This window comes from Formosa sp. L2A11, from assembly GCF_009796865.1.
Taxonomy (GTDB): domain Bacteria; phylum Bacteroidota; class Bacteroidia; order Flavobacteriales; family Flavobacteriaceae; genus Formosa.
Map to the genome: position 1 here is coordinate 3,171,931 of NZ_CP047028.1, position 461,373 is coordinate 3,633,303.

Below are 461,373 nucleotides of genomic sequence, written 5' to 3' on the forward strand. Positions count from 1 at the left end.
CTATAAAAAGCCGTAATATCAAATGGGCAAAAGATCAAGATGCTCGCCCTGGAGCCGGTGCTAAAGGCAGTCGTTATACGAGTAACAAAACACATTATAGTCCCACAGATCCTGACGCACGTATTAGTGTAAAACCCGGTAAAGCAAGAAAACTTAATTACCTTAGTCAGCTTACTGTAGATACTGCAAACCATGTTATAAGCGATATAAAAGCGTATCTACTATTGGTATCAAGCAAGCTAATAAATGTATGCAACTCTCCGCTATTGCTTACAATCTCAAAAAATATATGAAATTTATTGAAAAACGTACTAAAAGCGATGCAAGAGTACTTGCCCTTTATTTTAGCCTCAAAAACACCCTCTATAAAGCTATTAATACGCTTTTAAGACCTTGTAAATCAACTATAATATTAACTGTATAAAAACAGAAACCGTCTCTAAAGACGGTTTTTTATTATAGTTGAACTATGTATTATAGACTTGTGCAACGATTACCATTGTTAGGTGTTGTTGTTATTCAAAGTCTGGCCAATCTTGAGGAATTAATCTTTCTTCTCCATCTCTAGGCCATTTGTATTTAGTTGCTTTTCTATATTTTTCGTTTTTATGTAAATAAGCGTGTTCTAAAACGATAACTTGTAATCCTTTTTGATTTGCAACTTGATTGAATATAAAGTTAAAATGCTTTTCAAGAGCATCTTTATCTTCGTCAACTATATCTTGATCTATTAAATCTTTAGGGTAATAAGGTCTACTAACTTGATCTATAACAATTAGTCCTGGAACAGGGCTTTTCTTTATTTCAAAAAATTTATGTAATGCGAACATAAACGCTAAATGTATACTCAGATAGTTCTCATCTGAACCTATTGAAGAAAACTTTTCAATATCACCTGTTTCGTTATTATAAAGCTCAATTGTTGGTGTTTTGGAAATAAAATTAATACTGTCTTCTTTATATATATCGTCAATTGGTAAAAAAGATAAATTTTTTGTTGCAATGTTTGATATAAGTCTTTCTGCTTCTTCTATTTTTTCTCTTCTTTGAAGTACTCCGTATTTTTTATTAATTTCGTCATATTCATCAGAATATCTCGTTAATTTTTCTTTATCAAATTTTTCAATTTCTTTTTGATTATCAATGTAATATGAAATTCTGCCTAAAGTTCTTAATTTCATATTATTATTGTCTTTCTGTTTACTTGCTACATCTGATTCTTTTATTAAATTTTGTATTTGCGTTTCTATTTTATGTATTTCTGCCTTTTTATCTGTTATTGATGATTCTAGTTCTGAAATATAACCTTCCAATTTTGGTTTATATTCAGCAACAACTTGGTTCTCTTTCTTTAAAGAATCAAAAGACTCTTTTATAAGTTTTGAAACTTCATTGGATTTAGTTAAATGTGTTTCACAAATAGGACAACTACCATTGTCAAAATTAAATATTTCATTTACACTCAATTTTGATGCTTGATTCTTTGTTATTGATGTAAAATCAGAATGTACAGATCTATTTTTATGAGCAGCATTTTTTTTGCGTTTTAATAAATTTAACTCGGATAGATAGCTGGTTTTTAAATTTTGAAACTCATTTAGTTTTTTATCATTCTCAAATACAATTTTATTAGGTTGCCAATCTTGAAGATTCTTAAGTTTATTAACAATGGAAGAGTTTTCTGTTTCATTGTCTTCTTTTTTTAATAAACCTACTTGAACAGCTTCATTATAAAGCATATTTGACTTTGAAATAGATTCTTCTTTATTTTTATGATAAGCAAGTTCTTTTTTTTCTTCGCTTTCGATTCCTTTTTTTAATCCTTTAAGTTTTTTTAAAGCTTGTAATTCGTCAATACTTACAGCATTTAAAAAATAAGGTAGTGAAGGGATTATTTGTTTTGAAGCATGTGCATCATCTAAACCATGTAGAATTATTTTACTACTATCAATTACTCCTTTATCTAAATACAGATATGGTACTAATTGTCTAATTGAAATATTATTTATATTGGCTGTTTCATCTATGTCAAAATCATTAAAATTAATAATACCAAAACGTTCTGCTAATAATTTTCTTGCTTGTGGTTCTTTTATATTACCTTTTAATTCATTTACACTTGTAGGAATCGGAACTTTATTTCCTATTTCTATGTACATATTCCTAGAACTTTGAGACTTTTGACTAATCTCACGAGCAACTAATATTTCTGTATTATCTTTTACAAATTTGATAGCAACACAAGAAACTTTTTTCTTAATTAGATTAGAAAGATTAATACTTGAAGAACAAAGACAATAATCAATTGTTTCTATTATATAAGTTTTACCTGTTCTTGATGCTCCTGTGATTATTGTAACATCATTAGGTGTAATTTCTAAAATTCTATTCTGGTTATGTTGACTATAATATATTATTTGACTTATGTTCCATCTACTCATATCTGTATAGCTAAATGATTATAAATTGTTTTTACTGAGTTAACTTCCCCCATCCAACCCCCTAATCTTTCAGAGCATTTAAATAAATGGTCAAAATTATATTTTTTGTTTTTTATACTTTTCTTTACTGAATTTAAATTCCCTTCTTCATTTATTGCAAATATATTTTTGAATAAACCGTATTCTATAGCTGGTTTAATAAATTCATTGGAATCATTTATTCTGTCAGAAATATTTAAAATTATTGATGGAGTTTTTTCTATCCAACCAAAAAAACCTGTTCTTACACTTGTATTATCAAAGCTAGAGGACAAATCATTAGATAATATTATGGGGAGTACAATAATAATCAAAGGAAAAGGAACACCTGATTTATTTTTTTTTGCATAACCATTACAAAAATGAAATATTATTAGTGAACACAATGCTGGATTTGTTTCTGCAAAAATGTCTATACTTTTGTTATTCATCTTCATTTTTAGAATTTATTAATGTCATATAATCTTGATGCCAACCAACTCTTTTCTCCTTGGATAAAATTTGATAGCTACCTCTAATTAGATTAGGATTATTGTAATTCGGAGATATGTTTTGAAGTTGATTTATAGATTCTGAATGACTCCAATTTAAAAGGTTTCTTCCTTTTTCTTTTTTACCTTCTTCTGTTGACTCAGATATTTCATCAAATTGGTATGACCATTCTTCTATTAGGTTTTTATCATATTTATGAAGTTTAGCTGATGAAGGTAAATTGTTTTTTATCCATATTCCTCTTTGTATTCTTGCTTTTAATTCAGTAGTAAATGAACGCCTTTTTTGTGTTGGAGAAGCATCAATAATGTTTAGTTGTTGAAGATGTATAGGGTGAGTAAAATCTAGTTCAGGTAAAGTTTGTTCATCAATATCATCAGTAAAACCGTCATTATATAGTTCAGCATTTTTTTTAGACACATATTCTAGTAGCTCACTTAAATATATTGATTCAGTTCTTTCTCGGGTTAGTGATTTTACAGATTCTCTATCCCACCAAGCTATTATAAGTTCGGCAAGAGCGATATGGTTTTTAGGTTGTACACTTTTTTTAATTCTATTAATTACTTCTTTTTGGGCGTTTTCAATGGAAAAAACGGAAGTATTAATTATCGTGTTTTTTAATAATTTTGTTCTTTTAGTTCCTAATTTTATAAAAGCTTCACAACCTTTAAATCTACTTTCATATTTTAATTTTTTTTCTTTTTTCCCTGCTTTTAATAAATCAATATTTTCTTTTTCTATCAATTTTCTAGAATCAATAACTCTTTTAGCTTCTTCCAATAAAAGCTTTTCAAGTTCAGTTCTATCACCATTTTTAGATTTTAAAATGTTCAAAGGGTTTTTATCATCGAGTGACGCGACGGTTGAAAGAGTGAAAGTACCATCGGTAGAATCATTATTATTTATAAAGTCACACCAAACTTTAATTGTTTTCCATAAATCATCATTTTTAATTGAAATTTTAGTATTTGTTGTAGTTTTATGTTTTAATTGATGAAGGTTTTTTTTATCTCCATCTTCATGATAAACATCGTCAAGTGTTTCTATACTAACAAATGAATCCTCATTTTCTGATTCAAAAAGACATATCAATGCATAAATAGATTGATAATAGTATCCTAAAGCTGGTCCTACTGCACTGTGATTTGTCATTTCTTTTGTAATTACACCTAACTCCTTTTATCAAAACTAAATAATCGCTTATCAAGACTAAAAAAAGGGATAGTGTTAATTTATATACTAAATATAATTCTTTAATACTAGGGATAAAAACGGGAAACCGTAAAAGACGATGTTTTTAAGACAAATTATTTTGTTTTGTTTAAATTACCGCAACTTGCAATTGAAGACCATATCATAAAAAAAGCTTACAAAATCAAATGATAGATTTTGTAAGCTTTTTTTATTAATGTCTATTAACTTAATATAAAGTATTTTTTCATATCAGTTCTAGGTTAACTTGGCAAAACACCTATTTTTTTCGATACAACCACCAATTCATATCTCGAGTTAACTCGTATCCTAATTTTTTATAAAGAGAAATTGCTACGTTTCCCTTGTTTGTATGTAAAATAGGTGTTTTTTTGTGCTTTTAAAATGGCTTTTGTATTATAAGCTATTAATTGTTTAGCCAGTCCTTTTCTGGTGTAATCTGGATGAGTTACAACAGCACTAACTTCAATAAAAAGATGTGTTTGCATACGTTGTCCGGCTATAGAAACTAATTTACCATGCTTAAATATACCATAGTAATTTCCCATTTCAAAGGTTCTTTTTTTATAATAACCAGGCATAACCAACCAGACTAAATCATAAATCTCATCCATAAAAGTGTCATCTAACAGCACAATTTCTTCTGTGATTTGTACGTCTGTTAACGAGTTTAAAACCATCTGGCAGCCATTTACTTTTCGTTCTAAAAAAACCTTGCTTTCATCTACAATTGGAGTTTGATGCTCTGAAACGTAAAAGAAATCTTCCGACGTTTCTAAATATGTGTTTGAAGCTTTTGCTGTTTTTGTTTCATCGAAAAAAGCCCCAAAAGGACAAATCTCGGGATTATAAAACTGTACACCATCTAGTTCTACAGCATATTTTTTATGTGTTTCATTTAAGGAATACCAAACGGGATTTTTTAATTGATGTTCTAAATCTATCATTAAAATGAATAAAATTAAGTTTAAATTGGAGAAGCCTTGGCGCATTCAAGGTAACTCACAACTTTTTTAAAAGGTTTGTTGCGCATTTTAAATACCAAAGTTAGCAAATACTCTATTCTTATCTTGGTAAAAAAAGGAGAACACTAGTTATAATACTAAACATAAAAGTAAAACAAATTAGCCTGACACCGTGATAGGAAAACCATAATTAGATGTATATTTTTAAGTCAAGTGAAGAGTTAATACGGTTTTAGTTGTGTTTTACTGCAGTAGGGTATTAGACATAGTTTTTACTCAAATTCATTAGGGTTTTTCTTATATTTTTTCTTGTCTCGCTTTGAAAACTCTTGCAATTTGAGTTCCTCATTAAATGATACGTTACAAATTTCTTTGGTCTGAACTTTTCTATTTGAATTATCTATGTAAAACGTTGGATTTATATATTTAATTTTATAATCTCTATTGCTTATTGTACTTTTAGTATTATCTAATAAGTTTTTGAGATAATGAAAAGTATTAAAATCTAATCGATAATTTGTTTTATTAAATTTTTCTAATTTTCCTAGAGTAGTATGCGGGTAAACTTCCTGTCCTAATTTTACAAATATCTCATTTTTATCAAATCCCTTATAAGTAGCATAAGAACCATCTTCATGTTCTATTAATATAAGATTTCTTTTACTGGTATAGGTCTTATTAATTTCATCGTCATTTTTATATGTATCACTTATTTTAACGACTATTCCTTTTCTCATAGAGTAAATAGTGTCTGGTTGATTTGAGTATACAATAAAAGATTTCCAGTCAATAGGTTTTTCACTTCCAAAATATTTTTCTCCAACATTTGACGCTTCAAGTATTTTTATAGATTTTCCTGTCTTAAAAGGAAGAACATACACTATGTTTTCATTTATTTTGGGGTCAGGATTTCCCATTACATATTTTATTTTATAAGAAAAAGAAATTCCTTTTTTAGTGTTAGCAGGATGTAAGGTAAATAAAGATCCTGAAACATATTTTATTACTTTTTCATATGTTTTACTACAATTACAGTTTTCAAGATTATCAAACTCAAGGGTTAAATAATAACTTCCTGGAACATTTTTCTTATAATAGAACTCGATACTTTTATCGCTTTTTCTTTCATAAGTTATTTCAATTTTTTTATTTTGAGCATAAATAGATTGGGATAGTGTAAATAATATGACAAAAAGGGGTATTATTTTCATGGTCTTTAATTTTGCCCAACTCCCATTATACCAAACAAACCAAAGTCTATCTCGTAAAGAGTCTTAATTATATATACTAAACTTAAAAGTAAAACAAATTAGACTAATCGGGTTGCGGGAAAACCGTAATTAGGTGCGTGTTTTTAAAAGACTATATTATTTCCTTTTATGATTTACTCTTAAGCCAAAGAAACCTTCTGAAAAACTTGAAATGTAATCTTTCCGTTTCAAATTAGTCAATAATTCTCTATTATCAGGATTGTCTTGAATTTTCGCTCTTTTATCTCTATTTGTGATTTTTTCATAACTGCTATCTAAGTTGTTTAAGAATTTTTCAATGAAAGTTACATCTGCACTAAAAAGATTCTTATTGAATAATTTTATTCTATTAGCAATCGGTACACATTTGTTTATGATTAAATCTTTGAAAAGCAACTCATTTATTCGAAATGAACTATCATTTAATATAAGTTGACTTATTAATTTTAAATTCTCGGAGTTTGATGCAATAGTGTCATTTGAACAAGTTTCTAAAAACTTAAGTTTTTCTAAGTTGTTTAGTGTTGTCGATTTTAAAATTAATTCTACATCATTTGAATCTAAAACGAGTTCCTCAATTTTTTCAATAAATTTAGATTTATATTTCTCTAACAACTCAATGGCTGACGTCTGATATTTTTCTTTTAAAATATTAAAACTTTCAATTGTTGGACTAATTACTTTATTCTTGATTAATGATTTAACTTTTTCTTTATCAAGATTATCAATATTTAATCCGCTATACCTCCAAGGAACTGAGTTTGTAATTAAATCAAAGGATTTATTTTCGATATCGTTTGATTGGATTAATAGTTCACAGAATACACCAAAAATGTTTTCATCATTAACTTTAGTTGGTATTTTTACTTTTGATAATTTGTTCGCATTTTCAATATTATTAATGAAGTCAATAGTTGAGTCTAATATTTTATCTTCAGACTTTATGAAAAAGGACAATAAGTTTTCCCATTTAGGCTCTATTTTATTATTTTCAATAATATATGACAACAAATTAGCATCTTCAATAAGTGAAATATCAGATATTTTTGTAACTACTTTTTTAATGATTTCTTTTTTAAGTCTTAAATTTAAATCTGAGTGGTTTAATAGTTCTAAATACGATTTTTGTTCCTCATTAATATTCGTATCAAGCTTTAAGTAAATATTCGTTATGTAGTCATTTATGTAAGCTTCTATGTAGTTAATAAGACTATTCGAATTTGAGTTTTTAATTGAAGAATAATTAGAATTATCAAAGCTTACTTGTTCAAATTCACCATATTTTTTAATAATTTCACTAACCATTTTTTCGTTAAACTCATAATGATTATTCTCATAAATAAACTCTAAAATGCTTTCTGGTGAATTCTTAAAGTCTAAGTCAACAAATTTTAATTCTAAATTAGAGATAATATTTATTAGTTTATCAGTGTTAGAAGTAATGTTTAAAATATCAGGGTCTTTTGTTAGATGATTTTTTAGATTAGATTGTTTTTCTATTTTAATAATAGATTCAATTTCTGCATATTCTATGATGTATTTTAATATAGTATTTAAGTGTTCATCAGAAAACGCAACATCATTCACATAATATTCCCAAATACCAATCCAATACTCACATAGCGTTTTAATAAATAGATTTAAATTTTCTGTTATATCAACAAAGCCGTTTATGAATAGAATAGAAGCAGGGGATTCATCTTTTAATTTGGTAAAAATATATTCTAAAGGAATATTATTCGTTTTATGATTTTTAAGTAAACAGTCTAATAAATCATAATTTAAGATATATTCAGAGTTAAAATCAATTGGATTTATTTTTGAAATTACTTTATCAATTTTTGAAAGTTTATAATCAAACTCTAGTTTTTGTCTATTTCTTACATTAATAATAAATTTATGGTCATTTCTTGTTATACTACCTTCGTGAAACAAAGAAATGTAATCTATATAATCTTCTGTTATATATCCACTTCTAATTAAAGTTGTGATGAAATCTTTATCTAAATTTTCATTTATATTTAAATCAATGTCTATGTTTTTTTGTAATAATTCAGAGATTTTTAAATTTCTAGTTGTAATTTTTTGTTTCTCTAGTCCTTGTATTTCTTTTCTCAAAGAGTTTGATTTATTTGATTTAATATCTAGTATTTCCTGTTCCATTGCATTATAGGATTTATCAGGATTAACTAACTTTTCAATTTCAGAAAAAGAGTTTTGTACTTTTTTTTCAGTATAAGCAATTCTATAGTAACAATTGTTGGCATCTGGCGTTTTGAAATAAATTTTATTCTCTTTTAGATATTCAAAGTTTTCATCTTTTAATAAATCATTAATAGTAACAGATTTGTTATTAATAATAAAAGAATTAAAATCACCTAATGTTGCTATTATTTGAAGAATATATAATTGGCGAAGTTCTTTAATGTTTTTGATGTTTACCAATTCGAGATTTTTAATCTCTTCTTTCAAAATTGTTATTTTTTCTTCTATTCGATTGACCTCTTGGTTTACATATTTTGATTTGGAGTTTAAAATATTGTATAAGCTACCTTCATTTTTACTTAAAGAAACAAAATCATTAGGGTATTTATTTTTGTAAGTAATAATTGCAAATAATTTATTTTGATTTAAAGGAGTTTCTCCTTGTTTTACTTTGTATAAATAAAATTCATTAGAGATATTATGAAGTAATCGCATATCATCTATAAAAAAGGAGATGTCTTCAATAAAAGTTTCTGTTAGGTTGTATTTATATTTTTCCTTCTTGCGTAGTAAAATTTCACTTGAATTTGATGAGTTAATTACTGGAATAACAGGAATTATGAAATCAAAAAATTTAATTCTTTCATTGTCTGAAAACATATCATCTCTTACAGCATATATGAATGTGATGTTTTTCTTTTTGGTTTTTTCGGAGTTGTTTAATAGAAGGTTAATTTCTCTAAGTTTTGTGAAAATTTCAGTTTCTTCAAAACGGTCAAGGTCTTCTATAATTACAACATTATAAGGTCTTATTGAAAAGAAATAAAGGATTTCATCTAAATGATGGTTCAATATAGACTTGTTAATACTTTCTCCAATTCCTATTTCAGCATTTTGAAACTTAAGCTTATTAATTGTTATAGAACTAATAATTCTAATGGATTTATAAACTAAAAAGAAAATACCAATTATAATTATTAAAATACTACTGTAGTGTAATGTGTTGCAAATAAAAATACTTAAAGGGTTATCTTTAAAAACACTTTGTATAAGATATGGATTAAAATAATTTAATAAAGCTATTATGAATAGTAAAATACCGACTGTAGTAAATAAAAGTTTTTTCCCGCTATAACTTTTAATTTTTTTGAATCTGGAATCTGGAATATTTTTATCTTCTTCGTGATAAAATATTTGCTGTAAAATACTTGTCTCTATAAGTCTTAATAGGTCTTCTTTATCCTTTTCAATAGGCTTAGGTTTACTATTGTCATCTTTTTTTATTTTTTCTTCTTTAAATGTTGCTAAAGAAATATTTAGAAATTCTAATTCAGATCCTTTGTAGTTTTTTCGGAAAGTTTTCAGAATTGTACTTTTTCCTGAACCATAAGACCCAGTAAGAGCAATATTTTTTATGTCTTCTTCTTCACGATTTTCAAGTGCCCATTGCAAAGCATTTGAATAATGACCTTCTTTATCACCATTAGTGATGGGGGAAAGAGATGAATAATCTACTTCTATTGGATTTTTTTCGGAAAATTTAAAATGTAATTTTTCAAGTTTTTTTGAAGCAATTAATAAGAAATCAAGTAGTTTTTTTTTCATAAATATAGTTTTCTTATAATTGTAGCCAAGTTCTTGAAACCAAAACAAACCTAAGTCCATCAAGCCCAAAAGCCCTATTAAAATTAATGTTCCTAAAAATAAAACATTTCTATGATATCTTTTTACTGAAAACCATAATCATCAAAAGTAATTTAAAACGTCAAAATAAGGTGCATACCAACTGTTAGTCAAACGCCTATAGTCTCTGCCAGTTATGGTATAGAGTTGCTAAAAATGACATACAAGCGCAGTATAGACCTACATTGAGCTTGTATCGTTTAAACCAAATCTAAAATAATTGCCATCACATCTTTAAACGTGGGTTCGCCTGTCACTAAAAAATCGGAAATGCTCCGGATAGACAAAACAATCACGTTGTATTTAAAATTGTAACTAGAAAACATGAAAAACAATTTCAGACTATAATAAAAATCCATCGCTAATAGTATCAATTTAATTTCAGAATAACACCGTTACTAACTGCGACAACAGATATGGCAAAGACGGGGCAACTTAGGGGTTATAGCGTGGTTATACCATGCTTATAGTAATATATATATAAACCCCATGTATAATTATAGCATTACAAATTCTAAGACTACAAATTTTATAATGCAATATTACTTCCCATCCCCAACCTAAAGACGCTCCTATTCTCTATTAGACTTATATTTTTGAATACTTTATTTTTAAAACAGCCCCATATTCTATACTTAAAACGTTAAAAGAATTCTTTAAATCTATAGTATTAAAATAGGCCCATAAACTTCTTATTACACCAGAATGCGTTACAATGGCAATTTTATTATAATGATTAGGAATAGTGTTTATAAACGAGACCGCTCTATTTTGTAACTCTTGATAACTTTCCCCTTTATCTGCTGGTGTATTCACCCAATCATTATACCAAGGCTGAATGTCTGCATTTGGGATATCACTCCATTTTTTAAGTTCCCACGACCCAAAATCAAGTTCCTTTAAACGATTATCTGTAATATAATTTTTATCGATTAATACTGCTAATTGTGTACACCGCTGTAAAGGACTAGAATATACTTTATCAAATTGTTTAGGAATGGATTCTAAAATATGCTTTGCTTCTAACGGAAACGTATCTTTTAAAGGCATATCACTTTGTCCATAACAAATCCCCCTTTCAATATCGGGTGTAGTATGCCTTATTAAATATATTTCCATAATAGAAAAATACTTAAATAAAATATGATTTCACAAATTTGTTGAATCGCACCTAAGCAGTCTCCTGTATAACCACCAATCCACTTATTAAAAAGCCTTATAAGTATCACTTTCGTTATATAGATTGGGATGATCAATAAAAGGACATAAGGTGTTTCAAATAAAAACAAAGGAAATACGGCTAATACAAATGCAAATATAAAATCAGGACTTGTCCATTTTAAACCTTCAGGAGTTATTGATTTTAATTTTGAAGTATCATCATTTAAGCGAGCATATTCATGTGTAATCATTGTACAAATTGGCATTAACCGACTAACACTATGACCCGCAAGTAATACAAATAGAATAAAATAATAAGTAGGAATTCCATTTGCTTCGGGTAATTCTACCAAAGCTACTAATAATTGAAATTTTAAAAATAGTCCCATTATTAAAGCAATCGCACCATAAGTCCCGATTGTACTATCTTTCATTATCAACAGAATCTTTTCTTTATTCCAACCACCTCCAAAGCCATCAGCAGTATCTGCTAAACCATCTTCATGAAACGCACTTGTTATCAATAAACTATAAATCATAGATAAAGTAACTGCTATTGAAACAGGTAAAATAGTAAGCATTAAAGTTAATATAAGAGCAGAAAAGCACCCAACGAATAATCCTATAAGTGGTAAATATTTAATCGATTTTTTAGAATATTCTTTATTAAACTCAACGCCCTTAGGCACTGGCACTCTTGTATAAAACATTAATGCCGTAAAGAATATTTGGATTTCCCTTTTCATGGATTGCGTTTATTTATCAGAGACATTTACATCATCAAAACTTGCCATTTGGTTTATAAAATTAACAGCAGATTGTACTAAGGGAAAAGCAATGGCGGCTCCTGTTCCTTCTCCTAATCTTAAACCTAAATTTAATAAAGGTTTAGCTTCAAAATAATCTAATAATTTTTGATGTCCTGCTTCCCCAGAAGTATGTGCAAAAATACAATAATCTAAAACTTTTGGATTTAATTTTTCAGCAACCAATAAAGCAGATGTTATAATAAATCCATCTATTAATAAAGTCATTTTTAGTTCTGCAGCTTGTAGCATTGCTCCTGCTATCATTACTATTTCAAAACCTCCAAAAGTTTGTAAAACATCTTCTACTGAAGTTACTGAAGCATGTTTTTCTATAACCGATCTAAGCACTTGTTTTTTATTTACAACACCTGCATTATCTAAACCGGCTCCCATACCAACGCAATCTTCAATTGGCATATCTAACAACTTACTCATAAGTAAAGATGCTGAGCTTGTATTACCAATTCCCATTTCTCCAAAACCAATAACATTAGTTCCTTCTGAGTAAATTTTGGTTACTATTTCTGCGCCTTTTTCAATACACTTTTCACTTTGAGCTTTAGTCATTGCGGGTTCATTTAAGTAATTTTTGGTACCTAAATCAATTTTTGCATCAATTAATCCTGGTAAATTTTTAAAATCATATTTAACACCAGAATCAACCACTTTTAAATCAATATTATGTTGTTTAGTAAACACATTAATTCCTGCGCCACCGTTTAAAAAATTATACACCATTTGCCAAGTCACTTCTTGCGGATTAGGGTTTACAACGCCATCTTCGGCAATACCATGATCGGCAGCAAATAAGGCAATGGTTGGTTTGCTTAATTTCGGACTTAATGTTTGCTGAATACTACCTATTTTTATAGCAATCTCTTCCAATATTCCTAAAGATCCTTTGGGTTTTGTTTTATTATCTATTTTATGAACTAATTGCTCTAAAATGTCTTGATTTGGTGATTGAATATTAAATTTTTTCATTTTTTTATTCTGTTATATTATCCGATTTTTTATAAATCTCTTTTAATTCCTCTACCGTTTCTTCAGACGGGTTTTCCCACAAGCCTCTTTGAATCGCTTCTAACATACGTTCAGACATATCTTTTAATGCCCAAGGATTGTGCTCTTCTATAAAGGCTTTATTTTCTTCATCGAATAGGTACGTTTCAGTAATTTGTTCGTACATAAAATCTTCTATCAAATTAGTGGTGGCATCGTAAGCAAACAAATAATCCATAGTTGCAGCCATTTCAAAAGCACCTTTATAACCGTGTTCTTGCATACCTTTCATCCATTTAGGATTTACAACTCTAGATCGGAATACTTTTAATAATTCTTCTTTTAAAGATTTCACCTTCGGATTATCAGGACGCGAATGATCACCAAAATACGTTTCTGGCTGACTTCCTTTTACGGTATTTACAGCCGCAGTCATTCCGCCTTGAAACTGATAATAATCGTCGGAATCTAAAATATCATGTTCTCTATTGTCTTGATTTTGCATGACGACTTCTATATTAGAGAGTCGTTTTTTAAAGGTTTCATGAGCCGATTTTCCGCTGTTGTTTTTTCCGAAATACGCATAACCACTCCAATTGATATACGCTTGTGCTAAATCGTCTGATGTTGTCCAGTTTTTTCCATCAATTAAACCTTGTAAACCTGCGCCGTATGCTCCCGGTTTAGAACCAAATACACGATACAATGCTTTTTCTGTGGCTTGTTTTTCATCTAAACCTTCTTCTTGCCATTGCTGTTTTTCTTCATCAAAACGCTTTTTAATAGGATTCTGTTCATCTGTTTCATCTAAAGACGCTACTTTCTCTACAGCTGCATTAAATAAAGAAATTAAATCAGGAAAAGCATCTCTAAAAAACCCAGAAATACGCAGCATAACATCTACTCGTGGTCGTCTTAATTCTAAGGTAGAAAGTACTTTAAAATCTTTAACGCGTCGGTTACTGCCTTGCCAAACAGGTTTTACACCAATTAAAGCCAAAGCTTGTGCAATATCGTCGCCACTGGTTCGCATGGTAGACGTTCCCCAAACAGATAAACCTATAGATGTAGGATATTCTCCGTTTTCTTGTAAATAGCGATCAATAATATTTTTGGCACTTTTTTCGCCTAATTGATATGCCGTTTCGGAAGGAACAGTACGAACATCTACCGAATAAAAATTCCGTCCCGTTGGCAAAATATCTAATCGTCCTCGTGTTGGAGCACCAGATCCTCCTGCAGGAATAAAATGTCCGTTTAAACCTTTTATTAAATGCGTAATTTCATGACTCGTTTTTTGCAAAACAGGTAACGTATATTGTTGTATATGGTTTAGTATGTGATTGGTATATTGTCCAATATTTTCAATACTATTATTATTGACTAATTGATTTACAAGGTTTTTAGCTTTGTTTTCTAGCAACTCAACCGCTTGTCCGTAAGTTCTGCACGAAATACCAAAAATTTCTTTTTCAAAAGCATCTGAAAACACCACATTTATAGGATCGAAATTAAGCTGTAAATCTTCAGCTAAGCATTGCGTAATGCCTTTTAAATCGCCTTGCGGTAAACGATGCAACGCCACAATTAAATCGACTAATTTTTCTGCTCGTGGTAATTGCCCTAAAATATGTAAACCACCTCTAATTTGAGATTCTTTTAACTCGCATAAATACCCATCAATAACTTCTAATAAAGCATCAATATCTTTACCATCTTCATTTAAATCACTTTTAAGATGCGTTTCATTTACAAGCGTTTCAATCTTCGTTTTAATTAGTGTTGCTCTTTTTTTATCGATTAAAGCAGCTTCATAAAACTCATCTATTAACAATTCTAACTTTAGTAAATCACCATAATTTTCTGCCCGTGTCATTGGCGGAATTAAATGGTCTAAAATAATAGCCTGATTTCGTCTTTTTGCTTGTGTTCCTTCTCCTGGATCATTAATAATAAACGGATAAAAATGAGGAATTGCCCCTAAAATAGCCGCAGGAAAACACGTTTCTTTACTTAAAGCTACACTTTTTCCGGGTAACCATTCTAAATTTCCGTGTTTACCAATATGTACTAAAGCATCGGCTTTAAAACTATGTTGCAACCAAATATAATAAGCTAAATACGCAGGTGGTGGCGGTAAATCTGGTGAGTGATAACTGGCTTGTAAATCTAAATTATAACCTCTGCTTGGCTGAATACTTACCAATACGTTTTCTGAAATAAAACCTGGAATTAAAAAATGTCCTTTTTGATAATTCGGAGATTCTGTTGGGTTTCCCCATTGAGCTTCAATTGTATCTCGAAGTGTTTTCGACAATTGATTGTAATACTGATAAAAAACCGCTTCGTCTAACTTAATAGCGTGGCGTTCATTTAAAGTATTTATCGTTTCTAAACTATTAGTAACCGAATTGGTTAATTTATCTATAAGTTCGTTTGTTGTTTTAGGATAATCACCTGCTAAAGCATAATGTTCTTCAGCTAACTGCGCTAAAATTTGTAATGCACTTTGTGGCGTATCTAACCCAACACCATTCGCTAAACGGCTATTTTTATTCGGATAATTAGGTAGAACCAAAGCGATTTTTTTCTCTGCATTGGTTTTTTCCTGTAGATTAATCCACCCTTTAGACATTTGCGCAACAAACTCGCAACCTTCTAGATTTGCAACATAAGAAACCACTTCAGAATCTGTTAATGTATCTTTTTCTGTCGATTCTTTAAAAGAAATGACTTTCGAAATAATTTTACCATCTACTTCTGGCAAAGCAATATTCATAGCGATATCTGTAGGCGGTAAACCGAAACTTCCCTCCTGCCAACTTTCTCGATTACAACTTCCCATAATCGCTTGAATAACGGGAACATTAAAGACATCGAACAAGCTTTGAGACGTCTCATGAAATCCTTGTACGCTAAAACCTGTGGTATTAATTATAACTTGAGGGTTTTCTATATGAAATGTTTTTAATACATCGAAAATTTGTTGCTGTATATCAGCATCGCGATAACCTGCTGCCATAAGTACAACAACAGATATTCCTTCTGCCTCTAAAGCACTAATAAGCGTATGAATAGGCTCTAAATTATTAGATAAATAATAACTTCTGTAGCCAAAAATAATAGCTTGCTTTTTTTCTTCTTGTTGAATTTTTTCATCCCAAATACCTTGTTTAGGATGATACAAAAATAAATCGGGAATCGTTTTAATAGCATTGGGAGTAATTTGTAATTCTGTAATTCGATTACAAATTAATTGTAAAGAAGCTTGGCAGTTTTCGAGTCCGCCAGCTTGAATGTATTTCCAAATTAAATCAACATCTTTTAACGGAATGTTAGACGATTGCATTAACTCTAAATCAGGTTTATTATCGCCCGGTAAAAAGAGTAATTGAATATCGTTTTCTTCACAGCACTCGGTAATCGCTTCACATAAATAATTGTAATAGGCTTTTCCTCCTAAAAGTTTTAGCACCACAATTTTTGCAGACGTAATTACATCTTCAACATAGGTATCTATAGTGAGTTCTTGTTTAAAATAACTAAGATTAGCAAACCGAAAAGACGGTGCATTTTCTACTGAATTATGAATGAGTTTGTAGGCATTATTCATCATGAATAAATCTGAATCTGCTGAAGACAAAAACACAATATCTCCCGGAGATTGATCGATGTAAAACACTCCTTCATCATTAGGATTCCAACCGCCTGGTATAGTAGAAATTAAATGCACGCTTTTATGGTTTATTAAATTATTTTATAGTTACGTCATTCCGAATTTATTTCGGAATCTCATTCATATTAAATATTGCTAATTAAGATGAGAACCTGAAACAAATTCAGGTTAACGTATCCAGAACAGCAAACTATCGTCTAATTAATGAGAATGTGAATGTCCGTGATCGTGACTATGAGCATGCGTAATCACTTCATTATCTTTAGTCAGTTCTATATTTTTTCCAATAACAACTAAACTTGTTTTACGAGCTTCATTGTCTTTCCATGCTCTTTCAAAATAATATTCAAAACGCGATCCTACACCTTGTAAAACCATACGCATTGGTTTATTAGGGATGTTTACAAAACCTTTAATTCTATAAATTTCGTGTTGCTCTACAAGCGCTTTTAAATCTTTTACTAAAGCTTTAATATCTGTAGTTTCTGGATATTCTAAAAGTAAATTTTTAACATCATCGTTATGGTGATGATGACTTCCAGACTTATGGTGCTCTTCATGAATAGAATGGCGATTATCTACATCATCTTCTGCAGATGCTTCAACACCTAATAAAAGTGCATTATCTAATTCACCATTTACAACAGGAATAATTCTAGTGTTTGGTCTTGCTTTAGCAGTAATAATTTTAGTAATTTCCTCGAAACTTGCATCGTCTACTAAATCTCTTTTACTTACAAGAACCAAATCTGCACACACTAATTGATCTAAAAATAATTCTTCTATCGGAGTTTCATGGTCTAAAGAATCATCTGCCAAACGTTGCGCTTGCACACGTTCTCTATTACAAATTTCTCCAGTTGCTATTCCTACAGCATCTACAACAGTTATTACAGAATCTATAGTAATATGTGGTTTTAAGTCTGGCCAGTTTACCGCTTTTACTAAAGGTTTAGGCATAGATAAACCCGATGTTTCAATAACAATATGGTCTATTTCATCTTTACGCTCTAGTAACGTTATCATAGAAGGTAAAAATTCTTCTTGTACTGTACAGCAAATACAACCGTTTGGTAATTTAATTAAATTACAATCCTCTTCACCACATTCTGATGCTACAATAAGTTGCCCATCTACATCGACTTCTCCAAATTCATTTACCAAAACAGCAATACGCTTTCCTTTGGCATTTTTCAGCATATTATGTACTAAAGTTGTTTTTCCTACACCTAAAAATCCGGTAACTATGGTAATTGGTATTTTTTTCATTTTTATATTTTTTTAATCTGAAAAATTTTAAAATATCATATTATGAGCGCACAGTACTATAAAGTCGTTTTTCAAAAAACTCATTTTTATTAAATTTACTTGTAGCGAATTTTGCCATCGCTAACACACCTAAATCTACCAATGGTTCAATAAGAACAACCAACATATAAGCACCACCAAAACTAAGTATGCTTAAGATATTTTCTACAGCAAACCCTTGACCATAAATTGCCCAAAATGTAACCCAAGACACAATTCCTGCTTGAAATACTAACGACAGTTTTAATACTTGTGCATATTTTAATTTGGTATATGGCGTATCTGTAGGTATAATTTTATTAGCAACATAAGAAAGTGCCATTAATGGAACAAGTAAGGTTGTAATATTCATACCGTATTGAGGTAAATCTATTTGAGAAAAGAAAAGGCCCTGAATAAGTAAACCTAATGCCAGACCAACGCTGGCTGGTGCCAATCCAAAGAGTAAGAATAATGTCGAGCCCATAATAAAGTGAACTTCTGAAACACCTACTGAGTAATGTGGTAAAATTTGAAAAAACGTAAAGACTAACATTGTTGTGATTACCGATTTGACTAAGAAAGTCAACGGACTATTCATTTTAATATTTTTAGCTGAAGCTTTTGCAACTGCTATAATTGCGACTGAGGCTGTAACATAAGACAGACCAATTTTTGCTGAATCTACTATTCCTGGTTCAATGTGCATAATATTTGTTTTTAAAGGTTAAACTTTTATTTATTAAATTGTTTTATTCTGAATTGCTATAATTTATTTTGCTTTCTTCTTTCGTTTATATAAGAATAAATTCCACTTTTCTTCGGCAACACCATATTTATCCATTTCGGCTCTTGCCATTGTGAAAAACAAATCGGATAATCTGTTTACATAACTCATAATGTAATCTTCTACACATTCTGGATCTTCTTGCATTAAAGTAAATAATTGTCTCTCTCCTCGCCTGGTTTGTGTTCTACACACATGGCAAAGTGCAGATATTTCGTTGCCTCCTGGTAATAAAAAATAATCTGAAGGGGCACTTATATTCGCTTCCATTTCATCCATCCAATGTTCACAAAACTCGGGGCCATCTTCTGGTTTCGGATTCGGATTTTCTTTTTTAGAATCTGATGGTCTCGCTAAATGCGACATCATATTCATCATATCTTTTTGAACGCGATGTAAATTTGGTTGCCATTCGTGATCGTTTCCTAGTTTAGCACGCATTAATCCTATAGTAGAATTAACCTCATCTAAGGTTCCTATACATTCAATTCTTGCCGAATTTTTAAATGTTCGTTTTCCTCCAAAAACGCCTGTTGTACCTTTATCTCCTTTTCGTGTGTAAATTTTCATCCGTTGCTCGTTATTTCGTTAATCAATTGTTGTAAAAGTTCTGGTGTGCCAAAATAATGGTGCACATAAGACGCCATGACGTTCTTTTTCTTATATATTTTAGTTGAAGTTTTCACTCCTACAGCATTTGTAATTATTGAATTTAATTCAGTTTCATTATCATGTATTAAGGTTGAATAATGAAACTCGTGTCCTTTAAAAACAGGTTCATTTACTTTAGTTGTTCGGTAACCCAAATGCAGTTTTTTATCGGCTATAGAAGATTCAAAATTGAAATAATTCACCATTCTGAAAGCTTCGCTATTTTCTGATATAATAGCTTTTCCTAAATACATCATTCCGCCACATTCTGCATATATCTGTCCGTTATTCAATCCAAAATCATGAATACTTTGAAGCATAGTTGTATTGGCTGCTAATTCTTTTAAATATAATTCTGGATAACCGCCAGGAAAATAAATAAAATCGCAATCCGGAAGGACAGTATCGTGTAAAGGACTAAAAAATGAGACTACGCCTAAAGCTTCCATTGCTGCTATATTTTGAGGATAGATGAAGTTGAAAGCGTCATCTTTAGCAACTGCAAATTTTATATTCTTGTTTCCTGTTGATTTTTCCTCTGAAATAGGTTTAATTTCTACACTTTTAGAGGCTTCTAAAATAGCTTCATAATCAATGGTTTTATCTAATGCAGTAGCAATATCATCAATTAGCTTATCAAATTTTTCAATCTCTTGTATATTTAAACCTAAGTGTCTTGATGGAATTTCAATATGCTTTAAATTGGCTAAATACCCAAAACATGGCACATTAATATCGTCGCAAGCTTCTTTAAGCATTGTATAATGTCTTTCCGAACCTACGCGATTAAACACAACGCCCATTATTTCAACCTCTTTATCAAAATTCACAAAACCTTGAATAAGCGGCGCAACAGAATAAGCAACTGCTTTAGCATCAATAACCATTAAAACAGGTGTTTTCAATTTTTTAGCCATTTCGGCAGTGCTTCCTTTGTCTTTTTCAGCACCATCAAACAAGCCCATTACACCTTCTATGCAATTTATATCTGCAGGGGTTCCGTAGAAATTTAAAGATGCATTTATATCGTCTTCAGTCATCATAAATAAATCGAGATTCACTCCCACTTTATTACAAGCCAATTGATGAAACTTCGGATCTATATAATCGGGACCTACTTTAAATGGTTGTACAGTAATGTTCTTACGTTTAAATAGGCGCAATAAACCTAAAGTAAGCGTGGTTTTCCCAGCGTTACTACTTGGTGCCGATATGATGAGTTGTTTTATCATCCTTTGGTATGTATTGGAATTCCTGAAACCATAAAGTCTACTTTAGTCGCTTTTTTAGCGATATATTGATTCACTTTTCCTTGTAAATCGATAAATTGTCGTGTTGCTTTTTCCATAGGAATAACACCTAAACCAATTTCATTGGTAATCGCAATTACAATATTATTTTTCTCGCATAATACATTCCACTCTTTTACCACAAAGTCGTAACTTAACTCCGGATCGTATTTAAACTCATCCATAACGTTAGTTAACCAAAGTGTAATACAATCTATAAACAACACCTTATTAACGGTTTTAATTTTACTAAGATGCAAGGTTTCTTCAATCGTTGTCCAATTAGAAGTTCGTCTGATTTTATGAATTTCAACACGTTTACGAAATTCATCGTCCCAACATTTAGAGGTGGCTAAATACGTAGGTTTATCGTCTAAACTTAAAGCGATTTCTTCACCATATTCACTTTTACCAGAACGTTGTCCACCTGTAATAATATGTATTATTTTATCGCTCATTTTTAGTGATTAAAAGTTCGTAATCTGCATGAATACGTTTAGCAAAATCTGAAGCAATTCCGATTTTCACCATGCCTTTTTCTGCATCTATAATCTGCGTGTTTTGTATGCCTTTACAATAGGTTTGAAAAGCCAATACGGTATTTTCTAAATTACTATCTGCATTTAACTTACCATCTGTAATAATATGCAGATTATGACTAAAATCTACATCTGTAGAAAGTGCTTTTATATGTTTAAAACCTGCCGTTAAATTGGTTTTTCCTCCTGTTTTAAGTGTAGATAGCGCGACTTCAATATCATTTAAAATGGCTGTTCTCTGTAAAATATGTTGTGCTTCCCCATCGAATAAAGAGACGATAGAAAACTGTGTATTCTGATTTTTAGATTGTGTGGCTATTTTATCGACAGCACCTTTTGCATAGGCTATAATTTGATCTTTTAACATAGAACCACTAGAATCTATTAAAAAGATATGATGCTGTTTTAAAATCGTTTTTTTGCGTTTGTTTTTTATCTCAAACTTGTCTGTTGCTAAATACTGACTGACCGTTTTCTTTGTATCTGTTGTAGTAATATTTCCTACAGATGAGTTTATAGAATTCGTTCCATTATCAATAGTATTTGTTTCTGTATTTTTTAATTTCTGAAAATCGTTTTCAGGTCTTAGAATATGACTATTTTCTTCTTTGGGAGTCTTTCCGTCTGATGGAGATTCTTTTGGTTTCTCGTTTTCGTTTGGGTTTGGGTTTTGCTGATTCGGACTTTCATTTAATCGTCTGTGGTTTAACACAAAATCGGCAATTTTGTCTACATCTTCTTTTGTAACTTCTGATGCATTCAAATACGAAGCATACGCTCTTGCTGTCTTCAATAATAAAATATCTGCACGTAAACCTTCTACTTGATTTTGAATGGCTAATGTGCTACAATATTCAATAATAGAATCATTTATAAGAACCGACTTTAAATGCTGTTTAGCCGTTTCAATATGATTGGCTATATTTTGATCTTCACTTTTATAATGAGCAACAAACTCACTAGGATTATCATCAAACTGAAAACGTTGTTTTATAATTTGTTGGCGTACTTTAGCATCTGTAGGAGTCGTAATATTTACACTTAAACCAAAACGATCTTTAAGTTGTGGTCTTAAACTTCCTTCTTCAGGATTCATAGAACCTACTAAACAAAACCGACTTTTAAAGTAACGCGATACGCCTTCTCTTTCTAAATAATAGTTTCCAGAAGCAGCTGCATCTAATAAAATATCGGTAAGGTAATCTTGTAATAAATTCACCTCATCTACATACAAAACACCATTATGAGCTTGTGCCATTAACCCAAGATTGATGACTTCCTTTTTCGCATTAATCAGTTCTTCTAAATCTATACTACCAATAAGTCGATCTTCAGACACACCAATAGGCAAATTCACAAAAGGCAAATTTTCTTGATCGCTAATTAAGTTGGTTAACGATCTAATTAAAGTTGTTTTTCCCGTTCCTTTATCTCCAATAGCTAAAACACCACCAATAAGCGGATCGACCAAGTTTAAAATAAGAGCTAACTTAAAATCATCTTGACCAACAATGGCCGAAAACGGAAAATTTATATGTGTTTCACCTTGTCTCATAAAGCATCTATTCCATTATAAATCCAAACTATTCCTATTACTATAGATGCGGCTCCTGCAATAGCATTCATCCACTTAAAAATAGATAAATTACGTTCTAGAAACCGACTCATTACATAAATTAAAACATAACTATACACACCCATGGCTACAATAATACCTAAAGATTCTACTGCCAAAATAATAACTGCATCCTTAATTGTGGGACTACTTAATACCAATGCAGAAGTTAAAGCACCTCCTGTACCTGCCAGACCGTGTAACATACCAACCCAAAAGGATTTATTCATTGGGTTTACGGCAATTTCTTCTCCTTTGGTTCCGTGTAAATGTATCGGGTTTGAAAGTTCATGTTCGTGTTCTTCAATTTTTTTATGCGTTTTAACCATTTCGTTAATAGCATGATTTCTTCTAATAGCGACAATACCTAACCAAATCATAATAGGACCAACAGCTAATTCTGCATAAAAAGAAATATTATGTACCACTAAAGTGGCCATACTTTTAAAAATGAGAGCTGCTCCTCCAAAAATTAATAACGTCACAGAATGCCCCAAAGCCCATTGCGAAGCTTTAAAAATAGATTTAAAACTAATCTTCTTTTTATTTACAGCATTTTCTGTAGCTAAAACAGAAACTGCTGTAACATGGTCTGGCTCAAAAGAGTGTAAAATACCAGCCATTAAAGGTCTAATTAAAGAAGCTATCATTATTTTTTAATAAATTTAATACGTGTTCCGTTTTTATGAATTAAGTAAATCTCTAAGTCTACTTGTTTAATTTTTGTATGCGTGTGTTTATAGCAATGTGCTAATAACAATTGAAAGAAAGCCGAATTTTGTTCAAAGGCGAATAGCTCAATTAACCGTCCTGCCATATTTAGATCTTTAATTTTATCAGCGTCATTATAACCAACTTGTTGGGCTAAATCCACTACAAAATCTTTGTTCCAACTAGATACACAACTATGCGTATCTGTAATTCCGCCAGCTAATTTGACTGCCTTTCCTAGCATAATACCAATACTCATTTTTTTAATAGGCGACGTATTGATTTTATTCAGTGTTTCCCCTATCCAATTTCCATAATGGATAAAAGCATATTCTGGTAGATAATTAAATTTGTCTCCTAAAAACTTTTCGCTTCTGGCTCCAGAATTAATTACCAATTCTGTAATATTATTTGCAACGGCAACATCAACACCTTGCTCTATACTCGCAATGTATGATGACGATGAATACGGCTTTACAATACCTGTAGTTCCTAAAATGGAAATACCATTCATAATCCCAACACGTTCGTTAAGGGTCCGTTTGGCAATTTTTCTTCCATTTGTAACATAAACCGTTACCGAAACACCACATTCTAAATCGTAATCGTGTAATAATTTTTGAATGGCGCTGGTTATCATTTTCCGTGGCACCGGATTAATAGCTGGTTCGCCAATAGCTAATTCTAAGCCTTTAAGTGTAACTGTTCCCACACCTTCGCCAGCAATAAATTTTATATCTTTTTCTTGTGTTAATTCTAAAATACAACCTATTTCTGCACCATTAGTCACATCGGGATCGTCTCCCGCATCTTTAATTACCGAGCAGTTCGCTGTACTTTCTGTAAAACCACATTGATGAATAGGAATCTCTACTATTTTATCTACAGGCAAATGCACGTTAACTACTGTGTTTTTTTGCTGATGAATAATAGCCATTAAACCAGATTTTGCAGCCGCAGTAGCACAAGTACCCGTTGTAAATCCGTCTCTTAATGGTCCTTCAGGAACTTTTCTTAAACCCATAACGATGATGTATTGGTTAAAGAGTTTTGTAATTCCGTTTCACTAAATACCGATGTAAAGTATTCAGGTATTTTAGGTTGCTCGATAATGATAATTTGAGCATTTGTTTTTAAAGCCGCTTCAATTTTTGTGCTTAAGAACCCACTATTTCCTGTTTCTTTTGTTAAAAGAACGTTGATCTTATTGGTTGTAATTATGTCAATTTCTTTATCCAATTCCGCAGAGGGTAATCCTAAAATTAATTGATTTTTAGGGAAGTTACTTTCGTTAGCAATTGCTAAAGATTCTGGTCTGTTTAGTATTCTAAAATATGTTATATTTTTTTGCCACCAAGGTGCTAATCTTTTTATAGATTGTACACCTGTTAAGGCTAATAGTGTTTTGTTTTCTTGTAATAAATCTAAAGCTTCATCGTAAGTATGTACATAAGACACTAACGGATGTTCCTTTTTAGGAAGTAATTGTCTTCCAAAACGAATTACAGGTATTTGTAAACGTTCTGCAACCTCAGCAATTGTATAATGTAATAGTTCTGCAAACGGATGTGATGCATTTACAATGGTTTGTATGTTGCTTTCTATTAAATACCGTTCTAATTGTGTTTCATTTAAAGCACCATAACGATAACTTGCATGCTTAGTTTCATCAAAATTGATATTTGTTTTTGTAGAATACACGAAAGGCAATCCCATACTTTCTAATAAAGCGGCTGTTTTTTTTCCTTCTGTTGTGCCTCCAAAAACTAGTATCATTTTACTTTTATAATGTTTAATTATTACGATTCTCTTATTTATACTTTTTATTCGTTTTTGTTATGCTGATACTGATATCTCATAACGTTTTAAAATCTAGTGTGATTCTGAAACCAGTTCAGAATGACGTTCATTGCCCTATTAATTACTCTGTGACTACAAAGACTAATCATTTGTTTCCGTCACCCTGAATTTATTTCAGGGTCTCACTCAAATCAGTCTCTGTCAATCAAGATGTGATTCTGAAACAAGTTCAGAATGACGTTGATTATCTTATCAATTACTCTGTGACTACAAATTTCTTATTCGTTCTAAAAATGTGTTTCACATCTGGGCTGTATAATTGAGACCTATTTTTACGAGCGCCAATAGCATGACCAACGATAATTAATACCGTTCTTGTTTTTTTACTGTCTTTTACAATTTTTGCTAGATTTTCTAATTTTCCTTGATATATCTCTTCGTCTTTCCAAGAGATTCTGTACATCACTGCCACAGGCGTATCAGCATCAAAATGTTCTAATAATTGTGCTTCTACTTTTTTAGCAATTCCTACACTCAAAAAGATACACATAGTAGCATTTGTAGCGGCAAAAGCAGCAATACTTTCTTTTGGTGGCATTGGTGTTTTTCCTTCACCACGTGTTAAAACGATAGACTGTACTACTTCCGGAATCGTAAATTCTGATCTTAACGATGCAGCTGCTGCACTAAAAGATGAAATTCCTGGAACTATAAAATAATCCATTCCTAACTCATCAAAAATGGTCATTTGCTCTTGAATGGCTCCATATAAAGACGGATCGCCACATTGTAAACGCACAATAGCATTTCCCTTTTTATAGTGCTCTTGCATTAGAGAGACTTGCTCCTCTAACGTCATCATCGCCGAGTTTCTAACAACAGCGCCTGATTTACACCAATTGGTCATTTCTTCAGGAATTAAACTCCCTGCGTATAACACACAATCTGCTGCTTCTAAATAGTGTTTTCCTTTTACCGTGATTAATTCCTCATCACCTGGTCCTGCGCCAATAATTGCAATGGCTGTTTTTCGTTCTACGTTTACATCTACAGCGATAGAAAACGTAAATTTTTCACCGTTAACTAAATGAATCTTTTGTTTTTCAATCAGTACACTTTTGTTTCCTGATAACAACATTGCAGTCGATTCTGAAACACCATCAACTCCAATTTTAGATTGTACCATTTCACTTGGGTTTGGTACTGTAATTGTATCTATTTCTTCTGAAGTAAAAGTGCTAAACGGAATCGCGTTATTTGTACTGAAATCTAAATACGCTTGTTGGTTTCCTTTGATATCTATAGAACCGAAATTCTTAATTGCTGAAAAACGAATGTTTCTACTTTCTAATTCTTCCTTTAAATTGTTTTCAAATAAAGCGGCATCTAATTGTTTAGAACATCCCGATCCAACAGACAATACTTTTGGAATAAAATAAAGACTCGGAATACGTATTTCATACACTTTATAACTTACCACAATGCATAATTCGAATAGAGCGTAATCTATATCTGCTTCGTTATAAAAAACAGTGACAAAATCGGGAATCGTTTTTTCTAAATGTTGTGTGCCTTTATCTTTTATATCTAAAAGTAACGCAGTAGGTTTATTATTTACAAACAACGCCATGGTCTTGTTCATAGATAACGACGTTTCTACTTGCCAACTAAACTGACTTCCTAAAGTATCTAAAGGCCAAATATTTTGAACATCGCTTGAGGTAGAAATAATAGGTTTTGCTCCTAAAACTGTTGCAACTTTTAAAGCAAAATCATTTGCACCACCTTTATGTCCGCTTAATACAGATTGTACATTTACACCTAAATCATCTACAGAAATCACAGCCGGATCTGTATTCTTATCTTCAATATGAGATGCAATTAAACGCACACAAATACCTAAAGCCGTTACAAAACATATACCATCTAACTTCGAGAAATTATCATTTAGATAACTTGAAATTGAAGCAATGGTTGATACATTTTTATTAGAAGAACTTAAGGTGGTTACAACTAACGATTTTGGAAATTCTTGCTGAATAATAAGGGCTTTCTCAAGACCTTTTTCAGTAACTGCGATGATGGCTATTTTTTTCATTTATTACTTTTCTGCGGTGTGAATGCTAATTTTATTGTGATCGTTTAGCTGAATACTATTCGTGCTAATCGTATAATTTAAGTCTGTTAGTGTTTCTATAAATACAGAACTACTGGTTTCTCTTACGGCATTGGTTACAAAACGAACCAACGGATTTAATTGATAAACGGTTTCGATTAATTCTTTTAAGCGTCCGCCGTGTCCGCCAATAAAAACAACATCTGGCTTAGGGAAATCGTTTAAATTCAGATTAAAGAAATCGTCTATAACAATCTCAATACCTGGTGTGTTAAAACGTTCTGCATTTTGTTGAATAATGGTTTTGCATGCTGTACGCTTTTCAAAAGCAACTATTTTTAAATGCGGAAACTGTTGTTTCGCTTCAATAGCTACAGAACCTGTGCAAGCACCAATATCCCAAAACACACGTTTATTTTGCAATGCTAATGCGCTTATGGTACTTAATCGAATAGGCATTTTGGTAATCATATTTGCTCTATGCTCTAACGGAATAAAATCAGCGTCTGGAATACCAAAAGGCTTGTCTTTAGGTGTTATCTGTTTTAATAACACACAATTTAAAGGGTTATGTTTTTTGTTTGTACAAGTTGATAAATCGAGTTGTTCAATATGTTCTGTATCGCCATCTAAGGCTTCACCAATCGTAATTGAATAATTATCGAAACCATATTGCAATAGACGTTTCGCAATTGCAGCTGGTGTTTTTTTAGTATCGGTTAACACACCAATCAATTCATTTCTGTTGATTAATGCTTCATCTAAAGCCGACCAATCTCTACCGTGAACCGATATTGATTTTAAGTTATTATAATTCGTTTGTGTTTTATGACACAATAATTGAATGCTATTAAAATAAGGAAAAGCCTTTAACTGTGCCTTAGGCAATAAACGCTGTAATGTATTTCCGAAACCATAGAAAAAAGGATCTCCAGATGCAAAAACTACAATAGAAACATCGATCGTTTTGTATTGCTGAATTAACACATCCATTTTCCCTGAAATTTCAATCCACTTATGATTTTTAGGCAAGTAAGATTTTACTAATTCATAATGGCGTTTTCCTCCAGAAAAAACAGTTGATTTCTGTATTAATTGTAAGGCATCATCACTCCATTTGGGAGTAGTATGATTACTAATTCCAATTAAATAAAAATCGATATGTGTATGCGTTTCTTTCATTTACTCGATAATCGAGGTTTTAATTTATTATAATTTACACGTCATTCCGAATTTATTTCGGAATCTCATCCAGATAAAGCACCACTTATTAGGATGGGAACCTGAAACAAGTTCAGGTTGACGAAACTTTATGATTAATAACTCTCTTTTATAACCACATCATTTATATTCTTACGTTTTTCCCATTGCAAGCGTTCTAGTTCTGGATTCTCATAAAACTCATCTACGTGTCCTAAACACAAATAACCAATCAATTGTCTATCGTCAGGAGCATTTAAAATCGTTTTAATTTTACTCGGGTCTAAAATACTTACCCAACCTAAACCAACATCTAAAGCACGTGCCATTAACCACATATTCTGAATGGCACAAACCACAGAATACACGCCAGCTTCCTTCATTGTGGTTTGTCCTAAAATAGGATGTTCGCTTGGTTTATAAAAAACCGCAATATTTAAAGCAGATTCTATAATACCTTCCAATTTTAATTGGGTATAAGCATCTGCCCTTTTCTCTTTAAAAAGATGTTTTGCTTTTTCATTCTCTTCAAAAAAACTCTCTTTTATTTTATTTCTGATGTCTAAATCTTTTATCACCACAAATTCCCAAGGTTGAGAAAAACCAACAGAAGGTGCATTTACTCCAGCAAATAGAATTTTATCTATATTTTTTTGAGAAACAGGAGCATTTATAAACCGATTTCCTCTTACATCTCTGCGTGCAAGAATAATCTGTTCTAAAGTTTCTATATGATCTGGAGTGAATTTCATCAATTTAAGATTTAAAATATGTTGAAGCTTCCGGTAAGGTAAAAGCAGCATTTACAATAGCAGCAGCAACATTACTACCACCTCTGTTTCCTTCTATAATTACCCAATCGGTATTTTTAATTTGCGATAATTGTTCTTTAGATTCTAATACATTTACAAAACCAACAGGTACACCAACAATTCCAACAGGTTTAAACGAAGCGTTATCTCTTAATTGCTCTACAATTTCGAATAAAGCAGTAGGCGCATTACCGACGACATATAACGCATTCGGATACTTTTCAATCGCTTTTCTAATACCTGCTTGACTACGTGTTATATTTTCTGATTCCGCTAACTCTTGAGCATCTTCATCATTTAATAAACAATGAATTTGATTTCCGTATTCAGCAGTGAAAGCTTTTGTAATTCCTGCTTTTACCATCGTAACATCGGTAACAATTTCGCCTCCGTTTTTAAGATGATGATGCCAGTTTTCAATCGCTTTTGGTGTTGCCGAATAATGATTAAAATCTTCTAAAATCCCTGTAGTGTGAATCACTCGCGTCATTGCCCATTTATCGGCAATAGAAAACGGTAAATCGGTAATATGTTCGGTAACAATTCTAAAACTTTCTTGCTGAATTTCTTTACCTGTATGTGGTTTTCTGTTAAGGTAACCTCTAGGCGTTATTAAATAGTCTTTAAAACGATAGGTTTGTGAATTACCAATCATCACCAAACAAAACATATCTACATCTTCAGGGTTAAATTCGCCTAAAGTGGTAATTTTAAGTGCTTCTTCTGGGCGTGTTACGTGTCTTATAATCGCAACAGGCGTATCAGGAGAGCGTTCTGATAAGAATATTTTTTGCAATCTCCCCAATTGCCAATGTCTCTTCTGACTTTTCGGATTGTATAAACTCGTTACAAAATCTCCCATTGCAGCCGCTTTAATACGTTGCTCAATTTTTTTCCAAGGTGTCATTAAATCCGATAAGGAAATACAACAAAAATCGTGACCTAAAGGTGCTCCTAATTTACTTCCTGCAGCCAAAAACGCAGAAACTCCTGGTAGTGTTTCTAATTCAATATCAGTATGATTTTCTTTAGAAACCACTTCGTAAACAATAGCTGCCATGGCATAAATACTAGCATCTCCAGAGCCTATAACCACAACATATTTATCTTCTTTAGCCTTTTCAATCGCTTTATGTGCTCTTGCTTCTTCCTTACCTAAAGGCATAGAAATAAGTTCTGCATCTGCTTTAAAAAGAGATGCTCCAAATTGAAAATAATAGTCGTAACCAATAACTACATCTGCTTTTTGTAAAGCATGTTTAACTACGGGTAACATATAATTAATATCTCCAGGACCTAAGCCTGCTACAGTTATTTTCATTGGTTAATTTTTTTAATAATGATCAGAGAAAAATAAGGCGTTTCTCTTTGGTTTGCCGTTGCCCAACTGTTCGTGATAAATTGTTTATCGGTTCCTAAACGTTCGGCGTAGGTTATATTATGTTTTGTATGGTCTATTACTGAAGAAATAAGATCTACAACCGAAATGATTTTCATCAATACAACGGTGTCGAAATTATCGATAGCTTCTTGTAATTCTTCCTTTGTTTGAATACGAGGAATAACAACTACTTTTTCGTTTTGTAAGCATAACGGCATTTTACTTTCTGATGCCAAATGCAAGTATGAGCTAATCCCTGGAATTAAATCTATAGCTAAGTTATGTGCTTGTATTTTTTCTAATAAATACGAAAATGAGCTAAACGTGCTAATATCGCCTTCACTAACAATAGCAATGGATAACCCTTTATTATAGTCGGCTAATATTTGCTGGAATGTGGTTTCGTAAATTAGTTTGGCATCTACGCGTTCTAAATCCATTTTCAAATAAAATCCTTGTAGTTTTTCTGAATCTAAATTGTACTGATTTAAAATAGATAACGAATAACTAGATTTTACGCCATCTTTAAATAATGACCCTGGATAATATATTTTATCGGCGTTTTGTAACGTTTTTAATCCTTTTAATGTAATGAGATCGGCATCTCCAGGACCTAATGAAACACCGTGAATTTTTCCTGTTATCATATTCCTAAACCTTTTTTAATTTTAGTAAACACACTGCTTTTTTGTCCAACTTTTTCATCTTCTTCAAACAAAACACCTTTTACAGATAAATGATGTCCTATTTGTTCTTTTCCGACTTCAGACTCTAATCCAACAATTTGTTTTCTGTATTTACACAATTGGCAATTCATATTTGCCGTACCATTAATAGCTTCTTCCAAACGCTCATCAAAAGCTTTTAAAATCAACTCGTCACTCCCAAAGGCTTTGGTATACATATATTCGTGTGGCGAGGTTTCACTAAACGTCTTAATTTGATTATAAATACGTTCTAAAAGAATTCCTGTAAAAAAGAAAAACGGAATCGCAATGGTGCGTTTAAACTCCATTTTACTTGTTAATTCTAAACTCTTAGAAACATTAGGATAAGCTGTACCACTGTATGAAACGGTTGTAAAACCAAACCCCATACCTTCACCCAACATACATGCTAATTTATGCACATCGGAATTTGCATCTGTATCTGTTGTCCCTCTTCCTACAACCATTAAACACACGTCTTTTCTATCTATTGGTGCATGTTTACTTTCTTCTTCTAAAATTCTTTTCTGTGCTAATTCTAATAAAAAGGAATTTACACCAAGATGTTTTCCCATTTTTATGGTTAGATCTTTATAATAGCCCTGTATGGTATTCATTTCATACGGAATATCATTTTTTGCGTGTGCACCTGCAAAAAGAATAATTGGTAAGGCATAAATTTCACGAATCCCTTTCTGGTACATACGCTCTATAGAAGCCTCATAAACGGGATGGTTAAATTCTAAAAAACCATAATCTACTTCGTATTCTGTGTAGCGTGCTTGTAACTTAGCAACTAATTCTTTAAAAGCATCAGTCCCTGTTTTGGTTCTACTACCATGCCCGCAAAGTAAAATTCCTTTTTTCATTGTATTAATCGATTGGTTTTGCACCTATTAAAAAGACTACAGGCATTTGTAGCTCTTGTTTTTTTATATCGTTTTCTATATGTCCTAATGTTGAAGAAAATAAAACCTCATTCTCTCTAGAAACATTAGAAATAGCATTAATTGGAATATCTGGATTTCCACTAACTTCTATAAGCTTCGGAATAATTTTATCTAAACTTTTTAAGCCCATATAAAGCGCCAATGTATTGCCCGCATTAAGCATTTCGGCAATACCATTAAGTTGCGATGTAGAATAATCTGCGGTGTGTGCTGTACAAATTAAAATAGCATTAGAATGCCCACGTTCTGTAATAGGAATATTTGCTAAACTGGCTGCGGCTAATGCTGCAGAAATTCCTGGAACCACCGTAAAAGGCAATTTGTGTGCTTTTAAAAACCGAACCTCTTCGGCAGCACGACCATAAACATAAGGATCTCCAGATTTTAAACGCACCACATTATCGCCCATTTCACAATGCGATTTTAATAATTCGTTTATTTTATTTTGGCGCGCTTGCGGATTCTCTTTATCTCCAAATTTTCTCCCTACATAAATGTGTTCTGCATTGGTATTAATGGCCATTATTTCATCGGAAATTAAATTATCGTGTAAAATAACGTCCGCATTATTAATTGCATTAAATGCTTTTAAGGTTAGCAGGTTTTTATTACCAGGACCAGCACCTACAATATGTATTTCGGGTAATTTATCTTTTGAAAAAATGGATTCTGGATTTGCAAATTGATATTCAAAATTTAGTAGTTTTTTAGATTTTGAGTTATCTATAATTTTAAAACGCTCTGCTGTTGAAGTTTCAAAAACAGGAACTTCCAAATTTAATTGAATAGCTGCGTTTTTATAAAAGTCTTTACGTTTTGGGTGAATATCTGCACATCCATTTATTGTTTCACCAAAACAATCTTGTTCTAAAATAGCTTCTATTAAACCAATGGCATCTTTTTGATGAATTAGATTTACAGGTACATTCGGATTTTTTAATTGTTTTTTATGAGCAAGGAATCGACCAGGATGCCGTTTCGGACCAATTAAACCCGCTAAACGTAAAATAGCGACATTCTGACTGCCAAAATGATCTTTTAGCAACTGTTCCGCTTCTATTAAGGCCATACCAGATGCTTTTTCTGGCTCACAAGTAACCGTTTCATCTATACTTGCGTTTATGTTTTGATATACAGACGTTGAACTCACAAAAACAACTTTTGTAGTTTTAGGCGTATGCTTTATAATTTGTGCTATTTGAAGCGGATGAATAGTTTCTATATTATCAATACGCTTTGGTGGAAAGTTGATAATAAGTGTTGAGGCTTCATGTATAAAAGCATCCCAATCTCCGATAATATTATCTTGTTCTATTTTTATTCTAGATGTTTGAAATGCATATTGGCTTAACGATTTCAAGTTATCTAAAGCTGAAGTACTGCCACTAATTGAATACCCACTTTTTTGCAGTTGCAATGCTAATGGTAAACCCAACCAACCTAATCCTAAAACAGCTATATGCTTGTTCATAACTGTGCGAGATCTAAAGTTAGATTTTGAAGCTGAATTTTTGTACAATATTTCCAGGCTTCATTATGGATAGAATCAAATTCAATATTCCCTAAAGTTTCCCCGAATTTATTTTTAAAGCGAATACCTACTTGCTCCGTTTCTTTTTGATAAAAATATTCTGTTATAGAAATTTTTGATTGTAATAATTCTTCTTTCTCTTTTGGAACAGCTGCAATAATTAACGCCATACAACCTATTTTGGTTTCCAACTCAAGCGTAAATGCTTTTGTATAGTTTACAGCAGTAACGTCTTTAAACGGAATTGGTTTTTCACTAGTCACAGAAAGCGTCACCCCTTTTGGGTGTTCTAACAGATATAAAAATAATGGGTATAAATATTGATCGGAACTAAAACCACGAGTAATAAGGCAATCTCCTAATTCCTCATCTGTTTTAAACATAAAAGGTTTCGGTTTTATTGGTGCAATTTCCTTACTAGAAACCTGTGCGTCCCAACCTTCTTTAAACAATAATTCCGTTTCTAACGGACAATCATTATTTATGTGTCCTTTAACAATATGAGTAATTTTTTCTGGAGTAAGTTCTTTGTACCAAAACTCTCCAGGATGCACAATACAGGTTGGTGCATCTTCACATCTTCCGTTACACCTGGTTTTAATAGTGTGCGTATTATTCCAATGTTCATTATTACGTAAATAAGCTCGAGCTTCTCTTACAACTTTTTCGCTACCGGCTTTTTGACAAGAACCGCCGTCACAAAAGAAAAAAGTATGCGTAGTATTGGCTATATTTTTCCCCATCTATTATTTATAATTATGGGAAAAGCAGAGAAGAAAGTCTAAAAAGTAAGACCATCAAACACTTCAACTTTTATCCCGAAAGTTTAAATTATGTTTTTTCTTTAGGCAGGTCTTCTGACTCACTCTATTTTTAACCGCCTTCCCGTTCTTTAGAACAGTGGCTTTAGTTGTTAAAAACTTTTTAGAGTTTACAGCTGCGGGAACAGTCTTGGATTCTCACCAAATTCCCTTTTAATTCTATCCTTTTAAATAAAAGGATTTGAAACCAAAAGCATTACAAATATATCGAATTTTTCTGAATTAAAGGATGTATTCCAATATCAGTTTCGTTCTTTTTTCAGCAGAATATTTGGGTAAAATAACAATAGTAAACCCTTTATTTTTGTACTGTTCTAAAAGTACTTTTTCTAACTTTAAACAATAATCAAACTCCTGTAATCTTTGTCCGTCTTGGCAGTAAATATCAAACCAAGTTGGAGCAAAAAAAACAGTTTTATGATACGTGTCTTGATAAGGGAATCGCTGCAGATAATGGGGAATCGTTTTATTTTCTAGAGCTAAGTACGCTTCTAAATCTAATAGCGATCTGTCGCAAACTAAAGCATCGCTAATTAATAATTCTTTACTCGTGACATTGAATACCAAATCGGAGAAACGATTAATATCTTCCCAAGGCACACCATTACTATTGTTTTTTTGTTCATCTAGAATAACCTTTCTAGATACTTCATCCATACAAGAAATAGTGTTTTTTAGAAGATTTATAGTCGTCGTCTTCCCGGTACCAGGCGCTCCTGTAATAATATATTTTTTTTGAAGGCTACGCATATTGAAACAAGAATAACAATCCAATAATTATGACACAAAATAGCGCACTCACTTTATAATTTATACGGCTCACCGTTTTAATTTCTTCATGTTTAATATCGCGGTTATTGCTTCCTATAAAAGGTTTTTCTACCAATTTACCATGATAATAATTAGGACCGCCAAATCTGCAATTTAAAATATAAGCCAAAGCCGATTCTGGATATCCTGCATTAGGACTACTATGCTTACCTCCTTCTTTAAAAACAAAAGAAAGTCCGCTTAATTTAAACTGAACCATTAGCATTAAGAGTGCTGTAATTCTAGCTGGAATATAATTAACAACGTCGTCTAACTTTGCAGCAAATTTCCCAAACCATATATAGCGATCGTTTTTATACCCAATCATGGAATCGAAGGTGTTTATCATTTTATAGGCCATAGCTCCAGGAACTCCTAAAATTAAAAAATAAAAGAGCGGCGCAATAACACCATCGCTTAAATTTTCTGACATGGTTTCAAAAGTAGCAACTCTAATTTGTTGTGCACTTAAATTATTGGTTTCCCGACCTACAATCCAAGATAAACGCTTTCGCCCAACATCTAACCCTTCATTTTTTAAAGTATTAAAAACAGCAAAACCTTCTTTTACTAATGTTTTATTTGCCAGACAGTAAAACAACATCAACGTTGAAAACAGAATAGTCAAAATTTGAAATCCTGATACATTTAAATATCTAATTATTAAATATGGCACAACAAAAGATATACTGACTAATACAATTACTAATAAAGCGCCTTTTACAAACCGATAACGGCCTTTGTTCAACCTTTTTTCTCCAAACGAAATACTGTTGCCATACCAAACAATAAGATGAGGTAGCTTTACAGGATCTCCAAAAATTAAATCGAAAGTAAAAGCCAAAATTAAGATGTAAATAGCGTTTAAATCCATTCTTTTAAAATTTGAATTAATACGTTATTAGCTTCTTTACTTTGTGTAGAAAGTCTTATATATTCTCCTTCTAGCCCATTAAAATTTGTAGCGTCGCGAACAAGAATTTGATGTTCTTCTATTAAATATTGCTTAACCTCTTTTGCCGTTTTATGTAATAATTCAACTAAAAAATAAGACGTATTACTATCACAAACTTTTACTCCTTCTAGCGCTGACAATTGATTTCTAAAAACCGCTGTTTCTTCTAATAATTCTGAAGCATTAAACTGAAATGTATTATAGTTTTTTAAGATAAATTCGCCGCCTTTAATTGCCAATAAATTAACGCTCCAAGGCATTTTAAATTTTAATAATTTTGCAATGTTTGACGCGTGAGAAACTACATAACCTAAACGCAATCCTGGAATGGTAAACGTTTTGGTTAACGAACGCACAACGATTAAATTTTGATATTTACTGGTTAGTGAAACAATAGATTTTATACGTGTTGTAAACTCGATATAAGCTTCGTCTATAATAAATGTAGTATTTGGTTTTTGCTCAAAAAGGGATTCTAATTCCGATTTAGAAAACACGTTCCCATTGGGATTATTAGGATTACAAATAAACACAAGATCTACATCAGTGCTTTGTAATTCTGAAGCATTAATAAGTTTGTATTTTAAATTGAATATTTTGCAAGCATCTTCATATTCTGCAAACGTAGGCGCTACAATGGCCGCCTTTTTATTAGAAAATAATTGAGCAATCAAATAAAAAGCTTCGGTTGCTCCATTAGTAAACAAAAACTGATCACTTTCTAGCTGAAATTTTTTAGCAGCTAATATATTAAGTTCATTTGCTGTGGGTGACGGATAACTTTGAATTTGATTTACGCATCTTGAAACCTCATCGAGCAGTGCTTTAGGACAACCTTTATAATATACATTAGAACTGAAGTTATGTTTAATCTCGCCTTCAATTAAATGAAGATCATCGCCGTGGCCATTTAACATAGTTCTGAGCTGTTTTTTACAATCGTTTCCATGTCTAAATTTTCATCTACCCAATCTGCTAATTTATCAAATTGTTCCGCTTTAAATAATCTATAATTTTTTGCTTTGGCTTCAGGGAATTTTAACTGCAATAATTCTGTAACAACATCCTGATTATCAAAAACACCATGAAGGTAAGTTCCCCAGCTTTTATCGCCATCAAAAAAACCTTCATATTCACCTTCAACAAGGTTTAAATGTTTGTTTTTAGGTACGTTGGTTTCTCCCATATGTATTTCGTAACCAACGCACGTTTCTTCAAAATTTTTATATTGAAAATTGCGCTGTATAGTATATTTTTTCTTAGAAAGTGAGGTTTCAATATCGAACAATCCTAAACCTGCTTCTAACTTCACGTTACTTTCTACCGAAAATGGGTCTTTAATAGCTTTACCTAACATTTGGTAACCCCCACAAATCCCGATAACAGGAATATGAGTATATCTCGCTTTAATAATTGTATCTAAACCATCGGTTTTTAAAGCAATTAAATCTTCAATGGTGTTTTTAGTTCCAGGAATAATGATAACATCGGCTTTATTTAGTTCTTCTTTATCTCTTGTAAAATATAGGTTAATGAGTGATTCCTGCTCTAAGGCCTGAAAATCTGTATAATTAGACATGTAATGAAGTTTCACTACAGCAATATTTAATTTATTGTCGACAGCTGTTCTTGATCTAAGATTCAATGCAACCGAATCTTCTTCTTCTATAATAATATCTTTTGCATACGGTAAAACGCCCAAAACAGGCAAACCTGTAAGTTCTTCCAACTTCGTTCTACCTTCAACAAACAAAGATGCATCTCCTCTAAATTTATTAATAATAATACCTTTTACCAGTTTACGTTCCCAATCTTCTAACAAAGCAATAGTACCGTAAACACTACCAAATATGCCACCTTTGTCAATATCGCCCACCAAATACACGCACGCATTAGCTGCTTTTGCCATACGCATGTTTACAATATCTCGATGTTTTAAATTAAGTTCGCTAATACTACCCGCACCTTCCATAACAACAGGATTGTGTTTTGACGCTAATTGCTTGAACGCTTTTTTAGCTTCTTCAAAAAGATGTATTTTATTATCTCCTAAAAAATATTCTTTGGCTGTTTGATCTCCAACAGGTTTTCCGTGTAATACAATTTGCGATTTATTTACAGATGAAGGTTTTAATAAAATAGGATTCATTTCTACGGTTGGAGGAATACCACAAGCTTCTGCTTGTACCGCTTGCGCTCTACCAATCTCTAAATTATCGGGTGTAGAAAAACTATTTAAAGACATGTTTTGTGCTTTAAACGGCGCTGGATTATACCCTTTTTGCCTAAGCCATCTGCAAATTCCTGTGGTTATCCAGCTTTTACCAACATCGGAACCTGTACCAACTAACATTATAGGTTGTAGGTTTTGCATTTACATTTGTTTCTATTCCAAACAAAAATATCGAATAATTTACACTTTAATATCGGGTTGAAGATAAAGTTTACTGTAAATACGCGTTTACAGTTTTTAATATTTGATTACCGATAAAGATCTTGTAATATTTATTTAGTATTCGCTAATAACCTCAACTAATTTATCTTTATTTTTAGACTAAAACATATTCTAAATTCTCTAGAGAAAGCTGATTTTTAGACATACGTAAATCGACCATAAAAGATCTTAATTTTTTAGAGACTTCTTGTAATTCATCTGTCATAGAAAATATTTTAGGATCACCTACAATTATCAATTTATGTTTTGCTCTAGATAAGCCTACATTAAGCAAGCGTTCTCCTTGAATACCTTTATAAAGTCGTCCTATATTTTTTTCGCTATTATCTACAAGGTCGTAAATAATCATGTCGAAACCAGAACCTTGAAAAGCATGTACTGTACCTACTTTTACACGATCTAGGTTTTCGTTAGATAATTTTTTATTGAATATATAATTCTTAATACACCTAACCTGACCGTTGTAAGGTGTTATTACTCCTATATTTATATTTGCATTATTAATAAGTATATCCTCGACTAAATTGGTAATTATTACAGCTGTTTTAACATTCACTCTCGATTTACCTTCGGTAGATTTAACTCTAGATCCGCTTTTAGAATCTATAGGAATAAAACAATAAGGCGAACTCAATGTATTATTAAAAACATTTATATGTTTATATTCTTGCGTATACTGCGTGGTTAATTTTCCGTTATAAAATCGGTTATTTACAAATTCACAAATTTCTGGATGCATGCGTCTTTGCTCCGTTAACATGACTCTTAAACGATCTTCATAATTGTCTACATCTTTAAAAAAATCAAAAATATCTTTATTAAACCACGTATAAACAGCCTGTGTTCTCCCAGTACTTATAGGACCTAATTGTTTAAAATCGCCTGCTACAACAAATTTATCTTTTGTAAAACTTGCCATGGTTAATGTTTGTACCAAAGGCATCATACCAACTTCATCTACCACAACAAGATCAAATTTTTCATTTTCAAAATTATCACCAATAAAACATTGTGCTGCTGTTGTAAATACTAATTGAGATTCGCTAATTCGTTTTTGATTACTCTGTTTAATTTCGTTTTTTAAAAGTACTTGTCGGTTTCTAAGTAATGCTTTTTCTTCTAAATTTAGATTGTTTTTTCCTCTTAAAAGCTTCAATACATTTCCGTATTCTTTTCTAAGAGCATCTACCAATTCTTTATCTGGATATAATCTATTATCGTTCACAATTTCTGATAAAACAGGATAGCCAAATCTTAATAATTTTCTATCGTTAATTAACGCCTTAGAGGTTTCATTATAGTTCTCAAATTCATTAATAATTTCCCCACCAAGAACATCTATAGACACGTTAGATATGCCCACAGCAAGCACTCTAAATCCTAAGCAACAGGCTTTAGTTATTATTTTTGATAGTGTATAGGTTTTTCCTGTTCCTGGCGGTCCCCAAATAAAAGTAACATTTTGAGAAAACACTTGTGTAAAAGCTTGTTTTTGAGAACTGTTTAAACCCGGATAATCACTATCTGATTTATTAGTACTAAACTTTAAAAAGTCTTTTTTATAAAATAATTGATGCGTTAAACTAGATGTTTTTAAATGAGCTGCATTAAACCTGTTTTTAACATCTTTTAAAAAGTTTAATGGCTTGGGTTTAAATTGAAATTTTGTTTGTAAATGTTCTTCAGACAACTCGTAAGAGACTCTAAAAATTATTGAAGATGTTTTTCTATAATACGCTAAAAAAAGACCTTGAATATTATTAAACTGCGAAACATCTTTCCACCATAAATTTATAGAAACTCCTTCTTGGCTAGGAGAAGACACACCGTCTGGCAACGATATTCTGGCTTCGTAAAGAAAACCGTAATTAGAATTTGAAATGGGTTTGTTAACCTTTGCAATAATCCATAATTTAGCATTATCATCTTCTATAGCATATTCTTCATCTATAAAAGCCTTGGCTATTTCTTGATTTTGAGTTTCTATTACACCAAACCATAACGGAAAATCGCGCATAACTTTGTCCCATTTTGGAAGATAAAGATAGCGTCTTACTCTGTTAAAATACACGTTGTATTCTTCAAGCGCTTGCGTTACAAGTTCGAGATCCAAATGATGTTTATATAATAAATTTGTAAGTTGCTTTTCGTTATAAGCGTTTTTATTATGGTCTACGTCATGCCACTTTTTAATAATTTTCTCAAAAACTGCTTTCATTAATAAGTGCTTTATTTTTAATAAGTTCAAAATATTAATCCAAAAATAAATATTATATGTGTTTTATTTTTTTTGAAAGTAGATTAGCTTCTATTATAAATACAACTTATAAGTAATTAATTCTCTGCAATATTATAAATTATTCATCTACCAAAACTAATTTTAGGCTCACATTATTTACCTCTAAAATTATACAATAATAAAATACAGAAACCCTTTTAATTAAGGGTTAAACATACATTATAAACTATAAATAGATATTCGTTTAAATATCTTTAATAAATGCATAAAATAAACTCAAGAATGATAAATTTGCCTCCAAAAAATATCATTTAAATAAACTTAATAAATATAATGAAAAACCAATCCGCCTTATCGGGCATTATGATAACTGCAGGAACATCTATAGGTGCCGGAATATTTTCTTTACCCGTTGTTTCGTCAGGAATGTGGTTTATTTATAGTTTGGTCTGTTTATTATTTTTATGGTTTTTAAATTATTTATCGGCATTGTATATCCTAGAAGCCAACGTACAATTCTCTCCAGGAGCAAGTTTTGATACCATATCTACCAAAATATTAGGAAAAAAATGGAGTATTGTAATTGGTTTATCCATTGTCTTTCTAATGTATATTTTACTATATGCTTATTTTAGTGCTTTAGGAAACATGGCTACGGAAAGTTTAGGATGGGACATTTTTAAAACAACTCCATGGTTACAAGGCGTAATGAGTCTTGCTCTTGGTGGGGTTTTAGCATTTATTGTTTGGTTAAGTACTGCTGTGGTTGGGCGTATTTCTACAGTTTTAGTTTTTGGGATGATAATTTCTTTTTTTGTTTCAATGGCTGGTTTCGTCTTTCAAATTGAAATAACTAAATTATTTGATATCACAGGAAAAAATGCGACCTACCTTCCCTATTTATGGGCTGCACTTCCTTATTTTTTAACATCGTTTGGCTTAGCAACAGTGGTTCCTAGTCTTTATAAATTCTATGGAAAAAACCCTATACTAATTAAAAAGAGTCTATTTAAAGGCTCTTTAATCACCTTCTTAGTTTACTTGCTATTTATATCTGTTTCTTTTGGAAATATATCTAGATATGAATTTATTGCAATTAACGAGGCAGGAGGAAATATTGGTCATTTAATACATGCTTTCAACAAAGAGGAAACCAGTACAATGATAAATTTTGTACTAAACCTATTCTCAAATTTTGCAATTATAAGCTCATTTCTAGGAATTGGATTAAGCTTATTTGACTATATAACTGATAAATTTTCTTTTAAAGATCATGCAAAAGGACGATTAAAATCTGCTTGCATAACGTTTATCCCTCCAGGAATTGCAAGTTTCTTTTTTCCTAATGGATTTATTGCAGCTATAGGATTTGCTGGATTAGTTGCTGTTTTTGGTTTTTTTATAGCACCTTTTTTTTTAGTCAAAAAATTAAGACATACTCAGACTGAATCTATATATAAAGTTAGCGGTGGAAATGGTCTTTTGTACTTTTTTATAATATCAAGTGTTCTTGTAGGCTTATGTCAAATCTTAGCGATGTTAAATTATTTACCTAAATGGTAAAATACTTATTTTAAATAAAATTATTATTACTCTGCAAACAACTACATTTAAACTCTAGCTGTATTTTACTATAGATAATTTTACTCTAAGTAATATAATACGCTTCTTTTAATCTTATCTTGATAAGGCCGTATATATTTATAATATTATGAAGATATACAGCACACCAGCGACAAAAGCTTTTTTGATTGTTAATTATTACTTACCGATGCAGAAAGTAATGATTACTGATTAACAGTAAGTTAGCGTTTTATTTGTGGTACAAATGCGGTACAAGATGTAATATTTTATTTACAAAAAAGTCAACTAAAGGAAAGTGAAAAAATGATCAATTGTTAAAATGAAGCTTTTTCATTCCCAAAATTATTGGTTTAATTACTTATATCGGCCTATTAAAATAATGCTTCACTTTCACCTATACGCCTAATAAAATGTTCTTCTAAATTTCTCTTAATTATAATAGGATATCGTACCTCTCTAATTACCCGTATTTTTGGGGAATAGAGTTCAAGTATATAAATTTAGTATTCAAGAGAATTATTCAGTAACTATATTTATTCCTATTAATTTGAGCTAAACATTTAATTTTATTATTCATGAAATTTTATTACCTCTTTATAGTCTTTCTTTTAACAGATTGCGTCGTACCTAGTAATTACTCGTCTTTTAACTTTTGTATTTCTGCAAATAACACATTAGCATCACTATCTATATCCAACGGTTCCATCAACTCTCTTATAAATGCTTTGGGTAAGATAGCTTATAGTAAGCTGTCTATTTTTTTTTAGGTTTGGTATCATGCTCCATATTTAGCGCTAGCCTCTACAATCATACCCATATTCTGCTCAACCACACAAAAAGTAACCTACCTATTCATTAAGATAGGCAATAACCAATCTCTAAGTTCTGAGCATTTTTTTGGTTTTGTCTCTTATTGTTTAGAATCGTTTCGAGAATTGAAGTAGTTTTCTTAGAATATAATTTCACATCTTTACTACTTGGCATTACAATTGGTGTAAATTTAAAATCGTTTGTAACAATTGTTTTAAAATAGAACTAGTAATTATAACGGTATCTAAAATGTAGATCTTTAAATAAATTCATGCTACGGCTCAAAGCAGAAGTGTATTCATTACCTAACTTCAAGACCATTTTTTCAAGAATTAATAATTCCCTTTTAATTGCAGCTTCCCTGCTATCTTTTTCTTTTACCATTTTTTTGTAAAAATATTGAGACACAACAAAGGTGAGCACTTTTTATAAAAATTGCATCATTCACTCATTTTATACATAATTAATTGTCAGGGGCTTTATATTTATCGACTCCCAAAATTAAATCCATTATCATTGCCAATGATTACAAAGTTATTTTGTAGCTGACAACCTTATTTGAATTGTTCATGTTGTGTACATTTAACTGTAATAATAAAATCTAAAAAGCCTATAAATGAATTCCTCATCCATGGAAAGAGATTTTAGAATATCCTTATGGTTTCATAGAGATATTGATTTACCCTAAAGCTACCGCTCTGAAACCTCCTCATCATTTCTATGGCCCACCATCCGAATTCTATTTGACAAGTGGGGCATCCGGTTTCTCAGGCTCTAATTGGAACACCCGAGTAGTGCCACTGATGAATTTGAAGGCCTTCCCATGGATGCCCAAGGAAATCGGCTTTGCCCCATCATCATGTCCATGGAGGGTTAAAGAGTCTTGTGTAAGCAGTAAATCAAGGGAGTGACCGCGATAACGTATTTTCATATCAAGGCGCTCCATTTCCATTGGTAATTGTGGATTAAATAGCAGAACATCGCCTCGCACTTCGATACCTGTAGATACGCGCTGTATTTGATCAACCGAACCTGCCATGGCGCCGAGGTGAATGCCTTCTTTCGTGGTACCTTGCTGGATATCGTTTGCATCACTTTGTAGCCCCTCTTCGAAGAAATCCATAGCTTGTTTCCGGTCGGAACGTGCCAGAACCCAAGCATACACTACCCGACTGAGTGTCGATCCGCGAGATGATCGCCTAACGTAATACGTAATATTTTTGGGAATAGTCTCATACTCAAAAGGATAGTCCAAACGTTGAAATAATGCTTCGATTTCCTCTGCGGAAAACAGATAGAACAACATTAACACATCAGGTTGCTTAGAAAGCTTGTAACGATTAGCACTGTCGTTCTCCGCCTCCAAAATGAGATCAAGACGTTGAATATTACCATATCTGGTTTTGTAATCCTCCCAATCAAGTTCCTGCAATTTTTCATAACCCTCGAACTGACTGATAATTCCGTGATCATGGAATGGGACATACATCCTGCAACTTATAGCACCCCATCTCGCGATTTCGTCTGTAGACAAGCCAAGCCGTGTAGTGAGTTCCATGCGACGTGTGTCCGAAAGCAGATCGAGCATTTCAAGCGCTCTACACATGACCCATACAGCCATAATATTTGTATATGCATTGTTGTTGATACCTGGTTTTTCGGCATCAGGATACCCGACATGAAACTCATCAGGACCTACCACACCGAGGATTTCAAAACGCTCGCGCTCGCTGTTGAAGCGCGTTATGCTCGACCAAAAGCGAGCGATATCGAGTATAAGTTCAGCGCCATAAGAATGCATAAATTCAACATCCTGGGTAACCTGAAAGTACTGCCAGACATTATGGACGATTGCACTTCCTACATGGCGTTGTAAGAATGTATTATCAGGCATCCAGCGTTGTGAGCGCTGGTTAAAGTTAAGTTCTTGGGTTTCCTCCTGACCATTGCTACCGCTTTGCCAAGGAAACATCGCCCCCTTGTACCCAGCAGTGGTAGCGGCTGCGCGTGCTTCACCAAGACGCCGGTAGCGATACATAAGTAGTGAGCGGGTGATTTCGGGCATTCGATAATTAAAAAACGGGAAGATGAATAATTCATCCCAAAAAATATGTCCTTGATAGGCTTCACCTGTCCAGCCCCGTGCAGGCACTCCGATATCGAGGCCTATGGAGTTGGGTGATACAGCCTGTAGCAAGTGAAACATGTTCAAACGAAGAAGCATTGGCACATTTGACGTATACCCGGGATTGGCCGGTTGAACATCCACGTCAAAGTGGCTCCACAGGTTCTTCCAGGCAAGAACATGGTCTGCCAAAACACCTTCGAAGCGCTCCGCCCTTACGATTGCTTTGCGTGCCTCCAGTCCACACTCTGAAATAGCATGGTCGCGAGAGGTATACAAAGAGACCTGTTTTTCAAGAATCAGTGTCTGGCCTTGTTTGATATCGATGATCAGTTCTTGTCCGATGATTCCCGGTTCTTTGAAGACCTGCCGTTTAACATCAAGTCGATGTCCTTCAAGGAACGCTTGAGTTCTGGTCGCTTGCGCGACATGAATATTAGATTGATTAGTGCGAACAGTCATACACACAACATCATCGTCAAAGGCCTCGCTTACCACGGGTTCCAAATGCTTGTTGTTAAACTTACGGTACAGCTTGGCGCCAGAATTAACGATACGCCCGTCAATCCCAGAATGAACTGTAACCTCCTCAGACCAGTTTTCTGCTGTCAGCGTCAGCTCTAATGCCCCTAGATGCATGTTACTCATAGAAATCAGACGTCGTTCCTTAAGCATACTGCGCCGCCCCTCACCATCCTCAAATCTGATGCTCCGCAATAGTACACCTTGTCGCAAATTGAGTTCCTGACGATACGACAAGAGCTTGACTTTACGAACATCGAACCAATCCTGACTACCGATACAAAACTTGAGCATGAGCCAGTTGGGGAAATTCACCAAATCCTCATTCTCAACCACCCGACCGGCAATATCGGTGTGTAACCTATTGTAGCCACCGGCAAGGTAGGTTCCCGGATAGTGAATATCGTCTGCATCTCCCCAGGCTGCGCTGCCGCGAGTAGCAAAATAACCATTTCCCAAAGCACATAAAGCCTCTCGCTTACCCTCCTGTACGGGATCGAAGTCTTCAAATACGAGCGACCACGCCGATGGCGGTTCCACAGACACTTTAACTTGCGACAAATCAGTCACCACAACATCTGCACCGGCTTTGCGCATCGCTTGAGCATGTCCTGTGCGATCTACGCCGATGACGCAGCCGAATTGGCCGGCGTGCCCAGCCTCGACTCCAGCGATCGCGTCCTCCACAACAATGGAGCGCGCAGGTACTGCACCAACTTGCCTAGCTGCTTCAAAAAAAGGATCCGGCGCCGGTTTACCCTTAATTTTGAGACGCTTAATATCCTTCCCATCCACTCGCGCGTCAAAGAGCTGCGCGATGCCTGCCGCCTCGAGCACCTCGGCGCAGTTAGTGCTTGATGACACCACCGCCGTCTTAATTCCTTCTGCCCGGAGTGTGCGCGCCAGCGTGATTGCCGGTTTATAAAGCGCAACGCCACGCTGCTCCACATACTTCAGGTAATATTGGTTCTTGAGATTTCCCAAAGCGCATATGCTTTGTATCTCCCGGCCGTCTTCAGGTGTACCCCACGGTAATTTAATTGCTCGAGACTCGAGAAAGGCGGCCACGCCTTCGTAGCGAGGCTTACCGTCAACGTACTGGGCATAGTCAGAATTGATATCAAAAGGGATGAATGGTTTGTCTGCCTTGGTAGCGTGCTGTTCAAGAAAACCGTCGAACAGTTTTTTCCAGGCATCTTTATGAATGCGCGCTGTTTTAGTCAGCACCCCGTCAAGATCGAACAAAATCGCGTCAAAGTCCTGAGGTGCGAGTGTTATTATGGTTTTCATCTTAGTTATATCCATTAGGTTATTTTATCCGCCGTGTCGCTCGGTCTTGTTAATTCCGCTTCGGATACTATATTATTTTTAATTTTTTTAACTAAAACCCGAACACTATTTGATCGTTTTTTTATCCGGATCAAATAGCTTATAGGCCAAAAGTTTAATCCTGTCATTGATAAGAAACCATGCCAATGCATACCCCCAAACGAAACCAGCCCAACCCCAACCTAGGGGCGTCATAAATAAACCATAAACTGCTATGAGTGTCGCTATAATTTGCGTACCCAGTACGGCTATCCATAAGATCTTAGCTGGACGAATAGACCAAAACGGTCCCCGTGTTCTTGTAAGGAAGATTGTAAGGTGACCTGCAACAGATAATTTTAAATACATTAAGGTTTGTATATGCTCACGGTCAAGGTGAAAGACCCGCTCAGCTAAATAAAATAAGCCAAAAGCAGAGACAACACCTATAACACCCAGTACTGTAGAAATCCCCAGTACCATACGCATATTCCAAGCCTCTGGTTCATTCTTATAGTTAACATTATCATACGCTATAGATAAAATAGCCCCATCATTAAGTAAGGCCAACATCACAATCATAACTGCCGTTACTGGGTAAAAATTAAATACCAATATAGAAACCGTCATAAACAATAACACACGTAATGTTTCCGCGATGCGATAAATGGCATAGCTATTCATCCGTTGAAAAATTTTCCGACTCTCCTTAATGGCGTCAATAATCACTGACAACCCAGGAGTCATAAGGACGATGTCTGCTGCGGCACGAGCAGCATCCGTTGCTTCAGATACGGCAATCCCGCAATTGGCTTTCTTAAGTGCTGGGGCATCATTAACGCCGTCACCTGTCATCCCTACTATGTGTCCACGTTTTTGTAACACATCCACAATGTGATATTTATGTTCAGGAAACACTTGTGCAAAACCTTCGGCATTCTCGATGGATTCTGAAATGTCCTTCGTTTCTTCCTTATTTGAATCGCCCAAACTACTAGCATCGAGAATAGTTGTGCCCATATCTAACTTCTGTGCCGTTTCCTTGGCGATTGCCAAGGCATCTCCCGTAACCATTTTAATTTTCACCCCCATAGCTAGTGCTGTCGCAATGGTTGACTTAGCATCTTCACGAGGCGGATCAAACAAAGGTAATACACCTATAAACTGCCATTCGCCTTCGCCATCAGTACGGGCTACCCCTAAGGAACGAAAGCCTCGAGCTGCAAAATTATTGACAGCCTTATCAACGGCAACCTTCAACTTCTCAGAATTGGTCGCCAATTCCAAAATCACCTGTGGTGCACCTTTCGTTACTTTAAAGTCTTTACCATCCTTCCCTTTAACCGTTGCCTCTGTGCGTTTATGTACAGGATCAAACGGTTGGAAATGAATCACGTCATAATCATTTAATATTTTTTTGTCTTTCAAACCTCCCAAAACCGCTAGGTCTATTGTGTCGTTATTTTCAGCACGCGATGCCAATGCGCCACTGAGTATAACCTCATCGGCAAGGATAGCGTTAACACTAAAAGGATCTCCTAATGTTAACTTGTTCTGGGTTAATGTACCGGTTTTGTCGGCGCAAAGTATATCCACTCCTGCCAATTCTTCTATAGCAACCAACTTGCTCACAATCGCCTTTTTTTTGGCTAGTAATCGTGCGCCAACAGCCATTGTTACCGATAACACTGTTGGCATAGCAACCGGAATCGCTGCCACAGTCAACACCAAAGCAAACTGCAAGGTAATGAGGACTTTGTCTCCACGGAAGATAGCCACAGAAATAATTATGGCTACTAAAACCACAGCCAACACAATCAGGTAATTACCAATTTTCAAAACGGCCTTTTGAAAATGACTAACGGTATGTGCTTCTTGCACCAGTTGTGCTGTTTTTCCAAAATAGGTATTAGTACCTGTAGCATAGATTATGGCACCTATTTCACCGCGACGAATGATTGAACCAGAAAAGACTGCCTCACCAGATTTGCGCGTGACCGGTAATGATTCACCCGTCAATGCAGACTGATCAACTTCTACCGAATCACCATCCAATAAGCGTGCATCGGCAGGAACAATATCACCCAAGCGTAAGCGAATAACATCGCCGGGAACTAATTCGCGTGAGGCCGGAGTAATCCACTTTCCATCACGCTTAACACGCGCTTTAACGGCCAGTTGGGCCTGAAGGGCCGCTATGGCGTTACCCGCCTCACGTTCTTCCCAAAACCCCACGACAGCATTGGCCAAGAGTAAAAGAAGAATGATGAAAAAATCGGGCCAATGTCGCGCCACTGCCGAAAGGATTACGGCCGCTTCAATCATCCATGGAATGGGGCCCCAAAAATAAGAAAGGAATTTCAGGAACATATTGGTTTTCTTTTCCTCAATTTCGTTGGTTCCGTATTGAATTAGACGTTTCTTCGCTTCTGTTTGAGTGAGCCCGTCTAGTGATGAATCCAGTTTTTTCATCAGTTCCTGCATAGGCAGGGATTTTAGTTCGTCTTTTGCATTGGGTTTTGATGCTTCTGCTTTAGACTGATCTCTATTTGATGTCATATCTTAAAATTTTATTTTATTGATTTACGTCTAATGCCATCCTGCTGTAATGCATGCTATAACTAGTCTATCGAATATTTTGTCTCCAAAACACCTTCTGTTAAGTTTTTATAAACGAATTCATTTAGATCTAATTGAAGGTATTTAGCCTTGATTTTAGGGTAGGTTTCTACAAAGTTTTGTTGGGCATTACGTATGGCGATATAAACCCATTTCAATGTTTCTTTTGTAATGTGTTCTGTTGATTTTTCACTTATGTGAATATCTATATTTCCAACAATATCCGCAGACAACGTACTTTTGTCTGTAAAGTCTTCATTTTTAAAAACACGTAGCGCCTTTAAGCCCGCTTACGCCCTAATAAGTGTGATCAGCCCCCCTCTTAATGTAGTTTCTTTGTTGTGCTTCAAAAGGTTTTAACTCATCTTTCTAGAAATCGAGTTCTCCCTTCCTTAGTTGGTGTTCAAAAGGAATATTTACGTTGTATAAAACTTCTTTTTCCATAATCATGAGTGATGATTTTATATTTTTCAAAGATTCAATTTTATATAGCGGTATGAAATGATGTAGGTCATTCTGTAAAAAAAATTAAATTGAGTTTTTTAAATTTTAATAATATCTGTAGGCGTCTCAACCAAAATAGTCTTGTTGCCTCATAGTGCGGTAGGTTGATTCATAATCTCTGGATTATGTTGTATTAATTTAATCCAGTCATTGTATAGAAAAATTGTGATGTTCAAAATGGGATGTATAGACGGGATGTTCCTGATTTACTAAATCTGCCACCACCATATTCAGTCTGCTTGCAAGTTCCACGAGTTGCGTTCCTATTAGATTTGTTTTTAGAATATCAATTTCTTCTATTTTTAGTCCCTATGCTTTGGCGAATGACAAGATCTGTTTTGCTCTTACAGACTTAGAACTGTAGAACAACGTTATTTGTCTATTTGATGTAGCGATTTCTCCCATAGCATTATATGAATATACTTTATCTTCTGTGTATTCAAAGCTGCTGCAATAGTTTCTGAAAGTATGTTCATGTAATTTTTTATTTAATGAGTTAATCTAAAATTCTTCTTTAACAATTGATTTTTTATCTACATGTAAATCGGCTAATTGTTTTTCGATTGCTTCCATCATTGGTGGAGGTCCGCAGAGATAAAAAAGTTTATGTGTACCGCCATTATTTGCTTGAATGAAATCTTTAGTAATTTGTCCATTCGCATAACCATCCACTTTTTCATCCGATAAAATGTTGATAAAATTAGTGCCTAATAATCTTTTAAATTCTTTTTCTAGGATAATGTCATTCTTTGTTTTGTTGGCGAAAATGAGGGTATTATTTCCTAATTCATTTTTTGACTCAAGATCTCTAAAAATGGAAACAAACGGAGTAACACCAACTCCTCCAGCCATAAATACACCTTCTCCTTTATAGTTAATCGCTCCAAAAACCTCATGTAAAATTAACTCATCGTTTATTTTAAGGTGGATTAATTCGCCTGTCACTCCTTTGTGCGATGGGTATGTTTTTATAATAAATTCAAGATGATTTTCCTCAGGAAGACTTGTAAAAGTGAACGGGCTCTTCTTATCCTTCCAACCCTTTTTGTTTATGGAAACTTCTGTGGCCTGACCAGGGATGAAGACGTAATTTTGAGGTTTTACTGTCACAATCTTAAATACATCATGAGTGACCTTATCTATTGATTCTATTTTTACAATATGTTGTTTCATCTTATTTTTATTTTGACTACTATTTTGCTAAATAATTGAGTTTTGTTCTTCTCAGTAAGTATTTGTTCAAAATGGATTAGCTTATTCATAATTCTTCGAGGCATTTAAGGTTTATAACTCAAATTTCAGGGTATGCATGAGTTGTTTTATTGATTTTACAATTAAAACGAATCATGTAGCTCACATACCCAAATCAATCTTTTTTTCACAAACCCATGAATTCCTAAATTCTAAGAGTTCACGACCAAAGTCTGAACGCTTTGTTCTTCCACAAAAAAAAAGATAGACTTACGGTTGTTTTGTAAGTATGATGAACATCTTATTTATATCTGCGCGTTGGTTAGGGCATAATAAATCACCTCCACAATACCTTCTGGTTCTACACTACCATAGTCATTTTCTGCAAGCCGCAATATCTTATCTAAAACATCTTTGTCTGTTATAGTATCTATTAAATATGTTGCTACAGCTCCGGGCTCAATGAAACTAACGCGTATACCATAGGTTGAAGCTAACTCCTGTGGTAGGCAGGCCGTCGGAAAACATTTTTACCGCTACCTTCGCTGTCCTCTTTGGGCTTTTTAAGAAAGTGAATTATATTTTCAATGCTACCCGTTTATTTGAATTTAAGTTTTCTTTTACATTTCTTCCCCACCTTTAAAAGCAACAGGCTGGTACTACTCCTCCAAAACCTTTTGCAGTACAACGGCCTGATTATGTTCGGTGTCCTTCGCCCCGTACAGAAGCGTAACCGAGTTTTGCTTTGCTTGTTTACGGATTTCATCAAGATCTTCCGTTTTATACTCAAGTTCTTTACGATACTTTTTGGCAAAATCGACAAACTTAGAAGGATCGTGATCGAACCATTTTCTTAGCTTTTTCGAAGGCGTAACCTCCTTTTTCCAATCGTCGAGATTTGCATCTTCCTTGCTCATGCCCCGAGGCCATAGGCGATCAATCAAAACACGGTAGCCGTCATCGTCAGACGGGTCTTCGTAAATCCGTTTTATCTTTATTGTTTTCATTTTTATAACTTTATTATTGTGGCGGTTATGTATTCAAAAGCGACATTGTAATTTCATTGATTAGCAAACTTATAGGCGTTTCCAGAATATGGCCGATCACATCTTCCAAAGATTTGGGTTGGTGTCTATTTCTCCATAAGCCAAGCTTTATGTCATCTTTTATTACTTTTAACTGTTTTTCCATCTCTTCCATCGTAAGGGTCGCAAGCGAAAATAGAGCACTATAATCTCCTCCTTCCTTGCGCCCTTGCACATAGTCAACGCCACGACGATCAGTTGTTTTGTCTTTTCGTCCAAAGCACATTCCTTGAAAACAGTTCTGCTTAAATTTCGCCAAGCTTCTACCTGCTTAAGGACTAAGTCCACTTTTTTCTTTGCTATTTTTTATTTTCAATGAATTTGATTTTATTTGTTTTATGATTCTCATCAAGTTCCGCGTTCAAAGTAATCTCTAGGCCCAGCACCTTGCCCTGTGTTATTATCTTTCCTTCTCCTTCTTTTAGAGAGTCGTTCCAGACGGCATTTGCTGTACCTTTTATGTCTTTTGTTCTTGTGGAGTTATAAAATATTCCTAATTGACTCCCTGGTTTTCCTTTTCTAAAAACTGACGGAGTACATATTGCAAAATCCCCCCGTTTCTGTAATATTCGATTTCAATCAGGGAATCGAGGCGTGCAATAGCGCCAAATTTAATTTCTTTGCCAGATACGGTCTTGGCCATGACCTGTACTTCCTTTAAAGGCGTAATAGCTTCGGAAATGCCAGTAATCGTAAATATTTCTGCTCCGTCGATTCCCAATTTTTCGGCACTGTCTCCATCCTTGTATTGGAGTGGAAGTACCCCAAGCCCTACTAGGTTGCTACGGTGAATACGCTCATAGCTTTCTGCAAGCACACATTTAATTCCTAGGAGAAATGTACCCTTTGCGGCCCAATCCCGGGACGATCCACTTCCGTATTCTTTTCCGGCAAGCACGACCAATGGGGTTTCGTCACTACGGTATTTTACGGATGCATCAAAGACAGACATCTCCTCTCCCGTAGGCAAATATCGAGTATTGCCTCCCTCTTTATCCGCGAGTTTGTTCTTGATCCGTACATTAGCAAAAGTACCGCGGACCATAACTTCATCATTGCCTCGACGGCTACCGTAGGAATTGAAATTTTCCTTTTTCACACCTTGTTCAATCAAATATTTTCCAGCCGAAGAATGTTCATTAAAAGATCCTGCCGGCGAAATGTGATCGGTAGTTATGCTATCGCCCAGAACCAATAAGGCGCGGGCATTTTTTATATTTTCCAAATCGGGTGCCGTGGCAGAAATATCCCGAAAAAATGGAATTTCCTTGATATATGTGGAATTTTTGTCCCAATGGTATAAATCCCCCTTCGGAACCTCTAGGTTCCGCCAGATCTCATTACCATCAAATATCTCGTCGTAATTCTTTTGAAAATCTTTGGGAGAAAGTACTCGGCCCAAAATTTCATTAATTTCATCGTCGGTCGGCCAGATATCCTTAAGGTAAACGGGCAGGAGGTTTTTGTCGTAGCTAATAGGATCATTGATCAGGTCGATATCCACCCTTCCTGCAATCGCGTAGGCTACAACTAACATTGGCGACATTAAGAAATTCATCTTTACCTGTGGATGCACGCGAGCCTCAAAATTCCGGTTTCCCGAGAGCACCGAGGCAACCACAAGTTCATACTCGTCCACCGCCTTGGCAATAGCACGGGGCAGTGGACCCGAATTCCCTATACATGAAGTACAACCATAACCTACTAAATGGAACTGTAGGGCTTCAAGGTCTTTCATCAAATCAGCCTTTTCCAGATAATCCGTTACGACTTTGGAGCCCGGGGCAAGAGAGGTCTTTACCCAAGGTTTCACATCGATACCGTGTTCACGCGCTTTTCTTGCTACCAGTCCAGCCCCTATCATCACAAACGGATTGGATGTATTGGTACAAGAGGTAATTGCGGCTATGGCTACCGCCCCATCACAGAGCATAAACTTATCATCCCCACGATCTATCCAAACGGTTTTAAGGCCATCTTTTTCCTTTATTTCTATATTTCTTCCCTTATTGACCGGTTTTGGTAACTCATGTGCCGGTTGATTTCCGCCCTCATCCTTAAAGCGAGCTAACGATTGCAATGTTTCGCGGTTCTTGGGTTCGATATAGTCTCGTCCGAAAGAGTCTCGCAACAATTCGATAAACTTTGGTTTGAACTCCCTTAAAAGTATTTTGTCCTGCGGCCGTTTAGGACCAGCCACGGTAGGTTCAATAGTCGAAAGGTCCAGTTCCACGATCGTGGTGTATTGGATTTTTTCCTCGTTTTCCCGCCATAACATATTGGTCTTGCAATACGACTCCACCAAAGCGACTTGCTCCTCGGAACGATTGCTTTGATGCATATATTCCAGCGTCTTGTCATCAATTGGGAAATAGGTAATCGTACACCCAAATTCAGGAGACATATTTCCGATGGTCGCCCTGTCCGGCACCGAAAGATGGTTGCAGCCCGGGCCAAATACCTCTACGAATTTCCCCACCACTCCTTGTTTCCGTAACAGATTGGCAATCGTTAGCACTAGGTCAGTGGCCGTGGAGCCCACGGGAAGTTTCCCTGTAAGTTTAAGTCCTATTACCTCGGGCATTATGAAATAGAGCGGTTGCCCCAAAATGGCCGCTTCGGCCTCGATACCCCCAACTCCCCAAGCCACTACGCCAATACCGTTTACCATAGGTGTATGGCTATCCGTGCCTACCAAGGTATCTGGAAAGAGCTCTCCATTTCTTTCTATGACCCCTTTTGAAAAATATTCCAGATTTATTTGGTGACAAATACCCATCCCCGGAGGGACTACTCTAAAATTATCAAAGGATTTCTGCGCCCATTTCAAAAATTGGTACCGTTCTTTGTTGCGTTTGTATTCCTCGTCCATATTGCGGCCATAGGAATAGGCCGTTCCAAAATAATCGACCTGTACGGAATGATCGATGACCAGATCGACCGGAACCAGCGGATTTATAGTATTGGGATCTTTTCCTTTTCGGGCTACTTCTGCGCGAAGCGCAGCAATGTCCACTACGGCAGGTACTCCTGTAAAATCCTGCATCAACACCCGAGCAGGTTTAAAGGGAATATCCTTGTCCGATGCCTCAGGTTCCCAATGAAGCAAGGTCTCTATGTTTTCCTTGGTAACGGCAAAACCGTCATAGTTGCGCAGCGCATTTTCCAATAGGATACGAATTGAAAATGGAAGTTTACTTATTTCATATCCTTGTTCTTCAAGCTCTGAAAGACTGTAATAATCAAAACTCTTTCCTGACAGCGATAATTTTTTCTTGATATTAAAGGGATCCTTGTCCATAGTATTTATTTTTATTTTTTTTAATTCACAAGACTTGTCGCTCTTTGGTCATTGACCAAGTGTTTGTCTTGTTTTATTAATTTCTTATTCAATTCAACTAGATTATAATCTCGAATAATTGTTTACAACATTCACAAAATGAACACGTAAAACCCATTCGTAGTACCACTATTCTTCCCGTTTAGGGCAAGCACTTTTAATGGCTTCTTTTAAATATGGAGTTGTTTTATAATTTATGGCGTGATTAAAATTGATCTTTGATGTAAGGTCTAATTTTTACCTGAACCATTAGCCTCCAGAACTTTACAAACTATAGGTTTACAAATCTGACGCACAACTACTCCAATTACTCCGCCCACCCCAGACATAACAATTGTTTCACTTTTTTTTGGCAAAGTGCCGTTTTTACGCTTGGACGTTTGTTCAGAATAATTACTTTATTCATGCTTTAAAATTTTTATAGATTATTTCATCCCATATAAAAAGTTAATTGTTGCTTTTGTGTTTTCCTGCACTTAAGTTTAATGATTCTTTAAGCGCCCTTCTATGGTTTCTAATGAAGCTTTTAATTTTTCAAGCGCATTATTCACCGCTGCTTCTATGGTATTTGCATTACTGGTAACAGCAATAGGTTTCCTGTTTTCAAGCCTTGCTTCAATCATACAACGTTTGTCGTTCTCTCCATTTTTTAGACTATTTTCATCTGATAGATGAACTTCAATTCTTGTTATATTATCGCTAAAATTTGATAGTTCCTCCTTTATTATTGTATTCAAATAACTTTCAAGTCTTTCGTCTCCAGCTATATTTTTATCGGTATTTAATTGAATTATCAAGATTTTTTGTTTTAAAGATTATTTTTAAAATATGTGTTTCATATTTTTTTAATTAATTCGTAAATATCACTTTCAGGGCTTTTTATTTGGCTATATCGGTATGAAAGCTGTTGAATAATCCGAATAAGCTATCCTCTTTTTTTAAATAAATTCCCATACCGTTGACTTAAAATGTAAGGGTGATTTTTTTAACTATGTAGCTTTCAATTGCAATCTCTTAGTGCTATATACTAAGAAACGCCTAACTGAACTGAAACAAATCATCTGTCTTGCTCTGCTCTTTTTTATTTCTTTTCCTCCACAACTAATTAATAAGACTAAGAGAAATATAAATTTCATTATTCTTGTCTTGTCATTGTCTGAAAGTGTTATTCGCTTTAATACTACAAAAGTAAGTGAGCAATAAGAAAGGTAAAATGACCTGGATCATCCATATAGAAAAATGAACTACGCCGTTGCATCCCAGACGGGGTATTAAAATAATTTAGGTTGTCCACAATGGATCTTCTTGTACTCTACTTCCTTTCCCTGATTCTGAACATATTTTTGAATGACTTCTTTTCCAACATACAAGCCAATAGTATTTACATACTATACACTTGTCCAAAAATCACCACTCTATATTCATATTTTTATTTCAGGTTGTAGGCGAAACATCTCCCTTACAGTTGAGCTTTTTATTGACCAATTAAATTATTGATAATTTAGGTACACTTTGAATTAGAAAACTAACAATATTTGACTCGTATACTATTTATATAAATTCAATTTTATAAATCTCAGAAATCGCTCTACATATATTTATTAAGGTATTTCCTGAATCATCAGTGATAATTCTTTTTCTATACTTCAATGGAAAAAAAAGTAATACATTAATAAAGCTAAGGATGTTTTAATATCCCAAAATAATAGAACAATACTTACTGCGCTCGTGTTTTGGAGCATTAATACAACAATAAATATAAGTGGACAATTGTTAATATAGTATAAGTTGTTTGTTTCTTTTTAAGTAAATTATAGCTTTAGACTTGGTCTTTCTATAATTTTTTAGTGCAGAAAAAACAGTCTTCAGAGTCTAATTCATCAGTAAATCATTCTTTCTTCTGAGACACCATAAGATTCACATTGACAAACAATTACATCATCACTAGGATTTCAATCTGCTGGTGTAGCTATGTTATATACATCGGCAGTTTGTATGGCAATAAGTGCGCAATAAATCTCATCAAATTAAGGGAATAAATTAGGCCTTAAAACGACTTAGATTATGCTTTTTAAATAATTAAAAATCTAATAAAAATAGGACTTATACCATTTGAAATAGTTTACCTTATAAGACACATAAGTTTATATAATAATGGATAAAGGATTACAAGGTCTAGCATTTTTTCAAGGCATTTTTCAATCATCTGTAGAAGGAATTTTAGTTGTTGATGCAGATGGCATCATCATTAAAGCCAACCCAGCCAGTGAAGAACTCTTTGGTTATATTGAAGGTGGACTCTTAGCCCATAATATAGAAAGTCTTATCCCAAATAAATTCAAAATAAATCATAAAAGCCATAGAGAAGGATACATCGTAAAACCAAAAGCACAACGAATGGGTCAGAATCTAGAGTTATGGGGACTAAAAAAAGATGGCTCTCAATTCCCTTTAGAAATAAGTTTAACTCCTACAATAGTAAAGCAGAAACACGTTGTAATAGCTTTCATAATTGATATTTCGAAGCGGGAAGAAACAGAAAAAAAACTAAACATTAGTCAAACTAAATTAAAAAGCTATGCTGAAGAATTAGAGAAAGAAGTAGCTAGTAGAACTAGAGAACTAACCACTACTGTTCAAAAATTAGTAGCCTCAAATTTAAGTCTTGAGGATCAAATACAAGAAACACTAAAGGCTGAAAAAAGAGCCCTTGTTAATAAATCCTTATCCGCAGCAATTGCTAAGAATTTCCCTAATGGATTCATCATTGTTTTTAACCCAAATTTTGAAATACTACTTTTAGAAGGTGAAGCTATTATAGAATTAGGATTAGATAAAATGATTGTTGAAGATACAACCGCTGATGACATCCCCATCTTTTCCGAAAAACAAAAAACAAAGCTAAAAAAAGATATTTTAAAAACGATTGTTGGTGAGCACCTTAGTTTCGAAATAACATACAAAAACAAATGCTTTTCTGTAAATACCATACCTTTATTTGATGAGCATACCATTATTTCAAGTGCCTTATTTGTATATAACGATATTACAACACATAAGAAAATTGAACGAGATGCTAAAATTGCTTTAAAAAAAGAACAGGAACTCAACGAATTAAAATCACGATTTGTATCTATGGCATCACACGAATTTAGAACGCCTTTAAGTGCCATACAGACTTCAGCTATACTTATTGGAAGACAAAATGAAGCCGGTAAAGAAACAAAGCGTGAGAAATATGTGGCTCAAATCAAGAAAAATGTAAAAATTATGATTGTTATTTTGAATGATTTCTTGTCCTTGAGTAAGTTGGAAGAAGGAAAGGTTCAAGCCAACAAGGAGCTTTTTGATTTTATTGACTTTTCTAAAACGCTTATTGCAGACGTATCGACAACTAAAAAAACAGGAAAAAATATTATTTTAGTAGCACCAGATTATCCGCTTTTACTAAATCTTGATCCAAAACTAATGCGTACTATCTTGATGAATTTAATATCTAATGCCCTTAAATACTCTCCTAGAAATACAGATGTTCGTATTACAATAGAAGAAAGTGACGTGTTTGTCACGCTTCAAGTTCAAGACCAAGGTATTGGCATTCCAGAGGACGAACAAAAGAAACTATTCGAACGTTTCTTTAGAGCAGAAAACGCACAGAATATTGAAGGCACAGGTCTTGGTCTTAACATCGTAAAACAATACGTAGACCTTATGGATGGTACTATTGATTTTAAGAGTGAAATCAATACAGGCACTACTTTTTTAATCACGTGGCCAAAACCTACTAAATAAAAAATAATGACAAAAATACTTTTAATAGAAGACAATCAAGATGTAAGAGAAAATACAGCAGAAATCTTGGAATTAGCAAACTACGAGGTTAATACTGCAGAAGATGGTAAGAAAGGTCTTGAAGTTGCAATGCGCATTCAACCAGACATTATTATCTGTGACATTATGATGCCAGAAATGAATGGATACGATGTATTACTACATTTAAGTAAAGATAAAACAATGGCCAGTACACCTTTTATTTTCCTAACCGCTAAAACAGAAAGAATAGATGTAAGAAAAGGAATGAACTTAGGCGCCGATGATTATCTCACAAAACCTTTTGAAGAAAGTGAATTATTAGATGCCGTTGCCTCAAGGCTTAACAAACATAGCTTCCTTAAAAAAGAATTCTCTAAGGATATTGAAGGTGTTAATCAATTTTTTAATGATGTCTCGGTACACGAAGGTATGGAAAGCCTTTCTGAAGGTCGTGAGCTCGAAACATTAAATAAAAAAGACTTTATTTTTATGGAGGGTGATGTAGCAAATACACTATATTTTATCCAGAAAGGCACTATAAAAACATATAAAACTACAGAATCTGGTAAATGTTTAGTAACAGGTATATTTGGACCCGGACAATTTATTGGGCAATTATCTCTACTAACAAATAAAGGTACTTATAGAGATACTGCAACAGTTCTGGAACAAGCAGAAGTTTTTAAGATTCCTAAAGCTGATTTTACAACTTTACTATTTGGTGATAAGTTGATTTCAAATAAATTTATAACCATGATTTCTAACGATTTAATTGATCTTCAAGAACAACTAATAAGTATGGCCTTTGCCACAGTGAGACAACGTTTAGCAAAAGCACTAATGGATTTATCTAAGATTGAAACACTTAATAACACTAAAAATAAAGGCATCAATATATCAAGAGAAGATTTAGCAAGTCTAATGGGGACAGCTACTGAGACTGCTATTAGAATGTTAACTGATTTTAAAGATGAAGCATTAATAAGTTTTGGTTCTCATAGAGAAATCATTATTGAAGACAAAAAAACCTTAAAAGATATTGTCCTTTTTGGATAAAATATAGACAGGCTGACCCTCGTCATTGAAGAAAAGAATTGTTACGGTTAATTTAGCGAAACGTTGAAACTAAATTAATATTTGTACAATGTCTGCTAAAAAACATAACACACCACAAAAATTATTTGTTATAAGAACATATAAAAGCTTATCCCAAATAGAGACGGTATTGCGCCATATTGCACAGAAAAGTAATATGCCACTTCAGTTATCTATCCTAGGTCAGCTTACTACCAATAAAGCAATTACTAAAAAAGAACTTAAAAAAATAATAGACGATAAAAAACAGCAATTAAGCGCTTTATTAGGCAAGCAATTTCAATTTGGTTATTTCTATAACCCTGAAATTGGCACCTTATTTATTGCTGGTCATTTAACCCCAACATTCATTAATAAGATTGATGAAAGAGAGCTCGCGTCTTTACCCACAGGTCTTATAGGAATATTTAGGGGGATGGGTATTAATACCGAAGAGATTAACACCTATTTAACGGAGTTGAAAAATGAAAATTATTGCTTAATAATTCGAGGGGAAAGTAGTGTTTTAGACACTCTAGAACCTATGTTAAATGTATACTAGTTAAAGTAAGGAAGCCTTTAATTATTTTAAATTCTTCTAGTATCTCTATAAATATCTATTAACATTCATTTTTCATAGAAGCATAGTATTTAAAATATATAACCCGTTGTGCATTTAAGCAATATTTACTTTTAAGTTATTTATATTTCTATTGAATTCCAATTTATTTAAATACTGTATTATGGTCTTCGCAGTTATTTTGGTTAAGATTCTTGTTTTAAAAACTTGAAGAGATTTGGCATAATTTGTACAAATCATAAATTGGCCACAACGTTATGAGTATAGAGTTTCAATACGTTTTCTTGATTTTCTGAAGATGTAAGATTGCCTCTTGTAATTATGCTGATTTTCACGCACAGGAACTTTTATTTTTATGTTGCTATATGCGAATAAATCAAGTTTATATATGGTAGACAAATACCCTTTATCGGCAAGTAAAACACTGCCTATCATTTGATTTTGTATGTCATTAAAATAATGATAAAGCTTGTGTCAAATCAAAGGGTAAATCTCTAAACGATTGACATTGCTATCAATACTCATATATTTAGAAGTTAACCCATACAAAACAGAACTTTCCCCAACAGTCTTGGTTTACGAATTTGATGTCTAAATGAATTTTTAGTACCTAGAATACTTAAATACATAACTTTTATTAAGTGATGGAGTAATCACTTTTATGCATTGAAAATATAGAATGATTAAATAACATTATCCATTTCAGAAAACGAAAGACATTTAAAATAATTTTGATACCGTTCATATTATTTGCATTAGCACAAAAAAAGACCCTAAGAGTTCAGTACTATTGGAGCCTAACTAAATACAGTTAGCTTAACAATGTTTTAACTCATGCATGTGTTCGTTAGTTGTGGTAATTGCGACTAAACAAGAGTACAGAGTAAAAACATCATTTAAAGCAAAGTGCTTTCTAAAACTTAAAACAATTTATACTTAATATTATGAAGAAAATAGCAATAAACGGAATGGGCCGAATTGGTCGTACCGCATTAAAAGTAATACTAGATACACCGGATTTAGAAGTAGTAGCTGTGAACGATATTGCAAGTATCGAAAACATTGCCTATTTATTAGAGTTTGACAGTGTGCACGGAAAATTTGAAAAGTCAGTTGAATTTAAAGTTGGTAAACTGATTGTAGATGGTAAAACCATCAAATTTTTTAACGAAAGAAACCCAGAAGACCTTCCTTGGAAAGCGTTGGATATAGACGTTGTCATTGAAAGTACTGGAATTTTTACCAAATATGATGATGCGGACAGACATATAAAAGCGGGAGCTAAAACCGTAGTTCTTTCGGGACCAGCCAAGAGTCCAGAAATCCCTACCGTTGTACACGGGGTAAATACCGAAGACGGTAAAACAAGTATTTTTTCTTGTGCAAGTTGTACCACGAACAACATCAGCCCGATTATAGAAATTATCGGCCGTCGTGTTGGAATCAAAAAGGCTATTATGACCACCATACATGCAGACACAAGTTCTAATGCCATGGTAGATTCGCCCAACAAAGGAAACTTTAGAATGGGACGTTCAGGTATAAACAACCTTATCCCTACTACAACTGGAGCTGCAGTAGCTACAACTAAGGCGTTACCTCAATATGCAGGCAAATTTGATGGTATGGCAATACGTGTTCCTGTTGCGGTTGGATCCATTTCGGACATCACTATTGTTACTGAAAAAACGGTAACCTCAGAAGAAATAAATAAAATATTAGAGGAAGAAGCACAAACGGATCGTTATAAAAAGGTACTGCAAACCACTTATAAACCATTAGTTTCTAGTGACATTATAAAAAGCCCTTATGGCTCTATTGCTGATCTTTCATTAACCAAAGTTGTTGACGGAGATCTTTTAAAAGTATTGGCGTGGTATGATAACGAATGGGGATTCACGAACCAAATGATCCGTCAGATTCAAAGTTTATAACACATTTAAAACGGATGGATTACTCATAATTCATAAAAAAAAAACAGGTCAAGCTTTTATAGTTTGACCTGTTTTTTACTTTATTCTCCTTTTTTCTTATTGGTATACATTTTTAAGTGCGCACGTGCTATTATTTAGTCTTCTATTTCTTTCCCCATTGCAAACGGCTGCATATCTTCAGAAATAATATTTTCTGTAACGTGATTGATGTAATTGCTCATTACTTTAAGAGAAACACCAACAATAACATCCATTACCTGCTCAGGTGAAAAACCAGCATTGTAAAAAGATTCTAAATCTGATGCTTCAAGATGACCTCTATTTACAGTGATTTTTTCAGTAAGTGTTACCAGTGCATTCAATTTTTTATCTGTAACAGGCAATTGTTTACGAATCTCATTGATGGTTTTAGACGGTATTCCATTTTGCTTTGCTCCTCTTGTATGCGCTGCTATGCAGTACTGACATTGGTTGACCACACTTGAAGACAACAAAATTAAATTTTGCTCGCCCGTAGTGAATGCTGTTTTGGTGAAAAAGGTTTTGCTTAGATTACTATACCCTTCCAACGCAGCAGAAGAACCCGCCATGTATTTAAATAAATTGGAAATAACTCCATTTTGTTCCTTCACCTTGGTGAGTATTTCTTTAGAAGCCTCAGGTGCCGTTTCAATAGTATGTTTTGTGAATTGTTTCATGTTTTATTTTTTATTATGATTATTTATGAAAAATCAAATCTTACAAGACCTCTTTCATGTGTTTATAATTGGTTTTTATCATCGTGTGCAAAAGATTCTTCCATGGATTGTTTTACATCAGTAAGTTATCTAGCCGGAACTCCTCTGAATCCAATGGCTTCTGCTATCATTGCAAAATTGGGGTTCACCATATGTATTACCTCGAAATACGCTTTTTTAAGAAGGAACTGAATTTTGTCCCAAACATAAATTTAGTAATGACTTGGGAGGACTGAGAAGCGGTATATTCATTGCCTTGGCCTTGGGCTTAACAGAATCCATGGATAAGTATCTATTTCTATTTATTACTTATGTTGTAGTGGTGTTTTCAATCTTAGTGCAAGGACTTATTGTAGATAATTTAGTTAAAAAACTATTCAAAACCAAAACTAATTATTGAATTGGACCTTTTCAAGTTCTTGTACGACTTATCATAAATTATATAAACTCTAGTAAATGACCTAGGTCATTTCATTTAGCCTCATCTATACCCACCTTTATAAAAAATTATAAAAAATGAAAAACATAATTATACTAGTAGATTTTTCAAAACATTCTGAGTTTGCCTTAAAGGCTGGTGCCATTTTAGCAAAGAAACATCATGCCGTACTTCATGTGCTGCATATGTTAGAATTATCTGATAGTATTTTTACACATTCAGTATCGGATAATAAAAAGGAAATGCAGTTTACGCTCGCTTTAGTCAAGAAAAAATTTGAATCTTTTTTAGAAAAAAATTATCTAAAAGAGGTTAAAGTTGTTCCTATAATAAAACACCAGTATTAATTATAAAGTCTGAACCTAAGAATTTTGACTTAAAAAATGTGGTAATGGCTACAGATTTGAACCCAGAAAATAATTCGGTATTTTCTCAGAAATCAGCACTATTTTCTACTTTAGGAAGTACTGTCCATCTGGTTTATGTCAATCTACCTTATAAACATTTTATTAGCTCCAGAGAATTTAATGAAAAGGTAAAAGTATTTGCAAAATCAGGCGGATCGGATAACATAGAATTCATCGCTGGATATACGGTAGAAGATGGATTAACTCAATATGCAGAAAAAATAAATGCAGATCTCATTGTTGTAAATACGAATGCTAGAAAAGGCTTGAGTCATTTTCTAGGAGAAAGTATTTCTGAAGATCTTGCCAACCACGCAAAACTACCGGTGATGACCTTTAAGTTATAGATCGTTCAATATATAATCAAGTAAAAAAACTAAAGCCATGAAAAATCAGACTACGTATTATAAGATTCGGAAAGAACTTCTCATCTCCATAAAACAAACAATTCCCGAATTAATTAAATTTAAGAAGGACGAAAACAAAATTGCATTCAATAAACTACTCCAAGATGTGGTACCCGACATACGGAGCTACATCATCAAAAGAGTTAAAACTGCCATACAGAAAAATCATTTTCCGAAGAACAAATATGTTCCTAATGATTTTATTGATCAGTTATATATTGAAACCTACGACAATATCGAGAATTTATCTAATGAAGATGAGTTCTATGTCTGGCTCTATAAAAAGACCAACGAACTACTAGATGATGCCATCACTGAAGAAGAATTTGACGATTTATTCTTTACGAATATAGATAACTATTCTAAACAAGAATGGGATCAGATGGAAGAAAATTTTACAGTTGAAAGTGATGGAGATCTCATTATGAACGAAGAACTAACCGATATTTCATACCACCAAAATCCCTACACAATAAAAGATGTATTTTTAGAAAATACAGAAAGTGACCTTATAAAAAAAATAGATAAGGCCTTAAATCAAGAACAAGTAAATAAACACGTACAATTTATTTTGCACAATTTACCATTGCAAACTCAAAATGTATTTGAGCTTTTAACAAAACATCATCTTACTCTAGAAGAAATTGCCGAAGTAAGTAACATAAGCATTACTGAGACAAAAAAATATTTAGATGATGGTAGAAAATTATTAAAAACTAGTTTATTAAATAGATATAATATCTACTAAAAGATGTTTTATGAATGGACTATTAGTATTATAAAAATAATAAGAGAAAGCAAAAATGCAGCAGGAATAACACTTAGGCTTGTCAATATGTAGCAAGCCTTCACAATAAAGAGATTTATTGGTAAAACTAAACGTGAATTCACCAAAAGACATCACAAAAGGACATGAAGAATTATTTAAAAAAATATAAAATTTACGAAAAATAAACACTGTAGCCACAAACTAAAACAAACTATTTATAAACCTATTGAGCGAGACTATTACACCAGGAAACCATGGAAAAGTATTTGTCATCAATAAAGAATTAAGAATATATCTTGGTTGCTCCTTAAATAAGTGTAAAGTCAACATCCCTATAGCTTTTGGGTCAGTTTTGGGATGCCTCATAATTTCAGCGGTGTTATGAATCCAAATTGTATTATCAAAATGTAATGCTAAAAATTTATCAGACCTACCAGCTGCTTTAGCAAACAGACTAAGTAAAAACATTGAAGAATTGGTAGCAAAAACAGTCTTTTCAGAGGCAAATTTCGCCAACTGCTTGTGAAATTTAGTCTTTATTCTTAGATTTTTAGGTATGGCCTCAATCAATAAACCCACATTTTTGACAAATTCAGGCGAATCTGAAGTATAGCTGGTATTTTGCCTTGTTTTGTCCGGTTGTTGCTGTGTTTTTAAATGTGTTTTAAACACTTCACTTAAACACTTAACTTTAATTTACCTTTATCTAAAACGTCCTCATTGATATCATAAACAATTACATTAAACCTTAAAATATCATTAGATACTGTTTTTTTTAGACACAGCAGATGAGTTAGGTCATTGCAAAAAAATACCCTAAACCATTTTGTAGGTTTAGAGCAATTTTCTAAAAGAAGCATATTTATTATTTAATTTAAATGTGAGCGCAACATCCAAGCGGTTTTCTCGTGCTGTTCCATCAACCCTGTAATATAATCACTAATACCATCAGCCTTCCATTTGTTTGCTATAGGCTGTATTTCTTCCCGAATAAAAACAATAATACTTTCGTGATCTTCTAATAATTCGGCAAATATACCTTGGCTATCATTTTTACCTTTTGTTTTTTCAGTAAGATGAGTCAATTGGGAATAGTCTTGTAAAGTTGCGGGTACATAATGCCCTATTGCGCGTATTTTTTCTGCCACAGTATCAACAACTTTTTGTTGCTCTTCATATAAGGTTTCAAGATAAAGATGTACCGCATGAAAATCGGGACCTTCAATGTTCCAATGAAAATTCAAGGTTTTTGAATAAAGTACAAACTCATCCGCTAATATTTTTGATAATTGATCTGCGATTTCCCTTCTGTTTTCTGCAGAAATTCCTATGTTCGGTGTTCTCATTTTTTGAGGTGTTATAATTAATAATATATCAAAGATAGATTGCATTTAATGTGCTCACACTGATCTATATCATAATATCTATTTTTTATAAACTTTAACAGGGGAATAATATTTTCTGTAACGTGCTTAATGTAATTACTCATTACTTTAAGAGAAACAATAACATCCATTACCTGCTCAGGTGAAAAATAAGCATTGAGAGTTTTAGACGGTATTCCATTTTGTTTTGCTCCTCTCGTATGTGCTACTATGCAGTACAGACATTGATTGACCACACTTGAAGACAATAAAATTAAATTTTGCTCGCCGCAGTGAATGCTGTTTTGGCGAAAAGGTTTAGCTTAGATTACTATAGCCTTCCAACGAAGCAGGAGAACCACCATGTATTTAAATAAATTGGAAATTACCCCATTTTGTTCCTTTAATTTGGTGGGTATTTCCTTAGAAGCCTTAGAAACCGTTTCTATAGTTAGTTTTCTGAATTTTTTATTTTTTATAAAAATCAAATCTTACAAGATCTCTCATGTGTTTATAATTGGATTTTATCATCGTGAGCAAAAGCGTCTTCCATAGATCTCTGATAACCATAAGTCGTTACGTCCTAGATTTAAACATACTATTGAAGAACATCTACGGAAAAGCAGATTGAAAGCTACCGTTTTACATCTTACTACTTTTATGGAGATTTTTTTGATGCTAAGTTCGGGAATCAAAGTAGAAAAATCTTATAACTTTATGCCACAAGGAAAAAAGTTCTCTATATCACTACAGAAGATATTGGAATATTTGCTAAAGTTATTTTTCAAAATTCAGAAGATTATGTTGGTAAAACAATAGAATTGGCAGGTGATAAAATTGATGAAATCTAAATTTTAAATGCATTAAAATCAAGTTTAGGAATAAATTTAGAATTACCCCAACTCTCTTTATAAGATTTAACCGCACAAAATCCTTTATTTTGTAAATTAATTGAAATGTTTACATATAAACCATTTCCAACTATAGATATGGATCCCTTAATGGTATTCGTAGAAATACAACGCTCCAAATGAATGAATGCAGCAGTCCAATTACCATAATTTTTAGGACTTTCAAACCGCTCTTCTGCCTTCTCTTTAAAGAAGTCCAAAAATCGTCTTTTACCCTTTGTTGTATTTTTTAAATCAAACTTACCTTGGTAGTATTCTGCCTGCCTAATAGTAAGATTTTTTTTTGCCAACAACTTGGCTTCTTTATTCTACTTTCTTTCGGTAGCATAATTAGGTGAATTATGTAAATACAATTTTAAATTTTCGCGATCTCTTAAGTGTTTCCTTTTTCCTTCTGGAGATATTTCCGAACCTTTATAGTATTCTATAATTAAGCTAATTTTGCCACTTGGCAGTTTTCGTTCTATAAGTGATATTTTCATAATGTGGTACAGAATGTAGTACCAAATATAAAAATAAAGGAAATATTAAGAAATAAATTTAACACCTAATCCATTGACTATCAAAAAAAAAAAAAAAAAAAAACTATAAGAAAAGTAATTTACTTCCCAATACAAAAGTTAGCAAATATATTACCAAGTAATTCATCGTTAGTTACTTGACCTGTAATTACTCCAAAATGATATAAAGCTTCACGAATATCTATTGCCATTAAATCGCTAGATAAATCGGTATCTAAACCATATTGTACTTTTTTAATTTCCTCTAAGGCTTTTAATAACGCATCGTAATGTCTAGTATTTGTAATAATTGTTTCGTTATTTCTTAACGCTCCTGTGTTTACAAAATGTAATAGCTTTGTTTTTAATTCCTCTACGCCTGTCCCTGTTTTTGCAGATAATAAATGAAGATCTGGAAGTACTGCTTTTAAATGTGATATAGATGCGTCAGATAATTGATCGACTTTATTCACGATAATTACCATTGGCTTTAATGGATATTTATTTTTTACTTTTTCAATTTCAATTTTAAATGCATTTATAGCCAATTCAGAATCTAGCTTAATACCATCTGCTAAAAAGACAACCACCTGAGATTGTTCTATTTTCTCGAAAGTTTTCTTAATTCCTAAACCTTCAACGTGATCTGTAGTTTCACGAATTCCTGCCGTATCTATAAAACGAAAACCAATACCACCAATACTTAATTCGTCTTCAATAGTATCTCTAGTTGTTCCTGCAACATCACTTACAATGGCACGTTCTTCGTTTAACAAAGCATTTAATAATGTAGATTTTCCAACATTTGGCTCTCCTACTATGGCTACTGGAATTCCGTTTTTAATTACGTTTCCTACAGCAAAAGAATCTATTAAACGTTTTAATACAAACGTAATTCGCGTAATTAATTCTCGAAATTGTGTGCGATCTGCAAAAGCCACATCTTCTTCAGCAAAATCTAATTCTAATTCTATTAACGATGCAAAATTTAAAAGTTCTTCACGAAGTTCAGCAATTTCAGAAGAAAATCCGCCACGCATTTGTTGCATCGCTATTTGGTGAGAGGCTTCATTATCACTAGAAATTAAATCGGCTACAGCTTCTGCCTGGCTTAAATCTAATTTTCCGTTTAAAAAAGCACGTAATGTAAATTCTCCTGGATCTGCCATACGACAACCTTTTCTAAGAAATAATTGTATAATTTCTTGTTGAATATATTGCGAACCATGACATGAAATTTCGATAACATTTTCACCTGTATACGATTTAGGATTCTTAAAAACAGATACTAAAACCTCGTCTATAACACGTTTGTCGTCTAAAATATGACCTAAATGAATCGTGTGAGTCAACTGGTTTTCTAATTTTTTTCCGCTAACAGATTTAAAGGCTTTACTCGCTAAACTGATGGCATCTGTACCAGATAAGCGAATAACCGCTATAGCTCCTGCTCCAGAAGCTGTTGCTAAAGCAATAATTGTATCGTTATAATTCATGATGCAAAAGTAAACATAATCCTTAAAAAAATATCGTTATAGTCTTATCTAAATCTTAACAGAAATTCAACATTTATTCTATTATATTTGTGCAAATTATAAAAACAACTTTAACATGTTTAAAAAGATTGCACTACTAAGTTTAGTAGCTTTAGCATTTTCTTGTGCTAAGGAAAAAGATGGTTTTTCACTTGATGCATCACTTAACGATGCCGTTAACGGTAAATCCATAAAGTTAATTAAAGCTGAAGGGCAAAAACAAGTCGTTATCGACTCTACAGTTATTGCAGATGGCAAAGCACATTTTGAAGGTGCGGTTACTGCTCCAGATTTATATTTTATTGAAATTGAATCTGTTCGTGGAAATATTCCTGTAATACTTGAAAACGAAGACATGACGGTTGCAATTAATACAGATAGTATTTTTAACACACGTGTTCAAGGTAGTAAAGAAAACGATGCCTTTAACACATACCAGTCTTACATGCTTGATTTACAGAAAAAAAATCAAACATTAAGTAAAGAGTTTAGAACAGCACAACAAACTAAAGATTCTTTACTTGCTTTAGATGTTCAGAATCGTTACAAAGCTATGGTTGATGAAAATTTAGCTCACGATCTTGATTTTATGAAATCTAATAACGATGCTTTTGTATCTGCTTTAGTTTTACAACGTCATTTAGGAAATCAGAAAGTAACTTTCGATCAAAAAAAATCTATCTACGATAATTTTACTCCAAGTTTAAAAGAAACTACTTTAGGAAAAACTATAGGTGAAGCTATTGAGGCTGAAGCTGCAACAACTACAGGAAGTGTTGTAAAAGATTTTTCTGCTCCTAATCCAGAAGGAAAAACAATTTCTTTAAACGAGATTAAAGGAAAAGTAACTATTATCGATTTTTGGGCTGCTTGGTGTGGACCATGTAGAAAAGAAAACCCAAATTTAGTTAAGGTTTACAATACATATCACGAAAAAGGTTTAGAAATTTTAGGTGTGTCTTTAGACGGAACACCAAGACAAAAAGATGCTAAAGCTGAATGGATTGCTGCAATTAAAAAAGATGGTTTAGCATGGCACCAAATGTCTAACCTAGATTATTTTAACGATCCAATCGCAAAACAATTTAATATTCAAGCTATTCCTGCAACATATATTTTAGATGCTGAAGGTAAAATTGTTGCTTCAGGTTTAAGAGGACAAGCTTTAGAAGATAAAATTGCTGAATTATTGAACTAAGTTTATAATTCAATTTAAATACACAAAAAGCCTTCATACTATATAATATGAAGGCTTTTTTATGTTTTAATATCTTTCAGAATGTAAAAAACCTATTAACGACTTACCGTATTTAGATTCTTCCTTTTCTCTATATGACAGTATATTTTACTTATAAAATCATAAAAACAACTAAACTAATTAAGCTTACCCATTTTATGCATTACAAACAAGATTATAATAGGAATTGCTAATAAGCCAATCATTAATAAATCAGTTTTAAACAAAGCTGGTAGCAATATTAAGGTTGTAACATAACCGCCTATTGCACCTCCAAAATGTGCATCGTGACCAATATTTCCAACTCTATTCTTCATACCATAAATAGAATATAACAAATACCCAATACCAAACACATAAGCAGGAATTGGAATAGGAATAAAGTACATATATAAACTCATATTAGGCTCTAATAATATTGCAGAATATAAGATTCCGGTTACGGCTCCACTCGCTCCTACTGCACTGTATTCATATTCATTTTTATGAAAGTATAACGATAATAAACTTCCTAAAACTAAACTTACAAGATACACCACTATAAAATTAAAATTTCCTAAATACGACACCACAACATCAGAAAAGAAATAAAGTGTAAACATATTAAAAAACAAGTGAGACATATCTACATGTAAAAAACCAGAACTAAACATTCTAATTTTTTCACCGCTATTAATAGCGCCAACTTGGAATTTATATTTCTCAAAAAAACCAAAATCATTAAACCCTTTTAAGGAGATAATCACATTGGCCGCAATAATTACAATAGTTACTAAACTCAAATTACCCATAAACTATAATCTTATCATTCAAATATACTATATATTTGTTTCCGCAAAACTAAAACTAAATAATGCAATTCCTCGCTTATATTCTTATTTATCCTATAATTTGGCTAATTTCTATACTTCCTTTTAGATTGCTATACGCCTTCTCAGACTGCTTATATGTTTTACTTTACCATATTATTGGATACAGAAAAAGTACAGTTAAGGAAAATTTAGATTTAGTATTCCCCAATAAATCTGAAATTGAAAAAAAACGCATCACTAAAGCTTTTTATCATCACTTATGCGATATGACTGTCGAGGCCATGAAATCGTTAACCATTTCTGAAGCAGAAATGAAAAAGCGTTTCCAATTTAAAGACTTAGATATTATTCATGATTTGGTTGCTAAAAATAAAAGTATCGCATTAATGTGCGCGCATTACGGAAGTTGGGAATGGATTTTTGTGCTACAATCTTACGTAGATGTTAAAGCTTACGCTGTATATAAAAAATTAAAGAATCCGTACTTCGATAAATTGGTTAAAAGAATACGTGCACGATACAATAGTTATTTAATTACCACTAAAGAAACGGTACCAACACTAATGCATGCAAAGGTTAACAATAATCTAATGATATGTGGTTTTGTCTCTGATCAATCTCCTAAAATAAACAGCGCCCATTATTGGACCAATTTTATGGGAATAAAAGTACCGGTATACACTGGAGCAGAAATGCTCTCTAAACGTATAGATATGTCTGTGGTATTCTTTAGAGTGAAACGTTTAAAACGTGGACATTACGAAACTACATTCGAGTTATTAGCAGATCAGGCCAAAGACTATGAAAACTACGAGATTACCGATGCCTTTTTAAGAAAGGTTGAAAAACAAATAGAAGAAGCACCTCAGTATTATTTATGGACACATAAACGCTGGAAACATATGGACAAAGTACCTACTGAATTTCAGTAAACTCTAATTACGTAAACAAAAAAGACACCTCATTTGGGTGTCTTTTTTGTTTTTAGTCTTTGACTGAATTACTCTATGAATTGGCTAATTATAAGTTACTGAAACGAATTCAGTATGACGAAAGACTAATATACAACCGTTACCCTGAATTCAGTTCAGGGTCTCACCTAAATTAGTTACCAAATCCTTCATATAAACTTAGGACTATCTGCTTCACTAAAACCTGAACTTGATTCAGGTTCTCATGTTTATTAGCTATCAATGTAATGAGATTGGGAAATAAATTCAGAATGACTCCCATGTGAAATAAAAAAGACCTTACAAGTTTCAAAAACTTATAAGGTCAATATTATCTACTATTCAAAAAAATTACAATCCTGCAACCTCAGAAATTTCAGCAATAAAACGATCTGCTAACTCATCGGCTTCTGTTTGCGATCCAGCTTCTGTATACACACGAATAATTGGTTCTGTATTACTTTTACGTAAATGCACCCAGTTGGTAGGAAAATCTATTTTCACACCATCTATAGTTGTAATGTTTTCCGATGCATATTTAGCTTCCATCGCTTTTAAAATACTATCTACATCTAATTGAGGTGTTAATGCTATTTTCTTTTTACTCATATAATATTGAGGATACGAAGCTTTTAAAGCACTAACTGCCATTTTTTTCTCAGCTAATAAACTCAAAAACAAAGCTACACCAACAAAAGCATCTCGTCCGTAATGTAATTCTGGATATATAATTCCGCCGTTACCTTCACCACCAATAACCACATTATTCTTTTTCATTAAGGTTACCACATTTACTTCACCTACAGCACTTGCTTCGTAAGTTCCGCCATGTTTTTCGGTAACATCTCGCAATGCACGAGTAGAACTCATGTTACTTACAGTATTTCCTGGTTTTTTACTTAACACATAATCTGCACAAGCAACAAGGGTGTATTCTTCTCCAAACATTTCACCCGTTTCATCCATAAAGGCTAAACGGTCTACATCAGGATCTACAACAATTCCAAAATCTGCATGTTCTTTAACAACAGCCTTAGACAAATCTGTTAAGTGTTCTTTTAAAGGTTCTGGATTATGAGGAAATTGTCCGTTTGGCTCACAGAATAATTTTACAGCTTCAACACCTAAACGTTCTAAAAGTAACGGAATAGCTAATCCTCCTGTAGAGTTTACGCCATCTACCACAACTTTAAAGTTTGCCTCTTTTATAGCGTCTAAATTCACTAATGGTAAATCTAAAACTTCATCTATATGTATATCAATATATGCATCGTTTATAGAGATTTCTCCCAAACTATCTACATCAGAAAATTGAACCGTATCTGCTTCAGCAAATTCTAAAATTTTAGCACCTTCTTCAGCTTTTAAAAACTCGCCTTTAGCATCTAACAACTTTAAAGCATTCCACTGTTTTGGGTTATGGCTAGCTGTTAAAATAATTCCTCCATCTGCATGTTCTAAAGGCACAGCAATCTCTACCGTTGGTGTTGTAGATAATCCAAGATCTATAACATGAATTCCCATACCAACAAGCGTATTCATTACTAAACTCTGTATCATTTCTCCCGAAATTCTTGCATCACGACCAACAACTACACGGTAGTCTTCTTTATTACGTTGTTTCTTTATCCAAGTTCCATAAGCTGCAGCAAATTTAACAGCATCTATTGGAGTTAAATTATCTCCTACAGCACCACCAATGGTACCTCGTATTCCTGAAATTGATTTAATTAATGTCATAAAATAATTTAAGTTTCGACAAATATAATATTTCATTATGGTAATCTTATATTTTGAATTTGTAAATTCCCCAAATGAATTATTTAGCGCACATCTATCTTTCGGAAAACCTACCAAAAGTAACTATCGGAAATTTTATTGCAGATGGTAATGGGATTAGAGGAAAATCGTATCAAAAATTCCCTAAAGACATTCAAGTTGGTATTTTATTACATCGCCAGATTGATACGTTTACAGATGCACACCCTACAGTAAGACTAAGCACTAAGCGATTACACGAAAATTATGGTCATTATTCAGGAATTATAATCGATATTTTTTACGATCATTTTTTAGCTAAAAATTGGAAAACGTATTCTAACGTCCCTTTACATGAATATGCACACTCGTTTTACAAATTATTAGACGATAATTTTGATGATTTGCCAGCATACACCCAACACATTTTACCCTACATGAAAAAAGGCGATTGGTTAACAAGTTATGCCTCCATAAAAGGTATTGAAAGTGTTCTTAGAGGTATGGATAAGCGTACCAAAAATAAATCGGAAATGCATTTATCTATAACAGAATTAGAAGCCCATTACACTGAATTCGAATCTGAATTCACTACTTTTTTTGAAGAATTACGCCAATTTTCTCACACAAAGTTAAACTCCATTCTAGACACAATATGAAGACTATTTACTACACATTACTCTTATTCTTAATCTTATCATCTTGTAAAGATGCGCCAACTAAAATTGTCCCTGAAAAAACAACGGGAGTCATCGCAGAAAAAGCGATGGTTGTTTCTGCTAGAGAAGAAGCCTCTAAAATAGGAACCTCTATTTTAAAAAAAGGTGGTAATGCTTTTGATGCTATGATGGCAACAGAATTATCGCTTGCCGTAGCTTACCCATATGCCGGAAATTTAGGAGGTGGCGGTTTTATGGTTTACCGTTTAAATAATGGAGATATTGGAGCCTTAGACTATCGTGAAAAAGCACCAATGGCTGCGACAAAAAACATGTATTTGGATCAAGACGGAAATGTAATTCCAGACAAAAGTACACTTGGCGGTATGGCTATTGGTGTTCCCGGAACAGTTGCTGGTGTATTTGCAGCACACAAAAAATTTGGATCTTTACCAATCGCTACTATTTTAGAACCCGTTATTGCATTAGCCAAACGCGGTGTTATTGTGACAGAAAAACAAGCTAAACGTATTCAGGCCAAACGCAAGTTATTTCAAGAAGTAAATAAAGACACCATTATTTTTGATGCCGATTGGAAAACTAACGACACCATTAAATATCCTGTTTTAGCAAACACTTTAGAACGGATTTTAAAAACAGGTAAAGACGGATTTTATAAAGGTGAAGTCGCAAAAACGTTAGCCACATTTATTCAAGATAACGGTGGAATTGTTACCGAAGAAGATTTAGCAAATTACGAGGCGAAATGGAGAACGCCTGTGGTTTTTAATTACCACGATTTAAAAGTTATTTCTATGTCACCGCCTTCTAGTGGAGGAATTTGTTTAGGACAAATTATGAATATGATAGAGCCATACAATCTTACAAGTTATGGACATAACAGCACCAAAGCTATTCAGATTATTACCGAAGCAGAACGTCGTGCCTACGCAGATAGAAGTTACTATTTAGGCGATCCTGATTTTGTTGAAATACCAAGTAAAAAATTATTAAGCGATGCTTATCTAAAAGACAGAATAGCAAATGTATCTTTCGATAAAGCCACCTTATCATCGTCTTTAAAACATGGTAATGTAGAACTTGTAGAAAGCGACGAAACCACACACTACTCTATTGTAGATCAATTTGGAAATGCTATTGCTGTAACCACTACTTTAAATGGCGCTTACGGATCTAAATTATATTGTTCTGAATTAGGTTTCTTTTTAAATAACGAAATGGACGATTTTAGTAGTAAACCAGGAGAACCTAATATGTTTGGCTTAATTGGCGCAGAAGCCAATAGTATTGCACCACAAAAACGTATGCTAAGTTCTATGACTCCAACTATTGTTGAAAAAAATGGCGAGTTATACATGACGGTTGGTACACCTGGAGGCTCTACAATAATTACTTGTGTATTACAAACCATATTAAATGTACACGATTATAATATGGGGATGCAAGAAGCTGTAAATGCGCCGCGTTTTCACCATCAATGGTTACCAGACGAAATACTTATGGAACCTTCAAAATTTAGTACTGAAACCATATCAGAATTAGAACAAAAAGGCTATCATATTAATGAAAAAGATGCTCCTGTTATTGGTCGTGTAGATGGTATTTTAAAGTTACCTAACGGAACTTTAGAGGCTGGTGCAGATTATCGTGGAGATGATACTGCAATTGGATTTTAAATCCATAATTTTGTAACACTAAATCATAACTATGTCTACAAAGAAGATTCTTAAAATCTGTGGTGGAATTATTGTATTCCTAACACTACCTACATTATTATTTTTCGGGTATTTATATGTTAGATATGATGAAGATTTACCTCAAGGCACTCCTACCAAAGAAGCCGATATTGTAGCGAAAAAGATGCTTGATGCATTAGATTATAAGGCCTACCAAAAGACAAGTTATATAGAATGGACCTTTAATAAACGTCATCATTTTAAATGGACCAAGAATGCCGATTTTTGTGAAGTGTATTGGAAAAACGTGAGAGTAGATCTACAATTAAATGCACCAAACACAAGTAAAGTACTTGTTAATGACGCTCACATAACTGGTGAAGAAGCTCAGGAATATATAGACAAAGCGGTAGAATATTTTAATAACGATTCGTTTTGGATTGTTGCTCCTTATAAAGTATTTGACGCTGGTACGACACGTAGTTTAATTCCTTTAGAAGATAATAAAGAAGGTCTTTTAATTACGTATGCTTCAGGCGGAAGCACGCCAGGCGACTCTTACATGTGGCTACTAGATAAAGATTATAAACCAACAGCTTTTAAAATGTGGGTCTCTATTTTACCATTAGACGGACTAGAAGCCTCTTGGAGCAACTGGACCACAACCGAAACGGGATTACAACTTCCTCAATCCCATCAATTAATCTTTATGGGCTTAGAGATTACAGATATAAAAACGGGATTCTAGTTACTTATCTTATTTGCTTTTATTCTATAACTTATTCAATTTAAATATTGAATAGCCATTATAGTAATCAAGGTAAAGTTCGCATCGGTTTTTAAATCAAGTTGATAATAATTAAATTTAACGATACAAAAAACTATTTTAAATAATAAATTCACAAAATATTGATGTGTTTTTTATTCTTTTAAGAATCAATATAAAATATCAATCCTTTTTATTTTTTCAAAAACACTATTGAAATTAAAATTTTGAAGATATAATTTATTAATTTTGATAACAACTATTTAAAAAGGCATGGATAACCATTTATTAAAACCTTTAAGTAATTATATCACTCCAGACTTAATTACTGAAGCTGCTGACATTTTAGATGAATCGGAAACGAGTATCTACAAAGCAATGTCTGCAGCTATTCCTACACTTTTAACCGGCTTATTACACCATGTAAACGACACAGCTTTAATCGATAAGATTATGGCACTTGTTAACCATAAAGAATTAAATGCTTCTAATACCCTTTCAGACTTACCTTCTTTACTAACAGACCAAGGACATAAATTCACTTTAGATGCTGGGACAAACACCCTAAATATGCTATTTGATGCTAAACAGTCTAGTTTGTTCGATATTTTAGGAAATTCGTCTGGCTTAAAAAAACCATCTGTTTTTAGATTGTTACACATGGCTGCACCAATGATATTGGCATTTATAAAGCAATCTGGTTATAACACAGATCTTTTAATTAAAACATTATTATCTGAAAAAGATGATATTTTAATGGCTGCTCCCGTAGGTTTACAAGCCTTACTAAGTACCGATTCGTCTGTAAGACCAGAGGCAGAAACAAAAATTAAAAAACAAATAACTAAAGAATCTGAAGCTATAAAACACAGATGGATTATACCATTCTTAATTTTAGTAGCCTCAATACTAAGCTTTGTTATATTAAGAAAAAACGAAGAAGTAACTAATGTACCAATTACAGTCCCAGAAACATTAAATAAACCCATAACTCCGTTAAAAAAGGATATAAAAATAGATATTACGTTACCAAACGGACATACTTTAAAAGCTTACAAATTAGGATTAGAAAGTGAATTATCTACTTGGTTAGCAAAAAACGATACAATTACAGATAATGAGATTTGGTTCGATTTCGATAAATTATTATTCCCTACAGCAAAAGCGAATCTATTACCAGAATCTAATCTTCAGCTTAAAAATTTAGTTGAAATTTTAAATGCCTATCCAAATATTTCTATTAAAATTGGAGGTTACACAGACAATACTGGAGATGCTAATGCTAATTTAAAATTATCTGGAGCCCGAGCTCAAAATGTAGTTAACAAACTAATTTCTATGGGAATTGATTCAAAACGACTAACATCAGAAGGTTATGGAAATCAGCATCCTATAGCTTCAAACGAGACAGAAATTGGACGTGCTAAAAACAGAAGAATTGCACTACGTATTACAAGTAAATAATTCTTTATTTATAAAAATATTTTAAAGTTGATGCGTAATACATCAGCTTTTTTTTGCTGTTAATTCAGACAAATAAACGGACTGTTTTTCAGAATAAAATCCTAGAATACAACTTCATTTTTAATAATTTACTAAGACTGCAGGCGTTTCCTTTTTTATCATAAAATCTGTATCTTTGAGACTTTGCATTTCTATGAGCAAGTTCGAAGAATATATTGAAGTTAAAGGTGCACGAGTGCACAACTTAAAAAACATTGACGTTTCTATACCTAGAGACAAACTCGTTGTAATTACGGGTTTATCGGGAAGTGGAAAATCGTCTTTAGCTTTCGACACCATTTATGCCGAAGGCCAACGCCGTTATATTGAAACGTTTTCTGCTTATGCGCGTCAGTTTTTAGGCGGATTAGAGCGTCCAGATGTCGATAAAATTGATGGTTTATCTCCTGTTATAGCTATAGAACAAAAAACGACAAGTAAATCGCCACGTTCTACAGTAGGAACAATTACAGAAATTTACGATTTTTTACGTCTGTTATACGCTAGAGCTAGTGATGCTTATAGTTATAACACTGGCGAGCAAATGGTAAGTTATAGCGACGAGCAAATTAAAAATTTAATTATTGAAGACTATAAAGGGAAACGTATAAATATTCTCGCTCCCGTTATACGATCTAGAAAAGGACATTACCGCGAATTATTCGAACAAATTGCAAAACAAGGTTTTGTAAAAGTAAGAACAGACGGTGAAATTCGAGACCTTGTTAAAGGCATGAAATTAGATCGTTATAAAATGCATGATATAGAAATTGTTATCGATCGTTTAAAAATTGATAGCAATGCAGATAACGATAAACGCCTTTCCGAAACCATAAATACAGCAATGTATCATGGAGACGATGTTTTAATGGTTATAGATCAAGACACTAACGAAGCACGCTACTTTAGCCGTTTATTAATGTGTCCGTCTACAGGTATATCATATCCAAACCCAGAACCTAATAATTTTTCTTTCAATTCTCCAAAAGGAGCGTGTCCGAAATGTAATGGGATTGGCGAATTGTATCGCGTTAATGAATCTAAAATAATTCCGGATCCTAGCTTGTCTATAAAAGCAGGAGCATTAGCACCACACGGTCCAGAAAAAAATAGTTGGATTTTTAAACAACTAGAGCTTATCGCTCAGCATTACAATTTTAAATTAACAGATCCGTACAAGGATATTCCAGAAGCTGCCAAACAAATGATTTTATACGGCGGAAAAGAAAAGTTTTCTGTTGAAAGTAAAACATTAGGCATCACTAGAGATTATAAAATAGATTTTGAAGGTGTTGCTAATTTTATTGAAAACCAATACGAGAATGCACAAACTACAACTTTAAAACGTTGGGCCAAGGAATACATGGACAAGGTAGATTGTGAAGTTTGTCATGGTACTCGTCTTAGAAAAGAATCGCTATATTTTAAAGTTAATGGATTAAATATAGCCGAATTAGCAAATAAAGATATTAGTGATTTATCGGTTTGGTTTAAAGAGATAAACAGTCATTTATCGTCTAAACAACTTAAAATTGGTGAAGAAATTATAAAAGAAATCAGTACGCGTCTTCAGTTTTTATTAGATGTTGGTTTAGACTATTTATCGTTAAACAGAAGCTCTAAATCACTTTCTGGAGGAGAAGCTCAACGTATAAGACTAGCAACTCAAATTGGATCGCAACTGGTTGGAGTACTTTATATTCTGGACGAACCAAGTATTGGATTACACCAACGTGATAACGAAAAATTAATTAATTCGTTAATTTCACTTCGCGATGTAGGAAACTCTGTTATTGTGGTAGAACACGATAAAGATATGATAGAACGTGCAGACTATGTTATAGATATCGGACCAAAAGCAGGACGTTACGGTGGTGAAATAATTAGTGAAGGCACACCAAAAGAATTACTAACACAACACACTTTAACTGCCGAATATATAAACGGTACTAAAAGCATAGAAATTCCTAAAAAACGTCGTGAAGGAAATGGCCATGTATTAACCTTAAAAGGGTGTACTGGAAATAACCTAAAGAATGTAAGTGTATCTTTTCCTTTAGGAAAAATGATTGGAGTTACAGGTGTTTCAGGAAGTGGAAAATCGACTTTAATTAACGAAACCCTCTACCCTATTTTAAATGCTTATTATTTTAATGGCATTAAAAAACCAATGCCATATAAAAGCATTAAAGGTTTAGAACATTTAGACAAGGTTATCGATATTAATCAGTCGCCTATTGGTCGTACTCCAAGAAGTAATCCTGCAACTTACACAGGTGTTTTTAGCGAAATTAGAAGTTTGTTTGCTAAAATCCCAGAAGCTATGATTCGTGGTTACAAACCTGGACGTTTTAGTTTTAATGTAAAGGGCGGACGTTGCGAAACTTGCCAAGGTGGAGGTTTACGTGTTATTGAAATGAATTTTCTGCCGGATGTTTATGTAGAATGTGAAACCTGCCACGGAAAACGTTTTAACAGAGAAACACTAGAGATTAGGTATAAAGGGAAATCTATTAGCGATGTATTAAACATGACTATAGATGAAGCCGTTCCGTTTTTCGAGAATATTCCTAAAATTCATAAAAAAGTAAAAACAATTCAAGATGTTGGATTGGGATATATTACACTCGGACAGCAAAGTACAACACTTTCTGGAGGAGAAGCACAACGTATAAAATTAGCGACAGAATTAAGTAAACGCGATACAGGAAACACATTCTATATTTTAGATGAACCCACAACGGGACTTCATTTTGAAGATATTCGTGTACTTATGATTGTCCTTAACAAATTAGCAGACAAAGGGAACACTGTACTTATAATTGAACACAATTTAGACGTTATAAAAACCGTAGATCATATTATAGATATTGGTTACGAAGGTGGTAAAGGCGGTGGTAAAGTTATCGTAGAAGGGACACCCGAAGACGTCGCAAAACACAAAAAAAGTTACACCGCTAAATTTCTTAGAAAAGAATTAAATTAGCAATAGAAGAGAAAAATGATTATGACAAAAGAACAACATCCAAAAGGTTGGAATGAAATAAAAACAAACGATTCATGGGCTATTTTTAAAATCATGGGCGAGTTTGTTAATGGTTTTGAAAAAATGAGTACCGTAGGTCCTTGTATCTCTATTTTTGGATCTGCAAGAACTAAACCAGAAGATCCTTATTATAAATTAGCAGAACGCGTTGCACATAAAATTGTAGATGAAGGTTATGGCGTTATTACCGGCGGCGGACCCGGAATTATGGAAGCAGGAAATAAAGGCGCACATTTAGGAGGCGGAACATCTGTAGGTTTAAACATAAAATTACCTTTCGAACAACACGACAATCCTTATATTAATCCTGATAAAAGCTTAGATTTCGATTACTTTTTTGTTAGAAAATTAATGTTTGTAAAGTACTCTCAAGGATTTGTAGTACTTCCAGGAGGTTTTGGAACTTTAGATGAATTATTTGAATCTATTACCTTAATACAGACCGGAAAAATAGAACAATTCCCGATAATATTAGTTGGTAAAGATTACTGGTCAGGCTTATTCGAATGGATAAAATCTACTATGTTAGCTAAACATAACACAATTAGCCCAAAAGACCTAGATCTAATACATATTGTAGATTCTGAGGATGAGGTAATTAAAATTCTTAATGAGTTTTATAATGAATCTAATTTTAGTCTAAACTTTTAACATTAATTAAAAGTTTAAATTCCTTTAAAAATATACCTTTCCAATTATATATTTATGGTAATGCTTTAGTTAACTAAGACCAACTAAAGCATTACCGTAAACATTTAAGACAATTGTAAAATTAAAATTTTAAAAAAGTAACTTGAGATTACGAAGTATTTGCGTTACCCTATTTATTTTTATAAACACGGTTGCTTTCTGTCAAAATAAAATTGACGTAAAAGCTACATTCGACGTGTCTACAAAACAGATTCGTATTTCTCAAACTATTCAATACAAAAACACCACACAAGATACACTGCATGCCATATATTTAAACGATTGGGCGAACAGTTATTCTACTAAAAGCACACCTTTAGCAAAGCGTTTTGCTGAGGAATACAAAACCAATTTTCACTTTGCAAAAAGTAAAGATCGTGGGTTTACTGCCATAACTAGTATTACAGAAAATAATCAGGCTCTTATTTTTTATCGGCTTAAAAATCATCCAGATATTTTAAAAGTTAAACTCCCCGAACCTTTACAAGGCGGAGAAACTTATAGCTTAAAACTAGAATATGTTGTTCAAGTACCTAACGATAATTTTACAAGGTATGGTTGGACAAATACTAACGATTTTAACTTACGTTATTGGTATATAACACCTGCCGTTTATAATGGAACTTGGAATTATTACAGCAATAAAGATTTAGATGATTTATTTATTCCCTCGGCAGATTTAAATATAGAAGTCGGGTTTCCAAGCTATTACACTTTAACTTCTGAATTAAAAAAAGTAAACACACAAGTCTCACAAGGTAATACAGTAGTTACTTTAACAGGAAAAAACAGTGTAGATTCTAAATTATTTTTAAAAAAGATTTCAGATTTCAATACTACCGGAAACGATGCCTTTTCTATTGTTACCAATATTAACGACGAGAATTTAAATGATATTGACCGCATTGTAATTACAGATAAAATTATCACGTTTATTACAAAAAATTTTGGTGCTTATCCAAATGATAAATTATTACTTTCTGAAATAGACTACAAAAAGAATCCTATTTATGGGCTTAATCAGTTACCCAATTTTATAAGACCATTTCCTAATCATTTTCAATATGAACTTAAACTGATAAAAACAGCTTTAAATAATTATTTTGAAAATATGTTATTTGTTAATCCTAGAAAAGATTATTGGTTAAACGACGGATTACAAGTCTATTATTTAATGAAATATGTAGATGAATATTATCCGAATATGAAACTTTTTGGGACACTTTCTAAAGTTTGGGGTATTCGTTCTTTTCATGCTACACAGCTTCAGTTTAATAATCAGTACAATTTTCTATACATGCACATGGCGCGTTCTAACTTAGACCAGCCACTAACAATGCCAAAAGATTCTTTATTAAAATTCAATTCTAATATTGCAAATAAGTACAAGGCTGGAGTTGGTTTAAAATACCTAGAAGACTATCTAAATCACGATATTATTCAGAACACGATAGATAGTTACATGTCCTTATACAAGCAAAAACAAACGTCTTCTAAAGACTTTGAAACACTTTTACGCTGTAATACAGATAAGGATGTAGATTGGTTTTTTAACAACTACATTGCTACAAGACAAAAAATAGATTATAAAATTAAAGGCTACAATATTGTTGGAGATTCTTTAGAAGTTACCATAAAGAATAAGCGTAAAAACAATATGCCAATTTCGTTATTCGGACTTAAAAACGATAGTATTGTTTACAAAACTTGGATTAACAATATTTCTGAAACAGAAAAAGTAACCATACCAAAAGACAGCATAGATAAATTAGTTTTAAACTACGATATGGTTGTGCCTGAATTTAATTTAAGAGACGATTGGAAATCTTTAAAAGGCATCTTATTCAACAATAAACCGCTACAGTTTAGGCTATTTAAAGATATTGAAGACCCTTATTATAATCAGGTCTTTTTTATGCCCGATTTCACTTATAATTATTACGATGGTTTGGCGCCAGGGTTACGTTTATACAACAAAACAGTACTATCTAAACCGTTTGCTTATAGTTTGAGTCCGCGTTATGCATTAAAAAGCAAACAACTTGTAGGAAATGTAAGCTTGAGTTACACGCACAGATTAGAAGACAGAAGCCTCTACTATATTAGATACGGTTTTTCTGGAGAGTACTCTAATTACGCCCCTAATTTATCTTACACATCTTACACGCCTTATGTACAGTTTAGTTTTAGAAATAAGAATAATCTTAGAGACAATAAGAAGCAAAGCTTAACGCTTAGGTACATAAGTATTTCTAGAGAAGACGATCCTACACTTCAGTTTACAAATGAAGATCAGCCAGATTACGATGTGTTTAATATGCGTTACGGAAATACAAATCCTAATCTTAAAAACCACGTTAGCGGATTTACAGATTTACAATTAGCTAAAAATTTCGGAAAAATTGCTATGAATTTTGAATATAGAAAGCTCACAGAAAGCAATAGAAATTTTAATTTACGCTTTTTTGCAGGAACCTTCTTGTACAATAACACATACAAAACATCAGATTATTTTAGCTTTGCCCTAGATCGCCCAACCGATTATTTATTCGATTATAATTACTTGGGAAGATCTGAAGAGACCGGAATATTAAGTCAGGAATTAGTTATTGCAGAAGGAGGCTTTAAATCTAAATTAGAGACATCATATGCAAACCAATGGATTACAACCTTAAACGGAGGAACCACAATTTGGAAATATTTAGAGCTTTATGGAGATGTTGGTCTAGTAAAAAATCACAATCAATCTGCTAAATTTGTCTACGACACAGGGTTTCGTTTAAATTTAATTACAGATTATTTTGAGTTATATTTCCCTGTTTACTCCAATCTAGGATGGGAAGTTTCTCAACCACATTACAAAGATAAAATTAGATTTATTGTAACCTTATCTCCTAAAACTTTACTAGGATTATTCACAAGACGTTGGTATTAAATTTCATAATTTAATTAACAATTTATCACTAAAAACACAATACATTAATAATTCTTCATAATAACATAGACAAATCAGATATTTACTACAAAATTCACATCATACTTATGTCTCTTTTGAATTGTTAAACCCATTTAATTTACATAAATTTGTATTCATTCCAATCCAAATTAAAACATGCAAACAGAACCCAAAACAATGACAGATCTTTCTTTTGAAGATTTTAAAGCCGAAGTTTTAAATGATTATAAAATTGCAGTTACCTCTCGAGAGTGTAGTTTACTTGGTAGACGAGAAGTACTTACAGGTAAAGCTAAATTCGGAATATTTGGGGATGGTAAAGAAGTGGCGCAGTTAGCCATGGCCAAAGCGTTTAAAAATGGAGATTTCCGTTCTGGTTATTACCGTGACCAAACCTTTATGATGGCTATAGGCCAACTTACTATCGAGCAATTTTTCTCGGGGTTATATGCCAATACCGATTTAGAAATAGAACCTATGTCTGCAGGAAGACAAATGGGAGGACATTTTGCAACACATAGTTTAGACGAAAACGGGAATTGGAAAAACTTAACTAAACAAAAAAATTCAAGTGCAGACATCTCTCCTACTGCAGGGCAAATGCCTCGTCTTTTAGGACTAGCACAAGCCTCTAAAATTTACAGAAATGTAAAGGGAATATACACTAAAAACTTTTCAGAAAACGGGAACGAAGTCGCTTGGGGAACCATCGGGAATGCAAGTACTAGTGAAGGTGTGTTTTTTGAAACCATAAATGCTGCTGGAGTACTTCAAGTACCTATGGTAATTAGTGTTTGGGATGATGAATATGGTATTTCTGTACATGCAAAATACCAAACAACAAAAGAAAATATTTCAGAAATCTTAAAAGGATTTCAACGTGAAGAAGGAACTAATGGATATGAAATTATACGTGTAAAAGGTTGGGACTACCCTGCTCTTGTATCTGCTTATCAAAAAGCAAGTAAAATTTCAAGAACCGAGCATGTTCCCGTTTTAATTCACGTAAACGAATTAACACAGCCACAAGGACACTCTACATCTGGATCTCACGAACGTTATAAAAGTTCGGAGCGTTTAGCTTGGGAAGCAGCCAACGATTGTAATTTAAAAATGCGAGAATGGTTAATTGCTAACGGATTTACTACAGACGAAGAAATAACAGAATTAGAGAAAGGTGTTAAAAGAGAAGTTCGTAAAGGAAAAAAAACATCATGGAATCAATTTGTTGAGCCAATAAATAAAGACAAAATTGAAATTATAAACTTATTAAAGCTAGTTGCTAATATTAGTGCTAATAAAGTTTTTATACATAAGATTGTTAAAGATCTAGAAAATACAGAAGAGCCAATTAAACGCGATATTATTGTTGCTGCGCGTAAAACATTACGCTATATAATTGACGATGTTGCTCCAGAAAAAGATAGACTCTTACTTTGGATTGATAAATATTTTGAAAAAGTACAACCTCAATACAGTTCTCATTTATACAGTGAAGGAAACAAATCTGTAAAATACATTACAGAAGTTAAACCTATATATGCACCAGACGCAGAAAACGTTGATGGGCGTTTAATTATTAGAGATAACTTTGATGCTATTTTTAGTAAATATCCTGAAGCTTTAATTTTTGGTGAAGATTCTGGAAATATCGGAGACGTAAACCAAGGTCTTGAAGGTATGCAAGAAAAGTATGGTGAATTACGTGTTGCAGATGTTGGTATTCGTGAAACTACAATACTTGGTCAAGGTATTGGTATGGCTATGCGTGGACTTCGTCCTATTGCAGAGATTCAGTATTTAGATTATTTATTATATTGTATTCAGATTATTAGTGACGACTTAGCAACCTTACAATACAGAACAAAAGGACGACAAAAAGCGCCATTAATTATACGTACACGTGGCCATAGATTGGAAGGAATCTGGCATTCAGGATCTCCAATGGGAGGTATTATTAATTTAGTACGTGGTATACATGTTTTAGTACCAAGAAACATGACTAAAGCTGCTGGATTTTACAACACCTTATTAGAGTCTGACGAGCCTGCTCTAGTTATAGAATGTTTAAACGGATATCGTTTAAAAGAGAAAAAACCATCTAACTTTGGACTGTTTAAAACACCAATTGGTGTTACAGAAACCATTAGAGAAGGAAACCACATTACTTTAGTTTCTTACGGTTCTACACTACGAATTGTAGAACAAGCTGCAAAAGAATTAAATGTAGTTGGTATTCAGGCAGAAGTAATTGATGTGCAATCACTATTGCCTTTCGATTTAAATCATGACATTGTAAAAAGTATTAAGAAAACCAATCGTTTATTAATTATAGATGAAGATGTTCCAGGAGGTGCTTCTGCATATATTTTAAATGAAGTTTTAAATACTCAGAACGCGTATGAATATTTAGATAGTAAGCCAAAAACATTAACAGCTAAACCACACCGTCCTGCTTATGGAACAGATGGGGATTATTTCTCTAAACCATCTTTAGAAGATATATTCGAAACAATTTACCAAATAATGCACGAAGCAAACCCAAGTAAATATCACAAATTAAGATAGGTTTTTAGCCTTTTAGCAACTATTAATTAAACTCACTTTTTTTTAAATTATGACCATAAAATTATTGGCCATTGGTAAAACAGACAACAAACTTTTACAAGGCTTAATAGACGATTACCAAAAACGTCTTGGATTCTACATCAAATTTGAATTTGAAATTATTCCTGATCTAAAAAAAGTTAAAAACTTAAGCGAAGAACAGCAAAAGCAAAAAGAAGGTGAGCTTATTTTAGGAAAATTAAATCCTACAGATGCACTTATTCTCTTAGATGAAAATGGAAAGCAAATGGATTCTGTTGGTTTATCTAACTACCTTCAAAAACACATGAATTCAGGTATAAAGCAATTGGTATTTGTTATTGGAGGACCTTATGGGTTCTCTCAAGACGTATATTCGAAAGCTTTAGGAAAAATATCACTCTCTAAAATGACATTCTCACATCAAATGATTCGTTTATTTATTATTGAGCAGTTATATCGCGGCTTTACCATTCTTAAAAATGAGCCTTATCACCATCGTTAATTAATATACAAGATTAAACGATTACAGATTAACGATAGTGATACGTTTTCTTACCAGAACCTAATTTATAACCTATTGCTAACTTGGCCTTAGTTAAATTAAAACGATAATCATTATCGAAGTTTAAATCTGTAGAATACACACCTCCGCCGTAAATTAAACTAACATAATAACGCTCTACATTATATCCTACAGCAAAAGTATAATCTAATTTTAGTAATATAGGTTTGGAAGGTCTATAAGTACCATCATCAGACAATACATGTTTATACATTATACCAACTCCAGGCATAATATTACAAGAAGCTGTAAAATCCCCTGGTAATCTAAACACAGACATTAAACCTCCTAACACACCTAAAGACATACTATTATAACGTTTAATATGTGCTTCTTCGTTAAAATAATCTTCAGAATTAGTTGTTAATATATTACCACTTGCACTAAAATAATCGTAAAAACCAAAAACACCAAAACCTCCAGTAATATATACTTTCCGGTCTAATTTATCTATTCCAGCTTTTAACATAGAATAAGAAAATTCTATATCTGGAATGGTACGTAAATAGTTAAATCCTATGGTTACAGATCTTATATCGTCTCTAAAAACAGAAGGTTCGTTATAATTATTTTTCACATTAAACCCTCTATAAGTCTGAGCATAAAAATTGACATAATTTTTCTTTCCAATAATAGTTGTGCCTTGCATATCAAATCTATGTGTAATATCGTCTGTATTAGACTTCACATTAAAAGCAATATCTATTAATAGCTTACTACTAGCCACACCAAAACCAATTCCGAATTTATTATTAGGCACATAACGAACCTTAAAATCATCTTCATTATGTATTCTAAATTGCTTGAATTTATAATTTGTAAAGAGGCGTAGCGAGTAATTATTTATATCATGATCTATAAGAAGTTTATCTAAAATCTTAACAAGTTTCGAAGCATCTAAATCTTTAAAAACCTGAGCTTGTATCGAAAAAGAACTCGATAATAATAGTAATAAAATGGTGATTTTTTTAATCATGTAGATCTTTAACTAAACTAATATCGTTTTTATTAAACGGTTTTGGTCAAGCGTTAAAAATACATTATTTCTGTATAATGACAATTACTGAATGGATTAATCTATTTAATTAAAAAGAAATTTAAATACACACAAAAACAAAGGTGACTTTTAAAATCTTTGAGTAGTAACACTTGTAAAGTAATTAATTCTCAATTCTTTTTAAAAGTCACCTCTTAAATTATATTTCTAATTAGTTATGAATTCACGTACGAATGTTTTCGTTTTTTAAGCTGAACGTCTAAATCATTTATCGTGTTTTTAACCGCCAATTCATAAGTACGCTCTTGCGATGACGCAAAAATTCGTGGTCCAGGTGCACTTAATTCAATTTTACAAATTTTACCATCTTCTTTTTCCTTCTGAATAGTATCGAAGATTACTTCTGCAGAAATAACCCAGTCATATTTTAAAGCTAATTTATTCAGTTTCGCAGTTACATGTTCATTCATTGCCTCGCTAGTAGACATATGGATGTATTGAATGTTAATTGTCATAGATTAGTATTTTAATCTTCTACATAAATTTAAAGAAAAACAGCATCATTTCATACGTTTTTATCATAAAAAATTATGAAATAATCAAAATATATTACATATAAAAAGAATTCATCAATGTATTGTGCTATAAATCAATTTACTAATTACATTTTATTTCAAAAAAAATAGATCATTAAATTGTACTTCAAATTAAAAATCGATTCAAACTCATAATAAAAAAGTATTTTAGCATTTATAACGTTATAACTAGAAGAATGAAACTTGTATTTGCCACCAATAACAACAATAAAATAAAAGAAGTTCAGTCTTTAATTCCAGACCATATTACTCTTTTAAGTTTAGCAGATATTAAGTGTTTTGAAGATATTCCTGAAACACAGCCAACCATAGAAGGCAATGCCATACAAAAAGCAAATTACGTAAAAGACAACTATGGTTTTGACTGTTTTGCAGACGACACAGGCTTAGAAGTAGATGCTTTAAATGGCGCTCCAGGCGTATACTCTGCACGTTTTGCAGGACCACAGCGCGACGACAAAGACAATATGGATAAACTTCTAGACAACCTAAAAACAGCTTCTAATAGAAATGCTAATTTTAAAACCGTAATAGCATTATCTCTTCAAAATAAAATAGAAACGTTTACAGGAATTTGTAAAGGCGAAATTACCAAAACTAAACATGGTGATTCCGGTTTTGGATACGACCCAATATTTAGACCTCAAGACCAGAATGAAACCTTTGCAGAGATGCCGCTTAGTGAAAAAAATAAGATTAGTCATCGCGGAAAAGCGGTTTCATTATTAATCGATTATTTAAACACCTTAGACTCTGAAAATTAATTAACTGATTTGCAATAAATTAATCAAAATTAGTTTATATTAAATAAATCACTACCTTTGCAGCTTGAAATTCCTCAGAGAGAGGATGTGTTACTTGGAAGTTTTAGGTTAAGTATGTCGATTCCCTTCTTGTGTAACACTTACATACTTTAATCGAATACTTATTACAAGAATGAATACATTCCAAGATTTAGGTCTTAATGACGACCTATTGCGTGCTATTACAGATATGGGCTTTGAAACCCCAAGTGAAGTACAAGACAAAGCCATTCCCCTATTATTAGAAAGTGAAACAGATTTAGTTGCATTAGCACAAACAGGAACAGGTAAAACTGCTGCGTTTGGTTTCCCAATGCTTCAAAAAATTGATATAAGCAGTAGAACAACTCAAGGATTAATCTTATCTCCTACTCGTGAACTTTGTTTACAAATTACTAACGAAATTAAAGCTTACGGTAAATACTGTAAAGGTTTAAATGTTGTTGCAATTTACGGAGGATCTAGCATCCAAGACCAAGCAAGAGACGTAAAACGTGGCGCTCAAATTATTGTTGCGACTCCAGGTAGAATGAAAGATATGATTAGCCGTAGAATGGTTGATATTTCTAAAATTACTTACAGTGTACTTGATGAAGCAGATGAAATGCTTAACATGGGTTTCAAAGAAGATATTACTGAAATCTTATCTCATACACCTTCAGACAAAAATACATGGTTATTTTCTGCAACAATGCCAAAAGAAGTTGCAACTATAGCTAAAAAATTCATGGATAATCCTAAAGAAATTACTGTAGGAAATAAAAATGAAGGAAGTACTCAAGTATCTCACGAATATTATTTAGTAAACTCTAGAGACCGTTACCAAGCATTAAAACGTTTAGCAGATGCTAATCCAGATATTTTCTCTGTGATTTTCTGTAGAACAAAACGTGACACTCAAAAAGTTGCAGAACAACTTATAGAAGATGGTTATAACGCAGGAGCACTTCACGGTGATTTAAGCCAAAACCAACGTGATTTAGTAATGAAATCGTTTAGAAATAAACAAATCCAAATGTTAGTTGCTACAGATGTTGCAGCTCGTGGAATTGATGTAGACGATATTACTCACGTAATTAACTACCAATTACCTGACGAAATTGAAACGTATAACCACCGTAGTGGTCGTACAGGACGTGCTGGTAAAACAGGTATTTCTATGGTAATTGTTTCTAAAAGTGAAGTTAGAAAAATTAAAAGCATAGAGCGTATCATTAAAAAAGATTTCATTAAAAAGGAAATTCCTGACGGAATGGAAATTTGTGAAGTACAATTAATGTCTCTAGCAAACAAAATACATAGCACAGAAATAAATCCTGAAATTGATAAGCATTTAGATAGCATCAATACGTTATTTGAAAACACGTCTAAAGACGAATTAATTCAGAAATTTTTCTCTGTAGAATTCTCACGCTTCTTTAACTACTACCAAAAATCTAAAGATTTAAACGTAGCTGAAAACTCTAGAGATAGAGAAAGCAGAGAACATGTAAGCAATGATAATGCTGCGCGTTTCTTTATTAATGTTGGTACTCGTGATGGTTTTGACTGGATGAAATTAAAAGATTTCTTAAAAGAAGTTTTAGAATTAGGTCGTGACGATGTATTTAAAGTAGATGTTAAAGAAAGTTTTTCTTTCTTTAATACAGAAAAAGAAATTAAAGATAAAGTCTTAGCTTTCTTTACAGATTACAAACACGATGGGCGTTTTGTTAATGTTGAAGAAACAGAAAACAAAGGTGGCGGAAGTCGCGGAGGTAATAGAAGTCGCGGAGGCGGTGGAGGTCGTAGAGACAGAAAAGATAACGGATTTAGAGGCGATAAACGTTCAAAATCTGGAGGAGAAGGAAGAAGAAGAAGTTCTGATTCAGATTCTAAACCAAGACGTTCAAGTTCATCTAGTTATAGTTCTGATAGAAAAAGTGATTCTTCATCTTCATCAAGACCAAGACGTTCAAGACGCTAAACTATCTGTTAATATTTAGACAAAATAACATTACTTTTTCCTAAATATTATTTAGTTTGCTACTTTTATGCCTAACAAGATTATAATGAAATATATATTTATACTATTCATACTATTAATATCCTCGACAAAGGTCTTTTCACAAGACAGTAATGTTGTCTTAGGAGTGATTATTAATGGTTCTAATGATGAACCTCTAGAAGGTGTAAATATTGTAAATATTAATCAAGTAAAAGGTAGTACCACCAATAGTAAAGGTGAATTTAAGATCTCTGCGAAAGCTAATGATACACTTCACCTCTCCTATTTAGGTTTTAAATCTATTAAGGTTAAAGTTACTAACGACTGGATAAAATTTGGTAGCTCTACAATTGAGTTAACAGAACTAGCTTTAGCTTTAGAAGAAGTTGTTGTTAATCAATTTAGACTAACAGGTTACCTAGAACTAGATATAAAACAAGTACCTATTAACAATAATTACCAATACAGCATATCTGGCTTACAAAATGGGTATGAAGCAGGTAATGGTACTTATAGTGTAAATAAAATTTTAAGCGCCATTTTTAATCCAGCAGATTTCTTATATAATATCTTTGGGAACAAGCCTAAAGAAATGAAAAAGCTGAAACAAATGAAACAAGATGATGAAATAAGAAATTTATTATCATCGCGTTTTGATCGGGAAATGTTAACAGTCTTATTACAAGTAGATCGTTTAGATTTAGATGAAATAGTAAGACAATGCGACTATTCTAAAGATTTTATAAACTCTGCTAACGATCTTCAAATACTTGATGCCATTAGTGGCTGTTATGAAGAATACAAGGTGTTAAGCCGAGGCAGAAAAAAAATATAATACATCACATCACTTAAAACTGCCTCTAAAAAGGCAGTTTTTTTTTGTTTTCTTTTAAAAGATATATAAATTTACACTCTCATCCAAAATATAAAATTCTTAATATTTTATATATTAAAAAATATATTCGATAATTTGCAGCCACAATAATTAAAGAAAATATATTATTTGCAATATCTTTATTATTTTTATACTTTGCATGACCGACTCATATAACGATTCATGATAAACATAACACGAATATTTGACTTTCCGTATTATCAATTAGAAAAGTATAATTTAAGTAAATCTTTAACAACTAAATACGAAGGTGTTTGGGTGTCTACATCTACTCAAGATTATATAGACAAAGCAAATGCAATAAGTCGTGGGTTACTACGCTTAGGAGTAAAACCGAACGATAAAATTGCAATAATTTCTTCTACTAACAGAACAGAATGGAACATTATGGATATAGGTGTACTTCAAATTGGAGCACAAAACATTCCTATATATCCAACTATTTCTGAAACTGACTACGAATATATCTTAAATCATTCTGAAGCTACATATTGTATTGTTTCTGATAAAGTAGTTTTAGACAAATTAAATGCAATTAAAGGAAACACCTTATTAAAACAGGTTTATACTTTTGATGACATTGAAAATGAAAGCAACTGGAAAGAGATATTGGCTTTAGGTGAAGATACCTCTAATCAAGATCAAGTTGAAACATGTAAAGCTAATGTTGGCACAGATGATTTAGCTACTATTATATATACTTCAGGAACAACAGGTACACCAAAGGGTGTTATGTTGTCTCACAAAAACATAGTTTCAGATGTATTAGGTAGTGAAAAACGTGTACCATTTAATCATGGATCATCAAGAGCTTTAAGTTTCTTACCCGTTTGCCATGTTTTCGAACGTATGCTTTTATATCTATATCAATATTGTGGTGTAGAAATTTATTTTGCAGAGTCTATAGATAAGATGAGCGACAATTTAAAAGAAGTACATCCGCATGTTATGGCCGCTGTTCCTAGATTATACGAAAAAGTATATGATAAGATTGTTGCTAAAGGAGGAGAATTAACAGGAATTAAGAAAGCCTTATTCTTCTGGGCTATAGACCTAGGACTTAAATACGAACCTTATGGCAAAAATGGCTGGTGGTACGAAAAACAACTTAGCATAGCTAGAAAATTAATTTTCAGCAAATGGAAAGAAGCATTAGGAGGACATATAGAAATTATGGTTTCTGGAAGCGCGCCTTTACAAAATCGTTTAACTAGAACATTTGCAGCTGCAGGTATACCAATAATGGAAGGTTATGGATTAACAGAAACCTCTCCTGTAATATCGGTAAACGATCAAAGAGATTTCGGATTTAGAATAGGCACAATAGGAAAGCTTATAGATAAGGTTGAAGTAAAAATTGCCAAAGACGGAGAAATTCTTGTTAAAGGCCCGAATGTAATGCTAGGTTATTATAAAGATCCTGAAAAAACAGCCTCTGTTATGACCGGAGATTATTTTCATACAGGAGATATTGGAGAAATTTCTGAAGATGGATTTTTAAAAATTACAGATCGTAAAAAAGAAATTTTTAAAACCAGTGGTGGTAAATATGTCGCACCAGCTATAATAGAAAACAAACTGAAACAATCTCGTTTTATAGAACAAGTAATGGTGATTGGAGAAGGCGAAAAAATGCCAGCAGCTTTAATTCAACCAAATTTCGATTTTATTGAAGAGTGGGCAAAGCGTCATAATATAGATTTTAAGGATGTCACTGCACTTTGTAAAGACCAACGTTTATTAGATCGTATTCAAAAAGAAATCGATTTTTCTAACAAAGATTTCGGTAAATGGGAACAAATTAAAGTGTTTAAAATCACCCCAGAAGTCTGGTCTATCGAAAAAGGACACCTCACTCCGACTTTGAAGTTAAAGCGAAAAATCATCAAGAAAATCTACAAATCCTCAATAGAATCTATATATAGATCTTAAATTATCAAACTCCTTAGCTTTTAAGGAGTTTTTTTTTATTCTTATTTTTAGTTAAATTTTTACTATTTATTATGCATGCATAATATTTTTTATTATATTTGGTTGAGACAAAAAATAAAGATGAAAGACAAAACAATCGACTATGTTTTGCGAACCACTTGGTTAGCTGTTACAAAAATGTACAACGAACAAGGCCATAAATTCGAAAGTACTATGGCTACAGGTTTTGCTTTACTTAGTATCGATCCTGAAAAGGGAACACCTTCAACTTCATTAGGCCCAAAAATGGGTATGGAAGCAACTAGTTTATCTAGAATTATAAAAAACATAGAAAACCAAGGTTTAATAGAACGCAAACCAAACCCAAATGATGGTCGTGGTGTTTTAATTTACTTGACCGAATTAGGTAAAGAAAAACGAAATTTTTCTAAAGATCGCGTTTTAATATTTAACGAAGCTATTAGAAAAAATATTTCTGCCGAAAAAATTGAACATTTTTACGAAGTGGCAGAAGTCATCAATGATTTAATTTCAAACAAAAAGATATATAATAACGAAAGCCTTTTAAAATAAATGAGTACACGTAGAATAAAAAAAGTAGCTGTTATAGGTTCTGGTATTATGGGAAGTGGTATTGCATGTCATTTCGCCAATATTGGTGTAGACGTACTATTACTAGATATTGTACCACGCGAACTTAATCCCGCAGAACAAGCAAAGGGACTAACTTTACAAGATAAAGTAGTTAGAAACCGAATGGTAAACGATTCGCTTAAAGCAGCTTTAAAATCAAAGCCCTCTCCTATTTATCATCAAAAATTTGCCAGTCGTATTCAGACAGGTAATCTAGACGATGATATTGCAAAGGTAAAAGATGTAGATTGGATTATTGAAGTGGTTGTAGAACGTTTAGATATTAAGAAACTTGTTTTCGAAAATCTAGAAAAACACAGAACTCCAGGAACTTTAATTACATCAAATACTTCTGGTATTCCTATTCATTTTATGAGTGAAGGGCGTTCAGAAGATTTTCAAAAACACTTTTGCGGTACCCACTTTTTTAACCCAGCTCGTTACTTAAAATTATTCGAAATTATTCCTGGACCTCAAACGTCTCCAGAAGTTTTAGAGTTTTTAAATGGATATGGTGAACAGTTTTTAGGCAAAACATCTGTGATGGCTAAAGATACACCTGCTTTTATAGGAAACCGTGTTGGAATTTTTAGTATTATGAGTTTATTCCACGCTGTAAAAGACATGGATTTAACCATAGAAGAAGTCGATAAATTAACAGGTCCTGTTATTGGTCGTCCAAAATCGGCAACCTTCCGTACCGTAGATGTTGTAGGTTTAGATACTTTGGTACATGTTGCCAACGGAATTTATGATAATGTTCCTACAGACGAACGTCACGATTTATTTAAGCTACCTGATTTCATTACTACCATGATGGAAAATAAATGGTTAGGAAGCAAAACAAAACAAGGATTCTATAAATTAGAACGCCATAAAGACGGTACTAAAGATATTTTATCATTAGATCTAGATACTTTAGAATATCGTGCAAACAAAAAAGCAAAATTTGCAACTTTAGAATTAACGAAATCGATTGATAAAGTCGTAGACCGTTTTAAAGTCTTAGTTGCAGGAAAAGATAAAGCGGGAGAATTTTACCGTAAAAACTTTGCCGCACTATTTGCTTATGTAGCAAATAGAATTCCAGAAATATCAAACGAATTATATAAAATTGACGATGCCATGAAAGCGGGTTTTGGATGGGAACACGGCCCTTTTCAAATTTGGGATGCTATTGGTGTTGAAAAAGGAATAAAAATCATGGAAGCCGAAGGTTTAAAACCTGCTGCTTGGGTTAGCGACATGTTAGCTTCTGGAGTAACGTCTTTCTATGCAATAAAAGAAGGAGCTTCTTACTTTTACGATATTCCGTCTAAAAAACAAGAAAAAATACCTGGACAAGATGCCTTCATTATTCTAAATAATATTAGAAAATCTAAAGAAGTATTTAAAAATTCTGGTGTTGTTATTGAAGATTTAGGAGATGGAATCCTGAATTGCGAATTCCAATCTAAAATGAATACTATTGGTGGCGATGTTTTAGCTGGACTTAATAAAGCGATAGATTTAGCCGAAAAAGATTTCCAAGGTTTAGTTGTAGGAAATCAAGGTGCAAACTTCTCTGTTGGAGCAAACATTGGAATGATTTTTATGATGGCTGCCGAACAGGAATACGACGAATTAAACATGGCCATTAAGTATTTTCAAGACACTGTAATGCGTATGCGTTATTCATCTATCCCTACAGTTTCTGCTCCTCATGGGATGACCTTTGGTGGAGGTTGCGAATTATCACTTCACGCAGATAAAGTAGTTGCTGCCGCAGAAACCTATATGGGACTTGTAGAATTTGGAGTTGGCGTAATCCCTGGTGGTGGTGGTTCTAAAGAACTTACATTAAGAGCACAAGACACCTTTAAAAAAGGCGATGTAGAACTTAATACACTTCAAGAGTACTTCTTAACTATTGGAATGGCAAAAGTATCAACCTCAGCGTACGAAGGTTTTGATTTAGGGTTACTTCAAGAAGGTAAAGATATTGTCGTAGTCAATAAAGACAGACAAATCGCTACAGCAAAAGCACATGCGAAACTAATGGCTGAAGCAGGTTATACACAACCTATAAAACGTACAGATATTAAAGTGCTAGGAAAACAAGCTTTAGGGATGTTCTTAGTAGGAACAGATGCTATGGAAGCTAGCCGATATATTAGTGCACACGATCAGAAAATTGCAAACAAATTGGCTTACGTTATGGCTGGAGGTGATTTATCTGAACCCACTTTAGTTAACGAACAATACTTATTAGATTTAGAACGCGAAGCCTTTTTAAGTCTATGTACAGAACGTAAAACATTAGAGCGTATTCAGCATATGTTGAAAACAGGAAAACCGTTAAGAAACTAGAAAAAAGAGAAAAGAGAAAAGAAACTAAGAGGTCATTTTAAATAAGGTAGATTTTAAAATCTTTATTCTCTGCTCTATATTCTCTTATCTCATTTTCAAAACACACATTAAACTATGAAAACCGCATATATAGTAAAAGCATACAGAACCGCTGTTGGTAAAGCACCTAAAGGCGTGTTCAGATTTAAAAGATCGGATGAGTTGGCTGCAGAAACCATCAAGTATATGATGAAGGAACTACCAAGTTTAGATCCAAAACGTATAGACGATGTTATTGTTGGTAACGCCATGCCAGAAGGCTCACAAGGTCTTAATATGGCACGTTTAATCTCGTTAATGGGATTAGATATAGTAGATGTTCCAGGTGTAACCGTAAATCGTTTTTGTTCTTCAGGAATAGAAACTATTGGTATGGCAACAGCTAAAATACAATCTGGAATGGCCGATTGTATTATCGCTGGTGGAGCAGAAAGCATGAGTGCTGTACCCATGACAGGATATAAACCTGAATTGAACTACGATGTTGTAAAAGCAGGTCATGAAGATTACTATTGGGGTATGGGAAATACCGCTGAAGCTGTAGCAAATCAGTTTAAAGTCTCCCGCGAAGACCAAGATGAATTTGCTTACAATTCACATGTAAAAGCCTTAAAAGCACAGGCAGAAAACCGTTTTCAAGATCAGATTGTGCCTATAGATATTAATGAAACGTATATAGATGCTAATGGAAAAAAAGCAACAAAAACATATACGATTACAAAAGATGAAGGTCCGCGTGCAGGTACAAGCATTGAAGCTTTATCGAAACTAAGAGCTGTATTTGCTGCAGGAGGAAGTGTAACAGCAGGAAATTCGTCTCAGACTAGTGATGGTGCAGCTTTTGTAATGGTTATGAGTGAAGACATGGTAAAAGAATTAGGACTTGAACCAATTGCACGATTAGTTAACTACGCTGCTGCAGGTGTTGAGCCTCGTATTATGGGAATTGGCCCTGTAAAAGCCATTCCAAAAGCATTAAAACAAGCCGGTTTAAAACAAAGTGATTTAGAACTTATAGAATTGAATGAAGCATTCGCATCTCAATCTATAGCTGTAATTCGAGAATTGGGATTAAACTCAGATATCGTAAACGTAAACGGAGGAGCGATAGCTTTAGGTCACCCACTAGGATGTACAGGAGCAAAACTATCCGTGCAACTCTTTGACGAAATGCGTAAGCGTGATATGAAAGGTAAATACGGAGCTGTAACCATGTGCGTAGGTACTGGACAAGGTGCTTGTGGAGTATTTGAGTTTCTGAATTAGAGATTAGGAAAATAGAGCAAAGAACAGAGAAAATAGACCCGATAGATGAGTACACGTCATAATTATAAGAATTTAAAAATCTGGAAACTAGGATTGGAAATTGCTAATAATATTTCTGACGTATTGTTAAGTTTTCCAAAGCATGAAAGATATGATTTAAGCTCTCAACTAAGCAGATGTTCAATTTCATTGCCTAGTAATATAGCTGAAGGCTCATCTAGAACAAATAAATCTTTCAGTCATTTTTTAAACATTTCTTTAGGCTCATCATTTGAATTGGGAACTCAACTTTTAATAGCACATCACAGACAATATATAAACCAAGAGACATTAACACAATTAGAAAATAAATTAGAAGAATTTCAGAGAATGACTATGAGTTTTCAAAACAACTTAAATCAATAAGTCTATATTCTTTATTCTATTATCTATTTTCTCTAAAACAAACTACTAAAACATGGAAACTACACAAAAAGATATCATTAGAGGCGGGCAATTTCTTATTAAAAAAACCCCGTGTGAAGACATATTTACTCCAGAAGATTTTTCTGAAGAGCAAATCATGATGAAAGAAGCCGTTATGGAATTTAACGAGCGTGAAATCATTCCTCATAAAGCAAAATTCGAAGCTAAAGACTATGCACTTACTGAAGAGGTCATGCGTAAAGCAGCTGAACTTGGATTCCTTGGTGTTTCGGTTCCTGAAGCTTATGGCGGACTCGGAATGGGATTCGTTTCGACTATGTTAACGTGTGATTATATTTCTAGCGGAACAGGATCTTTTAGTACCGCCTTTGGTGCGCATACTGGAATTGGAACTATGCCAATTACTCTTTATGGTACTGAAGAACAGAAACAAAAATATGTTTCTAAACTAGCTACAGGAGAATGGTTCGGAGCTTATGCTTTAACAGAACCTGGAGCTGGTAGTGATGCTAATTCAGGTAAAACAACTGCTAAAGTTTCTGAAGACGGAAAATCATATGTCATTAACGGACAAAAAATGTGGATTTCAAATGCAGGTTTTTGTAGTTTAATGATTGTGTTTGCACGTATTGAAGATGATAAAAATATTACAGGTTTCATTGTAGAATATGATAAAGACAATGCAAATGGTATTACTTTAGGTGAAGAAGAACACAAATTAGGAATTCGTGCATCGTCTACTCGACAAGTCTTTTTTAACGATACTGTTGTCCCTACAGAAAACATGTTAGCTGGTCGTGGTGAAGGTTTTAAAATTGCGATGAATGCCTTAAATATTGGTCGTATTAAGCTTGCTGCTGCCTGTTTAGATTCGCAACGACGTATTACAACAACTGCGGTTCAGTATGCAAACGAACGTAAACAATTTAAAACACCAATTGCAGATTTTGGTGCTATAAAAGTTAAACTAGCAGAAATGGCTACAAACGCATATGTTGGAGAATCTGCTTCATATAGAGCTGCAAAAAATATTGAAGATCGCATTGCTATGCGACAAGCTGCAGGAAACACACATCAAGAAGCTGAATTAAAAGGTGTTGAAGAATATGCTATTGAATGTTCTATCTTGAAAGTAGCTGTATCTGAAGATGTACAACATTGTGCAGATGAAGGAATTCAAATTTTTGGTGGTATGGGATTCTCTGAAGACACGCCTATGGAAGCTGCTTGGAGAGATGCTCGTATTGCTAGAATTTACGAAGGTACAAACGAAATTAACCGTATGCTTTGCGTAGGGATGTTAGTGAAGAAAGCCATGAAAGGCCATGTAGACTTATTAGGTCCTGCAATGAAAGTTCAAGAAGATTTAATGGGCATTCCTTCTTTCGAAACTCCAGATTTCTCTGAATTATTTTCAGAAGAAAAATCAATGATTGCTAAACTTAAAAAAGTATTTTTAATGGTTGCTGGTGCTGCTGTTCAGAAATTTGGACCTGCTTTAGAAGAGCATCAACAATTATTAATGGCGGCTTCAGATATATTAATTGAAATTTATATGGCAGAATCTGCTATATTAAGAACAGAAAAGAATGCCAAACGTTTTGGTGAAGAATCGCAGAAAGTACAAATCGCCATGTCTAAATTATATTTATATCAGGCTGTAGATATTGTTGAGAAAAATGGAAAAGAAAGTATTATTTCTTTTGCTGAAGGAGACGAACAACGTATGATGCTAATGGGACTTAAACGTTTTACAAAATATGTAAACTATCCAGATATTGTAGACTTAAGAAATGAAATCGCAGAAAAAGTAAAATCTGAAAACAAGTATTGTTTCTAAAAATAATGTGTGACTAATTCTATTTTTATTATAAAAAAGGCCAATTCTAAGTTTAGAATTGGCCTTTTAAATTTTAACTTATTTTATACTATTGATTTTGTTTTTCACGCATACATTCAATAACTTTTTCTTCTTCAGTAACATTAGATAAATTAATTGCGGTTTCAATTAAAGCCAAATGTGAATATGCTTGTGGGAAATTCCCTAACAAACGTTTTGTTTCAAAATCTACATCTTCACTAAACAACCCTAAGTGATTGCTGTAAGTTAATAATTGATCGAACAATGCTTTTGCTTTTTGCTCCTCTCCTATCTTATACAAACTATTTATAAACCAGAATGTACAAATGGTAAATGATGATGAAGGCAATCCAAAATCATCTTTATTTTTATAACGGTATAATAAACCATCATTACTTAAATCACGCTCAATCCCTTTTACAGTATTTACGTATTTAGGATTCTTAGCATCAATAAAACCGTAAGGTTCCATTAATAAAACCGAAGCATCTAAATCGTCTGAACCATAAGATTGTGTAAAGGCTTGTACTTTTTCATTCCAAGCATTCGTCATGATATCTGCTTTAATCTCTTGCTCAAGCGGTCTCCATTTCTCTGCCTTAGCTGTTTTTCCTAAAATTTCTGCAACCTTAATTGCTTTATCAATAGCAACCCAACATAACACTTTTGAAAAAGTAAAATGACGTTCTTCTGTTCTAAACTCCCAAATTCCTTTATCTGCTTCTTTCCAGTGTTTGTTAACCACCCAAACAATACCTTTAGTTATTGTCCAAATTTCTTCACCGTTTTCTATGTCTGTACTAAAATTAACTAATTGTTGGTGGATAACATCCATCAAAATACCATAGATATCATTTTGTCGTTGCTCGTAAGCAGCATTCCCAACACGAACTGGTTTAGAGCCTTTATAACCACTTAAATGATCTAAAGTTTCCTCTGTTAATTTTTTCTCTTTATTAATTCCGTACATGATTTGGAGCTTCTCATCTTTATCAGGAATTAAATCAATAATAAATTTTAAATAACGCTTGGCAATATTTTTATGTCCTAAATGCGATACCACTTTCACAACCATTGATGCATCTCTAATCCAACAAAAACGATAATCCCAGTTACGCACTTCTCCAATTGTTTCTGGTAAAGATGTTGTTGCTGCAGCTAAAACCGCTCCTGTTTTATCGTAAGTTAAAAGTTTTAATGTAATGGCACTTCTAGCAATTTCCGCATTATAACGCTCATAAGAAGGCGTACTATCCATCCAATTTAACCAGTATACTTTGGTACGTTCATACTCTATATATGCTTTGTGAACGTCTGGTTTAAAGATCTTTTCATTGTACCCGATTAAGAAATAAGCATCTTTAGTAAGTTCTATTTCTGTTCCATTTACAACAGCATCTTTATCTAAATCTGTGTACATAAATAGTGTATCAAACTTTTCTTTATTAGTTAAACTAACAATAAAATCTGATTTCACATAGGTATTCGTTTCTCCTAAAGCATATTCTAATTTTGGATTATAATCTGCTATAAATTTTGGAGTCCCTGTTTTATATTTTATAAATCGAATAATTTCTGGAGGCGACTGATAACCTCCTGACGTCTTGTGATATCTAGGCATAAAATCCATAATATCGAAGGCATCTGTTCCATTACTAAATGAAGTTACTAAAATCGCTGTTTTATTCAAATAACTTTGTGTAACAGTATAACTTTCGTCTACTTTAATACCAAAATGACCTCCAATATTTTCATCTAATATTTTTGCAAAAACCGAACTAGAATCGAATTCTGGTAAACAGCACCATTCTATAGTTCCTATTTTTGAGATAAGTGCAGCGCTTCGGCAATTCCCTATAATTCCATAATCTAAATTATTCATTAAATCTTCATTTTATATGGTTAACAACCAATTTTTCTTTAAATTAACGAAAAACTTATTGCTAATCAAAATTGAACTCCATGAATAAGACTATTATAGTCTCAAATAGACTCCCTTTACAAGTAAAATTAGAAAATTCTAAACTAGAAATTAAACCAAGTATTGGAGGTTTAGCCACAGGAATGAAATCTGTACACGCCGAAGGTAATGGTATCTGGGTGGGTTGGTCTGGATTAACAGAAGATGAACTAACTCCAGAATTAGAAAAAGAAGTAAAAGAAGCTGTAACTAAAGAAAAATGTGTCACAGTACCTTTAACGACCGAAGATGTAGATAATTTCTATCTTGGTTTTAGTAACAAAACACTCTGGCCTTTGTTCCATTATTTTATGGAATACACCTCATTTGAACGCTCTGAATGGGAATCATACAAAGAGGTTAATCAGAAATTTGCCGATGTTATTCTAGAAAATGTTAATGATGGAGACACAGTTTGGGTACACGATTATCAGTTACTATTATTACCAAAATTAATTCGCGATAAAAAACCAAATATTTCTATAGGATTCTTTCTACATATTCCTTTTCCTTCGTTCGAAATTTTTAGAACATTCCCTTGGCGTGAAGAATTATTAGAAGGAATGCTTGGAGCCGATTTAATTGGATTCCATACTTACGATTATGAGCGTCATTTCTTAAGCTCAATAAAACGAATTTTAAGACTTGAAGTGAGTTTTAATAATATAGATTATTTAGACCGTACGGTTACTGTAGATTCTTTTCCTATGGGAATTGATTATAATAAATTCTATAATGCAGCCCTAGTTAACGATACACAACAAAAAAAAGAACGTTCAGAATTACAACGCCGTTTAGACGAACATATAAAATCGGATTCCGATGCTAAAATTATACTTTCAATAGATCGCTTAGATTATACAAAAGGAATTCCTAATCGCTTAAAAGCTTTCGAATATTTCTTAAACAAGTACCCAGAATTTAAGGAAAAAGTAAGATTAATTTTATTAGCTGTGCCTTCACGTTCTAACGTACCTCAATACCAGAAATTAAAACGCGACACAGATGAATTGGTCGGACGAATAAACGGAGAGTTTTCAACCGTAAGTTGGACACCAATTTGGTATTTTTATCGTTCTATGCCGTTCGAAAATCTAATCGATTTATACACCACTTCAGACATCGCATTAATTACTCCAATACGCGATGGGATGAATTTAGTAGCGAAAGAATATGTTGCAACACGTACCAATCAAGACGGTGTACTTATTTTAAGTGAAATGACTGGTGCTTCTAAAGAAATGAATGAAGCACTATTAATAAACCCTAATAATTTTGACCAAATAGCAGACACCATTAAGCAAGCTATTGAAATGCCAATTGAAGAACAACAAACACGAATTAAAATTCTTCAAGAACGCTTAGAACGCTATAGTGTTGAAAAATGGGCCAAAGAATTTTTAAAAGCATTAGAATCTACTAAAGAGAAGGAAGATGTATTTATCTCTAAACGCTTAAATAAAACATTAAAAAATAATATTTCTGAAGCTTTTAGCAGTGCGAAAAAGAAACTTGTTTTATTAGATTTTGATGGGACACTTGTTGGTTTTAAAGATAACCCGAAAGATTGTAGACCAGATGCAGAGTTATTTGAGTTATTAGATAAAATAAACGCTGTAGAAGGTGTAAAACTTGTTATTATTAGCGGAAGAGATCGCGAAACATTCGAAGATTGGTTTGCCGGAAAAGACTATACTTTAGTTACAGACCACGGTGTTTGGCTAAAAGAACAAGGCAAAGATTGGATGATGCTAGAACACCTTAAAAACGACTGGATGGAAAATATACTTCCTGTTCTAGAAACATTTGTAGACAGAACGCCTGGTACTTTTATTGAAAAGAAAAAATATTCTCTTGCTTGGCATTATAGAAAAACCGATCCCGAATTAGCGCAAACCAGAACAATAGAACTCAATACCGTTTTAAATAGTTTAATAGAAAACCATGGTCTTACTGTTTTAAAAGGAAACAAAGTCACCGAAATAAAAAGTAGTAATGTAAATAAAGGTCGTGCAGCGTCTCGTCTATTAACACAAGATAATTACGATTTTATGTTTGCTATTGGAGACGATTGGACAGACGAATATATGTTTGAAGAATTACCAGATTCTGCATATACTGTAAAAGTTGGATTTAAGAAAACAAGTGCAAAATATCATGTTAAAAACACTGCAGAAGTCCGCGAATTATTAAATACTTTTACTAAATCTTAAATTCAATTTCAAATTAATCTATGAAGTATCGTTTATACTTATGTGTCTTTTTAGGCCTAAGCAGTTTTATGTTGTCTGCTCAAAATCATCAGCAAATTTATAATATTATAGATGCTGTATCTGCAAAACGCATCAAACAAGATGTAAAAACACTTACCGAGTTTGGCACACGTAACACGTTTAGTGATACGGTTTCTAACACACGAGGTATTGGTGCTGCGAGACGTTGGATTAAAAATGAATTCAATGCTATTTCTAGCACGTGTAATTCTTGCCTTAACGTTTTTTATCAGAAAGATTTTGTAAAAAAAGAAGGAAATTCTAGAGTACCACACGATGCTTGGGTTGTAAATGTAGTTGCGGTGCAAAAAGGGACAAAATATCCTAATCGTTATATTATTATGACTGGAGATATAGATTCTCGTGCTAGCGATACTATGGATTTTACAACAGATGCTCCAGGAGCAAACGACAATGCTTCTGGTATGGCTGGAACTATTGAAGCTGCTCGTGTATTATCTCAATATCAATTTGAAAGTAGCATTGTCTATTTAGGACTTTCCGGAGAAGAACAAGGTTTATTTGGTGGTGCAGGCTTTGCGGCTTATGCCAAAGCCAATAATTGGGATATTGTAGGTGTGTTTAATAACGACATGATTGGTAATATTGAAGGTGTAGATGGTGTGATTGATAACAGATCATTTCGCATTTTTTCAGAACCTGTTCCGCCTACAGAAACAGAAAAACAACGTAAAATGCGTCGTTTTTATGGTGGTGAAGTCGATGGTGTATCTCGCCAGTTAGCCAGATACATTTACAAAACCACAAAAACATATATGCCAGAAATGAATCCTATGATGATTTACAGACTAGATCGTTTTGGAAGAGGCGGCCATCATCGTCCGTTTAACGATTTAGGTTTTGCAGGAATCCGTATCATGGAAGCTCATGAAAACTACACACAACAACATCAAGATGTACGTATAGAAAATGGCATTACTTATGGAGACACTTTTGAACATGTAAATTTTGATTACACAAAAAAGTTAACCTCTGTAAATGCTATTAACCTTGCATCTTTAGCAAATTCGGCCCCTGCTCCAACTACCGTTGCCATTGGAGGAATTGTTGAAGCCGCAGCAAAACTAAAATGGAATCCTGTTGATGGTGCCGTTGGTTACAAGATATATTGGAGAGATACAACTTCGCCTACTTGGGATTATAGCAGACCTGTAGGAAATGTTACAGAGTTCACATTAGATGGTATTGTAATTGACAATTTCTATTTTGGAGTCGCTTCAATAAATGAGAATGGTTTTGAAAGCCCTGTTGTTTTCCCAAATGCAATCATAAAAAAATAAATTAATAAAATTTCAATTTTGAAAAAAAATAACATCCTAATTCTTATCCTTTTATGTTTGTCTACTTCTGCATTTAGTCAAATGTTATCAGACAAAAAGATTTTTACACATCAAGATACACTTCGTGGTAGCATTACTCCAGAACGTGCTTGGTGGGATTTAACCTATTATCATTTAAATATTGAGGTAAAACCCGAAAACAAATATATTTCAGGAAAAAACACCATTCAATATACCGTTTTAGAACCTAAAAATGTCTTACAAATAGATTTACAAGATTCTTTAAAAATCACTAAAGTAACCCAAGACGGTAAAATATTACAAGTAATTGATGACGGAAATGCACATTTTATAACACTTACTAAAACACAACGCAAAGGCGCTGTAAATGCAATAGACGTTTATTATGAAGGTAACCCCAAAGTTGCTATTAAAGCACCTTGGGACGGTGGTTTTTCTTGGAAAAAAGATGATAAAGGAAATGATTTTATAGCCACATCTTGTCAAGGTTTGGGTGCAAGCGTTTGGTGGCCTTGTAAAGACCACATGTACGACGAAGTAGACAGTATGGATATTAGTGTAACGACTCCAAAAAATTTAATGGATGTTTCTAACGGAAGACTTACAGATACAAAAACGTTAAGTGATGGAAGAAAAACATATACTTGGTCGGTTAAAAACCCAATTAACAATTATGGTGTAAACGTAAATATTGGAGATTATGTTCATTTTTCTGAAGTTTATCCTGGAGAAAAAGGGCCTTTAGACATGAATTACTATGTATTACGCGATAATCTTAAAAAAGCAAAAAAACAGTTTAAAGACGCTCCTAAAATGATGAAAGCTTTCGAACATTGGTTTGGGCCTTATCCCTTTTACGAAGATGGTTATAAACTGGTTGAAGTGCCTTATTTAGGTATGGAACACCAAAGTTCTGTAACGTATGGTAATAAATTTGAAAACGGATATTTAGGACGTGATTTGTCTGGAACAGGTTGGGGATTAAAATTTGACTTTATTATTGTTCATGAATCTGGTCACGAATGGTTTGCCAATAATATTACAGATATTGACATTGCAGATATGTGGATTCACGAAAGTTTTACAGCCTATTCTGAAAACTTATTTTTAGATTATTATTACGGTAAAGAAGCTGCCGCAGAGTACGTAATAGGAACACGTAAATCTATACTAAACAACAAACCAATTATTGGCGTTTATGGCGTAAATAGTGAAGGTTCTGGCGATATGTACTACAAGGGAGCAAACATGCTACATACCCTACGCCAGTTAATACAAGATGATGAAAAATGGAGACAAATTTTACGTGGCATGAATAAAACATTCTATCATCAAACCGTAAACACAAAACAGATTGAAGACTATTTAAGTGAATCAACTGGCATAGATTTAACTGCATTTTTTAATCAGTATTTAAGAGATATTCGAGTACCTACTTTAGAATATAAATTTGAAAAGGACAAGTTTAAATACCATTGGACAAATATTGTTTCGGGGTTTGAGATGCCAATTCAAATTACTTTAGATGGAAAAGAACAATGGATACATCCTACTACAGCATGGAAAACACAAACTGTAGCCTCTAAAGCATTAGAGATAGATCCTGATTTTTATGTTGAATATAAAAAGTTGTAGTAATTAAAAAATGAAACTAAAAATCCGAGAAGCAGAAGAAAAAGACGTAAATGATATTTTAGATATTCTGAATTACGAAATCTTAAATTCAACAGTGCTTTATGATTACAAAGAAAGAACTTTTGAGCAACAACTTAAATGGTTTAAACAAAAAGAGGCTGATAAAATGCCCGTTTTAATTGCTGAAAATGAAAATGGAGTAATCGGTTTCGGAACTTATGGCATTTTTAGACCTTGGGATGCTTATCTATTTAGTATTGAACACTCTATTTATGTTAATAACAATTCAAGAGGAATTGGAATAGGAAAACAACTATTATCTAAATTAATTGAATTAGCAAAAGAGCAGAAATATCACACCATGATAGCTGGAGTTGACAGTTCTAATGAGGGAAGTGTTGAGTTTCATAAAAAATTCGGATTTAAAGAAATTGGAACATTTAAAGAAGTTGGATTTAAATTTGACAAATGGTTAGATTTAAAGTTTCTTCAATTACTTCTGAAATAAAAAAACAGATTCAATAACGGCTATAATTAATATAGGTTTATATATTTAATTGAAAGTTTAGTCTATTTATAGCTAAAAACGCAATGTTGCGTTTATGTGTTGAATCCTTCAAACAAAAAACGCCACCTTAAAAAAGGTGGCATTTTTTTATGTTTATACATCTGATTATTTTATTTATAGCCCACTAATATAACTACCATAAGGATCTTTAAACTGAATACCTTCCGTAAAACGATATTTACTTAATTTATTAAATTGAACTAATCCCCAAAGCACAAACTCTTTTACTATATAGTGTTCATTCTCGTTTAAACCTGACTGATATGTATTGATTAAATCTTCTAATGGTGTAATAGCATCTAAGGTTGCTTTATATGTTTCTTCATCTAAATCGTCTAACAATTCAAAACCATCAGAGTTATTAAAGAACCAAGACACAATATCATCATAAGGAGATTCTTCATCTTGTTTTACTAATTTTTCAATCTTCGGAAAAAACTTAGGGAATAATGTTTGTATGGCATCACCAATTAAATTAAAAGCAACTACAGAAGCACCTTCTTGTTCACCTTCGTAAACCAATTCTACTTTTCCTGTAATTGCAGGAATAATACCTACAAAATCACTTAATCTTATTGTCGTTTTATCATCACCAGAAATTAATGCTCTACGTTCTGCTGTACTTACTAAGTTCTCTAAAGCCGAAATTCCTAAACGTGCACTTACACCACTTTTCGCATCGATATATTCACTGTCTCTAGCTTCAAAAACAATTTGTTCTAAAATATCTTTTACTAATTCAGGAATGGCAACACTTTCTGTTTGATGTGCATTTAACTTCGCTTCTTGGGCTGTTATTTTTTTAGCCGTTTCAATATCCATTGGATAATGCGTAATAATTTGCGATCCAATTCTATCTTTTAACGGCGTTACAATACTACCACGGTTTGTGTAATCTTCTGGGTTTGCAGTAAACACAAACTGAATATCTAAAGGCAGTCTCAACTTAAAACCACGAATTTGAATATCACCTTCTTGAAGAATATTAAAAAGTGCCACTTGAATTCTGGCTTGTAAATCTGGTAATTCGTTAATTACAAAAATACATCGGTTTGCCCTAGGAATCATCCCATAATGTATTACACGATCGTCTGCATAACTCAGTTTTAAATGCGCAGCTTTAATGGGGTCTACATCTCCTATAAGATCGGCTACTGTTACATCTGGAGTCGCTAATTTTTCTGCAAAACGTTCTTTTTTTGGCAACCAAGTAATTGGCGTATCATCTCCTTTTTCTGCAATTAATTCTGTTGCAAATCTAGAAATAGGTTGTAACGGATCATCATTAATTTCAGAACCTTCTACAACGGGAATATAATCGTCTAACAAATTTACCATTAAACGTGCTAAACGTGTTTTTGCTTGTCCGCGTAATCCAAGTAAATTAATATTATGTCTAGATAAAATGGCGCGTTCTAACTCTGGAATTACAGTGTTTTCGTAACCATAAACGCCTTCAAATGTAACTTCGCTATGCTTTAATCTTTTAATTAAATTATCTCGTAATTCATCTTTTATAGACTTACTCTTATATCCTGAAGCTTTTAAAGCGCCTAATGTTTTTATATTTTCAATTTTCATATCTGCTTGTTTTTTAAAAAGTAATTAGAGATTCAAAAAATAATTTATTACTTTATCTTGTTTCTCTTTATTTTAATGGTTTACCCTTTAATTCGTTTTTTTCTATTGGTTTCATAATCTTCAAAAATCATTTCTCCCAGACCTTTTAATCCTGTGTAAAATGCTTTCCCTTGATTTGCTTTTGTAAATTCGCGTACAAACTGAGTTAGATAGGGATCTTTTGCAATCATAAATGTGGTAATTGGAATGTGTAATCGCCTTGCCTGTTGTGCAGAATCGTAGCATTTATTTACAATAAATTCGTCTAAGCCCATACTATTTTTATAATACTGTCCGTCTGGCATACGCAAGCAACTTGGTTTACCGTCTGTAATCATGAAAATTTGTTTATTGGTATGTCGTTTTCTTCGTAACACATCCATAGCCAACTGCAATCCAGCTACTGTATTTGTATGATAGGGCCCTACTTTTAAATATGGTAAATCTTTAATCTCGATAAGCCAAGCATCGTTTCCGAAAACTAGAATATCTAACGTGTCTTTTGGATAGCGCGTCGTAATTAATTCGGCTAAAGCCATGGCTACTTTTTTAGCGGGTGTAATACGGTCTTCGCCATAGAGAATCATACTATGACTAATATCTATCATGAGTACTGTACTCATTTGTGATTTATGAAGTGTTTCTTCGACCACCAAATCATCTTCGGTAAGATTAAAATTTCCTATACCATGATTAATTTGTGCGTTTTTTAAGCTTTCTGTAATCGATACTTTATCTAAAGCATCTCCAAATTGATAGCTTCTAAATTCTCCAGTATGCTCATCTCCTGTTCCCAGAGATTTACTTTTATGGCCTCCAGAACCGTTTCGTTTTAGTTTACCAAAAATATTGTTTAAAGCTTGTTGCCTGATAGCACGCTCTGTTTTTGCAGTAATTTTTGTTCCGCCGCTACCATCTTCATCAATTTCGTCTTTTATATACCCTTTCTTTTTAAGATCTTCAATAAAATCGTCTATAGTATATTCTGCGGTTGTTAACTTATATTCTTTATCTAGGTCACGCAGCCAACTTATGGCTTCGTCAAAATCTCCAGAAGTATGTGTAATTAGTTCTTTAAATATTTCAAAAAGGGTATCGAATGGCGATTTATTTTCCGCCTCAAAAACCTGAAATACAAAGCCTTTTTTGTGAATGTTCTTTTTCATAGCGTTATAAAAATAGTAATTAAAGAGATAAATCTTTGCGCTTTCACATAACTTTATAACTAAAAAAAAGTTGAATAGCATTTTACAACCATTCAACTTTATCTTTTTAAAAAATTAGGACAAATTATAATTACTCCATCAATTCCAATTCTTCGTATTTCATTATTTCAATTTTCTTTCCTGAAGTTTTAATTAAACCTTCTTTTTTAAACTGAGATAGCGTTCTAATTACAGATTCTGTTGCTGTACCTACAATACTTGCAAAATCGTCTCGAGATAAAGTTACCTTTAAATGTTTACTTTCATCTACACCAAAATTATCATATAAATACAAAATAATTTCTGCTAAACGTTTTCTAACAGATTTCTGAGCCATATTTACAATAGTAATCTCTGCTTCTTTTAAATCTGTAGCCATACGCTTTAAGACGCTAAAAGAGAATTCGCTATTTTTTAATAAATCTTGTAAAATCTCCTGTTTCGGAATAAAACAAACGTCCATATCATTTAACGCTGTTGCTGTTAAATTAGCTGTTTGGTTAATAATTACGGAACGCTGCCCAAGAAGTTCTCCTTTTATAACGAGTTTAACAACTTGATCTTTACCTTTCTCTGTTAATTTAGTTAATTTACAAACCCCCGAACCTATACAATACACACCATTAAGCATATCTCCTTCTTTAAAAATAACTTCGCCTTTTTTAATTTGCTTAGTTACCTTACAACTAGAAATATTTTTAATCTCTTCTCCCTTCAACATTTTTAAAGCACTAAGCTTCCTCACCATGCATTGTTCGCAATCACTCATCCTTAAAAAATTTAATTAGTAACAAAAGTAGTGAAACCATGACAAATATCATATTTTTGTAAGCCCCTATTTTAAACCTTTGGACAATAAAAAAGATGAGTGAAATTTCGGAAAACAAGATATGCTACCATTGCGGTAATAGCTGTGACGATACTGAGATTATCTTCGACGAAAAGTCTTTTTGCTGTAATGGTTGTAAAACGGTTTATGAAATTTTTTCTGAAAGCAATCTTACTGCATACTACGATCTTCAAAAATCCCCTGGAGCCATCCCTAAAATTAATGAAGGGAAGTTCGATTTTTTAAAAGATGCTCAGATTCTAGAAAAACTTTTAGAGTTTAATGATGAATCTATACAGATTGCTACGTTGTATATTCCGCATATTCACTGTAGTTCTTGTATTTGGATTTTAGAAAATTTACATAAATTAAATCCAGAAATTACAAGCTCTCAAGTTAATTTTAATAAAAAAACAGTTCGTATAACGTACCAATCTGAAACGACTTCTTTAAAAGATGTCGTACTGCTTTTAAGCACCATTGGTTATGAACCTTATATTAGTTTAGATGATTATAGTGACGGTAAAAAGCATATAAACCGTTCTATGATTTACAAATTAGGAATTGCCGGATTTGCTTTTGGAAATGTTATGTTTCTATCGTTCCCGGAATATTTTGAAGTTAATGAGTTTTGGCTAAACCAATATAAGCCCGTTTTTAGGTGGCTTATGTTTGCCTTTTCGCTTCCTGTAGTATTTTATGCCGCCCAAGATTATTTTATTTCGGCTTTTAAAGGCCTACGTGCAAAAATATTGAATATAGATGTTCCCATAACCATAGGTATTCTTGTGCTATTTATTAGAAGCACCATAGAAATTACATTAGATATGGGACAAGGATTCTTTGATAGTTTAACAGGACTTGTTTTCTTTTTATTGTTAGGAAAATTTTTTCAGCAAAAAACATATTCTTTTTTATCCTTCGAGCGCGATTACAAATCGTACTTTCCTATTGCTGTAACTAAAATTGTATCTGAAACCGAAGAAATTCCAATACAAATTTACGATATTAAAAAAGGAGACCGTTTACTTATTCGTAATGAAGAATTAATTCCTGTAGATGGTATTTTAATTAACGGACATGCCTCTATTGATTATAGTTTTGTAACAGGAGAATCTGAAGCCATCGAAAAAAATTCTGGAGACAAATTATTTGCTGGAGGAAAACAAACGTCCGGAAGCATAGAAATGGAAGCTTTAAAAGAAGTAAAACAAAGCTACCTCACACAACTTTGGAGTCACGATATCTTCAACAAAAACAAAGAGGAAGCTTTTGTAAATTTAACAAATACCATAAGTAAACGATTTACAGTTTCTATTTTAAGCATTGCAGTACTTTCTACCATATTTTGGTTGTTTTACGATTCTAGTAAAGCTATGAATGTGTTTACTGCCGTTCTTATTATTGCTTGTCCTTGTGCCTTAGCTTTAGCTGCTCCTTTTACCTTTGGAAATATGCTACGTATTTTTGGAAAGCATAAATTCTATTTAAAAAACGCAAGTGTTATTGAACAATTAGCGACTATAAACACTATTATTTTTGATAAAACAGGAACAATTACATCTAATAAAAAAAGTACCGCAACTTATGATGGTGTTCCGTTAACAACAGCTGAAGAACGTTTGCTAAAAAACACACTTCGAGGGTCTAACCACCCGTTAAGCAGAACACTTTACGATATTTTAAAAGCAAATGATATTGTGACATTAGATTCTTTTGAAGAACATATCGGGCAAGGTGTACAAGCATCATTACGAGAAAATAATATAAAAGTAGGATCTGCTAATTTTGTTGGTAAAACAGAATTAATAAAATCGTTACAAACTAGCGTACACATAAGTAGTAATAATGATTACAAGGGAAAATTTACATTTTACAATAGCTACAGAACCGGACTTTCTAAACTTTTTAATGAATTAAAAAAACATTACGATTTAGCTATTCTTTCAGGAGATAACGAAGGCGAACTTAATAACTTAAAAAAGATACTTCCTACAAAAACAAAATTGCTATTTAATCAAAAACCTCAGGACAAATTAGAGTACATAAAATACCATCAAACAGAAGGCGCTAAAGTATTAATGCTTGGAGATGGATTAAACGATTCTGGAGCTTTAGCACAAAGCGAAGTAGGAATTGCCTTGTCTGAAAACATAAATATATTCTCTCCTGCTTGTGACGGTATAATGGATGCCTCTGTTTTCCGTAAATTAGAACAATTCTTAATAGCATCAAAAACAGCAATAAGGATAATAAAATGGAGTTTTATACTATCTTTATTATACAACATAATAGGGCTCTACTTTGCTATAACAGGGCAACTTGCGCCGGTTATCGCTGCCATATTAATGCCTTTAAGTTCTATTAGTATTGTGGTATTTACAACCATTGCTTCTAACTGGGCTGGGAGAAAATTAGTTTAGATAATTAAAACATGATAAAAGTCATATTTTGAATACAAGAACCCATTTACATTTACCAATTAATTAAACAGCAATGAGTGTTATTTATATATTACTAGGAGTTAGTGTAATTGTAGCGTTAGTGTTTTTTATTGCATTTATTTTTGCTGTAAAAAGCGGACAATACGACGATAGCTACACGCCCTCTGTACGCATGCTGTTTGAAGATGAATTAATTAAAGAAGAAACAACCAAAAAGAAAACCATACTAACAAAAAAGAATAATTAACTCTCACTATGGAAATACAACAATTCTACTACGATAATAAAATCGTTAAAAAATTCATTTATGCAACCATTTTTTGGGGTGTAATTGGAATGGCTGTAGGTCTGCTATTAGCCTACTTCTTCCTATTCCCTAACCTAACCGAAGGTATCTCTTGGTTAAGTTTTGGTCGATTAAGACCTTTACATACCAATGCTGTTATTTTTGCTTTTGTTGGTAATGCCATATTTGCAGGTGTTTATTATTCCTCGCAGCGTCTTCTTAAAGCCAGAATGGCAAGTGATGTATTAAGTAATATTAACTTTTGGGGTTGGCAACTTATTATTGTGTCTGCCGCAATTACACTTCCTTTAGGATATACATCTACTAAAGAATATGCAGAATTAGAATGGCCTATAGATATTGCTATTGCAGTAGTTTGGGTTATTTTTGGATGGAATTTAATTGCAACACTTTTAAAACGTAGACAACGTCACTTATATGTAGCTATTTGGTTTTACTTAGCAACCTTTGTTACCGTAGCTGTACTACATATTTTTAATAGTTTAGCTTTACCAGTAAGTTTCTTAAAAAGTTACTCTGTTTACGCAGGTGTGCAAGATGCCTTAGTACAATGGTGGTACGGACACAATGCCGTAGCATTCTTTTTAACAACACCTTTCTTAGGATTAATGTACTACTTTGTTCCTAAAGCAGCGAACAGACCAGTATATTCTTATAAATTATCTATTGTTCACTTTTGGTCTTTAATCTTTATTTATATCTGGGCTGGACCTCACCATTTATTATACTCTGCATTACCAGAATGGGCACAAAACTTAGGTGTTGCCTTTTCAATCATGTTATTAATGCCGTCTTGGGGTGGTATGATAAACGGATTATTAACTTTAAGAGGTGCATGGGACAAAGTAAGAACAGACCCTGTTTTAAAATTCATGGTTGTAGCGATTACCGGATATGGTATGGCTACTTTTGAAGGACCACTTTTATCTCTTAAAAGTGTAAATGCTGTTGGTCACTTTACCGATTGGATTATTGCTCACGTTCACGTTGGTGCATTAGCATGGAACGGATTCTTAACCTTTGGTATGATTTATTGGTTAGTTCCAAGATTATTTAAAACAAAATTATACTCTATAAAACTAGCAAACATACACTTCTGGATAGGTACTTTAGGTATTGTAATGTATGCGCTTCCTTTATATGTTGCTGGATTTTTACAAGCAAGTATGTGGAAACAATTTAATCCAGATGGTACACTTGTTTACGGTAACTTCCTAGAAACAGTAACAGAAATTATCCCTATGTATGCCATGCGTGCTGTAGGTGGTACTTTATACTTAACAGGTTTACTTGTATTGGTATATAACATAATTGTAACGATAAAACATGGATCTGCTGTAACAGACGAATTAGCAGAAGCACCTGCATTAGAGCGTGTTTCTAAAAGACGTGTAGCAGGAGAAGGTTTCCATACTTGGTTAGAACGTAAACCAATTCAATTAACAATTTTAGCAACTATCGCAATTTTAATTGGAGGTATAATTCAAATTGTACCTACTATAATGATTAAATCTAACATCCCAACAATAAGTAGTGTAAAACCTTATTCACCATTAGAGCTTGAAGGTCGTGATATTTACATAAGAGAAGGTTGTGTGAGTTGTCACTCGCAAATGATTAGACCTTTTAGAAGTGAGGTAGAACGTTACGGAGAATACTCTAAAGCAGGAGAATATGTATACGATCACCCATTCCTTTGGGGAAGTAAACGTACTGGTCCAGATTTACACCGTATTGGAGGTAAATATTCAGATAACTGGCACTTAAACCATATGTACGATCCACAAAGTACATCAAGTGGTTCTATCATGCCTTCTTATAAATGGATTGTTAGAGATAAATTAGATAAATCTGAAACAGAGAAAAAAATGAAAGTTATGGTCGCTTTAGGCGTACCTTATTCTGAAGAAGAAATAGCTAATGCACAACAAAGTATGCTAGAACAAGGAACTACTATTGAGAAAAACTTATATAGTGATCCTGATTTTGCTGAAACGTACGAAAACGACAAAAAATCGGCTGCAGAAAGTGGTAGTGATTTTGTTGAAATGAAAAATCGTGAAATAGTAGCTCTTATTGCTTACTTACAACGATTAGGAACAGACATTAAAGTAAAAGAAGTAGAATAAATAAATTATTTAATCATGTTAAGCTTCGTAAAAAATTATATGGATAGTATTGCGGGTATAGAAATATACCCAATACTGTCATTACTAATATTCTTCGGATTTTTTGTTGTCCTATTTTGGTGGGTTCTTACCGCTAAAAAAGAATACATAGACTCTGTAAGCGATCTTCCTTTAGACAAAGATAACCACCACCAAAACGAAACCACATTATGAGAAAACACATTCCATCATACATTAGAGTACCCGTCCTATTCTTTTTAATAGCGGGATTAGTTGAATACTTTGTAGATTCAGGAAACGAGCCTGCTTTTATAAAATACCCAATAGTATTGGTGTTTTTAATTTTGGTTTTAGTTGTAATTATGTCTATTGAAGGTATTGTAAGTGCCTTAGACAATATATTATTCCAAAGTTTAGATGAAGAAGGAAAAGCAAGATACATTGCAAATAGAGACAAGACGCCTAAATTTATTCAATGGCTAAAAGACACTTATATTAAGTCGTTAGGACAAAAACCGCTGACTCAGGAAAGTGAAATTATTTTAGACCATGATTACGATGGTATTCACGAATTAGACAATTCACTTCCGCCATGGTGGAAATATGCATTTATTATGTCTATTATATTTGCTATAGGTTACCTTTTTAAATATGAAGTTTTTAATGGTGATAACCAAATAGATGAATATAACACAGAACTTGCAGATGCAAAAATTGCAATTGAAGAATACAAAAGAACAGCTAAAGATTTAGTTGATGTAAATACCGTAACCTTATTAACCGATGCTTCAGACATTAATGCTGGTAAAGCAACGTTTCAAGCAAACTGTGTTGCCTGTCACATGGCAGATGGTGGAGGTGGTATTGGACCAAACCTTACCGATGATCACTGGATTTTAGGAGGAGGTATTAAAAATGTATTCCATACTGTTAGCGAAGGAGGACGAGACGGAAAAGGAATGATTGCTTGGAAACAAAGTTTAAAACCAGCACAAATAGCACAAGTTGCTAGTTATGTTTTAAGCTTACAAGGCACAACTCCTGCAAAACCAAAAGATCCACAAGGTGACATTATTTGGGTAGCAGAAGAAATTGCTGAATAAATAACAAATAAAATTTTACATAACCACATAAAATAATGGAAACGCCAAAGCAAGAAGTATTTCGAGATACTATTGGTACAATAACTGAAGACGGAAAACGTGCATGGGTACATCCTAAAAAACCTAGTGGTAAGTATTACGATAAGCGTAAATTAGTTAGTTATTTTTTATTAATCATTTTAATTGCATCTCCGTTTATAAAAATTAACGGTAATCAATTTTTAATGTTTAATGTATTAGAACGTCGTTTTAATATTTTTGGATTTCCATTCTGGCCACAAGATTTTAAACTCTTTGTAGTGTCGCTTTTAATTGGTGTGGTATTTATAACACTATTTACGGTCGCTTTTGGTCGTATCTTTTGTGGTTGGATTTGTCCGCAAACTATTTTTATGGAAATGGTTTTCAGACGTATAGAATACTGGATAGACGGAGACCGTGGTAAACAATTACGTTTAGAACGTCAATCTTGGGATGCAGAAAAAATAAGAAAACGCCTTTTAAAATGGTTTTTATTTATTTTAATTTCATTCTTTATCGCCAATGTATTTCTAGCCTATTTAATTGGAGGAGACGAGGTTTTATCTTACATAAAAGAAGGCCCAGCAAATCATATTGGAACATTAATACCACTAGCCATTTTTACCGCTGTTTTCTACTTTATTTTTACTTGGTTTAGAGAACAAGTATGTATTATAGCTTGTCCTTACGGAAGACTTCAAGGTGTTTTATTAGACGATAAATCTATTATTGTTGCCTACGACCACAAACGTGGTGAAGGTGAAAATGGAAGAAAAAAATTCCGTAAAAACGAAGACCGTGAAGCACTTGGTAACGGAGACTGTATAGACTGTAAACAATGTGTTAACGTCTGCCCTACCGGAATAGATATTAGAAACGGTACACAATTAGAATGTATTAACTGTACAGCTTGTATAGACGAATGCGATACTATTATGGATAGTGTTGGATTACCTAAAGGCTTAATTAGATATGCTAGTGAAGACGAAATTGAAAAGAAAGAAAAATTTAAATTCAATACGCGTTTAAAAGCTTATACTGCAGTTTTAGTTGTTTTGTTACTTGTTTGGGGCGCAATGCTATTTACAAGAAACGATTTAGAAGCTACAGTTTTAAGACTTCCTGGACAACTATACGAACACAAAGAAAATAACGTTATTAGTAATGTGTTTACCTATAAATTGATAAACAAGACTAATGATGATATTGAAGATGTTACTTTTAAATTAGTTGGTTATCCTGGAGAATTAAAACTAGTCTCTGCAACAGATAATTTTGTTGTACCTGGACAAGGTTTAGCAGAAGGTACATTGTTTATCGAGATTAAACAATCCGACTTAAAAGGAGATAAAAATAAATTAAAATTAGAGGTTTATAGTCACGATAAATTAATCGAAACGACAACCGTTAGCTTTTTAGGACCTAGAAGCTATAAATAATACTTAAAGCATATAATGTTATGAGAATAAATTGGGGAACAGGAATTGTTATTGCTTTTGGTTGTTTTATTACATTCATCTTATATTTAGTAATAAATATGATGACCGATAAAGAATACCACCACGATATGGTAGTAGACGATTATTATAAGAAGGAGCTCACACTTCAAAGTGATATTAATAAAGAAGAAAATGCTTTAAAATTAGATAAGAATGTAACTTGGTCGCATACAGATAATGGTATTCTTATACAGTTTCCAAACGCTATGAATGTATCTGAAATTAGCGGAACAGTATCTTTATACAGACCTTCTAATAAAACTCTAGATTTTGATTTACCAATAACCCTAAGCAATCACACCTTATTAATTCCAAAAGATAAATTGGTTAATGGGCGCTGGGATTTAACTATAGATTGGAAAAATAACGATACCAGTTATCTTTATAAGAAATCTCTAGTATACTAAAATGCTTATTTCAGCCTTTATATTTGGCCTATTAGGAAGTTTTCATTGCGTAGGTATGTGCGGTCCTATTGCATTTATGCTTCCTGTAGACAGAACTAATTCACTTAAAAAATTTAGTCAGATATTTACGTATCACTTTGGACGACTTCTAGCCTATAGTATTATTGGGCTTGTTTTTGGTTTTCTAGGTAAAGGTTTATATGTATTTGGACTTCAGCAAAAACTTTCAATAATTATAGGTGTTTTACTAATTGTTATTGTACTTCTCCCCTATAAAACGTTCAGTAAATACAATTTTTCTAAACCTATATTCAAAATTATTTCAAAAGTAAAAAAAGGAATGGGTGTTGCACTTCAAAAAAAAACAGCAGACACCTTTCTTACTATTGGCTTTTTAAATGGATTTTTACCTTGCGGATTGGTCTATATGGCCGTATTATCTTCTATTGCAACTGCACACCCGTTACAAGGTAGTTTGTATATGTTTTTGTTTGGGTTAGGAACTATTCCGCTCATGACAACAGCTATATATTTTGGAAACATGCTAAGCAGTTTAGCAAAAAAACGTGTACAGAAATTAATTCCCGTTTTTGTTATTATAATAGGTATTCTATTTATTATTAGAGGACTTGGTTTAGGTATTCCTTATATGTCTCCTAAAATGAATACAGACAAAGTAGAAAGCACCATGGAATGTGCAGAATAAAAAAAGGGACCTATTTTAACATGTAAAATAACTCCCTTCTTAAACTAAAAATTAACTAACAAACTTTTTAATTCTATTTTATAACCAACCAAAATTATAATAGAATTGTTTTGAAAAAAAACTAACTAACTATTTATTACTGTAAATGTAAGCGCTTACTAAGTGCTACACAAACTTGTGTTTCAACTTTACACTTTATTTAACATCAACTGTTAAAGCTTTCTAAACTAAAAAACAAAACACTACTGTTTAACTAAATTTTTTAACATTTCTATAAGGTAAAACATGGTTTCATTCTAACCCTAAAGTCTAATTTTGCATTACCTTTGACTAGGATTTGAATTTTATTAAATATTCTGTAATTTAGAAATTCGAAATAATAACAAAAAATATCTATCATGAAAAGAGTAACAATTCTTATGGCTGTATTTGCATTAGCTTTAACTACAAGCTGTAAATCAGACAAAAAAGAAACACCTACAACAGAAACAGTAGCTCCGGTTGAAAAAACAGAACAATTTGTAATTAAACCAGAAGGTACAACTGTAAACTGGACAGCTTATAAAACAACTGCTAAAACGCCCGTATCTGGTGTTTTTACAACTTTAAATTTCGATGCGCATTCTGGTGCCTCTGTACAAGAAGCATTAAACGGAGTATCATTTTCTATTCCTGTAAGCAGTATTTTCTCTAAAGACTCTTTAAGAGATACTAAATTGCAAAAATTCTTTTTTAATGTTATGGCAGACACAGAGTTCTTAAAAGGAACTTTAAAAACGACATCTCCAACAGAAGCTATTGCTACAATAACTATGAATGGAGAAACTCACGACTTACCTCTAGCATACACAGTTACAGAAGACAGACGTGTTTCTCTTACCGGTGTTATGCAATTAAAAGAATGGAATGCTCTAGATGCTTTAGGTACATTACACGAAGCTTGTAAAGTTTTACATACTGGTGCAGATGGCGTAAGTAAAACATGGGATGAAGTAGGAATTAAAATGGACACGTATTTAAGAGAACAATAAAATCTATTTTATCTTTATAAATATAAAAAGCTGCACTATGCAGCTTTTTTTTTGTCGAAAAATTTAACTACTTTCAGCCATTACAAACAACTATATGCAGTTAGACACCCTTATTGAACAATTTAAGAAAAAAGACGAGAAAGCTTTTGAAACATTATACAATATGTACTCCAAAAACATTCATGGCGTTATTTTTAATATTGTTAGAGATCAAGATATTGCTGAAGAAATTATGCAAGACGTTTTTATTAAAGCGTGGCATAAAGCAGACACCTATTCTACAGATAAAGGACGTTTTTTTACTTGGATTTTAAATATTGCACGCAACGCTGCTATAGACAAAACCAGGTCTAAATCTTTTAAGAATAAAAAGCAAAACCTTGATGCTCAATTTTTCGTAGATATATTAGAGCATGGAGATAGCTTAAACGATAAAACCGATGCCATTGGTATTGGAAAGTTTGTAAGTAAACTGGCAAAGAAATGTATTGATGTTATAGAATTACTATACTTTAAAGGATATACACAAAAAGAAGCCTCAGAAACTCTAGACATGCCTATAGGGACAATTAAAACTAGAAATAGAAATTGTATTAACGAATTACGCAATATAGTACTTAACTAATATGGATATAAATAACTACATAAATTCTGGTGTTTTAGAATTGTACGTTGCAGGTGCGCTTTCTGATGAAGAAAACAAAGAAGTGTACGACGTTATGCAAAAACATCCTGAAGTTTTAAATGAAGTCTTACAAATTGAAGCTGCAATATTAAAACTTACAGAAGCCACAGCACCAAAAAATACGGTTTTAGACTTTAATAAGATTACAGAAAAAATTAGTACTAAAACAGAAAAAGAAACCAAGGTTGTAAAACTGAAAGCCGAAAAACTTAGAAGCAGTTGGTTATCTTTTACAGGTTGGGCTGCCGCCGTTATATTGGGAGCTGGACTACTATGGTCTATACAAGAAAACTCAGAATTACAATCTAAAATTAGTGTTTCACAAATAGATAACGAATTTCTAGAACAACAAATAGAAATCGCCGACTCTGATTTAAAACAAGCAAAAAGTTTAATCACTATTTTAAGAGATAAAGACCTATTAGCCATTCCGCTTGGCGGACAAACAGTTGCCCCAGAAGCTTATGCAAAAGTATATTGGGACAAGTCTGAAAACAGTATTTACCTAGATGTACAAGGCTTACCGGAACCTCCAGAAGGCAAAGTATACCAAGTATGGTCTTTAACTTTAAACCCTTTAACACCTACAAGTTTAGGAACTTTAGATGATTTCACATCAGACGATAGTAAGATTTTTGCTATGAAAAATGCAAATGCATCTGAAGCCTTTGGAATTACATTAGAGCCTGCTGGCGGAAGCACCTCTCCTACTCTAGAACAACTTTACACCTTAGGTACCGTAGCATCTGTGTCTTAAAAAAAACAGAGCTTCCAATATATATAATAACAGCCCAGAACAAGATTAAAACGCTTTATTCTGGGCTGTTTTTTTGTTGTATTACATTATTCCCTTCAAATTAATTAAAACCAGAACAACTAATTAATTCGTTTTTACAACTACATATTAGTTATTTTTTTTAAGTTAACACCCTTAAATTTCAGTATAATATGTAAATTGTATATACACTACAAACTTTAGTTTATCCGGATGTTGGCAACAAGCTGAAGAAACATTCGAATGAAAAACAAAATACTGATTTTACTATTAACTTTATCGTCAATAATTGGCTTTGGACAAAATGAAAATGTTCTTTACGTAGTTGATTCAATCCCAATTATCGAAGAACCAAAAGAAGGTTTTGGAACTTTAACAGAAAACCAAATTGATAATGTTGTTGTCGTAAAAGACAAAAAAGTAATGGAATCGTCTGGTTACAAAGATTTGGACGGAATTATTTATGTTTTCACAAAGGAATATGTAAAAAGGCCTGATAGTATTAAAGCAATTCCGACAACCAAATTAATGACCAAAAAAAATGGTGCTTGGTATCTAAGAAATAGTTCATCAGCATATTCAGGAAAATTTATGGACTATTACCTAATTGGTAAAAAACAAGGAGAAGGAATTCTATTTAACGGAAAATTAAAAGGCAAACGTATTCTCTACCACACAAACGGAAATATATCGGACGAAATTGAATACGAGAATGGAATTTCAAACGGACTTGAAAAAAGATTTTACGAAGATGGAACCTTAATGCAAAAAGGGAGTTTTAAGAACGGAAAAGAAATTGGAGTTTGGGAAATGTATCATCCAAATGGACAATTAAAACAGAGAACTACATTTAACGAAAATGGAAAAATGGATGGAGAATCTGTTTCTTATTATTCAACAGGAAATAAAAAAGGAAAAAACATATATAAAAATGGAGTTTATCAAAAAGACAAAATAAACAATAAGCTTTTCAAACTTTACAACGAATCACAAGAATTGTACAAACAAGTAAACCATAAAGGAGCAATAAAAAAACTAGATAAAGCTTTAGAATTAGACTCAAATTGGGCAGAAGGATATTTTGCAAGAGGAACTATGAAATTAAATAATTTTCAATTTGACGAGGCTATTATTGACTTTAACAAAACCCTCGAAATTGAGCCTTATTTTACCAATGCATATTCCAATCGAGCTTTTGCAATTTTAAGAAAATACGAGCTGGGAAATAGTCGAACTTTATCAAAATCAAAAGACATCGAAATAATCGCTTCAAAAGAAATTGACATTCCAGAATCGGAATTGACTAAAATTTGTGCAGATTTTAAAAAAGCTGTCTCGCTTGGAGATGATAATTGGATGGTTTTAGAAGCATTATAAAAACATTGTAAAGAATAAAGCCAGTTGCCAACAAAGTACTGTGGTAAAAAACAAGTAAAAACTCATTAATTTTCTACTAAAACACTTCTATAATTATTATCATAGGTTAATCCTGATTTCGCTATGGCAAAAGCCTGTTTTAGAAGCTTATTACACACGGCTATTAATGCTAATTTTTTACTCTTTCCTTTTGCAACTAATCGGTCGTATATTGCTTTGCAAGCATAGTTATACTTACAGGCATTAAAACTGCACATAAATAATAAATTCCGAAGCTTTTGATTACCTATTTTACTGATTCGAGGGAGTCCTTTTACACTACTTCCACTTTGTCGTATTACAGGGGTTAATCCGGCATAACTGCATAATTCACTACCACTTGTAAAACGATCAAATCCATCCGTTAAAACCACCAACATTAGAGATGTTTTTGGACCAATTCCTGGAATAGTTTTTAAGCGTGTTAAAACACCTTGATGTACTTCTTTTACTAAAACTAACAATTTATCTTCTATCATTTTCATCTCTTTCTGAACCTGTTTCATGTTACGTTTTAAAGAACTTACAACAACTTTACTTGGATGCCCTAAAACAGCTTCTCCATGTAATTTATTTTTCAACATAGTGCTCTGCTTTGTATACACAGAAAGGAGTCTGGTCATCTGAAGGCATTCTAATTGATGCTTTGAATTTCCTTTCCAAAGCTTTAATTCTACATGTTTGGCATACTCACAAATCAACTTAGAGTCACTTTTATCTGTCTTGATTTTTGACAACTTCATTTGTATAAAACGTTTTACTGCTAATGGGTTCTCTACGGAAACCTTAACGCCTTCTTCTTGTAAATAATAGGCTAATTGGTAATGATAATAACCTGTGGCTTCCATGACACAATGACTATTAGCATCTAACAGTTTTAAGAACTTTTTAAAGCCCATAGGGTTGTTTTTAAACTGGTAATATTTCCCTTCAGAATCCGTAACATCAAAAACTAAATGACTGATGTCAATTCCAAAATATTTAATATCTTTATTCATAACAATATAGTATTTGAAAGTACTAGCTACGCGAGTTTCAACGACTTAAAATCGAGGTCTTAAAGCCTCATAGAACTGTACGAAATCTGTGTAGAAAAAGAGAGGGGATTTTCAATGTTGACGAGATCTATAGTCTCTGCGTATATAATAACCTTATTCCTCTCTTTTGTGCTTTCTCTTTTATAGGTTTAAATTAGTCTTTTTTATTATAATGCTAACTTAAGAAGTACTGTGGTAAAAACAAGTAAAAAGGCATTAATTTTCCACTAAAACACTTCTATAATTATTATCATAGGTTAATCCTGATTTAGCTATGGCAAAAGCCTGTTTTAGTAAGGGTATTACACACGGCTATTAATGCTAATTTTTTACGCTTTCCTTTGGCAACTAATCGGTCGTATATTGCTTTGCAAGCATAGTTATACTTACAAGCATTAAAACTGCACATAAATAATAAATTCCGAAGCTTTTGATTACCTATTTTACTAATAAAACACTAAAAACTAAATTATTAGAAAATGAAATAATAACAGTAGTTTAGAAAAATAACATTCTTAAAATTACTTTTTATTAGCATGATAGGTATCTTAAATTTACAATTAAGTCTATTATAATTATCTTTACAAAAAAAACAGTAAACCATGAGCATGCTCCACCTAAAACTAGAAACAGATCCTCGCTGGGTTACTATCGTAGAAAGTAATATTGAAGAAATACTTACCGATCACGCTTGGTGTGAGCAAAAAGCAGCTACAAATGCCATTACAATTATTACAAATAATAGTGAACACCAAGAGCTTGTTACTGCATTATTAGAGCTCGCTAAGGAAGAGTTAGAACACTTTCAAATGGTACACAATATCATTAAAAAACGAGGTTACACTTTAGGTCGAGAGCGTAAAGACCACTATGTTAACCAACTTTATAAATTCATGAATAAAGGAGGTAATAGGCAGCAAATTTTTGTAGATCGTTTATTGTTTTCGGCAATGATAGAAGCACGAAGTTGTGAACGCTTCAAATTATTATCTGAACGCATTAAAGACGAAGAATTATCTAAATTTTATCACGATTTAATGATTAGTGAAGCAGGACATTACACCACATTTATCACATTTGCAAGACAATATGGAAAAGGAATTGATGTTGATAAACGCTGGCAAGAACTCGTTTCTTTTGAAGGTGAATTAATAAAAAGTTACGGTAAAAATGAAACCATACACGGCTAAACTCATTCATATTAAAATAAATAACACACAAAAAGAGCTGTAAAAAACACAATTAGTCTATACAGAGAAATCAGATTACAGTTATCTTTAGATTATAAAACACCAAATATGGTTTATCAATTATCAGCCTAAATTCAATTTTAACCTGTAGCCATATTTCAGGACTAGACATTGAAAATGAAAAAAATACTTATTATATTATTTCTTACTTATAATTTAAGTTCTTTTTCGCAAACGCAAGCAGAAATGAATAAAGATTCATATTTAGAATATAATGCATCTGACAAACAATTAAATGAAGTCTATAAAACCATATTGTCAGAGTATAAAACGGACACGCTTTTTATAGAGAATTTAAAAAAATCTCAACGATTATGGATCCAATTCCGAGATGCCGAAATGGAAATGAAATATCCTAATTACCCAGAAAAAATGTACGGTTCTATTCAACCAACTTGTAGAGCACTTTATTTAAAAGCGCTAACAGACAAACGAATTGAAACGCTGAATGTTTGGGTTACAGGAATTGAAGAAGGTGATACTTGTAATGGTTCTGTTAAAATTATTTAAGAAATAAATTAATAGATAAAATAAGATTAAGTCTCAATTTTGAGAATAATTCTAAATAAAAATTATTGTCGTAAAACAAATAAAACACATTACTATAAACAAAAAGCGCTTGTTATTTTCATAACAAACGCTTTCACTCAATAAAAAAACCACCAACAAAACTTTCTTTATATCTTAAATATTTTTAATACGTTGTGTCGTTACAGGTCCTAATTCGTAAGACGCTGCTAACAATTCTTTTTTCAGGATTTTGGCTTCCTGTATTTTACCATTGTCTTTGTAAATCTGAGCAACATGTAATAAAATTGAAGGTTCAGAACTTTTTCCTTTTACATGTGTTTCTATAATATCTAAAGCTTTTTTAGACTCCCCTTTTTTATAATAACTCCAAGCAAGCAAATCGTAAGAGTGTGCTGTTGGTCTGTTTTGTACTTCTTTCTGTGCTAATTTTAAAGCCGAATCAAAACTTTCTAAATCGTCTGTGTATACTATTGTATTGTAGGCATTATACATATCGCCATATTTTTTATTTTTCACAGCTTTTAAATACGCATTTAAATGATTAGACTTAGAGGCATCATCTTGCATATATTCAGCAATTTCTGCTTTTAAAAGTTCGTAATCTGGGGTTTTATGATATGCTGTAACCCCATTTAAAATACGCATAGCTTCTTCTGGATTTTTATCGTTAGAATACACAATCCATGCAATTCCTTTTTTCGCATAAGCATCTGAAGGATCTAATTCTAAAGTCTTTAAATAATATTGGTAAGACTTTTCTATTTGTCCATCGTGCCCGTAAAAATCTGCGATGTTTGTATAAATCCATTGTCTTGATCCTGGATTTTTAGAAGACTCTGCCATAGCTAGGGCTTTTTCCATATATTTAATAGCTGCTTCTAAATTTCCTTCATGATCTTGCCATTTTGCTAAACGAATGACATAATCGAAATCATTAAAATCCTGAATTTTATTTAAATACACTTTAGCTTTTTCAGTATTTCCTAATTCTAAATACACATCGAAAAGCATATTTTGTGTGCCTTTTAAATGTTCGCCAATGGTTTCAGATTTTTCAAGTAATCCCAAAGCTTCTTTAAAACGGTGTTGCGAAATATAATTTCTTGCCAAGGCTCTTAAATAACCAGATTTAGCATAATGTGTACGCGTATTGGCTAGTATTAAATCTTTTTCTGCTTCAATTAAATAATCAATATCTCCTGTAATTTTAAACATAGAAGACAAAGACGCTGCTTTCTTTAGTAGGTATGGAAACTGATTGGGGTTTTCGCTTAACTTACCGTTCCAAAACGCATAATCAGCTTCTAAAGTTAGCAACGCTTTTTTGTCTACTGTTTCTACATAGGTGTTATAGTCGCTCGTTTGAGCTATTTTTTTTGTTGTTTTGGTATTACAACTAAAACAAAGTAATGCAAATACCAAAAGTGTAAGATGTTGTGTAGTTTTCATGATATTGAGTGTTTTTAATATTATAAAACACTAGGATAAATAGCATGTTACCCTAGTGCTTAATTTAAATTACCAAGCAGAAGCTAGGTAAGGAAAAGAGGTTAAAAATGCTTTATCGTTAGCATCTACATTATCGTTAGATAATCCTGGATTTTCGGTAAAATCTTCACCTCCAAAAATCAATAACAATTCAACAGTAATTACATCGTCTGCCAATGCTCTTCCTGTTAATACATTTGTACCATCGTAAAATGTAGTTGTTCCGTCTAAAGACACTGTTAAAACGTCTGTAGCCAATACATTTGTAAATGTTTCGGCATCTAATCCTAATGCATTTGTGTCACCTTCCATAGCGTAAGCTGGACTTAAACCTTCTAAATTAGTTTGAAACATAGTTTGAAATGCCGCACCTTGTTCTGAAGGAATAGCTACGTTAAAGTCATCTTTCGATACCGATGACACAAACACAGTATTAATGGCTGGTCTCCCCATTTGATCCGCTTGCATGTAGGTTCCTGAAAAATCAGTTTCTACCGGATCTATTGTCATATTATTATCGTCGTCGCTTGAACAGTTAAAGGCTAATAATGAAACGCCCACTGCTAATAGTGTATATTTTAAAGTTTTCATATCTGTATGTTTTTCAATTAGTTAATTATTGTTTTGTTTTAGATTCTACCCAAGTATTTATTGTACCTGAACCACCAATCATGCTTTTTGGTACTTCTACCACTACAGACATTACGTTAGTTCCTGCAAATGTGTCGCTTCCAACTTCGTTAAAACTTGTAGCGTTTCCTGCAATAATTTCAGTGAATTGTGCGAAATCCATAAAAAACGGATCGTCTCTTGGTCCTGCAAAGAATTTCATGTCGTTACTGTTTTCAATAATTGCTGTACCACCGTAAGCAGAAATATCTACCATAGAAGTTGTTCCTGTAGTTTCAATAGCACTACTTAATCCTGTTGTGGTTGGTTTTACTGGTCCGAAGAAATACATAACGCCATCGCGAGGAATGGCCTGAATAACGTAGTCTTCAATTTTATCATCGTTTGTATCGATGTTAATTTCAATTAAAGTACTCTCGTCAAACATTGCATCTGCAGAAACTGCTGGACTTAATAACCCTTGTACATTAGCTACAAAAACGATATTGTCTGTATCTTCACCTTGAAAGGCATAGAAATCTGTAATATCGCTTGTACCACCTTTTACTGCTGGAGCATCAATATGATCGGCTGCTACCATAAAGAAACCTGCTACTGATAAAGCTCCGATTCCTAAAATAATTTTCATTTTTTTCATAATAGTTGAGATTTTTAGTTAATGATTTATTAGACTCTCACACATACCTACGAAAAAAAGAAAAGTGTGGTTTTGTTAAAATTATGTTAACGTTAAAAAAATTGAGATTTTGAGCTTTAAAAACTACATTTGTAAGACTAAGACTAAACCCTATGAACCCATCGGCTAACGGTTGGATAAAAAAACTAATTAAAGAGTTATCCAATAAAACCTTATTTGACAATCCGTCTGATTACGACTTCTACAAGTCTTTTAGATACTCTGGGTTTATATATGGATATAATGTTAAGGTGGTAAACGACTATATTGTTAATCCAGATTTTACAGAAGAAGAACTCTGTAAAGTGAATTTATGTTTAGCTTTTATTAATACGCACAAAACTAGCGGTACCAAAACAGATCTTTTTGAAAGTATTATTGATTTTTACACCGCTATAAACGAAAATAAAACCTCGTTCTTAGGCGATCTTTTAGGACGAGATTCTGCAGAAGCTTTAGTTGAAAAAATAATGCATAAACGTATTCAGATACACGAAAACGTAATCTCTAAAAACTTTAACCATTATATTACTAATGTTTTATTGTACATAGACATTATTGCTTACGATCATTTCTTAGAACATAAATCGATAACTAAAGCCTACTTAGAGACTTTAGAGTCTACTATAATTACCATAGTTCTTGAAGCTTTAAACTTAAAGTCTGAAAAAAGTGATTACGATAAAAGTTTAATAGAATTATTCCAGTCGTCTTTACGTTACGAGCAAGTTGGACAATTAACGTACAAAGAAGCTATAGACAATGCAAAAACACTAAACCATAACTTATACTATTTAGATATTGCCTGTATGGCAGCATGGAGTGATGCTTGGATAGAACCTACTGAAGCTGAATTTCTAGAAAACCTAAGTAAAACTCTACAAATAAATGATAAAGAACGAAATGAATCTTTAAACTCCATTAACCTATTTTTTAACACCAATCGTGATAAAATACCATTATTAAGTGCTAAGAATGTTGTAAAGAGTTTTTACAACAGGTCTTCGCAAATGGTAAGTAAACTAATTATGAGAAATAGTAATAGGTTATTACAAGAATTACGAGATAGTAAAGAGTTAATGATTTTACTCTCTAAATCTACCGTTCGGGATTTAACTGCTGAAGAACAAAAAAAGGTTAACGAACAACTTTTAGATATTTTTAAAAGCATTCCGAGTTTAGCAATATTCCTACTTCCTGGTGGTGCAATTTTATTACCTATAGTTATTAAGTTTATCCCTAAACTATTGCCATCTGCTTTTGATGATAACCGTATTGTGGAAGACGACAACGTTTAAAAGGTATTTCAAGCAAACACTATTCTAACCAATCCTTAAACGTTTTTACACGTTCTCTGGCTACAATAACCTGATCGTCTTTATAGGAATTTAGTTTTATTTCTAATCGCGAATTGGTGTAATTCACCATATCGTGAATGGCATTTATATTGACTATAAATTTTCTATTTATTCTAAAGAATGCATTAGGCTCTAATTCTTGTTCTAACTGATCTAATGTTGAATTTAAAAGATAGTTTCGCCCTGAATTGGTATGCAAATACGTCCCTTTGTTTTCGCTGTAAAAGCACTCGACATCGTCACTATTAATAAGTTTTAAATGCTGACCAACTTGTACAGAGAATCGTTTTTTGTATTGACGATCTAAAGGATTAACCAGTAAATTCTTGATTTCGTTAAAATCGAGAACCACTTGTTCTTGTTTTGGGATTCTAGATTTGTACTTCGCTACCGCTTGCTCTAAATCGTCTTCGTCTATAGGTTTTAGTAAATAATCTATACTGTTTAGTTTGAATGCTTTTAGCGCATATTCATCGTAAGCCGTAGTAAAGATTATAGCCGACTTAATAGCTACACTTTCAAAAATCTCGAAAGACAAACCATCACTTAACTGAATATCTAAAAAGATAAGTTCCGGATGTTCATTATTTTGAAACCATGTTATCGATTCTTCAACAGAATGTAACATCACATCGGCTTCCAGGTTTAACTGCGCTAACATACGCTGTAAACGCCTTGCAGATGGTTTTTCGTCTTCTATAATAATGACTTTCATAAGTGGTAAAATTTCTAATATTAAACTGAATGTGGGTTAGTACTGCGTGAGCGATTGCAGCAAGCTACCGTGTAGCGCGGAAAGCGCGGTTTTGGAGCCTTAGCGGAAAAACACGCCCAAATTATTCCCATTTATGGTTTTTCTCCTTATTCATAAGTTCCTTAATTTTCTCGTCTTCCCAATTTTTTCCAATAACTAGAGTTGGTAAAAATACAGACACACCATGAGCAAACAAACCAATACCCCAAGATCCTAAGGTTATAAAATTTTGCCATTGAAAGTAAGTTTCTCCTGGATCCAAATTTTTAATATTTATAAATACGAGTAGTAAATTAACAACTACATATACTAAAGCATGTCTGTAAAAACCACTAATGCGTTTAACTCGTTTTTTAGCGCGTTCGTAGCGTTCTTGTTCGAAGTATGAATTTTCCATTAGTTCCATTTTTTTTGTTGTTTTTCTTCCTTTAAAATAGCTTCTATTTTACGCTCTTCCCAAGATTTTCCATAGCCGAATACAGAAAACCCGTGAATGATAAGCCCCATTCCCCAACCTAACATCGGGTACCAAAACCATTGGTGTCCCCAGAAGGTCTGGTAATTAATAAATATTAAAAATGGAATGACAACACAGTAGGATACTAAATTTCCGTAAAATCCTTTAATCTCTTCTACGCGTTTCTTTGCACGATAATACGCATCTTGTTCGTTATAATTATGTTTTGGTGTTTCCATTATGGCTATACGTTTTGTAAGTATTGGTAATTTTACCGCGAAATATGTTTGGGTTTCGTCTACCAATACGTTTCTGTTAGTTAATATGGAGTAGCGATTTACAATATTTTGTAACCCTACTCCTTTTCTGGTTTGTAAAACCTCTTTCTTTTGTAAATTATTCTTAACAACTAAGACATTGTCTTCTATTGTTATGGTAATTTCTAATGGTTTTTGCTCGCTTACCGTGTTGTGCTTTATAGTATTTTCCAACAACAACTGTAAGGATAAAGGCACCACTTTAGCCTCTGGATTATCGTAGTTTTCTGGTAAATGAAAAACGATACTGTTTTCGAATCGCATTTTAAGCAAATTCATATATGTTTTTGCAAACTTTAATTCTTCCTCTACCGTAACTAATTCTTTATCTTTTTGTTCCAACACATAACGGTAAATTTTAGATAAAGACACTGTAAACCGTTGTGCGCTATGTGGATTTTCTTCAATTAAAGAGGTTAATACATTTAAACTGTTGAATAAAAAATGTGGATCGATCTGATTTTTTAAACTCTCGAATTGTGCACTTGCCGTGCCCGCAATAACCTTTTGCTCTTTAAGTTTATTCTGCTGATAGGCATTGTAATAATATACAATATGAAAAACGGTTACGATACTAATCGTTATCAAGAAGCCAAAAACATAATCTGAAACCCTTTCGGTTGCAACAAACTCATTAAACGAGCGTCCTTGATACACCATTTTGGTAAACCCATGAATAATAAACAATCCAATAATTGTTATTACTGATGCACCTAGAAAACCTACGCCCAGTCTTAAAAGGTGTTGACTATTTTTCCATGGGCGCTTCGATAAAAAATCGAAAAAAGCCATATTAGAATATCCCAATACAAAAGCATACAGTTGGTGAAAGGTAAAATCTATAAAGAAATCATTAATCGAATTATAATTAAATCCGTTAAACCACAAGTTTACAATCAGGTAAACCACACACCCTAATCCAAATGTAATTGCTAAACTTTTTACTGATTTAATCATATTTTTATTCTTATTTTTCACATGAAGCTAAAACCTGCTTAGCGCGATCTTCTCCCCAAAGCGGATGAAATGGTGTTTCTGGTTTAAAGTTAACAAAAAGTTCCAATGCATGTGCGATATCTTTACAGAACGGCGCTGTATCCTGCCCAAAGTACTTGGCACTTCCCATGCCCCATTCTGCTTTACTTAAAACAACCATTGGGTTTTCTGGAGCAATCGCATTGGCTTTAGCATATAACTCTGTGATTTTTGCCGAATACTTCATACCGTAAGTCATCCCGTCGAACGCCACCCAATTGGTGTAAATCTGAGCCTGTAGCACCATCATATCTGCATTATTAGCACTAATACCTTCCGCAGTGTTTAAATACGCTTGTGCCTTATCTAAATTGGCTTTAAGCACTGTGGCGTCTTTCTCTCCCCAACTCTTTAAACTGTTTAATTGTGCCACATAGTAGTTTGGTAACCATTGGTCGGGTTCTGCTGTTGCAATACGCTCGAAAAGTTGTTCTGCTTCTGTAGTATTGTTTTCTTGCCATAAAGCAAAAGCCTTTTGCATGCCTGTTTCAAAATCGGATTGTGCGTTAGCTACTACATTCACGAAAAGCACGACTAAAAGAATTAAATGTTTCATATTGTTTTGGTTTATTAATTGTTATAGAACAAATATCTATGTAAACGCTTGGTTTTTAAAAAGCGAAATACTGAACTGTTGTTTTAGTATGATGAACTGTAAAGGATTATATTTTAAGATCTTTTTACCCTAAACACGCTATACGTTCATTTTTTTCATCGATAAAAAAACCCTTCGTCTACGCTCTGGACGGGCCAAGCAAAAAAATCTAGGCTTACAAATCTTTATCTAAATTTCAAGAACTCGCTACAAAATCCAGTAATTTGAAACGATTGAATCAGCTCAAACAGCTTGAAATTTTGCGATGCTTTGACGTCAAATTTTTCGATAAATTTTCGATAGGACGAACACCTCAAAAACATAAGCGTTAAAGACATGAGAACAGAACACTTTATATTCGATTCTTTTAAACTAAAACTCTTACAATCTAGCTTATAAATTATCTAATTGATTATCGGTACCATTATCACTAATTGTCCAGAAGAAACCAATAAAGAAGAACTGATCTGCAGCTGGTTTTAAAGCACGCCTGTTATACACGCCATTACTATTTGGTGTGCTTGCATATTGGTAGCCATTCACGTTTTTAAAATCGAGTGCATTGCTTACAGCTGCATATAAGATTTTTTGAGGACTTATTAAATATGCCCAATTCAGACTTAAGTTATTATAGGTTTTAGTTTTCTGATTTAGAAACCCTGTTTCGTTTGGATTGGTGTAGGTACGTCCAGAAGCTAAACTGTAACTTAAACCAATCTGACTTTTCCAATCGTCTACCCAATATTTTCCGACTACGGATAAGTTGTGTGTATTAGCAAAATTTGGCTGTGCAGCGGTTGGATAATTCTTATAATCGCGTTCGGTATCTAAGTAAGAATAGCTTACCCAATAATCGAAATACTTAAGCGTTTTAGAGTCTCTAAAAAACAAGTCAACACCTTTCGCATAACCGTACCCGTTATTATTAAACTCACTAGTAAAATCAGAATATTCCGTATCGTATTTCACTAAATTTGTATAGTCTTTATAATAAGCTTCAGCTCTAAACAAGCGTCCATTTACATTAAACTGATAATTTAATATATAATGACTAGTTTCTTCTGAATCAATATTTTGATTAAATTTTAAAATGTCATTATTCGGATTTTGGTAAAACGAACCATACGCTAAAGACACTTGACTTTTAGCTGAAGTTTTATAAGCCAACGACACACGAGGTGCCACTTCAAAAGCTTTAAAAAGCGCACTGTATTCTGCTCTAATTCCTGCTTTTAAAGCGAGCTTTCTAGTGAAGACCATATCTGCTTCTATGAATGCTGCTGCGATGTTATTATCGAATCCGTAAGACTCAGAATCGACAACATCAGACGCGTAAGTTTCACTGAAATTAGTCCCAAAATACTCTGTCCCAAAGTTCAGTTTAAATCGATTATTGAACTTGTATTTCAATCTAAATTTCGCATGAATAGAATGCTCAGTATTATCTATCGTTTCATCTATAACATCTACATCAGAATTGTTATTAGTGTAACTCGCGCCAGCAAACACAGACCAATTTGAATTTAGCTTCCCTTGATACGAAGAGTTCACATACAAGTTTTTGTTTTTTAATTGATAATGCACACCATCTGTATAATCGATATCTTCCTGAGTCAATTCAAACTGGCTATATTCAAATGCAGAATACAGTTTAAACAACCCTTTATTTAGTTTTTTACGATAAACAGCTTCACCAGAAAAACTTTCATAAGGCTTATCCCAATCGTTTCTATCCGGAAACAGCTTCATATAAGGCGCCAAATTTATATATGATGCATTTACACTCAACGCACTTTTTCCCCATTTCTTGGTATGTCCTAGCGCTCCACCAACCGTCATGAGACTCATATCTGTTTTGTTTTGTTCTGGCTCATCAATAGTATTTAATAACAACACACTGGATAGCGCCTGACCATATTCTGCTGAGTACCCTCCAGTTGAAAACGTAATCCCATCAAACAAAAATGGCGAATACCGCCCTCTAGACGGCACATTATTAGCACTTGGGGCATATGGTGTAAATACACGAATACCATCAATAAAAATCTGAGTTTCATCTGCTTCACCTCCTCTAACAAACAATCGTCCATCTTCGGCAACCGTTGTCGTTCCTGGCAACGTTTGAAAAGCGCCAACAAAATCGCCCATCGCACTTGCTGTAGTGACCACATCTAAAGACGACAATGCATTTACCTTGCTATTATCTCCTGCTGAAAAGGTTCCTGCCGAAAGCACCACTGCATCTAACGCATTCACATCTTCACGAAGCTTAACAACTATATCCTGAAAACCCGATACATTCATAGTTTTACGATACGTTTCATAACTTAAAAAAGATACGATTAAGGTCTGATCATCGACTTCCGATGTTTTAAAACTAAATGCACCTGAATCATCACTAGTTCCGCCATCGTAAGAGCCTTCAATATACACATTCGCACCAGCAATAGGATTTTGTTTCGCATCTGTAACACGACCTGAAATTAAGGTTTGAGAAAACCCTATATTTATTGTAAGCAAGCAAGCTAAAATTAGAAGATGTTGTAATTGTTTCATGTTTGATTGTTTTAATTAGCAGTACAAAAATGAAACAGAATACAGGGTTTGAAAACTAAAGAAAACTGAACTGTTATATTTTAAGGATGAATTGAAATAATTGCTTCTTTTTAGTAAAATTGAATCTTAAAAATTCAAACTATTTCACCAATCAATAACACAAAAGGTCTAAATTAAACTCAAAATAACACACTAACAGCAACTAAAAACAAACAACTTTTTAATCCCCAAAACACTTACAATTCGTTTATTTTTTGCATCTTTAAAAACCAGACTTCACAAATATAAAAATGCATTTAAAAAACACTATAAGTATTATCTATGATTGCATGTTAAAAATCTAAAAATCAAATCAATAAAACACACAATACAAATAATAAGTTTAATACAAAAACAATATACAACTAAGCTTTAACATATTTAAAAACAGAGTGATTTCACTTCAAAAACTGATAAAAAGCAGACGATAAAAGACTTTTTTAAACACCATTTTAAATCAAAAAAATAAAATCTATTGTAACAATTTCGATATAAAAGACACTAATATCTTAACTAACCTCTCGACTTGAACAAAGACCAAGAACATAACTTTTTAGAATTGCTTGAGGAGCACCAAAACATCGTACATAAAGTGTGCCGTTTGTACACGAATGACTATGATGCTCACAACGATTTATTTCAAGAAATTACCATTCAACTTTGGAAAGCATACCCTAAGTTTCGTGGCGATGCAAAGTTTAGTACCTGGATGTATCGTATTGGATTAAACACCGCTATTACGTTATACAGAAAGTCGAAACGAAGAGTTACCACACAAGATTTTGATGCGGTACAATTTAAAATAAAAGCAGAAGATTATGACGATACCGAGGAAGAGCAATTAAAACTGCTTTACAGTGCCGTAAAACAATTAAACGACATTGAAAAAGCCCTTGTATTATTGTATTTAGAAGATAAGAATTATAGAGAAATTAGTGAAACTATGGGAATTAGCGAAGTAAATGCTAGAGTGAAGATGAATCGTGTGAAAACAAAACTTAGAACCATTTTAAATCCGTAAAGCTATGGATGAATTAGATCTTTTAAAGAAAGACTGGAATAAGCCGGAAAATCAGAATTTTCCGAAGCTGTCTTATAATGACCTATATACTATGCATTTAAAGAAATCCTCTTCTACCGTGAAATGGATTTTTATAATTAGCTTATTAGAGTTTATATTTTGGACTATTATATCCTTTGGAATTAAGGATAATAAAAGCATGAAAGCGCTTAAAGGAACCGATGCCGAAACCGTTTTAAATGTATTAACTGTTCTTGGTTACATTATACTCTTTTATTTCTTTTATTTGTTTTACAAAAACTACAAGAAAATATCGACTACAGACAGCACTAAAAAACTGATGGAAAGCATTTTAAAAACCAGACAGACCGTAAAGCAATATGTCGTTTTTAATTTAGCATTTATAGTTATATCTACCGTAGCAGTTTTAGCAATAGAATTTAATCAAGATCCTAACTTCGGGGAGCGCGCACACGAAGCAGCTGCAAGTGGACACATCTTTATGTTTTATTCTAAAATTATATTAATTACTGCAGGTATTTTAACCATTACAATAACTATTCTTTTAGGGTTTTATGCCCTGATTTACGGAATCTTACTAAAACGATTAGATCGTAATTACAAGGAACTTAAAAAAATGGATCTATAGTTTTAGTTAACACTAATTAATAAGAGATACAAGCTTACCTAACACCAATATCCTACAAAATAAACCTCAAAGAAAAAGGCTGTATAACTAAGTAAAACTAGTTATACAGCCTTTTCTGTATTATTACGTTTAAGTACAAAACTTATTTACGATTGATATCTTCTTTTCTTATTTAGCTCTTCTATATCCTGAATTTGCTGTTTAGTAAGTACCTTTAAAAATGAAGGATGCTGTTCTATAGAATATTCAATTTTTTCAACAATATCATCAATGGTATCATTCTTATAATCGATGTCTAAAGGCGCTTTAATCTCCATAGATTGAAGAATATTCTTTTTCTTAACACGTAAGCCCTTTTTATCAAAAGAACGTCTAAAACCGTCTATAACGACAGGAATTACAATAGGCTCGTAACGTTTTATAATGTGAGCAGTTCCTTTTCTAATAGGTTTAAATGGTGTTGTTGTTCCTTGCGGAAATGTAATAACCCAACCATCTTTTAAAGCTTTAGCAATACTAGAAATATCACTCATTTTAACTTGTCTATTCACATCTTTACCTTCAGATCTCCAAGTACGTTCTATACTTATAGACCCTGCATAAGCAAAAATTTTAGGTAACAAACCCGCTTTCATAGTCTCTTTAGCAGCGACATAATACAAGTTTAATTTTGGGTGCCAGATGTAACCAATATTTTTTATTGAATCTTCTCGCCCACTTAAACTCGCATTAAATACGTGAAACATCGCAACAACGTCTGCAAAGTAGGTTTGGTGATTAGAAATGAAAAGCACATTTTTATTAGGCAAATCTTTAAGAATTTCTGATCCTTCAATTTGAAGTTCATTAAACCCTCTAAAGCGCCTATGCGTTAGAATTCCTAGAAATCTAATAATCCATTTTTTGAATAAAAGTATATGTCCGAAAGGATTTCGCTTCAATAATCCCATGTTTTTTTACGTTTTTTAGAATTAACAAATGTAGGGAAAACTCAAAGATATCGCACTTCTTTTAAAATGTCTTTTACTTCGCTTAGCATCATAGCCGTTGCTCCCCAAACAATATAGCCTTGCAAAACAAAGGCAGGAACAGCTACATTTGTAGCGTAAGATGTTGTTACTCTTTTAGTCACCACATTTTTTTCATTTAAAAAATCTGTCAACGAAACTTCTATTACAGCATCGACTTCACTGTCTTGTTTTAAGAAATTTGGTGTTTTTTCAACTATTCCTATAAAGGGTTGCACGATAAAATGACTTGGTGGAATGTAAATATTTGTAATTTTACGCCAAACTTCGATATCGTTTTCAGGCACGCCAACCTCCTCAAATGTTTCTCGAATGGCTGCCGTTTTAAGGGAATAATCTTCAGGCTCGACCTTTCCTCCCGGAAAACCAATCTGAGCAGAATGCACGCCTTTATAAGTGTTTCTTAAAATTAAAACCAACATGGTTTCGTGAGCTTTATTAGGATAAAACAGAGCCATAACCGCTGCTTTTCTAGCTGTTTTCATCTTAATAATATTGTCTTCTACTAATCCTTCTCTAAAAGGCGGAGACATTTTAAACTGAGATGCTTCGGCTGGAAGCGGTATATTTTCTATTTTTGATCTCAACTTTATAAAATCATCAAAATTCATTTATGAAATTCTTAGTCTACTGTTGTATATTCTTTTTACTATTTAATTGTGAAGATACGAAATCTAAAAAAAATAATACTGTAAAACCTACAATAGAAACACCTATAAAACAGACTTTAGAAACAGACACAATAAAAGAACCTGTTAAAGATAAACGTGAATTTCCTGTATTAACAGACGATAATGCTATGGAGTTTTTCCTTGAGTATGAAAAGAAAAACAAAGAGAATAAAGTAAGAATTACTACAGAATATGGCACAATAGATATTTTACTTTTTAATGAAACTAAATTCCATCGCGCTAATTTCATCTATTTAACTAAACAAGGTTATTTTACTAATACACAGTTCTATAGAGTGGTAAAAAACTTTATTATTCAAGGCGGAAGTAGCGATGATCCTGAAATAGGAAAACGTCGTGTTAACATTGGAAAATATCTTTTACCAACAGATGCCAAACGTGGCTTTAAACACGATAGAGGTGTTATTTCTATGCCAAGTAGCGATATTGAAAACCCATATAAACTAGCCTCTCCTTATGAGTTCTTTATAGTACAAGCTGCTGGAGGCGCACACCATTTAGATGGAAATTACACCATTTTTGGAAAAGTAATTAAAGGCATGGATGTGGTTGATAAAATATCTAATGTAGAAACCGACAATGCAGAATGGCCTTTACATAATGTTTATATCGAGAAGGTAGAAATTATTAATTAACCTCTTCAACTTCATCTTTATAAACATTTGGCAAGCTAATTTTAAAACGCACAGCCAATAACCTGATTATAATAATAATCATCCCAGAAATTAAATAAATAAGATTACTTTCTAACTGTAATTTACGCAATAAGAAAAAGGAAAAACCTCCTATAATACAAGCCGTAGCATAAATCTCTTTTCTAAATATTACAGGAATCTGATTACACAAAATATCACGCAAAACACCACCAAAACAAGCTGTCATGGTACCTAAAGAGATGCAAATAATTGGGTGTAACCCTAAATTAATTCCCTTTTGTATTCCAACAAGCGTATATAAACCAATCCCAATAGTATCAAACAAAAACATAGGCGTTTTTAAATAATCTATCTTTCGTTTTATAAAAACAGCTATAATTGTTGTTGCCACGATAACATACACGTAAGTCATATTCTTCATCCAAGAAACAGGCGTGTTTCCTATAAGAATATCTCTAAGCATTCCTCCTCCTGTTGCCGTTACAAAGGCTATAATTATAATTCCGAACGCATCCATTCGTTTATTTAAGGCTATTAAAACACCAGAAATAGCAAAAGAAATGGTTCCTAAAATATCTATAATATAAAACATACGCTATGGTTTAATTTATGACCTTCATAATTAAAGAATTGGCAAATGTATACTTTAATAACTGTTTACAAAATCTAATGCATAAAAAAACCCTTTAAACAACTGCTTAAAGGGTTATAAAAATATTGTAATGAATGTATTAAACGGTAGTTTGTCCTAACCACGCTTTCATCATCCAGATTGTTTTTTCTTGTTCTGTAATAAAGTCACTCATCATTGAGTTTGTACCTTCATCTCCAGCATCGTCTGATTTATCTAAGATTGCTCTTTCTAGTTTTAATAAAACAGATAAAGAATCTACAATAAGTTGAACTGCTTTAACATCGTCTGATATATTTTTACCAACAGGCACTTCTGCATGGTGTGTGTAATCTTGGAATGTATGTAAAGGTGTTTCTCCTAGTGTTAAAACACGTTCTGCAATTTCATCAACTTTAAGGTTTGCATCTGTATACAACTCTTCAAACTTAACATGTAATTCGAAAAACTGCTTTCCTTTTATATTCCAGTGAATTCCTCGTAAATTTTGATAATACGTTTGAAAGTTTGCTAATAAACTATTTAAATCTACTGCTAAATCTTTAGTTTTCTTAGAGTCTAATCCTAATATATTAAGTTCCATAATCTATTTTTTTTATATTGATACAAATTTAGTCTATAATTAACAGATGTAATAATCAGTTTTATTGATTGATTTTATAGTTTTATAGTCTAAATTTATACCATGACAATAACACAACTATATTACGTTTTGGCTGTTGCCGAAAACCAGAACTTCACTAAAGCTGCAGAGAAGTGTTTTGTAACACAACCTACATTAAGCATGCAAATACAAAAGCTTGAAGATGAACTAGATGTACTTATTTTTGATCGTGGTAAAAAACCTATCGAATTAACAGAGATTGGTAAAAAAATTGTAAATCAGGCTAAAAATATTGTAAACGAATCTTACAGAATTCAAGATATTGTAGACCAACAAAAGGGCTTTATTGGTGGCGAATTTAGATTAGGTATTATACCAACCGTTATGCCTACGCTTTTGCCAATGTTTCTAAATACATTTATAAAAAAACACCCCAAGGTTAAGCTTATTATTGAAGAGATAACTACCGAAGAGATTATAGCACGATTAAACGAAGGCCACTTAGATGCTGCAATAGCAGTAACGCCTTTACAGTCTGAACTTATAAAAGAACGTGTTTTATATTACGAACCTTTTATTGGTTACATTCCAGAAAACCACAGATTATATAAGTCTGAAGCTATTACTCCAGACGATTTAGATGTAGATGACATGCTTTTATTAGAAGACGGACATTGTTTTAGAGAAGGTGTTTTAAATATCTGTAAATCGTTAAAGAATAATAAGGAAAGTAATTTTCAGTTAGAAAGTGGTAGTATAGAAACATTAATAAAACTCTCTAACGAGGGCTTAGGAATGACGTTACTGCCCTATTTGCATACTTTAGACCTAAACCCAAATGCGCAACACCACTTAAGACAATTTCAAGACCCATCTCCGGCGAGAGAAGTGAGTTTAATATACCATAAAAGTGAATTAAAAATGCAGATTATAGAAGCCCTGCAATCTGTAATTTCGGGAATTGTTAGAGGTGCAATTACTTTTCAGAATGTAAAAATTATTAGTCCGCTACCTAAAAAGAAAGCTTTAGCTTCTTAACAAAGAAACCCCATTAAAAATTGAACATAAAAAAAAGCAACTAGTACTAGTTGCTTTTTTTTTATGCTTTTAAATATATTAAGCATGTATCTAAATCAGGGTTTTGTTGTACCATAGATTCTATAAAAATCTTGAGCTCTTCAATCTCATAAGGTAATAACCTCTGAAGGGCTTTTTGTACTTCTTTACAAAACAACGTAGCATCAAAACTAACTTTATTAAGTATAGTTTTGGTATACTCAAACATTGCTCTTGCCATAATTATTTAATTTAAGTTAAGTAATTTTTTTTAAAAAGTAATGTGTTCTATACAGAACTATAACGTTTTAATTTTTAATAAAAATAGAGTTTTATATCTTAATAAAAACCCAAAATGCAAATAACTTTGTTAAAATCTATTATCTCCGCTTAACAAATCTCCTAATCCACCAAGTACACTTCCTTCTCCTTTTTTGTTGTTACCACTAGGTAAAGCAGAAAGAATACGACCTGCTAAACGGCTAAATGGTAGAGATTGTACATAAACAGTTCCTGGGCCAGTAAGTGTTGCGAAAAACAATCCTTCTCCTCCAAAAACAGTATTTTTAATTCCACCAATAAATTCTATATCGTAATCTACATCTTTTGTAAAACCAACAATACATCCTGTATCTACACGTAATTTTTCTCCAGCTTGTAAAACCTTTGTTGCCAATGTTCCTCCTGCATGAACAAAAGCCATACCGTCTCCTTCTAACTTTTGCATAATAAAGCCTTCGCCTCCAAACAATCCTCGTCCTAAACGCTTAGAAAACTCGATACCTACGCTTACGCCTTTTGCTGCACATAAAAAAGCATCTTTCTGGCAAATTATTTTACCGCCAAATTGTGTTAAATCTATAGCTAGTATTTTACCTGGGTAAGGCGATGCAAAAGACACCGAACGTTTTTCATTAAGGGTATTATAAAAAGCAGTCATAAATAAACTCTCTCCTGTTAACAAACGTTTTCCTGCTCCAAAAATGGAATCCATAAAACCTTCATTTTGTTTAGAGCCATCACCAAATATGGTTTCCATTTTAATGCCCTCATGCATCATCATAAAACTACCCGCTTCAGCAATTACGCCTTCATTTTGGTCTAGTTCTATTTCTACATATTGCATTTCTTCACCATAAATATGATAATCTATTTCGTGTGCTTTCATAATATCTCTGTTTTAAGGTTACTTATATATATTGATGAATAAAACATTTTGTTACAAAATATTCCATTCGTTTTACAATATATAAACACATAAGCTTCATTAAATATAGATAAAATTACTAAGACTACATCGCTTAATACACGCTCTTAACCTTAGTTTTATTTTTAAACTCATATTTTAATCCTACATTAAAATAAAAGCTGTTTGGCATATCAAAATCATACACCTCTTCATTATCATAGTCTTTAATTTGCAAACTATTATACACAGAATATCCTCCGTTTACAGTTGCTTTAAAGTGTTTCAAGAATGTGTAATTATAACCTAAACCAAGTAAAACACTAGTTTGTCTTAAGGTTCCTGAGTATTCAATTTTATAAACATCAATACCATCATTAATGTTACCAGTAAATCCAGTTAATGTTGCAAATCCTTCAAATTCATGATTTTCTGCCATTGTCCATTTAACACGCATATCTGGGACACCTATTTTATAGGCCCAAGCTTCATCTAACCTTTTTGTATAAGACAACACGGGTATTGGGTAATTTAGACCATATTTTATGTCGTAAGCCGCACCAAAAGTCCATATTGTGTTATTTTCTTCATTATACTTCTCTAAAGTAACCAAGGCATTAAAGAATAAATCATCTCCTTTTATTTCGTTCTCACCAAAATTTGAAGAGACCTGAGTTTCTCCCATCAAATTTAAGGCCCAACTATCGCTTAAACTTCTTTGGTATTTTAATTTAATACTAAAAGATTTAAAATCTTCAATTTCTTCCGTGTCAAAAGGAACATCATCATCTACATAGTTATAACTTGCACTTTGGACCTTTCCTCCAACTGTAAATTTTTCTGTACTCGTATTTATTACAGGATAATTTAAACCTGCTTCTAATTTAATTACACTACCTACATCATAACTTGGAAAAAAATCTGAGTTTACATAGATACCATCTGTGTCTTGGGCATAAGACATTTTAGCCCCTAACAATAACAAAAGAATCAATACTTTCTTCATATAACAATCTTACTTTTAATAATAATTTTAGAATGGTTCTAGTTCCATTCCACATATCAAAAGTGTTTAAAATATGAGGTATAATCAATTGAAATAGATACGTGGGATTAGTATATAGAGTAAGTAGTCTATTTTATCGACGAAACTATTTGCGATAAAACAGACTGTATCCCTTTTAAACACTATAACATTTAAGAGTAATATATTCTAAAGTTAAGACTGAAATATTAAACATTAATTTTTAACTCTAACCGTCCATTCGAAATTAAAAGTAGAGACTTCTATACCGTCTTCATTAGTTCCTATAGATTTCATCCAAACGGTTTGTCCTTCACCTGTAGCTATAGTTTTTTCAATGGCACCTTTAACTTTATGGCCTTCATTACATACAAAAGAGATTCTCCCGGTTGCTTTTTTTGTAAAACTAGCAGTGTTACTTAGTACCAACATCGATATTTTCTTACCACTTTTACCTATTTCAGATATCATTAAAGCACCAGTTGTTAATTCGGCAGCCATGCCTTGCACTGCCCAAAACATAGATTTAAATGGATTTTGATTAATCCATCTATACTTTACAGTGACTATACATTTGTCTTTATCTATGTGTTTAGAACGTACGCCACATATGTAAGCTGCTGGTAATTTAAACATTAGAAAGCTATTTAGTTTTGAAGATGTTAGTGTCATGGGTTTGTTTGTTTTAGTAAAAATATTGAAAATAATCCATATTCCAATTTGTTAATATTATGTTAATTTACACTACTATGTTTTGCATAATACCTTTTTTAAAACATATATTTGCATAAACAACTATTATATACTTTTTATAATTAAATTAGTATTACTAGTTAGCCGTTGTTTAAAAGACGCCTACAAGAGCAATCTCTAAACAAACATTTCATCAAATAAATCAATCATCATCAATCCAATCAAAAAATGAACAGTTTACATTTAAAACACATTAAAACATGACTCAAACTTTTTTAAAGTCAATTAGTCAAACTAAGCGTCTTAGAAACAATACAAAACACAAAAACAGATGAAAATAGAAAACACAAAAGCACAAATGCGAAAAGGTGTTTTAGAATACTGCATCTTATCTGTTTTAAAAGACAATGACGCTTACGTTGCAGAAATTTTAAAGACCCTAAAAGACGCCAAAATGCTAGTTGTAGAAGGTACCATTTACCCTTTACTTACACGTCTTAAAAACGCAGGACTTCTTAATTACCGTTGGGAAGAATCTACCTCAGGACCACCTCGTAAATATTATGGATTAACCGAAACTGGAAAGTTATTTCTTGAGGAACTAAACACAACCTGGAGTGAACTACAAAATGCAGTAAACATAGTAACAAGTCAAAAAACCAACAGCAATGAATAAAACAGTTAATATAAATTTAGCAGGTATATTTTTTCATATCGATGAAGATGCTTACCAAAAATTACAACGCTATCTTGACGCTATTAAACGTTCGTTTACAGACTCTCAAGGCCGTTCTGAAATTCTTGCTGATATTGAAGCGCGTATTGCCGAATTGTTTAATGAACGTGTTACACACGACAAACAAGTAATTAGCATTAAAGAGGTAGAAGATGTAATCTCTATTATGGGGCAACCTGAAGATTATTTGGTAGACGACGAGATTTTTGAGGACGAACCTATTGCACAACCACGAACTAAATCGGTTAAAAAATTATATCGAGACACAAGCAACTCCTACATTGCTGGTGTTGCTTCTGGAATGGGCCATTACTTAGGTTTAGATGCTATTTGGATTCGTTTAATTTGGGTGTTATTCGCTCTGGGATCTATAGGAACTTTTATTTTAATATATATTCTATTCTGGATTTTGGTTCCTGAAGCTGTAACCACTGCCGAAAAACTAACCATGACAGGAGAACCTGTGAATATTAGTAATATTGAAAAAAACATAAAAAAAGGGTTTGAAGATATTTCTGACACTGTTAAAAACGTAGACTACGAAAAATACGGGAGTAAAGTAAAATCTTCTTCTAAATCTTTTTTTGATACTATTGGAGAGATCCTTATGTTTTTCTTAAAATTATTTGCAAAATTTATAGGTTTTATTTTAGTTGTTATAGGCGCTGTAACCATTTTTGGTTTACTAATTAGCTTATTATCTTTAGGTAGCTCCTCTTTCTTTAATCCCTGGTGGATGGATTATGCAGATGCTGTAAACACAACAGGATTACCTATTTGGCTTGGCTCTTTACTTATATTTTTCTCTGTAGGTATTCCGTTCTTTTTTGTACTTTATTTAGGCTTAAAAATTCTAATAAACAACTTAAAATCTATTGGAAAGATCGCGAAATTTACACTATTAGGCGTTTGGTTAATTTCAATAATTGCAGCCTTTACCTTTGGAGCCAAACTAACATCAGATCATGCTTTAGAATCTATAATTACTAAGAAAGCAACTTTAACGTACAATACCACCGATACGTTACGTATTAAAATGGTTATGAATTCTAAATTCGACCGTATTAATCATAGAAGTAATGATTTTAAAATTGCTTATAATGAAAACGACCAAAAAGTAATTGTTTCTAGAGATATTAAATTAGTTATTCGATCTACAAAAGACAGTATTGCTTCTATTCACATAGAAAAAGAATCTAAAGGCCCTAATTACTTAGAAGCTAAAAATTACGCTGAAAAAATTAGTTATAGCTACACTATTAATAATAACGACTTATTATTAGACAGCTATTTACTTACAGATTATAATAATAAATATAGAGAGCAAAACATTCAGATTATAGTATACATTCCAGAAGGAACATATGTGAATTTAAATAGAAATACACGCTCATTTTTACATTATGAACGCTCTCCAGATAATATAGTGAGTTATGATAATGCCAATCACACGCTTAAAATATTAAAAGATGCTATTGATTGTTTAAATTGTAAAGACTTAGAAGTGGTTGAAAAAGACGACAATGATAATATCGATTTAAATATTAACGACGAAAATGGTTCCTTAAAAATAAACAATGAGGGCGTTAGCATTAAAAACGACAATGTTGATATACAAATTGGAAATAATGGTGTAAAAGCCAAAAGCAGCGAAGTAAATGTAGACATTAATGAAAATGGTATTAACATTACTACAGACACCGATAATTAAAGTAAAAACTCATCAATCAAAAAAACAACAGTATGAAAACTTTAATCATATTTATTACCGCTCTAATACTGGATATATTGTGTTAGAATAACCACAAAAAAGAAAACCCAAACATAATATATGTTTGGGTTTTTTATTATAAATAGAATTTTAAATATACATTAAGATTCTTTAGCAGCTAAGTAACGTTCTGCATCTAAAGCAGCCATACATCCTGTTCCAGCAGCAGTAATTGCTTGTCTATAAACATGGTCGGCAGCATCTCCAGAAACAAATACACCATCTACATTTGTTTTAGAACTTCCTGGTGTGTTAAGAATATATCCTGTTTCATCTAAATCTAAAAAGTCTTTAAAAATATCTGTATTAGGTTTATGTCCTATAGCTACAAAAAATCCAGTTGCAGGCACTTCTGTAAGTGCGTTAGTTTTGTTGTTTTTAACCACAACTCCTGTAACCACTTGTCCGTCTCCTAAAACTTCTTCAGTTTCAGAATTGAAAAGGATTTCTATATTTTCAGTGTTTTTAACACGGTTAGCCATAATTTTAGACGCTCTAAACTCATCACGTCTTACTAACATGGTTACTTTTTTACATAATTTAGATAAATAGTGAGCTTCTTCACAAGCAGAATCTCCTGCTCCTACAAGCACAACTTCTTGATTTCTGTAAAAGAATCCGTCACAAACAGCACAAGCAGATACACCACCTCCTAATTGAAGATATTTTTGTTCTGAAGGTAAACCTAAATATTTAGCAGAAGCTCCTGTAGAAATAATTACCGTTTCGGCATGTATTTCTTGAGTTTCGTTTACCCAAATTTCATGTACATCTCCAGAAAAATCTACTTTAGTTACCCAACCATCACGAATATCTGTACCAAAACGTTTTGCTTGATCCTGTAATTGAATCATCATATCTGGACCAGTAATTCCTTCTGGATATCCAGGAAAGTTTTCTACTTCGTTGGTTGTTGTTAATTGACCACCTGGTTGCATTCCTTGATATAACACTGGCGACATATTAGCTCTGGCAGCATAAATTGCGGCAGTATATCCTGCAGGACCAGACCCTACAATAAGGCACTTTACTTTTTCTATAGTATCAGACATATCTTCTTATCATTTTTTATTACAACAAAAGTAGAATTTTTGAGACAATCCTTACAGTTTAAGTTATTAAAAGTTATTATAAAATGATAGAAACTATTGATAGGTGCTGTTTTATTAAAAACAAAAAACCTAATAGTAAAGACAAATGCGCTATCTATTAGGTTTTAAATTATATATTGAATAGTATTTTTTATACCATATTACTGATTCTATTTTATTTAAATATTTTTTTAAGAAACATTAAAGATCCAATTTTCCCCGTATAATTAAGCGCTGTATGCAACCAATTTAGAGGCTTTAAATCTTCCTGAACATCTCCTTTTAACCCTTTCATTTCTTCCCAAGCAATTTGGCGCTCTAAGTCCAAACGTTTCAGTTCCTGTCTAATCTCGTCGAAATTTGTAAATTCTTTTTTCATAAGTTAATCAAAAAAGTTTTCAGACATTACTTTTATAAATTTCTGATCTATACGATGTCTTAATAGATAAATAAGAAGCCCTATTAATAGAAAAACACCACCAACAACTAGAGTTCCTAAAGCAAAGTTACCCAACCAATACCCGATAGCTAACGCTGCCGAAATTGCTAAAAATAAAAAGGCTATAAATAAAGCAGAACCAATCAATAGCATTTTACCAAAAAGGCTCATTGCTCCTGTTAGCTGTTGAAATATTTTTAACTTTAAATATTGGTGAGAAGTTTCTATATACTTCTCACCAATATCTACAGCTTTATTTGAAGTCTCATTTAAAGATTCAAAAACATTCATATATTATGATTTTTGAAATTTCTTATTTTGTTCTTTAAGGTGAGCTAATTTTTTTTCAAGAGTAGAAATTACATCATCAGCTTTATGGCTAGCATCTGTAACGATAGACTCTAATTGCTCGTCTAAAGTTCCTTTTTGTGTTGCCATTTTACTATTAACTTTTTCTTTAAGATCATGCGCACTCGCACTTACTTTCTCTTTTAAATCGTGAGCACTACTATTCATTTTATCTGCTGCAGTAGATGCTTCTTCTGCTAAACGTTTTCTAGTTTTACTTCCTTCGTCTGGAGCATAAAGAATTCCAAATAATGCGCCTATTGCTGTTCCAGCTAAAAGACCTAAAACAGTGTTTCCATTTTTACTCATAACTTTATGTTTTTAAATAATTAAATATAATTTCTGATTCCTTTGAAATCATTATCAAATTTACATAATATTAAGAGATTAACCGTATTATAAAACACAATTTTAAGTTAAACAATTCAATTTACATACAGAAACGAACAAACACCAAAACAATTAAAAACCAACACCTTACACAACAACTTAAGTTATTCTATGTAACTCTAATTTATCATTTTTATTAATTGAATCCGTTTTGCTTTTAACACAAAAAGAACCTATTCTAAATTTTAAAAGCCAGGGTAACACCTCTAAATAATCTAATCTAAAAATAGAATTCTGTTAACGTATTTTAAATCAATTAAATCTTAAAAAAAACAGACCTTAGTTATTGTTTATAATTGTCTTTAAATGCTTCAAAATTACAATACAAAAAAAGCCCTGCTATGAGCAAGGCTTTTTAATTTTAAGATATTTTTATAGATTAAGCTACAACTTGTATTGCTTCTTCTACTTTTAAACTTAATGCTTTTAAACGATTTAATTCCTGCTCTAATCCTTCTAAAATGGTGCTTTTAGACGCTTCAAAATAATCTTTTGTTTCTTCTAATAAACCTTCATAATAGTTTACTCCTTCTTTTAAATTATTAATAAAAGTTACAAAATACTTTTCTTCTCTTTTATTAGATATCACTGGAGATTCGTTAAATTTTTTGGTAATATAATCGACATAAATAGTCAATTCTTTCACAAAAATATTTGGACGATTTGGAGAGACTAGGTTTTTAATTTCTCCATAAATATGAGATGTTATTTCTTTTAAACTCATTATTTTAGAAAAATACGCCATATTAGGACCAGGACAAATAGAAACTCCTGCGCCTTCAGTCTTGGTGTCTAAATTATATTTTAATAAAGTAGACGTGCTTAAACCAACACAAGTACAAGACTTAACGGTTATTTTATCGAATGCTTTTTTGTAAGCTACAGAATCTAAACCTAACGCATCTAATTGTTTAATTTTTAAATGCTGATATTGTCTAGAAGCTGTACATAAACCTTCTTTAGAAAACTCTGTGTCTAGAGCTACGAACTTTTTAGGACACGCACTTCCTGGTCTGTTTTTTTTAATATTTACAAGTTTCTCTTCATCTTTTGTATTCCCTTTCATACTATTAAAAGGTACACCTAATGGCGAAATATCGCTTAAATACAAGTCTTCTTCCTTAGAGGCTACCAATTGTTGTAAGGTCGCATTGTCTACAGCAGTGGCTTCTGGAACCAATAAAAAAGGGGTTCCCCAACCAATAGAGTCTAAATTATATTTACTTAATAAAAAGTCGTGTTCTTCTGAAGTTCCTACACCACCTTGAGCAGTGATTTTTACTGGTAAAACAGATTCTGGAACATGATATGCTTTTGCTTCTAATGCCTTTGTAAACAAATCGTGAAGTTCGTTTGTTAAGGCTTCTTTATTTACAGTAAACTCGTTTAAAATTGGCCCTAATAATAATCCGTTTGTTGCAAATGCATGTCCGCCACAGTTTAGTCCAGATTCAATTCTAAATTCTGAAACCCAGATTCCTTTTTTAGCTAATATTTTACCTTGAATTAATGCCGATCTGTAATCGCTTACTTTAAGAATGACTTTCTTTTTAATGTAATCTTTAGCATCTGGATAGAAATCTTTAAAACTTTCTAAATAGCTAAATAAATGCGGATTCATACCCGCAGATAAAATTAAAGACGAACTTAAACTAGAATTTGCATACCCTCTTAATGCTGCATGTGCATCGTTATATTCTGCAGGTAATTTTTCATCGTTTTCAAAATGACCTTTATCAACCTTAGTCATAATATTTACGTCTATACTTCCTTTTACCAAGTTGTCTGAGACAAATTTCTTCGCTTTATTTAAATTAAACGTTCCTGAAATTGCATTTACAAACTGAGACTTAAGCTCTGATGTGCTTGGCAATAAATTAAAGTAATTCTTTAATTCTTCTGTACAGGATTTATTAACTTCTTTAAGCTTATTAAATTTTTCTTCAGTAACATCGTGTATCATATCTAAATATGAAGTAATACGTTTTGCTCTAAAATCAGGCTCTAAATCACCTATTTCGTTATAAGGTAATTCAAGCATATTACAATACATTTTCCGAAGCTTTTCGAGTAAAATATCATCAACTAAAGATATAGCAGAATCAATCCCTAGATGAGACACTTTCAATGGTGTATCAACCGTAAACCCTATTCCCATTACTGGTATATGGAAGGAATGTAATTTTTTCATTGTTATTGTTTTTAGTTATTCTTTTTTTACAAAAAGATTTACAAAAGTGATATTATTTTTATCAAAAACACATGACATTTATCATGTTATAAGTCACTTCACTAAAACACAACTATCTAAATAACAATAAAATGAATTTATTTTTATAAAAAAAAAGACCAACATAACAAATGGTGTTTTATTGTATCTAACATTTTAAAACATATCTTTTACTGTTAAATTTACTTCAATTTTCACTCCTCATTTTGAAGTTTAAAAACTGGAGAAACATCCATGATTTAGATTATACTAAACCCTTATTTTTCATAATGCAGACTATATAGTTAACAAAAAATAATTTATAACAAATTCAATCACGGGCTGTTGCATACCTTTTAAATTCGAAAAATTAAATATGTGTGCCATCCCTTTTTTTTAAACATTATACTATTTCTCCTAAATACGAGAACGCAATTTAATACGAGTTAAAAATGACGCTTACTTTATTAATAACAATATTTAGAACTTGTATTGAAACTATATATGCATCTGTTTTTAATTTTAATTTTAGCAACTTCAAACTCAAACTTTATTCCTTATAAAATAACATTTTATTAAACACAAAAAGCTTGAGGCGAACCTCAAGCTTTTATTTTATAACACAGTAAAACTGTATACTATTTATTCTAAAAATTATTTACGATACAATGGGTCTACACCTATTGTTCCTACTAATCCATCTAAATATTCAGTTGTGTTAGCATCATTATATAAGTCTTTTACAGTTTGTAAACGACTAGATAAATCCATCTCTTCAACTAATTGTTTATTACTTGGATTAGACATAAAAGTTTCTAAATAATTAATTTGTTTAATATAGAAAGCGATGTCTTTTTGTTGTTTTAACTTCAATCTTTCTTTATACCACTCGCTATTAATTACGTAATCTCTTTCAAAATAACCTCTTAATTCAGGATCGCTCATTTCTTTACCTTCGTAATTTCCGTAAGCCATCATGTGTAAAAGAATTTTTAATGGTGGTACAGCAGCTTCTATACTTCCATCTTCAAAATATCTTAAAGCTACTTTTTGTTGTGCTTCAACAATATTATTAATTCCATCTACATAATCTTCCATCCCTTGTAATTCTGGTTTAAGCATTTTTTCGTTAAACACAGCATTAGGTTCATCGAAAAGACGGTTTAAACATCTTAAAGAGAATTGTTTAGTAATACGGTAACCAAGTCTACTTGCTAAAATTTTCTTACCATTATATTCAAAATCTTCAAGTTTTTCTAGCGATCCATCTTTTATTAAGAAGTTAGGATCTCTATCTTGTGTTTCTAAACGTGCCCAGATTTCAGGAATTAAAATACTAATATCATGGTCTACTTTATTTTCTCCTCCAACATAACCTGCAGCTGTACTAAACGCATTAGATTCTGTTAAAATATGAGATAATAATGCATTATTTAAATCTGTTGTAGGTGTTAACATATTAAAAGGTCCTTTTGTTAAAGCACCTTCAGACCCTGCTCCTGTTGTAGATGGCGATTTACCTGTAAGACTACAAATAAAGTCCATAAACAATTCTGGAGTTTCCTGATAATGAATTGGGTTATATACGGCTAACGGACGAATTCCTGCTTTTGTATCGGCTGGATTATTACGTCTTCCTGGTAATACTGCATTTACAACATCTATAATTGGATCTTCAGATTCTACTTTTCTAAATAAACGCATACCAACATCTGCTAAATAACTTGCTTCGGTTTCGTTTATAAAGATGTTTTTCTCTAAATAACGCGGGTTTTTAGTAGGCTCTCCATTTACAATTCTTGTATGAGATGGTAACACAAAGTATTCTTCTTCTTTAGGGCTATGTACAACACTTTCGATTAAATCTTTAACCGGTTGAGTGTATTTATCGAAATTAATGGTGTCTTCATGAATTTCAATAGCATCCTTCTTAGTTAACAATTCGTAATTTGTTAAGAATACATTTTTTCCAACAATATCACGTTCTGCATTTTTATCATACCCACGAATAATGGCTTCGTCTGGTCTTTGGAATAAATGAGATTCACAATTTGCAGACACTTTTAAACTCTTATTAGTGTATTGCGGATTTAAGTGTTTAAAATTACTTCTTGGTAATGTAATAGACGCTGTAATATCGTCTTCCATTTGAATTTTTAAACTTGCAGAGAAATCTGATCTTAATTTATTTAACAACCAGTTTCCTTCTTGATTAAACCCAATACGCACATAACTACCTACTACAGGGTTATTTACATATTTTAAACCTGTTCCTTTTTGACCGTTTACAATATCTACAGAAACACAATCTTTCCAATTTAAAGCACCATGATCTTGACGATATAAACGTTTAACAAACAACACTAAAGATCTAATATGCACTGGAATACTAGATACAAACGCGTTATATTCGTCTGTAAAAACATCTAAAGGTTGAAGTAATCTTACTGCAGATCCTAATGTTCTATTAGAACTTAAAAAAGAGTGAGAAGGTGGTAATGTTGGATCGTAATTTTTCCATCTTTTAGAGTAATCGTACTCAATAATTTCATCTGCTCTTTTAAAATCTTCATCGATATCAATAAGGTTGAAATTACTATAAGTAATCGCATTTTTCATTGATTTAGAAATCTCTGATTTTCCACCTCCTGAAACCGTACAAGGTTTATGGCAAAATACACCTTCTGGAGATGTGTTTACAATTCTCCAAAGTGCAACAGCATCGTGTTTTTCTAATTTGAATTTATTACCAGATGGGTGAACATATGTTTTATTTGGATTTAATAAAATACGTTGATTAACGTCTTTATACGTCCAAGTAATATCGTTTGTATTTGTATTGATGTATGCGTTTTCTGGAACATAAACAATGTTCGGATATTTTTTATCTACAGCATAATATTCTTCTTTAACGTCTATTCTATCTCCTAGATATTTTTTAACGTCTTCAAAACTGTAAATATTTCCGTATTTATTAGAGAAACCTGTTCCATTAACAATATCTCCCATTACACCTCTTGGATAAGCCACTGCTCCTCCTGAATGTTCTTCTTCGACTAAACCAAATAAGTTTGCTGAATAACTAATTTGAGTTTTAATTTCTTTTTTAGAATACCCAAAGTAATTGTCTGCAATTAACGTAACCACGACACCTCTATCATCTCTACATGTTAATTTAAAAGCACCACCATCGTTATATAATTCGCTTGGTTCTTTCCAACACATTCCGTCTTTTTTCTGACGCTCTGTTGCATCATCAAAATAAGGTAAACCAACATCTTTTTTCTTCAGTGTTTTTAATTGAGGCGCAAGAATAACACAACCTGTATGTCCAGTCCAATGTTCGGTATCTAAAGCGGCATCATTTTGTACAAGAGAAGGATCTCCTGCATTTCCAAAAATAGCCTCTACAAAGTCTAAATTACTAACTAAGCTACCTGGCGCAAAAAAACGAACTTCTAAACTTTTTTTAGAAATAACACCTTTTACTTCTGGACAAACCATTGGTCTCATTAACATAGACACCATAACTTTAGCTTGTTCCTCTTGTTTAGAAGTAAATGGTAATGTTTTTAATTCTTCAGAAGGCTTAAGTGCAGCTTCTAATAAATGTGCAAATGTAATTTTTGGAACTTCAAACTTATCTAAAGGCACAGGTAAACTACCTTCTACAATATGAAATGTTCCTTTTGTTGTTCTTTTATCATGAATTGGGTTATTTAAAACCCCTTGTCTTACTCTGTAAGATGTAACGTCTTCACTAACAAAACTGTCACCATTTGGAGGTAAACTTACCTCGCGCGCATGTCCGTTTTGGTTTAATACTAAAGTATCGTTAGGTATTTTTATTGCTTTATCAAAAGCAACGTCTTTTAAATAATCTTCAATAAAAGATTGAATTCGGCTATCTACAGGACACAAATGATCTGATAAAATTCGAGATTTTTCACGAAAACTTTTAATTAGTCCATTGGTTAATTTTTGAAAATTTGGATTACTAAATGTAATTTCCGCATTCTTATCGTCGTGATAAATGGGTTGTCCTAAAGAAGCTAATTGCAGGTTTATGTACCTAATAGTATCTTTTCTGCTTCTAATTACAGCCTCATTATTCGCATTCTTTTTTCTACTCATAGTTAATTGTAAATTTAAAATCGATAATACTCTGTTTACGCATATTTTGTATCGTCATAATCCAATTAGCCGAGTATTTTTAGTCGCTAAAAAAGGTAATGAAGACCTGTTGTTTTATAATTTTAAAAACTGATTTCTGATTTGGTTTTCTTCAAACAAATAATCTAAAATCTTAATTGGTGTTTTTAACAAAAATGCAATCCGTTATTCCTTGTAAATTTACTTAATTACAAAACAAAAAACTAATAACTATCAGTAATAAACACACTCAAACCCTCTAAAAACAAAGTGATTATACAAAATAGAATCATTCTAAATAAAGATAAATAATCTTGTTTTTTTTCAAACGTTTTCGGCTTTTAAATTATAAAACAACAATGTAAAAGCAATGCCGTTTTAATGAATAAATAACATATTTATCCCTTAAAAAAAGCATAAAATTTACTTACTAGATTATATTAAAAATTATGGAATTAAAGTTGTGCTTAAAAAAACGCAAAACAAGACTGATTTTAAACCTAAAAAAAGGAACATATTTAAAATATGAAGCATATTATTCGCAATAGTTGAATACAAAGCAACCGATAATATATTGATTTTATTTACAAATTAGATGATAAACAAGATGATTTAAAAAACCTCATCCCTACACAGACTAATTTAAGTTTTATTATTTTGAAGCAAATTGAGAAGGCTTCTCTTTTTTCTGAAAGAATTAAAATAACTAAACCATGTTTTAAGATGATTTATACTCTGGGTTAGAGTAACTATTAAGAGAAATAAAAAGGAAAGGCTATAAAACAAAAAAAGCTTCCGATTTCTCGAAAGCTTTTTTGTGATGGCAGAAGGATTCGAACCTTCGACCGCCTGCTTAGAAGGCAGGTGCTCTATCCAACTGAGCTATGCCACCATTCACGAACAACTAGTGTTCTGAGGGCGCTTTTAGAAAAACATAATTCCTGAAAAGCTGTGCAAATATATGTCTCTTTATAAGACTACACAACATTATTTTAGATAAATTTTAAAAAAAATTAACATCTTTTTATAACTCTATTGTAAATCAATTATTTGCTAGAAATAGATTTTAATTCTGGATTATTTAATTGTCAGAAAAGTATGTAAAAAAAAAGAACTGCCCATACAGACAGTTCTTAAAATACATATATTTTTAAAACCGATTATTTTCTAACCGCTTTTACAATAGCTAAAGCAGCTTTAACATCTTTTTCTAATTTTACATAATCTTGATTAGCAATAATGTCTTTAGAAATTAATTTAGATCCCATTCCAACACAAGTTACACCTGCATCAAACCATCCTTTTAAATTTTCTTCTGTTGGAGAAACACCACCAGTTGGCATAACACTTGTCCAAGGTTGTGGGCCTTTAATTCCTTTTACAAATTGAGGTCCATAAATATCACCAGGGAATAATTTTACGATTTCACATCCTAATTCTTCTGCTCTAGCAATTTCTGTTAATGTACCACATCCAGGAGACCATAATACTTTTTTACGGTTACAAGCAATAGCGATATCTTCTCTTAATACTGGAGTTACAATAAAGTTTGCTCCTAATGCCATATATAAAGAAGCTGCAGCTCCGTCTGTAACAGAACCAACACCCATAATCATTCCAGGTAATTCTGCAATTGCATATTTTGTTAATTCACCAAAAACTTCGTGAGCGAAATCTCCACGAGCAGTGAATTCCATTAATCTTGCTCCACCGTCGTAACAAGCTTTTAATACTTTTTTACTTAACTCAATATCATTATGGAAAAATAAAGGAATCATTCCAGTTTCTTTCATTGCTTGAGCTACTTCTAATCTTGAAAATTGTGCCATTTTATTATTTTTAAATTTTTTAATTCCAGTTTAAGATTTTCTTGAAATCGTATGCCTCTGGATTAGGTAAATATTTTTTAGCTTGTTCGTAATCTTTCTCTTTAATATAGAATAGATTATTTATAAAAAGCTGTGCCATATCTGAATTGATATCGACTAATCTTGGTGGAATTTTACCGCTTTCATCTTCAAAATCCTTTAAAAATAAAGGCGTAATATCACCTTTTGAGTTTGCACTTACAATACAACCAGAGATACCTTGATCGAATAATTTCTTTACACCAATACCCAATAAAGAGCATAATGTTAAATCGAATGCTATAGGATTACAACATCTTAATTCGTATCCAAGTTCTACCGGTCTTGTTTTTACTTTTAAGCCTATCTCTTTAAGTTTAACCTGAAGTAGATAGTTAAAAATATGAGATTTACTTACGTTTCCTAATTCTGGATGACCATGTTCGTCGTAAGTAAAGTTAATATCAGAATTTATAATTTCTTCTTCATCCATAAAATGAAAAACACCTTCGCTTATTAAAGCGACACCATATTCTACACCTTCAAGTTTACATTTCACAATAGAGGACACTATTATATTAATTAGTTTCTCGAAAGTAATTTTGGTTTTGTTAAACATTTCTGGAATAATCATCATTTGATAATGACAAGCCGAAGCTATTCCGAAAGCTAAATGTCCTGCCGAACGTCCCATTGCCGACATAACAAACCAGTTTTCGCTGGTTCTAGCATCTTCATACACCGTATTTCCTATTCTAACGCCTTCGTCTTTTGCGGTATGAAAACCAAACGTTGGATTTCTATCCGGCAAAGGCAAATCGTTATCTATAGTTTTAGGAACGTGCACATGAGCTACATCTAACTCTTGTGATTGAAGATATTTAGTTAATCTATTGGCGGTAGATGCTGTATCGTCTCCGCCAATAGTAACTAATAATTTTACATTATTTTTCTTAAAGAAATCTGATTTAAAATCACTGTCTTTGGGTTTAAACCTACTCATAATTAAAGTAGAACCTCCTCGACTAAAAATACGATCTGCATGATGAAAATCGAACACCTTCACTTCTGGATTTTCGGATAATAATCCTTGATACCCGTGATGCACACCTATTACTTTGTAGCCATCTTTCATAAACGTTTTGGCTACAGTACTAATTACGGTATTAATTCCGGGTGCGGGTCCTCCTCCACAAATAATGGCTATTGATTTTTCCATGTAATAATCGTGTTTGTTTGTAATGATTTTAAGTTTCAGTTATTATCTAGCAACACGACCTGAAGCGTCTCCACCCATAAGTTTGTTAACTTCTGCAACAGTAGCTAAGTTAGCATCACCTTTAATTGTGTGTTTTAAACAAGATGCAGCAACTGCGAAGTCTAATGCATTTTGATCGTTATCTGGGTATGTTAATAATCCGTAGATTAAACCTCCCATGAAAGAATCTCCACCACCTACTCTATCTACGATATCTGTAATTTGATATTGACGTGTTTCTAACATTTTAGTTCCATCGTATAATACTCCAGCCCAAGTGTTGTGAGATGCAGAGATAGATCCTCTTAATGTAGTAATTACTTTTTTCGCTTTAGGGAATTTAGCCATCATTTGCGTACAAACAGATAAGAAAGCTTCAGCTTTAACATCGTGTCCAGCAGTTTGAACAGCAGCACCATCAGGCTTAATTCCGAAGTGCATTTCTGCATCTTCTTCATTTCCTAATATAATATCACAGTAAGATGTTAATTCTGTCATTACAGCTTCTCTGTGCTCATCGTCACAGTAGTTCCATAATTTAGCACGGTAATTTAAATCTGTAGAAATTGTAATGCCTTTAGCACTTGCAGCTTTTACAGCTTCTAAACATACATCTGCAGAACTTTGAGAAATAGCTGGAGTAATACCAGTCCAGTGAAACCACTCTACTCCATCAAAAACTGAATCCCAGTCAATCATTCCTGATTCAATAGTAGACATAGATGAATGTGCTCTATCGTAAACCACTTTACTTCCTCTAGATACAGCACCAGTTTCTAAGAAATAAATTCCTAAACGTTCTCCACCCCATACAATCTTGTCAACACCAACGCCTCTTTTACGCATTTCCATCATTGCACACTCTCCAATATCATTCTTTGGTAAACGTGTTACGAAATCGCAAGACACACCATAGTTTGCTAATGATACTGCTACGTTAGATTCTCCTCCTCCATAAACAACATCAAAATTGTTAGCTTGAGAAAATCTTAAAAATCCTTGAGGAGCTAATCTTAACATGATTTCTCCAAACGTTACTACTTTACTCATTTATTTAAATTTATATTAATTAATCTTTTTTCTAAGTGAAATTCACTTCCTCTTTGTACTTTTATAATGATAAAATTATTAAACAATTACCATTAAGACAAACGTTTGTGCAAAACTTTTATATGACCCCATTCATAAAAAAAAAAAACAATTGATTTCTTTTTTATATCGAATTAAAGTACAAAAACAATATATTTGTTCAAACGATTGACCAAATTTACATAAAATTTTGAAAAACAAAAGAAAAACGACCATAAAAGATATAGCAAATGTGTTAAATATTACTCCATCTGCTGTTTCAAGGGCGTTACATAACCATCCCAGAATCAGTGACAAAACAAAATCAGCTGTAAAAAAGGTCGCTAAAGATCTAGATTATCAGCCCAATCATTTGGCGTCTGCATTAAGAAGTGGAAAAAGTAAATTAGTGGGTATAATCGTAGCAAAAACTAACAGTTATTTCTTTTCTTCTGTTGTTGAAAATATTGAAAATGAATTAAACAAAAACGGTTACAATCTTATCATTACACAGTCTAACGAATCTTTCGATAAAGAGTGCCGAAATATTGATACTCTTTTACAAACTCAAGTAGACGGGATTATTGCCTCACTAGCAAATGAAACTATAACTTTCGAGCATTATAATAAAATTAAAGAAAAAGGGATTCCTTTAATATTATTTGATCGTGGAGAAAATGATATTGGCGTAGATTATATTGGTATTGATGATTATGCGAGTAGTAATATTGTTGTTAACCACTTAGTAGAGCAAGGTTGTAAGCGTATTGCACACATTGCAGGTTACAGTCATACCAGAATATATAAAAACAGGATTAGAGGGTATAAAGATGCCTTAAAAAAGCATGAATTGCCTGAAGACGAAGATCTTTTATTAGAAGGAAGTTTAACCATTGAAGATGGAAGAGCAAAAATGACAGAACTTTTAAAACTTCCTGAACTACCAGATGCTGTTTATGCTGCCGGAGATTATGCTGCCTTAGGAGCTTTACAAGTCTTAAAAGAACACAACATAAAAGTCCCCGAACAAATTGCTTTAGTTGGTTTTAGTAACGAACCTTTTACATCGTTAGTATCGCCTTCTATTTCCAGCATTTATCAGCACAACAAAGAAATTGGTAAATTGGTTGCTAAACAATTCCTGCTTCGTGTAAAAGACAAAAACTATAAGCCGGTTTTACATAAAACCATTTTAGAACCCGAATTAATTATTAGAGATTCTTCTAGAAAACATGATTAAAAACTTTTAACCTAACCTCTATACGCTATTCAATAATTCATTTTGTCTTTTTATAATTCAGCTTTAAAAAATTACATTTCAGAAACTTCTAAATGGCAATTAGAGCTGTAAAATATATAAAAACAACCTCATCTTATAAAAAAAGCCCAAAAACAAACCTAAAGATCTACATCTTCCTATTTGCTCTCAGGCTTTTATAATTAATTACATAACGTTTAACTTACTCTAAAAAGTAAGACTATACATTATTTTCTATTCGGTGGTCTTTGTCCGCCTTCGCCTTCTGGTTTTGGAGCATTTTCTAATTCAGATTTAGAAATAAAACCATCTCCATCTGTATCTATTTTAGAAAACACATTTACCAAAGGTCCTTTAACTTCACTTTGTTCAAGTTTCCCATCTTTGTTTGCGTCCATTTCAGATATTAATTTATCGAAAGTTGGAGGTCCATCCGGACGACGATCTTTATGCCCCTCGGAATGCCCTTTATCAGGCATACTATGCTCTGTTTTATTTGCCTCTTGACTTTCAGATTTTTTATTTTTCTTAGACTGGCAAGCCATCATTAAACAAACAAAAGTTCCTAATAAAATTATTTTTTTCATATTTTAAATATAATATTGATAATGCTTTTTTTAACTAAAGCAATAGCGTTTTAATAATTACTCACAATCATAATCTGAACCACTTTCTATAGTTCCTTCAGGTGTTAAATCGTAATCTGATAAACCTTCAAAATCGGTATCATAACGTTCTGCTCTAAATACAAAATTTAAGTTTGTACTTTCATACTGATCTGCAATACCTGTTAAACCTACTGGGTTTACATATTGCCAAACCGTATCTCCGTTATAATCTACTTCTATAAATGTTCCTGTACTTCCTACACAAATTAATGTATTTCCGTTAGGTAATCTTGTAGCTCCAGAAATAAATGAAGAATACATATCTGTTGGCGTGTCTGCTTTATAAGTCCATTGAAAATCTGTTGGTCCATATAAACCATCAACTAACGAGTACGATCCATCTCCGCTAACTTCTGTATCTATAACATTTACTGTTGAATAATCTGACCCATAATAACTTCCTGCTAAATTATTAAAAACCACAACCATACCTCCGTCTACATATTCGCTTTCAATCCAGTGTGCATTGTGCTGACTAAACAACTTTTGGTCACTGCTATCTCCCATATCATAAGCTTCTGGGTTTCCCCAACGGTATATGATATCACCGCCTTTTCCTGACGTTCCGCCTTCATGAGATGCTGCTTCTGCAGTAGTTGTAGAATGATCTATAATATAGAATTCGCTATAACTTCTGCTGCTTACTAAAATCTGATCTAACGCTTCATTATAATCTATTCCATTAAAATGAAACCAATCTTGCTCGTCTTGAGTATTATAATCATAATTAATATCTATTAATCCTGGACTATTTGCCACATCTCCATAATTTGATGCATCTTCATTTTCATCCTGAACAACATGATCCCAAGCATCCCACTCCCAAACAACTTCTGTGGTTCCGCTAACAAGATCGGGTTTTATTTCTATAATTTTTTCTGACCATAATTGTGAAATATAATCTGTTCTACCTGCTGCTGCAGCTTCTGCTGATGTTTTCTTATCCCAAACAATAAGTAAAATATTTCCATTATCCATATATTCAAGATCATGGTGTTGGCATTCTGTAGACGATGAAATGGTGTAATCCCAAACGACTTCCCCGTCAGAATTAATCATTTCTATTATCCCACCTTGTCCTCCGGTATTAAAAATAGTATTTCCTGCATCTCCTGGTCTTAATATATAACCATTATCTAAAAGATATACAGAGTGTCCTGGCGTATAGTCTGAGGGCCATTCGTAAACTTCTTCTCCACAATTATTAATTAAATACGTAGTTGTACTTTGTATGGGAGCAAAGAGCGTGTAACCGTCTGATGCTTCATCTGTCTTTTTTAATAATCCTACAGTGTAATCTGAATTTACAGTCCCTTCTGAAGTATCATCTGTACTATCATCGGTACTCGTATCATCACTACTACAACTTGTTAATAATACAGCAAATAACATTGCTACATACGGTAATTTTGAAAATGGTGTTCTCATGGTTTTTATTTAAATTATTTATGATTTTATAAACATGTTCTGGCAAATCTTTGTTTTTAAAGCATAAATTTATAAGTCAAAAAAAAGCATAGTATTGCTTATTAGTCTTCAATATTTAACTGAAGCTAACACTAAATTTATAGACTAATTTTCTTGTATTTTAGACCGTAAACTGTAATTTTAATTGGTCGCGTTTCAATAAAAATTTGTACCCGATAATTCCTCGTACATTTCATAATTTCCTCCCCAATATGGTGTTTTATGATCTGGCAAACCTGTACTGCTAATAGAAATATAATCGCCGTTAACCTCAACACTAACAGCTTCTGTATATGTATTTATAAAATTAGCTTGTACTACAGCGGTAACATCTACAGTTCCCTCTGAACTATCTGTGGTTACTTCTAGGTCGTCTTCTACAGTAGATTCCGAACCTGCATCATCACTACTACCACAAGACATTATTACAGCCAAAGTCATGCTCATTAAAACTATTAAATTATAATGCGTATGTTTCATATTGTATATTTTGATTAAGTTTTTTTACTTGATCCTCCTTGAAAACATTAGCTTTTTACCTACTAATACTACAGGAATTACAATTGCTAGAATCCATAAATATCTTGTAATAGTTCTCTTGCCTTTAGCAATCATTTTACTATTTTGAAAAGACATAGAAGCACTATAATTATTCTTTTCAGACAAAATAACCTTACTCGTATTTTCATTTAATAACAATGAAAAAATAGTTTGATGATGCTCATTCTCTGTAAAAGCATTTATATTAAGATCTAAGGTTTTAAAAACCTCAGGTAATTTTGAAGTTATAAACTTTAAATCTGTTTGATGATTTCCTAATTTTAAACCACCATTTAAAAGCACTACATCTTCTCCGTTAATTTCTAGCTTAAAATGCTCTTTTATGTATTTAACGGCTAACATTTTATATTCGTCATTAGACAATGCATCGAGATCCAGGTCTGAATAATGTTTTACTAAAGCTTCCTGAAAACCAACCTGACTTAAACTCACATTTAAAATCCCTAAGTTTTCTTTTACTTCTAGGTAATACGCTGCAGATAATGGATTATGTGCCTGAATTGTGTTTATAGACAATGCTATAAATAAACATAAAAAAAGTATTTTCTTCATAGACCTATTATTGATAAGTGAAACTGCTATTTGCTGCGACTCCTTTTAAACATTTAGGGACATTAGGCGCATCTGTATTACTTGCGACATAGTGATATGTACCGTCGGGAAACTCTGTTGTTACAGCTGTTCTTCCGCCACAATCGTCTAAATCGTCTGGTTCTACAGCATAAGCATAAATAGGAAAACCATCTTTAGCAAATCCAACTAATTTGGTGTCTGAAACCTGATCTATTAAAGTACACGTTACCTCTGTAATGCCATTAGCATCTAAAACCTGATTCATTGATTCTGGGATAAAATGCCAATGATAATATCCTGAAGGATCATGATGTCCGCCACAAGGGTCTAGAGAAGGAATATTACCCGCTACTTCTCTACCTGGATTAGTAACAGAAGGCGGAGCACCATTAATAGGTACACCATCTAAAGACAAACCAACCAACTCGATAGTATCTATATCATTATTTGAAGACGCTAACTTAGGTGTTGCAGGAATTAAGAATGTTAGCTCTATATCGTTATCTGGCGCAGCATCTAAACAATAGGACAAATCTGAATCTGTTGGTCCAGAATTAAAATCGTCTATATTAATATTACCTTCATCGTCTACAATATCGTAACCATCTGCTTCCATTGCATTAAACAGTTCTGCTTTTAAAACCTGAAAGCCCGGATTTGTATCGCCATCGTAAATTCCTAAACCTCCAATATCTTGGATAGTTTCAGGACAATAAGGACCATTTTCTACTGGATTACTAGAAAATGTTAATTGAAAACAAGTTGAGCTTGTTCCATCTTCTAAAGTAGCCCTAACAATATCAAACGACAGTAAAGAATTACTATTAAATAAAGATTCGGTAATTAAATAATCTCCATCTTCTGACGTTTCTGTATCACTACTTCCATCAGAACTGCATGACCCTAAAGAAAGGAATGTAATTATAACGCATCCAAAAATATATGTGAATTTTTCCATTTCTATTTCTTTTAAATTATTAATTAGCTGGAGCACACATTCATCTAAATTTTATCAGATTTAAACCAATGTAATCTCTTTATTTAAGCTACAGTATTACCATTTAGAGCAGGTGAAATATCCTTTTTATTCATTCTTATTTTCACACCAAGCCCTACAACACCAAGTACAAATAGAACAGTAAACGCGTACCAATTTACAGATGTATCTGCAAGACTTTTAGTTTCTTTTAGCAACACAAACCCATCGTTCTTTAATTTTACTTTTGCGGCGAAGTTTGTGGTCTTATCTAAAGCAAACAAATTCCTTTTTACTCCGTTTTTTAAGATCATGAATGTGTTTTTACTTTTAAAAATGTCTTCAAACATGGTATTATTTAATGTTACAGTATCAAAATGTTCTGGTACATCTATTAAATAAACCACAAGAGTTTCATGACCTAATTTAATTTTAGGTTCACTAAGCTTAATTTCTTGCCCATTAATTTTAAGTGATACGTTTTTAGACATCAACGTAAAAACCAATTCTTCAAACTCTTTTGGCGTATTGTATCCTTTAACCGTATACTCATTATTAACTACACTTTCAAAAGCCGATAATGCAGACCGAACTTGAAGTGTCCACTGTCCGTTTTTACTTTCTACCAACACTGTACTAGACTGAGATGTAGAATGCGCCAAAACAACCATAGGTATTAAAAACCACAAAAAAGAAAACGCAACTCTTATTTTTTTTCCTGTTTTATAATACATAAGCACCTCTTAAACCATTAATAAAGTTATTATTACCAGCTTCGTCTACGTGATAATGATAACCACGAGTATCGTCTGTATGTCCACGTAAATCATCTAAATCTGTTGGCTCATTGCCATCTTCATCTAATAACTCATAAATTCCATAACCATCTAAAGCATAACCTATTAAATCAGCATGTCCATCTTCCTGATCTACAGTAGTACTGTATCCGGTTGCAGCATGATAGTGATAACCTTGGTGCACATTTATATGTCCTCCAGCATCGTCAAAAGGAGCTAAAGTATAAGCACTTAAAATATTACTTGTTGGTGCTGGTGCAGAAAATTCAATTCCGTTTAAAGCAATTCCACGAGTTGTAGGCACATTACTTTGAGCTCCTCCTCCTGTAGAATTAAAATATGTTGCAGTACTTTGATAAACAGGAGTTACAGGAATTAACCAAGTTTGAGACACATTTGTTATATAATCTGGAATACATTCTACACAAAAATTCTCATATTCTGTACCAACATCTGGATTGGCAGCGTTAATACAATCTTCTTCAGATTCTGTGATATATACATCCCCATTTTCATCGTACATTAACCATTTCTCATCATCATAAAAAGTTGCCATATTTTTAATAAAAGCACCATCTACATCGTACACTTCTCCGTCTTCTAACCAAATTCCTCCTGCTTCTGCATCGTCTTCAATATTATCCGGACACCAAGGTCCCATGGTATGATCTGCAGGCACGCTAGTTGTTACAATTTGATAACACTCTGTACTAGAACCGTCAGACAGCGAACAAGGCACTGTAGTAATGGTAAGCGTTTCTCCTTCTGTGTAAAAATATGTAGGATCTACATCTATTGAAACACTATCGTCTGTATCGTCCGTATCTGTATCTGTCGTAGTATCACTGTCGCTACTAGAACAAGAATTAAAAGTGAATAATCCTATTGAAATAAAAGTTAGTCCCAACATGGGTAATTTCATACTGCTTAATTTCATAATTTTCTGAGTATTATTAATTATTATTTGGTTGTTAGAATTGAAATGATACTGCTATTTATGCCTTATTAAGAATAGGTTACTCTAATTCTTGCTTTAGTTTAATGGCTAGAATTTGAGTTTTCTTTCGAAGATTCATAGCAATATTTAATTGCATTTTGGTTTGTAATAGTTGATCTATGATACTATTTTGATATTCTTTATTATTCAATAAACCGGTGTAATTAGATTTCTGTCCGTAAGTTCTAATCTGATTAAAATTGTGATTTTCTTCTGGAAGGATATCAATCAATGAAATGTATTCTTCCAGAACAGGTTTTAACCTATTGTCTACAATATTTCTAATCTTAAGCTCTTGTTCTTCAAATAATTTTAAATCGGACGGATATTGAGTTATTAAATCGGCTAAAGTATCATTCTCTAAAAACTGAAACTTATCTGTAACATTTACAGAGCCTAGAGCTTCTTTTCTTAAATTAGTATTCTTAAACTTTACCTTGATAATTAAATCTTTTGCTTCTTTATTTAAGTTTTGTATCCCCACATAGTTAAGCGTCTTTTGCAGTAATATTCTATTGTTATTATATTGCTTTATAGAAGTATCTAGAACACTAAGATTTGTATGCAACTCCTCGTATAACCCTACATAAATTTTCTCTTGGACTATTTTGTTTTTTCTAATTTCATTTAAAGTATTAATCTTCCATGCAATTAAAATCCCCAATACAATCAATAAAATTTCTCCGAGTGCATAAACCAGATAATTTTTCACTTTCCCAGAAAGCAACTGTTTTTTTCTTAAATTTCTAAACATCTTCATCGCTAACCAATCCTAACTATAAAACTTATACGTTATTTGAAAAAAAAGCTTCATAATTTCTTATAAAGCTTTTAAAAAAAACAACAACAATTTTTTTATTTTCTCTTACCGCTTGGTTTTGGAGCATCTTCAAACTCTTTTTCTGAAATGTAACCATCCTCATCTGTATCTATCTTTGAGAAATCGTCTTTTAACGGCCCCTTAACTTCAGATTCTTCAAGTTTACCATCATCATTTACATCCATTTCTTTAATTAATTTAGCATAAGTTGGCGGCTCTTTTTGTCCTCCACCTTGTTGAGCATGTGATACACCTACAAATGCTAAACAAAAAAATACCATCATTAAACCGATTTTAGAATTCATTGTTTTCATAATTATTATATTTTAGTTCTTATATATGTACAAATTTGTGAATTAATTAAATACCAAATTTATGTTTTCAGTGGATGAGTAGAATCTTTAAGTAAAAGCATATAATTAAATGTTAAAGCAAATACAGAAGGCATACAACCCCCTTATTTACAACGTAAAATTTATATTTATATGTTCTTTTTATAATATTGAAACACTTTACAGAAGGTATTTCTTTATATTATGAAAGTCCCTTTTCTTTAAAATCAGGCATAAAAAAACCGTCTAAAATAAATTAGACGGTTTTAAAAAATAGACTTATTGGATTAGTTTACCACTACTTTCCTAGTGATTGGTTTTCCATATTTATATATGGACAACATGTAAAACCCTTTTGGATATGAAGATAAGTCTATAGTTTCATACTTTAAGCTTCCGTCTGACTGGATCATTTCATTATACAATACCTTTCCTGACATATCGGAAAGTCGTATAGGCGATGAAACCATTAGACCTGATATTTTTATATTTAAGATATCTGATGTTGGATTTGGAAAAATACCAAATTCAAAAACAGGTATTGCCTCTTCAAATGCTTCTACTTTAAAAGCCTCTACAGTAACAGTAACACTGTCTTCTGTGTAACAACCTGAATCATTATAAACTTCTACAGTATAAACTTCTGTTTGGTTTGGACTAACCGTAATGCTTGATGTTATCGCTCCAGTACTCCAGATATAATCTGAACCGCCACTCGCTGTTAATGTTACAGATTCGCCTGCTGCTATTGTTTTATCCTTACCTGCATTTGCTGTTGGCAAATCATCTACAAGTATAGTTACCTCTACTGTGTCGGATACATTTCCTTCTGAAACTTGAACACTATATATTTTAGTTTTATTTGGACTTACCGTAATACTTTGTGTTGTTTCTCCTGTACTCCATTTATAAGTCGATCCGCCTGATGCTGTTAACGTAACACTTTCGCCTTCGCAAATAATTTGATCTTCTCCTGCATAAGCAACAACTACTATTTCGGTATTACTCACCGTAACCTTAACATTGTCTATGTCTGAACATCCGCTAGCATTAAAGACCTCGACTGTGTAGTTTGTAGTTTGGCTTGGACTCACCGTAATGCTTGACGTTGTTGCACCGGTGTTCCATTTATAACTTACACCACCTGTTGCTGTTAACGTCACACTTTCACCTTCTTCTATTGTTTTATCTGTTCCTGTATTTGCTACTGGTAATGCATTTACATTTACGGTAACTTCTGCTATGTCTGATACATGTCCTTCTGAAACTTGAACACTATACGTTTTAGTCTCGTTTGGACTTACCGTAATACTTTGACTCGTTGCTCCTGTACTCCATTTATAACTCGATCCACCTGTTGCAGTTAACGTAACACTCTCGCCTTCGCAAATAGTTCGATCTGCACTTACTCCTGCCGTAACCACTATTTCTGTAGCACTTACTGTAACCTTAACATCGTCTATGTCTGAACAATCGCCAGCATTAAAGACCTCGACTGTGTAGTTTGTAGTTTGGCTCGGACTCACCGTAATACTTGATGTTGTTGCCCCGGTGTTCCATTTATAACTTGCACCGCCTGTTGCAGCTGTTAACGTAACACTTTCGCCTTCTTCTATTGTTTTATCTGTTCCAGCATTTGCTACTGGTAATGCATTTACATTTACGGCAACTGCTGCGGTATTGGAAACATTTCCTTCAGTAACTACAACACTATACGTTTTAGTCTCGTTTGGACTTACCGTAATACTTTGTGTTGTTTCTCCTGTACTCCATTTATAACTCGATCCACCTGTTGCTGTTAACGTAACACTTTCGCCTTCGCAAATAGTTTGATCTTCTCCTGCGCCGGCTATAACCTCTGTTTTTGCTGCATTAACAGTAACTGTAACTTCATCCTGAGATTCACATCCGTTTTCTGAAACAACAACCGTATACGTAGTTGTTTGGGTTGGTGACACTGTAATTTCACGCGTTGTTTCTCCTGTACTCCATACTATAGCTCCAGAACCAGATACCGATAATTCTGTGCTATCTCCTAAATCTATATAAACGTCATTACTAGCGCTTACCGTTTGCCGGGGTAACACGCTTACTGTAACCTCATCGGAATCTGAACATATTCCGTTTGAAGCAGTAACCGTGTACGTGGTTGTTTTATCGGGTGAAACTGTAATTGTTCTTGTTTTTTCGCCTGTATTCCATTCAAAATCTCCAGAACCTGTTGCGGTTAATTCTATTGATGCATCTTCACACATGTCTACATCTTCTCCAGCATCTACCGTAGGTAAATCTTCAACTGTAATTACAACCTCGTCTGTATCTGTATTTCCTGAACTATCTTTTCCTGTAACACTATATGTGGTCGTTTCGGTAGGAGTAATTGTAATACTTTCTGTTTCTTCCCCTGTGCTCCACAAGTAAGTGACAGCTCCAGTTGCAGTTAATGTAACTTCAGTACCGTTACAAATTGTTTTATCTTCTCCTGCATCTACAGTAACAGTTGGTGTGATAACTTGCAAATTCTCATCGTCTACACCGTTTAAAAATTCTTCTAAATCTGTATAACCATCTCCATCTGCATCTCCAGAACCGTCTTTATTTAAATCTCCAAAAGTATTTCGTTCCCAATCATCAGACATACCATCTTTATCGGTATCATAATCATCTGGTCTTGATTTAGATGTTATTACTGGAACTGTATAATTAGAAGTCGATAATCTTGATGTGTACACTCCTTTTTGAACATTAGTTAACCATTCTGTATCTAGCTCGTCTAAGTTAGAAGATTTAGATCCATCTGCATTTAAACGCGCATTACAACCTACATCAGACTTTACATCGTTAAATGCTGCATCTGCAGTTTGTACTTTTAAAGGAGCTCCAAATAAATCGAACTGACTATTAGAAAAATAACTAGAAGGCACTTGGTCTCCTCTAGAATAATCATCTGCATCTAAAAAGAATTTCCAAGCATATCTATTATCCGAATTTATCTCTGCAACTGTATTGGTTAATGGTGACTGACTATTTACAGCCACATATTTATTTCCGTTAGTATAAATTTCTGGAACAATACCATCTTCATAAGTATAACACTGTAAACGTGTATCCTGAATGGGTCTAGTACCATAATCGTAATAATTATTTAAATGATTCAGTCTAAAACTCCCATCTCCTCTAGTTAATCTATTTGTAACCGTCCAAATAACATTATTAATAATTTCAAAATCCCCATCGTCTCCAGCTATATTTGGAAATCTATGAGATGCATTATAATACATATTATTTATTATAGAAATTTCTCCAACAGTCATTACTCTATCTGCGAAGCCTCCAAAAATAGATCCATTTTTACTTTCTGAAAACAGAGATCTTTGTACTGTTATATTATTAATTGTACTTCCCGTTTCTGTAGAATAAAAACTAGCACTTTCGTCTGCCCCAAATGCAAACGTACAATGATCGAAAATTATATTAGTCATGGATGAAGTCGCAGTAAAACTATCGTCTCCAGCATCTACCCCACCTTTAAATCTAATATGTCTAACAATAACATTATCTATACGACTAAAATAAATTCTATTTCCATCTATTGTAATTCCTCCTTCTGGTGCAGTCTGACCTGCAATTGTGACATTACTTATAGATGTTGCTAGTATAGATTTTAATTGAATAATTCCACTTACATCAAATACAATAATTCTATTAGATTCTTGAAGCGCATCTCTTAAACTCCCCGCACCGCTATCGTTAAGAGTAGTTACATGATAAACATCATGACCACGCCCACCAGAAGAATAAGCTCCAGCACCATAAGCAGAAGGAAAAGCTTTTGTTTGTGAAAATGCTAATATTGAAAAGAATAAAGTGAAAACAAGAAGCAAGACGTTTTTATTACAAAAACTCTTGAGGAGGGAATTATCCGCTTTATCACAGATATAAAATAAGTAGGTCATTTATAACAGATTTGGGATTTGTTATTTATAATTTCAATAAAAATAGATAAATAATGTATTTGGTCGTGTAAAAATTTACTTTAATCGATAAAATAACATTTATTATAAGAAAAAACTTACAATTAAACACATGTTACAACCTTTTCCTACACTTTTAATCGATAAAACAATGAATTATAACGATGTTTTTAAACATATACGCACTGAATTTTGATTTAGATCTTTATAAAATAAATAAAAGTGGTTTTAATACAATCCCTTCTAAATTGATGAGATTTTAACAGAAACAAACAGTTATTCTTATCAAAAAAAAAAACAATAGACATGTGTAAATAAACTCCTATTTATAATTGTATAACTTTCACTAAAATGAACATATTGAATTATAATATTGAAAAGAGAAAGAAACGTAATCGTGTAAGAAAAATTATTCAAGAATAGTCACCTAAAAACCTCTTTAAACCCTTTTATTTTGATTAAAATAGTACTTCAACAACTAATTTTGTCAATCAAAGAATAAATACATTTCAATTTTTATATTTTTATATATTTACCCTCACAACCTTTTGTTATTTAAGGCGTAAGCTTTAGTCAAAAAAAAATCTAATACAGCTTGAATTACTTGTTAAGCATTATCATCCCTGTTTATAATGTTGAGGCTTATATTGAAAAATGCCTGAACGCAATAATTAATCAAACCTACAAGCATTTAGAAATAATATTAATAAATGATGGATCTACGGATTCGAGCGGAACAATATGCGATACATATAAACAAATTGACGATAGAATAAAAGTCTATCATATTAAAAACGGAGGTTCGAGTATTGCTAGAAATTTTGGGTTAACAAAATGTAAAGGCGATTATATTGGTTTTGTTGACAGCGACGATTGGATTTTACCCAATATGTACGATGTATTATTAGATTTTGCTATAGAGAAAAATTTGAAAGTAGTAGAATGTAGCTCTATTGATTCTGTTTTTGAAAGCACCATTTCTAAAAACATAAAACCATCTGATCTTGGTGTTATAGAAAATCAAAATACAGCAATAAAACGAATTATTAAACATAAAAGATTTGCTGTTTGGAGAAGAATTTATCATAAATCAGTTATAAAAAACAGATTTTTCATAGAACATCTTTTGCATCAAGATGTCTATTTTACTTTAGACATAATAAATGAAACTGACAAAATCGGGTTTATAGATTACCCTTTCTATATTTATAATAGGGAAAATATGGACAGCGTAATTAGAAGTAAATATTCGATAAAGAAACTAAACTCTATTAATGCTGGCGCATACGTTTTTAAAAACACAAAGCAATATGATAGAGAAACACAAACATTAGCAAAAGAGTATCTATTTAAATTTTTAACGCCCCACTACAACGCACTGTATGAATACAATGCGTTAGACCCTGATTTTGCACATCGCTCTAAAATTAGAAAAACCATACAAGATAACTATAGCCTTAAAGATTTACAGTTTTATAGTTTTATGGTTGTACTATTGCCCCCTGCTTTTTATAAAATATTTTTATCAATTAATCAAAAGAGAATTAAATCTCAAGTCAAAATTATCGAAAAGTTAAAAAATGTCTAGAGTTCACAATGCCATAAAAAACATAAAATTTAGTATCTTTTTTTATGTACTCTTTTTATTAGCCCAATTTTTCTCCAGAAAAATATTTCTAGAAAATTTAGGAGATGAATTTATGGGGTTAACTGGTACCCTACAAAGTTTTTTAAAATTTTTAAACTTGGCTGAGTTAGGAATCGGAACCGCTATTGGTTTTAGTTTATATAAACCACTTTTAGAAAAAAACACGGTTAAAATAAATGAGCTTATTAGCTTATTTGGTTTTCTATATAAAAGAATAGGTTACTTTATAGTAGGTGCTGGAGTTTTACTGTCGTTATTTTTTCCATATATCTTTGGGACTATTACGTTCTCGTTAATTATAGTCTATTTTGCTTTTTATACTTTTTTAATAGGCTTATGTTTAAACTTCTTCTTTAATTACCATCTGTTTTTATTGGAAGCAGACCAGAAGAATTACATCATTACAAGCTACTCACAGACCTTAACACTTATTAAAATTATAATTCAGTGTATTGTAGTTCTATATTACAAAAATTTTTACTTGTGGATTGCTCTAGAACTGGGATATTCTATTCTTTTTAGTATTCTGTTACGCAAAAAAGTATCTAAAGAATATACTTGGTTAGAAACGAATAAAAAAGTGACGAGTTCTATAATTAAAGAGAACCCCGATTTAATAAAAAAAATAAAGCAAATATCTGTGCATAAGTTTGGCTCTTTTGTAACTAACGGAACAGATCAAATTTTAATTTTCGCTTTTATAAGTGTAGAAAGTGTTGCTTTTTTCGGTAACTATCAGCTTATTTTTAGTCGATTAATTCAATTAATAAACACCTCTTTTGCTGGTACTGGTGCTGGTATTGGTAATCTAGTGGCAGAAAATAATAGTGTTCAAATTAAAAAAGTATTTTGGGAAATGATGACCTTGCGCTTTTACATAGCAGGTATTCTTTTAATTATTTTACAGTTTGTAGTAGAACCTTTTATTACTTTATGGCTTGGAGATAAATATATCTTAGAACAAAGTGTCTTATTCCTTTTTTTACTAAACATGTTTATCATGCAAATTCGTGTTCCTGTAGATCATTTTAAAGATGCTTATGGTTTATTTCAAGATACTTGGGCACCAATAGTACAAAGTATTTTAAATTTAGGAGCTTCTATAATCCTGCTTCTATACTTTGGTATTACAGGTATTTTATTGGGTACACTAATCGCTTTCACATTAATTATATTAATCTGGCGACCTTATTTTTTATATAAAATGGGCTTCAAGGAAAACGTTTGGATGTATTGGAAAGGGTTCTTAAAACTTACAGTCTCATTAATTTTAGCTTTTTATATCTGCCAATATATCTTTAGTTTCATTTTAACATCGGAATGCAACAATTTTTATGATCTTATTTTACTTGGAATTAAAATTACATGCGTATCTGTATTTGTATACACACCTATAATTTTTATGCTAAATGAAGGATTTAGAGATGTATCGAAACGAATCATTAATCTTATAAGAAAAAAATAATGAGAATTCACTTTATAATATCAAGGTTAAAGGGTGGTGGCGCAGAACGTGTTCTTACGTTATTGGCAACTGCTTTTTCCGAAAAAGAGAATTACGATATATCTATTATAACGCTTAACAGTTCTGAAGACTTCTACCCTGTTCCGTCTTCTATAGAAAGAATTTCTATGGATTATGGTAAGATTCCTAACCATACAGTAAAAGGCATTGTAAACTTATCTAAATTCTATTCGAAAAAAGAAAACAGACCCGATCTTATTATATCGTTTATAACGTTAACTAATTTTATTACCATAATTGTTGCAAAGCTATTTGGAATTAAAATAATTATTGAAGAACATAATAGTTATTTAAGAGCAATGCAAAGTCGTAAGCAGTTAACAGATTTTACAAGAAAACACTTATATAAACGTGCAGATTTGCTAACCGTGCTTACTTCTTTTGATGTGGCTTATTACGAGACTTATAACGTAAATGTTAGAGTAATGCCTAATCCGTGTAGTTTTCTTCCTCTAACAGAAGAAGTAAAGGAACGCGAAAAAACAGTTCTAGCAATAGGAAACCTGGACAGATATAACCATAAAGGATTTGATAATTTAATAGATTTTATTGCCCCTATTTTAAAATCTAACCCAGAATGGACCTTAAAAATTGCAGGAACAGGAGATAAAGGATTCGATTTACTAACGGCTTTAGTAAAAGAGCATAATATTGTAGATCAGGTGATTTTTACAGGATTTGTTTCAAACATTTCAGAACTCATGCAAGTATCTTCAATATTTATTTTATCATCCCGGTTTGAAGGATTACCAATGGTTTTACTAGAAGCAATGTCTCAAGGTATGGCTGCTATTGCTTACAATTGTAAAACAGGCCCTTCAGATATAATAACACATAATGTAAATGGGCTTTTAATAGAAGATCAGAATTCTAAAGCAATGCAAACAAATTTGCAACTTTTAATGACCAATTCCGATTTAAGAGCTACTCTTGCAACCAATGCAATTAAATCTTTAGAGAAATACCATATCGATACAATTATAGAACAATATGAAAATGAGTTTAAAAAAATATTAATAAAAGGATGAAAGGAAAAGCAGTAATAATTTGTTTTATTTGGCCATTAATATGTGCTTGTTTAAATATTCAGCTATTAACCGGTGTTTTTATTTCTTTAGGAGTATCTCAACTAATAGCCTACTCTAACGTACTCTTAATTATGTTAGGTGTTTTAGTTATCATGAAAGACCCTGGCGAATTATCTAAAACGGCTAAGTTATGGTTTGTTTTTTATATTCTATACTACAGTTTTAGTTTACTTGCTTCGGGAATAAATGGTTTTGAAAACCCAGATTACTCCATGATTGCAACCATTGTACCTGTAATTTATTTTGTTGGTTTCTATTACTTTTTAAGGAACGAAACTTATACCAAAATGTTTTTCAAGGTAATTACAATATGCTATGTAATATCTGCATTGTTAACAATATTCTTCTTCAAGATAAATTATGATTTTGATGATTTAGGAATTCGTCCATACGCATTAGATCGTGCTGGTGGAGTCTACGCCGATGCAAACAATGCCGCTATGGTTAGTATTTTAGCCTTTGTTTTATTTCAACATTTTTATATTGCAAAGAATAAAATTCAGAAAGTATTTAAGATATTCTTATTATTAGTTATTGTGTATAGTATATTAATAACACTATCTACAACCGGACTTTTTATATTTGTTTTAGTCTTTATTATTACAAATTACAAATCGTTTAAAGGCTTAAGATTATTATTACTAGGTGTACTCTTAATGTTATTTTATGCCGCTTTATTTGCTAGAAAACAGTTTTATGGTCATTTTAATTTATCTGTAAGACAAATTGGTAAAATAGATAATATTTATAACGTATTAACCTTTAATACGGCAAAAATAGATAGTTCTGGCCGCTCGGAATTACTGCAACACCTACTCCATTATGTTTATCAAAATCCAATATTTGGAAATGGAATAGGATTCTCAACTTATATACGTGGACACAACACTTTCATTGGTGTGTGGGCAGATGCTGGTATTATTACCTTCCTATTTTTCTTAGCGTTATTAATACTATATATTGTTAAATCGCTAAAATTAAATATAACATTAGCTATCTTTTGTTTATCTATGTTAGTTACTATGTATATTTTTATGCTAACACTACAAACTGTTATAAACCAAACATATATAATCGTTTTATTTGTATTTATAGCCTATATTATAGATCGGAAAAAATTAATATAAAGATTAAGCGCTCACCTCCCTCTAATTAAAAAAATAAGTAAAATAAATTTCAAAAAAAGCAACCTGAGTTGACATAAATTGGGACATGAAAATTAAATTATCTACATTATCGAACAAGAATAAAAAGGTTATTCTTCTCTTTATTATATGTATTTCTATAGCTGTATTTGTACTTATTAATATTAGCACAAAACTAAAACAAATTAGAACAGAAGGTTGGTCTGAACACCCCCAACCTTACAATAATTACGCATATTTTGATAAAAAAATTAAAACAGATTTTTTAACACCTAAAGACAGTTCTCAACTTGAGAAATATCAATATTTATTTAGATATTTTGCTCAAGGTGCGTATAATTATAAATCTAATAAAAATGCACTTATTAGTTATCCTGGAGCAATTAGTACTCGAGGCAGAAAAATTAATGCCCTAGAAGGCTTTGCTCGATTCTTTGCTTTAGCTGCTTCTTGGTTAAACTCTGGACACGATAATTCCATTACATTTAATAACGAAACGTATAATCTAAAAGAGACTTTAAAAGAAGGGATATTAGCAGGAACAGATAAAAATAGTTTAGAATATTGGGGAGATATTAAAGACTACGATCAGCGTATTGTTGAAGCTGTAGATATTGCTTTAGGCTTGTGGTTAAGTCAGGATTATATCTGGAATGATTTAACTGTAAAACAAAAAAACCAGATTAATTCGTGGTTAGAACAAGCTGTCCAGAAACAAACAGTAGATAATAACTGGAATCTATTCCCTGTATTTATTGCTAAATCTTTGGAAGCATTAGGTTATAAAAACAAACACAATCTAGAACATGTAAATAGCATTTATACAACCTATAAAAAGAAACATTATTTAGGAAGCGGTTGGTTTGAGGATCCGCCAAAAGGAATTGATTATTACAACGCTTGGTCTATACATTACACCTTGTTTTGGTTAGACCAAATAGATCCAAATTTTGATCATGAATTTATAAAAACCAGTCATTCTCAATTTTTAAGTTTTTACAAGTACTTTTTTAGTGAAAATGGATTCCCAATTATGGGTAGAAGTATATGCTATCGCATGGCAGCTCCGGCTCCTATTATTTCTGGAGCAATATTACTTCCTGATGAAATTTCTCCTGGATTTGCAATGAATGCTTTAGATGCAACCTGGAATTATTTTATAGAAAACAATGCGTTAGAATACGGAACTGTAACACAAGGATTCTTTAAAAATAACTTAAGCGTATTAGATCCTTATACAGGAACTGGGAGTTGTTTATGGTCGTTAAGATCTTTAATTGTTGCTTTCTATGCAGATAAGTATATCCCGTTATGGAACTCTAAAAAAGAAAATCTTCCAATACAAGAATCGGATTTTAATGTAAAAAACGATGTTATTGGATGGAATATTATTGGAAATAAAAAAAACCAAACAATATCTTTAAAAATCAATAAAAACGCTAATAACAAAATGTATGAGCTTAATAAGTACAATTTTGTAAATCAATTAAAAGAGTTTATTCTAGAAAAACCATCTAGACCAGACAACACTAAAGCATTATATTACAGGTCTGAATACTCGACAGACAATAACCTTTTTCTAAATAGCAGAAATAAAAAGAACTATTAAAAATGATAAAAAACAAACAAACATACATTGCCTTTTTAAAGGCTGATAGGATGGCATTAGGCATACCTAACCTTAACTTAATTTCATGTTTAATTGAATTTATTTCTCCTAACCAAATCTGGAAATTTCAAAAAACATTACGAAAACTAGAATATTATAATAATTGTAAAAATAAAGGATTAAACAAAATTGTTTACACATACTTAAGATTCAAATTTAAAAGAATCTCTTTAAAGCTTGGTTTTTCTATTCCTATAAATGTCTTTGGCCCAGGGCTAGCAATTGTGCATTATGGTACTATTGTAATAAACAGTAATACTAAAGTTGGAAAAAATTGTAGAATTCATGCTTGTACTAATATTGGTGCGTCAGGAGGTTCTAAAAAAGCCCCTGTACTAGGAGACAATGTTTATATTGCTCCAGGAGCCAAAATATATGGAGACATACAAATAGCCGATAATATTGCTATTGGAGCAAATGCTGTAGTTAATAAATCTTTTATACAAGAAGGCATGATGATTGCTGGTAATCCTGCAACAGCCATTAAAAAAATAGATATTTCTAAAATTATTAGACACATCTAAAATCTTATTTTTTTCTAAATTACTTTTTATTAGAACGTTTGAATAAAGTGAAATACGCTATAAAAAACGCAAGAATAATTTCACTTAAACTGTAATAATAAACCCCCTCCTCTTTTCTGTTTTTTTTTCACAAAAAACAACTATTAAACTGATTATAGGCTTAATCTAACCTTTTAAAGAGTTTTTTTGATTTTTTAAATATTATCAAACATCTTTAAATATTTATTATTTTAAGGTGATTTAATTTGATATTTTGTAGTCCTTTTCGTCAATAAAAAACTGACATTTAAACGACACATTTCTAAATTTTAGAACGTATTTTTAAACCCTCCTTATAAATGGTATTTCATTAATTTACAACACATAAACGCTATTAATAAATTTTACAACCAAAAATATACATCCTTGAGAACAGTCGTAAAATCAAGCCTGAACAATTAAAACTATTCCCTAAGAAAATTGTCTATAAATTAAACCTAAGCCATTAATCTCATTACTTTATTAATGACGTTAAAAAGCAAAAAGTTAATAGTATTGAGTACGTTTTAATTAACACCTTTCAATATTAAAAAAGACAAAGTCTATAAATTATGAAAACTAAAGTAAAATTAATATTTATACTTCCTGATCTTACCTCTGGTGGAGCAGAAAGAGTCGTTTCTTTTATAGCCAATAATATTTCTAAAGAAAAATTTGAAACTACACTTTGGCTTGCTGGCCCTCAAAGAAAAACACCTTACAATACAGATTCTATACAAGTAAAATACTTTAATAAATCTCGTGTTTTATTTGCTATACCCCATTTTATAAAAGGTTTTATACAATCTAAACCAGATATTGTTATAAGCTCTATTGCTCATGTAAATACTGCTGTTGCAATGATTTCTTTTCTTTTTCCTAAAATAAAATTTATAGGAAGAGAAGCTAATGTTATGAGTGTGGTTAAAGACTTTAGTCATAGTAAAAATAGATTTGGGAACCTTATTCCTATAGATTTTAGTTACAAAATGTTAGATATTATTCTATGCCAATCTATAGACATGTGTGAGGATATGAATAAAACATTTAAAATTCCTTCAGAAAAACTAAGAATTATAAACAACCCAATAACAGATAGTTTTAATTTAAAACCAGAAAAGAATATACCAAATTCTTGTGTTCAATTTATTACGGTTGCACAATTCAAAAAACAGAAAGGACATGAAAGACTTATTAAAGCGCTATCTAAATTAGATTATAATTTTCATTACACACTTATTGGTCGTGGTCCAGAAGAAGAAAACATTTTAAAGTTAATTGACGCCTGTAATCTTAAAGATAAAGTTACGCATATTTCATTCTCTAAAGATGTTGATAAACACCTTGCAGAAAGCGATTTTTTCTTACAAGGCTCTTATGTAGAAGGTTTTCCTAATTGTTTAATAGAAAGTTGTGCTGTAGGGACACCTGTTTTAGCTTATAAAGCTCCAGGCGGATTAAATGAAATTATTGACGAAGGTATAAACGGTCTTGTAGCAAATACTGATGAAGACTACGTTAAGAACATTGAAAAAGCAATTAATATAATAAACTGGGACCCCAAAAAAGTAAGAGAATCTGTTTATAAAAAGTTCAATAAAGAACATATTTTAAAACAATACGAAGATCTATTTATCGAAATTTCTAACATGTAATACCTATTTTGAAAAACAGTAAACCAAATATCAGTATTTTAAGTATCACACTAGGAAGTGGTGGTGCAGAGAAAGTGATTAGTCTTTTCTTAAAAAAATTAAAAGCAGATTACAATGTTACGCTTGTCTTGTTTTATAACCATATTCATTTTACTATTCCAGAAGGTATTAATGTGGTTAGTTTATCTAGCGCATCTCCTAACAGACCTTTGTATTCAAAATTCACTGATTTAATCAGTTTCAAAAAAAAATATAGTGCTTTTATTAAAAAGGAAAACATCTCGATATCTATATCGTTCTTAGCATTCCCAAATCTTTTAAACGGAATGATTGCATCTTCTAATAAAAATGTAAAAACTATAATTAGCGAGCGTGGATTTCCTTCAGACAATACATCGAGTAAATTATCTTTATACATTTCTAAAATATTCTATCCGGTTTTTTATAATAAATGCACTAAATTATTCTCTAACTCTGTGTATATAAACAAAGACTTAAAAGATAATTTTGGAGTTAAAATTCCGATGGATGTTATTTACAACCCAATAGAATTACCTCAAGAAACAATTAATCCAGAAACCTTAAACCAGGATATTACCAGTTTAAAAATCATAACGGCAGGTACTTTAAACAAGCGAAAAAACCATATCATGATTATTCGTGCGTTACAAAACACTGAAAATCAATACAACCTTACCATTTTAGGAGGCGGAGAGTTACAAGGTTACCTAACCGAAGAGATTACTAATTTAAAATTAGAGAACCAGGTTACACTTGGCGGAAAAGTAAAAAATGTAAACGATTATTTATTAAGCAACCAGTGTTTTGTATTGTCTTCTTTTACAGAAGGTTTTCCTAATGCACTTATAGAAGCTATGGCTATTGGCTTACCATGTATTTCTACAAACTGTTTATCTGGTCCTTTAGAATTGTTAAACGAAAATGAAGCTATCCAAATTAAAACGGGTGCATTTTATAAAGGGAAATACGGACTTCTTATTAATAACGACGATCATGAAGGCCTAAAAGAGGCTTTAGCTTATTTTTATAATAATCCTCAGGAACGAGAAAACTATAGTCAATTAAGCCTGCAACGGGCTAAAGAATATAAATTAGAGAGTATATACTCAACATTCAATAAATTTTTAAAAAATTAAACGTGTATGTGCGGAATTAACGGAATTATAGCAAGAAATAGTCTTAAAGACAATGAACTAAACACCATACTTACCAAAATGAATAATCTTATTATTCATAGAGGGCCAGATCAAGATGGTGTGTTTTGCGAAGAACATAATGATGTCTCTATTGGCATGGCCATGAGAAGATTATCTATTATAGATTTAAAATCAGGAAAGCAACCTATTTTTACAGACGATAAAAAAATTGTTATTGTTTTTAATGGTGAAATTTATAACTACAAAGTTTTAAAAGCAAAATTAGAAGCAGAAGGTGTTACGTTTAATACCACAAGTGATACTGAAGTTATTATTAAATTATACGAAAAATATGGTGTAGAATCCTTTAAGTGGTTAGACGGTATGTTTGCCTTTAGTATTTACGATAAAAAGTTAAATAAACTATTTATAACACGTGACTTTTTTGGAGAAAAGCCTTTATATTACACCCAATCTGATTCTCAATTTTTATGGGCTTCAGAATTAAAATCAATTATAAATACACTTAATTATACTCCAGATATATCTAAAAAAGGATTAAACCTGTATTTTAGATTAACGTATATTCCTGCGCCACATACCATATACGATAACATTTTTAAGTTAGAAGCAAATCATTATATCACATACGATTTAACATCGCATACAACCACTATAACTAAGATTAACGCAGAGCCTGTTCCAACTAAACAAAACATCACTTTTGACGATGCTAAGGCAAAAACAAAAGAATTGGTTTACAATAGTGTAAATAGTAGGTCTATTTCTGATGTGGCTTTAGGTACATTTTTATCTGGAGGTGTAGATTCTTCTATTATTTCACTGTGTTTATCTCAAGCTTCAGACAAAAAAATAGAAACCTTTTCTATAGGATTTAAAAAAGCTGCTTTCGATGAATCTGATAAATCTAGAGTTGTTGCGAAAATGCTAAATAGTAATCATCATGAATTTATAATAGATGAAGACGATTTAAAACACAACATTCATGATATTTTAGTAAATTTTGACGAACCTTTTTCTGACACCGCTTCATTACCCACACACCTACTTTCTCAGAAAACACGAGAACATGTTACTGTAGCTTTAACTGGAGATGGTGGAGACGAGGTTTTTGGAGGATACAACAAGTATTATATAGGAAAAATGAATAAGCGATATACAGGTATCGTTCCAGAATTTTTACATAAATCTATTCTAAAATATAGTAAGAATTTCTTAATTGAAAAAGACGATGCTAGAGGACGCAAATTTAGAATTAAGAAACTGTTACATGCTATAAACTATAATGGCGATTTTTATTGGGACATTATTTCTTTAGCGAATACAAATAACGAGCTTTCAGAAATTTTAAACTCAGATTACCTAGAACATAATCTATTTCAAGAATATAAGAATGTCTTAAACATGGATAAAGCAGAAACTTTAACCGATTTTAGACAAGTAGATAAAGTATTGAGCTTAGAAGGTGGTATGCTTGCAAAAGTAGATAGAACCAGCATGATGAACTCTCTAGAATGTAGAGCACCATTTTTAAATAAAGATCTTTGGGAATTTACAAATACACTTCCTGAAGAATATTTAATGAAAGGATGGAATAAAAAATACATTTTAAAAGAAGCCTTTAGAGATCAGTTTCCAGAAGAATTTCTTGAAAAAAGTAAAAGCGGATTTGGCTCTCCAACAGGAGATTGGTTAAGACAAAGCTTAAGAAAAGAATTAGAAGGTTACATAGATCCTAAATTACTTGAAACACAAGGTATATTTAATAAAGATGTAATTATAAAACTAGTAAAAGATCATTTAGAAAGTAAAAAAGATAGCACGTTTAGAGTTTGGTCTTTTTACTGTTTTCAAAAATGGTATACATTTAATTACTTAAAACAATCTATGATATAGATGTCAAAAAAAAGATTCTTAATAGTATCGTCATTCTCTCCCTCTCTAATTCATTTTAGAGGAGATTTTATTGAAAGTTTAATCCATAATAATTTTGAAGTATTTACTGCTGCTCCAGATTACCCGGAAAAAATTAAGCAACAACTTACTGATTTAGGTGCAATCCCTAAAACTTTTAAATTACAACGAACAGGTTTAAACCCGTTAAACGATATAAAATCTATATCAGAACTAAAATCTATAATAAAAGAAAATAATATAGATTTAGTTTTCCCTTACACAGTAAAACCGGTTATTTACAGCTCTATTGCTGCAAATGCTTGTAAAGTACCAGTAATATCGCTAATTACAGGATTGGGATTTGCTTTTACAGGTTTAACCTTTAAGGCAAGAACATTACAAAGACTAAACGAATTTTTGTATAAAATTTCGATACGCAAAAACAAAGTAATCATCTTTCAGAACAGAGATGATTATGCTTTATTTTTAGATAGAAAAATAATTCCAAAAACCAACAAAGTAGAATTTGTAGGTGGTTCTGGTGTTAATCTTAATAAGTATGAAACTAGAGTTAACAGCAATACCTCTAAAGTTATAAAGTTTCTATTAGTAGCAAGATTAATTAAAGAAAAAGGAATAGACTTATATATAGAAGCAGCTAAAATACTAAAAGAAAAGTATCCTGAAGCCGAGTTTCAAATTATTGGAGAACCCGATAACTCGCCATCTTCTATAAAATTAGAGAAATTAAATATCCTGAATACAAAAGGGATAATTATATACCACGGTAAACAAAGTAATGTGCCAGAACATCTTTATAAAACAGATGTATTCGTTTTACCAACGTATTACAGAGAAGGTGTTCCTAGATCTATTTTAGAGGCTTTATCTGTAGGTTTACCTATAATCACAACAGACACACCTGGATGTAAAGAAACGGTAATTAAAGATAATAATGGTATTTTAATTAAGCCTAATAACCTAAATGAGTTAGTTAATGCTATGGAATTTTTTCTTGTAAATCCTGAGAAAATAAAAGAAATGGGAGTTAATAGTAGAACTTATGCAGAAAATAGATTCGATGTAAAAATTATTAATAAAGAACTAATTACAATTATTCAAGAAGAATTTAATAACTAGAATATACATGCTTTAATTTGAAGAAACCTTTTACTACAATCGATATTCTGGGGCTTATAGTTATTCTTACCTTATTATTAGGCATACTAAGCACGTATCTAAATTGGGGATGGATCTCGGTTGTATTTAGCATGTTTTTACCATTATTTTTTATACTTAATCTTCTATTAAGTATTTACGGCCTTTTAAAAAAGAAATATTTTTATTCTATAGGTGTTGTTTGTTTTTTATTATGTTTTAGCTTTTTTTATAGAATCTCTACCCCTACAAAACTAAAATCTACAGAGAAAACAATACAAATTGTCTCTTATAATACTCGAGGGTTTAGTTATAATTATAACGGAAAAAAAACACAAATTAACTTAATACATTTTTTAGATTCTATACAACCGGATATTCTTGTTTTACAGGAATCTAATTATCCTATTACTAGAAAATTTAAAGCATACAAATATAACTTTAACGATTTAAGATTGAAAAAAGGAAAATCGTTACTCTCCATCTATTCTAAATTTCCGATACTAAATACTGGTTATATAGATTTCCCTAACACTAAAAATAATGCCATTTATGCAGACATATTAGTGCAAAAAGATACAATTAGACTCTATAACTTACATTTACAATCGCATCGTCTAACAAGTGAATCGCTAAAAGTTAATACACATGTGTATAATAATTTATTCGAGAAAGTTAGTCATACATTACAGCAACAAATTAACCAATCTAAAATGGTTAGAAGTCATATAGATGCTTCTTCTAAAAAAGTAATTGTTTGCGGCGATTTTAATTCACCACAATATGCACTACCTTATAAAATTATAAAGCAAGATTTGCACGATTCTTTTATTGAAAAAGGAAATGGACTAGGAACAACATACAGTTTAAAAGGATTTTCTTTACGTTTAGACTACATCCTTACAGATGATGCTATTGAAGTTTTAAATCACACCAATTTTAATGTAAACCTATCTGATCACGAACCTGTATTAGTAGATTTTAGAATACGTTCTTAATAAAGAGCAGCTATATTATATGTGATTAAATTTAACTGAACAAAATCCTTGAATACGTTTAAAGTACAGAAATTACAACTAAAATTAACGCCCCCTTTATAAATGAAAAAACTCACTGATTAATTAAAATCAGTGAGTTTTTTATTTAAGTAATCGTATTAATATCTAATTAATTAAGCATCTTTATTAATTATCTTTTGCCACCATTTTTTAGTGGTATTTGGATTTTTTCCATATCCATAACCGTAACCGTAACCATTATTCTTTTTCTGGTCTGAGTTATTAAGTAACACAGTCATGTTTGGTAAACGTTTATCGTCATACATAGTCTGAGCGATATTAAGATTTCGTTTATCTAAGTAATTTGCTTTCACGACATAAATAAAGATATCTGCATATTTACTAAAAAGTAATGTATCTGTAACTAATCCTACTGCGGCAGTATCTACAACTATGTAATCATATTTATCTGTTACAGTATCAAAAAGTTCTTTTACTCTATCGCTTAACAATAATTCTGCAGGATTAGGAGGTATCGTTCCTGATGGAATAATATCTAAATAAGGATTGTCCTTAGTTTTTACAATAATGTCCTCAACCTTAATAGAATCATTACTAATATAATCTGTAAGTCCATTTGCATTGTCTATTTCTAAATATCTAGATCCTTTAGGAACTCTAATATCTGTTTCTATAAATAAGACTTTCTTTTCAGAATAAGATATAGATAATGATAAGTTTACAGATGTATGCGACTTACCTTCTTTACTTGTTGTAGAGGTTACAAATATAATTTTAGACTTACGCTTTAGATTTTGAAGCATAAAGTCAATATTAGTACGTAAAATTCTGAAAGCTTCTGCTTTTGGAGAATAATCTACTTTTTTAACAGTAACATGTTTTGTGTACGATTTTGGAATTTCTCCAATAAAAGGAACATTTAAAAAGTTTGCTAAATCCTTTTTAGTATGTACTGTATTGTCTAATATATCTCCAGTATAAATAATTGAAGTTGGTATTGCTAAAGCAAAAATTAATGCAGCCAAATATACTAATGGTATTCTTGGACTAATTGGTAAACTTGAACTACTTGCACGATCTATAATTTTTGCATTTGGAGAAGACATACCTAATGTAATTGCTGTTTCTTCTCTTTTTTCAAGTAAATATAAATACAAAGATTCTTTAATATTCTGTTGTCTAGTGATATCTCTAAACTTACGTTCCTTCCCTGGAGTAGAATAAATTTGAGCATTAATTCTAGAATCGGTACGTTTTAAAGAGTTTAAAGTAATCTCACTAGAAGATTTAAAATTCGTTAAACTTTGTTCTAAATTCTGCTTTAATTCCTTAATCTGGTTGTTAAGGTTAATAACTGTAGGGTTCTTTTCACTCGAGTTTTTTAATAAACGATTACGTTGCATCACTAAATCATTATGACTTTTAGTAACCTGAGCAATCCCATTATCTGCTATTCCTACATTTGCAGGTAATAAATCTCCATTTCCATTATTTGCATTTAAATGATCTTCCATATAGTCGATCAATTGGATTTGGTTAGTTGTAGAAATTAATTGATTTTCATTATCGCGTTCAGATTGTAAAAATATATTCGATTGCGAGCTTAAATCTGTTAATCTATTATCTTTTTTTAATGTTTCTGCGGTTAAATCTACTTTTTCTAACTCCTGAGAAACAACATCTAATCTATTTGTAATAAAATCTGAGGTCACTTGAATAACCTCTTCTTTATCATTTACAACATCTTCGTTATATTTGTCTATTAATTTATTTAAAAAATTCTCAGATTTTTCTCTAATAGTACCACTTAAAGACAGTTTAATAATATTAGAACCTTTTTCGTTTTCTAAAAGTACAGCTGTTTGGTAATATTCTACCAACTTAGATGTTGGCGTAAAAGTAATTTTAATTACAGATCCTTCTTGAGACCCGTAAGCTCCCATGTTAGGAGTAATTATCATTCCTCCAAACGATGTATTTATTTTATCGCCAAAATTAAAACTTTCACTAGGCACACTACTCTCTCCTATAGAAGTTAATGTTTTAGGATCTTCGTGTGAAATATTAAATTTCTCTTCAGATATTATTTTAACATAGAAAGTGGTATCTACATTATTTATTATAGAATCGTTTTTAAAGAATGTTAAACTAACTGGAGGATCTAAATAATTCTCCTTTTCTTTTATACGTCCTTGAACATAAAATCTAATATTTAATTTTAGTTCTTTTATAACTTGATCTATAAGTGTTTTCGATTTTAAGATTTCAATCTCATCAGATATCACATCAGAATCACTAGATAAAAGACCTGAAGTTTGTAAACCAGAAATTTCCGGAAACTTATTCATTTGTTTTTCATCTGTAATTTTAATAATTGCAGTACTCTGATATTGATTTGTAGAATATCTTAAAAAGATAAAAGCAATAACTAAACATACAAAAAGAGACAAAAGGAAATACTTCCATTTCGAGAGATATAAGTGTAGAACATCACTTATATGCGTGTAATTATCTTGAATTTCGTTTTTCATTTTAGTTAAGAATTATAGCGGTAATGGTAGCTAAAGTAGCTATCGCAGAAATTAATACAACATTATTTTGATTGTAATTAGATGATCTAACTTTTGCTTTATTAGGTTCAATATAAATTACATCATTCTGAGTAAGATAAAAACTAGGAGAATTCATCACATTTATAGATGTTAAATCGAATTTAAAATATTTATTCTCTCCATCAATTTCTCTTATTAAAAATATGTTATCTCGTCTTCCATAAATAGTTAAATCACCAGCTAATCCTAGAGCTTCTGTAAGAGATACTTTTTCGTCTTGTAAACCATAAGTACCTGGTTTATTAACTTCTCCCAAAATTGTAATAGTGAAATTAGCGAGTCTAATATTAACTATAGGATCTTTTATATATTCCTTAAGTGTATTCTTTAAAAACAAATTAGCTTCACTTCTAGATAAGCCTCCTAGTTTTACAGAGCCAAGTACTGGAAATTCTATATAACCTTGTTTATCTACTAAATAAGTCTGCATTTTTAATGTTCCTTGAGCAAAATCTACTGCATTTGTATTATAAGATACAGCAGGTAAATTAAAAGGTCTCGCAGCATCTGGATCTATAGCAGAAACATCTATGGTTAATAAATCGTCTGGTTTAAATTTAATTTCAAAATCAGGCAATTTATTAATGGGAGTTGCGTTTTCATCTTGAAAATATACTATACTCTCTCTTTTAGCTCCACAAGAAGATAAAATTAAACAAATGAATGCTAATAAGAATATTGGTTTAAGTTGTAATTGATTAAAAATTCGTGTCATAAGTAATATTAGTTTTTACTATCTAAAGCTTCAAATTGGGAATTATTAGAGATGTATTCAGGAACAATCTCTTTAATTTTAGTAACTGTTTCTAAGGTTAAACATTTAGGATTAGTGGTATGTAAATCTATAATCTGATTTAATATTTTTGTTGTATCGATGTCTTTTGATTTAGCAATCATGATTTTCTCATGATATGTCGGACGTGTATTCTCTCCGTTTGCTAATAATTCTTCGTAAATTTTTTCTCCAGGTCTTAAACCTGTAATTTTTATATCTATATCTGTAGGATAATTTAAACCAGATAGTGTAATCATGTTAATTGCTAAATCGAAAATCTTAACAGATTTCCCCATATCAAACACAAAAATTTCTCCTCCATCTCCCATTGCTGCTGCTTCTAATACTAAAGAACAGGCTTCTGGTATAGTCATAAAAAAACGTGTAATATCTTTATGAGTAACAGTTAAAGGCCCTCCGTTTTCTATTTGTTTTTTAAACAATGGAATTACAGACCCGTTAGATCCTAACACATTTCCAAAACGTGTAATAATAAATTTTGTAGCGCCTTCTTTATTTAAACAACTAATATACAATTCGGCAATACGCTTAGTTGCCCCCATAACATTTGTAGGGTTTACAGCCTTATCTGTAGAAATCATAACAAATTTATTTACCCCATATTTAATAGATAAATTTGCCATGTTTATAGTACCACTAATATTTACACTAACGGCTTCGTACGGATTGTTTTCCATTAAAGGCACATGTTTGTAGGCTGCTGCATGGAAAATAACTTGAGGATTAAGGCTTTTAAAAAGCTGATCCATTCTTACTGTATTTCTAACATCTACAATAATAACTTCAAATCTTTTAACCTCGCTTTGAATAAATTCTTGTTGAAGCTCGTATAAAGGCGATTCTGCAACATCAATAAGAATTAATTTTTTATAATCAAACTTAGTCAGTTTTCTAGCAATCTCACTTCCTATAGAACCAGCTGCACCAGTAACAATAATAACTTTGTCTGCATATTCGTCTATTAACACAGGATTGTCTATGCTAATTGGTTCACGTCCAAGTAAATCTTCAATTCTTACATCCTTAATCTGACTTATTTGTAACTCACCATCAATCCATTGCTGAACAGGTGGTGTAATTTTTACTTTTATAGATTTAGCAAGAAAATCTTTAGTGATATCTAGTAGCCTTTCAGAACTTATATTCTGAATAGAAATAATGATTTCATCAATTTTATATTTTTCAATAAAATCAATAGTTATTGCATTAGAATCATAAACCTCTAACAGATTTATTTTTTTACCAATTTTCTTATTATTATCATCTATAAAACCAAAAATATCTATAGTGCTTTTGGCATCATTTGTTATCGCATCATAAGTAACCATACCGGCATTTCCAGCACCATAAATTAAAACACGATGATTTTTATTATTGAAAATACTCTTATCAGATATAATACTGTGGTAAATAGATCTAATAAAAAATTTGGCACCTATTAAGAAAAATATATTTAATAATAGATGTATATATATTACAGAACCTGCAATATCGAAGACACTATCGTATTCAAATTTTCGACTTAAATACGTTGTAATAATTAAGATTGTAGCTAATAAATTAATTCCTACTATAATATTTACTACATCCTTTACTCCTGTAAAACCGAACAACACCTTTATGTGTACTAACTACTATAAAACTTATTGTTGCAGCGACTAAAACAAACGGAATTTGCTTTATAAATTTTCCGAAATCAAAAGCAATCTCAAAATTATATCTAATTAAATAGGCTAAAAAGAATGTAAATGCAACCAAACATAAATCTACCAACAAGACAAGCCATTTAGAGGCATATCTTTTAGATAAATTAAGAAGTAAGACGTTTAATCTATTCAAAATATTGTATGATTAATGAAACTATTCGTTCTAAATCTTCTGCAGATAAATTCGATCCGCTTGGTAAGCATAAACCACGTTCAAATAAATCGTCTGAAACACCATTTAAATAACTAGGAGCATCTTTAAAAACCGGTTGCTGGTGCATTGGTTTCCATAATGGACGTGTTTCTATATTTATCTTTTTCTAAGAATAGTCTTACCCCTTCTTGATCTTTTTTATTATCTAATAAAATACAAGTCAGCCACCTGTTAGAATAAAAGCCTTCAGGTTCTTGTAAGAATTCAATTTCTTTAATCTGATTTAACTTAGATACATAAAAATTAAAATTCGCTCGGCGCTTATTAACGTGATCTTGTAAAATCATCATTTGTCCACGACCAATACCTGCTAATACATTAGACATTCTATAATTATAACCAATATGAGAATGCACATAAGCAACAGCTTTATCTTTAGCCTGAGTAGCTAGAAATACAGCTTTCTCTTTTTCTTCTTTTGTAGAACATACTAAAGCGCCTCCTCCAGATGTGGTTATAATTTTATTTCCGTTAAAAGATAATATTGAAAACTCACCAAATGTTCCACATTTTTGGCCTTTATAACTACTTCCAAGAGCTTCTGCACTATCTTCTACAACAGGTATATTATAGGTTTTAGCAATGGCGTGTATCTCTTCTTTTTTATATGGCATACCATATAAATGAACTGCTATAATTGCCTTTGGTGTTTTTCCTTTAGAAATTCTATCTTTAATTGCGCGTTCTAACTGTATAGGACACATGTTCCAAGTATCGCGCTCGCTATCTACAAAAACAGGAGTTGCTCCTTGGTAAACTATAGGATTTGCTGAAGCTGAAAATGTTTTAGATTGACAGATTACTTCATCTCCCGGACCTACATCAGATAAAATTAAAGCTAAATGTAATGCTGCTGTTCCAGCGCTTACTGCAGCAACGTAGCTATCTTCGTTTAAAAAAGTTTTTAAATCATCTTCAAAACCTGTGACGTTAGGACCTAATGGAGCAATCCAGTTAGTTGAAAAGGCTTCATTAACAAAGTCTAATTCATGTCCTCCCATGTGTGGTGATGATAACCATATTTTTGAATTCATAAGTGAAATTGTTATATCAAAATATTAAAACAATTTTTATGTTTATTTAGGGACTTATAACATAAAAAAAATAGAATAAACCACATTTTGGTCTACTTCCATTTACTGTAAAATGAGTATAAATATCCGTAATTATATGAGTGCAATTCAAATAAAAACGATGAATAGCAGATATTTACGTTAATTCATATTTAATAGATAATTGAATAAATATATTACTCTAATAGATGAAGTTACGATAAAAAAAAGAAGTAAAATACTTACAAAATAGAAACTTAAATCAGCACATATATAAGGTTGTTTTTCTTTATAAAACAGCAAGTGAAAATTGAAATTAGAACGCTATTTAAAGTTAAATTTTGCTATAAACGCTGAAATTATTATGAAAAAACAAGATAAACTACCTCCTTATTTATAACTAATTTCATCATGTCTAGCTAATTTGCTTTAAAACATCGAGAACCTCTTTTAATGCATGGATTTTAAAATCAGGAGCTTGTTCTTTTTTTATATCCATGTTTTGTGTATGGATATTTAAACCATTATCTATAAGACAAATAGAATACCAATCTAAAGCATTTGGGGCAACAAAATCTTTCTTAACATTGTCTCCAACATATAAATATGTTGCTTGGCCATACTTCTCTGTAAAGTATTTAAAATTATTTAGATTAGGTTTTTCAGATCCAAATTCTTCCGAAATAATAATATCATCAAAAAAACACTCTAAACCAAGAGCTTTTATTTTACTACGTTGTTGCACACTCCTACCATCTGTAACTAAACCTATTTTAAACATATTCTTTTTTAAATAGGTTAAAGTATCTTTGTTATCTTTAGTTAAAACAATTTTAGGAGAATGGTTTCGGTAAATAGTTAATAAATCACTTACAGCTATATTTTTAACTTGAGTAGATGTAATAATTTCTTCAAAAGCATTTTTATTTGCATTATAAAAGGCCATCATTTTATCAAAAATACTTTGCGATGCTAATTCAGATTTCTCAGCTATAAAAATCTGATATTTCTTTATACGCAGATTTTAAAAAATCTATTTCATTATATAAAGTGTCGTCTAAATCTAATACAATAATAATCTTACGCTTTAAAGTCATGCACTAATATTTCGCTATCATATCTTAGCATTAATAAATGATCTTCCCAAGCGGTAAACGATTCTACAGTTTCGTTAAGTAAATATTCTTGAATAATATATTTAGGATAATTTGCACCAGCTAAATAAGATAATGGATAACCACCACCAAACCTTGCGTTAATTTCAATACCGTAAATGGTATCGTTTTCTTTATGTTTAAAAAAACTGAGCCGTAAGACAACCAAAAGCTCCTTCTATAACACCTAAATTTGTGTTTATATAATCTAAAAGAGCATTCTTTTGGGTTATTCCTTTGTTTACTTCTCCATCTCTAACGGCAATACGTTTTCTTGGTACAATACATTTTAAGGAACTATGTTTATCGTAATATAAATCGCAAGTAAACTCATCGTATTTATCGTGATCTATGTATTCAAAAAAGATTAAATCATCATTTTTAAAATGATATTCTGTTAAGTCTTCTTTAGCTAAAATTTTAAAATTATCTACACTTCTACTTCCATTTAAAGGTTTAATATAAAGTGGTAATTTATAATCTGTTTTAGAATATTCTTTGGCAACATTAATATTCATTTTAGAAAAGAAATCTTGAGTCTTTCTTTTATCTCTACAAATATTAATAAACGCTGCCGAAGAAACTATTGGAGTAATCCCGTTATCTATAAGGGTTTGTTTATTTTGAGATAATAAAGCCAATTCTGTATCTATGGTTGGAATAATTAACTTCACGTTATTAGCAACACATAAATCTATAAGGGCAGTTAAGTAATTATCGTCATTAAGTAATGGTAAATGAAATGATTTGTCTGAAACTTGACATGCAGAAGATAAACTTGGCTCAAAATCAGAGGTTAAAACCTGACTTTTAGGAAACACTTTTTTTAACTCTTTTTGAAATGCTCTAACCAAAGATACTCGTCTTCCTGCGCATGTAATTAATATATTCATTGTGTACTCTTAATTGATTAAAGTGAAATTTAAAATTAATTGGTTTATCTATAATTAAATACTTAGATATAAATTACGTTTCTAATCTATAATTAGCTTGGTAAATAATTAATATACTAAGTTTTACTTTAAATTAAAGTCTATAAAATAGACATGTAAACTTCTTAAATTCTAAGTATTTAATCAAAAATAATCTTTGAATTGTATTATAATTACTTTTATCAGTCAATTATAATCCTTTATAAAAATAAAGGCAATTTTATATTTTAAATTACCCGCATATCTCTAATAATAATGCTGTAAATTTTATTGTTTTCGCACTTCTAAACATTTATTTATATTCTAATAATTAAACTATATGATGAATCATTAACACCTGTATAATTTAAAATTTTGTTAGAGTATATAATGCCTGTGAAATAGAAAATATTAAATTTGACTATTACTGTGTTAATCATTAAATTTAAATCTTATTAAATTCGGTTATTAATTCAAGTTAAGAGCTAATAATTAGTTAAAAAGAAGCGAAGTAAAATGTATAAAACTGTATTTAAAAGAATAATTGATTTTTCAGCATCACTAATAGGTTTTATCATTTTGTTCCCTATCTTTTTAATAGTTACATTAATATTATTAGCCACTAATGGTCAGCCATTTTTCTTTCAAAGTAGACCTGGAAAAAATGAAAAGGTTTTTAAAATCATTAAATTTAAATCCATGTCTGATAAAAAAGACAAAAACGGAAATCTTTTACCAGATGCAGATCGTGTTACTACTCTAGGAACATTTATTAGAAAATTTTCTTTAGATGAAATTCCTCAACTTTTAAATGTTATTAAGGGAGATATGAGCTTAATAGGCCCAAGACCATTACTAGTAAGGTATTTACCATATTACACAAAAGAAGAACAATTAAGACATACAGTTAGACCTGGTATTACGGGTTTAGCACAAGTATCTGGTAGAAATTCTATTGGTTGGGACGATAAATTAGCAAAGGATATAGAATACGTAGAAAATTTGAGTTTTAAATCAGACGTAAAAATCTTACTAAAAACAGTTCAAAAAGTTGTCAAAGGTTCAGATATTGTCTTAAGTCCAGATGTTTTAGATTTTAATGTTTACAGAGCATCAAAAAAACAGAGAGACCTATAGTTAATTAGTCTACAACCCTATTCATAAACGGGTTTAATTCTTAGTCTTTTTTTTAAAAATACACATATCAATTTCTGAAATTAAAGTACGTATATTTTAAATAAAACCGTTTTAATAAAACAGATCTCCGTACCCAAATATTAAATTTAATATACCAATAAATTAAGTGTGAAGGAAAAAGTGCAAGTAATAAAAATTTATGGTTAATAAAAAGATACGGTTTTAGCCTAAGTAAGTATCTAAACAATTTCTCTGGAGTTAAAATAAAGGCCTTAACGCTAAGTAAAATATCTTTTTTACTTCGGTCTGTGTCTATTGTTAATCCTTTAGAAAAATCTCCAACATTAGAATAGAAACCTTCCGAGATTTTCATCATTTCTGAAATCTTATGTTTTGAGGCAAAAATTCCAATACGCAATGCATAATCTGTCATGTGTTCTTGTTCAATTGCTGTTGAATAACAAATTTTATCAAATGCTTCAATTAGAACTTGAAACTGTTCGAACATATAATCTTGAATTTTAGAAATATAATCATCATAAATTCGTTTTTCATCTGCTTGATGAAATTCATTAGAAAAAGTAGCGGAATTAATATCATAAGAAACCGTACTTCCATGTGGGGCAGAAAGCAATTGTTCATTTAATTCAATATTCCCTCTAAGGATATGATCTGAATAACTAGCATAAGGATACACCGAAAAATTTAAGCCGAATCGTTTCGTTTGTTCTGTGATATTATAGACTTCTCTTATACCAAGATAATATGCATAAACCTTAACTTCTCCTTTAAAATAATCAAAAAGTCTTTCTTGCATCGTTCCTCCCCAGCCAATGTCTGCTAAATGCAAACCATCAGAAACAAAATCTACATTAAAAGATTTAAGATAAGTATCAAAATAAATCTTTTGCTCTAAACGTTTCTTTTCATAATGACTAATAAATAATTTATTTTGTTTTAATAGTTGAAAAAGCTCTGAGTCAAAAAAGTTTGAAATACTAACAGATTGAATAGATTCTAATTTTAAACTAGAAATGATATTATTTACAACATCTGCTTTAAAATCAAAATTATTTAAAAACCCTTTAGGTGATAATTTTGGATATTTAAGACGTAAAAAAGAAAAGGTTTCTATATCTAAACTTTCTAAAGAAACCAACATACTTGCTTGTCTAGAGGTTTTTAAATAATGGGTATTAATAACATCTTCTTCACTTAAGGCATAATAATTCTGATAAAAATCGAACAATTTTTTAAAATACAATCCTTCTCTAGACAAGAAGAATATATCTTTAATACCTTTATTCTTTAATTTGAAATATAAACGTTCTGTATAAGTAAAATAGAATAATATATAATCACTATTTACTGGTACATTTTTAGAATTACAGCGTTTGTATAATGCATTTATAATATGTTTATAATCTTTAGTATCTGAACCATAAGAAAACTTTATTTTAGTTTTAGAGAACTCTTTATTAGGAATATATAAAGTATTTAATTTATTTTTTTCAGCATTAACAATATCATGCTTAAGATTGTCCCCAATCATAATTACATTAGTTGGATCAAGATCCAATATGTCAATTAAATAAGAATAGAAAGTACCATTATGCTTGCTTTTTTTACATTCTGAGGACACAAATACGTCATTAAAAAGACAATCTATTTTATGTGACTCTAATATCTTTAAAAGTACTTTTTTAGAAGTATAAAAATCTGTAACACAGTAAATTTCAAAACCTTTATCTTTTAGTTTCTTTAATTCTCGTACCGTATTCTCGTTTAAAAACTGAACATTAAGTTCTACAGCAATCTCTGCTTTTTCAAAATACTTCTGAAACTTTAAATAAGATATATCAGTAATCACGTTACTACATAGGAGTCTATTATACAACTCTTTAATTAAAATATCATAAGGAATTTCAATATGTATAGTCTTATATTTATTACTTAAATAGATCTCAACCTCTTTCCTAATAAAGTATAAAGTGTCAATATCTAATGTTAAACCTAATTCCCTAATCATAGTCTTACACCATAACCTCATTACATAATTAGGGTGTACAGTCCTATGTACAATAGTATCAAACATATCACAAAAAATCACAGACCCCGAACTTACAGTATCCGCAAAAGAACCACTTGTTATCTTCATATAAAATGTATGTTAGTGCTGGGGAGGACCAATATGTAAAATATAATCACGAATAGATATTAAGTGTACCTATAAAGCAATCATAATTAACTAATTGAATATGAAAGTAATTTTTTTTTGAATTTTAATAATTCTTTTTCGATAAAAATCAGATAAAAACTACAAGAAGTAAGAATGAAAGAAATTATTAATACAATTCTGAAGTAAAAGAAGCTGTAATAAAGAAATTAATATGACAAATAAACCAGAAATAAGATGTCATTGTAAAAATAAATAAAATAGAGTAATTGATCTTTAGATAATAAAGGAAGAATAAAAGCGGTTCTAGAGGGAGTGCTATAAAAAAGATAATAAGGAGTAATCAGAAGTATTAAAGGTAATAATCCAGGAGTTAAATTATTTGGGGTATAAACAAAAAAATCCTGAACAAATTCATGTTCAGGATTTAATTAAAAAAGGCAACGTCCTACTCTCCCACAATGCAGTACCATCGGCGCTAATGGGCTTAACTTCTCTGTTCGGAATGGTAAGAGGTGAGCCCCATCGCAATAATCACCTTAAATTGTTGATCGTTAGTTGTATCATATACAATCTAATCAACCGCGCTCTTGCGCAAATATCTTAACATATTGAAAAAGGACGATAATCGTCTTTATTTTAAAAATACTACTTATAATAATTCTGTTATACTCTGTAAAAAAACAATGCGCCCCTCAGTATCTTTTCAAATACTTGTCCTCTATATTACTATAAAGTCAGAGGGGGCTTTTATACAATAAGCCTATGGGTTATTAGTACTACTCGGCTATGACATTACTGTCTTTACACCTATAGCCTATCAACGTGGTCATCTCCCACGACCCTTTAAAGAAATCTCATCTTGTGGTGGGTTTCGCGCTTATATGCTTTCAGCGCTTATCCCTTCCAAACGTAGCTACTCTGCAATGCTCCTGGCGGAACAACAGATACACCAGAGGTTTGTCCATTCCGGTCCTCTCGTACTAGGAACAGATCCACTCAAATTTCTAACGCCCACAGTAGATAGAGACCGAACTGTCTCACGACGTTCTGAACCCAGCTCGCGTGCCACTTTAATGGGCGAACAGCCCAACCCTTGGGACCTTCTCCAGCCCCAGGATGTGACGAGCCGACATCGAGGTGCCAAACCCCCCCGTCGATATGAGCTCTTGGGGGAGATCAGCCTGTTATCCCCGGCGTACCTTTTATCCTTTGAGCGATGGCCCTTCCATACGGAACCACCGGATCACTATGCTCTACTTTCGTACCTGATCGACTTGTAGGTCTCTCAGTCAAGCTCCCTTATGCCATTGCACTCTACGCACGATTACCAACCGTGCTGAGGGAACCTTTAGAAGCCTCCGTTACTCTTTTGGAGGCGACCACCCCAGTCAAACTACCCACCAAGCACTGTCCCTTCGTTGAAGGTTAGGCTCTAGATAAGCAAAGGGTGGTATTTCAACAATGACTCCACAACACCTAGCGATGCCGCTTCAAAGTCTCCCACCTATCCTACACATTACTTATCCAAAACCAATACTAAGCTATAGTAAAGGTGCACGGGGTCTTTTCGTCCCACTGCGGGTAATCGGCATCTTCACCGATACTACAATTTCACCGAGCTCATGGTTGAGACAGTGTCCAGATCGTTGCACCATTCGTGCAGGTCGGAACTTACCCGACAAGGAATTTCGCTACCTTAGGACCGTTATAGTTACGGCCGCCGTTTACTGGGGCTTCATTTTAGACCGTCGAGGTAAACCTCTAAGCCCACCATTTAACCTTCCAGCACCGGGCAGGTGTCAGGCCATATACGTCATCTTTCAATTTAGCATAGCCCTGTGTTTTTGATAAACAGTCGCCTGGACCTTTTCACTGCGGCCCCACCGAAGTGGGGCGACCCTTCTCCCGAAGTTACGGGTCTATTTTGCCTAGTTCCTTAACCATGAATCTCTCGAGCTCCTTAGAATTCTCATCCCAACTACCTGTGTCGGTTTAGGGTACGGGCTGCTTCTCGCTTTTCTTGGAAGTCGATTTCTGGATTATCACCTTGACCGTAGTCTCAGTGTACTATCGGAGTGTTACCACATCCTTCAACGAACTATTCCGTCAGTCGCACAAATTTACGCCTCCGTCACTTTTAGTGAGCAGGTACAGGAATATTAACCTGTTGTCCATCCACTACCCCTTTCGGGTTCGCGTTAGGTCCCGACTAACCCTCAGCTGATTAGCATAGCTGAGGAAACCTTAGTCTTTCGGAGTGCGGGTTTCTCGCCCGCATTATCGTTACTTATGCCTACATTTTCTTTTCTATCCGTTCCAGCATACCTCACAGTACACCTTCTACACAAATAGAATGCTCCCCTACCAGTTATAATAAATTATAAATCCATAGCTTCGGTAATATGTTTATGCCCGATTATTATCCATGCCGAATCGCTCGACTAGTGAGCTGTTACGCACTCTTTAAATGAATGGCTGCTTCCAAGCCAACATCCTAGCTGTCAAAGCAATTCAACCGCGTTTTTTCAACTTAACATATATTTGGGGACCTTAGCTGATGGTCTGGGTTCTTTCCCTCTCGGACATGGACCTTAGCACCCATGCCCTCACTGCTGATCAACATTTTATAGCATTCGGAGTTTGTCAGGAATTGGTAGGCGGTGAAGCCCCCGCATCCAATCAGTAGCTCTACCTCTATAAAACTATAAATCAACGCTGCACCTAAATGCATTTCGGGGAGTACGAGCTATTTCCGAGTTTGATTGGCCTTTCACCCCTACCCACAGGTCATCCGAAGACTTTTCAACGTCAACCGGTTCGGTCCTCCACTGTATGTTACTACAGCTTCAACCTGCCCATGGGTAGATCACACGGTTTCGCGTCTACCACTACTAACTAAAGCGCCCTATTCAGACTCGCTTTCGCTACGGATCCGTGACTTAATCACTTAACCTTGCTAGCAACGGTAACTCGTAGGCTCATTATGCAAAAGGCACGCCGTCACAACACGAAGTTGCTCCGACCGCTTGTAAGCGTATGGTTTCAGGATCTATTTCACTCCCTTATTCAGGGTTCTTTTCACCTTTCCCTCACGGTACTAGTTCACTATCGGTCTCTCAGGAGTATTTAGTCTTAACGGATGGTCCCGCCAAATTCACACAGGGTTTCACGTGCCCCGCACTACTCAGGATACCACTATCTTGCCAATCTTTACCTATACGGGACTATCACCCTCTTTGGTCTGTCTTTCCAAACAGTTCTAATTCATCATGGTTCAAATGTCGTGGTCCTACAACCCCAATAATGCCGTAACATCATTGGTTTGGACTAATCCGCGTTCGCTCGCCGCTACTTACGGAATCACTTTTGTTTTCTTCTCCTCCGGGTACTTAGATGTTTCAGTTCTCCGGGTTTGCTTCCCTAAGGATACTATATCTTCAATATAGTGGGTTGCCCATTCGGATATCTGCGGATCAAATTGTATGTGCCAATCCCCGCAGCTTTTCGCAGCTTATCACGTCCTTCATCGCCTCTGAGAGCCTAGGCATTCCCCATACGCCCTTATTTAGCTTATTGTACTTTTTGCTTTTTTAATGAGTTTGTTATTAGTTAAAAGCTCGTAAACTTTAACTAACAACGAATTATTATTATTTTAAATAATTCCTGTTTAATACGTGCATACTAAACATTCGTTATTTAAATGTATTTTTATGTATCTTTTTCAATATGTCAATGAACTTTTTTCTATATTTAGATATAGAATCGTGGAGAATATCGGAGTCGAACCGATGACCTCCTGCGTGCAAGGCAGGCGCTCTAGCCAGCTGAGCTAATCCCCCATGTAAAATCCTATCAATTAGTATTCTTCATGTGAATTTAGAATTCTCAGTTCTAGAATTTCCTCTTTATTATTTAGTAGTCTCAGGCAGACTCGAACTGCCGACCTCTACATTATCAGTGTAGCGCTCTAACCAGCTGAGCTATGAGACTCTAACTATAATAAATTATATTTTAAATTAACAGCTAAGAATAAACAATCTCTTTTCCTTTTTTTTCAAATCCAATAGTCGTCTTTCTCTAGAAAGGAGGTGTTCCAGCCGCACTTCCGGTACGGCTACCTTGTTACGACTTAGCCCTAGTTACCGACTTTACCCTAGGCCGCTCCTTGCGGTGACGGACTTCAGGCACTTCCAGCTTCCATGGCTTGACGGGCGGTGTGTACAAGGCCCGGGAACGTATTCACACCGCATCATGGCTGATATGCGATTACTAGCGATTCCAGCTTCACGGAGTCGAGTTGCAGACTCCGATCCGAACTGTGATAGGGTTTATAGATTCGCTCCTGGTCGCCCAGTGGCTGCTCTCTGTCCCTACCATTGTAGCACGTGTGTAGCCCAGGACGTAAGGGCCGTGATGATTTGACGTCATCCCCACCTTCCTCACAGTTTGCACTGGCAGTCTTGTTAGAGTTCCCGACATGACTCGCTGGCAACTAACAACAGGGGTTGCGCTCGTTATAGGACTTAACCTGACACCTCACGGCACGAGCTGACGACAACCATGCAGCACCTTGTAAATTGTCCAAAAAACTATCTCTAGTCCTGTCAATCTACATTTAAGCCCTGGTAAGGTTCCTCGCGTATCATCGAATTAAACCACATGCTCCACCGCTTGTGCGGGCCCCCGTCAATTCCTTTGAGTTTCATTCTTGCGAACGTACTCCCCAGGTGGGTTACTTATCACTTTCGCTTAGCCACTCAGACCGAAGTCCGAACAGCTAGTAACCATCGTTTACGGCGTGGACTACCAGGGTATCTAATCCTGTTCGCTACCCACGCTTTCGTCCATCAGTGTCAGTTGATTATTAGTAATCTGCCTTCGCAATTGGTATTCTATGTAATATCTATGCATTTCACCGCTACACTACATATTCTAACTACTTCATAATAACTCAAGATAACCAGTATCAAAGGCAATTTTACAGTTGAGCTGCAAGATTTCACCCCTGACTTAATTATCCACCTACGGACCCTTTAAACCCAATGATTCCGGATAACGCTTGGATCCTCCGTATTACCGCGGCTGCTGGCACGGAGTTAGCCGATCCTTATTCTTACAGTACCGTCAAGCTGCTACACGTAGCAGTGTTTCTTCCTGTATAAAAGCAGTTTACAACCCATAGGGCAGTCTTCCTGCACGCGGCATGGCTGGATCAGGCTCTCGCCCATTGTCCAATATTCCTCACTGCTGCCTCCCGTAGGAGTCTGGTCCGTGTCTCAGTACCAGTGTGGGGGATCCCCCTCTCAGGGCCCCTATCTATCGCTGTCTTGGTAAGCCGTTACCTCACCAACTAACTAATAGAACGCATGCTCATCTTTTACCGATAAATCTTTAATATTTAAATGATGCCATTCAAATATACTATAATTAATCCAAATTTCTCTGGGCTATTCCTCTGTAAAAGGTAGATTGCATACGCGTTACGCACCCGTGCGCCGGTCGTCATCTGTGCAAGCACAATGTTACCCCTCGACTTGCATGTGTTAGGCCTGCCGCTAGCGTTCATCCTGAGCCAGGATCAAACTCTTCATCGTTAAATTTTTAAGTGTTTCCACTATTACTTTTAACAACTAATGGAATTAATTTGGTACTCAAAATGGTCTATTCTTTTTTTGTGATATTAACCGCTTCCAGTTAATATCTACGCTGTCAATTCAATATGTTAATGAACTTATTTCTCTGTGTGTCTTAACTCGTTGCCTCGTTAAGCGGGTGCAAATATAAAACCCTTTTTTATTCCTCACAATGTTTTTTTGAAGTTTTTTTTTAGTCCAGTTTTACAACCTTTCCAACTCCAACAAACACTAATTAAAGAACTTTTTTCTAAAAACGTTGCCGTTTTTAGCGGCTGCAAACATACAACCTTTTAGTTTAATAACAAGCTTTTATTTTTCTTTTTTAAAATTAATTAAATTCGATAAAGTATTGCTTTGTTAATGAACGTTTTGCTTCACTAAACAACCATAGTTGCCTCGCTAAGCGGGTGCAAATATACACTCTTTTATTCTAACCAAACTAATTAATTTATAGCTTTTTTTGATTTATTTTGTAAACCATACGTTAAGAGTTTGTTACGCCTGCTTTTTATTTTAAGGAAACTTCGTTTGTAGTGTTATATAGTATACAAATAAATATAACCAGATCTATAATATAATCTAACAGTACTCTTTTATAATTATTCCTGGTATGCGTTTTAAATAAAACATGTTATTTTATCTAAAAAAAACTACGTCTAATTAAAATTAAAAACAATTGAATAAAGAAAACGGCCATCGTTCATCCATAACTCTTTTATATTAATTTAGAAAATAAAAAAAAGAGTTGCTTTTTAATTTACATCGTAATGCAAGAAATAATATAAATAACATTAGTGAATACGTCTTATAAAAAGACAAAAGACTTATGAAACTAAAAACGTTTAACAGATTATCATATTTAATACGTTTAAAGGTAAGTTGAAGATAATTTAAGGATTATATACTAATAATCATATTGAATTAAACCAGAAGTACATGCGAGCACTAAAAAATGATGTCATTTGAAGTATTAGTAATTAATTCTAATAAGATAGAGTAATTACTCTATGTATGACCTTCATGTTTGAGTAAGCATAAAGACCTTTCAGAAAGAGTAATTGATCTTTAGGTAATAAGGAGTAATCAGGAGTATTAAAGGTAATAATCCAGGAGTTAAATTATTTGGGGTATAAACAAAAAAAATCCTGAACAAATTCATGTTCAGGATTTAATTAAAAAAGGCAACGTCCTACTCTCCCACAATGCAGTACCATCGGCGCTAATGGGCTTAACTTCTCTGTTCGGAATGGTAAGAGGTGAGCCCCATCGCAATAATCACCTTAAATTGTTGATCGTTAGTTGTATCATATACAATCTAATCAACCGCGCTCTTGCGCAAATATCTTAACATATTGAAAAAGGACGATAATCGTCTTTATTTTAAAAATACTACTTATAATAATTCTGTTATACTCTGTAAAAAAACAATGCGCCCCTCAGTATCTTTTCAAATACCTGTCCTCTATATTACTATAAAGTCAGAGGGGGCTTTTATACAATAAGCCTATGGGTTATTAGTACTACTCGGCTATGACATTACTGTCTTTACACCTATAGCCTATCAACGTGGTCATCTCCCACGACCCTTTAAAGAAATCTCATCTTGTGGTGGGTTTCGCGCTTATATGCTTTCAGCGCTTATCCCTTCCAAACGTAGCTACTCTGCAATGCTCCTGGCGGAACAACAGATACACCAGAGGTTTGTCCATTCCGGTCCTCTCGTACTAGGAACAGATCCACTCAAATTTCTAACGCCCACAGTAGATAGAGACCGAACTGTCTCACGACGTTCTGAACCCAGCTCGCGTGCCACTTTAATGGGCGAACAGCCCAACCCTTGGGACCTTCTCCAGCCCCAGGATGTGACGAGCCGACATCGAGGTGCCAAACCCCCCCGTCGATATGAGCTCTTGGGGGAGATCAGCCTGTTATCCCCGGCGTACCTTTTATCCTTTGAGCGATGGCCCTTCCATACGGAACCACCGGATCACTATGCTCTACTTTCGTACCTGATCGACTTGTAGGTCTCTCAGTCAAGCTCCCTTATGCCATTGCACTCTACGCACGATTACCAACCGTGCTGAGGGAACCTTTAGAAGCCTCCGTTACTCTTTTGGAGGCGACCACCCCAGTCAAACTACCCACCAAGCACTGTCCCTTCGTTGAAGGTTAGGCTCTAGATAAGCAAAGGGTGGTATTTCAACAATGACTCCACAACACCTAGCGATGCCGCTTCAAAGTCTCCCACCTATCCTACACATTACTTATCCAAAACCAATACTAAGCTATAGTAAAGGTGCACGGGGTCTTTTCGTCCCACTGCGGGTAATCGGCATCTTCACCGATACTACAATTTCACCGAGCTCATGGTTGAGACAGTGTCCAGATCGTTGCACCATTCGTGCAGGTCGGAACTTACCCGACAAGGAATTTCGCTACCTTAGGACCGTTATAGTTACGGCCGCCGTTTACTGGGGCTTCATTTTAGACCGTCGAGGTAAACCTCTAAGCCCACCATTTAACCTTCCAGCACCGGGCAGGTGTCAGGCCATATACGTCATCTTTCAATTTAGCATAGCCCTGTGTTTTTGATAAACAGTCGCCTGGACCTTTTCACTGCGGCCCCACCGAAGTGGGGCGACCCTTCTCCCGAAGTTACGGGTCTATTTTGCCTAGTTCCTTAACCATGAATCTCTCGAGCTCCTTAGAATTCTCATCCCAACTACCTGTGTCGGTTTAGGGTACGGGCTGCTTCTTTCGCTTTTCTTGGAAGTCGCTTTTCTGGATTATCACCTTGACCGTAGTCTCAGTGTACTATCGGAGTGTTACCACATCCTTCAACGAACTATTCCGTCAGTTCGCACCAAATTTACGCCTCCGTCACTTTTAGTAAGAGCAGGTACAGGAATATTAACCTGTTGTCCATCCACTACCCCTTTCGGGTTCGCGTTAGGTCCCGACTAACCCTCAGCTGATTAGCATAGCTGAGGAAACCTTAGTCTTTCGGAGTGCGGGTTTCTCGCCCGCATTATCGTTACTTATGCCTACATTTTCTTTTCTATCCGTTCCAGCATACCTCACAGTACACCTTCTACACAAATAGAATGCTCCCCTACCAGTTATAATAAATTATAAATCCATAGCTTCGGTAATATGTTTATGCCCGATTATTATCCATGCCGAATCGCTCGACTAGTGAGCTGTTACGCACTCTTTAAATGAATGGCTGCTTCCAAGCCAACATCCTAGCTGTCAAAGCAATTCAACCGCGTTTTTTCAACTTAACATATATTTGGGGACCTTAGCTGATGGTCTGGGTTCTTTCCCTCTCGGACATGGACCTTAGCACCCATGCCCTCACTGCTGATCAACATTTTATAGCATTCGGAGTTTGTCAGGAATTGGTAGGCGGTGAAGCCCCCGCATCCAATCAGTAGCTCTACCTCTATAAAACTATAAATCAACGCTGCACCTAAATGCATTTCGGGGAGTACGAGCTATTTCCGAGTTTGATTGGCCTTTCACCCCTACCCACAGGTCATCCGAAGACTTTTCAACGTCAACCGGTTCGGTCCTCCACTGTATGTTACTACAGCTTCAACCTGCCCATGGGTAGATCACACGGTTTCGCGTCTACCACTACTAACTAAAGCGCCCTATTCAGACTCGCTTTCGCTACGGATCCGTGACTTAATCACTTAACCTTGCTAGCAACGGTAACTCGTAGGCTCATTATGCAAAAGGCACGCCGTCACAACACGAAGTTGCTCCGACCGCTTGTAAGCGTATGGTTTCAGGATCTATTTCACTCCCTTATTCAGGGTTCTTTTCACCTTTCCCTCACGGTACTAGTTCACTATCGGTCTCTCAGGAGTATTTAGTCTTAACGGATGGTCCCGCCAAATTCACACAGGGTTTCACGTGCCCCGCACTACTCAGGATACCACTATCTTGCCAATCTTTACCTATACGGGACTATCACCCTCTTTGGTCTGTCTTTCCAAACAGTTCTAATTCATCATGGTTCAAATGTCGTGGTCCTACAACCCCAATAATGCCGTAACATCATTGGTTTGGACTAATCCGCGTTCGCTCGCCGCTACTTACGGAATCACTTTTGTTTTCTTCTCCTCCGGGTACTTAGATGTTTCAGTTCTCCGGGTTTGCTTCCCTAAGGATACTATATCTTCAATATAGTGGGTTGCCCCATTCGGATATCTGCGGATCAAATTGTATGTGCCAATCCCCGCAGCTTTTCGCAGCTTATCACGTCCTTCATCGCCTCTGAGAGCCTAGGCATTCCCCATACGCCCTTATTTAGCTTATTGTACTTTTTGCTTTTTTAATGAGTTTGTTATTAGTTAAAAGCTCGTAAACTTTAACTAACAACGAATTATTATTATTTTAAATAATTCCTGTTTAATACGTGCATACTAAACATTCGTTATTTAAATGTATTTTTATGTATCTTTTTCAATATGTCAATGAACTTTTTTCTATATTTAGAATATAGAATCGTGGAGAATATCGGAGTCGAACCGATGACCTCCTGCGTGCAAGGCAGGCGCTCTAGCCAGCTGAGCTAATCCCCCATTACTAGTGTCTAGTAATTAGTTTTTAGTTATTAGCAATTACTAACTCCTAATCTGTAATTATCTAGCTTCTAGAATTTCCTTTTTTTTACTATATTTAGTAGTCTCAGGCAGACTCGAACTGCCGACCTCTACATTATCAGTGTAGCGCTCTAACCAGCTGAGCTATGAGACTCTAACTATAATAAATTATATTTTAAATTAACAGCTAAGAATAAACAATCTCTTTTCCTTTTTTTTTAAATCCAATAGTCGTCTTTCTCTAGAAAGGAGGTGTTCCAGCCGCACCTTCCGGTACGGCTACCTTGTTACGACTTAGCCCTAGTTACCGACTTTACCCTAGGCCGCTCCTTGCGGTGACGGACTTCAGGCACTTCCAGCTTCCATGGCTTGACGGGCGGTGTGTACAAGGCCCGGGAACGTATTCACCGCATCATGGCTGATATGCGATTACTAGCGATTCCAGCTTCACGGAGTCGAGTTGCAGACTCCGATCCGAACTGTGATAGGGTTTATAGATTCGCTCCTGGTCGCCCAGTGGCTGCTCTCTGTCCCTACCATTGTAGCACGTGTGTAGCCCAGGACGTAAGGGCCGTGATGATTTGACGTCATCCCCACCTTCCTCACAGTTTGCACTGGCAGTCTTGTTAGAGTTCCCGACATGACTCGCTGGCAACTAACAACAGGGGTTGCGCTCGTTATAGGACTTAACCTGACACCTCACGGCACGAGCTGACGACAACCATGCAGCACCTTGTAAATTGTCCGAAGAAAAAACTATCTCTAGTCCTGTCAATCTACATTTAAGCCCTGGTAAGGTTCCTCGCGTATCATCGAATTAAACCACATGCTCCACCGCTTGTGCGGGCCCCCGTCAATTCCTTTGAGTTTCATTCTTGCGAACGTACTCCCCAGGTGGGTTACTTATCACTTTCGCTTAGCCACTCAGACCGAAGTCCGAACAGCTAGTAACCATCGTTTACGGCGTGGACTACCAGGGTATCTAATCCTGTTCGCTACCCACGCTTTCGTCCATCAGTGTCAGTTGATTATTAGTAATCTGCCTTCGCAATTGGTATTCTATGTAATATCTATGCATTTCACCGCTACACTACATATTCTAACTACTTCATAATAACTCAAGATAACCAGTATCAAAGGCAATTTTACAGTTGAGCTGCAAGATTTCACCCCTGACTTAATTATCCACCTACGGACCCTTTAAACCCAATGATTCCGGATAACGCTTGGATCCTCCGTATTACCGCGGCTGCTGGCACGGAGTTAGCCGATCCTTATTCTTACAGTACCGTCAAGCTGCTACACGTAGCAGTGTTTCTTCCTGTATAAAAGCAGTTTACAACCCATAGGGCAGTCTTCCTGCACGCGGCATGGCTGGATCAGGCTCTCGCCCATTGTCCAATATTCCTCACTGCTGCCTCCCGTAGGAGTCTGGTCCGTGTCTCAGTACCAGTGTGGGGGATCCCCCTCTCAGGGCCCCTATCTATCGCTGTCTTGGTAAGCCGTTACCTCACCAACTAACTAATAGAACGCATGCTCATCTTTTACCGATAAATCTTTAATATTTAAATGATGCCATTCAAATATACTATAAGGCATTAATCCAAATTTCTCTGGGCTATTCCTCTGTAAAAGGTAGATTGCATACGCGTTACGCACCCGTGCGCCGGTCGTCATCTGTGCAAGCACAATGTTACCCCTCGACTTGCATGTGTTAGGCCTGCCGCTAGCGTTCATCCTGAGCCAGGATCAAACTCTTCATCGTTAAATTTTTAAGTGTTTCCACTATTACTTTTAACAACTAATGGAATTAATTTGGTACTCAAAATGGTCTATTTTTTTGTTGACATTAACCGTTTCCAGTTAATATCTACGCTGTCAATTCAATATGTTAATGAACTTATTTCTCTGTGTTTCTTAACTCGTTGCCTCGTTAAGCGGGTGCAAATATAAAACCCTTTTTTATTCCTCACAATGTTTTTTTGAAGTTTTTTTAGTCCAGTTTTACAACCTTTCCAACTCCAACACAAACACGAATTAAAGAACTTTTTGCTTAACTTACTACCGTAGTTGCGTCGCTAAGCGGGTGCAAATATACCACCTTTTTTCTTTACCAAACTAATTAATTTATAGCTTTTTTTGATTTATTTTGTAAACCATACGTTAAGAGCTTGTTACGCCTGCATTTTATTTTAAGGAAACTTCGTTTCTTCATTTTAAAACTCTTTATCCAATTACATAAGCCAAAATAGCATCAACTGTACTCCTACTCTTTTATATATAATCCTACCATATATAACAAAATGTTTCTATTAATAACTATAGGTAAGCATCAACACATACTACTATAATAAGAAAGACTCATATCATTATTGTATATAATCATCAATTAGACATAATCCTTTAATAGTACACTTCTAAAACATCGGCATTATTAGCTTTTAATGTGACGGCGCCTATTGATGCAGGAAGAAAAACAGTTTCTCCTTTAGACATCTTATAAGTAACATCATTCCAAAGTAAATCTAATTCACCTTCAACACATATATATATAACAAAAGAATCTAAAGCAGAATAGTCTTTATTCATTTCTCCCTTCACATTTATAATATTCGTTTTAAAATATGGAGAATGGACTAAAGTACTGGTACCGTTTTCTGTTTTAGAATACGGTGTCTTATATGTATCACTCACACTATAATCTATAACATCTACAGCCAACTCTGTGTGCAGCTCTCTAGTTTTACCTGTTGTTGCATCTACGCGGTCGTAATCGTATATACGATAAGTAATATCTGATGTTTGTTGAATCTCTGCTAACATTACACCAGATCCTATAGCATGAATACGCCCCGTTGGTATATAATAGGTATCTCCCTTAGAAACGACATCGTTATTAAGTACTTCTAAGATACGTCCAGACTCAAGCGCTTTTACATAAGATGCTTTATCTACTTTTTGATTAAAGCCAACAATAAGCTCGGCATCTTTTTCTGCCTCCATAACATACCACATTTCATTTTTACCAAATGAGTTATGACGTTTTTTTGCTATTTCATTATTGGGATGTACTTGTATTGATAAAGGTGTTTTAGCATCTATAAATTTTATTAGCAACGGAAATTCTGTTCCGAATGTATTATAGACTGTTTTACCAACAACATTTTCTTTATACTCTTCTGTTAATGCTCTTAATGTTTTTCCTTCTAAAAACCCTTCACTAACTACGGTTTCATCTCCTTTTACATCTGAAATTTCCCAAGACTCACCTATATTCTTCTCTTGATAATCTTTATGTAGTACTGTTTTTAATTTTTCCCCTCCCCAAATTCTATATTTATAAAGAGGCGTAAATTTTAATGGATATAATGACATGTTTTTAGTTATTAAAGAAAAAGAGGTTCCAAAACCTAAATTTTGAAACCTCTTTTCAATTAGATTTATTTCTAGTTATTAATAGTAACTTGTAATGGGGCATTTATTTTTTGTGAAAATTCACTTAAATAATTTTCCCATAATGCTTTTGTTGGATATTGCTTAGACTCTTTCCATGCAAAACCAGCGTAATATATAACTTTGTTTTCATTCACTTTAAGTTGTGAGTACAAATTACTACGATCTTTCATATTAGTTACATAATGATCTGATGCAGTCATGACTCCTTTTGGAGCAACCACAGCTGTTCCTATCTCTGAATCGAAATAATGAGGTTCCCAATATGCAATCCACCCGTCTTTTACATTTTCTGTAATCTCACCATCTTTATTATGCAATGTTAACCCTATAGATAGCTCGTTTGTTCCGGTTACATGAATTTCAAATCTAGATAGATTATTTCCATAGTCTAAAGAAATATGTTTCTCTTCTGTAATTGTTTTACCATTAGCATCCCAATCTGCATAGTTTAAAACAAAACTAGTTCTTATTGGCCCTGTAGTTATGGTTTTCCATGCTGTGAAATTCTTAGAGATATAGTAAGATGTATCTACTTTTACTGCAGATCCTCCTACTCCACGGCTAGATCCTACATGAAAATTATCTAAACCTTCTCCATGATCTATATGATAATACCCAATACTTTTGACGTTTTCAGCATACCATTTATTAATAATTGGGTAGTCTACTTTTTTTAACCATGCATCAATTCCGCTAGATAATGTTCCTCCAGGAATTGAATCTTCAATCATTTTCTGAGCTACTGGTCCGTAGGTTCTAAATCCTACCTTATTATTTTCCCAAGTATAATCGTCTGTACGTTCAGGCACAAATCTTGAATAACAATATGCAATAGTATCTACCTTTACATCTGATTTAACCAATTTAAATTGTTTTTCTGATTTTGGATCTAAATTAGGTTGAAACAATAAAACATCTGCTGAACCATCTTGATCTTCGTCTACAAATTGTGAGACTAAAATTGTTTTAGTCGCAACATCCTGAACACTTAAATCTTCAAAACGCTCTCCTTCTTTTAAGACCACATCTGTTTTCGAAATTTCTACAGTTTCAAAATTCCTAGGTAACTCTAGTGTGTTTTTTACTGTAATTATTCTCGTGTCTTTATCTTGTTTATCGCAACTTACAAAAAAGGCTGAAGCAGCGATACACGTATAAATGAATACTTTTTTCATATTAATCTTCGTTAGAAGCTTTACCTAAAGTTGCTAAAATTCCGCCATCTACATACACAACATGACCGTTTACAAAATCACTTGCTTTTGATGCTAAAAATACCGCTGTACCTTGTAAATCTTCTGGATCTCCCCAACGTGCTGCTGGTGTTCTGCTAATAATAAAGTCGTTAAAAGGATGTCCTTCTACACGTAAAGGAGCTGTTTGAGATGTTGCAAAATATCCAGGTCCTATTCCGTTGGTTTGAATATTATATCTAGCCCATTCGGTAGCCATGTTTTTTGTCAACATTTTTAGTCCGCCTTTTGCAGCTGCATACGCACTTACAGAATCGCGTCCTAATTCACTCATCATGGAGCATATATTTATAATTTTTCCGCCTCCACGTGCAATCATACCCTTTACTACTGCTTTAGACACAATAAATGGTGCAACTAAATCTACATTAATCACAGCTGCAAAATCTGCAACCTCCATTTCAAGCATTGGTGTTCTTTTTATAATCCCGGCATTATTAATTAAAATATCTATAGGACCAACTTCTGCTTCAATTTTTGCAATCCCAGCAATAACCTGGGCTTCGTCTGTTACATTAAAAATATAACCATGAGCATCTATACCATCTGCTTTATATTCTTTAAGAGCGTTATCGATTGCATTATTAGATATATCGTTTACAACAATCTTTGCTCCTGCATGTGCTAATCCTTTTGCCATAGCCATTCCTAATCCATGAACTCCGCCTGTGATTAATGCTACTTTTCCTTTTAAATCAAATAAATTACTTGACATGTTTTTATGTTTTAAAATTTTATCTTAATTCAGTTATTTTTGCAACGTCCATATCGTTGTAGTCTAAATTCTCTCCGGCCATTCCCCAAATAAATGTGTAATTTGATGTTCCTGAACCTGAGTGAATAGACCATGGTGGTGAAATTATGGCTTGATCGTTTTGCATCCAGACGTGGCGTGTTTCTTGGGGTTGTCCCATAAAATGACACACAGCTTGGTCTTCTGGAATATCTAAATAAAAATACACTTCCATTCTACGATCGTGTACGTGAGCTGGCATCGTGTTCCAAACACTTCCGGTTTTTAACTCTGTCATTCCCATTTGTAATTGGCAAGTCGTTACAATACCTCCAATAATCATTTGGTTTACTGTACGATGATTTGCAGTTTCTAGAGACCCTAATTCAATCTTATTTGCTTCTGCTTTACTTACTTTTTTTGTTGGAAAGTTTACATGTGCTGGTGCCGAGTTTAAATAGAATTTTGCGGGATTACTTGCGTCTTCACTTGAAAACACAACATCTTTAATTCCCATACCAACATATAAAGCATCTTTTAATCCCATTGGGTATTTTGTACCATCTACAGTTACAGAACCATTTCCGCCTACATTTATAATTCCTAATTCTCTACGTGCTAAGAAAAATTCTGCTTTTAAGGGATCTATAGTTTCTAATGTTAAATCGCTTGTTGTTGGCACTGCAGATCCGGCAATGTAACGGTCGTAATGAGAATAGGTTAAATTTATTTTCCCTTCTTCCATTAAATTATCTATCAAGAATTCGTCTCTTAATTCTTGTGTATCATATGTTTTTACCGTTTGTGGACTCGAGGCGTAACGCGTTTCATAATTCGTGTTCATAGTTATTTGTTTTAAATGATTTTTTATTAATTATTCTATTTATAGGAAACCTAATTGTATTCTCTCAACAAAGTTGTCTCATAAATTAATTGGTTATTTTTTATAATTTAAAGATGCAATCCATAAGCATCCATTTTTCTCCTTCTTTAGCTTCCGGAAGTGCTTGTTGATAATCCCACATTAAGGTTTCCCATTTCTGAACCACTTCATTATTTGCATCCATTTCTGCTTTCATTTCTAATGTAAAACTCTCATTAGTATCTAAAATCATGAATAATCTATTCTGAACGAGATAAATTTCAGCAGACTCGATTCCTGAAGCTTTAATACTTTCTAAAATTTCTGGCCACACCTTTTTATGATATGTTTTATAAGCTTCAATTAAATGTGCTTCATTTTTTAGATCTAATGCGAAACAAAATCTCTTCATCTTATTCTAAGTTTAAAATTAAAGTTTCCGAACGCTTAAGCTCTCTTCCAGTATTCGCAAATCCCCACAACTCAAATTGTATGTTTACCTTAATAAAAGGAAGCAACACGCTTCGTGATTTAATAGGGGATTTAAGAATACTTTTCATTAGTTAGTCTTGTTTGTAAGACACTTGGTTGGTTAACTATTGTTTGTTTGATACTCTTATTTAATTCTATTTTTTATTATTAACCAAGATTTTTTTCTCTAGTTTCTTATTCACTTAATTGATATACTTTAAAATTATCTACAGTCATATGATTTTTAACCGTTCTAAATCCGAAATATCCTGAAGTATATGGATTAGCATCTTTAAAATCTACTAACAGCACATCGTTTCTATAGTACTGAATTGTACCACCGTGTGCTATTATTTTAATATGATAAGGTGTATTAGGCTCCAACATGAATTTTTTATCACTTAAGTCGTTTTCTGGTAATAAAGGACGTTCACCATTACCTACATAACGTCTAAAACGAGTTGTTTTATTATCGTTTCCACCAACACCCATATAATATAATTTTAAACTATCGTAATTCGAAAACTTTCCGCCACGTGATTCTGAATTTGCAAATAAGTTTGAAGGATTTTTAGGATCTGTAGCCATCCAGAAACAATTTAAATCGGATACACGATCGTTTGGACCGTTCTCTTGAATTAAAAACACATCGTATTCTATTTGTATAGCCCCTTCAAAAGCGGTTGTTAACCAAACGGTACAACCAGAAACATCGTCTATTACTAACTTACTATCTTTAACTTCTACAGTTCCTCCTGTAACCTGTTCTACTTTCCAATGTGATAAATCCGAATCAAAATTGTCTTCAAAAATCAACTCTGCTTTCACTTCTTTATCTTTTATATTAACCGATTTTGTTTTACTTACGCAAGATGTAAATAGTAATGCTACAGTTAATACCATAACACCAGTTACTAATCTTCTATAATTTTGAAACATTCTCATAATATGTCTTTTTAATTAACTTGTTTTATCAAAACCAAACTCCAAGGTGTGATCTCTTGATTAATTTTTAATACTCCATTTTTATCGGCTTTTACATAATCCGTTTTCATGGTATTTGCATAAGCTTTCATGATTTTAATTTGCTCACGTGTTGGTGGTTCTGGTTTTCCCATCGCTTCCCAAAAATTGTGAATATTACCATGATCTTTATCTAAAATCTCAATTTCGAAAACGGTTCCTGCGTCTAAACCTTTCAATGAAAAATCTAATTTTTTATTCGTCCCTTCTTCTCTTTTATTACTACCAGAAGGCACTGCATTTTCATATTCTTTAGGGTAATTGTATGCCAAAGCAACAATCTTATCATCTTTAGATTTTTTACTTACAAACAGATAATCATCTTTATATAATTGTTCGTCTCCTAATTCGTGAAGCATGCGATATGCATGATACGATGGTTTCTCTAAACCTTGATAATTAATCATACCAAAACCACCATGAAAGATACTTGAAGCTCCTCCTTTTTCTTCAAAAACATCTGTAAAGGTCCAAAATGCTAAAGAATTTGCTAACCCAATACAATCTAAATTAGATTTTACAATATAAGCTGCAGCTGGTAATCTGTCGTGCATAGCATCTCTACTACTCGGACTTGTATTCCATTCTGTTAAGTGTATTTCTGCATCAGGATACGCACTATTTTTTACAACTTTATTTAACCATTCTAAGTCTATTTTTAAAGATTTTGCAAAACGTGTTAAACCTCTACCTTTTCCTGTTTCTGGATTAAAAGCATAATCTGTTGGATATGGATGACAACTAATAAAATCTACCGGTAAGTTTTCTTTTTTACAATATTTCAAGAAATCTTCTATCCAAACACCTTTCCACTCTAAAGTATTAATATCGTCTACGTTAAATACAGCTTCAGATACCTTATCGTTTATCACTTCTCCTTCAAAACGTGCATCTGGCACATAATTACTTGTAGAAGGTCCTCCTATTTTAAGACGTTTATCTACAGATTTTACTGCAATTGCAGATTGCTTATACATTTCAAAATACTGAGACTTTGTTCCGTCCCAAAATAATTGATATAAATTAGGTTCATTCCAAACCTCGAAATACCAAGTTAACACTTCTTCAATCCCATAACGATCTACACAATGTTGCGTAAACGCTTTTACTAAATTATGCCATTCAGTAAAATCATTTCCTTTTGGTGTAATATTCGCTTTCCACCAAAATACTGTTTTAGAATTTTCTGCAGCCATTGGTGATGGCAAAAAGGCTAACTCTACAAACGGCTTTACGTTCATGTCTAGTAATCTATCAAAAACATCGTCTATATATTGCCAATTGTAAACGGTTTTTCCTTTTTCTATAAATACAGGAAACATATCGTCGTGAAAAATCCCATGAAAACGCACATACTCAAATCCGCATTCTTCCTGAACTTGTTGCATTTGTTCTAACCAACCTGCTCTTAAAGCTTCATTTGCACGACCAGCACCTACCATTTTACTCCAATAATGATCGAATTTTTCACCATCATTATTTACGTTAACCTCTATGTTTTTTTGAGCATTTAAATTCCATCCAAAACACATGGAAAACATTATAATTACAAAAAGGTAATATGTTGTTGTTTTTTTCATTTCACTAGAATTTATTTATTTAAGACAATTGTGTTTATAGATGTAGCAGCAACCGTTACTCCAAAAGATTCTGTACCTATTTTAAAGTTTAAAGTTTGTGTTGTTGGTTCAGGATTATTAACCAATACCATAACACGACCATCTTTTAACAGAAAAGCTAAATGATGATTTCCTGAAGATGATTTTAAATAATGATCTCCTGGTTGTACAAAATGCGACACGTGTTTAAACAAATAAAACTCGTCTGTATAAGTTACTTTCTTGGTGTTTTTATCTATAACCACCATAGAATTTTGTGGCCATCCCCAAGCACTACTTCCGGTTTCATCTAAAACCATATTCCAATACATATAAGAACCTGCTCCATTATTAAAGTAATGCACAAGATCTTTCCAAGAACGCTGTACTGAAGTCCAATCGTTTTCATGCTCTCCACACTTATTCTCTGTTTGCATTAACTTCATGTCTGGAAATGTTTCGTGTACTGTTGGAATGGCTTTAGCACCTCCCCATTGAAACCCTACTCCTTTAATGTAATTTGCTTCTTTTTTATCTTCTAAAATAGTTTTCACATAATCGGGATCTCCAGAATTTACTGTACCTAACCATATTTCGGTATCTAGATTATCGCTCTCGAATTGTGGCCCAAGAAAGCCATTAATAAAGTAAGCCATATCTTCTGGTCTCCATGTACAACTTGGCCAATTTGGTTGAAAAGCAATCTCGTTTTGAGGCATAATTGCAAACAAAGGCACACCTGCTTTTTTATACGCTTGAACAAATTTTGAGAAGTATAAAGCATATGCTTTTAAATACCCTTCTTGCATTTTAAATGCTGTTGCGTTATTTTTAATTTCAGCACCCGGATTCATTTTATTACCAGCTTTGGCATTTTCAAAATCTCCACTTCTCATAGCGTAATGCTCATTAACTTTCATCCATGCCGGAGGAGACCAAGGTGATGCCCAAATTTGTAAATCTGGATTTACTTTTAATGCTTCTTTTATATATGGTATTAAAATATAGCGATCTCGATCTATATTAAAGTCTCGCATTTCGAAATCTTCTGCAACATCGTTACTTGAATAGTAGCTTAATGCATAATCTGAAGCGCCTAGAGGAATTCTACACATAGAGAAATTCAGACCTTCTTCAGAAAATAAATCGTTAAACACTTGTTGAGAAGCTGCTTTAGGTAAAGCATTCAATGCGTCCCATCCTAATTCGTTGAATGCACCTCCAATACCATCAATTTCTTGTAGCACACTGTCTGTGTACACCACAATATCTGCAGTTACGTTGTCCTTGTTCTTTTTCAGAAAACGTTTAGGAGTTTCCCATCTGCTTGATGCTGTGGTTGAAATTAAATCTACATCTTGAGCATAAAGTCCTCCAAATACAAAAAGTGTAGCTGCACAGACAACTGGTTTAAGAGTAAATTTGAAAGTTCTTTTAGAGTATATCATTTTAATAAGTAATTAATTTATTATTTTTCTGTTGAAAACACTGCTGCAGGCAATCCTTCCTTGTTATATAAGTTTGCGCCTTCAGGATATCCCGACCATGCATAACGCACAGCTGTAGGATGTTTAACGCCTTTACCCCAAACTTCGATAGTGTTATTCGACTTAATTTTAGCTTTAGCTGATTTCCATCTACCATCTGCCCCCTTTATTTCGAACCATTTTAAAGGCTCTTTTACTTCAACAGTAGCATCTAATAGGTTTTTATGACCTACCATTAAACCAGAACCGACTTCATTAAATGCAACCTCAACTTTTTTGCCTTTTACAGTCATCGATTCATATAATGGTCCGCTTACTGCATCTACTTTAATATTATAATCGTTTTGTAATGCCCAAAGTGCCAATCGTTTTCCTGCATCCATTTTGTTATGCGGATGAATGTCTTTGGCTTCACCTATATCGTACAACACCGCCATACCTGTATTAGGCACTTTTAAAGTGCGTCTTAACTGATTGTTTACTGAAGCCCAACCTTTATCTGCTTCATCATTTGCACGTTCGCATCCTGCTAATTGTGCATAATAAAACGGAAAATCACCCTGATTCCATTCTGTTCTCCAACTGTTAATCATCGCGGTTAAATAGTATTCGTAGTCGTCCGTCATAAACAGCGCATTACTCTCACCTTGATACCAGATCGCACCTTTAATTTTATAAGGCACTATACTTGAAATCATACTATTATGAAGTGTTGCAGGTAACTGCATATCGTTTTTAGGATTGATTGTTGGTCTAGGTGCTCTTCCTTTTTTTCCATTAGCTTCCCAAACCTTCATTTTATTCTGATAGGCCGTATCGACATAATCTTCAGCTTCCATTTTTTCAATGTTTACTTTCGATTTTTGTCTGCTGGCTTCAAAATAATCAACCATATTTTCATCTTCTAAATAGGTCGCTTCCGAAATCCATGGTTGCACACGCGTACCACCCCAAGAACACTCTAATAAGCCTATTGGAATATTAACATGTTTACGTAATTCTTTAGCGAAGAAATAACCTGTAGCCGTAATCTTACCAATCTGATCTGGGTTTACAGCTCTCCAAGAATCTTCAAAGTCCGTTTTCTTATCATATAAGGAAGTTGATTGAGGGACTTCGATATGACGAATCCAATCGTCGTTTGCAGTAGCAACTTCATTTCTGATATATTCAACAAGCGGTTGATATTGTGGTTCTCTTGAATCTCCTATGAATTTAGACATATCGAAATCCATATTAGACTGTCCAGTACATAACCAAACATCGCCAGAAAGCACATCGTTTATCTCTATTCTATTTTTTGAAAATACCGTAATTTTATAAGGCCCTCCTGCTTCTGGAGTTTCAAGATCTGCACGCCAAGTACCATCTGTATCTGTGATGACTTGAGCCGATGCTCCCCAACTTGTTTCTATGGTAATTATTTCGTTGGCATCTGCCCAACCCCAAATAGGAATTACAGTTTCGCGTTGTATAACCATATGGTCAGAAAAAATAGTATGTAGTTTTACATCGGCTAAAACAGTCTGCGGAAAACTCAAAAAGAGTACCACCAATAGTAACCAACATGTTTTTAAATTATATGTTCTATACTGTATTTTCATCGTATCGAAAAGTGCTTCGTTTTTTTGTTTGAAATTGATATTAGATCATAACCGTTTTTGTTAAAAAACAGTGGTCTAGTTTCCTATTGTAATATTATGACTTCATTCTTAAAAACGATATAAATTATAATTCTTTGACTATAACTTATAACTCATTTTAGTTATACTAGAGAGTTAAGCCCTTTATTTACGGATGATTTTTATTAATAGTCTTTGAAAATTGATTTTTAGTAGTTCTATTTTTTTTTAGAAACCCCATTATTAATAATCCTTAATAGGAAGATGAAATTTATCTTTAAACTATATAACAACACGTCTTAAATTAATTAACAGAAGTACTTTTATACAGAATTAAAGTCATTATATCGCTAAAGGATGATGTAATAACGTTTGACTATTTAATCGACTAATAAGTTTCCACTTTTTAATAAAAAAACAGTCTTAAAAAGCAGTCTTTTTTTTAAGCTAATTTTTAATTTGATTGCAACAATTACAACTCTAAACATCTTGTAATTTTGATACCAGATGAACATTATTAACCAAGTTCATCAGGACATTATTAATCAAAAACATTAAAATTATGAATACGTACACAGATAAAATTGGAAACAAATTAAATGATTTATTAGAGAAAACGTATGATGCCGAAAAAGGCTTTTCTAAAGCTGCAGAAAACGTCAAAGAAACACCTCTTAAAAATTACTTGAAAGGAAATCTCAAGAACGTTTAACATTTGGACATGAGTTAAAACAAGAACTAACAGCCTACGGTCAAAACATTGATAAAGGCGGAAGTATAACTGGTCAAGCACACAGAACATGGATGGATATTAAATCGGCTTTCGCTACAAATAACGAAGATGCCATGCTGGAAGAAGCCATTCGTGGAGAAAAAGCTTCTGTAGAAGAATATCAGGATATTATTAATGAAACGGAACTACCGTTAAGTACAAAAACCATTTTAGAATCTCAGAAACACACCATAGAAAGTGGCTTAGATAAAATTAAAACAGTGTCTGATATTAGATCATAAACGCGTTAAAAACAAGATTAAAGCAATCAGAAAAAACGTTTATAAATATTAATCGACCTTAGCTCTTATAAAAACTAAGGTCGATTTTTTTCATTCTAATAATACTTCATTTTTAAGTTACAGAATTCAAAACTAAATATATCCTGTTCTTAGTAAGAGTAATAACATTAGTTCTTAATTAACTTTTTAGTCGATAAAACACCATTGTTATTTAAACGTACAAAATAAACCCCACTATTAAACTGACTTACGTCTATGGTTTGCTCGTTATTTTCTATTTGCTTTTGAAGCACTAACTTTCCCATAACATTATAAATAGTCATACTTGCTCCTGCAGCTCTAGAAATAATAAACTCATGCGTTGCTGGATTCGGGTATAATGCTACTGTAATATTATTAGTTTGAACACCTAAAGACTCATTATAATATTCTATTACTAATTGAGGTGGTAAATTATCTTCAAATTCTTTACTATACCAATCTATCCCAATACCACTATTAGCGGGATCTTTTATAGCCATTGAAATTATTTTATCGGTATTATATTCTTGAGCCACATAAGAAGATGCATCCCACTCACTCCAAGTAGATGGAATGGTAGTTACTCTAGAGCGTTCATTTTCGTAATTTGGTTTATTATTCCATGTAATTTCAGATTCTACCCAACTATCATCTGCAACATCATAAACTACACGGATATCTTCGTATTTTGTGCGTTGATACATTCTTAATTTTGCAGAAACAATTGGTCCTGGCACTGTACTTAAATCAAATTTTAAATACACATAACGTGCATCTACTTTAGTTACCATACTTGTAACATCTCCAAAGTTATCATTTGCTTTACTTTCATGTACGTAAGCATCTGCATCAACAATTAAATCAAGAGTACCTCCTATTTGGTTTACAACATTTAATTCTTGTGTTACTTCTGGAGCAGGATTAAATGCATCATCGCCTTCTTGAATTGCTGAAATTGTAGTAACTCCAACACCTACAAGATGAACTTTACCATCTACAATTGTAGCTACAGACTCATTAGAACTTGTATAACTTACAGCCAAATCTGAACTTGAAGTTGCCATAGGATCGAAATCTTCACTTCCTAAAACCTTATAAGGCAAAGTAAAAAATTGAATCTCTTGATCTTCTTTAACAATACCTGTTTGGGCGATTGTAAAGTTATCTAATTTAAAAGCCTCTGATGTACCACCAAATGTAATTTTTAAACTTTGAACGCCTTTATTTAACAAGATATCATCTGCTATTTTAAAGGATACCCAATCTGAATCTTCTGTAGCATATGGTACTACAATGTCTTCTGTTTTATCTTGACCAGCAAAAGTTAATTTTATTGTACCATCAGCCTGACTTGCTACATAATTTATAGAAAAACTATACAGACCTGTTTCTGGAACCGTAATAGTATAAGTTAACCATTCTCCAGACTCAATGCCTGTAATATTATAGTTATCGTCACCCAATTCTTCTATATCAACACCATCAAAGGTTCTATAGGCTCCTCCAGTATTTGTCGCACTTAAATCATGATACACTCTACCTTCTCCGTTTTTAATAGGATCGTAATCAAAATTTTCGGCTTCAATAAGGTTTGAAATATCATGTATCGCATACATAGGTAAACCTAAACCATCAAAACCAGTTATAGGATCTCCATAACATAACACTGGTCTTCGTGCCGTTAAAGCCCCCCAACCTAAAGCATCGTTAGTCCATCCAGCAGCTTCATAACTAGATAATTCAATGGCTTTATCTCTAGCTCGAGTAATCCATTTTACGTCATCTTCTGTTTTAAAACCACGCCCATAATAATGTGCTACCGGCATTTCAAAAACAGGACGAATACCTGGAAAATCACCTATTCCAACAGGACTAATAGCTTTAGAATACCAGCGACCTGTTCTATCAAATCCTTCTTTAAATTCTCCAGAACTTACAGATGGTTCCCATGGTGTTGACTGATCGTCGTAGGTCTGTATAGCAGACACATTATACTTCATGTTATATTCTAGCCCTAGTAATAATCTATCGTTTGTAAAACCATAAAGATCATCACCTTGATTCCATGCCATTTCTGCCATAGACGTTAATAGACCTATACCAAACATGGTATGTTGTTGATCGCGTGAACTTTCTTGACATTGACCGTTATCTGATATATAGTTAGTCATGACTTCATTATAACCATAATCTTCGACATCGTAACCTCTAGTTATACTATAAGTATCTGCATAATCTCCTGTCGCTGTAATAGCATCACTTGTATTTGGACCTGCAGGGTATGCTAAATCATCTGACCGATGTGGTAATCCTTTAACATATCTAAGAGCACGGTCGTACATGATTTCATTATCTAAAAATATACCCATTGCCATTACCGTTCTCCATCCTGATAGGCCTTGATTTCCATGACGAACTGGATCTCCGATATACGATTTCCAATAAAATGTAGCATTATTTCTAATATCATCAGGTACCGTTGTATTAGAATATCCTGGATATACCAACATATCTTTAAACGCTTGAATATCGCTTTCTGACCAACCAGAATACGTACTTTTAATAATTTCAGCAGCTTCAACCATAATGTGGGCTATACCTCCACTTAAAGATTCGGTTCCACCACTGGTTACTGAAGTTAAATTAGACCATGCTTTAAAAATTTCGATAGCTTTATCTGCATGTCTGCTATCTCCTTCTATATACCATCTAAGGGCATTATAATAAGCTGCACGAATATCGCTATTCCATGCTCCATAATTCACCCCTGAATCTCTTCCTAATTCAGTAAAACTTTCATCTCCTTGTACAACATAATCGTAACTAGATTTTGTATCGGAAATCATTTCTTGGTAAGATGTATACCAAGGATCTACCTGAGTTTCAACCATATATTTCATACGGTCTAAATCTGATTGTTTGTGAGTTATTCCTGGGTGCACAAATTGGGCTTGAACAGTATATATCCCTAAAAACAAAAGGAGTATACAACTGATTTTTTTCTTAAATAAAGATGGATTGGTAATGTCCATTCTAGTAAAGTTTTTTCTCATAAAATTAAAAGTTAGATTGTTTGATAAATAAATGACCTACATGTATTGCAAGACATTATGTTTTTAATAAAAGGCATCATATGTATTACAAAACACGATGCCTTTTATTCTTATATTCATGCTAATACAGGCATGTTTTAATTCTTAATAAATTTAAATGTATTATTCTGAGTTCCTTGTAGACTAATAAGGTACATGCCTTTAGACAAATCACTTACATTAAGTTCTACTTTTCTTAAACCAGATTGGAGAACTTCTTCTTTAATTACTTTGCCCGTAATATCTATAATTGTGTATTGGTAGTAATCTGCAGTAGGCATTTCAATTGTAAGTACATCATTAACTGGGTTTGGATAAAAACGGATAGTATTACCTATAATATCAAACTCTTCATTCGATAAAGAATCTGCCTCATCTAATACAAATTCTATCCAGTTAATATTCCACCCTCCAGAAGTGGCATATAACCGAATTACATGACTACCAGATGATAATTTTACCATAGTACTTAATGTTGTATATTGTTGCCAGTCTCCTGTTGCATCAATACTTGTATTACCTTGAGATACACCATCGACTAGAACCTGTACGTAACCTCCTCCACTTCTACTGGCAACACGGTAATTCAAAATATAAGTACCAGAGTTAATAATATCAATATTATATTCCATCCAATCGTCATCATTTATAAAACCAACATTTTCTCCGCCACCTACATCTTCTGTTGTTTCTACTTCTATACCACTCATTGCACTATAATCTTCCGCCTGAATAAAAACAGTCTCTTCAGGATCTGCTTCCACTAGTGATACCGTAAAATTATTTAATTTGAAAGCATCGTCTGAGCCACCGAATAAAACTTTTAGAACCTTTACCCCTTTAGATAATCTAACATTACTTGCAACATTAAAGTTTTTCCAATCTGTTAATCCTGTTGAATTTGGCAAACCAAAAGGTACCGATACATTTGATGTGATATCTGTTCCATCTAAATTAAATTTTACGGTTCCATTACCATTAGCGGCAGCATAATTTATATCTATATCATAAGTACCATTTAATGACACATCAACGGTAAATAAAATCCATTCTTCATTTTTAATACTTGTAATATTATATCCACCACCTGATAGCAATTCGATATCTACATTTTCATCAGTACGATATTGACCACCTTCATTAGTATTAGTAAGATCATTGTATGTTTTATCTTGACCATTAGAATCCAAAAAATCAAAATTCTCTGCTTCTATAGTCATAGGTAATACATTCATATTATATTCTGGCAAACCATTTAAATCAAGTCCACTTATGGGTTCTCCAGGATTTTCATCTACAGTAAGACACAGTGTTCCTGCTCCTGGATGATCGTCATTGTATGTTTCTGGTTGACCGTAATCTTCATGTGTTATAACTTCTTTGGTGTAAGGGTGCAACTTACCTGCACGTGTGAACAGTGTTGATGCCATGACATATATAGGTGAAAAATCGCCACGACCATCGGCACTAATAAAACCATTATTCATCCAGCTATGTGTTTGATTACATGGATTAGGTACATTATCTGTCCAAGACACATCATTGAAAAGATTGTATTTAGCCGTGTACTCCATTCCAGCAACAAGTCTATCATTTTCATAGCTTACCAAATCTACGCCCTGATTCCATGCAATAAGAGCTGGTTCTACCAAATGGGCTATACCTCCTTGGGTATGCCCCTGATCTCTCTCACTTTCAAAACATTGTCCCTCATCATTTATAATATATTGCGTAACGCCAGCACATCCATCAGTAGTATTAGTAAAACCAAATTTATAGGCATCAACAGCATCATTAAACATGGTCATGTTATCACAAAAAATTGCCATAGACATATTACCGGCTAAACACGAGGTTCCCCAGTTCATTGACCGGCTTGGACCGGTACTGGTAATAGGGTAAATTACGTTTTGAAACCAATTTTGTGCTTCAATAATTTTGGATGAAGACCAACCTGCTTCACCATTAAACCCCCAAGCAAGAATTTCGGCAGCATTGGCCATTTTGTTTGAGCCAATACCTTCTCTAAGTGGAGAATTAGTAGTATTAAATTCTGTAACGGTACTTGCCCAAGCATCAATAATATTAATTCCGGCAGTTGCATAAGCTTTATTACCTGATGCAACCCATTTTATAGCCAAAATATAGGCTGCATGCCCTTGTCTTTGAATAGCATTACTATCTGTAATATTAGACGATACAGTTGCTGTATAAGTCTCATCTATATTATCATTTTCCAATTCAAGCCAAGCACTATACCATGGTTCTTCTTGTGCTGCGACCTTGTTTCTAATAAGTGTTAAATCGTCTTCCACTAACCAACCTCCTGGATGCGTTAACTGCGCATAAGAACTTGTTAGGTTTAAAAGTAAGACAAGTATAAAAACAAGACTAATCTTAATATTTTTTACCATCTTTTTTGTTTTTTTATTGATTATTATTCGTTTAATTAATACTTGTAGATAATTCAAAATTTAATCTTCTTAAAAAATTAAATCAACCTTTCTTCTTAATAAGGAATAAACGCCACTCATGAAAAGTTTATTAAATCAAGCTAAAATCTTAAAATTTCTTGCAGACGTATACCTTTAAAATTTTAGATAATGTTTACCGCGACTGCTATTGAATCAATAGTCAATAGTTTTGTCTGAGCTTAAAAGTTAGATTATTTGACAAATAAATGACCTACATGTATTTCAAGACATTATGTTTTTAATAAAAGGCATCATACTTATTACAAAACAAGATGCCTTTTATTCTTATATTCATACGAATGCAAGCATGTTTTAATTCTTAATAAATTTGAATGTTTTATTCTGAGCCCCTTGTAGATTAATAAGGTACATACCTTTGGCTAGTTTTTTTACATTAAGATCTAATTGCTGAACACCGTTTGCGATAGTTCCCATTCTTGTTACGCGTCCACTAATATCTAAAATGGTATATGTTTCAAATTGAGAAGCCGGTATTTTAATGGTTAATTTATCTGATGTTGGATTCGGGTAAAACTTAAAACCATCTTTAATATTATCGTTTATTGATAGTGTTGTACTTGGTAAGGCATAGATAGCCTCTGTATTTAAATTTGTTCCAGTAACATCTGTTACTTTTAACCAGTACCAATATTCTGTATCATTTTCTACGCTATTATCTGTGAATGTTGTTCCTGTTAAACCATTAGAAATTAATTTACGCCCACTAGCATTATCGTCTGTATCTCTAAAAAGCCCTACGTTCTGAACATTTATATCTTGAATATCCCAATTTAATGTTACATATCCATCACCAGGTTGTGTAGATAAAACAATTAGCGGATTCAATGCTTTTGCTATAGCACTTACTGGTTCAGAATTGGTACTTACTCCAGAAACATCTGTAGCTTTTACCCAATACCAATATTCTACACCTGTTTCAGCGGTTGTATCTGTATACGAATCGCCTTCAACATTATTCGCAATTGAAACACGTCCGCTTGGATCTGAATCCGTATCTCTAAATATATCTTGATCGCCTAATGTAATATCTTTTAATTCCCATTGTAGTAAGACTGAATTATCTCCTGAATATGCCTGTAAAGTCACACTTGGGTCTGGCACTGCTGGTGTCGCATTAGCAACATTAGAATCTGTACTTTCTCCAGAAACATCGGTTGCTTTTATCCAATAAAAATACTCAGTCCCATTTTCGGCTGTATCATCTGTATACGTATTTCCTTCAACGTTATTTGCAATTGAAACACGTCCGTCTGGATCTGAATCAGTATCTCTAAACACATCCTGATCGCCTAAAGTAATCCCGTTCATTTCCCAATTTAAAACTACTTCACTATTTCCTTTTGTTGCAGAAAGCGTTATTACCGGATCTACATTTACAGCCGTTGTAGTTGCTGCATTAGAATTATAGGTGTTTGAAACATCATCGGTTACTTTTATCCAATACCAGTAAGTTACTCCGTTTTCGGCTGTAGTATCTGTAAAATCTAATCCAGTAACTTTACTTTGTATTAAAGTACGCCCACTAGGATCTGAGTCTGTATCTCTAAATACATCTTGTCTTGTTGGGGTAATGTTTTTTAATCCCCAATTTAAATAAATCATATCGTCTCCAGGTACAGCAGACAAGCCTACACTTGGTGCATCATCGTAAACACAATTGATAGTATCATCTGAAATATTACCAGACTGGGTTACAGAACTTGGTAAACTATAATCGGTTTCATTACCATGAGAATTATTATCATATACAATTCCTGTAACACCATTTACTCCAGAAATTCCAGCTTTAACATTATTAGAAACACAATTTCTTTTAATATCGATGTTAGTTGTTGGCACACCTTCTGAATTTGCTAAAATTCCAACATCTCCATTATCTTTAACAATACAATCGTACACTAAATACCCATCTGTATTTGCTGCACGAATTCCTCTGAAGTAATTTCCAGACATTTCACAATTGTAAACTTTAATATCTTCACTATATGAAATATTAATTCCGTTTGCCGAGGTTGAATTTAAAAACTGACTATCTCTAACCTCTGCACCATACACACGACGTAAGTACATATTATGTGCATAGCCCTCTTTACCTGCTGTTCCATTTCTTTCGAACAGACAATCTTGAACCAATAAATTTTTAGCTCCTTTTATATGTACACCCCAACCGGTTTCGAAACAATGCACGTTAATAATTGTAATATTTTCATGATCTACACCTTGCGATGTAATTTGAATACCACCTCCATTAATTGCGTTTGTTCCTTGAATGGCTAAATTTTGTATGGTTAAATTCACTAAGCCCTCATCATCTGCAATAATCATGTTCATGTTTACTGTGGTTTGTAGTAAACTTTCCCAATTTCCTTCACCTTGAAGCGTTATGTTACTTTTCATACGAACAGGTGTCGTAATAACATGTGTCCCTTTGGCCAACGTAACAATACCACCACCACTAGCAGCGACATTGTCTATAGCTGTTTGTATACTTTCTCCAGGTGCAACTGTCTGGTCTGTTGCCCATAATGTTGTTGATAAAAAAGTTAAGCAAACTAAAAACAGTAGCTGCTTAAAGGCGTAATAGTTCTTCATAATAGTAGTTTAATAGTGGTTTAATAGTGGTTTAAATTAGTCTTAAAACATTTTGTAAGTTCAAGACTACAATGTCAATTAAAACAAGTAACCTTCTGAAATAGAAGACTTATCCTATTGTAATATTATTATAATATGAGAAGAATGTATATGAATTATAGTTCTTTGAATATCACATATAAGTCATTTTAAAAAATTAAGCCTTTTTATTTCTGTATTACCCTTTACATTTCTTTATTTACTATTTAAATTAAAAATTAATCATATAAAAAAAGCAGTAAATCGTATAGACAAAAGATAAACTGCTTTTTTTTAAATAATATATTATAAACTTAATCTCTACCCTAGTACTTATCTAATTTTAGGAGTTTCATTTCTTTTTTCAACACCAACATTTGGGCCTCCAAATTTTTATCGAGCTTAACTTTTATTACTTTAAGACTCATCTATTAATATTAAATTATAGAAAAATGGGATTCTAAAACACGTTCAGAATCCCATAAATTTTAATTTTAAAATAATTCTTATTTAATCAATTTGTGGTTGATTCCACAATCTATACGGATCGTCATGAGCGATCATTTGTTCTAATAATAAAGCTTCCATTTCTGCTAATTTATCAGCATATTTGGGATTGTTTGCTAAATTAGTTTCCATTTCGCCAGATTTATGATGTTCTGGAAGGTATTCGTTTGGATTTTCTGCCAAGTTAAAAAGTTGAGTTTCTCTAACAGCACCATCCATAACATCGTACTTAATTAATTTCCAATCGCCTTTTTTAACCGCACGCATGCCTGGCTTAGTACCTCCGGCATATACGCCATACATAACGTCTCTAACTACTTCTGTTTCTCCTTTTAATACAGGAACGACACTTTTGCCTTCAACAGTTTCAGGAATATCTATTCCTGCTAAATCGCATAATGTTGGTAATACATCTAATAAATACATATTTCCTTGTACGCGTTTTCCTGTATCTAATCCAGGGCCCTTAACTATAAAAGGGACACGCCATGTGTGCTCATATAAATTTTGTTTGCCTTGAAAACCATGTCTACCAATTGCAATACCATGATCGGATGTATAGATAATATAAGTATTGTCTATTTCTCCAGTCTCTTCTAATTTCTTCAATACTTTACCTAATTGAATATCTATATTTTCTGAACATGCAAACTCACGCCCCATTTCATTTCTAATGGTATTCTCATCTCTATTTTTCCACACGCCACTTACACGTTCTTCATCTCTTAAATCTGGATGCCCATGAAAAAATGGATGCTTCTCTAGGTAATTTTCTGGAAGTGCTGGCTGTTTATCATTTAACGGTGGCAGACTGTTTTTATCCTTATGATTAATTGCTCCATATTTTTCTAACAATTCTGGTGTTCCATTACGGGTATCATGCGGATGAGAAAATCCGAAATAGATAAAAAATGGATCTTCTTCTTTAGCTTGTTCTCTATTATTTAAATAAGTTAATACTTGTTTGGCATGCCATGCACTTCCGCTTTCTTCTGTACCACCACGTTTGGTAGCATCATGAACTTCGGTAAATTGTCTGTTGGCACCTGGATAAGAATTTCCTTTTTTACAAGTACGCATAGTTTTATAACCTGCTCTGTTAAAAATGGCACCAATTGTTTGATCGTCTATAGGATTTGGAAGCGTATCTAACTGAAATTCTGCACTTGGAGGTAAATGCCATAACGTTCTCCCGCTCATAATCATATGTCTAGAAGGTGTACATACAGCTCCATTCATAGACCCCATATGTCTGGCTTGTTCAAATACAATACCGTCATCTGCCAATTTACTAATGTTTGGTGTTTCTAAGATTGATTTTGCATTATAAACTTGCAAATCTAGAGGTGACTGATCGTCTACTAATACAAATAGAAAATTTGGTCGTTTTTGTACTGTTTCTTTCTCTGTCTGTTGCTTATTTTCTGTTTTACAACTGGACAACGTTGTTATTAAAACAAGCCCTAAAATTTTAAATAATTTCATTTGATTCATTTTATTTATTTTATTTCTAATTTTTTGTCTTATATATTAAGTTGCACTATTTATGTATAAAATAAATTTTATTTACCTTTAAATAATTCAACGGTACGTTTAAGCAATATACATCCAGTGCTAAAAGGTTAAAGCGTGATACATTTTTTAACTATTAAAACAAATACATTAATGCCAAGTAATTTTAGATTTTTTTGTATCTGTATTTACCCAAACACTCGCGTGTTCAAATTCACGAGTAAAAATCCATCCATCAGGAGTTTCTCTTTTAAATTCTCCTTTAGGACTTCCTAATGGTTTTTGTAAAGCAGGGTAATCTACTAGATTTCCATCGTCTAAATTCCATCCCCAATTCCATTGAAAATACGAATATGGCTGAGCTCCGATAAGGAAACAGGCTTGAAAATATTCTAACTGATCTTTAGACCGTTGTTCCATCCCTTCTGTGTCGGTAGCTCCAATAGTAATATCCGTTTTCTTTTTCCCTTTTGCTCCGAAACGGTAAATTGATATTTTGCCATCTTTCGCAATTCTAGCCATATCCTTCCATTCTTCCAGTAGATTTTCTTTATTGGTAACACTACTATTGTAGTGTTCAAAGAAAAAGGCATCACAATGCGGATAGACCTCCTCGGTTTTAGCCGCATTATTACCTACTAATATTTTATCTGGTCCCATTTGTTTTTTAAGCTCAGCCATCATTTCACCTTTAGCTTTTGCTATTTCGGCAATCTGATTGTTAGGATAATCTGAATTTAATCCTACATTCATTCGATCGATAAAAATACCATCGGCTCCCGAAATCTCGATACCTTTTACAGCCGACTCGACCCACCATTTTCTAAAATCAGGATTTAAAGCATCAAAATAGTACGAAAAACTAGGTTTAGTTTTTACTCTTAATTTTTCAGTTTTCGGATCAACAAATAAAAATTTTTCTAATTCTGGATTTTTGGCAATACCTTCTGGCGTAAATTCTTGATTAAATCGCGGGTAAGGCCATGCCAAATATGAATTATAATAAAACAATACTTTGGTCTCTGGTTTTATCTTATGAAACGCTTCCACTTCATGCTTTGTCCCTAAAACCTGATCACCAAGTTCATTATAAGCATGCGATTTTTCAATACAGATGAAATCGGTACGATCGGATATAAATTTAACCTCATCCGGTTTTAATACACGGTCTATATCTCCAAAATGGTAGTACATGGGCGTCGCGTCCCAGCTAAATTCTGGATAAAATAATTTTGCATTAGATGCCGTGTCTTCACTCACTTTTTTATTGGTTGATTTCTTTTGCTTACACGAATATAATCCTATGATTAGCAAGCAAATGACACCGAAAGCACTTCTTCTAGATATGTTCATTTTTTTTGGTTTTAAATTTTATTCTATCGATTTAACTACTCCTAATTTATTACAATCGTGATTTTAATTCCCTCCTAACTTCCTCGGCAGTTGGGTCCTTTGCTAGTATTACCCCATTTTCATCAATAAGAAACATGCCGCCACCGCTGCCATCGACATTATATTTTTGCCAAATCTTATTTTGTCTATCGAGTTCCACTAAATTTAACCATTCCCATTGTTCTTTTTCTAAAAATTCAACTAGTCTGTCGGTATTTTTAAATTCTCCAGCAACGCCTATTATGGTAAATCCTTTGTCTTTAAACTCTTCATATAGAGGAACCATCGTTCTGCTTTTCGCTATACAAGGCCCACACCAAGTAGCCCATAAATCTAATAATGCCATTTTTCCATCAATTTTATCAGAAAGTTTAATTTCATTTCCATTTAAGTCAGGTGCAGAAAAATCCGTATATTTTTTTCCGACTTTAATGTTCTCTATTGCATTTGTTAAGTTTGAGGCCAATTTGTTGTATGGATGATTAGGGTTTGCTTTTGAAAGTATTTGAAGATTTTTTTTAGCCATATTAATATCCATATTCTCTTTATTGTACATAAGATCTTTTATAAAAAATGAATAGGATACAATAGAAGGATTATGTTCTATGTAGTCTTGCTGAAATATTTTTTGCTCTTCGTAAATTGGTTTTAATTTACTTTCTATTATTTCTGCTTTTGGACTTAAATGTTGATTGGCTTCTTTTAAATCTCCAAGTTTTTCATAAATAATAATTTTTTCATCGTGGCTTTTAGTTTTTCTTAATTCTGCATATAGTAATTTTGCTTTATCACTATGATATTGGTCATTTTCATATAGTAAACGTTTACTATCTTGTAATGGTTTTAGTCTTGAGTTGAATCTATTGTCGTAATTTTCTTTGTATTCTTTATATTCAGAATTTAGCTTGCCACCTATAACTTGGTTTTTGTCAAACTCCTCTTCAGAGTATATAGTTAGATCAATTTTTTCATTGTTCAAAAATAAAGGCATATATCTACCTCCTTCATTTTTTGCTTTTCCCAAGAACAATTCAACAGATTCTGGAAAATCTAACTTTGTTTTATAATAGAATTTTCCATCTGTAACGGGTATTTCAATTATTGAATCAGAATCAAAATACTGACCAGCTTTAACTAATAGAATGGATTTAGCATCTCCCCCTATTACTGTTCCGTTAATTCCAAGGCTTTGATCGGTTTTAGACGTACAGTTCCATAAGACTATGATACTTAGAAACAAGATTAAATTTTTGGTGATTTTCATTTTTGTTATGGGTTTGGTCTTGGATTTTGGAATTTATATTTTGGGATTTCACGTTCTAATCCAACTCCACCTCACGGAAATCACCAACACCAAATGCCTTCTCCGAGCTGCCCTTAGTTATACTTACAGCCACGTCATTATCCAACCACAGTTGGCCCTTTTTAAATTCTAAAACTACATTTCCTATCGCATTAGCTGAGATAGTATAATCTTTAGCTTTAATCGTTTTACCCTTACCAACAAAAACAATCCAGTCTCCATTTTTTTCGGTTCCTATTAGTGTATATGTCGCATCGGTTTGCATGTCTTTATAGCTTACCAAATTATGATTAGCAGATGAAAACACCACATCTTTACGTCCTGATTTATGAGATACATGTAATCCAACAAATTCAGTATTGCCATTCGCATCTTCAAAACTTGAAATATTGGCAATGCTCTTCCCTTTAGCTGACGTAAACGGTTCGAAAACCGATACAAATGGGTGTTCCCAAGCGGCACCATGTTGTCTCGCAGTAAGCGTTAAATATGGCGATTTATCTGCTTCATATGGTAAGCCTTTATTACCTTTAAATGCTTTTACCGGAGGTGCTTTTATAGAGAACACTTCGCGTCCTTCAGCACCTTTCATCCAAACATTCATAAATACGTCTGACTTACCTTCTTCCATATCAATTTTCCATTCGGCTTGATAGTCGTCATCCAATGTTATCGATTTTTTATCCCACATATAATCTAAGGCATACAAATGTCCGCCAGCAAATCCCATTTCATCACTAGAAGTTAAGGCTAAAGGTTTTCCGTTGGCATCCATAATCGACATAGTTTGACCTAAATTATGATAAAAATAATCGTGGAATTTATCGCCTCCTTTTTGTTTTTTAGAACGGAATACATCTATATAATATCCTGTTTCTGCTCCCGTTTTTACAATACTCACCAAACGCGTTTGATCACTCTGAGTTTCTGGCTCTAGGAAATACACATCGGAATACGTGATATCTTTATAATAGCCTGTTTTTTGTTCTGCTTTTGGATACTCTCCATTTAAGTCGAATGCATGATAACTCATCATCTCTGTATAAGATGATACGCCATCTACCATTACGGTATTGTGCGCCGGAAATTGCGAATAATATTCTAAATAAATCGGTTGTAAATAGCCGGCACCTTTTCCTGGATCTGCACCTTGTACAAGCCCTTTTCCATACAACTCCATGTTAATTCCATTGGCATGCATATGGTTTCCTAAAGAACCGTTTAATGAAACCATCATCCCATCGGTTCCGGTTCCCATACGCTGTACATGCCAGCTGACGTTAGGCGCATAAAACGTTTGTGTTATATAATCTGCTGCATCTGCTGTCTCGTATTTCGGATTCAGTTCTAAAGGTTTATTAGCAAAGAATGAACTCATTTCTGCTCTTGGTTTTCTCGCCTTACCGCTCTTTGTTTCTGGCGTAAACAATTTATAAAGCCCTGTAAATTCTTCTTCTAAAGGTTTATCATTTGTTTTCTGAGCGATACGAATCATATCTTCAAAAGCGTCTGTACTTAATTGCCCGTAATAACTATCTCCAAAGGCTACTGTTTGTCCGTTAGGAAATAAATATTGTGGTAACATTTTAACCGCTTTGCCCATCACTGGTGTATATGGTAAAATATTATGGTCGAACGTATGATTAAAATCTTCTATAAAATGTGTTAAATCTTTAGTCACACCTATAGAATAGCCCGGACATTCTGCCCAAACTCCGGTTTCCATATCATACCCAAAATCCATAAATTTATGAAGAGACCATTGGCGTGCAGAAGTTTGATTTAAAATATAATCGATATAATACTCACGCCCTTTACTATCTCTATAGTTTTTATTATCCTGTAACACCATAGCTGCCTTTAAAATGGTTTTAGCTTGATGTAAATTCCAGTTGTTTTGAGGCACTCCATTTTTAATGATTAAGTCCGTCCATTTCTTTATCGTTGCATCGTAAACTTCAATTTTATCAGGATGATTGTTTTCTATATAGGTATGAAGAAAATCGTATAGCTCTGATACCGTAATTAACGTGTTTTCGTGAATCACTTGGAAGCACGTTAAACCTACCAAAGTCTGAATATGACCGTTTAATAAATCTATAGGCTCATTTCTATAGTACATCCCAGTCATATAGGTATCGAAGATATCAAATGCAAATTTTGCATATGCCTCCTCTTCTTCCAACCAATATACAAAAGCTGCATCGCGTGCATAACTCACTAATTTCTCATTGTGTTTGTGAATAATCCCTCCAGTTGCAGATTGCTCTACCCATTCTAAAGGTTTGCCTTCTTTTGTTTTATTTCTAAGATACAGTCCGCGTTCGTCATCCATATACGGCAATATGTCTTCCAAGTCTGGCATTACATAATTGGTCGTGTAATCTCGAGCTCCTGTATAACGCACGGTTGGAACAGGCGCTTCACCATCGGCATGCGAATAATACACACCATCAATATATACATTAGTCGATTTTGTTTTCCAATACATCATTAAACGCGATACCATCCATTCCGGATCTGTTTCGTGACGTGTTACATGGGTATCAATACGTTCGTGAATACCAGCAAGTACATCTTGTGCCCAATCTTCTTTTTTAATGGTCTTTTCTAAACCTTTTTTCTCGGATTGGGTAATGTATAATCTTGGATAGCCTTGCTCGAATTCGTTTGGCAAAGGAATCGTGTTGTCGTTCTGAGCATGTAATCCTGCCGAAAGCATGCAAAGCCCCAAAGCTAATAGCCCACTTTTAATATCTTTTAAATTGATGTATTTATAGGTTGTAAACATGGTAATTGTTTAATTAGTTTGTTTAGTTATAATTTGTTTGTTGCTGTTTTATAGCGGCGTATAAATCACGCGTATTTTACCCGTTTTAGCTTTTGAATTTGCTTGAATACCGATACGATACGCTGGAGCTCCTTCGCGTAAATGCTCTACTGGTACTAATACATCTTTTATAGACACCTTAAACCCTTCACTTTCAATTTCTGCTTTTACTTTCTGATGGTCTGATGTTAAAATAACGGTATGATCATCTACGACTTCGTAATCGTTTAACGTCATAATAGCGATTCCGAATTCAACGGATTCAGAGGCTACAAAATAATCTTCAATAGTAATGGTTCCGTTCCCTGATTTATCATTAACCATGGTACGTTCTAAAGTTTGTAGCATCGGTAATTCGTAAGCTGGTTTAATATCTACCACGACGCGATCTTTAGTATCACTAAATTCTGTCTCCTTAAAAACACCTTTAAACTCCTTACCGTTAGATTGTAATGTATTATTTATTAAAGGCACCGGATGTCCCCAAGAACTACGTGCTTTATTATTAGGCGAAAAAGAACCGGCACGGTACGATGGCGCACCAATATCTCCAGACATAATATCTGAACCTAAAACCAAGGTATATGTTCCGACATCACTATGATTATGATTTTCGGCATTGTGTCCCGCTTTTAAAGCTATTGAAAATGGATTATCTTGTTTTCCTCTGGAAATAATCATTCCAAAATCATTATAAAATGTATGATTTGGTAATTCTGTAACTACAGGGTTTTCTTGAACTTTAAAAAGATCTGGATCGTTCCAAGCGACTAACTGTTCTGCAGCCTCTTCCATTCTAATTTCGTTAGGCACAACGGCACCATAATGTTTCGCTGATAATACATTTGCAAAATTACTTCCTGAACTTGAAATAGACGATACACCATCTGCAAATGGAGCACATCTGCCTTCTTGAATTTCGAAATTCTCAGGAAAGTTTCCTACATTTCTCAATTTTTCTGGATTATTGAATTTAAACAAATCGATATGTCCGTCTGAATAATCGTAAATAATTTGAGCTAAATATAAATAGTGACCAAAACCATATCCCCAATAGCCTAAACCTTCGGAACAATAACCATCGTCCCCAAAACCACTTAAATAATATGCCATACTATTTATGGCAGCTCCAACTGCAGCTATACGTTTTTCATAATTATCTGAATTTGTAATGATGGCTAAAATCGCACCACTTGTACACACAGAATTCCAATTACTGGTACTTTTAATCCATGTGTTATTTTCGTCTAAAAATGCTGTGCTTTTTAAATATGTATCCGTAATACGTCTTTGTATATTAGTATTGATTTGATTGCGTAGATCTTGAGGTAATTTATCTTCTAAAAGTGATTCTGTTAACGCTAATACCGATCCGAATTTACGAGCTCCTAAATCTATAGAGACACGTCTCCCTTCTAAAATGCCATTATTTTTATCGTCGTGATTAGGATGTACCCAAGATTTCATGGCTATAATAGAATCTGAAAACGTTTCTATTTGAGGTAAAAAACGGCCTTTGTTCTCGATACATTCTGCTAGCACAAAATGTTCCAATTTATCCATTGTACGATAATATCTTGGCTTATAAATACCTCTATTTCCGTCTTTATTGGCCAAACGATAAATACTATCTGTAATTGGCACTTCTGGTTTACTATCTAACAAACCGTTTGCCTTTTCTAAATATGTCTTTCCAGATGTAGATGCTGCAACCTTGTTCCAATATTCACGATCTGTTATTTTTGGAGCGGGCTGAAAATGATCTTCAGGCATTGCTTTTTTAAGCAACTCCATTTGCTTTGGTGTCGGATATAAAGTATCTGAATTACCTAAATCTAGATAATCTTGAATATTTAAAGTTTCAAGTTTTTTCTCAGAAGGTGTTTCACATGAAGTCGCAAAAACCAACATTGATACCAAGAATAGTAAAATAGATTGGAATGATATTTTTTTTAAGGTCATAATATAGAAGTTAAGTCATCTGCCGTTAAAAAAATAAACAGCATGAATACCATATATTTTAATACTATAACAATACTATTTTTTTTAAATCACATTCGCTGTAAATCATAGTTCATTCTTTATAAACTATGTTCCTTTATCACTATTTCTACTAATATATCCGGGATTGAAAGCATAAATAAGAATATGTACTAATATATATATTAAGTTTAGAAGCATTGGGTTCTTATTAAAAAGAGTCTCTCTAAATGTTATAAAAACAAACTATTTATTTCCAAGTTATTTTAGCTTTTCTATTTTCGGTATCTAACCATACACTCGCATGTTCAAATTCGCGAGTAAACTCCCACCCTACTGGAGTTACACGTTTGTAAGCGCCTTTTGGAGCACCTAAAGGTTTAGAAAGTTCTGGATAGTTTACTAAATTTCCATCGGCTAAATTCCAAGACCAATTATATTGAAAATAAGCATACGGTTGTGCTCCAATAAGGTAACACGCTTGATAAAATGTAACTTGATCTTGAGACAGTTTTGGCATTGCTGCCTGTTTTGTTTTTTTATCAGCTTTAGCTAATGCCGTTCCTGTTGTTTTTGCTCCAAAACGGTAAATAGATATTTTTCCTGCTTTGGCAATCTTAAGCATCTGATCCCATTCTTTTAACAATACTTCTTTAGTTGTAAATTCTTGTCCTGCATGTTCAAACATAAAAGCATCTGCAGACGGAAATACAGCCTCGACTTCTGCCGCATTATTTCCTAAAACTATTTTATCTGGTCCTAATTTATTTTTCAAAGCTGCCATTAACTCGCCTTGTGCTTTTGCAACCTCAGCACTTTTATCTTCACGTAAATAATCAAAACCATGCATTTGATCTATAAATGCTCCATCTGCTCCAGATTCTTCTACGCCTTTGGCAACTGTATCTACCCACCATTTGCGAAAATCAGGATTTAAAACATCGAAAAAATACACCAATTGAATGTAATGATCTCTGTAAGCTAGTGCTCCTGTTTCTGGATCTTTAAGTAAAAACGCTTTAAGATCTGGATGATTATTGATCTGTTCTGGTGTAAAATTCTTGCTATATGAACTAAATGGCCAGGCATACGCTGAGTTAAAATAAAACAACGCTTTTATTTCTGGTTTTTCCTTTTTAAAAGCAGCTATTTCATGTTTCGCACCAAGTTCTGAAGCGCCATAAACTTTAAGCCCGTGTGATTTTTCTATGCATATAAAGTCTGTTCGTGCTGCTATATATGAAACCTCTTCTGGTGTTAATACGCGTTCTATATCTCCGAACATATAATACATGGGAGTGCTATTCCAATTGAATTTAGGATACCCTGGATTTGAAACATACACGCTACCATCGCTATTAAAATAAGATGTTTTGGCATCTGTTTGTGCGTTTAAATGTACCGATGTAAATAAGAGCAACATAATGGCACAAGTATATGTTAGATCTTGAAATTTATTTTTCATTGTAATTTATTTCAACTGTTATAACTTCTCGATATACACATAATAGGCAGGATGAACATGTCCATCTTTATCTATTAACTGTGCTTCCATATCGTATTTTCCTGCTGGGATTTTTCCTTTAAAAATAACCTCTTGCTGATCTTTATCTATTTTTAAGGTTTTATCTAAATCTGCAACAAACAGATAAGCTTCTGTAAAATCTGATTTTACACTTGCAGGCATAGTTTTATCAAACACTATCGCTTCCTTTTGAGCAGGGAATTTTGAATTAATACCGAGTCCGCTTTCTCTAGGAAACCGACGCAGTGTAATGGTATATTCTCCATCTTCTACAAACTCTATTTTCCAAGCTCCTGATCCCGTTACACCCTCTACAGCTCCGTTTTGGTGCCATGCTGGTGTATATTTTCCTGAAATTAGATCGTGAGCAGAGATTCTACTCGGGTTTTCGTAAGGAGAACCTACTTTTATATATGCATATCTTTCATCTACGCCATCATCCATAAAAGATTGCCACCAACGTTCGTAACCTTCAGCTAAACGGGCTGCAACTTCTGGATGTGCTGCAATTACATTTTGTTCTTGTGCTAAATCCTTATCTATATTATACAATTCGTCACCATCTACTAAACGCCAATTATTATCCATTACTGTATATTTCTTATATTTTATTAGATTTTGTTTTCTTTGGGTATCCATATATAAAATTCGGTTTTCCCAATCGGCATTTTTATCATCTAATAAGGGCTTTAAACTTTTACCGTCAAGTGGTTTTATCGGATTAAAATCTAATCCAAGTAAGTCTACAAACGTTGGTAACAAATCGTAATGCGCCACTAGATTATCAATATCTTTTCCTCCAGTAAGTTGCCCATCAGGCCAACGGATAAAAAATGGCACCCGATGTCCGCCGTCATACTGACTCCCTTTTCCTCCTCTTAAACCAGCATTGTATGTACCACGTCCTGCCGACGTTCCGTTATCTGTAGTAAAAATTAAAATGGTATTATCTGCAATTTTAAGAGCATCTAACTTATCTACTAATGTCTTAAAATTATCATCCATATTAGTGATCATACCATAAAATCTGCGGAGTCTAGGATCTAAATCTTTATATTTTTCTCCTTGATATTGATCGTAATATGCTTTTGGTAAATTATAAGGAGAATGCGGTGCATTGGTAGAAATATAACAGAAAAATGGTTCGTCTTTATGATCTTCAATAAAAGTTATCGCTTCAGAAAAGAAAACATCTGTACAGTAACCTTCATATTTTTGAAGCTGTCCATTATGCCAATAAGTATCGTCGAAATAATCGTTTCTCCAATAATCTGGTCCTTGTCCAATTCCGCCACCACCATGTCTAACAACTTCATGAAACCCACGATCTATAGGTCTAAACGGATAATTATCGCCTAAATGCCATTTACCAAACAAACCATTTGTATACCCATTTTGAGCCAATATTTGAGGTAAAATAACCTCATCTTCAAACAGTAAAGACCGTCCGCTAATCGTATGATAAACATTTACTCGATTACTGTGGCGGCCAGACATGATTGCACTTCGAGAAGGTGCACAAGTAGTACTTACATGATAATTAGTAAACCGAATGGCTTGATTATAAAGTTTATCGATATTAGGCGTTTTTACATACGGATTTCCTGTTGCTCCCAAATCTCCCATTCCCTGATCGTCTGTAATGACGAAAACAATATTAGGTTTTTGCTTGATCTGTTTTTTATTTTGACTATAAATTGAATTAACAGTACTACATAAAACTAATACTAGAAGAGATAAATGATGTGTTGCTTTTTTCATTTTTAAAGTGATTATTTTTTTAAATTTACTGAGATTACACGAGCCACTTCCTTTCCTTGTTGTTCACTTCCCAAGGCATTGTAATGTACATTCCCTGGTTCTTGTGCCCATGCTTCTAAATGTGGTTTTGTATATGTATATAAATCGTTTACACTTATGTTTGGATACTCAGAGAGAACCTCTAAAGCCGCTTTATTATATACAATACTATCTCCTTTTTTTCTTCCTTTAGCCTCTTCTGGAACTGGTGTTGTTGTTGCAAAAATTAATTTAGCTTCAGGGTAATTTGCTTTCAAATAGTTGCATATCGCTCTTAATTGCGCTTTGTATTCGCTTATACTCGACACTTGTTCTCCACTTATATTTAAATGTTTTCCTTTTAGATATTTTAAATCGTGTAGACCTACATTAAAATGAATCACGTCCCATTTAAAATTCCAACCTTGTTCTAAATTAGGCTGAAACATAGTGTTATGCATTTTTTCCATATTTGGAATAAAATCTTTACTAGCCCCACCATTTTTAAATAACCGAATAACATTAGCCTTTCCTGCTAATTTTTTTATAACCGTAGACGAATACATAATTGACACAGAATCGCCATAAATAAGTACATTAGGCAGATCTGCTTTGGGGTCGATATAATTAAAAGCATCGGTTTTATACACAGATCCTACATTTCCGCATAATGTCTCCCACGCTTTTTTACAGACAATAGGATTCGTATCGTTAGTCTGCTGAAAACCAAAAGATAACGGTCTCACTCCTAATCCCAACACAGCTGTACCTAAAAGGTTTACAAAGGTTTTACGTTTCATTTTTATTATAAATTTTTAATCCAAAAAAGTCTCAATGGGAATACTTTTATCGCATTCCTTTATTTATCTCCTGCTTATTCACCCTTACATTCACTTCAGACAGATATTATTTATTTTCAGCTTGATATTTAGCGACTATAGCTGCGGCTAATTTTTTAGCGCCTTGTTTATTTAAATGCACACTATCTTTTAAATCGGCTTCTGAGGTTACAACATCTAAACCACGAACAAGATGTAAATTATCATATTGTTTCTGAAGCTTTTCAATAACCGCTGTGCTGCCATTACGCCAGACGTCCATCCGATTTTCTGGATTTACTTTACCCACAACGGTAGTGGTAAATGTTTGTGATACACAAATGATATCGGCTTGCGGAAACCTACTACATAAACTACTAATAAGAGTTTCATAAACCGGTAGCACCCCACTAATGGGATCTGCTTCATAGGTCACATCGTTATACCCCCATAATACGGTAATTAAACGTGGAGATAATCCATCAAAATTTCGTAAAGTTTCAATCGAAATTTCAGATCCGCCAGTAGCTAAGTTTACGTAATCAAATCCTAAAGCATCGGCCACACCGTAAGGATATGTATCTACAGTTCCAGATTGTCCTACACCATGAGTTATAGAGTTTCCAATAGCCACGTATAGTGGCTTTTTAACTTCAGGTAAATCAGATAATGTGTAACCTGCGGACAGCTCTAAACCTAAGAACTTCACTCCTGAAAAATGAGGTAGGTACACCTCCCATTTGTTGGTCTCTTTCGATGGATTAGCAATGGTAAACTCTAAATCTGAAATAAAATCATAAACCTTGACATCGTCCTTAAAAACCGTAAACCGTCGCTTTCTCCCTTGACTATTTTCTAATTTGTCAAATTTTAATGTTATAAGCGGACTATTTGTTTTAAAACTAATACTAATTCCCGGTTGTGTTCTTGCTCTAGTTATTTCCAGCGTCCCATCGAAACCAGCGTTAAAAAAATCTTCGGTATATCGATATAACTCAGCTTCGGATTCTGTGACCTTCGAAAACAGTACACCATTATACCGCAAAGCACTATCGTTTGGTTTTATAAAGTTACTTTCCACAAAACTAGATTTCTCTTGTGCCGTTACCATAAATATAGTACTACAAAACACTAAAAGCAGGCTGATTTTAATTCTATCCATAAGGCTTAATTTATTACATATTTTAGTCTAACCGATTCTTGGTTGTTTATATTAATCCAAAAACAGTTCTATTGGTACGGCGGTTTCAAACTCTTTAATCCGAATATTTCGATAATAAATCTCTGCCGTTTCCGATTGAAATCCGATAATTCCTGATTCTGGTGTTAAATTGAATGCCATATTTACAATCTCTCCATTCAGTTTATGAATGGTATATTCTCCACCCATAACAATAATTTCACAAGTATTCCATTTATTGTTTAATGCATTATAATTTGTAGTAGGCTTTGCTAAATGCATCCAATCACTTTTATCTTCTGGAATTCCTCCATCTTTTGGAGCTAAAAACGTTTTCCCATCTTTAGACGAAAACCCAATCATAACCTGCACCGCTAGGTCTTATTAAATCTCCAGTATGATTGTTATTGGTTATTTGATTATAACGAATTTGATATTCAATACCTATGGGCCAAACTTTATCGTCTGTAACATGATAATACACACCAGCATCGTACTGCCATCTATCAAAATTATTTGTGATTTTTTCTCCCCATTTATATTGAAATCTCAAAATGTAATTACTGTATTCTTTATTGGTATAAAATAAGCCATGTGTTGCATTCTCGCCTGTATTTAAATTTAAACTATCGGGCATATTCTTAAAGACGTGCACCTCTTCATTTTCTATAGCAAAGGCTTTTTTAGCTTGTTGGGCATCTCCGTTTCTTAACTTTAAATGCCAACCGTCCCAATTTTCACCATTGAATATTTCAACAAACCCATTATCTGATAATGGATCCGATTGCCCATTCATGACCATGACGTTTAGTGCTAGAAACCCGACTAAAAGAATAAAAGGCCTTAATTGTTTCGCTTTCATTTTAATTGAATTTAATGAATTTGGTTATTTAACAGTTATAATCTGTTTCTCTACAATTTCTGCTGAAGACTTCCCAATCTGGATTTCATATCGTCCAGGATTTACCACATATTTTTGTTTAGCGACATCCCACCATTCCATATCATCAATAGAAAAACTCAATGTCACTTGCTCTGTTTCTCCTTTAGAAACAGACACGCGTTTGAAGGCTTTTAACTGACGAATAGGCTGATAAACTTCAGAATCTAAATTAGTAACATATAATTGAACAACATCATCTCCATCCATGACTCCTGTATTTTTCACATCCAAAACAGCCGTGACTTCTTTTTTCTTCTGAGTTACTTTTAATCCTGTATAATCGAATGACGTATAACTTAATCCATATCCAAACGGATAGGTTACATTATCTTTCATATACATGTACGTCCGTCCTTTACTGATTTCGTAATCTTCAAAATCTGGTAATTTATCAGGATCTGTATAGAAAGTAAGCGGAAGATGTCCTGAAGGATTCTCTTTACCTGTAATTAATTCTGCTAAAGCGTAACCACCTTCTTGTCCAGGGAACCATTGTAATAGTATTGAAGGCACAAGCTCATTTAATTCAGCCAATTGCATGACTGTTCCGCCATTAAGAACCACCAACATATTAGGATAAATAGCCGCCAATGCTTTAATTTCCTCCATTTGGTCTTCTGGAACAATAGAATTCATGCGGTCATGAGACTCTTTAGACATTCTCCATGTTAAACCTCCCACATAAATTAATAATTTATCCTCAGGATTTTCAACAACCACATCGTCTTGTGGTTCTACCCATTTTAACAAGGCCCGAGCAGGTTCTGCTTCGCCATTATAATACTCTACTTTTAAGTTTACAGCTTGCCCTGCTTCAAGAAAAACCCCTTGGGATTCATCTGAATCCTGTGCTTTGCTATGCCAATTATCTATAACTTTTTCATCATTTATCCAAACGCGTGCTCCGCTTAATGCCGTAATTGAAAAATAATGTACTCCAGTACGATTAGGCGTTAATTCTGCTGTCCAACGTGCAGAAAACGTAGGTTGTGGAATCTCAGGATCTATATGCGCTAGAGGCTTTGGTAAATCTAAATCAAAACCGCGATCTGTTCTTACCGAAACCGGCTCACCTTCAAGTTTAGTTCCTGCAAAATATTCTCCGGTTACACCTTTAGTATTTGGTTTTCCAGGTATATTTAAATTGCCTTCAGGAATAAATAACCACTTGCCTCCTAACTGACTTTTAATTTCAAAACGATCTCCAGCAATTTTTTTCATTCCCAACATAGGTGTTGCAGCAATACCAGCTGCATTTCCGCTATAAGCTCCAAAAGGTGCATCGTTTACATAAGGTCCTGCAAAAAGAATAGATTTATATTTCTCAGGTGTTGCGGGCAGTACATTGTTCTTATTTTGTAATAAAACAGCACCTTCACGAGCAATTTGTCTGGCGATTTTTAAATGATTTTCTGAACCTACAACAGCTGTTGATATTTTAGTATACGGATTATCTTCATCTGAACGCAAAAGTCCTAACTTAATACGTGTTGCCAGATTACGGATAATCGCTTGATCTAAATCTGATTCTTTCATTAAGCCTTGTTCCACTGCTTGCTTAGACCATTCTCTTTCGTTTACTTCTGCAGCACGATCTGAACCTGAATACATATCTACTCCAGCTGTAATCATCATTGTAGCAGCTTCTGGTCCGTTTTTAGCATATTTATGTTTTTCAACCATATGTCCTGGCACGCCAACATCGGTAACAACTGTACCATTAAATCCCCATTCGTTACGTAAAACATCGGTTAACAACCATTTATTTGCCGCACATGGAATTCCATTTAAACCATTATAGGCCACCATTATAGATTCTACATCTTCTCGAGCAATAACATCGCGATACGCTGGGAAATAATATTCACGTAATGCACGTTCTGAAACATCGGGACGGACATACAACCGGTTATGTTCTGTATTATTGACCACAAAATGCTTTATAGTTGCTACCGTTTTCAAGTAATCTGGATTGTCTCCTTGCAATCCACCTACAAAAGAACTCGCTAATTCTGTTGTTAAAAATGGATCTTCTCCATAGGTTTCTTCGGTACGTCCCCAGCGTGAATCACGAGCCATATTAATTACAGGACTCCATAAGGTTAAGCCGTGATATCGTTTTGCTTTATCTTGGGCAGAGTCTGCATTATTAAGTGCACGCGCTTCATCACTAATAGCTGTTGCCATATCTTTTATTAAAGGCGGATTCCAACCAGAAGCCATAGACAATGGCACAGGAAACTGAGTTGCCTCACCTCGACGTGCTACACCATGCAAGGCTTCATTCCACCAATGGTGACCCGGAATATCTAAACGTTCTATAGGCAAACTGGTCATTTCTATGAGCCCAACTTTTTCATCTAAAGTCATTTGTTTTACCAATTCCGTTGCTTGCTTTGTTGCTCGCTTATGAAGTGCTGTTCGGTCTTGAGCAACAGTTGTTCCTGCAAAGAGCATAGCAATACAATAGGTCGCTATTAAAATGTATTTTTTCATATTATTAAATTTCTATAAATGAGTCTTTCAAATGCTTTAATCTTCCGTTTTACAACTGCATCTTTTCTATATACAATACTATTAATTTTCTATAATAAAAGATATAACTCATCATTCAAGTACTATAAACTATGATTCATTTTGAGGTTGACAATATTATATCATGGATTAAAAGTTATTAGGTAAAAAATGCCTCATAATTACTTTTTAGAAGTAACTATGAGGCATTATACTATTTTGATTTTAATAAACTACTTCATTGCTTTTGCAATAGCTAATTTTATCATTGGTGTTTAATAATCTAAACACATAATATTATGTGCAATACGCACAATTCTAATATATCCTCTATTTTCTGCAATACTGTTAATCAATTAAAGCATTCCAATTACCTCCAAAATAAGCCTTATCAATGTCTTTAATTTGTATTTCGTTCTTTACGCGTTTTGCCTGATCAAGTAAATCCATATAAATATAAAATTGCAACCAATACCCATAATTATACTTCTGATTTTCTGATTTTGGATCTTTCATAAATGCATACCACGAAGTATTTAATCCCTTTTTTGAAGCAATTTCCAACGCGATTTCTGCTTGCTCCCAAATAGCATCAGACATAGACTTATGCAGTGTTCTATAATCTTTATATTCCATTTCAGATATATTGATAATCTCACAGCGATCATCAATACCTAATTCTTTTAAAGACACCGTTTTTTCAAAATGGGTATCTCCATCGATGTCCATTTCAATTTTATCGATAAAGCCATTATTATCAGTATCCTCATATTTAAAGGTACTAAAAGGGCTAAATTCATTTTGTTTTCGGCTATGTCTAGGCTCATAGAAGTCTTCTACTCCACCCCATGCCTGATAAGAAAAAGCCAATTGATCTATTCTCCATGCGCCCCATTCTGCTCCATAAAGATGTATTTTTCCATCAAATTTAGAGATATACAAATTCCCGTGTCCACTGTTATCCAAATCCCACTCTCCACGGTCTCCAACCGCATCAGATTGAATATGATTATCTAATCCACCATTCCTTGCACTCGTTTTAAACAAATCCATAGGATCGTAAAACTCTACGCGTTCCCAACGTTCACAATCATCATCTTCATCATACACAAAAACAACCTTATCCCATTTACCTCTATTGTAAGTTAAATCCAGAGCGGTCTCAAAACCAGGATAAATTAACTCAGAAACAGCTCTCCATCGGGGATCTTTAATAAATGTATCCGCTTCTTTTACTCTTTTATTCTCAAACTTGTGAACCTGATCCATATAGTCAAATCCTTCACCTTCAAATTTAATCGACATATCAAAATCATATTCATTGCTTGGTGCATTGTCATTATCTAAATCTAAAGATATTGCGACATAGCTAATCTTGCCTTCTGTATATTGGTTCGGAAAATTAGTAGGTCTATCGGTTCCCCTAAACGTCATCTCTGTTAATCCATCTTCATCGTAATCGAAAAACAAAAATGGGTTCTCCCAATTTAATCTCAAATCGTGCAAGCGATCTGTTGTAGCATGTGCCTTCAAGAACGTACTCTGTCCAGAGTAATCTTCTATAAAATTTGATTGTCCCTCATGTAACCAAGCACGAAGACGAAACGTATTCCAGTCAAAATAGTTAAATACATTATCTTTATCGGCATCTATCATCCACATATAATGTGGTCCTCGCCTTGTTCCCTTCGGTGCATTATCTATATAAACTTGCATATCTGCAACGCCATCTCCATCTGTATCGACCCAATCGAATGCTGCATCATTGATATCACAATAATTTCCATCTTTGTTAATATCAATCAGTAAACAATCGCTATCTGTGTCGCCTTCAAAATCGCCTTCTTTCATATCGTCGTCATCGTCAATCCACATGATAGGTGTATTATGAATTGTAATGGATTTTATAATATCCGGATCTCCATCATTATCCAAATCGATACTAGTGGGCTCATATCCTATCGGAGGCAGAGGTAAACGATAAGATACCAACGGGGTATTGTTGTTCCAATAATCGGATTTTGAAGAATATTTTCCCTCCTGTTGAGCCAATCCGATAAATGGAATGGCTAGACTAAAATATAGCGTTAAAATAAATCTATTCATAGATTTTAAATGTTCTTAAAGTTTACATGAAGAATAAAAAGAGAGTCTTCGTTTGGGACGCTATGGTTTCATAACGCTTATTATATCTCGTTGATCTACAACTATTTTACAAGCCTCTAAACCATATCTATGTTTGAAGCCCCCTATTACATTCTATATCTCTATTTTTTTAAAACCGTATTAATAGCATCATTCACCATAGGCTCCATAAGTAGGTAACCATCTGTATTTGGATGCACAGTATCTCTACCTAATTCTTTTTTCAATCCTTTTTCTGCATTTACCATTGGCGTATAATAATCTAAAAACACAATATTATTTGCTTTGGCATATGCTTTAATAAGGGTATTTAATTCTATAATTTTATCTGCAGGCTCTATAGATGGGCTCCATGAATAACTAGACGCAGGTAATACTGCAGCTAGAACAACTTCTATATTATTAGCTTTAGCCAACTCTGCCATTGAAAAAATATTTGCAGCAACACGTTTTACACTTATCTCTCCTCTATTACCAGCAATATCGTTTGTTCCAGCAGAAATTACAACTACTTTGGGTTGCAACTCAATGACGTCTGGTTTAAATCGTAATAACATTTGTGCACTTGTTTGTCCGCTTATTCCTCTATTCACGTAATTTGGATTGTCTTCAAAAAACACAACATGATCTCTATCCCAATTATCTGTAATAGAATTCCCTATAAACACCACTCGATTTTCATTTTTAGTTGGTGCTTTTAACTTTTCATTTGCTTTTTTATAACGGTTTAAATTTGCCCAATCTTCAGTAGGCGTTAATACTATTTTTAGAACTGTCGCGTTATTATTTGGTGCAACTTCAGGTACAAAAACAGTTAAATTACCATCAATTAACTTTGTTTTTAATTTTTTAGCTCCATAATCAAAAAAAGCTGTTCTTACTTTTATATGTCTATCAATAACCAACTTCCCGTCTTTTGGCCAATCGGAAACAATCGCATAAATAACATCATCTTTTTTAGTGTAATATCCCCAACTTGGTTTCTCTAACGAGGTTTCTGAAACATTAGATATAGCCTCTTTATTTTCGTTTTTCCAAGTTTCACCAAACTGGTCGTATTCAGAATTTGATTTCTGATTAGATTTTTCTTGTGCAAATCCTGTACTTAGGCACATTATTCCTGCAACAAAAAGGATTATAGTTTTTTTAAAAAATTTCATTTTATATGATTTTAGTAGATTTTTATCTATTCAACTTTTTTTTGTTCTTTTTCTAATTGACTGAGATTATATAGGTTTACTAATCCCATAGATATTCCAAAGAATAAAAAACGAAATATTGACTTCCATATTATAATTTCTTTTGTTCCCCAATATTCATCAATTCCCATCAGAATAGTATATAAAATCCCACTATACAAACCTGTTTTTATTGATTTTTTTTGAATTGCATTCATAATTGTACTTTTTAAATTTTTCATTTCCATTTAAAGTAGAGTCTGAAATAAACACCAATTCCAACGTAAACAAAAAAATAACATTGCGGCATGCGAATAGCACTACTACAATGTTATTATTTTTAATTGAAATTTGTTCTAAATTATGGTTCAACGTCTATAAACTATAACTTATTTAATCTATTTTAGTTCTATTTTAATAACCGTTACCGTAGTATCTGGTGCCAGCATAGGCACATCTATAAGTAATTCCCGAGATGTTCCAAGAGTTTTTAATTCTGTTTTTGGATCTGTTAACACTGTAGCTCTTTTTACTTTGATTTCTTTGTTTAATTTTAAAGTACCATCTGTTGGCCAATCGAAAACATGAGCATAAAGCACACCATCTTTTTGAGTATAACGTCCCCATTTTGGTTTTTCATATGGACTTGCAGAAGCTCCATAAATAGCTTCACCGTTTTTCTTAGTCCACTGCCCCATTGCTTCTAAACGTCTAATACTTTCTGCAGGGAATCTACCGTAACCATCTGGTCCAACATTCAATAAAAAGTTTCCTCCTTTAGAAACAATATCTACTAATTTATGAATTAAATCTTCACTACTTTTCCAGTTGTTATCAGAAGGTTTATATCCCCAAGTTCCATTCATAGTCATACAAGCTTCCCAGTCTGAATCTATTCCTGTATCAGGAATTTCTTGTTCTGGTGTACCAAAATCTCCAGCAAATTCTCCCGGATGATTATTCATACCGTCCATTCCTGTACGTCCTTTATCCACTCTATTATTTACAATTGTATTTGGTTGAATATCGCGAATGTATTTGTACAAATCTTTACCCATTTCTGTAGTATAATCTGAAATCCAATCGCCATCAAACCAAACGACTCCAATATCTCCGTAGTTTTTTAATAATTCACCTACTTGAGGTTTCATATAATTCTCATAGTATTTTGGAAATTCTGGATTTACCACAGACGGATCGTCATGTTGAGAGATGTTATAATTTGGATATAAATTACCTTGTGCTTGTGGGTGATGCCAATCTACAATAGAGTAATACAGACAAAATTTGATATCTTGTTTTTTACACGCTTCAGCTAATTCTTTAACAATATCACGTTTAAATGGTGCTGTGTCCATAACATCGTAATCCGATACTTTAGAATCCCATAACGCAAATCCTTCGTGATGTTTAGATGTTAATACAATATATTTCATCCCTGCATTTTTTGCCATCGTTACCCAGGCATCTGCATCGAACAATTGCGGATTAAACATTTCGGGATATTTCTCATAATCTTCAATGGTATAATCTAACTTATCCATAGCCCATTCTGCACCTCCACCAGCAATTTTAGTACCACGTTCTCCTCCAATAATAGAGTATGCTCCCCAGTGAATAAACATTCCAAATTTAGAATCTCTCCACCACTCCATACGAACGTCATCAGACAATTTCTTCTTTGAACTTGCTTGAGCCATTGCTGGCCCTACATTTAACATGACGATTACCACCAGTAAACACATGTTTCTTAACGTATTCATTTTCATAGTTTGTTGTTTTATTTTTAATTAATTTGTTTGTATTTTAATAATCTTCTCAGACTGGTTTCTTATAATTACAAGTTCCATTTCATTTGTAGTGTTTTCTACATTTATTTTGAAAAAATCTTGAACATTATTCACAAGTTTTCCATTTGCTTTTAGAATAACATCTCCTTTTTTAATTCCATTGTTTTTAACGGCAGGACTTGGTTTCCATATTTTTAAAACAATAACGCCTTCTGCGGAATTTAATCCGTAAGCAGATTGTTCTTCTGGAGAATCTACAGATTTTAACTGATTACGTAACCAAGCGACAACGGGACTACTTGTGTTTTCTGAAGCATCTTTAATTACAGGAACTTTTGGTGTTTTAGCGATTGCTTTAAACGCTTCTTTTTGCACACCAAATTGATTCATCGGAAAATTTTTAAAGCCAATTTTTAATGCTGGAGAATTCTGTGCAACACTAAAATCTAAATGTTTTGGGGCTTTAAACATCGGATTGCCATAAGCGCTATGTAAATCTCTATCGTAAATTTGAGATTTCATCATAGCGACTTCATTCGGGAAGAAATTATAATCTAACTCTTTTCCCCAACCTAACAAACCAACATCCTGATAGGCATCACTAACTATATTGTGTTTAAAAACATCTTCACTATTTGCGAACCACACATGCGGATGCAAAGAATTATTTACCATTATATTATTTTCGACCACACGATTAAAACCTTCACGCAGCTTTAGCCCATTATTAAGCATTACATTATTATAAATATGATAGTTTGAAGACCCATCGTCTAAATCGACATCCCAACCATGATCGCAACGGAATCTATTATGTCTAATAATGGTGGTTTTAATAGCATCCCAAGTATACATATCTGGAATTTTTGTAGTAATACTGTCCATAACATGACGTTTTGGAAGCCAAAAACGATCGCGTCCCCAAGAATTAAACGAACCATGGTCGCTGGTTTCTAAAACCGTATTAAACACATCGTTAAATTCTATAATATGTCCGCCCCAAGTACCATCTCCAATATTTATTCCGGCTCTTGGCACATCGTAAATACTATTATGTCTTATCGTAATATCCATTGCCATAGCAATTTCTACACCTGCAGTTTGTTTTTCTATGCGTCCAATTCTGTGAATTAAATTATCTTCTACAAGACAGTTTCTAGGATATAAATTATTTTTTGGACCTGCAATTGTATCCATATCCTTTAAATCTACATATTCTGCATAATTAAATGAAGGAGAACGCACTGCAGAAGGATCTCCTACAAAAGATATTGCACTTGCTCCATTCTCGTAAATATGATTTCCTTTTACTTCTAAACCAGAATTATACTTACTTGCCATAATCACGTTTCCGCCTAAATTGGTAAACTCATTATTAGTTATTATACAATTTTCTGTGCCTTCAAAAAACAAAACGGCACCTCTATAAATAGACCAGTCGCTTCGCAATAATGGCTCGTAATTTTCCATGAACGTACGTTTGGTATATTTAAAAGTAATACCACTTATAGTAACATCTTTTACTGGATCTTGTAAAGTACCAACAACCTGAATTAAATTTTTAAGCACAGCAACTTCAACTATAGCCGTTTCTATATTTACATCTTGTGTTGGCCAATAGTATAATTTATGCGTGTCTGAATTTAAAAACCATTCTCCAGGACTATCTAATTCTTCGAACACATTTTCTACCATTCGAAACTCTTCGTGTGGTTTAGATCCGCGATTATTTTGTTGTCCGCCTTTTAAAATTGCAGTTCCGTCTTTATTAACTCCTGTAATTACAAAATGAAAACCGCCCCATTTTCCACGATGCAAAGCATTAAAGAAAGCCCCTTTTGGATGTTTCCATGTTGCAATTCGTTCCTTAGAAATAGCATCTACTGCATAACCATTCCAATACTGAGCCGTTTCATCGTAATTGGGATAACGTGCTAAAATTTGTGGTGTTTCGTTTATAATTAACTGATCGAAATCTAAATCAGGATCAACATCTGCTACAAAAATAGTTTCATTATAAGGTTTCCAATCAGGAGACAATGTCTTAGCCCCTTTAATAGTCACTTTAGAAGCGTCTGCACCAGATATTGAAATACCATTTAGCTCAGGTGTAATTAATATAGGATTCTCTATATTATAATCTCCAGAATCCATTTTTATTTCAATGTTTAAATCTACTTGTTTTTGTTTTAACTCTGAAGCTTTTTTAATCGCATCTTCTAAATTAGAAAACGGTTGGTTTTTACTACCATTAGGCTGCTCTACTATTTGGGTAGACACATACAATATTGTAGTTTCGTTTTGCTGAATATTACAAGAAAGCTGAGTAAAAACAAGGATTAAGATCAATAAAAAATGCTTCATAAAGAATACGTTTTAAGTTGGTTTAAATAGTTGGTTTACCTTTTAAATAGCCTATAGATTTTAAAAATAAATCTGATTGATGAACGGTCTCTATATAATATTTATCGTCTTTTTGTCTTCCTTTATTTAAAAAACCATGAGTTTGCCCATTATATAAATGTAAATCGCAACGATTACCTACAGCCTCCATTTTTGCTTTAAATTTATTAATAGTACTCACAGGAACATGTTGATCTTTTGTACCAAAAAACAGTACGGTTGGAGGCGCTCCTTTTTCAATATTATGTAATGGTGATATTTCCATATAACGATCTCCTATTCTTTCGTAACCATAACCTCCAGGACCATTATCTATTACAGGATTAAGAAGCACTAAAGCATTTGCTTTAGAACTTATAGAAACATCTTCATTAGGTTCGTCTAATCCAATAATCATAGCTGTTGCGGCACCAATATGTCCTCCTGCAGAAGCGCCCATAACTGCTATTTTTTTTGTATTAACATGATATTTTTTTGCATGTTGTCTTAAAAAACGAATAGAAGATTTAGCATCGCTAACGGCTTCAAAAGGCGTTGTGTTTTGGCGAGACTTTACTCTATAATCTACGAGTACCGTAACCATGCCACGAGACGCAAAATACTTTGCTTGTGGTTCTAGTTGCGCTATACTACCTCCCTTCCAACCGCCCCCAAAAAAGAGTACAAGCGTTGGGTATTTTTTTCGTTTCTTAAATTTAGATGGTTTATAAATATCCATTTTTAACGTATCGCCATTTATAATTTTATACACGACGCGCTCCGGAACAGTATCGAAAACATACGTTTTGGCATTAGTATTCTGGCTCTTTACGTTTGTAATTGTAAACAGGAACAGACATGTTATAGCTAAATATATTTTCATTTAATTTTTTGTTTTAAAATACAATTTGCACCTTACTGTACGCTTTTTCTAATCTAAACTCTAATTTATTTTGAGATAATCTTCCTATTTGGCCATTCCGTTTAGTTACTAATTCGTCATTCTCAAAAAGCCTTAATTCAGCAGCTTTCTTACCATTTACAAAAGGCGCACGAATAAGTATTGGACCATCACTTTCTATAGTAAAAGTATCTCCAAAACGTTCTACAGAAACCGTTACAGCTTCACCCGAGGCAATTATTTCCCAACCAAATTGTTTGTATTGATACATTCCTGAAATAAAGAAATATTTTACATCCTTAGCATTATTTTCTAATCGGGTAACAGATAATAATCCTTGCTGATACAAACTGTCTTGTGAAACAATAGCTTTTTCTGAAGTATTCAATACAATTTTATCTGTAGTTTTCTTATCTTTTAAAAGCACATTTATAACCTGCGTACTTGGATTGTCTTTTAATGTTGAATATGTTACATTTTCAATCGGGTTTTCTTCTCCTTTTATATACGGATTAAAAACAACAGCAAACGGATTATCCCAAGCTTCAGCTTCACGTTTCACAATTAATGTTTGTATAGAATCGTTTAAAACATTTTCTGGAGCTGTACCTTTACTAATTACATTAGATTTTGGAGCCTTTGCAGTATAAATTGTTTGATTTTCACTTCCTTTTATCCAAAGCTTCATCAGGTGATCTGGCTGATTTTCAGGTGTAAGTTTATAAAGCGCTTTTACATCTTTAGCAGTTAATATTTTCTTTTTACTAGTTAAATAATCATACCCTTTTATATCACCATATTTACTTCCAAAATCATCAGTGCTTTTTAAAGCCAACACCTTAGAATTTTTATCTAGAACTTGAAGCGATTGTCCTAAATTATGATAAAAATAATCGTGTCGTTGTTTTCCTAATTTCTGTGTTTTAGATCTAAATACATCTACAATATAACCTGTCGCAGAATTTGATTTTATAAGCGCTGTAAATCGTTGTTGATCTGCTTTTGCTTTAGGTTCAAAAAAAGATACTTTAGAAAACGTTAATCCTTTAAATCTTGGCGTAGTTCCTGATTTAGGAAACGATTGATCTAAAACAAACGGATGATAGCTACGCATAGCCTTATAATCTGAAATACCATTTACAATCACTGTATTATGTGCAGGAAATTTAGAGTAATATTCATTATGATTTTCGTGCCAATAACTAGATCCTTTTCCCATATCTGGGCCTAAAGCATATGTGTTTGCATACAATTCTATAGCCACACCATTAGCATGAGCGTGATTTCCGTAAGATCCAAATGTAGACGCCATCATGGCATTATCTCCTGTGCCTAAACGCTGATTAAACAAACTTACATTAGGCGCATAAAATGTTGGCGATGTTAATTTTTCTAGTCCGTTTTCTTTTGTTTTAACAGGCTTTAATTCATCTACATAAAAGAACAACTCGAATAAATCGTCTGCTTTTCTTGTGTATTCTCCTTTTGCAATCATTTGGTCTAACAAACCAGAAATTGTAGCTTCTTTTTCTGTTTCGTTATATTTTCTATAAGTTGAAATTAATAATTCGAAATTTTCTGGAGGTAATGGATTGTGATTTGAGTCTCCAAAACCAATAGAATATCCATTAGGAAATAAATATTGAAACGATGACAATGCTGCTTTTTCTATAATAGGAAAATGAGAGAGTTCATTAGCATTTGTAGCATGATCTAACAACGTTACAATATTTAATAAGGTTGAAATAACATGAATAGAATACGAGGCACTTTCTGGCCAAATACCTGTTTTTTGATCGTAAACTAATAACGATTCGTTAATTGATAATTGACGTTCTGTAGAGGTTTTGAAAATTAAATTCAAATAATATTCACGTCCTTTTCCATTTTTATAAGCCGAATTAGAATCTAACGCCATAGCGACATACGTTAAAAAACGGGCTTGAAATAAATTCCAATTATTATCGGGTACACCATTATTTACAATTTGATCTCCCCATTTTTGAAACACCGCTACATTATGATCTAAATTCACTTTATGATCTTTTAAGTAATCGTATAAAAAATCGTAAGTGGTTAATAAATGAATTAATATTTGTTCGTGTATCACTTCAAATGTTGCCAATCCAGAAAGTCGTTGTTGGTCAGAATTTGTTAAATCTATTGGCGCATCACGATAATACATACCTTCCATGTAGGTTTGATATACAGGCAAAGCAAAAGCAGCATATTTCTCATCGCCAGTAACCCAATATAAAAAGGCAGCATCTTTAACCAATTCCATAATACTTCGGTTCATCTCTTCAATGGCATGTCCCATTTTAGAAGGGTGCACCCATTCTTTTTTACCTGTATTTTTAGCCTCTAAATAATAACCACGAGGATCATCAAAATAAGGCTCCATATCTTCAAATCTTGGTTTTACATATTCGGTTGCCCAATCTCTAGTTCCAGAAAAACGAACTGTTGGTACAGGCGCAGAACCTTCAGAATAATCAAAATCACCTCCTTTTAAATATACTTTGTTATGCTTTGTTTTCCAGTTCATTTGCAATCTAGACACCAACCATGTTGGATCATCTTTACAATACGCTAAGTATTTTTCTAGATTTTTTATCTTTTTATCGACTAAACTTTGCTTCCAATCTTGGTTCTTAATATGCTCTAAAAACTCAGATTTTGAAGCATTAGATGTATAAATTCTAGGATGAGAATTTTCTTGAGCTTTAACATTTTCTACACAAAAAAGCATAGTTAAAAACACTAATAAGACGAACTGTTTTAATATGGTATTTGTATTTTTCATTTACTTAATTTCAATGTGAGAGCCCGCAGGATAGGTTTTCGATTTACCTTTTTTAAGTTGAATTATTACAGGTTGATCTGCCGAGTAATAATATGTTCCATTTTCAAATATTAGTTCTGCAGAAACGGTATCTCCAACTGCTTCAATACTATATTTATTATGCTGTAATAACTTTCCTTGTCCTAAATACAAATATTCAAACATCTCGTTTTTTTCTGAAGCAACTCCAAATACTCCTTTAAATTTCATCTTCTTTTTAGGGCTGTAAAGCAGATTATCTGTAGCGTTATATACAAATTGAGTACTATTTTTTGAATCTATTTTTAGACCTACAAAATGTGCTGAAGTTTCTATTTTTTCAATATTTTGAATCGATTTTTGTCCAGCATTATACGTTTCAAAAACAGAAACAAACGGATGAGTTTCTCCATTAATTCCATTCTGGCGCACAATTAAAGTTGGTGTTATTTCTGGACTTTTATTTACTGCTCCAGGTGTAATATCTTCTCTAAGTGTTGTTGGTGGTGCATCGACCACGTATAATTCACGATTATCTTGTCCCATCATCCACATATTTACTTGCAGGTTTGGAGACACTGCAGTCGTTGTCCAAGTGGCATTAAAATTATCTGTATAGTTTACTTTTCTTTGATTTTTGAAGAAGGCATAATTTTTATTGTATTTCACGCCTAAATCGTTTACCGCTTTTAAATCCAAAATTGTATTTTTAGTTGTTTTTACCTCTACTGAATTTCCAAGATTATGATGTATATAATCGTTATCTAATTGATTCGATCTAAATATATCTACATAATAACCCGTTGTTTTAGACGTACGTATCATAGCAACCACACGTCGTTTTTCTGCTGCAGAAACATCTGCAAAAGATACATGGTTTGAAGTTTCTGTTTTATTATAAAAACTTGCAGTAGTATCTACCGTTGGATTCATGGCATTTATAACAATATCTCCGCTACTATATCCTGGAACAATTGTATTAGATGCTGTAATACCTCTATGATAACCAGCATCTTTAGACCAGTACGATTCGTATGCAGAAGCATCTGGTGCCATAGCCCAACCTTTACCGTAAAACTGCATCGCTAAACCATTTGCTGTTAAATGCGATTTATGTTTTCCTCCATATAAAGTGAACATCATTCCGTTATTTTCGTCGTTTCCATTTCTCATAATCATGTGTTTATGAAATGGAGAATACGCCGCTTTATGAAAAGGTAATTCACTTCCTGAATTTGGTAAAGGCTGATTAAAAACAATGCCTTGCCAATCTGAAGTATTTCTATTGTACTGTCCGGAAGCTATATTTTTACGGATAACAGTAGCCATTTTTTTAGCTGTTTCTGTATCTCCTTCCCAAGTTGCATACGTTAAAAGCGATTCGAATGCCGAAATATTTGCTGGACCTCCACGCATATCACCAAAAACAACTAAGTTTCCTCGAGCATCTAACCATCCTAAATTTGCTAATGCCGCTTTACTAATTATTGGATTTCCTGCCAAAGTATTTACTCCAGATTTGTATAATTTTACGCCCATTTCTAACACTGTAGGAATCATTCCTGAGGCATAACCTGGAGATTCTGGCCATAAACCTGTTGTTTTATTATAAAACGCCAATATTTCTGGCAAACCGGCAAAATTCTCTCCCGATTTTTCGGTGTAAAATGGAATATAATACTCGCGTCCTTTTCCGTCTTTATAGAAACTGTTTGGCTCTAAAACAAGCATGCTATTCAAGATGTTTTTATAGCGATTTACATTCCAATTTCCTTTTTTTCCTCCACGAATCAAACCAATTTCTATAAAACGTTTAAAGACCACTCCAGCAACTTCTGATGTTGTTTTATTCATGGTTTTTAAATGTTCATGCGGATGTGCATTCAAATAATCATACAAAAAATCGTAAGCTATAGCTGTAGGAATTTGTCTATCGTCGTGAATTACTTCATAATCATAATAGCCCATAATTCCGCCTGGCTCATAACCTCCTGGTCCGCCTGTAGATTCTTCTGGATCTAAAGGTGGTTGCATATAATACGTTCCTAATAACCATGGCCATAAGATATCTGATGAAAATTTTGCATATTTTTCATCTTGAGTAACGTAATACACAAAAGCGGCTTGTTCAGCTAATTTTAAAATTTCAGCATTGTTAGCACGAATCATATGTCCGGTTTCTTTATACGGAACTAAAACAGGTGTTTTATCGGCATTAGAGCGACTAATTCCTAATAAATCTCCCGTAGCATTATACGGAATACGATCTTCTAAAGGTACATTTACATAATCATTCCAAGTACGCATACCTGGTAACCGTACGGTTGGCACAGGTGCATTGCCTTCGCCATAATCCCAATTTTGTTTCTTAATATAACATTGTGTATAATGTTCGCCATCTTTCCAATACATGGCTAATCGTGATACAATCCATTCTGGATCTGTAACATGACGATCTACATAAGGATCTATTTCTGATAATAATTGCGTCCACGATGCTTTGGCCCAATCTTCAGTATCAATCTTCTTTAATAATCCATCTCTATCTTGATTTTCTGCAAATAATCGCGGATGACTTGTTATATTTTGAGCGTGACTATGCATGCTTACTAAAAGGAAACTGATGACTAAAATAAATGTGTATTTAAATCGCATAACTTTATACTATAATTTATGTTCTAATGAAGCGGAACCGTTTCTATATCCGGATTGTTTTTTGCTTCTAAATATTTTTGTAAAATCTCTTGATCTAATTCTGAACTATCTCCATAATACGTCCTTAAATCTGCCAATTGTTTTTTAAGTTTCACAACGATATCTGCATACGCAGGATCGTTAATCACATTATGCATTTCATTCACATCTTTTTTACGATCGTAAAGTTCCCATTCATCTACATCATAATAAAAATGAATTAACTTATACTCTTGCGTAATCATAGCATAATGTCTTTTTACCATATGTATTCCAGGATATTCGTAGTAGTGATAATACACAGCATCTCTAGTCCACTCTTCATCATTACCAAGTAACAACGGAATTAAGCTTTCCCCCTGCATATCTGACGGTGGCACCACATGAGCCGCTTCTAAAATGGTTTGTGCAAAATCTAAATTCTGAACCATTTCTGTATTTGTAGTTCCAGGCTTAATTACATTTGGCCATTTAATTAACAGCGGAGTTTTAAACGATTCGTCGTAAACAAAACGCTTATCGAACCAACCGTGTTCTCCTAAATAAAATCCTTGATCTGATGTGTACACAATAATCGTGTTTTCATCTAATCCGGTGTCTTCTAAATAATCTAATAAACGTCCTACATTTTCATCAACTGAAGCAATACATCCTAAATAATCTTGCATATAACGTTGGTAACGCCATTTCATTAATTCGGTTTCATTCATAGATGGATATTTCTCTTTAAAGTCCTCCATCATTGGTCTATATACAGAATCCCAAACGGCACGTTGCTCAGTATTCATCCGTCCGACTTCTCGTTCAAACGCTTCTAAATCCCAACCCGACATGTCTTTTATGCCCAATTCTTTCATAATTTCTGGGTAGACTTTAGAATCTCCTGCCCAATTCATATGTTTTAACAAATTCATTTCGGCAGTTTTCGCAGCTGTTCCGCGTCCTTCGTAATCGTCGAATAACGTTTCTGGTTCTTTAAATGTTTTCTTAGTATATTCTTTAAAATGTCTTGGTGCAGGCAACCATTCTCTGTGTGGTGCTTTTTGCATGGAGAATAACATGAATGGCTTATCTGCTTGTCTGCGGTTTTCTAACCAATCTAACGTCATGTCCATGATAATATCGGTTACATAACCTTCAACTGTAATTAAACCTTCATTGGTGTTAAAATCAGGATTGTAATATTGACCCTGACCTGGAAGAATTTTAAATTCGTCTATCCCTTTCGGATTATTTCCAAAGTGTAATTTTCCAAACATGGCGGTTTGATAACCGGCTTCTTGTAGTAATTGAGGAAACGTCATTTGAGACTCATCAAACGGAAATACATTATCCACTTTTCCATGAATATGTGTATGTTTTCCTGTTAAAATGGTCGCTCTAGACGGCGCACAAATAGAATTAGAGACGCAAGCATTAGTGAATAAAATCCCTTCGTCTGCAATACGATCTATATTTGGAGTTTGTATTAATTTATCACTATACGCACTAATAGCTTGATACGCATGATCATCAGACATCATAAAAATAATATTAGGGCGCGCTGCTGGAAGTTCTTTTTTAACAACCTTTATATTCTCTTTTTTCTCTTCAGTTTTACAAGCTGTTACGCCAATAAACATGAATACAATAAGTAAATTTAAGATGAGTTTATTTTTCATGATGAATTTATTTTTATAAATTAAATCGTCTTAGTCATTTAAAATGATGACTGCTAACGACTGATTAGGAACCTCTACTTTTTTAGATTCAGATTCTCCTATTTGACATTCGTAAACCTGAGATTTCTCGTTTTTATTTTGAACTAACACATATAATTTCCCGTTGTATTTAACAGAAATCACATCTTCTTTCGCATAGTTTGCAATACGTTTTGCTCCGGGCACTAAATATTTACTCATAAAAGCAATAACCGCATAATCTGGATTATAAGTCACTTTTTTAGTCTGACGATCGATATTGATTAATGAGTTTTGTTTCCAGTCCCAACCGCTTTCGGTCGTTTCATTTAAAATCATGTTCCAATAGCAATAATTAGGAATTCCGTTATTGATGTAACTTGAAATTTCACCTAAACGTTTAGACGCCTGACCCCATGTATTTTTACCATTCTCACAACGTCCCTCAGTATGCATATAATGTACATTAGGAGCTAAATCTTTCATTTGATTGATGTACACCGCACCAGTATATTGAATTCCGATACCATCAAACAATGCACTATTTTCTTTGCTTCCTGCTAATTCTATAGCATCTAAACGGCCATGTGTTCTAAATGTTCCTGCCCAAATCTCTGTATCGATATTATCTTTTTCAAATTGTGGACGTAAGTAGTTTTTTGTGAATTTACTCATTTGTGCAACCGACATATCATTTGAAGGATATTTGGTATTTGCATCATTTTCATTCTGAATAATTAAACGATCTACCGTAATTCCTTTATCGGCATACGCTTGTATATATTTTGAAAAATACAACGCATAGGCTTCGTAAATTTTAGATTCATCTTTTAATTTATTCTTTTCAGGAAAATCTTCTCCTTGATCCATTAATCCTGAATATTTCATCCACGCTGGAGGACTCCATGGTGATGCAAATAATTTCATGTCTGGATTTTTCTGAAAAGCTTGTTGTAAGTATGGAATTACTGTAGATTCTTCTCGAGCTATAGAAAAATGTTCCATATTATAATCGTCTGCTTTTTCAGCATAACTATACGCATCAATTCCAAAATCACTCGCTCCAACTGCTGTTCTTGAGAAAGAGAAACCAGCACCATTTTTTACACTGAATAAATTCGTCATCACTTCATCCTGAAGTCCTTTTGGTAAAACCATTAACGCTTCTCCTCCTATTTCGTTAAATGCACCTCCAAAACCTTCTAAGGTTTGAAATTCTACATTTGGATACAATTTAATTTTATGTGTACCGTCTTTAGTAATTGCATTGCCTTTAGACAATTGTTTATTTACAGATAGTTTCCCGTTAGGCATCTCCCCTGATAATTTTAAGGCATGCACTTCTATTTGATTCTGAGCAAGCATAATCATGTTGCTTAACACTAGAACAATTAGTAAACTGAAACTCCTTTTCATAAAACTTAGTCTTAATTCAATGTTTATAATTTGTTTTCAATTAAACATTAGTTGATATTTATACTGCTTCAAAAATTAATCTCGGATGCTCACGTTCGATTGTATTAGGGAATACAAACTATGCATGAGCCACCTCGATTAAAAAAAAAAACAAATACAAATGAATATTTTTATCATAACATTACTGTTACTCTTGGTTATCACGTATCCAAACATGACTCCCATCTAATAATTTTTTATACTCTATTTCAAATTCTGTTTTCATAGATTCAAAAACTTCCGGGTATTTTGATGCTACATTTTTAGATTCTGCGATATCGTTTTTAAGGTTAAACAATACAAAATCTGTAAGTTCTGCACGTTTTACATCGGCTATATTTCCATCGTATAAATTATGAATGTGTGGTAATTCTTTATCATCTAATTCTAAACGTCCCATAATTTTCCAATCGCCTTTTCTCATGGCTACACGACGTGCGTTAATGGCATCGTAAAAAGCCCAAATTAAAGGTTTGGTACGTTTAAATTTACCTGTTTCTAAAAGTGATGTAAACGATTCGCCATCTAAAGTTCTATCTGGCAATTCCGCTCCAGCTAATTCTGCAAATGTTGGTAGAAAATCTAAAGCAGAAACCACACTATGTGTTGTCCCTTTAAAGGTTTCTTTTCCTATCCAATTTATAATACTTGGCACTCTAAATCCGGCTTCGTTAGTCCATAATTTCATTCCTTTTAAAGGTCCTGGTCTACCGTAAGAATGTTTAGCACGCTCGTATCTCATAAATGTTTCTGGTCCGTTATCTGAACTAAATACAATAAGTGTATTATCTATATTATTTGCTTTAAAATAGGCTAGTAATCGTCCAACAGCAAGATCTACATTTTCTACATTAGCAAAGAATTCTGCTTCTTCTCTATTTTTTGCTTTAGGTAAATATTTCTGAACCAAATCTTCTGGAGAAGCAATAGGTTCGTGTGGTTCGTGAAAGGCTACTTCTAAGAAAAAAGGATGTGTACTCCCTTTTTTAGTATCTAACCAATTTATGGCTTCATCGACAATAATCTGGCTACTAAACCCTTTAATTTCACCCACTTTTTCTCCGTTTCTAACAAAATTATTTGGGTTTTTATGACTTGGAGATGCATTATTATGTGTTGCAAACCAATAGTCGAAACCAAAATCGTTTGGCTGTGGTTGTGCTTCTGAATTGAATTGAGACGAACAGTGCCATTTCCCTACCAAACAGGTTTCATAACCTACCGTTTTTAACACCGCTGGAATAGTAATCTCATCAGCTTGAAGGTGTACTAAATCTCTATTATCTTCACTCTTTTTATAGCCTGGAATAAAATCGTAAACACCTGCACGATTAGGGCTTCTTCCTGTTAACAAGCCTGCTCTAGACGATGAGCATACTGGAGCTGTAGCATAAAAATCGGTTAATTTAATTCCTGTTTCGGCTAACTTATCTAAATTATTAGTTTCAATAATTGGATGTCCAAATGCAGCCAGATCTCCGTAACCTAAATCGTCACATAATAATACTACAATATTAGGTTGCTCTGCTTTTTCTTCAACAACAGTAATGTCTTTTTGTTTCTCTTCATCTTTACAAGACATGAAAGCCAAAACAAGTATTATAGATGTTAATACTCTAAATTTCATAATATTTATTTTTTTGCTTTATTAAAAAAATCGTTAAAAAATAGTAATTGATATTTTATAGAATTACTCCAATATTTATTCGTGTGTCCTCCTGGACGAGAAATAAAATCGTGTGGAATATTACGTTCTAATAATTTTTCGTGTAATCTGGTATTCGAATCATAAAAGAAATCATCTACACCACAATCAAAAAGAATTTCTAAGTGTTTTCCATCTAATAAATACACCAAGTTAATTACAGAATTCTGTTCCCAATTTCCTGCATATTCAGCATATTCCCCTAAACGTTTAGAGATTTCCCATCGTAATGGAAACGGACGAAGATCTACACCTCCACTCATACTTGCAACGGCTCCCCAAATATCTTGATGTTTAAATGCTAAATACAAAGCACCATGCCCACCCATACTATAACCTGAAATTGCTCTTCCTTCTTTGGTTGCAGAAGTATTATACGTTTTATCTATTTTGGCAACCAATTCTTTTGAAATATAGGTTTCGTATTTCATTGTAGAATCTACTGGACTATCAAAATACCAACTGGTTTTATAACCATCTGGACACACTATAATAACATTATAATCATCAGCATATTTCTTAATAGCTGGCGCTTTTCCTAACCATGCTTTATAATCTCCTCCTGCACCATGTAATAAATAAACTACATTATACGCCGTGTTACGCTTAGAGTAATTATCTGGTGTAATCACAACATTCTTAACATCTTTATTCATGGCATTACTATGCACCAAGAGCGTATCTACTCGAGATGCAAAGACATTACACGATACAAATAATATTACGATATAGACTAGACTTCTAATCATTTTGAATTATTTTTTTATAAATTATTTTTTAATCATTACATCTTCTAGCTCTTCTAATGTTTTTCCTTTTGTTTCAGGCATTAAAAAGATTACAAATAATAATTGGAATACCATCATTACTGTAAAAAACAAGAACACAACTCCTGGTCCAATCATTTCATGACTGAATAAAAACGGAATTAAAGACGGGATTAATGCGGCTAAAATCCAGTGAACAGAACTTCCAAAAGATTGACCTGACGCTCTTAAATGATTTGGGAATATTTCAGAAATAAATACCCAAATCACAGAACCTTGACCAACAGCATGAGCAGCAATAAATAAGAATAAGAAGATAGGCACAGCCATTCCTGACCAACCAAAAAAGAAGGCTGCAGAGACTAAACTTAAGGAAATTATATATCCAAAAGATCCAATATACATTAATGTTTTTCTTCCTAATCTATCTATTAAAAACACACCTAATAATGTGAATATAATATTGGTAACTCCAATACCAACACTACTTAATAAAGCAGTGCTTTCTCCTAAACCCGCTTCTTCAAAAATTCGAGGAGCATAATATAAGAAAGCATTAATCCCTGATAATTGATTAAAAAAGGCAATTAAAAATGCTAATAATAATGGAAATCTATATTTTTTCATGAAAATATTTTCCGACTTATCAGACTCATGAGAATGAGATTGAAACTCTTTTATTTGTGCATCAACATCTGCTTTAGGATCTATAATTTTTAAAACAGTTCTAGCTTCTTCTATTCTTGATTGAGAGATTAACCATCTTGGACTTTTAGGTAACTTCAATGCAAATAAAATATACAATACGGCTGGTATAGCCTCTACCCCTAGCATCCATCTCCATGCATTTTCACCTATACCACTTAACATGTAGTTCGATAAAAAGGCAACCATTATACCAAACACAATATTAAATTGATACATGGCTACCAAACGCCCTCTATCTTTAGCTGGAGCTATTTCTGAAATGTATGCTGGTGCTGCAATAGTAGATGCACCAACACCTATACCTCCTATAAAGCGAGCAAATGCAAACATGTAAGGATCGTTAGACAGTCCTGAACCAATAGCAGATAACGCAAATAAAACTCCAATTACAATTAAAGTGTTTTTACGCCCATATTTATTTGTAGGATATCCTCCAAATATAGCACCAATTACAGTTCCCCAAAGCGCCATTCCCATTACAACCCAACCATGAAAAGAATCTGAGGATTCCCATAACATTTGAAGTTTTTTATCGGCTCCTGAAATAACAACCACATCAAATCCAAATAAAAATCCGGCAAGTGCTGCGGTTATAGACCATAATATTATTTTTTTGTTCATTGTATCTTAATATTAATTGTAATTAAATTAGTTTTTAAAAGGAATAACCATATTCCAAGTTTTTGTTCCATTTCCAAATCCACCAGGACCGTCCATAGTTGCAAAAAATATATGTGTAGGCTTACCATCTTCTACTAACACAAACGGACGTTCTAATTGTCCTTGTGTTATAGTTTTGCCATTATCCCAATGTACAGTTTTGGTATAGGCTTTTGGATTTTTATCTACTTCCCACTGCAATCCATCTTTAGAATGTGCTAAAAGTCCATCGCCAGCAGTTCCTGTTATAGTACCTCGTTGGTCTTTTGCTACCATATAAAAGCCCGTAGCATCACCCCAAATATGAGGATCTTCAATTTCGCCAAAATGATCTACAGAAAATAACGGTTTATCTCCCATAACGGTATATTTACCATCATAAGACGGTGCCGTTGCTACACCAATATTCATGTCTCCATTTGTAATACCATCTGCCTTATAATCACGCCCTTTAAAAAGTAAGACTACAGATCCGTCGTCTTTAATTAAAGGTGATGGATTAGAGGTTAAATAGCTATAAAATGAATTTGGTTTTACATCTAAGATAGGTGTATCTAAACGTACCCATGGTCCGTTTGGACTTTTAGATGTTGCCATACCAATACGTTTTCCCCAACGCCCAGCAATACACCATTTACTTTTTAAATCGAATTGATTTACATTTTCTAAAGTAACATCTTCAAAAGGATGCGTAGATCCCATATAATACAAAATGTAAGTATCTTTATACTTTACAATTTTAGGATTATGGCAAGAACGTCCGTCCCAAAACTGAGCGCCTCGTGCTCCAAGAGCAACCTCTTGAAATGTATAAGGTCCTTCAGGTGTTTTTGAAGTAGCATGTACTATTTCTGAGGCAATCATCCAACCTGGGTGGAATGGCAAATATTTTGGCCAGCGCGAGGCATACATATTATAAATACCATCATTGCCTTTTATTACAGAACTCCCCCAAACCCAATAACCATCCATTTCAAGACCGCCATGTACTGGTGCCTCTGCTAGATTTTCGCTCATATTATTTTGTGCATGTAAAATACATGTACACATACATAGCAGCATGAATAAGATGTAAGTTCTAACTATTTTCATTTTTAAATTGATTTGTTATCTGTTTAAAATGACTTTGATTTGCTTTTAAAAAATTCACCCAATTTGAATTTTTATCGCCTTGGATGAATTTTAAACCAATTCTAACACGCCTTAAAAAATTAACTACTTTCTTTAAGACTTAATAAACAATAACTACTGCAATCTAATTTTTGTTTACCAAAAATTGAATAAATTATCGTTCAAAGACTATAACACATTAACCATTTTTACTGTTTTATATAGTATTAATAGGCTTTCTGAGGATTTACATGATTTAAAAATTAATTTAGTATACCATTTAAAACAGTATTCATTTTTCACTCTATTCAGACTATTAAAGTTGTCTTATTTTATAATTATTTTTCTTGGAAACTGCTTTTTTGGCATCCTTTATTTTATAATATTTTTAAGAATTTATTAATTAATTTAAATCCTTTTAGAAGAGAAAAAAGAACTAAAGAGGCCAATTTAAAAGCTGTATTAAAACTACAGTTTACACTTTAGAACTTAATACCATATTACTGTACAAAATAAAATTTAACCTTAAATAACGTTCTATTTTAAATAAAACAACTACATCTTTCATTAAAACTAAGACATAAAAAAAGCAGTTACGATAGAACCGCAACTGCTTTTAAAGTTAACTATAAATAGATACCAGAATTATAAGAATACGCTTACCATCCAGGATTTTGTAATAACTCAGGGTTTAATCTGATTTGATCTGATCCAATAGGATCCAGATAATTATCTATAGAAAAGTTTCTATTTCCTGCAATATCTAAAATTAAGGCACCTGGTTTAGTTGTTGCTATACCTGCATAACTAGACACTGATTGTTCTGTACTAGTTGTACCATACGAAAATGCCGTTGGAATATAAATTGTAGAAGTTGGATTCTTAGGATCGATCGCTGTTTCAAACTCTGTACCATCTACATATGTTGTTGTAACAGCATGGCTAAGTTCTTCTTCGGCAATACCCCAACGTTTTAAATCGTTGAAACGTTGATTTTCGCCAAATAACTCGATAGCACGCTCTCTACGTATTTCTCCTAACATAGTTAAGTCTGAAAATGGTGCAATTAATGCATTTGTTAAAGGCGCAACATTAGAACGTTCTCTAATTTTATTGATAGAGATATCTAAATCACCATCAGAAATAGCACCTCCACCTAATTCTACTGTAGCTTCTGCATACGTTAAAAGAACCTCTGCATAACGTAAATAAGGATAATTAAAAGATTCATCTTTAGTCTCTCTTAATTTATATTCGGTAGTAAACTTAACTCCACGATAACCGATATTACGTCCTGCTCCTGGGTTTGTTAATTGTGGTACATATCTATAATCATAATTAGTACCTGCATCTGCGAAGTCTACACCATATTGTGCTCCACCTCCTTCTACACTATTTCCCCAGCCCCAGTATTCTACTAAAGGTTCGCTAACTAAACTAGTTAAACGATAATCACGATTTTGAAATTCTGAATTCATTAAATCGTAACCTTCAAAGACAGAAGAGTGTTGTACTGGTAAACCATCTGTACATAAGTACATATCCATTAATTTACGAGATGGTGTATGTGCTTTAGAGTGTGTTAAGTTTTTATTTATTCTTCTTAATGTATAATCGTAAACTGTTTGAATGATGTACTCTTTATTATTTGCTTTAGATAAGCCTGCAGGGTTAGAACCTCCATCTTCTAAATTAAATAGATAATATAAATTTCTATCTCCGAATTGTTCGCGATAATCCCACAATTGATAAGCACCACTATTCATAACCGCTAGAGATTGCTCTTTAGCTTCAGAAAACAACTCGTCTACACTTGGGTATTCTGCAGGTTTATTAGATCCTGCTCCTGTGCTAACACCGTCTCCATCTGTAGTAGTACCTACATATTTTTCCCAAGTTGCTTCATATAACGCCACACGTGCTTTAAATGCTCTAGCCGCTTCTGTTGAAAGTTTCCCTTTTTCTGAATCTGGAATGCTATTTTCTGTAGGCAAATCTGCTATAGCAACATCTAAATCACTAAGAATTTGATATACCACTTCGTAACGACTGTTTCTTGGCCCGTATAATTCTTCAGAATCTACATCTAGAGAACGTGTAACTATTGGTACACCTCCAAATCGTTGTAACAAATTAAAGTGACACCAAGCTCTAAAGAAATAAGCTATTGCAACAGATCCTGCAATTTCTGACTGATCTCCATCGTATTCTGCTGCTTTTTCGATGAGTTGATTTGGTTCTCTTAATTGGCCATAATTACCTGACCAAACAGCATCTGATGTAGGTATAATGGATTGACCTTGTCCGTAAGACGGAGAAATATCAAGATTTCCTGATAAATCTGAAGATTCATCTCCTGCATCATATCCTAAAGATGCACGGTAAAAATAATTTGCAGCTGTTTCAAACTGTTCTGCAGTTTTAAAATACACTGCTTCTGTAACAGAATCTAGTGGTTCTTGGTCTAAATAATCTGAGCATCCAGTAAACATGAATACTGAGACTACGGTTGCTAACCCTATTCTTTTTATATTATAATGTGTGTTTTTCATATTCTTTAAATTAAAAGTTTTAATTAAAATGCCAGTTCAAGTCCAAAGATCAATGCAGATGTAAAAGGAATCATATCACCTTGTCTTGTCGAATCACCAAACTCTGGGTCTAATCCATCTTTTATATTTGAAATTGTAAACAAATCGTTTCCTGTTATAGATAATCTTACTTTATCCATTCCCATTTTATCTAAAACATCTTGTGGTAATGCATACCCTACAGATATTGCTTTAGCTCTTAAATAAGCTGCTTTAATAACACCTATATCATTTAAATCTCCATAATTCCATGTTTTTCTAGCAGTGGTTCTAAATGCTGCTGGTGTTTTTGAATTTGAATTTTCTGCTGTCCAAGTCTTATTTGTAAAAGTAGGATTTTGGTTTGTCCACCATTGCATAAAAGGATAAGATAAAGAACCTGTTCTAACAATATTTACTTCTGCCACCCCTTGAAAGAATGCACTAAAATCGAAGCTTTTATAAGTAAACCCTAAGTTAATACCAAAACTTTTATGAGGATTAGCATCACCTATGTACACTAAATCATCTTCATTAATAAGACCATCTCCACTCACATCTACTCGATTAACTGTTCCAGGTACTAAACGATCTGCACTTCTATAATTTGGTAACTTCGTACCATCCTTCATTTCTTGAGTTGAAGGGTCTTCAAATCCAACTTGATTATAATAATTTAATACTTGGTCTTCTGTTTTTAATAAACCATCTGTTTTATAAGCATAAATAGCATTTAAAGGTTTTCCTTCAATAATACTATTTGAGCCTATACTAATAGAATTTTTACCTTCCATACGTTTAACTTCACTTTCGTTATCCCAGAATGCAAGACCTACGCGATAAGTAAAATCGTCTCCAATGCGATCTCTCCAGTTTAATGACAATTCGTAACCTTTAGTTTCGAAATCACCACTATTTGTTTTTGGAGCCGTAACACCTAATATATTTGGATATGTAACGTTAATTAACATACCGTCATTTTTACGAATAAAATATTCTGCAGTACCGGTTAATCTATTATTTAATAATCCAAAATCCACTGCAATGTTACTTGTAGACACACGCTCCCAAGTACGATCTAAAGAAGATAATCCATTAATATAAGATGTTGCTGCCAATTGCGGCGTACTACCAAATAATACGGTACCATTACCAATATTAGAGTAATAATCGTATGCGGTTATACTTGTTACAGAACCTGTTTCTCCATAAGAAGCACGTAATTTTAACAGATTAATAACGCTATCATCCATAAAAGACATCTCAGAAAGCACTATACCTGTAGATGCGCCAAAGAAATTTTTCCATCTATAATCTGGGTGTAAACGAGAAGACCCATCACGACGCCCTAAGACTTCTAATAAATAAATACCATTGTAATCGTAATTAATTTTTCCTAAATAAGATACTAAAGCAACATTATTACTTCCTCCACTATTTGTTTGTGTAGTTACATCAAAAGCATTTAAATCGTTTAAAGATGCATCTACTAAATTAGAACGAGACATAAAGTATTTCTCTGTTTCGGTTAATTCTGCAGTATACCCAGCCATAACTCCTAGATTATGGTTTCCGAATGAACGGTTGTAATTTAATTGAAAAATATGATTTTGGAATACATAATCTGCTTCTGTTACTTCTAATTTAGAGTTAACTAAAGTTGTTGGTGTACCTGTTACATTACCTTCCCAATCATACATTGTTACTGGTTTCCATGTTTTATTTTTTCTATTTTCTGTTATTGATATGTTTCCAAAGTAAGAGAAGTTTAATCCTTCAATATACTTGTCTAAGTCTAATGTAATTTTACCACCTAAACGAAATATATTAGTACGATCTTTAACACGACCACCTTCTTTTAAAAATGCAAGAGGGTTGTTTGACCCAAAATTATCGTAAAACTGTCCAGCTGGATTATACAATGGAAAAATATTCATGTCTTGAATACCATACCCTACACCTTGAGTTGGAGTATCAATAATATCACTATTGTATGAAATATTAAAATCTGTTTTTACTAAATCATTAACCTTGTACGACACATTTGTACGGAAGTTGTAACGTTTTTGTCCGTCGTAAACAAAAGATATTGGAGAGCGCTCGTTTGCATACCCAAAAGATGATCTATACGTTGCATTCTCATTACCTCCAGACAAAGAAAAATCATGACGTTCTGTGATGGTTGTACCATATACGGCATCAAACTGGCTCGTATCAGAAAGATACATATCCTTACCTAACCAGTAATAAGAATCTGGTGCCATAGGCATAGTTCCATTTGATATCATCATAAACTCATCTTCTGTAAATAATTTAAAACTTGTTGCTGCTGTTTGAGCATTTCCATCTCCATCTACAAAGTTTACAGCATCATTTCTACCTGCTACTAACCAAGCATCTGCCCACTCTTTCATATTAGCAACAGGGAAGTCTTTTGCAAAGTTTAATTGCGTTTCTCCTTTATAGCTAATTTGCATTTTCCCTTCTTTACCTTTTTTAGTAGTTACCAAAATAACACCTCCAGCAGCTTTAGTACCAAAAATTGCAGCAGAAGCATCTTTTAATACAGAATAGGTTTCAATATCGTTAGCGTTAATTGCTGATAAATCACTTTGAGAAATTTCAACACCATCTAATAAGATAAGCGGACTCATACTATTTACAGAAATATCTCCACGAATTTTAATATCCGTTCCTTCTACACCAGGGCGCGAAGATGTACGTGTTACAACTAAACCAGGAACCTCTCCTTGTAAAGCTAATACCGCACTAGAAGTACCTTTACCTTTTACAACATCGTCTCCTTTTACTTGCGCTACAGATCCTGTAAGTGTTGCTTTTTTCTGAGTACCAAAACCAACTACAATAACTTCATCTAGTTCACTAATATTAGTTTCTAATTGAATGTTTAATTTTGTATTACCCGCTACAGAAACTTCTTGAGTTATAAAACCAATAGAACTAAATATAAGAACAGAAGTTGTAGATGGAACCTCTAAAGAATAATTACCATCAAAATCTGTTACAGTTCCTACACCTTGCACACCCTTTAAAATAACATTTACTCCAGCTAATGGCATACCATCATCTACAGCGGTTACATTTCCAGTAATGGTTAGGTTTTGTTCCCTTACACTTGCTTCATTAACTAATTTATACGTATCGTTTACAGCGAATAAGCTGCTATAAGATAAGCTTAGCAATAAGGCCATAAACAAGGCTGGCTTTATCGAAGACTTTTTAAAATTATAATTCTTATACATAAATTACTTTTTAGTTATACTTTTAGTTGTTTGTTAAAGTTTGAGTTAAATTTTAAGACATTATAAATGAATTAAAATTTGAGCTTTTCAGATAAACACCATTTGGTTTAGGATGATGTTTAAGTAATTTTTTTTTGGTCATAATAGATTGTTTTATGTTAATAATGTTTGCTGAATACCAGATTTAAAACGTTAACATTTTATTTGGTGTTTCTGTTAACAATTTTATAAATAATGTCTTATTTATTGTCTAAATCATGATGCTATCTATATAACTTATTACCCATTTTATGCAAACTTCTTTTATAAACAGTGGTTTGGGCATTAATTACTATATATGACCTGTTTTTATGTGATATAATTTTATCTGATTCTTAAATTTAACATAGAATTAATATTTTTATCATTTTTAAGAATAGTATAATTTGATAAATAAGTAATCTAAATTTCACCTTTATTTTTATCTCTATTATTATTTTTTCACGTCCTGTTAATTGTGTGACTCAATAAAAAAATTGGTTTTTAGTGTCTCTAATTTGCTATTAAAAAACACCTAATTATTTGATTATCAATAAAATTAAAAATCCCACTTCATCAGACTAAAAGTAGGAAAAACAAGACAAAAACAAACCTTATTTTAATCTATTCTCATAAATAAATACACATAATTTATTTATAGTAAAAAAATATGCCTTAAACTGATAATTTTACACAAAAAAAGAACATCCGAAGTATTAATATGACCTCGCAGGATTAATTAGAGATTCATTTTAAATAAATTTCTAATTTTAGCACTCTGTACTTTTTCTGTTTTATAGTCTGTTATCCTTCTAAACTCAGACAATCTGAGCATCGCTACATTTCTTAATGTTTTGTTAACACAACAACTACTTTTATGCTGTATTACATTTTAATTTTCAAAAGATATAATATTGAGACATACCTATTTTAATTTTGAATTACAGTCCATTTAAAACTAATAAAACCCAAACAGTAGATCATAAAAAAACCCTTTTAGAAGAATTTCTAAAAGGGTTAAAACCAAATGAGATATGTGATCTCAAAAAAAAAAAAAAAACTAAATTAGTGTTGTGCCATTTTATGTTCTACTTTTTCTAGTCTTAATAAAGCTTCCATAAAATAGTAATCTGCATATATTATAGGAACATCTATCTCTGAATTATTAGGCAAATGCCCTGTAGAATGCAGCAATAATGCTTGATTAGTATCTCCGCTTAAATATGTTTTTGTTTCTAACTTATCCATTAATGCTTTTGCTGCATTTGTGTATTTCACCTTAAGCGTATCGTCTTTTACTTGGTCTGCAAGTTCTAACATGCCACAAGCTATTAATGCTGCAGCAGAAGCATCTTTAGGAGCATTTGGTATTTTTGGATCGTCGAAATCCCAATAAGGAATACCATCTTCTGGTAAACGCTCTAAAAAGTGATCTGCTAATTTAATAGACGTTTCTAAGTATTTAGTGTTTCCTGTTTCTCTATAAGACATTGCAAAACCATAAATTCCCCAACCTTGGCCTCTAGCCCACATAGACTCGTCTGCATAGCCTTGGTGTGTAATCCCTTTTCTAAATTTTCCAGTAGCAGCATCGAAAAGTGCCACATGATAAATAGAATAATCTGGTCGTACTAAATACTGCATAGATTTATCTGCATGACTTACAGCAATATTATATAAATTTTTATCACCACCATTTTTAGCTGCCCAAAATAGCAGTTCTAAATTCATCATATTATCTATAATGGTGTTGTATCCTAATTTAGGTACTTGTTCTGGCCAAGATAAAATGGTTCCAACTTTAGGATTATATAACGTTGCTAATGTATCTGCAGCAGCAAGCATTACTGTTTTATATTCCTCATTACCTGTTAATCTATAACCGTTTCCATAGCTACAATATACCATAAAACCAATATCATGATTATCTGCAGATGTATATGCAATTTCTTTTAAAGGTGCTGTAAATTTTTCTGCACCAGATTTTATTTCTGGATCTTTAGAATATTCATAAGCATACCAAAGTACACCTGGCCAAAAGCCAGAACACCAATCTCTAACGCCTACAAAATTCCAATCTTTTTGGCCTTTGGTTATATTTCTTGGAAAACTATCGGCAACTGTTAAAGAAGCCAAAGTTGTTTTTACTTTACTTACACTTAAATCAAGTACATGCTCTGTCTTTACAATTTCTTCGGCAGGAGCAGAAGAAACGGGTACGTCTTTCTTTTTTGAATCGCATCCAATTAACGTGGCAGCACAAAGACAAGCTACGAATGTTCCTTTTAGTAAATTCATATATTTAAATCTTTTTAATTTTATAATTAAACCTATACTCTATTTAAACACTGTTGTTTAAATCTTTTTACAATAATAAAACGCTCTGCCTTCTTTTGGTATAAAATATGAGTCAATATTGATAAATTAAAACCCATTTACGTTATAAAATCGCCTATTTATGCGGGTTTACAGATTTACTTATTAAAAACACGAAATAGATGTTTTAAATTTGAAACTTTAAATCTTTTCTTTTAAAAAGCTTAATTTCCTTAGCTTATATATTTTTAAACACAAAATCATACTAATAAAAAAAAAGACCTTAATTCTGTTATATAGAGAGAGATTAGAACTGTATGTCTTGCTTACAATTTTACTTTTTAGATATTTTTAATATCCTTATCATCGTCTTCTAACTCTAAAATGTCTGTTGAATTTTAAATGTTGCGACATTGTTTTTTTTTATTGATATTCCTATTTCTACAAGAAGAAAATCAGATTATCCTATGGAGAGTTTTAAGTATACGTGAGTAAAACTGAAAAACAGCACTGTTATGATTCAATTTAAAAAAAAAGCATTATTATAATATAATAATTACCACAAAATACGAACATCTTTTGGCCACTGCTTCACATCTGTATAAATTTCATTACCTATTGTAAAAGTGCTATTTTCCATTTTAACATCGCATTTTAATAATCCCATATCAATGTTTTTATTTGCAAACGTACTATTAATGATATAGGAATTGTTCACTACACGCCACATAGCTCCCCAAGTATTGTTTACAACCTTACAACGATTTAGAATCACGTGTTGAGGTGCATATTTTGGATCTTCGGTATAATTAAACTTGTTATAATAATCTTCGCAAGGGAACCACATGGCTACACGCTTAAACTTGGATAGATTGTATTTATGAAAAAAATGATAAGCACTCATTACAGCGTCTACTTGTATGCCGTTTGTATTTCCAACTTTTAAAGTACAACGTTGCGCTAACACATGAGATGTTGATGTGTATTTATTTGATTTTCCCATTGTAGGGTAAGACATATCACAATCGGATTGTAAGATGCTTTGAATTCTCATGAGATACACATTATGATGCAACCCGCCTGCCCAGCCATTGTGCTGAAACTCGCAATTGTCCATAATTAAATTATTTACCCGGCTAACACCCAAACCATGCGAACCAAACCCTGTAATACTTATATTTTGTAGCATCCAACGTTCGTGTCTATCATCATCATTTCCTCCAAAACTCACACCACTTGCCGATACTGTATCATGCCCTTGAAGTGAAAAATCTTTAAGTACAATATCCGTTACTTTTAGACTTCCCTTAGTCATTGCAATTTTCTTAAGATCTGCGCCTTGTTTAATAATGGTTTTAGTTCGCCCCGCACCAACTAAAGACACTTTACTCATTAAATTTAAAGTACGATGTAGTACATAAGTTCCTGCTTCAAGATAGACCACGCCACCTCCTTTATTATACATTTTATGTATAGCCTGCTGAATAGAATCTCCAGTTTTTAAAACAATTATATTTTTTAAATTCTGTTTTGGATAGGTTACATGTTTAAAATTAGTTCCCCATTTGTCCTTCATTATTTCAAGAACTTCTGGCTCCACATTCACTTTAGAAATTCGGTATCTATCTAAAGTACTTCCTGTAAATCGTAAACTGATAGTAATTGGATTGCTTTTAGAATTTTTAGTAGGAATATCAACTGATGTTGTTTGATAACCTAACTTCGAAATTTTCAGTTTTGATGATTGAGGAGTCTGGAATACATTTAATTTAAAAGTTCCATCAGCTTTTGTTTTAACACCTTCTCTACCCCAAATAATTTCGACACCATCTAGTGGTTGTTGCCTAACGTCTGTAATGATTCCGTATATAGAATCAAGAGCTTGAGCACAAATAATATTTACATTACATAATAGAATGGTAACAAACAAAATGCTTACTCTAAATACCTTCATAACTTAACTTTAATGATTTCACTTAAAGACAACTCATTATTAAATATTCGAGCTGTTCTTTTTTATTGAAAAAGAATATTTAGCATTAGACTGTTAATTCATATAAGATTAACTCTTAGTAACAACCATTTACTACCATAAAATCCGAACATCTTTTGGCCATTCCTTCACATCTGTATAAATTTCATTTCCTTTTTTAAAGGTGCTATTTTCCATTTTTACATCACATTTTAATAATCCCATATCAATGTTTTTATTATTAAAGGTACTATTAATGACATATGAATCTTTAACAGATCTCCACATTGCTCCCCAGGTATTGTTTACAACCTCGCAACGGTTTAGAATAACTTTTTGAGGTGCATATTTCGAGTTTTCGGTGTAATGAAACTTATCGTAATAATTTTCGCAAGGGAACCACATGGCCACCCGACCACACCCGGAAATATTATATTTATGAAGAAAAATATAACCCGCTTCTTCATGGTCTGCTTGAATACCATTTCCTAAACAATCTTTAATTGTACAACGTTGCGCTAAGACAAATTCGCAAGAGGTATATTTATTTCCTTTTCCTAGTACAGGATAAGACATATCGCAATCGGATTGTAAAATGTATTTGTTATATAAGAAATACACATTATGATATAAACCTCCAGCAGAACCATTGTATTGAAAATTACAATTGTCCATAATAATATTATTGGTACGTTTCATATGTACACCTTGTGCCGACCAATCTGTAACATTTATATTTTGAAGCATCACACGTGTATGTCTACTTTCGTTTCTACCTCTAATTAATATACCATTCGCTTTTCCTTGACGGTTTCCTTTTAAAGTTAAGTCCTTAATCACTAAATCTGTGACTTGTGGTTGGGCTTCAATATTAAATCCAGTTTCCTTTAAATCCGGGGCTTGCTGAATTATTGTTACATCTCGACCTTCACCAACAAGAGTTACCAATCCTTTTAACGTAATGGTTTTATGTAAAAGATGAATTCCTTTTTTTAAGAACACCACACCTCCTCCTTCAGCATTCGCCTGATCTATTGCAGCTTGTAATGATTCTCCTGGGTTAACTGTAATCACATTATTAAGCCATTGTTTTGGATACTCGACATGCTTAAAATTATCTTGCCATTTTTCAGACATTATGGTTTTTACTTCAGTTTCTACAGTTACTTTTTTTAACTTAAATGCACTCTGCGCATGACTTAATGATGTTACAATAATTGTAACGAGTATTACACATAACCTCACTAATGAATTCATTTACACTAATTTTATAATTTTTCTACAGAAACATAATACGCACCTAATTCCTCTTTATTATCTAAAGTAAACCATGTTTGAAGATTGGTTTTCCCTGGCTCTAAATCTATTGTAAACTCTACATATTCTTGACTCGCATCTACGTCTTTAACTTCTTCTTTATCTTGAATTTTAATTCTCGCTTTTTCAATATTTAATGCTTTTCCTTTTTTACTAGCGCGTACACTAGTTCCTTCAAGAGCAGGACGAATAGGTGCTTCAGCATTTAACGCTAAATGTGTTTCTTCTGGATAACGACGTAATTTTAAAGTGTAGGCTCCTGATTCTGATACTTTTAGTAACCAATACCCATTATCGATAAAGCCTTCTCTAATATGTCTTTGATGCCAAGGACTTGCTGCTTTTTCTGTATGCCAATCATGACAATATAATGTTGTAGGATTCTCTGCTTTGTCCCCTACATAAATACGTGGCAAAACGCTATATCCTGGTAATAAATCTGCCCACCATGTATCATAAGCAGCTCTAAACTCAGCCATTTTTTCTGGATACTGATCTGCAATATTAGTACGTTGTTCAGGATCGGTTTTTAAATCGTATAATTCTGTACCATCTACAACACGCCATTTGCCTTGCATAAGCGACGTTCTTCTCCAAAATTCTGGTACATCAATACGTTGTGAATTTGTAATTACAATACGATCTTTAAAGTTAGAATCGTCTCCGTTTAATAAAGGTTTTAAACTTTGTCCATCAAATTTAATATCTTGTTTCACTTCTAAATCACATAGATCTATTAAGGTAGGTAACACATCGTAATGAGCCGTTAACGCATCTATATCTTTACCTACTGTTATGCCTCCATCTTTCCAATGGATAAATAACGGAACACGATGACCACCTTCATATTTACTGGCTTTAATACCTCGCATACCAGCATTAAATCCTTTAGTAACGAAACCATCTAAAAGATTGTCTGTTTTAGGAATTTGAGCTCCTGCAGATGTTCCGTTATCGGTCATAAAAATTAAAATAGTATTATCCATTAATCCGCTTGTATTTAAATACTCAGTAAGCTTCCCTATATTTTCATCTACATTAGCAATCAATCCATAAAAGGCTGCATTTGGAATGTTCTCGTTGTCTTTATATGGATCTGAATATTTATCATCTACAAAATACGGTGAATGTGCAGCATTAGTTGGCAAATAACAAAAGAAAGGTTTGTTTTTAGCTTTATTATCAGCCATAAATTTCATAGCTTCATCAAACCAAATATCTGTGCAAAACCCTTCAAATTTTTCTAATTTTCCGTTATGGTGATATGTATCATTAAAATAATCGTTATCCCAATAATCCATGGTTTGCTCTATACCGCCACCTCCAAGAACTAGTACTTCTTCAAAACCTTTATCTTGAGGTCTAGATGGATAATTATCTCCTAAGTGCCATTTTCCAAAAATTCCGGTAGCATAACCATTGTCTTTCATGATTTCTGCCGCCGTAGTTTCATGCTCTAAAAGTATAGAACGGCCATTTACCGTATGCCAAACTCCTGCTCTGTTAGCATTGTGTCCTGTTAATAAGGCTGCACGTGTTGGGGCACAAGTTGGATTTACATGATAATCTGTAAATCGTGCACTCGTATCGTGCAACGCATCGATATGTGGTGTTTTTATATATGGATTACCTAAGGCAGCTATATCTCCGTACCCTTGATCGTCTACCAAAATTAATATGACGTTTGGTTTTTCTTCTTTAATAACTTCAACTTTTTTCTCTTTTGAAGAACAAGAAGACAGTGCTATTAAGCAACATAAAATTAGAAAAGAATAAGTGGTTGGTTTGAAATTATTTTTCATTAGAATATTATTATTTTAATATCAAAAAGTTAAAATCTCTTATTTCTACTAAAGTATTATTTAATTTAAACCATACATATAACTTATGATTCATTCTATATAAGTTATGCTTCATTTACAACAATTGTTAGCATTCTAATTATATTTAATAGTTATATTGAATTAATTGTTTTGTACTAACAGCTCATTTAAATACGTTGGATAATTTGTACCACCTCCATCACTTCTCGTGATAGAATCTCCAAAACACATAATGTTTTGATCTGGCCTTGAAATTAAGTAATCTGTTACAAAAAAAAACGGATGTGGTCTATAATGTACTGTAATAAATTCTAAGTATTCGGTTTGATTATTACTCATATTCTCTACAATTAGAACACTAGTCTACTGACCACCAATTGGAATAAGATCGCCGATTATTATTAAAAATCTGAGCATCTGAAGTATTATTTTGTATCGTAAAATTATAAGTAATGCTATCGTTTGCTTTTGCAGCTTTAGACTGCTGAACACTACATAAAATAAGGTTTTGATGTTATCCTAAGCATAGGTCCTCATGCTAAATAAACAGATAATAAACACTAACGTAATACGTTTCATAATTTGGATTTTTAAACTTTTACTGTCTGATTATAATTTATTATTACTTAGAATAATCACACATTATTTAACACCTCCTTCAATAATAATTTTAGCATCATTTGGATCTGTTTTTTGTTTTCCCGTTAGTAAATAGATTATCATACCTGCATCTGAAGGATCAAAATCTCCTTTTTTAACACAGATTAGTTGTCTAGAATACAACCAATCTAATTGTTTTTGAATTTCTTCTGAATGATTACGGATTGGAGATGTTTTAATCCAATCGAATAAGGCTTTGGGGGCTTTCATACCATTATAATCATCTCCTCCATTTTGATTAGCAATTCTATCTACAATCAGCCCTTTAGATTCAAATTTATCTTGTATTTCTTTCCATGTCCATCCCGAATGATGTTCCCAATCATATGGTTTATCAGCATGATTATCATTCCAATTTGAATGTGAAATAATACGAACAAATTTTAATTTAGAACCATTTGCTTTTTCAATTGCACTCCCAACCACATGCATAGGTCCTGCAGCAATAATAGTTAGCGGATTTTTTTTTGTAGATTTATTAATTTCCTTAATAATTGCTTTTATCGCTTTTGTAGAATCTTCTACAGCTTCAATAAAATTAGAATTCTTAAAATTATAAATTTCTTTACCCTCTAAAGCACTTATACGCATTTGTTCTTTTCCATCACTTTTATTATGATTACTGCCCCAAATGTGGTCGCTAAACGTATATACGGTTAATTTATCTTGCAAATTATGAGCGGCTAATAAAGCGAGTGTAAATGGTGTTGCAGCCCAATCATCGTGATCATGTTCATTTCCATCTGAACTCACTACAATTCTACCAATAGTATAAGGTATAGTTTGTCCGTAAAAAAAATGTGGTATGCTTAATAACATGCATACAAAAAAAATGGTTTTAAAATATCTCATACATTTAATTTTGAAGATTTAAACTTTCAGTATTTCTAGTAGCATTCAATTTTTTTAATCGTAACAAAGCTTCCATATAATAATAATCTGCATAGATGATAGAAGCATCAACTTCTGAGTTACGTGGATGATTTCCTGTAGAATACAGTAACAAGGCTTCATTTGTCTCTTTACTTAAATAAGCCTCTGAAGATAAAGTTGTAATAAAGTGTTTCGCTTGATTAAAATATTTTTCTTGTAGTTTTTTATCTTTTACTAAGGTCGATAATTCTAACATCCCGCAAGCTGCTACTGCTGCCGCTGATGCATCTTTAGGTGCATTCGGTATTTTCGGATCATCGAAATCCCAAAACGGCACACCATCTTCTGGTAAATTTTCCAAATATTTATCTGCTAATTTTATAGACGTTTCTAAAAACTCTTGACGTCCCGTTTCTCTATACGAAAAAGCAAAACCATAAATTCCCCAAGTTTGACCGCGTGCCCACATCGAATCGTCGGCATAGCCTTGATGGGCAACATCTCTTAGAAATTCTCCTGTTTCATCATCAAAAGATCCTAAGTGATATGTTGAATAATCAGGTCTAACTAAATATTTCATTGTAACTTCTGCATGCCTTTCAGCAATATCATAAAGTCTCTTATCTCCTCCATTTTTAGCAGCCCAGAACAACAACTCTAAATTCATCATATTATCTATAATCGTATTGTGAGGATATTCTGGTTTCATTGGACATGAATGTATAGTTCCTACTTTAGGATTGTATAAAGTTGCTAAAGTATCGGCCGCGGCAAGCATGACTTTTTTATAAGCTTCGTTTCCGGTTAAGCGATAGCCATTTCCAAAACTACAATATACTTGAAATCCGATATCATGATCTGATGCCTTTGAATAGGCTATAGTTTTTAATGGCTCTGTAAATTCTACTGCCGCTTGTTTAAGACTTTCGTCTCCAGAAAATTCGTAAACATACCACAATACACCTGGCCAAAACCCACTGCACCAATCACGCACACCAACTAATTCCCATGCTGATTCTCCTTTAAGAATTGTTCTAGGAAAACTGTCTCTTACTTTTATAGTATTAATAGTTTGACTAATCTTTTCGGTGTTTGCTTGTAAAACCAGATCGACATCCGAGGTTGTCGATTCTTTTTTTGAATTACCAAAACTGGTTAACATGAGAGCAACACATGATACAGTAATAATTTTCTTAAAATATTCATGTTTTATATTTTGAGTTTGAGTTTATTTTGAATCGTATTTTCACACCTTTAAAAATAACTTTTCAAATAAAGAATACCTCAAAACTATTACTCAATATCTAAAAATTATAGTCCATTTTTTATAAAATCACCACTAAAACACACTAAAAAACAATAGTTTTAAAAATATCGCATTATAATTTGTCTAAAAATTGCCACTTAATCATTTTTCATATAATACACCGTTAAATAGGGCCTTAAAAACAGCTTTAAAAAGTGAGAAAATTTGATAAAAAAAAGAGATCATCATATATTTATACGACGATCTCAGTTTAAAAAGTATTGAAAATTTTTATATTATAAGATAAAAAAATGTGTGAGAATTTTATGCATTTCTATTTTAATTAATGTATTCTATAGTGGTATATTCTACTAAATATTTGATAAAATGAAATGAAGCCTGACACTTAACACGTTCTCTAACAGATATTATCAATATTTAATTATGTTTTCTTAAATACTAATCATTTGAACACATAAACAACATTTATATTAATACGTTAAGTATAAATTATTAATCTTTATTAAAAACTTAAAACTCATTTAAAAGGTTGTAACTATATAATTATAGAAAAACAGATTATTTTTTAAAGTAGCCTGTTTTGCTTTATAATTTAAAAAAACTAAATATAAAATTAATTCTAAAGTATAGATTAATTTATCTGCTCAATCAAGACCAAACTCCAAGGACTCATCTCTCTATCAATATTTAATTTACCATTTTCACCTACAGTTATAATTTCAGTCTTTAGGCCTTCAGCAGCTTTTTTCATGACTTTAATTTGCTCGCGCGTTGGTGGTTCTGGTTTACCCATGTTTTCCCAATAATTATAAATATTACCATGATCTTTATCTAAAGTTTCCAACTTAAATTGAGTTCCTGGTTTTAAATCTGAAATACTAAAATCTAATTGGCGTGGGTTTCCATTTTCATATTTCTCGATTTTTTTAATACTTGACGGCACCGCTTTGTAGTGATCTTCTGGATAATTATAAGCCAACGCCACAACTTTACCATCAGTAGATTTTTTACTGACAAACAAATACTCATTTTTATACAATTCTTCGTCTCCTAAATGATGTAACATTCTATATGCATGATATGATGGCTTTACTAAACCTTGATAATTTATCATTCCAAAACCACCATGAAAGATGCTTTCTGCTCCTCCTTTTTCTTCAAAAATATCGGTAAAAGTCCAAAATGCTAATGAATTGGTTAATCCAATACAATCTAAATTTACTTTAGCAATGTACGCTGCAGGTGGTAAAAAGTCGTGCATCGCATCTCTACTATTCGGACTTGTATTCCATTCTGTTAAATGAATTTCAGCATTTGGATATGCACTTTTCTTAACCACTTTATTTAACCATTCGATATCTGTTTTCGTAGAATTTACAAAACGAGAAAAATCTTTTCCTGCTCCCGTAGTTGGGTTAAACGGATAATCTGTTGGATAAGGGTGTGTAGACACAAAATCTACTGGAAGTTTTTCCTTTTCACAATACGCCAAGAAATCTTCAATCCAAGCGCCTTTCCATTCTAAATCGTTAATATTATCTGCTGTAAACGTAATCAGATCTCCATCTCTACTTTCTACTTCGCCATCATAACGCCCATCGGCTACAAAATTACTACTTGAAGGTCCGCCAACTTTAAAACGATTATCTACAGCTCGTACAGCTGTTACAGATTGCTTATACAACTCAAAATATTGAGATTTTGTACCATCAAAAAAGCCATAATGTAAATTTGGTTCATTCCAAACTTCAAAATACCATGTTAATACTTCATCAATTCCGTAACGATCTACACAGTGTTGTGTAAATGCTTTCACCAAATTATGCCACTCACCAAATTTAGATTCGTCTGGCGTAATATTGGCTTTCCACCAAAACTGTGTTTTACTATTTTCTGCAGCTAAAGCTGAAGGAAAGAAAGCTAACTCTACAAAAGGTTTCACATTTAAATCTAACATTCTGTCGAATAAATCGTCGATATATTGCCAGTTATATGTGTACACTCCATCTTTTTCAAACACGGGAAACATATCGTCATGAAATATCCCGTGGAATCTTACAAATTCAAATCCGCAATTGTCTTGCACCATTTCTAATTGTTCCAACCATCCGGCACGTAAACCTTCATTTGCACGACCAGCACCTACGCTTTTACTCCAAAAATGTTCAAACTTCTCACCTTGAGCTGTTGCTTTTACGTTGATTTTCTCCTGAGAGAAACCAAATTGAACAATTAAAGCCAAAAGCCCTGTAATTAGTATCTTCTTCATATCCTCTTAAATTTTTAATTTTTTAGTTTGTAATTTGTTTTAAACCTAGTTATCTTAAAGTGAGCTCATGAAACAAGTTCTGTGTGAGGCACTGTTTTAATTCTTATTCTTCGTCTTCAAAAACTTGTTCTAACTTTATGTAATCAATAGCTAAATTACCTTCAGAAGGATTCCAATCTTTCTTGAAAATACGCACCAAATTATCTCCTTCTTTTAAATTGACTATACCGAAATCAATTTCTGTAAAGTCTTTAGACTGAGAAAAAACAAATTCGCTGTATTCATGACTATTTATTAATACATCATGATTAGAGTCTCCTTCCGGCGAAGCATATCGTACTTTAAAACGATACTTTCCAGGTTTAGCCACTTGAGCTAAAATAGAAACGTGATCGTATGGATTATCAAAATTTGTTACATACCCTTTTCCGCTGTAACCTTTAATGTATGTATCTACGAAAACATTATACAATTCTCCTCCTGCAGCAAAACCATTTTCTGCTTCTAACTTAAGTGTTGTTTTTGTACGTTTTGCATTTCCTAAACCCTTTTTAGAAGGGACAATTGGAATGATATTTCCTTTCTTATCATACTTCAGGTAATCGGCCATTACGGAACGTGTTTCACTTAAACCACCAGACAACCATGCACTATGGTAAAACATCATATCTTTTCCTTTATACGTCACCGTTCCGCCGTGGTTGGTTCCACTCTGACCTTCAAAATCATCTATAAAAAGACCTTTAAACTCATACGGTCCTAAAGGTTTATCTGCAACTGCATAAAACATTTTTTCTGGCCAACGTCTAGGTGTTAATCCTGGATACGTTAAGTAGTATTTATTATCTTTTTTATGTACCCAAGGACCTTCAAAAACATAAGTTAATTGCGATGTCAACTCTATATATGTTTCTGGTTTTATAGACATTAAATCGTCATTTAATTCTGCTGCAAAACATTTTTTATCATGTCCCCAATATAAATATGGTGTACCGTCATCGTCTATAAACAGCGCAGGATCCTGACCAAATTCTACACCTTTAACATATCCTAAATCTGTGAATGGCCCTTGCGGAACATCACTGCGTGCAATACCTGTTCTAAACAGTCCGATTCCGGCTTCCTTCATACAATATATGATGTAGTAATTACCACGATAATAGGCCGCATCCATTGCCCAAGCATGACTTTCTGCCCATTTTACATTTTCTAAGTGTAAAATGCGCCCATGATCGGTCCAATTCACTAAATCGGTAGTAGAAAAGGCATGATAACCTGTCATTCCATAATGGTTGTTAGACCCCGGTTCATCATGACTAGTGTACACCCAAAGTGTATTCGGATCGTCTGGCCAAACATGCGGTGACGGATCTGCTGTAAAAACGCTAGTAAAGATTGGATTTTGTGCAAACCCAAATACGATATTAATTAGAATGCTTACTAAAGCTAATTTATGTCTCATTTTTATTTTATACTTAAAAACCAACTTCTATATGGTTACCATTAAACAGTAATAACTTAAAAAAACCATAAACTAATAATAAACAGTGTTTTAAAGAATGTTAATTACTAAATATTGTTTTGTTTATAGCTCATTCTCCAATAACCTCAACATTATTATTTGTTCCTAAATTAGAGATTAAACCCATTGTTTTTCCAGTGATTTCTATACTTTTATCTGATAATTCTATAGGAAACATCGTCAGATTAATAAGCTCAAAATCTGAACCTTTAAAATTGTTTTGCTTCGGAAAATTTCCGTGTTGTAAGCGAATATTATTTTTATCGCCACCTACTTTAATTTTCAGTCCATGTTCTACTCCTTGATTAGATCCTCGTAAAACAATTTTATGTTTACTTCCTCCTATATAGGCTACATTTCCCGATCCGTTATAATATGGTTCTGTAGAAGATAAAATGGTAATATCTGCATTATAAGCTTTGTCACTTTCGTAAGTTGAAGCATAAGCAGGACCATAAACCACATCTGCACGACAATTAACAACGTCTCCAGATCCTAAAGAGAATCCGTTTTCATTTCCTATAGATGTACAATTTTCTACATATTTTTTTCCGGTAGCATGAGCAAGCGTAACTGCTGTTCTCATGTGTTTTACCACACAATTTATAACTGTAGGATTAGAGGTTCCTCGTGTTATTATTTCACCATCAATGTGGGTTGTTCCGCCATCGTAAGCCCGAATTCCGGCTTCACCAGTACTCATCATATATCCAGCAGGAAGTTTATACCCCCAAACAGTCATGAAATTAACTTTATCTGCAGGACTTCCTGTTCCCAACTCGGCTAACATAGCATCTGTTTTTCGTACTTCTCCCTCAACATAGCATCCTTCAATTACAGGATTACTTGCCGCTTGCATAAAAATACAATGGCCATAACTTCTGTGCACAAATGTTGAATTTTTAAGATGATTAGATTCACCTCGCACCAAACACGCACTATGTTTTTGATGCTTAATTACAGAACGTCCACCTTTTCCAAAAGCATCTCCGTAACCGTAAGGAAAAGAACCTTTAGTTGTTACGTAAAACCCTTCAACTCTATTATGCGATCCATCCATAACAATATTTGTAGCTCTTCGGGTTGGTGCATCGTAAACAGAACCATCGTCTATAAGTGTTAAATTTTTAAGTACATTATTATTTCCTAAAATTTGAAGTTCATGAATTTGATAGTTACCATAAGCTTGTAATACTTTGGTTTCAATTTTAATAGTTACACCTGTAAAATCGTAGATACTATTATCGCCTTCAAAAAGCAATAACACTTTTGTTATATTTTTAATTTTAAGTTCTTTTTCATACAATCCGTTCTTAACATCTTCTACAGTAATCGTATAAACTCCAGGAGTCATTTTAACATGAACATTATCGTTGTCTAAATACGGTATTAATTCACTTAAAGAATGCACTATAGTTTGTGCATACAGTGCAGGGTTTATCACTAAAAATAGGCCACATAACAGCAATCTGAAAGCGTCGTTTAAGTTACTTTTTTTATTCATTTTCATAATCTTTAAAGCTTTAAGTTATTGTGCTAGTAAAACAATTACTTCTCCTACTTTTGTTTCAATATCATATTCGAAAACAGGTTTTAAAACCAATGCTTCTACTTTTGCTAAATTTGAAATTATAGGAGTTTTTATTTCTACTGATTGATAAAAGGGATTTATGTTTTTTCCTGAAGCTTTTGTTATTACTGTCTCTCCTTCTAATTTCAACTCATTATAAGAACGAATACGACATATACCTCCTAATTTAGATGTAATAACCGCTTTCACTACAGCTCCATCTTTCCATTGTAAATCTGTAATTTCAAATCCACCTCTTGCTCTAAGACCGCTTACAGCTCCGGATTTCCAAACGTCTGGAAGTGCAGGAATTAAATGAATAGCTTCATCGTGACTTTGCATTAACATTTCGGTTAAACCAGATGTAAATCCAAAATTACCATCTATTTGAAATGGAGGGTGTGCATCTAACATATTGGCATACGTTCCGCCTCCTTTTGGTGAATCTGGACGTCCAACTAATTTAATTTGATCTCCCATTAATACATACGCATGGTTTCCATCAAGTAAACGTGCCCATAAATTAATTTTCCAGTTCATAGACCATCCTGTAGAAGGATCTCCGCGTTGAATTAAAGTTGTTTTTGCGGCTTCAAATAATTCTGGATTATGGTAAGGTGAAATTAAATTAGAAGGATATAATCCATATAAATGAGAAACATGACGGTGTTTATCTTCAGGATGGTCTAAGTCTTCAAACCATTCTTGTAATTGATTATATTGCCCAATTTTCATTGGAGGTAATTGAGTTAAAGTTGTCTCCATTTTTTTAACTAACTTCTCATCTACACGCAACACTTTAGCTGCTGCAATTGTTTTTGTTAAAATATCGAACACCAATTGATTATCCATGGTTGTGCCTGATTCAATATTTACACTTTTAGGGCGTCCTTTAGGGGCATGTTCTGGAGAAATTGTTGGAGACATTACTAACCAACCACTTTTAGGATCTTTAGTTAAAAAACTTAAACAAAACTCTGAAGCACCTTTCATAGCAGGATAAACAGATTTTAAATAGTCTAGATCTCCGCTAAACATATATTTTTCCCATAAATGTTGCGCTAACCATGTACCTCCTGTTGGCCACATTCCCCATGTTGCACCATCTACAGGGCCGGTTATTCTCCAAATATCTGTATTATGGTGTGTTACCCAACCATCTGCGCCATACATGACTTTTGCTGTTTCTTGCCCGGTAACCGAAAGATCTTTAACTAACTGAATTAAAGGATCGTGCATTTTGGATAAATTAGTTACTTCTGCAGGCCAATAATTCATTTCGGTATTAATATTAACCGTATAAGCACTTTTCCATGGTGGTGTTAAATCCTTATTCCAAATACCTTGTAAATTAGCTGCTTGTCCGCCGGGTTGTGAAGATGAAATTAAAAGGTAACGTCCGAATTGAAAATATAATGCCGCTAAGCTAGGATCGTTAACTGTACTAAATGCTTTAATTCTAACATCTGTTGGTTTGTCTTCGAACTCAGAATTACCCAAATTTAATGACACTCTATTAAAGTAATTTTTATAATACGTTGAGTGCCTTTTTAATAACTGATTATAAGGTTTCTTTTCTGCTAGAGCAATATAGTTCGCTGCTTTTTTATGAGGATCTGCACTAACATCGTGATAATTCACAAAATTAGTTGCTATAGAAATATATAGTGTTACACTATTTGCTTTAGAAACCTTTAACGTATTGTTAGTTGCTTTTACACTTCCTCCTTCATTCACAATTTTAACACGAGACTCAAACTCGACTTTTCCTTTAATAGGCGCCGCATTTTTTAATCTTTTATTTAAGTTATCGCTTCCAAAACCAATCATTTTTAATACATCGTTATCTTCTGTAGTTACAGTAACTTTAGCTGGTTCTGGACGATCCATATCTGCTATAAAACTTAATTTTCCATCCTTATTTGCTGTTAATCGCATTACAATAACTTGGTCTGTAAACGATGTAAATAGTTCTCGTTTATATTCTACACCATTAGACGTATAGGTTGTTGTATTTACAGCATTCTCAATATCTAATGCTCTATGATAATTAGAATATGCGCCTTGATTTAAAAAATCTAGTCTTAAATTTCCGACCGTCTCGTATGGCATTCCATGAGACGTTTTAGAAATAATTTTAGCATTTGCTAGATTATGAGCTTCTTTATATTTACCATTAAATAAGAGTTCTCTAATTTTTGGAAGCGCTGCTTTAGCATCTGGATTATCGTTTCTGTGCGGTCCGCCTGCCCAAAGTGTACTTTCGTTTAACTGAATATTTTCATGCTCTGGAAGGCCATAAACCATAGCGCCTAAACGTCCATTTCCTAAAGGTAAAGCTTCATTCCAATCTGCTGCGGGAGCATCGTACCACAACTCTAATTTATGTTGCTCTTTTTCTGTTACTAGATTATCTTGTTTCTTCTCAGTATTTGTTACACAGCTACATAAGCTAAAAAACAACATTATAACCAGAACTCCTGAAACATGAATCTGATTTACATATTCTGCGATATGGCTCCTCTGTATTCGAAATAAAATAGGTTTTACTAAAATCATTAGTCTATTTTTATTTAGTTTGTTTGTCTGTCTTAATCCTAAGCAATATCGTTTATATATTAATTTTTCAATATAAATTAGAGGTCTTTGAATATAAATTATGATGTACTTAAGCCTATAATTGTAAACAAGACAAATTTTTCTAAATACAAACAAAAAAACCTTGAAGTTTTTACACCTCAAGGTTTCCCTACTATAATCTCAATCTTAAATAAATAAACTGAGTCTTTTTCTATATTTTAATTTGCTACTGTAGGAACCCCTTCTCTAACTTCTTTTTCCCAAAGTTCTAACTTTTTAATCATAATCTTTACACGATCTTGATTTGCATCTGCAACATTATGTGTTTCGGAAATATCTTCCCTTAAATTGAATAATTCTACTTTTGTTTGGTTATCTGCTCTTGTTTTAACCAATTTCCAATCGCCACTTCTTATGGCTTTGTTCTCTCTAAATATCCAAAATAAATCCCGTTCAGGAAATGCTTTTCCTTCTATTAAATGATCTTTAAAACTCACGCCATCTATATTAATTCCTGATGGTTTTCCTTTAGCAAAATCTAAAAATGTTGGTAAAAAATCCATGGTTAAAATTGGAGTGTTATTTACTGTACCAGCTTTAAAATACTTTGGAAATCTCATAATAGCAGGAACACGATGTCCTCCTTCATAAACACTAGCTTTAGCACCTCTTAGCACACCATTATCTCCACGTTTTCCTGCGGCTCCATTATCTGAACAAAAAATAACAATTGTATTTTCTTCTAAATCTTCATTTTTAACAACTTGCATTAAATCTCCTATAGTTTCGTCCATGGTTTCAATCATGCCTTCATAAATAGATTGAATACTGTCTTTAGGTACTTTTCTTATATATTTTTTATTTCCTACTTCTCTAACAGGCTTATCATATCTACCTTGAATAGGATAATGAGGAGATTCTTGAGCGAGATATAAAAAGAAGGGTTGCCCTGTTTTGTTGGAGTTATGTGTCTTGATAAAATCAATTCCATAAGTATTTATTAAATCTGTGGAATAGCCATGATCGTTTTTAACTGTATTATTTTTCCACCAATCTAAATACCCTTCTTGATCTACGTGTGCATGATAATCTATATTTCCACTTACAAATCCTGAAAACTCATCAAAACCTTGATGTGTAGGATTAAAAGTCTCTGCATAACCTAAATGCCACTTTCCATACATGGCCGTTGTATATCCTAAACGTTGTAATTCTTCTGCAAGCGTAATTTCATCTAAACTCAATCCAACTTCACGATGATCTGCTGCAGTAATAACTCCTTCAATTCCTGTTCGTTGTTGATATTTACCAGTCATTAATGCTGCTCGAGTCGGACTGCATAATGGCCCATTAGAATGAAAGTCTAAAAACGTTACGCCTTGCGAAGCCAATTTATCTAAGTTTGGTGTTTTAATCTTAATACTACCATAACTGGATAATTCTCCATAACCCAAATCGTCTGCCATTATTAAAATAATATTAGGTGGCATGTCTTGTTTTTGTTGAGCAAAACCAACCGTATAACAGATTACTAAAACGCCTAAGCATAGCCATTGGAAAAAAGGATTCTTTACTTTATTAATTTTCATTTTAATATATTTTAAATTACGACATCAAGTTTTAGAACCTCTAAAAACATAATAATCCCAAACATCTTTTTTCCCCCAACGTTCAGGATTATTACTAATTCAACACAACGACAATATCGTTTTTATATTCGTTTTCTGATATAAATTATAGTCCAATTACTATAAATTATGATTGTTAAACATAGAAATAATCATATTTAAAGATTCTCTGTTTCATTTGTTACAATACAGACAAAAAAAATCAATATTTAAACAGCTACTGTTTTGTATTTTCTACTTGTAAATGAGATAATATAAAATGAGTAGCATAATCGTTTAACTCTCTTATAGACGGAGAAATGTTTAATCCATTAAAACTATGTCCTGCATTTTTAATAGTCAATAATTCAACATCAGCGTTTTTTTGCTTGGCAACTTCCATCATATATGTTGAATTAATAATTGGCAATACAGAATCTTTATCACCATGTAATAACAAAATTGGAGGGCTATCTGCTTCTAAAAGTTCTGTCGGACTAAGTAAGCGAGCCAACTCTGGTTTCTCTTCTAAGGTTGCTCCTAAAAGTCTAACAAAAAGTGTTTCGTCCTCAAAAATAGAACCAGGACGTAATTTTGGATTTAAGCATGACGTGAATGGAAAATATGATGCCACACATTTAAATTCCGGATAAAAACCGGATAGTTCTGGATCTCCTAAAAAATCAGAATTCTTACCCAATGCTGTAACCAAACTAAGATGTCCGCCTGCCGAACCACCCCAGATACCATAATATTCTGTATCTAATTTATATTGCTCGGCATGCTTTAAAAGAAATTTCGCAGCATCCTTTGCGTCTATAACAGATTCGTAGGCTGTAGATGTGCCTTTAGCTTTTCTATATTCAATAGTTGCACAAATTACACCCTGATCTAAAAGCGATCGTAATGTTTCTAGATATGCTTTTTTTAAAATATTATATTTATGTCCGCCGGCCCAACCACCACCATGTACATGAAGCATCCATGGATTTTCTGCTTTTAATTTAGTAGCATCTGGATAAAAAATAGTCATGTTTAGTTCTAGACTATCAACCGTTTTATAAACTACAATTTCTTTATTAGGAAATGTGTTTAAAATCTCATCCTGAGTTTGTGCAAAAAGGAAGGATGGCGTAGCATAGAGACATAATATTACCACAATTAACTTCATGATTTTTTGATTAAAACAGCTTACTTTCATAAATTTTATATTTAAAATATTTGTTTGAACAGATACAATATTGAATGATATTAAAACACTTCAATTTTTTCTTTTAGATGAATATCTTCTGAAGAACTACCAATTAAAATTTCAAAAGTTCCTGGCTCTACAGTCCAATTCATATACTGATCTAAAAGCTCTAAATCTTCTGGTTTCAAGGTAAAATGAATGGTTTTAGTTTCCCCAGGCAATAGATGAACACGTTCAAATCTGCGTAGTTGCGATTCGTAAGTTGTTACGCTACTCACTTCATCTTTTAGATATAATTGCACTACCTCATCTCCTGCTCTTTTACCTGTATTTTTTACATCGAAAGATACCTCTATATCACTTTGAGTATGTGTTGTTTTTTGATTCACTACCAAATTATTATACGCAAATGAAGTATAACTTAATCCATATCCAAACGGATATAACGGACCTAAAACACGTGTATTTCCGTAACCATTTGGTCCTGCTCCTAGTTGTCCTGCTTGCGATCCTGGTTTATAAGGAAAGTTTAAGGGAATTTGACCAACCGATTTAGGAAATGTAACCGATAATTTTCCGCCGGGATTATAATCTCCAAATAAGGTTTCAGCTATAACTTCGCCTGCTGCCGTACTTGGAAACCAAGCTTCTAAAATGGCAGGTAAGAATTTATTTTCCCAATTAATGGTAAGCGGCTGACCGTTGATTAATACTAAAACCACAGGCTTTCCTGTCTCATATAACGCCTGAACCAATTGAAATTGACGTCCCGGAAGTCCTAAACTCGTTCTAGATTTGGTTTCTCCTACACGCTTTTCATCTTCGCCAACAACAGCAATGATTATATCAGATTTTTCGGCTTGTGACACAGCTGCAGCAATACTTGCTTCTTCTGATCTAGATAAAGGCGTAGGAATAATTTCACTTCCTGGCCAATCTGGATCTACAATATCACAGCCTTTTACAAAGGTGACTTCAGCTTTATTTTTTGTGTAACTCTTAATCCCTTGATATACGGATGTAGATGGGTTATGAGCTGGCCCATAACGACTATATGTAAAACTTACCTCGTCTGCTAAAGGTCCGGTGACTAAAATATTTTTTAATTTTTTGACATCTAATGGCAGTAAATTATTATCATTCTTTAATAGCACTAAAGACTCTCTATTGATTTGTTTAGATAAGGCTTCATCTTTTTCTGTATGCACTAAATCGTCTGAAGCTTTTGGGTTTTCAACATACGGCTTATCGAATAATCCTAATCTAAATTTCACCTTTAAAACCTCAGCAACTCTTAAATCTATTGTGTTTTCAGAAATTTTTCCTTCATGAATCAATTCTCGCAATGGCTCTATGTAAGATTCAGGTGTTCTAAATGTTGTACGGACATTTAAGCCAGCTTCTACAACTTGCCTTACGGCTTCTTTATAATCTTCAGCCACATGATGTTTTTCAGAAACATACTCAACAGCCTCACTATCTGAAACTACGTAACCATTAAATCCATACTGCTGTCTTAATAAATCTGTTAAAAAATAAGAACTTGCGGTTACCGGAACACCATCATAATCGTTATAACTACTCATTACTCCCATTGGTTTTGCTTCATTTATAACTCGTTTAAACGGATATAAATGTAACTGATGCATTTCTCTAGGAGCAACATGCGGATCTGTACGAGCGTCTCCATCTCTAGCTCCTTTTGGCACACTATAAACCGCGAAATGTTTTAAAGTTGCTGCTACATTCTGAGATTGAATTCCCAAAGTCATTTGCGAACCCATTTCTGCAATATGAAACGGTTCTTCTCCATAACATTCTAACACACGTCCCCAACGCGGATCTCTGGCAACATCTAAAATAGGTGCATATACATTAGTATATCCCAACGCTCGTGCCTCTCTACCTACCATCATACCTGCCTGAAGTACCAAATCTTTATTCCACGTACTTCCAATCCCAATGGGTGCTGGTAAAGGCGTTGCTTTTTCATGACATAAACCATGTATACCTTCGTTAGTAAAATCTACAGGAATACCTAATCGTGTTTCCTCTACAAACCATTTCTGAACGGTATTTATTGCCTCGGCATGTGTGCTATACGGATAAGAATATTTTGTGTGTGTTTTTTCTTGATTCCATATAGTGTTTAAATGTTCATCTATGTTAGCTATACCATCTTTCCAAACACGATTTTTCCATGCTTCTGTTGGTAATTCATCTTCTAATACACGAGCAAAACCATATAAAGTAGCCATTTGGCATGTTTTCTCATCGATAGTCATTAATGAAATCAGATTAGACACTCTATCGTCTATATCTGCTTTAGGATCTTCATACACATCTTTTTTTCCATTTTTATTAAAATCGACCCAATCGTTATGATATATGTTAGCATCATTGCTTATAAAAGTATCCTGTTTTTGAGCAAATACAGTAAATTGTATGGTAAGTATACAACACACTAAAACTAAGTTTTGCTTTATATTATTAATGCTATTAATTCGTTTCATATCTATACTCATTTTACTATACTTTCTTTTTAACTCAATATCAAACGTCTATACATTATCGATTTTAAATGAAAAAAAGTTCAGAATAACTTCTGAACTTTTAATCTAAAAGCAACAACAAATACCAAACTTATTCACTTTTATAATTTTATAATCCGCTTAGAAATACTTCTACTATTATCTTTAATATTTAAAATATAAAAGACTACTAGATAAATCTGAAACATTAAATAAAGTTAAGTGTTACTCATTTTTTAAATTGTTTCTATCTAAATTAATGTCTATTTAAAGGTAAAAAACATAGAAGCGTAAGTCTATAAATTATAGATCAATAACTATTAATCATGACCTATTTAACAATGATTCTCCTGGTTAAACAAGAAAAAAGTAAGTAAATTCTAAATATGTAAATTTTGGCTAAACAAAAGGAAACCATAACAAAACGATTATTGTATAATTAAAGAATTGCAAGACACATTAATTTATAATGTTTTAAAACACAAAACATATATAATAACTATTAAGCATACTACACTTGTTTATTTATACCCTCTTTTAATATTATGTAGAAGTAATACTGATTGAAGATAGCATCAAACTCATAACATAAAAAAAAGCATGTCTCTTTTTTTAATATAAGAGTGACATGCTTTTAAGATTACAAAAATGCGATGTTATAAACTTAGAATTTGAGACAAATTAACTTTCATTTTCTGAAACCTCTTTCCTGTGTTTTTCTACATATTCACTTGGCGTCATATTATATAATTCTTTAAATGTTTTCCCAAAATAAGCGGCAGAATTAAACCCAGACATATGTGTTACTTCTTTTATGGTATTGGCATCATTAAGCAACAATTCTGAAGCATATTTTAAGCGTATTGTTCTAATAAAATTACTAGGATTATGTCCTGTAATAGTCTGTATTTTTCTATAAAACTGAGAACGCCCTATACCAACTTCTTTTAATAAATGTTCTAATTTAAAATCGGGATCACTAATATTATCTAAAATAATTTTTGTGGTTTTTTCTAAGAAAGCTTCATCTATAGAGTTATTTGTCATTTCCTTAGACGGAATTACGGCTCCTAGTTTTGAAAACTTCTCTCTTAAAATACGTTTTGTTTCTAATAAATTAGAGATTCTAGCTTTTAAAACGCGCATATTAAACGGTTTACCTAAATACCCATCTGCACCTGTTTTATAACCTTCTATTCTATCTTCTTCTAAAGCACGAGCTGTTAATAATATAACCGGAATGTGGCATGTTTCGAACTCTGATTTAATTTGTTTACAAAATTCAAATCCGTCCATTTTAGGCATCATAACGTCACTAACAATAAGGTCTGGATAATATTTATTTACCATTTTTAAACCTTCTTCCCCATTAATGGCTTCAATAATATCATAACGCGCACGTAATTCATTTTTTAAATGTTCTCGTAATTCCTTATTATCTTCTACAACTAAAATTTTGCATTTATCTTTTACTTGAGACACTTCACTTTCGTCTACGTGATCCTGATCTTCAGAGATAAGCATATCGTACTCTACAGACTTCATAGAATTAATTAAGAATTCATCTTTTACATCCTTAACTACACTAGTTTCTGCTTTTTTGTTATAAGGAATTCTAACTACAAACTTACTTCCTACACCATATTCGCTTTCTACAAAAATTTCACCACCGTGTAATTCTACTAATCCTTTACAGAAATTAAGTCCGATTCCTGTTCCTGTTTTATTTACATCGACATTATAAAATCTAGAAAACACTTGTTTAAGCTGATCTTTGTCTAAACCAATCCCTGTATCTTCTACAATAATCTCTATATAATTTGTTAAGCGTTTAGAATGTCTAAAAAAACTAGAACTCTTTTTCTTCTCTAAAACTTTATTTATGGATACGCTTATTTTGCCACCATTATTTGTGAATTTTATAGCGTTAGAAATTAAATTGGTTAGTATTTTTTCAACTTTATCAAAATCGTAAAATGAATATAATCGATCTGTTGTAGAAGTAAATGTGTACCCTATATTTTTCTTAAGTGCTAGCCCTTTAAACAACGCAAAAATGTCGTTACTAAACTTAACAATATCTCCTTTTTGTAATTGCAACGGAGCCATTCCTACTTCCATTTTTCTATAATCGAGCAATTGATTTACTAAATACAGTAAACGTCGGGCACTACGCTGAATAGATTTTGCAGAAGATTTTACAACACTTTGATCATTATATCCGGCCATTAATTTATCTAACGGATTTAAAATTAAAGTTAACGGTGTTCTAAACTCGTGAGATACATTAATGAAAAATTCTAATTTCATCTGATCGAATTCATGCTCTTTTTCTTCTTTAATTCTATTTGTAAAATACTTATTTAAATACCATAAAGACACAAGGAAAACGATTGCGTAAATGGTATAAGCTGTCCAGGTTTTCCATGGAGGAGAATTAAGACGAATGCTCATAGATGTTATTGGAGCACTATCCCAATCGCCATCTACCGTTGCTTTAACCTTAAAAGTATATAGTCCTGGCTGAAGATTAGAATAGTTTACAAGCCGGTTAGTTCCTGCATATATAAAATCGTCGTCTAAACCTTCCATTTTATAAGCATATTTTACTTGCTCTTGGTTTTTAAAATGAAGAGCTAAATAATTGAATGACAAATTGGTTTGCTTATAATCTAAGACTAAATTTTTAATATCTGAAATGGTCTCAGTCAACACAAATTTTTTATTAATGCGCTCTCCCGTTTTAACATACTCGTTGTTAATTTTTAAACCCGATATTCTTGGATATAATTTTTCTGACGAAGTCATGATAATATCAGACGGTTTAAAAATATTAAATCCGTTTATTCCTCCAGCTAGAATACGACCATCTTTTGTACGATCTATAGATTTACTTTGAAACTCCATACCCTGAATTCCATCGTGTGTATTAAAATTCTTAATACTATTGGTTACTGGATTTATAAAGGACAGTCCGCTTCTGGTTGTAACCCAAAAATTATTATTAAAATCTTCTCGTATTCCTGTTATTAAATTATTTGGTAATCCATCTGTAGTAAAATAAGTTTTTACTAAGTTAAGATTAGAGTCTAGTTTATAAATACCTATATCTGTTCCTAGCCAAATATTATGCATTTCGTCTTCGGTAATATCATTAATACGGTTTCCTGAAATTCCATCTATATTAACTTCACCAAATTTAATAGTTTCAGGAATGCTTTTGCCAAGACTACCTAAATTCACATAATTTAAACCTAAAGATGTTCCTACCAACAAACGGTTTTTTGAATCTATAAATAAAGAGAACACAAAATTACTTAACAGTCCTTCTTGCTTGTTTTTACCAATTTTAAAATGATGAAACGTTTCGTTTTTTTTATTAAAAACATCTAAACCTTCGTCCCTCAAACCTAACCAAACTCTATCTTCTTTATCTTCTATACCTGTCCAAACTGAATTTTGACCAATTGTAGAACTAAAATTTTCAAGATGATAATAGCTTTTAAAAGTTTTGGTTTCGGGATTAAATTTACTCACACCGCGATCTAAAGTACACACCCAAATATCTCCATCGTTCCCTTCAAAGGTGTACATAATCTTATTAGAACTTAACGAACTACTATTATCCGGATCGTGACTATAAGCAGTAAAGGTCGCCGTCTCTTCATCAAAATAATTTAATCCGCCATTGTAAGCTCCTAACCAAATACGTCCTTTAGAATCCTGAAGTACAGATTGTACAATTTTTTGATTTAATCCGTTTGGTCTTCCTTTCTGATAATAATAATGACCGAAACTAGATTTTTTTACATCTAACTTACTAATTCCTTCATTGTATGTCGCAATCCAGAAAATACCTTTTTCATCTTCTATAACATCAGAGACTTGATTTCCTGGTAATGAAAATGGATCTGAAGGATTATTGACAATGTTTGTTAATTTCTCTTTCTTTTTGTCGTATAAAAAAATTCCAGAGCCATCGGTAACAATCCAAATTACGCCTAAAGAATCTTCATATAAAGAATAAAATGGAATACTTTCTTCTGTTAAAGCAAGTTGCTTAAACGTCTTGGTTGCTTTATCCCAAATAATAATATTTGATAAATCGTTACCTATCCAGAAATCGTTATCCGAATCTATAAATAAACGTTTCGGAATATGATTTAGTTCGTAAGGCTTTTTATGTTCTATAAAAATACGTTCAAATAAACCGGTTATTGGATTATATTTATTTAAATGCTCTCCATTAGTTTCTACCCAAATAAATCCATCTTTGTCTTTATCTATAGAATTAATGTTGTTGTTATCTAGTGTGTTTTCGTTATCTGCATCGAAAGCATAATGTACAAGTTCTAATCTATCTACCTGACTAGAATCGTCACTTAAAATTAACTTTACTAAACCATCGCTAGTACCTACCCAAACAATATTTTCTACATCATCGTATAAAAGCGTGTTTATTATTTTTTTGGGATTATTAAGTTTTAAAGGTTGATTGAATAACGGAATATGTGTAAACAATTTGGTATCGCGATGGTAGAAATTTAGTCCGTTATTTGTACCAATCCATAGATTTTCTTGTTTATCCTCCTGAATGGCATTTATTCGGTTATTACTTATAGATGTAGAATCGTTTAATAGCGGTCTAAATATCTCGAATTCATAACCATTATATTTATTTAAACCATCTATGGTACCAAACCACAAAAAACCTTGACTATCCTGAAACACCTCTAAACACGTACTACTAGAGAGGCCTTCTTCCGTATTTAGGTTCTCAAATTTAAGGTTAGAATACTGTCCAAAAATAAGATTACAACAAAAAGATAATACAATTAAACATAAATTCTTATTCATCCTACAGCTATTTTGTCAATCACGTAAATTTAATAAAATTTAATAAAAAATTAACTTTAGCCATCGTCAAAAAACAACCAAAAAGCGCTAAAAACGAATAAAAATTCAACAAAAACACACTTATAAACCTACAGGTTAATCGATTACATTATTAATTATTTTTTAATAAATTTTCAAAAAAAATTACATTACTATAAAATTGGCAATTTTTATAAGACTTTCTATAGAATAACTCCATTATTTATCTCATATATTGGACTTTAACCATATAATATTGATATTATACATGGTAAGAATTACAATGAGATGAATTATGCAACTCCAAAATCGGTAATTACAGAAACTATGAATGACATGAAAAATAAATAAGAATTAATCACACCTAATGAATAACTACTGGATTTACTCATTTTGATACCGGAGTATTACACCATTTCAACACGTCCGAAACATAGATTCTGTCTGTTCTCTTATTCCAACACATCTGTAATATGTATTAATAATACGCTCTAAACAATAGTATAAATTATGATCTTCTTTAAATGCATTACCCCAATGTGACACTAAACTAATTTAAGAATGATAAGAAATAAAAATAGAACACTTTAGAAGACGCTCTAAAACAAAAAAGGTTGAATTTCCTAAGAAACACAACCTTATAATACATGTATTAAACCTTAGTATTAACTTCTAATAATATTATAGCTAATTCCAATTCCTACAGAAGACGGAGAGAATGATCCTGAAGATATCCCTTGGTAAAACCCATAAATATTCCATTTGTCATTGTGATATCCCATTTCTGGTCTGTAATAAAACCCATTATCACCATAATCTCCATTTGTAACAAATCCATAACCTAAATCTCCACCTAAGAAGAAGTGTTTTGTTGGGTAAAATCTAAACAAACCTGCTAAAGGAATAATACCAAAATCTTCATATTCAACTTTACCAAAATAATTTGAATATCCTGTTGAAATACCTATAGCGTAACTCTTTGTATTTAAAAATTGATATTTTAAATCAACTCCCAATACAAGAGACGATGTGTCTGAAGCATCTCCTAAAGGCGAACCAGCATGAACTCCTAATTTAATCCAATCTGACTGAGCATTTGCTACAGTAAAACTAGCAAAAGCTAGTACTAATAAAATTAATTTTTTCATTTATTTGTTATTTTCATACAAAGTTAAGACATCATATTGATCATTATTCGCTATTTCTAATAATTTAATAATCGTTAGAATAAACTTTTTTAAATTTCAAATACAACCAACTATTTATCAGCTAAATGTAATCGTAAAATATTTTATAAAAATGATTAAATATTGTGTTATTCCAAAAAATCGAGACACAAATTATATTCCTAATTTTAATTTTTTCTTACTCTTACATTATAATCATATACATCACACTATTTTTTTATGTTAAGCACTAAACCTTAAGAGAAAAACAAAGTCCTAATACAAAAACAAATACATGACACGTTATCTAATTTTGATTTTAATTTGTTTAAGTACTCCAATATTTGCACAACAAGATTCGGCACACTTAACTGCAACAATTATTGGCTCGGGCTCTCCTAAATTTAATACCGAACGTTCTGGACCTTCTGTACTCATTTCTTATCAAGACACTCGTATTTTGGTAGACATGGGAAATGGAACACAAGCCAATTTAAACGCTAACAACACAAAAATTAAAGACCTAGATGCTTTACTCTTTACACACCATCACTTAGACCATAACGAAGAGTTTACGCCTATTTTTATTCAAGCCTTACTTGGCGGATCTGACGTTTCTATTTCGGGACCTGCACCCACAACAACCATGGTACATAATATTTTAACAACTTATAAAGACGATATAAATTACCGCCTCTCTAAATCTGGACGCAATTTAAAAACGGCAATTAAACATGTTACAACCACTAATTTAAAAGGAGGCGAATCTTTTTACGTCGGAGATGTAAAAATAACTTGTACACCCGTACATCACACCATTACAACACTTGCTTACCGTTTTGACGTAAATAACGAGTCTATTGTTATTTCTGGAGATTTAACCTATTCTGAAACCTTACCTATTTTGGCTAAAAATGCCGATTATTTAATTATGGATTCTGGAGGAACTATTAAAATGGGTGCTAAGGCACGTCCAAACAAAAAACCGAATAACAACACAGCTACAGAACGTGCTCATGTTAATTTATCTGAAAGTTCGCAAATGGCTGCAGAAGCTCAGGTTAAAAATTTAATATTAACACACTTCAACTTTACAGATATTGATGAAGAAGCCACTGAAACTGAAATTCGTAAAAACTACAGCGGCACTATTCTTTTTGCTTCCGATTTAATGAAGATTCCTCTAACAGAAAACACATCAACTACTAATGCGAAAACACCACAAAAGGTAAACTCTAATACACCGCCTTCTTTTTCTCAACTTCTAGAAAATATGGATACAAACAACGACCAAAAAATTAGCAAAACAGAAGCTAAAGGTCGTTTAAAAAGTAATTTTGAAACCAGAGATAAAAATAACGACGGATTTCTTACTGAAGACGAAATAAAAATAAAGCATTAATAAAACGATTAGAATATTTATATTTCAATATTAGAAAGGCGCATTTAAGTCTTATAAAAATAATGAAAAACTAGAAAGAACAAACCAAAATGTTAAATAGATCTATCTTAAAGTAGTTTATAGAACACGTTCTTGACTGAAAGATAGTATTCAAGCTTAAAAAATTATATTAGTACTTACTCTTTCTAAACAAAATAATTTTTATACTTAAATAAAAAATGCAACCCTATTATAATTATTTTTTACATAAAACATAAGTTATAACATCGCAACACTAATAAATAATAATAATAAGCTTTTATACGAAACTAAAGCAGCCTTATTGAAGATTGAATATAAATTCTAAAAAAATGAACGTGATTAATCCTGAAATACTAAATTTAAGAAAAGAGCTTCATGAAAATCCTGAATTATCTTCTTTTGAATATGAAACAGCTATAAGAATCCGACAATTTGTAGAAAAAAATAGTACCGCAACCATAATAGAAAACATTGGCGGATCGGGCTTAGCAGTTGTTTACGAATATCCTAATCCAGGAAAATCCATTACAATTCGTTGCGAACTTGACGCCTTACCTATTCAGGAAGTAAATACATTTAAACATCAATCTAAAAAAAAGGGAATTTCCCATAAATGTGGACATGATGGACACATGGCAATTGTTTCTGGTTTAGTTTTTTGGTTACAAAATCAGATATTTAATTCAGGTAAAATCATTTTATTATTTCAACCTGCCGAAGAAACTGGAGAAGGAGCTTACCACGTATTAAACGACACTAAATTTAAAGCGCTTAAAACAGATTATATATTTGCACTTCACAACATACCAAAGGAACCTCTTAATAGTATTATTATAACCGAAAAAGGGTTCTCTGCAGAAGTACAGAGTTTTATAGTTCGTGTAAAAGGCAAAGAATCTCATGCTGCAGAACCAGAAAATGGTATAAATCCAGCGTTGGGGCTTTCAGAGATAATTACATCAATTTCTAGGTTAAATGTAACAAATCCTATAGCTGAAAATTTCACAATTATAACCCCTGTTCATATTACTATGGGACAGAAATCTTATGGCATTTCCCCTGCAAAAGGCGAATTACATTACACCTTAAGAACGTGGAATAGTGAAGAGATGTTACATTCTAAAACAAAAATAGAAAATTTAATTAAAGAAACCTGCCATAGTAATACACTGAAATACGAAATAGAATGGCTTGAATATTTTCCTGCCAGTATTAATAATAAGGAAAGTAATAATTATATTTCTAAAGCAGCCCTAGATAATAATTACAAAACACTAAAAAGACCATATCCTTTTAAGTTTGGAGAAGATTTTGGCTGGTTTTCTAAAACATATAAAACAGCAATGTTTGGACTTGGAGCAGGTTTAGATTCTCCTGCATTACACAATACTGATTATGATTTTCCTGATGAAATAATAGAAACAGGACTAACTATGTTTCAATCCATTATTTCGAATATCATGACAGACAAAAATTAATCTACTATAATTAACTCATTTACTATGTATTTAAAACAAATACCTTACTTATTATAATAATATTTATTAGTTGGAACCTCATAAACGCAGTATCTTTTAAATATTACCACACTAACCTGATATAAATCAAGGTTAATAATTACATTTATTGTTTTACCTCCTTAATTTTTCCAAAAATATAAGTGTGATTTTTGTCCTTGTACTCAAAATTATCTGTTGTTACAGGTCCAAAAGTTTCTAGGTCTACCCCTTCCATTTTAATACCATAGCAATACAACCCGTTTTTGTCTTTAGCATACACCTCAGATTCATATAATTCAAAAGTATTTACATCTGCACCAACAATTATATTGCTTAAATAAAACACATGTTCTTTGTCTTTCGAGTACTCCTTTTTATCACTATCTAAGACTTTAAAAGATTTACGGTCGGCTTCTTTTATCAATACACCATCATAAATCACACTATTATCAAACAATAAATACTCTTTATATAGGTATTCTATATTTTCCAAAGACTTATAAGCAAACATGTTTAGTGTATTTGTTTCTTTTCCATCTGTCCAAGGAATAAAATCGTAAATATATTTGGCATCAGCAACATACCTATCATTAAGAGCTACAAAGGTTTTTGCATCTATATGACTTGATAATAAATTAGACCGTTTTCGCAAATAAACGTTATTATTATCTTTACAAAAAAACCTATTAATAGGTGTAAAACTATTATAGTCTACATCTATTAATCTATATTCATAAAACCAGTTTTTACTATCTTTTCCAAATCCCCAATCTTTTAATTCGGTATACGTTTTAGGGTCTGCTCCCTCTAAAATAACTAATTTTTTATCTGTAGTTATCGCATCATTAGTAATATAAGACATTTGTATAATAGGAATATAAACATGGTTCTTATCAAATCCCAATGTGTTAATTACTCTAAACGAACTAACATCTACTTCTGTATCAATAATAGTGCTTTTATAAAAAATATGATCCTTATCCTTTCCAAATTCTCTTGCTAAAGGCGTAAATGTTTGCACATCTGCGGCTAGTTTACTGTTTCCTAATTCAAGCCAATTTCCGTTTGGGCTATATCGTATTTCTTTACCTGATTTAGTATAGTAATAATTATTAGAAATCTGTTTATTAACCGCACCGGAAAACGGATTACAAGCTTGTGCAATTACATATACAAGACTCATTAAAAGAATTTTAATAGGAGACTGTTTTGATTTGGTTATTTTTTTTACCAAAAAATTGAATAATATAACAATAAGAAACCCTGAAATAAATGGATGATTATTAATGAACTGCATATCGTAATTATAGGTTTTATAGAATCTTACAAGCATTAAATATGTGTTATATTCTAGTCACTAAAAAGTGTAAAGTAACACATTTAGAATACTAAAAAACACCTCCTTATTTACATAAAGAGGTGTTCTATTAAAATACAAATGTCTGTTTTTATTTTTATAGTCCTTTTTTAAGCTCTTCAATAGTTTTAGCCATTACAACACCAGGTAATTTTACTGGGGCAGCAACTTCTGCTAAGAATGTTCCTTTAACTTCTCCTGTTTTGTAAGTTGTAAAACCAATACGGTATAAACCAGCAGTTAAAGCTTTTGTAGGGCTTCCTACTTCACTTTCGTATCTTAATAAAGAATTGTAGCTACTTCCGCTTGGTTGCTTAGGCATTTCACTACTATCGTCATTACTTGCAAGTTTTGTCCACGTTGCATTTTTAGCAGCATCTTCAGAAATATCTTCTTTTTTGAAAATAGTAGAACGTTCTAAAGTAATGTATGTATCGAAATAATCGCTAGAAGAAGCATTTTCTGTATAAGCAGCAGATTCTATTGCGTCTTTAACTTTTGTTTTAGCTACAGGAGAAAGCATTCTTACACCAAGTTCTGGAGCAACAGCAGGAACCCATAAGTAAATGTAATAGAATTTTTTACCATCTACCACTTCGTCTTCATTTCCTGCAGAAGCATATCCTAAATAAGATATTACGTCTGTGTAAGGTACTTTTATTGTTTTTGGTCCTACTTTTTTCTCAATAGAACTTCCAAACTTTTTTAATTTTTGAGCTTCTGCATTAAAGATACAACAGAAAGCGAACGCCGATAATACTAGTAATTTTATTTTCATATTTGTTAATGTAATTTATTAATTTATAGACACTTGTTTTTTTATTTTAACTCAAAAGATACAGTTACACCATGGGTTTGCTTAGTAGAAGTCCCATAACTTTGTATATATTGAAAACTTGAATTTTGATCTGAAATTTTAACAATTTCTCCAATTGTTTTATTCATTTTTTTTGCAATAGCTTCTGCTTTTTCTTTTGCATTAGCAATCGCTTTTATAGAAAGATCTACTAATTCTTGATCTGTTAATTTTGTAGTTTCTATATCTATATTAGCAATAGACATTCCAGAAGATTTTAATTGCATTATCTTTCTAACTTCATCCTTATCAGATGTTTTTAAATAATAATACGCAGATTCTCTGCTCTGAGAATAAGACATTGCGAACTCGTAATAGGTATTTCTTTTAAATCTGTTAAAATCTACTCCAGCCTCTTCTAATTTTTTAATGTAATTTTTCTCAACCACTGCTAAAGACGTTGCTTCCGTTTCTACTTGCCCTTCGTAAACCATTACTTGCTGTAAAGCAATTAAAATGGTGTAACTATCGTCTGAGATTACTTTTTCTGCCTCACCAATAACTTCGATAGTGTTTTTACTTTCTTGTGCTATAGATGGCAACGCAAATAATAACACTAATAAATAGATAATCTTTTTCATAATAACTTGAATTTAATTGTGTGTGTTTTTAAAAGAAAAGAATGTTTGCAATAATCATCCAGATACCTACAAATAAACCTATAAGACCTAATTTACCTTGTTTTGGTGCTAACTTTTCTCTAAGGATTACCGCTTTTTCTTTAGCTGAATCGCTTTTAGATAAAACATATTTATTAAGTAAACTAAAACCTAACATAAACCCTAAGATAGCTTGGATAACGTTTCCTGCTAATAATGTTCCCCACCAGATAGGAAATGTAGAAATCCAACCTAAATTTAAAATTGAGAAGACAATTCCCCAAACACCATAAAAACAACACACTAACCCGATCCAACCTTGGTAAGGTTCTATTTTTTCTAAAAGCTCATGAGCGTTTGGTTTTTTTGATAATAATAAAGATGGTACTGCAATGAAACTTAATAAGATTAGTGTAATTCCGAAAATCATAATGTTTTTTTTTAAGAGTTAAAAATTGTTATTTTTTATAATTGAAACATCATTTTTTCTTTTTGTGATGCTTCTCATATTCTTAAGCAAATTTAGAGGAATAGCACCTACTACATAACCCCCTATTAAGTGAAAACATACTCCCTGAAAACAGTGACAAAGCACTCAATAACCTTATTTACAGTGTATTAAAAAAATATTATACCTTTTTTATTTTATTAAAACCCCTCTTTTTTACATAAAAACAAACAGCAGAACACCTTTATATGTTACAAGAATAGATTAGCATTAATATTTAGAAGAAAATAGACATAAAAAAGGTGCTATTATAAAATAGCACCTTTACGTATAAATAATAAAATGTATGTTTTAGTTATTAAGAAACATATCCTTTTTTAATGGCATATTTAGTTAGTCCAGCTAAGTTTCTAACATTAAGTTTAGTAATTAAATTTTTTCTATAACTTTCAATAGTATGTTTACTTAGAAAAAGCTTGTCTGCAATTTCTTGTGTGGTAAATTCTTCGGCAATAAGAGAAATTACTTCTACTTCTCGTTTAGTAAGCTTGATTTCTTTTTCCTTATTTTTTTCAAATTTATTTTGAAGATAGATATCTTTAATTTCTTTTGAAAAATATTTTTCACCACCTAAAATTGTTTCTATAGCTTTTAAGAACTCTTCTTTTTGTGCATTTTTCTGAAGATATCCATCTACATTATTTTCAATAAGATCGTCTATAATTTCTGGTGTATTGTGCATGCTAACCACCAAAGTTTTTATATTCCTAGATGTTTTCTTTATCCATTTATTAAGTTCAATACCATCTACCTCTGGCATGGTTACATCTGTAATTACAAGGTCTATTTTTTCTTCAGTATTTATAGAAATATATTTTTGAACATGCCCGCCATGTTTTGCCGTATATAAAATATTATAATTACTTTCTGTGTTTAGAATACTTAATAAGCCATCTAAAAACATTTTATGATCGTCGGCTATAATGAGGTTATAATTCATTTGTTTGTACGTTTAACGGAATTTCTATATTGATGCTTGTTCCTCTTTCGAGTTTAGAATCTATATGCAATATACCACTATAATTTTCTACTCTATTCTTTATATTGGTTAAACCTATTCCTAATGTTGTTTTAGAAACATCAAACCCAATACCATCGTCTTCATACACAAAAAAGATACATTCGTTTAATAAATCTAACTGTATATCTATGGTTTTAGCTTTAGCGTATTTAAGGGTGTTGGTTGTAAGTTCTTTAAAAATTGAAAACAATTCGTTTTGTAATATTTTGTCTAATGCGTTTATTTTTTCTTCATCGAAAAAGGAAATATTTACACTTAACTCACTTGCGCCTTCAACCGTATAAATGTATTCTTTAATGATAAATACAAAGTCGTTTTCTATAATTTTTTTAGGCAATAAATTATGCGATAAGTTTCTTACCTGCTCATAAGTATCGTCTAACTGGCTGTAAATTAAATCCATTTTTTCCGGATGATTTATAAGCTGACTGAATTGCAATTTTATAGCTGCCAAATTACCACCAACGCTATCGTGCATTTCTTGAGCAATCCGTTTTCGCTCGTGATTCTGACCTTCTGCAGAGGCTTTCATCAGTTTTAATTCTTGATCTTTTTTTAATGAATTAACACGCTGTATATTAATTTCTTTCTCTTTTAAATTAAGTAACCCTTGCGCCTGTAGTTTTTGATAGTAAATAATTAAAAGTGCTACAATAGGAACTAATAGTATAAAAAAAGCAACAAGAACAATGTATTTAATGGTCTTTTCTCGATCTAACTCTAAGGCCTTTAACGCTTCTTTTTCTTTAAGTAATGCAATTTCATTATTACGTTTTTCAGCACTATTTTGTAATTGTAAAACTTGATTTTCGTTTTGCTTAGCAATTATAGCTTTCTGAAGTTTATACTTCTCTATATCTGCATCTTTAGTTTTAATATTTAAGCTTTTATTTAAGTTCTCTATCTCTAGAAGTTTTATCTTTTTTTCTTTTTCAAACGTTTCAAACTTAACTTCAAGCCTATTAATCTCTTTTTCTTTTTGAGAGTTCTCTATAGAATCTTTTATTATATAATATCTTTTTCCATAGGTATAAGCGCTACTATAATCTTTTTTTCTAACAGCAATTTTTTCTAGCATCAAATAACTATGCATCAATACATTTAAAGATCCCAATCCCATAGCTTTTGGTACCGCACTTGTAAATATTAGAAGTGCATCTGTATCTCTTTTTTCATTGTATAGCAGCGTTCCTATTTTATCTGTAATTATAAGATCTAAATCGTAAAACCTATTATTAAAACTTAACCGCTTTGCTTCGTAAAATTGTAAGAGTGCTTTATTTGCCTCGCCATTACTTAAAAAATTATCTCCAATATTAAGAATAACGTTTACTAAGGCTTGTTTTTGATTGGGATCTTTCAGACAAATCTCTTTCGCTTTCTGTAAGTAATTGTTTGAAATATTGTATTTATTTAGCGACGAATAAATAGCACCTAAATTAATGTAGCTTCCTAAAATAATTTCATCGTCGTTAGAGAACTTAATACATTTTTCTAAAAGTTCTAAAGCTTCCTTATTCTTTCCTAGTGAAATATATGTACTTGCTAAACCATGTAAATTAGAATAATACAAGTTTGTCTCGTTATACTCTTCACTTAGTTCTGCTCCTTTTATATTCCATTTTTTACTTTCGTGATACAAGCCTTTCTTTTTATTATTTAAGGCAAGAAGTTGGTAAGCTAATATGGTTAACCGTATTCCTAGAGAATCGTTAACAACGCTTTTACTTTTAAGAGCTTGCTGGGTATAATAAATAGAAGAATCTATCGCGGCATATTTATTATGGTAATAGGCAAGTAATAAATTGGTATTTGCTACAGCCCTGGTTGTTTTAAATTTAGGCAATTCATCTAGCGCTTCTTTATATGCTTTCTTGTCTGATCCGTTATTATAATAATAGAAAAGAGAATCTATTTTTTTATTTTCAGAATCTATAGTATTCGCCGTTTGTGCTATACAAATAGAAGTATAACACACACCTAAAAAAACAAGTATATTTTGGAGCTTAAAAAGCATGCACAAATGTAGGAATTGCCGAACGTATAATCATCCCCAAAAACAGGGAATTATAAGTTTTTTAAAAAAAACGTAAGATATAGTCAGTTATACGATTAGAAATTAATTACTCCTAACCTACTCATAAAAAATCTTTACCAACACGCTATCTAATTACTATTTGGTAAATTTGGTATACAAAAACAGTATTCAATCATAAATAATTACACGCACTGTTTTTACAAAAAAAAGTATTCAATAATTTAAATACAAGAAAGCTATTTTTATTCGTTTTACAACTTCTACGTTCCGCATTACAGAAATTAAAACACGTATAACAGCATAATTACATTAAACAAATGATAAAAAGAGTTAGTTTATTAATCTTAACCTCAATATTTCTATTAAGTATGACACCTAAAAATTTAGACCCCGTAAAACTATTAGTTTATGGAAATAATAACAATTACAATGTACAACTTATAATTAATGGCGTCTCTATTGGAAATGGATCTGTATCTGGACTTAAAATTCTAAACAAAAACCATCCTCTAAAAAGTCAATTTGAAGATTTTCCGCCTATAGTTAAAGATCAGATCGCTTTTGTTTTAAAAGAAGGTGAAAACACTATTAAATTGAAGTTTAAACATAAATCGAATAACTCTCGCAAGTTTAGTTTTGCTTTAACCGCTGTTGACGAACTTGTTCCGCTTTTCTATTTTTCAAGTGAAGAAGAGTCTGGAAGTGTAACGTCTAAATTTTATGTTTGGAATACAGATGAAACTTCTGAACTTAACACACCTAGTTTAGGAAATGCAGATGCTTCTTTTATTTTTTCTGAAAGCACTGCCTTATTTCAAGCAACTCTAAACGATAATAAATTAATGGTCTTTGGAGGTACTGGAGGTCTTACCGACTTAAATTTAATTGAAGGACAAAACACTTTAAAAGTAAATTATATATGTTCTAACGAAGGTGAGTTTACCTATTATATTCACACTCCAAATTTTACTAAAAAAGTAATTAAAAACATAACTAAAGATCAGGTAGACAGTTTTTTAATTGACACCTATACTTTTGAAAAATAAGATTACAAAAAAACAACGTCTTATACTTTAAACAACAAAACATCATGAATGTAAATCCTTTTCATATTGCTATACCAGTTAAAGACTTAGCGCTTTGCAGATCTTTTTACAACGAAATTTTAGAATGTACTGAAGGTAGAAGTTCTGAACAATGGGTAGATTTTAATTTTTTTGGACATCAATTGGTGATTCATCAGAAATCGAGTTACGAGATTCCGAATAATCATATTTCAAACCCTGTAGATGGTCACGATGTGCCTGTTCCCCATTTTGGAGTTGTTTTAGATTGGGATAAATGGATTGAATTATCAGAAAAATTACAGAAGAAAAACATAACCTTTGTTATAGAACCTTATATTCGTTTTAAAGGACTAGTTGGAGAACAAGCAACACTGTTTTTTTTAGATCCAGAGAATAATGCACTGGAGTTTAAAGCCTTTAAAAACATCAATCAGCTTTTCGAAAAATAAGACCTTAAAACACCGTTTATAAGCATGAAGATTTGCATTGCACAAACACATCCCATTAAAGGAGATATTTTAAATAATATAGAAATTCATAAAAAACTGATTTCCCTTTCTCTTCAAAATCATGCAGATTTAATTGTGTTCCCTGAACTTTCTTTAACCGGTTACGAACCCGAATTAGCAAAAGCCCTAGCAATGACAAAAGACGATTCTAGGCTTGATGATTTTCAGAAAATAAGTAACGAAAATACTATTATAATTGCAGTTGGATTACCTATAAAACATGATGCCGGAATTTGTATTAGTATGATTATTTTTCAGCCGCAATTACCTAGAAAAATATATTCTAAAAACCACTTACACCCCGGAGAAGAGCATTATTTTGTTCCAGGAAAAAACTTAGCCCCAATTACATTTAAAAACAACAAAATTGCATTTGCAATCTGTTATGAAGTTTCTATACCAGAACATGCTAAAGACGTATATCATGCAGATGCTACAGTTTATATTGCCAGTGTATTAAACTCTGTAAATGGCGTAGATAAAGATATAAATCTAATTTCTAATACCTCTAAAACATACGGGTTAATTGCTGTTATGGCAAATTACGTAGGCCATTCAGGCGGTTACAATTGTGCCGGAAAAAGTTCTATTTGGAATACTAAAGGACAATTAATAGAACAACTAGACCAAACACATCAAGGTATAGCAATTGTAGATACAGACACTTTTAAAACCATTAAAACACAGTTAAACAACACAACAACTAACGCTTAATTTATAAATTAAAAACACATTTATTAAGCCTGAATATTTAGCCGTATTTAATTATTAAAAACACCAACCAAATCGCATGAAGGCACCTAAAAAAAAGATTATTTTAATACTTGTCCTTCTTGTTTTTGTTCAGCAATGTTCTACTATTAATTTAATTCCTGATTTTGTTTTAAAAAAAAGTGACTACAAATATTTAAGCGCAGGTGTAAGCTCTAAAAACTTTGTGTTAGACAAAATTTCAGATAAGACGTATATGTACATTACTTACGATTCTGTCCGTAATTACTTTATAGTAGACGATTCTTATAATAAGATAAAAATAAGTGCAGAAGGAGATGTATTAATCAATATACAACATCCATCGGGCGATTTACCTTATAAATCACATTACGTATTTACAGATAGTACCGTATGTGATCTTTCAAAAAACAGTTTAGAATTTGAACCTTTTTATAAAAAAATAAACTCAGAAACAGACACCTTAGACACAAAATGGATCACGTTATTCGAAGATTATTACAACAAAGCAACTACCGTAATTTATAGTAATAACGATTACATTTATCTTAAAATAAAAGCAGGTTGGGTCGCTTTACAGCTCGCTAATGATTATTATTTTGAAGGCGATAATATAAGTGAAATAACCTTTAAGAATTATCCCGCTAAATTCGAGAAGTTAATCTTTTTAAAAGATAATGCGTCTAATACCTACTCCGATTGGATGTCTCATTCAGGCTCTAGTGCAGATAAAATGTATCCGGACGAAGATTTAAAATATTTTAATTATCCCGAAAAAGGATTAAAATATGTGAGTAATAAAATTAAAACTATTGATTTTAAGAAAACAAAATCTGCAGAAAATTATACTTACACGCCCATTATTGCGCAATTTCAAGGCGTTGGTTACTATAAATTAAAAATAGGAGAAGAATATATACGATTTAAAGAAAATGCCTTTAAATACCCTTTTATGTTTTTCCATTCAGACGCCTACCTAAACCTTTATACAATTCCTAAAAAATTCGAATCTAAAACAAAACTTTCATTTATTAAGTATTCATTTCCAACAAATCAAAACGAAAGTAAAAGTCAGGGACTCTATCTTCTTAAGAAAAAAGAATAAATTAGAGTATTATTAAATATTGCTGTTTTTGCTGATAAAAAAAACAGTAAAAACACATCCTTTTAACTCTTTTAGAATATGAAACACATTCTATTTACACTCCTTTTTTTAGGTTTAAACTTAGCCTTACACGCTCAATTTAATATTAAAGGTAACGTAACATCAGATCATGTTAAATTAGATGGCGTAAACATTTCTATTGTAAATTCTAATAAAGGAACAATAACAAATAGTCGTGGCCAATTCCAAATTCAAAATATAACCCCTACAGATACAGTTCGTTTTTCAATGCTAGGTTATAAAAGTAAAGACACTCTTTTTTCTAGCGCATTAGAAGCAGTTAATATTAACATGAATCCATCTAATATTGCGCTTTCAGAAATAGAAATAATGCCACCAAACTACGCACTAAACACCATACAAAAAGTTAGTGATAATCTAGCAAATAACTATCCATCAAGCAATACTGCTTTTAATGCCTTATTTAGGAAACAAATTGTAGAAGATGGCAATTACTTATTTTTAGGGAATGCTGAAATTTCAATTCTCTGTCCTGCTTACCTTTCTAATGAAAACAAAAGAGTTTTTTTAAACAGTATCAAGCTCACAAAAAACGATTTAGAACATTTTAACATAGACATACCTCCAGTATCGCTTCTAGATTTTTCTCCAAAATTTGGATTTATTACATCTTCTGAGTACTTTGATTTTACGTATTTAAAATCTGTAAAATGGAATGATGCCTTGTATATAAAAATTGCTTTTAAGACGAAGGAAAAGTATTGGGAAGACTCTCCTTTTGAAGGTGTACTTACTATAGAAAAAGCGTCTTACGCAATCGCTGAAATTGAATGGAAAACTCTCCGAAAAGAAGACACTAACAAAGGGTATAATAAAAAAATGGGAATCTATAAAGGCACCATCATTACCAATACATTTACAAACCATATTAGCTATCAGAAAAAAGACGATAACAAATGGTATTTTAACTACAATCGTATTATTTGGGACGTGACGCTTAAGTATAAAAAATACCCAGATGAAAATAAAAACATTATATTAAAATCTGATGTATACTCACAAAAAACAATCCCCATTTCTGGTTTAGAAGACTTAAAAACTATCAATATAAACAAAGATCTTTTTAATAAAGAGAAGTCTTTACATCATGCTAATTGGAAAGATCTAAACCCTATTCTACCCGATTTTGAATAATATTCACAACCTAATTTACTCTAAATCACTTTTAGGCGGTATCACGTTTTTAAATGTTGGTGCATGCTCTGTCATAGAACCTGCTCCTTTTTTATTTATTTTAAAAAGTACATCTTTAGTTGTTGTAAACAAAAGCACAGAAAAAAAAGAAGTTTTAAGGTATGGTTTTAAAAATAAAAAAGCTTCATCTAATGTTTGTTCACTTTCTTCGTCTTCGGTTTCTCTAGATTGGTAGCGTAATTTTACTAAAACCTTAAAATCTCCATCAGCATAAACAGGTCTAACAAATATATTTTTTAGGTCTGGCTTTCCAATGGTCTTTGCCATAGTTAATTTGGCAAAAGTTCCAGCTTTGCAACTTGCGACTACTTCTTCCCAAAAAAGGACAAACATTTCTTGATATGGCATAAACTAAAGATTAATTATAAATTAATTTGGTGCCGCAAATTTACCATTAATAATTCAATTAATAAATCCGTTTTTATCTTAATAATAATTCCTTCTAATACACAAAAACACGCAACGATTAACTTCACTTAAAATTACAAAACCATAAATCGGATGTTTTTATCTTATTTAATTCAACATAAAAAACATACAACTTATCGATATTATTACGAAAAAAAGCAACACATAAGTAAGCTTTAGACTACAAAAGAAAAAAAACATTAAAAATATATTAAATATTATTTAATACCCTTTTTGTTGGTTATTAAGACCTGTTTTAATATTTCTAGAAAACAAGAAACACTTCATAATTAAAACGTAAAGTTTTTATAATCAAGTACATAAACCTATTTAATTTTATAAAAAAAATAGTTCTTTTGATTAAAAGATATCACTTAAATCTTTAAAAAATTAAGGCTAGAGAAACAGATATTCACAAATATATAGTTTGTATACAAATTCGAGTTTACCTACCGAGAACTAATTTTATTATATTCATGAAAAATAAAATCTACAATTATGACAAAAAACTACCTATTATTTTATTCTTTATTAACATGTTTCTTAGCAAATGCGCAAACACCAAGCCTTGTTAGCGACATTAATTTAACAGGAGATTCTGATGTATCTTTAGCTTCAGAAAAATCCATGATCACGTTTAAAGGCAATCTTTATTTTACCGCAAATGATGGTGTTAATGGAAGTGAACTTTGGAAATACGATGGAAGTAATACCGAATTATTTTACGATATAAACGCAGGTGCTTCTGGGTCTAATTGTGATAATTTTTATATAATAAACGATAAATTAGTTTTCACTGCAGACGATGGTGTAAACGGTACAGAATGGTGGGTTACAGACGGTGTAGCAGCTAACACACAATTAGTAAAGGATATTTCTGCGGGTGATAACGATGGCGTATTTTTCTCTTCTTTTGGAAGTTCTCCAAGCTTTATGGTTTTTAATGACAAAGTATTTTTTACAGGAATAACAGATGATGAGGGTTACGAGTTATGGTCTACAGACGGAACAGAAGAAGGTACTGCACTTGTAAAAAACATAAGCACATCTTTTGTTAGTAGTTTCCCTGAAGACTACGCCATTCTTAACGATGAACTTTTATTTACGTGTAGAGAAGGATTATGGAAAACAGATGGTACAGAATCAGGTACTGTAGAAATAAGTGACGATGTAGATCCTGGTGATTTGGCAACATTAAATGATAAGGTTCTTTTTTGGGACAATAGTAATTCTATCTGGACAACAGATGGTACAGCAGCAGGTACTGTAGAAATAAAAACATTAAACAGGCCAACAACCAACAACTCTAACGAACTTGCTTTTACGGTTATAGGAGATAAAGCATTTTTTGCTGGTAGCGACGACACTAATGGCCCAGAATTATGGATTACAGACGGGACAGAATCTGGAACACAATTAGTTTTAGATGCAGAACCAGGAAGTGAAGGTTACACACCACAAAACAAAGTTGTTTTTAACAATAAGTTATACTACAAGGGCGACAACGGTGAAAACGGAATTGAATTATGGACTAGTGACGGAACAAGTTCAGGAACATATATGGTAAAAGATATTGCTTCAGGAAGTTCTAGTGGTTTTGTTTTACCTTCAGAAATTTATGCTACAGACACATACATATACATGTCTGCAGGTGGAGGTTTTAATACTAATTTATGGATTTCTGATGGTACTGAAGCAGGTACAGAAGAGATTGTAATTACAGAAGATGACGAAACTAAACCTAAACGTTTTTACGCTTATAATAACGGCGTTTTCTTTTTTGCTTTAAACAGTAATAATATAGGAAGAGAACCTCATTTTATATCTGAAGATGCGTCTTTAAGTGTTACAGATTCTGATGTTGCTTATATTCATTTATATCCTAACCCAACAACTGACTTTGCTATTATAGACAATTCAACTCAATCTATAGAAAGTGTTTTAGTTACAGATATTACAGGGAAAATTATAGATAATATTACCAATGTAGAAAGTGCGACAATAAAAGTATCTTTATTAAATAAAGACAGTGGTATCTATTTTGTAAAAATAAACACACCTTATACGTCTGTTACAAAAAAGGTTATTAAAAAATAATACTTTTTAACCCCTTATTTTAAATGTTTACAGAAGCAGTATTTAACAAAAGTTAAGTACTGCTTTTTTCATTATATTATTTTAAATATTAAGCTGAATAATGTATTGTTTTTATCTCCGATAACGCTTATTTATAAAGCATCATAAACTGTAAAAACCTATCACAATTGCATTAATATATTCATATTATACTTTTACTTCTTATAAAAAATAAAAACATCATTAAAAATTTCTTCTGAAGATTTTAAATAAAAACAGTGAATTCCAAAACACATCTTCTCCTACTCTAAATGCATTTTATAAAAATATGAATAGAGTATACTTTAAAAGTATACGTATTGATAGAATACAGTAGACATTATACTTTCAAATAAAAAAAAACTATTAGCATGTTAGCTATTTTCAGTTTTCTTTCTGTAGCAGATAAAACAAATTACAGGACTAACTAACCTATTTTTCATTTAAATACGAGTTTAAAATCAGAATAACTTCAGTGATAATCTATAAAAATCACAACTATAAACTACTAAGTTTCTTTATTAGATTTCAGAAACAAGCTCATCATTTATTTTATAATTTAAACTCAACTTTATTCCGTTTAAAAAAATAAAACACTAATTTACAATGTTTTACTAATTATTAAACTGAATTAGAATGGCGTTACCTGAAGTTATAATTTCGACTAAATATTATAAAAAAGCACATCGATTACTTATTGAATTCAAGTACAATGACGTGCTTAAAAAACGTGTAAAATCATTACCTAATGCAACGTGGAGTTTTTCTCTTAGGCGTTGGCATATTCTTTATACTATAGATGCGTTACAATTAATACATGACACTTTAAAAGGCCATGCAGATATTAATGATAGTACAGTAGATTTTAGTTTAGTAAATAGAACAAAACATATAAAACGAGTACGAAACATCTGTGAAACGCATCGCACCATTTTAAAAGCCTATAGAAATTACTTAAGAGGAAAACGGTACAGTGAAAGTACGGTAATGAGCTATCTAACATTAATTGCAGATGTAATTGAATTTTATGATGGCAAACCTTTAGACCAATTAAATAATCGTGTAATAGAAGCATTTGTAGAACAAGTTATGGTTCCTAAAAAATATGCCATAAGTACACACCGCCAATTAATTAGCACCGTTAAACATTTTAAAGCTTTTTACCCCGCATGCCAGATTAGTGAACCTGAATTATTAAGACCTAAAAAAGACAGGTTATTGCCTACTGTATTATCTCAGCCTCAAATATTAGATTTAATTAGATGTACCGAGAATTTAAAACACAGAACCATAATAGCACTTATATATTCTTGTGGTTTACGTATAGGAGAAGTTATAAATTTAAAGCTAAACGCCCTAGACTTAGATCGCCGGCAGTTAGTTGTAAAACAAGGAAAAGGACGAAAGGATAGATATATAATTTTAGCAGAATCATGTTTACCTTTATTAAACAACTATGTGTTTACTTACCAACCAAAGTTATATGTGTTTGAGGGGCAAAATCAGCCACAATATAGCACCGAAAGCATTAGAGCCTTTTTAAAACGCAGTTGCAAGAAAGCAAAAATTACTAAACGCGTAACACCACATACTTTAAGACATAGTTATGCGACACATTTATTAGAACAAGGTATAGATATTAGATATATACAAGAATTATTAGGGCACAGTAAACCGGAAACAACCATGATTTACACCCATGTAAGCAAAAAGGATTTACTACATATAAAAAGCCCATTAGACGTTGCTTTAAAGAATATTTCTGCGACAACACCATCTCCTACAGGTTTATTAAGTCAGAATTTTTAAAATTAAATCTGTTACATTAATTAATAATCTGTAAATTTATAAAAACAATGCAAACATTGGTTTATCCCGTCTATTTTTGAGATAAAAGCAAACAATTATTTGTATATAACCAGTTGTAAGTTATTTAACCAAAACCTATGAACATCAAGATTGAAAGAAAAATAGAACTACTAAATAAATTGATTGAAAAATCAAAAGAAATTCAATCTGAATCAGATAGTAATCCGAAATTTAAAAGTTGGAAAAATTTAGTCGAGAGAACATTCGTAAAACTATTTGGAGAAAAATCTGTGGAAGTTAAACAACTTAATACCCTAGAATTTCATTATAGAGGTATGAAAATTGGAGGTCAAGATTATAGTCAAACTCATAGAAATTATTACAAAAGGAGCTTTGATACATTGATACAATCAATAGAAAATTATCTAGAAGAATTTAAAGAAGAGTTAGGAACTATTCCAGAAATCGAAGAAAGTAATGAATTAGAAGATAATAATTTAATAACAAAGATTTTTATCAGTCACTCTTCAAAAGATTCTGCAATTGTGGAGGAAGTTATAGAAATTTTGGAATCTATAGGTTTAAATAGTACTCAAATATTTTGCACTTCTTTTAATGGTTATGGAATTGACTATGGAGATAACTTTTTAGAGAGAATAAAAAACGAATTAGATAATAATGCACTTGTCCTATTCATTTTATCAGAAAACTTTTATCAAAGTCCTGTTTGTTTGTGCGAAATGGGAGCAACTTGGATGAAAACTAACACTCATATTCCGATATTAATTCCACCTTTGTCTTTTAAAGATATTAAAGGAGTAATTCCGTTAACTCAAGGATTTGAAATAAATGATACATCAGCATTAACTCAATTTAAAGGACAAATCGAAAGTTTATTTAGTATAAAAAATATTCTAAACAACTCAACTTGGGAAAGAAAAAGAGACAGAATAGTTAATCGAATAAACAAGGAAATAAAATAAAAAACAACTTACAATAACTAAGTATTCGGCTCGCCGATAGGCCAGAGCTGAATATTGTGTTGACGAAGTCGGCAGAAGATGTCTCTTATGGGGAAAACGATGTGTTTAGGGAAGGATGCTTTGGTAATCGATTGTAGTTTACATGTTTAAACTACGCTGATCAGTCTTTATTTGGAAGAGATTGTTTCTTTTTTCGGTAACACTTAATATAATTTCACTTTATAATGGCTTAAATTTTAAGTTTAGCCATTGAGAGGTCTGTCCGCGCTTGCAGATTGTTTTTTTTAATTGACCTTATTTAATTTTTTATCTCTTAATAATACCCTCCAATTTTCGGGAGGACCACGATCGTTAAATAGTAGTATGGTATGTAGTTTTCCTTTTTTACAAACGGGACAACGACGGTGTAAAACAGGTTCGACTGTTTTAATACTCACTATCTTTTTACAAGCCAGTTCGGCTTGTAGTCTCGGTAATTTCTCTTTTTTCCAGCTGCTGCTTAAAATACCGTAATGCCGTATGCGTGTAAAGCCTTGGGTAAAATATGCAAAGCAAAGCGTCTAACAAATTCTTCACTGGACAAAGTCAACTTTATCTTTTTAGCTTGGTGCCGGTAATCTTTCGCGGTAAAAGTCACCGTTTTATTTTCACGATCTACAGCAATAATACGATGGTTACTTATTGCAATTTTATGCGTGTATCTGCCTAGATATTCAATAACATATTTTGGACTTCTAAAAGATTGTTTCGCATAGATCACCCATTTTTTACTGTACACTGTATTATAAACTTTCTTTGGGATTTTTACTTCACTTTTCCTAAGTTCAGAGATAAATTTAGCCTTAAACACCTTGCTCATAGATTTTACATTGAATAGATATTTACCTTTATTTTTTGCACTTTTCCATGTCCCTGATTTACGCCATCCACCGCCAGGAACAATACAATGCAAGTGCGGATGTAGGCTCATGTTTTGTCCCCAGGTATGAAGTATAGCAATCATACCCAGTTTAGCGCCCAAGTGTTTGGGGTTGTCTCCAAACTGTTGCAGGGTTTGCCATGCGGTTCTAAATAAACTGCTATAAATTACTTTACCATGACTCAGGCGTAGGTATTAAACTCACTTGGAAGCGTAAAAACGATATGAAAATAAGGCACATTTAATAGTTCGCCTTCTCTGGCTTTTATCCACTGTTCACGTTTGTGTCCCTGGCATGTTGGGCAATGTCTATTTCTGCAACTGTTATAACTAATGTGTAAGGCTTGGCAACAATCGCATTTATCAATATGGCCACCCATAGCTTTGGTGCGACACCTTCTTATGGCTTGTAACCCACGGTAATGCCAAGAGGTCAGACTCAATGTTTTGAGCTGTAGCTGTTCCATTTCTAAAATGTCAGCTACTTTATGTTTACAAAACATTAATCGTAAAGTTTATCCAAGGGAGAAAATTTGGAACCACTAGGCAAATTGGCAACATGAAGATACGTGAGTGTCATCTCGATATGTGCATGTCCAAGAAGTTCCTTTAAACTGACGATATCAACACCATACTCTAATAAATGTGTAGCAAACGTGTGCCGTAAAGTATGGGCAGTTATCTGTTTAGAACTCCCTATTTTACTTCTGTTTCTTTAATAATCCAGCGTATACCGTTGGTGGTTAATCCGCGTGATTCTCCAGCTTTAGAAACTTGGCTATTAAAAAGATGTCCCTGAGGGTTTTCTGTTGTGATGTATTTTTTTAATCCCCTAATCAGAAGCGGACTCAAAGGCACATAGCGATCTATTTTTCCTTTTTTCTTAGGAATAAACACGGTTTTACGCTCAAAATCGAGATCAGATAATTTAACAGCGCAGAGTTCGTAGCTACGCAGTCCACACCGTAAAGCATACCTATTATCAAACGATGCTTAAGATATTTAGGCGCTTTTAAAAGGCGCTTAACTTCCTCTTTATTTAGAACACATGGTAGTTTAATATCTCTTTTAATTTGAGGAAGCGCTACACGTTTGGCTTCCATGCCCATCACTTTGTAGGCTGCTCTGAGTCCGAAAATGGTGTGTTTAAAAGAAAACTCTCGGAAGGTGTTTTGTGAAGTTTCTGGCAATGGTAAAGATAGTTCTGAACGTGTTCTACCGATAGTTTTTCAGGACTTCGGTTGTAATGCAAAGCTAAGTGTGCCAAGCACCGGAGATAGTTGTTTAAAGTGCTTTTGGCTTTGCCATTAATAGAGAAACTCTGTTCGAGTTTGGTTTGAAGATGACTGAAATCCTTTACATCTGAAAAGGCGCGTTCAGCAATGGTTTTACTTTTTTTTAAACATAATAATAGATTTAAAATTTACCCATAAGTTAATAAATCTATTACTTTTACAAAAGAATAACTTATTCTGAATCAGTCAGGAGGGCTTCCGACCGATAGGGAGGATTCGTTCAACAACGTGTAAAAAACATTGCTTATTTTAGACCAAACCAATGGGTGCTGCTATTTTGTTAGCTGCTGATTTTCCTACGGAAAATCCTCGCTATACAAAACCGCAACGTTCCTTACACAAAACCGTTGTAGCACATTATGACAAACTACGCAGAAAAATATTTTGGAAAGGATTTAGAAGAACTAGAATACGCAGATATTTCTAATTTCTTCATAGAATCTAAAGAAGAATCTGATAAGATTGAATACAAAGCTTTCCATCCTGATTATGGGAATTTCAATCAAAATCTAGATGGAGTAATACGAGGAATTTGTGGATTTTCACCACAGGTAATATTGAACAGTTAACAGAAAAATATAAAAAAGAAATCGAAAGATATATTTATCCAAATGGGAGAAATATGGATTTACGTGAGACTGAGGCTCGAAAAATAATTCTCACAGTTCGCAAAATGAATATCACAGAACTCAATATTGAATTGGAATTACATTATGTAAGCTGTTGCCTAGAAATTATTGAAGATTTTGGATATTGGCATGAGAATTATTATATAGCATTGGGAAAAATGTTTAACAACGCAATAAATGGAATTTCAGAACTTGGAATTGAAGATAATATAACGAGAAAGTAATATCGTTATATTCAAAAGCCAGTGAATATGGAATTGAATTAGAGTATTAACGAAAAAAAGCAAGTGGTTAACACTGTATAAAAACAATGCTTAGTTTATTGCTTAATCAAGGGTCCGTGTACTTTTGTTACGTCTTGTAGGCTCACCTTTTTTAGGTTTATGCTATCTAATCTAATGGTTTTTAAAGTAGCATACCTACTAAATTAAAAAATAAGATCTTGAAAACAGCTAATTCAAAAAACTGTATTTTAGTAGAAATATATAAAACAGCAGTTGGTTATTAGACAAACTGACGTTGTGCAACATACTCCGAAAACATTGCAACTATGGAGACAAATGGGAAATTAAGAGATCAGATTTTTGAGATAATTAATAATCAACTCAGGGATAACGACCCTCCTGAGACTAAAACAACATTGGATAGATTACTAGAACAAGGATATGATGATTTTCTAATCAAACAGATGATTGGACAGTGTATCGTAGTTGAGTTGTTTGATGTTATAAAACATGGAAAGTCTTATAACAATGAACGATATATTAAGAATTTAATAGCTTTGCCTAAGGAACCATTTGATTAGATTAAATGAAAAAACCTCTTAAAAGAGAATACAGGCTTCGTACAGCAAAGGATTGGATAAAAACTTATTCAGGAAACAATGTTGTTAAAGGGTATTCAAAAAAGTATTCCGTTGACAAATTTTGTGCTATTAAGGAATTAAGAATGATTGGAATTGAAATTACAGAAGAGTACGAAAATCAGTTGCGAAAATCTTTGGAATCACATAAACAGCTAAGACTTACATTAAAGAAAAAGCAAGAGGATCAATTAAATGCCTCATGCACTTATGAAAGTGATGAATATTTCGCAATGATTCTTGGATATACAAGCGGAGGATTTCCATACGGAGTGACACATGAAGAAATGGAAGAAATAAAAAAGTGAAACCAAAATTGAATAACTATGGCAGTAGTAAAACAAGCACTTAAAACTTTAGTTTCTTGAACCAAAGAAAACTCTTAAAGTTAGTTGGAATTCAAAACTGTCAATAGAACAGCATTTTCTCCGCTGAAATTTTTACCAAAACCCTGTAAACATTAAGTTAACGGAGTTTTTCATTTTTTATACTTTTCATAAAATACCAAATAAGACATATATCACGGGACTCATTCGGTTTCATTTACTTGATTATTCCAAGCGACACCGAATAGCACTCAATCAACCACAAAACAAACTATACTATTAAAATAAAACTTAAAATATGGAGAGTAATTCAATACTTATGTAGATAAGCTCTTTTTCCAAAATGTAACTTTTTCATGGAATGAAGTGGATATGTGCTAACCGAATTCTGAAAATGAATCTTCTTCCAGTAGTAGGATGCTAAGCGAACGTAATGTTAAGGCTGTAGGCTGTAATGGAGTTTGATTGCTTCCCGTTTTTCTCGGGAATTAGGAAGCAAGTGAAATAGAAGACGGAAGCCTTAACGTTGTGTTCAAGACTTTTTAAGGAAGCGATTTTCCCGAAATGAAGCTTTTCGCAGAATGTAGTGGAATGGGCTGAAAGATAGGACCAGCCACTAACCTTAAGGAAATCTCCTACTTCTTGATAAGTTTTAACTAAAAATAATGTTAAATAATATCAAAAAATATAAACATCCACAAAACGCACTAACTAAAGCTTATTCTGTACTTATTCTGTACTAGTTAAAAACAAGAAAGGCTTCACATTGCTGTGAAGCCTTATAAACACTTGTAGCGAGAACGAGATTTGAACTCGTGACCTCTGGGTTATGAATCCAACGCTCTAACCAACTGAGCTACCTCGCCTTATTTTGAGGGTGCAAATATAACAACTTTTTTAGTATCTCCAAACTTTTTTTAATAAAAGTTAATTTTTATTTAAATTATCAAGAAAGTCTCTAATTAATGTATATATTGAGCCCAATAATTTTTGATTTAACACATGGAAGATAAAATAAAATTTGAACTTGAATTCCCAATAAAAGCCTCCCCAACACTATTATATAATTATATTTCTACACCATCTGGATTATCTGAATGGTTTGCAGACAATGTAAATTCTAGAGGAGAACTTTATGAATTTATTTGGGATGGCGCTGGAGAACAAGCTAAAATGCTAAGTAAAAAAAGCGGAGAGCGAATTAAGTTTAGATGGTTACATGATGAAGATGATCCATATTTCTTTGAATTACGTATTCAAGTAGATGAAATTACTAAAGATGTGTCTTTAATTATTGTGGACTTTTCTGAAGAAGATGAAGTTAACGAAACTAAAATGCTTTGGGAAAATCAAATTTCAGATTTAAAGCATGTCTTAGGTTCTGCATAAACGTTTTTTATATATTTTAAAGTATATTTGCCCGAAACTATTCGGGCTTTTTTTATGATTAATTTTAACGGTACTATTCAGGATACAAAAACAGTTTTAAACTCAAACAATAGAGGTTTTGCCTACGGCGATGCTTTGTTTGAAACTATAAAAACATCTTATGGAAAACTTCTTTTTTGGGAAGATCATTATTTTCGTCTAATGTCGTCAATGCGTATCCTACGTATGGAAATTCCTATGAATTTTAATATGGAATTTCTTGAAGCTGAAATTAAAAACACTTTAGAAGCAAACCAACTAACAGATGCTTCTGCCCGTATTAAACTTACCGTTTTTAGAAATGAAGGCGGCTTATATTTACCCGAAACTAATGATGTCTCTTTTATAATTGACGCAAAACCATTAGAAGACGATTTCTATATCATTTCAGACAAAAACTATGAAATCGATTTATTTAAAGACTTCTACATCTCTCCTAGTTTACTTTCTACATTAAAGACCAATAACAAAGCTTTAAATGTAATTGGGAGCATCTATGCTAAAGAAAATAACCTACAGAATTGTTTGACACTTAACACAAATAAAAACGTAGTAGAAGCCTTAAATGGAAATGTATTTGTGGTAAAAGGAAATACTATAAAAACAGCGCCTTTAACAGATGGTTGCTTAAAAGGAGTTATGCGCAAGCAACTTATTGAAGTTATTAAAGCAATACCAGAATACGAGTTGGTAGAAGCTTCTATATCTGCATTCGAACTTCAAAAAGCAGACGAAATTTTTATTAGCAATACCATTACAGGAATACAGCCCGTGAGTAAATACCGTAAAAAGATTTTTACAAATACGGTTTCTAAATCACTAATTCAAAAATTAAATGTAAAAATGAGATTAAACTAGTTGTAACTAGGGTTTTCTGGTGCATTAGACCAAATACTATATTCGCCACCAAATTCTACCATTTTCTCTTTCCAAAACGATTCGTAGTCTTTTTCTATGATATTATTTTGGTATACATTTTCTGTAACAACCCAAGAATTAACACGTAATTCTTCATCTAGCTGGTTGCTATCCCATCCCGAATACCCTAAAAAGAATCTAATATCTTTTTCTTCTATTTGGTTATTGGCTATAAGATCTGCAACAACATTAAAATCTCCACCCCAAAAAATGCCTAAAGAAATCTCAATACTATCTGGTATTAAATCTGGCACTTTATGTATAAAGTATAAATTATCTTGCTCTACAGGCCCTCCGTTATACACTTTAAAATTCGCGTTAATTTCAGGGATTAGGTCGTTAATTGTATAATCTAAAGGCTTATTTAAAATAAAACCTATAGAACCTTCATTGGTGTAATCTGCTAGTAGAACTATTGATCGATTAAAAGATACATCTCCTATAATTGATGGCTCTGCGATTAACAAACTACCTTTTTTTGGTTTAATTGTAATCATATTTCATAGGAATTTATAACTAAAACTAATATTATTTTTGTTAAAATCCAATGTTTGATGAAAATATAATAAAAAAGCCTTCTAAAAATAGAAGGCTTTTAAAAATATGTTAGGAGTAAATGATTAGTTTACAGCACCTGATAATTCAGATCCAGCTTTAAACTTTACAACTTTTTTAGCTGCAATTTGAATCGTTTTACCTGTTTGTGGGTTTCTTCCTTCTCTTGCTGCTCTTTCAGAAACTGAAAAAGAACCAAATCCTACTAAAGAAACTCTTTTTCCTTCTTTTAAAGCTCCTCCTATTTCAGAAAGTGCACTTTCTAATGCTTTTTTAGCTGCAGCTTTTGAAATACCTGCTTGTTCTGCCATTGCATCGATTAAATCTGTTTTGTTCATAATTTTAAATTTAATAATTAATAAATCGTTGGTTATTCTTCTAAATCCAATACAAAATTATACGGATTAGTCTAGCACGCAAGTAATAGCAAAGGAAAAGCACCTATTTGTTAATAACTTCAGAAATTTGTTGATAACGATTGCGCATTTCTTCAGATTAACTCTAAAATGAGCTATAATAAGGGGTTACAGTAACTTTGCTCCCGTTTTAAATTCATAACCATTTAATAAATCTTTTGCTTGCATATTTCGTTTTCCAGGGAGTTTCATATAATTAATATGTATAAAACCACCAGCAACCGCAACTTTAATTTCTTTCTTTGTATTCTGGATAGATCCAATTTCAAAATCATGAGGTTCTAATTCCATACTTGCCTCGTAAATTTTAACATCTAACGCATCGTCTCCGTTTTCTAAAATACACCATGCTGCTGGATATGGACTTAAACCACGTATTTTATTATGAATATCTGTTATAGATGCATTCCAATCTATTTTACAATTATCTCTATTTAATTTATAAGCTGTTTTTAAGTCGGAATTCTCTATTTGTGGTGTTGTTATTACCTCTTCTGCTTCAATTTGCTTTACGGTCTTTAAAACAAGTTTACTTCCCAAATGCATTAGCTTATCATGTAACTCTCCAGCATTTTCATTGGGAGCAATAATTACGGATTCTTGCTGAATCATTTCACCAGTATCAATCTCTTCATCTATAAAGAAAGTAGAAACTCCCGTTTTTGTATCTCCATTAATAATAGCCCAGTTAATTGGTGCTGCACCACGGTAATTTGGCAATAAAGAAGCGTGTAAATTAAAAGTTCCCAATTCTGGCATATCCCAGACTACTTTGGGCAACATTCTAAACGCAACAACAATATTTAAATTCGCATTTAATCCTTTTAATTCGGCTAAAAAGTCTTCATTTTTTAAATTTGTAGGCTGTAATACCGTTAAATTTTGAGAAACGGCATATTGTTTTACAGCACTTTCGTTTAACTTTCGTCCGCGACCTGCTGGCTTATCTGGAGCCGTAATTACACCAACAATATTATATTTATTTTCGACTAATGTTTTTAACGTGGAAACTGCAAAATCTGGCGTTCCCATGAATACAATATTTAATTTTTTCATTTTTTATATCTTTTGAAATAATATCGGCTTAAATCTAAATTTTAAGTGTGATATAATTTATAAGTATTCGTTTTTGTAACGGCTACAATATGATGTTCTAATAATAATTTTAAAACCGCTAATACATCTGCTTCTGTACAATTTATAGCTAAAGCCAATGCTCTAGAAGATAAATGGCCATGTTCTAAGTGAGTAATAATTTGTTTTCTAATAGTAGTAAAATCTATTGGTTTAGCTTTTTTTAAAGGCTTAACTGCACCAATACATACCGAACAAATACCACAAGGTTTTGCCTCTTTTTCTCCAAAATATTTTAACAACTGCACGGTTTTACAAACACTATCGTTATTTACATAATCTAATACGCTTTGTACTTGCTTCTGCTTTAAATCGTTTTGTTGTTCAATAATATTTGCAATCCTATTTATTGTTTTATCGTCTTCACGTGGCTCTATAAAAGTAACCTGAGCATCTGTTTTTGTTTGTTGTAAAGTTACAATTTCATCTTTTGCTAAAGCATCTAAAGCACGTAAAAGCACATGTTCCTGAACAGATGCTTTTTCAGACACTAAAATTGTATTTATTTTGGTAGCATGTTCAAAAATACCTCCGTAAGTTCTTAATAACGTTTTTACTATAAGTTGTAATTCTGTGTGTGTGTCTAAATAATGAAATAGAGATGCATTAGTAATTACAAACTGTACCAAAGTTTTATTTTGAAACTGTTTAGTTAACGTAATAATACTTGTTCTGTCTAAAATTTGAAGGGCATTAAATGCCAATACACCATTAAATTTATATGCTTTACAGAATTCGTTAAAATTAAAATCGTGCGTTGTTAATGCGCCTTCTCCGTAAGAAATCTGACAAAAATTAGAGAGTTTTCTATACACTTGCTTAATAAAACTTATACTTGGCAAGACATCTAAAAACTGATTTTTAACCAATAATTCATCACTTTTATTTTTCAGAATAACAGCAAATGCTTTTTGGCCATTTCGGCCTGCACGACCAGCTTCCTGAAAATAACTTTCTAAACTATCTGGTAAATTAAGATGGATTACCGTTTTAACATCGGGTTTATCTATTCCCATACCAAAGGCATTGGTAGCGACCATAACTTGTATTTTATTAGCCAACCAATCGTTTAAACGTTCGTCTTTTTCATGATTACTCAATCCGCCATGAAACGATGATGCTTTTATACCTTTAGACCCTAAAAAATTAGCGATTTCCGAAGTCAGCTTACGGCTACGTACATATATAATAGAAGAAGCCGAATATTTTTTTAAAATGGTTTCTATACGGTAATATTTATCATCTTCATGAAAAACCATATAGGCCAAATTTGGTCTAAAAAAAGATTGTTTAAAAATTTTAGGTTTAATAAAATCGAGTTCGGTAATAATATCTTCTACAACCAAAGGTGTTGCAGACGCTGTTAACGCCATACAATTTACCGTAGGGTGTAATTCGCGAAGTGTAGTAATACTTTTGTAAGCAGGCCTAAAATCGTTTCCCCATTGCGAAATACAATGCGCCTCGTCTATGGCAATAAGATTTACATGCATTAGCCTAATGCGCTCTTGTACCAATTCTTGCTGAAGGCGTTCTGGAGAAATATATAAAAACTTATACTTCCCATAAATGCAATTATCCAACATGGCATCTAACTCGCTATATTTAAGCCCGCTAGTTAATGCCATAGCTTTTATTCCCTTATCCTGAAGTACCTGCACCTGATTTTTCATAAGTGCAACAAGCGGAGAAATAACAATGCAAATACCGTCTTGAGCTAAAGCTGGAATTTGAAAACACATAGATTTTCCGCCACCAGTAGGCATTAATACAAAAACATCTTCCCCATCAATAGCCGCTTGAATCGCTTCTTCTTGAAAGGGCCGAAATTCTGTAAAATTCCAATACCGCTCTAATATTTTTAAAGGATGCTGCATTACAGCGCTTTTATTTCATTTAAAATATAATCGGCTCTATTTTCAACCGTATCAAAAGGGACATTTATTAAGGTGTAATTAAAACCTTCGTAGGTTTTTACTAAACACTTATGAATTTCTAAAGCTTGTTCAAAATTTTCGTAACGCACCGCATCACTCTTATAAATTTCTTTCCATGGTTTTAATATAAAAATATGATCGTAAGTTAAAGAATCGCATACCTTTTTAAAGGTATCTGGGTAAACATCTCCAATAAAATCCATGTATGCCAAAACGTCGTGCACACCACGATCTATAAAAACATACGGTTTTAATATTGTATTTGCTTCGTGAAACTGAGATTCTCTTCCCTTTAAAAGGCGTTCGCTAAATAGTACAGGTTGTGTTAAGAACATCTGTTCTACCCCGTCTTCTCTAGCTTGCAAGGTTACTTGCCTAGATATTTCTTCTAAACACGAGTACCCTTTTTTTTGTAATTCATGTATTATTGATGATTTTCCTGTTCCGGGTCCTCCTGTTATAACAATTTTCTTCGTATTCAATTTGGCAAGGTTTTGGCTGTAAAATTCGTGATTTTAATCAGAAATAAAAAATGCTAACGAAATACTATCTTAGCAACTTAAAAAATAATCATGAGCGAGAAACAAAATCCAGACGAATTCTATAGTAAATTAAAAACACAATTATACGACACAGCCTCTTGGCCAGCTGTATATTTATATAAATTTATAGTACTATCGGATCCTAAAAAAATAGGAGAAATTGAAGGGATTTTTAACGACCTAGGAGCTGTTATAAAAACACAACCTTCTAAAAACGGAAAATATACCAGTATCTCCATAAATGCTAAAATGAAAGACCCAGAGTCTATTATTGAAAAATATAAAGAAGTTTCAGAAAATGTTGAAGGCGTTATAAGTCTTTAATAATTTTTTGTATTTTGCGAGGGCATAATTACTTCGTGCACATTTAATACTACACTTATATTTTGATAGATAACATAGAATACAACACAGAGCGTGAACCTTTGATTATTCCTGAGTATGGAAGACATCTCCAAAAAATGGTTAATCATGCCAAAACCATTGAAAACAGAGACGACAGGAATAAAGAAGCACATGCTATTATTGCGGTAATGGGGAATTTACAACCTCATTTAAGAGACGTTCCTGATTTTCAACATAAACTTTGGGATCAACTCTTTATAATTGCAAATTTTGAATTAGATGTAGACTCACCTTATGGTATTCCTGATAAGGAATTATTAGAAAAAAGACCAGAATCTTTACCTTATCCTCAAAATTTTCCTAAATATCGTTTTTATGGAAATAACATAAAAACCATGATTGATGTTGCAAACACCTGGGAAGACGGCGAACTTAAAGAGGCGCTTATTTTTAGTATTGCAAACCACATGAAAAAGTGTTTTCTAAATTGGAATAAAGATACTGTAGACGATAATGTGATTTTTAATCATTTATATGAATTGTCTGATGGTAAAATAAATTTAAAGAATACAGACGAAGATCTTTCGGATTCTACAAGTTTATTACGTACTAAAAAGAAATATAGTTCGTCTACAAACACTAAGAAGACTTACAAGAAAAATACAAATACGAATACAAACCGTAATAGAAAACGCTACTAATAGCTATGGCTACATTTATTATAGAAGGACAACACCAATTAAAAGGTAGCATCCAACCTCAAGGCGCGAAAAACGAAGCCTTACAAATTTTATGTGCAGTACTTTTAACTGCAGAAAAAGTTACAATTAACAACATTCCAGATATTGTTGATGTAAATAAACTAATAGATCTTTTACGCAAATTAGGTGTAAAAGTGAACAAAATAGACAAAGGATCTTACACATTTAAAGCAGATGAAGTAAATTTAAAATATTTAGAATCTGAAGCTTTTAAAGAAGACGGAAAAGGACTTCGTGGTTCTATCATGATTGTTGGTCCGCTACTAGCCCGTTTTGGAAAAGGATATATACCAAAACCTGGAGGAGATAAAATTGGTCGTCGTAGACTAGATACCCATTTTGAAGGTTTTATAAATCTTGGAGCCGATTTTAGATATAATAAAGAAGATCACTTTTACGGCGTTGAGGCTAAAAAATTAAAAGGTGCTTACATGCTTCTAGATGAAGCTTCTGTAACCGGAACAGCAAATATTGTAATGGCAGCCGTTTTAGCAGAAGGTAGAACAACAATATATAATGCAGCTTGCGAACCCTACTTACAACAACTTTGCAAAATGTTAAACCGTATGGGGGCTAAAATTAGCGGTGTAGGGTCTAACATGTTAATTATAGATGGTGTAGATAGTTTAAGTGGTACAGAACACCGTATGCTTCCAGATATGATTGAAATTGGAAGTTGGATTGGTTTAGCTGCAATGACAAAAAGTGAACTTACTATTAAAAATGTAAGTTGGAACGATTTGGGATTAATTCCAAATGTATTTAGAAAATTAGGAATTACAGTAGAACAACAAGGCGACGATATTCATATTCCAGCACATACAGATGGTTATGAAATTCAGAGTTATATAGATGGTTCTATTCTTACAATTTCAGATGCACCTTGGCCAGGATTTACTCCAGACCTATTAAGTATTATTTTAGTTGTAGCAACACAAGCTAGAGGAAGCGTACTTATACATCAGAAAATGTTTGAAAGCCGTTTATTCTTTGTAGATAAGTTAATAGATATGGGAGCAAAAATTATTCTTTGCGATCCGCATCGTGCTACCGTTATTGGTCACGATTTTAAATCGAGCTTAAAAGCAACCACTATGACGTCTCCAGATATTCGTGCTGGTGTTTCTTTATTAATAGCAGCTCTATCTGCAAAAGGAACGTCTACCATTCATAACATTGAACAAATAGATCGTGGTTACGAAAACATAGACGAACGTTTACGTGCCATTGGAGCAAAGATTACAAGATTAGATAGTAATTAGAATTACATATAATTTAAAGTAAAAAGAGGTTTATAATTTATAATATTATAAACCTCTTTCTTTTTTTTACTGTTAGCATTATAATTATTGTAAAGCGTCTTTTAACGCATTATAAACTGCTTTTTCTTTATCACTAAATTTCACACCTCCAAAACCTAAAATATCACCTTCTGTTCCAGCATTTGCAACATGTTCTGCTATTTCTAATAACCAGCTTTTAAATTCGGTTACTGTATTTTCAGATTCTTTTTCTTTTAAAACGGCCATAGTAGCCACACAGTCTTCTAAAACTTTTGCAGCTAAGTCTTCTTTCGTTTTAACACCATATGCCTTTATTTTCTCTGTAAGGTAACTTTTCTCTGCTTTTACCTCTCCCATTGCAACTTCTGGATCTTTTGTATTTGGAACAATGACTTGTATTAACAGGTTATTAGGGTATGCTTCTAAGCCGCCTAGAAAACTTTTAGCAGTAGCAAACATTTCTTTTGTAGATCCTACAAAACCACTACTATCTGCTCCTGCAATTATTCCTGCAACTAATTGTGGCAATGTTGCAATTGTACTCCATTCCGTATCAGAATACTGTTCTAATTTACTCATTGATTTTTTGTTTTTTAATTATAGTGTTGAAGATACACATTAAAAAAAAGAACATTATTAAAATTGCATAATATTAAGACAAACTTCTTCTATAAACTTTTTATAAATGATTTCGTTTTATTTATAATAAGACACAAAATACACCACCAATAAACACAAAAAACAAATCACTTTATTAAGTTAAAATCCGAAGTAAAACAACTCTAAAAAAAGAGTTAAATTTTAACATATAAATCCATCTATTTTTCACTTTTCAATTCAAAAAAAGCATTTAAAACAACCTATAATAAAGAGTAAAATTACATCAATTTTAATCTTTATTTTAACATAAAAAAGAATAAAACACGTGTTATAACGCACATGAACAATAAATCGTTTTTTTTTGTAAAAATTGACATATCTATAAAAAAATATGACATATATCATATTTTTTTAAATATTAACCAAAATAATTGCCATACAAATAAACATATCGTAATACTGTAAATGTTAAATAAATGTTAATTTTATCTTAAAACCAATAAGATAAAAAAGTCTTTAACCTCGTCATCTTTACGGAATTAGACTACATAATAAAAATATAAGTAATTACTCACAAAAAACAGCCCTTGTTTTCTACTCAAATTCGATAGTATATTTGCATTTTAAAATCAAATAAGCGTCAAAACAACGGTACATTTTTGTACCTATTTAATCAAATTAATAATTCTAATTTTTAACTTATGAAAACTAAAAATCATCCTTTAAAAATTTCCAAAACATTCATTTATTTATTCACATTTATGTGTTCATTAACTATGTTTTCGCAGACATATACTTTGAATAATGAGTCTTCAGAATTAAGTGTATTTGGAACATCAAGTTTGCACGACTGGGAAGTTGTTGCAAAGAAACAAAGTGGTTCTATTACTGTAGATAAATCTGGAGAAATTCCTGCTATTACATCTTTAGATTTTAAAGTTGTTGCAGAAAGCCTAGATAGCGGAAAGTCTGCAATGGACAAAAATACTTACAAAGCTTTAAAAACCGATAAATACAAATCTATAGATTTTAAATTAACTAAAGTTAATGCTATAACAGCTAAAGAAAATGGTGTTTATAGTGTAAAAACAACTGGAAACTTAACGATTGCAGGAGTAACTAATTCTATAGCATTAAATTTTACATTAACTCTTACAGACAACAAAACTAAACTAACGGGATCTTATAGTTTTAAAATGACACAATTTAAAATAGATCCCCCAACAGCTATGTTTGGAGCCATTACAACTGGCGATGAACTAAAAATAGAATTCAAAACTATATTACAATAACAACTTAATTACTAAAAATAAGTAACTATGAAAAAGTACGTACACACTTTAATCATTGCTATCATTTTAATAGCAACAACAGCAAACACTTACGCACAAGATAATAGAGATATCGATAATTACAGAAAACCGGACAAACGCGGAGTTAACGTATTTGAAGATCAAAAAGATACCATTTCTACTTTTGAAAAACTTCATGTAAGAATGGGAGGATCTTTTGCTTTACAATTTCAAGGATTAGATCATGAAAATTCAGGAGCTGTAGAATTAGCAGGATTATCTTCTAATTTTAACTTAGCAACTGCAAACTTAGATTTAGATGTGGCTTTAGCTGCAGGTGTAAGAATGCATTTAAGAACGTATTTATCTTCTAGACACCACAATGCACCTTATGTAAAAGGAGGATATTTTCAAGTAGATAAATTAGATTTTATTAAAGAAGGTTTCTTAGATGATATCATGAAATATACAACCATTAGAATTGGGCACATGGAAAACAACTATGGTGATGCGCACTTTAGAAGAACAGATAATGCTCAAGCTATTTTTAACCCATTTGTTGGAAACCTAATTATGGATTCTTTCACAACAGAAGTTGGAGCAGAATTATACTACCAAAGAGATGGTTTTATAGGTATGGTAGGATTTACAAATGGTAAATTAAACCAATCTGTAGAAGAAAATGCAAATGGTAAATCTGGTGGTGCTTCTTTCTTAGCTAAAGTAGGTTACGATGCACAAGTAAATAGCGATTTAAGAATAAGATTAACAGGATCTTTATATAATACTGGTTTTATTCCTAGTTTATACCTGTACAATGCAGATAGAGCTGGTTCTAGATACTACCACGTATTACAAGCTGCAACTGCAGAAGATGATAACTTTAGATCAGGTCGTTTTGCTCCAAGTTTTAAAAATAGTGTAACAGCTGTTATGATTAACCCTTTTGTAAAATATAAAGGATTAGAGTTCTTTGGAACTATTGAAATGAACCAAGGTACTACAAATGCAACAGCTACTAGTGAAGCTTTAGATGGTGAAACACAACAATATGTTGGAGAATTAATTTACCGTTTCGGACAAAATGAAAACTTCTACGTAGGTGGACGTTATAACCTTGTTAATTCTCAATACGACGGAACTGAAGATGTTACTATTGATAGATTTCAAGCAAGTGCAGGTTGGTTTATGACTAACAACATATTAGCTAAAGTAGAGTACGTAAAACAAACTTACGACGGATATACTGGTCTTTACGAAGATGCTAAATTTGACGGTATAATGGTTGAAGCTGTAATTAGTTTCTAATCTAAAATAAGAGTTACAATATAAGGTCTAAAAGCCCTTTTAGAGTGTGTCATTTATAATTCTTTAAAAGAACGAACTAGAACCTAAATATTAGATTGTATTTTTCCTTAAAAAATCCTTACCGTAACTCGTAAGGATTTTTTTATTATATAATGACTTCTAAAAAATTAATTATGATATTAAAAAAATTGGCCCTCTTTTTAATTGTGATTATAAATGTATCTTTTATATCTACCTCTTATAGAAATACTACAGAAATTAGGATTAAACCAAGTAGTACACTCACTATAAATGGTATTACAAACATCACAGATTTTTCATGTGCCTTTAACTCGGTTATTTTAAAAGAAAAAACACCTATTACATATATAGAGAAAGAAAATCATACCGTTTTCGAGAATGCAAAGTTAATTTTAGAAAATAAGGCATTCGATTGCGGAAAACGAATGATTAATAACGATTTTAGAGACCTTTTAAAAACTGAAACATATCCAAAAATCACAATCCTTTTAAAAGAAGTTAAACATCCCAACATTAAAGAAAATAACACGATTGCTTTAGTAGATTTTGTAATCGCAGGTATAACAAAATCTTATAAAATACCTATTGAAATAACCCATAATGAATCTATTACAGTACAAGGACATATTAAATTAAACATTAGAGATTTTGATTTACAAAATCCAAAAAAAATACTTGGCTTAATAAAAATTGAAGATGAAGTTTACGTACACTTTAAATTAGACTTAGAATCTTCATAACATAAACATTACAACTTTTATTAAAGTAAAAATCAGCTTAAAATAGTGTTATTTATATTGTTTTATATCCCCTGCTATCACACATTCACAATTAAAATAAGTCAGACCTTAATTGTTATGTATTATTAAGTATTGCGACATATATAGAACATATAATTAAGTATAAAAACACGTCTATAACTTGCTTTAATTACAAGTAAAATCAATACTAAAATAGAAGTAAAAAAATACTAAAATTAAAACAGATAAAATTATGACTAAAGAAACAAATACAACATTACAAAGTATATTAGATGCTAAAAAAGACGATTTCAACTCCAAAGCACCTGAAGACATAAAAACAATTTATAATGCAGGTTTAAAAGCTGTTGAAGAAAGTGGCGTTGTAAAAAAAGCAAAACATGTTGGAGAACAAGCTCCTGATTTTAAATTAAAAAATGCGCTTAATAAAGACGTTAGTTTAAGCGAATATCTAAAAAAAGGACCTGTTGTATTAACTTGGTATCGTGGTGGTTGGTGTCCGTATTGTAATTTAACATTACAAAGACTACAACAAGAATTAACTCACTTTAAAGCAGAAGGCGCAAACTTATTAGCACTAACTCCAGAACTGCCTGATAACTCTATAAATACGACTGAAAAAAATGAACTTAAATTTGAAGTATTAAGTGATATAGGAAATGAAGTTGGTAAAACTTATGGTATTATTTATAAGCTTACAGACGATGTTGCTAAACATTACCAAAAAAGTTTTGACCTACATGGATTTAATGGAAATAAAAGTGACGAATTACCTTTAGCAGCAACTTACGTTATTAACCAAAACGGAAAAATTACTTACGAATTTTTAGAAGTTGACTACCGAAAAAGAGCAGAACCAGCAGATATTATTACAGCTTTAAAAGCATTAAAATAATAAAAAAAAGAAAAGAGGCTGCCCTCCCAAACAGCCTCTTTAAAAATAAGTAGTAAATACTACTTCAACTAATAGCTGCTCAAATATAAGAAACATTAGCAACTTTATTTTACTGAAAACCGTAAAACCTTGTAAAACACTCCTCCTTTAACTAAAAAAATATTTTTTATACGCTCCAAAAACAAACCATATTATCGCTATTATTTAATTAAAATTTAAGCGTTATTTTTTAGAATTTTAGCATTTTTTTATTGACAAAAACATCCAGTTAAAGACAAAGGCTTTATCTTAAAAAAAGCTCTAAAAGATCCCTTTTTATTACTTCAACTCATTTTTCATATTTTACCACTAATTCGGGGTTATTTTTCTTCTAAAAACAGTAACCTACAACTTATATATTACACCTCAACACAAGATTCTATCCAAACAACAAACACACGTAACACACTTAAAATCAAATAACAAAATCAATTTCAAATATTAAATTAATCCAAATATTAAATTAATCCAAATATTTTTTTCATAAAGGATTAAGAACTCGATCCTTTTTTAATCAATAACTCATAAAATCTATTACTTTATGAGACACTTTGTGTTTTTCATAAAATCCTGACTATAAACACTATTAATATGAAAGAAATATACTACTTTTACTTAAACTAAATTAAAAAAATAATCGACTAAAAACATATAAGCACGGATTATCATCAATAAAAAGTAATATTTAAGCTACAGTCTTTACGTAAAATTTATCTTCTATTTAATATAATCAAAAAACTATTTTAAATTTATAATCCTTTTAGGAAAAGCACTAAAATGGATTATAAATTTTATAAAATTTCAACCTAATATAGCGACTAACCGACTACTATAATTAGCAAAAAAAATGTGTGATTTCACTTCTTTTTTTCCTTTATAAAAGCACTTAATTTTACCCGATTTAGACAGCTATTTTTACTAAAAAAAGCGATAATTTTATTTTTATTTTTTTTTACTTTTTTATTATTTTCTCGAAAAAACATCAAATTCAGCCCCAAAAAGTGTTGAATGCACGTTTAATAATTCTCTAAAATTTATTAAAAAGTTTTAAAAACACACATTTATGCCATTAAATCAAACTAGACAAATAACAAAAAATCAATACGCATGACCAGAAAATACTATGGTAGAATACAGAATTCCAAGTTTACCAAATGCAATATCCAAGAACTGGACTTTGTCTAATCTGCTTCTTTTAACGGAATATCTAACACCAATATTGCTTTATATTTTTAATACACTATTAATTCATTTTAAAATTTATACAGTTGGTGTAAATAGGTTGGGATAAAGTGCCACTGCTTAAGAATTAACTATAAATTTAAATGAAGAATCTGTAGTCCCTTCAACAATTACCTCATCAATCACGATAATAATTTCTAAGACACTTCTACTTCTCTTAATATATCTGGTAGATATTTAGAACAGTACAAATAAAGAATGACTTATAGATAACCGTAAAAAAAATACTGCAGGAAGATGTAACACAACAATTTGTACTTCTATAACCATTAATATAGGTCCTTTACCTCTAGCTGCAGGTAATATAATAAGTACTAATGTTATATATCAGGACTAAACAAACGTACAATACACGGTACCAAACAATACGACTAATTACATTTAGACATTACCTACAGGAGCTGGAGATACTGTAAGTTATATTCCTAAATGTAACATTCCTGTCTCACAATAATTTTTTATCACTGCAGAACGAATAGAAAATATAATATTTAATAATAGTCTGCTTAACTTTAAAAACAAAAAAAGTCCCGATGTAGCATCGGGACTTTTTTATTATTTAAAACTGATTACTTAAGATTTTACAAGCTCTAAAAGCGTATTAAAATCTATTTTATCTTGTTCTCCGTTAATCATGTTTTTTAAAGTGTAAATCTCAGACTTCACTTCTTCTTCTCCTACTAATACTACAAATGGAATGGCACGCTTATTAGCATGATTCATTTGCTTTTTCATTTTAGTAGCATCAGGATATAATTCAGCATTAACACCAGCAGCTCTTAATTTTTGTATTGTTTTTAAACTATACAAAGCTTCACTATCTCCAAAATTGATAAAAATTACTTTTACGTTTTTATTTACAGCTTCAGGAAATAATTGTAGTTCTTCTAACACCAAATAAATACGGTCTAATCCAAAACTAATTCCTACACCACTCACATCGTTAAGACCAAATATTCCAGTTAAATCGTCGTAACGACCACCACCACCAATAGATCCCATTGCAACACCTTTAGGTGCAGCAACTTCAAAAATAGCTCCTGTATAATAGTTCAATCCACGAGCTAAAGTTACATCCAATTGCAAAGTAGCTGTTTTTAAACCTAAAGTTTCAATTCCTGTATTTATAAATTCTAATTCTTCTACACCTTTTAATCCTTCTTCAGACGTACTTAAAATGTCTTTTAAACTGTGTATTTGAGCTTCAAAAGTTCCAGATAAAGTGAAAAGTGGTTGTAATTTATCAATTCCACTTTGCGGAATACCTTTCCCTAACATTTCTTCTTTTACTTTCTCCTCACCTATTTTATCTAACTTATCTAAAGCTACTGTAAAATCTATAAGTTTATCTTTTGCTCCAATAACTTCAGCAATACCAGATAAAATTTTACGGTTGTTAATTTTAATTGTAACACCATCTAGATTTAAAGCAGTAAACACAGCATCGTATAATTGTACAAATTCTACTTCTTGCCAAAGCGATTTAGAACCTACAACATCTGCATCGCATTGGTTAAACTCTCTAAAACGGCCTTTCTGTGGGCGGTCTGCTCTCCAAACAGGTTGCATTTGGTAACGTTTAAAAGGGAATTCTATCTCGTTTTGGTGTTGTACTACATATCTAGCAAAAGGCACTGTTAAATCGTATCTTAAAGCTTTTTCAGAAATCTTAGATGTAATTTTAGTTGAATTTTTTTCAGCATATAATTCATCATTTACCTTATTAAGATAATCTCCTGAATTCAAAATTTTAAAAATCAATCTATCCCCTTCATCTCCATATTTCCCCATTAAAGTATCCGAATTCTCGAAACTTGGTGTTTCTATAGGTTGAAAACCGTAAGTTTCAAAAACATTCTGAATGGTTTTAAATATATATTGTCGTTTTGCAACTTGTTCCGGATTAAAATCGCGTGTTCCTTTTGGGATGCTTGGTTTTTGTGCCATTGGTATTTTAAATTTGAGCACAAATATCTAAATTTTTGATGTGACTTAATAAGATAATTCAATTTTATAGTAACTTTATTCCGTTTTAATAGTCTTATATTAAAACATCCAACCAATAACTTTAAATTCATGTTTTCACTTGTTCGAGAAAATATTAGAATTGCTTTCGATTCTATAAGAGGTCAGCTACTGCGAACCATATTAACAGTGCTCATTATTGCTATAGGAATAACAGCGTTAGTTGGTATTTTAAGTGCGGTATCTGCACTAGAAACAACCATTTCTAGCGACTTCTCTTCTATGGGAGCGAATACATTTAACATTCAACGCTACGAATTTACAGCTAGACGACAAGCTGGAGAACGCCAAAAAATCAATCCAATTATTAGTTATCAGAACATTCGTGATTTTGAAAACCAATACGACTATCCGTTTACAAAAACATCTGTTTCTTTTACGGGAACATCTATTGCCGAAGTTAAATTTGAAAATGAAAAAACAGATCCTGAAGTTACCGTTATTGGAGCAAACGAAAATTTTATTCAGAATTCAGGATTAAAAGTCGATAATGGACGTGAATTTAATGCCTTAGAAGTAGATAATAATTCTAATGTATGCATAATAGGAAGCGATTTAGTAAAAGCACTTTTTAAAGAAGAAAATCCTGTAGACAAGACCATTTCTATTAGAGGTTTTAAATTTAAAGTTATTGGTGCCTTAGAATCTAAAGGTTCTACATTTGGAAATAATCAAGATTTAAGAGTAATTATGCCATTGCAAAAAGCGCGTTCAATTTTTACCAATGCAAATATTAACTACGCATTAAGTGTAATGGTTGAAAAGAAAGAATTATTAGCACAAGCACAAGATGATGCAATTGTAACTTTTAGAAATATTAGAGGTTTAAATCCTATCGAAGAAAACAACTTTGGTATGGAACGCAGTGACGATTTAATTAACCGTATTGGTGCAATTACAGGTGTTTTATCTACAGCGGCATGGATTATTAGCATTATAACCATTTTAGGCTCGTCTATCGCTTTAATGAATATTATGCTGGTTTCTGTAAGCGAACGTACACGAGAAATTGGAGTTAGAAAAGCATTAGGTGCAAAACAAGGCACCATAGCTTTTCAATTTTTTATAGAAACCATTATTATTGGTCAGTTAGGCGGTATTCTAGGAATGATACTTGGCGTTTTAATTGGTGTCGTATTTGCATCTGCGGTAGACTTTCAATTTAGTATGCCATGGTCGGCCATGATTTGGGCCAGCGTTATCACCTTTATTGTTGCTATTATTTCAGGATCTTATCCTGCTTCTAAAGCATCAAAATTAGACCCGATAGAATCGTTACGCTACGAATAATAACGTATTAATTAGCGTTTACTAAATCGTTAAAATACGTATACAATTCACCTTTTGTAATATTAGCGCCTTGTTGTATTAACTTAAAGATATCTAGATTTTTATCTTCAGAATATGTTTTATTTGCTTGAAGAAATTCAACATTATCATCTAATAAATTATTACGCAACCAAGTAAACCCTTCTTGAGTTGCTAAATCTTTATCGTTTTTAAGCTTAATAGCAACCAAATGCATGTTTGTATCGTTTAAAGCAAACAAGTGCATGTGTTGCCCATTAATATGTTCTAGATATTTTACTTTACTTAAAACACCTTCCCAAACCAAATCGCTAAACACATCTAATTCTTGTTCTGCAACTTCTGGTTTTGTTTCTTTAATGGTTTTCCACTCACTTGCATCTATAGATTGCGTAGCTAAAAAATTAATAAATTCTTGGTGTAATTCTTCAAACTGTTCTTTTGTAAGTCTAGCGTATTTCATTATTTTTTATTTTATGGTATTATAAACTGCGAAAGGTCTGTCTGTAGCAAAGATATCTACACCCAATGCTTTCCAGCGAACATAACGTTCTTCTCCTTTTACTTTTGCTTGTTTATCTAAGTTTCCTAATGTACCTAACATACAAATAATATTTTCTGCATGTAACTTCTCGAAAAGTGAAGCATTAGATAATCGAGTACCTGTGAAAGCAAGCATATTTTTAGTTGGAATTTTAGCTTCTAATAAGCGATTCAATTCGTCTTCATTTCTAGCAGATACTGATAATAATAACTCTGGATCCAAAGCGTAAGCTGTAGTTGCCTGATCAACATCGTAAGTAATAATTACACTTACATCTTCTGCCTTCACTTCTCTTATAGCATCAATTACTACTTTTTGGCTAACACTACGTTTTATATCTACAGTAAGAATTACATTATTTGCTTTAGCCCATTTTAAAACATCCTTAAACAAAGGTATTTTAAAATCGGTTTCATTACCATAATCGTCTACCAAATTAAATGCAGTTAACTCGTTATAAGTTAAATTTTTAATTAATCCAGTCCCTGTAGAGGTTCTGTCTATTGCATTGTCATGCATTAAAACAAGTTTACCATCTTTTGTTTGGGCCACATCAATCTCGTAAATCGCAAAAATACTATCGCTAACATATTGTAATGTTTCTAAACAGTTTTCTGGATAATGAAGTAAATCTTTTCCTCCGCGATGCACACTAATTTGTGGTAATTCTTTATTTGAAGTTTTAAAAAACTCAATTAACTTAGAATCTTTAGTAGAGGTCTGATTACAACTTATAAAACAAAATAAGAAAACAGCAAAAATAAAATTTTTTATATTTTTTTTAAATTAAAAAAACCGTTCAGAACAAGTCTAAACGGTTTTAATATTATATAATCTCTTTTAAATTAGTTAGCTTGTGCAACTACTTCAAAAGGGAAATCTACTGTTACTTCACGGTGTAAACGTATTACGGCTTCGTATTTACCTAAACGTTTAACACTACCACCAACTACAGTGATGAATTTTTTGTCGATAGCTTGACCTTCTTTAGCGATAGCTTCTGCAAGATCAATGTTATTTACAGATCCGAATAATTTATCTCCAGATCCAACTTTAGATGAAATTTTAATTTCTAAAGCTTTTAAAGCTTCAGCAATTACAGTTGCATCATCAACAATTTTCTTTTCTTTGAAAGCTCTTTGCTTTAAGTTCTCAGCTAATACTTTCCTAGAAGAAGGTGTTGCTAAAATAGCGCTCCCTTGAGGAATTAAAAAGTTTCTACCATAACCGTTCTTAACTGTTACAACATCGTCTTTAAATCCTAAATTTTCAACGTCTTGTTTTAATATAAGTTCCATTGTTATCGGTATTTTATTTTAATAAATCAGCTACATAAGGCATTAAAGCTAAGTGACGAGCTCTTTTTACAGCTACAGACACTTTTCTTTGATACTTTAAAGAAGTTCCTGTTAAACGACGAGGTAAAATTTTACCTTGTTCGTTTACAAATCTTAATAACCAATCTGCGTCTTTATAATCCACATATTTGATTCCTGATTTTTTGAAACGACAATATTTTTTTTGCTTATTAGTTTCAATGTTTAAAGGCGTTAAGTATCTAATCTCACCGTCTTTTTTTCCTTTTGCTTGTTGTTCTATAGATGACATAATTACGCTTTTTGTTTTAATTTAGCTCTTCTTCTTTCTGCCCAAGCAACAGCGTGCTTGTCTAATTTTACAGTTAAGTAACGCATAAAACGTTCGTCACGTCTAAATTCCAACTCTAATGGAGTAATTACTTCTCCAGGTACAGTGAATTCAAATAAATGGTAAAAACCACTTTTTTTGTTTTGTATTGGGTAAGCTAATTTTTTTAGTCCCCAATCTTCTTTTGATATCATCTTAGCACCGTTAGAAACAAGAAAGTCTTCGTATTTCTGTACTGTCTCCTTTATCTGTGTTTCAGATAAAACGGGATTTAAGATGAAAACAGCTTCATAATGATTCATATTCAAATCTATTTTATTGTTAAAAATGGCTGCAAAAGTACTGATTATTATTAGATATAACAAACATGTTTTCAATTAATTTAAATACTCTTTATATATAGACCACTCGACGAACGACACAAATATTCACTTTATCGATATTTCTTTGTTTTTTATCCGATTTATTTGTACTATTGTCGATAACTTAACCTAAAATAATTAATGTTTATGACTTTAAACTGTGTAGTAGTAGATGACTCGGCAATTCAGCGGTTGTCCATAGTGAAGTTGATAGAAAATCACCCTGCTCTTAACCTAATTGCAGAATATAGTAGTGCACTTGAAACCAAAAACGGTTTAAACACACATAAAGTAGACCTTATCTTTTTAGATATTGAGATGCCAGTACTTAATGGTTTCGAACTTCTTGATGTTTTAAATAATAAACCCCAAATTATTTTTGTTACAGGTAAAACAGAATATGCTTTTAAGGCCTTTAATTATGATGCTACAGATTACCTTAAAAAGCCTATTACGCGAGAACGTTTTATGATTGCTGTAGATAAAGCTATAGAACAACACAAGTTAAAATTAGACTTTAGCGAAGCTGAAGGTGAACATATTTTCGTAAAAAGTAATCTTAAAAAACGTAAAGTATATATTAACGACATTAAATGGATTGAAGCTCTTGGTGATTACGTTAAGCTAGTTACCGAAGAAAACAGCTTAGTTGTACTCTCTACAATGAAAGCTTTTGAACAAGAACTTCCAGAAGGCAAGTTTTTAAGAATTCATAAATCTTATATCGTTAATCTAGATAAAATTGACAGATTTAATAGTAAAAATGTTGAAGTTGGCTCTTTCGAAATCCCTCTAAGTCGAAACAAAAAAACACAACTTATAGATGCTTTAAATAGTATTTAATACGCATCTACATTTATTATTAGTCTTACAGACCTAAAATCTTTTACACTATTAAAGCTATTGTTTATTCTAACAATGGCTTTTTTTGTACCTCCTAACGACTGTTTTTGAGGTATTTTTAAAAGAATATTTTTATGAAACTGATTTCTAATTCTAGCTACTGGCGGATCTACAGGTCCTAAAACATAATCTCCAAATACTTGTCTTAAAGCCTTACCTAACCAAACAGAAGCAACATTTACACGGTTAAAATCTTTATGCTTTAACGTTACACGAATTAATCGATAAACTGGCGGATATTTAAAGTTATAGCGCTCATCCATTTGCTCCTTATACATCGCTGCATAATTATTTGTAGAGACTTGCTGTAATATATTATGAAACGGATTATACGTTTGTATAAGTACTTTACCTTGTTTTTTTGTTCGTCCGGCACGACCAGACACTTGCGACAATAATTGATAACTACGTTCGTGTGCTCTAAAATCGGGGAAGTTTAACAAATTATCTGCATTCATAATCCCAACCAAAGCAACATTTCTAAAATCTAATCCTTTAGTTAGCATTTGTGTCCCCACAAGAATATCCATTTCTTGTTGCTCGAAGGCTGTAATTATTTTTTCGTAACCGTATTTACCACGCGTGGTATCTAAATCCATACGTCCTACTTTATGATTTGGAAACAGTGCTTTAACCTCCTCCTCTATTTGCTCGGTTCCAAAACCTTTACTATCTATAGTTGTATCTCCACAAGCCTGACATTTTTGTTGCATTGCCATGTGGTATCCGCAATAATGACAACGTAATTGATTCCGGTAACTGTGATACGTTAAACTAACATCGCAATTGGGACATTGTGGCGAGTGACCGCATGTTTTACACTCTACAATTGGCGAAAACCCACGTCGGTTCTGAAATAAGATAATCTGATGTCCTTCTTCTAAGGTTTCAGCCATAACTTCAATCATTCTATCGCTAAAATGACCTTTCATGCGTTTCCGTTTTTGCTTATCCTTAATATCTACCAATTCAATATCAGGCATTAATACATTATTGTAACGCTTTGTAATTTCTACTAAACCATACTTACCTTGCTGTACATTAAAATAGCTTTCTAAACTTGGCGTAGCCGATCCTAATAATGTTTTTGTTTGGTGCAAATGTGCTAAAACAACAGCTGTATCTCTGGCATGATAACGTGGTGCCGGATCGAATTGCTTAAAAGATTGCTCGTGTTCTTCATCTATAATAATTAATCCGAGCGATTTAAACGGTAAAAATATAGAAGAACGCGCTCCTAAAATAATTTGAGCTTTTGAAGAATTAGACAAGACATTATTCCACACCTCAACACGTTCGTGAGCAGAGTATTTAGAATGAAAAACCGCAACTTGATCTCCAAAATAATTCTGAAGTCTATTTACAAGCTGTGTTGTTAATGCAATTTCTGGTAACAAATACAAAACTTGTTTTCCCGTTTTTATAACATCTTCAATAAGTTTTACATACACTTCTGTTTTTCCAGATGAAGTAACTCCATGAAGTAAAGTAACTTGATGTGTTTCAAAAGTTGCTTTTATTTGACGTAAAGCTTCTGTTTGTTCTTCATTTAATACTTTTGAAGCTTCAACAACATCTCCGTTATATTCTACACGATCTGTTTGAATAAAATATTCGTCTAAAACAGATTTATCTATTAACGACTTTATAATACTGTTAGAAGCGCAACTAGCTTCTGCTAATTCTGAAACCTTTATCGGCTTTTTGGTTTTTGCAGATAATTGAAACAAATTCATAACCACATCGCGTTGCTTTGGCGCACGACTTAGGTCTTCCATTAACGTTTTTAAACCGTCTTGTGTGGTGTGTTCGTTTTTAAGTTTTACGTATTTAACCAATTTAGGTTTATACTTTTCAAACACTTCTTCTTCTACAACAATAGCTTCTTTTTCTAACAGACGCTTAATAACAGGAAATACCTGTTTTTTATCAACTATATCTACAATATCTTGAATTCTCAAAGACGATTGATGCTGTAATGCTTCATAAATTAAAAACTCATCATCTTTTAAATCAGTATCCTTTATAACAACTTTAGTATTCTTACTTATTAAGGTTTCACTTTCTAGAATAAATGCATTTGGCAAGGCTGCACGCATAACATCTCCTACAGCGCATAAATAATAGTTTGCCATCCAATCCCAAAGTTTTAATTGGATTTCTGTAACAACTGGATATTCATCTAAAATTTGTTGAATCTGTTTTGCCTCATAAGCAACTGGCGGATTATTATGTATACTTTTTACAATTGCTGTATACACTTTAGTTTTTCCAAAAGGCACAGCCACGCGCATTCCGGGTTTAATAAAACCAGACTCTGCCTCTGTAATTACATACGTAAACAGATTCTCTACAGGTATAGGAAGTATAACATCTATAAAATGAAGCATAAATTAGCAGCTTTTGTGTAATTGGCGCAAGGACACATTTAATTCATAACCCAACAAAATAATATTTGCATTTAACCACAAATAAAACATTAAAATAAGTAATGCTCCAATAGAACCGTAAAGTTCGTTATATTTTGAAAACTGCTCTATATATATCCCAAAGAAATAAGATACACATGCAATTAATAAAGTAGTTAATAATGCGCCTACAGAGAAAAAACGACTATCTCTACCTTGTCGTGTACCAAAATAATACAATGTCGCTGTAGACAGATAAATCATGATTATTCCGAAAATATATTTTGAAATATTCACTAAAACAATACTACTATCGCCAACCTCTACACCTCTGTGCGATAAAGTATCAAACAATCTTCCAAGAATATATATTTCTACAAAACCAAAAACGGCAACAGTAACAACAACCAAAAAACTTAGAATTAAAGAGACGCCTAAAGCATATAAATATTGTCTAAACACATTTCTTGAAAGTTCTGAATGGTATGAGTTTTCGAATGCAGAAAACACAGCATTAACACCATTAGCCATTAAAAATATAGATAATAAAAATACAGTAGATAATAATCCACCACGCTCTGAACGGTCTATATTTTCGAAAATATTTTTAAAGAAAAAATCTGATGTTGTTGGCGGTAAAAATGATTCTAGAAAGTCTAAAAATTCTAATTTAAATCCAGCTATTGGAATATGCGGAATTAAGATTAAAATAAATAACAAGAACGGAAAAATAGCCATAAAGAAGTTAAACGCAATCGCACTCGCTCTAGACGTTAATGCGCCTTTTAAAAGACCTATAGTATACAACTCTAATAAATCGTAAATAGATAAACCTTCTAAACCTGGTAATCTTATGGTTTTAAAAAACTTAACGACTAAGTTTACTACCGGAATTTTAGCTAGTTTATCCTCTATAGGTTTCGTCATATTAGACCGCTTTCAGACTTAAATCCATGTTATAAACAGAATGTGTTAAGGCTCCAGAAGAAATGCAATTTACACCGCATTCTGCATACTTACGAAGTGTGTCTTCGTTAATTCCTCCAGAAGATTCTGTGTAACAACTGTCTCCAATCATCTTAACAGCAGTCTTTGTATCCTCGTAATTAAAATTATCTATTAAAATACGATACACACCACCGTTTTGAAGGATTTCTTCTATTTCTTTAAGGTCTCTAGCTTCAACAATAATTTTTAAATCTTTGTTGTTTTCTTTTAAATAGGCTTTTGTTTTAGTAATCGCCGCAGTAATACCTCCAGCAAAATCAATGTGATTATCTTTAAGCATAATCATGTCGTACAAAGCGAATCTATGATTTTCTCCACCTCCTATTTTAACCGCCCATTTTTCTAATGCACGAATTCCAGGTGTTGTTTTTCTAGTATCTAAAATTTTAGTTCCAGTACCTTCTAATAAATCTACATACGATTTTGTTTTTGTAGCAATTGCACTCATACGTTGCATTGCATTTAAAACTAAACGTTCTGCTTTTAATATAGATTGAGAAGCACCTGCTACATAAAATACAATATCTCCATATTTTACTTCTGCACCATCTTCTATTAACCTTTCAATTTTTAAATCACTATCAATATAGTTAAAGACTTGTTTAGCAAATTCTACACCAGCGATAATACCCTCTTCTTTAACTAGCAATTTAGCTTTTCCTTGGGCTGATTTAGGGATACATGCTAAAGAACTGTGATCTCCATCTCCAACATCTTCTCGCACCGCATTACTTATAATGCCTTCTATTTCTTTATCAAATTGAATCTTACTAATCATAAAAATTGTTTGTTGCTAAATTACTAATTGCGGATTAAAACCGATAAAAAAAATCAATTAAAAAATCTCTATACTTCCTTTTCCTTCTCTAATAATTTCTGGTTCGTCTTGAGAAAAATCGATTACCGTAGACGCCTGATTATCTCCATAACCTCCATCTACAACCAAATCGACTAAATTATCCCATTTTTCATGTATTAACTCAGGGTCTGTTGTATATTCTAAAACCTCATCTTCATCTCTAATAGATGTCGATACAATTGGATTTCCTAATGCTTTTACTATTTCTAAGGCAATTTTATTATTAGGCACACGAATACCAACCGTTTTCTTTTTCTTAAATGCAGAAGGCAATGTTTTCGCTCCAGGCAAAATAAAAGTATATGGTCCAGGCAAAGCACGCTTCAAAATTTTAAACGTAGAAGTGTCTATTTGCTTCACATAATCACTTAAATTACTTAAATCATAGCAAATAAAGGAAAAGTTAGCTTTTTCCAACTTCACACCTTTTATTCTTGCTATACGTTCTAAAGCTTTATTATTTGTAATATCACACCCCAAACCATAAACCGTATCGGTTGGATAAATAATTAGTCCACCACGTTTTAAAACCTCAACAACCTTCTTAATCTCCTTAGGGTTTGGATTTTCTTCGTAAATTTTTATAAACTCAGCCATAATAACTATATTGTAGAATCGTTTTACAAAGTAATTAATATTTTATAATGAAACCTATTAAATCCTTAATCATCCTACTATTAATTGTAGTTTCGAATTACTCATGTACTTCGGACTCCAATTCTGATAGCACCGATTTTGTAGATTTAGAGGCTAAAGTTGAAACAAATGTTTCTTATGGCGATCATGAATCCCAGACTTACGACATTTATTTACCTGCACATCGCGACATTGATACTAAAACTTTAATTCTAGTTCATGGCGGCGGTTGGACTTCTGGCGATAAAGCGGATATGAATGATTTTGTTGAATTAATTCAAAAAGATTTACCAAATCTTGCCATTCTAAACATGAATTATCGCTTGGCAGACGATACTAGTGAAGCTTATCCCATGCAAATAAACGATATTACTGCAGTGGTAAATCAATTTAATGCCAACATAAATGATTATCAAATTTCTAGCGATTTCGGATTTATTGGCACAAGCGCTGGTGCACATTTAGCCATGTTATGGAGTTACGCCTTTAACGAGAACCAACAAGCAAAAATGGTATGTAGTATTGTAGGGCCTACAAATTTTACAGACCCTGAATATTTAGAAAACGTAGATTCGGAAATTTCACTATTATTAACTCACGTATACGGTTTAGAATTATCTACAGCGTTTTTAGAAAAAGTAAGCCCATACCATCAAGTTACGGAAGACGCACCTCCTACTATTTTATTTTACGGCGGAAAAGACGATTTAGTTCCTACATCTCAAGGCGCTATGCTACAAAGTAAATTACAAGACTTAGGCGTTATGCACGAATACACATTATATCCCGAAGAAGGCCACGGCTGGACCGGAATAGAATTGCTAGACACTTGGTCTAAACTAAAAACGTTTATTGGAGCGCATTTAGAGTAATTTACATCTGTTTTATTACAATTGCCTTATTGAATTTATATTGGTATCCCGCAAACAAAGCACAAAATAACATTACGTCATCCTGAACTTATTTCTGTATTCCACAAACATTTAAACATAAAAAATGTGACCATAAACAGTGCTCATGATCACATTATATATTTTGTTTAAACATTGAAACTTACAACATTTAAAAAGTATAATTACAGGACTTATCCTATAACCTCTAATTTAGCAAAACGAAGTAATAGTTTTTTATTACCACCGTTTTCAAATTTTATTTCGGCTTTTGTATCTGCGCCTACACCTTCAATTTTTAAAACTTCTCCTTTACCAAAACGTAAATGCTTAACAATGTTTCCGGCTGCTAATTTATTATCGAATAAATTACCTCCTTCTACTGCTGCACTTGTTTGAGTAACAGGTTTTAAATTTTTAGCAATTTTAGTCGGAGCTTTTTCTGGGCCTTTTAATTTTGTAACTCCTTTTTTCTGAATAGGTAATTGTTTAGCTGGTTTAAAACGAATGTTTCTATTAGGCACATCGTCTCCAAAAATATTAGCATCTAACATCGGGTTCATTCTACGCTCTTCAATAGGCGTTAAAATATCCAGATATTGTTCGTCGATTTCCTGAATAAAACGACTAGGATCTGAATCTACTAATTTTCCCCAACGGTATCTAGATATAGCATACGTTAAATATGCTTGCTTTTCTGCGCGTGTTAAAGCCACATAAAATAAACGTCGTTCTTCCTCTAGTTCACTTCGAGTATTCATACTCATAGCACTTGGGAATAAATCTTCCTCTAGCCCTACAATAAATACATATGGGAATTCTAATCCTTTTGCTAAGTGAATTGTCATTAACGCTACACGATCGTCTTCTCCAGTATCATTATCTAAATCGGTTGCTAATGCAACGTCTTCTAAAAATTCGGTTAAAGATCCTGTAGTATCTGCAATTTCTCGTTGTTCTTCAACAAAATCTTTTATACCATTTAAAAGTTCTTCAATATTTTCAACTTTAGCAACACCTTCAGGCGTAGTATCTTTATTAAATTCTTTTATTAATCCAGTGGTTTTTGCAACGTGATCTGCAAGTTCGAAAGCATTCACATTTTGGTTCATGACTTGAAAACTTTCAACCATGGTTACAAAATCCATTAATTTATTCTTTGTTCCTGAATTGATTTTCACTTCGGTTTTATCGATGTGTTTCATCACTTCAAAGATAGATCGCTTATAACCGTTAGCGGCAATAAGTAATTTATCAATAGTGGTTTGACCAATGCCTCGTGGCGGAAAATTGATTACACGTTTTAAGGCTTCTTCGTCTGAAGGATTTATTATAATTCGTAAATACGATAGTATATCTTTAATCTCTTTACGTTGGTAAAAAGACAATCCTCCATAAATTCTATACGGAATATCTCGTTTACGTAACGCGTCTTCCATAGATCTGGATTGCGCATTGGTACGATATAAAATAGCAAAATCACTGTGCTTAAGTTGCTCGTTCATTTTTGTTTCAAAAATGGTACTCGCCACATATCGTCCTTCTTCCCCATCTGTCATGGAACGATTTACTTTAATCTTATTTCCTTCGACATTAGCGGTCCAAACAACCTTATCTAATTTCGTTTCGTTTTTATCGATTATAGAATTCGCTGCATTAACAATAACCTTTGTAGATCTGTAATTTTGTTCTAATCGGAACATCTTCACATCGTCATAATCTTTCTGAAAATTCAGAATATTATTAATATTTGCTCCACGGAAGGCATAGATACTTTGCGCATCATCTCCTACTACACAAATGTTTTGGAAACGATCCGACAATGCTCTTACTATTAAATATTGCGAATGGTTTGTATCTTGATACTCATCTACCAATATATATCTAAATCTATCCTGATATTTTGCTAATACTTCTGGAAAACGTGTTAGAAGCTCGTTAGTTTTCAATAATAAATCATCGAAATCCATAGCTCCAGATTTAAAACAACGCTCTACATATTCTTTATAAATATCTCCTAAACGCGGACGTCTAGCCATGGCATCTGCCTCGATTAATTCAGGATTCTGAAAATAAGCACGAACGGTAATTAAATTGTTTTTGTATGAAGAAATTCTAGAAAAGACCGATTTGTACTTATACAATTCTTTATCTAATTTCATCTCTTTAATAATAGAAGAAATTAAACGCTGAGAATCTTGTGCATCGTAAATAGTGAAATTTGCAGGATACCCTAATCGATCGGATTCAATTCTAAGAATCTTTGCAAACACAGAGTGAAAGGTTCCCATCCACAAATTTTTAGCCTCACTTTGTCCAACAATAGTTGCAATACGCTCTTTCATTTCCCGAGCTGCTTTGTTGGTAAACGTTAACGATAAAATATTAAAAGGATCTATGCCTTTATGCATTAAATAGGCAATTCTATAGGTAAGCACACGTGTTTTTCCCGAGCCGGCACCCGCAATAACTATCATAGGGCCGTTCATTTGAATGGTTGGTGCTAACTGTGCTTCATTTAACTGACTTAAATACTTCTCCAATGTTCATACAATTTAGGTTGTAAAATTAACCTTTGTTACCCGTTAAAGTAAATAGATTTATAAAAAATTATAAACATTGGGTGTATTTACAAATTGAAATCGCACAAAACCCCTTTAAATAATGCCATCTCCAAGAAACACAAGCTTTAAGCCTTCTTGCATATTTAACCAAAAAAAGTTGAAAACAGATTTTGTTTTATCGCGAGTAACACGACCTTTTTTCTCTATAAATCCATCTGTGTTTTTATTAGAATCGCTTCTTATAAAAATATTTGCGATTGAAGATAAAAACCGATTTCGCTTTTTCTTTTTATTTAAAACATGAACCTTAACATCTTCGTACTTCACATTAAAATCGAAAAACGAACGCGATACATTTCCATCAATTCTAGTATAAATTTTATCAAACTGTCCTTCTAACTTTATATTTAAATTATGTTCCGTAAATCTATTTAATCGTGAAACTGGTAATGTTCCAATTTGGGTTTTAAAAGTAAAATCGTCATTCTTATTATTAACATCAAACGTCCAATTGGCATGTAAAGGTGCGGTTCCAAAAAAATTGGTCTGTATATCTAATTCCGTTTTAGTGGGAGATTTATACGTATTACTAATGTTTTTTATAGTTGCATTAAAATCCTTAAACACTATACTTCCAGCACGTACTCCTGTTTTCACCTTCTCTTCGTACACAATATTACCATCGCTTAAAATAAGAATAGGTAAAGTTAAATCGATCTTTAAGTCGCGTAACATTTTACTATATAATGGTTTTACAGTATAATCGTCTGCCACCAATTTATTCCTATATATTTTAATATCCGGTTGTTTCACTAGTATAGTATCCGACTTGAAATAAAAACGATTATTTACAGATCCAAATTCGGGTTGTTTGATATAAAAGGAATCTATTTGTACATTAAAATGATCGCGTTCCTTTTTCAACATCTTAGAAAACTTAGCCTTAGAATACTTTGTTTGGAATTTAAAACCACTAACCTGCCATTCTTCTTTTGTTAACTTAAGTTCTTGTAAACTTACAGTCTCATAAACGCCAACATTAAATTTTAAAGAATCTGTTAATACGCGATAATTAGAATATGTAAAAGGAATATTTTTTTTAGCTGAAATAGAATCGAAAGAAATACCGTTTAATGTAATGTTTACGCTTTCAGATTTTAAAAATATAGAATCTGAAACACCTTCATACACCGTTAATAATGCATGACTCAAATTAAACGTATCAATTTTAATGCTTTTATTGAATGATTTTAACGATTTAGACTGTTGATCTGATTTTGAAGCCGACGTTCTTTCCGTTTGCATTGCATTGCTATTTGATTTCTTACGTCCTTTTATATACGAAACCTGAGCATCTTGAAGTAAAACCTGATCTAAATGAATAGTGCCGTTAACTACATATTGCCAATAACTAACGTTTTTCAATTTAAAATCTTCAAGTTTAACTTTTAAATTCACCTCATTAGTAACATCGCTTAATACTTCTAATTCTGGATTTTCTACAAAAAGTACACCCTGAAACACATTTACATGCAAACCGGAGTAACTAAAATGTACAGATTCTGGTAAATCCTTTAATGTTTCTTTTAACTTACGTTCTACAATACTATTGACAAAAAACAAAACAACAAAACAGCATACGCAAACAACTGATAATAAGATAATTACTATTTTTTTAAATTTCTGAAACATTAGATGTTATATATTAAGATTCTTAAAATAATTAAGACAACATAATGTTAACGAAATCTTCTTTAATGTTTTTGCTTTATTTATAATATATTTAACCCAATAACATAAAATATACATAATATGGCTATAAGCGATATCAGTTGGTTGATGTGGATTATCCTAATCCTAATTATAGTAACAATTCGAGATGTTTTTTTCAATAAAAAACATACAATTAGTCATAACTTTCCTATTGTTGGCCATATTCGATATCTTTTAGAAAGTATTGGTCCAGAAATGCGCCAGTATTTTGTAGCTAATAACCGAGAAGAACTTCCCTTTAATCGTATAGAACGTGGTTGGATTTACGCTTCGGCTAAAAACGAAAACAATTACGAAGGTTTTGGTACAGATCGCGATATTTATGCCAATCAGCATATGTTTGTAAACAACGCCATGTTACCTTATAAACCTGAAGGAAATCATCCAAATATTGAAGATAAAACCTTTGTGCCTTGCGCTAAAGTAATGGGTGCATATCACAATAGAAAACGTCCGTTTAGGCCAGCATCTATAATAAATGTTTCTGCAATGAGTTTTGGTTCATTATCTGCAAAAGCAATGGACTCCTTAAATAAAGGTGTAAAAATTTCAGGTGCTTACCATAATACTGGTGAAGGCGGTTTATCTCCCTACCACAGTAACGGAGGAGATATTATATTCCAAATCGGAACAGGGTATTTTGGAATTCGTGATGATGACGGAAATTTTTCAATGGACAAACTTGTTGCTCTTGTTGAAGCCAATCCTTTTATTAAAGCTATAGAAATTAAATTGTCTCAAGGTGCTAAACCAGGAAAAGGTGGTGTTTTACCAGCTGCTAAAATTACTGAAGAAATTTCTAAAATCAGACACGTCCCTATTGGTAGAGATGTTATATCTCCACCAAGTCATTCTGCTTTTAAAGATATTCCTGGACTTATAGAATTCATTGAAAATATCGCTGATCTTACAGGTTTACCTGTAGGTGTAAAAGCTGCTATTGGAAAAATAGAACAATGGGAAGAACTTGCAGATCTTATGGTTAAAACAGGAAAAGGACCTGATTTTATCACCGTAGATGGTGGTGAAGGAGGAACAGGAGCAGCACCTCCTAGTTTTGCAGATCACGTCTCTTTACCATGGTCTTATGGCTTTAATTACCTATACAAAGTGTTTTTAGAGCGTGAATTAACAGAACGTATTGTTTTTATTGGAAGTGGCCGATTAGGATTTCCTGCTAAAGCTGCTATGGCTTTTGCTATGGGTGCAGATTGTATAAACGTTGCAAGAGAAGCTATGCTAAGTATTGGATGTATACAAGCACAAGTTTGCCATACAAACCGCTGCCCAAGTGGTGTTGCTACACAAAGTAAATGGTTGCAAAATGGTATAGATCCAACTTTAAAATCTGAACGTTTAGCACAATACTTTAAAACCTTTAGTAAAGAATTTATAGAAATTACTCATGCCTCTGGATACGAACATCCTTGTCAGTATACAATGCACGACATAAACATTAATGTAGACGATGAAAATTTAACGTCTAAATTAGATGAAATTTACAGATACGAAAAAACACCTGTTCCTTTTAAAGGCATGCAAGATTTAAAAGATTGTCAGTATTTAGGCGGAAAAACAGTCTAACAATAACATTAAAAAATCACTAAGCTTATTGTTTTGCTAAAACAGAAAAACATTTTAATTTTGCTCTAAATATCATACACATGAATCTTGATTCTATAATTAATTTATTTTTATACACTATACCTGCACTAGTAACAGGTATGATTGCTTTTTATTTCTTTAAAGAACACACTAAAAACGAAGATGGTCGCAGACGCTTTTTATTAAAAAAGGAAATGCAAGTCAACTCCTTACCTTTACGTTTACAAGCTTACGAACGTATGACTTTGTTTTTAGAACGTATAACACCTTCTAAATTATTAATTCGTGTACAACCAATGTCTGATAATAAAGGAGATTACGAAATGTTATTAATTAATAATATTGAACAAGAATTCGAGCATAATTTATCGCAACAAATCTATATTAGCGATGAATGTTGGAGCATAATTACAGCTGCAAAAAATGCAACCATACAAATGGTAAGAAAAGCTTCTATGTTAGAAAAAACAGATACTGCCGACAAATTACGTGAAGTTGTCTTATCTGAAATGATGGAAAAACGCGCACCAAGCGATGCTGCTTTATCTTTTATAAAAGAAGAAGTTAGCGATATGTGGTAGTCTTTTTCAGATTGAATATTTTGATACAAAACAAGATACTCAATCTGTATTCTTATTAATTTTCCTTGTTATAAATGAATTACAATTCTAAAAAATTCAGTCCTGTAGAAAACTCTAAAAACGGAGAAACTACGGCTGAAACTATTTTTGAATACAAACAAACAGGAAATATACTAACTTCTAACTATAGAAGCGGACACATTGTTAGCGGGCATTTAATTGGATTGGTAGACGATCTTGGGAAGGTAAACATGCGTTACCATCAAGTTAATACAAAAGGTGAATTAATGACAGGTATTTGTACGTCTACTCCTGAAATACTTCCTAACGGAAAAATTAGACTCCACGAATCATGGCAATGGACTTCTGGAGACAAATCTAAAGGCACATCTATTCTAGAAGAACTTTAAAATAAAAAAACCTTACTTTTCTTTATTAGAAATAGAAGACGATCCATTAAACTGTTTCTTTTCTGCATAATCAAATCCTTGTTTCCACCATTTTTCCATTAAAGGCTTACTAAAAATTAAAGAATTTTCTGTTAACTGTGTTGGTGTGTAGTATAAATTAAGCTTTACTTTTTTCTGAATTGCAGCCAGTTTTCCAATCATGATATCATGATATTCTAATTGATCTACAACATGCCCAAACAAATTCATCATTAACGAAAACGGATTTTGTCCCAAAACCTTATTCTCCTTCATTTGTTCAGATTCTAAAATAACAGCATCTATTTCTGTTGCTCCTCGTTTTATAGCTTCCTGAATAGGTACAACGCAAGAAAATCCGCCATCGGCGTATTCATACCCATTTACTGTTGCAATAGACATAAACGGAATGTAATTACAAGAAATCCAGATCCATTCACAAAATTCCTCATACGAAAACTCGTGTATAGACTTATATTCAACCTTACCTTTAGAAAGATTTGTAACCGTTACAACAACATCCGATTTTGTTTTTTTAATCTGATTAAATTCCTGTAAAGTCAAGTTTTTTCTAATATTCCGCTTAAGAGATTTACTTTCTCCAAACGTACGTTTACGTTTTATAAACTGAAGCAAGGAATTCACATAATTAATAGAAACATATTCCCGATCTCCTTTTTTATGTTGTACAAATGGACTCACACTAAAAATATCTCTCTGAGACACATTTGTATAAATGTCATACAATTTATCTAAATCTCCCGTTGCTAAATGCGGAATAAGTAAACTTCCTGTAGAAGTCCCTAAATAAATATCGTATTCTCTTTTTTTTTGTTCAATTAAATACTGCGCTACACCGCCTGCAAAAGCGCCTTTGCTTCCTCCTCCAGAAATTACTAATGCTCTCATAATTTTGTCTCTACGTTCTCAAGTGTATTTATAATTGAAGTGTACTCTGGGTTTTGCTTTAAAGCAGATAACATGTGCTTCGCTGTTTTACTTAATCGCCAATTATGATGATGTGTGGCTTGTATAATATTTGAAATAGAAGTTTCTGTGTATAACTGAAGAGCATCTATATAACTAAACGCTAATTCTCTGACTTCAAAATCATATTCTGGTCCCGAATAACTAACTATTTCATTTAAATACTGCTGATTGTTCTCTGGTTTAAATTCAGGTGTAGAAAGCGCTAAGACCAACCATAATTGTCTAATATTTTTAGATTTAAAACCTATATAATCTTTAGTATACTCTAAATAGTCTGAACGCCGATCTGGAAAATTTACCCATAAATTATACAACGCCATTTCTTGTGTTTGATACGATTTATCGTCTAAAAAGGTCTCGTAAGTTGCTTGCAGTTCTAAAGGGATTTTAGATAACATTTGCGCTACAGTTTGTCTTACCTCTACTCCATTCTTAAGTATTAAATCTTCTGTTATTAATTCCGGATGCGTTTTTAAGAGTTCTTGCTTTTTAAAATAGAACTTAGCAGGATCTACCAAAAAATTAGCATCATGTTCTGCCATACAATCTAAATGTTCCAATTGTTTGATATAAAAACTCATCTCGTCTTTAGGATTATTCAAAATAGATTCCATAGGAAACTCTACAGTGTTTAACCATAAATTAAAAAAAGCATCTAAATTTTGCCCGCTAACCGCTTCTGCTTCCTTTATAAAATCTTTACTTTCTGCATTCTTAAAGGCATGAGCTTGTACATAGCGTTTTACTGCTAATCGAAACGCATTGTCTCCTATTTTAACACGTAAAGCATGTAATAACCAAGCTCCTTTTTTATAAAAGGTTGTACTACTCGATTTCGGATTTAATAACGCTGTACTTTGTCCGCTTTTATCTTGCGCTTCAAGTTCTTTTGCATATTCATACATCCGCATTTTATAATAATCGTCTCCAAAAACATCGCGTTCTGCCAACAATGCATAATAAGTAGCAAATCCTTCTTGTAACCAGTGATGCGTTCCAGACGTTTCTGTTACCAAATCGCCAAACCATTGATGTGCTAATTCATGCGCATTAACATTTACATAATTACGGTCTACAAAACCAATATTATCTACCAGATAAGCATCAGAAAAAATAGTTGCACTGGTGTTCTCCATTCCTGCATATAAAAAATCTGCTACGGGAATTTGTTTGTAGTTCTCCCACGGATATGCCACACCTATTTCAGACTCTAAGAAATTAAAAATCTGTTCGCTATACCTGTACGTTGGTTCTACTTTTAGCGAATCTTCAGGATAATAATACAATTCTTGAGTTATTCCTTTTTTAGAACACAGTAGTTTCTTATTGTATTTACCAGCAGCAATTGCAAACAAATAATTACTCATAGGTTTACTAGAAACATAATGCCATGCTGTTAACACATCTGTTTCTGTTTTACTCACTAACTCACCGTTTGCAATAACACTATACTTTTTAAGAAAATTTACAGTAAGATCTAGCGTTGTTTTTTCATTCATATCATCAAAACTCGGCAACCAATTACTAGTATATTTCCCTTGTCCTTGTGTCCAAACTTGAGCGCTTCCATTGTATTCCCAACCTACAAAATACATGGCTTTTTTAGGGTGCGCAATATACTTTATACTAAGCTTATTATTGTCACTTCTTTCAAACGGAACCAGCAACCAAAGCTTTTTTCCGTCATTTTTAAATAAAATTTCACGTTTATTAAGCATCACTTTAGAGATTTCCATCTGCTTAGCATCAATAAAAACGGAATCGGTTGGGTTTAAAACATCAAAAATGTATGTTACATCTCCTGAAATTTCTTTCTGAATGGGATTAATTATTACATTCGCAGTAATCGACTTAAAATCAACATCATCAATTTGTTGTCCCCATAACAGACTACTAAATGTGCTTAAAAAAAGGTATAAAAAATACTTCATATATTAAATATAGCAAAGGTTTTAGTAAAATTGATAAAATTTAAGGTTTTATGTTTCAAGTATAAGAATTATCTTCGTTTTTATGAATTCCAAGCTTCAGACCCCCATAGACTACTTAAAAGGTGTTGGCCCAAATCGTGCCGATTTACTGAGAAAAGAACTTGGTATACACACCTATCAAGATTTAATTAATTTATTTCCAAATCGGTATTTAGACCGAACGCAGTACTACAAAATAGCCCAATTACAGCGCAATAATGCCGATGTACAAATTACAGGACGAGTTGCAGGACTAAAAGAAGTAACACAAGGAAAAAAGAAACGCTTAGTAGCCACATTTAAAGACGATAGTGGCGCCATGGAATTGGTTTGGTTTCGTGGATTTAAATGGTTAAAAGAAAGCATAAAACTAAATACAGATTATGTAATATTCGGAAAAACGAATGCTTACGGAAACACATTTAGCATGCCACATCCAGAAATGGAACTGCTAGAAGAACATGAAAAAAATCTGCGTTCTGCGATGCAACCGGTTTATCCTTCTACTGAAAAACTATCGAATAAAGGAATTACAAATCGTGTGCTTAGTAAAATAATGCAACAATTATTTCTTGAAACTCATGGTAAATTTGAAGAGACTTTATCTCAAGATCTATTAACGGAATTAAAATTAGTTTCTAAATCTGAAGCGCTATTTAATGTCCATTTTCCAAAAAACCAAGAGCTGTTAGCACGGTCACAATTCCGATTAAAATTCGAAGAATTATTCTACATTCAGTTGCAATTAATTCTGAAAAATTTAATACATAAATCAAAAATAAAAGGGTTTCCTTTTGATCAAGTTGGCGAACATTTTAATACCTTTTTTAAACACCATTTACCTTTCAATTTAACTAATGCACAAAAGCGTGTAATTAAAGAAATTCGAGCAGATTTAGGGAGTAATGCACAAATGAATAGGCTTTTGCAAGGCGATGTAGGATCTGGAAAGACTATAGTGGCACTCATGTCAATGTTAATCGCACTTGACAACGGATTTCAAGCATGCTTAATGGCGCCTACTGAAATTTTGTCAGTCCAGCACTTTAACGGATTAAACGACTTATGTAAAGAACTAAACATCAGCATAAAACTACTAACTGGATCAACCAAAACTTCAGATAGAAAAATAATTCATGAAGCTTTAGAAAATGGAGAATTAGACATCTTAATTGGCACACATGCATTGCTTGAAGACAAGGTTAAATTTAAAAATTTAGGCCTCGCAATTATAGATGAACAACACCGTTTTGGAGTCGCACAAAGAAGTAAATTGTGGCAAAAAAACACAATTCCTCCTCACATTTTAGTGATGACGGCAACACCTATTCCTAGAACATTAGCCATGTCTGTTTATGGCGATTTAGACATCTCTGTAATTGATGAATTACCACCAGGAAGACGCCCCATAAAAACGGTTCACAGGTTTGATTCTAATCGCTTAAAAGTATTACGTTTTATTAGAGATGAAATAGATAAAGGCCGTCAGGTTTATATTGTTTATCCGTTAATTCAGGAAAGCGAGAATATGGATTATAAAGATTTAATGGATGGCTACGAAAGTATCTCTCGAGATTTTCCTTCTCCAAAATATCAGATTTCTATTGTGCATGGAAAAATGAAACCTGCCGATAAAGAATTTGAAATGCAACGTTTCATTAAAGGAGAAACACAAATAATGGTAGCCACTACCGTTATTGAAGTTGGAGTAAACGTACCCAATGCTTCTGTAATGATTATTGAAAGTGCAGAACGTTTTGGATTATCGCAACTCCACCAATTACGTGGTCGTGTTGGACGTGGTGCAGAACAGAGTTTTTGTATTTTAATGACTAGCCACAAACTGAGTAGCGATAGTAAAACACGTTTAGAAACTATGGTAAGAACTAGCGATGGTTTTGAAATAGCCGAAGTAGACTTACGTTTACGTGGCCCAGGAGATATTATGGGAACACAACAGAGTGGTGTTTTAAATTTAAAAATTGCCGATATTATAAAAGATAACGACATTTTAAAACTAGCACGCTTTCATGCTATAAAAATACTAAAAGACGACCCAAGACTTATTAAAGACCTGCATCGTCCTATTTTATTTACCTACCAACAATTAGCCAAATACAAGAATATCTGGAATTATATTAGTTAAACTATTCGTTTTGTAATTCTGAAATAAACGATTCAAATTCAGACTTATATTCATCGTAAGAAGCTCCTGTTGCTGGCCCATTAAACCCAGTATGAATTCTTCTTACCACACCTTTCTTGTCTACATAAATAGCCGTTGGGTAAGACAAAATATGGTTTAACATTGGTAATTTTTCCTGAGCTGCTTCCTTATCTGTAGATCCGTATTGAGCTAATAAAATAGGATAAGGAATGCCTAATCTTGATTTTAAACGTTCTATGTTTTTAAATGCTTTGTCTTTAGTTTTAGAATATTCGAAAGCCAACCCGATAAAGGCAATATCTTCCGTTTTATGAGATTTTAGGTATTCTACAAAATATTTACTTTCATCTAAACAGTTCGGGCACCAAGTTCCCATAAGCTGCACAACCACAACTTTATCTTTAAATTGCTCATCAGACAAAGACACCATCTTTCCTGTATGGTCTGGAAAAGTAAACGCTAAAGCATCAAATCCTGGTTTTAAAAAGGTTAAAGAATCTGCATCTGCCAATTCAAATTCAGCATTACGTTTTGCTACAAAAGGCTCTTTATAATGATTTCCAGAATAAAACGTTCCAGACATTGTACTATCGGTTACTTGGGCTGTAAAAAGAAAAGCATGAGCCCCATCAAAAGCAGACAATTTCATGGTATTCCCTTCCATAGTTCCTTCTAAAAAGCGATAATCTCCAGTTGTCGTTCTAAAAGTTCCTGTAACAGTATTTCCATCCTGCTTAAATATACCTTTAGATTTATATAAAACCTCTAAACTATCTGGACTAAATGTTGTTTCCCAATTGCCTTGTACATTAACAGTGGCATCTTTAGTGCTTTCAAAACGATTGGAATTACCAAATACAGCCTTAAATGGTACAGAACGGTCTAAGACATCTATAATAAAAAGACCTTCAATGGTATTTTCATCAACAAATTTTGCTTTTATATAACCTTCAAAAACAGGTGGTTTAATTGTTATGCTATCATTAGAATAAGTAATCTCATCAACCTTAATCTGTTCTTCAGCATTAAAAATAGTTAATAGTGTATCATTTATCACTTCAAAATTAAATGGTAACACTTCATTATCTTGAGTTTCTAACGTGGCTCTCCACGTTCCTGTCTTTAATTTTTCTGAATGAGATTGTTCACAATTAAATAGACATAAGGAAAAACATAGCAATAAGAAATAGCGCATAAAATATTTTTTTTAATAGTAATCGAAGAAACACAAAATTCCTTACAATAAAAAACATTTTACAATTTTATAGACGTTGAAGTATTACTATCTTTGCCCTTTTAAGAAAACACGCTTTACATGAAGATTTCATATAATTGGTTAAAACAATTTATTAAAACCGACTGGTCTGCAGAGCAAACCGGAGAACTTTTAACAGACCTTGGTTTAGAGGTTGAAGGTATAGACGCTTTTCAATCTGTAAAAGGCGGTTTAGAAGGTATTGTTGTAGGAGAAGTATTAACTTGCATACAGCATCCTAACGCAGACAGATTAAAAATTACCACTGTAAATATTGGCGAAGAGCAACCTGTACAAATTGTTTGTGGAGCTCCAAATGTAGATGCTGGGCAAAAAGTACCTGTAGCAACTATTGGAACAACATTACACACCGAAACTGGTGAAGCTTGGACAATTAAAAAAGGTAAGATTAGAGGTGAAGAAAGTTTTGGGATGATTTGTGCGGAAGACGAACTTGGCTTAGGACAATCTCACGAAGGTATTATGGTTTTAAATGCTGATTTAAAACCCGGAACACCTGCTGCCGATCTTTTTGATGTAGAAAACGATTTGGTTTTCGAAATTGGTTTAACTCCAAACAGAGCAGATGCCATGAGCCATTATGGAACCGCTCGCGATTTAAGAGCTGGTTTACTTCAAAAAGATATTCATGCCGAATTAATTACACCTTCTGTAAGTGCTTTTCATGTAAACAACAGATCGTTTCGTGTAGATGTCGATGTGCAAAATAAAGAATTAGCGCCTCGTTATTGTGGTGTTAGCATCTCGGGAGTTAAAGTAGAAGAATCTCCAAAATGGTTACAAAACCGTCTTAAAGCTATAGGTTTAACACCTAAAAATAATATTGTAGATGCAACAAACTATGTGCTTCACGATTTAGGGCAACCACTTCATGCATTCGATTTTAATAAAATTTCTGGTCAGAAAGTAATTGTTAAAACTGCAGAAGCCGGAACTAAGTTTACAACTTTAGATGGTATTGAGCGTACATTACATGAAGATGATTTAATGATTTGCGATGCAGAAAAACCAATGTGTATTGCTGGTGTTTTTGGAGGCGAAAAATCTGGTGTTACAGAAAACACATCTAATGTATTCTTAGAAAGTGCTTATTTTAATCCTGTAAGCGTAAGAAAAACAGCAAAACGTTACGGACTTAATACAGATGCATCTTTTAGATTTGAAAGAGGTATAGACCCTAACTTATGCGAATATGCATTAAAGCGTGCTGCATTACTTATTATAGAACTTGCTGGCGGAGAAATTTCTAGTGACATTATAGATTCTTACAGTAATAAAATAGAAGATTTTCAAGTGCGTTTAAGTTTTGATAATGCAAAACGTCTTATTGGTGAAGAAATTCCAAAAGACATTATTAAACGTATTTTAATGTCTTTAGATATAAAAATAAACAACGTTACAGAAACAGGATTAGGATTAACCATTCCTGCTTACAGAAACGATGTACAACGTGAAGCAGATGTTATTGAAGAAATTCTAAGAGTTTACGGTTATAACAATGTAAAAACATCTGAAAAATTAGAAGCTTCTATTTCTAATTCATCTCGTTTTGAAGATCACAAGCTTCAAAACATTATTGGAAACCAACTAGCTGCTCAAGGCTTTTTCGAAATCATGGCCAACTCATTAACATCGCCAGATTACGTTGCTTTAAGTGAACAATTACAAGCCGAACATAACATTAGCATGCTAAACCCATTAAGTAACGATCTATCTGCCTTAAGACAATCGTTATTATTTTCTGGTTTAGAAGCTGTGTCGCACAACATAAACAGAAGACGTCCGCATTTAAAGTTTTTTGAATTCGGAAAAACATACCACCAGTTTAACGAAAACAGAGAAGAGTTTAAACATTTATCGCTTTTTGTTACCGGAAACAAAGCTTCTGAAACTTGGAACGCTGCAGCTCAAAAAAGTGATTTCTTTTATATGAAAGGAATTATTAATACCGTTTTAGAACGTTTAGGTTTATCTAAATACAGAACCTCTCCTATTTCTAACGATATTTTTAGCGAAGGTTTACAATTTGGATTAGGAAAAACAAAGCTTGTTGAATTTGGAATAGTAAAATCTAGCATTCTAAAACATTTTGATATTTCTCAAGAAGTTTTATTTGCCGATTTTAATTGGGATGCCATTATAGATTTTGCGAAGCACAATAAAACTAAATATTCTGAAATAGCTAAACACCCAGCAGTGCGTCGTGATTTTGCTTTACTTTTAGACAACCAAGTTACTTTTGAAGAAATATTTACTATTGCAAAACAAACAGAGAAGCAACTTTTAAAAGATGTAAACCTATTTGATGTGTATCAAGGTAAAAACTTACCTGAAGGTAAAAAAAGTTACGCTGTGAGCTTTATTTTACAAGACGAAAACAAGACACTTAACGATAAACAAATTGATAAGATTATGTCTAAACTACAATCTAATTTTGAAAACAAATTAGGTGCAGAGTTAAGATAAGTACGCTCTAAATATATAACATGAAAAAAGCCTGCAAATGCAGGCTTTTTTTGTGTCAAAAATTAAAGAATAAATTTAAATTACTTTTACGTTTATTGCGTTTAATCCTTTTTTTCCTTCTTTTAATTCAAATTCAACTGTATCTCCTTCTTCGATTCTGTCAATTAAGCCAGAAACATGAACGAAATATTCGTTGCTTGAACCCTCTTCTGTTACAAATCCAAATCCTTTAGATTCGTTGAAGAATTTTACTGTTCCGTTTTTCACTGTATATAAGATAATGTTAATAGATATAACAAATTTAAGATTATCTACAGCTTGACAAAACAAATCGCCAAGTTTATTTTGCACTAAAAACGAATATGTTATCCTTGAATTATTTCAGTATAAAGCATAAAAAAACCCATCAATAAATTGATAGGTTTAAGATCATAAAAAGTATATATACTTAAGAAAGTATTAGATTACTTTTACATTTACTGCGTTTAATCCTTTTTTACCTTCTTGTAAATCGAATTCTACTGCATCACCTTCGCGGATTTCATCAATTAATCCAGAGATGTGTACGAAATGTTCTTTGTTTGTGTCGTCTTCAATAATGAATCCAAATCCTTTAGAGTCGTTAAAGAATTTTACTGTTCCTTTGTTCATTGTAAAATATTAAATAATTATATTGATACAAATGTAAGGTTATTAATGAGATAACCCACACCTTTTTGCTTTTATTTTTAAATAAAAAAAAAAGCGTCTATTTACGGGCTTTTTTGGATGTGTTTTAAAAAGTTGTATCTTTAATTGTAACTAAATTTAAAATTATGGATGGCTCAAATTATATAAAGGTATTTACAGGGAGTTTTATTATTACTCAGTTTATTGTAGATAAGCTTGAAGCTGTTGGTATTAACGCCATTGTAAAAGATGAGAGCGAGTCTGGAAGACTAGCTGGCTTTGGTGCTTCTATACAAGGCCAACAGGATTTATATGTAAATAAAGAAGAAGAAAAAGCGTCTTTAGCTATTATTGAAGCTGTTTCGTCTGATTTAGAAGCATAAAAAAACCCTGAAAGCTCAGGGTTTTTAATACTTATTATTTTAAAAAATATATTTTAAACAGCGTACATTTTGTTACGCTGTTCTTTTGTTTTAGAATCTTGCATGTATTCATCAAACGTTGTGTAACGATCTATAATACCACTTGGTGTTAATTCTATTACACGATTTGCTACAGTCTGCGCAAATTCATGATCATGTGTAGAAAATAACACGGTTCCTTTAAAATTAGTTAACGAGTTATTAAAAGCTGTAATACTTTCTAAGTCTAAATGGTTTGTTGGTTCGTCTAACATTAATACATTAGCTCTAACCATCATCATTCGGCTTAACATACAACGTACTTTTTCTCCTCCAGATAATACATTAGATGTTTTTAAGGCTTCTTCTCCACTAAAAATCATCTTACCTAAGAAACCACGAACATATACTTCTTCACGTTCTTCTTCTGTAGTTGCCCATTGGCGTAACCAATCTACCAAACTTAAATTATTATTAAAGAATGCACTATTGTCTAACGGCAAATAAGATTGAGATGTTGTAACTCCCCAAGAAAACGAACCTGAATCTGCTTGTTCTTTATTATTTAATATCTGATAAAAAGCTGTAGTTGCTCTAGAATCTTTAGAGTACACAACAACTTTATCTCCTTTATTTAAGTTTAAATTGATATTTTTAAACAACACGTCTCCATCTATTGAAGCTGATAAATTTTCGATATTTAAAATCTGATCTCCAGCTTCTCTATCGCGATCAAAAATAATCGCAGGATAACGTCTACTAGTACGTCTAATATCTTCAATATTTAATTTATCAATCATTTTCTTTCTACTTGTTGCTTGTTTACTTTTTGCAACGTTAGCAGAGAAACGACGAATAAACTCTTCTAATTCTTTCTTCTTTTCTTCAGCCTTTTTATTTTGCTGTGCATGTTGTCTTGCTGCTAATTGAGAAGACTCGTACCAGAATGTATAATTTCCTGAGTAATGATTAATTTTAGCAAAATCGATATCAGAAATATGAGTACAAACAGCATCTAAAAAGTGTCTATCGTGAGAGACTACAATTACACAGTTGTCGAAATTAGCAATAAAATGCTCTAACCACGTAATGGTTTCGTAATCCAAGTCGTTGGTAGGTTCATCCATGATTAAAACATCAGGATTTCCAAAAAGTGCTTGTGCTAATAATACACGTACTTTTTGTTTACCATCTAAATCTTTCATTAAGGTATAATGAAATTCTTCACTTATCCCTAAGTTAGATAATAAAGCAGCAGCGTCGCTATCTGCATTCCAACCATTCATTTCTTCAAACTTAACCTGAAGCTCACCAATTTTTTCAGCATTTTCGTCTGTATAATCAGCATAAAGAGCGTCAATCTCTGTTTTAATTTTAAAGAGTGGTTTGTTCCCTATTATTACGGTTTCTAAAACAGTATGCTCGTCGTATAAGTTGTGGTTTTGTTCTAAAACCGACATACGCTTACCTGCCTCTAAGTGAACACGTCCTGAGGTTGGATCTTGCTTGCCTGCAATAATATTAAGAAAAGTAGATTTTCCAGCGCCATTAGCACCAATAATTCCGTAGCAATTCCCTTGATTAAAAACCGTGCTTACTTCATCAAAAAGGACACGCTTTCCAAATTGTACGGAAAGATTTGAAACTGATAACATATATTAAATTTTAATTTGCTGCAAAAGTAGAAAAATAACATTCATTACACGAAAGAAATAACATCTTAATAAGATTTAACAGCCTATTAACAGCCCAAGTAGACCGCTTCGCATATTTTTGTTACTAACGATCTTATCTTAAAATTAAGAGCGCACCTATTTATGAAGCATCTTTATATTATTATTTTACTTTCAATTTGTTTTACAGCTTGTAAAAAAGAACAAAAACAAGACCTAAATTCTTGTGCGTTTTTAGGAGGAGAAATTATAAATCCTAGCGATAGATATGTTATAATTTCTAAAGAAAATAATGTTTTAGACACTGTTACTTTAGACAAAAAAAATCGCTTTTTATTTAAAATTAATCCTGTAGATCCAGGTTTATATACCTTTTCTCATGGTGGAGAAATTCAGATGATTTTTCTTGAACCAAACGATAGTATTATTTTTAGACTTAATAACTTAGATTTCGACGAATCTCTAGTCTTTACAGGTCGCGGTGCTAAAGAAAACAATTATTTAATTAATTTATTTTTAAAGAATGAAGAGGTAAATCATAAAATTTTAAAAATGAGCCAAATGGCTCCTAAGAAATTTGAACATGAACTAGACTCTATTAAACATGCTTTTCAAAAACACTTAAATAAATTTGAATCTAAATACAACACCTCACCTTTATTTAATGAAATAGCACAAGCCAATATAGATTATAATTTTTATGCACAGAAAGAGCTTTACCCTTTTACATGTTACAGAAATACAGAATTAAAAAACTTTGAAGCTTTACCAGAAGATTTTTATGATTACAGATCTAAAATAGATTACAATAATGAAAAATTAAAAAATTACTTTCCTTATTATAATTTTTTAAAATATCACTTCAACAATATTGCCCTTCAAAAACATTTTTGTCATTCTAGCGATAGTATTTTTAATAACAAATCTTTAGATTATAACTTAGATAAAATTCAGCTTATAGATAGTTTAGTGACTAGTGACTCTATTAAAAATCCGCTTTTAAAATTTGCAGCTTTTAGATATATTAACTCTTCTAACAATGTAGACGACTATACGCCTTTTCTAAACTCTTTCCTTAAGAAAAGCACTTCTAAAAAGAATAACAAACAAATAAAAACACTTATAGAGTCTTTAATAGAACTTAAACCTGGAAACACATTACCTAATACTTTAGTGACCAATAACCAGGGAAAAGAAATTCATACAACCGATTTTATAAAAGGACCTACTGCAATTTATTTTTGGTCTTTTAATATGGAAAATCATTTTATAGAAAGTCATAAAAAGATTGAAGAATTAAGAAAAAAATACCCTGAGATAGATTTTGTCGCAATAAATATTGATAAGAATGAAGCGAATTGGATTAACTATTTAAAATCTCACCATTATCCTACTAAAAATGAATATCACTTTATACATCCTGATATCTCTAAGCAAATTTTAGCCTTAAACTCTATTAACAGAGTAATGCTAATTAACAAAAACAGCACAATTGTAAATAGTAATGCAAATATGTTTTCTAAGCATTTTGAAGTCGAATTATTGGGACTGATTAATCAATAATTTAAAACAGAAAAATCTCAAATTTTACATTGAGATTTTTCCTTAATTAACAATAAAAAAAATAACTATATTTTTATTTTGTACCGTTTAAAAACTTAGGTTTTAAAACTAACATCGCCCAAGCCCAGTTTTGCAAACTAGCAGCATCATCTTTTGCAACACCTTTTAACTCATACATGCCATCTGCGGCAAACATTTGAGAGTAACCTAATTTTAAAGCATAACCTTTAAACTTTTTAGCATAAACTAAATCTAGTTCTGTACCTAAAGACTTCTCCCCGCTTGCTAATTCCTGTTCTCCACTAAAATTTAAAACTTTAACTAATAAACTAGAAGTCTCATTAAGTTTAAAGTTGGCACTCACATGCACGTCTACTAAACCAACAGAATTTGCATGATTTCCCACATAAAAATAATCCATAAATCCGTTAAATTTATGATTGGTTCCATATAAAGGAAAGAATGCTCCAGTTTCACCTGCATCTGCATCGTTACCGCTTATAACCTCTACTCCCGCACCTAAACCAATCTTTTCAGATAATTTATAAGTAGCCTCTAACCCTAATAAAAATGCACCTTTTACACTTAAATCGTTAACACGCTCTCCTGCTTGCAAATAAGCATTACCTGACAGTCCAAATGCACCTGATTTATAGTTTAAATGTGTTCCTACTGTTTCTAAACTACTCACTCCAAAACCACCATAAGTTCTCGCTCCATCTACCATTTCGAAATTTTGAAACGTATTATTCATAACTAATAAACTTGCAGAAAATGTACTCCATTCCTTTTTTAAATATCCATATTGCATGGCTTTATATGTGAAGAAATTTGGATCTTCGGTATATTCATTTCCAGTGCTAACATATCCACTTATATTACTTGTATAGCTATCAAAATCTTGATTAAAAGCTAAACCAACATCAAACATTAAACCATTTTTTTTATAACGTAGTAAAGCTGCATCGTGATTACGTCCCATTTGTGCCCAATCTAAACCTCCCATAATACGCTGATCGTCGTAAGACAAAACTTGACGCCCAATCTTTGTTGAAAAACCTGAGCCTAAATTAATATCTGCCCAAGCTTGAAAAATAGCAAACGAATTATTTGTATCTACAGTATTAATTTGTCTATTTTCTCCCCATACCAACACATCTTGCATGCTTAAATAAAAGGTATAAGCTTCTGTTTTAAAACCTGCATTTAAACGTGCTCTTGTACTAATTGAAAACGCTGGTTCTGCACCATCGGCCATAACACTTCCAAATCCGTGTCTATATTCAGCTCTTGGCCTAAACTCTCCATCTAATGTAAATTGTGCTTGAGCGACTTGTAAACTTCCTAAAAAAAGTGCTAAAATTATTAATTGCTTTTTCATTTTCTATTTATTTTTTTGGTTGATTGTTTTTATTTTATTTAATGCTCTAAAAAATCTATTAAGTGTTTTCTGTACGTGTAATAATCTTTGTGCTCTAGCACAGATTTTCTTGTTCTAGGACGTTCAAACTCTATATCTAAAACATCTCCTATTTTTGCTTTTGGTCCGCTAGTCATCATTACCACACGATCTGCTAAAAAGATAGCTTCATCAACATCATGCGTAATCATAACTGCAGTAATTTTTTCTTTATTCCAGATTTCTATAAGTATGTCTTGAAGTTCTCCTCGTGTTAAAGAATCTAACATTCCAAAAGGCTCGTCTAATAATAACACCTTTGGCTTAATAGCAAATGCTCTTGCAATTCCCACACGCTGCTGCATACCTTGAGATAAATCTGCTGCTTTTTTATGAAAAGCATCTTCTAAACCTACCTTTTGTAAATAGTATTTAGCAATATCATTTCGTTGTGCTTTTGTCGCATCTGGAAACACCTGATTAACACCTAACAATACATTTTGAAGCGCCGTCATCCAAGGCATTAAACTTGGAGATTGAAAAATAACACCACGATCTGGACCTGGACCTTTTATTCTATTTCCTAAAACAGAAATGCTACCTCCTGTAATTTCATTAAGGCCAGCAATCATAGATAACATTGTTGTTTTTCCACATCCAGAATGCCCAATAATGGTTACAAATTCTTCCTTCATAATTTTAAGATTTAAATCTTCAAGCACCACATAATCACCTTTAGGTGTTGGGTAAACTTTTTTAAGCTGATTTAAATCTAACATCACATTTGCTGAAGGATAAATAATACCATTTTCACCTTCTAAAACTGGACTTTTTATAGTTGTTAATTTTGTATTCATGTGTATATTTTTAGAAATGTCCGACAAAGCTTTTTGGTTGTAAATCTGGTAATATGTATTCCTTCTGTGTTTTAGATTTTCTCTGATTTCCTATATCCATTAAATACTCAATAATAGCATTTCGTGTAGATTTAAAATTAGGATTATCGTTTAATGCTGTTTTATCACGCGGACGTTCAATATCTATTTTAAACTCTGGACCTAAAGTTGCATTTGGGCCCGGGCGTAACGGAATAATTCTATCCGCCATATAAATCCCTTCATCAACATCATTAGTTATTAATAACGCTGTGCGCTTTTCTTTTCCCCAGATATTTAATATTTCATCTTGAAGATTTCCGCGTGTTAATGCATCTAGAGCACCTAAAGGCTCATCCATAATAATCATTTCTGGTTTCATTGCTAAAGCTCTCGCTACAGCAACGCGCTGTCGCATTCCTCCAGACAATTCTTTTGGACGTTTATTTATTGCAGGCGTTAAGTTTACCATCTCTACATAATCTGCAACAAGTGCATGTAATTCTGATTTACTTTTCTTAGGAAACACTTCCCGAACCGCCATGTAAATATTTTGAGCGACAGTTAACCATGGTAATAAAGAGTAATTCTGAAAAATAACACCACGCTCATGACTTGTTCCAGAAACAGGAACTCCTTTAAATAAAACTTCACCTTTTGTAGGTTGAATTAATCCGTTTATTAAATTAACTAAGGTTGTTTTTCCGCTTCCTGTAAACCCTACAATGGCAACAAACTCTCCTTCTTCAATAGATAGATTTATATTTGAAAGCACCTCAACCTCATCATCTGCATGACCGTATGTTTTACATATATTATTTAATTCTAAATACGCCATATCTTAAATTTATCAGATTAAATTCCTTCGTTTTTATTAAATGAAACTGCATTTTGAATGGTTAACATGATTCTATCTAATAAGAACCCGATAATACCAATAACAAACATGGCTACGATAATTTTAGAATTTGAATCGTTAGCTCCGTTTTGAAATTCTTCCCATACAAACGATCCTAAACCTGGACTTTGTGCTAATAACTCAATAGCAATTAACACCATCCAAGCGACAGATAATGTAATTTTTAATCCGGTAAATATTAAAGGCAAAGACGATGGCAAGATTACTTTAAACACTTTTTGAATAGGACCTAATTTTAAAACCTTAGCAACATTTATATAATCTTTATCTACAGAAGACACCCCCATTGCTGTATTTACTAAAGTTGCCCACATAGAACATAAGCCTACACTTATAAATGAGATAATAAAAGAACTATCGTCGTTAGAATATATTAAAAGCGTTTTTACAATCATGAAAACCAACAAGTACCAAACTACAGGAGATACAGGTTTAAAAATTTGAATAAACCAATTAAAAGCACTTCGTAACGTAGGACTTAACCCTATTAAAACACCTAATGGTACAGCGATAATTAATGCAAGTAAAAACCCTGCAAACACCGTTTTTAAACTCATAATAATTTGATCGATAAACGATGGTCGTCCTGTATATGTTATATGCTCTTGGCCGTTAGCCTCGCGCTTAGCATTTATAGTCGCTGTTTTTTGTATAAATGCTTCTTTATCGTCGCTTATAGCTCTGTGGTCTTTTAATAATGATTTATAAGAATCCCAAACCTGACTTGGAGCAGGTAATGTATTAGGCTGACAACTCACATCTCCCGAGGCAATACATGCTTTCATGTCATCGGCAGCAGCTTGACCTTGATCTGTTAGTGCTTTTTCTATTTTAAAATTAGCTTCTCTTTGAAATAAAGCTTTTGCTCCTAAATGCCACAATCCTATAAATAATAAAATAGACGCTAGAGGAACAATAACTTTTCTTAAAAAGCTTATAAAATCTTCTCTCTCTAAATTTCCAGTGAATAAGTCTTTTAAAGTCGTTAAAAAACCTAATCCCATAAATTTACCAACACGCTCTAAGGTTATGCTCTGCTTCATGATTATATACTTTTATGAATATTAATTTTTAACGCTTTATTTTAATTGATCCTTATTTCCTATAGAAAAACTATTAATGTATTCTATTGGTTTTTTAGCATCGTAAACTGTACCATCTATAAAATCTGTAGTTGCTGGTTTATACCCATCTGTGGTTGGAATATCTTTTGCTGGAATCTGTCCTTCTTCTACTAAAAGCGCTGCTGCTTTTTCCCAAATATCTGGTCTGTAAATGTCCTTAATTGTTTCTCCATACCAACTTGCTGCTTTTGCTTCTGGAATTTGTCCCCATCTACGCATTTGCGTTAAGAACCAAACACCATCTGAGTAAAACGGATATGTTGCATTATACTTATAGAATACATTAAAGTCTGGCATATCGCGCTTGTCTCCTTTTTCAAACTCGAATGTTCCCGTCATAGAATTTGCAATAACAGCTTCATCTGCACCAACATATTGAGACATCGATAATATTTTTACTGCTTCTGCTCTATTTGAAGGTTCATCTAACCATTTCCCAGCTCTAATTAAGGCTTTAGTTACTGCAATAGCCGTGTTAGGATTATCCTCGACAAACTTTTTAGTCATTACAAATACTTTTTCAGGATTATTTTTCCAAATATCATAATTGGTTACAACTGGAACACCAATACCTTTAAATACAGCTTGCTGATTCCATGGCTCTCCAACACAGTATCCATAAATTGTTCCTGCTTCTAAAGTTGCAGGCATTTGTGGCGGAGGCGTTACAGATAATAAAACCTCTGCATCTATTTGTCCTTGTACGTTTTCTTTGGTATACATTCCGGGATTAATTCCTGCTGCTGCTAACCAATATCTAATCTCGTAATTATGAGTAGATACAGGAAAGACCATTCCCATTTTAAAAGGTTTACCAGAATTTCTATATTCCTCGATAACCGGTTTTAAAGCATCTGCTTTTATTGGATGAACAGGTTTACCATCTGAATCTGTAGGAACATTTGGTTTCATTTTAGACCACACATCATTAGATACCGTAATAGCATTTCCATTTAAATCCATAGAAAAAGTAGTCACTAACTCTGCTTGTCTTCCAAATCCTGCTCCAGCAGCAATTGGTTGCCCTGCTAACATATGAGAACCATCTAATTGCCCATCTATAACACGGTCTAAAACATTTTTCCAATTAGATTGAGCTTCTACAGAAACAAATAATCCTTCATCTTCAAAGAATCCTTTTTCTTTCGCAATAGCTAAAGGCGCCATATCTGTTAATTTTATAAAACCGAATGTTAATTGAGGCTTCTCTATATCTAAAGTTTTTGTTTTAGATATTTCTTCTACAACTTCTTCTGTTACTGGTTTTTGTTTTTCTTTTCCTCCACAAGATCCAAGCATAATTGCTAATGGAACAATGAATATTGATTTTCTAATTAGTGCTTTCATAGTATAGCGATTTTAAATATTAAGTATTAATACTTAGTTTTAAACAAATATATAAGTAGTTATAAATATAACACATGATATACTCCATAAACAAAACACTTTTTACAACACATTAAAACATGACAAAAAACATATTTTACATATAACTAACTAAAATAAAGGTAGTTGACTAAAAACAGCAATTAACTAGAAACTAAAAAAAATAGATATAACTACGTAAATATTAAGATACTCACAATACATATCTTATAAGTATTTAAACTTTTAATAAAGGGAAACACATCTTATTGCTTGTAAATAAAAAATAAAGGGAGAACTATGAATAATTAACTATCTAGAAAAAAATTATGAGCACTAATCTCTTTTTTAAGAGCATCTATATTAAGAATACCTATTTTCTTACCTCTAGCTATAATTAATTTTTCTTTCTTTAAAGCTGAAAATATTCTAATAATTTGCTCGTCTGAAGTCCCGGTATAATCAGCGTATTCTTTACGACTAAGCGGAAGATTTATAAATCCGTTTGTAGATCCGAATTTTCTATTAATATAAAGTAACATATCGGCGACACGTTCTCTAACCATCATTTGAGATAATGATTTTACCTTAGCCTCACTTTTATTAAGCTCGTTAGCATAGAACAACATCATATCGTAAGAAAAGCGCGGGTTTTCTAACAAAACATCTTGTAACATTTGTTTAGAAAAGCAACATAAAACCGAATGTTCTAAAGCAATTGCTCCTATAGAATAACTGTCTCCTGTACCAAAACCACGGTGTCCAATAATTTCGCCTTCATTAGCAAAACGCACAATATGTTCTTTACCATTAATACCAGTTCTAAAGACTTTTACTTTTCCTTGTTTTACAAAATACAAACCATTAACAGGAGCACCTTCAATAATAAATTGTTGCCCTTTTTTAATTTGTAACGTCCGTTTCTGATTTACAAACTTAGAATTAGAAAGCGTTTGAAGATTTCGTTTAATTAAACATGTTTTATTCATGCATACCTCGCAAGACACACTAGATGGAGTCTTATTTTGAAAAGTTGAACGCGAAGTATTTAAAGTCATTAAATTAAGTATCTATTACAATAATAAGTAATAATACTTAGTTTTTAAATTCTGAAGATCATTTTTATGATTATCGTATAAATCTAAAAGTTAAACACATAATTCTTTATCGTTAAAAAGAAATTTTATCAATTTGCTAATACAGAAGATTCATTTTACATAAAATGCAAACTACATTTACAGTATAAAACGAACAAAATCAGCCTACTAAATATATATTCATTTCAAAAAAGCAAAAAAAAATCCTCAACACGTATGTTAAGGATTTTTATATTATAAAAAACTAAGTGCTTAGTTTCCTTTTTTGTAATCTTCTAAAAATTTAGCTAAACCACTATCTGTAAGAGGGTGTCTTAATAAGCCTTCAATAGAACTTAAAGGTCCTGTCATAACATCTGCTCCTAATTTAGCACAATCAATAACGTGCATAGTGTGACGTACAGATGCTGCTAAAATTTGAGTATCGAAACCGTAATTATCATAAATAAGACGAATTTCCGCAATAAGATTTAAACCATCTGTAGAAATATCATCTAAACGACCAATAAAAGGAGATACATAAGTTGCTCCTGCTTTAGCAGCTAATAATGCTTGTCCTGCAGAAAATACTAAAGTTACATTTGTTCTAATTCCTTTTTCAGAAAAATATTTACATGCTTTAACACCATCTTTAATCATTGGTAATTTTACAACTATTTGCTCGTGTAGTTCAGCTAAGGCTTCACCTTCTCTAATCATACCTTCTAAATCTGTAGAAATAACCTCGGCACTTACATCACCTTCAACAATATTACAAATATCTACGTAATGTTTTAAAATATTATCGTGACCTGTAATACCTTCTTTCGCCATTAAAGACGGGTTTGTTGTAACACCATCAAGAACACCTAATTCTTGTGCTTCTTTAATTTGAGCTAAATTTGCAGTATCAATAAAAAATTTCATTATTCTGTGTTTAATTATAATTGTACATTCTTGTTTGCTAATCTACAATAATACGGGTGTTTATTCTGTGATTTTAGACAAAAAAACATCTATTATTTACGTAAACGTTTACTAACTAGAGTTTATAATGATTTAGTAACATTTTTTCGTACATCTTGTCTGGCAAAATACGTTTTAATACAATAGATACTTTTTGTATAAACTCCCCTACTTTATAATGTATTTTAGGGTCTGGCGTATTAATAACTTTAAAAATAGCTTCAGCCATAATTTTAGGATCTTTACCAGAATCTACATGAGAGTTCATAAGTTCTAAGGTATTTCCGTATGGTATTTTATAAGGGGAATTTTCGTTTACCGGAGCATGAAAACGACCTGCAGCAATATTGGTTGCAAAATCGCCAGGAGCAACATTTGTCATTTTTATATTGAAACTTTTAAGTTCCATTCTATATGCTTCTGTAGCCAATTCTAACGCACCTTTACTTGCACTATAAATTCCGCGATAAGGCAATCCCATATACCCGGCAATAGATGTTACATTTATAATTAATCCGTTTTGTTGCTTACGCATTTGTGGCAAAACAGACTTAATAACTTGTAATGGGCCAAAAAAATTGGTATCGAAATGGTTTTTCATTTCTTCTATCGGAATTTCTTCTATTGGTCCCGTAATTCCAACACCTGCATTATTAATTAATACATCTATACGGTCTTCTTTTTCTAAAAGCGATTGTACACAATTAGAAATTGTAGACGCATCTTTTACATCTAATTTTAAAATGGGAAATTTACTTGAAGTGTAACGTTCTGGAGATCTGCTTGTACCATAAACTTTAAACCCTTTTTCTGACAAAAACTCTCCAACAGATTTTCCTATTCCTGAAGAACCACCTGTAATTAATACAACTTTAGACATAAAACTATTACTCTATTTATGCTGACAAAAATACGATTTAAATAAAGGAAAAATGAAGAGAAATTTAGGAAACTATAAGGCATAAAAAAAGGCAAGCTACCTACATCACACTGCTACAACCATTTACCTTTGCTGCGTTCCCGCCCTGGAGGATTCAACAGGAGCTAGTTGTGTAGGACTTGCCGGTGCAAATATACATTCTTTTTATTTTTACGCAATGATTTTTTTAACTGATTTTAAATAAATAAATTGCTTAAAAATATATTTCAACGATGAAACTTAGCAATATACTCACTATCATATTTTTAAGCGCTGCATTTTTTTCTTGCGGAAGCAGTTCTAATGATAAAAAAAGTGATTTTTCACTACAAACTAATGCTCCTGGTAACGGAATTTCACTTCATAAAGACTTAAACCTCTCTATAAAAAATCCGAAAAACCTCCAAATCGATTCGGTAGCATACTTTATTAATAATCATAAAATTTCTGCAAGCACCAATTTAAGCGAGCAAAAATTAGGGAAACAAAACATAAAAGCAATTATTTACACAAATGGAGATTTACAAACAATTACCTCTCCTCTACTTATTTTAAACGATAAACATCCTACCGTTTATACTTTTGAACTTTTAAACACCTACCCACACGATATTACATCGTACACACAAGGTTTAGAGTTTTATAAAGACACCATGTACGAAAGCACAGGGCAATACAAAGAGTCTAAACTTAGAAGAGTAGATTACAAAACGGGAGCTGTTTTAAAAAATGTAAAATTAGCCGACGAATATTTTGGTGAAGGCTTAACCGTTTTAAACACCAAGTTATACCAATTAACTTGGCAAAAAGGAACTGGATTTGTTTACGATGTAAATACTTTAGAAAAAAAATCTAGCTTTAAATACAATAATAGTAAAGAAGGTTGGGGACTTTGTAACGATGGTAAAGTATTGTATAAAAGCGATGGAACAGAAAAAATATGGATTCTAGATCCTGAAACTTTAGAAGAAAAAAGTTTTATACAAGTATACACAAACAAAGGAAAAATTGGACGTGTAAACGAATTAGAATGGATAGACGGAAAAATATATGCTAACATTTACCAAAAAGATGGTGTTGCTATTATTAATCCTAAAAACGGAGCTGTAGAAGGCGTAATAGACTTTACACCTTTAAAAAAGAAAGTCACACAACACCCAGGATTAGATGTATTAAATGGTATGGCTTTTAACCCGACCACCAAAACATTATTTGTAACGGGAAAACGTTGGGATAAATTATTTGAAGTTACTGTAAAACCAAAAGCATAATTCATGAAAGAATTTGAGCTTAAGGTTACGGTTAAAGAAGATGATTTAGACGATTTAAACCATGTAAATAATGTGCGTTACGTACAATGGATTCAGGATGTTGCTAAAGGACATTGGCAACAAACGGCAACTCCAGAAATGCAAGACTTATACATTTGGGTTGTTATAGAACATCATATTTATTATAAAGGAGAAGCTTTATTAGGTGATAAATTACGTCTAAAAACATACATAAAAAAAGCCGAAGGCGTAAAATCTATTCGTATGGTAGAATTATACCACCAAGATACAGATAAGCTTCTATTAACAGCAGAAACACACTGGTGCTTAATACACACTAAAAACAAACGTCCTACCAGAATACCTCAAGATGTTAAGGATATATTTCAATAATAAAATTTAAAATAGAAGTCTAATCTTTATAAAAAATATCGATTATAATTGCTTAGTGAGTATCTTAAATACATTTTACACTCAAAAGCAAACCCTATCTATTAACCATTAATAATTGAGTAAAAGTTATATTTTTACATAAAATCTCGAAACAGAGATCTAGTTTACTATTATGAAACGTATTATCTATTTTATTTCGTGTTTTCTTTTTTTAATGCTTTGGAGTTCTTGCAGAAAAGATTTTAATTTTTCTCCAAGCACGGGTTCTCTTACCTTCTCTAAAGACACGGTATATTTAGATACCGTTTTCTCTAATATAGGGTCTAGTACTTACAACCTGAAAGTATATAACAATAGTGATAACGACATTGTAATTCCGTCGCTAAAACTTGCTCTTGGCGAAGATTCTGATTACCGTTTAAATGTAGACGGTATGTCTGGAAAAGTTTTTGAAGATGTAGAAATATTAGCGAAAGACAGCATGTATATTTTTATTGAAACTACTATAGATTATAATAATTTCTCTAATGCTGAAAACACCTATTTATATACAGATAAAATAGAGTTTGATTCTGGTACAAATGCCCAAGATATAGATTTAGTTACTTTAGTTAAAGATGCTGTTTTTATTTACCCAAGTAAAAATACCGAAGGCATTGTAGAAACACTAACCTTAGATATTAACGGCGAACAAGTTGAAACCACAATTCAAGGTCGGTTTTTAACAGAAGACGAATTACACTTTACCAACACAAAACCTTACGTTATTTATGGATATGCTGCGGTACCCAATAACAAAGTTATGACTGTAGATGCTGGAGCGCGACTTCATTTTCATTCAGATTCTGGTTTATTTGTTAGCCAAGGAGCCTCTTTACAAGTTAATGGAACTTACAGTAATGATAGGGAAAATTTAGAAAACGAAGTTATTTTTGAAGGTAACCGTTTAGAAACTAGTTTCTCAGACACTCCTGGACAATGGGGAACCATTTGGCTATACGATGGTAGTATAAATAACAGTATAAATTATGCAACTATAAAAAATGCAACCGTTGCTATTTTAAGCGAAGGTAATCCGGACGAAAGCAAACTTACACTTAAAAATACTCAAATTTATAATAGTAGTAATTATGGTGTTTTAGGAAGAAATACATCTATAACTGCAGAAAATTTAGTAATTAATAACAGCGGACAATCTTCTTTTGCAGCAACTTTAGGCGGAAGATACAATGTAACACATGCTACAATCGCTAATTATTGGAGTAGCAGTTTTAGACAATATCCTGCTTTATTAATTAATAATTATTTAGTAGATGATGACGGTACAACTTATATCGCCAATTTATCTGAAGCTAATTTTAATAACTGTATTATTTACGGAAATGATAATCCTGAATTTGTATTAGACCAAGTAGAAGACGATGCTTTAGTGTACAATTTTAAATTCACAAATTGTTTAGCACGTTTTCAAAATTTATCTAGTAACACTTATACAGGTGTAAATTATGATTTTAATGATGCAACACATTATGAGAACATGATTTTTAACGAAGATCCTTCTTTTAAAAACAGCTCTAATAACGAATTAGGTATAGATGAAAATTCTAAAGCCATAAACCAAGGAAACGCTACTTATGCAAACCAAGTTCCTCTAGATATTTTAAATACAAGTAGAACAGCTGCTCCCGATTTAGGAGCTTACCAACATAGTGTTTCAGAAGAAGAATAAAAATTAATCTACATACATACTCTCTGAAAATGGATGAATTGATTTGCTATCTGCCAACGGTTTTAAACTAGAAGTTCCTGAAGTACTTATTTGTCTGCTTGTTCCTGTAATATCACTAATAGCTGCAGCCAACAAAGGCTCACTAACAGTTCCTAACACACCTAAGTTTCCATAATCTTCTTTTAAATAAATATCAGGATTTAAACCATCAAAATAATCTGTTTTACCATTAGCATTTAACGATTTAAAAATTAAAGGTTGCATGGCATAAGTATGTGTCGCATTTACTTCAGATTTGCCAAATGTAGGAGAATCATATACCGTTCTAGATGCTTGATATTTTCCAACAGTAACATCTCCAACCTGAACCACATCTATATAAGGTGTTAATCCATTTATAATAAGTTCGCTGGCAGACGCCGTACTTTGCGAAGTAAGCACATAAACTTTACTAAAATTTAAATGATTTATAGTTTCACTAAACGTAACAGTATTTGATGTGGTTTGTTTCTCCATAACATCTACAAACGGATTTAATAAATCGTCTGGACTGTAATCTTCAAAATACGCTTGCCAATCGCTATTCCATTCTTCCCTTACAAATACATCGCCTGTAAATTGCCCAGTAATCATAGATGCTAACCAAGTTGCTGTACTTACAGAACCACCTGGATTGTAACGTAAATCCAGAACCAAATCGGTTATCCCTTCACTTTTAAATGTTCCAAAAGCGGAGTTTAATTGCGAATCGAAAGCATCTGTTCCAGTAAAGCCGCTATACATTAAATAGCCTATTTTTTTTCCGTTAATATCTAAAACCTCCTGATCGAAAATAGGATTTTCTGTATAAGTAGATTTTACTAATGAAATCTCTTCAGAAGTACTTGTTACAACATCATCTGTAGTGGTTACTGTTCCTTGATTATTATACGTTGCCATTCCAATATCATAAGAATCGGCTTCCAAAAGATCTATATTAGTGTCTGAAGCCGAATTATAATACAACGTAACACCATCTACACGGTTAAAAATATCTCCGCGTTTTACTCCTTTAGATTCCGCATCTGTTCCAGGAAGCACATAACGCACATAACCAAATACAACATCTGCAGTTTCTAATTTAACGAGACCATATTCCATACCATGAGATAAGGTTTCGCCATCAAAAAATTGTTCTAAAGCAATATAATCGTCGGTAATCCAACTAAAACGATCTTCTGTATCTGTATTATAAAGTAGACTATAAAATAAATCTTCTGGCGAAGCATAATTATTTAAATAACTTTGGTACGCTGTAGTGGTCTCGAATCTGGTATCAGATAAATTAGGAACATCATCCTTATATAAATAATACGTATTCATACCTCTCCAAACAAAATCACTTATATCTGAGACTGTTACAGGAGAATCGTCTTCGTCTTTAGCACAATTTGTGAAGCATAATAACAGCACACATAAATAAAAATAAGGTTTTAAATCTGGCATATTTAGTCTAAGTATAATGGTTAAATTTACTTGAATTAAGATTAGCTTAAAAATTTTATGTAACAAATTATCAAATGATTCGTCGTAATAGTAAATAACCACAAATAGATTTAGAACCGACCAATATAAAATGACCCAGTCAGAATTTTTAAATATAGTAACGCCTTTTAAAGACAAAGTATATCGTTTAGCAAAACGTTTACTAGTCTCTAATGAAGAAGCTGAAGATGCTACGCAAGAAGTGTTACTAAAATTATGGGCAAATAAAAAGAAAATAGAAGCTTACAAAAACGTGGAAGCATTTTCTATGACGATGACAAAAAATTTATGTTTTGATAAATTAAAATCTAAACAAGCACAGAATATAAAAATTGTACATAGTAATTATGAAGATAAAAAAACAAGTCTTCAGAAACAAGTTGAAACCACAGATAGTTTAGATTGGGTTAACAAAATAATTGAAACCTTGCCAGAACAACAACGTTTGGTTATTCAATTAAGAGATATAGAGCAATACGATTTAGATGAAATTTGCAAAATGCTAGACATGAAAAACACAACAGTTAGAGTCGCTTTATCTAGAGCAAGAAAAACAATACGAGAACAATTAACTAATACACATAATTATGGTATTAAATAATATAGAACAATTAATAGAAAAATACGAAAACGGCGAAACTACTTTACAAGAAGAGCAACGCTTAAAAGACTATTTTTTACAAGATAATATAGCTCCGCATTTAGAAGTTTATAAACCTTTATTTGCCTATTATAAAGCGAATAAGCAAGAAACGTACACTAAAGCCATTACACTAAAAACTAAACACACAAACGTGTACAAGTGGTTAACTGTCGCAGCTGTAGCCATATTAATGTTAGGGTTTTATTTTAAATCTACTCAAAATATAATGTCTGCAGACAACGATTTGGGCACTATACAAGATCCGCAATTAGCGTATAAAGAAGTTGTAAAATCTTTAGAACTTATTTCTAAATCTATGAATAAAGGTAAAGCAACTATGGGATATTTAGAAACTTACAACAAAGGCCTTTCTACAGTAGGCTATATTAGTGAATTAGAACACTCCTCAAACATTATTTTTAAATAACGATAAACAGAAAATTATGAAAACTAGAATTAATAATAAATCGAAGACAATGACTAAAAAAATAATATTATTTGCACTTGTAATGGTGTTATTACCGGCAAGCATGATGGCACAAAGTATTTTTGAAAAATACAGCGAAAATGCAGATGTAACTTACGTAAACATTAAACCTAAAATGTTTCAGATGTTAGCAAAATTAGACATTAGTACAGACGATGCAGAGTCTCAAGCCTATTTAAATATGGTAAATAGTATTACTAGTTTTAAAACTATTATTACAGATAATAAAGCAATTGCTACCGATATTTCAAAATGGATGAACTCTAATAAAGGCGGTTTAGAAGAACTTATGGAAGTGAAAGACGAAGGTAGAGAAGTAAAATTTTATGTAAAAGAAGGACGCGATGCAGACCACGTAAAAGAACTTTTAATTTTTGTAAACGGTATAGGCGATTTAACAAAAGATGCAAACATTGAAATTAATGGTAAAAATCGTGAAATAGAAACTGTAGTAGCCCTTTTAACTGGTGATATTGATTTAAATGAAATCTCTAAACTAACTAGTAAAATGAATATTCCAGGCGGAGAGCACTTGAAAAATAAATAATACATTCAATTATACCGAGTTCTTTATTCTGAATATTAGAACTCGGTTTACAATCTTATACACCATGAAACCACATAACTATTTAATTACGATTACGTTTTGTTTTGGATTATTACTTAGCAGTTGTAAATCTGAACCTACATTACAAACCTATATTGTAGACCACCAAGAAGCTCCTAATTTCACCACTGTAGATATACCTTTATCTGTTTTAAACTTAGATGAATCTAAGCTAAACGAAGCGCAAAAAACGGCTTACAACTCTATAAAACGATTAAATTTTTTAGGGTATAAAAAAGGAACTACAGATGCAGATGTATATCAAACTGAAAAAACTAAAGTAGAAGCTATTTTAAATAATGATGTTTACAACGAACTTATGGTTATAAATAATCATGGTGGTAATTTTACTTTAAAATATCTAGGAGAAAACGATGAAGATATAGACGAATTAATTGTATTTGGAAATACTAAAGCATCTGGTTTTGGTATTTTAAGAGTACTTGGAAAAAACATGAAACCTTCACAAATTATGTCGCTAGCTAAAGTATTAGAAAAAGGAGATGTAGATATATCTAAACTAAATGATGTAATTGGCTTCTTTAAATAATTGCTATAATTACACCCTCAAAAAAGGTCTAAATGAGTCATTTCATTTAGATTTTTTTTTAACAGAACACCTGTTTAAATCACTATAAACATTGCACATATAACCGTGTAAGAAACAAAAAAGGCTACCCTGTATAGGATAGCCTTTTTTATATTATAAACTAAATATTATTTAGTCACTTCGGTTTTATTTAAAGCTGAACTCATTTCCATAGAAATAGAAGAACGTTCAAATTTAATTTTTCCTGCAAGTGTTTCAATAACACAAGTATTATCTTTATCGTTTAAATCTACTACTTTTCCGTGCATACCACTTTTAGTAATTACACGATCACCGCGTTTTAACTCGCTAGCGAATTTCTTTTCTTTTTTCTGACGTTTCATTTGTGGTGCAATCATAAAGAAATACACAACCACAAACATTAAAATAAACGGTAAAAATGAACTTATACCTTCTCCCATTATATTAAGATTGAATTTGAGGTGTTGCTAATTTTGGTTTTACAGCTGAATTAGGATCTGGCTTAACAAAAGCTTTAATCTTAACCATATCTCTTCCTTTTTCTGTATTAGAAGTTACTGTAATTGTTTTTGTTACATTATTTGCTCCAGAACCGTTAAATTTAACAGTAAATTTTCCAACTTCTCCTGGTGCTAAAGGAGCTTTACTCCAATCCTGAGGTACAGTACAACCACAAGAACTAGCTATATTTGTAATTACTAAAGGAGCTTCTCCAGTATTTTTATATTCGAAAACAGTTTCTACAGGAGTTTTAGATTCTATAGTTCCAAAATCATGTTCTGATTCTGTAAAAGACATTTCTGGAAATTTTGAAGAATTTGCATCACGCTCTGCAGCGACTGTTACATTTTCTTCATTCACTTTTTTAGAAGCATCCTCTTTACATGCAGTAAAAGCAATTAGACATAAAGCGCCTAATCCTAATATTATTTTTTTCATAATAAATATATTTTTTAAAGTTATAAAAGTACTAATAATTTCGAATTACATCAACCCGCGTCCTATTTTATTTAAGGTTCCTTTTTCTTGATATTCCTTAACAAGCTTGTCTAAAATACCATTTATAAAGATGCTACTTTTTGGTGTAGAATATTCTTTTGCTATTTCTAAATATTCGTTAATAGTTACTTTAACAGGAATAGACGGAAAGTTTTGAAGCTCGCAGACAGCCATTTGCATTAAAATATAATCGATTTGAGCAATACGATCGGCTTCCCAATTTTTCGCTTTTTTATCGATATCTGCATTTAATTTAGTCTGGTTTAGGATGGTTTTTTTGAATAAACTTACAGCAAATGCTTTATCGTCTAAATCTTTATATAATTTAGGAACAAAATAAGAATCTTCTATTTCTGGTTTAGCTTTACGTAATAACTTTAAAATGGTTGTATTTACGGTAGGTAAATCGTCTAACCAAGTTAAGTTTTTATCTTCTAAATAATCGTAAAGTTTTTCGTTTGGTGCAATAATTTCTTTAAACACATCGACAATAAAGTTCTTGTCTGTTTTAAAATCAGAAGTACGTGTTTGCATATATTCTGCATAGATATCGCTTGCAAGAATGGCTTTATAAATAACCTCTACATATTCGTTATCTAATTCCCAGTTATCTACACCGTAAGTATTTATACTATCTTTTAAAAGTCGGTTTTCTTTTAATAATTGAAGGACTTCATTATTAACCAATTTTTTATTAGGATCTTTATCTTCTGAAGTTGCAAGATGTTTTAATTGAGATTTATCAATAAAATTTTCAACTCGTTTTTGAACTTCAATCAATAATGATAATTGTAACAAATACAAATTATACATATCGTCTAAACTGTTAAGTAAAAACTTTTGATCGTTTTTAAAATCATCACTCTCACCACCTTTAAAAGCATAGATGGTTTGCATTACTTTTACGCGAATATGTCTTCTATTAAGCATAGTTACAAAGAACTTTTAACCTCCTTTTCTGGAGCCTGAATTATAGCCTTAACGGCCTTAAAATTAAAAAAAAGCCGAAAGTTAAATTAACTTTCGGCTGCAAAAATAAGCTTTTTAAACAAATAACTTTATTTATTATTCGCTTTTTTTCGTGCTTCAATTCTAGCTGTAGCAATGTTTAAAGCAGCTTGATTTGTAGTCATTTTATAAACATCGGCGTTATTAAGAATCTCTAAAGTCGTGTTGTAAATGTTCTCTGTTCTAGTCATAATCTCGTCTTTACCGTAATGTGCAATTTCTGCATACACATTAATAATACCACCTGCATTAATTAAAAAGTCTGGGGCATATACGATTCCACGATTTTGTAAAATAGCACCATGTACTTGCTCGTTAGCTAACTGGTTGTTTGCTGCACCGGCAATAACTTGTGCTTGAATTTTATTTACAGTCTCGTCGTTTATTGTTGCTCCTAAAGCACAAGGTGCATAAATATCTACAGCTTCGCTATATATATCTGTCCCTTTATAAATTTTTGCTCCGTAAGTTTTACCAACAATTTCTAAACGCTCTTTACTAATGTCACTAATAATAACATTTGCGCCTTCTTTTGTTAAATAGTCTACAAGTGTTTCTCCAACGTGACCAATACCTTGAACTAAAATAGATTTCCCTTCAAGTTTATCTGTTCCAAATTTAAATTTTGCAGCAGCCTTCATTCCCATATACACACCATAAGCGGTAACTGGAGATGGATTTCCTGCTCCACCAATAGATTCAGAAATACCAGTAACGTAAGGTGTTACTTCTCTAATTAAATCCATATCAGGTGTATCTGTCCCAACATCTTCAGCAGTAATATATTTTCCGCTTAAAGAGTTTACATACTCACCAAATTTCTTAACTAATTCTGGCGATTTTTGTGTTTTAGCATCTCCAATAATAACGGCTTTACCTCCACCTAAATCTAAACCAGTAACGGCAGCTTTATAAGTCATTCCACGAGATAAACGCAACACATCGTTTAACGCTTCCCATTCGTTACTATAATTCCACATTCTAGTTCCTCCCAAAGCAGGTCCTAATACCGTGTTATGAATACCAATAATTGCTTTTAAACCTGTATCTTTGTCATTGCAAAAAACTATTTGCTCATGATTATTAAAAGAATGTTGACCAAAAACAGGGTCAATTTTATACAGTTCATTTGCATTTAAAACCTCTGAAACCATTTTAATTATGTATTAATTATTTTTTGATTAATTTGCTATTTTAATAAAAACACGGTGCAAACTTATATTATTATTATCTTATTATCAAACAAACAGTTGTTAAATTAAGAATAATTTAAATTAAAAAACACTAAAAGGTTAATGAAATCTCTTAAACACCTCAATAAATACTTTCTTAAATACAAATATCAGTTACTTTTCGGAATTGTAATTACCATTATTGCCCGCATATTTATACTCTTTACTCCTCGCTTTGTAAGAGAAATTTTTAAAGTAGTAGAGCATTATAATAATGGTATAATAACAGAAGTCGCCGTAGTAAAATCCGAACTATTAGAAGATATTGCTTACATAATAGGTGCAGCAATAATTGCCGGACTTTTCACTTTTTTAATGCGACAGACTATTATAAATATGTCTAGACATATTGAATTTGACTTAAAAAATGAAATCTACCAACAATACCAAAGGCTGTCTTTAAATTTCTATAAGAAAAATAGAACTGGAGATTTAATGAACCGTATTAGTGAAGACGTAAGTCGTGTACGTATGTATGCTGGCCCAGCAATTATGTATACTATAAATACCATTACACTTTTTGTAATTGCACTTATATATATGTATAGCGAAGCGCCATCGCTTACCTTATACACCGTCTTACCACTCCCCTTTCTTTCGCTTGCGATATACCGTTTAAGTAAAGAAATACACAAACGTAGCACTATTGTACAAGTGTATTTATCTAAATTATCTACGTTTACACAAGAAAGTTTTAGCGGAATTTCGGTAATAAAAGCAAATGGGATTGAGCCACAAACCTCAGCAAATTTCGAAACCTTATCTCAAGGAAGTAAAAACAAACAATTAGCTTTAGTTCGTGTTCAAGCATTCTTTTTTCCAATGATGGTTTTATTAATTGGAGTTAGTAACTTAATTGTAATTTATATTGGAGGAAAACAATATATAGATGGTGAAATAGAAAGTTTAGGAACCATTGCAGAGTTTATTATTTATGTAAACATGCTTACTTGGCCAGTTGCAACTGTAGGTTGGGTAACGTCTATTATTCAGCAAGCTGAAGCGTCTCAAAAACGTATTAATGAGTTTTTAGAAATTGAACCTGAAATAAAAAACAACACAGAAGCGCCTTCTAAAATTAATGGAAATATAGAATTTAAAAATGTCTCTTTTACTTACGACGACACTAACATACAAGCTTTAAACAATGTTAGTTTTTCTATTAATCACGGAGAAACTTTAGCTATAATTGGAAAAACAGGATCTGGAAAATCTACTATTTTAGATCTTATTGGTCGTTTATACGATTGTAATACGGGCGAATTATGTATTGATAACACCAAAATTAGCAAGCTTAATTTATACAGTTTAAGAGATAGTATTGGGTATGTGCCACAAGAAGCTTTTTTGTTTTCAGACACAATTAAAAACAATATTAAATTTGGAAAAGAAGATGCTACCGACCAAGATGTAATTCAAGCCGCAAAACTAGCTCAGGTACATGGTAATATTTCTAAATTTGTAAAAGGTTACGACACCATTTTAGGAGAACGCGGAATTACATTATCTGGCGGACAAAAACAGCGTGTATCTATTGCCAGAGCGATAATTAAAGATCCTAAAATATTATTATTCGACGACTGTTTATCTGCTGTAGATACAGAAACAGAAGAAAAAATTCTTAAAAACCTATACAAAGTTGCTTCTGGGAAAACAACCATTATTGTAAGTCACAGAGTATCTTCAGCAAAAAATGCAGATAAAATTATTGTTTTAGACGGTGGTAAAATCATACAACAAGGCTCTCACGACTCCTTAATTAATATTGAAGGCTACTACAAAACCTTATATGTAAAGCAACTTAGTGAAAAAGAAATCTCATAATTTGTTGGTTAGTATTTCTTTTTTTTAGATTTTTGAAAGGAAATTGATTTACATTTATAAATAAATTGAATTTCTGTTTTTAGTATCTAACGTAGTTTTAAGTCGTACAAAGGTCAATTTAACCTTCTTAAATTTAGATAAGCAAATAACTCATCTTGTAAAAAACTCAAGATTAACAACTTTGCAAATCACTACAGATTAACATGAAAAATTATTAGCAACTTAAATAAAACATTTTAAACCTTATTAATAGCAAAATATGAGTATGGACACTAATGGCATGATGGAGAAAGAGGAAATTTTTTCTAAAGTATTAAGAGCAGGGAGACGAACATATTTTTTTGATGTTAGAGCGACTAAAGCAGGTGATTACTATTTAACAATTACTGAAAGTAAAAAATTTACAAATGATGATGGATCTTACCATTACAAGAAACATAAAATATACTTATACAAAGAAGACTTTTCTGAGTTTAGAGATATTTTAAATGAAATGACAGATTATATTATTGATGAAAAAGGAGATGAAGTAATTAGTGAACGTCACCAAAAAGATTTCAAGAAAGAATACGAAGAAAACCAAGAAGAAGTGATTGAAACAGCTCACGATTCTGCTGAAAAATTTACAGATATTAGTTTTGAAGATATTTAATTAGAACTAACATATATAATATTAAACCGTTGCTTTTGTAACGGTTTTTTTATGCCCTAATATTACAATTACAACTTTACTGCCAAAAGAGCTAATGCGAGCAGTCCTAAAACACTACCCAAAGCCATTAGCCATCCTAAATTAAACCCAATTATTAAAAACAATATAAGTATCCAAAGTGGAGCAACGGTTAAACCTACGGCAAATTTAAATGTTCCTGTAAACTCTGCTTCTTTAATTTTAGGTTGTAATATAAATCGCCATAATGCGTAAACGGGTAACAAAACAATTTTTAAAAGGCCATTAAAAATTATCTTTAAAGGTTTTAAAATAGATCCTCGCTTTTTAAAACCATAGCGTTTCTCTCCCCTTTTTAAATAATGATTAATCACTTCAGGATTCAAGAAATCTGCTTCTTCTTGTTCTAAACCAGAAATAACGTGGTCGTAATCGTCTTGAATATGTGTGGTAAGCATTTGGATTTGTTCTTGAACATCTTCTTTTAATGCTTTTACTGCTTCTGCTTTATTTAAAGATTTATAATGTTTTGCAGCTATAGGCTTCCCGATGTTTAAAGACATGCTATCTCCAAAAGCTTTAGGATCTCTGTAATTTACACCCACAGGCAGTAACTGAAAATCTAAATCTGGATAAGTCTCCAGAGTATCTAAAATAATACGCGTAAACCCTTTACTTAACGGACGTACTTTTCTATTTAAATTATGACTCCCTTCCGGAAAAATAACTAAGGCTTCTTTATTATTTAATAATTCTCTGCAAATTTCGAAAACGGCATTATTATTAGAAAGATTTTGCCAACCATCTCGAACACGATATACAGGAAGCATATTCAATCCTTTTAATAATTTTGAAACTAACGGTTTCTGAAATACAGCCGCACGTGTTAAATAATAACAAAAACGTTTAGATTGTGTTGCTATTAATAATGGGTCTAACAATCCGTTTTGATGGTTAGATAAAATTAAAATGGGACTCGTTTCAGGTACAAACTCTTGTCCTTTTACATGAATTTTTTTATAATAAAAAAATAATCCTAACGAAATATAGGCCTTAACGGCATGTAACTTAAATTGTTTTAACGTCATCTAAATAATGATTGGGAATAGCTATATAAATCTAAAAATAATCCTGAAACAATCTATCAAATACTACAAAAAGTAAGTAAATTATTTCAAAAAAACTAAAGTACTGACGTACCGTTTTTAACGCGTTGCTCTGGATGCAACAACATAACATCTTTAGCTTTAACAGCACCTACAACTAAACATTCGCTCATAAATTTAGCTATTTGCTTTTTAGGAAAATTAACAACAGCCACAATTTGTTTCTGTAACAAATCTTCTTTACTGTATAATGTAGTAATTTGAGCAGATGTTTTTTTTATTCCTAAATCTCCAAAATCAATAACTAATTGATAGGCAGGATTCCTAGCTTCAGGAAAATCATTTACTTCTAGAATAGTACCTACGCGCAAATCTACTGCGCTAAAATCTTCAAAATTTATGGTTGGTTTCATTTTCTAAAAATACGAATTATTACGAACTTTGATAAAAATAGAATTATGGCTAATACACCTTCAAACATGATGCCTTTAGGGACTAAAGCACCTAACTTTACTTTAAGAGACACAGTGACTAATAACATGTTGTCTTTAGAGCAGTTAAAAGGCGAAAAAGCAACCGTTATATTCTTTATATGTAATCACTGTCCGTTTGTTATACATGTAAATCCTCAACTCGTTAAATTGGCTGAAGATTACAAATCAAAAGGAATTAATTGTATTGCAATTTCTAGTAACGATATAGAAAACTATCCGCAAGATGCTCCAGATAAAATGAAACATGTTGCAAAAAAAGAAGGATATACGTTTCCGTATTTATTTGATGACTCTCAAAATGTAGCCCAAGCCTACGATGCTGCCTGTACTCCTGACTTTTATGTATTCGATGGAGATTTGAAATTAAAATATCGCGGACAACTAGACAATTCTAGACCTGGAAATAACATTCCTGTAACAGGAGAAGACATTCGAGAAGCTTTACATTGTATTTTAGACAATACGACCAATTCTAAGCCGCAAAAACCAAGTATTGGGTGTAATATAAAATGGTTTAAAACGTAATCCAGCCTTTACGCTCTAAAGCTTTAACAATATGCGTGTAATGGTGGCTACTATGCCAAGCATAAGCACCAATATTTTCTTTTACATATACTTTTTCATTGGTTTCTGGATGAATAAAACTTTTATTTAAATCGTCTTCATTTAAAGATTTTAAAAGATATACTAAACGTTTATGTACAGCCTCTATATGCATTAAAGACATACTTACAGGTGCTTTTATTGCATCTTCCAGATTAGACCAATCGTCTTGATTATAAGCCTTAATTACAGGATTATCTTCAGTTAAACTCCATTTAAAACGGGTATAACTATGGTGATGACTGTCTGCTATATGATGCACCAATTGTCTAATTGTCCAACCTCCAGGACGGTATTCTGTATCTAACTGAAAATCTGTTAATGGTTGTACAGTGCCATTTAATTGTTTAGGAAATCTATCTAAAACATCAATCCAATGTTCAATATGTTTGGGAGTAATCGGATTAGGACATTCAAAATGTCCGATAGGATATTTCTGAGATTCTAAAGATTCCATAATTGCTATTTATTAATTCTTTTCTAAAATAACATATATATTCGAAATAAACAGCTCTTATTTATCAACTTTTAATAAAATATACTTCAATGTTATAAACAATACCTGTAATTTTTAAATCTCTCACATTTCAATCTAACTTTAAACCTAAGTTATGCATTTATAAACACCATATAAAAACAGATTATCATACGACTTGCTATGCAAAATAAACTTGAAAAACATAAGGCATTAAAAAAGCTACCTAATTAGGTAGCTTTTTTAAATATATCTTTAAGGATCTGTTATTTAACATCCATTAATTCTACATCGAAAATTAAAGTAGCATCTGGAGGAATAACTCCACCTGCACCACGAGAACCATATCCTAAATCGCTAGGTATAACTAAACGTGCTTTATCTCCTACTTCTAATAATTGAATACCTTCATCCCATCCTGCAATAACTTGACCTACTCCAATTGGAAATTCGATTGGTTCTTTACGTTTGTATGAAGAATCGAAAACAGTACCATCTTGTAACTGTCCTTTATAGTGTACAGAAACCGTTTGGCCTTTAGTTGCTTTCTTACCGCTTTTAGATGCTTGTAAAACTTGGTAACGTAAACCGCTATCTGTTTTACTAAATCCAGCAGCAATTTTATCTAGTGCAGCATCTTGTTCTGCTCTAGCTTCTGCTAAACGTTTTTCACGAGAACCTTCAAAAGTTCTAAAAGATTCAACTGCATTAAATGCTTCAGCAGCAGCACCTACTCTAATAATTTCTAAAGTTTCAATACTATCACCTTGAGCAATAGCATCTACAACATCCTGACCTTCTACAACATGTCCAAAAACAGTATGCGCATTGTCTAACCATGGTGTTGCCACGTGAGTAATAAAAAACTGACTCCCGTTAGTTCCAGGACCTGCATTAGCCATAGAAAGAATCCCTGGACGGTCGTGTTTTAAATCTGGGTGAAATTCGTCATCAAATTTATATCCTGCATCACCAGTTCCTGTTCCAAGCGGACAACCACCTTGAACCATGAAATCTGGAATAACACGGTGAAATTTTAATCCGTCATAATATGGATTTCCTTGTGATTTAACTGAATTTTCTAAATTCCCTTCAGCTAAAGCAACAAAATTACCTACCGTCCCCGGCGTCTTTTCAAATTCTAGAGCTACTAAAACAGCCCCTTTTGTAGTATTAAATTTTGCGTATAATCCGTCTTGCATCTGTTTGTATTTTAATGAAGCGCAAATATAGAAAAATGATTCGCTAATAAAAAGCACATATATATTATCGTCTTGTTAAAACCTAGCAAATTTATTTTTTTAAACATGATAATAATCAGTTCATAACTCCTTAAAAAACGTGTTCTTTGCACAGATTTTTAAAACTTATTCAAAAACATTAACTTTAAATCTTAGTTTTTGTTAAAAAAAAGAGTAAAATCATTAAATTCGTAAAAAACAAAACAACAATAGTGATGAGCAAAGGACTATACATCGCCACCTTAGAACCTAACAGTGGAAAATCAATTATTTCACTTGGATTAATGCAAAATCTTTTAGGTCAAACAGCAAAAGTAGCATACTTTAGACCAATAATAGATAAACGAGAAACAGATAAACGCGATAACCATATCGATACTTTATTGTCTCATTTTAATTTAGATATTCCTTACACAGAAACATTTGCATTAACTAGAAATGAAATTGTTCAAAATAGAAATGCAGGTAAAATTGGAGATTCCTTAGATCTAATTATTAAAAAATATAAAGCTTTAGAAGAAAAATATGATTTTATTTTAGTTGAAGGTACAGACTTTCTTGGAGAAGGAACTGTTTTTGAATTTGACTGGAATGTAAACATTGCTAAAAACTTAGGCTTACCTGCAATTATAGTTAGTACTTGCGAAGACAAATCTTTAGAAGACTTTACTAATAATGCAGAAATGGCTTACAAAACATTTAAAAGCCACGATGTTGAAGTTATTGCCTTAGTTGCCAATAAAATTCAACCAGAAAATATTGACCTTTTACAAAATGCGGTTAATGCATTTTTACCTCAAGAAGTTCAGTTTACAACTATACCAATGGTAAAATCTTTAGCGTCTCCTACAATGAAAGAGATTAAAGAGAGCTTAAACGGTAAAGTACTTTTTGGAGAAGAACATTTAGGAAATCTATCTGGAAAATTTGCTGTAGGTGCTATGCAATTACGTAACTTCTTAACCCATTTACGTGAAGGCTCTGTAGTGATTACCCCTGGAGACCGTGCAGACTTAATTTTAGGATCTTTACAAGCGCATTCTTCTAGTAACTACCCTAATATTTCTGGTATTGTATTAACTGGAGGTATACTTCCAGAACCTTCTATATTACAATTAATAGATGGTCTCACAACAGTTGTTCCTATTCTTTCTGTAGATGAAGGTACATTTAAAACAACCTATAATATTGGAAATATTAAATCTAATATTTACGCAGATAGTAAAACTAAAATTTTAACATCTTTAGAGATGTTTCAAAAACATGTACGTGTAGAAAACCTATTAGAAAAGCTTACAACTTTTGAAAATAAGGTAACTACACCACGTATGTTCCAATACAACTTAATACAAAAAGCACGTAAATCTAAAAAACGTATTGTATTACCAGAAGCTTTAGATCCTAGAATCTTAACTGCAGCTGCTCGTTTGGAAGTTTTAGATTTGGTAGATATTATTCTTTTAGGAAATCCTAAAGAAATAAAAGAAAAAGCAATAGAACTTGGCTTATCTTTAGACTACAATAAAACAAAAATTATTTTCCCTTCAGATTACGAAAATTTTGAAGATTATGTTGAAACGTTCTACGAACTACGTAAACATAAAAATATAAACATGGATATGGCAAGAGACATGATGAACGATGTGTCTTACTTTGGTACCATGATGATTTATAAAAATGATGCAGACGGAATGGTTTCTGGTGCTGTACACACTACAGGTCATACCATTTTACCTGCTTTACAATTTATTAAAACCAAACCAGAATGCTCTATCGTATCGTCTGTATTCTTTATGTGCTTAGACGATCGCGTATCTGTATTTGGGGATTGTGCAATTAACCCTAATCCTAATGCGGCTCAGCTTGCAGAAATAGCAATTTCTTCAGCAAAAAGTTCTGCTGCCTTTGGTATTGAACCACGTGTAGCAATGTTATCTTATTCTTCTGGAACTTCAGGAAAAGGTGAGGATGTAGATAAAGTAAGAGAAGCAACAGAAATTGTAAGAGCACAATGTCCAGATTTAAAAATTGAAGGACCAATTCAATACGATGCTGCTGTAGATTTAAAAGTTGGACAAAGTAAAATGCCAGGCTCTGAAGTTGCAGGACAAGCTACAGTGCTTATTTTCCCTGACTTAAACACAGGAAACAACACGTATAAAGCAGTACAAAGAGAAACAGGAGCTTTAGCTATCGGACCAATGTTACAAGGTTTAAACAAACCTGTTAACGATTTAAGTCGTGGTTGTACCATAGACGATATATTAAATACAGTGATACTAACCGCCATTCAAGCTCAAGGTATTTAATATTTAATCCCAAAAAATAAACTAAATTTAAAAACAAAAAGAAACAAACATGAAAATTCTTGTTATTAATTCTGGTAGTTCTTCTATCAAGTTTCAACTTATCGAGATGCCTTCAGAAACTGTTGTCGCTTCTGGATTGGTAGAACGTATAGGGTTAGATGAAGGAACTATTCATTATAAACATCTATCTGACAAAATAACGTTAACGCTACCTGTACCAAATCACTCTGTTGGTTTAGCACAAGTTGCAAAAATGTTAATGGATGAAAATACTGGAGTGATTAAGGATGTAGCCGAAATAGATCTTGTAGGACACCGGGTAGTTCATGGTGGAAAAAAATTCTCTGATCCTGTAGAAGTTACTGAAGAGATTAAAGAAAAAATACATGATTTAATTTTATTGGCTCCGCTGCATAACCCACCAAATTTAGATGGTATTGAAGTTGCTGAAAAAATATTTAAAAATTCTAAACAAATTGCGCTTTTCGATACAGCATTCCATCAAACATTACCTGAGGTTGCTTATAGATACGCCATTCCTAATAAATTTTTTAAAGACGATAATATTCGTGTTTATGGTTTCCATGGATTATCTCATAAATATGTAACTAATCGTGCTGTTGAATTTTTAGATAAACCTGATGCTAAATTAATTTCTATTCACTTAGGAAATGGATGTAGTATGACTGCCGTACAAAACGGACAAAGTTTAGACCACACTCTAGGTTTCGGACCTAACGATGGTTTAATAATGGGTACACGAAGTGGTGCTATAGACCAGTCTGTAATCTTCTTCTTAATGAATAAATACAATTATACTAAAGAAGAAATTGTTACCGTGCTATCTAAAGAAAGTGGTATGTTTGGTTTAACCGGATATAGTGATTTACGTGATATTGAAGCTGAAGCTGAAAAAGGAAACAAGGAATGTATTCTTGCTTTAGAAATGAATGTATACCGCATTAAGAAGTTTATAGGTGCATATACTGCAACCTTAAAAGGACTTGATGCCATTGTATTTACTGCTGGTATTGGAGAAAACAGTGCGACAATGAGAAAAATGATTTGTGACCAAATGGATTACTTTGGAATTCACTTAGACCAAGCATTAAATGCAGAACGTTTACCAAATATTAGAAGCATTAATACGCCTGACTCTAAAACTAAAATTTTGATTGTTCCTACTAATGAAGAATTAGAAATAGCAACAGAATGTTATGAGAATTTTAAAGAATAATTAAAATATTTATTGAATAAAAAAAGGCCTCGTTTAATTGTAAACGAGGCCTTTTTATTATAATAATTTAACGAGTAACTTATAAGTTAATTTGCTACTTCACTTATAAATTTTATACGGTATAAGCGCAACTCTTCATCATCGTAATCGCCATCAAACTCTTCAATTGCTTTATCAATTTTATCTGTTTCAGACTCCATAAAATAATCATGAATTTCTTCCTGTTGGTCTTCATCTAGAATATCATCAATCCAATAATTAATATTCAGTTTGGTACCTGAAAACACAATCGCTTCCATTTCCTTCATAAAATCTTTCATCTCCATCCCTTTAGCTTTAGCAATATCATCTAAAGGTAATTTTCTATCGACATTCTGGATAATATAAAGTTTTAAAGCTGAATTTGTTCCTGTAGACTTAACAACCAAATCGTCGGGACGAACAATATCATTCTCGTCGACATATTTAGAAATTAAATTCACAAAATCTTTACCATATTTTTTTGCTTTCCCTTCTCCTACTCCATGAACATTAGATAGTTCTGCAACCGTCATAGGATATTTTAAGGCCATATCTTCTAAAGATGGATCTTGGAAGATTACAAAAGGTGGTACGCCTAATTTTTTAGCATTTACTTTACGTAAATCTTTTAGCATACGTATTAACGTAGCATCTGTAGTAGCGCCTCCACTTTTTACAGCAGTAATTGCACCATCTGCTATTTCGTTAGCAAATACATGATCTTCAGTCATCATAAAAGATGTTGGCGATTTTATAAATGCTTTACCAGATTCGTTTATTTTTAAAACGCCATACGTTTCAATATCCTTTTTTAAATATCCGGCCACTAAAACCTGACGTAATAAGGCCATCCAGTATTTACCTTCTTTATAATTTCCAGCTCCAAAAAAGGGTTGCTCGTCTGTTTTGTGCGATTTAATTAATGCATTTGTTTTACCTACAATTACACTTACTAGATCTTTAGACTTATATTTTTCTTTTGTTTTGCTAACAGTATCTAAAAGCAAAGCGGCATCTTCTTTAGCCTCTTTTTGCTTTTTAGGGTGACGTACATTATCATCCATTTCTCCACCTTCGCCAGTTTCATTATCAAATTCTTCGCCAAAATAATGTAAAATAAATTTACGCCTAGACATAGATGTTTCTGCAAATGCAACAACCTCTTGTAGTAAAGCATGACCAATTTCTTGTTCGGCCACAGGTTTACCAGACATAAATTTTTCTAATTTTTCAATGTCTTTATAAGCGTAATATGCTAAACAATGTCCTTCTCCTCCATCTCGACCAGCACGACCTGTTTCTTGATAATAACTTTCTATACTTTTAGGAATATCGTGATGTATTACAAAACGCACATCCGGTTTATCTATCCCCATTCCAAACGCAATAGTTGCCACAATAACGTCTACATCTTCCATTAAAAACATGTCTTGATGTTTTACACGGGTTTTGGCATCTAATCCAGCGTGATAAGGCAAAGCTTTTACTCCATTAACCTGAAGTACTTGTGCTAATTCTTCTACGCGTTTTCTGCTTAAACAATAAATAATACCCGACTTACCATCGTTTTGTTTTACAAAACGGATAATATCGCTATCTACTTGTTTAGTTTTTGGGCGTACTTCATAATACAAATTAGGTCTGTTAAAAGATGCTTTAAAAGTTTTGGCATCATTTATACCTAAATTCTTTAAAATATCTTCCTGAACCTTAGGAGTAGCCGTGGCGGTTAATCCAATTATAGGAATATTATCACCAATACGCTGTATAATATGTCTTAAGTTTCGATATTCTGGCCTAAAATCATGTCCCCATTCACTAATACAGTGGGCTTCATCTATGGCCATAAAAGAGATTTTTACAGTACGTAAAAACTCTACATTTTCTTCTTTCGTTAAAGACTCAGGTGCCACGTATAATAATTTTGTAACACCATCTGTAATATCTTGTTTTACACGTTTAATTTCGGTTTTGTTAAGCGAAGAGTTTAAAACGTGAGCAACACCTTCTTCATTAGAGATCCCACGAATGGCATCTACTTGATTTTTCATTAGTGCGATTAAAGGAGAAACAATAATCGCTGTACCTTCTTGCATTAGAGCGGGAAGCTGGTAACAAAGAGATTTACCTCCACCAGTGGGCATAATAACAAATGTATTTTTACCGCTTAGAATACTTTCTATAACCGGTTCCTGTAACCCCTTAAAGACGTTAAACCCAAAATGCTTTTTTAGTGCAGAATGCAAGTCAATTTCAACTTTAGACATGTACTGTTTTTATATTAGTTTACACTTTTAATACAGCGAAAAAAACTTATGCTATTATTTAATTCGTTGTATTTAGAGAACCTTCATTGTTTTTTTTCGTTAGTTTTGCAAACATAACTAAACGATTTTATTTTTAGTGAAGGTCGTTTATTTTTAAAGGTAATAAAATCTTTAAAAGAATCAACTTAAAAAAATATTAAATTTTGAGTAAAAATCAAACCATCATAAACTCTGCAAATCAAGTATTTGAGTTAGAGGGTCAAGCTATATTGAATTTAAAGTCTTATATAAATGACGATTTCGTTAATGTTGTAGACCTTATTTACAAATCTAAAGGGCGCGTTATTATTACAGGTATAGGAAAAAGTGCAATCATTGGTAATAAGATAGTTGCAACGCTAAACTCTACCGGAACGCCTGCTCTTTTTATGCACGCTGCCGAGGCTATACACGGAGATTTAGGCCTTATTTTAAAAGACGATATTGTAATTTGTATTTCTAAAAGCGGGAACACACCTGAAATAAAAGTGCTTATTCCTTTAATTAAGAGTACAAATAATACATTAATTGCCATTACAGGAAACGAAGATTCTTTTCTAGGGCAATATTGCGATTATTTTTTAAACACGTTTGTTGAAAAAGAAGCTTGCCCACTAAATCTAGCTCCAACAACAAGTACCACTGCCCAATTAGCAATGGGAGATGCTTTAGCAGTATGTCTTTTAGAAATACGCGGATTTTCTAGTCGTGATTTTGCAAAATACCATCCGGGTGGCGCTTTAGGTAAAAAATTATATTTACGTGTGGTAGATATTTCTAGTCAAAACAATAAACCACAAGTACATCCAGACACTAATATTAAAGAGGTGATTTTAAATATCTCTAAAAATATGCTTGGTGTAACTGCCGTTATTGAAGACAACAAAATTGTTGGAATTATTACCGATGGAGATTTAAGACGTATGCTTACCAAAACGGATAATTTCATAAATTTAACGGCTAAAGATATTATGGGAGTTTCTCCTAAAATTATCAATGAAAATGCAATGGCTATAAAAGCATTAGAGCTTATGGAAGGTAATGATATCTCTCAGCTTATTGTATGTAAAGACGATGAGTCTTATGCAGGAGTAGTTCATATTCACGATTTAATAAAAGAAGGTATTATATAATGGCAGAAAAAAAGAATGTTAACGAGATGTCTTTTTTAGACCATCTTGAAGAATTAAGATGGCATTTAATTAGAGCAACTTTAGCAGTTATGATTGCTGCTGTTGCAGCTTTTTTGGCAAAAGGATTTATTTTTGACACCCTTATTTTTGGCCCAACAAAACCAAGCTTTTTTACTTACGATATTTTATGTCGAGTTTCTAATTATTTAGGATTAGACGATAGTTTCTGCTTTAATGAAGCGGCTTTTGAAATACAAAGTAGAACTATGGCAGGACAGTTTTCTGCTCATATTTGGACAGCAATTACAGCTGGTTTCATTATTTCATTTCCTTATATTCTTTACGAATTATGGAAATTTATTAGCCCTGGAATGCACCCTAGCGAACGTAAAAACTCTAGAGGTTTTATCATAATTTCTTCAATACTTTTCTTTTTAGGAGTATTGTTTGGCTATTATGTAATTTGTCCGTTATCTATTAACTTTTTAGGAACCTACCAAGTAAGTAGCAAAGTACATAACGATTTCGATTTAAGTAGTTACATTAGTTTAATTCGTTCGTCTGTTATTGCCTGTGGTATTATTTTCGAGCTTCCTATAATTATATATTTCCTTGCTAAAGTGGGACTTATAACTCCTGAATTCTTAAAGAAATACAGAAAATTTGCACTTATTATTGTACTTGTCGTATCGGCAGTAATTACACCACCGGATATTGCAAGTCAAGTTATTGTAGCCATTCCTGTGTTAATTCTATACGAAGTGAGTATTGTTATTGCTAAATTTGTGACCAGAAGAGAAAGATCTAAATCTAAAGCAATAAAAAATGTCAAATAATATAACAGAATTTAACGAGTACAGAGCCAAAATGAATGACCGCATTTTGAGCGATGATAATAAAATTATAAAACGCATCTTTAATTTAGATACGAATGCTTTTCAAGCAGGCGCTCTAGATGTAAAAACTAAAGAACTTTTAGGACTTGTAGCCTCTGCGGTATTACGTTGCGACGATTGTGTAAAGTATCATTTAGAAACAGCACACAAATCTGGATTAACACGAGCAGAAGTTGTAGAAGCCTTAAGTATTGCGACACTTGTTGGTGGTACAATTGTAATTCCTCATTTACGTCGTGCATACGAGTTTTGGGACGAATTAGAAGCTTCAGAAGTATAATTTAAAGTAAAATAATAAGAAACAGAATGTGCTAATTTTAGTATTTTAGCACTTCTGTATTTCTAAATTAGATAAAAAACACCATAACGTGAAATTAAAAGCTGAACATTTAATGAAGTCCTATAACGGACGAAAAGTTGTGAAAGATGTCTCTTTAGAGGTTAATCAGGGGGAAATTGTGGGTTTACTTGGTCCTAATGGAGCCGGAAAAACGACATCTTTTTACATGATTGTTGGCTTAATAAAACCTAACGGCGGAACTATTTTTTTAGACAATCAAGAAATTACAAAATACCCAATGTATAAACGAGCACAAAACGGTATTGGGTATTTAGCACAAGAAGCTTCTGTATTTAGAAAACTAAGTATTGAAGACAATATTTTAAGCGTATTACAACTGACTAAGCTGAGCAAAAAAGAGCAGCTCATGAAAATGGAATCGCTCATTGAAGAATTTAGTTTAGGGCACATTCGTAAAAGTCGTGGCGACTTATTATCTGGAGGAGAACGTAGACGTACAGAAATTGCACGAGCACTTGCTACAGACCCTAATTTTATTTTATTAGATGAACCTTTTGCAGGAGTAGATCCTGTTGCTGTAGAAGATATTCAGCGTATTGTAGCGCAACTTACCAAAAAGAATATTGGTATATTAATTACAGACCACAACGTTCAAGAAACCTTAGCCATTACAGATAGAACTTACTTAATGTTTGAAGGTGGTATTTTAAAGGCAGGAAAACCTGAAGAACTTGCCGAAGACGAAATGGTACGTAAAGTATATTTAGGACAGAACTTCGAACTGCGTAAAAAGAAATTAGATTTTTAAATCAGATTCTTTTTTAGTTTTTATTTCAGTATTATTAGTCATTGGAAAATCTTTAATTTGACCATCGATATACATACGTAATTCATGGTCTGAATGAACTAAATTAATACTAATACCTTTTTCTTTCAAAAATCTTAATACAAAACCAAACTCGAATGATGTGTCTGGAATTAAAACTTTAATATTAGATTTTAAATCTGTTTTTAAATAAATAGCACTTTCTTGCTTATAACCACCACAGTTATATTTTAAACTCAGTATTTCAGAAAAATTAAAATGTTTTGGTTTTATATCCTTAAAAGTATAAGGTTTAATTAATTCAATACCATCAGCTTTTATTTCAATTGTATTTTCATTAAAAGCTTTAAGAAAACCAACTATTGAAATTATCAAAATTATAGCACCTGTAATCACTTTACCACTAATTGTGTTTGCTAAATAAATTGTAAACAAACTAATAAGGATTAAAATCAAGAAAGAAAAAGAATTGATTTTTTTTTGTTCCGTTTTATAGATTATATGTTCATTTTTACTGCTATCAGATTTCATAAATCGTTAATAAATAAAATCTAATACTCTCCTTTAATAACAACATCTAACATAGACATTGCCACGTAAACAAGAATAATTAATGGTATTGCTGCAAACTGTAAAAACACAAGTAAAAGCACACATATTATTAAGAACACATAACGTATTGTATTAGGTTTAAAATCCCATGTTTTAAACTTAAGAGCAAATAATACAATAGGAGCGTTTAATAAAAAAGTACTCGCTATGGTTAAAGCAATTAAAAAGCCTTGATTCATAATTATAGCATTCATCATGTCGTTATGTTGTAACTCCATAATTAATGGTAAAGAAATAATTAATAACGTATTTGCTGGTGTTGGTAATCCTTTAAAATAATCTTGTTGTTCTTCATCTAAATTAAATTTTGCAAGACGATATGCAGAAGATAATGTAATAAAAAAACCAATAAGAGGTAAAAACGAAGGCATTACAGCTTCTCCGCTAAAAAAAGCATTCCACGAACCTCCATCTGTGACTAATTCAGGTCTTTCTATACTTAGACTAAGTAATTTATACATTACTATTCCTGGCACAACACCACTAGTAACCATATCTGCGAGAGAATCTAATTGTAAGCCGAGTTCTGAAGATACTTTAAGTTTTCGTGCAGCAAAGCCATCGAAGAAATCAAAAAAAACACCTCCAAAAACAAAGGCTGCGGCTGCTATAAAATGATTATGTACTGCAAAAACTACGGCGATACATCCACAAAATAAGTTTAATAAAGTTAGCGCATTGGGTATGTAATTTTTAATCGACATGTTGTATTTAGTTTGTGTAAAAATACTAAAGAAATACGGTCTTAAACAAGACCATTTGTATAAATAACACAATAAGCTTACCTTTTTTAAGTTAAGTACTCAGTTACCGAATAGGCAAAACAATTTTTAAATAGAATTTAACGCCACATAATGCGATAAATAAAGTTTTAACCCAATTAAATTATCTGCATATTTGTAAAAAAATTAACATTGAGGATATTATTCACCACTTTTTTCGTTTTACTAACAGCTACTGTTTCTAGTCAGACTGTAAGAAAATACTCTAACGAATTCATGAATATTGGTGTAGATGCTGCGGCATTGGGAATGAGTAATTCTGTGACATCACAAACTGCCGATGTAAATTCTGGCTATTGGAATCCTGCAGGTTTGGTTAATTTAGAAGACAATCAGCTTGCTTTAATGCATTCCAGTTACTTTGCCAACATTGCCAATTATGACTATGCGGCTTATGCCATGCCAATAGATAACCAAAGTGCCATGGCAATATCGTTAATTCGTTTTGGAGTTGATGACATTTTAGATACCACCCAATTAATAGACGACGATGGAAACATTAACTACGATAGAATTCAGTTATTTTCTACTGCAGATTATGGCGTAACCTTTTCTTACTCTAGAAGACCAACTTTTGTAGAAGGTCTTACTTATGGTGTAAATGCGAAAGTAATAAGACGAATTATAGGTGAATTTGCTAATTCTTGGGGATTTGGTTTAGATGTAGGAATTCAATATCACACAGACTCTTGGAAATTCGGATTAATGGCTAGAGATATTACAACTACTTTTAATGCCTGGCAAATTGATGAGGATAAATTCCAGACCATACAAAATGCCATTGGCGACCAAAATCAAGAATTACCAGAAACAACCGAAATTACAATTCCTAAATTACAATTAGGAATTTCGAAACAATTCAACTTTAATTACGATTATTCTTTAGAAACAGCAATAGATTTACAAATGCGTTTCGAAGAAAATAACGATATTATTTCAACAAGTTCTTTAAGTATAAATCCTTCTTTTGGTTTTGAATTTGGCTATTTAAGCATGGTATATTTACGTGGCGGAATAGGTAATTTTCAGAACGAATTACAACTTGATAATACTACACAAGTTAGCTTCCAGCCTAGTTTTGGTGTTGGTTTTAAATACAACGGTATTCAGGTAGATTACGCATTTACAGACATTGGCGATCAAAGTGTCGCATTATATTCGAATGTGTTTTCTTTAAAATTGGATTTTAGTATCTTTAGACAATAATCTATAGGATAAATATATCCTTTTAAATTTAGTTTTTACGCTGTGAAACACTTCCTATTAGCCCTTGCAACAGGATTATTATTAGGCCTTGGCTGGCCAACTTACGGTTTTCCTGTCTTATTATTTGTTGCTTTTATTCCTTTACTTTACGTTGCAAATGATATTAAAGAAGATAAAACATTAAAGTATAAAGGCTGGCGTTTGTTTGGTTTATCTTATTTATCCTTCTTTATCTGGAATTACATCACCACAAATTGGTTACAATATGCCGACATTTTTGGGGCTTGCTTTGCTATACTTGTAAACAGTTTATTAATGGCTTTTCTTATTTTAATTTATCAAGCTGTTTCCAAACGCACTACAATTAACAAATCGCTTTGCTTTTTAATTACTCTATGGATTTGTTTTGAGAAACTACATTTAGGTTGGGAATTTTCTTGGCCTTGGTTAAATTTAGGAAATGCATTTTCCGAACATCCTAAATGGATTCAATGGTACGAATACACAGGAACTTTTGGAGGTACACTCTGGATTTGGTTAGTAAATGTTATTCTTTTTAAAGCACTTTTAACATTCTTTACATTTTCGGATAAAAGCATTTTAAAACGCGCTGCAATTCAAACTACCGCTTTAATTTGTATTCCTATTGCAATATCTATTGTACGATATTACACATACACTCCAGAAACCAATACTATTGAAGCTGTTGTACTTCAACCTAACATCGATCCTTACAGTCAAAAATATAATGCTACCAATAAACAAGTTGGAAATTTATTACAAAAACTAGCCGAAAAAAGTATTACAGCTAAAACCAATTTATTGGTAACACCAGAAACTGTTTTAGCCGAAAACTATGGTGTAGATTTACCTAGTTTTAATACTAGTCCGGAATTCTTTCAAGCGAAAGCATTTGTGTACAACTATCCGAATTTAAATTATTTATTGGGCTTACAATTCTATGATAAGCATACCAATAAAGCAGATATTCTTCCAACATCTAATAAATATAACGATCATTTATGGGTCGATTATTTTAACTCTGCAGCCTTAATTAATTCGGATAAAGAACCTTTAATTTATCATAAATCAAAACTTGTTGTTGGCGTAGAAAACTTTCCTTACCAAAGTGTTTTAAAACCTTTAATTGGAGATGCTATGTTAGATCTTGGTGGTACTGTTGCCATGAAAACAACACAAAAAGAACGTTCTGCTTTTAAAATAAAAAATACAGATTACAAGGTCGCTCCTGTAATTTGTTACGAGTCTGTTTACGGTGAATTTGTAACGGGTTATGTAAGAAATGGTGCTAACGTGTTAGCTATTATGACAAATGATGCATGGTGGGGAAATACACAAGGACACAAACAACATTTAAGTTACGCAAGATTACGAGCTATAGAAACACGGCGTGCTATTACAAGAAGTGCCAATACTGGTATTTCTGCTTTTATTAGCCCTAAAGGAGACCTTATAAAAACGTTAGAATATAATAAACAAGGTGCTTTAAAAGCCAATATTCCTGTAAATACAAACAAGACGTTTTATGTAACGGCTGGCGATTATATTGCTAGAATAAGTATGTTTATAGCGCTTGGATTATTTTTAATTACATTTTTTAGAAAGAAAAGAGTATAATAAAATTGATTTTAATAATGTAAAACTATTAGCAATAGGATACTATTTTACAATTCTACATCTCTTTTTAAGCTCTATTTAAGAGTCTAAAAAAGTCACTTTTATTCTTATATGAGGCTGAAACAAATTCAGCTTAACTACATAATATGTAAAAGTAACATTTAATAAAATCAACTACTTTTTAAAATATTAGGACATAAGTAGTACCAAAAGTTCTTTTAGTAAATCCCCTTGCGGTACAGCGTTAGAGCCCACACCTTTGCTTTTTACATCAAACTCACGAAGTATTGAAATATTAGCACTTACTTTTCTCATAGGATAATTTGCGACTGCCGTTAAATACTCGTTTACAAAATAAGGATTAATACCAACTGCTTTAGCAATATTTCTAGGGTTTCTGTCTGGCAAACCATGTATATTTAATAACTGAGAAAAGAAACTAAAAACTAAAGACACCGTTACTACCATTGGATTATCTTTAGGGTTTTCGGCAAAATATTTTACAATACGTTGTGCCTTTAAAACATCTTTCGCGCCTATAGCTTTACGTAATTCAAAATTATTGTAGTCTTTACTAATACCAATATTTTCTTCAATATGTTCGGGAGTAATCTGGCTATCTTTTGGTAAAATTATCTGAAGTTTCTCTAACTCATTATTAATTTTACTTAAGTTGTCACCTAAAAATTCCACTAACATTTGTGAAGCTTTAGGTGTAATAGTATACGATTTAGAAGCTAAAGTACGACGAATCCAATCGGCTACTTGGTTTTCATAAAGCTTCTTACTTTCAAAAACAACTCCTGCTTTTTTAATGGCTTTATAAACAACCTTACGTTTATCTACCGTTTTATATTTATAATTTAAAACTAATATGGTAGACGGTTGCGGGTTTTTAGCATAATCTGCCAACTTATCTATAGTACGCGATAAATCTTGAGCTTCTTTAACAATAATAACTTGGTATTCTGCCATCATAGGATACCGTTTTGCGTGACCAGCAATATCTTCTATAGTGACATCGCGACCATACAACACCATTTGGTTAAACCCTTTTTCTTCTTCACTTAAAACATGTGTCTCAATATAATCTGAAAGTTTATCTATATAATAGGTCTCCTCTCCCATTAAAAGATAAATAGGTTTTAATTTCTTTTGATTAATATCTGCAACTAATTGTTTTATCTCGTCCAAACTGTAAACTATCTAGGATTATTCCAAAAATACACTCTCGGAATTTGGTTTTTAAATTTTGAAATCTACCTTTGAATAATTCAAGACTTAACAATGCAAGAACTAAACTTTCCGAAGTTTTCATTTCGATTCAAAAATAGCGAAAATAAAATTTCTATTTTTGATGATATTCGTAAAAAATTTGTAATTCTTCAACCCGAAGAATGGGTACGCCAACATTGCGTACATTATTTAATACAAGTTAAAGGCTATCCAAAATCTTTAATAAATGTCGAGAAAGAATTAATTGTAAACAAATTACGCAAGCGCTACGATATTGTTATTTTTAATCCAGATGGTAGTATTCATGTTATTGTAGAATGTAAAGCACCAAAAATAAAAATTACACAAACCACATTCGACCAAATTGCACGTTACAACTTAACGCTTAACGCTAGTTATTTAATGGTAACAAACGGATTAAATCATTATTATTGTCAGATGGATTTTGATGCAGAACAATATAATTTCTTACAAGACATCCCTAATTACAACGCATAATTGTATATGAAAATTGCTATTGCTATATTAAATTGGAATGGAGCTAAATTGCTAGAACAGTTTTTGCCATCGGTTATTTTACACTCTAAAGATGCCGATATTTATGTTATTGATAATGCATCGACGGATAATTCTGTAAACATTCTTAAAAAACAATTTCCTTCTGTACATATTATTCTTAATACTGAAAACGGAGGTTATGCTAAAGGTTATAACGACGGGTTAAAACATATAATAGCAGATATTGTTTGTTTACTAAATAGCGACATCGAAGTTACAGCCAATTGGCTTACGCCTATTAAATCGGCTTTTAATCAAAATCCCAAAACGGCTATTGTTCAACCTAAAATCTTAGACTATAAAAACAAAGATTATTTTGAATATGCAGGAGCTGCAGGTGGATTTATAGATAAATATGGTTATCCGTTTTGTCGCGGACGTATTTTTAGTACTTTAGAAAAAGACAACGGTCAATACAATACCAACTTAGATATTTTTTGGGCAACAGGAGCTTGTTTATTTATAAGATTAGATGTTTTTAAAACATTAAACGGGTTTGATGAAGCTTTTTTTGCACACATGGAAGAGATTGATTTGTGTTGGCGTACAAAAAATTTAGATTTTAATATAAAATGCATCCCAGATTCCGTAGTATATCATGTTGGAGGTGCAACCTTAAATGCATCAAATCCACAAAAAACGTATTTAAATTTCAGGAACAATTTATTCACTTTAGTAAAAAATGCAGGAGGCAATATATTGGTTATCATCTTCAGTAGAATGGTTTTAGATGGCTTAGCCGGAATACAGTTTTTATTTCAATTAAAATTTAAGCATTTCTTTGCAATAATCCGAGCACATTTTAGTTTCTATAGTCAACTATCAAGATTAATTAAACAAAGAAAGAAGCTAGTAAAGACGGCTAATTATTACAAAACAAGATCTATTGTGTGGGATTATTTCCTAAAAAAGAAACAAAAGTTCAACGATTTATAAAATAGTTAGCAAAAGTTTTGTTAAACCCTATTTTAACATCTTTTTTTTCATATTTTTGATATGTTTAAATGTAATTTAAAAATTATTATGAAGAAACTAATTTTAAGCAGTGCTGCTGCTTTACTCCTTTTATCGTCATGTGTATCTAAAAAAGATTATACAGCTTTAGAAGCAAAACAACAAGAAACTGAAGATTTATTAAATACCGCAACGGTTAAACTAAATAGTTGTTTAACTGAAAAAGCTGCTGCAACCGCAAGAGCTGAAGCTTTAAAAGATCAAATCACAGATTTAATTGATACTAAAGGTAACTTAACAACACTAACTCAAAAAGGTGCTGAAAACTTAGAAAAATCTTTAGAAAGTTTAAAAGAAAAAGATCTTAAGATTACAAGATTACAAGATGCATTAACTAGAAAAGACAGTGTTACTTTAGCTGTAGTTACTAGTTTAAAGAAAGAAGTAGGTATAAACGATCCTGACATTGAAATTAATGTTGAAAAAGGTGTTGTATTTATTTCTATCGCAGATAAATTATTATTTAAAAGTGGAAGTTATATTGTAACAGATAAAGCTAAAAGCGTATTAGGAAAGGTTGCTAAAGTTATTAATAGCAAACCAGACTTTGAAGCTATGGTTGAAGGACATACAGATAACGTACCTTACAAAAAAGGTGGTATTATTCAAGACAACTGGGATTTAAGTGTAAAACGTGCAACTTCTGTTGTAAGAGTATTACAAGACTTAGATGTTAATCCTGCACAATTAATTGCAGCTGGTAGAAGTCACTATGTACCATTAGTAGATAATGATACTGCTGAAAACAGAGCAACAAACAGACGTACTCGTATTGTTGTACTTCCTAAAATTGACCAATTCTACGAAATGGTTGAAAAGGAAATGAAAAATATGGTAGAAGCAGATCAAAAATAATTGATTCTCACATAATATATTTAAAAGCTCAATCTAACGATTGGGCTTTTTTTTATCTTCTTTTTTTAAATTAAATTAGAAGTATCCCTTATATTATCTTTATTTTCGAAACCGAAAAATAAGCACCAATAACATGGACAAAAACACCAAGAAAACACCTCCTGCTTTAATTACTAGAGATTGGTTAGCGATAGAACGCACTAAATTGGCAAACGAACGTACCTTTTTAGCTTATTTTAGAACCTTTATGGTGTTTCTAGGAACAGGATTAACCATTATAAAAATGCATATGTTTGTACGTATGGAATGGTTTGGGGTTTTATTATTAATTATAGCTCCAATTGTATTAGCCATAGGAGTTTATAGATTAATAAAAGTTCGTAACATAATACGAGATCATTATAACGTTTAAATGAAAGCAGCTACAGTAAGAGCCATAAAAGTAGAATTACAAGATCAGACGCATGCAGAACTTATGGAGTTATGCTTACGTTTATCTAAATTTAAAAAAGAAAACAAAGAGCTCCTCACCTATTTATTGTTCGAATCTTATAACGAAGCAGATTACATAAATCAGATTAAACTAGAAGCTTCAGAACAATTTAAAACCATTAATACAAATAGTTTTTTTTACATTAAAAAGAGTGTGCGTAAAATTTTAAGACAACTTAAAACTTATGCTAGATATTCCGGTAAGAAAGAAACAGAAGTAGAATTGTTATTGTTTTTTTGTGCGGAATTAAAAGCGTTTAAACCGTCTATAAAAAATAACGTTACGCTAATGGGTTTATACAACAGAACAATAGAAAGTATAAAGAAAAGTATTTCTACTTTACACGAAGATTTACAATACGATTATCAATTAGAACTCGATAAATTATAAAAAAAAGCCTGTAAATACATTTACAGGCTTTTTATATATTTTAAGAAAAAAAGATCTAAAACATTTCTCTTCCTGAGAAATGAAAAGCACCTTCAATTGCAGCATTTTCATCACTATCACTCCCGTGAACAGCATTTTCTCCTATTGAAGCAGCAAACAATTTACGTATTGTTCCTTCTGCAGCTTCTGCTGGATTAGTTGCACCAATAAGTGTTCTAAAGTCTTCAACTGCATTTTCTTTTTCAAGAATAGCAGCAACGATAGGTCCACGTGTCATAAAGTCTACTAATTCATTAAAAAAAGGTCTCTCGTTATGTATTGCATAAAATGCTTGAGCGTCTGCAATGGTCATTTGCGTTAATTTCAATGCAACGATTCTAAATCCTGAAGCGTTGATTTTTTCTAAAATTGCGCCAATGTGTCCGTTTTCAACCGCATCTGGCTTAAGCATTGTAAATGTTCTATTTGTTGCCATTTGTTTTTTTAAATTTGGCTCAAAAGTAATGCATTTCTTAGTAAATACAATATAAACACACATTAAAAAATTGTATCTTCGCCTCTTATGACAACAGCAGAAATCACCCAAATACAAGCACTTTTAAGCTCACCAAAACAGATTATTATTGTACCTCATAAAAATCCTGATGGCGATGCTATGGGCTCTACCCTAGCACTGTATCATTATTTAAAAATGTACAATCATGAGGTTTTAGTAATCTCTCCTAACGACTATCCTGACTTTTTAAAATGGTTACCAGGAGATGATACAGTCTTAAAACACGATTCTCATACAAAACAATGCAATGCATTATTGCTTAAAGCAGATCTTATTTTTACCCTAGATTTTAATGCTCTACATCGTGTTGGAGCCATGGGAGATGTAATTAAAGAAAGTGAAGCAACTAAGTTAATGATAGACCACCACCAACAACCAGACGATTATGCTAAATATATGTTTTCGGATGTAAGCATGAGTTCGACTTGCGAAATGGTTTACAGGTTTATAGAAATGTTAGGAGATGAAAACAAAATAACTTCAGACATTGCAACCTGTTTATATACAGGAATTATGACAGACACAGGGTCTTTCAGGTTTCCTTCTACAACAAGTAAAACACACTTTATTATAGGTAAACTTATTGAAGCTGGTGCAAATAATGCCCAAATTCATAATAATATTTACGATACTAATAGTTACGAAAAACTTCAGCTTTTAGGTTGTGCTCTAAGTAATTTAAAAGTCATTCCAGAGTTACGCACTGCTTTTATTACACTGTCGCAAGACGAGTTAAATAGTTTCGACTTTAAAAAAGGAGATACAGAAGGTTTTGTAAATTATGGTTTATCGCTAAACAATATTATTTTTGCGGCAATTTTTATTGAACACAAAAAGGAAAATATTATTAAAATATCTTTACGCTCTAAAGGCGATTTCTCTGTGAACGAATTTTCTAGACAATATTTTGAAGGTGGCGGACATACCAATGCTGCTGGAGGAAAAAGCGATTTAAGTTTAAGTGAAACTGTTGAAAAATTTATTAGTATCTTACCAAGCCATAAAAAGGAATTAACTGCATGAAAAAATTAGGTTTATGTTGTTTGGTTATTTTCAGTATTATAAGCTGTAAATCTCCAGAAGCCAGACGACCAATATCTGTAAAAGGTGGTTCGTATATAGAGGAATCTGTAGCACGTAACATTAAATTATACGAAAACGAAAAGGCACACTTTCAAGACATTATGGATGCAAATCCAGATCAGAAATACGAAGTCTCTCAAAATGGTTTTTGGTATACTTACAACACAAAAATAGAATCGGACTCGTTACCTAAACCAGTTTTTGGAGACATTGTACATTTCGATTATGATGTTAAAAATATAAACGGAGATGTACTTTACACCTACGCAGAAACCAAACCAGACACATATATTATGGATAAACAGGATTTGTTTACTGGTTTACGCGAAGGTCTTAAGTTAATGAAAGCAGGAGAAACTGCTACATTCTTATTCCCTTCTACAAAAGCTTATGGCTATTATGGCGATCAAAATAAAATTAGTACCAATACACCTTTAATATGTAAGGTAACAATTCATTCAATAATCGAAAATTAATTTCACAAATGACATTATTAAAACAATCTTTTAAGTTTTTACTACTTGCTCTAATGGTAAGTTTTACAGCCTGCAACGACAAATATCCTGATTTAGGAGATGGTATGTATGCTGAAATTATTACAAATAAAGGAACTATGGTTGCAAACCTTGAGTTCGAAAAAGTACCTGTAACAGTAGCTAACTTTGTATCGCTTGCTGAAGGAACAAATACTATGGTAGATAGTATTTACAAAGGAAAAAAATTCTACGATGGTATTCTTTTTCACCGTGTTATTGATGGATTTATGATCCAAGCAGGAGATCCTACAGGAACAGGATCTGGCGGACCAGGATATAAATTCCCAGACGAATTTAACGATTCTCTAAGACACAATAAACCAGGTATTTTATCTATGGCTAATGCTGGACCTGGATCTAACGGAAGTCAGTTTTTTATTACAGAAATACCAACTCCTAATTTAGATGACAGACATAGTGTTTTTGGTGAATTAGTTTTAGGTCTTGATGTTCAAGATTCTATTTCTAATGTAAAAAAAGATGCTAGAGATAAGCCTTTAGAAGATGTTGTTATTAAAACGATAAACATTATTAGAAAAGGTGCTGCTGCTAAAAAGTTTGATGCTAATGCTGTTTTCTTGAATAGTTTTGCTGAAATTGAACGTAAAAAAGAAGAAGCAGACAAAAAAATAAACGATGCTAAAGCGGCTTTCTTAGAAAAAGATAAAGCTTTAAGAGCTGCTGTAAAAACATCGCCTACAGGTTTAGGAATGTCTACAATTAGTGAAGGGACAGGTGTTAAACCAGAATCTACAGACAATGTACTTATTAATTATGCAGGTTATTTAGAAGACGGTTCTTTATTCGATTCTAATTATGTAGAAGTTGCTAAAGAATACGGAGTATATAATCCACAAAGAGATCAACAAGGTGGTTACAAACCATTCCCAATGATTTATAATGAAACTGCTGGTCTAATCCCAGGATTTAGAGAAGCCATGTTAAACATGAATATTGGAGATAAAGTTAGAGTTTATATTCCTTCTGCTTTAGCTTATGGAGAACGAGGTGCCGGTAATGTAATTAAGCCAAACTCAAATCTAATTTTCGATTTAGAAATCGTTGGTATTGCAGAAAAACAATAAAAACATTTCACATTTACACATAAAAAAAGCCGCTAATTATAGCGGCTTTTTTATTTATATACATGTCCCGTCCTGAAATAGCGATACACTAAAATTTAGTGTAATGAAAACATCAGACCATTTAGGGCATACCAAGCGTACCCAAAAAGACTACTCTCTTTCTTTTAAACTTAAATTAGTTGAAGAATTAGAGCTTGGACTTCTTACAAAATCACAAGCTAAGCTTAAATATGGCATCCAAGGAGATTCTACAGTAACCAAATGGTTGCAAAAATATGGTAACTTTGATTGGGAACACCAATCTCCAAAAACGATGTCAAAAACTCCAGAACAAAAAATACTCGAATTAGAAGCTAAGGTTAAACTTCTAGAAAAGCAAAAGGCAAGAGCAGAACACCTTGCTGAACGTGCAGATAAGAAGGTTATAATTTTTGATATGCTCGTAGATATGGCTGAAAAGGAATATGATATCGAAATCAGAAAAAATTACAAACCCGAGTTATCAAAAACTTCAAAGAAGACCAAAAAGAGACCATAATCTCTTCCTGTGAATTACTCGGGGTAAATAGACAGGTTTATTACAGAGCTATAAAATCCAAAAAGCATAAGCAAAGCTTAGCAAAACAAGTTATAGCTATGGTACGTTCTGTTAGGAATTTAATGCCAAGGCTAGGCACAAGAAAATTATATTATATACTTAAAAATGAATTAAGCAAAGTACATGTAGGTAGAGATAAGTTGTTTAGAATACTCAAAGCAAACCACATGGTTATAAAACCTAAAAAGAGTTATCATATAACAACTGACTCTCATCATAGATTTAGAAAGCATAAGAATAAAATTAATGAGATAGAATTTAATCGTCCAGAACAGGTTTGGGTAAGCGATATCACCTACACTGGGAATAGAAAAAATCCGTCTTACCTTGCTTTAGTTACAGATGCATATTCAAAAAAAATAATGGGCTATGACATATCAAATAGTCTTGAAGTTGGAGGTTCTCTTAGAGCTCTTGAAATGGCTCTAAGAAAAAGAAGTTATAAAGACCAATCTTTAATACATCACTCAGACAGAGGTTTGCAGTATTGTTCTAATGATTATCAGAACTTGCTAAAAGACAAAAATATTATTACAAGTATGACAGAGAAATATGATCCTTATGAAAATGCTATCGCAGAGCGTGTAAATGGTATTTTGAAACAAGAATTTGCAATAGCAACTTACGATACCGATATAGAAACAAAGAAATTAATAATCAAAGATGCAGTCAATATTTACAATAGTTTAAGACCACATTTTTCTAATCATATGCGAACACCTGATATGATGCATAAACAACAAAAATTAAAAAGAAAACAGTATAAATCAAAAAAGCTGAACAATCTTAAGATTGTTCAGCTTTAATTAATATTTTTAATCCTTTAATAATCTGTATCGTTTATTCAGGACTAGACAACATTCCTATTTATTAGGAATCTCTTTTAAAATTTCAAGAACAAACTCCCAATATTTCTGTACTGAAGAAATACAAGCACGTTCGTCTGGAGAATGCGCTCCTTTAATGGTCGGGCCAAAACTAATCATTTCCATATCTGGATAATTAGAACCAATAATACCACATTCTAATCCTGCGTGACAAGCAGCTACATGTGCTTTTTCGCCATGCATTCTTTCGTAAGTAGCATCTAACACTTTTAATATAGAAGAGTCCATATTTGGAGCCCAACCAGGATAATCGCCTGTACAAGCAACTTCACATCCTGTTAATTCAAATGTAGATCTTAATGCATTTGCTAAATCCCATTTAGAACTTTCTACAGAAGAACGCGTTAAACACCCTACTTTTATATGTCCGTCTTTCACTAAAACACGAGCAACATTATTAGACGTTTCTACCAATTCTGGAATATCTGCACTCATACGGAATACACCATTAAAAGCAGCATATAAAGCACGTGTAAATCCTTCTTGAACACCTAAATCCATAATTTTTTCAGGTAATTCTACAGTTTCTACAGTTACATTTAAATCTGGTTCCATTGTTTTTAATTCTTCCTGAATTGTAGATGTTTGTAGTTTCATCTCTAATTCAAAAGCGGCTTGATGTACAGCATCTATAGCTACAATGGCATGACTTTCTCTAGGGATAGCATTACGTAAACTACCACCATCAATTTCAGAAATACGTAACCCGAAGTTTTCAAAACCATCAAATAATAAACGATTTAAAATCTTATTAGAATTTCCAAAACCACAGTGAATTTCCATTCCAGAATGTCCTCCTTGAAGGCCATTAACCGTAATTTTATATCCTAATTTAAATTCAGGAGTTTCTTCTTCTTCGTATGTTCTTGTTGCAGTAACATCAATTCCACCAGCACAACCAACGCCAATTTCATCATCTTCTTCTGTATCTAAATTTAAAAGAATGTTTCCTTCTAAAACACCTCCTTTTAAACCTTGAGCACCTGTCATCCCAGTTTCTTCATCAATAGTAAACAAAGCTTCTAAAGGCGGATGAGCAATGTCTGTACTTTCTAGAATAGCCATAATTGTAGCCACTCCTAAACCATTATCTGCACCAAGTGTTGTTCCTTTTGCACGTACCCAATCACCATCTACGTACATCTCGATACCTTGCGTTGCAAAATCGAAAACAGTACTGCTATTTTTCTGGTGTACCATATCTAAATGCGATTGCATTACAATAGGTGCTTTTCCTTCCATTCCAGCACTAGCAGGTTTTTTAATAATTACATTTCCTACTTCATCTTCAATAGTTTCCAATCCTAAAGACGTTCCAAAATCTTTCATAAAGGCAATAACTTGCTCTTCTTTTTTCGAGGCCCTCGGGACAGCGTTTAAGTCTGCAAACTTGTTCCAAAGTACCTTCGGTTCTAGCGCTCTTATTTCTGAATTCATAATTTCGTTTTAAATGTTACACAAAGGTACATATTAGCAACCACCTATTACAAACATTTACTTATTTTTGAAGCATGCATAAAAACCCAAAATCATATCTAGCGTTTTCGCTAATTCCTGTATATTTCTTAGTGAAATTCTTATCTCATTATCCTGAATTTATAGAACAGTATTACAGTAATGGTATTTATCCTATTATTTCTAAAAGTTTACGTTACGGTTTGGGATGGATTCCCTTTTCGTTTGGAGACTTTGTCTATGCTTTTGCTGTGATTTACATGATAAGATGGTTAATTGTAAATAGAAAACGGTTTTTAACAGATACTCAGTTTTGGCTTATTGATATTTTATCTACAGTAACTTTAATCTATTTTGCCTTTCATTTGTTTTGGGGCATGAATTACTACAGATTACCGCTTCATAAAAATTTAAATTTAGAAGCAGATTATACTACAGAACAACTTTTTAAAATAACAGATTTACTAATTGATAAAACGAATACACTTCAGTCTGAAATTACAAAAAATGATACTATAAAAGTAGAAATGCCATATAGTAAATCGGAAATTATGAAACGTTCTGAGGCTGGTTATAAAAACCTAGAAGCTCAATATCCGCATTTAAAATATCATCCGCGAAGTATTAAAAAATCATTATTTAGCGTTCCGCTTACATACATGGGATTTAGCGGATATTTAAATCCGTTAACAAATGAAGCTCAGGTAGATTATTTAATTCCTACCTATAAATTCCCAACAACAGCTGCACACGAAATGGCACATCAATTAGGTTATGCTGCAGAAAACGAGGCTAATTTTATTGGCTGTTTAGCCACTATAAATAACGACGATATTTACATGAAATATTCTGGTTACGCCTTTGGATTACGCCATTGTCTAAATGAAATTTACAGAAGAGATCCAAAGCAATACGAAATCTATATTAAAAAAGTAAATGTAGGTGTGTTGAAGAATTATGAAGAAACACGTGTGTTTTGGGAAAGCTATCAAAACCCTTTAGAACCTCTTTTTAAGGTTACATACAACTCGTATTTAAAGGCTAACAATCAGCAAGGTGGGATGGAAAGTTACAGTTATGTTGTAGCGCTTTTAGTAAATTATTTTCATAAAAATCTACTTTAAAATAAAAATGTTAACAAAGCGAAATTACACGCTTTGTTAACATTTTAAATATATTGGTATTCTTTATAACAAGATTACTCTATCGTTTCTGCTCCTTCAGGAACATTATAAAACGAAGCATCTTTCTTCTGTTTAGATAATTGCACATTAGAAAACTCAACTTCGTTTCTCACCGCTACAGGTTTACCATCTACAACTTTATACCATTGTATAGATTTTGGTAATTTTACACCATTTACATCTTGCCAATTCCCGTATTTTATATAGTTGAACTTTTTACTTTTTTCTTTAGCAAAAAACGTCATAGTATAAGCTAACCAAGTCATTTCATTTGTTTTAGCATCATAATATATAATGTATTCATCATCTGGAGACGAACCAACTTCTGCACCATAAGAAATTTGAATTCCAGGATATTCTACACCTTCAAAACGTAAAGGTTCTGCTTCACTATATGTAATACCATCATCCGATAACACAAAAGGCATGGCATAGAAATAGAACATTAAATTATAATAAAACTTAGGTTTTCCTTTGTAAGCTACAGTATCCTTAGATTGCAACCACACATCTTTCCCATTAAAACCTAAAATGTGATTTGGCATTTCAATATGTGCTTTTCTACTTTTTAAATCGGTAGTTGTTATTTCTGCACCGTCTGGTTTTTGCATTGTAAACTCTAAGGTTTCCATAGCATTCCAAGTAGCCAAACCTCCATGAGCTTCAAATACTTTTGTAATATTTTCTGGATAGCTTTTAGATACTTTTTTTGGAGTTGCAACGTCCTCTGTAGATTGCTGCTCTGTCGTTTTCTTTTCGGCAGATTGCTTACAAGAAGCAAAAGCTAAGATTATTAAAAGTAGTAACGTATTTTTCATAGTGTTTTATAATGATTTATGTCCTTTGACGAATTGAAATGGCATTAATTACATCTAAAACATTTACTTTTGTTTTTTTTAGGTTATGAAAGAGATCACAAGCATTCAAAATAGTTACATCAAACAATTAGTTCAATTAAAAGAAAAGTCTCGAGACCGCAAGAAATCTGGACTATTTATAATTGAAGGGCAACGTGAATTGTCTCTAGCTCTAAAAGGACATTACGAGATTGAAACCCTTTTATATTGTAAGGATTTGGCTGAAAACATACACCTTGAAACGTTAACGTCTTCTAACACAGAGATTATTCAAGTTTCTAAAGATGTATATCAAAAATTAGCCTATCGTGATACAACTGAAGGCGTGCTTGCAGTAGCAAAAACAAAAACTTTAGAATTATCAGACTTGGTATTCGACAAACCCAATCCGTTAATTTTAATTGCAGAAGCTCCTGAAAAACCTGGAAATATTGGTGCTTTATTAAGAACTGCAGATGCTGCAAACGCAGATGCATTTATTATCGCCAATCCGAAAACAGATTTATATAATCCTAATATTATTCGTTCTAGTGTAGGTTGCGTCTTTACAAATCAAGTCGCTTCTGGAACTACAGAAGATATTATTTCATTCTTAAAATCTAAAGACATTAATATTTTTTGTGCAGCCTTACAAGCTTCTAAACCCTACCACACTCAAGATTTTACAACAGCGACTGCTTTAGTTGTTGGTACAGAAGCAACGGGATTAAGTCAGGAATGGCGAGATCATGCTACACAAAATATTATTATACCAATGCAAGGCGAAATAGATTCTATGAATGTATCTGTAGCTGCAGGAATTTTAGTTTTCGAAGCAAAACGCCAGCGCCAATTCGCTTAATTTTAAGATTTATTACGCCTTTATATTATGACAGCAACAACGCTTTTCTATATTATTATAGTCTTAATTCTTATCGATTTTATAATCGATAAAGTTCTTGACACCCTAAATGCAAAACATTTTAATGATGCTTTACCTTCAGATTTAGAAGATGTTTACGATGAAGAAGAGTATAAAAAATCGCAACGCTATAAAGCTACAAATTACAAGTTCGGAGTTTTAACGTCTACTTTTTCAATTGTCTTGACATTGGCTTTTTTAGGATTAGATGGTTTTGAATATGTAGATAATTTTGCAAGAAGCTTTAGTGAAAATCCTATACTAATTGCCATAATTTTCTTTGGAATAATTATGATGGGAAGCGATATATTAACAACACCTTTTGCTTACTACCAGACATTTGTAATTGAAGAAAAATTTGGGTTTAACAAAACAACTAAAACTACGTTTTTAATAGATAAAATTAAGGGATGGCTTATGTTAGCTATTATTGGTGGTGGTCTTTTAGCACTTATTATTTGGTTTTACGATATTTCTGGCAAACATTTCTGGCTATATGCTTGGGCTTTAATTGCTGTATTTAGTTTGTTTTTAAATATGTTTTATGCCAAACTAATTGTTCCTTTATTTAATAAACAAACACCGCTTGGAGAAGGTAGTTTACGCGATAAAATTTCTGAATACGCAAAAACTGTTGGTTTTAAATTAGATAACATTTTTGTAATTGATGGTTCTAAACGTAGTACTAAAGCAAACGCATATTTCTCTGGATTTGGAAGCGAAAAACGAGTAACACTTTACGACACACTTATTAACGATTTAAGCGAAGATGAAATTGTTGCTGTACTAGCACATGAAGTTGGACACTATAAAAAGAAACACATTATTTTTAATTTAGTTGCTTCTATATTATTAACAGGATTAACTCTTTTTGTGTTATCCTTATTTATTTCTAATCCGTTATTATCTCAAGCTATTGGAGTAGAAATTCCAAGTTTTCATGTGGGTTTAATTGCTTTCGGATTATTATACAGTCCAATTAGTGAGCTTACAAGTTTAATTATGAATATATTCTCCCGTAAGTTTGAATATCAGGCCGACAATTATGCGAAAGATACACACAATGCAAAAGACTTAATTAGCGGACTTAAAAAATTATCTAAAACCAGTTTAAGCAATTTAACGCCGCACCCAGCATACGTATTTATGCACTACTCTCACCCTACTTTGTTTAGTAGAATTAAGAATTTAAAACGCAAATAAGTCTTTAAGAATTAAAGCAAAGGTGATAATAATCGAGCTAATTTTTCGAGCAGTTCGTGGTACCAAGAACGCGCTAACCAACGTTCTAAGTTAATTTCACTGGCATCGTTTAAATCGGTATTAAAGGCATCTTTAAGTTTCTTATTTACATCCTTATCATAAATAATTGCGTTGACTTCAAAATTTAAATCAAAACTACGCATATCCATATTCGCAGAACCTACAATAGCAATCTCATCATCTACAGCCATGGTTTTTGCATGAATAAACCCTTTTGTATAACGGTATATTTGTACACCAGATTTCATTAACTCTTCGTAATATGAACTTGCTGCAGCATTAACCACTTTAGAATCTGAAGTTCTCGGTACTAATAATTTAACCTTAACACCACTCATAGCCGCAATACAAAGTGCATCCATAATACTTTCGTTTGGCACAAAATAAGGTGTTGTAATTAAAATTTCTTCTTCTGCTAAACTAATGGCTTGTAACAAAGAATATAATATGGTTGGTGTTTTAGAATCTGGCCCACTAGCAGCAATTTGTACAGCAACATTACTTGTGGTTTCAAAAGAATCTAAATTAGGAAAAAACTCGTCTTTAGGTTCAATATCGCATTTGGCACAAAAATTCCAATCACATAAAAACAAATACTGAAGATACCATACAGCAGGACCATGAATTTTTAAATGGGTATCTCTCCAAAAAGGAAATGGTTTTGTTTTAATATCATTTGTATACGTATCACTCACATTAATTCCGCCAACAAATCCTACACGACCATCAATGACAATAATTTTTCTGTGGTTTCGGTAATTCATCCGATTCGCCAAATAAATCAGTTTAATTTTATAAAACGGATACGCTTCAATTCCAGCAGCTCTTAAACGATAAACCATGCTTTTACGAATAGAGCTACTGCCATAATCGTCGTACATGAATTTAACCTGCACACCTTCTTTTGCTTTCTGTATTAAAAGTGTTTCAATTTTTTTACCAACAATATCTTCTGTAAACACATAATATTCTAGGTGTATATGATGTTTTGCCGCTTCAATGGCCTTATAAACTTCTGGGAATTTTGTTTCACCATTAATCAATAAATCAACTTCATTTTTATTGGTTAACGGACTAGAAATATCGTTAAATAATAAACGGATTAGCTTTTTATTAGACTCTAAAAGTGATCCTCTGTTTTTTATAATTTGTTTAGCATAATGCTGAAGTTGAAGCTCTAACTTACGTTCGAATTGAATATTACTAAACAGTTTTTTACTATAAATCTTACTGTTTCTATAATTTACTCCAAATGAAAAATAGAATATAATTCCAAAAACTGGAATAAAAATGACCACTAATAAATACGACAATGTCTTGGTAATATGATTTGTATCATAAATAACACGTAAACATACAATGGCTACAATTATGACATAAATAACCTGAAAAGCTGATAGAAACTCCATACTTAAGTACTGCTAATGTGCTTATTTTTTTCTTCAATCCAACGCGACATAAACTTAGTACTTTGCATGCTATGATGCTGCAACATACGTCCTGTAAAATTATGTAACCGATGAGATTTTAAATCTTTTTGAAGTTCTTGAACACGATTTATAAACTGCTCCCGAAAGTACAACTTATTAAAACGCGAATTCAAACTTTTAAACCCCAAGTGTTGTTTTTTTTCCCAAAGAGATTCATTCGTATATAATTCTAAAATTTGTGATGTAAATACCTCAGCATCATCTGCAATAAAACCATTAGGTTCTAAACTTCCAAACATGCCTTCTGCAGCGATTAAAGACATGGCACAAGGAGTACCATTTGTCATGGCGTCTACCAATTTTCCTTTTAAACCTGCACCAAAAACCAAAGGTGCAATACAAATTTTAGCGTGTTTCATTACAGCGTTTACATCTTCTGCAAAACCTTTTATAAAAAAACGATCTTTTGGTTGATGTAACTGATTTACTTTTTGGGTTGCATAAGAACCATAAATATGTAGTTCTGCTTTTGGTAATTTTGATTTAATTAATGGCCAAAGGGTGTGCTTTAAATATAACACCGATTGATAATTGGGTTCGTGCAAAAAGTTACCAATGGTTACAAAATGCTCACGTTCACTAAAATGTGGTAATTTATGTTGTTCTACTTCAGAAATACCGTCTAACATAAACGGGATATAGAGTAAAAGATTAGAAGGTACGTTGAATTTCTGAGTAAGAATATCAATCTCAATTTCAGAAATCATTACAGTAACATCGCATCTATAAATACTTGCTATTTCTCGTTCTGCAAAATCGTTAAACAAATAATTATCATTAAAACAAACCTGATCTTTATATGCTTGTTGTCGCCCTTTTCTTAAACAATGTAAATCTTCGGTATCTAAAATCTTAAGTGCATCTGGACACTGTTCTGTAACGCGCCAACCAAATTGTTCTTCCATTAAAAACCTATCGAACAACACAATATCAGGTTGCAACGCAGCTATAAACGTATCGAAACTAGAATTGTTTAATTCTATATTTTTTTCGTCTATTCCTAAAGATTCTAAATCTGCTCCTTGTTCGCTTTTACTACTCGGACTTGTAAATGTAATGTGATAATTTTGTAATTGAAACGCCTCAATAAGCTGTAACATTCTGCTTCCGGCTGCAGACGATTTTGGCTCTGGCCAAACAAAACCAATAATTAATACGTTTCTCATAAACTATTCTGGCTGTGGTAATAATGTAAATTTAATACGCACATGTTCTGCCCATTCTTTTACAGAATCTATATCTGCATCAGATAATCTAGCAGCTTTATGTGTTATGGTATAAGATTCTAAAGGCATGTCTTTAGCTTCAACCATTTCTATTAATTCTTCAAATTTATGATCTTTTTTCTTATTAGAATAGCTATCCCAAGCACTAAAATCTAAATGTTTTTTTCCATCATTTACATGACCTGCCATCCAATAATTAACAGGTGTAAAATCGCTATACCAAGGATATCGTGTGTGGCTACTGTGGCAATCGTAACAGGTTTCTTCTAAAATAGCTTTAACATGTTCAGGCGGGTTAGTCTCTGTTAAAAAAGGCTCTACAGATGTTAAATCTCCCATGTTTTTTTCTGGCCCAAAAAATTGTGCAATTATAAATGCGACCAAAAGAAGTAAGAATATTTTCTTAATACTTTTCATTTTTTTAATTTTATATAATAAATGTATAAAAATTAAGTGACTACAGCACAACTTTACGAACAATTTACAAATGTAAATCACGCGCAAGAAAAACGATTGTATTTTGCAAATTAGCTATTAAATAAGCCTGAATTAATTTCTAGTGCATTATACCTGCTTTTTAAAACAGACCATAAATTATCTTGTAAAGCGGCTTGGGTTTTAGAGTTTATGTGTGTCGAAAATTTAAACGCATTACTACCACATTTAGACACTTTTATAGCGCACATACATACTGTGCATTTAGACTCTGCTGTACGGCCTGTTGCCAAAATTTGTCAATATTTAGCTCTGGACAACAGTAAAAAAGAAAATACAATTATAAAACACGCACTCTTACCAATATATAAAGAACGTATTATTGCGGTGTGTTTAGATTATATGATTAGCGACCAAAAAGTAGCAGCTAAAGCCTACAGCATGACTACTTTGTATCTCTTGGGTAAGGAATTTGAATGGATTCATCCGGAATTAACTATTATTTTAGAGCGTGATTTCCAAATACAAAGTGTTGCTTTTAGAGGCCGAGCAAGACAGATTTTAAAGCGTATTTATTCTAAAAAACAGAAGACCATAAAGGATACATTTATGTTAAAGATTTAATAAAAGGATTTTATAATATCTTCATAAATAGGGAACAAAATGCGTATATTAGCGCCTTTAAAAAAAACACACAACACATGTCAATATCAACACTTAATGCTATCTCGCCAATTGATGGTCGCTATAGAAGTAAAACAAGTTCTTTAGCACCTTACTTTTCTGAAGAAGCTTTAATTAAATATAGAGTTCAAGTAGAAATTGAATATTTTATTGCGCTTTGCGAAATTCCATTACCTCAACTTAAAGAATTTAACAGTAATCTTTTTGGAGATTTACGTGAGATTTACAAATCGTTTTCTACAGAAGATGCGTTAGCAATTAAGAAAATTGAAAGTGTTACAAATCACGATGTTAAAGCCGTAGAATATTTCATTAAAGAAAAATTTGATGCTTTAAATATTTCTGAATTTAAAGAGTTTATCCATTTCGGATTAACCTCTCAGGATATTAACAACACAGCAATTCCTTTAAGTATAAAAGAAGCTTTAAACGAAGTGTATATTCCTAAGTTTTTAGCTTTAAAAGAAAAATTAGAAAGTTTAGTTGAAGCATGGAGCGATGTCCCTATGTTAGCAAGAACTCACGGCCAGCCAGCCTCTCCGACACGTTTAGGAAAAGAAATTGAGGTATTTGTTGTGAGATTAAATGAGCAATTTAAATCTTTACAAACAGTACCACATGCTGCTAAATTTGGTGGTGCAACAGGAAATTACAATGCACATCATGTTGCTTATAAACATATTGATTGGAAAGAATTTGGAAATAGTTTTGTACAAGATGTTTTAGGTTTACACCACTCGTTCCCGACAACACAAATTGAACATTACGACCATATGGCTGCTTTGTTTGATAACATAAAACGTATAAACAACATTATAATCGATTTAGATCGCGATGTGTGGACTTACGTTTCTATGGAATATTTTAAACAACGTATAAAAGCTGGTGAAGTAGGAAGTTCTGCAATGCCACATAAAGTAAACCCTATAGATTTTGAAAATAGTGAAGGAAATTTAGGAATGGCTAATGCCGTATTTGAATACCTTTCTGGGAAATTACCAATATCTAGACTACAACGTGATTTAACAGATAGTACTGTATTAAGAAATGTTGGTGTGCCTTTTGGACATACATTAATTGGATTTGAATCGACTTTAAAAGGATTAAATAAATTGCTTTTAAACAAAGACAAATTTGCTTTAGATTTAGAAAACAATTGGGCTGTAGTTGCCGAAGCCATTCAAACTATTTTACGTCGCGAAGGTTACCCTAACCCTTATGAAGCTTTAAAAGGTTTAACACGTACAAATGAAAAAATAAATCAACTATCTATTTCTAATTTTATTGATACCTTAGAAGTTTCAGACACTATTAAATCTGAATTAAAAGACATCACTCCTAGTAATTATACTGGAATCTAAATTTTAAATTGATATGCTTTCTGATAAAACGTCATTTATATTAACTGTTGCTGTCGCTTTCGGGTTTTCAATTTCTGGTATTTTAGATATTTTAGACAACTTTGTAGTCGTAACACTTTTACTGTTAGGCTTTGTTTTAGTTGTTGTTAATCTATTTACCTACGAGAATATTCAGATTGAAGAATACGATAAACCGACTAATAACGAAGAAGACTTTGACGTCGATATAGAAGATTATTAAAATTATCAATATAATTCATAAAAAAAGCAGCTTATAACTAAGCTGCTTTTTTTATTCCTCTTCTTCAAGTGCGCGTTTAACTATTGGCTCTGGAAGTGATTTCTTTGCCTTAGCTCCCATTTTTTTAAGTTTTACTACAGTTGTAACCAAATTACCACGGCCATCTACTAATTTATTCATCGCTGCAGAATAATCTTTTTTAGCATCGTCTATTTTCTTTCCAACACTCGTTAAGTCTTTTATAAGACCTTCAAATTTATCGTAAAGCGAACCCGCAAGTTTAGCAATTTCTAAAGCATTACGCTGTTGTTTTTCATTATTCCACATACTATCTATAGTACGTAAAGTAGCCAATAAAGTTGTTGGTGTTACAATTACAATATTCTTTTCGAATGCTTTATTATACAACGCATTATCTTCATTTAAAGCAATGGCGAATGCAGGTTCTATAGGAATAAACATTAATACAAAATCTGGTGATTCAATATCGTACAGGTCTTGATAGTTTTTTGCCGAGAGCTGTTCTACATGCCTGCGAATAGAATTTACATGTGCTTTTAAAAATGTAGCTTTATCAACATCTTCATTCGCATTTACATAGCGTTCATAATCTGTTAAAGACACTTTAGAATCTATAATCATTTTCTTATCATCTGGAAGATGTAACACCACATCTGGCAAGACACGAGAACCATCTACGCGTGTAAAATTTTGTTGTACAAAATATTCTCTATCTTTCTCTAAACCAGATTTTTCTAACACACGCTCTAAAACCAATTCGCCCCAATTTCCTTGCATTTTACTGTCTCCTTTTAAGGCACGCGTTAAATTGGTGGTTTCTTTAGTCATTTGCAGATTAAGATCTTTAAGTCCTAATAATTGTTCTTTTAAAGCCGAATGCATACTGATGCTTTCCTTCTGAGAATCGTCTACTTTTTTCTCAAAACCTTGAATTTTTTCTTGAAGCGGATGTAAAATATTTTTAATATTCTCTTTATTCTGAAGTGTAAATTTTTCAGATTTTTCTTCTAGAATCTTACTTGCCAACAACTCAAAATCTTTACGCATTTGTTCCTGTTGCTTAATTGCATCTTTATCGCGTTGCTGGTTTTGTTGTTTTAGGTTTTCAAATTCCGAATTTCTACGTGTTAATTCAGTATTTAAAAAATCTTTTTCGCGTCTAATTTCTTCACGTTCCACTTCTGTTTTTGAAACTAAGGCCTTTAACTCCGTTAATTTATTTTCAAAATTTTGTTGTTGCTTTTCTCGATCTATTTCCGAAGATTGCTTGACTTCCAAAAGTTGTTGTTGTAAGTTATGGTTTCGCTCTTCTAAAGTACTTTTTTCGCCTTTACTTTTAAGTTTAGCTATAGTAAGTCCAACAAAGGCTCCCACAGCAGCAGAAACAATTATGGCTACTAATAATATAATGGTATCGTTCATAAAATAATATTGAGATGTAATATTGTAAAAGTAATAAATTATAAAAGTTCTATTTTTCTGAATCAAGAATCTTTCTTAACATTGGAAAAATCATATTTTTTTAATGTTTCCTGAAGAATTCTCCAATGGTTACGTAATTGCCTTTTTATTTCTGGAGCTTCTAAATCATCTGAGGCTCGATATGCATATCTTAAATAATTACCTCTAAATTTTCTGTCAAAATAATCAGTTTTTGCTTTGCCTTCTATATAATTTGTACGTTTAGCGGGAAGCATTCTAGATTTCTCACCTTTATAGCTAAAAAGTCGATATAGTTTTCTTTTAAAAATTGGAGTTTCATCTAATAAATGCTTTTCTTTTATAGTTTCCACCCGTTTATGCTTTCGTTTTACGGTTTCCTTCATTTCTCTATAAAACTTAGCCAAGTTTTTAGATTTAATTAATGTTTGATAACCATAAAATTCAAACCCTAAATAGTTTAGAGGTAGATTTTCTTTTAAACGATTATCCTTTTCAATTTTGTAGGATTGCAGTCGTCCATTATTTATTTTAAAAAGTGTTTTCTCAGTTTTTTCTAAGGAGACCGTTAATTTGTTTTTTAGTATTTCACTTTCAACAAACTCCTCAATTAATGCGATTTGATTTTCTTTACATAGCATAACAATATCATCTGAATATCTCCTATAAAATACATTATGCTTTAAAGTCAATTCTTTTATAACAGCTTCATCAAAAGCAAGCATATAAATATTCGCTAATAATGCACTAATGGGTAAACCTTGAGGTATTCCCATTAGATTTTTATCACCATCTTTTTTTTGATTTTTATGAATTATGACATCAGAGTCAATGAGATCTTTTATACTTTCAAAAAAAGTATGTTTGCCATTTTTTCTAAATTTCGACAATTCTTTTTCATCGAAATGACCATTTTTAGTTTTAAGATCTTCTAGCTTCACATAAGAAAATCTGGTTGTTGCTTTAAAAATATTAAAGTGATCTTTAGGTAACGTTTTGTTGCCTAAAATTTTGGCCCAAGCAAGCTTTAATTTTTTGTGATTTAAACTTGGGAAGAAATTTTCTATATCTAATACAAGTGCAACACAATTTTCTCTACTTTTTATCTCATCGAATACATCCTTTGCAAAATGAACATTATTTTTAAACTTTAGTTTGTCTTCTGTTTCTATTTGTCTGTATGCAGTTATAGAATTAGATAGTAAAGGTTTTTGCTTTAGGTAGGCCTCATATTTTGGGGTAATAATTTGTTGAGCATAATATGAATAAATATGCGCATCTAAATGTGTAGCATACCGTATTTCTCTAATTTTTGTATTAGTTACAACGTTTCCGCCTTTACTCTTTTTGTGTGAACGTCTCTCTACCCCATTAAAATCAGATAATTTATAACGTCTCTGTTTAATTTCTTTTGAGATGAGTGGAGAAAAAGAATGTCGAGATACTTGCTGTGGGTTCTTTACATAACGCTCGACGTTCTTCCTAACAGACATTGGTGTCTTATTAGTAAAATGCGGGTAACCTCTATCTTTAAACCAATCTTTATTCTCTCTCATAATAAAAAAAGTAAAGGAAGCTCTCGCACGTATTTATAACAAAATAAAACCTACATCTTAAAAAGATTGAACCATTAGCCGAGTTCTCGACTCACGTTGCAATTGTACGTCTAATAGATAAACACCTAAATATGATAGAATTTACCTTAACAATAATTAACTTAGTTAAAGAAACCTTTGAAACACACCAAACCATTGGGTATATCACTGTTCTAATAAGAATTATTGAGGTAGTGACGTCACTTCCGAAGATAATTTCTTATCTGGATGTAACGAAACCTAAAATAATACGTCTTTCTTAATCTCCATATTTATTATCCCTCATCTTAAGAAAAGGTAGGATTAAGTGATTGATTAAAAACCAATACAGCAGTTCAACAAATGTCTTATTTTTTAACTAAAGAACTCCCTTACTTTAACAGTAAATATACTATTATTCTTATCTTTAAGAAAATAAAACAACTATTATGAATGCATTTGGAATAGGAGATATTGTAACATTAAGGTCACATCCATTATTTAATGGAACCCCACAAAAAATTAAAGAATTCCCCGCACAAGTGCCCCCATTAATGTTAATCAAGGAAGTGATATTTGAAAGAGAAGATAAAAAGAAAATTTATAGTGACGTCATTGAAAAAGCACAAATAGCGGATTTAGTGAAATATGTATGCGTTTTCTTTAATGCGAATAAAAGTGAATTTGTTGAAAAGGAGATTTACCATTCTTTCTTAGATTCTTATTTAAAATTAAAATATTATAGAAAAGAGGAAACGGAAAATGGAAAAAAAATAATCCAAATTAAAAAACTAATTGAAGAAGTTGCAGATTACAAGAAAGCTGAAGATTATGATTTTGGAAAAAGAATTCAATTTAAAACTAAAAAATTAGAACATAGAAAATCTTATAGTAATTCATTTGAAAGAGTACCTGGTACATCATTCCAAACCCCTGATTTTATATTATCTGGAATAAAGAATGAGGAACAAAAGGATTTGTTTTTTCAGGATAGCAAACCTAAAAGACTAATGACTAAGCAATCCTATAAAGTTATGTGGTTTAATCACGCTCAGCAAAAATTTAGTGAGCACTATTTACCTAAAGAGTTTTTTGTAGAAAATTTAGAAATTTAAACTTTATTTATTAACTCGAAAACTCCCTGTAACCTCATCAAACTTAATTAAATCGTCAGGAAACAACGTAGAAAACACTCCTTTTTCAATTAAATTACAAGGCGAATCTGAAACGACTTTTTCGGGTGTCATGACAATCATTTTATCGCAAAGCTGAATAGCTAAATCTATTTCGTGAGACGAAAATAAAATGGTTTTCCCTGTTTCTTTTGCTAATTGTTTAAGCAGTTTCAATGTGTATGCTTTATGATACATGTCTAGATGTGTTGTTGGTTCATCCAGAATAATTAAATCGGTATCTTGAGCCAAGGCACGAGAAATCATAACTTTTTGAAGTTGACCATCGCTTAACTCAAAACACTTTTTATGTTTTAAAGATTCTATATTGGTAAGTTGTAATGCATGATTCACTTTCTCTAAATCTAAACCCGATAATGTTCCAATCCAATTGGTATAAGGCTGTCTACCTAAAGCGACCAACTCGAACACCGATAAATTTTTAGACGTTAGTTTTTCGGTAAACACAATACTTAATACTTGTGCCAGCTCTAAATTATCATAAGTTGTAACGTCTTTATTATTTATGAAAACCTGACCCTTTAAGGCTTCTTGTGTGTTTGTTAAGGTGCGTAACATGGTAGATTTTCCAATACCATTTCCGCCCACTAAACCAATCAGTTCTCCTTTTCCTAAAGCAATATTAATTTCAGAAGAAATTACATGATCCTTTTTTTTAGAACGATAACCTATAGTTAAATCTTTTGTTTTTAAAATGATATGTTGTTTGTCTTCCTTCATTTTAAAACATTAAATTTCGTTTTCTAACTAATAACCAAATCACAATTGGTGCTCCCACTAAAGACGTAATGGCATTAATAGGCAATGTATAATCACTATTAGGAATTTGTGCAATGGTGTCGCACACTAACATAATAACACCACCTAATAATATTACGGCTGGTAATAATATTTTATGATTGGATGTATTAAAAACCAAACGTGTTAAATGCGGAATTGCTAAACCTATAAAGGCTATCGGACCAGAAAAAGCAGTAATAGTTCCTGCCAATAAACTTGTTGCTAAGATGATGAATAGTCGGCTTTGTTTTAAATTCAATCCTAAACTTTTTGCATAATTATCGCCTAATAACAATGTATTTAATGCTTTTATAGACGCTAAACTTAGCACTAAACCAATAGTATAAATTATAGCAAACACACCTACTTCCTGCCAAGATAAATTTCCTAAACTTCCAAAGCCCCAGAATACATAACGTTGTAATTGTTCGGCAGAACTAAAATAAGACAACACACCTACAATGGCACCTGTAATACTTGCAAACATAAGTCCGATAATTAAAATGGCCATAGTGTCTCGAACTCTAGACGATACGATTAAAACAGATAATAACACAAGAAAACTCCCTAAACTGGCAGCGATAACTACACTCCATTTAGAGGTTAATAATATTGCAAATGTGCCACCAAAAAGTCCTGATCCTAAAATAACAATGGCAACACCTAAACTCGCTCCGGAACTAATTCCTAGAACAAATGGTCCCGCTAAAGGGTTCCGAAATAAAGTTTGCATTAACAAACCAGAAACTCCTAATCCAGAACCTACTAATAATGCTGTAATGGCTTTTGGCAACCTATAATTCTGAATAATATAACTCCAAGATTCGTTTGAAGGTGTACCAAACACACTTTCAAGTACACCATGTAAAGGTATAGACACAGAGCCTAAACTAATATTAATAAAAAAACAACATAGCAGCACTACAGAAAGTGCTATAAATGTTTTATTGTATGAGTGTTGATTTGGCAATTAATTTAATGTTTTAAAAAAGAATAATTCGTAATCTTTAAGCAGTTCTGGGTGACAAATTTTAATAAGATCTTTAAGCACTAAATCGGGTCTGGATTGTCCCAATTCATAATACAAAACGCCACCTGTTTCGCCTTTAGTATTAGACATGGTATAGATTTGTTTGTCCTTAAAAGCATTAAACTTGGTATAATGTGTGTTCGATTTTTCTAAATCTTTATAACTAGAATATATAGAAGGATTAATCCAAATATTCGCTGCTTTAGCTTTATTAAAAACAGTCTCGAAATTTAGAGCTAAACTACCTACTCCTTTTGTGTTTTTCCAAAGATAATTTGCATTTGCATCTACTAAAAGTTGTGCTTCAGGGCTTGTACCATTTGGCATGTACCAAATATCTTTATACATGGCACCACTAAATACACTCGGTTTTTTAGCGACATGTTCGGCTAACTTTTTAGCTTTTAAATATTCTGTTTCAATAGTATTATATACAGAATCTGCCTTTACTTCTTTATTAAAAAGCACACCAAATAATTTTATCCATTCAGCTTTTGCTAAAGGAGAACCCTCAACCCAATCGCCATTATAAATTACAGGAATATTTGCTTTTTTTATAGTCTCAAGAGCACTGTTATTACCATCTATACCAAAAGCAATAACAACTTCGGGATGCAATTCTAGTAAAACTTCTGTGTTTATACTCTCGTTTTTTCCAAGCTCACGAACCTTACCGGCATCTATTTGAGCTCTTATTTTTTCTGAAGACACATATTTATTTCCAGGAAAACCAACTAATTTTTGTTCCTCATCTAATAATTCTAAACTTGGCAAATGCGTGGTAGATGTAACCACGATACGTTCTATTGGAATTGGAATTACAGCTTCAAAATCATCTGAATTTAAAACAACTTTATCTTTATTTTCTTTATCGACTAAAGCAAATTTAAAGGTCTTATCGGCTTTTGGCCACGGACTATAAATCTCTAATACTTTATAATTCTTATACGATGTAACCGAAAATCCTTTCGCATGTTTTAGAGGTAACTTAACACCTTGTTCTTGTACAACTTTAATTTTTTTTACCTCGTTGTCTTTACAACTAAAAATCAAGACAAAAAAGACTAGGAATAAAGACCTTAATTGAAAAAATTTCATTCTCTATGGGTTTAAAATGAATATATAATAGTGTTAAAACAAAGCATTAACTGAACCTTTTTAACACTAAAAACACTTCAAATGTAAGCATATAAAATTCAGTCAAAATAAAATAGTTGTTTTTTTAATTTATAACATTATCAAAAAAGGCTATCCTAATTACAAAAAAGAAGGTTTTACATTACAATTATAATAAAAGCCTTATTTTTGCAGCGAATTTTGGTTCATATCATATAAAGTGATGGATTAAATGGGAATTGAGTGAAATCCTCAAACTGTTCCCGCAACTGTAATCTTAGTTTTGCTTAGCAAAATGCTTGTTATTAAACTTCAATATACCACTGATTTTAATTTAAGATTGGGAAGGTAAATAACAAGACGAGAGTCAGGAGACCTGCCAAATTCTGCTTAATTAACCGACTTTCGGGCAAAGAGTCTTAAGATCTATGAAAAAAAAATTAACCATCCTCTTTTTATGTATTGCATGTTTCCCTGTTATTCTAGGTGCACAAACAGATACTATTCAAAAATTAGATGAAGTTCTAATTACTGCAGATGCCCAATTAAAAAACTTTAGTAATACGCAATCTGTTTTAGTTTTAACAGATAGTGTTATCTCTATAAACCAGCCTTCATTAACAGCGTTACTAAATTATAATACTCCTATTTTTTTTAAAGAAAATGGATTAGGCATGGTGTCTTCGCCTGCTTTTAGAGGAACTACAGCACAGCAAACAGCTGTAATTTGGAATGGAATAAACATTAACTCTCAACTTAACGGGCAGACCGATTTTAATACGTTAAACACCTCAGACTTCAATTCCATAAGTGTGCGTAGCGGTGGTGGAAGTGTAATTTATGGTAGCAGTGCGATTGGAGGAAGTATTCACTTAAACAACACTTTTGATTATACTGAAGGTTTTAAAAACACAATAAAAAGTAGTTACGGTAGCTTTAACACCTTGCAACTTCATTACAACGGAAATATTGTTACTAAAAATTTAAGTGCCAATGTTGGCATAAGCAGAAATAGTTCTGATAATGATTACGATTATGTAGATTCTGATGAGTACAATGAAAATGGTGAATTTTACAATACCAGTTTAAATGCTAATATTAGTTACCGATTAAATAACAACAACGTATTAAAATTATATAGTTATGCCTTTGATGGTGAACGTCATTTTTCGTTAACTAATTCTAACGAAACTCCTACAAAATATAGAGATTTTAATACACGAAATTTAATTGAATGGGATGGTTTTTATAACAAAATGACTTCAAAATTAAAACTAGCTTACTTAACAGAAGAATATAAATATTTTGCTAATATAAATTCCGACTCTCATACTTTTGGAAAGGTAAATTCTATTATTGCAAAATATGATTTCACTTATAATCCTTCAGAAAACATTACAATTAATGCTATTGCAGATGCCACACAAAATAAAGGTAAAGGTTCTAGCATAGAAAAGGAAACTAGAAATATTGGAAGTTTAAACCTATTATTTAAACACCAATATAATACGTGGTTTTTATACGAATTAGGATTAAGACAAGAAGCCACAAATACTTATAACAGTCCGTTTTTATATAGTTTAGGACTTCAATTTAAAGTGAACAATCCCTACTCTATTACTATTAATGGTTCTAAAAACTTTAGAATACCAACGTTTAACGACTTGTATTGGGAAGACAGCGGAAACCCAGATTTAAAACCAGAAACATCGTATCAGGCAGAAATAGGAAATCATCTTAAATTAAAGCATACCACCTTATCTGTAACAGCATATTATAATGATATTACAGATATGATTCGTTGGATATACAACGGCTCGCTTTGGCAACCTACAAATACAGATCATGTTATTACTTATGGTTTAGAAGGTGTTTTTCAATATTCTAGAACAGTAAAAGACCACACCTTTACACTAAACAGTACGTATGCGTATACGATTTCAGAAAATCAGGAAACAAAAAAACAACTTACTTATGTACCTTATAATAAGGTAACGGCTAGTTTAGGTTACAATTTTAAAAACGTATCTGCATTTTACCAATGGTTATATATTGGTAGCCTTTTTACGACAACAGATAATATTTCTAAATATAAAATAGACGATTATAATCTCTTTAATATAGGAGTAGATTATACGTTTTCTAACACTTTTACATTAGGAGGAAAACTTAATAATATTTGGAATACGAATTACCAAGGTGGCTCTAACAGATATATGCCAGGAAGAAATTATTCAATTTACTTAAACATTAATATTTAACTATTACACTATGAAACAAATAAACAAATTTTTTACCATTGCTTTTGCAAGTGCTGCATTATTTAGTTCTTGTAGCTCCGACAGCGACGATGATATTACAACTTTACCAAAAGGAGATTACGATAACGGATACATAGTATTAAACGAAGGACAATTTGGAACTGCAGGAACAGCAGGAATTAGTTTTGTTGGAGACGATAAAATTATTGAAAATGATGTTTACACAACCGTAAATCCAGATGCTACAGATATTGGAAATGCATTACAAAACATATTCTTTGACGACGATAATGCTTATATTATTTCTGGTTCTGCGAATCAAGTCACAGTTGTAGACCGTTATACTTTTGAATATAAAGCGACTATAGATACAGATTTAGTTTCACCAAGATATGGTGCGATTGCTAATGGAAAAGCATATGTAACAAACTCTAATGGCTGGGACGATGGTTCTGACGATTTTGTAACTGTTATTGATTTATCAGACTATTCTACAACAACTTTTGATATGAAAGTTGCTGAAAAAGTAATTGAAGAAGATGGTATCCTTTATTTCGCTAACGGCTATTATGGAAGCGGACAACAAGTAACTGTTTATAACCCAAGCACAGAAGAATCTGTAGAAATTGATTTAGGCGATGGAAATACTCCTAACTCTATTGTTGAAGAAGATGATGCACTTTACGTATTAACAACTAATTATAATGGTACTGCCAATATTTTTGAAATTAGTATGTCTTCAAATACCATTACAGATACTATTGATTTAACTGAGACTGCACCTAATGCAAAACAATTAACTATTGAAGATGATACCTTATATTTTACAAATGCAACTACGGTATTTGCACTTGATATTAATGGAACAACTCCAACTGAAATATTATCTTACACCTCTACATCTGCTTTTGGTGCTATGTACGGTTTTGCAGTAGAAGACGACACAATTTATATTGCTGATGCTGGTGATTTTGCTTCTGCAGGAACAACTTACGAATACTCTTTAACAGGTACATTATTAAATACATTTACTGCAGGAATCGCTCCTAATGGATTTTATTTTAATGACTAATTTATAATACCATAAATGTATTATTAATCGATATAAATCGTCTGAAAAATTCTTTTCAGTCGATTTTTTATTTTCTATTTTATTGAATTTTTAGGGTTTATCACCACTTACTTGTCCTTTATAAAGCATTGTTATACTTTTAAGATTCATTAAAACCAAATATTATGATATCAAGCAACACCTATTTTGAAGGTAATGTAAAATCTTTAGGCTACCAATCGGCAACTGGAACATCGACTTTAGGCGTTATGGAAGCAGGAACCTACGAATTTGCAACCAACAAACACGAAACTATGAATGTTATAGAAGGTACAATGACAGTATTATTACCAGAGTCTAACAGTTGGGAAACCTATAAAGCTGGAGAATCTTACCAGATAGAAGCAAATAAAACGTTTCAAGTTAAGGTGTCTGAGCAAACATCTTATTTATGTCAGTATAAATAAAAGAAGATTACTTTATTAAATACGATTACGATTCTCTTTTATAATCATGAAAATATATAATAAAAAAGGCTACCAATTGGCAGCCTTTTTTATTATATATGGATTACTAAATTAAGATACAAATAATGGTCTATCTGCCATAAGTGCATTTACTTTAGTTGCAACTGCAGCTAAAACAGATTCGTCTTCTAGGTTTAAGATAACCTCATCTACTAAATCTACAATAGTTTGCATATCGTCTTCTTTTAAACCTCTAGTTGTAACTGCAGCAGCACCAATACGGATACCAGAAGTTACAAATGGTGATTTATCATCGAAAGGTACCATGTTTTTGTTTACTGTAATTTCTGCTAAAACTAAAGCTTCTTCAGCTTGTTTTCCAGATACATTTTTATTTCTAAGATCAATAAGCATCATGTGGTTATCTGTACCTCCAGAAATAATATTATAATCTTTTGCTACAAACGCTTCAGCTAAAGCTGCTGCATTTTTCTTTACTTGTAACATATAAGTAAGGTAATCGTCTGTAAGTGCTTCACCAAAAGCAATTGCTTTAGCTGCAATAATATGCTCTAAAGGACCTCCTTGATTTCCAGGGAATACAGCAGAATCGAATAAAGAAGACATTTTTCTTTTACTTCCATTTTTAAGTGTAATTCCAAATGGGTTATCAAAATCTTCACCCATCATAATCATTCCACCTCTTGGTCCTCTTAATGTTTTGTGTGTTGTAGTTGTTACAACGTGACAGTGAGGAATCGGGTCGTTTAAAATTCCTTTAGCAATTAAACCTGCAGGATGAGAAATATCGGCCATTAAAATTGCACCAACGCTATCTGCTATAACACGGAAACGTTTAAAATCTATATCTCGAGAATAAGCAGAAGCTCCAGCAATAATTAATTTTGGTTGCTCTTTTGTAGCGACCTCTTGAATTTTATCGTAGTTTAAAACTCCTGTTTCTTTTTCAACTCCATAAAATGAAGGATTGTATAATTTACCAGAAAAGTTTACTGGAGAACCATGTGTTAAGTGTCCACCATGAGATAAATCGAAACCTAAAATTTTATCTCCAGGTTTTAAACACGCTGCAAAAACAGCAGTATTTGCCTGACTTCCAGAGTGTGGTTGTACATTTACATAAACTGCTCCAAAAAGTGCTTTTGCGCGATCAATCGCGATTTGCTCTACTTCATCAACAACCTCACAACCACCGTAGTAGCGCTTTCCAGGATAGCCTTCAGCATATTTATTAGTTAAAACAGAACCTGCAGCTTCCATTACTTGGTCACTGACAAAGTTTTCAGAAGCAATTAACTCTAAACCATGTAACTGGCGTTGTTTCTCGGCTTCTATTAATTCAAAAATTTGTTCGTCGCGTTGCATCATTGTAATTATCGTTAAAAATTCCTCAAAAATAACAAATAGATTAGTTAAATACACCAAAAAACATATATTTGAATAGAATTTATTAAACAAACAATTAACAATTAAACTATGCAAATATCAGCTAACAATCCAGATCGTAAGACATGGCTGCATGTCGATAAAAATTCGGATTTTCCTATTCAGAATATTCCTTTTGGCGTATTTCTTACCAGAGATGACATTATTACTATAGGAACTCGAATTGGAGATACGGCGATCGACCTTGGTGCTTTGCATCAATTAGGTTATTTCAGCGATATTCCATTAACAGATGATATATTTCTTCAAGATACTTTAAATGATTTTATTGCAGACGGAAGAAAAACCTGGCGTGCTGTTCGTAATAGAATTGCTGATATTTTTGATGCTGATAATGATACTTTAAAAAACAATAAACAACATAAGGAAGTTGTATTGTTTCGTTTAGATGAAATTGAAATGCAATTACCTGTACAAATTGGAGATTATACCGATTTTTACTCTAGTATAGAACACGCTTCTAATGTAGGAAAACTTTTTAGAGACGAAGAACATGCCTTATTACCAAACTGGTTACACATTCCTATTGGTTACCACGGAAGAAGTTCGTCTATAATTCCTTCAGGAATACCTATACATAGACCACAAGGGCAAACTTTACCTCCAGATGCAGAAACCCCTCTCTTTGGACCTTCTAAATTTGTAGATTTTGAATTAGAAATGGCTTTTATTACTACAGATGCTAACGATTTTGGGGAACCTATTCCTGTAAATGAAGCTGAAGAGTATATTTTTGGATTGGTTCTTTTTAACGATTGGAGCGCTAGAGACATACAAAGTTGGGAATTTGTGCCTTTTGGCCCGTTTTTATCTAAAAACTTTGCATCGTCTATGTCGCCTTGGATTGTGACTTTAGATGCTTTAGAGCCATTTAGAGTTCAAGGACCAAAGCCTATTAAAGAGCAAATGCCTTACTTAAAAACTAAAGGGAATAAAAATTTCGATATTAATTTAGAAGTCGCAATCCAACCAAAAACAGCTAAAGAAACCATTGTATCTCGATCTAATTTCAAACATATGTATTGGAATATGTCTCAACAATTAGCTCACCATACCATTAACGGATGTCCAGTAAATTCTGGAGATTTAATGGGAAGTGGTACGCTTTCTGGCCCAACACCAGAATCTTTAGGATCGATGTTAGAATTAACATGGAGAGGCTCTAATCCCATTACATTAAAAGATGGTACAGAACGCACTTATATTAATGACAACGATACTGTTATTATGCGTGGTTATTGTGAAAATGATGGAACTAGAATTGGTTTTGGAGAAGTAAAAAATGAATTACTTCCTGTATTTAATCCTGGTAAAAAGTAATATTTTATTCGTAATTAGTTTTTGAACGTTCGTCACTCTGAACTTGTTTCAGAGTCACACAACTATCAAAAATAATGAGATACTGAAACGAGTTCAGTATGACTATAAAAGTTACAATTAGATATAAAACTTAATATTCAAAATACATAATCAAAAAAAAATCCCGATATAACATCGGGATTTTTTATACGCTATAGTTTCAAAATCTATAAACTTTCATCTATAATAATTTGTACACATTCTGGATTTAACAACGTACTTGTATCTCCTAAATTGCTAATATCTTTACTCGCAATTTTTCTTAAAATACGACGCATAATTTTACCTGATCGTGTTTTAGGTAAACCATCTGTAAATTGAATTTTATCTAATTTAGCAATAGCTCCTACTCGATCTTTTATTAATTGATTAATCTCGTTTCTTAAATTATTCTGATCTCTAGATTCTCCAGTCTCTTTTAACATGACATAACCATAAAGGGCATTTCCTTTTACATCGTGAGGGAATCCAACTATAGCAGATTCTGCAATTGCTGGATGTTCGTTTATAGCATCTTCTATTGGAGCTGTTCCTAAATTATGACCAGATACAATAATAACATCGTCTACACGACCAGTTATTCTATAATAACCAACCTCATCTCTTAAAGCACCATCTCCTGTAAAATACATATTCTCGTAAGCAGAGAAATACGTCTCTTTATAACGTTCGTGATTTCCCCAAATGGTTCGTGCTATAGACGGCCACGGGAATTTAATACATAAACGCCCATCGACCTGATTACCTTTAATTACATTTCCGCTTTCATCCATTAATGCGGGCTGAATTCCTGGAAAAGGTAATGTTGCATACGTTGGTTTTGTAGGTGTTACATACGGAATTGGAGTAATCATAATTCCGCCGGTTTCTGTTTGCCACCACGTATCTACAATCGGACTTTTGTGTTTTCCAATATTATCGTTATACCAGTGCCAAGCTTCTTCGTTTATAGGCTCTCCTACAGAACCCAAAACTTTCAATGATGATAAATCGTAACTTTCTACGAACGAAATATTTTGTTTAGCCAACGCACGAATTGCTGTTGGCGCAGTATAAAACTGATTCACTTTATGCTTTTCTACAATTTGCCAAAAACGTCCGAAATCTGGATATTGTGGTACACCTTCAAACATTACTGTTGTGGCTCCGTTTGCTAACGGTCCATACACAATATAACTATGTCCTGTAATCCAACCTATATCTGCAGTACACCAATACACATCTCCATCTTTATACTGAAATACATTTTTAAATGAATATGCTGTATAAACCATATAACCACCGGTAGTATGTACCATACCTTTAGGTTTCCCTGTAGATCCGGATGTATATAAAATAAATAAGGGATCTTCTGCATTCATAATCTCTGGTTCACAGACAGGAGAAGCTTCGTCTAATAAGGGTTGTAACCATACATCCCGTCCTTCTTTCATAGTAATATCAGAATCTATTCTGTTTACCACTAATACATTTTCTACACTAGGACACGTTTCTAATCCTTCATCTACAATACCTTTTAAATCTATAGTTTTAGAACCACGATAAGATCCGTCTGAAGTAATTACCATTTTACACTCACTATCGTTAACACGAGAAGCTAAGGCTTTAGAGGAAAATCCTGCAAAAACCACAGAGTGAATTGCTCCAATTCTTGCACAAGCTAATAATGAAATAGCCAATTCCGGAATCATAGGTAAATAAATACACACACGATCTCCTTTTGTAATGCCTTTACTTTTCATAACATTTGCCATCTGGCATACGCGATCGTGTAATTGCTGGTAGGTAATATGTTCTGCAGTTTCGTCTGGGCTATTAGGCTCGAAAATAATAGCTGTTTGATCGCCTTTAGTTCTTAAATGTCTATCGATACAATTTTCAGTAATATTTAATTGAGCGCCTTCAAACCATTTAATTTCAGGCTTTTTAAAATCCCAACTTAAAACAGTATCCCAACGTTTTCTCCACATAAAATGTTCTTCGGCAACCTCTGCCCAAAAATTTTCTGGTTCTCTTACAGACTTCCGATACACTTGATAATATTCCTCTAAATGTTTTATGTGATAATTACTCATTATTCGATATGGTTTTAAAAGTTAATTTGATGTTGATATAACACTCTTCTAAAATATAAAAATTTAACTCAATATTTAAGTTTTTTATACTGATAACACAAATTTAACTACAAATTATTACAATATCCATACAAACACTATAGACTAAGCTTTAAAAAACTGTTTTCTAAGCCATGTATTCAACATAAAACCAGAAACACTTTTCTTTGAAATAGAAATGTAATTATGTCATTTTTTCAATGTTATAAAACGCCATTTTTTCATAATTATGTCAAAATTTCACAACAAACAGCTTATAAAGGCACTTTATTCATTTTGGTATCTAATTTGCTATTATAGTATCAGAAGTCTTAATAGATTTCTAATTTGAAATAATGTTTAATTTAAAATTTTGTATTATGAGCAATTTAGTTAGTGTTCCTAAAAACGGAAGCTTAGCAAACACCAATTCAAATGAAAACTTCCCTACTCTGTCTAATTTGTTAGACGACATTTTTAACAGAGAACTTCCTTCAGTATTTACTTCTAACTTTAACACAGGGATAACGTTACCAAAAGTAAATATTAAAGAAAATGCAGATGCTTTTATTGTAGAAATGGCTGTACCTGGTCTTAAAAAATCTGATTTTCAAATAGACCTTGACAATCAAATGTTATCTATTTCAACAAAAACTGAAGAAGAGAAAGAACAAAAAGAAGAAAATTACACACGTAGAGAATTTGGATATTCTTCTTTTAAAAGATCTTTTACGTTACCGGAAGGTGTAGACGTAGAAAAAATTAATGCTAAATATAATGATGGTATTTTAGATGTTTTCTTACCTAAAAAAGAGGAAGCGAAACAAAAACCACCAAAAACCATTAAAATCTCTTAATCGTACACTTGATTTTTTTAATTAATTTTTAATAATGAGGCTGATTTATTCAGTCTCATTTAATTCTAAATATAAAATCATGAAAAAAATTTTGCTAATAACACTAGTCGCTTTATTAGGTATAGGCTGTAAAGGCCAAGAAAGTAAAGCCGATGAAAGCAATATTGTAACACCAAAAGGAACTTGGAAAGTTGATAAGAAATTTGATGATCAAGGAAATTTAGTTCAATACGATAGTATTTACTCGTGGTCTTCTAATAAACTTGATAAGTTATCTGTAAAAGATAAAGACAGCTTAATGCAATCTTTTAGATCTAAATTTTTTAATGATCTTTCCGGATTAGACTCTCAGGATTTTGAAGATTCATTTTCTCAAGACTCTTTATTTAGTAAACAATTCTTTAACCATGATTTTTTTGAAAGTCATTTTCAGAAAGACTTTGTAAATATGGATGATTTGAGAAAAGAAATGATTGCAGAACAAAAAAAACTTATTAAAGAATACCAATCTGATATTGTAAAACCTGAATCTATTGAATAAATAAGGGTTATAATATTTTAAAAAATTAATTAGGAGTACCTTAAAATAAGGTTACTCCTTTTTTATTTTAGCAACATATACTTTAACACGAGCCAAAACACGAGGTGCCATTATTAGTGTAGCCAACATTGTCGGGATTGCCATTAAGGCAAAGAAACCATCTATTAAATTAATCATCATATTTAAAGATGTTGTTGCACCTAAAATAATACTGGCTATATATATATAATTATAGTAATGCTTTTTATCTGCTCCGAAAAGGAAAGACATACATTTAGTACCATAATAAGAATATGAAAATAGAGACGATATACTAAACACAAAAATACAAAGCAGTAACAAATACTTACCAACACCAGGAATAGAATGTCCAAAAGCAGATGCTGTTAAACTTACTCCGTTAGCATCAGACGTTTCCCAAACACCAGTAACTAAAATGGCTAGTGCTGTTAGTGTACATACTAATAAAGTATCTATAGCTGGGCCTAACATGGCAACTAAACCTTCACGAATAGGTTCTGCTGTTTTAGCTGCTCCATGAGCCATGGGTGCCGTTCCTATTCCGGCTTCGTTAGAAAATGCTGCTCTACGAATTCCTAAAAGTATTAATCCGCCTAAAGCGCCTCCTAAAAAGTTATCCCCTTTAAAATTTTGAGCGGTAAAGGCATTAGAGAAAATCATTCCTATATATTTAGGTACTTCGTGAATATTAACCGCTAGAATAATTAAAACCAATACAAAATATAAAGCAACCATGCTAGGCACTAGTCTTGAAGCTGTTTTACTTATACGATCAATACCGCCTAAAACAACAACACTTGTAATACCTACTAAAATTAATCCGATAATTAAACTGGATGAAAACCCAACTTCAATATTATTTGGAGCTAATAAAATATCGTTAATTGCTTGAGTTAATTGATTAACATTAAAAATAGGCAACGCACCAACCAAACCAAACACACTAAACATCGCTGCAAGTGGTTTCCATTTCTTACCTAAACCTTCTACTATAAAATACATTGGACCACCTTGTAATTGTCCTTCACTATCTTTTCCGCGATACATCACAGCTAAAGACGATGTAAAAAATTTAGTAGCCATACCAATTATAGCACTTACCCACATCCAAAACACAGCACCAGGGCCACCAATAGCAATCGCTACCGCAACACCTGCAATATTACCCATACCTACCGTAGCAGATAATGCCGTTGTTAAAGCTTGAAAATGTGTGATTTCTCCAGGATCGTTTGGATTATCGTACTTCCCTCTTAAAACTTGAATAGCATGACCAATAAAACGAAATGGTAAAAACTGTGAGTACATTAATAGGTATAATCCTCCACCTGTTAGAAGGATTAATAAAGGTAATCCCCATACTAAAGAAGCGAATTCTGAAAATAGATTATCTAAAAATTCCATGAAATAGAAACAATGTTTTGTTAAATATAATCTTTTTTATAGCTCAAACTTCATCCTACTTTTTAAAAAAAACGGGGTTTTTATGTCAAAATCTAATATTTTAACAAATATTTTTGAATTTTAATCAATACAAAATTTTGATTATACTAAAGAATTAAAATTATTGTATTTTTGCACCGTTTTTATTTTACAACAATTGAAAGAGAACCGATTATACTTTTTAGATGCCGTTAGGGCTTTTGCTATTTTAATGATGCTTCAA

At 32.4% G+C, this 461,373-nt stretch carries 365 protein-coding genes, 6 tRNA genes, 6 rRNA genes, 1 other RNA gene, 5 pseudogenes and 2 riboswitches (2 of these 385 cut by a window edge); of the genes and pseudogenes, 143 read left to right on the plus strand and 240 right to left on the minus strand.

The genetic code is table 11. The features are described 5' to 3' along the window. Positions 1–293 carry the final stretch of a hypothetical protein gene (locus GQR95_RS14015; protein WP_159023748.1) on the plus strand. 310 nt of this gene lie to the left of the window's left edge, so only the last 293 of its 603 coding nucleotides appear in the window; the start codon falls outside the window, past its left edge; it ends in the stop codon at positions 291–293. Positions 294–515: 222 nt separating this feature from the next. On the opposite strand, the gene GQR95_RS14020 is transcribed toward GQR95_RS14015, so the two are convergent. The 32 genes from GQR95_RS14020 to GQR95_RS14175 all read right to left on the minus strand — a co-directional run bounded on the left by GQR95_RS14020 (position 516) and on the right by GQR95_RS14175 (position 41,573). Next, positions 516–2,441, minus strand: a complete 1,926-nt coding sequence (locus GQR95_RS14020; RefSeq protein ID WP_159023749.1) for a DUF3732 domain-containing protein — start codon at positions 2,439–2,441, stop codon at positions 516–518. Further along, entirely contained in the window at positions 2,438–2,917 is a 480-nt protein-coding gene (locus GQR95_RS14025; protein WP_159023750.1) for a three component ABC system middle component, read from the minus strand. The genes GQR95_RS14020 and GQR95_RS14025 overlap by 4 nt, the downstream gene beginning before the upstream one ends. Further along, complete coding sequence (locus GQR95_RS14030; RefSeq protein ID WP_159023751.1) at positions 2,904–4,127, minus strand: ABC-three component system protein; 1,224 nt, start codon at positions 4,125–4,127, stop codon at positions 2,904–2,906. The genes GQR95_RS14025 and GQR95_RS14030 overlap by 14 nt, the downstream gene beginning before the upstream one ends. Positions 4,128–4,504: 377 nt before the next feature. Then, positions 4,505–5,134 (minus strand): GNAT family N-acetyltransferase, encoded by a 630-nt coding sequence (locus GQR95_RS14035; RefSeq protein ID WP_233265938.1) that lies wholly within the window; start codon positions 5,132–5,134, stop codon positions 4,505–4,507. Between the two features lie 290 nt (positions 5,135–5,424). After that, positions 5,425–6,363, minus strand: a complete 939-nt coding sequence (locus tag GQR95_RS14040; protein WP_159023752.1) for a hypothetical protein — start codon at positions 6,361–6,363, stop codon at positions 5,425–5,427. Between the two features lie 156 nt (positions 6,364–6,519). After that, positions 6,520–10,212 carry a hypothetical protein gene (locus GQR95_RS14045; protein WP_159023753.1) on the minus strand — a complete coding sequence of 1,231 codons (3,693 nt, stop codon included), beginning with the start codon at positions 10,210–10,212 and terminating at the stop codon, positions 6,520–6,522. 666 nt (positions 10,213–10,878) lie between these two features. After that, a complete protein-coding gene (cobC, locus tag GQR95_RS14050) occupies positions 10,879–11,409 on the minus strand; it encodes an alpha-ribazole phosphatase (protein WP_159023754.1) in 531 nt (176 codons plus the stop codon). Continuing rightward, positions 11,394–12,197, minus strand: coding sequence for an adenosylcobinamide-GDP ribazoletransferase (locus tag GQR95_RS14055; RefSeq protein WP_159023755.1), 804 nt, complete (start codon positions 12,195–12,197; stop codon positions 11,394–11,396). Before GQR95_RS14055 ends, cobC begins: the two co-directional genes overlap by 16 nt. Positions 12,198–12,206: 9 nt before the next feature. Next, a complete protein-coding gene (gene cobT / locus GQR95_RS14060; protein WP_159023756.1) occupies positions 12,207–13,244 on the minus strand; it encodes a nicotinate-nucleotide--dimethylbenzimidazole phosphoribosyltransferase in 1,038 nt (345 codons plus the stop codon). 4 nt (positions 13,245–13,248) lie between these two features. Further along, a complete protein-coding gene (gene cobN, locus GQR95_RS14065) occupies positions 13,249–16,995 on the minus strand; it encodes a cobaltochelatase subunit CobN (RefSeq protein ID WP_159023757.1) in 3,747 nt (1,248 codons plus the stop codon). Positions 16,996–17,139: 144 nt separating this feature from the next. Beyond that, positions 17,140–18,207 (minus strand): cobalamin biosynthesis protein CobW, encoded by a 1,068-nt coding sequence (gene cobW, locus GQR95_RS14070; RefSeq protein ID WP_159023758.1) that lies wholly within the window; start codon positions 18,205–18,207, stop codon positions 17,140–17,142. Positions 18,208–18,247: 40 nt separating this feature from the next. Next, the gene (locus GQR95_RS14075; protein ID WP_159023759.1) at positions 18,248–18,934 is read right to left on the minus strand and encodes an energy-coupling factor ABC transporter permease; all 687 of its coding nucleotides are present in this window, start codon (positions 18,932–18,934) and stop codon (positions 18,248–18,250) included. A gap of 63 nt (positions 18,935–18,997) precedes the next feature. After that, positions 18,998–19,582 (minus strand): cob(I)yrinic acid a,c-diamide adenosyltransferase, encoded by a 585-nt coding sequence (locus GQR95_RS14080; protein WP_159023760.1) that lies wholly within the window; start codon positions 19,580–19,582, stop codon positions 18,998–19,000. Continuing rightward, positions 19,579–20,895, minus strand: a complete 1,317-nt coding sequence (locus GQR95_RS14085; RefSeq protein WP_159023761.1) for a cobyrinate a,c-diamide synthase — start codon at positions 20,893–20,895, stop codon at positions 19,579–19,581. Before GQR95_RS14085 ends, GQR95_RS14080 begins: the two co-directional genes overlap by 4 nt. After that, entirely contained in the window at positions 20,892–21,410 is a 519-nt protein-coding gene (locus GQR95_RS14090) for a bifunctional adenosylcobinamide kinase/adenosylcobinamide-phosphate guanylyltransferase (RefSeq protein WP_159023762.1), read from the minus strand. Before GQR95_RS14090 ends, GQR95_RS14085 begins: the two co-directional genes overlap by 4 nt. Continuing rightward, a complete protein-coding gene (locus GQR95_RS14095) occupies positions 21,400–23,046 on the minus strand; it encodes an AAA family ATPase (RefSeq protein ID WP_159023763.1) in 1,647 nt (548 codons plus the stop codon). The genes GQR95_RS14090 and GQR95_RS14095 overlap by 11 nt, the downstream gene beginning before the upstream one ends. After that, positions 23,043–23,756 carry a hypothetical protein gene (locus GQR95_RS14100; RefSeq protein ID WP_159023764.1) on the minus strand — a complete coding sequence of 238 codons (714 nt, stop codon included), beginning with the start codon at positions 23,754–23,756 and terminating at the stop codon, positions 23,043–23,045. The genes GQR95_RS14095 and GQR95_RS14100 overlap by 4 nt, the downstream gene beginning before the upstream one ends. After that, complete coding sequence (cbiD, locus tag GQR95_RS14105) at positions 23,756–24,841, minus strand: cobalt-precorrin-5B (C(1))-methyltransferase CbiD (protein ID WP_159023765.1); 1,086 nt, start codon at positions 24,839–24,841, stop codon at positions 23,756–23,758. The genes GQR95_RS14100 and cbiD overlap by 1 nt, the downstream gene beginning before the upstream one ends. Continuing rightward, a complete protein-coding gene (locus GQR95_RS14110; protein WP_159023766.1) occupies positions 24,832–25,593 on the minus strand; it encodes a precorrin-6A/cobalt-precorrin-6A reductase in 762 nt (253 codons plus the stop codon). The genes cbiD and GQR95_RS14110 overlap by 10 nt, the downstream gene beginning before the upstream one ends. Before the next feature lie 280 nt (positions 25,594–25,873). Further along, on the minus strand, positions 25,874–27,715 hold the full coding sequence (gene cobM, locus GQR95_RS14115) for a precorrin-4 C(11)-methyltransferase (RefSeq protein ID WP_159023767.1): 1,842 nt from the start codon (positions 27,713–27,715) through the stop codon (positions 25,874–25,876). A 3-nt stretch (positions 27,716–27,718) separates the two neighbouring features. Continuing rightward, positions 27,719–28,915, minus strand: a complete 1,197-nt coding sequence (gene cbiE, locus GQR95_RS14120; protein ID WP_159023768.1) for a precorrin-6y C5,15-methyltransferase (decarboxylating) subunit CbiE — start codon at positions 28,913–28,915, stop codon at positions 27,719–27,721. Between the two features lie 134 nt (positions 28,916–29,049). Beyond that, entirely contained in the window at positions 29,050–29,685 is a 636-nt protein-coding gene (gene bluB / locus GQR95_RS14125; RefSeq protein WP_159023769.1) for a 5,6-dimethylbenzimidazole synthase, read from the minus strand. Positions 29,686–29,689: 4 nt separating this feature from the next. Beyond that, a complete protein-coding gene (gene cobJ, locus GQR95_RS14130; protein WP_159023770.1) occupies positions 29,690–31,066 on the minus strand; it encodes a precorrin-3B C(17)-methyltransferase in 1,377 nt (458 codons plus the stop codon). After that, positions 31,063–31,773: a precorrin-2 C(20)-methyltransferase gene (gene cobI / locus GQR95_RS14135; protein WP_159023771.1), complete on the minus strand. Its 711-nt coding sequence runs from the start codon at positions 31,771–31,773 to the stop codon at positions 31,063–31,065. Before cobI ends, cobJ begins: the two co-directional genes overlap by 4 nt. Beyond that, a complete protein-coding gene (locus GQR95_RS14140) occupies positions 31,770–32,702 on the minus strand; it encodes a sirohydrochlorin chelatase (protein WP_159023772.1) in 933 nt (310 codons plus the stop codon). The genes cobI and GQR95_RS14140 overlap by 4 nt, the downstream gene beginning before the upstream one ends. A 4-nt stretch (positions 32,703–32,706) precedes the next feature. After that, positions 32,707–34,254 carry a uroporphyrinogen-III C-methyltransferase gene (cobA, locus tag GQR95_RS14145; protein ID WP_159023773.1) on the minus strand — a complete coding sequence of 516 codons (1,548 nt, stop codon included), beginning with the start codon at positions 34,252–34,254 and terminating at the stop codon, positions 32,707–32,709. Continuing rightward, positions 34,251–35,057, minus strand: a complete 807-nt coding sequence (locus GQR95_RS14150) for a ferredoxin (RefSeq protein ID WP_159023774.1) — start codon at positions 35,055–35,057, stop codon at positions 34,251–34,253. Before GQR95_RS14150 ends, cobA begins: the two co-directional genes overlap by 4 nt. Positions 35,058–35,143: 86 nt before the next feature. Next, positions 35,144–35,342: riboswitch (cobalamin riboswitch) on the minus strand. A 15-nt stretch (positions 35,343–35,357) separates the two neighbouring features. After that, on the minus strand, positions 35,358–35,885 hold the full coding sequence (locus GQR95_RS14155; protein ID WP_159023775.1) for an AAA family ATPase: 528 nt from the start codon (positions 35,883–35,885) through the stop codon (positions 35,358–35,360). Next, positions 35,878–36,819: an adenosylcobinamide-phosphate synthase CbiB gene (gene cbiB, locus GQR95_RS14160; RefSeq protein ID WP_159023776.1), complete on the minus strand. Its 942-nt coding sequence runs from the start codon at positions 36,817–36,819 to the stop codon at positions 35,878–35,880. The genes GQR95_RS14155 and cbiB overlap by 8 nt, the downstream gene beginning before the upstream one ends. Further along, positions 36,810–37,817, minus strand: coding sequence for a histidinol-phosphate transaminase (locus GQR95_RS14165; protein ID WP_159023777.1), 1,008 nt, complete (start codon positions 37,815–37,817; stop codon positions 36,810–36,812). The genes cbiB and GQR95_RS14165 overlap by 10 nt, the downstream gene beginning before the upstream one ends. Continuing rightward, the gene (locus GQR95_RS14170) at positions 37,811–39,274 is read right to left on the minus strand and encodes a cobyric acid synthase (protein WP_199269600.1); all 1,464 of its coding nucleotides are present in this window, start codon (positions 39,272–39,274) and stop codon (positions 37,811–37,813) included. The genes GQR95_RS14165 and GQR95_RS14170 overlap by 7 nt, the downstream gene beginning before the upstream one ends. Before the next feature lie 175 nt (positions 39,275–39,449). Further along, positions 39,450–41,573, minus strand: coding sequence for an ATP-binding protein (locus GQR95_RS14175; RefSeq protein ID WP_159023778.1), 2,124 nt, complete (start codon positions 41,571–41,573; stop codon positions 39,450–39,452). 354 nt (positions 41,574–41,927) lie between these two features. Here GQR95_RS14175 and GQR95_RS14180 point away from each other — a divergent pair, with 354 nt between their 5' ends. Further along, entirely contained in the window at positions 41,928–43,157 is a 1,230-nt protein-coding gene (locus GQR95_RS14180; protein ID WP_159023779.1) for an aromatic amino acid transporter, read from the plus strand. Positions 43,158–44,727: 1,570 nt separating this feature from the next. Here the strand turns inward: GQR95_RS14180 and GQR95_RS14185 are convergent. The 8 genes and pseudogenes from GQR95_RS14185 to GQR95_RS14220 form a co-directional block, all read right to left on the minus strand. Next, positions 44,728–47,940: a beta-phosphoglucomutase family hydrolase gene (locus tag GQR95_RS14185; RefSeq protein WP_199269601.1), complete on the minus strand. Its 3,213-nt coding sequence runs from the start codon at positions 47,938–47,940 to the stop codon at positions 44,728–44,730. 90 nt (positions 47,941–48,030) lie between these two features. Next, positions 48,031–50,502 (minus strand): plasma-membrane proton-efflux P-type ATPase, encoded by a 2,472-nt coding sequence (locus GQR95_RS14190; protein WP_159023780.1) that lies wholly within the window; start codon positions 50,500–50,502, stop codon positions 48,031–48,033. A 30-nt stretch (positions 50,503–50,532) separates the two neighbouring features. Next, positions 50,533–50,813, minus strand: a pseudogene (locus GQR95_RS14195) (IS1595 family transposase); the annotation flags it as partial. 754 nt (positions 50,814–51,567) lie between these two features. Next, positions 51,568–52,239 (minus strand): flavodoxin reductase, encoded by a 672-nt coding sequence (locus tag GQR95_RS14200; protein ID WP_159023781.1) that lies wholly within the window; start codon positions 52,237–52,239, stop codon positions 51,568–51,570. Between the two features lie 677 nt (positions 52,240–52,916). After that, a complete protein-coding gene (locus tag GQR95_RS14205; protein WP_159023782.1) occupies positions 52,917–53,264 on the minus strand; it encodes a DUF488 domain-containing protein in 348 nt (115 codons plus the stop codon). A 25-nt stretch (positions 53,265–53,289) separates the two neighbouring features. Further along, positions 53,290–53,601, minus strand: coding sequence for a hypothetical protein (locus tag GQR95_RS16625; RefSeq protein ID WP_199269603.1), 312 nt, complete (start codon positions 53,599–53,601; stop codon positions 53,290–53,292). 234 nt (positions 53,602–53,835) lie between these two features. After that, a complete protein-coding gene (acnA, locus tag GQR95_RS14215) occupies positions 53,836–56,643 on the minus strand; it encodes an aconitate hydratase AcnA (RefSeq protein WP_159023783.1) in 2,808 nt (935 codons plus the stop codon). Between the two features lie 521 nt (positions 56,644–57,164). Continuing rightward, positions 57,165–57,479 (minus strand): HPF/RaiA family ribosome-associated protein, encoded by a 315-nt coding sequence (locus GQR95_RS14220; protein WP_159023784.1) that lies wholly within the window; start codon positions 57,477–57,479, stop codon positions 57,165–57,167. A gap of 1,357 nt (positions 57,480–58,836) precedes the next feature. On the opposite strand from GQR95_RS14220, the gene GQR95_RS14225 reads away from it, so the two are divergent. The 4 genes from GQR95_RS14225 to gap all read left to right on the plus strand — a co-directional run bounded on the left by GQR95_RS14225 (position 58,837) and on the right by gap (position 64,083). Next, positions 58,837–60,474 carry a PAS domain-containing sensor histidine kinase gene (locus tag GQR95_RS14225; RefSeq protein ID WP_159023785.1) on the plus strand — a complete coding sequence of 546 codons (1,638 nt, stop codon included), beginning with the start codon at positions 58,837–58,839 and terminating at the stop codon, positions 60,472–60,474. Positions 60,475–60,480: 6 nt separating this feature from the next. Beyond that, positions 60,481–61,551 carry a response regulator gene (locus GQR95_RS14230; RefSeq protein WP_159023786.1) on the plus strand — a complete coding sequence of 357 codons (1,071 nt, stop codon included), beginning with the start codon at positions 60,481–60,483 and terminating at the stop codon, positions 61,549–61,551. 88 nt (positions 61,552–61,639) lie between these two features. Next, positions 61,640–62,131: a hypothetical protein gene (locus GQR95_RS14235; protein ID WP_159023787.1), complete on the plus strand. Its 492-nt coding sequence runs from the start codon at positions 61,640–61,642 to the stop codon at positions 62,129–62,131. A gap of 962 nt (positions 62,132–63,093) precedes the next feature. After that, complete coding sequence (gene gap, locus GQR95_RS14240; RefSeq protein ID WP_159023788.1) at positions 63,094–64,083, plus strand: type I glyceraldehyde-3-phosphate dehydrogenase; 990 nt, start codon at positions 63,094–63,096, stop codon at positions 64,081–64,083. A gap of 134 nt (positions 64,084–64,217) precedes the next feature. Here the strand turns inward: gap and GQR95_RS14245 are convergent, their stop codons facing one another. Next, the gene (locus GQR95_RS14245; protein WP_159023789.1) at positions 64,218–64,781 is read right to left on the minus strand and encodes a carboxymuconolactone decarboxylase family protein; all 564 of its coding nucleotides are present in this window, start codon (positions 64,779–64,781) and stop codon (positions 64,218–64,220) included. A gap of 555 nt (positions 64,782–65,336) precedes the next feature. On the opposite strand from GQR95_RS14245, the gene GQR95_RS16870 reads away from it, so the two are divergent. The 3 genes from GQR95_RS16870 to GQR95_RS14255 are packed head-to-tail and all read left to right on the plus strand — an operon-like array spanning position 65,337 to position 66,821. Continuing rightward, positions 65,337–65,606: a universal stress protein gene (locus GQR95_RS16870; RefSeq protein ID WP_233265939.1), complete on the plus strand. Its 270-nt coding sequence runs from the start codon at positions 65,337–65,339 to the stop codon at positions 65,604–65,606. A 44-nt stretch (positions 65,607–65,650) separates the two neighbouring features. Then, positions 65,651–66,013, plus strand: a complete 363-nt coding sequence (locus GQR95_RS16875) for a universal stress protein (protein WP_233265940.1) — start codon at positions 65,651–65,653, stop codon at positions 66,011–66,013. A 37-nt stretch (positions 66,014–66,050) separates the two neighbouring features. Continuing rightward, positions 66,051–66,821, plus strand: coding sequence for an RNA polymerase sigma factor (locus GQR95_RS14255; protein ID WP_159023790.1), 771 nt, complete (start codon positions 66,051–66,053; stop codon positions 66,819–66,821). Positions 66,822–67,043: 222 nt separating this feature from the next. Here the strand turns inward: GQR95_RS14255 and GQR95_RS14260 are convergent, their stop codons facing one another. From GQR95_RS14260 to mnmE, 6 genes are all read right to left on the minus strand, one after another. Continuing rightward, positions 67,044–67,514 carry a 3-hydroxyacyl-CoA dehydrogenase NAD-binding domain-containing protein gene (locus GQR95_RS14260; protein WP_199269604.1) on the minus strand — a complete coding sequence of 157 codons (471 nt, stop codon included), beginning with the start codon at positions 67,512–67,514 and terminating at the stop codon, positions 67,044–67,046. A gap of 197 nt (positions 67,515–67,711) precedes the next feature. Beyond that, positions 67,712–68,188 carry a Dps family protein gene (locus GQR95_RS14265; protein WP_159023791.1) on the minus strand — a complete coding sequence of 159 codons (477 nt, stop codon included), beginning with the start codon at positions 68,186–68,188 and terminating at the stop codon, positions 67,712–67,714. Between the two features lie 17 nt (positions 68,189–68,205). Then, the gene (locus GQR95_RS17145) at positions 68,206–68,505 is read right to left on the minus strand and encodes a carboxymuconolactone decarboxylase family protein (protein WP_370514555.1); all 300 of its coding nucleotides are present in this window, start codon (positions 68,503–68,505) and stop codon (positions 68,206–68,208) included. Positions 68,506–69,053: 548 nt separating this feature from the next. Beyond that, a complete protein-coding gene (locus GQR95_RS16630) occupies positions 69,054–69,407 on the minus strand; it encodes a hypothetical protein (RefSeq protein WP_199269605.1) in 354 nt (117 codons plus the stop codon). 18 nt (positions 69,408–69,425) lie between these two features. Next, entirely contained in the window at positions 69,426–69,599 is a 174-nt protein-coding gene (locus GQR95_RS16635) for a hypothetical protein (RefSeq protein WP_199269606.1), read from the minus strand. Positions 69,600–69,718: 119 nt separating this feature from the next. Continuing rightward, positions 69,719–71,113 (minus strand): tRNA uridine-5-carboxymethylaminomethyl(34) synthesis GTPase MnmE, encoded by a 1,395-nt coding sequence (gene mnmE, locus GQR95_RS14280; protein ID WP_159023793.1) that lies wholly within the window; start codon positions 71,111–71,113, stop codon positions 69,719–69,721. A gap of 115 nt (positions 71,114–71,228) precedes the next feature. On the opposite strand from mnmE, the gene GQR95_RS14285 reads away from it, so the two are divergent. Next, a complete protein-coding gene (locus tag GQR95_RS14285; RefSeq protein ID WP_159023794.1) occupies positions 71,229–72,350 on the plus strand; it encodes a TlpA disulfide reductase family protein in 1,122 nt (373 codons plus the stop codon). A 176-nt stretch (positions 72,351–72,526) separates the two neighbouring features. Here GQR95_RS14285 and GQR95_RS14290 read toward each other — a convergent pair whose 3' ends face one another. Beyond that, positions 72,527–73,180: a rhomboid family intramembrane serine protease gene (locus GQR95_RS14290; protein ID WP_159023795.1), complete on the minus strand. Its 654-nt coding sequence runs from the start codon at positions 73,178–73,180 to the stop codon at positions 72,527–72,529. A 62-nt stretch (positions 73,181–73,242) separates the two neighbouring features. On the opposite strand from GQR95_RS14290, the gene GQR95_RS14295 reads away from it, so the two are divergent. After that, positions 73,243–74,133 (plus strand): lysophospholipid acyltransferase family protein, encoded by an 891-nt coding sequence (locus tag GQR95_RS14295; protein WP_159023796.1) that lies wholly within the window; start codon positions 73,243–73,245, stop codon positions 74,131–74,133. A gap of 369 nt (positions 74,134–74,502) precedes the next feature. On the opposite strand, the gene glmM is transcribed toward GQR95_RS14295, so the two are convergent. Beyond that, the gene (glmM, locus tag GQR95_RS14300) at positions 74,503–75,891 is read right to left on the minus strand and encodes a phosphoglucosamine mutase (protein WP_159023797.1); all 1,389 of its coding nucleotides are present in this window, start codon (positions 75,889–75,891) and stop codon (positions 74,503–74,505) included. Between the two features lie 74 nt (positions 75,892–75,965). Between glmM and GQR95_RS14305 the strand changes: the two genes are divergently transcribed. The 9 genes from GQR95_RS14305 (at position 75,966) to rlmH (ending at position 90,317) form a co-directional block, all read left to right on the plus strand. Further along, positions 75,966–76,568, plus strand: a complete 603-nt coding sequence (locus GQR95_RS14305; protein ID WP_159023798.1) for an ACP phosphodiesterase — start codon at positions 75,966–75,968, stop codon at positions 76,566–76,568. Beyond that, positions 76,565–78,265, plus strand: a complete 1,701-nt coding sequence (gene ggt, locus GQR95_RS14310) for a gamma-glutamyltransferase (protein WP_159023799.1) — start codon at positions 76,565–76,567, stop codon at positions 78,263–78,265. Before GQR95_RS14305 ends, ggt begins: the two co-directional genes overlap by 4 nt. Positions 78,266–78,296: 31 nt before the next feature. Further along, the gene (locus GQR95_RS14315) at positions 78,297–79,013 is read left to right on the plus strand and encodes a hypothetical protein (RefSeq protein ID WP_159023800.1); all 717 of its coding nucleotides are present in this window, start codon (positions 78,297–78,299) and stop codon (positions 79,011–79,013) included. 291 nt (positions 79,014–79,304) lie between these two features. After that, positions 79,305–80,495: an OmpA family protein gene (locus GQR95_RS14320; RefSeq protein ID WP_199269607.1), complete on the plus strand. Its 1,191-nt coding sequence runs from the start codon at positions 79,305–79,307 to the stop codon at positions 80,493–80,495. Positions 80,496–80,688: 193 nt separating this feature from the next. Further along, positions 80,689–83,520 carry an excinuclease ABC subunit UvrA gene (gene uvrA, locus GQR95_RS14325; protein ID WP_159023801.1) on the plus strand — a complete coding sequence of 944 codons (2,832 nt, stop codon included), beginning with the start codon at positions 80,689–80,691 and terminating at the stop codon, positions 83,518–83,520. Positions 83,521–83,541: 21 nt separating this feature from the next. Beyond that, the gene (locus tag GQR95_RS14330) at positions 83,542–84,231 is read left to right on the plus strand and encodes a TIGR00730 family Rossman fold protein (protein ID WP_159023802.1); all 690 of its coding nucleotides are present in this window, start codon (positions 83,542–83,544) and stop codon (positions 84,229–84,231) included. Between the two features lie 235 nt (positions 84,232–84,466). Then, a complete protein-coding gene (locus GQR95_RS14335; protein WP_233265941.1) occupies positions 84,467–87,205 on the plus strand; it encodes a metalloprotease in 2,739 nt (912 codons plus the stop codon). 177 nt (positions 87,206–87,382) lie between these two features. Further along, positions 87,383–89,794 carry a thiamine pyrophosphate-dependent enzyme gene (locus GQR95_RS14340; RefSeq protein WP_159023803.1) on the plus strand — a complete coding sequence of 804 codons (2,412 nt, stop codon included), beginning with the start codon at positions 87,383–87,385 and terminating at the stop codon, positions 89,792–89,794. Positions 89,795–89,843: 49 nt separating this feature from the next. Then, on the plus strand, positions 89,844–90,317 hold the full coding sequence (gene rlmH / locus GQR95_RS14345) for a 23S rRNA (pseudouridine(1915)-N(3))-methyltransferase RlmH (RefSeq protein WP_159023804.1): 474 nt from the start codon (positions 89,844–89,846) through the stop codon (positions 90,315–90,317). A gap of 28 nt (positions 90,318–90,345) precedes the next feature. On the opposite strand, the gene GQR95_RS14350 is transcribed toward rlmH, so the two are convergent. Next, positions 90,346–91,353: a DUF4421 family protein gene (locus GQR95_RS14350; RefSeq protein WP_233265942.1), complete on the minus strand. Its 1,008-nt coding sequence runs from the start codon at positions 91,351–91,353 to the stop codon at positions 90,346–90,348. Positions 91,354–91,589: 236 nt separating this feature from the next. Next, the gene (locus GQR95_RS14355) at positions 91,590–91,889 is read right to left on the minus strand and encodes an HPF/RaiA family ribosome-associated protein (protein WP_159023805.1); all 300 of its coding nucleotides are present in this window, start codon (positions 91,887–91,889) and stop codon (positions 91,590–91,592) included. Positions 91,890–92,146: 257 nt separating this feature from the next. On the opposite strand from GQR95_RS14355, the gene GQR95_RS14360 reads away from it, so the two are divergent. From GQR95_RS14360 to GQR95_RS14400, 9 genes are all read left to right on the plus strand, one after another. Beyond that, complete coding sequence (locus GQR95_RS14360) at positions 92,147–92,734, plus strand: non-canonical purine NTP diphosphatase (protein ID WP_159023806.1); 588 nt, start codon at positions 92,147–92,149, stop codon at positions 92,732–92,734. Positions 92,735–92,906: 172 nt separating this feature from the next. Further along, a complete protein-coding gene (locus GQR95_RS14365) occupies positions 92,907–94,739 on the plus strand; it encodes a DEAD/DEAH box helicase (protein ID WP_159023807.1) in 1,833 nt (610 codons plus the stop codon). 85 nt (positions 94,740–94,824) lie between these two features. Next, complete coding sequence (locus tag GQR95_RS14370; protein ID WP_159023808.1) at positions 94,825–95,595, plus strand: carboxypeptidase-like regulatory domain-containing protein; 771 nt, start codon at positions 94,825–94,827, stop codon at positions 95,593–95,595. 222 nt (positions 95,596–95,817) lie between these two features. Then, a complete protein-coding gene (locus GQR95_RS14375) occupies positions 95,818–97,587 on the plus strand; it encodes a long-chain fatty acid--CoA ligase (protein ID WP_159023809.1) in 1,770 nt (589 codons plus the stop codon). 120 nt (positions 97,588–97,707) lie between these two features. Then, complete coding sequence (locus GQR95_RS14380; RefSeq protein WP_159023810.1) at positions 97,708–98,160, plus strand: MarR family winged helix-turn-helix transcriptional regulator; 453 nt, start codon at positions 97,708–97,710, stop codon at positions 98,158–98,160. Further along, positions 98,161–100,569 (plus strand): 3-hydroxyacyl-CoA dehydrogenase/enoyl-CoA hydratase family protein, encoded by a 2,409-nt coding sequence (locus GQR95_RS14385; RefSeq protein ID WP_159023811.1) that lies wholly within the window; start codon positions 98,161–98,163, stop codon positions 100,567–100,569. Between the two features lie 114 nt (positions 100,570–100,683). Continuing rightward, entirely contained in the window at positions 100,684–101,874 is a 1,191-nt protein-coding gene (locus tag GQR95_RS14390; protein WP_159023812.1) for an acetyl-CoA C-acyltransferase, read from the plus strand. Between the two features lie 45 nt (positions 101,875–101,919). Further along, positions 101,920–102,279, plus strand: coding sequence for a four helix bundle protein (locus tag GQR95_RS14395; protein ID WP_159023813.1), 360 nt, complete (start codon positions 101,920–101,922; stop codon positions 102,277–102,279). Positions 102,280–102,331: 52 nt separating this feature from the next. Next, positions 102,332–104,140 carry an acyl-CoA dehydrogenase family protein gene (locus tag GQR95_RS14400; protein ID WP_159023814.1) on the plus strand — a complete coding sequence of 603 codons (1,809 nt, stop codon included), beginning with the start codon at positions 102,332–102,334 and terminating at the stop codon, positions 104,138–104,140. 88 nt (positions 104,141–104,228) lie between these two features. Here the strand turns inward: GQR95_RS14400 and GQR95_RS14405 are convergent, their stop codons facing one another. Beyond that, positions 104,229–106,043: a glycoside hydrolase family 15 protein gene (locus GQR95_RS14405; protein WP_159023815.1), complete on the minus strand. Its 1,815-nt coding sequence runs from the start codon at positions 106,041–106,043 to the stop codon at positions 104,229–104,231. A gap of 80 nt (positions 106,044–106,123) precedes the next feature. Here GQR95_RS14405 and GQR95_RS14410 point away from each other — a divergent pair, with 80 nt between their 5' ends. The 4 genes from GQR95_RS14410 (at position 106,124) to GQR95_RS14425 (ending at position 111,859) form a co-directional block, all read left to right on the plus strand. Next, positions 106,124–108,334, plus strand: coding sequence for a bifunctional alpha,alpha-trehalose-phosphate synthase (UDP-forming)/trehalose-phosphatase (locus GQR95_RS14410; protein WP_159023816.1), 2,211 nt, complete (start codon positions 106,124–106,126; stop codon positions 108,332–108,334). A gap of 68 nt (positions 108,335–108,402) precedes the next feature. Beyond that, positions 108,403–109,695 (plus strand): M28 family metallopeptidase, encoded by a 1,293-nt coding sequence (locus GQR95_RS14415; protein ID WP_159024334.1) that lies wholly within the window; start codon positions 108,403–108,405, stop codon positions 109,693–109,695. An 81-nt stretch (positions 109,696–109,776) separates the two neighbouring features. Continuing rightward, positions 109,777–111,351 (plus strand): M1 family metallopeptidase, encoded by a 1,575-nt coding sequence (locus GQR95_RS14420; protein ID WP_159024335.1) that lies wholly within the window; start codon positions 109,777–109,779, stop codon positions 111,349–111,351. A gap of 10 nt (positions 111,352–111,361) precedes the next feature. Next, positions 111,362–111,859 carry a GNAT family N-acetyltransferase gene (locus GQR95_RS14425; protein WP_159023817.1) on the plus strand — a complete coding sequence of 166 codons (498 nt, stop codon included), beginning with the start codon at positions 111,362–111,364 and terminating at the stop codon, positions 111,857–111,859. A 174-nt stretch (positions 111,860–112,033) separates the two neighbouring features. On the opposite strand, the gene GQR95_RS14430 is transcribed toward GQR95_RS14425, so the two are convergent. From GQR95_RS14430 to GQR95_RS14440, 3 genes are all read right to left on the minus strand, one after another. Next, on the minus strand, positions 112,034–113,500 hold the full coding sequence (locus GQR95_RS14430; RefSeq protein WP_159023818.1) for a sigma 54-interacting transcriptional regulator: 1,467 nt from the start codon (positions 113,498–113,500) through the stop codon (positions 112,034–112,036). An 80-nt stretch (positions 113,501–113,580) separates the two neighbouring features. Beyond that, on the minus strand, positions 113,581–114,705 hold the full coding sequence (locus tag GQR95_RS14435; protein WP_159023819.1) for a VWA domain-containing protein: 1,125 nt from the start codon (positions 114,703–114,705) through the stop codon (positions 113,581–113,583). 130 nt (positions 114,706–114,835) lie between these two features. Beyond that, a complete protein-coding gene (locus GQR95_RS14440) occupies positions 114,836–115,513 on the minus strand; it encodes a Crp/Fnr family transcriptional regulator (RefSeq protein WP_159023820.1) in 678 nt (225 codons plus the stop codon). 95 nt (positions 115,514–115,608) lie between these two features. Here GQR95_RS14440 and GQR95_RS14445 point away from each other — a divergent pair, with 95 nt between their 5' ends. The 12 genes from GQR95_RS14445 (at position 115,609) to GQR95_RS14500 (ending at position 128,057) form a co-directional block, all read left to right on the plus strand. Continuing rightward, positions 115,609–117,996: a heavy metal translocating P-type ATPase metal-binding domain-containing protein gene (locus GQR95_RS14445; protein ID WP_159023821.1), complete on the plus strand. Its 2,388-nt coding sequence runs from the start codon at positions 115,609–115,611 to the stop codon at positions 117,994–117,996. Between the two features lie 73 nt (positions 117,997–118,069). After that, positions 118,070–118,264, plus strand: a complete 195-nt coding sequence (gene ccoS, locus GQR95_RS14450) for a cbb3-type cytochrome oxidase assembly protein CcoS (RefSeq protein WP_159023822.1) — start codon at positions 118,070–118,072, stop codon at positions 118,262–118,264. 8 nt (positions 118,265–118,272) lie between these two features. Continuing rightward, complete coding sequence (gene ccoN, locus GQR95_RS14455) at positions 118,273–120,453, plus strand: cytochrome-c oxidase, cbb3-type subunit I (protein ID WP_159023823.1); 2,181 nt, start codon at positions 118,273–118,275, stop codon at positions 120,451–120,453. A gap of 15 nt (positions 120,454–120,468) precedes the next feature. Beyond that, positions 120,469–120,666, plus strand: a complete 198-nt coding sequence (locus GQR95_RS14460) for a CcoQ/FixQ family Cbb3-type cytochrome c oxidase assembly chaperone (RefSeq protein WP_159023824.1) — start codon at positions 120,469–120,471, stop codon at positions 120,664–120,666. Then, positions 120,663–121,556: a cbb3-type cytochrome c oxidase N-terminal domain-containing protein gene (locus tag GQR95_RS14465; protein ID WP_159023825.1), complete on the plus strand. Its 894-nt coding sequence runs from the start codon at positions 120,663–120,665 to the stop codon at positions 121,554–121,556. The genes GQR95_RS14460 and GQR95_RS14465 overlap by 4 nt, the downstream gene beginning before the upstream one ends. A 35-nt stretch (positions 121,557–121,591) precedes the next feature. Continuing rightward, positions 121,592–123,016: a cytochrome c oxidase accessory protein CcoG gene (gene ccoG / locus GQR95_RS14470; protein ID WP_159023826.1), complete on the plus strand. Its 1,425-nt coding sequence runs from the start codon at positions 121,592–121,594 to the stop codon at positions 123,014–123,016. 20 nt (positions 123,017–123,036) lie between these two features. Then, the gene (locus GQR95_RS14475; protein WP_159023827.1) at positions 123,037–123,483 is read left to right on the plus strand and encodes a FixH family protein; all 447 of its coding nucleotides are present in this window, start codon (positions 123,037–123,039) and stop codon (positions 123,481–123,483) included. Position 123,484: 1 nt separating this feature from the next. Further along, positions 123,485–124,189, plus strand: a complete 705-nt coding sequence (locus GQR95_RS14480; protein ID WP_159023828.1) for a sulfite exporter TauE/SafE family protein — start codon at positions 123,485–123,487, stop codon at positions 124,187–124,189. A 398-nt stretch (positions 124,190–124,587) separates the two neighbouring features. Continuing rightward, positions 124,588–125,220, plus strand: a complete 633-nt coding sequence (locus GQR95_RS14485) for a YceI family protein (protein ID WP_159023829.1) — start codon at positions 124,588–124,590, stop codon at positions 125,218–125,220. Between the two features lie 94 nt (positions 125,221–125,314). Further along, entirely contained in the window at positions 125,315–125,845 is a 531-nt protein-coding gene (locus GQR95_RS14490) for an RNA polymerase sigma factor (protein WP_159023830.1), read from the plus strand. 1 nt (position 125,846) lies between these two features. Further along, on the plus strand, positions 125,847–126,662 hold the full coding sequence (locus GQR95_RS14495; RefSeq protein WP_159023831.1) for an anti-sigma factor domain-containing protein: 816 nt from the start codon (positions 125,847–125,849) through the stop codon (positions 126,660–126,662). A gap of 261 nt (positions 126,663–126,923) precedes the next feature. After that, positions 126,924–128,057 carry a hypothetical protein gene (locus GQR95_RS14500; RefSeq protein WP_159023832.1) on the plus strand — a complete coding sequence of 378 codons (1,134 nt, stop codon included), beginning with the start codon at positions 126,924–126,926 and terminating at the stop codon, positions 128,055–128,057. Positions 128,058–128,122: 65 nt separating this feature from the next. On the opposite strand, the gene GQR95_RS14505 is transcribed toward GQR95_RS14500, so the two are convergent. Together GQR95_RS14505 and GQR95_RS16880 are read right to left on the minus strand one after the other, a co-directional pair. After that, positions 128,123–129,094 (minus strand): IS110 family transposase, encoded by a 972-nt coding sequence (locus tag GQR95_RS14505; protein WP_159023833.1) that lies wholly within the window; start codon positions 129,092–129,094, stop codon positions 128,123–128,125. Positions 129,095–129,349: 255 nt separating this feature from the next. Then, positions 129,350–129,584: pseudogene (locus GQR95_RS16880) on the minus strand (IS110 family transposase); the annotation flags it as partial. 157 nt (positions 129,585–129,741) lie between these two features. On the opposite strand from GQR95_RS16880, the gene GQR95_RS14510 reads away from it, so the two are divergent. Together GQR95_RS14510 and GQR95_RS14515 are read left to right on the plus strand one after the other, a co-directional pair. After that, on the plus strand, positions 129,742–130,323 hold the full coding sequence (locus tag GQR95_RS14510; RefSeq protein ID WP_159024336.1) for a tRNA-(ms[2]io[6]A)-hydroxylase: 582 nt from the start codon (positions 129,742–129,744) through the stop codon (positions 130,321–130,323). A gap of 177 nt (positions 130,324–130,500) precedes the next feature. Next, a complete protein-coding gene (locus tag GQR95_RS14515; RefSeq protein ID WP_159023834.1) occupies positions 130,501–130,893 on the plus strand; it encodes a lysozyme inhibitor LprI family protein in 393 nt (130 codons plus the stop codon). Between the two features lie 174 nt (positions 130,894–131,067). Here the strand turns inward: GQR95_RS14515 and GQR95_RS14520 are convergent, their stop codons facing one another. From GQR95_RS14520 to GQR95_RS16970, 3 genes are all read right to left on the minus strand, one after another. After that, the gene (locus GQR95_RS14520; protein ID WP_159023835.1) at positions 131,068–132,363 is read right to left on the minus strand and encodes a lipopolysaccharide assembly protein LapB; all 1,296 of its coding nucleotides are present in this window, start codon (positions 132,361–132,363) and stop codon (positions 131,068–131,070) included. 69 nt (positions 132,364–132,432) lie between these two features. Further along, positions 132,433–132,993 carry a DUF4331 family protein gene (locus GQR95_RS16965; protein ID WP_159023836.1) on the minus strand — a complete coding sequence of 187 codons (561 nt, stop codon included), beginning with the start codon at positions 132,991–132,993 and terminating at the stop codon, positions 132,433–132,435. 25 nt (positions 132,994–133,018) lie between these two features. Next, a complete protein-coding gene (locus GQR95_RS16970) occupies positions 133,019–133,669 on the minus strand; it encodes a DUF4331 family protein (protein ID WP_159023837.1) in 651 nt (216 codons plus the stop codon). 152 nt (positions 133,670–133,821) lie between these two features. Between GQR95_RS16970 and GQR95_RS14535 the strand changes: the two genes are divergently transcribed. Further along, a complete protein-coding gene (locus GQR95_RS14535) occupies positions 133,822–135,006 on the plus strand; it encodes an LETM1-related biofilm-associated protein (protein ID WP_159023838.1) in 1,185 nt (394 codons plus the stop codon). Positions 135,007–135,025: 19 nt separating this feature from the next. On the opposite strand, the gene GQR95_RS14540 is transcribed toward GQR95_RS14535, so the two are convergent. From GQR95_RS14540 to GQR95_RS14560, 5 genes are all read right to left on the minus strand, one after another. Further along, positions 135,026–135,781: a LytTR family DNA-binding domain-containing protein gene (locus GQR95_RS14540; protein ID WP_159023839.1), complete on the minus strand. Its 756-nt coding sequence runs from the start codon at positions 135,779–135,781 to the stop codon at positions 135,026–135,028. A gap of 121 nt (positions 135,782–135,902) precedes the next feature. Next, a complete protein-coding gene (locus GQR95_RS14545) occupies positions 135,903–136,217 on the minus strand; it encodes a 2TM domain-containing protein (protein WP_159023840.1) in 315 nt (104 codons plus the stop codon). After that, positions 136,217–137,551, minus strand: coding sequence for a 2TM domain-containing protein (locus tag GQR95_RS14550; RefSeq protein ID WP_159023841.1), 1,335 nt, complete (start codon positions 137,549–137,551; stop codon positions 136,217–136,219). Before GQR95_RS14550 ends, GQR95_RS14545 begins: the two co-directional genes overlap by 1 nt. A 10-nt stretch (positions 137,552–137,561) precedes the next feature. Next, on the minus strand, positions 137,562–138,185 hold the full coding sequence (locus GQR95_RS14555; RefSeq protein ID WP_159023842.1) for a hypothetical protein: 624 nt from the start codon (positions 138,183–138,185) through the stop codon (positions 137,562–137,564). A gap of 432 nt (positions 138,186–138,617) precedes the next feature. Then, entirely contained in the window at positions 138,618–140,780 is a 2,163-nt protein-coding gene (locus GQR95_RS14560; RefSeq protein WP_159023843.1) for a TonB-dependent receptor, read from the minus strand. Positions 140,781–141,345: 565 nt separating this feature from the next. Between GQR95_RS14560 and GQR95_RS14565 the strand changes: the two genes are divergently transcribed. Then, positions 141,346–141,840, plus strand: a complete 495-nt coding sequence (locus GQR95_RS14565) for an RNA polymerase sigma factor (RefSeq protein ID WP_159023844.1) — start codon at positions 141,346–141,348, stop codon at positions 141,838–141,840. Between the two features lie 4 nt (positions 141,841–141,844). Beyond that, positions 141,845–142,489 (plus strand): hypothetical protein, encoded by a 645-nt coding sequence (locus GQR95_RS14570; protein ID WP_159023845.1) that lies wholly within the window; start codon positions 141,845–141,847, stop codon positions 142,487–142,489. 146 nt (positions 142,490–142,635) lie between these two features. On the opposite strand, the gene GQR95_RS14575 is transcribed toward GQR95_RS14570, so the two are convergent. Beyond that, positions 142,636–143,439, minus strand: coding sequence for a 1-acyl-sn-glycerol-3-phosphate acyltransferase (locus tag GQR95_RS14575; protein WP_159023846.1), 804 nt, complete (start codon positions 143,437–143,439; stop codon positions 142,636–142,638). Positions 143,440–143,480: 41 nt separating this feature from the next. Beyond that, on the minus strand, positions 143,481–144,104 hold the full coding sequence (locus GQR95_RS14580; protein ID WP_370514504.1) for a CoA pyrophosphatase: 624 nt from the start codon (positions 144,102–144,104) through the stop codon (positions 143,481–143,483). Positions 144,105–144,130: 26 nt separating this feature from the next. On the opposite strand from GQR95_RS14580, the gene GQR95_RS14585 reads away from it, so the two are divergent. Continuing rightward, positions 144,131–144,844: a peptidylprolyl isomerase gene (locus GQR95_RS14585; RefSeq protein WP_159023848.1), complete on the plus strand. Its 714-nt coding sequence runs from the start codon at positions 144,131–144,133 to the stop codon at positions 144,842–144,844. Here the strand turns inward: GQR95_RS14585 and GQR95_RS14590 are convergent. Both GQR95_RS14590 and GQR95_RS14595 read right to left on the minus strand, forming a co-directional pair. Then, complete coding sequence (locus tag GQR95_RS14590) at positions 144,837–145,457, minus strand: trimeric intracellular cation channel family protein (protein ID WP_159023849.1); 621 nt, start codon at positions 145,455–145,457, stop codon at positions 144,837–144,839. The two genes, GQR95_RS14585 and GQR95_RS14590, sit on opposite strands and share 8 nt — an antisense overlap. Positions 145,458–145,596: 139 nt before the next feature. After that, positions 145,597–146,079 (minus strand): Dps family protein, encoded by a 483-nt coding sequence (locus GQR95_RS14595; RefSeq protein WP_159023850.1) that lies wholly within the window; start codon positions 146,077–146,079, stop codon positions 145,597–145,599. A gap of 102 nt (positions 146,080–146,181) precedes the next feature. Between GQR95_RS14595 and GQR95_RS14600 the strand changes: the two genes are divergently transcribed. Continuing rightward, complete coding sequence (locus GQR95_RS14600) at positions 146,182–147,138, plus strand: LysR family transcriptional regulator (RefSeq protein ID WP_159023851.1); 957 nt, start codon at positions 146,182–146,184, stop codon at positions 147,136–147,138. Between the two features lie 61 nt (positions 147,139–147,199). Here the strand turns inward: GQR95_RS14600 and GQR95_RS14605 are convergent, their stop codons facing one another. The 4 genes from GQR95_RS14605 to GQR95_RS14620 all read right to left on the minus strand — a co-directional run bounded on the left by GQR95_RS14605 (position 147,200) and on the right by GQR95_RS14620 (position 150,038). Next, on the minus strand, positions 147,200–147,397 hold the full coding sequence (locus GQR95_RS14605) for a hypothetical protein (RefSeq protein WP_159023852.1): 198 nt from the start codon (positions 147,395–147,397) through the stop codon (positions 147,200–147,202). Between the two features lie 129 nt (positions 147,398–147,526). Further along, positions 147,527–148,324 carry a TIGR00266 family protein gene (locus GQR95_RS14610; RefSeq protein WP_159023853.1) on the minus strand — a complete coding sequence of 266 codons (798 nt, stop codon included), beginning with the start codon at positions 148,322–148,324 and terminating at the stop codon, positions 147,527–147,529. A gap of 133 nt (positions 148,325–148,457) precedes the next feature. Further along, positions 148,458–149,348 (minus strand): DUF6268 family outer membrane beta-barrel protein, encoded by an 891-nt coding sequence (locus GQR95_RS14615; RefSeq protein ID WP_159023854.1) that lies wholly within the window; start codon positions 149,346–149,348, stop codon positions 148,458–148,460. A 234-nt stretch (positions 149,349–149,582) separates the two neighbouring features. Continuing rightward, positions 149,583–150,038, minus strand: coding sequence for a DUF4442 domain-containing protein (locus GQR95_RS14620; RefSeq protein ID WP_159023855.1), 456 nt, complete (start codon positions 150,036–150,038; stop codon positions 149,583–149,585). Positions 150,039–150,390: 352 nt separating this feature from the next. Between GQR95_RS14620 and GQR95_RS14625 the strand changes: the two genes are divergently transcribed. Then, entirely contained in the window at positions 150,391–150,735 is a 345-nt protein-coding gene (locus tag GQR95_RS14625) for a PadR family transcriptional regulator (RefSeq protein WP_159023856.1), read from the plus strand. After that, on the plus strand, positions 150,728–152,506 hold the full coding sequence (locus tag GQR95_RS14630; protein WP_159023857.1) for a PspC domain-containing protein: 1,779 nt from the start codon (positions 150,728–150,730) through the stop codon (positions 152,504–152,506). The genes GQR95_RS14625 and GQR95_RS14630 overlap by 8 nt, the downstream gene beginning before the upstream one ends. A gap of 161 nt (positions 152,507–152,667) precedes the next feature. Here the strand turns inward: GQR95_RS14630 and trxB are convergent, their stop codons facing one another. From trxB to GQR95_RS14680, 10 genes are all read right to left on the minus strand, one after another. After that, complete coding sequence (trxB, locus tag GQR95_RS14635) at positions 152,668–153,618, minus strand: thioredoxin-disulfide reductase (RefSeq protein WP_159023858.1); 951 nt, start codon at positions 153,616–153,618, stop codon at positions 152,668–152,670. A 214-nt stretch (positions 153,619–153,832) separates the two neighbouring features. Then, positions 153,833–154,036, minus strand: a complete 204-nt coding sequence (locus tag GQR95_RS14640; RefSeq protein WP_159023859.1) for a hypothetical protein — start codon at positions 154,034–154,036, stop codon at positions 153,833–153,835. A gap of 3 nt (positions 154,037–154,039) precedes the next feature. Beyond that, a complete protein-coding gene (locus GQR95_RS14645) occupies positions 154,040–154,387 on the minus strand; it encodes a hypothetical protein (protein WP_159023860.1) in 348 nt (115 codons plus the stop codon). 3 nt (positions 154,388–154,390) lie between these two features. Further along, complete coding sequence (locus GQR95_RS14650) at positions 154,391–154,753, minus strand: YtxH domain-containing protein (RefSeq protein ID WP_159023861.1); 363 nt, start codon at positions 154,751–154,753, stop codon at positions 154,391–154,393. Between the two features lie 460 nt (positions 154,754–155,213). Continuing rightward, positions 155,214–157,025 (minus strand): hypothetical protein, encoded by a 1,812-nt coding sequence (locus tag GQR95_RS14655; protein ID WP_159023862.1) that lies wholly within the window; start codon positions 157,023–157,025, stop codon positions 155,214–155,216. Between the two features lie 672 nt (positions 157,026–157,697). After that, positions 157,698–161,177, minus strand: a complete 3,480-nt coding sequence (locus tag GQR95_RS14660; protein ID WP_159023863.1) for a hypothetical protein — start codon at positions 161,175–161,177, stop codon at positions 157,698–157,700. An 836-nt stretch (positions 161,178–162,013) separates the two neighbouring features. Then, positions 162,014–162,087 (minus strand) — tRNA-Arg (locus tag GQR95_RS14665). A gap of 268 nt (positions 162,088–162,355) precedes the next feature. Next, on the minus strand, positions 162,356–163,024 hold the full coding sequence (locus GQR95_RS14670) for a bifunctional 4-hydroxy-2-oxoglutarate aldolase/2-dehydro-3-deoxy-phosphogluconate aldolase (RefSeq protein ID WP_159023864.1): 669 nt from the start codon (positions 163,022–163,024) through the stop codon (positions 162,356–162,358). A 19-nt stretch (positions 163,025–163,043) separates the two neighbouring features. Next, on the minus strand, positions 163,044–164,261 hold the full coding sequence (locus tag GQR95_RS14675; protein WP_159023865.1) for a 6-phosphofructokinase: 1,218 nt from the start codon (positions 164,259–164,261) through the stop codon (positions 163,044–163,046). Between the two features lie 42 nt (positions 164,262–164,303). Beyond that, entirely contained in the window at positions 164,304–165,350 is a 1,047-nt protein-coding gene (locus tag GQR95_RS14680) for a sugar kinase (protein ID WP_159023866.1), read from the minus strand. A gap of 229 nt (positions 165,351–165,579) precedes the next feature. Between GQR95_RS14680 and GQR95_RS14685 the strand changes: the two genes are divergently transcribed. Further along, on the plus strand, positions 165,580–166,608 hold the full coding sequence (locus GQR95_RS14685) for a LacI family DNA-binding transcriptional regulator (RefSeq protein ID WP_159023867.1): 1,029 nt from the start codon (positions 165,580–165,582) through the stop codon (positions 166,606–166,608). 245 nt (positions 166,609–166,853) lie between these two features. Here the strand turns inward: GQR95_RS14685 and GQR95_RS14690 are convergent, their stop codons facing one another. The 10 genes from GQR95_RS14690 to GQR95_RS14735 form a co-directional block, all read right to left on the minus strand. Then, complete coding sequence (locus GQR95_RS14690) at positions 166,854–167,213, minus strand: hypothetical protein (RefSeq protein WP_199269609.1); 360 nt, start codon at positions 167,211–167,213, stop codon at positions 166,854–166,856. A gap of 57 nt (positions 167,214–167,270) precedes the next feature. Beyond that, positions 167,271–168,722 carry an aryl-sulfate sulfotransferase gene (locus tag GQR95_RS14695; protein ID WP_159023868.1) on the minus strand — a complete coding sequence of 484 codons (1,452 nt, stop codon included), beginning with the start codon at positions 168,720–168,722 and terminating at the stop codon, positions 167,271–167,273. A gap of 195 nt (positions 168,723–168,917) precedes the next feature. Further along, positions 168,918–169,241: a hypothetical protein gene (locus tag GQR95_RS14700; protein ID WP_159023869.1), complete on the minus strand. Its 324-nt coding sequence runs from the start codon at positions 169,239–169,241 to the stop codon at positions 168,918–168,920. A 24-nt stretch (positions 169,242–169,265) separates the two neighbouring features. Then, positions 169,266–169,874 (minus strand): hypothetical protein, encoded by a 609-nt coding sequence (locus GQR95_RS14705; protein WP_159023870.1) that lies wholly within the window; start codon positions 169,872–169,874, stop codon positions 169,266–169,268. Positions 169,875–169,881: 7 nt separating this feature from the next. Beyond that, on the minus strand, positions 169,882–170,853 hold the full coding sequence (locus tag GQR95_RS14710) for a YHYH protein (RefSeq protein ID WP_159023871.1): 972 nt from the start codon (positions 170,851–170,853) through the stop codon (positions 169,882–169,884). 83 nt (positions 170,854–170,936) lie between these two features. After that, positions 170,937–171,605 (minus strand): DUF6702 family protein, encoded by a 669-nt coding sequence (locus GQR95_RS14715; RefSeq protein WP_159023872.1) that lies wholly within the window; start codon positions 171,603–171,605, stop codon positions 170,937–170,939. Next, positions 171,595–172,605 carry a YHYH protein gene (locus tag GQR95_RS14720; protein ID WP_159023873.1) on the minus strand — a complete coding sequence of 337 codons (1,011 nt, stop codon included), beginning with the start codon at positions 172,603–172,605 and terminating at the stop codon, positions 171,595–171,597. The genes GQR95_RS14715 and GQR95_RS14720 overlap by 11 nt, the downstream gene beginning before the upstream one ends. Before the next feature lie 79 nt (positions 172,606–172,684). Beyond that, positions 172,685–173,425: a hypothetical protein gene (locus tag GQR95_RS14725; RefSeq protein ID WP_159023874.1), complete on the minus strand. Its 741-nt coding sequence runs from the start codon at positions 173,423–173,425 to the stop codon at positions 172,685–172,687. Between the two features lie 95 nt (positions 173,426–173,520). Then, a complete protein-coding gene (locus tag GQR95_RS14730; RefSeq protein ID WP_159023875.1) occupies positions 173,521–173,799 on the minus strand; it encodes an EF-hand domain-containing protein in 279 nt (92 codons plus the stop codon). 305 nt (positions 173,800–174,104) lie between these two features. Further along, positions 174,105–177,701, minus strand: coding sequence for a T9SS type A sorting domain-containing protein (locus tag GQR95_RS14735; RefSeq protein WP_159023876.1), 3,597 nt, complete (start codon positions 177,699–177,701; stop codon positions 174,105–174,107). Positions 177,702–178,386: 685 nt separating this feature from the next. Here GQR95_RS14735 and GQR95_RS14740 point away from each other — a divergent pair. The 11 genes from GQR95_RS14740 (at position 178,387) to GQR95_RS14790 (ending at position 192,293) form a co-directional block, all read left to right on the plus strand. After that, a complete protein-coding gene (locus GQR95_RS14740) occupies positions 178,387–179,379 on the plus strand; it encodes a glycosyltransferase (RefSeq protein ID WP_159023877.1) in 993 nt (330 codons plus the stop codon). Beyond that, positions 179,372–180,904: a sugar transporter gene (locus tag GQR95_RS14745; protein ID WP_159023878.1), complete on the plus strand. Its 1,533-nt coding sequence runs from the start codon at positions 179,372–179,374 to the stop codon at positions 180,902–180,904. The genes GQR95_RS14740 and GQR95_RS14745 overlap by 8 nt, the downstream gene beginning before the upstream one ends. Continuing rightward, positions 180,904–181,992: a glycosyltransferase family 4 protein gene (locus GQR95_RS14750; RefSeq protein ID WP_159023879.1), complete on the plus strand. Its 1,089-nt coding sequence runs from the start codon at positions 180,904–180,906 to the stop codon at positions 181,990–181,992. The genes GQR95_RS14745 and GQR95_RS14750 overlap by 1 nt, the downstream gene beginning before the upstream one ends. After that, positions 181,989–183,179: an O-antigen ligase family protein gene (locus tag GQR95_RS14755; protein ID WP_159023880.1), complete on the plus strand. Its 1,191-nt coding sequence runs from the start codon at positions 181,989–181,991 to the stop codon at positions 183,177–183,179. The genes GQR95_RS14750 and GQR95_RS14755 overlap by 4 nt, the downstream gene beginning before the upstream one ends. A gap of 85 nt (positions 183,180–183,264) precedes the next feature. Then, positions 183,265–184,806: a DUF2264 domain-containing protein gene (locus GQR95_RS14760; RefSeq protein WP_159023881.1), complete on the plus strand. Its 1,542-nt coding sequence runs from the start codon at positions 183,265–183,267 to the stop codon at positions 184,804–184,806. Between the two features lie 2 nt (positions 184,807–184,808). Beyond that, positions 184,809–185,390, plus strand: a complete 582-nt coding sequence (locus GQR95_RS17005) for a serine O-acetyltransferase (RefSeq protein WP_159023882.1) — start codon at positions 184,809–184,811, stop codon at positions 185,388–185,390. Between the two features lie 590 nt (positions 185,391–185,980). Beyond that, positions 185,981–187,063, plus strand: coding sequence for a glycosyltransferase (locus tag GQR95_RS14770; RefSeq protein WP_159023883.1), 1,083 nt, complete (start codon positions 185,981–185,983; stop codon positions 187,061–187,063). 8 nt (positions 187,064–187,071) lie between these two features. Continuing rightward, positions 187,072–188,220, plus strand: a complete 1,149-nt coding sequence (locus tag GQR95_RS14775) for a glycosyltransferase (protein WP_159023884.1) — start codon at positions 187,072–187,074, stop codon at positions 188,218–188,220. 6 nt (positions 188,221–188,226) lie between these two features. Next, on the plus strand, positions 188,227–190,137 hold the full coding sequence (gene asnB, locus GQR95_RS14780; RefSeq protein ID WP_159023885.1) for an asparagine synthase (glutamine-hydrolyzing): 1,911 nt from the start codon (positions 188,227–188,229) through the stop codon (positions 190,135–190,137). After that, positions 190,138–191,277: a glycosyltransferase family 4 protein gene (locus GQR95_RS14785; RefSeq protein ID WP_159023886.1), complete on the plus strand. Its 1,140-nt coding sequence runs from the start codon at positions 190,138–190,140 to the stop codon at positions 191,275–191,277. It begins immediately after the preceding gene. Positions 191,278–191,294: 17 nt separating this feature from the next. Next, the gene (locus tag GQR95_RS14790) at positions 191,295–192,293 is read left to right on the plus strand and encodes an endonuclease/exonuclease/phosphatase family protein (protein ID WP_159023887.1); all 999 of its coding nucleotides are present in this window, start codon (positions 191,295–191,297) and stop codon (positions 192,291–192,293) included. 173 nt (positions 192,294–192,466) lie between these two features. On the opposite strand, the gene GQR95_RS14795 is transcribed toward GQR95_RS14790, so the two are convergent. The 8 genes and pseudogenes from GQR95_RS14795 to GQR95_RS14820 all read right to left on the minus strand — a co-directional run bounded on the left by GQR95_RS14795 (position 192,467) and on the right by GQR95_RS14820 (position 200,741). Beyond that, complete coding sequence (locus GQR95_RS14795) at positions 192,467–194,845, minus strand: polysaccharide biosynthesis tyrosine autokinase (protein WP_159023888.1); 2,379 nt, start codon at positions 194,843–194,845, stop codon at positions 192,467–192,469. 1 nt (position 194,846) lies between these two features. Then, the gene (locus GQR95_RS14800; RefSeq protein WP_159023889.1) at positions 194,847–195,641 is read right to left on the minus strand and encodes a polysaccharide biosynthesis/export family protein; all 795 of its coding nucleotides are present in this window, start codon (positions 195,639–195,641) and stop codon (positions 194,847–194,849) included. 8 nt (positions 195,642–195,649) lie between these two features. After that, complete coding sequence (locus GQR95_RS14805; RefSeq protein ID WP_370514505.1) at positions 195,650–197,338, minus strand: polysaccharide biosynthesis protein; 1,689 nt, start codon at positions 197,336–197,338, stop codon at positions 195,650–195,652. Next, positions 197,283–197,561, minus strand: coding sequence for a hypothetical protein (locus tag GQR95_RS17150; protein WP_370514506.1), 279 nt, complete (start codon positions 197,559–197,561; stop codon positions 197,283–197,285). Before GQR95_RS17150 ends, GQR95_RS14805 begins: the two co-directional genes overlap by 56 nt. After that, positions 197,554–198,676, minus strand: a pseudogene (locus GQR95_RS14810) (DegT/DnrJ/EryC1/StrS family aminotransferase). The gene GQR95_RS17150 and the pseudogene GQR95_RS14810 overlap by 8 nt, the downstream one beginning before the upstream one ends. 433 nt (positions 198,677–199,109) lie before the next feature. After that, entirely contained in the window at positions 199,110–199,643 is a 534-nt protein-coding gene (locus GQR95_RS14815; RefSeq protein ID WP_159023890.1) for an HAD family hydrolase, read from the minus strand. Positions 199,644–199,774: 131 nt separating this feature from the next. After that, the gene (locus GQR95_RS16895; RefSeq protein WP_233265943.1) at positions 199,775–200,017 is read right to left on the minus strand and encodes a hypothetical protein; all 243 of its coding nucleotides are present in this window, start codon (positions 200,015–200,017) and stop codon (positions 199,775–199,777) included. After that, positions 199,989–200,741 (minus strand): carbamoyl phosphate synthase large subunit, encoded by a 753-nt coding sequence (locus tag GQR95_RS14820; protein ID WP_233265944.1) that lies wholly within the window; start codon positions 200,739–200,741, stop codon positions 199,989–199,991. The genes GQR95_RS16895 and GQR95_RS14820 overlap by 29 nt, the downstream gene beginning before the upstream one ends. A 534-nt stretch (positions 200,742–201,275) precedes the next feature. Between GQR95_RS14820 and GQR95_RS14825 the strand changes: the two genes are divergently transcribed. Then, positions 201,276–201,896, plus strand: a complete 621-nt coding sequence (locus GQR95_RS14825) for a sugar transferase (protein WP_159023891.1) — start codon at positions 201,276–201,278, stop codon at positions 201,894–201,896. Between the two features lie 67 nt (positions 201,897–201,963). On the opposite strand, the gene GQR95_RS14830 is transcribed toward GQR95_RS14825, so the two are convergent. The 20 genes from GQR95_RS14830 to GQR95_RS14925 form a co-directional block, all read right to left on the minus strand. Next, entirely contained in the window at positions 201,964–204,054 is a 2,091-nt protein-coding gene (locus GQR95_RS14830; protein ID WP_370514507.1) for an HAD family hydrolase, read from the minus strand. A 453-nt stretch (positions 204,055–204,507) separates the two neighbouring features. Then, positions 204,508–204,614, minus strand: a 5S ribosomal RNA gene (gene rrf / locus GQR95_RS14835). A gap of 211 nt (positions 204,615–204,825) precedes the next feature. Then, positions 204,826–207,651, minus strand: a 23S ribosomal RNA gene (locus GQR95_RS14840). Between the two features lie 189 nt (positions 207,652–207,840). Next, positions 207,841–207,914 (minus strand) — tRNA-Ala (locus GQR95_RS14845). A 77-nt stretch (positions 207,915–207,991) separates the two neighbouring features. After that, positions 207,992–208,065 (minus strand) — tRNA-Ile (locus tag GQR95_RS14850). A 91-nt stretch (positions 208,066–208,156) separates the two neighbouring features. After that, positions 208,157–209,669: ribosomal RNA gene (locus GQR95_RS14855) — 16S ribosomal RNA — on the minus strand. 1,218 nt (positions 209,670–210,887) lie between these two features. Further along, positions 210,888–210,994: ribosomal RNA gene (gene rrf, locus GQR95_RS14860) — 5S ribosomal RNA — on the minus strand. Between the two features lie 211 nt (positions 210,995–211,205). Beyond that, positions 211,206–214,039 (minus strand): 23S ribosomal RNA (locus tag GQR95_RS14865). Positions 214,040–214,229: 190 nt separating this feature from the next. After that, positions 214,230–214,303, minus strand: a tRNA-Ala gene (locus tag GQR95_RS14870). Positions 214,304–214,404: 101 nt separating this feature from the next. Then, positions 214,405–214,478, minus strand: a tRNA-Ile gene (locus tag GQR95_RS14875). A gap of 91 nt (positions 214,479–214,569) precedes the next feature. After that, positions 214,570–216,089 (minus strand): 16S ribosomal RNA (locus tag GQR95_RS14880). Together the 16S, 23S and 5S rRNA genes with 4 tRNA genes alongside form the textbook arrangement of a ribosomal RNA operon. Before the next feature lie 638 nt (positions 216,090–216,727). After that, the gene (locus tag GQR95_RS14885; protein ID WP_159023893.1) at positions 216,728–217,699 is read right to left on the minus strand and encodes a type I phosphomannose isomerase catalytic subunit; all 972 of its coding nucleotides are present in this window, start codon (positions 217,697–217,699) and stop codon (positions 216,728–216,730) included. A gap of 71 nt (positions 217,700–217,770) precedes the next feature. Then, the gene (locus GQR95_RS14890; RefSeq protein ID WP_159023894.1) at positions 217,771–218,955 is read right to left on the minus strand and encodes a DUF4861 family protein; all 1,185 of its coding nucleotides are present in this window, start codon (positions 218,953–218,955) and stop codon (positions 217,771–217,773) included. Between the two features lies 1 nt (position 218,956). Next, positions 218,957–219,748, minus strand: coding sequence for a gluconate 5-dehydrogenase (locus GQR95_RS14895; protein ID WP_159023895.1), 792 nt, complete (start codon positions 219,746–219,748; stop codon positions 218,957–218,959). A 19-nt stretch (positions 219,749–219,767) separates the two neighbouring features. Then, positions 219,768–220,610: a 5-dehydro-4-deoxy-D-glucuronate isomerase gene (gene kduI, locus GQR95_RS14900; protein WP_159023896.1), complete on the minus strand. Its 843-nt coding sequence runs from the start codon at positions 220,608–220,610 to the stop codon at positions 219,768–219,770. A gap of 100 nt (positions 220,611–220,710) precedes the next feature. Beyond that, positions 220,711–221,040 carry an L-rhamnose mutarotase gene (locus GQR95_RS14905; RefSeq protein WP_159023897.1) on the minus strand — a complete coding sequence of 110 codons (330 nt, stop codon included), beginning with the start codon at positions 221,038–221,040 and terminating at the stop codon, positions 220,711–220,713. A gap of 254 nt (positions 221,041–221,294) precedes the next feature. Then, positions 221,295–222,044: a DUF6250 domain-containing protein gene (locus tag GQR95_RS14910; RefSeq protein ID WP_159023898.1), complete on the minus strand. Its 750-nt coding sequence runs from the start codon at positions 222,042–222,044 to the stop codon at positions 221,295–221,297. Positions 222,045–222,055: 11 nt separating this feature from the next. Beyond that, positions 222,056–223,702, minus strand: a complete 1,647-nt coding sequence (locus GQR95_RS14915; protein ID WP_159023899.1) for a glycoside hydrolase — start codon at positions 223,700–223,702, stop codon at positions 222,056–222,058. An 11-nt stretch (positions 223,703–223,713) separates the two neighbouring features. Further along, a complete protein-coding gene (locus tag GQR95_RS14920; RefSeq protein ID WP_159023900.1) occupies positions 223,714–225,168 on the minus strand; it encodes a glycosyl hydrolase family 30 in 1,455 nt (484 codons plus the stop codon). A gap of 20 nt (positions 225,169–225,188) precedes the next feature. Then, the gene (locus GQR95_RS14925) at positions 225,189–226,811 is read right to left on the minus strand and encodes a sialate O-acetylesterase (protein ID WP_159023901.1); all 1,623 of its coding nucleotides are present in this window, start codon (positions 226,809–226,811) and stop codon (positions 225,189–225,191) included. Between the two features lie 580 nt (positions 226,812–227,391). Between GQR95_RS14925 and GQR95_RS14930 the strand changes: the two are divergent. Further along, a pseudogene (locus GQR95_RS14930) lies at positions 227,392–227,843 on the plus strand (PA2169 family four-helix-bundle protein). Between the two features lie 167 nt (positions 227,844–228,010). Here the strand turns inward: GQR95_RS14930 and GQR95_RS14935 are convergent. The 47 genes from GQR95_RS14935 to GQR95_RS15165 all read right to left on the minus strand — a co-directional run bounded on the left by GQR95_RS14935 (position 228,011) and on the right by GQR95_RS15165 (position 311,715). Next, complete coding sequence (locus GQR95_RS14935) at positions 228,011–230,917, minus strand: DNRLRE domain-containing protein (protein ID WP_159023902.1); 2,907 nt, start codon at positions 230,915–230,917, stop codon at positions 228,011–228,013. A gap of 137 nt (positions 230,918–231,054) precedes the next feature. Then, positions 231,055–233,370 (minus strand): carbohydrate-binding protein, encoded by a 2,316-nt coding sequence (locus tag GQR95_RS14940; protein ID WP_159023903.1) that lies wholly within the window; start codon positions 233,368–233,370, stop codon positions 231,055–231,057. Positions 233,371–233,742: 372 nt separating this feature from the next. Beyond that, positions 233,743–236,043 carry a right-handed parallel beta-helix repeat-containing protein gene (locus GQR95_RS14945; protein WP_159023904.1) on the minus strand — a complete coding sequence of 767 codons (2,301 nt, stop codon included), beginning with the start codon at positions 236,041–236,043 and terminating at the stop codon, positions 233,743–233,745. 528 nt (positions 236,044–236,571) lie between these two features. Beyond that, on the minus strand, positions 236,572–238,053 hold the full coding sequence (locus GQR95_RS14950) for a sulfatase-like hydrolase/transferase (protein ID WP_159023905.1): 1,482 nt from the start codon (positions 238,051–238,053) through the stop codon (positions 236,572–236,574). 177 nt (positions 238,054–238,230) lie between these two features. Next, positions 238,231–239,433: a putative glycoside hydrolase family 15 protein gene (locus tag GQR95_RS14955; RefSeq protein WP_159023906.1), complete on the minus strand. Its 1,203-nt coding sequence runs from the start codon at positions 239,431–239,433 to the stop codon at positions 238,231–238,233. Positions 239,434–239,482: 49 nt separating this feature from the next. Then, positions 239,483–240,736, minus strand: coding sequence for a TlpA family protein disulfide reductase (locus GQR95_RS14960; protein ID WP_159023907.1), 1,254 nt, complete (start codon positions 240,734–240,736; stop codon positions 239,483–239,485). 55 nt (positions 240,737–240,791) lie between these two features. Further along, positions 240,792–243,566 carry a heparinase II/III family protein gene (locus GQR95_RS14965; RefSeq protein ID WP_159023908.1) on the minus strand — a complete coding sequence of 925 codons (2,775 nt, stop codon included), beginning with the start codon at positions 243,564–243,566 and terminating at the stop codon, positions 240,792–240,794. Between the two features lie 48 nt (positions 243,567–243,614). Next, a complete protein-coding gene (locus GQR95_RS14970) occupies positions 243,615–245,567 on the minus strand; it encodes a heparinase II/III family protein (protein WP_159023909.1) in 1,953 nt (650 codons plus the stop codon). A 268-nt stretch (positions 245,568–245,835) separates the two neighbouring features. Then, positions 245,836–247,050: a putative glycoside hydrolase gene (locus tag GQR95_RS14975; protein ID WP_199269610.1), complete on the minus strand. Its 1,215-nt coding sequence runs from the start codon at positions 247,048–247,050 to the stop codon at positions 245,836–245,838. An 18-nt stretch (positions 247,051–247,068) separates the two neighbouring features. Further along, positions 247,069–248,871 carry an arylsulfatase gene (locus tag GQR95_RS14980; RefSeq protein WP_159023910.1) on the minus strand — a complete coding sequence of 601 codons (1,803 nt, stop codon included), beginning with the start codon at positions 248,869–248,871 and terminating at the stop codon, positions 247,069–247,071. A gap of 11 nt (positions 248,872–248,882) precedes the next feature. Next, complete coding sequence (locus GQR95_RS14985) at positions 248,883–249,689, minus strand: SGNH/GDSL hydrolase family protein (protein ID WP_159023911.1); 807 nt, start codon at positions 249,687–249,689, stop codon at positions 248,883–248,885. A gap of 106 nt (positions 249,690–249,795) precedes the next feature. Beyond that, complete coding sequence (locus GQR95_RS14990) at positions 249,796–250,869, minus strand: SGNH/GDSL hydrolase family protein (RefSeq protein ID WP_159023912.1); 1,074 nt, start codon at positions 250,867–250,869, stop codon at positions 249,796–249,798. A 51-nt stretch (positions 250,870–250,920) separates the two neighbouring features. Continuing rightward, positions 250,921–251,250 carry a family 16 glycoside hydrolase gene (locus tag GQR95_RS16975; protein ID WP_159023913.1) on the minus strand — a complete coding sequence of 110 codons (330 nt, stop codon included), beginning with the start codon at positions 251,248–251,250 and terminating at the stop codon, positions 250,921–250,923. Next, positions 251,231–251,749 (minus strand): family 16 glycoside hydrolase, encoded by a 519-nt coding sequence (locus GQR95_RS16980; protein WP_159023914.1) that lies wholly within the window; start codon positions 251,747–251,749, stop codon positions 251,231–251,233. Before GQR95_RS16980 ends, GQR95_RS16975 begins: the two co-directional genes overlap by 20 nt. Before the next feature lie 24 nt (positions 251,750–251,773). Further along, entirely contained in the window at positions 251,774–254,326 is a 2,553-nt protein-coding gene (locus GQR95_RS15005) for a glycoside hydrolase family 3 protein (protein WP_159023915.1), read from the minus strand. A gap of 366 nt (positions 254,327–254,692) precedes the next feature. After that, positions 254,693–256,450 (minus strand): hypothetical protein, encoded by a 1,758-nt coding sequence (locus tag GQR95_RS15010; protein WP_159023916.1) that lies wholly within the window; start codon positions 256,448–256,450, stop codon positions 254,693–254,695. A 161-nt stretch (positions 256,451–256,611) separates the two neighbouring features. Continuing rightward, entirely contained in the window at positions 256,612–257,649 is a 1,038-nt protein-coding gene (locus tag GQR95_RS15015) for an SGNH/GDSL hydrolase family protein (protein WP_233265945.1), read from the minus strand. A gap of 26 nt (positions 257,650–257,675) precedes the next feature. Further along, positions 257,676–257,885, minus strand: a complete 210-nt coding sequence (locus GQR95_RS15020) for a hypothetical protein (RefSeq protein ID WP_159023917.1) — start codon at positions 257,883–257,885, stop codon at positions 257,676–257,678. 180 nt (positions 257,886–258,065) lie between these two features. Continuing rightward, entirely contained in the window at positions 258,066–259,436 is a 1,371-nt protein-coding gene (locus GQR95_RS15025; RefSeq protein WP_159023918.1) for an alpha-L-fucosidase, read from the minus strand. A 21-nt stretch (positions 259,437–259,457) separates the two neighbouring features. After that, positions 259,458–261,821: a PDZ domain-containing protein gene (locus GQR95_RS15030; protein WP_159023919.1), complete on the minus strand. Its 2,364-nt coding sequence runs from the start codon at positions 261,819–261,821 to the stop codon at positions 259,458–259,460. A 22-nt stretch (positions 261,822–261,843) separates the two neighbouring features. Continuing rightward, complete coding sequence (locus tag GQR95_RS15035; protein WP_159023920.1) at positions 261,844–262,722, minus strand: alpha/beta hydrolase; 879 nt, start codon at positions 262,720–262,722, stop codon at positions 261,844–261,846. Positions 262,723–262,735: 13 nt separating this feature from the next. After that, on the minus strand, positions 262,736–265,546 hold the full coding sequence (locus GQR95_RS15040; RefSeq protein ID WP_199269611.1) for a heparinase II/III family protein: 2,811 nt from the start codon (positions 265,544–265,546) through the stop codon (positions 262,736–262,738). Further along, complete coding sequence (locus GQR95_RS15045; RefSeq protein WP_159023921.1) at positions 265,547–268,219, minus strand: hypothetical protein; 2,673 nt, start codon at positions 268,217–268,219, stop codon at positions 265,547–265,549. It lies immediately after the preceding gene. Between the two features lie 23 nt (positions 268,220–268,242). Further along, positions 268,243–269,919 (minus strand): sulfatase, encoded by a 1,677-nt coding sequence (locus GQR95_RS15050; RefSeq protein ID WP_159023922.1) that lies wholly within the window; start codon positions 269,917–269,919, stop codon positions 268,243–268,245. Positions 269,920–269,949: 30 nt separating this feature from the next. Then, positions 269,950–271,353 carry a hypothetical protein gene (locus GQR95_RS15055; protein WP_159023923.1) on the minus strand — a complete coding sequence of 468 codons (1,404 nt, stop codon included), beginning with the start codon at positions 271,351–271,353 and terminating at the stop codon, positions 269,950–269,952. Between the two features lie 187 nt (positions 271,354–271,540). Further along, positions 271,541–273,019, minus strand: coding sequence for a sulfatase-like hydrolase/transferase (locus GQR95_RS15060; RefSeq protein WP_159023924.1), 1,479 nt, complete (start codon positions 273,017–273,019; stop codon positions 271,541–271,543). Positions 273,020–273,024: 5 nt separating this feature from the next. Next, positions 273,025–273,846 carry an alpha/beta hydrolase family protein gene (locus tag GQR95_RS15065; protein WP_159023925.1) on the minus strand — a complete coding sequence of 274 codons (822 nt, stop codon included), beginning with the start codon at positions 273,844–273,846 and terminating at the stop codon, positions 273,025–273,027. A 21-nt stretch (positions 273,847–273,867) separates the two neighbouring features. Next, positions 273,868–275,193, minus strand: a complete 1,326-nt coding sequence (locus tag GQR95_RS15070) for a sugar porter family MFS transporter (protein WP_159023926.1) — start codon at positions 275,191–275,193, stop codon at positions 273,868–273,870. A 27-nt stretch (positions 275,194–275,220) separates the two neighbouring features. Continuing rightward, positions 275,221–276,249 carry a glycoside hydrolase family protein gene (locus GQR95_RS15075; protein ID WP_199269612.1) on the minus strand — a complete coding sequence of 343 codons (1,029 nt, stop codon included), beginning with the start codon at positions 276,247–276,249 and terminating at the stop codon, positions 275,221–275,223. A 752-nt stretch (positions 276,250–277,001) separates the two neighbouring features. Then, positions 277,002–278,894 carry a RagB/SusD family nutrient uptake outer membrane protein gene (locus tag GQR95_RS15080; RefSeq protein WP_199269613.1) on the minus strand — a complete coding sequence of 631 codons (1,893 nt, stop codon included), beginning with the start codon at positions 278,892–278,894 and terminating at the stop codon, positions 277,002–277,004. 23 nt (positions 278,895–278,917) lie between these two features. Continuing rightward, a complete protein-coding gene (locus GQR95_RS15085; RefSeq protein ID WP_159023927.1) occupies positions 278,918–282,175 on the minus strand; it encodes a SusC/RagA family TonB-linked outer membrane protein in 3,258 nt (1,085 codons plus the stop codon). 1,083 nt (positions 282,176–283,258) lie between these two features. Next, the gene (locus GQR95_RS15090; RefSeq protein ID WP_159023928.1) at positions 283,259–284,491 is read right to left on the minus strand and encodes a glycoside hydrolase family 88 protein; all 1,233 of its coding nucleotides are present in this window, start codon (positions 284,489–284,491) and stop codon (positions 283,259–283,261) included. Positions 284,492–285,065: 574 nt separating this feature from the next. Beyond that, the gene (locus tag GQR95_RS15095; RefSeq protein WP_159023929.1) at positions 285,066–286,463 is read right to left on the minus strand and encodes a glycosyl hydrolase family 28-related protein; all 1,398 of its coding nucleotides are present in this window, start codon (positions 286,461–286,463) and stop codon (positions 285,066–285,068) included. A 132-nt stretch (positions 286,464–286,595) separates the two neighbouring features. Beyond that, the gene (locus tag GQR95_RS15100) at positions 286,596–287,738 is read right to left on the minus strand and encodes a right-handed parallel beta-helix repeat-containing protein (protein ID WP_159023930.1); all 1,143 of its coding nucleotides are present in this window, start codon (positions 287,736–287,738) and stop codon (positions 286,596–286,598) included. 11 nt (positions 287,739–287,749) lie between these two features. Further along, positions 287,750–289,600 (minus strand): arylsulfatase, encoded by a 1,851-nt coding sequence (locus GQR95_RS15105; RefSeq protein ID WP_159023931.1) that lies wholly within the window; start codon positions 289,598–289,600, stop codon positions 287,750–287,752. 162 nt (positions 289,601–289,762) lie between these two features. Continuing rightward, positions 289,763–289,960 carry a hypothetical protein gene (locus tag GQR95_RS15110; protein ID WP_159023932.1) on the minus strand — a complete coding sequence of 66 codons (198 nt, stop codon included), beginning with the start codon at positions 289,958–289,960 and terminating at the stop codon, positions 289,763–289,765. Positions 289,961–290,263: 303 nt separating this feature from the next. After that, positions 290,264–291,133, minus strand: coding sequence for a hypothetical protein (locus GQR95_RS15115; RefSeq protein ID WP_159023933.1), 870 nt, complete (start codon positions 291,131–291,133; stop codon positions 290,264–290,266). A gap of 4 nt (positions 291,134–291,137) precedes the next feature. Next, positions 291,138–292,316 carry a glycoside hydrolase family 88 protein gene (locus GQR95_RS15120; protein ID WP_159023934.1) on the minus strand — a complete coding sequence of 393 codons (1,179 nt, stop codon included), beginning with the start codon at positions 292,314–292,316 and terminating at the stop codon, positions 291,138–291,140. 736 nt (positions 292,317–293,052) lie between these two features. Continuing rightward, a complete protein-coding gene (locus GQR95_RS15125) occupies positions 293,053–294,690 on the minus strand; it encodes a glycoside hydrolase (protein ID WP_159023935.1) in 1,638 nt (545 codons plus the stop codon). A 103-nt stretch (positions 294,691–294,793) separates the two neighbouring features. Then, positions 294,794–296,152 (minus strand): family 43 glycosylhydrolase, encoded by a 1,359-nt coding sequence (locus tag GQR95_RS15130; protein ID WP_159023936.1) that lies wholly within the window; start codon positions 296,150–296,152, stop codon positions 294,794–294,796. A 130-nt stretch (positions 296,153–296,282) separates the two neighbouring features. Then, a complete protein-coding gene (locus GQR95_RS15135) occupies positions 296,283–297,716 on the minus strand; it encodes a hypothetical protein (RefSeq protein WP_159023937.1) in 1,434 nt (477 codons plus the stop codon). Between the two features lie 24 nt (positions 297,717–297,740). Further along, positions 297,741–300,341 carry a glycoside hydrolase N-terminal domain-containing protein gene (locus GQR95_RS15140; RefSeq protein WP_233265946.1) on the minus strand — a complete coding sequence of 867 codons (2,601 nt, stop codon included), beginning with the start codon at positions 300,339–300,341 and terminating at the stop codon, positions 297,741–297,743. A 239-nt stretch (positions 300,342–300,580) separates the two neighbouring features. Further along, the gene (locus GQR95_RS15145; RefSeq protein WP_159023938.1) at positions 300,581–301,951 is read right to left on the minus strand and encodes a sulfatase-like hydrolase/transferase; all 1,371 of its coding nucleotides are present in this window, start codon (positions 301,949–301,951) and stop codon (positions 300,581–300,583) included. A 256-nt stretch (positions 301,952–302,207) separates the two neighbouring features. Continuing rightward, positions 302,208–303,170: a prolyl oligopeptidase family serine peptidase gene (locus tag GQR95_RS15150; protein ID WP_159023939.1), complete on the minus strand. Its 963-nt coding sequence runs from the start codon at positions 303,168–303,170 to the stop codon at positions 302,208–302,210. A 50-nt stretch (positions 303,171–303,220) separates the two neighbouring features. Beyond that, positions 303,221–305,674, minus strand: a complete 2,454-nt coding sequence (locus GQR95_RS15155; RefSeq protein ID WP_233265947.1) for a glycoside hydrolase family 3 N-terminal domain-containing protein — start codon at positions 305,672–305,674, stop codon at positions 303,221–303,223. A 699-nt stretch (positions 305,675–306,373) separates the two neighbouring features. Further along, on the minus strand, positions 306,374–310,549 hold the full coding sequence (locus GQR95_RS15160) for a two-component regulator propeller domain-containing protein (protein ID WP_199269614.1): 4,176 nt from the start codon (positions 310,547–310,549) through the stop codon (positions 306,374–306,376). Positions 310,550–311,232: 683 nt separating this feature from the next. Then, positions 311,233–311,715 (minus strand): hypothetical protein, encoded by a 483-nt coding sequence (locus GQR95_RS15165; protein WP_159023941.1) that lies wholly within the window; start codon positions 311,713–311,715, stop codon positions 311,233–311,235. Between the two features lie 313 nt (positions 311,716–312,028). On the opposite strand from GQR95_RS15165, the gene GQR95_RS15170 reads away from it, so the two are divergent. After that, entirely contained in the window at positions 312,029–313,135 is a 1,107-nt protein-coding gene (locus tag GQR95_RS15170; RefSeq protein ID WP_159023942.1) for an MBL fold metallo-hydrolase, read from the plus strand. Positions 313,136–313,485: 350 nt separating this feature from the next. Next, positions 313,486–314,634: an amidohydrolase gene (locus GQR95_RS15175; protein WP_159023943.1), complete on the plus strand. Its 1,149-nt coding sequence runs from the start codon at positions 313,486–313,488 to the stop codon at positions 314,632–314,634. Positions 314,635–314,779: 145 nt separating this feature from the next. Here the strand turns inward: GQR95_RS15175 and GQR95_RS15180 are convergent, their stop codons facing one another. From GQR95_RS15180 to GQR95_RS15205, 6 genes are all read right to left on the minus strand, one after another. Continuing rightward, entirely contained in the window at positions 314,780–315,988 is a 1,209-nt protein-coding gene (locus GQR95_RS15180) for a DKNYY domain-containing protein (RefSeq protein ID WP_370514508.1), read from the minus strand. A gap of 121 nt (positions 315,989–316,109) precedes the next feature. Then, positions 316,110–316,790 carry a Lipl32 family lipoprotein gene (locus GQR95_RS15185; protein WP_159023945.1) on the minus strand — a complete coding sequence of 227 codons (681 nt, stop codon included), beginning with the start codon at positions 316,788–316,790 and terminating at the stop codon, positions 316,110–316,112. Between the two features lie 41 nt (positions 316,791–316,831). Further along, the gene (locus GQR95_RS15190; RefSeq protein WP_159023946.1) at positions 316,832–317,449 is read right to left on the minus strand and encodes an SIMPL domain-containing protein; all 618 of its coding nucleotides are present in this window, start codon (positions 317,447–317,449) and stop codon (positions 316,832–316,834) included. Between the two features lie 28 nt (positions 317,450–317,477). Next, entirely contained in the window at positions 317,478–317,897 is a 420-nt protein-coding gene (locus GQR95_RS15195) for a hypothetical protein (protein ID WP_159023947.1), read from the minus strand. 376 nt (positions 317,898–318,273) lie between these two features. Next, entirely contained in the window at positions 318,274–318,915 is a 642-nt protein-coding gene (locus GQR95_RS15200; protein WP_159023948.1) for a response regulator transcription factor, read from the minus strand. Beyond that, the gene (locus GQR95_RS15205; protein ID WP_159023949.1) at positions 318,905–321,013 is read right to left on the minus strand and encodes a tetratricopeptide repeat-containing sensor histidine kinase; all 2,109 of its coding nucleotides are present in this window, start codon (positions 321,011–321,013) and stop codon (positions 318,905–318,907) included. Before GQR95_RS15205 ends, GQR95_RS15200 begins: the two co-directional genes overlap by 11 nt. A 338-nt stretch (positions 321,014–321,351) precedes the next feature. On the opposite strand from GQR95_RS15205, the gene GQR95_RS15210 reads away from it, so the two are divergent. The 5 genes from GQR95_RS15210 to GQR95_RS15230 all read left to right on the plus strand — a co-directional run bounded on the left by GQR95_RS15210 (position 321,352) and on the right by GQR95_RS15230 (position 325,662). Next, on the plus strand, positions 321,352–322,080 hold the full coding sequence (locus GQR95_RS15210; RefSeq protein WP_159023950.1) for a hypothetical protein: 729 nt from the start codon (positions 321,352–321,354) through the stop codon (positions 322,078–322,080). A gap of 44 nt (positions 322,081–322,124) precedes the next feature. After that, complete coding sequence (locus GQR95_RS15215; RefSeq protein ID WP_159023951.1) at positions 322,125–322,550, plus strand: VOC family protein; 426 nt, start codon at positions 322,125–322,127, stop codon at positions 322,548–322,550. A 24-nt stretch (positions 322,551–322,574) separates the two neighbouring features. Then, positions 322,575–323,324, plus strand: coding sequence for a carbon-nitrogen hydrolase family protein (locus tag GQR95_RS15220; protein WP_159023952.1), 750 nt, complete (start codon positions 322,575–322,577; stop codon positions 323,322–323,324). Between the two features lie 76 nt (positions 323,325–323,400). Continuing rightward, a complete protein-coding gene (locus GQR95_RS15225; protein WP_159023953.1) occupies positions 323,401–324,447 on the plus strand; it encodes a hypothetical protein in 1,047 nt (348 codons plus the stop codon). Positions 324,448–324,525: 78 nt separating this feature from the next. Next, positions 324,526–325,662 (plus strand): carboxypeptidase-like regulatory domain-containing protein, encoded by a 1,137-nt coding sequence (locus tag GQR95_RS15230; RefSeq protein WP_159023954.1) that lies wholly within the window; start codon positions 324,526–324,528, stop codon positions 325,660–325,662. 15 nt (positions 325,663–325,677) lie between these two features. Here the strand turns inward: GQR95_RS15230 and GQR95_RS15235 are convergent, their stop codons facing one another. Continuing rightward, positions 325,678–326,070: a hypothetical protein gene (locus tag GQR95_RS15235; RefSeq protein ID WP_159023955.1), complete on the minus strand. Its 393-nt coding sequence runs from the start codon at positions 326,068–326,070 to the stop codon at positions 325,678–325,680. Between the two features lie 558 nt (positions 326,071–326,628). On the opposite strand from GQR95_RS15235, the gene GQR95_RS15240 reads away from it, so the two are divergent. The 3 genes from GQR95_RS15240 (at position 326,629) to GQR95_RS15250 (ending at position 331,037) form a co-directional block, all read left to right on the plus strand. Continuing rightward, positions 326,629–328,227, plus strand: coding sequence for a T9SS type A sorting domain-containing protein (locus GQR95_RS15240; RefSeq protein WP_159023956.1), 1,599 nt, complete (start codon positions 326,629–326,631; stop codon positions 328,225–328,227). A 654-nt stretch (positions 328,228–328,881) separates the two neighbouring features. After that, positions 328,882–330,054, plus strand: a complete 1,173-nt coding sequence (locus tag GQR95_RS15245; protein WP_159023957.1) for a tyrosine-type recombinase/integrase — start codon at positions 328,882–328,884, stop codon at positions 330,052–330,054. A gap of 137 nt (positions 330,055–330,191) precedes the next feature. Beyond that, a complete protein-coding gene (locus GQR95_RS15250) occupies positions 330,192–331,037 on the plus strand; it encodes a toll/interleukin-1 receptor domain-containing protein (protein ID WP_052416565.1) in 846 nt (281 codons plus the stop codon). A gap of 284 nt (positions 331,038–331,321) precedes the next feature. Here GQR95_RS15250 and GQR95_RS15255 read toward each other — a convergent pair. The 4 genes and pseudogenes from GQR95_RS15255 to GQR95_RS16910 all read right to left on the minus strand — a co-directional run bounded on the left by GQR95_RS15255 (position 331,322) and on the right by GQR95_RS16910 (position 333,379). After that, positions 331,322–332,459: pseudogene (locus tag GQR95_RS15255) on the minus strand (IS91 family transposase). After that, positions 332,459–332,656, minus strand: a complete 198-nt coding sequence (locus GQR95_RS16985; protein WP_370514556.1) for a tyrosine-type recombinase/integrase — start codon at positions 332,654–332,656, stop codon at positions 332,459–332,461. Before GQR95_RS16985 ends, GQR95_RS15255 begins: the two are co-directional and overlap by 1 nt. Further along, a complete protein-coding gene (locus tag GQR95_RS16990; protein ID WP_255473266.1) occupies positions 332,653–332,913 on the minus strand; it encodes a tyrosine-type recombinase/integrase in 261 nt (86 codons plus the stop codon). The genes GQR95_RS16985 and GQR95_RS16990 overlap by 4 nt, the downstream gene beginning before the upstream one ends. A 151-nt stretch (positions 332,914–333,064) precedes the next feature. Next, the gene (locus GQR95_RS16910; RefSeq protein ID WP_370514557.1) at positions 333,065–333,379 is read right to left on the minus strand and encodes a phage integrase N-terminal SAM-like domain-containing protein; all 315 of its coding nucleotides are present in this window, start codon (positions 333,377–333,379) and stop codon (positions 333,065–333,067) included. A gap of 231 nt (positions 333,380–333,610) precedes the next feature. On the opposite strand from GQR95_RS16910, the gene GQR95_RS15265 reads away from it, so the two are divergent. The 4 genes from GQR95_RS15265 (at position 333,611) to GQR95_RS15280 (ending at position 335,050) form a co-directional block, all read left to right on the plus strand. After that, a complete protein-coding gene (locus GQR95_RS15265; RefSeq protein ID WP_159023958.1) occupies positions 333,611–333,820 on the plus strand; it encodes a hypothetical protein in 210 nt (69 codons plus the stop codon). Continuing rightward, entirely contained in the window at positions 333,784–334,104 is a 321-nt protein-coding gene (locus GQR95_RS15270; RefSeq protein WP_159023959.1) for a hypothetical protein, read from the plus strand. Before GQR95_RS15265 ends, GQR95_RS15270 begins: the two co-directional genes overlap by 37 nt. 326 nt (positions 334,105–334,430) lie before the next feature. Beyond that, entirely contained in the window at positions 334,431–334,685 is a 255-nt protein-coding gene (locus tag GQR95_RS15275) for a hypothetical protein (protein WP_159023960.1), read from the plus strand. 5 nt (positions 334,686–334,690) lie between these two features. Next, entirely contained in the window at positions 334,691–335,050 is a 360-nt protein-coding gene (locus tag GQR95_RS15280) for a hypothetical protein (RefSeq protein WP_199269615.1), read from the plus strand. 810 nt (positions 335,051–335,860) lie between these two features. Here the strand turns inward: GQR95_RS15280 and GQR95_RS15285 are convergent. Continuing rightward, a tRNA-Met gene (locus GQR95_RS15285) sits at positions 335,861–335,934 on the minus strand. A 136-nt stretch (positions 335,935–336,070) separates the two neighbouring features. Here GQR95_RS15285 and GQR95_RS15290 point away from each other — a divergent pair. After that, complete coding sequence (locus GQR95_RS15290) at positions 336,071–336,457, plus strand: START-like domain-containing protein (RefSeq protein WP_159023961.1); 387 nt, start codon at positions 336,071–336,073, stop codon at positions 336,455–336,457. A 54-nt stretch (positions 336,458–336,511) separates the two neighbouring features. Further along, positions 336,512–337,354, plus strand: a complete 843-nt coding sequence (locus GQR95_RS15295; RefSeq protein ID WP_159023962.1) for an aminotransferase class IV — start codon at positions 336,512–336,514, stop codon at positions 337,352–337,354. On the opposite strand, the gene GQR95_RS15300 is transcribed toward GQR95_RS15295, so the two are convergent. The 5 genes from GQR95_RS15300 to GQR95_RS15320 form a co-directional block, all read right to left on the minus strand. Next, positions 337,351–337,911 (minus strand): YqgE/AlgH family protein, encoded by a 561-nt coding sequence (locus GQR95_RS15300; RefSeq protein ID WP_159023963.1) that lies wholly within the window; start codon positions 337,909–337,911, stop codon positions 337,351–337,353. The two genes, GQR95_RS15295 and GQR95_RS15300, sit on opposite strands and share 4 nt — an antisense overlap. A gap of 123 nt (positions 337,912–338,034) precedes the next feature. Beyond that, entirely contained in the window at positions 338,035–338,307 is a 273-nt protein-coding gene (locus GQR95_RS15305) for an HU family DNA-binding protein (RefSeq protein WP_159023964.1), read from the minus strand. A 186-nt stretch (positions 338,308–338,493) separates the two neighbouring features. Further along, positions 338,494–339,441: a methionyl-tRNA formyltransferase gene (gene fmt, locus GQR95_RS15310; RefSeq protein WP_159023965.1), complete on the minus strand. Its 948-nt coding sequence runs from the start codon at positions 339,439–339,441 to the stop codon at positions 338,494–338,496. A gap of 41 nt (positions 339,442–339,482) precedes the next feature. Next, complete coding sequence (locus tag GQR95_RS15315) at positions 339,483–341,396, minus strand: ATP-dependent DNA helicase RecQ (protein ID WP_159023966.1); 1,914 nt, start codon at positions 341,394–341,396, stop codon at positions 339,483–339,485. Then, positions 341,396–341,938: an AAA family ATPase gene (locus GQR95_RS15320; protein WP_159023967.1), complete on the minus strand. Its 543-nt coding sequence runs from the start codon at positions 341,936–341,938 to the stop codon at positions 341,396–341,398. The genes GQR95_RS15315 and GQR95_RS15320 overlap by 1 nt, the downstream gene beginning before the upstream one ends. A 90-nt stretch (positions 341,939–342,028) precedes the next feature. On the opposite strand from GQR95_RS15320, the gene GQR95_RS15325 reads away from it, so the two are divergent. The 3 genes from GQR95_RS15325 (at position 342,029) to murA (ending at position 344,366) form a co-directional block, all read left to right on the plus strand. Beyond that, positions 342,029–342,322 carry a DUF493 family protein gene (locus tag GQR95_RS15325; protein WP_159023968.1) on the plus strand — a complete coding sequence of 98 codons (294 nt, stop codon included), beginning with the start codon at positions 342,029–342,031 and terminating at the stop codon, positions 342,320–342,322. Positions 342,323–342,384: 62 nt separating this feature from the next. Beyond that, complete coding sequence (locus tag GQR95_RS15330; protein ID WP_159023969.1) at positions 342,385–343,044, plus strand: DUF4290 domain-containing protein; 660 nt, start codon at positions 342,385–342,387, stop codon at positions 343,042–343,044. A gap of 5 nt (positions 343,045–343,049) precedes the next feature. After that, entirely contained in the window at positions 343,050–344,366 is a 1,317-nt protein-coding gene (murA, locus tag GQR95_RS15335) for a UDP-N-acetylglucosamine 1-carboxyvinyltransferase (protein WP_159023970.1), read from the plus strand. Between the two features lie 84 nt (positions 344,367–344,450). On the opposite strand, the gene GQR95_RS15340 is transcribed toward murA, so the two are convergent. Next, the gene (locus GQR95_RS15340) at positions 344,451–344,966 is read right to left on the minus strand and encodes a hypothetical protein (RefSeq protein WP_159023971.1); all 516 of its coding nucleotides are present in this window, start codon (positions 344,964–344,966) and stop codon (positions 344,451–344,453) included. Between the two features lie 722 nt (positions 344,967–345,688). Here GQR95_RS15340 and GQR95_RS15345 point away from each other — a divergent pair. The 4 genes from GQR95_RS15345 (at position 345,689) to GQR95_RS15360 (ending at position 349,264) form a co-directional block, all read left to right on the plus strand. Further along, entirely contained in the window at positions 345,689–346,279 is a 591-nt protein-coding gene (locus tag GQR95_RS15345) for a YceI family protein (RefSeq protein WP_159023972.1), read from the plus strand. A 27-nt stretch (positions 346,280–346,306) separates the two neighbouring features. Continuing rightward, complete coding sequence (locus GQR95_RS15350) at positions 346,307–347,587, plus strand: hypothetical protein (protein ID WP_159023973.1); 1,281 nt, start codon at positions 346,307–346,309, stop codon at positions 347,585–347,587. Between the two features lie 173 nt (positions 347,588–347,760). Next, positions 347,761–348,348: a YceI family protein gene (locus GQR95_RS15355; RefSeq protein ID WP_159023974.1), complete on the plus strand. Its 588-nt coding sequence runs from the start codon at positions 347,761–347,763 to the stop codon at positions 348,346–348,348. A gap of 253 nt (positions 348,349–348,601) precedes the next feature. After that, the gene (locus tag GQR95_RS15360) at positions 348,602–349,264 is read left to right on the plus strand and encodes a peroxiredoxin-like family protein (RefSeq protein ID WP_159023975.1); all 663 of its coding nucleotides are present in this window, start codon (positions 348,602–348,604) and stop codon (positions 349,262–349,264) included. A gap of 1,854 nt (positions 349,265–351,118) precedes the next feature. On the opposite strand, the gene hisS is transcribed toward GQR95_RS15360, so the two are convergent. Further along, on the minus strand, positions 351,119–352,492 hold the full coding sequence (gene hisS, locus GQR95_RS15365; RefSeq protein ID WP_159023976.1) for a histidine--tRNA ligase: 1,374 nt from the start codon (positions 352,490–352,492) through the stop codon (positions 351,119–351,121). Between the two features lie 129 nt (positions 352,493–352,621). On the opposite strand from hisS, the gene GQR95_RS15370 reads away from it, so the two are divergent. After that, positions 352,622–353,860, plus strand: coding sequence for an ABC transporter permease (locus GQR95_RS15370; RefSeq protein WP_159023977.1), 1,239 nt, complete (start codon positions 352,622–352,624; stop codon positions 353,858–353,860). A gap of 7 nt (positions 353,861–353,867) precedes the next feature. On the opposite strand, the gene GQR95_RS15375 is transcribed toward GQR95_RS15370, so the two are convergent. The 5 genes from GQR95_RS15375 to rpsF form a co-directional block, all read right to left on the minus strand. Beyond that, on the minus strand, positions 353,868–354,341 hold the full coding sequence (locus GQR95_RS15375) for a DUF6495 family protein (protein WP_159023978.1): 474 nt from the start codon (positions 354,339–354,341) through the stop codon (positions 353,868–353,870). A 6-nt stretch (positions 354,342–354,347) separates the two neighbouring features. Then, a complete protein-coding gene (locus GQR95_RS15380) occupies positions 354,348–355,073 on the minus strand; it encodes a glycerophosphodiester phosphodiesterase family protein (protein WP_233265948.1) in 726 nt (241 codons plus the stop codon). 194 nt (positions 355,074–355,267) lie between these two features. Continuing rightward, positions 355,268–355,720 (minus strand): 50S ribosomal protein L9, encoded by a 453-nt coding sequence (gene rplI, locus GQR95_RS15385; RefSeq protein WP_159023979.1) that lies wholly within the window; start codon positions 355,718–355,720, stop codon positions 355,268–355,270. 13 nt (positions 355,721–355,733) lie between these two features. After that, entirely contained in the window at positions 355,734–356,030 is a 297-nt protein-coding gene (rpsR, locus tag GQR95_RS15390) for a 30S ribosomal protein S18 (protein ID WP_038528424.1), read from the minus strand. Positions 356,031–356,032: 2 nt separating this feature from the next. Further along, entirely contained in the window at positions 356,033–356,371 is a 339-nt protein-coding gene (gene rpsF / locus GQR95_RS15395) for a 30S ribosomal protein S6 (protein WP_159023980.1), read from the minus strand. Between the two features lie 207 nt (positions 356,372–356,578). Here rpsF and GQR95_RS15400 point away from each other — a divergent pair, with 207 nt between their 5' ends. Then, complete coding sequence (locus tag GQR95_RS15400) at positions 356,579–357,274, plus strand: LytTR family DNA-binding domain-containing protein (RefSeq protein ID WP_159023981.1); 696 nt, start codon at positions 356,579–356,581, stop codon at positions 357,272–357,274. On the opposite strand, the gene priA is transcribed toward GQR95_RS15400, so the two are convergent. The 4 genes from priA to GQR95_RS15420 are packed head-to-tail and all read right to left on the minus strand — an operon-like array spanning position 357,271 to position 362,206. Further along, the gene (priA, locus tag GQR95_RS15405) at positions 357,271–359,724 is read right to left on the minus strand and encodes a primosomal protein N' (protein ID WP_159023982.1); all 2,454 of its coding nucleotides are present in this window, start codon (positions 359,722–359,724) and stop codon (positions 357,271–357,273) included. The two genes, GQR95_RS15400 and priA, sit on opposite strands and share 4 nt — an antisense overlap. A 3-nt stretch (positions 359,725–359,727) precedes the next feature. Continuing rightward, complete coding sequence (locus GQR95_RS15410) at positions 359,728–360,669, minus strand: YihY/virulence factor BrkB family protein (RefSeq protein ID WP_159023983.1); 942 nt, start codon at positions 360,667–360,669, stop codon at positions 359,728–359,730. 1 nt (position 360,670) lies between these two features. Continuing rightward, a complete protein-coding gene (gene nadC / locus GQR95_RS15415; RefSeq protein WP_159023984.1) occupies positions 360,671–361,528 on the minus strand; it encodes a carboxylating nicotinate-nucleotide diphosphorylase in 858 nt (285 codons plus the stop codon). A 57-nt stretch (positions 361,529–361,585) separates the two neighbouring features. After that, positions 361,586–362,206, minus strand: coding sequence for an L-threonylcarbamoyladenylate synthase (locus GQR95_RS15420; protein WP_159023985.1), 621 nt, complete (start codon positions 362,204–362,206; stop codon positions 361,586–361,588). Between the two features lie 47 nt (positions 362,207–362,253). Here GQR95_RS15420 and GQR95_RS15425 point away from each other — a divergent pair, with 47 nt between their 5' ends. Continuing rightward, the gene (locus GQR95_RS15425; protein ID WP_159023986.1) at positions 362,254–363,117 is read left to right on the plus strand and encodes an alpha/beta hydrolase; all 864 of its coding nucleotides are present in this window, start codon (positions 362,254–362,256) and stop codon (positions 363,115–363,117) included. 212 nt (positions 363,118–363,329) lie between these two features. Here the strand turns inward: GQR95_RS15425 and GQR95_RS15430 are convergent, their stop codons facing one another. Together GQR95_RS15430 and GQR95_RS15435 are read right to left on the minus strand one after the other, a co-directional pair. Beyond that, entirely contained in the window at positions 363,330–365,678 is a 2,349-nt protein-coding gene (locus GQR95_RS15430; protein ID WP_159023987.1) for an ATP-dependent helicase, read from the minus strand. Between the two features lie 114 nt (positions 365,679–365,792). Continuing rightward, on the minus strand, positions 365,793–367,322 hold the full coding sequence (locus GQR95_RS15435) for a hypothetical protein (protein ID WP_159023988.1): 1,530 nt from the start codon (positions 367,320–367,322) through the stop codon (positions 365,793–365,795). Between the two features lie 189 nt (positions 367,323–367,511). Here GQR95_RS15435 and GQR95_RS15440 point away from each other — a divergent pair, with 189 nt between their 5' ends. The 3 genes from GQR95_RS15440 (at position 367,512) to GQR95_RS15450 (ending at position 370,068) form a co-directional block, all read left to right on the plus strand. After that, complete coding sequence (locus GQR95_RS15440; protein ID WP_159023989.1) at positions 367,512–369,056, plus strand: FMN-binding glutamate synthase family protein; 1,545 nt, start codon at positions 367,512–367,514, stop codon at positions 369,054–369,056. A gap of 80 nt (positions 369,057–369,136) precedes the next feature. Next, complete coding sequence (locus tag GQR95_RS15445; protein WP_159023990.1) at positions 369,137–369,658, plus strand: hypothetical protein; 522 nt, start codon at positions 369,137–369,139, stop codon at positions 369,656–369,658. Positions 369,659–369,732: 74 nt separating this feature from the next. After that, positions 369,733–370,068: a n-acetylglutamate synthase gene (locus tag GQR95_RS15450; protein WP_159023991.1), complete on the plus strand. Its 336-nt coding sequence runs from the start codon at positions 369,733–369,735 to the stop codon at positions 370,066–370,068. 12 nt (positions 370,069–370,080) lie between these two features. Here the strand turns inward: GQR95_RS15450 and GQR95_RS15455 are convergent, their stop codons facing one another. Both GQR95_RS15455 and GQR95_RS15460 read right to left on the minus strand, forming a co-directional pair. Continuing rightward, positions 370,081–370,995, minus strand: coding sequence for a patatin family protein (locus GQR95_RS15455; protein ID WP_159023992.1), 915 nt, complete (start codon positions 370,993–370,995; stop codon positions 370,081–370,083). Next, complete coding sequence (locus GQR95_RS15460) at positions 370,992–373,007, minus strand: M1 family metallopeptidase (protein ID WP_159023993.1); 2,016 nt, start codon at positions 373,005–373,007, stop codon at positions 370,992–370,994. Before GQR95_RS15460 ends, GQR95_RS15455 begins: the two co-directional genes overlap by 4 nt. 82 nt (positions 373,008–373,089) lie before the next feature. Between GQR95_RS15460 and recG the strand changes: the two genes are divergently transcribed. Next, positions 373,090–375,192, plus strand: a complete 2,103-nt coding sequence (gene recG, locus GQR95_RS15465) for an ATP-dependent DNA helicase RecG (RefSeq protein ID WP_159023994.1) — start codon at positions 373,090–373,092, stop codon at positions 375,190–375,192. A 1-nt stretch (position 375,193) separates the two neighbouring features. Here the strand turns inward: recG and GQR95_RS15470 are convergent, their stop codons facing one another. After that, entirely contained in the window at positions 375,194–376,408 is a 1,215-nt protein-coding gene (locus tag GQR95_RS15470; protein ID WP_159023995.1) for a TlpA disulfide reductase family protein, read from the minus strand. A 120-nt stretch (positions 376,409–376,528) separates the two neighbouring features. On the opposite strand from GQR95_RS15470, the gene pheT reads away from it, so the two are divergent. Continuing rightward, positions 376,529–378,955, plus strand: coding sequence for a phenylalanine--tRNA ligase subunit beta (gene pheT / locus GQR95_RS15475; RefSeq protein WP_159023996.1), 2,427 nt, complete (start codon positions 376,529–376,531; stop codon positions 378,953–378,955). 75 nt (positions 378,956–379,030) lie between these two features. On the opposite strand, the gene GQR95_RS15480 is transcribed toward pheT, so the two are convergent. Further along, a complete protein-coding gene (locus GQR95_RS15480; RefSeq protein WP_159024346.1) occupies positions 379,031–379,222 on the minus strand; it encodes a cold-shock protein in 192 nt (63 codons plus the stop codon). A gap of 192 nt (positions 379,223–379,414) precedes the next feature. Next, positions 379,415–379,606: a cold-shock protein gene (locus GQR95_RS15485; protein ID WP_038528380.1), complete on the minus strand. Its 192-nt coding sequence runs from the start codon at positions 379,604–379,606 to the stop codon at positions 379,415–379,417. Positions 379,607–379,770: 164 nt separating this feature from the next. On the opposite strand from GQR95_RS15485, the gene GQR95_RS15490 reads away from it, so the two are divergent. Then, positions 379,771–380,007, plus strand: a complete 237-nt coding sequence (locus tag GQR95_RS15490; RefSeq protein WP_159023997.1) for a DUF2007 domain-containing protein — start codon at positions 379,771–379,773, stop codon at positions 380,005–380,007. Positions 380,008–380,060: 53 nt separating this feature from the next. Here the strand turns inward: GQR95_RS15490 and GQR95_RS15495 are convergent, their stop codons facing one another. After that, positions 380,061–381,680: an ABC-F family ATP-binding cassette domain-containing protein gene (locus GQR95_RS15495; RefSeq protein WP_159023998.1), complete on the minus strand. Its 1,620-nt coding sequence runs from the start codon at positions 381,678–381,680 to the stop codon at positions 380,061–380,063. A 162-nt stretch (positions 381,681–381,842) separates the two neighbouring features. Between GQR95_RS15495 and GQR95_RS15500 the strand changes: the two genes are divergently transcribed. Next, the gene (locus GQR95_RS15500; protein ID WP_159023999.1) at positions 381,843–383,261 is read left to right on the plus strand and encodes a thioredoxin-like domain-containing protein; all 1,419 of its coding nucleotides are present in this window, start codon (positions 381,843–381,845) and stop codon (positions 383,259–383,261) included. Between the two features lie 73 nt (positions 383,262–383,334). Here GQR95_RS15500 and GQR95_RS15505 read toward each other — a convergent pair whose 3' ends face one another. The 9 genes from GQR95_RS15505 to ffs form a co-directional block, all read right to left on the minus strand. After that, positions 383,335–384,642: an alginate export family protein gene (locus GQR95_RS15505; RefSeq protein WP_159024000.1), complete on the minus strand. Its 1,308-nt coding sequence runs from the start codon at positions 384,640–384,642 to the stop codon at positions 383,335–383,337. A 38-nt stretch (positions 384,643–384,680) separates the two neighbouring features. Then, a complete protein-coding gene (locus GQR95_RS15510) occupies positions 384,681–385,517 on the minus strand; it encodes an ABC transporter ATP-binding protein (protein WP_159024001.1) in 837 nt (278 codons plus the stop codon). Between the two features lie 10 nt (positions 385,518–385,527). After that, on the minus strand, positions 385,528–386,373 hold the full coding sequence (locus GQR95_RS15515; protein WP_159024002.1) for an ABC transporter ATP-binding protein: 846 nt from the start codon (positions 386,371–386,373) through the stop codon (positions 385,528–385,530). Positions 386,374–386,390: 17 nt separating this feature from the next. Then, complete coding sequence (locus tag GQR95_RS15520) at positions 386,391–387,497, minus strand: ABC transporter permease (RefSeq protein WP_199269616.1); 1,107 nt, start codon at positions 387,495–387,497, stop codon at positions 386,391–386,393. Positions 387,498–387,533: 36 nt separating this feature from the next. Continuing rightward, entirely contained in the window at positions 387,534–388,925 is a 1,392-nt protein-coding gene (locus GQR95_RS15525; RefSeq protein ID WP_159024003.1) for a CmpA/NrtA family ABC transporter substrate-binding protein, read from the minus strand. Between the two features lie 326 nt (positions 388,926–389,251). Then, positions 389,252–389,932 (minus strand): Crp/Fnr family transcriptional regulator, encoded by a 681-nt coding sequence (locus tag GQR95_RS15530; RefSeq protein WP_199269617.1) that lies wholly within the window; start codon positions 389,930–389,932, stop codon positions 389,252–389,254. Positions 389,933–390,292: 360 nt separating this feature from the next. Next, on the minus strand, positions 390,293–390,946 hold the full coding sequence (fsa, locus tag GQR95_RS15535) for a fructose-6-phosphate aldolase (protein ID WP_159024005.1): 654 nt from the start codon (positions 390,944–390,946) through the stop codon (positions 390,293–390,295). 115 nt (positions 390,947–391,061) lie between these two features. Continuing rightward, on the minus strand, positions 391,062–391,865 hold the full coding sequence (locus GQR95_RS15540) for an SDR family oxidoreductase (RefSeq protein WP_159024006.1): 804 nt from the start codon (positions 391,863–391,865) through the stop codon (positions 391,062–391,064). 86 nt (positions 391,866–391,951) lie between these two features. Beyond that, positions 391,952–392,050, minus strand: an RNA gene (ffs, locus tag GQR95_RS15545) — signal recognition particle sRNA small type. Positions 392,051–392,137: 87 nt separating this feature from the next. Between ffs and GQR95_RS15550 the strand changes: the two genes are divergently transcribed. The 3 genes from GQR95_RS15550 to GQR95_RS15560 all read left to right on the plus strand — a co-directional run bounded on the left by GQR95_RS15550 (position 392,138) and on the right by GQR95_RS15560 (position 395,297). Next, the gene (locus tag GQR95_RS15550) at positions 392,138–393,175 is read left to right on the plus strand and encodes a glutaminyl-peptide cyclotransferase (RefSeq protein ID WP_159024007.1); all 1,038 of its coding nucleotides are present in this window, start codon (positions 392,138–392,140) and stop codon (positions 393,173–393,175) included. Between the two features lie 3 nt (positions 393,176–393,178). Continuing rightward, positions 393,179–393,568: a thioesterase family protein gene (locus GQR95_RS15555; protein WP_159024008.1), complete on the plus strand. Its 390-nt coding sequence runs from the start codon at positions 393,179–393,181 to the stop codon at positions 393,566–393,568. Positions 393,569–393,740: 172 nt separating this feature from the next. Then, on the plus strand, positions 393,741–395,297 hold the full coding sequence (locus GQR95_RS15560) for a hypothetical protein (RefSeq protein WP_159024009.1): 1,557 nt from the start codon (positions 393,741–393,743) through the stop codon (positions 395,295–395,297). A gap of 3 nt (positions 395,298–395,300) precedes the next feature. Here GQR95_RS15560 and GQR95_RS15565 read toward each other — a convergent pair whose 3' ends face one another. Next, positions 395,301–396,782: a S41 family peptidase gene (locus GQR95_RS15565; protein WP_159024010.1), complete on the minus strand. Its 1,482-nt coding sequence runs from the start codon at positions 396,780–396,782 to the stop codon at positions 395,301–395,303. Between the two features lie 130 nt (positions 396,783–396,912). On the opposite strand from GQR95_RS15565, the gene GQR95_RS15570 reads away from it, so the two are divergent. From GQR95_RS15570 to GQR95_RS15585, 4 genes are all read left to right on the plus strand, one after another. Beyond that, positions 396,913–397,422 carry an RNA polymerase sigma factor gene (locus GQR95_RS15570; protein ID WP_159024011.1) on the plus strand — a complete coding sequence of 170 codons (510 nt, stop codon included), beginning with the start codon at positions 396,913–396,915 and terminating at the stop codon, positions 397,420–397,422. Further along, a complete protein-coding gene (locus tag GQR95_RS15575; protein ID WP_159024012.1) occupies positions 397,409–397,891 on the plus strand; it encodes a hypothetical protein in 483 nt (160 codons plus the stop codon). Before GQR95_RS15570 ends, GQR95_RS15575 begins: the two co-directional genes overlap by 14 nt. 16 nt (positions 397,892–397,907) lie before the next feature. Then, positions 397,908–398,498, plus strand: a complete 591-nt coding sequence (locus GQR95_RS15580; RefSeq protein WP_233265949.1) for a DUF4252 domain-containing protein — start codon at positions 397,908–397,910, stop codon at positions 398,496–398,498. A 64-nt stretch (positions 398,499–398,562) separates the two neighbouring features. Then, on the plus strand, positions 398,563–399,108 hold the full coding sequence (locus GQR95_RS15585) for a DUF4252 domain-containing protein (RefSeq protein WP_159024013.1): 546 nt from the start codon (positions 398,563–398,565) through the stop codon (positions 399,106–399,108). Positions 399,109–399,275: 167 nt separating this feature from the next. Here GQR95_RS15585 and yajC read toward each other — a convergent pair whose 3' ends face one another. From yajC to GQR95_RS15605, 4 genes are all read right to left on the minus strand, one after another. Next, positions 399,276–399,569 (minus strand): preprotein translocase subunit YajC, encoded by a 294-nt coding sequence (gene yajC, locus GQR95_RS15590; RefSeq protein ID WP_159024014.1) that lies wholly within the window; start codon positions 399,567–399,569, stop codon positions 399,276–399,278. A 4-nt stretch (positions 399,570–399,573) separates the two neighbouring features. Next, positions 399,574–400,068, minus strand: coding sequence for a DUF1573 domain-containing protein (locus GQR95_RS15595; protein ID WP_159024015.1), 495 nt, complete (start codon positions 400,066–400,068; stop codon positions 399,574–399,576). A gap of 45 nt (positions 400,069–400,113) precedes the next feature. Further along, positions 400,114–401,058: a transcription antitermination factor NusB gene (gene nusB / locus GQR95_RS15600; RefSeq protein ID WP_233265950.1), complete on the minus strand. Its 945-nt coding sequence runs from the start codon at positions 401,056–401,058 to the stop codon at positions 400,114–400,116. 128 nt (positions 401,059–401,186) lie between these two features. Continuing rightward, positions 401,187–402,290: a Glu/Leu/Phe/Val dehydrogenase gene (locus GQR95_RS15605; protein ID WP_159024016.1), complete on the minus strand. Its 1,104-nt coding sequence runs from the start codon at positions 402,288–402,290 to the stop codon at positions 401,187–401,189. 141 nt (positions 402,291–402,431) lie between these two features. Between GQR95_RS15605 and GQR95_RS15610 the strand changes: the two genes are divergently transcribed. Further along, the gene (locus GQR95_RS15610) at positions 402,432–404,192 is read left to right on the plus strand and encodes an ABC transporter ATP-binding protein (protein WP_159024017.1); all 1,761 of its coding nucleotides are present in this window, start codon (positions 402,432–402,434) and stop codon (positions 404,190–404,192) included. 265 nt (positions 404,193–404,457) lie between these two features. Further along, positions 404,458–404,844 carry a PUR family DNA/RNA-binding protein gene (locus GQR95_RS15615; protein ID WP_159024350.1) on the plus strand — a complete coding sequence of 129 codons (387 nt, stop codon included), beginning with the start codon at positions 404,458–404,460 and terminating at the stop codon, positions 404,842–404,844. A gap of 68 nt (positions 404,845–404,912) precedes the next feature. On the opposite strand, the gene GQR95_RS15620 is transcribed toward GQR95_RS15615, so the two are convergent. Together GQR95_RS15620 and GQR95_RS15625 are read right to left on the minus strand one after the other, a co-directional pair. Then, positions 404,913–405,950, minus strand: coding sequence for a lysophospholipid acyltransferase family protein (locus GQR95_RS15620; RefSeq protein ID WP_159024018.1), 1,038 nt, complete (start codon positions 405,948–405,950; stop codon positions 404,913–404,915). Positions 405,951–406,045: 95 nt separating this feature from the next. Continuing rightward, entirely contained in the window at positions 406,046–406,381 is a 336-nt protein-coding gene (locus GQR95_RS15625; protein WP_159024019.1) for a tRNA-binding protein, read from the minus strand. 45 nt (positions 406,382–406,426) lie between these two features. Between GQR95_RS15625 and GQR95_RS15630 the strand changes: the two genes are divergently transcribed. Further along, positions 406,427–406,987: a thioredoxin family protein gene (locus GQR95_RS15630; protein WP_159024020.1), complete on the plus strand. Its 561-nt coding sequence runs from the start codon at positions 406,427–406,429 to the stop codon at positions 406,985–406,987. Here GQR95_RS15630 and GQR95_RS15635 read toward each other — a convergent pair. Continuing rightward, positions 406,977–407,522 carry a YfiT family bacillithiol transferase gene (locus tag GQR95_RS15635; RefSeq protein WP_159024021.1) on the minus strand — a complete coding sequence of 182 codons (546 nt, stop codon included), beginning with the start codon at positions 407,520–407,522 and terminating at the stop codon, positions 406,977–406,979. The genes GQR95_RS15630 and GQR95_RS15635 overlap by 11 nt on opposite strands. Positions 407,523–407,806: 284 nt before the next feature. Further along, positions 407,807–408,742, minus strand: a complete 936-nt coding sequence (locus GQR95_RS15640; RefSeq protein WP_159024022.1) for a peptidylprolyl isomerase — start codon at positions 408,740–408,742, stop codon at positions 407,807–407,809. Positions 408,743–408,996: 254 nt separating this feature from the next. On the opposite strand from GQR95_RS15640, the gene pta reads away from it, so the two are divergent. Together pta and GQR95_RS15650 are read left to right on the plus strand one after the other, a co-directional pair. Further along, the gene (gene pta / locus GQR95_RS15645; RefSeq protein WP_159024023.1) at positions 408,997–411,090 is read left to right on the plus strand and encodes a phosphate acetyltransferase; all 2,094 of its coding nucleotides are present in this window, start codon (positions 408,997–408,999) and stop codon (positions 411,088–411,090) included. Positions 411,091–411,139: 49 nt separating this feature from the next. Continuing rightward, positions 411,140–412,327: an acetate/propionate family kinase gene (locus GQR95_RS15650; protein ID WP_159024024.1), complete on the plus strand. Its 1,188-nt coding sequence runs from the start codon at positions 411,140–411,142 to the stop codon at positions 412,325–412,327. An 86-nt stretch (positions 412,328–412,413) separates the two neighbouring features. Here GQR95_RS15650 and GQR95_RS15655 read toward each other — a convergent pair whose 3' ends face one another. Continuing rightward, positions 412,414–414,615, minus strand: coding sequence for an ATP-dependent DNA helicase RecQ (locus GQR95_RS15655; protein ID WP_159024025.1), 2,202 nt, complete (start codon positions 414,613–414,615; stop codon positions 412,414–412,416). Between the two features lie 203 nt (positions 414,616–414,818). Here GQR95_RS15655 and GQR95_RS15660 point away from each other — a divergent pair, with 203 nt between their 5' ends. The 4 genes from GQR95_RS15660 to lptB all read left to right on the plus strand — a co-directional run bounded on the left by GQR95_RS15660 (position 414,819) and on the right by lptB (position 417,792). Then, positions 414,819–415,787, plus strand: a complete 969-nt coding sequence (locus GQR95_RS15660) for an SIS domain-containing protein (protein WP_159024026.1) — start codon at positions 414,819–414,821, stop codon at positions 415,785–415,787. Then, positions 415,787–416,623 (plus strand): twin-arginine translocase subunit TatC, encoded by an 837-nt coding sequence (gene tatC, locus GQR95_RS15665; RefSeq protein WP_159024027.1) that lies wholly within the window; start codon positions 415,787–415,789, stop codon positions 416,621–416,623. The genes GQR95_RS15660 and tatC overlap by 1 nt, the downstream gene beginning before the upstream one ends. After that, positions 416,613–416,963, plus strand: a complete 351-nt coding sequence (locus GQR95_RS15670) for a carboxymuconolactone decarboxylase family protein (protein ID WP_159024028.1) — start codon at positions 416,613–416,615, stop codon at positions 416,961–416,963. Before tatC ends, GQR95_RS15670 begins: the two co-directional genes overlap by 11 nt. A gap of 88 nt (positions 416,964–417,051) precedes the next feature. Continuing rightward, entirely contained in the window at positions 417,052–417,792 is a 741-nt protein-coding gene (gene lptB / locus GQR95_RS15675) for an LPS export ABC transporter ATP-binding protein (RefSeq protein WP_159024029.1), read from the plus strand. Here lptB and GQR95_RS15680 read toward each other — a convergent pair. Both GQR95_RS15680 and GQR95_RS15685 read right to left on the minus strand, forming a co-directional pair. Then, positions 417,781–418,245 carry a hypothetical protein gene (locus tag GQR95_RS15680; RefSeq protein ID WP_159024030.1) on the minus strand — a complete coding sequence of 155 codons (465 nt, stop codon included), beginning with the start codon at positions 418,243–418,245 and terminating at the stop codon, positions 417,781–417,783. The genes lptB and GQR95_RS15680 overlap by 12 nt on opposite strands. Positions 418,246–418,361: 116 nt before the next feature. Then, positions 418,362–419,126 carry a phosphatidylcholine/phosphatidylserine synthase gene (locus GQR95_RS15685; RefSeq protein ID WP_370514512.1) on the minus strand — a complete coding sequence of 255 codons (765 nt, stop codon included), beginning with the start codon at positions 419,124–419,126 and terminating at the stop codon, positions 418,362–418,364. Positions 419,127–419,336: 210 nt separating this feature from the next. Here GQR95_RS15685 and GQR95_RS15690 point away from each other — a divergent pair, with 210 nt between their 5' ends. Continuing rightward, entirely contained in the window at positions 419,337–420,410 is a 1,074-nt protein-coding gene (locus tag GQR95_RS15690) for a PorV/PorQ family protein (RefSeq protein WP_233265951.1), read from the plus strand. 42 nt (positions 420,411–420,452) lie between these two features. Further along, complete coding sequence (gene lnt / locus GQR95_RS15695) at positions 420,453–422,048, plus strand: apolipoprotein N-acyltransferase (RefSeq protein ID WP_159024031.1); 1,596 nt, start codon at positions 420,453–420,455, stop codon at positions 422,046–422,048. 189 nt (positions 422,049–422,237) lie between these two features. On the opposite strand, the gene holA is transcribed toward lnt, so the two are convergent. Continuing rightward, on the minus strand, positions 422,238–423,242 hold the full coding sequence (holA, locus tag GQR95_RS15700) for a DNA polymerase III subunit delta (RefSeq protein ID WP_159024032.1): 1,005 nt from the start codon (positions 423,240–423,242) through the stop codon (positions 422,238–422,240). Between the two features lie 93 nt (positions 423,243–423,335). On the opposite strand from holA, the gene GQR95_RS15705 reads away from it, so the two are divergent. From GQR95_RS15705 to GQR95_RS15725, 5 genes are all read left to right on the plus strand, one after another. Next, entirely contained in the window at positions 423,336–423,782 is a 447-nt protein-coding gene (locus GQR95_RS15705; RefSeq protein WP_159024033.1) for a type I restriction enzyme HsdR N-terminal domain-containing protein, read from the plus strand. A 6-nt stretch (positions 423,783–423,788) separates the two neighbouring features. Then, the gene (locus tag GQR95_RS15710; RefSeq protein WP_159024034.1) at positions 423,789–424,778 is read left to right on the plus strand and encodes a glycosyltransferase family 2 protein; all 990 of its coding nucleotides are present in this window, start codon (positions 423,789–423,791) and stop codon (positions 424,776–424,778) included. A gap of 87 nt (positions 424,779–424,865) precedes the next feature. Next, the gene (locus GQR95_RS15715; RefSeq protein ID WP_159024035.1) at positions 424,866–425,711 is read left to right on the plus strand and encodes a flagellar motor protein MotB; all 846 of its coding nucleotides are present in this window, start codon (positions 424,866–424,868) and stop codon (positions 425,709–425,711) included. A 133-nt stretch (positions 425,712–425,844) separates the two neighbouring features. Continuing rightward, a complete protein-coding gene (locus GQR95_RS15720; protein WP_159024036.1) occupies positions 425,845–426,123 on the plus strand; it encodes a DUF202 domain-containing protein in 279 nt (92 codons plus the stop codon). Beyond that, positions 426,124–426,594, plus strand: coding sequence for a hypothetical protein (locus tag GQR95_RS15725; protein WP_159024037.1), 471 nt, complete (start codon positions 426,124–426,126; stop codon positions 426,592–426,594). 55 nt (positions 426,595–426,649) lie between these two features. Here the strand turns inward: GQR95_RS15725 and GQR95_RS15730 are convergent, their stop codons facing one another. Beyond that, a complete protein-coding gene (locus GQR95_RS15730) occupies positions 426,650–427,069 on the minus strand; it encodes a nucleoside-diphosphate kinase (RefSeq protein ID WP_159024038.1) in 420 nt (139 codons plus the stop codon). 87 nt (positions 427,070–427,156) lie between these two features. On the opposite strand from GQR95_RS15730, the gene GQR95_RS15735 reads away from it, so the two are divergent. From GQR95_RS15735 to GQR95_RS15750, 5 genes are all read left to right on the plus strand, one after another. After that, positions 427,157–428,173, plus strand: a complete 1,017-nt coding sequence (locus tag GQR95_RS15735; protein WP_159024039.1) for a bifunctional oligoribonuclease/PAP phosphatase NrnA — start codon at positions 427,157–427,159, stop codon at positions 428,171–428,173. Beyond that, the gene (gldI, locus tag GQR95_RS15740; protein ID WP_159024040.1) at positions 428,170–428,709 is read left to right on the plus strand and encodes a gliding motility-associated peptidyl-prolyl isomerase GldI; all 540 of its coding nucleotides are present in this window, start codon (positions 428,170–428,172) and stop codon (positions 428,707–428,709) included. The genes GQR95_RS15735 and gldI overlap by 4 nt, the downstream gene beginning before the upstream one ends. Positions 428,710–428,717: 8 nt before the next feature. Then, entirely contained in the window at positions 428,718–429,854 is a 1,137-nt protein-coding gene (locus GQR95_RS15745) for a peptidylprolyl isomerase (protein ID WP_159024041.1), read from the plus strand. 103 nt (positions 429,855–429,957) lie between these two features. Next, on the plus strand, positions 429,958–430,392 hold the full coding sequence (locus tag GQR95_RS17155) for a hypothetical protein (protein WP_199269618.1): 435 nt from the start codon (positions 429,958–429,960) through the stop codon (positions 430,390–430,392). Positions 430,393–430,442: 50 nt separating this feature from the next. After that, positions 430,443–431,258 carry an IS3 family transposase gene (locus GQR95_RS15750; RefSeq protein ID WP_233266025.1) on the plus strand — a complete coding sequence of 272 codons (816 nt, stop codon included), beginning with the start codon at positions 430,443–430,445 and terminating at the stop codon, positions 431,256–431,258. A gap of 57 nt (positions 431,259–431,315) precedes the next feature. On the opposite strand, the gene GQR95_RS15755 is transcribed toward GQR95_RS15750, so the two are convergent. Then, entirely contained in the window at positions 431,316–432,776 is a 1,461-nt protein-coding gene (locus GQR95_RS15755) for an aminoacyl-histidine dipeptidase (RefSeq protein ID WP_159024042.1), read from the minus strand. A 74-nt stretch (positions 432,777–432,850) separates the two neighbouring features. On the opposite strand from GQR95_RS15755, the gene GQR95_RS15760 reads away from it, so the two are divergent. Further along, positions 432,851–433,918, plus strand: coding sequence for a DUF3810 domain-containing protein (locus tag GQR95_RS15760; protein WP_159024043.1), 1,068 nt, complete (start codon positions 432,851–432,853; stop codon positions 433,916–433,918). Positions 433,919–433,992: 74 nt separating this feature from the next. Here GQR95_RS15760 and GQR95_RS15765 read toward each other — a convergent pair whose 3' ends face one another. Further along, positions 433,993–434,796 (minus strand): DUF6503 family protein, encoded by an 804-nt coding sequence (locus GQR95_RS15765; RefSeq protein WP_159024044.1) that lies wholly within the window; start codon positions 434,794–434,796, stop codon positions 433,993–433,995. 85 nt (positions 434,797–434,881) lie between these two features. Between GQR95_RS15765 and GQR95_RS15770 the strand changes: the two genes are divergently transcribed. Both GQR95_RS15770 and GQR95_RS15775 read left to right on the plus strand, forming a co-directional pair. After that, complete coding sequence (locus tag GQR95_RS15770) at positions 434,882–435,676, plus strand: RNA methyltransferase (protein ID WP_159024045.1); 795 nt, start codon at positions 434,882–434,884, stop codon at positions 435,674–435,676. Positions 435,677–435,703: 27 nt separating this feature from the next. Further along, positions 435,704–436,939, plus strand: coding sequence for a M48 family metallopeptidase (locus tag GQR95_RS15775; protein ID WP_159024046.1), 1,236 nt, complete (start codon positions 435,704–435,706; stop codon positions 436,937–436,939). 11 nt (positions 436,940–436,950) lie between these two features. Here the strand turns inward: GQR95_RS15775 and cls are convergent, their stop codons facing one another. Genes cls through GQR95_RS15790 form a run of 3 tightly spaced genes read right to left on the minus strand, consistent with a single transcriptional unit; the run spans position 436,951 to position 440,132 of the window. Continuing rightward, positions 436,951–438,408, minus strand: coding sequence for a cardiolipin synthase (gene cls, locus GQR95_RS15780; protein ID WP_159024047.1), 1,458 nt, complete (start codon positions 438,406–438,408; stop codon positions 436,951–436,953). A gap of 2 nt (positions 438,409–438,410) precedes the next feature. Then, positions 438,411–439,655, minus strand: a complete 1,245-nt coding sequence (locus GQR95_RS15785) for a glycosyltransferase (protein WP_159024048.1) — start codon at positions 439,653–439,655, stop codon at positions 438,411–438,413. A 3-nt stretch (positions 439,656–439,658) separates the two neighbouring features. Further along, positions 439,659–440,132 carry a heme-binding domain-containing protein gene (locus GQR95_RS15790; RefSeq protein WP_159024049.1) on the minus strand — a complete coding sequence of 158 codons (474 nt, stop codon included), beginning with the start codon at positions 440,130–440,132 and terminating at the stop codon, positions 439,659–439,661. A 210-nt stretch (positions 440,133–440,342) separates the two neighbouring features. On the opposite strand from GQR95_RS15790, the gene GQR95_RS15795 reads away from it, so the two are divergent. The 3 genes from GQR95_RS15795 (at position 440,343) to GQR95_RS15805 (ending at position 442,436) form a co-directional block, all read left to right on the plus strand. Then, the gene (locus GQR95_RS15795) at positions 440,343–440,774 is read left to right on the plus strand and encodes a hypothetical protein (protein WP_233265952.1); all 432 of its coding nucleotides are present in this window, start codon (positions 440,343–440,345) and stop codon (positions 440,772–440,774) included. A 77-nt stretch (positions 440,775–440,851) separates the two neighbouring features. Further along, on the plus strand, positions 440,852–442,195 hold the full coding sequence (gene purB, locus GQR95_RS15800) for an adenylosuccinate lyase (protein WP_159024050.1): 1,344 nt from the start codon (positions 440,852–440,854) through the stop codon (positions 442,193–442,195). Between the two features lie 13 nt (positions 442,196–442,208). Next, positions 442,209–442,436 (plus strand): hypothetical protein, encoded by a 228-nt coding sequence (locus GQR95_RS15805; RefSeq protein WP_159024051.1) that lies wholly within the window; start codon positions 442,209–442,211, stop codon positions 442,434–442,436. Between the two features lie 51 nt (positions 442,437–442,487). Here GQR95_RS15805 and rmuC read toward each other — a convergent pair whose 3' ends face one another. After that, positions 442,488–443,879 (minus strand): DNA recombination protein RmuC, encoded by a 1,392-nt coding sequence (gene rmuC, locus GQR95_RS15810; RefSeq protein WP_159024052.1) that lies wholly within the window; start codon positions 443,877–443,879, stop codon positions 442,488–442,490. 62 nt (positions 443,880–443,941) lie between these two features. Continuing rightward, positions 443,942–445,453 (minus strand): reverse transcriptase domain-containing protein, encoded by a 1,512-nt coding sequence (locus tag GQR95_RS15815; protein WP_159024053.1) that lies wholly within the window; start codon positions 445,451–445,453, stop codon positions 443,942–443,944. Positions 445,454–445,920: 467 nt separating this feature from the next. Here GQR95_RS15815 and GQR95_RS15820 point away from each other — a divergent pair, with 467 nt between their 5' ends. Beyond that, positions 445,921–446,586, plus strand: a complete 666-nt coding sequence (locus GQR95_RS15820; protein ID WP_159024054.1) for a hypothetical protein — start codon at positions 445,921–445,923, stop codon at positions 446,584–446,586. A gap of 3 nt (positions 446,587–446,589) precedes the next feature. Here GQR95_RS15820 and GQR95_RS15825 read toward each other — a convergent pair whose 3' ends face one another. The 3 genes from GQR95_RS15825 to GQR95_RS15835 are packed head-to-tail and all read right to left on the minus strand — an operon-like array spanning position 446,590 to position 449,572. After that, positions 446,590–447,384, minus strand: a complete 795-nt coding sequence (locus tag GQR95_RS15825; protein ID WP_159024055.1) for an ABC transporter ATP-binding protein — start codon at positions 447,382–447,384, stop codon at positions 446,590–446,592. A 1-nt stretch (position 447,385) separates the two neighbouring features. Next, complete coding sequence (locus GQR95_RS15830; RefSeq protein ID WP_159024056.1) at positions 447,386–448,414, minus strand: iron ABC transporter permease; 1,029 nt, start codon at positions 448,412–448,414, stop codon at positions 447,386–447,388. Then, positions 448,415–449,572, minus strand: a complete 1,158-nt coding sequence (locus tag GQR95_RS15835) for an ABC transporter substrate-binding protein (protein ID WP_159024057.1) — start codon at positions 449,570–449,572, stop codon at positions 448,415–448,417. A gap of 203 nt (positions 449,573–449,775) precedes the next feature. Beyond that, positions 449,776–449,989: riboswitch (cobalamin riboswitch) on the plus strand. Positions 449,990–450,018: 29 nt separating this feature from the next. Here GQR95_RS15835 and GQR95_RS15840 point away from each other — a divergent pair. From GQR95_RS15840 to GQR95_RS15850, 3 genes are all read left to right on the plus strand, one after another. After that, entirely contained in the window at positions 450,019–451,851 is a 1,833-nt protein-coding gene (locus GQR95_RS15840) for a TonB-dependent siderophore receptor (RefSeq protein WP_159024058.1), read from the plus strand. A gap of 10 nt (positions 451,852–451,861) precedes the next feature. Continuing rightward, positions 451,862–452,923 (plus strand): YncE family protein, encoded by a 1,062-nt coding sequence (locus GQR95_RS15845; RefSeq protein WP_159024059.1) that lies wholly within the window; start codon positions 451,862–451,864, stop codon positions 452,921–452,923. A gap of 164 nt (positions 452,924–453,087) precedes the next feature. Next, positions 453,088–453,369 carry a pyrimidine/purine nucleoside phosphorylase gene (locus GQR95_RS15850; protein ID WP_159024060.1) on the plus strand — a complete coding sequence of 94 codons (282 nt, stop codon included), beginning with the start codon at positions 453,088–453,090 and terminating at the stop codon, positions 453,367–453,369. A gap of 111 nt (positions 453,370–453,480) precedes the next feature. Here the strand turns inward: GQR95_RS15850 and glyA are convergent, their stop codons facing one another. Beyond that, positions 453,481–454,755, minus strand: coding sequence for a serine hydroxymethyltransferase (gene glyA / locus GQR95_RS15855; protein ID WP_159024353.1), 1,275 nt, complete (start codon positions 454,753–454,755; stop codon positions 453,481–453,483). A gap of 111 nt (positions 454,756–454,866) precedes the next feature. Here glyA and fahA point away from each other — a divergent pair, with 111 nt between their 5' ends. After that, complete coding sequence (gene fahA / locus GQR95_RS15860) at positions 454,867–456,156, plus strand: fumarylacetoacetase (protein ID WP_159024061.1); 1,290 nt, start codon at positions 454,867–454,869, stop codon at positions 456,154–456,156. Between the two features lie 206 nt (positions 456,157–456,362). Here the strand turns inward: fahA and acs are convergent, their stop codons facing one another. Continuing rightward, positions 456,363–458,270, minus strand: coding sequence for an acetate--CoA ligase (gene acs, locus GQR95_RS15865; RefSeq protein ID WP_159024062.1), 1,908 nt, complete (start codon positions 458,268–458,270; stop codon positions 456,363–456,365). A 398-nt stretch (positions 458,271–458,668) separates the two neighbouring features. On the opposite strand from acs, the gene GQR95_RS15870 reads away from it, so the two are divergent. Both GQR95_RS15870 and GQR95_RS15875 read left to right on the plus strand, forming a co-directional pair. Further along, the gene (locus tag GQR95_RS15870; protein WP_159024063.1) at positions 458,669–459,145 is read left to right on the plus strand and encodes an Hsp20/alpha crystallin family protein; all 477 of its coding nucleotides are present in this window, start codon (positions 458,669–458,671) and stop codon (positions 459,143–459,145) included. Positions 459,146–459,224: 79 nt separating this feature from the next. Beyond that, positions 459,225–459,686 carry a hypothetical protein gene (locus tag GQR95_RS15875; protein WP_159024064.1) on the plus strand — a complete coding sequence of 154 codons (462 nt, stop codon included), beginning with the start codon at positions 459,225–459,227 and terminating at the stop codon, positions 459,684–459,686. Positions 459,687–459,737: 51 nt separating this feature from the next. On the opposite strand, the gene GQR95_RS15880 is transcribed toward GQR95_RS15875, so the two are convergent. Next, entirely contained in the window at positions 459,738–461,111 is a 1,374-nt protein-coding gene (locus tag GQR95_RS15880; RefSeq protein WP_159024065.1) for a sodium:alanine symporter family protein, read from the minus strand. A gap of 196 nt (positions 461,112–461,307) precedes the next feature. Between GQR95_RS15880 and GQR95_RS15885 the strand changes: the two genes are divergently transcribed. Then, positions 461,308–461,373: the start of a heparan-alpha-glucosaminide N-acetyltransferase domain-containing protein gene (locus tag GQR95_RS15885; protein ID WP_159024066.1), read on the plus strand. It continues 1,056 nt past the right edge of the window; only the first 66 of its 1,122 coding nucleotides appear in the window; the start codon lies at positions 461,308–461,310; its stop codon lies beyond the right edge, outside the window.

Excerpts from the sequence above, each read along its gene's own strand:
- GQR95_RS14020 (WP_159023749.1), bottom strand. The coding sequence starts at position 2,441 with ATGAGTAGATGGAACATAAGTCAAATAATATATTATAGTCAACATAAC.
- GQR95_RS14025 (WP_159023750.1), bottom strand. The coding sequence starts at position 2,917 with ATGAAGATGAATAACAAAAGTATAGACATTTTTGCAGAAACAAATCCA.
- GQR95_RS14030 (WP_159023751.1), bottom strand. The coding sequence starts at position 4,127 with ATGACAAATCACAGTGCAGTAGGACCAGCTTTAGGATACTATTATCAA.
- GQR95_RS14035 (WP_233265938.1), bottom strand. The coding sequence starts at position 5,134 with ATGATAGATTTAGAACATCAATTAAAAAATCCCGTTTGGTATTCCTTA.
- GQR95_RS14040 (WP_159023752.1), bottom strand. The coding sequence starts at position 6,363 with ATGAAAATAATACCCCTTTTTGTCATATTATTTACACTATCCCAATCT.
- GQR95_RS14045 (WP_159023753.1), bottom strand. The coding sequence starts at position 10,212 with ATGAAAAAAAAACTACTTGATTTCTTATTAATTGCTTCAAAAAAACTT.
- cobC (WP_159023754.1), bottom strand. The coding sequence starts at position 11,409 with ATGGAAATATATTTAATAAGGCATACTACACCCGATATTGAAAGGGGG.
- GQR95_RS14055 (WP_159023755.1), bottom strand. The coding sequence starts at position 12,197 with ATGAAAAGGGAAATCCAAATATTCTTTACGGCATTAATGTTTTATACA.
- cobT (WP_159023756.1), bottom strand. The coding sequence starts at position 13,244 with ATGAAAAAATTTAATATTCAATCACCAAATCAAGACATTTTAGAGCAA.
- cobW (WP_159023758.1), bottom strand. The coding sequence starts at position 18,207 with ATGAAAAAAATACCAATTACCATAGTTACCGGATTTTTAGGTGTAGGA.
- GQR95_RS14075 (WP_159023759.1), bottom strand. The coding sequence starts at position 18,934 with ATGCACATTGAACCAGGAATAGTAGATTCAGCAAAAATTGGTCTGTCT.
- GQR95_RS14080 (WP_159023760.1), bottom strand. The coding sequence starts at position 19,582 with ATGAAAATTTACACACGAAAAGGAGATAAAGGTACAACAGGCGTTTTT.
- GQR95_RS14085 (WP_159023761.1), bottom strand. The coding sequence starts at position 20,895 with ATGATAAAACAACTCATCATATCGGCACCAAGTAGTAACGCTGGGAAA.
- GQR95_RS14090 (WP_159023762.1), bottom strand. The coding sequence starts at position 21,410 with ATGAGCGATAAAATAATACATATTATTACAGGTGGACAACGTTCTGGT.
- GQR95_RS14095 (WP_159023763.1), bottom strand. The coding sequence starts at position 23,046 with ATGAGACAAGGTGAAACACATATAAATTTTCCGTTTTCGGCCATTGTT.
- GQR95_RS14100 (WP_159023764.1), bottom strand. The coding sequence starts at position 23,756 with ATGATAGCTTCTTTAATTAGACCTTTAATGGCTGGTATTTTACACTCT.
- cbiD (WP_159023765.1), bottom strand. The coding sequence starts at position 24,841 with ATGGGTTTAAGAAAAGTTCCTGAAGGACCATTAAGAGACGGATTTACA.
- GQR95_RS14110 (WP_159023766.1), bottom strand. The coding sequence starts at position 25,593 with ATGATACTAGTTTTTGGAGGCACAACAGAAGGAAAAAAAACAGCCGCT.
- cobM (WP_159023767.1), bottom strand. The coding sequence starts at position 27,715 with ATGAAAAAAATAGCCATCATCGCAGTTACTGAAAAAGGTCTTGAGAAA.
- cbiE (WP_159023768.1), bottom strand. The coding sequence starts at position 28,915 with ATGAAAGAAACGCATACACATATCGATTTTTATTTAATTGGAATTAGT.
- bluB (WP_159023769.1), bottom strand. The coding sequence starts at position 29,685 with ATGAAATTCACTCCAGATCATATAGAAACTTTAGAACAGATTATTCTT.
- cobJ (WP_159023770.1), bottom strand. The coding sequence starts at position 31,066 with ATGAAAATAACTGTAGCAGGCTTAGGTCCTGGAGATATTAATTATATG.
- cobI (WP_159023771.1), bottom strand. The coding sequence starts at position 31,773 with ATGATAACAGGAAAAATTCACGGTGTTTCATTAGGTCCTGGAGATGCC.
- GQR95_RS14140 (WP_159023772.1), bottom strand. The coding sequence starts at position 32,702 with ATGAAAAAAGGAATTTTACTTTGCGGGCATGGTAGTAGAACCAAAACA.
- cobA (WP_159023773.1), bottom strand. The coding sequence starts at position 34,254 with ATGAACAAGCATATAGCTGTTTTAGGATTAGGTTGGTTGGGTTTACCA.
- GQR95_RS14150 (WP_159023774.1), bottom strand. The coding sequence starts at position 35,057 with ATGGGGAAAAATATAGCCAATACTACGCATACTTTTTTCTTTTGTGAC.
- GQR95_RS14155 (WP_159023775.1), bottom strand. The coding sequence starts at position 35,885 with ATGCGTAGCCTTCAAAAAAAATATATTATTACAGGAGCGCCTGGTACC.
- cbiB (WP_159023776.1), bottom strand. The coding sequence starts at position 36,819 with ATGGATTTAAACGCTATTTACATCTTAATTTTGGCTTTTACTTTCGAT.
- GQR95_RS14165 (WP_159023777.1), bottom strand. The coding sequence starts at position 37,817 with ATGTTAAATGGCCACGGCGATGATCTTCATTTAATTGAAGGCGAGATT.
- GQR95_RS14170 (WP_199269600.1), bottom strand. The coding sequence starts at position 39,274 with ATGCAAAACCTACAACCTATAATGTTAGTTGGTACAGGTTCCGATGTT.
- GQR95_RS14175 (WP_159023778.1), bottom strand. The coding sequence starts at position 41,573 with ATGAAAGCAGTTTTTGAGAAAATTATTAAAAAGTGGCATGACGTAGAC.
- GQR95_RS14180 (WP_159023779.1), top strand. The coding sequence starts at position 41,928 with ATGAAAAACCAATCCGCCTTATCGGGCATTATGATAACTGCAGGAACA.
- GQR95_RS14185 (WP_199269601.1), bottom strand. The coding sequence starts at position 47,940 with ATGGATATAACTAAGATGAAAACCATAATAACACTCGCACCTCAGGAC.
- GQR95_RS14190 (WP_159023780.1), bottom strand. The coding sequence starts at position 50,502 with ATGACATCAAATAGAGATCAGTCTAAAGCAGAAGCATCAAAACCCAAT.
- GQR95_RS14200 (WP_159023781.1), bottom strand. The coding sequence starts at position 52,239 with ATGAAACAACATATTGTAAAAATAGAATCAATAGATAAGGTCACTCAT.
- GQR95_RS14205 (WP_159023782.1), bottom strand. The coding sequence starts at position 53,264 with ATGAAAACAATAAAGATAAAACGGATTTACGAAGACCCGTCTGACGAT.
- acnA (WP_159023783.1), bottom strand. The coding sequence starts at position 56,643 with ATGGACAAGGATCCCTTTAATATCAAGAAAAAATTATCGCTGTCAGGA.
- GQR95_RS14225 (WP_159023785.1), top strand. The coding sequence starts at position 58,837 with ATGGATAAAGGATTACAAGGTCTAGCATTTTTTCAAGGCATTTTTCAA.
- GQR95_RS14230 (WP_159023786.1), top strand. The coding sequence starts at position 60,481 with ATGACAAAAATACTTTTAATAGAAGACAATCAAGATGTAAGAGAAAAT.
- GQR95_RS14235 (WP_159023787.1), top strand. The coding sequence starts at position 61,640 with ATGTCTGCTAAAAAACATAACACACCACAAAAATTATTTGTTATAAGA.
- gap (WP_159023788.1), top strand. The coding sequence starts at position 63,094 with ATGAAGAAAATAGCAATAAACGGAATGGGCCGAATTGGTCGTACCGCA.
- GQR95_RS14245 (WP_159023789.1), bottom strand. The coding sequence starts at position 64,781 with ATGAAACAATTCACAAAACATACTATTGAAACGGCACCTGAGGCTTCT.
- GQR95_RS16870 (WP_233265939.1), top strand. The coding sequence starts at position 65,337 with ATGAAAAACATAATTATACTAGTAGATTTTTCAAAACATTCTGAGTTT.
- GQR95_RS16875 (WP_233265940.1), top strand. The coding sequence starts at position 65,651 with ATGGCTACAGATTTGAACCCAGAAAATAATTCGGTATTTTCTCAGAAA.
- GQR95_RS14255 (WP_159023790.1), top strand. The coding sequence starts at position 66,051 with ATGAAAAATCAGACTACGTATTATAAGATTCGGAAAGAACTTCTCATC.
- GQR95_RS14265 (WP_159023791.1), bottom strand. The coding sequence starts at position 68,188 with ATGAGAACACCGAACATAGGAATTTCTGCAGAAAACAGAAGGGAAATC.
- GQR95_RS16635 (WP_199269606.1), bottom strand. The coding sequence starts at position 69,599 with ATGAAAATATCACTTATAGAACGAAAACTGCCAAGTGGCAAAATTAGC.
- mnmE (WP_159023793.1), bottom strand. The coding sequence starts at position 71,113 with ATGAATTATAACGATACAATTATTGCTTTAGCAACAGCTTCTGGAGCA.
- GQR95_RS14285 (WP_159023794.1), top strand. The coding sequence starts at position 71,229 with ATGTTTAAAAAGATTGCACTACTAAGTTTAGTAGCTTTAGCATTTTCT.
- GQR95_RS14290 (WP_159023795.1), bottom strand. The coding sequence starts at position 73,180 with ATGGGTAATTTGAGTTTAGTAACTATTGTAATTATTGCGGCCAATGTG.
- GQR95_RS14295 (WP_159023796.1), top strand. The coding sequence starts at position 73,243 with ATGCAATTCCTCGCTTATATTCTTATTTATCCTATAATTTGGCTAATT.
- glmM (WP_159023797.1), bottom strand. The coding sequence starts at position 75,891 with ATGACATTAATTAAATCAATTTCAGGAATACGAGGTACCATTGGTGGT.
- GQR95_RS14305 (WP_159023798.1), top strand. The coding sequence starts at position 75,966 with ATGAATTATTTAGCGCACATCTATCTTTCGGAAAACCTACCAAAAGTA.
- ggt (WP_159023799.1), top strand. The coding sequence starts at position 76,565 with ATGAAGACTATTTACTACACATTACTCTTATTCTTAATCTTATCATCT.
- GQR95_RS14315 (WP_159023800.1), top strand. The coding sequence starts at position 78,297 with ATGTCTACAAAGAAGATTCTTAAAATCTGTGGTGGAATTATTGTATTC.
- GQR95_RS14320 (WP_199269607.1), top strand. The coding sequence starts at position 79,305 with ATGGATAACCATTTATTAAAACCTTTAAGTAATTATATCACTCCAGAC.
- uvrA (WP_159023801.1), top strand. The coding sequence starts at position 80,689 with ATGAGCAAGTTCGAAGAATATATTGAAGTTAAAGGTGCACGAGTGCAC.
- GQR95_RS14330 (WP_159023802.1), top strand. The coding sequence starts at position 83,542 with ATGACAAAAGAACAACATCCAAAAGGTTGGAATGAAATAAAAACAAAC.
- GQR95_RS14340 (WP_159023803.1), top strand. The coding sequence starts at position 87,383 with ATGCAAACAGAACCCAAAACAATGACAGATCTTTCTTTTGAAGATTTT.
- rlmH (WP_159023804.1), top strand. The coding sequence starts at position 89,844 with ATGACCATAAAATTATTGGCCATTGGTAAAACAGACAACAAACTTTTA.
- GQR95_RS14350 (WP_233265942.1), bottom strand. The coding sequence starts at position 91,353 with ATGATTAAAAAAATCACCATTTTATTACTATTATTATCGAGTTCTTTT.
- GQR95_RS14355 (WP_159023805.1), bottom strand. The coding sequence starts at position 91,889 with ATGACAATTAACATTCAATACATCCATATGTCTACTAGCGAGGCAATG.
- GQR95_RS14360 (WP_159023806.1), top strand. The coding sequence starts at position 92,147 with ATGAAACTTGTATTTGCCACCAATAACAACAATAAAATAAAAGAAGTT.
- GQR95_RS14365 (WP_159023807.1), top strand. The coding sequence starts at position 92,907 with ATGAATACATTCCAAGATTTAGGTCTTAATGACGACCTATTGCGTGCT.
- GQR95_RS14370 (WP_159023808.1), top strand. The coding sequence starts at position 94,825 with ATGAAATATATATTTATACTATTCATACTATTAATATCCTCGACAAAG.
- GQR95_RS14375 (WP_159023809.1), top strand. The coding sequence starts at position 95,818 with ATGATAAACATAACACGAATATTTGACTTTCCGTATTATCAATTAGAA.
- GQR95_RS14380 (WP_159023810.1), top strand. The coding sequence starts at position 97,708 with ATGAAAGACAAAACAATCGACTATGTTTTGCGAACCACTTGGTTAGCT.
- GQR95_RS14385 (WP_159023811.1), top strand. The coding sequence starts at position 98,161 with ATGAGTACACGTAGAATAAAAAAAGTAGCTGTTATAGGTTCTGGTATT.
- GQR95_RS14390 (WP_159023812.1), top strand. The coding sequence starts at position 100,684 with ATGAAAACCGCATATATAGTAAAAGCATACAGAACCGCTGTTGGTAAA.
- GQR95_RS14395 (WP_159023813.1), top strand. The coding sequence starts at position 101,920 with ATGAGTACACGTCATAATTATAAGAATTTAAAAATCTGGAAACTAGGA.
- GQR95_RS14400 (WP_159023814.1), top strand. The coding sequence starts at position 102,332 with ATGGAAACTACACAAAAAGATATCATTAGAGGCGGGCAATTTCTTATT.
- GQR95_RS14405 (WP_159023815.1), bottom strand. The coding sequence starts at position 106,043 with ATGAATAATTTAGATTATGGAATTATAGGGAATTGCCGAAGCGCTGCA.
- GQR95_RS14410 (WP_159023816.1), top strand. The coding sequence starts at position 106,124 with ATGAATAAGACTATTATAGTCTCAAATAGACTCCCTTTACAAGTAAAA.
- GQR95_RS14415 (WP_159024334.1), top strand. The coding sequence starts at position 108,403 with ATGTTGTCTGCTCAAAATCATCAGCAAATTTATAATATTATAGATGCT.
- GQR95_RS14420 (WP_159024335.1), top strand. The coding sequence starts at position 109,777 with ATGTTATCAGACAAAAAGATTTTTACACATCAAGATACACTTCGTGGT.
- GQR95_RS14425 (WP_159023817.1), top strand. The coding sequence starts at position 111,362 with ATGAAACTAAAAATCCGAGAAGCAGAAGAAAAAGACGTAAATGATATT.
- GQR95_RS14430 (WP_159023818.1), bottom strand. The coding sequence starts at position 113,500 with ATGAAAATTGAAAATATAAAAACATTAGGCGCTTTAAAAGCTTCAGGA.
- GQR95_RS14435 (WP_159023819.1), bottom strand. The coding sequence starts at position 114,705 with ATGAAAAAGAACATTCACAAAAAAGGCTTTGTATTTCAGGTTTTTGAG.
- GQR95_RS14440 (WP_159023820.1), bottom strand. The coding sequence starts at position 115,513 with ATGAGTGATTGCGAACAATGCATGGTGAGGAAGCTTAGTGCTTTAAAA.
- GQR95_RS14445 (WP_159023821.1), top strand. The coding sequence starts at position 115,609 with ATGAGTGAAATTTCGGAAAACAAGATATGCTACCATTGCGGTAATAGC.
- ccoS (WP_159023822.1), top strand. The coding sequence starts at position 118,070 with ATGAGTGTTATTTATATATTACTAGGAGTTAGTGTAATTGTAGCGTTA.
- ccoN (WP_159023823.1), top strand. The coding sequence starts at position 118,273 with ATGGAAATACAACAATTCTACTACGATAATAAAATCGTTAAAAAATTC.
- GQR95_RS14460 (WP_159023824.1), top strand. The coding sequence starts at position 120,469 with ATGTTAAGCTTCGTAAAAAATTATATGGATAGTATTGCGGGTATAGAA.
- GQR95_RS14465 (WP_159023825.1), top strand. The coding sequence starts at position 120,663 with ATGAGAAAACACATTCCATCATACATTAGAGTACCCGTCCTATTCTTT.
- ccoG (WP_159023826.1), top strand. The coding sequence starts at position 121,592 with ATGGAAACGCCAAAGCAAGAAGTATTTCGAGATACTATTGGTACAATA.
- GQR95_RS14475 (WP_159023827.1), top strand. The coding sequence starts at position 123,037 with ATGAGAATAAATTGGGGAACAGGAATTGTTATTGCTTTTGGTTGTTTT.
- GQR95_RS14480 (WP_159023828.1), top strand. The coding sequence starts at position 123,485 with ATGCTTATTTCAGCCTTTATATTTGGCCTATTAGGAAGTTTTCATTGC.
- GQR95_RS14485 (WP_159023829.1), top strand. The coding sequence starts at position 124,588 with ATGAAAAGAGTAACAATTCTTATGGCTGTATTTGCATTAGCTTTAACT.
- GQR95_RS14490 (WP_159023830.1), top strand. The coding sequence starts at position 125,315 with ATGCAGTTAGACACCCTTATTGAACAATTTAAGAAAAAAGACGAGAAA.
- GQR95_RS14495 (WP_159023831.1), top strand. The coding sequence starts at position 125,847 with ATGGATATAAATAACTACATAAATTCTGGTGTTTTAGAATTGTACGTT.
- GQR95_RS14500 (WP_159023832.1), top strand. The coding sequence starts at position 126,924 with ATGAAAAACAAAATACTGATTTTACTATTAACTTTATCGTCAATAATT.
- GQR95_RS14505 (WP_159023833.1), bottom strand. The coding sequence starts at position 129,094 with ATGAATAAAGATATTAAATATTTTGGAATTGACATCAGTCATTTAGTT.
- GQR95_RS14510 (WP_159024336.1), top strand. The coding sequence starts at position 129,742 with ATGCTCCACCTAAAACTAGAAACAGATCCTCGCTGGGTTACTATCGTA.
- GQR95_RS14515 (WP_159023834.1), top strand. The coding sequence starts at position 130,501 with ATGAAAAAAATACTTATTATATTATTTCTTACTTATAATTTAAGTTCT.
- GQR95_RS14520 (WP_159023835.1), bottom strand. The coding sequence starts at position 132,363 with ATGAAAACTACACAACATCTTACACTTTTGGTATTTGCATTACTTTGT.
- GQR95_RS16965 (WP_159023836.1), bottom strand. The coding sequence starts at position 132,993 with ATGAAAACTTTAAAATATACACTATTAGCAGTGGGCGTTTCATTATTA.
- GQR95_RS16970 (WP_159023837.1), bottom strand. The coding sequence starts at position 133,669 with ATGAAAAAAATGAAAATTATTTTAGGAATCGGAGCTTTATCAGTAGCA.
- GQR95_RS14535 (WP_159023838.1), top strand. The coding sequence starts at position 133,822 with ATGAACCCATCGGCTAACGGTTGGATAAAAAAACTAATTAAAGAGTTA.
- GQR95_RS14540 (WP_159023839.1), bottom strand. The coding sequence starts at position 135,781 with ATGAAAGTCATTATTATAGAAGACGAAAAACCATCTGCAAGGCGTTTA.
- GQR95_RS14545 (WP_159023840.1), bottom strand. The coding sequence starts at position 136,217 with ATGGAAAATTCATACTTCGAACAAGAACGCTACGAACGCGCTAAAAAA.
- GQR95_RS14550 (WP_159023841.1), bottom strand. The coding sequence starts at position 137,551 with ATGATTAAATCAGTAAAAAGTTTAGCAATTACATTTGGATTAGGGTGT.
- GQR95_RS14555 (WP_159023842.1), bottom strand. The coding sequence starts at position 138,185 with ATGAAACATTTAATTCTTTTAGTCGTGCTTTTCGTGAATGTAGTAGCT.
- GQR95_RS14560 (WP_159023843.1), bottom strand. The coding sequence starts at position 140,780 with ATGAAACAATTACAACATCTTCTAATTTTAGCTTGCTTGCTTACAATA.
- GQR95_RS14570 (WP_159023845.1), top strand. The coding sequence starts at position 141,845 with ATGGATGAATTAGATCTTTTAAAGAAAGACTGGAATAAGCCGGAAAAT.
- GQR95_RS14575 (WP_159023846.1), bottom strand. The coding sequence starts at position 143,439 with ATGGGATTATTGAAGCGAAATCCTTTCGGACATATACTTTTATTCAAA.
- GQR95_RS14585 (WP_159023848.1), top strand. The coding sequence starts at position 144,131 with ATGAAATTCTTAGTCTACTGTTGTATATTCTTTTTACTATTTAATTGT.
- GQR95_RS14590 (WP_159023849.1), bottom strand. The coding sequence starts at position 145,457 with ATGTTTTATATTATAGATATTTTAGGAACCATTTCTTTTGCTATTTCT.
- GQR95_RS14595 (WP_159023850.1), bottom strand. The coding sequence starts at position 146,079 with ATGGAACTTAATATATTAGGATTAGACTCTAAGAAAACTAAAGATTTA.
- GQR95_RS14600 (WP_159023851.1), top strand. The coding sequence starts at position 146,182 with ATGACAATAACACAACTATATTACGTTTTGGCTGTTGCCGAAAACCAG.
- GQR95_RS14605 (WP_159023852.1), bottom strand. The coding sequence starts at position 147,397 with ATGGCAAGAGCAATGTTTGAGTATACCAAAACTATACTTAATAAAGTT.
- GQR95_RS14610 (WP_159023853.1), bottom strand. The coding sequence starts at position 148,324 with ATGAAAGCACACGAAATAGATTATCATATTTATGGTGAAGAAATGCAA.
- GQR95_RS14615 (WP_159023854.1), bottom strand. The coding sequence starts at position 149,348 with ATGAAGAAAGTATTGATTCTTTTGTTATTGTTAGGGGCTAAAATGTCT.
- GQR95_RS14620 (WP_159023855.1), bottom strand. The coding sequence starts at position 150,038 with ATGACACTAACATCTTCAAAACTAAATAGCTTTCTAATGTTTAAATTA.
- GQR95_RS14625 (WP_159023856.1), top strand. The coding sequence starts at position 150,391 with ATGAAAATAGAAAACACAAAAGCACAAATGCGAAAAGGTGTTTTAGAA.
- GQR95_RS14630 (WP_159023857.1), top strand. The coding sequence starts at position 150,728 with ATGAATAAAACAGTTAATATAAATTTAGCAGGTATATTTTTTCATATC.
- trxB (WP_159023858.1), bottom strand. The coding sequence starts at position 153,618 with ATGTCTGATACTATAGAAAAAGTAAAGTGCCTTATTGTAGGGTCTGGT.
- GQR95_RS14640 (WP_159023859.1), bottom strand. The coding sequence starts at position 154,036 with ATGAAAAAAGAATTTACAAATTTCGACGAGATTAGACAGGAACTGAAA.
- GQR95_RS14645 (WP_159023860.1), bottom strand. The coding sequence starts at position 154,387 with ATGAATGTTTTTGAATCTTTAAATGAGACTTCAAATAAAGCTGTAGAT.
- GQR95_RS14650 (WP_159023861.1), bottom strand. The coding sequence starts at position 154,753 with ATGAGTAAAAATGGAAACACTGTTTTAGGTCTTTTAGCTGGAACAGCA.
- GQR95_RS14655 (WP_159023862.1), bottom strand. The coding sequence starts at position 157,025 with ATGAAAAAATTACATTCCTTCCATATACCAGTAATGGGAATAGGGTTT.
- GQR95_RS14660 (WP_159023863.1), bottom strand. The coding sequence starts at position 161,177 with ATGAGTAGAAAAAAGAATGCGAATAATGAGGCTGTAATTAGAAGCAGA.
- GQR95_RS14670 (WP_159023864.1), bottom strand. The coding sequence starts at position 163,024 with ATGGCACAATTTTCAAGATTAGAAGTAGCTCAAGCAATGAAAGAAACT.
- GQR95_RS14675 (WP_159023865.1), bottom strand. The coding sequence starts at position 164,261 with ATGGAAAAATCAATAGCCATTATTTGTGGAGGAGGACCCGCACCCGGA.
- GQR95_RS14680 (WP_159023866.1), bottom strand. The coding sequence starts at position 165,350 with ATGAGTAAAGTAGTAACGTTTGGAGAAATCATGTTAAGATTAGCTCCT.
- GQR95_RS14690 (WP_199269609.1), bottom strand. The coding sequence starts at position 167,213 with ATGAAAAAAATAATTTTATTAGGAACTTTTGTTTGTTTAATGATGGCT.
- GQR95_RS14695 (WP_159023868.1), bottom strand. The coding sequence starts at position 168,722 with ATGAGAACACCATTTTCAAAATTACCGTATGTAGCAATGTTATTTGCT.
- GQR95_RS14700 (WP_159023869.1), bottom strand. The coding sequence starts at position 169,241 with ATGAAACATACGCATTATAATTTAATAGTTTTAATGAGCATGACTTTG.
- GQR95_RS14705 (WP_159023870.1), bottom strand. The coding sequence starts at position 169,874 with ATGAAGAAAATACTTTTTTTATGTTTATTTATAGCATTGTCTATAAAC.
- GQR95_RS14710 (WP_159023871.1), bottom strand. The coding sequence starts at position 170,853 with ATGGAAAAATTCACATATATTTTTGGATGCGTTATAATTACATTCCTT.
- GQR95_RS14715 (WP_159023872.1), bottom strand. The coding sequence starts at position 171,605 with ATGTATTATAAAACAGGAAAAAAAATAAGAGTTGCGTTTTCTTTTTTG.
- GQR95_RS14720 (WP_159023873.1), bottom strand. The coding sequence starts at position 172,605 with ATGAAATTAAGCAGTATGAAATTACCCATGTTGGGACTAACTTTTATT.
- GQR95_RS14725 (WP_159023874.1), bottom strand. The coding sequence starts at position 173,425 with ATGAAGATGTTTAGAAATTTAAGAAAAAAACAGTTGCTTTCTGGGAAA.
- GQR95_RS14730 (WP_159023875.1), bottom strand. The coding sequence starts at position 173,799 with ATGAAAACAATGAATTCTAAAATCGGTTTAATGATGGTATTTTTTTGT.
- GQR95_RS14745 (WP_159023878.1), top strand. The coding sequence starts at position 179,372 with ATGTCTAGAGTTCACAATGCCATAAAAAACATAAAATTTAGTATCTTT.
- GQR95_RS14750 (WP_159023879.1), top strand. The coding sequence starts at position 180,904 with ATGAGAATTCACTTTATAATATCAAGGTTAAAGGGTGGTGGCGCAGAA.
- GQR95_RS14755 (WP_159023880.1), top strand. The coding sequence starts at position 181,989 with ATGAAAGGAAAAGCAGTAATAATTTGTTTTATTTGGCCATTAATATGT.
- GQR95_RS14760 (WP_159023881.1), top strand. The coding sequence starts at position 183,265 with ATGAAAATTAAATTATCTACATTATCGAACAAGAATAAAAAGGTTATT.
- GQR95_RS17005 (WP_159023882.1), top strand. The coding sequence starts at position 184,809 with ATGATAAAAAACAAACAAACATACATTGCCTTTTTAAAGGCTGATAGG.
- GQR95_RS14770 (WP_159023883.1), top strand. The coding sequence starts at position 185,981 with ATGAAAACTAAAGTAAAATTAATATTTATACTTCCTGATCTTACCTCT.
- asnB (WP_159023885.1), top strand. The coding sequence starts at position 188,227 with ATGTGCGGAATTAACGGAATTATAGCAAGAAATAGTCTTAAAGACAAT.
- GQR95_RS14785 (WP_159023886.1), top strand. The coding sequence starts at position 190,138 with ATGTCAAAAAAAAGATTCTTAATAGTATCGTCATTCTCTCCCTCTCTA.
- GQR95_RS14795 (WP_159023888.1), bottom strand. The coding sequence starts at position 194,845 with ATGAAAAACGAAATTCAAGATAATTACACGCATATAAGTGATGTTCTA.
- GQR95_RS14800 (WP_159023889.1), bottom strand. The coding sequence starts at position 195,641 with ATGACACGAATTTTTAATCAATTACAACTTAAACCAATATTCTTATTA.
- GQR95_RS14815 (WP_159023890.1), bottom strand. The coding sequence starts at position 199,643 with ATGATGGCCTTTTATAATGCAAATAAAAATGCTTTTGAAGAAATTATT.
- GQR95_RS14820 (WP_233265944.1), bottom strand. The coding sequence starts at position 200,741 with ATGAATATATTAATTACATGCGCAGGAAGACGAGTATCTTTGGTTAGA.
- GQR95_RS14825 (WP_159023891.1), top strand. The coding sequence starts at position 201,276 with ATGTATAAAACTGTATTTAAAAGAATAATTGATTTTTCAGCATCACTA.
- GQR95_RS14830 (WP_370514507.1), bottom strand. The coding sequence starts at position 204,054 with ATGAAGATAACAAGTGGTTCTTTTGCGGATACTGTAAGTTCGGGGTCT.
- GQR95_RS14885 (WP_159023893.1), bottom strand. The coding sequence starts at position 217,699 with ATGTCATTATATCCATTAAAATTTACGCCTCTTTATAAATATAGAATT.
- GQR95_RS14890 (WP_159023894.1), bottom strand. The coding sequence starts at position 218,955 with ATGAAAAAAGTATTCATTTATACGTGTATCGCTGCTTCAGCCTTTTTT.
- GQR95_RS14895 (WP_159023895.1), bottom strand. The coding sequence starts at position 219,748 with ATGTCAAGTAATTTATTTGATTTAAAAGGAAAAGTAGCATTAATCACA.
- kduI (WP_159023896.1), bottom strand. The coding sequence starts at position 220,610 with ATGAACACGAATTATGAAACGCGTTACGCCTCGAGTCCACAAACGGTA.
- GQR95_RS14905 (WP_159023897.1), bottom strand. The coding sequence starts at position 221,040 with ATGAAGAGATTTTGTTTCGCATTAGATCTAAAAAATGAAGCACATTTA.
- GQR95_RS14910 (WP_159023898.1), bottom strand. The coding sequence starts at position 222,044 with ATGAGAATGTTTCAAAATTATAGAAGATTAGTAACTGGTGTTATGGTA.
- GQR95_RS14915 (WP_159023899.1), bottom strand. The coding sequence starts at position 223,702 with ATGAAAAAAACAACAACATATTACCTTTTTGTAATTATAATGTTTTCC.
- GQR95_RS14920 (WP_159023900.1), bottom strand. The coding sequence starts at position 225,168 with ATGATATACTCTAAAAGAACTTTCAAATTTACTCTTAAACCAGTTGTC.
- GQR95_RS14925 (WP_159023901.1), bottom strand. The coding sequence starts at position 226,811 with ATGAAAATACAGTATAGAACATATAATTTAAAAACATGTTGGTTACTA.
- GQR95_RS14935 (WP_159023902.1), bottom strand. The coding sequence starts at position 230,917 with ATGAGAAAAAACTTTACTAGAATGGACATTACCAATCCATCTTTATTT.
- GQR95_RS14940 (WP_159023903.1), bottom strand. The coding sequence starts at position 233,370 with ATGGTAAAAAATATTAAGATTAGTCTTGTTTTTATACTTGTCTTACTT.
- GQR95_RS14945 (WP_159023904.1), bottom strand. The coding sequence starts at position 236,043 with ATGAAGAACTATTACGCCTTTAAGCAGCTACTGTTTTTAGTTTGCTTA.
- GQR95_RS14950 (WP_159023905.1), bottom strand. The coding sequence starts at position 238,053 with ATGAAATTATTTAAAATTTTAGGGCTTGTTTTAATAACAACGTTGTCC.
- GQR95_RS14955 (WP_159023906.1), bottom strand. The coding sequence starts at position 239,433 with ATGAACATATCTAGAAGAAGTGCTTTCGGTGTCATTTGCTTGCTAATC.
- GQR95_RS14960 (WP_159023907.1), bottom strand. The coding sequence starts at position 240,736 with ATGAAAATCACCAAAAATTTAATCTTGTTTCTAAGTATCATAGTCTTA.
- GQR95_RS14965 (WP_159023908.1), bottom strand. The coding sequence starts at position 243,566 with ATGTTTACAACCTATAAATACATCAATTTAAAAGATATTAAAAGTGGG.
- GQR95_RS14970 (WP_159023909.1), bottom strand. The coding sequence starts at position 245,567 with ATGACCTTAAAAAAAATATCATTCCAATCTATTTTACTATTCTTGGTA.
- GQR95_RS14975 (WP_199269610.1), bottom strand. The coding sequence starts at position 247,050 with ATGAAAAATAAATTTCAAGATCTAACATATACTTGTGCCATTATGTTG.
- GQR95_RS14980 (WP_159023910.1), bottom strand. The coding sequence starts at position 248,871 with ATGAAAAAAGCAACACATCATTTATCTCTTCTAGTATTAGTTTTATGT.
- GQR95_RS14985 (WP_159023911.1), bottom strand. The coding sequence starts at position 249,689 with ATGAAACGTAAAACCTTTGTAAACCTTTTAGGTACAGCTGTGTTGGGA.
- GQR95_RS14990 (WP_159023912.1), bottom strand. The coding sequence starts at position 250,869 with ATGGATAGAATTAAAATCAGCCTGCTTTTAGTGTTTTGTAGTACTATA.
- GQR95_RS16975 (WP_159023913.1), bottom strand. The coding sequence starts at position 251,250 with ATGATTGGGTTTTCGTCTAAAGATGGGAAAACGTTTTTAGCTCCAAAA.
- GQR95_RS16980 (WP_159023914.1), bottom strand. The coding sequence starts at position 251,749 with ATGAAAGCGAAACAATTAAGGCCTTTTATTCTTTTAGTCGGGTTTCTA.
- GQR95_RS15005 (WP_159023915.1), bottom strand. The coding sequence starts at position 254,326 with ATGAAAAAATACATTTTAATAGCGACCTATTGTATTGCTATGCTCTTT.
- GQR95_RS15010 (WP_159023916.1), bottom strand. The coding sequence starts at position 256,450 with ATGAATAGATTTATTTTAACGCTATATTTTAGTCTAGCCATTCCATTT.
- GQR95_RS15015 (WP_233265945.1), bottom strand. The coding sequence starts at position 257,649 with ATGAAATTTTTTAAAAAAACTATAATCCTTTTTGTTGCAGGAATAATG.
- GQR95_RS15020 (WP_159023917.1), bottom strand. The coding sequence starts at position 257,885 with ATGAATGCAATTCAAAAAAAATCAATAAAAACAGGTTTGTATAGTGGG.
- GQR95_RS15025 (WP_159023918.1), bottom strand. The coding sequence starts at position 259,436 with ATGAAAATGAATACGTTAAGAAACATGTGTTTACTGGTGGTAATCGTC.
- GQR95_RS15030 (WP_159023919.1), bottom strand. The coding sequence starts at position 261,821 with ATGAAGCATTTTTTATTGATCTTAATCCTTGTTTTTACTCAGCTTTCT.
- GQR95_RS15035 (WP_159023920.1), bottom strand. The coding sequence starts at position 262,722 with ATGAAAATATATTTAGCTATAACATGTCTGTTCCTGTTTACAATTACA.
- GQR95_RS15040 (WP_199269611.1), bottom strand. The coding sequence starts at position 265,546 with ATGAAAAATACAAATACCATATTAAAACAGTTCGTCTTATTAGTGTTT.
- GQR95_RS15045 (WP_159023921.1), bottom strand. The coding sequence starts at position 268,219 with ATGCGATTTAAATACACATTTATTTTAGTCATCAGTTTCCTTTTAGTA.
- GQR95_RS15050 (WP_159023922.1), bottom strand. The coding sequence starts at position 269,919 with ATGAAAAATAAACTCATCTTAAATTTACTTATTGTATTCATGTTTATT.
- GQR95_RS15055 (WP_159023923.1), bottom strand. The coding sequence starts at position 271,353 with ATGAAAAGGAGTTTCAGTTTACTAATTGTTCTAGTGTTAAGCAACATG.
- GQR95_RS15060 (WP_159023924.1), bottom strand. The coding sequence starts at position 273,019 with ATGAAATTTAGAGTATTAACATCTATAATACTTGTTTTGGCTTTCATG.
- GQR95_RS15065 (WP_159023925.1), bottom strand. The coding sequence starts at position 273,846 with ATGATTAGAAGTCTAGTCTATATCGTAATATTATTTGTATCGTGTAAT.
- GQR95_RS15070 (WP_159023926.1), bottom strand. The coding sequence starts at position 275,193 with ATGAACAAAAAAATAATATTATGGTCTATAACCGCAGCACTTGCCGGA.
- GQR95_RS15075 (WP_199269612.1), bottom strand. The coding sequence starts at position 276,249 with ATGAGCGAAAATCTAGCAGAGGCACCAGTACATGGCGGTCTTGAAATG.
- GQR95_RS15080 (WP_199269613.1), bottom strand. The coding sequence starts at position 278,894 with ATGAAAAACACACATTATAATATAAAAAGAATAGGGTTAGCAACCGTA.
- GQR95_RS15085 (WP_159023927.1), bottom strand. The coding sequence starts at position 282,175 with ATGTATAAGAATTATAATTTTAAAAAGTCTTCGATAAAGCCAGCCTTG.
- GQR95_RS15090 (WP_159023928.1), bottom strand. The coding sequence starts at position 284,491 with ATGAATTTACTAAAAGGAACATTCGTAGCTTGTCTTTGTGCTGCCACG.
- GQR95_RS15095 (WP_159023929.1), bottom strand. The coding sequence starts at position 286,463 with ATGAAGGTATTTAGAGTAAGCATTTTGTTTGTTACCATTCTATTATGT.
- GQR95_RS15100 (WP_159023930.1), bottom strand. The coding sequence starts at position 287,738 with ATGAATTCATTAGTGAGGTTATGTGTAATACTCGTTACAATTATTGTA.
- GQR95_RS15105 (WP_159023931.1), bottom strand. The coding sequence starts at position 289,600 with ATGAAAAATAATTTCAAACCAACCACTTATTCTTTTCTAATTTTATGT.
- GQR95_RS15110 (WP_159023932.1), bottom strand. The coding sequence starts at position 289,960 with ATGAGTAATAATCAAACCGAATACTTAGAATTTATTACAGTACATTAT.
- GQR95_RS15115 (WP_159023933.1), bottom strand. The coding sequence starts at position 291,133 with ATGAGATATTTTAAAACCATTTTTTTTGTATGCATGTTATTAAGCATA.
- GQR95_RS15120 (WP_159023934.1), bottom strand. The coding sequence starts at position 292,316 with ATGTTAACCAGTTTTGGTAATTCAAAAAAAGAATCGACAACCTCGGAT.
- GQR95_RS15125 (WP_159023935.1), bottom strand. The coding sequence starts at position 294,690 with ATGAAGAAGATACTAATTACAGGGCTTTTGGCTTTAATTGTTCAATTT.
- GQR95_RS15130 (WP_159023936.1), bottom strand. The coding sequence starts at position 296,152 with ATGAGACATAAATTAGCTTTAGTAAGCATTCTAATTAATATCGTATTT.
- GQR95_RS15135 (WP_159023937.1), bottom strand. The coding sequence starts at position 297,716 with ATGAATAAAAAAAGTAACTTAAACGACGCTTTCAGATTGCTGTTATGT.
- GQR95_RS15140 (WP_233265946.1), bottom strand. The coding sequence starts at position 300,341 with ATGATTTTAGTAAAACCTATTTTATTTCGAATACAGAGGAGCCATATC.
- GQR95_RS15145 (WP_159023938.1), bottom strand. The coding sequence starts at position 301,951 with ATGAAAATTAATAAAGTAAAGAATCCTTTTTTCCAATGGCTATGCTTA.
- GQR95_RS15150 (WP_159023939.1), bottom strand. The coding sequence starts at position 303,170 with ATGAAAGTAAGCTGTTTTAATCAAAAAATCATGAAGTTAATTGTGGTA.
- GQR95_RS15155 (WP_233265947.1), bottom strand. The coding sequence starts at position 305,674 with ATGAAACGAATTAATAGCATTAATAATATAAAGCAAAACTTAGTTTTA.
- GQR95_RS15160 (WP_199269614.1), bottom strand. The coding sequence starts at position 310,549 with ATGAATAAGAATTTATGTTTAATTGTATTATCTTTTTGTTGTAATCTT.
- GQR95_RS15165 (WP_159023941.1), bottom strand. The coding sequence starts at position 311,715 with ATGAAAAAATTAATTTTATTAGTACTAGCTTTTGCTAGTTTTACTGTA.
- GQR95_RS15170 (WP_159023942.1), top strand. The coding sequence starts at position 312,029 with ATGACACGTTATCTAATTTTGATTTTAATTTGTTTAAGTACTCCAATA.
- GQR95_RS15175 (WP_159023943.1), top strand. The coding sequence starts at position 313,486 with ATGAACGTGATTAATCCTGAAATACTAAATTTAAGAAAAGAGCTTCAT.
- GQR95_RS15180 (WP_370514508.1), bottom strand. The coding sequence starts at position 315,988 with ATGCTTGTAAGATTCTATAAAACCTATAATTACGATATGCAGTTCATT.
- GQR95_RS15185 (WP_159023945.1), bottom strand. The coding sequence starts at position 316,790 with ATGAAAATAAAATTACTAGTATTATCGGCGTTCGCTTTCTGTTGTATC.
- GQR95_RS15190 (WP_159023946.1), bottom strand. The coding sequence starts at position 317,449 with ATGAAAAAGATTATCTATTTATTAGTGTTATTATTTGCGTTGCCATCT.
- GQR95_RS15195 (WP_159023947.1), bottom strand. The coding sequence starts at position 317,897 with ATGATTTTCGGAATTACACTAATCTTATTAAGTTTCATTGCAGTACCA.
- GQR95_RS15200 (WP_159023948.1), bottom strand. The coding sequence starts at position 318,915 with ATGAATTATAACCTCATTATAGCCGACGATCATAAAATGTTTTTAGAT.
- GQR95_RS15205 (WP_159023949.1), bottom strand. The coding sequence starts at position 321,013 with ATGCTTTTTAAGCTCCAAAATATACTTGTTTTTTTAGGTGTGTGTTAT.
- GQR95_RS15210 (WP_159023950.1), top strand. The coding sequence starts at position 321,352 with ATGATAAAAAGAGTTAGTTTATTAATCTTAACCTCAATATTTCTATTA.
- GQR95_RS15215 (WP_159023951.1), top strand. The coding sequence starts at position 322,125 with ATGAATGTAAATCCTTTTCATATTGCTATACCAGTTAAAGACTTAGCG.
- GQR95_RS15220 (WP_159023952.1), top strand. The coding sequence starts at position 322,575 with ATGAAGATTTGCATTGCACAAACACATCCCATTAAAGGAGATATTTTA.
- GQR95_RS15225 (WP_159023953.1), top strand. The coding sequence starts at position 323,401 with ATGAAGGCACCTAAAAAAAAGATTATTTTAATACTTGTCCTTCTTGTT.
- GQR95_RS15230 (WP_159023954.1), top strand. The coding sequence starts at position 324,526 with ATGAAACACATTCTATTTACACTCCTTTTTTTAGGTTTAAACTTAGCC.
- GQR95_RS15235 (WP_159023955.1), bottom strand. The coding sequence starts at position 326,070 with ATGCCATATCAAGAAATGTTTGTCCTTTTTTGGGAAGAAGTAGTCGCA.
- GQR95_RS15240 (WP_159023956.1), top strand. The coding sequence starts at position 326,629 with ATGACAAAAAACTACCTATTATTTTATTCTTTATTAACATGTTTCTTA.
- GQR95_RS15245 (WP_159023957.1), top strand. The coding sequence starts at position 328,882 with ATGGCGTTACCTGAAGTTATAATTTCGACTAAATATTATAAAAAAGCA.
- GQR95_RS15250 (WP_052416565.1), top strand. The coding sequence starts at position 330,192 with ATGAACATCAAGATTGAAAGAAAAATAGAACTACTAAATAAATTGATT.
- GQR95_RS15265 (WP_159023958.1), top strand. The coding sequence starts at position 333,611 with ATGACAAACTACGCAGAAAAATATTTTGGAAAGGATTTAGAAGAACTA.
- GQR95_RS15275 (WP_159023960.1), top strand. The coding sequence starts at position 334,431 with ATGGAGACAAATGGGAAATTAAGAGATCAGATTTTTGAGATAATTAAT.
- GQR95_RS15280 (WP_199269615.1), top strand. The coding sequence starts at position 334,691 with ATGAAAAAACCTCTTAAAAGAGAATACAGGCTTCGTACAGCAAAGGAT.
- GQR95_RS15290 (WP_159023961.1), top strand. The coding sequence starts at position 336,071 with ATGGAAGATAAAATAAAATTTGAACTTGAATTCCCAATAAAAGCCTCC.
- GQR95_RS15295 (WP_159023962.1), top strand. The coding sequence starts at position 336,512 with ATGATTAATTTTAACGGTACTATTCAGGATACAAAAACAGTTTTAAAC.
- GQR95_RS15300 (WP_159023963.1), bottom strand. The coding sequence starts at position 337,911 with ATGATTACAATTAAACCAAAAAAAGGTAGTTTGTTAATCGCAGAGCCA.
- GQR95_RS15305 (WP_159023964.1), bottom strand. The coding sequence starts at position 338,307 with ATGAACAAAACAGATTTAATCGATGCAATGGCAGAACAAGCAGGTATT.
- fmt (WP_159023965.1), bottom strand. The coding sequence starts at position 339,441 with ATGAAAAAATTAAATATTGTATTCATGGGAACGCCAGATTTTGCAGTT.
- GQR95_RS15315 (WP_159023966.1), bottom strand. The coding sequence starts at position 341,396 with ATGCAGCATCCTTTAAAAATATTAGAGCGGTATTGGAATTTTACAGAA.
- GQR95_RS15325 (WP_159023968.1), top strand. The coding sequence starts at position 342,029 with ATGAGCGAGAAACAAAATCCAGACGAATTCTATAGTAAATTAAAAACA.
- murA (WP_159023970.1), top strand. The coding sequence starts at position 343,050 with ATGGCTACATTTATTATAGAAGGACAACACCAATTAAAAGGTAGCATC.
- GQR95_RS15340 (WP_159023971.1), bottom strand. The coding sequence starts at position 344,966 with ATGAGTAAATTAGAACAGTATTCTGATACGGAATGGAGTACAATTGCA.
- GQR95_RS15345 (WP_159023972.1), top strand. The coding sequence starts at position 345,689 with ATGAAAACTAAAAATCATCCTTTAAAAATTTCCAAAACATTCATTTAT.
- GQR95_RS15350 (WP_159023973.1), top strand. The coding sequence starts at position 346,307 with ATGAAAAAGTACGTACACACTTTAATCATTGCTATCATTTTAATAGCA.
- GQR95_RS15355 (WP_159023974.1), top strand. The coding sequence starts at position 347,761 with ATGATATTAAAAAAATTGGCCCTCTTTTTAATTGTGATTATAAATGTA.
- GQR95_RS15360 (WP_159023975.1), top strand. The coding sequence starts at position 348,602 with ATGACTAAAGAAACAAATACAACATTACAAAGTATATTAGATGCTAAA.
- hisS (WP_159023976.1), bottom strand. The coding sequence starts at position 352,492 with ATGGCACAAAAACCAAGCATCCCAAAAGGAACACGCGATTTTAATCCG.
- GQR95_RS15370 (WP_159023977.1), top strand. The coding sequence starts at position 352,622 with ATGTTTTCACTTGTTCGAGAAAATATTAGAATTGCTTTCGATTCTATA.
- GQR95_RS15375 (WP_159023978.1), bottom strand. The coding sequence starts at position 354,341 with ATGAAATACGCTAGACTTACAAAAGAACAGTTTGAAGAATTACACCAA.
- rplI (WP_159023979.1), bottom strand. The coding sequence starts at position 355,720 with ATGGAACTTATATTAAAACAAGACGTTGAAAATTTAGGATTTAAAGAC.
- rpsR (WP_038528424.1), bottom strand. The coding sequence starts at position 356,030 with ATGTCATCTATAGAACAACAAGCAAAAGGAAAAAAAGACGGTGAGATT.
- rpsF (WP_159023980.1), bottom strand. The coding sequence starts at position 356,371 with ATGAATCATTATGAAGCTGTTTTCATCTTAAATCCCGTTTTATCTGAA.
- GQR95_RS15400 (WP_159023981.1), top strand. The coding sequence starts at position 356,579 with ATGACTTTAAACTGTGTAGTAGTAGATGACTCGGCAATTCAGCGGTTG.
- priA (WP_159023982.1), bottom strand. The coding sequence starts at position 359,724 with ATGCTTCATTTTATAGATGTTATACTTCCTATACCTGTAGAGAATCTG.
- GQR95_RS15410 (WP_159023983.1), bottom strand. The coding sequence starts at position 360,669 with ATGACGAAACCTATAGAGGATAAACTAGCTAAAATTCCGGTAGTAAAC.
- nadC (WP_159023984.1), bottom strand. The coding sequence starts at position 361,528 with ATGATTAGTAAGATTCAATTTGATAAAGAAATAGAAGGCATTATAAGT.
- GQR95_RS15420 (WP_159023985.1), bottom strand. The coding sequence starts at position 362,206 with ATGGCTGAGTTTATAAAAATTTACGAAGAAAATCCAAACCCTAAGGAG.
- GQR95_RS15425 (WP_159023986.1), top strand. The coding sequence starts at position 362,254 with ATGAAACCTATTAAATCCTTAATCATCCTACTATTAATTGTAGTTTCG.
- GQR95_RS15440 (WP_159023989.1), top strand. The coding sequence starts at position 367,512 with ATGGCTATAAGCGATATCAGTTGGTTGATGTGGATTATCCTAATCCTA.
- GQR95_RS15445 (WP_159023990.1), top strand. The coding sequence starts at position 369,137 with ATGAATCTTGATTCTATAATTAATTTATTTTTATACACTATACCTGCA.
- GQR95_RS15450 (WP_159023991.1), top strand. The coding sequence starts at position 369,733 with ATGAATTACAATTCTAAAAAATTCAGTCCTGTAGAAAACTCTAAAAAC.
- GQR95_RS15455 (WP_159023992.1), bottom strand. The coding sequence starts at position 370,995 with ATGAGAGCATTAGTAATTTCTGGAGGAGGAAGCAAAGGCGCTTTTGCA.
- GQR95_RS15460 (WP_159023993.1), bottom strand. The coding sequence starts at position 373,007 with ATGAAGTATTTTTTATACCTTTTTTTAAGCACATTTAGTAGTCTGTTA.
- recG (WP_159023994.1), top strand. The coding sequence starts at position 373,090 with ATGAATTCCAAGCTTCAGACCCCCATAGACTACTTAAAAGGTGTTGGC.
- GQR95_RS15470 (WP_159023995.1), bottom strand. The coding sequence starts at position 376,408 with ATGCGCTATTTCTTATTGCTATGTTTTTCCTTATGTCTATTTAATTGT.
- pheT (WP_159023996.1), top strand. The coding sequence starts at position 376,529 with ATGAAGATTTCATATAATTGGTTAAAACAATTTATTAAAACCGACTGG.
- GQR95_RS15485 (WP_038528380.1), bottom strand. The coding sequence starts at position 379,606 with ATGAACAAAGGAACAGTAAAATTCTTTAACGACTCTAAAGGATTTGGA.
- GQR95_RS15490 (WP_159023997.1), top strand. The coding sequence starts at position 379,771 with ATGGATGGCTCAAATTATATAAAGGTATTTACAGGGAGTTTTATTATT.
- GQR95_RS15495 (WP_159023998.1), bottom strand. The coding sequence starts at position 381,680 with ATGTTATCAGTTTCAAATCTTTCCGTACAATTTGGAAAGCGTGTCCTT.
- GQR95_RS15500 (WP_159023999.1), top strand. The coding sequence starts at position 381,843 with ATGAAGCATCTTTATATTATTATTTTACTTTCAATTTGTTTTACAGCT.
- GQR95_RS15505 (WP_159024000.1), bottom strand. The coding sequence starts at position 384,642 with ATGAAAAAGCAATTAATAATTTTAGCACTTTTTTTAGGAAGTTTACAA.
- GQR95_RS15510 (WP_159024001.1), bottom strand. The coding sequence starts at position 385,517 with ATGAATACAAAATTAACAACTATAAAAAGTCCAGTTTTAGAAGGTGAA.
- GQR95_RS15515 (WP_159024002.1), bottom strand. The coding sequence starts at position 386,373 with ATGGCGTATTTAGAATTAAATAATATATGTAAAACATACGGTCATGCA.
- GQR95_RS15520 (WP_199269616.1), bottom strand. The coding sequence starts at position 387,497 with ATGAAGCAGAGCATAACCTTAGAGCGTGTTGGTAAATTTATGGGATTA.
- GQR95_RS15525 (WP_159024003.1), bottom strand. The coding sequence starts at position 388,925 with ATGAAAGCACTAATTAGAAAATCAATATTCATTGTTCCATTAGCAATT.
- GQR95_RS15530 (WP_199269617.1), bottom strand. The coding sequence starts at position 389,932 with ATGAATAAAACATGTTTAATTAAACGAAATCTTCAAACGCTTTCTAAT.
- fsa (WP_159024005.1), bottom strand. The coding sequence starts at position 390,946 with ATGAAATTTTTTATTGATACTGCAAATTTAGCTCAAATTAAAGAAGCA.
- GQR95_RS15540 (WP_159024006.1), bottom strand. The coding sequence starts at position 391,865 with ATGTCTAAAGTTGTATTAATTACAGGTGGTTCTTCAGGAATAGGAAAA.
- GQR95_RS15550 (WP_159024007.1), top strand. The coding sequence starts at position 392,138 with ATGAAACTTAGCAATATACTCACTATCATATTTTTAAGCGCTGCATTT.
- GQR95_RS15555 (WP_159024008.1), top strand. The coding sequence starts at position 393,179 with ATGAAAGAATTTGAGCTTAAGGTTACGGTTAAAGAAGATGATTTAGAC.
- GQR95_RS15560 (WP_159024009.1), top strand. The coding sequence starts at position 393,741 with ATGAAACGTATTATCTATTTTATTTCGTGTTTTCTTTTTTTAATGCTT.
- GQR95_RS15565 (WP_159024010.1), bottom strand. The coding sequence starts at position 396,782 with ATGCCAGATTTAAAACCTTATTTTTATTTATGTGTGCTGTTATTATGC.
- GQR95_RS15570 (WP_159024011.1), top strand. The coding sequence starts at position 396,913 with ATGACCCAGTCAGAATTTTTAAATATAGTAACGCCTTTTAAAGACAAA.
- GQR95_RS15575 (WP_159024012.1), top strand. The coding sequence starts at position 397,409 with ATGGTATTAAATAATATAGAACAATTAATAGAAAAATACGAAAACGGC.
- GQR95_RS15580 (WP_233265949.1), top strand. The coding sequence starts at position 397,908 with ATGAAAACTAGAATTAATAATAAATCGAAGACAATGACTAAAAAAATA.
- GQR95_RS15585 (WP_159024013.1), top strand. The coding sequence starts at position 398,563 with ATGAAACCACATAACTATTTAATTACGATTACGTTTTGTTTTGGATTA.
- yajC (WP_159024014.1), bottom strand. The coding sequence starts at position 399,569 with ATGGGAGAAGGTATAAGTTCATTTTTACCGTTTATTTTAATGTTTGTG.
- GQR95_RS15595 (WP_159024015.1), bottom strand. The coding sequence starts at position 400,068 with ATGAAAAAAATAATATTAGGATTAGGCGCTTTATGTCTAATTGCTTTT.
- nusB (WP_233265950.1), bottom strand. The coding sequence starts at position 401,058 with ATGCTTAATAGAAGACATATTCGCGTAAAAGTAATGCAAACCATCTAT.
- GQR95_RS15605 (WP_159024016.1), bottom strand. The coding sequence starts at position 402,290 with ATGGTTTCAGAGGTTTTAAATGCAAATGAACTGTATAAAATTGACCCT.
- GQR95_RS15610 (WP_159024017.1), top strand. The coding sequence starts at position 402,432 with ATGAAATCTCTTAAACACCTCAATAAATACTTTCTTAAATACAAATAT.
- GQR95_RS15615 (WP_159024350.1), top strand. The coding sequence starts at position 404,458 with ATGGACACTAATGGCATGATGGAGAAAGAGGAAATTTTTTCTAAAGTA.
- GQR95_RS15620 (WP_159024018.1), bottom strand. The coding sequence starts at position 405,950 with ATGACGTTAAAACAATTTAAGTTACATGCCGTTAAGGCCTATATTTCG.
- GQR95_RS15625 (WP_159024019.1), bottom strand. The coding sequence starts at position 406,381 with ATGAAACCAACCATAAATTTTGAAGATTTTAGCGCAGTAGATTTGCGC.
- GQR95_RS15630 (WP_159024020.1), top strand. The coding sequence starts at position 406,427 with ATGGCTAATACACCTTCAAACATGATGCCTTTAGGGACTAAAGCACCT.
- GQR95_RS15635 (WP_159024021.1), bottom strand. The coding sequence starts at position 407,522 with ATGGAATCTTTAGAATCTCAGAAATATCCTATCGGACATTTTGAATGT.
- GQR95_RS15640 (WP_159024022.1), bottom strand. The coding sequence starts at position 408,742 with ATGCAAGACGGATTATACGCAAAATTTAATACTACAAAAGGGGCTGTT.
- pta (WP_159024023.1), top strand. The coding sequence starts at position 408,997 with ATGAGCAAAGGACTATACATCGCCACCTTAGAACCTAACAGTGGAAAA.
- GQR95_RS15650 (WP_159024024.1), top strand. The coding sequence starts at position 411,140 with ATGAAAATTCTTGTTATTAATTCTGGTAGTTCTTCTATCAAGTTTCAA.
- GQR95_RS15655 (WP_159024025.1), bottom strand. The coding sequence starts at position 414,615 with ATGTCTAAAGTTGAAATTGACTTGCATTCTGCACTAAAAAAGCATTTT.
- tatC (WP_159024027.1), top strand. The coding sequence starts at position 415,787 with ATGGCAGAAAAAAAGAATGTTAACGAGATGTCTTTTTTAGACCATCTT.
- GQR95_RS15670 (WP_159024028.1), top strand. The coding sequence starts at position 416,613 with ATGTCAAATAATATAACAGAATTTAACGAGTACAGAGCCAAAATGAAT.
- GQR95_RS15685 (WP_370514512.1), bottom strand. The coding sequence starts at position 419,126 with ATGTCGATTAAAAATTACATACCCAATGCGCTAACTTTATTAAACTTA.
- GQR95_RS15705 (WP_159024033.1), top strand. The coding sequence starts at position 423,336 with ATGCAAGAACTAAACTTTCCGAAGTTTTCATTTCGATTCAAAAATAGC.
- GQR95_RS15710 (WP_159024034.1), top strand. The coding sequence starts at position 423,789 with ATGAAAATTGCTATTGCTATATTAAATTGGAATGGAGCTAAATTGCTA.
- GQR95_RS15715 (WP_159024035.1), top strand. The coding sequence starts at position 424,866 with ATGAAGAAACTAATTTTAAGCAGTGCTGCTGCTTTACTCCTTTTATCG.
- GQR95_RS15720 (WP_159024036.1), top strand. The coding sequence starts at position 425,845 with ATGGACAAAAACACCAAGAAAACACCTCCTGCTTTAATTACTAGAGAT.
- GQR95_RS15725 (WP_159024037.1), top strand. The coding sequence starts at position 426,124 with ATGAAAGCAGCTACAGTAAGAGCCATAAAAGTAGAATTACAAGATCAG.
- GQR95_RS15730 (WP_159024038.1), bottom strand. The coding sequence starts at position 427,069 with ATGGCAACAAATAGAACATTTACAATGCTTAAGCCAGATGCGGTTGAA.
- GQR95_RS15735 (WP_159024039.1), top strand. The coding sequence starts at position 427,157 with ATGACAACAGCAGAAATCACCCAAATACAAGCACTTTTAAGCTCACCA.
- gldI (WP_159024040.1), top strand. The coding sequence starts at position 428,170 with ATGAAAAAATTAGGTTTATGTTGTTTGGTTATTTTCAGTATTATAAGC.
- GQR95_RS15745 (WP_159024041.1), top strand. The coding sequence starts at position 428,718 with ATGACATTATTAAAACAATCTTTTAAGTTTTTACTACTTGCTCTAATG.
- GQR95_RS17155 (WP_199269618.1), top strand. The coding sequence starts at position 429,958 with ATGAAAACATCAGACCATTTAGGGCATACCAAGCGTACCCAAAAAGAC.
- GQR95_RS15755 (WP_159024042.1), bottom strand. The coding sequence starts at position 432,776 with ATGAATTCAGAAATAAGAGCGCTAGAACCGAAGGTACTTTGGAACAAG.
- GQR95_RS15760 (WP_159024043.1), top strand. The coding sequence starts at position 432,851 with ATGCATAAAAACCCAAAATCATATCTAGCGTTTTCGCTAATTCCTGTA.
- GQR95_RS15765 (WP_159024044.1), bottom strand. The coding sequence starts at position 434,796 with ATGAAAAATACGTTACTACTTTTAATAATCTTAGCTTTTGCTTCTTGT.
- GQR95_RS15770 (WP_159024045.1), top strand. The coding sequence starts at position 434,882 with ATGAAAGAGATCACAAGCATTCAAAATAGTTACATCAAACAATTAGTT.
- GQR95_RS15775 (WP_159024046.1), top strand. The coding sequence starts at position 435,704 with ATGACAGCAACAACGCTTTTCTATATTATTATAGTCTTAATTCTTATC.
- cls (WP_159024047.1), bottom strand. The coding sequence starts at position 438,408 with ATGGAGTTTCTATCAGCTTTTCAGGTTATTTATGTCATAATTGTAGCC.
- GQR95_RS15785 (WP_159024048.1), bottom strand. The coding sequence starts at position 439,655 with ATGAGAAACGTATTAATTATTGGTTTTGTTTGGCCAGAGCCAAAATCG.
- GQR95_RS15790 (WP_159024049.1), bottom strand. The coding sequence starts at position 440,132 with ATGAAAAGTATTAAGAAAATATTCTTACTTCTTTTGGTCGCATTTATA.
- GQR95_RS15795 (WP_233265952.1), top strand. The coding sequence starts at position 440,343 with ATGTGTGTCGAAAATTTAAACGCATTACTACCACATTTAGACACTTTT.
- purB (WP_159024050.1), top strand. The coding sequence starts at position 440,852 with ATGTCAATATCAACACTTAATGCTATCTCGCCAATTGATGGTCGCTAT.
- GQR95_RS15805 (WP_159024051.1), top strand. The coding sequence starts at position 442,209 with ATGCTTTCTGATAAAACGTCATTTATATTAACTGTTGCTGTCGCTTTC.
- rmuC (WP_159024052.1), bottom strand. The coding sequence starts at position 443,879 with ATGAACGATACCATTATATTATTAGTAGCCATAATTGTTTCTGCTGCT.
- GQR95_RS15815 (WP_159024053.1), bottom strand. The coding sequence starts at position 445,453 with ATGAGAGAGAATAAAGATTGGTTTAAAGATAGAGGTTACCCGCATTTT.
- GQR95_RS15820 (WP_159024054.1), top strand. The coding sequence starts at position 445,921 with ATGAATGCATTTGGAATAGGAGATATTGTAACATTAAGGTCACATCCA.
- GQR95_RS15825 (WP_159024055.1), bottom strand. The coding sequence starts at position 447,384 with ATGAAGGAAGACAAACAACATATCATTTTAAAAACAAAAGATTTAACT.
- GQR95_RS15835 (WP_159024057.1), bottom strand. The coding sequence starts at position 449,572 with ATGAAATTTTTTCAATTAAGGTCTTTATTCCTAGTCTTTTTTGTCTTG.
- GQR95_RS15840 (WP_159024058.1), top strand. The coding sequence starts at position 450,019 with ATGAAAAAAAAATTAACCATCCTCTTTTTATGTATTGCATGTTTCCCT.
- GQR95_RS15845 (WP_159024059.1), top strand. The coding sequence starts at position 451,862 with ATGAAACAAATAAACAAATTTTTTACCATTGCTTTTGCAAGTGCTGCA.
- GQR95_RS15850 (WP_159024060.1), top strand. The coding sequence starts at position 453,088 with ATGATATCAAGCAACACCTATTTTGAAGGTAATGTAAAATCTTTAGGC.
- glyA (WP_159024353.1), bottom strand. The coding sequence starts at position 454,755 with ATGCAACGCGACGAACAAATTTTTGAATTAATAGAAGCCGAGAAACAA.
- fahA (WP_159024061.1), top strand. The coding sequence starts at position 454,867 with ATGCAAATATCAGCTAACAATCCAGATCGTAAGACATGGCTGCATGTC.
- acs (WP_159024062.1), bottom strand. The coding sequence starts at position 458,270 with ATGAGTAATTATCACATAAAACATTTAGAGGAATATTATCAAGTGTAT.
- GQR95_RS15870 (WP_159024063.1), top strand. The coding sequence starts at position 458,669 with ATGAGCAATTTAGTTAGTGTTCCTAAAAACGGAAGCTTAGCAAACACC.
- GQR95_RS15875 (WP_159024064.1), top strand. The coding sequence starts at position 459,225 with ATGAAAAAAATTTTGCTAATAACACTAGTCGCTTTATTAGGTATAGGC.
- GQR95_RS15880 (WP_159024065.1), bottom strand. The coding sequence starts at position 461,111 with ATGGAATTTTTAGATAATCTATTTTCAGAATTCGCTTCTTTAGTATGG.